General features: G+C 58.9%; 412 protein-coding genes, 4 tRNA genes, 8 pseudogenes and 3 riboswitches (2 of these 427 running past the window's edge). Of the genes and pseudogenes, 191 read left to right on the top strand and 233 right to left on the bottom strand.

Annotated elements, in window-relative coordinates:
• From HV782_RS14780 to HV782_RS14770, 3 genes are all read right to left on the bottom strand, one after another.
• Positions 1 to 871: the 5' portion of an aminotransferase-like domain-containing protein gene (locus tag HV782_RS14780; protein ID WP_186746065.1), read on the bottom strand. 527 nt of this gene lie to the left of the window's left edge; only the first 871 of its 1,398 coding nucleotides appear in the window; it begins with the start codon at positions 869 to 871; its stop codon lies off the left edge, out of view.
• 49 nt (positions 872 to 920) lie between these two features.
• Positions 921 to 2,387: a hypothetical protein gene (locus tag HV782_RS14775; protein WP_186746063.1), complete on the bottom strand. Its 1,467-nt coding sequence runs from the start codon at positions 2,385 to 2,387 to the stop codon at positions 921 to 923.
• 550 nt (positions 2,388 to 2,937) lie between these two features.
• The gene (locus tag HV782_RS14770) at positions 2,938 to 3,960 is read right to left on the bottom strand and encodes a zinc-dependent alcohol dehydrogenase family protein (protein WP_186746061.1); all 1,023 of its coding nucleotides are present in this window, start codon (positions 3,958 to 3,960) and stop codon (positions 2,938 to 2,940) included.
• 270 nt (positions 3,961 to 4,230) lie between these two features.
• On the opposite strand from HV782_RS14770, the gene HV782_RS14765 reads away from it, so the two are divergent.
• From HV782_RS14765 to HV782_RS14755, 3 genes and pseudogenes are all read left to right on the top strand, one after another.
• A complete protein-coding gene (locus HV782_RS14765) occupies positions 4,231 to 5,145 on the top strand; it encodes a LysR family transcriptional regulator (RefSeq protein ID WP_123468563.1) in 915 nt (304 codons plus the stop codon).
• A 482-nt stretch (positions 5,146 to 5,627) separates the two neighbouring features.
• Positions 5,628 to 6,052 (top strand): annotated as a pseudogene (locus tag HV782_RS14760) (transposase); the annotation flags it as partial.
• A 157-nt stretch (positions 6,053 to 6,209) separates the two neighbouring features.
• Positions 6,210 to 6,428 carry a hypothetical protein gene (locus tag HV782_RS14755; RefSeq protein WP_186746059.1) on the top strand — a complete coding sequence of 73 codons (219 nt, stop codon included), beginning with the start codon at positions 6,210 to 6,212 and terminating at the stop codon, positions 6,426 to 6,428.
• Between the two features lie 31 nt (positions 6,429 to 6,459).
• Here the strand turns inward: HV782_RS14755 and HV782_RS14750 are convergent, their stop codons facing one another.
• Positions 6,460 to 7,377 carry a LysR family transcriptional regulator gene (locus HV782_RS14750; protein ID WP_186746057.1) on the bottom strand — a complete coding sequence of 306 codons (918 nt, stop codon included), beginning with the start codon at positions 7,375 to 7,377 and terminating at the stop codon, positions 6,460 to 6,462.
• A 238-nt stretch (positions 7,378 to 7,615) separates the two neighbouring features.
• Between HV782_RS14750 and HV782_RS14745 the strand changes: the two genes are divergently transcribed.
• The 4 genes from HV782_RS14745 to HV782_RS14730 all read left to right on the top strand — a co-directional run bounded on the left by HV782_RS14745 (position 7,616) and on the right by HV782_RS14730 (position 11,544).
• On the top strand, positions 7,616 to 8,455 hold the full coding sequence (locus HV782_RS14745) for a pirin family protein (protein ID WP_186746055.1): 840 nt from the start codon (positions 7,616 to 7,618) through the stop codon (positions 8,453 to 8,455).
• Between the two features lie 72 nt (positions 8,456 to 8,527).
• Positions 8,528 to 9,607: an alkene reductase gene (locus HV782_RS14740; protein WP_186746053.1), complete on the top strand. Its 1,080-nt coding sequence runs from the start codon at positions 8,528 to 8,530 to the stop codon at positions 9,605 to 9,607.
• A gap of 257 nt (positions 9,608 to 9,864) precedes the next feature.
• Positions 9,865 to 10,653 (top strand): SDR family oxidoreductase, encoded by a 789-nt coding sequence (locus HV782_RS14735; protein WP_038364716.1) that lies wholly within the window; start codon positions 9,865 to 9,867, stop codon positions 10,651 to 10,653.
• Positions 10,654 to 10,851: 198 nt separating this feature from the next.
• Positions 10,852 to 11,544 (top strand): GntR family transcriptional regulator, encoded by a 693-nt coding sequence (locus tag HV782_RS14730; protein ID WP_224789372.1) that lies wholly within the window; start codon positions 10,852 to 10,854, stop codon positions 11,542 to 11,544.
• Positions 11,545 to 11,608: 64 nt separating this feature from the next.
• On the opposite strand, the gene HV782_RS14725 is transcribed toward HV782_RS14730, so the two are convergent.
• The 8 genes from HV782_RS14725 to HV782_RS14690 all read right to left on the bottom strand — a co-directional run bounded on the left by HV782_RS14725 (position 11,609) and on the right by HV782_RS14690 (position 21,499).
• Positions 11,609 to 13,135: a UxaA family hydrolase gene (locus tag HV782_RS14725; RefSeq protein WP_186746051.1), complete on the bottom strand. Its 1,527-nt coding sequence runs from the start codon at positions 13,133 to 13,135 to the stop codon at positions 11,609 to 11,611.
• Complete coding sequence (locus tag HV782_RS14720; RefSeq protein ID WP_186746048.1) at positions 13,132 to 14,502, bottom strand: MFS transporter; 1,371 nt, start codon at positions 14,500 to 14,502, stop codon at positions 13,132 to 13,134. Before HV782_RS14720 ends, HV782_RS14725 begins: the two co-directional genes overlap by 4 nt.
• Before the next feature lie 115 nt (positions 14,503 to 14,617).
• Positions 14,618 to 15,544: a 3,5-dioxohexanoate:acetyl-CoA acetone transferase gene (kce, locus tag HV782_RS14715; RefSeq protein ID WP_038364703.1), complete on the bottom strand. Its 927-nt coding sequence runs from the start codon at positions 15,542 to 15,544 to the stop codon at positions 14,618 to 14,620.
• Between the two features lie 50 nt (positions 15,545 to 15,594).
• Positions 15,595 to 16,557: a 3-hydroxyacyl-CoA dehydrogenase gene (locus HV782_RS14710; RefSeq protein WP_052178282.1), complete on the bottom strand. Its 963-nt coding sequence runs from the start codon at positions 16,555 to 16,557 to the stop codon at positions 15,595 to 15,597.
• 322 nt (positions 16,558 to 16,879) lie between these two features.
• The gene (locus HV782_RS14705) at positions 16,880 to 18,100 is read right to left on the bottom strand and encodes an alpha/beta fold hydrolase (RefSeq protein WP_186746046.1); all 1,221 of its coding nucleotides are present in this window, start codon (positions 18,098 to 18,100) and stop codon (positions 16,880 to 16,882) included.
• Positions 18,101 to 18,165: 65 nt separating this feature from the next.
• Positions 18,166 to 19,554: an MFS transporter gene (locus HV782_RS14700; protein ID WP_007913177.1), complete on the bottom strand. Its 1,389-nt coding sequence runs from the start codon at positions 19,552 to 19,554 to the stop codon at positions 18,166 to 18,168.
• A 397-nt stretch (positions 19,555 to 19,951) separates the two neighbouring features.
• On the bottom strand, positions 19,952 to 20,878 hold the full coding sequence (locus HV782_RS14695; RefSeq protein ID WP_186746044.1) for a LysR family transcriptional regulator: 927 nt from the start codon (positions 20,876 to 20,878) through the stop codon (positions 19,952 to 19,954).
• An 84-nt stretch (positions 20,879 to 20,962) separates the two neighbouring features.
• On the bottom strand, positions 20,963 to 21,499 hold the full coding sequence (locus HV782_RS14690) for a 2,4'-dihydroxyacetophenone dioxygenase family protein (RefSeq protein ID WP_007913179.1): 537 nt from the start codon (positions 21,497 to 21,499) through the stop codon (positions 20,963 to 20,965).
• A 352-nt stretch (positions 21,500 to 21,851) separates the two neighbouring features.
• On the opposite strand from HV782_RS14690, the gene HV782_RS14685 reads away from it, so the two are divergent.
• On the top strand, positions 21,852 to 22,856 hold the full coding sequence (locus HV782_RS14685; RefSeq protein ID WP_186746041.1) for an LLM class oxidoreductase: 1,005 nt from the start codon (positions 21,852 to 21,854) through the stop codon (positions 22,854 to 22,856).
• Entirely contained in the window at positions 22,853 to 23,800 is a 948-nt protein-coding gene (locus HV782_RS14680; protein WP_186746039.1) for a nuclear transport factor 2 family protein, read from the top strand. Before HV782_RS14685 ends, HV782_RS14680 begins: the two co-directional genes overlap by 4 nt.
• Before the next feature lie 18 nt (positions 23,801 to 23,818).
• Here HV782_RS14680 and HV782_RS14675 read toward each other — a convergent pair whose 3' ends face one another.
• The 5 genes from HV782_RS14675 to HV782_RS14655 all read right to left on the bottom strand — a co-directional run bounded on the left by HV782_RS14675 (position 23,819) and on the right by HV782_RS14655 (position 29,558).
• On the bottom strand, positions 23,819 to 24,835 hold the full coding sequence (locus tag HV782_RS14675) for a LacI family DNA-binding transcriptional regulator (protein ID WP_007913182.1): 1,017 nt from the start codon (positions 24,833 to 24,835) through the stop codon (positions 23,819 to 23,821).
• A 161-nt stretch (positions 24,836 to 24,996) separates the two neighbouring features.
• A complete protein-coding gene (locus HV782_RS14670; protein WP_027620510.1) occupies positions 24,997 to 25,959 on the bottom strand; it encodes a cyclase family protein in 963 nt (320 codons plus the stop codon).
• A 47-nt stretch (positions 25,960 to 26,006) separates the two neighbouring features.
• Positions 26,007 to 27,098, bottom strand: a complete 1,092-nt coding sequence (locus HV782_RS14665; RefSeq protein WP_224789880.1) for a glycerol dehydrogenase — start codon at positions 27,096 to 27,098, stop codon at positions 26,007 to 26,009.
• Positions 27,099 to 27,173: 75 nt separating this feature from the next.
• A complete protein-coding gene (locus HV782_RS14660; RefSeq protein WP_264082465.1) occupies positions 27,174 to 27,977 on the bottom strand; it encodes an SDR family oxidoreductase in 804 nt (267 codons plus the stop codon).
• Between the two features lie 642 nt (positions 27,978 to 28,619).
• A complete protein-coding gene (locus HV782_RS14655) occupies positions 28,620 to 29,558 on the bottom strand; it encodes a LysR family transcriptional regulator (protein WP_186746037.1) in 939 nt (312 codons plus the stop codon).
• A 121-nt stretch (positions 29,559 to 29,679) separates the two neighbouring features.
• Here HV782_RS14655 and HV782_RS14650 point away from each other — a divergent pair, with 121 nt between their 5' ends.
• The 3 genes from HV782_RS14650 (at position 29,680) to HV782_RS14640 (ending at position 33,088) form a co-directional block, all read left to right on the top strand.
• Positions 29,680 to 30,606 carry an alpha/beta hydrolase gene (locus HV782_RS14650; RefSeq protein WP_027620514.1) on the top strand — a complete coding sequence of 309 codons (927 nt, stop codon included), beginning with the start codon at positions 29,680 to 29,682 and terminating at the stop codon, positions 30,604 to 30,606.
• Positions 30,607 to 30,785: 179 nt separating this feature from the next.
• Positions 30,786 to 31,958 carry an MFS transporter gene (locus tag HV782_RS14645; RefSeq protein WP_186746034.1) on the top strand — a complete coding sequence of 391 codons (1,173 nt, stop codon included), beginning with the start codon at positions 30,786 to 30,788 and terminating at the stop codon, positions 31,956 to 31,958.
• Between the two features lie 896 nt (positions 31,959 to 32,854).
• Positions 32,855 to 33,088, top strand: a complete 234-nt coding sequence (locus HV782_RS14640) for a hypothetical protein (protein ID WP_186746032.1) — start codon at positions 32,855 to 32,857, stop codon at positions 33,086 to 33,088.
• Between the two features lie 156 nt (positions 33,089 to 33,244).
• Here the strand turns inward: HV782_RS14640 and HV782_RS14635 are convergent, their stop codons facing one another.
• Both HV782_RS14635 and HV782_RS14630 read right to left on the bottom strand, forming a co-directional pair.
• Positions 33,245 to 34,159: a universal stress protein gene (locus tag HV782_RS14635; RefSeq protein ID WP_186746030.1), complete on the bottom strand. Its 915-nt coding sequence runs from the start codon at positions 34,157 to 34,159 to the stop codon at positions 33,245 to 33,247.
• 77 nt (positions 34,160 to 34,236) lie between these two features.
• Positions 34,237 to 34,470, bottom strand: a complete 234-nt coding sequence (locus HV782_RS14630; RefSeq protein ID WP_186746028.1) for an Lpp/OprI family alanine-zipper lipoprotein — start codon at positions 34,468 to 34,470, stop codon at positions 34,237 to 34,239.
• Between the two features lie 306 nt (positions 34,471 to 34,776).
• Here HV782_RS14630 and HV782_RS14625 point away from each other — a divergent pair, with 306 nt between their 5' ends.
• From HV782_RS14625 to HV782_RS14610, 4 genes are all read left to right on the top strand, one after another.
• Positions 34,777 to 34,938 (top strand): BON domain-containing protein, encoded by a 162-nt coding sequence (locus tag HV782_RS14625; protein WP_437180121.1) that lies wholly within the window; start codon positions 34,777 to 34,779, stop codon positions 34,936 to 34,938.
• 15 nt (positions 34,939 to 34,953) lie between these two features.
• The gene (locus HV782_RS14620) at positions 34,954 to 35,379 is read left to right on the top strand and encodes a potassium channel family protein (RefSeq protein WP_128614517.1); all 426 of its coding nucleotides are present in this window, start codon (positions 34,954 to 34,956) and stop codon (positions 35,377 to 35,379) included.
• Between the two features lie 195 nt (positions 35,380 to 35,574).
• The gene (gene fnr, locus HV782_RS14615; RefSeq protein WP_186746026.1) at positions 35,575 to 36,318 is read left to right on the top strand and encodes a fumarate/nitrate reduction transcriptional regulator Fnr; all 744 of its coding nucleotides are present in this window, start codon (positions 35,575 to 35,577) and stop codon (positions 36,316 to 36,318) included.
• Between the two features lie 24 nt (positions 36,319 to 36,342).
• Positions 36,343 to 37,326 (top strand): zinc-dependent alcohol dehydrogenase family protein, encoded by a 984-nt coding sequence (locus tag HV782_RS14610; RefSeq protein ID WP_123468550.1) that lies wholly within the window; start codon positions 36,343 to 36,345, stop codon positions 37,324 to 37,326.
• Here HV782_RS14610 and HV782_RS14605 read toward each other — a convergent pair.
• From HV782_RS14605 to HV782_RS14590, 4 genes are all read right to left on the bottom strand, one after another.
• Positions 37,316 to 38,227 carry a universal stress protein gene (locus tag HV782_RS14605; protein ID WP_186746024.1) on the bottom strand — a complete coding sequence of 304 codons (912 nt, stop codon included), beginning with the start codon at positions 38,225 to 38,227 and terminating at the stop codon, positions 37,316 to 37,318. The two genes, HV782_RS14610 and HV782_RS14605, sit on opposite strands and share 11 nt — an antisense overlap.
• 299 nt (positions 38,228 to 38,526) lie before the next feature.
• Positions 38,527 to 39,450: a universal stress protein gene (locus HV782_RS14600; RefSeq protein WP_186746022.1), complete on the bottom strand. Its 924-nt coding sequence runs from the start codon at positions 39,448 to 39,450 to the stop codon at positions 38,527 to 38,529.
• Between the two features lie 135 nt (positions 39,451 to 39,585).
• Positions 39,586 to 40,827 (bottom strand): MgtC/SapB family protein, encoded by a 1,242-nt coding sequence (locus HV782_RS14595; protein WP_186746020.1) that lies wholly within the window; start codon positions 40,825 to 40,827, stop codon positions 39,586 to 39,588.
• Between the two features lie 56 nt (positions 40,828 to 40,883).
• The gene (locus HV782_RS14590; protein ID WP_186746018.1) at positions 40,884 to 41,099 is read right to left on the bottom strand and encodes a hypothetical protein; all 216 of its coding nucleotides are present in this window, start codon (positions 41,097 to 41,099) and stop codon (positions 40,884 to 40,886) included.
• A 268-nt stretch (positions 41,100 to 41,367) separates the two neighbouring features.
• Here HV782_RS14590 and HV782_RS14585 point away from each other — a divergent pair, with 268 nt between their 5' ends.
• The 4 genes from HV782_RS14585 (at position 41,368) to HV782_RS14570 (ending at position 49,235) form a co-directional block, all read left to right on the top strand.
• A complete protein-coding gene (locus HV782_RS14585; RefSeq protein ID WP_186746016.1) occupies positions 41,368 to 43,107 on the top strand; it encodes a dipeptidase in 1,740 nt (579 codons plus the stop codon).
• Positions 43,108 to 43,368: 261 nt separating this feature from the next.
• Positions 43,369 to 44,622, top strand: coding sequence for a multidrug efflux RND transporter periplasmic adaptor subunit MexE (gene mexE / locus HV782_RS14580; RefSeq protein WP_128616485.1), 1,254 nt, complete (start codon positions 43,369 to 43,371; stop codon positions 44,620 to 44,622).
• Between the two features lie 15 nt (positions 44,623 to 44,637).
• Positions 44,638 to 47,817 (top strand): efflux RND transporter permease subunit, encoded by a 3,180-nt coding sequence (locus tag HV782_RS14575; protein ID WP_123468537.1) that lies wholly within the window; start codon positions 44,638 to 44,640, stop codon positions 47,815 to 47,817.
• Positions 47,814 to 49,235 carry an efflux transporter outer membrane subunit gene (locus HV782_RS14570; protein ID WP_186746013.1) on the top strand — a complete coding sequence of 474 codons (1,422 nt, stop codon included), beginning with the start codon at positions 47,814 to 47,816 and terminating at the stop codon, positions 49,233 to 49,235. Before HV782_RS14575 ends, HV782_RS14570 begins: the two co-directional genes overlap by 4 nt.
• Before the next feature lie 140 nt (positions 49,236 to 49,375).
• On the opposite strand, the gene HV782_RS14565 is transcribed toward HV782_RS14570, so the two are convergent.
• Genes HV782_RS14565 through HV782_RS14555 form a run of 3 tightly spaced genes read right to left on the bottom strand, consistent with a single transcriptional unit; the run spans position 49,376 to position 52,668 of the window.
• Positions 49,376 to 50,317, bottom strand: coding sequence for an HlyD family secretion protein (locus HV782_RS14565; RefSeq protein WP_437180120.1), 942 nt, complete (start codon positions 50,315 to 50,317; stop codon positions 49,376 to 49,378).
• Positions 50,318 to 50,345: 28 nt separating this feature from the next.
• Positions 50,346 to 50,546 carry a DUF1656 domain-containing protein gene (locus HV782_RS14560; RefSeq protein WP_123468531.1) on the bottom strand — a complete coding sequence of 67 codons (201 nt, stop codon included), beginning with the start codon at positions 50,544 to 50,546 and terminating at the stop codon, positions 50,346 to 50,348.
• Positions 50,536 to 52,668 carry an FUSC family protein gene (locus HV782_RS14555; protein WP_186746008.1) on the bottom strand — a complete coding sequence of 711 codons (2,133 nt, stop codon included), beginning with the start codon at positions 52,666 to 52,668 and terminating at the stop codon, positions 50,536 to 50,538. Before HV782_RS14555 ends, HV782_RS14560 begins: the two co-directional genes overlap by 11 nt.
• 171 nt (positions 52,669 to 52,839) lie before the next feature.
• Between HV782_RS14555 and HV782_RS14550 the strand changes: the two genes are divergently transcribed.
• The 3 genes from HV782_RS14550 to HV782_RS14540 all read left to right on the top strand — a co-directional run bounded on the left by HV782_RS14550 (position 52,840) and on the right by HV782_RS14540 (position 57,223).
• Positions 52,840 to 53,895, top strand: a complete 1,056-nt coding sequence (locus HV782_RS14550; protein WP_186746006.1) for a tetratricopeptide repeat protein — start codon at positions 52,840 to 52,842, stop codon at positions 53,893 to 53,895.
• A gap of 158 nt (positions 53,896 to 54,053) precedes the next feature.
• Entirely contained in the window at positions 54,054 to 55,556 is a 1,503-nt protein-coding gene (locus HV782_RS14545; RefSeq protein WP_123468524.1) for an ATPase domain-containing protein, read from the top strand.
• Positions 55,553 to 57,223 (top strand): response regulator, encoded by a 1,671-nt coding sequence (locus HV782_RS14540; protein ID WP_186746004.1) that lies wholly within the window; start codon positions 55,553 to 55,555, stop codon positions 57,221 to 57,223. The genes HV782_RS14545 and HV782_RS14540 overlap by 4 nt, the downstream gene beginning before the upstream one ends.
• Before the next feature lie 29 nt (positions 57,224 to 57,252).
• Here the strand turns inward: HV782_RS14540 and HV782_RS14535 are convergent, their stop codons facing one another.
• The 5 genes from HV782_RS14535 to HV782_RS14515 are packed head-to-tail and all read right to left on the bottom strand — an operon-like array spanning position 57,253 to position 63,806.
• The gene (locus tag HV782_RS14535; protein ID WP_103304982.1) at positions 57,253 to 57,630 is read right to left on the bottom strand and encodes a response regulator; all 378 of its coding nucleotides are present in this window, start codon (positions 57,628 to 57,630) and stop codon (positions 57,253 to 57,255) included.
• Positions 57,631 to 57,674: 44 nt separating this feature from the next.
• On the bottom strand, positions 57,675 to 58,889 hold the full coding sequence (locus HV782_RS14530; RefSeq protein WP_123468519.1) for a hybrid sensor histidine kinase/response regulator: 1,215 nt from the start codon (positions 58,887 to 58,889) through the stop codon (positions 57,675 to 57,677).
• The gene (locus HV782_RS14525) at positions 58,883 to 59,476 is read right to left on the bottom strand and encodes a chemotaxis protein CheB (protein ID WP_186746001.1); all 594 of its coding nucleotides are present in this window, start codon (positions 59,474 to 59,476) and stop codon (positions 58,883 to 58,885) included. The genes HV782_RS14530 and HV782_RS14525 overlap by 7 nt, the downstream gene beginning before the upstream one ends.
• Positions 59,473 to 60,306: a CheR family methyltransferase gene (locus HV782_RS14520; protein WP_123468515.1), complete on the bottom strand. Its 834-nt coding sequence runs from the start codon at positions 60,304 to 60,306 to the stop codon at positions 59,473 to 59,475. The genes HV782_RS14525 and HV782_RS14520 overlap by 4 nt, the downstream gene beginning before the upstream one ends.
• Positions 60,306 to 63,806: a response regulator gene (locus tag HV782_RS14515; RefSeq protein WP_186745999.1), complete on the bottom strand. Its 3,501-nt coding sequence runs from the start codon at positions 63,804 to 63,806 to the stop codon at positions 60,306 to 60,308. The genes HV782_RS14520 and HV782_RS14515 overlap by 1 nt, the downstream gene beginning before the upstream one ends.
• Positions 63,807 to 64,070: 264 nt before the next feature.
• Between HV782_RS14515 and HV782_RS14510 the strand changes: the two genes are divergently transcribed.
• Positions 64,071 to 64,433 carry a response regulator gene (locus HV782_RS14510; protein ID WP_128614085.1) on the top strand — a complete coding sequence of 121 codons (363 nt, stop codon included), beginning with the start codon at positions 64,071 to 64,073 and terminating at the stop codon, positions 64,431 to 64,433.
• Between the two features lie 76 nt (positions 64,434 to 64,509).
• Here the strand turns inward: HV782_RS14510 and HV782_RS14505 are convergent, their stop codons facing one another.
• On the bottom strand, positions 64,510 to 66,843 hold the full coding sequence (locus tag HV782_RS14505) for a hypothetical protein (RefSeq protein ID WP_186745997.1): 2,334 nt from the start codon (positions 66,841 to 66,843) through the stop codon (positions 64,510 to 64,512).
• A gap of 249 nt (positions 66,844 to 67,092) precedes the next feature.
• Here HV782_RS14505 and HV782_RS14500 point away from each other — a divergent pair, with 249 nt between their 5' ends.
• The 11 genes from HV782_RS14500 (at position 67,093) to HV782_RS14450 (ending at position 80,182) form a co-directional block, all read left to right on the top strand.
• The gene (locus HV782_RS14500) at positions 67,093 to 68,385 is read left to right on the top strand and encodes a glycosyltransferase (RefSeq protein ID WP_186745994.1); all 1,293 of its coding nucleotides are present in this window, start codon (positions 67,093 to 67,095) and stop codon (positions 68,383 to 68,385) included.
• A 169-nt stretch (positions 68,386 to 68,554) separates the two neighbouring features.
• Positions 68,555 to 69,388 carry a phosphatidylinositol-specific phospholipase C domain-containing protein gene (locus tag HV782_RS14495; RefSeq protein WP_437180221.1) on the top strand — a complete coding sequence of 278 codons (834 nt, stop codon included), beginning with the start codon at positions 68,555 to 68,557 and terminating at the stop codon, positions 69,386 to 69,388.
• A 105-nt stretch (positions 69,389 to 69,493) separates the two neighbouring features.
• Positions 69,494 to 70,399 carry an AraC family transcriptional regulator gene (locus tag HV782_RS14490; RefSeq protein ID WP_186745990.1) on the top strand — a complete coding sequence of 302 codons (906 nt, stop codon included), beginning with the start codon at positions 69,494 to 69,496 and terminating at the stop codon, positions 70,397 to 70,399.
• A gap of 242 nt (positions 70,400 to 70,641) precedes the next feature.
• Positions 70,642 to 71,952 carry an ABC transporter substrate-binding protein gene (locus tag HV782_RS14485; RefSeq protein WP_186745988.1) on the top strand — a complete coding sequence of 437 codons (1,311 nt, stop codon included), beginning with the start codon at positions 70,642 to 70,644 and terminating at the stop codon, positions 71,950 to 71,952.
• 173 nt (positions 71,953 to 72,125) lie between these two features.
• On the top strand, positions 72,126 to 73,052 hold the full coding sequence (locus HV782_RS14480; RefSeq protein WP_123468499.1) for a carbohydrate ABC transporter permease: 927 nt from the start codon (positions 72,126 to 72,128) through the stop codon (positions 73,050 to 73,052).
• Between the two features lie 8 nt (positions 73,053 to 73,060).
• Complete coding sequence (locus HV782_RS14475) at positions 73,061 to 73,891, top strand: carbohydrate ABC transporter permease (protein WP_034154211.1); 831 nt, start codon at positions 73,061 to 73,063, stop codon at positions 73,889 to 73,891.
• 166 nt (positions 73,892 to 74,057) lie between these two features.
• Positions 74,058 to 75,161, top strand: a complete 1,104-nt coding sequence (locus HV782_RS14470) for an ABC transporter ATP-binding protein (protein ID WP_123468495.1) — start codon at positions 74,058 to 74,060, stop codon at positions 75,159 to 75,161.
• A 16-nt stretch (positions 75,162 to 75,177) separates the two neighbouring features.
• Positions 75,178 to 76,650: a mannitol dehydrogenase family protein gene (locus HV782_RS14465; RefSeq protein ID WP_186745986.1), complete on the top strand. Its 1,473-nt coding sequence runs from the start codon at positions 75,178 to 75,180 to the stop codon at positions 76,648 to 76,650.
• A 418-nt stretch (positions 76,651 to 77,068) separates the two neighbouring features.
• Positions 77,069 to 78,565, top strand: a complete 1,497-nt coding sequence (gene xylB, locus HV782_RS14460) for a xylulokinase (RefSeq protein ID WP_186745984.1) — start codon at positions 77,069 to 77,071, stop codon at positions 78,563 to 78,565.
• A 12-nt stretch (positions 78,566 to 78,577) separates the two neighbouring features.
• Positions 78,578 to 79,513 (top strand): carbohydrate kinase family protein, encoded by a 936-nt coding sequence (locus tag HV782_RS14455; RefSeq protein ID WP_186745982.1) that lies wholly within the window; start codon positions 78,578 to 78,580, stop codon positions 79,511 to 79,513.
• Positions 79,514 to 79,561: 48 nt separating this feature from the next.
• The gene (locus tag HV782_RS14450; RefSeq protein ID WP_186745979.1) at positions 79,562 to 80,182 is read left to right on the top strand and encodes a transglycosylase SLT domain-containing protein; all 621 of its coding nucleotides are present in this window, start codon (positions 79,562 to 79,564) and stop codon (positions 80,180 to 80,182) included.
• 142 nt (positions 80,183 to 80,324) lie between these two features.
• Here the strand turns inward: HV782_RS14450 and HV782_RS14445 are convergent, their stop codons facing one another.
• Positions 80,325 to 81,626, bottom strand: coding sequence for an OprD family porin (locus tag HV782_RS14445; RefSeq protein WP_128615272.1), 1,302 nt, complete (start codon positions 81,624 to 81,626; stop codon positions 80,325 to 80,327).
• A 374-nt stretch (positions 81,627 to 82,000) separates the two neighbouring features.
• Between HV782_RS14445 and HV782_RS14440 the strand changes: the two genes are divergently transcribed.
• Genes HV782_RS14440 through HV782_RS14425 form a run of 4 tightly spaced genes read left to right on the top strand, consistent with a single transcriptional unit; the run spans position 82,001 to position 89,195 of the window.
• Complete coding sequence (locus tag HV782_RS14440; RefSeq protein ID WP_186745977.1) at positions 82,001 to 84,055, top strand: type VI secretion system Vgr family protein; 2,055 nt, start codon at positions 82,001 to 82,003, stop codon at positions 84,053 to 84,055.
• Positions 84,046 to 84,909, top strand: a complete 864-nt coding sequence (locus HV782_RS14435; protein ID WP_186745975.1) for a DUF4123 domain-containing protein — start codon at positions 84,046 to 84,048, stop codon at positions 84,907 to 84,909. Before HV782_RS14440 ends, HV782_RS14435 begins: the two co-directional genes overlap by 10 nt.
• 33 nt (positions 84,910 to 84,942) lie before the next feature.
• Positions 84,943 to 88,212 carry an Ntn hydrolase family protein gene (locus HV782_RS14430; protein ID WP_186745973.1) on the top strand — a complete coding sequence of 1,090 codons (3,270 nt, stop codon included), beginning with the start codon at positions 84,943 to 84,945 and terminating at the stop codon, positions 88,210 to 88,212.
• A gap of 8 nt (positions 88,213 to 88,220) precedes the next feature.
• The gene (locus HV782_RS14425; protein ID WP_186745971.1) at positions 88,221 to 89,195 is read left to right on the top strand and encodes a tetratricopeptide repeat protein; all 975 of its coding nucleotides are present in this window, start codon (positions 88,221 to 88,223) and stop codon (positions 89,193 to 89,195) included.
• Positions 89,196 to 89,298: 103 nt separating this feature from the next.
• Here HV782_RS14425 and HV782_RS14420 read toward each other — a convergent pair whose 3' ends face one another.
• Positions 89,299 to 89,595, bottom strand: a complete 297-nt coding sequence (locus tag HV782_RS14420; protein WP_123468475.1) for a hypothetical protein — start codon at positions 89,593 to 89,595, stop codon at positions 89,299 to 89,301.
• 495 nt (positions 89,596 to 90,090) lie between these two features.
• Here HV782_RS14420 and HV782_RS14415 point away from each other — a divergent pair, with 495 nt between their 5' ends.
• The gene (locus tag HV782_RS14415) at positions 90,091 to 90,360 is read left to right on the top strand and encodes a DUF2790 domain-containing protein (protein WP_186745969.1); all 270 of its coding nucleotides are present in this window, start codon (positions 90,091 to 90,093) and stop codon (positions 90,358 to 90,360) included.
• 88 nt (positions 90,361 to 90,448) lie between these two features.
• Positions 90,449 to 90,847, top strand: coding sequence for a hypothetical protein (locus HV782_RS14410; protein ID WP_123468471.1), 399 nt, complete (start codon positions 90,449 to 90,451; stop codon positions 90,845 to 90,847).
• On the opposite strand, the gene HV782_RS14405 is transcribed toward HV782_RS14410, so the two are convergent.
• Positions 90,844 to 91,113 carry a DUF1652 domain-containing protein gene (locus HV782_RS14405; protein ID WP_123468469.1) on the bottom strand — a complete coding sequence of 90 codons (270 nt, stop codon included), beginning with the start codon at positions 91,111 to 91,113 and terminating at the stop codon, positions 90,844 to 90,846. The genes HV782_RS14410 and HV782_RS14405 overlap by 4 nt on opposite strands.
• 368 nt (positions 91,114 to 91,481) lie before the next feature.
• Between HV782_RS14405 and eco the strand changes: the two genes are divergently transcribed.
• Positions 91,482 to 91,967 (top strand): serine protease inhibitor ecotin, encoded by a 486-nt coding sequence (gene eco / locus HV782_RS14400; RefSeq protein WP_128615263.1) that lies wholly within the window; start codon positions 91,482 to 91,484, stop codon positions 91,965 to 91,967.
• A gap of 21 nt (positions 91,968 to 91,988) precedes the next feature.
• On the top strand, positions 91,989 to 92,294 hold the full coding sequence (locus HV782_RS14395) for an NIPSNAP family protein (protein ID WP_123468465.1): 306 nt from the start codon (positions 91,989 to 91,991) through the stop codon (positions 92,292 to 92,294).
• Positions 92,295 to 92,324: 30 nt separating this feature from the next.
• Here the strand turns inward: HV782_RS14395 and ilvA are convergent.
• Positions 92,325 to 93,305 (bottom strand): annotated as a pseudogene (ilvA, locus tag HV782_RS14390) (threonine ammonia-lyase, biosynthetic); the annotation flags it as partial.
• Between the two features lie 295 nt (positions 93,306 to 93,600).
• On the opposite strand from ilvA, the gene HV782_RS14385 reads away from it, so the two are divergent.
• Positions 93,601 to 93,936, top strand: a complete 336-nt coding sequence (locus tag HV782_RS14385) for a DUF2834 domain-containing protein (RefSeq protein WP_186745967.1) — start codon at positions 93,601 to 93,603, stop codon at positions 93,934 to 93,936.
• Between the two features lie 200 nt (positions 93,937 to 94,136).
• The gene (locus HV782_RS14380; RefSeq protein WP_123468460.1) at positions 94,137 to 94,574 is read left to right on the top strand and encodes a hypothetical protein; all 438 of its coding nucleotides are present in this window, start codon (positions 94,137 to 94,139) and stop codon (positions 94,572 to 94,574) included.
• Positions 94,575 to 94,767: 193 nt separating this feature from the next.
• Here HV782_RS14380 and HV782_RS14375 read toward each other — a convergent pair whose 3' ends face one another.
• Positions 94,768 to 95,541, bottom strand: a complete 774-nt coding sequence (locus HV782_RS14375; protein WP_123468458.1) for a class I SAM-dependent methyltransferase — start codon at positions 95,539 to 95,541, stop codon at positions 94,768 to 94,770.
• A gap of 159 nt (positions 95,542 to 95,700) precedes the next feature.
• Here HV782_RS14375 and HV782_RS14370 point away from each other — a divergent pair, with 159 nt between their 5' ends.
• The 3 genes from HV782_RS14370 (at position 95,701) to HV782_RS14360 (ending at position 97,541) form a co-directional block, all read left to right on the top strand.
• On the top strand, positions 95,701 to 96,234 hold the full coding sequence (locus tag HV782_RS14370) for a tetratricopeptide repeat protein (protein WP_123468456.1): 534 nt from the start codon (positions 95,701 to 95,703) through the stop codon (positions 96,232 to 96,234).
• Positions 96,235 to 96,297: 63 nt separating this feature from the next.
• Entirely contained in the window at positions 96,298 to 96,780 is a 483-nt protein-coding gene (locus HV782_RS14365; RefSeq protein ID WP_189655832.1) for a sigma-70 family RNA polymerase sigma factor, read from the top strand.
• Positions 96,780 to 97,541: an anti-sigma factor family protein gene (locus HV782_RS14360; protein WP_128615259.1), complete on the top strand. Its 762-nt coding sequence runs from the start codon at positions 96,780 to 96,782 to the stop codon at positions 97,539 to 97,541. Before HV782_RS14365 ends, HV782_RS14360 begins: the two co-directional genes overlap by 1 nt.
• A gap of 93 nt (positions 97,542 to 97,634) precedes the next feature.
• Here HV782_RS14360 and HV782_RS14355 read toward each other — a convergent pair whose 3' ends face one another.
• Together HV782_RS14355 and HV782_RS14350 are read right to left on the bottom strand one after the other, a co-directional pair.
• Entirely contained in the window at positions 97,635 to 98,936 is a 1,302-nt protein-coding gene (locus HV782_RS14355) for an ATP-binding protein (protein ID WP_123468450.1), read from the bottom strand.
• A 4-nt stretch (positions 98,937 to 98,940) separates the two neighbouring features.
• Positions 98,941 to 99,642, bottom strand: coding sequence for a response regulator (locus HV782_RS14350; protein WP_007912171.1), 702 nt, complete (start codon positions 99,640 to 99,642; stop codon positions 98,941 to 98,943).
• 294 nt (positions 99,643 to 99,936) lie between these two features.
• Between HV782_RS14350 and HV782_RS14345 the strand changes: the two genes are divergently transcribed.
• From HV782_RS14345 to HV782_RS14330, 4 genes are all read left to right on the top strand, one after another.
• Positions 99,937 to 101,094, top strand: coding sequence for an efflux RND transporter periplasmic adaptor subunit (locus HV782_RS14345; RefSeq protein ID WP_123468448.1), 1,158 nt, complete (start codon positions 99,937 to 99,939; stop codon positions 101,092 to 101,094).
• A gap of 15 nt (positions 101,095 to 101,109) precedes the next feature.
• Positions 101,110 to 104,208, top strand: coding sequence for a multidrug efflux RND transporter permease subunit (locus tag HV782_RS14340; RefSeq protein WP_186745965.1), 3,099 nt, complete (start codon positions 101,110 to 101,112; stop codon positions 104,206 to 104,208).
• A 181-nt stretch (positions 104,209 to 104,389) separates the two neighbouring features.
• The gene (locus HV782_RS14335) at positions 104,390 to 105,031 is read left to right on the top strand and encodes a DUF1345 domain-containing protein (RefSeq protein WP_128614390.1); all 642 of its coding nucleotides are present in this window, start codon (positions 104,390 to 104,392) and stop codon (positions 105,029 to 105,031) included.
• 271 nt (positions 105,032 to 105,302) lie between these two features.
• Positions 105,303 to 105,779, top strand: a complete 477-nt coding sequence (locus tag HV782_RS14330) for a hypothetical protein (RefSeq protein WP_186745963.1) — start codon at positions 105,303 to 105,305, stop codon at positions 105,777 to 105,779.
• Positions 105,780 to 105,850: 71 nt separating this feature from the next.
• On the opposite strand, the gene HV782_RS14325 is transcribed toward HV782_RS14330, so the two are convergent.
• The 3 genes from HV782_RS14325 to HV782_RS14315 all read right to left on the bottom strand — a co-directional run bounded on the left by HV782_RS14325 (position 105,851) and on the right by HV782_RS14315 (position 111,403).
• Positions 105,851 to 108,187 (bottom strand): autotransporter outer membrane beta-barrel domain-containing protein, encoded by a 2,337-nt coding sequence (locus tag HV782_RS14325; RefSeq protein ID WP_225931015.1) that lies wholly within the window; start codon positions 108,185 to 108,187, stop codon positions 105,851 to 105,853.
• Positions 108,188 to 108,386: 199 nt separating this feature from the next.
• On the bottom strand, positions 108,387 to 110,402 hold the full coding sequence (locus tag HV782_RS14320; RefSeq protein WP_186745961.1) for a hypothetical protein: 2,016 nt from the start codon (positions 110,400 to 110,402) through the stop codon (positions 108,387 to 108,389).
• Positions 110,403 to 110,581: 179 nt separating this feature from the next.
• A complete protein-coding gene (locus HV782_RS14315; RefSeq protein ID WP_186745959.1) occupies positions 110,582 to 111,403 on the bottom strand; it encodes a hypothetical protein in 822 nt (273 codons plus the stop codon).
• 225 nt (positions 111,404 to 111,628) lie between these two features.
• Between HV782_RS14315 and HV782_RS14310 the strand changes: the two genes are divergently transcribed.
• The 5 genes from HV782_RS14310 to HV782_RS14290 all read left to right on the top strand — a co-directional run bounded on the left by HV782_RS14310 (position 111,629) and on the right by HV782_RS14290 (position 116,999).
• A complete protein-coding gene (locus tag HV782_RS14310) occupies positions 111,629 to 112,657 on the top strand; it encodes a LacI family DNA-binding transcriptional regulator (RefSeq protein ID WP_186745956.1) in 1,029 nt (342 codons plus the stop codon).
• Between the two features lie 175 nt (positions 112,658 to 112,832).
• Positions 112,833 to 113,615 (top strand): sugar phosphate isomerase/epimerase family protein, encoded by a 783-nt coding sequence (locus HV782_RS14305; protein ID WP_128614384.1) that lies wholly within the window; start codon positions 112,833 to 112,835, stop codon positions 113,613 to 113,615.
• The gene (locus tag HV782_RS14300) at positions 113,608 to 114,651 is read left to right on the top strand and encodes a sugar kinase (protein WP_186745954.1); all 1,044 of its coding nucleotides are present in this window, start codon (positions 113,608 to 113,610) and stop codon (positions 114,649 to 114,651) included. The genes HV782_RS14305 and HV782_RS14300 overlap by 8 nt, the downstream gene beginning before the upstream one ends.
• A 58-nt stretch (positions 114,652 to 114,709) precedes the next feature.
• On the top strand, positions 114,710 to 116,008 hold the full coding sequence (locus HV782_RS14295) for an MFS transporter (RefSeq protein WP_186745951.1): 1,299 nt from the start codon (positions 114,710 to 114,712) through the stop codon (positions 116,006 to 116,008).
• Between the two features lie 13 nt (positions 116,009 to 116,021).
• Positions 116,022 to 116,999 carry a 2-hydroxyacid dehydrogenase gene (locus tag HV782_RS14290; RefSeq protein WP_186745949.1) on the top strand — a complete coding sequence of 326 codons (978 nt, stop codon included), beginning with the start codon at positions 116,022 to 116,024 and terminating at the stop codon, positions 116,997 to 116,999.
• A gap of 117 nt (positions 117,000 to 117,116) precedes the next feature.
• On the opposite strand, the gene HV782_RS14285 is transcribed toward HV782_RS14290, so the two are convergent.
• From HV782_RS14285 to HV782_RS14270, 4 genes are all read right to left on the bottom strand, one after another.
• Positions 117,117 to 118,304 carry a pyridoxal phosphate-dependent aminotransferase gene (locus HV782_RS14285; RefSeq protein WP_186745947.1) on the bottom strand — a complete coding sequence of 396 codons (1,188 nt, stop codon included), beginning with the start codon at positions 118,302 to 118,304 and terminating at the stop codon, positions 117,117 to 117,119.
• A gap of 41 nt (positions 118,305 to 118,345) precedes the next feature.
• Entirely contained in the window at positions 118,346 to 119,971 is a 1,626-nt protein-coding gene (locus HV782_RS14280; RefSeq protein ID WP_186745944.1) for a methyl-accepting chemotaxis protein, read from the bottom strand.
• Between the two features lie 345 nt (positions 119,972 to 120,316).
• The gene (locus HV782_RS14275) at positions 120,317 to 121,468 is read right to left on the bottom strand and encodes a glycerate kinase (protein WP_128616145.1); all 1,152 of its coding nucleotides are present in this window, start codon (positions 121,466 to 121,468) and stop codon (positions 120,317 to 120,319) included.
• Positions 121,469 to 121,713: 245 nt separating this feature from the next.
• On the bottom strand, positions 121,714 to 122,835 hold the full coding sequence (locus HV782_RS14270) for a sugar diacid recognition domain-containing protein (RefSeq protein ID WP_186745942.1): 1,122 nt from the start codon (positions 122,833 to 122,835) through the stop codon (positions 121,714 to 121,716).
• 172 nt (positions 122,836 to 123,007) lie between these two features.
• On the opposite strand from HV782_RS14270, the gene HV782_RS14265 reads away from it, so the two are divergent.
• Positions 123,008 to 124,318: an MFS transporter gene (locus HV782_RS14265; RefSeq protein ID WP_186745940.1), complete on the top strand. Its 1,311-nt coding sequence runs from the start codon at positions 123,008 to 123,010 to the stop codon at positions 124,316 to 124,318.
• A gap of 45 nt (positions 124,319 to 124,363) precedes the next feature.
• On the opposite strand, the gene HV782_RS14260 is transcribed toward HV782_RS14265, so the two are convergent.
• The gene (locus HV782_RS14260) at positions 124,364 to 124,720 is read right to left on the bottom strand and encodes a VOC family protein (RefSeq protein WP_186745938.1); all 357 of its coding nucleotides are present in this window, start codon (positions 124,718 to 124,720) and stop codon (positions 124,364 to 124,366) included.
• Between the two features lie 98 nt (positions 124,721 to 124,818).
• Between HV782_RS14260 and HV782_RS14255 the strand changes: the two genes are divergently transcribed.
• From HV782_RS14255 to rarD, 3 genes are all read left to right on the top strand, one after another.
• On the top strand, positions 124,819 to 125,718 hold the full coding sequence (locus tag HV782_RS14255; RefSeq protein WP_186745936.1) for a LysR family transcriptional regulator: 900 nt from the start codon (positions 124,819 to 124,821) through the stop codon (positions 125,716 to 125,718).
• 69 nt (positions 125,719 to 125,787) lie between these two features.
• Positions 125,788 to 126,801, top strand: coding sequence for an aldo/keto reductase (locus HV782_RS14250; protein ID WP_123468410.1), 1,014 nt, complete (start codon positions 125,788 to 125,790; stop codon positions 126,799 to 126,801).
• Positions 126,802 to 127,086: 285 nt separating this feature from the next.
• Positions 127,087 to 127,968, top strand: coding sequence for an EamA family transporter RarD (gene rarD, locus HV782_RS14245; protein WP_186745933.1), 882 nt, complete (start codon positions 127,087 to 127,089; stop codon positions 127,966 to 127,968).
• 127 nt (positions 127,969 to 128,095) lie between these two features.
• On the opposite strand, the gene hppD is transcribed toward rarD, so the two are convergent.
• A complete protein-coding gene (gene hppD / locus HV782_RS14240) occupies positions 128,096 to 129,172 on the bottom strand; it encodes a 4-hydroxyphenylpyruvate dioxygenase (RefSeq protein WP_123468406.1) in 1,077 nt (358 codons plus the stop codon).
• Between the two features lie 245 nt (positions 129,173 to 129,417).
• The gene (locus HV782_RS14235; RefSeq protein WP_186745931.1) at positions 129,418 to 130,365 is read right to left on the bottom strand and encodes a DMT family transporter; all 948 of its coding nucleotides are present in this window, start codon (positions 130,363 to 130,365) and stop codon (positions 129,418 to 129,420) included.
• A 76-nt stretch (positions 130,366 to 130,441) separates the two neighbouring features.
• On the opposite strand from HV782_RS14235, the gene HV782_RS14230 reads away from it, so the two are divergent.
• The 3 genes from HV782_RS14230 (at position 130,442) to HV782_RS14220 (ending at position 133,566) form a co-directional block, all read left to right on the top strand.
• Positions 130,442 to 131,314, top strand: coding sequence for a LysR family transcriptional regulator (locus HV782_RS14230; RefSeq protein WP_186745929.1), 873 nt, complete (start codon positions 130,442 to 130,444; stop codon positions 131,312 to 131,314).
• A gap of 115 nt (positions 131,315 to 131,429) precedes the next feature.
• Positions 131,430 to 132,965 (top strand): EAL domain-containing protein, encoded by a 1,536-nt coding sequence (locus HV782_RS14225; protein ID WP_186745926.1) that lies wholly within the window; start codon positions 131,430 to 131,432, stop codon positions 132,963 to 132,965.
• A gap of 235 nt (positions 132,966 to 133,200) precedes the next feature.
• Positions 133,201 to 133,566, top strand: coding sequence for a histone-like nucleoid-structuring protein, MvaT/MvaU family (locus HV782_RS14220; protein ID WP_123468398.1), 366 nt, complete (start codon positions 133,201 to 133,203; stop codon positions 133,564 to 133,566).
• A 219-nt stretch (positions 133,567 to 133,785) separates the two neighbouring features.
• Here the strand turns inward: HV782_RS14220 and HV782_RS14215 are convergent, their stop codons facing one another.
• Positions 133,786 to 134,304, bottom strand: coding sequence for a DUF4946 domain-containing protein (locus tag HV782_RS14215; protein WP_186745924.1), 519 nt, complete (start codon positions 134,302 to 134,304; stop codon positions 133,786 to 133,788).
• A 138-nt stretch (positions 134,305 to 134,442) separates the two neighbouring features.
• Between HV782_RS14215 and gloA the strand changes: the two genes are divergently transcribed.
• Entirely contained in the window at positions 134,443 to 134,964 is a 522-nt protein-coding gene (gene gloA / locus HV782_RS14210) for a lactoylglutathione lyase (protein ID WP_007963339.1), read from the top strand.
• Positions 134,965 to 136,000: 1,036 nt separating this feature from the next.
• Here the strand turns inward: gloA and ahpF are convergent.
• From ahpF to HV782_RS14195, 3 genes are all read right to left on the bottom strand, one after another.
• Positions 136,001 to 137,563 (bottom strand): alkyl hydroperoxide reductase subunit F, encoded by a 1,563-nt coding sequence (gene ahpF / locus HV782_RS14205; RefSeq protein ID WP_186745922.1) that lies wholly within the window; start codon positions 137,561 to 137,563, stop codon positions 136,001 to 136,003.
• A gap of 132 nt (positions 137,564 to 137,695) precedes the next feature.
• On the bottom strand, positions 137,696 to 138,259 hold the full coding sequence (ahpC, locus tag HV782_RS14200) for an alkyl hydroperoxide reductase subunit C (RefSeq protein WP_034154256.1): 564 nt from the start codon (positions 138,257 to 138,259) through the stop codon (positions 137,696 to 137,698).
• 137 nt (positions 138,260 to 138,396) lie between these two features.
• Positions 138,397 to 139,335 (bottom strand): site-specific integrase, encoded by a 939-nt coding sequence (locus HV782_RS14195; RefSeq protein ID WP_186745920.1) that lies wholly within the window; start codon positions 139,333 to 139,335, stop codon positions 138,397 to 138,399.
• Between the two features lie 177 nt (positions 139,336 to 139,512).
• On the opposite strand from HV782_RS14195, the gene HV782_RS14190 reads away from it, so the two are divergent.
• A complete protein-coding gene (locus HV782_RS14190; protein ID WP_123468390.1) occupies positions 139,513 to 140,529 on the top strand; it encodes a DNA-binding protein in 1,017 nt (338 codons plus the stop codon).
• On the opposite strand, the gene gorA is transcribed toward HV782_RS14190, so the two are convergent.
• Together gorA and galU are read right to left on the bottom strand one after the other, a co-directional pair.
• Positions 140,526 to 141,884 (bottom strand): glutathione-disulfide reductase, encoded by a 1,359-nt coding sequence (gene gorA, locus HV782_RS14185; RefSeq protein ID WP_186745918.1) that lies wholly within the window; start codon positions 141,882 to 141,884, stop codon positions 140,526 to 140,528. The genes HV782_RS14190 and gorA overlap by 4 nt on opposite strands.
• Positions 141,885 to 142,015: 131 nt before the next feature.
• Complete coding sequence (galU, locus tag HV782_RS14180) at positions 142,016 to 142,855, bottom strand: UTP--glucose-1-phosphate uridylyltransferase GalU (protein WP_007912230.1); 840 nt, start codon at positions 142,853 to 142,855, stop codon at positions 142,016 to 142,018.
• A 258-nt stretch (positions 142,856 to 143,113) separates the two neighbouring features.
• Here galU and HV782_RS14175 point away from each other — a divergent pair, with 258 nt between their 5' ends.
• Both HV782_RS14175 and HV782_RS14170 read left to right on the top strand, forming a co-directional pair.
• Entirely contained in the window at positions 143,114 to 143,302 is a 189-nt protein-coding gene (locus HV782_RS14175; protein ID WP_128614534.1) for a hypothetical protein, read from the top strand.
• Positions 143,303 to 143,446: 144 nt separating this feature from the next.
• Positions 143,447 to 143,728 (top strand): hypothetical protein, encoded by a 282-nt coding sequence (locus HV782_RS14170; protein ID WP_177490493.1) that lies wholly within the window; start codon positions 143,447 to 143,449, stop codon positions 143,726 to 143,728.
• Between the two features lie 3 nt (positions 143,729 to 143,731).
• On the opposite strand, the gene HV782_RS14165 is transcribed toward HV782_RS14170, so the two are convergent.
• Complete coding sequence (locus HV782_RS14165) at positions 143,732 to 143,962, bottom strand: hypothetical protein (RefSeq protein WP_095187256.1); 231 nt, start codon at positions 143,960 to 143,962, stop codon at positions 143,732 to 143,734.
• A 71-nt stretch (positions 143,963 to 144,033) separates the two neighbouring features.
• A complete protein-coding gene (locus HV782_RS14160) occupies positions 144,034 to 144,390 on the bottom strand; it encodes a hypothetical protein (RefSeq protein ID WP_123468379.1) in 357 nt (118 codons plus the stop codon).
• A 210-nt stretch (positions 144,391 to 144,600) separates the two neighbouring features.
• On the opposite strand from HV782_RS14160, the gene HV782_RS14155 reads away from it, so the two are divergent.
• The 5 genes from HV782_RS14155 (at position 144,601) to ada (ending at position 147,736) form a co-directional block, all read left to right on the top strand.
• Positions 144,601 to 144,903, top strand: coding sequence for a DUF1883 domain-containing protein (locus HV782_RS14155; RefSeq protein ID WP_057400164.1), 303 nt, complete (start codon positions 144,601 to 144,603; stop codon positions 144,901 to 144,903).
• A gap of 28 nt (positions 144,904 to 144,931) precedes the next feature.
• Positions 144,932 to 145,108, top strand: a complete 177-nt coding sequence (locus HV782_RS14150) for a hypothetical protein (protein WP_177490491.1) — start codon at positions 144,932 to 144,934, stop codon at positions 145,106 to 145,108.
• 93 nt (positions 145,109 to 145,201) lie between these two features.
• Positions 145,202 to 145,912, top strand: a complete 711-nt coding sequence (locus HV782_RS14145) for a 2OG-Fe(II) oxygenase (RefSeq protein ID WP_186745916.1) — start codon at positions 145,202 to 145,204, stop codon at positions 145,910 to 145,912.
• Positions 145,913 to 145,917: 5 nt separating this feature from the next.
• Positions 145,918 to 146,583, top strand: coding sequence for a DNA oxidative demethylase AlkB (gene alkB / locus HV782_RS14140; protein WP_186745914.1), 666 nt, complete (start codon positions 145,918 to 145,920; stop codon positions 146,581 to 146,583).
• A gap of 85 nt (positions 146,584 to 146,668) precedes the next feature.
• Positions 146,669 to 147,736, top strand: coding sequence for a bifunctional DNA-binding transcriptional regulator/O6-methylguanine-DNA methyltransferase Ada (gene ada, locus HV782_RS14135; protein ID WP_186745912.1), 1,068 nt, complete (start codon positions 146,669 to 146,671; stop codon positions 147,734 to 147,736).
• Here the strand turns inward: ada and HV782_RS14130 are convergent.
• The gene (locus tag HV782_RS14130) at positions 147,733 to 148,191 is read right to left on the bottom strand and encodes a GyrI-like domain-containing protein (protein WP_186745910.1); all 459 of its coding nucleotides are present in this window, start codon (positions 148,189 to 148,191) and stop codon (positions 147,733 to 147,735) included. The genes ada and HV782_RS14130 overlap by 4 nt on opposite strands.
• A 64-nt stretch (positions 148,192 to 148,255) precedes the next feature.
• Positions 148,256 to 149,239 carry an acrylyl-CoA reductase (NADPH) gene (gene acuI / locus HV782_RS14125; RefSeq protein WP_186745908.1) on the bottom strand — a complete coding sequence of 328 codons (984 nt, stop codon included), beginning with the start codon at positions 149,237 to 149,239 and terminating at the stop codon, positions 148,256 to 148,258.
• Between the two features lie 188 nt (positions 149,240 to 149,427).
• Here acuI and HV782_RS14120 point away from each other — a divergent pair, with 188 nt between their 5' ends.
• From HV782_RS14120 to HV782_RS14080, 9 genes are all read left to right on the top strand, one after another.
• Positions 149,428 to 151,866, top strand: coding sequence for an autotransporter (locus HV782_RS14120; RefSeq protein ID WP_186745906.1), 2,439 nt, complete (start codon positions 149,428 to 149,430; stop codon positions 151,864 to 151,866).
• 108 nt (positions 151,867 to 151,974) lie between these two features.
• Positions 151,975 to 153,039, top strand: coding sequence for an NAD(P)H-dependent flavin oxidoreductase (locus HV782_RS14115; protein WP_186745904.1), 1,065 nt, complete (start codon positions 151,975 to 151,977; stop codon positions 153,037 to 153,039).
• Between the two features lie 169 nt (positions 153,040 to 153,208).
• Entirely contained in the window at positions 153,209 to 153,976 is a 768-nt protein-coding gene (gene modA / locus HV782_RS14110) for a molybdate ABC transporter substrate-binding protein (protein ID WP_186745902.1), read from the top strand.
• On the top strand, positions 153,977 to 154,657 hold the full coding sequence (modB, locus tag HV782_RS14105) for a molybdate ABC transporter permease subunit (protein WP_186745899.1): 681 nt from the start codon (positions 153,977 to 153,979) through the stop codon (positions 154,655 to 154,657). It begins immediately after the preceding gene.
• 3 nt (positions 154,658 to 154,660) lie between these two features.
• A complete protein-coding gene (gene modC / locus HV782_RS14100; protein ID WP_186745890.1) occupies positions 154,661 to 155,740 on the top strand; it encodes a molybdenum ABC transporter ATP-binding protein in 1,080 nt (359 codons plus the stop codon).
• A 70-nt stretch (positions 155,741 to 155,810) separates the two neighbouring features.
• Positions 155,811 to 156,848 carry a DNA topoisomerase IB gene (locus HV782_RS14095; RefSeq protein WP_186745887.1) on the top strand — a complete coding sequence of 346 codons (1,038 nt, stop codon included), beginning with the start codon at positions 155,811 to 155,813 and terminating at the stop codon, positions 156,846 to 156,848.
• A gap of 103 nt (positions 156,849 to 156,951) precedes the next feature.
• The gene (locus HV782_RS14090) at positions 156,952 to 157,182 is read left to right on the top strand and encodes a hypothetical protein (protein WP_186745884.1); all 231 of its coding nucleotides are present in this window, start codon (positions 156,952 to 156,954) and stop codon (positions 157,180 to 157,182) included.
• Between the two features lie 121 nt (positions 157,183 to 157,303).
• Entirely contained in the window at positions 157,304 to 157,534 is a 231-nt protein-coding gene (locus HV782_RS14085; RefSeq protein WP_008082703.1) for a hypothetical protein, read from the top strand.
• Positions 157,535 to 157,784: 250 nt separating this feature from the next.
• Positions 157,785 to 158,069 carry a hypothetical protein gene (locus HV782_RS14080; protein WP_128615308.1) on the top strand — a complete coding sequence of 95 codons (285 nt, stop codon included), beginning with the start codon at positions 157,785 to 157,787 and terminating at the stop codon, positions 158,067 to 158,069.
• A 1,114-nt stretch (positions 158,070 to 159,183) separates the two neighbouring features.
• Here the strand turns inward: HV782_RS14080 and HV782_RS14075 are convergent.
• From HV782_RS14075 to HV782_RS14035, 9 genes and pseudogenes are all read right to left on the bottom strand, one after another.
• A complete protein-coding gene (locus tag HV782_RS14075; protein WP_077572604.1) occupies positions 159,184 to 159,447 on the bottom strand; it encodes a PAAR domain-containing protein in 264 nt (87 codons plus the stop codon).
• 34 nt (positions 159,448 to 159,481) lie between these two features.
• Positions 159,482 to 159,823 carry an immunity protein Imm33 domain-containing protein gene (locus HV782_RS14070; RefSeq protein ID WP_225931080.1) on the bottom strand — a complete coding sequence of 114 codons (342 nt, stop codon included), beginning with the start codon at positions 159,821 to 159,823 and terminating at the stop codon, positions 159,482 to 159,484.
• Between the two features lie 58 nt (positions 159,824 to 159,881).
• Positions 159,882 to 160,367, bottom strand: coding sequence for a DUF4265 domain-containing protein (locus HV782_RS14065; protein ID WP_186745882.1), 486 nt, complete (start codon positions 160,365 to 160,367; stop codon positions 159,882 to 159,884).
• A gap of 165 nt (positions 160,368 to 160,532) precedes the next feature.
• Positions 160,533 to 161,039, bottom strand: coding sequence for a DUF4265 domain-containing protein (locus HV782_RS14060; protein ID WP_128615619.1), 507 nt, complete (start codon positions 161,037 to 161,039; stop codon positions 160,533 to 160,535).
• An 11-nt stretch (positions 161,040 to 161,050) separates the two neighbouring features.
• The gene (locus HV782_RS14055) at positions 161,051 to 165,661 is read right to left on the bottom strand and encodes an RHS repeat-associated core domain-containing protein (protein ID WP_217890357.1); all 4,611 of its coding nucleotides are present in this window, start codon (positions 165,659 to 165,661) and stop codon (positions 161,051 to 161,053) included.
• Positions 165,658 to 168,543, bottom strand: a complete 2,886-nt coding sequence (locus tag HV782_RS14050) for a type VI secretion system Vgr family protein (protein WP_217890356.1) — start codon at positions 168,541 to 168,543, stop codon at positions 165,658 to 165,660. Before HV782_RS14050 ends, HV782_RS14055 begins: the two co-directional genes overlap by 4 nt.
• A gap of 126 nt (positions 168,544 to 168,669) precedes the next feature.
• Complete coding sequence (locus HV782_RS14045; RefSeq protein ID WP_034154636.1) at positions 168,670 to 169,185, bottom strand: Hcp family type VI secretion system effector; 516 nt, start codon at positions 169,183 to 169,185, stop codon at positions 168,670 to 168,672.
• A gap of 427 nt (positions 169,186 to 169,612) precedes the next feature.
• The gene (locus HV782_RS14040; RefSeq protein ID WP_186745619.1) at positions 169,613 to 170,215 is read right to left on the bottom strand and encodes a low molecular weight phosphatase family protein; all 603 of its coding nucleotides are present in this window, start codon (positions 170,213 to 170,215) and stop codon (positions 169,613 to 169,615) included.
• A gap of 330 nt (positions 170,216 to 170,545) precedes the next feature.
• Positions 170,546 to 170,779, bottom strand: a pseudogene (locus HV782_RS14035) (phage holin family protein); the annotation flags it as partial.
• Between the two features lie 3 nt (positions 170,780 to 170,782).
• Here HV782_RS14035 and HV782_RS14030 point away from each other — a divergent pair.
• Positions 170,783 to 171,262: pseudogene (locus HV782_RS14030) on the top strand (tyrosine-type recombinase/integrase); the annotation flags it as partial.
• Positions 171,263 to 171,355: 93 nt separating this feature from the next.
• Here HV782_RS14030 and HV782_RS14025 read toward each other — a convergent pair.
• A tRNA-OTHER gene (locus HV782_RS14025) sits at positions 171,356 to 171,433 on the bottom strand.
• Positions 171,434 to 171,844: 411 nt separating this feature from the next.
• On the opposite strand from HV782_RS14025, the gene HV782_RS14020 reads away from it, so the two are divergent.
• Together HV782_RS14020 and HV782_RS14015 are read left to right on the top strand one after the other, a co-directional pair.
• Positions 171,845 to 172,054: a hypothetical protein gene (locus HV782_RS14020; RefSeq protein ID WP_186745621.1), complete on the top strand. Its 210-nt coding sequence runs from the start codon at positions 171,845 to 171,847 to the stop codon at positions 172,052 to 172,054.
• Between the two features lie 79 nt (positions 172,055 to 172,133).
• On the top strand, positions 172,134 to 172,490 hold the full coding sequence (locus HV782_RS14015; RefSeq protein WP_225931079.1) for a hypothetical protein: 357 nt from the start codon (positions 172,134 to 172,136) through the stop codon (positions 172,488 to 172,490).
• On the opposite strand, the gene HV782_RS14010 is transcribed toward HV782_RS14015, so the two are convergent.
• From HV782_RS14010 to HV782_RS13960, 10 genes are all read right to left on the bottom strand, one after another.
• A complete protein-coding gene (locus HV782_RS14010) occupies positions 172,462 to 172,983 on the bottom strand; it encodes a lysis system i-spanin subunit Rz (RefSeq protein ID WP_186745624.1) in 522 nt (173 codons plus the stop codon). The genes HV782_RS14015 and HV782_RS14010 overlap by 29 nt on opposite strands.
• Positions 172,983 to 173,405 carry a cell wall hydrolase gene (locus HV782_RS14005; RefSeq protein WP_186745626.1) on the bottom strand — a complete coding sequence of 141 codons (423 nt, stop codon included), beginning with the start codon at positions 173,403 to 173,405 and terminating at the stop codon, positions 172,983 to 172,985. The genes HV782_RS14010 and HV782_RS14005 overlap by 1 nt, the downstream gene beginning before the upstream one ends.
• A gap of 58 nt (positions 173,406 to 173,463) precedes the next feature.
• Positions 173,464 to 173,841, bottom strand: a complete 378-nt coding sequence (locus HV782_RS14000; RefSeq protein ID WP_186745865.1) for a phage tail protein — start codon at positions 173,839 to 173,841, stop codon at positions 173,464 to 173,466.
• Between the two features lie 341 nt (positions 173,842 to 174,182).
• Positions 174,183 to 175,388 (bottom strand): hypothetical protein, encoded by a 1,206-nt coding sequence (locus HV782_RS28595; RefSeq protein ID WP_225931078.1) that lies wholly within the window; start codon positions 175,386 to 175,388, stop codon positions 174,183 to 174,185.
• A 32-nt stretch (positions 175,389 to 175,420) separates the two neighbouring features.
• Positions 175,421 to 175,831 (bottom strand): hypothetical protein, encoded by a 411-nt coding sequence (locus HV782_RS13985; RefSeq protein ID WP_186745628.1) that lies wholly within the window; start codon positions 175,829 to 175,831, stop codon positions 175,421 to 175,423.
• Positions 175,832 to 176,399: 568 nt separating this feature from the next.
• Positions 176,400 to 179,966: a TipJ family phage tail tip protein gene (locus tag HV782_RS13980; RefSeq protein WP_186745630.1), complete on the bottom strand. Its 3,567-nt coding sequence runs from the start codon at positions 179,964 to 179,966 to the stop codon at positions 176,400 to 176,402.
• 58 nt (positions 179,967 to 180,024) lie between these two features.
• Positions 180,025 to 180,633, bottom strand: a complete 609-nt coding sequence (locus tag HV782_RS13975) for a tail assembly protein (protein WP_186745632.1) — start codon at positions 180,631 to 180,633, stop codon at positions 180,025 to 180,027.
• A gap of 42 nt (positions 180,634 to 180,675) precedes the next feature.
• A complete protein-coding gene (locus tag HV782_RS13970; protein ID WP_186745634.1) occupies positions 180,676 to 181,098 on the bottom strand; it encodes a hypothetical protein in 423 nt (140 codons plus the stop codon).
• Between the two features lie 98 nt (positions 181,099 to 181,196).
• Positions 181,197 to 182,003: a KilA-N domain-containing protein gene (locus tag HV782_RS13965; protein WP_186745637.1), complete on the bottom strand. Its 807-nt coding sequence runs from the start codon at positions 182,001 to 182,003 to the stop codon at positions 181,197 to 181,199.
• On the bottom strand, positions 182,000 to 182,884 hold the full coding sequence (locus HV782_RS13960) for a BRO-N domain-containing protein (RefSeq protein WP_186745639.1): 885 nt from the start codon (positions 182,882 to 182,884) through the stop codon (positions 182,000 to 182,002). Before HV782_RS13960 ends, HV782_RS13965 begins: the two co-directional genes overlap by 4 nt.
• 190 nt (positions 182,885 to 183,074) lie before the next feature.
• Here HV782_RS13960 and HV782_RS13955 point away from each other — a divergent pair, with 190 nt between their 5' ends.
• The 5 genes from HV782_RS13955 to HV782_RS13935 all read left to right on the top strand — a co-directional run bounded on the left by HV782_RS13955 (position 183,075) and on the right by HV782_RS13935 (position 185,439).
• Positions 183,075 to 183,527, top strand: a complete 453-nt coding sequence (locus tag HV782_RS13955; protein WP_186745641.1) for a helix-turn-helix domain-containing protein — start codon at positions 183,075 to 183,077, stop codon at positions 183,525 to 183,527.
• 173 nt (positions 183,528 to 183,700) lie between these two features.
• A complete protein-coding gene (locus tag HV782_RS13950) occupies positions 183,701 to 183,976 on the top strand; it encodes a hypothetical protein (protein WP_186745643.1) in 276 nt (91 codons plus the stop codon).
• A 217-nt stretch (positions 183,977 to 184,193) separates the two neighbouring features.
• The gene (locus HV782_RS13945; protein ID WP_186745646.1) at positions 184,194 to 184,619 is read left to right on the top strand and encodes a hypothetical protein; all 426 of its coding nucleotides are present in this window, start codon (positions 184,194 to 184,196) and stop codon (positions 184,617 to 184,619) included.
• Between the two features lie 146 nt (positions 184,620 to 184,765).
• Positions 184,766 to 185,017: a hypothetical protein gene (locus HV782_RS13940; RefSeq protein WP_186745648.1), complete on the top strand. Its 252-nt coding sequence runs from the start codon at positions 184,766 to 184,768 to the stop codon at positions 185,015 to 185,017.
• A 197-nt stretch (positions 185,018 to 185,214) separates the two neighbouring features.
• Complete coding sequence (locus HV782_RS13935; RefSeq protein WP_186745650.1) at positions 185,215 to 185,439, top strand: hypothetical protein; 225 nt, start codon at positions 185,215 to 185,217, stop codon at positions 185,437 to 185,439.
• 134 nt (positions 185,440 to 185,573) lie between these two features.
• Here HV782_RS13935 and HV782_RS13930 read toward each other — a convergent pair whose 3' ends face one another.
• The 20 genes from HV782_RS13930 to HV782_RS13835 all read right to left on the bottom strand — a co-directional run bounded on the left by HV782_RS13930 (position 185,574) and on the right by HV782_RS13835 (position 202,021).
• A complete protein-coding gene (locus tag HV782_RS13930; RefSeq protein ID WP_186745652.1) occupies positions 185,574 to 186,338 on the bottom strand; it encodes a C40 family peptidase in 765 nt (254 codons plus the stop codon).
• Position 186,339: 1 nt separating this feature from the next.
• Positions 186,340 to 187,089: a phage minor tail protein L gene (locus HV782_RS13925; RefSeq protein WP_186745654.1), complete on the bottom strand. Its 750-nt coding sequence runs from the start codon at positions 187,087 to 187,089 to the stop codon at positions 186,340 to 186,342.
• Positions 187,090 to 187,098: 9 nt separating this feature from the next.
• Positions 187,099 to 187,437 carry a phage tail protein gene (locus tag HV782_RS13920; protein WP_186745656.1) on the bottom strand — a complete coding sequence of 113 codons (339 nt, stop codon included), beginning with the start codon at positions 187,435 to 187,437 and terminating at the stop codon, positions 187,099 to 187,101.
• Complete coding sequence (locus HV782_RS13915) at positions 187,437 to 190,766, bottom strand: phage tail tape measure protein (protein ID WP_186745658.1); 3,330 nt, start codon at positions 190,764 to 190,766, stop codon at positions 187,437 to 187,439. The genes HV782_RS13920 and HV782_RS13915 overlap by 1 nt, the downstream gene beginning before the upstream one ends.
• On the bottom strand, positions 190,763 to 191,035 hold the full coding sequence (locus tag HV782_RS13910) for a DUF1799 domain-containing protein (RefSeq protein WP_186745867.1): 273 nt from the start codon (positions 191,033 to 191,035) through the stop codon (positions 190,763 to 190,765). Before HV782_RS13910 ends, HV782_RS13915 begins: the two co-directional genes overlap by 4 nt.
• A 44-nt stretch (positions 191,036 to 191,079) precedes the next feature.
• Entirely contained in the window at positions 191,080 to 191,460 is a 381-nt protein-coding gene (locus HV782_RS13905) for a phage tail assembly chaperone (RefSeq protein WP_186745660.1), read from the bottom strand.
• A gap of 9 nt (positions 191,461 to 191,469) precedes the next feature.
• Positions 191,470 to 192,126 (bottom strand): phage tail protein, encoded by a 657-nt coding sequence (locus tag HV782_RS13900; protein WP_186745663.1) that lies wholly within the window; start codon positions 192,124 to 192,126, stop codon positions 191,470 to 191,472.
• A gap of 70 nt (positions 192,127 to 192,196) precedes the next feature.
• Entirely contained in the window at positions 192,197 to 192,613 is a 417-nt protein-coding gene (locus HV782_RS13895; protein WP_186745665.1) for a phage tail terminator-like protein, read from the bottom strand.
• Positions 192,610 to 193,263, bottom strand: coding sequence for a hypothetical protein (locus tag HV782_RS13890; RefSeq protein WP_186745667.1), 654 nt, complete (start codon positions 193,261 to 193,263; stop codon positions 192,610 to 192,612). The genes HV782_RS13895 and HV782_RS13890 overlap by 4 nt, the downstream gene beginning before the upstream one ends.
• The gene (locus HV782_RS13885; RefSeq protein ID WP_186745669.1) at positions 193,260 to 193,628 is read right to left on the bottom strand and encodes a hypothetical protein; all 369 of its coding nucleotides are present in this window, start codon (positions 193,626 to 193,628) and stop codon (positions 193,260 to 193,262) included. The genes HV782_RS13890 and HV782_RS13885 overlap by 4 nt, the downstream gene beginning before the upstream one ends.
• 59 nt (positions 193,629 to 193,687) lie before the next feature.
• Positions 193,688 to 194,050, bottom strand: a complete 363-nt coding sequence (locus tag HV782_RS13880; protein ID WP_186745671.1) for a DNA-directed RNA polymerase subunit alpha C-terminal domain-containing protein — start codon at positions 194,048 to 194,050, stop codon at positions 193,688 to 193,690.
• Between the two features lie 108 nt (positions 194,051 to 194,158).
• On the bottom strand, positions 194,159 to 194,662 hold the full coding sequence (locus tag HV782_RS13875; protein WP_186745673.1) for a DnaT-like ssDNA-binding protein: 504 nt from the start codon (positions 194,660 to 194,662) through the stop codon (positions 194,159 to 194,161).
• Positions 194,663 to 194,719: 57 nt separating this feature from the next.
• A complete protein-coding gene (locus HV782_RS13870; RefSeq protein ID WP_186745675.1) occupies positions 194,720 to 195,310 on the bottom strand; it encodes a hypothetical protein in 591 nt (196 codons plus the stop codon).
• Between the two features lie 45 nt (positions 195,311 to 195,355).
• Positions 195,356 to 196,318 (bottom strand): major capsid protein, encoded by a 963-nt coding sequence (locus HV782_RS13865; protein WP_003225242.1) that lies wholly within the window; start codon positions 196,316 to 196,318, stop codon positions 195,356 to 195,358.
• A 12-nt stretch (positions 196,319 to 196,330) separates the two neighbouring features.
• A complete protein-coding gene (locus tag HV782_RS13860) occupies positions 196,331 to 197,059 on the bottom strand; it encodes a hypothetical protein (RefSeq protein ID WP_186745677.1) in 729 nt (242 codons plus the stop codon).
• A gap of 82 nt (positions 197,060 to 197,141) precedes the next feature.
• Positions 197,142 to 198,227 (bottom strand): minor capsid protein, encoded by a 1,086-nt coding sequence (locus HV782_RS13855; RefSeq protein ID WP_186745679.1) that lies wholly within the window; start codon positions 198,225 to 198,227, stop codon positions 197,142 to 197,144.
• Positions 198,202 to 199,620, bottom strand: coding sequence for a DUF4055 domain-containing protein (locus tag HV782_RS13850; RefSeq protein WP_186745681.1), 1,419 nt, complete (start codon positions 199,618 to 199,620; stop codon positions 198,202 to 198,204). The genes HV782_RS13855 and HV782_RS13850 overlap by 26 nt, the downstream gene beginning before the upstream one ends.
• On the bottom strand, positions 199,617 to 200,918 hold the full coding sequence (locus tag HV782_RS13845; protein ID WP_122855075.1) for a terminase large subunit domain-containing protein: 1,302 nt from the start codon (positions 200,916 to 200,918) through the stop codon (positions 199,617 to 199,619). Before HV782_RS13845 ends, HV782_RS13850 begins: the two co-directional genes overlap by 4 nt.
• Positions 200,905 to 201,366, bottom strand: coding sequence for a DUF2280 domain-containing protein (locus HV782_RS13840; RefSeq protein ID WP_186745684.1), 462 nt, complete (start codon positions 201,364 to 201,366; stop codon positions 200,905 to 200,907). The genes HV782_RS13845 and HV782_RS13840 overlap by 14 nt, the downstream gene beginning before the upstream one ends.
• Positions 201,367 to 201,397: 31 nt before the next feature.
• A complete protein-coding gene (locus HV782_RS13835; RefSeq protein WP_186745686.1) occupies positions 201,398 to 202,021 on the bottom strand; it encodes a putative metallopeptidase in 624 nt (207 codons plus the stop codon).
• A 73-nt stretch (positions 202,022 to 202,094) separates the two neighbouring features.
• On the opposite strand from HV782_RS13835, the gene HV782_RS13830 reads away from it, so the two are divergent.
• Positions 202,095 to 202,424 carry a hypothetical protein gene (locus tag HV782_RS13830; RefSeq protein WP_186745688.1) on the top strand — a complete coding sequence of 110 codons (330 nt, stop codon included), beginning with the start codon at positions 202,095 to 202,097 and terminating at the stop codon, positions 202,422 to 202,424.
• Here the strand turns inward: HV782_RS13830 and HV782_RS13825 are convergent.
• From HV782_RS13825 to HV782_RS13750, 16 genes are all read right to left on the bottom strand, one after another.
• Complete coding sequence (locus HV782_RS13825) at positions 202,421 to 202,849, bottom strand: Ntn hydrolase family protein (protein ID WP_186745690.1); 429 nt, start codon at positions 202,847 to 202,849, stop codon at positions 202,421 to 202,423. The two genes, HV782_RS13830 and HV782_RS13825, sit on opposite strands and share 4 nt — an antisense overlap.
• A gap of 165 nt (positions 202,850 to 203,014) precedes the next feature.
• Entirely contained in the window at positions 203,015 to 203,203 is a 189-nt protein-coding gene (locus HV782_RS13820) for a hypothetical protein (protein ID WP_186745692.1), read from the bottom strand.
• On the bottom strand, positions 203,203 to 203,433 hold the full coding sequence (locus HV782_RS13815; RefSeq protein ID WP_186745694.1) for an Acb2/Tad1 domain-containing protein: 231 nt from the start codon (positions 203,431 to 203,433) through the stop codon (positions 203,203 to 203,205). Before HV782_RS13815 ends, HV782_RS13820 begins: the two co-directional genes overlap by 1 nt.
• A gap of 59 nt (positions 203,434 to 203,492) precedes the next feature.
• Entirely contained in the window at positions 203,493 to 203,825 is a 333-nt protein-coding gene (locus tag HV782_RS13810) for a phage holin, lambda family (RefSeq protein ID WP_085747314.1), read from the bottom strand.
• Positions 203,826 to 203,992: 167 nt separating this feature from the next.
• Complete coding sequence (locus HV782_RS13805; RefSeq protein ID WP_186745696.1) at positions 203,993 to 204,574, bottom strand: DUF642 domain-containing protein; 582 nt, start codon at positions 204,572 to 204,574, stop codon at positions 203,993 to 203,995.
• Between the two features lie 133 nt (positions 204,575 to 204,707).
• Positions 204,708 to 205,031 carry a hypothetical protein gene (locus HV782_RS13800; RefSeq protein ID WP_186745698.1) on the bottom strand — a complete coding sequence of 108 codons (324 nt, stop codon included), beginning with the start codon at positions 205,029 to 205,031 and terminating at the stop codon, positions 204,708 to 204,710.
• Positions 205,032 to 205,047: 16 nt separating this feature from the next.
• The gene (locus HV782_RS13795) at positions 205,048 to 205,224 is read right to left on the bottom strand and encodes a zinc finger domain-containing protein (RefSeq protein WP_186745701.1); all 177 of its coding nucleotides are present in this window, start codon (positions 205,222 to 205,224) and stop codon (positions 205,048 to 205,050) included.
• A gap of 469 nt (positions 205,225 to 205,693) precedes the next feature.
• Positions 205,694 to 206,239: a hypothetical protein gene (locus tag HV782_RS13790; RefSeq protein ID WP_186745703.1), complete on the bottom strand. Its 546-nt coding sequence runs from the start codon at positions 206,237 to 206,239 to the stop codon at positions 205,694 to 205,696.
• The gene (locus tag HV782_RS13785) at positions 206,236 to 206,847 is read right to left on the bottom strand and encodes a recombination protein NinG (RefSeq protein ID WP_186745705.1); all 612 of its coding nucleotides are present in this window, start codon (positions 206,845 to 206,847) and stop codon (positions 206,236 to 206,238) included. Before HV782_RS13785 ends, HV782_RS13790 begins: the two co-directional genes overlap by 4 nt.
• On the bottom strand, positions 206,847 to 207,248 hold the full coding sequence (locus HV782_RS13780) for a recombination protein NinB (protein WP_186745708.1): 402 nt from the start codon (positions 207,246 to 207,248) through the stop codon (positions 206,847 to 206,849). The genes HV782_RS13785 and HV782_RS13780 overlap by 1 nt, the downstream gene beginning before the upstream one ends.
• Complete coding sequence (locus HV782_RS13775; RefSeq protein WP_186745710.1) at positions 207,245 to 207,568, bottom strand: hypothetical protein; 324 nt, start codon at positions 207,566 to 207,568, stop codon at positions 207,245 to 207,247. Before HV782_RS13775 ends, HV782_RS13780 begins: the two co-directional genes overlap by 4 nt.
• A complete protein-coding gene (locus tag HV782_RS13770; protein ID WP_186745712.1) occupies positions 207,565 to 208,362 on the bottom strand; it encodes a hypothetical protein in 798 nt (265 codons plus the stop codon). Before HV782_RS13770 ends, HV782_RS13775 begins: the two co-directional genes overlap by 4 nt.
• Complete coding sequence (locus HV782_RS13765; RefSeq protein WP_186745714.1) at positions 208,349 to 209,320, bottom strand: SIR2 family protein; 972 nt, start codon at positions 209,318 to 209,320, stop codon at positions 208,349 to 208,351. The genes HV782_RS13770 and HV782_RS13765 overlap by 14 nt, the downstream gene beginning before the upstream one ends.
• Before the next feature lies 1 nt (position 209,321).
• Complete coding sequence (locus tag HV782_RS13760; protein WP_186745717.1) at positions 209,322 to 210,134, bottom strand: Rha family transcriptional regulator; 813 nt, start codon at positions 210,132 to 210,134, stop codon at positions 209,322 to 209,324.
• Positions 210,135 to 210,199: 65 nt separating this feature from the next.
• Positions 210,200 to 210,817 (bottom strand): DUF8585 domain-containing protein, encoded by a 618-nt coding sequence (locus tag HV782_RS13755; protein ID WP_186745719.1) that lies wholly within the window; start codon positions 210,815 to 210,817, stop codon positions 210,200 to 210,202.
• 54 nt (positions 210,818 to 210,871) lie between these two features.
• Positions 210,872 to 211,087: a YdaS family helix-turn-helix protein gene (locus tag HV782_RS13750; protein ID WP_098963812.1), complete on the bottom strand. Its 216-nt coding sequence runs from the start codon at positions 211,085 to 211,087 to the stop codon at positions 210,872 to 210,874.
• A gap of 87 nt (positions 211,088 to 211,174) precedes the next feature.
• Here HV782_RS13750 and HV782_RS13745 point away from each other — a divergent pair, with 87 nt between their 5' ends.
• From HV782_RS13745 to HV782_RS13735, 3 genes are all read left to right on the top strand, one after another.
• Positions 211,175 to 211,906 (top strand): XRE family transcriptional regulator, encoded by a 732-nt coding sequence (locus HV782_RS13745; protein ID WP_186745722.1) that lies wholly within the window; start codon positions 211,175 to 211,177, stop codon positions 211,904 to 211,906.
• 412 nt (positions 211,907 to 212,318) lie between these two features.
• On the top strand, positions 212,319 to 212,702 hold the full coding sequence (locus HV782_RS13740) for a hypothetical protein (protein ID WP_186745875.1): 384 nt from the start codon (positions 212,319 to 212,321) through the stop codon (positions 212,700 to 212,702).
• A 107-nt stretch (positions 212,703 to 212,809) separates the two neighbouring features.
• Positions 212,810 to 213,220 (top strand): superinfection immunity protein, encoded by a 411-nt coding sequence (locus HV782_RS13735; protein WP_225931077.1) that lies wholly within the window; start codon positions 212,810 to 212,812, stop codon positions 213,218 to 213,220.
• Positions 213,221 to 213,438: 218 nt separating this feature from the next.
• Here HV782_RS13735 and HV782_RS13730 read toward each other — a convergent pair whose 3' ends face one another.
• Positions 213,439 to 213,888: a hypothetical protein gene (locus tag HV782_RS13730; protein ID WP_186745724.1), complete on the bottom strand. Its 450-nt coding sequence runs from the start codon at positions 213,886 to 213,888 to the stop codon at positions 213,439 to 213,441.
• Between the two features lie 51 nt (positions 213,889 to 213,939).
• On the opposite strand from HV782_RS13730, the gene HV782_RS13725 reads away from it, so the two are divergent.
• The 5 genes from HV782_RS13725 (at position 213,940) to HV782_RS13705 (ending at position 215,877) form a co-directional block, all read left to right on the top strand.
• A complete protein-coding gene (locus tag HV782_RS13725; RefSeq protein WP_186745726.1) occupies positions 213,940 to 214,212 on the top strand; it encodes a hypothetical protein in 273 nt (90 codons plus the stop codon).
• A gap of 366 nt (positions 214,213 to 214,578) precedes the next feature.
• Positions 214,579 to 215,007 (top strand): hypothetical protein, encoded by a 429-nt coding sequence (locus HV782_RS13720; protein WP_186745728.1) that lies wholly within the window; start codon positions 214,579 to 214,581, stop codon positions 215,005 to 215,007.
• A gap of 206 nt (positions 215,008 to 215,213) precedes the next feature.
• Complete coding sequence (locus HV782_RS13715; protein WP_186745730.1) at positions 215,214 to 215,450, top strand: hypothetical protein; 237 nt, start codon at positions 215,214 to 215,216, stop codon at positions 215,448 to 215,450.
• Entirely contained in the window at positions 215,447 to 215,680 is a 234-nt protein-coding gene (locus HV782_RS13710; protein ID WP_186745732.1) for a hypothetical protein, read from the top strand. Before HV782_RS13715 ends, HV782_RS13710 begins: the two co-directional genes overlap by 4 nt.
• A complete protein-coding gene (locus HV782_RS13705) occupies positions 215,677 to 215,877 on the top strand; it encodes a hypothetical protein (RefSeq protein ID WP_186745734.1) in 201 nt (66 codons plus the stop codon). Before HV782_RS13710 ends, HV782_RS13705 begins: the two co-directional genes overlap by 4 nt.
• Here the strand turns inward: HV782_RS13705 and HV782_RS13700 are convergent.
• A complete protein-coding gene (locus HV782_RS13700; protein ID WP_186745737.1) occupies positions 215,874 to 216,137 on the bottom strand; it encodes a hypothetical protein in 264 nt (87 codons plus the stop codon). The two genes, HV782_RS13705 and HV782_RS13700, sit on opposite strands and share 4 nt — an antisense overlap.
• A 109-nt stretch (positions 216,138 to 216,246) precedes the next feature.
• Between HV782_RS13700 and HV782_RS13695 the strand changes: the two genes are divergently transcribed.
• From HV782_RS13695 to HV782_RS13670, 6 genes are all read left to right on the top strand, one after another.
• Positions 216,247 to 216,393, top strand: a complete 147-nt coding sequence (locus tag HV782_RS13695; protein WP_186745877.1) for a hypothetical protein — start codon at positions 216,247 to 216,249, stop codon at positions 216,391 to 216,393.
• An 11-nt stretch (positions 216,394 to 216,404) separates the two neighbouring features.
• A complete protein-coding gene (locus tag HV782_RS13690; RefSeq protein ID WP_186745739.1) occupies positions 216,405 to 217,271 on the top strand; it encodes an ATP-binding protein in 867 nt (288 codons plus the stop codon).
• A gap of 32 nt (positions 217,272 to 217,303) precedes the next feature.
• Positions 217,304 to 217,939, top strand: a complete 636-nt coding sequence (locus tag HV782_RS13685) for a 3'-5' exonuclease (RefSeq protein WP_225931076.1) — start codon at positions 217,304 to 217,306, stop codon at positions 217,937 to 217,939.
• 9 nt (positions 217,940 to 217,948) lie between these two features.
• The gene (locus HV782_RS13680) at positions 217,949 to 218,191 is read left to right on the top strand and encodes a hypothetical protein (RefSeq protein WP_186745743.1); all 243 of its coding nucleotides are present in this window, start codon (positions 217,949 to 217,951) and stop codon (positions 218,189 to 218,191) included.
• On the top strand, positions 218,188 to 218,652 hold the full coding sequence (locus tag HV782_RS13675) for a hypothetical protein (RefSeq protein WP_186745745.1): 465 nt from the start codon (positions 218,188 to 218,190) through the stop codon (positions 218,650 to 218,652). Before HV782_RS13680 ends, HV782_RS13675 begins: the two co-directional genes overlap by 4 nt.
• Before the next feature lie 75 nt (positions 218,653 to 218,727).
• A complete protein-coding gene (locus HV782_RS13670; RefSeq protein WP_225931075.1) occupies positions 218,728 to 218,958 on the top strand; it encodes a hypothetical protein in 231 nt (76 codons plus the stop codon).
• A 77-nt stretch (positions 218,959 to 219,035) separates the two neighbouring features.
• On the opposite strand, the gene HV782_RS13665 is transcribed toward HV782_RS13670, so the two are convergent.
• Together HV782_RS13665 and HV782_RS13660 are read right to left on the bottom strand one after the other, a co-directional pair.
• On the bottom strand, positions 219,036 to 219,458 hold the full coding sequence (locus HV782_RS13665) for a hypothetical protein (RefSeq protein WP_186745747.1): 423 nt from the start codon (positions 219,456 to 219,458) through the stop codon (positions 219,036 to 219,038).
• Positions 219,459 to 219,465: 7 nt separating this feature from the next.
• Complete coding sequence (locus HV782_RS13660; RefSeq protein WP_186745749.1) at positions 219,466 to 219,900, bottom strand: hypothetical protein; 435 nt, start codon at positions 219,898 to 219,900, stop codon at positions 219,466 to 219,468.
• 267 nt (positions 219,901 to 220,167) lie between these two features.
• On the opposite strand from HV782_RS13660, the gene HV782_RS13655 reads away from it, so the two are divergent.
• Positions 220,168 to 220,530, top strand: a complete 363-nt coding sequence (locus HV782_RS13655) for a hypothetical protein (protein WP_186745751.1) — start codon at positions 220,168 to 220,170, stop codon at positions 220,528 to 220,530.
• Here the strand turns inward: HV782_RS13655 and HV782_RS13650 are convergent.
• A complete protein-coding gene (locus tag HV782_RS13650) occupies positions 220,527 to 220,844 on the bottom strand; it encodes a hypothetical protein (protein ID WP_186745753.1) in 318 nt (105 codons plus the stop codon). The two genes, HV782_RS13655 and HV782_RS13650, sit on opposite strands and share 4 nt — an antisense overlap.
• Positions 220,845 to 220,928: 84 nt before the next feature.
• Here HV782_RS13650 and HV782_RS13645 point away from each other — a divergent pair, with 84 nt between their 5' ends.
• Together HV782_RS13645 and HV782_RS13640 are read left to right on the top strand one after the other, a co-directional pair.
• Entirely contained in the window at positions 220,929 to 222,629 is a 1,701-nt protein-coding gene (locus HV782_RS13645; RefSeq protein WP_186745755.1) for a DNA cytosine methyltransferase, read from the top strand.
• Between the two features lie 194 nt (positions 222,630 to 222,823).
• Positions 222,824 to 223,408 carry a hypothetical protein gene (locus HV782_RS13640; protein WP_186745757.1) on the top strand — a complete coding sequence of 195 codons (585 nt, stop codon included), beginning with the start codon at positions 222,824 to 222,826 and terminating at the stop codon, positions 223,406 to 223,408.
• A gap of 42 nt (positions 223,409 to 223,450) precedes the next feature.
• Here the strand turns inward: HV782_RS13640 and HV782_RS13635 are convergent, their stop codons facing one another.
• A complete protein-coding gene (locus tag HV782_RS13635) occupies positions 223,451 to 223,960 on the bottom strand; it encodes a hypothetical protein (RefSeq protein ID WP_186745759.1) in 510 nt (169 codons plus the stop codon).
• Between the two features lie 131 nt (positions 223,961 to 224,091).
• Between HV782_RS13635 and HV782_RS13630 the strand changes: the two genes are divergently transcribed.
• The 6 genes from HV782_RS13630 (at position 224,092) to HV782_RS13605 (ending at position 227,810) form a co-directional block, all read left to right on the top strand.
• The gene (locus HV782_RS13630; protein ID WP_186745871.1) at positions 224,092 to 224,640 is read left to right on the top strand and encodes a hypothetical protein; all 549 of its coding nucleotides are present in this window, start codon (positions 224,092 to 224,094) and stop codon (positions 224,638 to 224,640) included.
• Positions 224,641 to 224,713: 73 nt separating this feature from the next.
• The gene (locus tag HV782_RS13625; protein ID WP_186745761.1) at positions 224,714 to 224,938 is read left to right on the top strand and encodes a hypothetical protein; all 225 of its coding nucleotides are present in this window, start codon (positions 224,714 to 224,716) and stop codon (positions 224,936 to 224,938) included.
• Positions 224,939 to 224,987: 49 nt separating this feature from the next.
• Positions 224,988 to 226,103: a DNA-methyltransferase gene (locus tag HV782_RS13620; protein WP_186745763.1), complete on the top strand. Its 1,116-nt coding sequence runs from the start codon at positions 224,988 to 224,990 to the stop codon at positions 226,101 to 226,103.
• Between the two features lie 50 nt (positions 226,104 to 226,153).
• Positions 226,154 to 226,534 carry a hypothetical protein gene (locus HV782_RS13615; protein ID WP_186745765.1) on the top strand — a complete coding sequence of 127 codons (381 nt, stop codon included), beginning with the start codon at positions 226,154 to 226,156 and terminating at the stop codon, positions 226,532 to 226,534.
• Positions 226,535 to 226,570: 36 nt separating this feature from the next.
• Positions 226,571 to 226,777: a DUF4224 domain-containing protein gene (locus tag HV782_RS13610; protein WP_225931074.1), complete on the top strand. Its 207-nt coding sequence runs from the start codon at positions 226,571 to 226,573 to the stop codon at positions 226,775 to 226,777.
• 1 nt (position 226,778) lies between these two features.
• Positions 226,779 to 227,810: a site-specific integrase gene (locus HV782_RS13605; protein WP_186745770.1), complete on the top strand. Its 1,032-nt coding sequence runs from the start codon at positions 226,779 to 226,781 to the stop codon at positions 227,808 to 227,810.
• An 82-nt stretch (positions 227,811 to 227,892) separates the two neighbouring features.
• Here the strand turns inward: HV782_RS13605 and HV782_RS13600 are convergent.
• From HV782_RS13600 to HV782_RS13565, 8 genes are all read right to left on the bottom strand, one after another.
• A tRNA-Leu gene (locus tag HV782_RS13600) sits at positions 227,893 to 227,979 on the bottom strand.
• A 195-nt stretch (positions 227,980 to 228,174) separates the two neighbouring features.
• Positions 228,175 to 228,248: transfer RNA gene (locus HV782_RS13595), tRNA-Cys, on the bottom strand.
• Between the two features lie 45 nt (positions 228,249 to 228,293).
• Positions 228,294 to 228,369 (bottom strand) — tRNA-Gly (locus HV782_RS13590).
• A gap of 60 nt (positions 228,370 to 228,429) precedes the next feature.
• On the bottom strand, positions 228,430 to 228,990 hold the full coding sequence (pgsA, locus tag HV782_RS13585) for a CDP-diacylglycerol--glycerol-3-phosphate 3-phosphatidyltransferase (protein ID WP_123468275.1): 561 nt from the start codon (positions 228,988 to 228,990) through the stop codon (positions 228,430 to 228,432).
• A gap of 32 nt (positions 228,991 to 229,022) precedes the next feature.
• The gene (gene uvrC, locus HV782_RS13580) at positions 229,023 to 230,846 is read right to left on the bottom strand and encodes an excinuclease ABC subunit UvrC (protein WP_186745772.1); all 1,824 of its coding nucleotides are present in this window, start codon (positions 230,844 to 230,846) and stop codon (positions 229,023 to 229,025) included.
• Between the two features lie 2 nt (positions 230,847 to 230,848).
• A complete protein-coding gene (gacA, locus tag HV782_RS13575) occupies positions 230,849 to 231,490 on the bottom strand; it encodes a response regulator transcription factor GacA (RefSeq protein WP_024012761.1) in 642 nt (213 codons plus the stop codon).
• Positions 231,491 to 231,617: 127 nt separating this feature from the next.
• Positions 231,618 to 232,061 (bottom strand): GNAT family N-acetyltransferase, encoded by a 444-nt coding sequence (locus HV782_RS13570; protein ID WP_128613942.1) that lies wholly within the window; start codon positions 232,059 to 232,061, stop codon positions 231,618 to 231,620.
• Positions 232,058 to 232,819, bottom strand: coding sequence for a carbon-nitrogen hydrolase family protein (locus tag HV782_RS13565; RefSeq protein ID WP_186745775.1), 762 nt, complete (start codon positions 232,817 to 232,819; stop codon positions 232,058 to 232,060). The genes HV782_RS13570 and HV782_RS13565 overlap by 4 nt, the downstream gene beginning before the upstream one ends.
• Before the next feature lie 619 nt (positions 232,820 to 233,438).
• Here HV782_RS13565 and HV782_RS13560 point away from each other — a divergent pair.
• The gene (locus HV782_RS13560; RefSeq protein WP_123468267.1) at positions 233,439 to 234,515 is read left to right on the top strand and encodes a 3-deoxy-7-phosphoheptulonate synthase; all 1,077 of its coding nucleotides are present in this window, start codon (positions 233,439 to 233,441) and stop codon (positions 234,513 to 234,515) included.
• 55 nt (positions 234,516 to 234,570) lie between these two features.
• Here the strand turns inward: HV782_RS13560 and HV782_RS13555 are convergent, their stop codons facing one another.
• Positions 234,571 to 235,650, bottom strand: a complete 1,080-nt coding sequence (locus tag HV782_RS13555) for an RNA-binding protein (RefSeq protein WP_186745777.1) — start codon at positions 235,648 to 235,650, stop codon at positions 234,571 to 234,573.
• A 336-nt stretch (positions 235,651 to 235,986) separates the two neighbouring features.
• On the opposite strand from HV782_RS13555, the gene HV782_RS13550 reads away from it, so the two are divergent.
• The 10 genes from HV782_RS13550 (at position 235,987) to HV782_RS13505 (ending at position 248,927) form a co-directional block, all read left to right on the top strand.
• Positions 235,987 to 236,856, top strand: a complete 870-nt coding sequence (locus HV782_RS13550; protein ID WP_186745873.1) for a lipase family alpha/beta hydrolase — start codon at positions 235,987 to 235,989, stop codon at positions 236,854 to 236,856.
• Positions 236,857 to 236,953: 97 nt separating this feature from the next.
• On the top strand, positions 236,954 to 237,235 hold the full coding sequence (locus HV782_RS13545; RefSeq protein ID WP_123468263.1) for a peptidylprolyl isomerase: 282 nt from the start codon (positions 236,954 to 236,956) through the stop codon (positions 237,233 to 237,235).
• A gap of 133 nt (positions 237,236 to 237,368) precedes the next feature.
• On the top strand, positions 237,369 to 239,237 hold the full coding sequence (locus HV782_RS13540) for an extracellular solute-binding protein (RefSeq protein ID WP_186745779.1): 1,869 nt from the start codon (positions 237,369 to 237,371) through the stop codon (positions 239,235 to 239,237).
• Complete coding sequence (locus HV782_RS13535) at positions 239,237 to 240,301, top strand: microcin C ABC transporter permease YejB (RefSeq protein WP_123468259.1); 1,065 nt, start codon at positions 239,237 to 239,239, stop codon at positions 240,299 to 240,301. Before HV782_RS13540 ends, HV782_RS13535 begins: the two co-directional genes overlap by 1 nt.
• The gene (locus HV782_RS13530) at positions 240,301 to 241,323 is read left to right on the top strand and encodes an ABC transporter permease (protein ID WP_123468257.1); all 1,023 of its coding nucleotides are present in this window, start codon (positions 240,301 to 240,303) and stop codon (positions 241,321 to 241,323) included. Before HV782_RS13535 ends, HV782_RS13530 begins: the two co-directional genes overlap by 1 nt.
• 9 nt (positions 241,324 to 241,332) lie before the next feature.
• Positions 241,333 to 242,907 (top strand): ABC transporter ATP-binding protein, encoded by a 1,575-nt coding sequence (locus HV782_RS13525; protein ID WP_186745781.1) that lies wholly within the window; start codon positions 241,333 to 241,335, stop codon positions 242,905 to 242,907.
• 102 nt (positions 242,908 to 243,009) lie between these two features.
• A complete protein-coding gene (locus tag HV782_RS13520) occupies positions 243,010 to 244,425 on the top strand; it encodes a sigma-54 interaction domain-containing protein (protein WP_128615738.1) in 1,416 nt (471 codons plus the stop codon).
• A gap of 277 nt (positions 244,426 to 244,702) precedes the next feature.
• Positions 244,703 to 246,094 (top strand): GntP family permease, encoded by a 1,392-nt coding sequence (locus HV782_RS13515; RefSeq protein WP_123468250.1) that lies wholly within the window; start codon positions 244,703 to 244,705, stop codon positions 246,092 to 246,094.
• A gap of 7 nt (positions 246,095 to 246,101) precedes the next feature.
• Complete coding sequence (hbdH, locus tag HV782_RS13510; RefSeq protein WP_128615737.1) at positions 246,102 to 246,875, top strand: 3-hydroxybutyrate dehydrogenase; 774 nt, start codon at positions 246,102 to 246,104, stop codon at positions 246,873 to 246,875.
• A 96-nt stretch (positions 246,876 to 246,971) separates the two neighbouring features.
• A complete protein-coding gene (locus tag HV782_RS13505) occupies positions 246,972 to 248,927 on the top strand; it encodes an acetoacetate--CoA ligase (RefSeq protein WP_186745783.1) in 1,956 nt (651 codons plus the stop codon).
• A gap of 18 nt (positions 248,928 to 248,945) precedes the next feature.
• On the opposite strand, the gene HV782_RS13500 is transcribed toward HV782_RS13505, so the two are convergent.
• The gene (locus HV782_RS13500; protein ID WP_128614074.1) at positions 248,946 to 250,052 is read right to left on the bottom strand and encodes a PilT/PilU family type 4a pilus ATPase; all 1,107 of its coding nucleotides are present in this window, start codon (positions 250,050 to 250,052) and stop codon (positions 248,946 to 248,948) included.
• Positions 250,053 to 250,183: 131 nt separating this feature from the next.
• Between HV782_RS13500 and HV782_RS13495 the strand changes: the two genes are divergently transcribed.
• Both HV782_RS13495 and HV782_RS13490 read left to right on the top strand, forming a co-directional pair.
• A complete protein-coding gene (locus HV782_RS13495) occupies positions 250,184 to 252,721 on the top strand; it encodes a PAS domain-containing hybrid sensor histidine kinase/response regulator (RefSeq protein ID WP_186745785.1) in 2,538 nt (845 codons plus the stop codon).
• Between the two features lie 51 nt (positions 252,722 to 252,772).
• Complete coding sequence (locus tag HV782_RS13490; RefSeq protein WP_007912322.1) at positions 252,773 to 253,048, top strand: peptidylprolyl isomerase; 276 nt, start codon at positions 252,773 to 252,775, stop codon at positions 253,046 to 253,048.
• 114 nt (positions 253,049 to 253,162) lie between these two features.
• On the opposite strand, the gene HV782_RS13485 is transcribed toward HV782_RS13490, so the two are convergent.
• From HV782_RS13485 to HV782_RS13450, 8 genes are all read right to left on the bottom strand, one after another.
• Positions 253,163 to 254,095 carry a sugar kinase gene (locus tag HV782_RS13485; protein ID WP_186745788.1) on the bottom strand — a complete coding sequence of 311 codons (933 nt, stop codon included), beginning with the start codon at positions 254,093 to 254,095 and terminating at the stop codon, positions 253,163 to 253,165.
• 138 nt (positions 254,096 to 254,233) lie between these two features.
• Positions 254,234 to 255,448 carry an amino acid deaminase gene (locus tag HV782_RS13480; protein WP_186745790.1) on the bottom strand — a complete coding sequence of 405 codons (1,215 nt, stop codon included), beginning with the start codon at positions 255,446 to 255,448 and terminating at the stop codon, positions 254,234 to 254,236.
• A 39-nt stretch (positions 255,449 to 255,487) separates the two neighbouring features.
• Positions 255,488 to 256,252, bottom strand: a complete 765-nt coding sequence (locus HV782_RS13475) for an IclR family transcriptional regulator (protein WP_123468235.1) — start codon at positions 256,250 to 256,252, stop codon at positions 255,488 to 255,490.
• A 144-nt stretch (positions 256,253 to 256,396) separates the two neighbouring features.
• A complete protein-coding gene (locus tag HV782_RS13470) occupies positions 256,397 to 256,786 on the bottom strand; it encodes a RidA family protein (protein WP_007912330.1) in 390 nt (129 codons plus the stop codon).
• Positions 256,787 to 256,816: 30 nt separating this feature from the next.
• Positions 256,817 to 257,608 carry an amino acid ABC transporter ATP-binding protein gene (locus HV782_RS13465; RefSeq protein WP_123468231.1) on the bottom strand — a complete coding sequence of 264 codons (792 nt, stop codon included), beginning with the start codon at positions 257,606 to 257,608 and terminating at the stop codon, positions 256,817 to 256,819.
• Positions 257,605 to 258,267: an amino acid ABC transporter permease gene (locus HV782_RS13460; protein WP_123468229.1), complete on the bottom strand. Its 663-nt coding sequence runs from the start codon at positions 258,265 to 258,267 to the stop codon at positions 257,605 to 257,607. Before HV782_RS13460 ends, HV782_RS13465 begins: the two co-directional genes overlap by 4 nt.
• 9 nt (positions 258,268 to 258,276) lie before the next feature.
• On the bottom strand, positions 258,277 to 258,939 hold the full coding sequence (locus HV782_RS13455; protein ID WP_003225455.1) for an amino acid ABC transporter permease: 663 nt from the start codon (positions 258,937 to 258,939) through the stop codon (positions 258,277 to 258,279).
• Between the two features lie 50 nt (positions 258,940 to 258,989).
• The gene (locus HV782_RS13450) at positions 258,990 to 259,838 is read right to left on the bottom strand and encodes a transporter substrate-binding protein (RefSeq protein WP_123468226.1); all 849 of its coding nucleotides are present in this window, start codon (positions 259,836 to 259,838) and stop codon (positions 258,990 to 258,992) included.
• Positions 259,839 to 260,174: 336 nt separating this feature from the next.
• Here HV782_RS13450 and HV782_RS13445 point away from each other — a divergent pair, with 336 nt between their 5' ends.
• Positions 260,175 to 260,606 carry a thioredoxin family protein gene (locus HV782_RS13445; protein ID WP_186745792.1) on the top strand — a complete coding sequence of 144 codons (432 nt, stop codon included), beginning with the start codon at positions 260,175 to 260,177 and terminating at the stop codon, positions 260,604 to 260,606.
• 197 nt (positions 260,607 to 260,803) lie between these two features.
• Here HV782_RS13445 and HV782_RS13440 read toward each other — a convergent pair whose 3' ends face one another.
• The 6 genes from HV782_RS13440 to cobW all read right to left on the bottom strand — a co-directional run bounded on the left by HV782_RS13440 (position 260,804) and on the right by cobW (position 271,379).
• Entirely contained in the window at positions 260,804 to 262,363 is a 1,560-nt protein-coding gene (locus HV782_RS13440) for a TerC family protein (protein WP_186745794.1), read from the bottom strand.
• A 397-nt stretch (positions 262,364 to 262,760) separates the two neighbouring features.
• Positions 262,761 to 264,407, bottom strand: a complete 1,647-nt coding sequence (locus tag HV782_RS13435) for a phospholipase D-like domain-containing protein (protein WP_186745796.1) — start codon at positions 264,405 to 264,407, stop codon at positions 262,761 to 262,763.
• 176 nt (positions 264,408 to 264,583) lie between these two features.
• Positions 264,584 to 265,258 (bottom strand): vWA domain-containing protein, encoded by a 675-nt coding sequence (locus HV782_RS13430; protein WP_189655828.1) that lies wholly within the window; start codon positions 265,256 to 265,258, stop codon positions 264,584 to 264,586.
• The gene (locus HV782_RS13425; protein WP_186745798.1) at positions 265,243 to 266,241 is read right to left on the bottom strand and encodes a magnesium chelatase ATPase subunit I; all 999 of its coding nucleotides are present in this window, start codon (positions 266,239 to 266,241) and stop codon (positions 265,243 to 265,245) included. Before HV782_RS13425 ends, HV782_RS13430 begins: the two co-directional genes overlap by 16 nt.
• Before the next feature lie 212 nt (positions 266,242 to 266,453).
• Entirely contained in the window at positions 266,454 to 270,302 is a 3,849-nt protein-coding gene (gene cobN, locus HV782_RS13420; RefSeq protein ID WP_186745801.1) for a cobaltochelatase subunit CobN, read from the bottom strand.
• Between the two features lie 3 nt (positions 270,303 to 270,305).
• Positions 270,306 to 271,379, bottom strand: coding sequence for a cobalamin biosynthesis protein CobW (gene cobW, locus HV782_RS13415; protein ID WP_034154301.1), 1,074 nt, complete (start codon positions 271,377 to 271,379; stop codon positions 270,306 to 270,308).
• 100 nt (positions 271,380 to 271,479) lie between these two features.
• Positions 271,480 to 271,689: riboswitch (cobalamin riboswitch) on the bottom strand.
• A 672-nt stretch (positions 271,690 to 272,361) separates the two neighbouring features.
• Positions 272,362 to 272,583: riboswitch (cobalamin riboswitch) on the top strand.
• Positions 272,584 to 272,702: 119 nt separating this feature from the next.
• On the opposite strand from cobW, the gene HV782_RS13410 reads away from it, so the two are divergent.
• The 4 genes from HV782_RS13410 to cobM all read left to right on the top strand — a co-directional run bounded on the left by HV782_RS13410 (position 272,703) and on the right by cobM (position 274,849).
• Entirely contained in the window at positions 272,703 to 272,900 is a 198-nt protein-coding gene (locus tag HV782_RS13410) for a CbtB domain-containing protein (RefSeq protein ID WP_123468212.1), read from the top strand.
• A gap of 11 nt (positions 272,901 to 272,911) precedes the next feature.
• Positions 272,912 to 273,613: a CbtA family protein gene (locus tag HV782_RS13405; RefSeq protein WP_186745803.1), complete on the top strand. Its 702-nt coding sequence runs from the start codon at positions 272,912 to 272,914 to the stop codon at positions 273,611 to 273,613.
• A complete protein-coding gene (locus HV782_RS13400; protein ID WP_123468208.1) occupies positions 273,610 to 274,023 on the top strand; it encodes a cobalamin biosynthesis protein in 414 nt (137 codons plus the stop codon). The genes HV782_RS13405 and HV782_RS13400 overlap by 4 nt, the downstream gene beginning before the upstream one ends.
• A 79-nt stretch (positions 274,024 to 274,102) precedes the next feature.
• Entirely contained in the window at positions 274,103 to 274,849 is a 747-nt protein-coding gene (cobM, locus tag HV782_RS13395; RefSeq protein WP_128614877.1) for a precorrin-4 C(11)-methyltransferase, read from the top strand.
• A 200-nt stretch (positions 274,850 to 275,049) separates the two neighbouring features.
• Here cobM and nfuA read toward each other — a convergent pair whose 3' ends face one another.
• From nfuA to HV782_RS13380, 3 genes are all read right to left on the bottom strand, one after another.
• The gene (gene nfuA, locus HV782_RS13390; protein ID WP_003225494.1) at positions 275,050 to 275,634 is read right to left on the bottom strand and encodes a Fe-S biogenesis protein NfuA; all 585 of its coding nucleotides are present in this window, start codon (positions 275,632 to 275,634) and stop codon (positions 275,050 to 275,052) included.
• A gap of 57 nt (positions 275,635 to 275,691) precedes the next feature.
• Complete coding sequence (locus tag HV782_RS13385) at positions 275,692 to 276,714, bottom strand: acyltransferase family protein (RefSeq protein ID WP_186745805.1); 1,023 nt, start codon at positions 276,712 to 276,714, stop codon at positions 275,692 to 275,694.
• Positions 276,715 to 276,898: 184 nt separating this feature from the next.
• On the bottom strand, positions 276,899 to 279,181 hold the full coding sequence (locus HV782_RS13380; protein WP_128614769.1) for a fatty acid cis/trans isomerase: 2,283 nt from the start codon (positions 279,179 to 279,181) through the stop codon (positions 276,899 to 276,901).
• A 155-nt stretch (positions 279,182 to 279,336) separates the two neighbouring features.
• Between HV782_RS13380 and metH the strand changes: the two genes are divergently transcribed.
• On the top strand, positions 279,337 to 283,047 hold the full coding sequence (metH, locus tag HV782_RS13375) for a methionine synthase (RefSeq protein WP_123468200.1): 3,711 nt from the start codon (positions 279,337 to 279,339) through the stop codon (positions 283,045 to 283,047).
• Positions 283,048 to 283,101: 54 nt separating this feature from the next.
• Here the strand turns inward: metH and HV782_RS13370 are convergent, their stop codons facing one another.
• Complete coding sequence (locus HV782_RS13370) at positions 283,102 to 290,361, bottom strand: NEL-type E3 ubiquitin ligase domain-containing protein (RefSeq protein WP_186745808.1); 7,260 nt, start codon at positions 290,359 to 290,361, stop codon at positions 283,102 to 283,104.
• Between the two features lie 160 nt (positions 290,362 to 290,521).
• Here HV782_RS13370 and HV782_RS13365 point away from each other — a divergent pair, with 160 nt between their 5' ends.
• Positions 290,522 to 290,740 (top strand): DUF2970 domain-containing protein, encoded by a 219-nt coding sequence (locus HV782_RS13365; protein ID WP_123468196.1) that lies wholly within the window; start codon positions 290,522 to 290,524, stop codon positions 290,738 to 290,740.
• Positions 290,741 to 290,746: 6 nt separating this feature from the next.
• Here HV782_RS13365 and HV782_RS13360 read toward each other — a convergent pair whose 3' ends face one another.
• On the bottom strand, positions 290,747 to 291,820 hold the full coding sequence (locus HV782_RS13360; protein WP_186745810.1) for an ABC transporter substrate-binding protein: 1,074 nt from the start codon (positions 291,818 to 291,820) through the stop codon (positions 290,747 to 290,749).
• 523 nt (positions 291,821 to 292,343) lie between these two features.
• Here HV782_RS13360 and HV782_RS13355 point away from each other — a divergent pair.
• Positions 292,344 to 294,002, top strand: a complete 1,659-nt coding sequence (locus tag HV782_RS13355) for a nitrite/sulfite reductase (RefSeq protein ID WP_123468194.1) — start codon at positions 292,344 to 292,346, stop codon at positions 294,000 to 294,002.
• On the top strand, positions 293,986 to 294,480 hold the full coding sequence (locus HV782_RS13350; RefSeq protein WP_123468192.1) for a DUF934 domain-containing protein: 495 nt from the start codon (positions 293,986 to 293,988) through the stop codon (positions 294,478 to 294,480). Before HV782_RS13355 ends, HV782_RS13350 begins: the two co-directional genes overlap by 17 nt.
• A 69-nt stretch (positions 294,481 to 294,549) precedes the next feature.
• On the opposite strand, the gene sohB is transcribed toward HV782_RS13350, so the two are convergent.
• Positions 294,550 to 295,581: a protease SohB gene (gene sohB / locus HV782_RS13345; protein WP_123468188.1), complete on the bottom strand. Its 1,032-nt coding sequence runs from the start codon at positions 295,579 to 295,581 to the stop codon at positions 294,550 to 294,552.
• 206 nt (positions 295,582 to 295,787) lie between these two features.
• Between sohB and HV782_RS13340 the strand changes: the two genes are divergently transcribed.
• The 6 genes from HV782_RS13340 (at position 295,788) to HV782_RS13315 (ending at position 302,143) form a co-directional block, all read left to right on the top strand.
• Positions 295,788 to 296,498, top strand: coding sequence for a histidine phosphatase family protein (locus HV782_RS13340; protein ID WP_186745812.1), 711 nt, complete (start codon positions 295,788 to 295,790; stop codon positions 296,496 to 296,498).
• Positions 296,499 to 296,563: 65 nt separating this feature from the next.
• Positions 296,564 to 296,881, top strand: coding sequence for an SCP2 sterol-binding domain-containing protein (locus HV782_RS13335; protein ID WP_128614292.1), 318 nt, complete (start codon positions 296,564 to 296,566; stop codon positions 296,879 to 296,881).
• Positions 296,882 to 297,094: 213 nt separating this feature from the next.
• The gene (locus tag HV782_RS13330; protein WP_186745814.1) at positions 297,095 to 298,813 is read left to right on the top strand and encodes a hydrogenase maturation protein; all 1,719 of its coding nucleotides are present in this window, start codon (positions 297,095 to 297,097) and stop codon (positions 298,811 to 298,813) included.
• 134 nt (positions 298,814 to 298,947) lie between these two features.
• Positions 298,948 to 299,811, top strand: coding sequence for a LysR family transcriptional regulator (locus HV782_RS13325; protein ID WP_123469167.1), 864 nt, complete (start codon positions 298,948 to 298,950; stop codon positions 299,809 to 299,811).
• 113 nt (positions 299,812 to 299,924) lie between these two features.
• Positions 299,925 to 301,070: a sterol desaturase/SRPBCC family protein gene (locus HV782_RS13320; RefSeq protein WP_186745816.1), complete on the top strand. Its 1,146-nt coding sequence runs from the start codon at positions 299,925 to 299,927 to the stop codon at positions 301,068 to 301,070.
• On the top strand, positions 301,067 to 302,143 hold the full coding sequence (locus tag HV782_RS13315) for an SMP-30/gluconolactonase/LRE family protein (RefSeq protein ID WP_186745818.1): 1,077 nt from the start codon (positions 301,067 to 301,069) through the stop codon (positions 302,141 to 302,143). Before HV782_RS13320 ends, HV782_RS13315 begins: the two co-directional genes overlap by 4 nt.
• 118 nt (positions 302,144 to 302,261) lie before the next feature.
• Here HV782_RS13315 and HV782_RS13310 read toward each other — a convergent pair whose 3' ends face one another.
• Together HV782_RS13310 and HV782_RS13305 are read right to left on the bottom strand one after the other, a co-directional pair.
• Positions 302,262 to 302,426, bottom strand: coding sequence for a hypothetical protein (locus tag HV782_RS13310; protein ID WP_177490381.1), 165 nt, complete (start codon positions 302,424 to 302,426; stop codon positions 302,262 to 302,264).
• A gap of 109 nt (positions 302,427 to 302,535) precedes the next feature.
• A complete protein-coding gene (locus tag HV782_RS13305) occupies positions 302,536 to 302,778 on the bottom strand; it encodes an HP1242/YdcH family protein (RefSeq protein ID WP_123468176.1) in 243 nt (80 codons plus the stop codon).
• Between the two features lie 206 nt (positions 302,779 to 302,984).
• On the opposite strand from HV782_RS13305, the gene HV782_RS13300 reads away from it, so the two are divergent.
• Positions 302,985 to 303,506: a DUF4142 domain-containing protein gene (locus HV782_RS13300; protein ID WP_186745820.1), complete on the top strand. Its 522-nt coding sequence runs from the start codon at positions 302,985 to 302,987 to the stop codon at positions 303,504 to 303,506.
• A 55-nt stretch (positions 303,507 to 303,561) separates the two neighbouring features.
• On the opposite strand, the gene HV782_RS13295 is transcribed toward HV782_RS13300, so the two are convergent.
• From HV782_RS13295 to lexA, 11 genes are all read right to left on the bottom strand, one after another.
• Positions 303,562 to 303,831, bottom strand: a complete 270-nt coding sequence (locus HV782_RS13295) for a hypothetical protein (RefSeq protein ID WP_186745822.1) — start codon at positions 303,829 to 303,831, stop codon at positions 303,562 to 303,564.
• 127 nt (positions 303,832 to 303,958) lie between these two features.
• Positions 303,959 to 306,589 carry an excinuclease ABC subunit UvrA gene (locus HV782_RS13290; RefSeq protein ID WP_128613594.1) on the bottom strand — a complete coding sequence of 877 codons (2,631 nt, stop codon included), beginning with the start codon at positions 306,587 to 306,589 and terminating at the stop codon, positions 303,959 to 303,961.
• Between the two features lie 211 nt (positions 306,590 to 306,800).
• Positions 306,801 to 308,912 (bottom strand): hybrid sensor histidine kinase/response regulator, encoded by a 2,112-nt coding sequence (locus HV782_RS13285; RefSeq protein ID WP_186745832.1) that lies wholly within the window; start codon positions 308,910 to 308,912, stop codon positions 306,801 to 306,803.
• Positions 308,913 to 309,046: 134 nt separating this feature from the next.
• Complete coding sequence (locus tag HV782_RS13280; RefSeq protein ID WP_123468168.1) at positions 309,047 to 309,736, bottom strand: GntR family transcriptional regulator; 690 nt, start codon at positions 309,734 to 309,736, stop codon at positions 309,047 to 309,049.
• A gap of 388 nt (positions 309,737 to 310,124) precedes the next feature.
• Positions 310,125 to 310,784: a DUF799 domain-containing protein gene (locus tag HV782_RS13275; RefSeq protein ID WP_186745834.1), complete on the bottom strand. Its 660-nt coding sequence runs from the start codon at positions 310,782 to 310,784 to the stop codon at positions 310,125 to 310,127.
• The gene (locus HV782_RS13270; protein WP_123468164.1) at positions 310,781 to 311,149 is read right to left on the bottom strand and encodes a DUF4810 domain-containing protein; all 369 of its coding nucleotides are present in this window, start codon (positions 311,147 to 311,149) and stop codon (positions 310,781 to 310,783) included. The genes HV782_RS13275 and HV782_RS13270 overlap by 4 nt, the downstream gene beginning before the upstream one ends.
• 28 nt (positions 311,150 to 311,177) lie before the next feature.
• Complete coding sequence (locus tag HV782_RS13265; protein WP_177490383.1) at positions 311,178 to 311,864, bottom strand: CsgG/HfaB family protein; 687 nt, start codon at positions 311,862 to 311,864, stop codon at positions 311,178 to 311,180.
• 139 nt (positions 311,865 to 312,003) lie between these two features.
• Positions 312,004 to 315,102 carry an error-prone DNA polymerase gene (locus HV782_RS13260; protein WP_217890355.1) on the bottom strand — a complete coding sequence of 1,033 codons (3,099 nt, stop codon included), beginning with the start codon at positions 315,100 to 315,102 and terminating at the stop codon, positions 312,004 to 312,006.
• Positions 315,078 to 316,493 carry a Y-family DNA polymerase gene (locus HV782_RS13255; RefSeq protein WP_128613590.1) on the bottom strand — a complete coding sequence of 472 codons (1,416 nt, stop codon included), beginning with the start codon at positions 316,491 to 316,493 and terminating at the stop codon, positions 315,078 to 315,080. Before HV782_RS13255 ends, HV782_RS13260 begins: the two co-directional genes overlap by 25 nt.
• A gap of 7 nt (positions 316,494 to 316,500) precedes the next feature.
• A complete protein-coding gene (gene imuA, locus HV782_RS13250) occupies positions 316,501 to 317,118 on the bottom strand; it encodes a translesion DNA synthesis-associated protein ImuA (RefSeq protein WP_186745839.1) in 618 nt (205 codons plus the stop codon).
• Complete coding sequence (gene lexA / locus HV782_RS13245) at positions 317,118 to 317,735, bottom strand: transcriptional repressor LexA (protein WP_186745841.1); 618 nt, start codon at positions 317,733 to 317,735, stop codon at positions 317,118 to 317,120. Before lexA ends, imuA begins: the two co-directional genes overlap by 1 nt.
• Positions 317,736 to 317,982: 247 nt before the next feature.
• On the opposite strand from lexA, the gene HV782_RS13240 reads away from it, so the two are divergent.
• A complete protein-coding gene (locus HV782_RS13240; RefSeq protein WP_186745843.1) occupies positions 317,983 to 319,641 on the top strand; it encodes a phosphoethanolamine transferase in 1,659 nt (552 codons plus the stop codon).
• Positions 319,642 to 319,702: 61 nt separating this feature from the next.
• On the opposite strand, the gene HV782_RS13235 is transcribed toward HV782_RS13240, so the two are convergent.
• The 11 genes from HV782_RS13235 to HV782_RS13185 all read right to left on the bottom strand — a co-directional run bounded on the left by HV782_RS13235 (position 319,703) and on the right by HV782_RS13185 (position 331,014).
• Positions 319,703 to 319,981, bottom strand: coding sequence for a DUF971 domain-containing protein (locus HV782_RS13235; RefSeq protein ID WP_186745845.1), 279 nt, complete (start codon positions 319,979 to 319,981; stop codon positions 319,703 to 319,705).
• The gene (locus HV782_RS13230) at positions 319,978 to 320,940 is read right to left on the bottom strand and encodes a HEAT repeat domain-containing protein (protein WP_186745847.1); all 963 of its coding nucleotides are present in this window, start codon (positions 320,938 to 320,940) and stop codon (positions 319,978 to 319,980) included. Before HV782_RS13230 ends, HV782_RS13235 begins: the two co-directional genes overlap by 4 nt.
• Positions 320,937 to 321,785, bottom strand: a complete 849-nt coding sequence (locus tag HV782_RS13225) for an ABC transporter ATP-binding protein (RefSeq protein WP_128614985.1) — start codon at positions 321,783 to 321,785, stop codon at positions 320,937 to 320,939. Before HV782_RS13225 ends, HV782_RS13230 begins: the two co-directional genes overlap by 4 nt.
• Positions 321,785 to 322,567, bottom strand: a complete 783-nt coding sequence (locus HV782_RS13220; protein WP_123468143.1) for an ABC transporter permease — start codon at positions 322,565 to 322,567, stop codon at positions 321,785 to 321,787. The genes HV782_RS13225 and HV782_RS13220 overlap by 1 nt, the downstream gene beginning before the upstream one ends.
• A 355-nt stretch (positions 322,568 to 322,922) precedes the next feature.
• Positions 322,923 to 324,326 carry an ABC transporter substrate-binding protein gene (locus HV782_RS13215; protein WP_186745849.1) on the bottom strand — a complete coding sequence of 468 codons (1,404 nt, stop codon included), beginning with the start codon at positions 324,324 to 324,326 and terminating at the stop codon, positions 322,923 to 322,925.
• Positions 324,327 to 324,564: 238 nt separating this feature from the next.
• A complete protein-coding gene (locus HV782_RS13210) occupies positions 324,565 to 324,810 on the bottom strand; it encodes a 4Fe-4S dicluster domain-containing protein (RefSeq protein WP_003225615.1) in 246 nt (81 codons plus the stop codon).
• A 25-nt stretch (positions 324,811 to 324,835) separates the two neighbouring features.
• The gene (locus HV782_RS13205) at positions 324,836 to 326,566 is read right to left on the bottom strand and encodes a fumarate reductase/succinate dehydrogenase flavoprotein subunit (protein ID WP_186745851.1); all 1,731 of its coding nucleotides are present in this window, start codon (positions 326,564 to 326,566) and stop codon (positions 324,836 to 324,838) included.
• On the bottom strand, positions 326,563 to 327,315 hold the full coding sequence (locus tag HV782_RS13200) for a GntR family transcriptional regulator (RefSeq protein WP_123468132.1): 753 nt from the start codon (positions 327,313 to 327,315) through the stop codon (positions 326,563 to 326,565). Before HV782_RS13200 ends, HV782_RS13205 begins: the two co-directional genes overlap by 4 nt.
• A gap of 210 nt (positions 327,316 to 327,525) precedes the next feature.
• Positions 327,526 to 328,494 carry a Gfo/Idh/MocA family protein gene (locus tag HV782_RS13195; protein WP_186745853.1) on the bottom strand — a complete coding sequence of 323 codons (969 nt, stop codon included), beginning with the start codon at positions 328,492 to 328,494 and terminating at the stop codon, positions 327,526 to 327,528.
• Between the two features lie 25 nt (positions 328,495 to 328,519).
• Positions 328,520 to 329,407 (bottom strand): Dyp-type peroxidase, encoded by an 888-nt coding sequence (locus HV782_RS13190; protein ID WP_186745855.1) that lies wholly within the window; start codon positions 329,405 to 329,407, stop codon positions 328,520 to 328,522.
• Between the two features lie 509 nt (positions 329,408 to 329,916).
• Positions 329,917 to 331,014: an AraC family transcriptional regulator gene (locus HV782_RS13185; protein WP_186745857.1), complete on the bottom strand. Its 1,098-nt coding sequence runs from the start codon at positions 331,012 to 331,014 to the stop codon at positions 329,917 to 329,919.
• Between the two features lie 211 nt (positions 331,015 to 331,225).
• Here HV782_RS13185 and HV782_RS13180 point away from each other — a divergent pair, with 211 nt between their 5' ends.
• Positions 331,226 to 332,173: a SphA family protein gene (locus tag HV782_RS13180; RefSeq protein ID WP_186745859.1), complete on the top strand. Its 948-nt coding sequence runs from the start codon at positions 331,226 to 331,228 to the stop codon at positions 332,171 to 332,173.
• Between the two features lie 128 nt (positions 332,174 to 332,301).
• On the opposite strand, the gene HV782_RS13175 is transcribed toward HV782_RS13180, so the two are convergent.
• The 11 genes from HV782_RS13175 to gspG form a co-directional block, all read right to left on the bottom strand.
• Positions 332,302 to 344,805 (bottom strand): filamentous hemagglutinin family protein, encoded by a 12,504-nt coding sequence (locus tag HV782_RS13175; protein WP_186745861.1) that lies wholly within the window; start codon positions 344,803 to 344,805, stop codon positions 332,302 to 332,304.
• A gap of 196 nt (positions 344,806 to 345,001) precedes the next feature.
• Positions 345,002 to 345,127, bottom strand: a complete 126-nt coding sequence (locus HV782_RS28760) for a hypothetical protein (RefSeq protein ID WP_256591461.1) — start codon at positions 345,125 to 345,127, stop codon at positions 345,002 to 345,004.
• A 104-nt stretch (positions 345,128 to 345,231) separates the two neighbouring features.
• Complete coding sequence (gene ltrA, locus HV782_RS13165) at positions 345,232 to 346,653, bottom strand: group II intron reverse transcriptase/maturase (protein ID WP_186748782.1); 1,422 nt, start codon at positions 346,651 to 346,653, stop codon at positions 345,232 to 345,234.
• A 486-nt stretch (positions 346,654 to 347,139) separates the two neighbouring features.
• A complete protein-coding gene (locus tag HV782_RS13160) occupies positions 347,140 to 348,249 on the bottom strand; it encodes a substrate-binding domain-containing protein (RefSeq protein WP_123468118.1) in 1,110 nt (369 codons plus the stop codon).
• Positions 348,250 to 348,747: 498 nt separating this feature from the next.
• Positions 348,748 to 349,959: a type II secretion system inner membrane protein GspF gene (gene gspF, locus HV782_RS13155; protein WP_123468116.1), complete on the bottom strand. Its 1,212-nt coding sequence runs from the start codon at positions 349,957 to 349,959 to the stop codon at positions 348,748 to 348,750.
• Complete coding sequence (gene gspE, locus HV782_RS13150; RefSeq protein WP_123468114.1) at positions 349,959 to 351,365, bottom strand: type II secretion system ATPase GspE; 1,407 nt, start codon at positions 351,363 to 351,365, stop codon at positions 349,959 to 349,961. Before gspE ends, gspF begins: the two co-directional genes overlap by 1 nt.
• 915 nt (positions 351,366 to 352,280) lie before the next feature.
• Complete coding sequence (gspD, locus tag HV782_RS13145) at positions 352,281 to 354,668, bottom strand: type II secretion system secretin GspD (RefSeq protein ID WP_123468112.1); 2,388 nt, start codon at positions 354,666 to 354,668, stop codon at positions 352,281 to 352,283.
• Positions 354,665 to 355,213 (bottom strand): type II secretion system protein GspM, encoded by a 549-nt coding sequence (gene gspM, locus HV782_RS13140; protein WP_123468110.1) that lies wholly within the window; start codon positions 355,211 to 355,213, stop codon positions 354,665 to 354,667. Before gspM ends, gspD begins: the two co-directional genes overlap by 4 nt.
• Positions 355,206 to 356,381 (bottom strand): type II secretion system protein GspL, encoded by a 1,176-nt coding sequence (gspL, locus tag HV782_RS13135; RefSeq protein ID WP_186748730.1) that lies wholly within the window; start codon positions 356,379 to 356,381, stop codon positions 355,206 to 355,208. The genes gspM and gspL overlap by 8 nt, the downstream gene beginning before the upstream one ends.
• Complete coding sequence (gspK, locus tag HV782_RS13130; protein WP_186748731.1) at positions 356,378 to 357,337, bottom strand: type II secretion system minor pseudopilin GspK; 960 nt, start codon at positions 357,335 to 357,337, stop codon at positions 356,378 to 356,380. The genes gspL and gspK overlap by 4 nt, the downstream gene beginning before the upstream one ends.
• An 8-nt stretch (positions 357,338 to 357,345) precedes the next feature.
• Positions 357,346 to 357,804, bottom strand: a complete 459-nt coding sequence (gene gspG, locus HV782_RS13125) for a type II secretion system major pseudopilin GspG (RefSeq protein ID WP_038368790.1) — start codon at positions 357,802 to 357,804, stop codon at positions 357,346 to 357,348.
• A 147-nt stretch (positions 357,805 to 357,951) separates the two neighbouring features.
• Between gspG and gspI the strand changes: the two genes are divergently transcribed.
• Both gspI and HV782_RS13115 read left to right on the top strand, forming a co-directional pair.
• Positions 357,952 to 358,338, top strand: a complete 387-nt coding sequence (gene gspI, locus HV782_RS13120; protein ID WP_186748732.1) for a type II secretion system minor pseudopilin GspI — start codon at positions 357,952 to 357,954, stop codon at positions 358,336 to 358,338.
• A gap of 275 nt (positions 358,339 to 358,613) precedes the next feature.
• Positions 358,614 to 359,755 (top strand): IS3 family transposase gene (locus tag HV782_RS13115; protein WP_225931025.1). Its coding sequence is split into 2 segments (ribosomal slippage): positions 358,614 to 358,875 and positions 358,875 to 359,755, totalling 1,143 coding nucleotides; the frame shifts between segments, so codons are not numbered across the junction.
• A gap of 364 nt (positions 359,756 to 360,119) precedes the next feature.
• On the opposite strand, the gene HV782_RS13110 is transcribed toward HV782_RS13115, so the two are convergent.
• From HV782_RS13110 to HV782_RS13100, 3 genes are read right to left on the bottom strand one after another with little or no spacing between them, the layout of a single operon-like run.
• Positions 360,120 to 361,334: an MFS transporter gene (locus HV782_RS13110; protein ID WP_186748741.1), complete on the bottom strand. Its 1,215-nt coding sequence runs from the start codon at positions 361,332 to 361,334 to the stop codon at positions 360,120 to 360,122.
• Positions 361,335 to 361,353: 19 nt separating this feature from the next.
• The gene (locus HV782_RS13105; RefSeq protein WP_225931073.1) at positions 361,354 to 362,313 is read right to left on the bottom strand and encodes a diiron oxygenase; all 960 of its coding nucleotides are present in this window, start codon (positions 362,311 to 362,313) and stop codon (positions 361,354 to 361,356) included.
• Positions 362,306 to 363,403, bottom strand: coding sequence for a SagB/ThcOx family dehydrogenase (locus tag HV782_RS13100; protein WP_186748739.1), 1,098 nt, complete (start codon positions 363,401 to 363,403; stop codon positions 362,306 to 362,308). Before HV782_RS13100 ends, HV782_RS13105 begins: the two co-directional genes overlap by 8 nt.
• A 757-nt stretch (positions 363,404 to 364,160) precedes the next feature.
• On the opposite strand from HV782_RS13100, the gene HV782_RS13095 reads away from it, so the two are divergent.
• The gene (locus HV782_RS13095) at positions 364,161 to 365,270 is read left to right on the top strand and encodes a hypothetical protein (protein ID WP_186748738.1); all 1,110 of its coding nucleotides are present in this window, start codon (positions 364,161 to 364,163) and stop codon (positions 365,268 to 365,270) included.
• A 3-nt stretch (positions 365,271 to 365,273) separates the two neighbouring features.
• Positions 365,274 to 365,843, top strand: coding sequence for a LemA family protein (locus tag HV782_RS13090; protein WP_123468093.1), 570 nt, complete (start codon positions 365,274 to 365,276; stop codon positions 365,841 to 365,843).
• A gap of 271 nt (positions 365,844 to 366,114) precedes the next feature.
• Here HV782_RS13090 and HV782_RS13085 read toward each other — a convergent pair whose 3' ends face one another.
• The 3 genes and pseudogenes from HV782_RS13085 to HV782_RS13075 form a co-directional block, all read right to left on the bottom strand.
• Positions 366,115 to 366,474, bottom strand: a complete 360-nt coding sequence (locus HV782_RS13085; RefSeq protein WP_186748737.1) for a DUF6124 family protein — start codon at positions 366,472 to 366,474, stop codon at positions 366,115 to 366,117.
• A gap of 605 nt (positions 366,475 to 367,079) precedes the next feature.
• On the bottom strand, positions 367,080 to 370,169 hold the full coding sequence (locus tag HV782_RS13080; RefSeq protein ID WP_217890354.1) for an autotransporter outer membrane beta-barrel domain-containing protein: 3,090 nt from the start codon (positions 370,167 to 370,169) through the stop codon (positions 367,080 to 367,082).
• A 371-nt stretch (positions 370,170 to 370,540) separates the two neighbouring features.
• Positions 370,541 to 370,968: pseudogene (locus HV782_RS13075) on the bottom strand (type II secretion system protein N).
• 120 nt (positions 370,969 to 371,088) lie between these two features.
• Between HV782_RS13075 and gspH the strand changes: the two are divergent.
• Both gspH and HV782_RS13065 read left to right on the top strand, forming a co-directional pair.
• Positions 371,089 to 371,541, top strand: a complete 453-nt coding sequence (gene gspH, locus HV782_RS13070; protein ID WP_186748785.1) for a type II secretion system minor pseudopilin GspH — start codon at positions 371,089 to 371,091, stop codon at positions 371,539 to 371,541.
• Positions 371,538 to 372,146 carry a type II secretion system protein GspJ gene (locus HV782_RS13065; protein ID WP_186748786.1) on the top strand — a complete coding sequence of 203 codons (609 nt, stop codon included), beginning with the start codon at positions 371,538 to 371,540 and terminating at the stop codon, positions 372,144 to 372,146. The genes gspH and HV782_RS13065 overlap by 4 nt, the downstream gene beginning before the upstream one ends.
• A gap of 1,891 nt (positions 372,147 to 374,037) precedes the next feature.
• Here the strand turns inward: HV782_RS13065 and HV782_RS13060 are convergent.
• From HV782_RS13060 to HV782_RS13050, 3 genes are read right to left on the bottom strand one after another with little or no spacing between them, the layout of a single operon-like run.
• Positions 374,038 to 374,976, bottom strand: a complete 939-nt coding sequence (locus HV782_RS13060; RefSeq protein WP_186748459.1) for a FecR family protein — start codon at positions 374,974 to 374,976, stop codon at positions 374,038 to 374,040.
• 31 nt (positions 374,977 to 375,007) lie between these two features.
• Complete coding sequence (locus HV782_RS13055; RefSeq protein ID WP_064119825.1) at positions 375,008 to 375,559, bottom strand: RNA polymerase sigma factor; 552 nt, start codon at positions 375,557 to 375,559, stop codon at positions 375,008 to 375,010.
• Positions 375,556 to 376,221: a secretin and TonB N-terminal domain-containing protein gene (locus HV782_RS13050; RefSeq protein ID WP_186748482.1), complete on the bottom strand. Its 666-nt coding sequence runs from the start codon at positions 376,219 to 376,221 to the stop codon at positions 375,556 to 375,558. The genes HV782_RS13055 and HV782_RS13050 overlap by 4 nt, the downstream gene beginning before the upstream one ends.
• A 207-nt stretch (positions 376,222 to 376,428) precedes the next feature.
• On the opposite strand from HV782_RS13050, the gene HV782_RS13045 reads away from it, so the two are divergent.
• The gene (locus tag HV782_RS13045; RefSeq protein WP_186748460.1) at positions 376,429 to 376,773 is read left to right on the top strand and encodes a hypothetical protein; all 345 of its coding nucleotides are present in this window, start codon (positions 376,429 to 376,431) and stop codon (positions 376,771 to 376,773) included.
• Between the two features lie 343 nt (positions 376,774 to 377,116).
• On the opposite strand, the gene HV782_RS13040 is transcribed toward HV782_RS13045, so the two are convergent.
• A complete protein-coding gene (locus HV782_RS13040) occupies positions 377,117 to 377,557 on the bottom strand; it encodes a carboxymuconolactone decarboxylase family protein (RefSeq protein ID WP_186748461.1) in 441 nt (146 codons plus the stop codon).
• Positions 377,558 to 377,885: 328 nt separating this feature from the next.
• Here HV782_RS13040 and pdxR point away from each other — a divergent pair, with 328 nt between their 5' ends.
• From pdxR to HV782_RS13020, 4 genes are all read left to right on the top strand, one after another.
• Complete coding sequence (gene pdxR, locus HV782_RS13035; protein ID WP_186748462.1) at positions 377,886 to 379,319, top strand: MocR-like pyridoxine biosynthesis transcription factor PdxR; 1,434 nt, start codon at positions 377,886 to 377,888, stop codon at positions 379,317 to 379,319.
• 123 nt (positions 379,320 to 379,442) lie between these two features.
• Positions 379,443 to 379,736 (top strand): putative quinol monooxygenase, encoded by a 294-nt coding sequence (locus HV782_RS13030; RefSeq protein ID WP_123468040.1) that lies wholly within the window; start codon positions 379,443 to 379,445, stop codon positions 379,734 to 379,736.
• A gap of 230 nt (positions 379,737 to 379,966) precedes the next feature.
• Positions 379,967 to 380,371 (top strand): cupin domain-containing protein, encoded by a 405-nt coding sequence (locus tag HV782_RS13025; protein WP_186748463.1) that lies wholly within the window; start codon positions 379,967 to 379,969, stop codon positions 380,369 to 380,371.
• A gap of 216 nt (positions 380,372 to 380,587) precedes the next feature.
• Positions 380,588 to 381,301, top strand: coding sequence for an ATPase (locus HV782_RS13020; protein ID WP_186748464.1), 714 nt, complete (start codon positions 380,588 to 380,590; stop codon positions 381,299 to 381,301).
• Positions 381,302 to 381,466: 165 nt separating this feature from the next.
• Here the strand turns inward: HV782_RS13020 and HV782_RS13015 are convergent, their stop codons facing one another.
• Complete coding sequence (locus HV782_RS13015; protein WP_186748465.1) at positions 381,467 to 386,362, bottom strand: NAD-glutamate dehydrogenase; 4,896 nt, start codon at positions 386,360 to 386,362, stop codon at positions 381,467 to 381,469.
• Between the two features lie 504 nt (positions 386,363 to 386,866).
• On the opposite strand from HV782_RS13015, the gene HV782_RS13010 reads away from it, so the two are divergent.
• The 10 genes from HV782_RS13010 to HV782_RS12965 all read left to right on the top strand — a co-directional run bounded on the left by HV782_RS13010 (position 386,867) and on the right by HV782_RS12965 (position 400,000).
• Positions 386,867 to 387,220 carry a hypothetical protein gene (locus tag HV782_RS13010; RefSeq protein WP_186748466.1) on the top strand — a complete coding sequence of 118 codons (354 nt, stop codon included), beginning with the start codon at positions 386,867 to 386,869 and terminating at the stop codon, positions 387,218 to 387,220.
• A gap of 291 nt (positions 387,221 to 387,511) precedes the next feature.
• On the top strand, positions 387,512 to 388,471 hold the full coding sequence (locus tag HV782_RS13005; RefSeq protein WP_007913915.1) for an AAA family ATPase: 960 nt from the start codon (positions 387,512 to 387,514) through the stop codon (positions 388,469 to 388,471).
• A 5-nt stretch (positions 388,472 to 388,476) separates the two neighbouring features.
• A complete protein-coding gene (locus HV782_RS13000) occupies positions 388,477 to 389,421 on the top strand; it encodes a DUF58 domain-containing protein (protein ID WP_123468030.1) in 945 nt (314 codons plus the stop codon).
• The gene (locus tag HV782_RS12995) at positions 389,418 to 389,915 is read left to right on the top strand and encodes a DUF4381 domain-containing protein (protein WP_123468028.1); all 498 of its coding nucleotides are present in this window, start codon (positions 389,418 to 389,420) and stop codon (positions 389,913 to 389,915) included. The genes HV782_RS13000 and HV782_RS12995 overlap by 4 nt, the downstream gene beginning before the upstream one ends.
• Positions 389,908 to 390,987 carry a vWA domain-containing protein gene (locus tag HV782_RS12990; protein WP_123468026.1) on the top strand — a complete coding sequence of 360 codons (1,080 nt, stop codon included), beginning with the start codon at positions 389,908 to 389,910 and terminating at the stop codon, positions 390,985 to 390,987. The genes HV782_RS12995 and HV782_RS12990 overlap by 8 nt, the downstream gene beginning before the upstream one ends.
• On the top strand, positions 390,984 to 392,720 hold the full coding sequence (locus tag HV782_RS12985; RefSeq protein ID WP_186748467.1) for a vWA domain-containing protein: 1,737 nt from the start codon (positions 390,984 to 390,986) through the stop codon (positions 392,718 to 392,720). The genes HV782_RS12990 and HV782_RS12985 overlap by 4 nt, the downstream gene beginning before the upstream one ends.
• Positions 392,717 to 394,354: a BatD family protein gene (locus HV782_RS12980; RefSeq protein ID WP_186748468.1), complete on the top strand. Its 1,638-nt coding sequence runs from the start codon at positions 392,717 to 392,719 to the stop codon at positions 394,352 to 394,354. Before HV782_RS12985 ends, HV782_RS12980 begins: the two co-directional genes overlap by 4 nt.
• A 182-nt stretch (positions 394,355 to 394,536) precedes the next feature.
• A complete protein-coding gene (locus HV782_RS12975) occupies positions 394,537 to 395,781 on the top strand; it encodes an exonuclease SbcCD subunit D C-terminal domain-containing protein (RefSeq protein WP_186748469.1) in 1,245 nt (414 codons plus the stop codon).
• Positions 395,778 to 399,419 (top strand): AAA family ATPase, encoded by a 3,642-nt coding sequence (locus tag HV782_RS12970; RefSeq protein ID WP_186748470.1) that lies wholly within the window; start codon positions 395,778 to 395,780, stop codon positions 399,417 to 399,419. The genes HV782_RS12975 and HV782_RS12970 overlap by 4 nt, the downstream gene beginning before the upstream one ends.
• The gene (locus tag HV782_RS12965) at positions 399,416 to 400,000 is read left to right on the top strand and encodes a glutathione S-transferase (protein WP_186748471.1); all 585 of its coding nucleotides are present in this window, start codon (positions 399,416 to 399,418) and stop codon (positions 399,998 to 400,000) included. The genes HV782_RS12970 and HV782_RS12965 overlap by 4 nt, the downstream gene beginning before the upstream one ends.
• Positions 400,001 to 400,173: 173 nt before the next feature.
• Here the strand turns inward: HV782_RS12965 and HV782_RS12960 are convergent, their stop codons facing one another.
• The 8 genes from HV782_RS12960 to HV782_RS12925 form a co-directional block, all read right to left on the bottom strand.
• Positions 400,174 to 400,431, bottom strand: a complete 258-nt coding sequence (locus HV782_RS12960; protein ID WP_186748472.1) for a hypothetical protein — start codon at positions 400,429 to 400,431, stop codon at positions 400,174 to 400,176.
• A complete protein-coding gene (locus HV782_RS12955) occupies positions 400,428 to 400,640 on the bottom strand; it encodes a hypothetical protein (RefSeq protein ID WP_123468012.1) in 213 nt (70 codons plus the stop codon). The genes HV782_RS12960 and HV782_RS12955 overlap by 4 nt, the downstream gene beginning before the upstream one ends.
• Positions 400,641 to 400,902: 262 nt before the next feature.
• Positions 400,903 to 401,082, bottom strand: a complete 180-nt coding sequence (locus HV782_RS12950; protein ID WP_041062495.1) for a hypothetical protein — start codon at positions 401,080 to 401,082, stop codon at positions 400,903 to 400,905.
• A gap of 156 nt (positions 401,083 to 401,238) precedes the next feature.
• Positions 401,239 to 402,414: a lactonase family protein gene (locus HV782_RS12945; protein ID WP_128613761.1), complete on the bottom strand. Its 1,176-nt coding sequence runs from the start codon at positions 402,412 to 402,414 to the stop codon at positions 401,239 to 401,241.
• Entirely contained in the window at positions 402,414 to 402,713 is a 300-nt protein-coding gene (locus HV782_RS12940) for a DUF5629 family protein (RefSeq protein WP_123469157.1), read from the bottom strand. Before HV782_RS12940 ends, HV782_RS12945 begins: the two co-directional genes overlap by 1 nt.
• Positions 402,714 to 402,879: 166 nt before the next feature.
• Positions 402,880 to 404,460, bottom strand: a complete 1,581-nt coding sequence (locus tag HV782_RS12935) for an aldehyde dehydrogenase (NADP(+)) (RefSeq protein ID WP_186748473.1) — start codon at positions 404,458 to 404,460, stop codon at positions 402,880 to 402,882.
• A gap of 9 nt (positions 404,461 to 404,469) precedes the next feature.
• The gene (gene araD1, locus HV782_RS12930) at positions 404,470 to 405,462 is read right to left on the bottom strand and encodes an AraD1 family protein (protein WP_128613763.1); all 993 of its coding nucleotides are present in this window, start codon (positions 405,460 to 405,462) and stop codon (positions 404,470 to 404,472) included.
• Between the two features lie 152 nt (positions 405,463 to 405,614).
• On the bottom strand, positions 405,615 to 406,937 hold the full coding sequence (locus tag HV782_RS12925; protein ID WP_123468001.1) for an MFS transporter: 1,323 nt from the start codon (positions 406,935 to 406,937) through the stop codon (positions 405,615 to 405,617).
• A 193-nt stretch (positions 406,938 to 407,130) separates the two neighbouring features.
• Between HV782_RS12925 and HV782_RS12920 the strand changes: the two genes are divergently transcribed.
• Entirely contained in the window at positions 407,131 to 408,867 is a 1,737-nt protein-coding gene (locus HV782_RS12920; protein ID WP_123467999.1) for an IlvD/Edd family dehydratase, read from the top strand.
• A 185-nt stretch (positions 408,868 to 409,052) separates the two neighbouring features.
• On the top strand, positions 409,053 to 409,772 hold the full coding sequence (locus HV782_RS12915; RefSeq protein WP_186748474.1) for a FadR/GntR family transcriptional regulator: 720 nt from the start codon (positions 409,053 to 409,055) through the stop codon (positions 409,770 to 409,772).
• Between the two features lie 306 nt (positions 409,773 to 410,078).
• Here the strand turns inward: HV782_RS12915 and HV782_RS12910 are convergent, their stop codons facing one another.
• Together HV782_RS12910 and HV782_RS12905 are read right to left on the bottom strand one after the other, a co-directional pair.
• Positions 410,079 to 412,463: an efflux RND transporter permease subunit gene (locus tag HV782_RS12910; RefSeq protein ID WP_186748475.1), complete on the bottom strand. Its 2,385-nt coding sequence runs from the start codon at positions 412,461 to 412,463 to the stop codon at positions 410,079 to 410,081.
• The gene (locus tag HV782_RS12905; RefSeq protein WP_186748476.1) at positions 412,460 to 413,503 is read right to left on the bottom strand and encodes a WD40/YVTN/BNR-like repeat-containing protein; all 1,044 of its coding nucleotides are present in this window, start codon (positions 413,501 to 413,503) and stop codon (positions 412,460 to 412,462) included. Before HV782_RS12905 ends, HV782_RS12910 begins: the two co-directional genes overlap by 4 nt.
• Before the next feature lie 449 nt (positions 413,504 to 413,952).
• Here HV782_RS12905 and HV782_RS12900 point away from each other — a divergent pair, with 449 nt between their 5' ends.
• From HV782_RS12900 to HV782_RS12870, 7 genes are all read left to right on the top strand, one after another.
• Positions 413,953 to 414,543 carry an amino acid synthesis family protein gene (locus HV782_RS12900; RefSeq protein WP_128613767.1) on the top strand — a complete coding sequence of 197 codons (591 nt, stop codon included), beginning with the start codon at positions 413,953 to 413,955 and terminating at the stop codon, positions 414,541 to 414,543.
• A gap of 31 nt (positions 414,544 to 414,574) precedes the next feature.
• The gene (locus HV782_RS12895; protein ID WP_123467987.1) at positions 414,575 to 415,408 is read left to right on the top strand and encodes an alpha/beta fold hydrolase; all 834 of its coding nucleotides are present in this window, start codon (positions 414,575 to 414,577) and stop codon (positions 415,406 to 415,408) included.
• Positions 415,405 to 416,886: an aldehyde dehydrogenase gene (locus tag HV782_RS12890; protein WP_186748477.1), complete on the top strand. Its 1,482-nt coding sequence runs from the start codon at positions 415,405 to 415,407 to the stop codon at positions 416,884 to 416,886. The genes HV782_RS12895 and HV782_RS12890 overlap by 4 nt, the downstream gene beginning before the upstream one ends.
• Positions 416,887 to 416,898: 12 nt before the next feature.
• Positions 416,899 to 417,384 (top strand): flavin reductase family protein, encoded by a 486-nt coding sequence (locus HV782_RS12885; RefSeq protein WP_186748478.1) that lies wholly within the window; start codon positions 416,899 to 416,901, stop codon positions 417,382 to 417,384.
• A gap of 131 nt (positions 417,385 to 417,515) precedes the next feature.
• Positions 417,516 to 417,905 (top strand): carboxymuconolactone decarboxylase family protein, encoded by a 390-nt coding sequence (locus tag HV782_RS12880; protein ID WP_186748479.1) that lies wholly within the window; start codon positions 417,516 to 417,518, stop codon positions 417,903 to 417,905.
• Positions 417,906 to 417,963: 58 nt separating this feature from the next.
• Complete coding sequence (locus HV782_RS12875; RefSeq protein WP_116256671.1) at positions 417,964 to 418,716, top strand: GntR family transcriptional regulator; 753 nt, start codon at positions 417,964 to 417,966, stop codon at positions 418,714 to 418,716.
• A gap of 1 nt (position 418,717) precedes the next feature.
• Entirely contained in the window at positions 418,718 to 419,281 is a 564-nt protein-coding gene (locus HV782_RS12870) for an NUDIX hydrolase (protein WP_123467979.1), read from the top strand.
• Between the two features lie 120 nt (positions 419,282 to 419,401).
• On the opposite strand, the gene HV782_RS12865 is transcribed toward HV782_RS12870, so the two are convergent.
• The gene (locus HV782_RS12865) at positions 419,402 to 419,698 is read right to left on the bottom strand and encodes a DUF1330 domain-containing protein (protein WP_186748480.1); all 297 of its coding nucleotides are present in this window, start codon (positions 419,696 to 419,698) and stop codon (positions 419,402 to 419,404) included.
• A gap of 68 nt (positions 419,699 to 419,766) precedes the next feature.
• Here HV782_RS12865 and ribBA point away from each other — a divergent pair, with 68 nt between their 5' ends.
• The 6 genes from ribBA to HV782_RS12835 all read left to right on the top strand — a co-directional run bounded on the left by ribBA (position 419,767) and on the right by HV782_RS12835 (position 426,448).
• Complete coding sequence (ribBA, locus tag HV782_RS12860; RefSeq protein ID WP_128613772.1) at positions 419,767 to 420,876, top strand: bifunctional 3,4-dihydroxy-2-butanone-4-phosphate synthase/GTP cyclohydrolase II; 1,110 nt, start codon at positions 419,767 to 419,769, stop codon at positions 420,874 to 420,876.
• Between the two features lie 375 nt (positions 420,877 to 421,251).
• Entirely contained in the window at positions 421,252 to 422,277 is a 1,026-nt protein-coding gene (locus HV782_RS12855) for an ABC transporter substrate-binding protein (protein WP_123467973.1), read from the top strand.
• The gene (locus tag HV782_RS12850; protein ID WP_177490400.1) at positions 422,274 to 423,218 is read left to right on the top strand and encodes an ABC transporter permease; all 945 of its coding nucleotides are present in this window, start codon (positions 422,274 to 422,276) and stop codon (positions 423,216 to 423,218) included. Before HV782_RS12855 ends, HV782_RS12850 begins: the two co-directional genes overlap by 4 nt.
• Before the next feature lie 6 nt (positions 423,219 to 423,224).
• On the top strand, positions 423,225 to 424,034 hold the full coding sequence (locus tag HV782_RS12845; protein WP_025111627.1) for an ABC transporter permease: 810 nt from the start codon (positions 423,225 to 423,227) through the stop codon (positions 424,032 to 424,034).
• Between the two features lie 17 nt (positions 424,035 to 424,051).
• Positions 424,052 to 425,206 (top strand): ABC transporter ATP-binding protein, encoded by a 1,155-nt coding sequence (locus HV782_RS12840; RefSeq protein ID WP_186748481.1) that lies wholly within the window; start codon positions 424,052 to 424,054, stop codon positions 425,204 to 425,206.
• Positions 425,207 to 425,306: 100 nt separating this feature from the next.
• Positions 425,307 to 426,448 (top strand): IS3 family transposase gene (locus HV782_RS12835; protein WP_225931025.1). Its coding sequence is split into 2 segments (ribosomal slippage): positions 425,307 to 425,568 and positions 425,568 to 426,448, totalling 1,143 coding nucleotides; the frame shifts between segments, so codons are not numbered across the junction.
• Positions 426,449 to 426,771: 323 nt separating this feature from the next.
• On the opposite strand, the gene map is transcribed toward HV782_RS12835, so the two are convergent.
• Both map and HV782_RS12825 read right to left on the bottom strand, forming a co-directional pair.
• Entirely contained in the window at positions 426,772 to 427,563 is a 792-nt protein-coding gene (map, locus tag HV782_RS12830) for a type I methionyl aminopeptidase (RefSeq protein WP_186748651.1), read from the bottom strand.
• A complete protein-coding gene (locus HV782_RS12825; protein ID WP_007918027.1) occupies positions 427,560 to 427,787 on the bottom strand; it encodes a ParD-like family protein in 228 nt (75 codons plus the stop codon). The genes map and HV782_RS12825 overlap by 4 nt, the downstream gene beginning before the upstream one ends.
• A 309-nt stretch (positions 427,788 to 428,096) precedes the next feature.
• Between HV782_RS12825 and HV782_RS12820 the strand changes: the two genes are divergently transcribed.
• The 4 genes from HV782_RS12820 to HV782_RS12805 all read left to right on the top strand — a co-directional run bounded on the left by HV782_RS12820 (position 428,097) and on the right by HV782_RS12805 (position 432,198).
• On the top strand, positions 428,097 to 429,032 hold the full coding sequence (locus HV782_RS12820; RefSeq protein ID WP_186748652.1) for a Ppx/GppA family phosphatase: 936 nt from the start codon (positions 428,097 to 428,099) through the stop codon (positions 429,030 to 429,032).
• Positions 429,033 to 429,073: 41 nt separating this feature from the next.
• Positions 429,074 to 429,266: riboswitch (cobalamin riboswitch) on the top strand.
• A 144-nt stretch (positions 429,267 to 429,410) separates the two neighbouring features.
• Entirely contained in the window at positions 429,411 to 430,424 is a 1,014-nt protein-coding gene (locus HV782_RS12815) for an ABC transporter substrate-binding protein (RefSeq protein ID WP_186748653.1), read from the top strand.
• 8 nt (positions 430,425 to 430,432) lie between these two features.
• The gene (locus HV782_RS12810; protein ID WP_186748660.1) at positions 430,433 to 431,437 is read left to right on the top strand and encodes a FecCD family ABC transporter permease; all 1,005 of its coding nucleotides are present in this window, start codon (positions 430,433 to 430,435) and stop codon (positions 431,435 to 431,437) included.
• Positions 431,434 to 432,198 carry an ABC transporter ATP-binding protein gene (locus HV782_RS12805; RefSeq protein ID WP_128614539.1) on the top strand — a complete coding sequence of 255 codons (765 nt, stop codon included), beginning with the start codon at positions 431,434 to 431,436 and terminating at the stop codon, positions 432,196 to 432,198. Before HV782_RS12810 ends, HV782_RS12805 begins: the two co-directional genes overlap by 4 nt.
• A gap of 45 nt (positions 432,199 to 432,243) precedes the next feature.
• On the opposite strand, the gene metE is transcribed toward HV782_RS12805, so the two are convergent.
• Complete coding sequence (metE, locus tag HV782_RS12800; protein WP_186748661.1) at positions 432,244 to 434,532, bottom strand: 5-methyltetrahydropteroyltriglutamate--homocysteine S-methyltransferase; 2,289 nt, start codon at positions 434,530 to 434,532, stop codon at positions 432,244 to 432,246.
• Between the two features lie 244 nt (positions 434,533 to 434,776).
• On the opposite strand from metE, the gene HV782_RS12795 reads away from it, so the two are divergent.
• Both HV782_RS12795 and HV782_RS12790 read left to right on the top strand, forming a co-directional pair.
• Positions 434,777 to 436,153, top strand: a complete 1,377-nt coding sequence (locus HV782_RS12795; RefSeq protein WP_186748654.1) for a pyridoxal-phosphate dependent enzyme — start codon at positions 434,777 to 434,779, stop codon at positions 436,151 to 436,153.
• A complete protein-coding gene (locus HV782_RS12790) occupies positions 436,150 to 437,322 on the top strand; it encodes a cystathionine gamma-synthase (protein WP_128614939.1) in 1,173 nt (390 codons plus the stop codon). The genes HV782_RS12795 and HV782_RS12790 overlap by 4 nt, the downstream gene beginning before the upstream one ends.
• A 538-nt stretch (positions 437,323 to 437,860) precedes the next feature.
• On the opposite strand, the gene HV782_RS12785 is transcribed toward HV782_RS12790, so the two are convergent.
• From HV782_RS12785 to HV782_RS12760, 6 genes are all read right to left on the bottom strand, one after another.
• The gene (locus tag HV782_RS12785) at positions 437,861 to 438,025 is read right to left on the bottom strand and encodes a rubredoxin (protein ID WP_123467951.1); all 165 of its coding nucleotides are present in this window, start codon (positions 438,023 to 438,025) and stop codon (positions 437,861 to 437,863) included.
• A 17-nt stretch (positions 438,026 to 438,042) separates the two neighbouring features.
• Positions 438,043 to 438,381 (bottom strand): rhodanese-like domain-containing protein, encoded by a 339-nt coding sequence (locus HV782_RS12780; protein ID WP_123469155.1) that lies wholly within the window; start codon positions 438,379 to 438,381, stop codon positions 438,043 to 438,045.
• A gap of 14 nt (positions 438,382 to 438,395) precedes the next feature.
• Entirely contained in the window at positions 438,396 to 439,109 is a 714-nt protein-coding gene (locus HV782_RS12775; protein ID WP_225931072.1) for a ferritin family protein, read from the bottom strand.
• A gap of 27 nt (positions 439,110 to 439,136) precedes the next feature.
• Positions 439,137 to 439,859: a hypothetical protein gene (locus tag HV782_RS12770; RefSeq protein ID WP_123467947.1), complete on the bottom strand. Its 723-nt coding sequence runs from the start codon at positions 439,857 to 439,859 to the stop codon at positions 439,137 to 439,139.
• Between the two features lie 40 nt (positions 439,860 to 439,899).
• Entirely contained in the window at positions 439,900 to 441,237 is a 1,338-nt protein-coding gene (locus HV782_RS12765) for a saccharopine dehydrogenase C-terminal domain-containing protein (protein WP_186748655.1), read from the bottom strand.
• 447 nt (positions 441,238 to 441,684) lie between these two features.
• The gene (locus tag HV782_RS12760; RefSeq protein WP_128613933.1) at positions 441,685 to 442,683 is read right to left on the bottom strand and encodes a bile acid:sodium symporter family protein; all 999 of its coding nucleotides are present in this window, start codon (positions 442,681 to 442,683) and stop codon (positions 441,685 to 441,687) included.
• A gap of 84 nt (positions 442,684 to 442,767) precedes the next feature.
• Here HV782_RS12760 and HV782_RS12755 point away from each other — a divergent pair, with 84 nt between their 5' ends.
• Entirely contained in the window at positions 442,768 to 443,556 is a 789-nt protein-coding gene (locus tag HV782_RS12755) for an AraC family transcriptional regulator (RefSeq protein ID WP_186748656.1), read from the top strand.
• Here HV782_RS12755 and HV782_RS12750 read toward each other — a convergent pair.
• A pseudogene (locus tag HV782_RS12750) lies at positions 443,557 to 443,982 on the bottom strand (Dyp-type peroxidase); the annotation flags it as partial.
• A gap of 120 nt (positions 443,983 to 444,102) precedes the next feature.
• On the opposite strand from HV782_RS12750, the gene HV782_RS12745 reads away from it, so the two are divergent.
• Complete coding sequence (locus HV782_RS12745; RefSeq protein WP_186748657.1) at positions 444,103 to 445,077, top strand: TerC family protein; 975 nt, start codon at positions 444,103 to 444,105, stop codon at positions 445,075 to 445,077.
• 126 nt (positions 445,078 to 445,203) lie between these two features.
• Here the strand turns inward: HV782_RS12745 and HV782_RS12740 are convergent, their stop codons facing one another.
• Together HV782_RS12740 and HV782_RS12735 are read right to left on the bottom strand one after the other, a co-directional pair.
• Positions 445,204 to 446,304, bottom strand: coding sequence for a polyamine ABC transporter substrate-binding protein (locus HV782_RS12740; RefSeq protein ID WP_186748658.1), 1,101 nt, complete (start codon positions 446,302 to 446,304; stop codon positions 445,204 to 445,206).
• Between the two features lie 247 nt (positions 446,305 to 446,551).
• Positions 446,552 to 447,958, bottom strand: coding sequence for a purine-cytosine permease family protein (locus HV782_RS12735; protein WP_186748659.1), 1,407 nt, complete (start codon positions 447,956 to 447,958; stop codon positions 446,552 to 446,554).
• A gap of 324 nt (positions 447,959 to 448,282) precedes the next feature.
• On the opposite strand from HV782_RS12735, the gene HV782_RS12730 reads away from it, so the two are divergent.
• Together HV782_RS12730 and HV782_RS12725 are read left to right on the top strand one after the other, a co-directional pair.
• Positions 448,283 to 448,768: a flavin reductase family protein gene (locus HV782_RS12730; RefSeq protein WP_003225754.1), complete on the top strand. Its 486-nt coding sequence runs from the start codon at positions 448,283 to 448,285 to the stop codon at positions 448,766 to 448,768.
• 147 nt (positions 448,769 to 448,915) lie between these two features.
• A complete protein-coding gene (locus HV782_RS12725) occupies positions 448,916 to 449,959 on the top strand; it encodes an LLM class flavin-dependent oxidoreductase (RefSeq protein ID WP_186748748.1) in 1,044 nt (347 codons plus the stop codon).
• Positions 449,960 to 450,072: 113 nt separating this feature from the next.
• On the opposite strand, the gene HV782_RS12720 is transcribed toward HV782_RS12725, so the two are convergent.
• From HV782_RS12720 to HV782_RS12660, 13 genes and pseudogenes are all read right to left on the bottom strand, one after another.
• Positions 450,073 to 450,564 (bottom strand): hypothetical protein, encoded by a 492-nt coding sequence (locus tag HV782_RS12720; RefSeq protein WP_186748747.1) that lies wholly within the window; start codon positions 450,562 to 450,564, stop codon positions 450,073 to 450,075.
• A gap of 177 nt (positions 450,565 to 450,741) precedes the next feature.
• Positions 450,742 to 451,152, bottom strand: a complete 411-nt coding sequence (locus tag HV782_RS12715) for a hypothetical protein (RefSeq protein ID WP_186748746.1) — start codon at positions 451,150 to 451,152, stop codon at positions 450,742 to 450,744.
• A 116-nt stretch (positions 451,153 to 451,268) separates the two neighbouring features.
• Positions 451,269 to 451,664: a contact-dependent growth inhibition system immunity protein gene (locus HV782_RS12710; RefSeq protein WP_186748745.1), complete on the bottom strand. Its 396-nt coding sequence runs from the start codon at positions 451,662 to 451,664 to the stop codon at positions 451,269 to 451,271.
• Positions 451,661 to 451,936, bottom strand: a pseudogene (locus tag HV782_RS29125) (polymorphic toxin type 28 domain-containing protein); the annotation flags it as partial. The pseudogene HV782_RS29125 and the gene HV782_RS12710, both read right to left, overlap by 4 nt.
• A 531-nt stretch (positions 451,937 to 452,467) precedes the next feature.
• Positions 452,468 to 454,948: pseudogene (locus HV782_RS12700) on the bottom strand (DUF637 domain-containing protein); the annotation flags it as partial.
• Positions 454,949 to 454,962: 14 nt separating this feature from the next.
• Positions 454,963 to 455,550: a hypothetical protein gene (locus tag HV782_RS12695; RefSeq protein ID WP_217890361.1), complete on the bottom strand. Its 588-nt coding sequence runs from the start codon at positions 455,548 to 455,550 to the stop codon at positions 454,963 to 454,965.
• Between the two features lie 70 nt (positions 455,551 to 455,620).
• Positions 455,621 to 455,986 carry a hypothetical protein gene (locus tag HV782_RS12690; RefSeq protein WP_217890353.1) on the bottom strand — a complete coding sequence of 122 codons (366 nt, stop codon included), beginning with the start codon at positions 455,984 to 455,986 and terminating at the stop codon, positions 455,621 to 455,623.
• Between the two features lie 428 nt (positions 455,987 to 456,414).
• Positions 456,415 to 456,816 carry a hypothetical protein gene (locus tag HV782_RS12685; protein WP_217890352.1) on the bottom strand — a complete coding sequence of 134 codons (402 nt, stop codon included), beginning with the start codon at positions 456,814 to 456,816 and terminating at the stop codon, positions 456,415 to 456,417.
• A 159-nt stretch (positions 456,817 to 456,975) separates the two neighbouring features.
• Complete coding sequence (locus HV782_RS12680; RefSeq protein ID WP_217890351.1) at positions 456,976 to 457,266, bottom strand: hypothetical protein; 291 nt, start codon at positions 457,264 to 457,266, stop codon at positions 456,976 to 456,978.
• 112 nt (positions 457,267 to 457,378) lie between these two features.
• Positions 457,379 to 458,071, bottom strand: a complete 693-nt coding sequence (locus HV782_RS12675) for a transposase (protein WP_128615621.1) — start codon at positions 458,069 to 458,071, stop codon at positions 457,379 to 457,381.
• A 157-nt stretch (positions 458,072 to 458,228) separates the two neighbouring features.
• Entirely contained in the window at positions 458,229 to 458,684 is a 456-nt protein-coding gene (locus HV782_RS12670) for an Imm42 family immunity protein (protein ID WP_128615622.1), read from the bottom strand.
• Between the two features lie 361 nt (positions 458,685 to 459,045).
• A complete protein-coding gene (locus HV782_RS12665; RefSeq protein WP_189656048.1) occupies positions 459,046 to 459,678 on the bottom strand; it encodes an SMI1/KNR4 family protein in 633 nt (210 codons plus the stop codon).
• A 3-nt stretch (positions 459,679 to 459,681) separates the two neighbouring features.
• Positions 459,682 to 461,373, bottom strand: partial view of a two-partner secretion domain-containing protein gene (locus HV782_RS12660; protein WP_217890350.1) — the final stretch only. 9,657 nt of this gene lie beyond the right edge of the window; 1,692 of the gene's 11,349 nt are visible here — the last part of the coding sequence; its start codon lies beyond the right edge, outside the window; it ends in the stop codon at positions 459,682 to 459,684.

Below are 461,373 nucleotides of genomic sequence, written 5' to 3'. Positions count from 1 at the left end.
AGCGAGGGGTATCGCCGCTGTCATCGAGTTCGCTATAGCAGTCGTTTTCCAGAACCCAGCTGCCGTGTTCGCCCAGCAAGCGGGCAATGGCCTGTCGATGAACGTCCGGCATCAGGCTGCCCCGGGGCATGCTCAACACCGACGACAAAATCACCAGGCGCACCGGTTCGCTGTTGAGCAACGACTCCAGTTGTTGCAGGTCAATCACGCCTTCGGCCAGCATCGGCAGCTCGATAACGTGAACTTCAGCAGCTTCCAGCAGGCGCAGGATCACCCAGTCGCACGGCGACTCAATCACCACGGTGGTTCGTCGCAACCCGAGCACCACGATCAGAATTTCCAGTACGCCGCGCAAATCAGCGCCGATATAGACGTCATCCGCCTGCCAGCAATGCACCGTTGACGAGGTGTAGCGTGCGGCCAGGACGGTACGCAGCTCCAGTTCGCCACAGGGTTGAACCTGCCATTGCGGCTGGCGCGGATACTGTCGCAACAGCTCCCGCTCCAGCATCAGCAGTGGGCTGTCCAGTGGCTGCAACGATGCCGGATCGTCGGCACTCAACACGCACATCCCCGGACGCCGGGCGTTGACGTAGACGGTCTCGAGCAAATCGCTGCCGCTGCCCGGTGACTCAGGTGTGATCGACGCCTGTGCGTAATACCCGGACTTGGCGATCGAATAGACTCGCCCCTCCTTCTCCAGCAGCGAATAGGCGTACTGAACGGTGGAGATCGAAACATTCAGGCGGTCCGCCAGTTGCCGCAAGGAAGGCAAGCGCAACGTCGCACTCCTGCCCGCTTCGCTGATCAGCAATGTCAGGTAGCGATACACCGCCTGGTAAACGAAGTGATCTTTTCCCGTCGTTTTCACGACCCCGTATCCGAGGGCAACGATTGATAACCTGACAAATGGCTCACGTTCAGCCTTCCGCTTTCCGATCGACAATTGTCACAGCGTCGTTCACGCCCGTACCCTCTTCGCGGCTTGCCGCCTCACTGGGCGCTGGCAGACTGATCGCCCCCATGGCGTAGAGCCGGATGATCAGCCTGACCGGCAAGCCGCTGACATCGGTCATCCACTTCAGCACCTGCTCTGGCGCATGCAGGCCCTGCATGGCCCGATGCAAATCCGGCAACGCCACCAGCATGCCGGGATGGCAATGGCGCAAGAACCGCTCGAGTCCGGCCCCGCTATCAATGAAAGGCGCAAACATCAGGCACGTCAGCTGGATCTGATTCAGATCGAAATTCGTCGACAGCCACGCTTGCGCCTGCATGCGCAGATGTTCGGACTCCTGCAAACTGTCGAACATCGAGAGCCATTGCTCGCAGACCGGTTCGGGGACCTGCTTGCGACGCATCTCCATCAGCCTGTTCTGCAGGTGCTCGCTGATTCCGGCTTCATAGGTTCGCGCCTCAATGAATTGCGCCTGCAGACCGCGCAAATGAGCCGCCACCACTGGCTCGGCGTATTCGTCGTCCCCGTGATACAGCGCCAGGTCATCAGCCTGGTAGCCCAGAAACTCACTGAGCAACGGCCAACGCTCTTCGAGCTTGCTGACGAACATGTCGTTGATATTGACGAAACTGGTACGTCGACAGGCTTCGAACTGACCTTCAGGACGCCAGGCCGCTCGCTCCTCTTCGGTGTAGAACTCCCGGTAATAATCGCCGCCCAACCCGTCGAGCAACGGAAACAGCGTCTCGAATCCGGCGGTATTCACCAAAGGCCCGGCGATCGCGGCCTTTTGCACCGCACGACTCAATCCATCGAGGAAGTATTGCTGTCGGCGTGGCGATTCCCCACCGATCATCGCGTCGACGCCGTTGTTCCAGCGGGCGATCTGACCGTAGTACTCGGCAGTGGCCAGGTAGGCGTCATCCCACATTTCGAGTTCTTCACTGAAACTTCGACGATGGCCGATCAGCAGCAGGTTGAGACGGTGGGCTTCACGTCCACCGTCGCTGACCGATGCCTGATGATCGAACGGCAGGACCTCGCGGTGATCCACCATCAACAGTTCAACCCTGGGATCGTCGTAGAGGAACAGCGCGCCGTAGCTGCGGTGCATGTTTTGCAAGGCCGTGGGGCCGAAGCCATTCCAGCGCAAAGTCGCGACCCGCAACTGGAAGGTCGCGGGCGCTCGGCCGGCGATACTCAACTGCGCCGCCCGCAGAAGCGCCAGTGTGTAGCAGCAATCACGGGAACCGGACTGGTTCACCAGCACCTTGAAATGACCGATGTTATCCATGCCGCCGGCGGCCACCACCAGGCGCTGAATCAGCAGTTGCAATGCTGTGCGCTCTGCGCGGGAGAAAAAGCTCAGCAAACGTTGCAATACTTGCTGGTAGACATAATTCATTGCCTGATCATGGATCGTGCTCATCGGTATTTACCCGGTATCAAAAAGATTCCTGTCGCAACGACTGAAACATCAGTCTCGCGACAATTCATCAATAAGTAATAGACGTTCAGATGCTAACACTTACAAATTCGTAGTTATTTGAAACACTTGAACAGCGAAATGCCCAATGCAAACTTTTGACATTCATTAACTACCTGTATTTAAAGGGTTTTTATCAGAGTCAAACATTCCTAGGAAACTTCCCACAAGGTCCCACGGAAAATGAGTACAAGAAAATACGAAGCAGTTTCCGAATAGGCCTACAGCACTTAAACAGAAATCGGCGCAAGCACAATCACTTGCTGATTGATGTTGCACAGGACAAATTGAATGCACAGACATGACTCATTCCTTGAGATGAAAGTAATCATTCAATTATCAGGGCTTATATCGGGATTAGAAGATACAGATGGCGGACAAAAACCGGTTCAGATGCCGATCCGTCCCCGATACGCTACCGGAGATATCTGTTCTTTTCAGGGGGAAGTTCACGCAGAAGAGTCCGTGGGGCCACGGACTCTGAGGGTTGGCTTTACGCCGGTTCGACTTGCAGTGCGACGCGCTCGCGGCATGGGCATTCGTCCATGTAGCGGTGTGCTTCTACGAACTCATTGAACGGGAATACACGGGTCTTGAGCGGCAACAACACGCGATCAGCGGTCAATTGGTTGATGTCACGCAAGGCACGCTGCAAGGCGACGTGATCCTGGGTGATACCCAATTCCGGCTTGCCGGTGAAATTGCCGATGCAGTGCACGAAGAACTGGATGTTCTTCTGGAACGCCGCACACGCCGGAAACGGTGTCTGGTTACCGCCCTGCAGGCCGTACAACACCAGGCTGCCACGCGGTGCCAGCACATCGCCAAGCAGCGACATCTGTGGCCCGCCCAGGCCATCGAAAACCACATCGACGCCACGGTTGTCAGTGATTTTGTTGATGCGCATCAACAGATCTTCTTCCTCGGTGACGATCACCTTCTCCGCACCAAGGGACAGCAGATACTCGCGCTCTTCCGCCTCTTTGGTGGCGGCAATGACCCGCACCCCCATCGCCTTGCCCAACTGGACAAAGGACGGTCCCGCACAATGGCTGGCGTCAGTCACCAAGGCAAACTGCCCGGGTTTGACCCGTGCCAGATCGGCGTAGGCAAAATAAGCGATCAACAGCGGCGTGTAATGCACACTGGCTTCGATCGGGCTGAGCACATCGGGATAACGGGTCAGCGCGGTGCGCGGCAGCACGATCGACTCGCCGTAGACCGGATAATCGTTCGGGCTTTCGGCCGGGAAGCTGGCTACCTTGTCGCCGATTGACAGGTCTTCGACATCGGCGCCGACGGCCGTCACCACGCCGGCCATTTCATGGCCAAGGCCTGAGGGCAGGCGTGCCTGGGACGAGGCCAGATTCTGACGCCAGAGTGTGTCGTACCAGCTGATGCCGATCGCCTCGACACGCACCTGCACTTCGCCAGGACCTGGCTGAGCGGCCGCATGCTCTTCGCATTTGAGCACCTCGGCCGGACCAAACTTGTGAAAACGGATCGTGCGGGACATCGCAAACCTCGTCAAATTAACCTCTAATGCCACGAACTCTATCTGGGCTTTCGACCCAAGACTATCAGTGGCTATTAATAGTCGACATGCCTGTCATTGATTCCGCAGTATGGACGGCATCGGCGAAATCCATGAAAAAACTGCTGCCATCGCCTGAGTAAAGCTGAATTTTCCGGTGCAGAGTACCAGCCTTTCCCCGTAAGATTCATGCCGGCCATTGTTCTCATATGGCTGCCCTCGTCAAGCTTGATGACTCTGCCAGGACTCCAGATGAATCGTAATGACCTGCGTCGTGTCGACCTGAACCTGTTGATCGTATTCGAAACATTGATGCACGAACGCAGTGTGACCCGTGCCGCCGAGAAATTGTTCCTCGGCCAGCCGGCGATCAGTGCGGCGCTTTCGCGCCTGCGCAGCCTGTTCGATGATCCATTGTTCGTGCGCACCGGCCGAAGCATGGAGCCGTCCGCCCGTGCAGTGGAAATCTTCGCCCTGCTCTCGCCCGCCCTCGACTCGATTTCGACTGCCGTCAGCCGCGCGGCGGAATTCGACCCGGCCACCAGTACCTCGGTGTTTCGCATCGGTTTGTCCGACGATGTCGAGTTCGCCCTGTTGCCGATGCTGCTCAAGCGCCTGCGCGCCGAAGCACCCGGTATCGTGCTGGTGGTGCGTCGGGTCAACTACATCCTGATGCCCGGCCTGCTGGCCTCCGGCGAAATCTCCATCGGCGTCAGCTACACCACCGACCTGCCGGCCAACGCCAAGCGCAAGGTCCTGCGTCGCAGCCAGCCGAAGCTGTTGCGTGCCGACACCGTGCCGGGCCCGTTAAGCCTCGACGACTACTGCGCGCGGCCCCATGCGCTGGTGTCGTTCGCCGGTGACCTCAGTGGCTTTATTGATGAAGAACTGGAGAAGCTCGGCCGCAAACGCCATGTGGTACTGGCTGTGCCGCAGTTCAACGGGCTAAGTACCTTGCTGGCGGGAACCGACATCGTTGCCACCGTGCCGGACTACACCGCTGAAGCGCTGACCGCGGCGGGTGGCGTGCGAGCGGAAGATCCGCCGTTGCCGACGCGCACGTTCGAGCTGCACATGGCGTGGCGCGGGTCGCAGGATAATGATCCGGGTGAGCGTTGGCTGCGGTCGCGGATTCAGATGTTCTTTGGCGATCCGGATAGTCTTTAGGTTTCGTCGGGCAGGCAGTTCGGCTAATCATTTCTGCCTTTCCACAAACCATGGAGCTCCATTCACTTCCAGTGGATTGCTACATTGGGGGTACATCTGAGGGCATGCTTTGGATGGTTTGAAAAGGATGCCCCCAGCCTAAGGCCAAGTGGGCTATTGATGAGGATAGCTCCGACCGGACACTCTGCGATTCGATAGACCGGCCTGAAGCTTTCAGCGGAACGGTGAACACTGGAATCGATGAACGAACAACACCACCTCCGTACAGACTCGTATTCTACCCAAGGAATTAATCGTTAAAAATCAATTGGTTAATTAGCATTATCGCGTTAGCTCTGTCCGAACAACTCAAAATCGGAGGGGCTGACACTTCCCGTGCAAACCAGGAATCGAACTTCAACGGCAACGATGTGTTGAAAAAGTAGCTCCTCTATCTTGCCTGCGGCAAAATATCTGCATTGGCCCGCAGGGAAGCACGCAGCATGATGGGACAGTTATCGAGTGGGCAGGATCGGCTGTTTTACTCGTTCAACCTCCAAGATCACATTTCCGCCAATCACCTTCTGCGCAGCATTGATCGGTGTCTCGATCTGAGCGACCTGCGCCATTACCTCGCCGATTTCTTTAGCCCGATCGGCGTCCGTCGATTGATCCTGAACTGATGATCCGCATGCTGATCGTGGGCTATTGCTACGGCATTCGCTCAGAGCGGCGGTTGTGCGCAGAGGCCCATTTGAACCTGGCGTATCGCAGGTTCTGCCGGTTAAGCCTTGAAGATGAAGTCCCCAGCCACTCGACCTTTTCCAAAAATAGACATGGCCGTTTTCGGGACAGCGATCTCTTTCGCTGGCTGTTCAATGAAGTGCTGCGTCGTTGCATGGACGCTGGCTTGGTCGAGCGATCAGGCATTTTTCGACGTGTTCGACAAACTACGCGAGATGCGGTTGATACCCTAGGCCGTGCCAGAACCGATGGGCCATCCCCTTGCGGGTAGATTCAGGAAGAGATCGAGCAGGCGAGAGATCAGCTACTACCTACGCACCAGATCATCAAGGAAGATTCCGATGCCGGATAGCTCTCAAGTGAATGTAGCCACAGCAGACGCCCTCACGCTGCTGCTACACAACCAGCACGCAATACGCGCAGCCAATGAAGAGGTGACAAAGTGGCCGCTTGATAACGGAGCGGAGAATGTAGCCGCTAACGCAATCGGGGCGATGGAGACGCTGGACAAGAATGCTCAAGGCATCACAGATGCCATCATGCGCCTGCGTCATTCTTAGGCATATCCCAAACTCTTGACGGATGCATGGATCAGGAGAGAGCCGTTGCAGGAAATTCTTGTCCCTCCAGTTTCTCCATCACCAACCCAATGAATGCAGACACAGCTAACGGCAAATGTTGCCGACTTGGGTAAAGCACATGCAGGCCGTATCCGGTTCTATGGTACTGCGGCAGCACAGACACAAGGCGCCCTGTCTGAAGATCAGACTTTGTCATGGCGGGCGGCAGCAAGGCAATTCCTAGCCCGGCCAACGTCGCCTTGCGCAAAGCTTGGGCGGTGTTTCCATTGAAACGGCTAGTGACCCGCACTTCTTCCGCTGCACCATTTGGCCCATGGAGAGTCCAGGTGGTGACGCCACTAGGATGGCCAAAAGTTACACAATCATGATTGACAAAATCTCCAAGCGAATCAGGTACACCTTTTTTTCTAAGGTAATTCGGGCTGGCCACCAGACCTTCGTTACCAGCTCCAAGGAGTTGGCGACCGACATATCCTGAGTCTTGCAACGCTCCGCCTCGAAACGCAATGTCGATACGATCAGCGATCAAATCGGCGCGTGCATCACTCAGCACAAAGTCGACGTCTACCCGTGGATGCGCCTCGAGAAAATCGGCTACCCACTCCATAGGAAAGAAGTCGAAAAAATCAGCCATTGCCGCAATGCGCACGGTGCCACTCGGCTCTTGGTTTCCTGTCATCAGCTGCTCACCAGCGTCAATCAGTCCATCCACGGCTCCACAGCATCGCTCGTGAAAAGCCTCGCCAGACTGGGTGAGTGTGAGCTTGCGCGTGGAGCGCTGCAGCAGCCTCGTACCGAGTTGAGCCTCAAGCTGTTGAACCCGCCGGCTTAAGGTGTTTGAGGGCATTCCAAGCTGCCGTGCTGCCTCAGCGAAACTACCGCTGCGCACCACTTTTACAAACAATGCGACGTCATTCAGATCGATCATCTTGCTACCACCCACGCCAAAAATGGATCAGTTCAATCCAATTATGCCATCTAATAAAGCAGTCAATAGACGCATATCCTTCAGTCATTGCTGCAGCTGACCTTCAGTTGCCGGAATCTCCTACGGGCTGACCGTCAAGGCTTTTCGGCATCACTGAGTTAATCCCCATCCAGTCCAGGCAGCCGGAACTCCGCTCGACGACATCGTCTGTCGGCAAGGGAGAACAAAGAGAAAACATATGACCGCCACCGTAGTAGTTCGACCACGCGCCATTGTCCATCGTACTGAAGGAACCACACATGGCCCCATAACGAGGCTTATGAGTCCAGGTGATCTAGGAGAGCTGTTAAAACCGTTTATTTTCCTGGACATTTTCAGCCTGAACGCCAGTGGTAGTAAGTCGAGTTTCGGCATGCATCCGCACTCAGGAATCGCAACGGTTACCTTCATGACAAAAGGGGATGTCTCTTATGAGGACACCACTGGGGCGACCGGTTTACTGCTCGCGGGTGGTGTCGAGTGGATGCAGGCCGGCAATGGGGTGTGGCACGACGCTACGCTAGCCAGCAAGTCCGCAATCCAGGGATTCCAGCTCTGGGTGGCATTGCCACCATCTCTTGAAAACGCACCCGCGATGAGTGTCTACCTTGCGCCGTCGCAAGTTCCTCAAGTGGGCCCCGCGCGTTTGCTATTGGGACGTTACGGGGCAGCCCAAAGCCTGATTGAAGTGCCGAGTGAAATGAACTATCTCGCCGTGAGTTTAAAAGACGGTGAGCACTGGCATTACACCCCTCCATCCGGTCACAACATTGCTTGGCTCGCTGTGAGTTCTGGAAGTCTGGACGCAGGTGGGTTGATCAATGCCGGCGACTTAGCCGTGTTCGAAGAGTCAGAGCACCGCATCAACTTCATCGCGAAAGGCGATTGCTCTTTCGTGATGGGCTCGGCGGTAAAGCATCCGTACGACCTAGTAACGGGTCACTACTCGGTTCACACGAGCAAGGCAGCTCTGGCGCAGGGTGAAACGGAAATACAGCGGATTGGCACACGGCTGCGGCAACAAGGACGGCTCAACTAGCGCCGCTCAAGCCGGCGTGAAATTCATCTCGACGATAACTATCCAACACCCCAAATCATACTGAGGCACGTCATGACAGCGAGCAATCTCAACCTTCTTTTGTCCCCCGCTCAAATCGCCAACCTACCCTTGAAAAATCATATGGTGATGGCGCCTCTGACACGAAGCCGGGCTGGCCAAGGTGATGTTCCAACTTCCACAGTAGTCGAGTATTACCGTCAACGTGCAAGCGCCGGCCTCATCATTACTGAGGGTTCCCAGGTCTCGGCTCAAGGCAAAGGCTACATGAGAACACCGGGCATCTTCACCAGCGAGCAAATCGCTGGCTGGAAACACGTGACCGACGCCGTGCATGCAGAGGGCGGACGGATATTTCTCCAGCTCTGGCACGTTGGGCGCCTGTCACACTCCCTAGTACAGCTCGATAATCAGCTGCCGGTAGCCCCCTCAGCGATCAAGGCTGATGGCGAGATCTACACGCCTGAAGGACTGAAGCCTTACGAGTCGCCACGGGCTCTGAGTCTGGATGAAATTCCTGGTGTGATTGCGGATTTTCGCCAAGGTGCTGAAAACGCGAAGCGTGCAGGTTTTGACGGTGTGGAAATACATGGCGCGAACGGCTACTTGATCGATCAGTTCCTGCGCGATGGCACCAACACCCGAACCGATTCATACGGCGGCTCTGCAGAAAATCGCGCTCGGTTTCTTAAGGAGGTTGTGGAGTCGGTCATCGAAGTATTCGGGGCTAGCCGCGTGGGCGTTCGCCTGTCACCGATTTTTAATTACTTCTCCATGAGCGACAGCGATCCCCAAGCGACATTCAACTATGCAGCAAAAATGCTCAGTCGCTACGGGCTAGCCTACATTCACGTTGTAGAAGTCGGTGCGGGTTCATTCGACTTCAGAGAACTGAAGCGTCGTTTCGGAGGCACCTACATCGCCAATGGCGGCTATGACGCGGAACGCGCAGAAACGTCCCTCAGAGAAGGAAATGCTGATCTGGTGTCCTTTGGCACTGCGTTCCTAGCCAACCCGGATCTGGTAGAGCGATTCGAACAGGGTGTCGCATTGAATGACGCAGACCCGACCACCTTCTATCAGGGTGAGGAGCGAGGTTATACGGATTACCCGACCATGGCCCAGATTCGATAACGATGAAGTGCTGCGGGAAGCGCAGTCGCTGCCAGCTGCCTCTCGCAGATTAATCGGGCCGGCAGGTAGCAATGCTGAGCCGGAGTAGGAGTAGGAGTAGGAGTCTGCGCCCTCTCCGGTAATCACCTGCAAATCTGCGGCAAGCCTGTCTTGACAAAAAAACTGTGATCACATATCACTTAATGAGGTTTTCTTGTCTACGCACTCCGTAGCCACGAAAGAACTCATGAACAAAAATAAGACAGGACGCATTAGCTATGAACGTGATGAAGCGGCTGACACCCTATACCGGATTGAGAGTTTTGATTTCCGGTGGGGCAGCAGGCATTGGTGAATCGATCGCGGCTGCATATCTCGAAATTGGGGCAAGAGTCCATGTATGCGATGTAAGTGAGCAGGCGATCGCACAATTTCGTGAGCGCTATCCAGAGGCTTTGGCCACATTAGCTGACGTCTCCGACTCTGCTCAAATTAAGCGAGTCTTCGAGATACAACAGGATTGGGTGGATGGGCTGGATGTACTTATCAACAATGCAGGCATAGCAGGGCCGACCGGCGGAATCGACAAAATTAGCGATGCAGAATGGGAACAGACAATAGACATCAATCTCAATGCGCAGTATCGCTTCGCTCATCATGCTGTCCCCCTCCTAACGAAGTCAGAACACGCACACATCATTCATATTTCATCGGTCGCGGGGCGCTTAGGCTACGCCTGGCGGACTCCATACGCCGCGACCAAGTGGGCCATCGTTGGTCTTATGAAGTCATTGGCAGCCGAGTTGGGCGAAAAAGACATTCGAGTCAATGCACTGCTGCCAGGCATCGTCGAGGGCCCGCGCCAGGATCGCGTCATCAGTGATCGCGCCAAACAATTAGGCATTTCAGAGCCGGAGATGCGCCAACAAACATTGAAGAAAATCTCATTGCGCCGGATGACTCCACCCGAAGACGTGGCAGCAATGGCCTTATTTCTATGCTCTCCTGCTGCTAACAATGTGACAGGACAAGCGATCAGCATCGATGGCAATGTCGAGTATCTTTGATTAGTCAGACCTACACGTCTCGCCACCGACCTTGGTAGCGAGACGCTTGTTGTGCGTGTGCTAGAGAACTCATTTCTCCCCAATTCCGTCACTTTCAATACCGGCACATCCGTGATCACAGATGTCTCATTTTCCTATCCCGGCTGATCGAACCTGCCTATAATTCTCGCCATGAACCTATCCACACTCGTAACCCCCATGATCCGCCAGACTCTCAGTGCGGACGTTTATGCCCAGCTGCGTGATCTGCTGATAAGCGGACGCGTTATGCCTGGGGAAAAGCTCTCGCTCAGATCTATAGCGGACGCTCTTGGTGTTAGCGTCATGCCAGTGCGAGAGGCTGTTCACAGGTTGGTCGCTGAGCAAGCGCTTGAAATGGCGGCTAATCGATATATTCGCGTTCCTGTACTGACAGTCAGCCAATTCCGGGAAATCACCAGTATCCGGTTGAATCTGGAGGGGCAAGCGGCAGCTCGTGCTGCGGAGCTTGTTGATTCGCAGGCGCTGGCTGAGATTGAAAAGATACACGAGGCATTTTGCGCAGAGTTTGCAAAAGGCGCTCCCGATGAGTCACGGCTGATTACGCTGAACAAAGAATTGCATTTCGCAATTTATAATCAGGCGGACATGCCCATCCTGCTCCAGATAGTTGAGTCCCTGTGGCTGAGAATAGGGCCTATCATCAACTATGACCTACGATCTGGCACTGAGCGTGTGGTTCAGCGAGTGCAAGCCAGTCATCACGCAGCGATGGTTGATGCTTTAAAGAAGGGTGACTCGGTTGCCGCCTGTGAATCACTGCAAGATGACATCAAAAGTGCTGCCGAGTTTATCCTGAATACAGGGGCGCTGATCGTTGCCGATGCGCACAAGCCTGTCGAAGCTGATTAATTCCACCAACATGTTTTAAAAAGAGGCGCCTGGTATCAGGGCGCCTCTTTTTTTCGCTCGCTTGTTACATTTGAGCGCCGATCATCCAAGGTACTGTTTCTTCATTGCCGACGCCCAACGCCTCGCTTTTAGATTTTTCTCCAGAAGCCACTCGTATGAGCATGTCGAAAATCTCTTTACCCTTCGATTCAAGGGTGGCATCGCCATCCATGACATCCCCGCAGTTGATGTCCATATCATCCTTCATGCGAGTGTACATTTTGGTATTCGTCGCGAGCTTGATCGAAGGAGCAGGCTTGGCGCCAAAGCACGAGCCGCGTCCGGTGGTGAACGCAACGAGGTTTGCGCCGCTGGCGATTTGGCCAGTGGCTCCCATCGGGTCGTAGCCAGGCGCATCCATGAACACCAAGCCTCGGACTGTAATGGGCTCGGCGTAACGATAAACGCCCATGAGTGCTGAGGAGCCACTTTTGGCAACTGCGCCTAGAGACTTTTCGAGAATGGTCGTCAGGCCGCCGGCCTTGTTACCAGGCGTGGGGTTGTTATCAATACTGCCTTTTTCGCGGTCTGCGTAGCTCTCCCACCATTTGATAAGGTCGACGATACCCTGGCCGACTTCACGGGTTGCAGCGCGACGAGTCAGCAGGTGTTCAGCGCCGTAGATCTCCGGCGTTTCGCTAAGGATGGCAGTTCCACCTTGCGCTACGAGCATATCGACAGCCACACCGAGGGCGGGGTTGGCCGTGATGCCCGAGTATCCGTCTGAACCGCCGCACTGGAGCGCCACGGTCAGGTGCCGCGCCGAGACCGGCTCGCGTCGGCACTCGTTGGCAACCGGCAGCATCGATTCCACGGCGGCAATGGCGGCATCCGCTGCGTTGCGGGTTCCGCCAACGTCTTGGATGACAACGGGAGCGATAAGCTTGCCGGTCTCGATACCCTGGGCCATGAACAGAGCGCCCATCTGATTGGCTTCACAGCCTAGGCCGATGACAACCACGCCAGCGAAGTTGGCGTGCTTGATGAACCCGCCTAGCGTGCGCCGCAGTTGGTTCACCCCCTCGCCATTGTGCTCTATGCAGCAACCGAAGCTGTGAGTGATCGGCACCACACCGTCCACGTTTGGGTAAGCATCCAGCACACCGTTTCGCGAGAAGTGTTCAACTACCATTTTGGTAACAGTGGAGGAGCAGTTCACAGTGCTCACTACACCAATGTAGTTTCGAGTTGCTACTCGCCCGTCAGCGCGGACGAAACCTTGGAATGTCACAGGAGAGGCAGCAGGCGACGCGACTTTGGCATCCTCGCCGAACGCGTAGTCTCGCTCGAACGTCGCCATCTCCAGATTGTGCGTATGCACGTAATCGCCTGGCTCAATGGGTTTAGTAGCAAAGCCAATGATCTGGCCATAACGTAGAACAGGATCACCTGGGTTTACGTGTGCAAGGGCGATTTTGTGCGCTGCGGGCACATCGGCGAGCACCACGATATTACCGAACTCCGTAACCACGGTTCCTTGAGGTATCGAAGCGCGTGCGATTACAACATTATCGTCGGGATGTAGTTTAAGTGCTAGGGATGTACTCTTCATTTTGTCCTCGCATTATCAGTAATACACGGCGCAGCCTGGGGCAATACAATGTTGTCCCGCGTTTTTGTAGTAATCGTTTCTTGTGCCTGACGTAGCTTCAGACTCAGGAATGCCGCGAGCGTTAAAAGAGCCGCTACAATAATGAGCCCATTCTTCGTGCTCCCAGTAGTTTGTTCAACGAAGCCCAGAAGTGAAGGGCCGAAGAAACCACCAGTAATACCAAAGGTATTCACTAACGCCAGCCCCGCCGCCATACCTGCTCCCGCCAGTCTTGAACTGGCAAAGAGGAATATCACAGGCTGAACAACGAAAAACATCGATGCCGTAAGAGTGAATCCTATTAGAGCTATCAGTGGAGTGGTAAAGGCCGCAAGGGTCAATCCAGCCGACATCAGGAGCAGCCCACCGAACATTATTTTGCGTGAAACTTTCGGAGTAGTTGCATACCTTGGAAGAAACGCTGCCCCGAGCGCTGCTGCGATCCATGGGATTGAGTTTAACAATCCTATTTGTAACGATGATAAGCCTCCGTACGTGCCAATGATGCCCGGCAAGAAGAAAATTACCGAATAGACACTAACTTGGTGGAGGAAATACACCGCGATCGCAAGCCAAATCTGAGGAATTTTAAGAACCCCCTTAAAAGAATGACCTACATTGCCGGAGGCGATTTCTTCATCATGTTCTTTCTTCAGAACTTGCTCTACTTCAGTGACTTGTTCCTTTGATAGCCAACTTGCCGTAGATGGGCCGTCCGGAAGCTTTCGCCAAATCACGACGGAGAATAGAACAGCTGGAATTCCCTCCAAGAAGAACAGCCACTGCCAGCCGTGCCAACCCCAGATTCCATCCATCTCTAACAGCAGCCCGCCAACCGGCCCGCTGATGATATTCGCGAGACAAACCCCGATTAGAAAATAGCCACTGGCTCGTGCCCTTTGCTCACGACCAAACCAATAGGTTAAATAGAGCATTACACCTGGGAACAATCCGGCTTCAGCTGCGCCCAGTAGCGCGCGGGCAATGTAAAACGTAGTCTCATCGGTAATGAAGGCCATACCGGCAGATAACAATCCCCAGGTGATCATGATCCTGGTGATCCAGAGTCGGGCCCCTACCCGGTGCATGATCAAGTTACTGGGTACCTCCATGAGTGCATAGGTAAGGAAGAAGAGCCCTGCACCAAAACCGTATGCGGCAGCGGAAATACCCAAGTCTACTGCCATGTGTGTTTTGGCAAGTGAAATGTTAGTTCTGTCTAGAAAGCTTATAACGTAAGCAAAGATTAACATCGGCATTAGTTTGCGAAACATTAAAGCGTTCAGCGACTGTCCCTTTTGTGTTTTTGTATGGGTCGTAGCTAACATGGTTCATTTTCTCCTCATGAGGATAAGTTGCTAAGGCGCTGGTGTTGTGCCGCGACCTTTAATTATCAAAATATCCTCTAGATAGACTTATGGGGGGGGGGGTGAGTGCCCGCGCTTAGAAATTGACGTTATCGCCACCTTTGAGCTTCAGGATTCCCCTGGCGTCAGCAGGTGTCGCCACTTCAAGTGAAAGCCCTTCGAGAATTTTTCGCATGCGCAATACTTGATCGGCGTTGCTTTTTGCCAATTGGCCCGGCCCGTCCCAAAGCGAGTCTTCAAGACCTACACGCACATGTCCTCCAAGCGTGGCTGATTGAGCACCAATGCTCATCTGCTGCTTTCCTGCAGGAAGCACCGACCACTGATAGTCATCTCCGAATAGACGATCAGCTGTGCGCCGCATATGCAGGACATCCTCAGGGTGACCGCCGATACCGCCCAAAATGCCGAAAACCGATTGGATCAAAAATGGAGGTTTGATGAGGCCGCGATCAATGAAATGTGCAGCGGTGTAGAGATGCCCAATGTCATAGCATTCGATTTCAAAACGGGTACCGTTCTCACTGCATGACTCCAGGATGTGGGCTATGTCGGTAAATGTATTTTTGAAAATGCGGTCATGGCTGCCGGCGAGGTATGGTTCCTCCCAGGCGTGTTTGAACTCCTTAAACCGATTGAGCATTGGGTAAAGTCCCATGTTCATCGTGCCCATGTTCAGTGAGGCCACTTCCGGTTTGAACTGATGTGCTGGACGAAGTCGATCTTCAAGCGACATTGTCGGTGCGCCACCTGTAGTCAGGTTGATCACCACATCGCTAGCCTCTTTGATAGCCGGCAGAAACTGCTTAAACAGTTCCGGATCCTGAGAGGGGCTGCCATCAATTGGGTTACGAGCATGTAGGTGAACAATTGAGGCGCCAGCCTCAGCGGCACCAATCGCCGCTTCGGCAATTTGACCTGGTGTTACCGGCAGGTAACGGGACATGGAAGGTGTATGAATTGCGCCGGTGACCGCGCAAGTGATGATGACTTTACGAGCCATGGTGACCTCCTGGTTACTTTTATTTTGATGTTCAGGATGAGGTGATGCCGTCAGGAATTTGGTGCTTGACGCTTGTGCGCAGCGAGAGCCATAAGGCGGCGGTCACGCCAAGCGGATCGCAATGCAATGCCTTCAAGTTCAAGTTTTTGGCGGCGCTCGTCATGTACTCGGGCGACTGCTGATTCCGACCAGTCGAAAGCATTTTCGGAATTGATCGTTTCGCGATTTTGCTGACCGTAGCGTTTGGCATAGTCAGATACGCCGGCAGGGGCGTTGAGATCGATGGTTTCGAAGGGGCCCATAAATGACCAGCGGAGGGCGAGTCCATCTTTGAGCACCCGATCAATATCCTCCGAGCTGGCAAAGCCTTCTTCATGCAATTTGAAGCATTCGTTGAGGACTGCGGCTTGGACTCGGTTCAATAAGAAGCCGTGGATCTCTCGGGATAGAACGACAGGGCTCTGCCCTGCTGCGGTGTAGATCTCATGCGCTCGAATCATCACTTCAGATTCTGTCCACGGCGCAGGGCAAAGCTCCACAAGAGGAACTAAATAAGGTGGGTTGGTAGGGTGTGCAACTACGCAGCGCCCCCGACCTGGTAGATCTTTAGTGAACTCGGAGGCCGGTAACCATGAAGTTGAACTGGCAAGAATCGCGTCCTTGGGCGCCAACGCATCCATTCGACTGAAGATATCGATTTTCGCCTCTACCGTTTCCCGAACGTTTTCCTGTACGAGCACTACATCACGTAGCGCATCAGCCAAGTCGGGAACGCAAGTAATGCGTGTCAGTACGGCGAGGGGGGCGTCATTAAGAAGATCGAATTCTGCGAGCTCATTAAGCCTCGCTTCGATGTAGGCATGGCTGTTCTGCATTGTCTGCAGATCCATATCGTGTAAACGCACCGGATGTCCTGCCCGAGCAAAAACAATCGCCCAAGCTCTCCCAATCAGGCCCGCGCCAACGATTGCAATGGGGCCACGCTCTGTCGCAGATGGAGTTGTACTTCGCATGATGTTCTCCAAATTTTGTATTTATGTTTAGGAGTAATCGTTTGAGCGGTTGGTGAACCATGCTGACGCTCAGATGTTCGCTCTGAGACAGATGCTATCCACTGTGATCACAGATCACAAGAAAATAATTCTGATCGTCTGACGATCGGCTATGCAAGGGATTCGAGGGTCGAGATAGCTCCCGCAACGGCCTAAGCCTCAGTGGGTCGGCGCGCTTTAGGTTTTTGTGCGGGAATAGAAAAGGCTTTTTTCGGGATTGAACCTTCGCGTTAAATAAACGCAGAAAAGCCCGCCTGACGAGCGGGCTCCTCAATCAGATCTTTCAGCCTGCGTGGCCTTGACCCGCTTCACGAAGGAAAGCGCGTACCGTGTCACAGAACTCCAATGGGTTCTCAGTCATTGGATAGTGGCCAGTACCTGCGAGCACGGCGATCTTACTGCCGGGAATGCGAGATGCTGTCTCCTCAACCTTCTCTTGGTACACCAACCAATCCGCGTCACCGCGCAGAAGTAAAACAGGCGCTTTGATCTTTCCAACTTGTTGCCGCTGATCAAAGTTCGCATAGCCTGTGAGGTCACCTTTCATCACCTGCGGCGTGGTGCGCGAGATCTGCCACACCACCTCCCTCGCACGATCTGGTGGAGTGCGATTGCCCGTCATCGAACGAGACCAGGCGCCGATGATCTCTGGCCCATTCATGAGCAACATATCGAGGAAGAACTCGGAAACCGTCGGGGTAAAATCTGCCCCTTCAGCTGAAATGATCGCGCTGTACGCATCGGGCCGACGTGCCCCCAATTCCAACACCAGATTGCCACCCATCGAGCATCCCATGATGGCGGGTTTCTCAAGTCCCAAAGCCTCCATAAGGTGCTCATTGAACTCCGCATGGCGAGTGAGGCTGTGGAATGGGCCTGATTCGGGTAGCTCTGATTTGCTATGCCCGGGGGCGTCAATTGCAATGACGCGGAACTCATCTGAGAGGCCGTCCAGTACGTGCCTGTACATCAGAGAATCTTGTGATGCTGCGTGGAAGCAAACGAGTGGACGCCCCTCCCCTGATTCTTCGTAATAAACGCGAATTCCATCAACGGTAATGTACCGTCCTACCGTCTCTTTCCCCGACGGCTTAGGCCCGGGAGAGTACGAGACTGGAGGGTTATTATTAGCTTTCCCTACACGCTTCATTGCGTCGAACGCGCGGGCCATCACATCTACGTACTGCCATGCAGCGAACACGTTGCCCTCAAGCTCAAGTTTTCCCAATCCAGGGGACAACGCTTCAAACCAGTCGATCTTTCCGTCAAGAACGCGCTGCCACTCATCATCAGCACCAGACACGATGATGTCAGCGCCCAACGGGCTTCCTTCCGGGTAAACCGCAACAACTTTACCGGCGAGAACCGCAAGCGTTGAGAAACCTGTGCTGTGCTTGAATTGAATGCGCCCATCAAAATAGCGAGCAGCGGCAGTCCAATCAGCATCACCGTTTAACTCGTCGGCGAATTGGCTCAACCATTTGGCATCATTAATAAGGGTCATGATTTTCTCCTAGCTTTAGCTATCCCCAAGGGGATTTTCTTGTAATTGCAGGTACGATCGGTTCGTTACAAACCCATGTTGCAAGAGGACTTCGATACCAGAGCCTTGTCGTACTTAAGGAACCAGCCGGTAGTTTCTCGAGTGAAGAAAATGGTGATGATGGCCGCCAGTACCATGAGACCGGAGATAAAGTAGAGCGCGTAGTTGTAGCCCGCAGCCTGCTCAAAGCCACCACCTGCGCCGATGAACATCCCGATCACGAATGGCCCAAAGCCACCGGCGTAAATACCGACGTTGACGATTGAGCCCGCCAAGCCAGTCGTGCCTTGCTTCGCAGAGTCAAACGCAATGGCATACAGCAACGTGTAGGGCGCGTTCATCGCGAACCCAGCAAACAACTGAATCGCGATAAGCCAAGTCAGGCTGACGGATGAGTATTTGAAGAGGTACATGCCCACCGCAAGCCACGCGAAAACAAGCACTAGGCAAAGTTTTCGGCCTGCACGGTCTGAAATCCATCCCCAAACGATCTGGCCGATACCACCGGTGATCGTGAAGAGCACCGAGTAAGCAGCTGCCTCTGCGAAGTTGTAATGGGCAACAAAGGCCAGGTACTGAGGTAGCCAGAAGCTGATGCCGAAGTAGCCAACGATTGCAAACATCGAGATTAGAGCGATAGCGGAGATGTTCGGATTTTTCATTGCCGACTTGAACGCGCCTTTGGGCACCTCCACCACACCTTGTACCGCTTCCATTGATGGAGGGGTCTCACCCACGGCTTGAGCGTGTTCAACAAAAGACTCGTAACGCTTCTTCGTACTGAACCACCAGTAGACCGAAAAGATGATGATCATCGGTACAGGGAAAAGCAGGAATGCCAAGCGCCAATTTTCCGGGCCATAAGCGTGGAGTAGAGCACTGATCGCCAAGCCACCGATCAATGTGCCCCAAGGGTATCCGGTGTGATGAAGTCCTAGGGCGAAACCACGGCGCTCCTTCGACCACCACTCAGACAAGGAGGTGACTTCGATGGCTTCGCCAGCACCACCAAATGCGTGAGACATCACTTGCAGCGCGACAAGCACTCCAAGCGAGCCAGTCAAGAAATTGAGGCCGGTCAGAAAGGTGAATAGCGTGTAAGCAATCACGATTGGCAGGTGACGGTATTTTCGCATCCATCCCTGACCGCCTTTATCAGCCCAGATCATGCAAGGCACGGCTATCAAAGATGTAGCGATCGTGATGAACGCGGCAAGCAGTCCAGTCAGCTCAGCGCTTGTCTTGAACTCGCTGGTGATGGAGGGCAATACCATAAAGAACATCTGGCGGGAGTTGGCATCCATGGCATACACGAGCCACAAAAGAGCCATCGCGCCCCACGAGGCTGCACCTGCTCCTTTCGGCACACGATTGACCGCAGGTAATGCTTCGATTTTGTCTTGAGCAAATCCCATGGGGATATCTCCGGGTGTTTATTTTTATTCTCCGGCTGAGGATCGGTGTTTTGCACACATACGCCTCAACATCCGAGATGATTCAGCACTTGTCGTACTGCTCACCATGGACAGAGGTTATGGCTCAAATTCAGGGCTGAATATAGCTGGCAAAGCACACCTGCTGTGACCGCCAGGAACAGGTCAGTGGCACAAAATGAGAGGAGCCCCAGCGAAACCTCGGCTAAGTAATTTCGGGGGAATAGGTTTCAGATTTAGATTGATCTGTTGAGCAGAGAGCAGAGAGCAGGCGACAGAGTTACCGGCGAGGTGGATCAGTGGCTCACTGGCCTAGGAGCCATAGTTGCGGGTTAGCGCGTGGGCAGAATGAAAATTGGCGGAGGTGCCGTAGTGGCTATCAAGTCGCTTTGGGTAGTCCTCTCACGACATTCCATGGATGTGCCATCCATTTTTCATGGAAAAACTCGATGAACACTCGGATGCGAGGACTCAGATGCTTTCTGTCTGAATAGAGCAGGTAAATAGGCTCCCGGATCTCCGCTTTGTACTCATCAAGCAGGAGCACCAGTGAGCCTTCCTGAATGTCTTTTCCAATGTGAAAATCTGCAAGGCGAACTATACCCGCACCTGATTTGGCCATGTCTCTTAGCAGCTCGCCCTGCGTAAACGATCCCCGGGGCTTCACAGGGGTCGTTACACCAAGGCCATCTTGGATAAAGGCCCATTTGTTCCAGGGACTGGCAAAACTGAAATTAAAGCATCGATGGTTCATCAGGTCTTTCGGCTGCTGCGGTGTTCCATATTTTTCGAGGTAGTCAGGCGAAGCACATAGCAACCATTCACACTCGCCGATTTTCTTCGCGATTCTGGAAGAGCTCGGAAGAATCCCACTGTGAATTGCTATGTCCAACCCTTGCTCAAACTGGTCAACGAACTGGGCGCCTAACTGAATCTCGACATCAAGACCGGGATAAGTGTCGAGGAATTCTGGCAACCAAGGCACGATTTGCTGCTTCGCAAAAGAGGTCATCGTGTGGATGCGAAGCGTGCCACTGACCCTTGAAGGAAGCCCTTCTGCCAGAGAGTCAGCTTCACTCATCGCCTCAACCACAGCTTTCGCACTGCGCAGGTAAGCAGCCCCCTCCTCCGTCAGAGTGAGGACTCGGGAACCCCTCTGGAAAAGCCGAACCCGAAGCCGATCCTCTAGCCGCGCTATCAATTTGCTGATGGCCGACGGAGTCATCTCGTGCGCCCTGGCGGCGGCAGAAAAACTTCCGCACTCTGTTGACCAGATGAAGGCTAGCATTTGAGAGTATTGATCCATTTAGCTACGCTCCTTACGCGACTGAATCCACCTGTTTATCTACACAAAAAAACGCGCCGTAGCGCGTTCTTTTTTGAACCAAAATCAGCGAATGAACTGCTCGATATAATCGTCCGGCAAGCCCAAATTTTTGTAATGGCTGCGGGCAGCTTCCAGCTTGGTGAAAACGTCTTCATAGCCAACCGCGACACCCTGTGGGTCGACGTAAGTGTAGCCACCCTGAACGTGGAACCAAGTAATCATTTCTTCGACATCTTCAGGGACGAACAGAGTGTGAGTCTCTCCTGGCGGCTCGAATGCAAAGGAGCCTTCATCAGCAACCCAATCGTGTTCGAGATAGTACCAACGCCCCTTCAACACGATCGCATGCACTGCACCTGAGTGGCGGTGACGTGACAAAACCCCGCTCTGCCGCACTCGGAGCAAGTTGATGTAGTACCCACCGCTAACGCTCAGCAGCAGTGGTTTGAAAGATACTGACTTGGTGACAGGCACCCAGAGATTATCGTCTTCGAGCCAAGTGGTCATAACTCCTGGATGCACCATGTCTGGAGACATGAAAGGCACCTGCGGCAAAGCATAAGGAATGGCAAGTTCATCAGGTTTAACGGGCGTATTCATTATAATTTCTCTCAACGTGTGACTGGCGAGCGAGCCAGGATTTCAATCGCTGAGTGAGAGTAGGTGATGCTCTCGCACAGGAGAATACTCAGAAATTCACACCATCTGTGACCACTCGTCACAGCGCGTAAGACTCATCCCGTTGAAGGCCGCGACTCATCTAAGACGCCTACTGCGGACGAGTTCAAGCGATTGACCCAGTAGTTTTTTCATTGAGTGGATAGCGGCCACCAGTGGATCGCGCCCCATCAGAGGGGACACATTTTCCCCAATACCTTCACTACCATGCAGACCTGTTCATCTGAAAGCCGCTTACACAGTAGTAATCGGCTTGAAATAATGAGGTTTAGCAATGACTTCTCTCAGCCCTTCCCTTGAGCTCAGTCCCGAGCTTGCAGCTCATCCGGCCTATTCGCGAGTGTTCCAGCCCGAAGGCCTCACCTTCGGATACATCATGCCCTTGGAGGGCTATCCGAATTCACCGTTTCCCACGCTGCAGGATCATCAACGCCTTGCTCGCATCGCGGACGAGGCTGGATTCGCAAGTCTGTGGATGAGAGATGTGCCCTTCTATGACCCGAGCTTTGGTGATACTGGTCAAATGATCGACCCGTTTGTATATCTGGGATATCTGGCTGCTGTTACCAAAAACATTGCCTTGGGCACAACGGGCATCGTTCTTCCGTTACGTGAACCACTGATCGTCGCTAAGCAGTCCGTTTCGGTCGACCAGCTAACCGGCGGTCGTTTCTTGCTAGGGCTATCCAGCGGAGATCGCCCGATTGAATATCCAGCATTCGGGATTGATTTCGAAGCGAGAGAAGAACGATACCGGGCAGGCTTCGAGCTGATTAAGACAGTCACTGAAAACAGCTTCCCAAGCGTCTCAACCAAACTTTTCGGCCAGCTGGAAGGCTTGCTAGACATGGTACCCAAGCCAGTTGGCCCTCGACTCCCCATGATTGTCGTAGGCCGGGCCCGTCAGACGCTTGAGTGGATAGCCAATAATGCCGATGCCTGGATTTGGCATCTGAGCGACTTCAATCGTTTGCCCGGCCTCATCCGCGAGTTCCGTTCTGCCAGCCAGACCGGCAATGTAAAACCATACGGCTACGCGACATTTTTCGATCTGGCGAAGGATCCGAACACACCGCTGGAACGAGGCTACAACGGAATAAGGATCGGGCGTAATGCTCTCGTGGAGCTCTGGAAACGGCAACAGGATGAAGGTGTTTCACACGTCGCACTGAATATCAAACCTCTGCAGCGACCAGCCGCAGATGTCCTGGAGGAGATGGCTGAGTATGTCCTGCCACACTTTCCCATAGGCCAACCTGCCTCGCAGGTGACCCAGTGACCGGCTCAAGTGATCGCACCTACATTAAGGGCGTTATAGCCACCTTTCTGGAAGCCTGGGAGAGCGGTAATTGGGAATCTGCTGGGGATATATTCACTGACAATTGCCAGTTGGTGACAAGCCACATGTCCGCTCATGAGGGTGGACGCAAGATTGTCAGAGCTTTCCAGCAAGACCGTGCCAAGGCTGATGGCTTTTCAGTGAAGGCAACCAATCACTATGTGGGAGGTGGAGAAACCGACGCCACTTTCAGTTTCTACGTCTATGGCCATATCAGCAAAGCCACAAAGTCGGCCAAGCTCGGATTTGGAATGACAGTCACGGGCTCTCTGAAAAAGACAGCAGACACCTGGCACCTCGACAGCGTGCTGATTGCCTTGAATTGGGTAACCGGGGACTACTCGCTTGCAACTCACTGGCAGCTTCCCCCAGGTGACGACGGATGGAGGATTGGCGATCCCGCTCCGACCATCGTGAGCGAACTGAACGCGCCATGGCTTGCTTTCCCAAGCTCAACGCCTTCGGTACCCAGCGAGGAGTGTATTGCTGAAACCTACGCTCGTTACTCATGGGCGCTGGATCAGGCTGATATGCAGCTACTTGCCCATTGCTTTGCCAACGACGCCGCTGGTGATTTCCAACCGATGGGCCTTATTGAAGGGCGTCACGCGATCATCGGCTCCTTCAAAGAGTTTCGCAGGCCCTGGCCGTGGATGCAGCATTTCGCGGACGTGCTGGAGATCAAGTCCGACGAGGAAAAGGGTGTAGCGGAAATGATTGTCGGCAGAGTCATTCCTGGAAACTCACACACGCAAGATGGCACGCCTCTCTATGGCGCGCATTACCGAATGCGGCTTCGTCGCAAGCATGAGGGCTTCTGGCAACTGACCTGGAGCGAGTACCGCCCAGGCTGGTTCAATGCCAATGAAGCACCAAGAGTTTAGTCCCTTCCTGGAACCGCTTTAGGGCCGTGGCGCCGTACTATCTCGGACGACGAGTTCGATTTGTATGCGCTCGCGGCGTGCAAGTGGGCGCCCCTCAATCAGCGCAACGATGTTGTTGGCGCTGCTGATACCAATTTTCGAAGTCGGCACCCTGACTGTCGTTAGAGCTGGCACGTAGGCAGCCGCGAACTCGATATCATCGAACCCGCTGACTGATAGTTCTTTGGGGACGTCGATCCCATTGGAGCGCGCTTCCGCCAACGCTCCGATACAGGTGAGGTCAGTGCTGCAGACAATGGCCGTAGGCTTGGGGTTAAGCTCCATAGCAATCCGCAGCCCGGCGCGCCCTCCCTCAATCGTGAATGGCTGCTCAATAATCCGTTCACTTGAAAGCTCTATCCCTGACTCGAGTAGCTGAGCGGTGATTCCTTTCAGACGGTATTTTGCCCGTTCGTTGTTAGAAACAACTCCACTGATCATGGCGATACTTTGATGACCAAGGCTAAGCAGATGCTTGGCTATCAATCGACCACCCTCCTCATTGCTGAATCCCACGCAGTGATGGTCGTGAGCACCATCTAGCGACCACATGAGAATGAATGGGCATTGGGCGGCAGTTAGTGCTTCATAAATTTCAGGACTATGTTCAGTACCCACTAACAGTAGGCCTTCAACGCCCCGCTCAATCATGTTCCTTACGTTTACCAGTTCCTGCGCCTGGTCGTATTCATGGGAAGAAATGATTAAGTGATATCCAAGCTCCGTTAGCCTTAACTGGAGGGCCTGGACAGCTTCAGCGAACGCAGGGTTGTTAAACGTAGGAAAAACGGCTCCGATGCTGTGCGTGCGCCTGGATGCCAAAGCACGCGCGGCCCCGTCTCGCACGTACCCGAGCTCTTGAACAGCTGCTTGTACTTTGGCCAGCGTGGCAGGTTTCACTAAGTGCGGGACAGCCAATGCTCTTGAAGCACTCCCCATCGAGACGCCCGCCAATTCAGCCACATCCTTGAGCTTCGGTTTCTCGATTTTTTTCATTGGAGATTCAGCATCCTCGATCGTAGCGCGGAGACAGGACGATCAGAAGAACGCCCTCGATTTGCGCAGAGGATGATAAGCCAACAGCCTGCCGTTCGGGAGCCGTTAATTGGAGGGAAAAACCTGAGAGCAGCGTTTCTGCTGCCCCCAGGCAAAAACACTTATTTAATGACGATCGGATTCACAGGAGCTCCGGTTCCGCCAACGACCTTTAGAGGGGCTGCGGTATAGAGAAACGTCCACTGACCGTCCTCAGCGCAGTCCTCAGCGAGAGGATCAAGCTGAGCGATCTCAGTGAGAGTAATGCCCAAATTCCTCATGAGTGCGTTGTGCAACGGCAACGCAACCCCTGACACGGGATCGACGGTGACTTCGTTAGCAATGGTGTCGGTGACGATGTTCGGAATTTCCATCTCCTGAAACCACTTCACCAGCTCAGGGCTGTAGGTCAGGCCTGGCTCGATAAAGTCTTTGTAGAACTCTTCCGGGTCGCGTTTATAAAACGAGCCGATCCATCCAGTGCGGATGATGAGAATGTCGCGCTTGTTGATAGAGACACCTTGAGCCCGGGCCGCAGCCATTAAATCCTCATGGTTGAACGTTTCACCTGCATCCAGCACATCTTTACCACGGTGGCGCGCTATGTCGATCAGAATGCCTCGGCCAACGATGCCTTTTTCACCCAATGGAGCAACGCTCGCCTTGGCCAGGGAACCGATAGTGGTATCGGCACTGTAGCCATTCCAAATCTGATCGTCGTACCAGACATGCCCAAGGGCGTCGTACTGAGTTGACCCTTGAAGATGAAAAAACATCACGTCGTCGGCGAACTCGTAAGAGCCCGGAAAATGTGGGCCTTTGCCACAGTTGTAGTGACCACGATCCATGATATTCATGCGTTTTGACTGGGAGCGACCAGGCCAGACCGGGTCACCAGCAGGATCTGCCATCCGCACCTGCAAAGTAAATGTCTTGCCTTGCTTGACCTCTTTGACCCCTTGGAGAACTTCGATACCTGTAAGGTAGTTGAGTGAACCTACCTCATCATCCGGGCCCCACTTACCCCAGTTCTTAGGGGAGTCTTTGAGCAAGTCATGAATATGCGGAACGGTCTTGTCTGTCATTTTCTGAGCCTCTTTTATTCTTGGATTAGCTGTGCTGCATTTAGCGGTTAGTTGAAACGTTCAAATCGTTGTCCCAGCTCGTCGGCACGAGCGAGTCCTCGGATGAGTCGTTCAGCCGTAAGGGCTGGCGCCATATTTTTCGCGTACACCGCACCCAGTGTTGCCTGGACGACAATGTCCAATTCCTCAGAGGTAAACGGAGACGTCTGGCCAAGGCCGTCGAGGGTGACGGGAAGATTCACATCATTCAGAAGCTGAGCGACCTCTAGGATCTCTGAGTCTGGGCGCTCTTCGACGGACATCTGCACCAGCGTCCCGAATGCGACAAGCTCACCATGCAGCATGGAAGTAATCGCAGGAATTGACGTAAGACCTCGCACAAGCGCATGGGCTAACGACAAGCCGCCACTCTCAAACCCAACGCCACTGATAAGGACGGTTCCTTCAACAACCCGCTCGACATCATCATTAACCTCGTGCCGGCCTACTGCTTGGTAAGCGCTGTACCCGTAGGTCATAAGCGTCTTAAACACAGCCTCTGTTAGCAGCAATGCCGTGTTCAACGCTGGAGTACCAAATGAGTTATTGCCTCCGGCAGACTGACATTGTTGCGCCTCAAACTTTTTACTGATGGCGTCGCCGATGCCTGCGGCGAAAAACCTTGCAGGCGCACGGACAATCACTTCGGTGTCCACGACTACTGCAGAGGGGTTCATGTTCAGGTACTCGACACCAACGACCTTGTGCGCTTCGTCGTAAAGCACAATCAAACGGCTGGTTGGGGCGTCGCTGGAAGCAATGGTCGGGCATACGACAATGGGGACATTAAGCTGAGCAGCCATCCCTTTAGCCGTGTCAATTGTCTTACCCCCGCCCAAAGCGATGATGGTGTCTGGCCTGTAATCTGCTGATCGCTCACAGAGAGACGCAATTGCAGCTTTAGTGCATTCACCAGGAAAAACGATACTGTTCGCCTCGAAGCCATGCTCTGACAATGCATTCCCTACCTCAGGCCACAGATGCCTCGAGACGAACTCGTCACACAAGACCAATGGGCGCGATTGCCCCATATCGGAAAGGATTCTGCCAAGCTGCTTTAGCGCGCCTGGCCCTTGCTCGTATCGGCCAGGAAAACCCATTGTTCGAACCATGCCACCACCCGCTGCTGAAAAACTGTGAGATAAATCGTTACGTTGAATACGAGCCCGGATGGATCAGCGCATCAACCAGCCACCCGCCACATCCACAATTTGGCCCGTGATGAAGTCGCTGTCGTTTGAAGTCAAAAAGCATGCTGCTTTAGCTACCTCAAGTGGCGTTCCAAGACGGCCCAACGGAGTCTCATCAACGACTGCCTGGTTCGCTTGCGCAGAAACGGTTTTTAGAAGCGGCGTTTCGATGCGTCCCGGAGCCAGTGCGTTTGCCGTAATGCCATAGGGCCCGAGTTCACCTGCCAGGTGACGGGTAAAACCGATAACTGCGGCTTTCGTGGCGCTGTAATGCGCCGCGACGATAGGGAGGTAAGCGCTGCCAGCAACGGAAGACATATTCACTATTCTTCCAAAACGGCGCTCGACCATCGCTGGTGCGAGAGCTCTGACCAAGTTGAACGAGCCGGTCAGGTTGATGCCAACGACGCGATCCCATTCCTGAGGATCCATTTCCCAAATCGGCGCTGGTGCGCCCTCGTGTTTGGGTGAAATACCTGCATTGTTAATCAAGGTGTCGATCGGGCCGAGCTGCTCACTAAGCTCAAGACAGGCTCGACTGCATTGAGCGAAATCTGATACGTCAGCTTTAGCCCAAGCCACCAAATGTCCGGCAGCACTGAGTTGCCGGGAAAGCTCGGAAACTGACTGTTCGTCGAAATCTACCAAGGCAACCCGCGCGCCCTCCTCGCAGTACAGCCGGGCAATTGAGGCACCGATGCCCCCTCCTGCCCCAGTAATGAGAACTGTGCGTCCTGAATGTCGAAGATTCGTCATGCCAAATTCCCCGCGCTGAAAAAACAGAAACAAGACGCGGTGATGCTCACACGCGTCCAATGCCGCACTGGCTGACCGAAAATTTCGGACTCATGTAGGCGGGTGGTTTTAGGAGATTTGCGTGGCGAAGCCAGTGCCCCCGTGCCGGAGCGGTCGGTGACTTTAGATAAGAGAGTGGCGAGGGCAGCCCGCGTGCTTGACCGAGCGCGGGCTAATGATGCAGTGACCATCATGATCTCCAGACTTGCCTAGGAATACGGCAAATATGAATCGCTTCACATCCATAGTCTGCGGCCATAAGCCAACAACATCTATGATCTGTTCACGATTCTATTTTTGTATTTATTCTTGAAAGATATATTTATGAAGCGCTTCATTTTTATTCGGATATTTGACCGCTGTCAAGCGTCTGCACGGTCACTTCCCACGCAAGGAGGGCCAATAGCTCCTACGAAACTGAGCAGTGGCGAATGCCTTCGCAGTCATGAGCATCTGCGCTAATCATATTGAGGATGTGGAAAACACCGGCGCACTAAGCCTCTGAGCCATTGGCTCCTTTGGCAGATGCACGGAATACAGGCGCAGTGCCCAACGCCTGGAGGTCGATACTCAAGTGAGAGGAATATGCGACGCATATGCTAGGCATCGACTAGCCGCGCGGGCCTCGCTCACGGGTCAGGCAGAGTGAATGCCTTCCGCCGATTGTTGCTCCCATGGTGGGCATGGTGACCAAGCCTCCACGAGCTTATCGATGAAGAGTCGAATTTTTGGAGATAGGTGCCGCTTGCTAGGGTAGATCACCCGAATAGGCTCTGCGGCCTCTGCATACCCCGCGAGCAATTGAACGAGCTTGCCGCTCCTCAAATCGTCGTTCACCACGTAGGAAGGAAGAGTCGCGATACCCAGACCAGCGACAGCTGACTGGTGCAATGACTCAGCACTGTCCATCTGTAGCCTTCCGCCATGAGTAACGGGCACAGAGCTACCATTCACGCGAAAATTCCAAGGAAGCAACCTCCCACCGCTCACGAAATGCAGGCACTGGTGCTCGGATAAATCCTCAGGCGTTTTAGGCTCGGCATGCTCAGCCAAATACTTGGGTGACGCGCAGGTAATCATTTGTTGGTAGGCCACGGTGCGCGTTAGCAACCGAGAATCTTCCTTCGGTGGCCCGATGCGCATGGCCAAATCAAATCCCTCATCGATCAGATCGACCAGCCTGTCAGAAAAGGTGATATCCACGCTCAGGGAGGGCCAATCCTTAAGACAGCACTCAATGTGCTGAAGGACATGAAGTCTACCCAGCGCAACCGGCAGACTCATCCGCAGTCGCCCACTGGGTGTCGAACGGCGAAACGCAAGGGCATCCTCCACATCGTCCAGATCCTGAAGAACGCCCACGCAGCGCTCATAAAGAACCTGACCGTCATCGGTCATGCTCAAACTACGAGTGGTGCGATTCAGTAGACGTACCTGTAAACGAGCCTCGAGCCTGACTATCGACTTCCCCACCGCAGAGCGCGTAAGGCCAAGTTGCTTTGCCGCCGCAGTGAAGCTTCCAGCGTTTACCGAGCTTACAAACGCGGCGATATCATTCAGGTTATGGAGTTCCATACGGCCTCAGTGGTCTCAACGTTCGGGCGGCTTAGCACCTGTTATGGGGAACCCTATTCCCCAATACTAAGCATAGTATCTCAATTAGCTAATCCACTCCCAACGATCAATTGAGGTCATTATGAACACTAAAGTCCAAGCAGCCGTCCAAACCTGGGCCAACAGCCTTAGCGATCTGGTACCCGTTCTTAAGGGAATCGATACCACCACAAAGATGAGCGACATCCGCGACTCCTACGCAAAAATGCTCGCGCAAAATCCAGCGCCTGCTGGCGTCAAATTTGAAGCAGTCGACATGGGTGGCGTGCCAGGCACACTGGTAACTCCGGACGAGATCAAAACCGATGCAGTAGTGATGTACATCCACGGCGGGGCGTACATTGTTGGCCGTCCAGACGGATACCACGGCATCGGCGGTAACTACGCAAAAATGCTCGGTGCTCGCGTATACATGCCGGACTACCGCCTTGCCCCTGAGCACAAGTTCCCAGCCTCTATTGACGACACATTGCGCGCCTACGAGTGGTTGCTTGAGCAGAAAATCCCAGCTAACAAGATTGCATTCTCGGGCGAGTCGGCTGGCGGCGCGATGGTTGTCAGCGTCATGGTTGCGGCTAAATCCAAAGGGCTTCCATTGCCTGCGGTTGGCTCCTCCATCTCGCCATGGGCGAACCTTGAACACACCGGTGCTTCCATGAGCAACCGTGAAGGTCTGGATCCTCTGAACTCCAAGCCTGTCTTGGACATCCTCGCCAGAGCATTCCTAGGCGACACATTGGCCAATCATCCTCTGGCCTCACCTGTGTTCGCGGACGTCACCGGTCTTCCACCAATCTTGGTGCAGATCGGCGAGAACGAGCTGATGTTGAGTGATGCAATGCGCCTTGCAACTCACCTGGCTGATAACCGAGTTCGCGTGAACCTGGAAGTATGGCCTGCGATGTTCCACGCCTGGCACTTCTACGCCACCATGCTGCCAGAAGGTCAGCAGGCTATGGAGAGTTCCGTTCGCTTCATCGAGGCTGGCTTGGCCGACGCTAACCGCTAAAACGCAGAACAACCGCGATAGCTTTGTGGCTGTCGCGGTTTTGCTCATCCTGTTTCTATAAAAGCTTCATCAGGCTATTCAAAAAACCTGAGCAAGCGCCCTGCCCAACCCGATCGAATTTCACCAGACGCCCCTTCTTGGCAGGTCGTGTCCACTGAACTCAGAAGATGGTTTTTCCGATGACACCAGACCGCAGCACGATCAACCCAAGGGTCTATGCGCTGACCTTCACTGCATTTGTAATGCTCTCCTCTGAATTTATCGTCGCAGGTTTACTACCTGAAATTGCAACATCGCTGGCCATCACTATTGGAGCGGCGAGTGGGCTGGTGACAGCTTTTGCTTTAGGCATGGGCATCAGCGCGCCAATCATTGGTGTTCTAGCACACCGGGCCTCGAAACGATCCCTTCTCATCGCCGCGTGCGTGGCACTTGTTCTCGGGAACGGGATTTCCGCAGTCTTTAGCGACTACTACATCATCCTCATTGGTCGCGTACTAGGAGGAATCGGTGTTGCTGTTTTCTGGACAAACGCCGCTCTGGCCGCGAAGTCACTGTCGCAAGGCCGCAATGAAAGCATGGCGATTGGTAGAGTCTTGGTAGGAATCTCGATCGCATCGGTCGTAGGCGTCCCGGTCGGCAAGCTTATCGCTGACGCCACCAATTGGCGGATGGCAATGTGGATGATGACGGCGCTGAGCTGTGTGGCTTTGCTAACCGTGTGGATTTGGGTGAGACCTACTGAAGAATCGCGGCAGAAAGAAAACCTGCGCGACACCCTACGTGTAGCCTTCAAGCCTGACGTTTCAATGACCTTGGTCAGTTCATGCTTAATGTTTGCTGGCGTTGCCTCGGTATTCAACTTCTTGTCTACCTTCCTGGAAAAGGAGACCGGCTTCGGTGAGATGAACGTCACACTGATCCTATGTCTCTACGGCGTCGCAGACATTGTGAGCAATTTGATCCTATCCAAACGTGTGAAAGATGATCTTGAGCCACTGTTCAGACGGGTCTTGGTGACCATGGCCGTCGGCATGTGCGCCCTGTCAGTGTTTGGCAATCTCACATGGGCTGTACCACTCGCCGTCATCATCGTTGCCAGCAGCCACGCTGGTGTCAGCCTGCTTATCGGAATCGACGTGCTAAAAAGGGCTGGGAACGCTGGTCAGTTGATCAACGCCATAAACGTATCAATGATAAATCTAGGTATCGGCATTGGTGCAGTCATCACTGGGTTGCTGGTAGATCGCGTGGGCGTTAGCACCATAGGTTGGGTTGGCGCATGCTTCATTTCTTTGGCGCTGTGTGTCCGATGGAAAATTGAACGTAGCCACGAACAGTATGGTAGCTGAGTTGTAGACCGTTGCTTAACATTACCTTGCGCCTTAAAGGAACGCCGGCTAGCGCGGGACACTCCAGTTCGATACCCAAGCGTCACGGGCTCAGCGGGATGACTGCTGGAACTAACACTCCAGTAACGCACAAATGAAAAGGGCTCCATGGGGCCCTTTTTGTACTCAAACCTTAGTCACTTGGTGAGCCAGGACTCAACGGTGGTGGAACCGTGTTTAGCTTTGCAATCCTTCTGAATCGCCCCGGCTTATCTAGACACCTTGCAAGCTCAACGAAAGCGATTAGCCGCTACTCATCCTCATAGTGGAGAGACACACTGAAAGCCATCAAGTCCCCCATTGCATCACCGCCAGGGCGCGCACTCGCAATTGTTCGTGGATCGCATGCGAATGGGGGCAAAACTGGGGGCATAGTTGGTTTTTCTAAGCCTAGAAGCACCGTCCTAGAGCCAAGTCAAAATGTTCTTTGGCGATCCGGATAGTCTTTGATGCAAGGCCCTGTACCTTGGAAACGCTTCCAGCGGGCCACTGAGTTATCCATGAGTCTTACACCCGCTCCCTCGAAGTGAGCGGGACGCGGTGAACCGTCGACCAACCGGAAGACGGCCGCTAATTTCTACAACTGTTGTTCTCCTCTGAACTGGCATACATCAAACACATTCGTCTGAACGGTCACGGATTGCTACGCCGAATTGATCTGGGTCAATCCGCAGAGCCGCGAATCAGATCGAAATAGCCCTGTGCATTGCACCCTGTGTCGAACCTTTTTTATCTCATGTGAGGAGCATCCCGACATGCCCGACTCATCGGTAAATCAGTGGGACGCATGCAGACCGGCGACGCGATTCATCCGCCAACCATCATTCGTGTTTTTTGCTTTGTGAAGGCTAACGACCATGGTCACCAATGACTCAATCAAATCGAGTGTCACTGGCACGAACGCAATCAGCCACAGTTGCGCACTGTTTGAAGAAGCCGATCGACTCAACGATCAGGCCTATGCCGTACTTGAGGAACCGTTTTCCACGCAGACCATGCACAAGTTCTCAGAAGCCAGAAAACGTGCCGACGAAGTGTACCGTCAGGCCTGGCAGGAATGGCAGTACTCCCACGGCGGGACCGGTCACTGAGCCATTCCGGGGCCGAGCTCGACTCGATCGCGATGATTTGATCCGCATCGGCGCGAATCGGTACGTCTTGCCCGTCAATCCGTACGGACGTCGCGCCGGCGATCACTCTTTTGGGTCTCGGGCCAGTTGATTTTTATCAACGGCGGATGCGAACGGTCAGACGGCGGAAGGCTTGACCATCATCAAGCTGCAAGGTGCTCGGTTGACCAGGCTTTCCGCCGTGCCGCCAATAAAGCCGTCGAGCCCGTGATGGTAAGACGTGCCCAGTACCACTAGGTCGAATGCATTTTGCCGGGCGAATAACTCGATCACCCGATACGGGACACCGGTCAGCAGATGTCGGTGACTTTCATCAAGACCATAACGCTCGGCCAGCGCTTCGAAGGCTTCTTCCTGAGTGTCGTTGATCGCCTCGCGCAAACTGTGATCCAGACTCAGGTTCGGCACACTCATTGCGGCATCGCCCACCACCGACCAGTTACTCACGTTCAATAGGTGCAGCGAGGCACCGCAGGCTCTGGCCAATCTTGAGGCCAGACCGAGAATGCGGTCGTTCAGGCCTTGAGTCAGGTCCTCGAGGTGGGACAGGTCCACCGCCGCCAGGATCTTCAACGGTTTCGGGTTTACGGCTTCGGTCACCAGATGCAAACAGGCGGGGCAATCTCGCAGCAACAACCAGTCCAGTGGTTGATGAAACGCCCGATCAAGCGCCGGGACATGGTGGGCATCCTTGATCACCAGATCGGCGTGGAAGTCATTGACGTACTCAAGCACATGCGCCGGTGTCGACTTTGCCCAAACCACTTCGGTCGTCACTTGCACGCCGCTGCCGCGCTCAATCCGGGCTTGCTGTTCCAGCCACTGCCGATGCACCTGCAAGTAACCCTCGCGCGCCTGCGCCATGGCGTTGTGGTCGAACAAACCGGCTACCGCCAGAGCCTGGACGTAATCGAACGCAACAATGTGCAACAACGCTCCGCTGGCCTGGGCCAATGCCTGGGCTCGATCAAACGCCGGGGTGCGGGTCATCTCGGTGGGGGCAATCAACAGAATCCGCTTCAGTTTGAACATCACGTACCTCTGCTGGCAGTGCTATGCCGGCCTGGTTGCCAGCCCGACGTCCGTGTCCGGTTTGAAGCAATCGCCAACTATTTACGCGCTGCCTTTTCAGCCATCCGCTTGGCGCGCTCATTGGCGTCATCGGCTGTACGCTGTGCCTGTTCAGCCTTCAATATCGCTTCATCGGCCCGCAAACGTGCCGTTGCCGCATTGTCTTCGGCAGACTCAAGTCGTGCATCGGTTTCCTGAGCATGGCGGTTACTGCATCCGGTGGTTGTAGCCAACAGGATACTCAGCACGATGATGGACAAGCGCATGTTCATGGTTTCCCCTTGATTGGTTGCGACATTGCTAAGTCGATAGTCTGAGTATCTGGCGATGTCCGCTACCGACTCTGATTTTTGTCAACTAATGACGGCATCGGTGGATGGCCGTGCAAACGGGCGTTGTTGATCTATCTCAATGAAGCTCCGCCGCTCAGGCGTAGAAAAAGACTGACCGGCATTCGCCGAACATGAACAACCTTTCAGAAGAGAGAGCGCCGTCATGAGCGATTTGAATCTGCGCAAAAGCATTTTGGAAGAGCTCGGATTCAGCCAGACATCAACGCCGCCGACATCGGAGTCAGTGTGGAGAACGTGGTCACGCTCGAAGGCCGGGGCCACCTGTGGCGTGAGCGCCAGAACGCTGAACCAGCGGTTTGGTCAGTGCGAGGCGTGACGAGAGTCGAAGATCATTTGTGCTGGCGTGAATTCAATTCTCCGAGCACCCCGGCTTCGATTACCACTTGATGCTGGAGAGTCACGATGCTGGTCGTCACTTTGATCAACACCCTGGTGGTAATCGCTGCCGTGTTGATTCATTACGAGTGTTTGTTACGCCTGAACGACTGGCTGCCGAAATTGAAAAACTGGAGCCGTTTTCGCATCGTTGCCGGGGTGTTTGGCGGGCTGCTGGCCCATGCCATCGAGGTCTGGTGCTTCGCCGTGGTTTACTTTCTGATGTCGCGCTCCGGGGAATGGGGGCGCCTGACGGGCAGTTTCGACGGTTCTTACATGGATTGCGTTTATTTCTCCTTCACTACCTACACCACCATTGGTTTTGGTGACATCTCCCCGGTCGGCGATCTCAAGTATCTCACTGGCCTGGAGGCCTTGACGGGACTGGTGCTGATCACCTGGACCGCGTCATTCCTGTTCCTCGAAATGCAAAAATACTGGAAGAGCAAATAGCCGTTCAATACGCACAAGACCTGATTTACATCAAACCTTGCGACCAGTCCTCAAGCTCAATAGAGACGAAGTTGCCCACGCCCCCCTGAAACCGGGTGGTCCCGTTCGTCCGTAATCACGGTGGAAGGCCAAATGAAAAGCACGTGCGAAGCTAAGAGACCTATGCTTACCACACCCCCTCGTGGCGTCTTCCTCATGCACGAAACATCTCCCCCGCCGGCGTTATGTCTCAAGGCAGCGTGCTCCAACTGCAGCGTACTTGAGTTGTGTCTGCCGATCGGCCTGGACGGGGCGGAGGTCGAGCGGCTCGACACCCTGATTGTCCAGCGTTTAAAGGTCAGGAAAGGCGCCGCCCTGTACCGTGCCGGGGACCCGTTGCGCTCGCTGTACGCCGTGCGCGTAGGCTCCTTCAAGACCAGCGTGTTGTCCGTCGATGGCCGCGAGCAAGTGACCGGTTTTCACATCCCTGGCGAAATGCTCGGTCTGGACGCCATCAGTGCCGATGAGCATGCATGCACTGCATACGCCCTGGAAGACAGCGAAGTCTGCCCGATCCACTTCGCGCAGCTGGAAAAACTGGCGCAGAGCCTCCCTTCCCTGCAACACAACCTCAATAAACTGCTGAGCCGGGAAATCGTCCGCGACCACAGCATGTTGATGCTGATGGGTAACATGAACTCCGATGAGCGCCTGGCGGCATTCCTGCTCAACCTCTCGCAACGCCTGAGCTCTCGTGGCTATTCCTCCAAAGAGTTCGTGCTGAAAATGCGCCGCGAAGAAATCGGCTCCTACCTTGGGCTGCGTCTGGAGACAATCTGTCGTGGCATCGCCCACTTGCGCGACCAGGGGCTGGTGGAGATCGCCGGGCGCAACGTGAAAATCCAAAACCTGGACGGCCTCAAGCAGATGGTGTCCGGCTGTAATCGCCAGACTCACTGACCCCGTCTGCAACGGAGGTTGATCATGCGCGCCATGGTGCTGCACGCCCCCGGCCAACCCTTGCAACGCGAAGAGCGACCTGTCCCGATACCCGCCTCCGATCAGATCCTGCTCAAAGTGCTGGCCTGCGGCGTCTGTCGCACCGACCTGCACTTGCTCGACGGTGAGTTACCGCAAGCCGTATTCCCACGGGTGCCGGGCCACGAAATAGTCGGTGAGGTCACGGCGGTGGGCCAGGATGTAAGGCCTGACTGGATCGGCCGACGGGTCGGCGTGCCCTGGCTGGGCTGGACATGCGGCGAGTGCGGGTTCTGTCGTTCGGGCCGGGAGAACCTGTGCGATCAGGCGCGGTTCACCGGTTGTCAGCTGGACGGCGGCTACGCGGAATACACGGTTGCCGATCCGCGTTTTTGCTTTGCCCTTCCCGAGACGCTCTCAGACCAGCAAGCTGCGCCCCTGCTGTGTGCCGGACTGATCGGCTTTCGTGCGCTGCAAATGGCTCGTGGCGCGAAGCATCTGGGACTTTACGGGTTCGGCGCTGCGGCACACCTGGCGATTCAGGTGGCGCTCGGACGCGGCCAGAAGGTCTACGCGTTTACCCGTCCCGAGGACGACATCGGACAAGCCTATGCCCGCTCCCTGGGCGCAGAATGGGCCGGACCATCCGATCAGCCGCCACCACACCTGCTCGATGCCAGCCTGATCTTTGCGCCGGTGGGCGCACTGGTGCCGGCGGCGCTGGCGGTGACGGACAAGGGCGGCTGCGTGGTGTGTGCCGGGATTCACATGAGCGACATCCCGACGTTCCCGTATCGTTTGTTATGGGGTGAGCGCAGTGTCCGCTCGGTGGCCAACCTGACCCGCGAAGACGGTATTGCGTTTTTCCAGGAGCTTCAACACACGCCCGTGCACTGTGACGTCACCCGGTTTGCTTTGGAGGACGCCAACCAGGCCTTGGCATTTTTACGAGCGGGGCAATTCAACGGGGCGATTGTGCTCACACCGTGACCACGTGCCTGACTGCCAGAATGCTCCCCGGCACCGAATACAAGGCGCGTTCGGTGGTGCTGCCGATCAAGCGATCGACGCCCACCCGATGCACCGTCCCCATGACCACCACGTCGGCCAGATACTCTTCGACAAACTCACTGATCACCTGCACCGGATGGCCCATGACGAAGTGCCGGCGCTCTGGCGGCACGCCATACCGCTCTGCCAGCGTGACGAAGGCAAGATGCAGGGATTCGCGTAACTCGCTGGCAAAATCGCCACTCCAGCCGCCAGTGACCATCGGCGCATCGCCATTGAACGCTGCTGACAAGTCGTAGGCATACAACAGGTGCAGCGGGACGTCGCATTGCAATGCCAGCGCATTCGCGGTCTGGATGATCGTGTCGTTCAAACCGCTGATGTGTGTGGCCGGATCAAACGGATCCACCGCGGCTACCACGCGATGCGGCAATGCGTACCGGATGTGATTGACCAAGTGCAAGGGAACCGGGCACTCACGCAGCAAGTGACAATCGAGCGGCGTGATGAAGACGCGTTTGAGCGCCGGTTCCAGCGTCACATCCTTGATCACTAGTTCGGACTTCAGTGCCTTGACGGCTTTCAGGATTTCCAGCAGCGGATGACTGGTGAAGATCACGTCCACCGTCACATTCAGTCCATGGGCGTTGAGTTGCTCGAGCTCCTCGGCTACCCAGCGACGATAGCGGTGCTGATAGCGCTGTGCATCCGCCCCATCGATTTTGTCCTCCCATAAGTGCGTAAACGGTACCGGCTCGACGAAGGCCCGCACATCCAGCGCCGCTCCGTTCACCTTGGCCAGCGCGATAGCACGGAGCATCGCCGGAGATTGATGCAGCGTCTGGTCAGCGACCAGCAACAGACGTTGATATTGACCCATTACACACCTCGGCTCGGCACCGGCGCTTTGGGCCGGTAGGTTCAAGACTGCGCCTGCCTCCCTGCCTGACGTTGATTTACATCAAACCGTTGCCAATGAAGAACACCATGGAAAAGGACGACCGCCAATTGATCCGCCCTCTCACAGAAAAGGATCTGTCAGCGCGAATACAACTTCATCAAGCGCGTGCCCCGCGAATCCAGGCACATGCGCATTCTCGCCCTGCCCGACCAGTTGATGGCCACTGACAATAAACAGCGCACGGCATTCATCGCCGTAATACTTGGAGCGATCTCGTTTCAGGACTGTAGGGTTTGCTGCGGCTTGATGGCCAACACACTGCACGGTGCTCGATGCAGCAACTGTTCGGCGGTGGTGCCGAGCAATTTGCTCAAACCGTGGTGCTGCACCGTTCCCATGACAATCACGTCAACCTGATGCTCGAGGGCGAACCCGCAGATACTCGGCACCGGCGCACCCTCGATGAAATGCCGGCACGCGTCCGGTACGCCGTGACGTTCGGCCAAGGCCGCAAACGCTTCATGCTGCGCGCTGCCCAGCGCCTCATAGATCCCGGTAGCCAACGGCAAGGCGCCGAACCCGATGTCCGTGGCGTAAACCGCCGCCCAGTCATACACATGCAACAGTTCGAGGCTGGCATCACATTGCTCAGCCAGCCGGGTGGCTGCATCAATAATCTGATCATTGAACAGGCAATCCTGTTCTTCGCTACGCAAGACATCGACGATGGCCAGTACATTGCGCGGGCGTGGATGGGTGTCACTGGTCACCAGGTGCACTGGCACGGGGCAATCGCGCAACAATTGCCAATCCAGCGGTGTGTAGAACACCCGCTCCAGCGCGGATTCGTGCCGGGCATCCTTGATGATCAATATCACCGGCATCTCGTTGATGAACTGCAGGATCTCGGCAAAGGGATCCTGAACCCAGACCACTTCGGTGGTGACCGTGATGTGATGCCTTGCCAGCAACGACGCCTGTTCTATGAGCCACTGCCGATGAGTGCGCAGATAACCATCGCGGGCCAGGCGGATTTGCTCAGGAGCAAACAGCCCGGCCACTGCCAGCGCTTGCACATAATCGAAGGCCACGATGTGCAGCGGCACTTGCATGGCCAGCGCCAGCGCGGCGGCGCGCTCGAACGCCGGCGTGCGTTCCATGGCGGGCGGAGCAATCAACAGTAAACGCTGAGTTTGCGACATGGGATACCTCGGCACGTGGCCAGCGAGAAGGAAACAGACCTTCAGCGTGAACGCTACGGCCGCTGGCAAATTGATCTTTGTCAGCAACTGCACGGATCGGTGGGCATCACCCGAGCAAAAGACCACTTCGATCAATTAGAGCAACAAGGTGCCTGCCCACATCGCCAGCGTCAGCAATAGCTGGCCGGGGATCACATAAGCGGCAAAGCGTTTGCCGCCGCTGACCCAGGCCACTACGCATTTGCTCACCGAGTTACTGCTGACGGCGATCAGCGCAGGCGCAGCGATCGCGTCGTAAGGCAACAGCCCGGCCTTGGCCAGGCTGGCAACAGAGGCCGTGGCGGAATGCGCGTCGGCGAAGCCGGTCAATGTCGCCGTGAGCATCACGCCCACCTGGCCAAAGTGGCTGAGCATCGCCGACGACACCAGCGTGATACCGGTCATGGTCAGTGTCACGACCAAGGCGAGCTTGAGATTAAATGCCCCTGCGGACTTGATCGGCTCGCTGCTCGCTCCCCTCCCCGGGTCGGGAAACATCAGGCAGACGCCGTACAACGCCGTGGCTAGCAACCCGCAACACAACGGCGCCCACACGCTGCGCAGTAGACTGGGATCAACGGTGGCGAGGATCAGCCCGACCTGAATCACCGTGGCAAGATTAGAGAAGATTGCGGCCGCGCCGAGGGTCCTGATGTTGGCCGGCTCAAGGCTTGCCCGTTGGCCCATGGTGGCAATCGTCACCGTACTGGAGGCGAATCCGGAGGCAATTGCGCTGACCACATAACCATAGCGAGTGCCCAAGGTGCGCACGGCGACATGGCCGATCGCCCCCACCAGCATCAGCAAAACCGTCAGGGTACAAATCGTGCGCAGATTGATCGCCGCGTAAGGGCCGATGTAACGGTCTGGTGCCAATGGCAGCACCACCAGCGCCGCGATCAGCAAAACCAGGCCGTCGCGCATCTCGACTTCGCTCAACTGGCTGTTGGCAAAGTGATGCAGCTTGTCGCGATAGGCCAGCAACCCCGCGATGACCACGCCAATGGCTATTGCCAGCGCGGGTGCGGTGCCACACAACGCGCCGAGCACCAACACCGTAAGCAAGGCTATTTCGCTGGTCACCCCCGGGTCGTCGCTCAGGCTGCGCCAATAGGCGACGGTGATCAGCAAGGTCACGCAGGTCGCCATGATCCCCAGCAGCAGAGCCGCGCCGACCTGCAGCGAGACATATCCCAGCAACGCGGTAATGGCGAACGTGCGCAATCCGGCGCTGTCACGTGTAGCGCCGGTGCCTTTGTGCCGCTCACGCTCAAGACCGATGAGCAGGCCGATCCCCAGCGCTGCCGCTGCACCAGAGAGATCGAAGAGTTCATTCATGGTCTGTAGCACCCGGCAGAGGTTTTAAGCGCAGCCCTGCGGTCACCTCAGCGCGATCATTCAACGCACTCGCCCAAGCGCTGAGTGACAACCGGCTCTGCGGGCGACGTCTGACCGAAGGCGTTGGGCCAGACGTGGGGCGCGTCGATGCGTGCCTGAAGCAGGCCCGCAAAGTCTTGCGCCGCGTCCAGATGCTTGAAGTTTACGTCCCAGTCATCCAGATGCACGACCCAGCCATGGGGTGCTTGTCTTTCTGTGATCCTGATGTTCATGGAAACCTCGATCAAACGGCAGGTCGACCGCATTCTCGGCACTGGGCAGAGCTTGCGCCGGGACTGCAGACCGGAAGTTGATAATGGTCAACAATCCGTGGATGCCTTCGCTTTTTCATTTGTGCGTCCCTTTTGCATTTCTGTGCGACAGATCCCGTTTCAGGGCTCCCGCAAGGCTCTGGCACGGTGTTAGTTTGTAAGTGTATGTGTATGTGTCGCAGCGTTGAGACACTCTCCCTTTACTGCCCTGCAAAGGAATGCCCTTCGTATGAATTTCCCTTTCAAACAACTGGCTGCCACCACCTTGATGCTGGCCGGGCTTGCGGCTTTCACTGCTCCAGCCCAAGCCAACATTACTCCGCAGCAAAGTGCTGAAATCCTCAAGGCCTACAGCGCCGAAACGACTACAGATTTCCGCCAGTTCCTGACCAGCCTGGCCAAGAGCGATCTGGCCAGGACTGCCGCCATTGGCCCGGCCATTGGCGCCTTTCTGGATAACAAAACGCTGACGGCTGAGCAGCAGAACGAAATCTATCGCCTGCTCGGCCTCTATGCCCGCGTGAAATACAGCGCAGCCGCCACCGAGACGCTGCGTGAGCTGGTGGAGATCCCGACCTATCGCAAGGACGGCGTTGCCCAGCACGACAACCCGGAATTCATCAAGATCGGCGAGAAGATCAAGAGCCTGGCAGAGTCCTTCCATCTGAATTTCCGCAACATCGACAACCGCGTGTATGAGATCTCGCTCAACGGCGCTGGCGATGAAGTCGTCGGCATTCACGCGCATGCCGACGTGGTGCCGGTAACGCCGGAAAACTGGGTGCTCAAGGATGGCACCCGCCTCGATCCGTTCAAGATCACGCTGATCGGCGACCGCATGTATGGTCGCGGCACCGAGGATGACAAGAACGGTATCGTGGTCACGCTCTACGCGATGAAAGTCATCAAGGACGAAAAACTGCCACTGGCCCGCAACTTCAAGTTGCTGGTGGACACCACCGAAGAAACCACCGGCGACGCGATCCCGTACTATTTCGAGCGCAACCCGACGCCCAACTACAACCTGGCGCTGGATGGCGGATACCCGGTGGTGATTGCCGAGAAAGGCTACGGCACGGTGATGGCCGAATTTGCCAAGCGCAAAGGTGAAGGCAAAGGTGGGGAAATCATCTCGATGACCGGCGGTCTGGCGACTAACCAGATCCCTTCCGCATCCGTCGCCACGATTGTCAGCGATAAACCGGCCGCACTGGCCGCCAGCCTGCAAAAGGCCGGTACCGAGTTTGCCAAACGCAATGGCGGCAATTTCCAGGTGAACGCCAAGGTTGACGGCAACAATGTCTTGCTGACGGTGACCGGGGTGTCGGCCCACTCCTCCGAGCCGGAATCCGGGGTCAATCCGGTGGCGCGGATGCTGGTCTTCATCAATAGCCTTGATGGCAAAGTCGCGTTCAAGCACAACCACATCACCGATGCCGCGCGGTACGCCGCCGACAACTGGGGCCTGGATTACCTCGGCAACACACTGGGCGTCGGTTTCTCCGATTCCTTCATGGGGCCGCTGACCACTTCGCTGACTTACGTCGCAATGGACGACAACGCCTTCAAACTCGCGGTCAACCTGCGCGTTCCGAAGGGCAAATCGCCGGAGAAGCTCAAGGCTGAAATCGCCGACAAACTGGCAGCGTGGAGCAAGAAGAATCACGTTGCCGTCGCCTTCGACTATTCGATTGCCGAACCGATGTATCGCAACCCTGAGGGCGAATGGGTCAAGGCGCTGCTGGCGGTCTCGACGGAAAACCTCGGTATGAAACACGAGTTCGGCACGTCCGCTGGGGCGACGTCGGTGCATGAGTTGCCAAATGGCGTGCAATTCGGTCTGGCGCGCCCGGAGGTCAAGTACACCGGCCACACCGACGGTGAATTCAAGACCGTCGATCAATTCCAGCTCGATCTGCAGATCGTCACGGAAATGATGGGCCGGATCGGCCAGTTACCGAAGCTTTAACAGCATTTGTGGCGAGGAAGCTGGCTCCCTCGCCACAGTTTTTTAATCGCCGGATAATCCTCGCCGCTCATCGTTGCGCAGCAGGCAACACAAAATGACCATCAAACCGATTGATAGCCACCTAACGAAAGGTGCATGCTAGAGGGCTAGCTCGAGCCTTATATCATTCCGAATGATAGTTACCTTTGCTTCATTCGATTCGTGCCATCACACCTCGCCGAGCATCATCCGCCCATCTTCAATACATTGGCGGATGCATCCATGGAACAGTCACTCAAACATTTGCGCTTCCCGTTGGCCCTGTTGGCCGTGCTGGTGATGAGCGCTTGCGGCAAGACTCCGGAGACTGCCGCCACCATGCCCGCAGCGAAAGTCAGCGTGGCCAAGGTGCTGGAACAACCGGTCAACGAGTGGGACGAATTCACCGGGCGCCTCGAGGCGCCGGAAACCGTTGAAATCCGTCCACGGGTCTCCGGCCAGATCGACGACGTCGCCTTCACCGAAGGTGCGCTGGTCAAGAAAGGCGATTTGCTGTTCCAGATCGACCCACGTCCGTTCCAGGCCGAGGTCCGCCGCCTCGAAGCCCTGGTCGCCCAGGCCCGCGCCAACGCCACCCGCAGTGAAAACGAAGCCGGCCGCGGTGAACGCCTGCGTGCCAGCAACGCCATCTCTGCCGAACTGGCCGACTCGCGCACCAGCGCTGCGCAAGAGGCCCGCGCCGCCGTCGGCGCCCTGCAAGCGCAACTGGACCTGGCCAAACTGAACCTGAGTTTTACCCGCGTGACCGCGCCAATCAGTGGCCGCGTCAGCCGTGCCGAGATCACCGCCGGCAACCTGGTGACCGCCGACACCACAGCGCTGACCAGCGTCGTGTCCACCGACAAGGTCTACGCCTACTTCGACGCCGACGAGCGCGTGTTCCTCAAATACACCCAGTTAGCCCGTAACGGTCAACGCGGCGCCACTACCCCGGTGTACATGGGCTTGTCCAATGAAGACGGCAACCCGCACCTCGGCCAGATGAACTTCGTCGACAACCAGGTCAACCCGAAAACCGGCACCATCCGTGGTCGTGCGGTGTTCGACAACAGCGACGGCACCTACACCCCGGGCCTGTACGCACGCTTGAAACTGGTCGGCAGCGGCACCTACAACGCCATGCTGATCAATGACGAAGCGGTCGGTACTGACCTGGGCAAGAAGTTCGTGCTGGTGATGGATGCGGACAACAAGACCGCCTACCGCGCTGTTGAACTGGGTCCGAAGATCGAAGGCCTGCGCATCGTCCGTACTGGCCTGAACAAGGACGACACGATCATCGTCAAGGGTCTGCAGCGAGTACGTCCGGGTTCTCCGGTCACCCCTGAAGTAATCCCGATGGCCAGCGAGCAAACCATTGCCGCCCTGGCTCAACAACGTCAAGCGCTGGAAGCCAGCAACCTGCCCAAAGTCGCCCCTGCCAAAGGCGCGTCCGGTTCGGTTGTGAAGCTGGCTGCTACGACCCCACGCGGTTAAGGGACGACAACTCCGATGAATTTTTCCCAATTCTTCATTTCACGGCCGATCTTCGCAGCGGTGCTGTCGCTGCTGATCCTGATCGCCGGTGCGATCTCGCTGTTCCAGCTACCGATCAGCGAATACCCGGAAGTCGTGCCGCCAACCGTGGTGGTACGTGCCAACTTCCCGGGCGCCAACCCTAAAGTCATCGGTGAAACCGTGGCCGCTCCGCTTGAGCAGGCCATCACCGGCGTCGAGAACATGCTGTATATGTCCTCGCAGTCGACCGCCGACGGCAAAATCACCCTGACCATCACCTTCGCCCTGGGCACTGACCTGGACAACGCGCAGGTTCAGGTACAAAACCGGGTGACCCGGACCGAGCCGAAGCTTCCAGAAGAAGTGACGCGCATCGGTATCACCGTCGACAAGGCATCGCCCGACCTGACCATGGTTGTGCACTTGACCTCCCCGGACAAGCGCTACGACATGCTCTACCTGTCCAACTACGCGATCCTCAACATCAAGGATGAGCTCGCTCGCCTGGGTGGTGTCGGTGACGTGCAACTGTTCGGCATGGGCGACTACTCGCTGCGCGTCTGGCTCGATCCGAACAAGACTGCTTCGCGCAATCTGACTGCGACCGATGTGGTCACAGCGATCCGTGAGCAGAACCGCCAGGTCGCGGCCGGTCAATTGGGTGCGCCCCCTGCCCCGAATGCCCAAAGCTTCCAGCTGTCGGTCAACACTCAGGGCCGTCTGGTCTCCGAGGAAGAGTTCGAGAACATCATCATTCGCGCAGGCGACAATGGTGAAATCACCCGCCTCAAGGACATCGCTCGCGTTGAACTGGGCTCCAGCCAATACGCCCTGCGTTCGTTGCTGAACAACCAGCCGGCGGTCGCAATCCCGATCTTCCAGCGCCCTGGCTCCAACGCCATCGACATCTCGAACGAAGTTCGCGGCAAGATGGAAGAGCTGAAGAAAGGCTTCCCGCAAGGCATGGACTACAGCATCGTCTATGACCCGACGATCTTCGTGCGCGGCTCGATCGAGGCGGTGGTTCACACCCTCTTCGAAGCACTGATCCTCGTGGTACTGGTGGTGATCCTGTTCCTGCAGACCTGGCGCGCCTCGATCATTCCACTGGTGGCGGTGCCGGTATCGTTGATCGGTACGTTTGCGGTCATGCACCTGTTCGGTTTCTCGCTCAACGCGCTGTCACTGTTCGGCCTGGTACTGGCGATCGGTATCGTGGTGGACGACGCCATCGTGGTGGTGGAAAACGTCGAGCGGAACATCGAACTCGGACTGACACCCGTCGAGGCCACCAAACGCGCCATGCGTGAAGTGACCGGCCCGATCATCGCGACGGCGCTGGTGCTGTGTGCGGTGTTTGTGCCGGCAGCATTCATCTCCGGTCTCACCGGGCAGTTCTATAAGCAGTTCGCGCTGACCATTGCCATCTCGACCGTGATCTCGGCGTTCAACTCGCTGACCCTGTCGCCGGCACTGGCCGCTGTGTTGCTGAAAAGCCATGACGCACCGAAAGACCGCTTCTCCAAGGTGCTCGACAAGATCTTCGGTGGCTGGCTGTTCCGTCCGTTCAACCGTTTCTTCGACCGTGCCAGCCATGGCTACGTCGGCACCGTGCGCCGGGTTATCCGTGGCAGCGGCATCGCCCTGCTGCTGTACGCTGGCCTGATGGTGCTGACCTTCTTCGGTTTCTCCAGCACGCCGACCGGTTTCGTACCCGGCCAGGACAAGCAATACCTGGTGGCCTTCGCGCAACTGCCGGACGCCGCGAGCCTGGATCGCACCGAAGACGTGATCAAGCGCATGTCCGACCTGGCCCTGAAACAACCAGGCGTGGAAAGTGCCGTAGCGTTCCCCGGCCTGTCGATCAACGGCTTCACCAACAGCCCGAATGCCGGCATCGTCTTCGTGACCCTGAAACCGTTCGACGAACGTAAAGACCCGAGCATGTCCGCCGGCGCCATCGCCGGCGCCCTGAACGGTCAATATGCGAACATTCAAGAAGCGTACATGGCGATCTTCCCGCCTCCGCCGGTACAAGGTCTGGGCACCATTGGTGGTTTCCGCCTGCAAATCGAAGACCGGGGCAACCTGGGCTACGACGAGCTGTACAAAGAAACCATGAACATCATCACCAAGAGCCACAGCGTGCCGGAACTGGCCGGCCTGTTCACCAGTTACACCGTGAACGTGCCGCAGGTCGATGCCGCCATCGACCGCGAGAAAGCCAAGACCCACGGCGTGGCCGTCAGCGACATCTTCGACACCCTGCAGATCTACCTGGGTTCGCTGTATGCCAACGACTTCAACCGCTTCGGGCGCACCTATCAGGTCAACGTTCAGGCCGAGCAACAGTTCCGCCTCGAATCCGACCAGATCGGCCAGCTGAAAGTGCGTAACAACAAGGGCGAAATGATCCCGCTGGCGACCTTCATCAAGGTCAGCGACACCTCGGGCCCGGATCGCGTGATGCACTACAACGGCTTCATCACCGCTGAAATCAACGGTGCGGCAGCCCCCGGCTACAGCTCTGGCCAGGCCGAAAAAGCCATCGAGAAACTGCTCAAGGATGAACTTCCGAACGGCATGACCTACGAGTGGACCGACCTGACCTACCAGCAGATTCTGTCCGGCAACACCGCGCTGTTCGTGTTCCCGCTCTGCGTACTGCTGGCGTTCCTGGTGCTCGCCGCACAATACGAAAGCTGGAGCCTGCCACTGGCGGTGATCCTGATCGTACCGATGACCCTGCTGTCGGCCATCACCGGCGTGATCATCTCCGGCGGCGACAACAACATCTTCACTCAGATCGGCTTGATCGTACTGGTGGGACTTGCCTGTAAGAACGCGATTCTGATCGTCGAGTTCGCCAAGGATAAACAGCTGGAAGGTCTCGACCCGCTGGCTGCGGTTCTGGAAGCCTGCCGTCTGCGTCTGCGGCCGATCCTGATGACCTCCTTCGCGTTCATCATGGGTGTGGTGCCACTGGTGTTCTCCAGCGGTGCCGGTGCCGAGATGCGTCATGCCATGGGTGTGGCGGTGTTCTCCGGGATGCTCGGGGTGACCTTCTTCGGTCTGTTGCTGACGCCAGTGTTCTACGTACTGATCCGTAACTTCGTCGAACGCGGCGAAGCCCGCAAAGCGGCCAAGGCCATGAAACTGGAGGCGCAACAATGAGTCTGAAAGCCTTCCTGCCGAGTCTGCTGGTGCTGGCCCTCAGTGCCTGCGCCGTCGGCCCCGACTACAAGACCCCAGCCACGGAGGCGGCCAACATCACGGCCGTCACCGATGGCGCCGCCGGGCAAAAGAACTTCGACCGTTCGAAATTCGAAGGCATCTGGTGGCAGCAATTCGACGATCCGACCCTCAACCAGTTGGTGACTCAATCGCTGCAAGGCAACCGTCAACTGCGCGTGGCGTTCGCTCGCTGGAAAGCCGCTCGGGCGATTCGCGACGACGTCAGCAACGATGCGATGCCGACCATCACCAGCCGCGCCAGCAGTGATCTGGCCAAGGGGCAAATCCCCGGCCAGACCACTAAACGGGTCAACAGTGAACGCTACGACCTGGGCCTGGACATGGCCTGGGAACTGGACCTGTTCGGACGCATCCAGCGCAACCTGGAGGCCAGCGACGCTGACCAGCAAGCGGCTGAAGCCGATCTGTATCAGCTGCAAGTCACCATGATTGCCGAACTGGTGGACGCTTACGGTCAACTGCGCGGTGCGCAACTGCGCGAAAAGATCGCCGTGGCCAACCTGGAAAACCAGCAAGAGTCGCGCAAGATCACCGTCAGCCTGCGTGACGCCGGTGTGGGCGATCAACTCGACGTCGAACGTGCCGATGCGCGTCTGGCCTCGGTCGAAGCCAGCGTGCCGCAATTGCAGGCCGAACAGGTTCGACAGAAGAACCGTATCGCCACCCTGCTGGGTGAGCGCCCGGACAAACTGACCGTCGACCTGAGCCCGAAAGAGCTGCCTGCCATTGCCAAGGCGCTGCCGATCGGTGACCCGGGTGAGCTGCTGCAACGGCGTCCGGACATCCTCAGTGCCGAACGCAAACTGGCCTCGGCGACTGCCCGAATTGGCGTGGCAAAAGCGGACTTGTTCCCACGGGTCAGCCTCAGCGGTTTCCTCGGCTGGACGGCCGGGCGCGGTTCGCAAATTGGCTCCTCGGCGGCCAACGCCTGGGCGCTCGGCCCGAGCATCACCTGGGCGGCGTTCGACCTTGGCAGCGTGCGTGCCCGTTTGCGCGGCGCCGATGCCGATGCCGAAGGCGCGCTGGCGACCTACGAGCAGCAAGTGCTGCTGGCCCTGGAAGAGTCGGAAAACGCTTTCAGCGATTACGGCAAACGTCAGCAACGCCTGATTTCGCTGATCCGCCAGAGTGAATCGAGCCGCAAGGCAGCCGATCTGGCCGAGATTCGTTACCGCGAAGGCACCACGGACTTCCTCGTCCTGCTCGATGCACAGCGTGAGCGTCTGAACGCCGAAGACAGCCAGGCCCAGGCCGAAGTCGATCTGTATCGCGGCATCGTCGCGATCTACAAGGCCCTCGGTGGCGGCTGGCAACCGGAGACGGTAGCCAGCAAGTAAACGATTGTTAAAGAGCTCCTTTGGTTGGCCGCAACCAACCAATTTTTTGCCCCGCGTATCATTCGGTCGCGGGGCTTTTTTGTGCCTGACTTTCAGTCAGTGAAACTTTGTGGGAGCACGCCTGCTCGCTCCCACAAGGGTCAGTGGTTTGCTTGAGGCTTTGGGTTTTCCAGGACGGTAACGGTGGCCGTAGTGCCCGCGCGAAGCCGGTTCTTGCCGGCATAGTCGCCGTCAATGTCGATCCGTACCGGTACTCGTTGCGCCAGTTTCACCCAGGTGTAACTCGGGTTGATGTTGGCCAGCAGCCGACTGCCCGGGGCGTTCTCCCGGTCGGCAATGGCGAAGGCGATGCTTTGCACCGTGCCACCGAAGGTTTCTCCGCTCATCAACTGAATACGCACCCGGTCACCCTCGCCGATACGCGGCAGCTTGGTTTCTTCGAAGTAACCGCTGACATAGAAGCTATCGCTGTCAACCAGGGCCAACAGCGCTCCGCCGGCCACCGCGTAGTCGCCTTGTCGGGTCAGCAGATTGGTGACATAGCCGCTGACCGGAGACTCGACGCGAGTGCGCTGCAAGTCCAGCTCCGCCTGGGTCTGTGCAGCAATCGCCAACTGCACATTGGCTTGCGCCAGCCCGAGGTTGGCCTGGTTACGCAACAGGTCGGCCTGCGCCACCGCCACATCAGTGCTGGATTTCTCCCACTCCTCACCAGAAATCGCAAACCCCTGTTTCAGCATACGCCGCCGACGTTCTTCGCTCTGGCGCTGCTTGAGCAGCGCTTCACTGGCGACGATCGTGGCCTGGGATTGCCCCAGCGTTGCCTTCGCCACTTCAACGGAGCGCCGCGCATGCTCGACTGCCAGGCGATAACGCGCGGGGTCGATTTCCATCAGCAACTGGCCTTTGTCGACATGCTGGTTGTCCTGCACTGCCAGACTGACGATGCGCCCCGATACATCCGCCGACAAGGTCACCACATCCGCCCTCACCCGGGCGTCCCGGGTCCACGGCGCACGGGTGTAATGCTCCCAGGCAAACCAGCCGAGCACAATCGCCAGCATGACGACCGCCAAGGTCATCAATCGCGTCACTAACACTTTCAAAGCATCAGGCTCCCATCAACAGAATCAGCGTGGCACAGACGCAGGCATACAAAGCGCCTTCGAACAGCGCCTCATGCCAGACCAGTCGCAAGACCCCCAGCCGTCGCAGGCCCCAGTCCAGCACCATGAAGACCGGAATGGCCAGCAACAGGGCCTGGGCAATGGGCGGCAGGTAAACGCCGCCAATTTCGAAATCAATGGGCAAGGGCCGGCTCTCCTTCCGGGACGGTGCGCTGCAGCTGATCGCCGTGGCGCTTGAGGAATGACACAACAATCAACAGGGCCACGCGCATGCGAAACACCGACCACAGGTGTTCATGACTGGCAATGTGCAGATCATCCAGCTCATCGCCCAGCGCATGCAATTCGGTGAGCGGCGCTTGCCGGACATCCGGGCGACCGGCAACAAAGCGCCCGGTATGGCGCAACGCCGAGGACAGGCGCTGATTGAAGGCATCGGACAGCAACCCATTGTTCTGCGCTTGCTGGCGCAGCTGATGCATCGCCACTCCCAGCGCGATGCACGCCAAGCTGATTTCATACCGTTGCTGCATGTCACGGTCGTTCACGGCCGGCAACAGGCCCAGCATGCTGGTCAAACGGTCGACCATGCGACTTTCGAAAGCAAACTGCTCCGCATCCGTGGGGGGCACTTTCGTCAACTGGTACACCTGCTCACGTGCTTCGTTGTACAAACGGCGAAGACGCCAGGCCGGACGGAACGGAAAAATCCACGCGTAGACGAGCAGCGCAAGCATGGCCGCGCTGACATAGGCGCCCGCGAATTCGAACCATTGAATCGCCGTATTCTGCCCGGTGCCGACATTCTGCGGGCCAAGCATCAGAAAACTCGACAGCCCCAGCCCCATGCCGATCCCCGCCGTCGCCGGGCTCGAGAGGCCGACCGCGATTACATACAGCAGCGGTGCCAGCAACAACGCCAACAGTTCGAAATCACTGATCGCCGGTACCAGCATGAATTGATAGAGCGCGGAAACCAGCAGCGCCAGGCCCAGGCCACGGGCATAGCTTTGCGCCGCCATCAGCGGGCGAGGAAACGTGGCCATCAGCGAGCACAGGATGCCCACCAGAATCATTCCGCCCCGCGCACCATCCCAGGCGGTTTCGATCCAGATCAGCCCGGCGACCAGCAACGCGGTAAAGGCGCGGACAGCGTTCATCGTCGCCAGGGTGAAATCCAGATGTAGCGGGCTGGCCTGACCGCGATGAAGGCAACTGGCCTCGCGCCCGTCCTGAATCGCATCGCTCAACTCAAGTATCTGCTCCAGTTGCTGCAACAGCCGCGCCTGTTCCCAGCGCAAGGCCCATGCCAGGGAACGCAGGGTCGCGCTCATGTCTTCGGTGAGTTGTTCCGCCTCGTAGGCCAGCGCTTCGAACTGTTGCTGTAGCGTCACGAAGGCATGCCGCCGTTCAGCGGGCAGCGATCGGCCCTGCTCCGCCAACTGATCGAACAGCGCCAGTTCTTCACCACGCAGGCGCTGGACCTCAAGCGGCAACTCACCCTCCCAGCGCTCGGTCAGCAGTTCTCGCTGATGGCGCAACGCGGTCAACCGGGATGTCAGCAACATCAGCTGATTGCCCAACAGCAGCACCAGATTGTTGGCACTGCGCAACCGTGGCGCGTCGAAATACAGGTGCCGACGCAAGCCCTCGAGGGCGCTGATTTCACCAAGCAACTGCATTTGTCGGCGCTGGAACTCGGCGTCGCTTTCTTCGGTACGCAACAAGGCAGCGGCGTGGCTGGCAGCGAGCTTGATGACCTGATCGACTTTGGCAAAATACCCCTTGGCCACCGCCTCCGGCCGCGCGGTCAACAAACTCACCACGCACACACACGCCACAGCCAGCAGGGTTTCGGTGACACGTGTGACGGCCAGCAAAAAGGTGCCGTCCTGATCCGGAATCGCCAGCAATGCCACCACCACAGCGGTGTAGCCACTGAGTACAAACGCCTGAGAGCTGGTGTAACGCAACAGCGTACCGCCCGCCGTGCACAGCGCCAGCCAAAGCGCCAGCGTGGCAATGAACGGCAATGGCGCCTGCGGAAAAATCGCCATGATCAGCACCGCCACCGCAGCGCCCAGCGTTGTCCCGATCACTTGGCCAAAGCTGCGCGCCAGCGCCATTCCAGCCAGGGGCTGACTGACGATCACTACCGCCATGATCGACCACTTCGGTTGGTCCAGATCAAACAGAAACGCCAGGTAAAGCGTCAGCAGGCCGGCGGCGATGGTGCGCAACGCGAACAGCAGAACTGCCTGGCTGGGGTGAATGACCGCTTTGAAGTAAGTGAACAGCGCTTGCATGGGCACACTCGTAAAGTAACTCCTGCTAGCGTAGACACTGCCATGAAAGCGTGACGGTTCACAGAGTCGACGCAACCTGTAGGGCGATTCGCAGGTATGGGTTTGACTCATGGCGCTCGCTGACCGAAGCTTGCCGTTCTGCCAAAAAAACGCCAGTTCACGGAAACCTGCATGTCTTCATCGCGCCGCTACCTGTTTATCAGCCTTGCCCTTGTGCTTGTTGTCGTCGTGGCGTGGCTGTCTTTGCGCAGCACGGCCCCGGTCGTTCCGGAAGCCATCCGGCGTGGTTACAGCGAAGCGCTGAGCGCTGCCCGCACCGGTCAGCCGGGAGCTGCACGTCAGCTGTATCAGCAATTGGGTCGACCGGATCTGTCGATCAAACGCCGCGTCTGGCTGCACGCCGAATTGCCTAACTATCCGAGCCCGCAGGCTTTGAAACTGGCTGACGCCGACCTGCAAAACGAAGCCCCGGAGGTGCGGCTGGCGGCGATCCACAGCGTGGTCGGTCTGGTGCCTGGCGGGCAGCGCAGCCTGTTGCTGGGGCCGATGCTCGACGATCAAGACCAGACCGTTCGCTTTGCCGCCATCAATGCCCTGCTCGGCCTGACGCCGGATGAACTGGGGTTGTATTTCGCGCCGTTGCAGCAGGCGATTGACGGTTGGGAGCAGGCGCTCAAGGCGCAACCGGAAAGCGCCGCCACCTACGCTCAACTGGCGCGTCTCTACCTGCATAACGCTGAACTCAAAGAAGCCCAGGTCGCGCTGGACAATACTCTGCGTCTGGAGCCCGGCAACCTGCAGGCCCTGGTCATGCAGATCGACGTGCTCGACCGCCAGGGTCAGAGCGACGCCGCCCGGCAACTGCTCGCGCAGCAACTGAAAGCCCAGCCCGACTCCGCGTATCTGCAACATGCCCTCGGGCTGTGGCTGTTGCACCACGGCCAACGCGAATATGCCCTGCTCGGCCTGTCCAAAGCGGTCGAGCTCGAACCCGACAACAAGGATTATCGCTATGACCTCGCTACCACGCTGCACAGCGCGGAGGAGCTGGAAGCAGCGCAGAAGCAGTTGCAGGAAATCGTCCAGCGGCACCCGGCCGATCGCAAAGCGCGAGTGCTGCTGATCAGTTACTGGAAAGAAAGCGGACAGCTGCAGAATGTGCAGATTCTGCAGGCGCAGCTGGAACAGTTGAATCCGGATGATCCGGCGTTGCAACAAGGGCTCTGAACACGATCGACAGATCGCAGCCTGCCGGGGGTTTCAGCACACATCCTCAAGGCTCTCGAAATAAAAATCGGAACTGCCATCCCTGACGAGGGTCAAGTATTTCAGGCGAACGCTTTCAAGAAAGCGCCTCGCCTCCCCTAGTCATGAGAGGGCATTTTTTGTCTACATCTAACGCGTTGATCAGTGCAAAAGCCGCTACCGGCATCGAGGGTCTGGATGACATCCTGGCCGGTGGCCTGTCTCGCGGACATGTGTTTTTGCTTGAAGGTGAACCCGGAACCGGCAAAACCACCGTCGCTTTGCATTTCCTCCTGGCCGGCGCCAGCGCTGGCGAACGCTGTTTGTACATCACGCTGTCGGAAACCGAGCGTGAGCTGCGCCAGGGTGCGCTGTCCCACGGCTGGGAGCTCAATGAGAACATCGAAATCTTCGAGCTGACGCCGCCGGAAAGCCTGCTCAATGCCGAGCATCAACAGAGTCTGCTGTACTCCTCCGACCTGGAACTGGGCGAAGCGACCAAGCAGATTTTCGAAGTAGTCGAGCGCTTCAAACCGACTCGCGTGGTGCTCGACAGTCTGTCGGAAATTCGCCTGCTGGCGCAAAGCTCCTTGCGCTACCGCCGACAGATTCTGGCGATCAAGCACTACTTCGTGCGCTACGACGCCACCGTTCTGCTGCTCGACGACCTGACCACCGAATCCCTCGACAAAACCGTGCACAGCGTGGCCCACGGTGTGATTCGCCTTGAAGAATTGACACCCAACTACGGCGCCGAACGTCGACGCATACGGGTGATCAAGTATCGCGGGCAAAAATACCGTGGGGGCTTCCATGACTTCACCATCATGGGCGACGGCGTGCATGTCTTCCCGCGCCTGGTGGCCGCTGAACATCGAAGTGAGTACCCGCGCCTGCAATTGACCAGCGGCATCAAGGAGATGGATTCCTTGCTCGGTGGTGGTGTCGAAGCCGGCTCCAGCACCTTGATCCTCGGCCCGGCCGGTACCGGTAAATCGCTGATCTCGATGATCTTCGCCGCAGCGGCCGTGGGCCGGGGCGAGAAAGCAGCCCTGTTCATTTTTGATGAAGAGCTGGGCCTGCTGTTCGAGCGCATGCGCAATATCGGCATCGACCTCAAGGCCCTGCAGGCCACCGGTAATCTGCTGATCGAGCAAGTCGATGCCGCCGAGCTGTCGCCGGGCGAGTTTTCGCACCGGGTGCGGCGTTGCGTCGATGAGCGCGACATCAAAACCGTGGTGATTGACAGTATCAACGGCTATCAGGCCGCCATGCCCGAAGAGAACGCGCTGGTGCTGCACATGCACGAGTTGCTGCTGTACCTGAACCGCAAGGGTGCAGCGACCTTCATGACTGTTGCCCAGCATGGCCTGGTGGGCGACATGCAGGCTCCGGTCGACATCACTTACCTGGCCGACACGGTGATCCTGCTGCGCTACTTCGAAGCCATCGGCAAAGTCCGCCGGGCGATTTCCATCATCAAGAAACGTACCGGCAGCCATGAGTCGACCATCCGCGAATACCGGATTTCCTCTCAGGGCATGACCATCGGCGAACCGCTTGATGCCTTCCAGGGCGTGCTGCGCGGAGTGCCCACCTATCTTGGCGCGAGCAACCCGCTGCTGCAGGAAGAAATATTGTGACGGTGTCGGTACCTCTGGCCGAACGCGCGCTAATCCTGGCGCCCATGGGTCGCGACAGCCAGGTTGCCCTGATGATCCTCAACGAAGCGGGCTTCGGCGGCCAGATCACACCGGATCTGGGTGCGTTATGCGAGCAACTGGAGCCCGGCGCCGGGCTGCTGCTGATCGCCGCCGAAGCGTTGCGTGGCCCGGATCTTGAGGCGTTATTTGATTACCTTGAACAGCAACCGGCATGGTCGGACATGCCGATCGTGCTGCTGACCCATCATGGCGGCCAGGAACAGGGCCCGTCTTCGCGCCTGAGTGATCAACTGGGTAACGTGACGTTCCTTGAACGGCCGTTTCATCCGGCGACGCTGGTCAGTATGGTCTCGGCCGCCCTGCGCGGACGCCGACGACAGTACGAGGCACGTGACCGCCTGATCGACCTGAGTGAAAGTGAACGGCGCCTGCAATCGACGCTGGAGACTCTCGAACAACAAGTCGAGGAACGCACCGCGCAACTGCGGCACAACGAAGAAGCCTTGCGGCAGTCGCAGAAAATGGAAGCGGTCGGCCAGCTCACCGGCGGTATCGCCCACGACTTCAACAATATGCTCACCGGGATCATCGGCAGTCTCGAACTGCTGCGTCGGCGTCTGGCCCGTGGGCGCACGGATGACCTCGACAGCCTGATCGACCTGGGCGTCACCTCGGCCAACCGCGCGGCGGGCCTGACCCACCGTCTGTTGGCATTTTCCCGCCGGCAATCGCTCGACTCCAAAGCCGTGCAAATGAACGCACTGGTGGAGTCGATGGGCGAACTGCTGCAACGCAGCCTCAACGAAAGCATCCAGCTGGACATGCGTCTGAATGACCGGCTGTGGGTAGCCGAGGCGGATCCGAATCAACTGGAAAGCGCTCTGCTCAACCTTGTGCTCAATGCCCGCGACGCGATGCCCGAGGGCGGCAAACTGGTGGTCGAGACCAGCAATCAGGTCCTGGACCGCGAACTCACCGAGGCCTACGACAACCTGGAACCCGGCGATTACGTGATGCTCAGCGTTACCGACAATGGCAGCGGCATGCCACAGAGCGTGATCAGTCGGGCGTTCGACCCGTTTTTCACCACCAAGCCCATCGGTCAGGGCACCGGCCTGGGTCTGTCGATGATCTACGGTTTCAGCAAACAATCGCGTGGTCACGTCTCGATCGACAGCGAAATCGATCAGGGCACCACCGTCAAACTCTATCTGCCGCGCTTTCGCGGTGAAGAACTCTCGCGCTCCGAAGACATCGCTTATCAGGCGCCCGAGGCACTGCATGGTGAAACCGTGCTGATCGTCGAAGACGACCCGGCCGTGCGCTTGCTGGTCAGCGCGGTGCTCAGTGAACTGGGTTATGCCTTCGTCGAGGCCAGCGATGCCGATGGCGCGGTACCGATCCTCAACTCAACCCAGCGCATCGACCTGCTGATCAGTGATGTCGGCCTGCCGGGCATGAATGGCCGGCAACTGGCAGAGGTCGGACGGCAGTATCGTCCGGGTCTCAAGGTCTTGTTCATTACCGGGTATGCCGAGCATGCTGCCGTGCGCGGCGGGTTCCTCGACTCCGGGATGCAGATGATCACCAAGCCTTTCACCTTCGATCTGCTCACCGCCAAGGTGCGCGAGATGATCAACACCTGAACAGCGCCTGTAGAGGGGCGCTGATGAGGTCAGGCGAGCAGTTCCTGGATCTTTTCCTGTAATACGTCCAGATCGAAGGGCTTTTCCAGAATCGGCGCCTTGCGCGTGATCGGGCTGCCGGTCTCGCGGATTTCCTGCGGGTAACCGCTGATAAAGATCACTTTGAGATCGGGTCGCAGCTTCACGGCGGGTTCGGCGATCTGCACGCCGGAAATGCCGCCAGGCAGGCGAAAATCGGTGATCAACATGTCCAGATGCGGTTTGCTCGCAAGAATTTCGAACGCCTGCTCGCCGTTTTCGGCCTGCAATACGCGATACCCCTGTCCTGACAAGTAATCCGTCAGGATCATCAAGATAACCGGTTCGTCCTCGACGACGAGTACTACATCTTGTGCATCTACGCTCATGGGAAGCCTTTGTTCGGTCAATAGCTGCTGATACGACCGTGCGGTCACTCAGAGGTTGCGTCGGATTTGCCGTTTTCCTGGATTGGCAGACAAACGCGAAACAGGGCGCCTTCGTTGATTTCACTCTCGACGACGATGGAACCGCCATGGGCGGCGACGATCTGCTCGGAAATGAACAGACCCAGCCCGAGCCCGGCCACTACCGTCTTGGCGGAGACCCGTTCGAACTGTTGGAAAATACGTTTCTGATTCTCGGCACTGATGCCGATGCCGCGGTCCTGAACCTCGACCCGCGCCTCATCGCCTTCACGGTAAACGCGCACCTGGATCGGGCTTCGGCCGCCGTAACGCAGGGCATTGGTCAGCAGGTTGGACACCACCTGCTCGATACGGAACTCGTCCCAGTGACCTTCCACCGGCGCCGGCGCGGTGAAAATCACTTCGGTTTCCGCCGCCTCCATTTGTTGGGCAAAGTTCTGCAGCAGGTTGGCCACCAACTGCGACAGATCGAAACGGTTCGGCCGGATCGACAGTTTGCCGGTACGGATGCGCGAGACATCGAGCATGTCTTCGATCAGGCGAATCAGGCTTTTGATCTGGCGCTCGTCGCGGTCGACCATCGCGTGCATCTTGTCGAGGGTGAACGCGGCGGCGTTGTCCCGCGCCAGATGCATCTTGCGCAACTGGGTTTCCAGGATCAGGCCGTTGAGTGGCGTGCGTACTTCGTGGGCGACGATGGACATGAAGTCGTCGCGCATGCGCACCGCCTGCTCCAGTTCCAGCTGAGTGCTCTGCAGTTGTTGCAGCAGCGCTTCCTGCTCACGGCGCGCCTGCTCCAAGGCTTCGACCTGTTGCTTCATGGCCTTGCTCTGGCGGTAGAGGTCGACGAAGACGTTGACCTTGCTCTTTACCGCGTGGATATCCAGCGGTTTGTGCAAGAAGTCCACCGCCCCGCTCTCGTAGCCCTTGAACGCGTAGTTCAGTTCACGGCCGGCAGCGCTGACGAAGATGATCGGAATGTTTTTGGTTTTCTCGGTGCCGCGCATCAACTCGGCGAGTTCAAAGCCGTTCATGCCCGGCATTTGCACGTCGAGGATGGCCATGGCGAATTCGTGCTGCAACAACAGCGACAATGCCTCGTCCGCTGACAGCGCCTTGTACACGCTGCGGTCTTCGCGCTTGATCAGCGCTTCGAGCGCCAGAAGGTTTTCCGGCAGATCGTCGACGATCAGCAGTTTGGCTTGGATATTACTCAGCATGCGATTCGTTCCAGCTCGACAAGCAGACGGCCGATGCCGTGAATGGGTAGGACATGGTCCGGCTGCTGCAGTTTCAGCGCAGACCGGGGCATGGTGGCGACTTGCGCCTCTTCGGGATCCTGGACAATGGTCAGACCGCCACGGTGTTTGACTTGCGCCAGGCCGCGCGCGCCATCGTGATTGGCGCCGGTCAGCAGAACGGCGGCCAGCGCGGGACCGTAGACGTCGGCGGCCGATTCGAACAGGTAGTCAATCGACGGCCGCGAATGATGCACGCGATCTTCAAGGCTCAACGACAGGCTGCGATCTTCCTCCACGGACAGGTGATAGCCCGGCGTCGCGAAATAAACGGTGCCGGCGGCAATGTCCTGTTTGTCGACGGCCTCGTGCACCGGCATCTCCAACCGCCGGGAGAAAACTTCGGCCAACAGGCTGCGACGTTCTTCCGGCAAGTGCAGGACGACAATGATCGGCAGCGCGTAGCCCCGGCGCAGCGGCCCGAGCAGCGACAGCAACGCTTCGACGCCACCGGCGGAAGCCCCGACCACAATCGCCTCGACGCGAGGCAAATCCACGGTCTCGTTCATGATTTGCGGTAGATCCGTTCTTGCTTCACCAGTGGCTCGAACTGATTGGCATAGCTGGAAAAATCCAGCGTCTCCTTGCTGCCCAGCACCAGGAAACCGCGATGGCAAAGCGATTCATGGAACAGCCCGAAAGCGCGGTCCTGCAGTTTCTTGTTGAAATAGATCAGCACGTTACGGCAGGAAATCAATTGGGTTTCCGAGAACACGCTGTCGGTCGCCAGACTGTGGTCGGCAAACGTCACGTTTTCGCACAGGCTCTTGTCGAAAATCGCATAGCCATAAGCAGCCGTGTAGTAGTCGGAAAACGAGCTCTGGCCGCCGGCTTGCTGGTAGTTGGCGGTGTACGCCCGGACGTTCTCCATCGAGAAAATCCCCTGCTTGGCCTTTTCCAGCGAGCGCGGATTGATGTCGGTGGCATAAATGATCGTGCGATCGAGCAAGCCTTCCTCGCGCAGCAGGATCGCCATCGAATAGACCTCCTCGCCCGTGCTGCACCCGGCGATCCAGATCTTGATCGACGGATAGGTGCGCAGCAACGGCACCACTTCCTTGCGAATGGCGAGGAAGTGCGACGGATCGCGGAACATCTCGCTGACCGGAATCGTCAGCAACTGCAACAACTGCATGAACGCGGTCGGATCGTGCAGGACCTTTTCCTGCAGCGCCGAAATGGTTGCGCATTCGAACTGGGTCAACGCGTGTTGTACCCGGCGCTTGATCGAGGCGCCGGAGTAATCGCGAAAATCGTAGCTGTACTTGAGGTAGATAGCCTCGATCAGCAAGCGCAATTCAATTTCGCTGTTTCGTTCAACGGAGCTACTGCGTTCCACTAAATGCGTTCCATTTTCGGTAACCACACGCGAATCAGCGAGAACAGGCGATCCAGGTCGATGGGCTTGGCCAGGTAATCATTGGCGCCCGCCTGCAGGCAGCGCTCCTGATCATCCTTCATGGCCTTGGCCGTTACCGCGATGATCGGCAGTTTGCGCCAGCGCGGATCCTTGCGGATTTCCGTGGTGGCTTCAAAACCATCCATTTCCGGCATCATCACGTCCATCAGCACCAGGTCGATGTCCTCGACTTCATTGAGTTTTTCAATCGCCTCACGGCCGTTACGACCGATCACCACGACTGCGCCCTTGTGTTCCAGCGCACTGGTCAGGGCGAAAATGTTGCGCACATCGTCGTCCACCAGCAGCACCTTGCGACCTTCGAAGACCTTGTCGCGGCTGCGCGCAGTCTTGAGCATCTTCTGCCTTTCATGGGACAACTGCGATTCGACTTTGTGCAGAAAGAGTGTGACCTCATCCAGCAAACGCTCAGGCGAGCGTGCGCCCTTGATGATGATCGAGCGCGAATACTTGCGCAGATCGGCTTCTTCATCGCGCGTCAGGTTGCGCCCGGTGTAGACAATCACCGGCGGGAACGAGCAGATATCTTCGGTGGACATACGCTTGAGCAACTCGTTGCCGAGCATGTCCGGCAACTTCAGGTCGATGACCATGCAGTCGTAGATCGTTGTGCGCAACAGCTCGAGAGCGTCCTGGGCCAGGCCCACGGCGGTGATTTCGATGTCTTCATCGCCGATCAGGCGCGCAATGCTTTCGCGCTGCAGGTCGTCATCCTCGACCAGCAGCACGCGTTTGACCTTCTGCGTCAGCTTGGCTTCGAGACGGGCAAACACGTCCTTGAGTTCTTCGCGAGTGGTCGGTTTGACCGCATAACCGATGGCGCCCATGTGCATCGCCGCTTCGACGCGGTCCTCGACCGAGATCACGTGCACCGGAATGTGCCGGGTGCCGGGATGCTCTTTCAGGCGCTGCAAAACGGTCAGGCCGGAATGGTCCGGCAGACGCATGTCGAGCAGGATTGCATCCGGGACGAACTCGCTCGCCAGGTTATAACCCTCGTCCGCACCGTGGGCGACCAGGCACTGATAACCCAGTTCATGCGCCAGGTCGTAGAGGATATGGGCGAAATTCGGCTCGTCCTCCACCACCAGAATGCAGCGGGTGGTGAACGGCGCCTTGTCGCGATCATCGGCAAACCGTGGAATGTGCACCGGAGCCATCGGCGATGCCGCAGGTACGACCGGCGCGCTGACCACCGGGGTCGGCAACGGCGGCGGTGTATAGGCCATCGGTGTGTTCGGGATTCTGGCTGACTCGCTGTACTGCTGCGGCAGCACCAGGGTGAACACACTGCCCTGCCCCGGGGCACTGCTGACACTGATCGAGCCGCCCAGCAGCGTGGCCAGATCCCGCGAGATCGACAGCCCCAGGCCGGTGCCGCCGTATTTGCGGTTGGTCGTGCCATCGGCCTGCCGGAACGCTTCGAAAATGCTTTCCTGCTGATCGGCGGCAATGCCGATACCCGAATCGCGCACGATGAATGCGACACGATTATCGGGCTGGCCAGTGATGGTCAGGCTGACCGCGCCCGCTTCGGTGAACTTCACGGCGTTGGACAGCAGATTCTTGATCACTTGCTCCAGACGCTGGCGGTCAGTGAACAGGGTCACCGGTGCGTCCGGTTGCAAGTCAACGCTGAAGGTCAGGCGCTTGTCCGCCGCCAGCGGTTCGAACACGTTGCGCAGGCTGTCTGCCAGACGCGCGACACTGGTGTTCTCCGGAATCACTTCCAGTTTCCCCGCCTCGACCTTGGAAATGTCGAGAATGTCGTTGATCAGGTTCAGCAGATCGTTACCGGCCGAGTAAATCGATTCGGCAAATTTCACCTGCTCGGCAGTGAGGTTGTCCTGCGGGTTTTCCGCCAGCAGCTTGGCCAGAATCAGCGAACTGTTCAGCGGTGTGCGCAGTTCGTGGGACATGTTGGCGAGGAACTCGGACTTGTACTTGCTCGAGCGCTGCAGTTCTTCGGCGCGCTCTTCGAGCTGCACCTGGGCCTGATTGAGTTCGGTGTTCTTCAGATCCATCGCGTCGCGCTGTTCGGCCAGGGTTTGCGCCTGCTCGGCCAGCTGTTCGTTGGTCTGCTCCAGCTCGATCTGCTGGGTTTCCAGATGCGCCTGGGATTCCTTGAGAATCCGCGACTGTTCTTCGAGTTCTTCGTTGGCGGTTTTCAGTTCTTCCTGCTGCACCTGCAACTCTTCGTTGAGCTGCTGGGTTTCGGCGAGGACTTCCTGCAAGCGCTGGCGATAGCGTGCCGCTTCGATGGACGTGCCAATGTTGCCGGCGATCAGTTCCAGCAGTTCGATATCGCGATCGTTCAGCGGGCGCAGGAAGCCCAGTTCGATCACGCCGTTGACCCGGTCATCATCGCTGGTCGGCACGACCAGTACGCTGTGCGGCAGGCCTTCACCCAGACCGGAGCTGACCTTGAAGTAATCGGACGGCACCGAATCAAGGCGAATCAACCGCGCATGGCGGGCCACCTGACCAACGATGCCTTCGTCATTGTTGATCGACTGGTCCTTCTCCTCTTGCAAGCGGGAGAAACCGTAAGTCGCCACGCGCTTGAGACCGCCGTGTTCTTCACGCACATACAGCGCGGCCACGGCCGTACCGAGGTATTGCGCGCAGAATTGCAGAATATTGCGGCCCAACAGATTGAGCGTGAGTTGGCCCAGCACTTGCTCGGCGAGTTCAGTCTGACCGTTACGCAGCCAGGCCTGTTGCTCCAAACGTGCGGCACTGGCTTGCTGGGCGGCCAGGTTGGCGCTGTAGTTGGTCGACAGATTGACCAGATCGCGGCGGCCGATGTAGGCCAGCAAGCCACTGATACCGGCGATAAACAACAGGTACAGGCTGATGCTCCAGATCGTGGTCCGGCGCACGTCCTCATTGCGCGTGGTGCGCAGCATCTGCTCGGTGTCAATCACGTCTTCGAATTGCTTGCGAATCTCGTCCGTCAGCCGCTTGCCCCGCCCCGCCTTGACCGCGCCGCGGTAATCGCCGCTGGAACGCTGCAAATCGATCATCGATTGCGCGTAGTTGGCCCACTCGACCTGCAACGCCTGCAGACGGCGCAGACGATCGGTTTGCACCGGATTATCGGCCGTCAGCTCAAGCAAGGTGTTGAGCGCCACATTGATTCGTGGCTTGGCGGTCTCGTACGGGTCGAGGAAATGCTCGTCGCCGCTGAGCAGGAATCCGCGCATGCCGGTTTCCAGATCCACGGTGAGCTTCACCGCTTCGTTGGCGTTATTGATCACCCGATCGGTGTGCTCGACCCACTGGATGACCGACAGCAGATAAGTGATCAGCGAGACGAAGAACACGGCACTGACCAGGCCGACGCCCAAGGGCAGGCTGATGTTGCGACTCAGGAGTTTACGAAACCGTTGTTCATCAACCGAAGACGGAGAGGACATGGGGCAGCCTTGTCGAACTGTTGAAAACCAGAGAGTTTGCCCCAAAACGGCACAGTGGTTCCATTTTTCTCATCGTTTTAGCAGTGATTTCCCGCTTTTGCCCGCGCTGACCCGGCGGTCAACGGTTATCCTTGCCGTCAGGTGTCTCGCGATTCTTTTTTGTATCCGTGCGGGAACTTGTGGCCATGCGCCACTTACTCATGCAAGAGCCCGGTACTTTTGATCGACCGGCGCCCCTGAATTTTACCTTTGAGAGCCCTGATTATGTCCGACACCCAGTCCATCATCCTTGTTGTAGAAGATGACAACATCGTGCGCATGTTGATCGTTGATGTGCTGGAGGAGCTGGGATTCAAAGTACTTGAGGCCGATGGCAGCGAGCAGGCCCTCGAGACGCTCAAGGATCCGGCCCTGCGCATTGATCTGATGATGACGGATGTCGGCCTGCCGGTGATGGATGGCCGCGAGCTGGCGACTCACGCCCGTCTCCTGCGCCCTGACCTGCCTATCCTGTTTGCCAGCGGCTACGCCGAAAGCATCGACGTGCCCGCCGACATGCACGTGATTGGCAAGCCCTTTTCGATTGACCAGTTGCGGGACAAGGTCACCAGCATTCTGAAACGATGAAACCCGCCGGCCATTGCAGTCATGCACAGTGCCCCGGAATAACCAGAGGGAACCCGCCCTCCGGTTATTTCAGCCTTTATTGATTCGCTCGATCGCGCTTCGCTTTTTGCCGCTCTCTGAACGCAGTGATGTCATCGCTGGTGACTTTGCCTGCTTCAGGTCGAGCAGGTGCGGAATCAGGCTGCACCGCCGGCACAATGGCCTCCTCGGCGCTGACCGCTTCGTTGCCAAAGTCGAGATCGGAGAACAGGTCATCTGCCCCCAGCGGCTGGCGGAGCTTGTTACCGACCTCGCGCCCGCCCCCCTTCAACGGATTGATGTCACTTGCCGCGATGGCACGATTGATCGCTTTCGGGTTGGGTATGAACCTTCCGCGTGAGTCGTAGGCTCCCAGAATCAAGGCGGGAGGCAGATCGACGCCATAATTGATCTCCAGCGGTGGCAGGGTCTTCAAGCCGGAATCGGGACGAAAGGCCAGTTCGGTATTGGCATACAGATGAAAACCTTCCAGCTGCCGTGCATCAATGAAATAGGTATGGCCGCCCTTTTGCCCGCCATAGACGAAGGCGCCAGCCCCATCCTTCTTATAGAACGCGGAGGTGGAGATACCTGCGCCATCGGGACTGAGCGCGTCATGTGCACCACCGTAACCGCCCTTCAAACCGTTGATCTCATCGAGGTGCCTGATCGGCGCGCGCTGAGTGAAACCCTTCTCGAAAATGATCGCCGGGTCGCGCATGTCTCCCCGGAACACGAAGCCCTGATAGACATAGCCTTTTTCCGGGCCGGAAAGACGCACAAGTTGGGTATTCGTCGCTAGTGTCTGTGCCACGTTCGGCCCGCCGGACAGCTCCTGCAAATACCCGGCAACCAGCAAACCTTTGCCTGCCTCGGGTATTTGCTTGCCGGTGGTGCTCGCCAGTTGCTGGCGAAGCCGGGTTGCCGATCGGCGCAACACTGAAGGTCGATTACTGTTCTTGAGCGCCTGAAGCACCCGCCGGCTGATGTCTTTTTTGGCCAGGGCTGACAGGGCTTTGCCGAGTATTTTTTCAGCGATGGGGCCGGCCAGTTCAGCCAGCACGCCAATGGCTGCGTTGATTCTCAAACGCTCGGCTTCGGACGGATCATCCGATATCCCGGCACGCACCAGATCCGTTGCAGAGGCCCCAAGCCCCAACAGAAAGGGAATCAGCATACGAATCGGCGCGGAAGCCAGCGCGCCTGTTCCGCCGTACGGCAAAGAGGCCGCAAACGCGATGCACTGCAGAAGATACCCTGCGGCTTCCAGGGCGATATCGGTGAGACGCTCAGCCTGAGTTGAAACCAGCGTGTCGATGTCTGCCAGCGCCCTGTCGACCTGACGATCGAACAACGCCTGGCCGATATCCGGGCGGGATTGAAAGACCAGTTCCCGATAATTGGGTCGGGTGACAAAAACAGGAAACTCCAGGCCTCGATATTTGAAATCACGTACATGGGGCTTTTGCTGATCGCGCAAGGGAATCCGTTTCAACAGGTGTTTCTGAAAGTCGCTGTTGTTTTCTACAAACGCTCCGCGGGCGTCGTGGCCGGCGGGAAATTCGTAGGCAGCACTGTCTTCGCCCAGGAAGAACACCACACCGCGCCCAAGATTGCTGTGGCCAATAAATACGGCATTGTCGACCTTCAGATCAGGATCGCTGTGCAGATTGATGACGCGTGGCGCAATCAAGCCTTTGAGGTAATGGAAAGCAATAAGTTGATCGTCAGCAGAGCGCTTGTCGCTTTTGATGAACTCCACGACCAACTTGTTCAACTCGGCTTTTTTCAGCAGGCGAGCGAAGGCCGCCACTGCAGGGTTACTCAGGTTAGCGCTGACGTAGTGTTTGAAGTCAGTCTGGTAGTCCGCGTCAGTGAAACTGTCAACCAGCGCTTGCGGATACTCGGCGGGCCATTGAACCTCGACCCCGTAAAAGGGTTTCAACTGACGCAAGTGATAGTCCGTGCAGATTTCTGCCAGGGTAAACGTCTTCTCTTTCCAAACAACCGGTTTTTTCTCCCCTTTGAGTGAATCACTGCGTTGGGGCGCGTCAAGATCGTAATATTTAACCGCTAACTCGGAGTCAAACTGAATTGTTTCGCGCAGCTTCTCGTCTTGCACAATCTTCAGCACTGTTTCATCAATGCAATCCCGAATAAAGCTGGCCGGATCAAAACCCACGGGATCCGTGATTATCGCGCAGCCTTTCCAGACACTTTCCGCCAATTCCCTGGTATTTACACCGTCAAAAACATCATCTTGAGGCGCCGTCAGGCGGGCTGTTCGGGGATTCAGGGATAGTGCAACTTCTTCCAGTTCCGCCAATGGGTCCAGCAGCCACGACAACGAATCTTCGAAATCCTCATGAATTCCTGGCAAATACTTACTCATCATTAATCTCATGCGCACAGTATTAAAATGCAGGATGCATTTTTTTCACTACTGTCGGTAAACACAAAACTAACAACCCTTCTTCGCTTTCATAAAGACAATAGTTATTAGCATTCTTTACTTCAGCCACAACCCATCAACTATGGACTTTTATTAATCCGCTTGGCGAATCGCTGCATCCAGCCTTCGCGCCTGTGGTTTAATTGCGCCCGTTTATATGCCCCCTACTGCTGCGAAGGAACATGTTTCATGACTCACCCCACTGCCACCAAAGTCCTGGTCATCGGTTACGTCTGGCCGGAACCGCGCTCTTCGGCGGCCAGCGGGCACGTCATGCAGATCCTCGAAACGTTCTTGCAACAAGGCTGGGAAGTCACCTTCAGCAGTCCGGCAAGCCCCGGCGAGCACATGGCGGATCTGGCAGCGCTGGGCATTCGCGAAGTGCCGATCGAGCTCAACAACAGCAGCTTCGATACCTTCATCAGCGAACTGGCGCCGGATATCGTGTTGTTCGACCAGTTCATGATGGAGGAACAGTTCGGCTGGCGTGTTGAACAACATTGCCCGAACGCCCTGCGCGTGTTGGAGACGTCCGATCTGCAAAGCCTGCGTCATGCTCGCCATCAGCGTCTCAAGGATCGTCTGAAAAACAACAGTGATCAGGATGACTTCAGCGACTTGTTTGCACCGGCACTGCACGAAGAGTTCCTGTCCATGGCCGACAGCGATCTGGCCAAACGCGAAATCGCCGCGCTGTACCGCTGCGACCTGAACCTGATGATCTCCGCCGTGGAAATCGCCTTGCTGGTCGAGCAATTCGGCTTGCCACGGCATTTGCTGCATGAGTGCCCGCTGATGGTTGATTCGCCGAGCGCCCCGCCGCGGACATTTGCCGATCGCGCGCACTTTCTGAGCATTGGCAACTTCCGGCACGCACCCAACTGGGACGCAGTGCTCTGGATGAAATCCACAGTCTGGCCGCTGATTCGTCAGCAATTGCCGGATGCGCAGTTACACATTTACGGTGCTTACACGCCGCCCAAAGCCACAGCCCTGCATAACGCCGCGCAGGGCTTTCATGTGCTGAACCGGGCCGAAGATGCGTTGCAGGTGATGGCCGCGGCGCGGGTGTGCCTGGCCCCTCTGCGTTTTGGCGCGGGTATCAAGGGCAAATTGCTCGACGCCATGATGTGCGGTACGCCCAGCGTGACCACGCCAATTGGCGCTGAAGGCATGCACGGCGATGCGCTCTGGCCCGGTGCGATCACACACAGTGCCAGCGAGTTCGCCACCCGGGCTGTTGCGCTGTATACCGACGAGGCGCTTTGGCAGGCAGCCCAACAGACAGGCAACACCTTGCTCGGTGAGCGCTACCAACGCGCCATCCATGGTCCGGCGCTGATTGAAAAACTGCGTTATTGCCAACAGAACCTGCAAACTCTGCGAGCCCAGAACTTCATCGGCAGCATGCTGCGGCATCACTCGCACAAAAGCACACAATATATGTCGCAATGGATTGAAGCGAAGAATAAAAATAAATAAAGCCTAAAAACACACTTGGCATCAAACACAACATAGCCAAGCTGCAAACTTTACTTTAGAACTTCCTGCCTGCGCCATGCACAACTTCAGCATTGGCGCAAAATCACTAAAGCATGCAGGAAGCAAACAATTGAACAATCAAGTATTCAACTTTTCGCCGAATAACTGGATGGCGGCGACACCGCAGATCGACTCTTTATCGCTGCTGGAACTGACACTCCCCGGCACTCACAATGCCGGGAGTGACTGGCAGGCCTCGTACCCTTTTTTCGGACCACCCCGCCACTGGCTGGCGTGTCAGCACGATTCTTTTTATGCCCAGTTGCATAACGGTGCGCGTGCGCTTGATATCCGCTTGAGTTGGGATCCCAAGGGTGTGGGGATTGGGAAGTTCCGAGCCCAACACAACGGTTTTCTCAATTCAAGAACATTGGGCGACCTGCTGAGCGACACCAGAAATTTCCTCGATCGCAACCCGGACGAGTTCATTCTCATCGACTTTCACCAACTGGAAGGCGAAGGGTTCAACTTAGTCTACTTTCACGACATGGTCATTCACCTACTGGGCGATCGCATTATTCCTGCGCATAACCAACACCTCAGTCTGGGGCAACTTAAACGCATCAGTACGCAGCAACGGGTACTGGTCGCAGCGCCGTTGCCCAGAGAAGTGAATCGAAGCGTGTTTCTCGAACAGGTCATGCACAAGTGGAGCGGCAATGGCATCACCCATAGCGATGAGCTGCAGCACTACATCAGCGAAGTGATGAAAAGCCCGCCCGGGACCTGGAGACCGTGGTCGCTGTCCGCCACCAGTTACAGTGCTCTGGGTGGGCCGGTGGACATTCACCGTGAACTCGACCGCTGGTTTGATCCGCAAACCAGCGATTGGGCCATTAATTGCAACATCATCAATGTCGACTTCATCGAGGAAAGCCGGATTGTCGCGTACTGCCGGGCAGTGAACCTGAAAAAGGCCTTACCCCGCCCGCGTCCTATATGAGTCTGATGGCGGGGTAAGGCAACCGGACCAGCGCGTCTCAACCCTGGCAACCCACACGCCAAACGAGGCATGATCAAGGGGCGATAACAAAAAAAGTGCCTTGTCATGACCCGAACCGCCCGCGTGACCGACCCCTCCTACGAGTTGATGGATGACCACAACGGGTTGTCCATCATCTACCGTCAGCATGGTTTTCCTTGCCCGTTAGTGCGCTGGCACTTTCACAAGGAGTACGAACTTCACTTGATCGTCGCCAGTTCCGGCAAGGTGTTTATCGGCGACTACATCGGCAACTTTTTTCCTGAAACGCTGTTTCTCACCGGCCCCAACCTGCCGCACAACTGGATCAGCCAGGTGGAGGAAGGCGAAGTGGTCGAGAAACGCGACATGCTGGTCAACTTCACCGATGAGCTGTTCGACAGCGGACACCACGTGTTCGCCGAGCTCAAGACACTGGCTCCGCTACTGGAGCGCGCGCAGTACGGCATCGAATTTCGCAGTAAACGCACGATTCGCCAGGCCATGACGTTGATGCAACGGATCGCCGACTCTGGGGGCATCACCCGCCTTGGGCACTTCTTCATCCTGATGGAATTGCTGGCGGCCAGTGACGACTATCAACTGCTGTCCGGCGCCACCACTCCGCAACTGGCCGACGAACACAATATCGACCGCACCAACCGCGCGGTGGATTACATCTTCGCCCACTACGCCCGGGAACTGCCGCTGGAAGAAGTGGCCGAGCACCTGGGCATGAAACCCACCTACTTCAGTCGCGTGTTCAAACAAGCCACCGGCCGCAACTTCATCGAGTTCGTCAATCGCCTGCGCATCAGCAAGTCCTGCGAATTACTGGCCGACGGCGACAAACCGGTGACCGAAGTGTGTTTCGAGTCGGGGTTTAACAACATCTCCAACTTCAACCGGCGTTTTCAGCAGCTCAAGGGCATGACGCCCTCGCATTATCGGCGCCTCGCGGTGCAGCGTCTGACTGAACAAAACCACGGCTGACAACACAATTCTCCCGCAGGTCTTGATCTGTTCAGAGTCGAAGACCTGTACTGACTGGATAACCCTTCCCTGGGTTCTCGCCCGCAATCGCGAGTGCAAAAAAGTATCGGTTCAAGTGCTACGGATGATTTGTCAGCCCGACGAATGAACGCTGTAATCAGTGCACATTCTTCCTGCATTCGGAAGACACAAAAACAATAACTGTCCTTCTGCCGTCTCCGGGCGCAGAAAAGGAGTGCACGATGCAACCCACTGCAAAAGCTCTGCTTGCCCTCACCTGCATGACCCTAAGCAGCGTCAGCCTTGGCGCCCAGACCCTGACCATCGCCACCGTCAACAACAGCGACATGATTCGCATGCAGAAGCTCTCGAAAAACTTCGAGACCGAGCATCCGGACATCAAGCTCAATTGGGTGGTGCTGGAAGAAAACGTCCTGCGCCAACGCCTGACCACCGACATCGCTACCCAGGGCGGACAGTTCGATGTATTGACCATCGGCATGTACGAAGCTGCACTGTGGGGCGCCAAAGGCTGGCTGGAACCGATGAAAGATCTGCCGGCCAGTTATGCCCTCGACGATGTGTTCCCGTCGGTGCGCGAAGGCCTCTCGGTCAAAGGCTCGCTGTACGCCCTGCCGTTCTACGCCGAAAGCTCGATCACCTATTACCGTACCGACCTGTTCAAGGAGGCCGGCCTGACCATGCCCGAGCGTCCGACCTGGGAACAGATCGCCGGCTTCGCCGAAAAACTCACCCGCAAGGATAAAGAGCAGTACGGCATCTGCCTGCGCGGCAAGGCCGGCTGGGGCGAGAACATGGCGTTGATCACCACGGTGGCCAACGCCTATGGCGCGCGCTGGTTCGATGAGAAATGGCAACCCGAATTCACCGGTCCGGAATGGAAAAACGCGCTGAACTTCTACGTGGACACCATGAAAAAATCCGGCCCGCCGGGCGCTTCGAGCAACGGTTTCAACGAAAACCTGGCGCTGTTCAACAGCGGTAAATGCGCGATCTGGGTCGACGCCAGCGTCGCCGGCTCGTTCGTCACCGACAAGACCCAGAGCAAGGTCGCCGACCACGTCGGCTTCACCTTTGCGCCCCATCAAGTCACCGACAAAGGTTCGGCGTGGCTGTACTCGTGGGCGCTGGCGATTCCGACCAGCTCCAAGGCCAAGGACGCCGCGAAAGCGTTCAGCGCCTGGGCCACATCCAAGGAGTACGGTGAGCTGGTGGCCAAGACCGACGGCATCGCCAACGTACCGCCGGGCACCCGTGCCTCGACGTACAGCGACGCCTACATGAGCGCGGCGCCGTTCGCCAAGGTCACGCTGGAATCGCTGAAAGCGGCGGATCCGAGCAAACCGACGCTGAAACCGGTGCCTTACATCGGCATTCAACTGGTGACCATTCCTGAATTCCAGGGCGTGGGCACTCAAGTCGGCAAGCTGTTCTCGGCGGCGCTGATCGGCCAGACCACGGTGGACCAGGCCCTGGCCGCCGCGCAGCAAACCACCGAACGCGAGATGAAGCGCGCCGGTTATCCCAAGTAACCGCCACTTAACCTGTGGGAGCGGGCTTGCCAGCGATGGGGCCGGCACCTTCAACATTGATGTCGACTGCTCAATCGCCATCGCGGGCAAGCCCGCTCCCACAGGGTTCGCGTCGATGTCAGGAAGGTTGTCTTTCCTGAACATGTATCTGCACCCAAACGGTTGTGATCACCATGAATACTTCAACTGCCAAAGCCCACCTCGACCTGTCGCAACCCCAGCGTAAAAACCGTGTGGCCAATCCCGGCTGGTTTCTGGTCAGCCCGTCGGTGGCCCTATTGCTGCTGTGGATGATCGTGCCGCTGGGCATGACCCTTTACTTCTCGGTGATTCGCTACAACCTGCTCGATCCGGGGGTGAACGAATTCATCGGGCTGGAGAACTTCAGCTACTTCCTCACCGACTCGGGCTTCCTGCCCGGCGCCACCAACACCCTGTTGCTGGTCGGCAGCGTGCTGCTGATCAGCGTGGTGTTCGGTGTATTGATCAGTGCCCTGCTGGAGGCCAGCGAATTTCTCGGCCGCGGCATCGTGCGGGTCATGCTGATCTCACCGTTCTTCATCATGCCCACCGTAGGCGCGCTGATCTGGAAGAACCTGATTTTCCATCCGGTCTCGGGAATCCTCGCGTACGTCTGGCGGCTGTTCGGCGCCGAGCCGGTGGACTGGCTGGCGCACTATCCGCTGCTGTCGATCATCATCATTGTCTCGTGGCAATGGCTGCCCTTCGCGATCCTGATCCTGATGACCGCCATGCAGTCCCTCGACCAGGAACAGAAGGAAGCCGCACGCCTCGACGGCGCCGGCCCTGTCGCGATCTTCTGGCACCTGACTCTGCCGCACCTGGCGCGGCCGATTGCCGTGGTGGTGATGATCGAAACGATCTTCCTGCTGTCGGTGTTCGCCGAGATTTTCACCACCACCAACGGCGGCCCCGGCTACGCCTCGACCAACCTCGCCTACCTGATCTACAACCAGGCGCTGGTGCAGTTCGACGTCGGCATGGCGTCGGCGGGCGGTTTGATTGCCGTGGTCATCGCCAACATCGCCGCGATCATTCTGGTGCGGATGATCGGCAAAAACCTGACTGACAAAGCCTGAGGCCCGCCATGACTCTTCAACAATCCCGCCGGCTGCAAAGCCTGCTGCTCGGCACCCTGGCCTGGGCCATCGCGATCGTGATCTTCTTCCCGATCTTCTGGATGGTGATGACCAGTTTCAAGACCGAAATCGACGCGTTCGCCACGCCACCGCAGTTCATCTTCACGCCGACGCTGGAAAACTACCTGCACATCAATGAGCGCAGCGATTACTTCAGTTTCGCCTGGAACTCGGTGGTGATCTCCTTCAGCGCCACGGCCCTGTGCCTGCTGATCGCGGTGCCGGCGGCGTACTCGATGGCGTTCTACGAAACCCAGCGCACCAAAGGCACGCTGCTGTGGATGCTCTCAACGAAAATGCTGCCGCCGGTGGGCGTGCTGATGCCGATCTATCTGCTGGCCAAGAGTTTCGGCCTGCTCGACACGCGCATCGCGCTGATCGTGATCTACACCCTGATCAACCTGCCGATCGTGGTCTGGATGGTTTACACCTACTTCAAAGACATCCCCAAGGACATCCTCGAAGCCGCGCGCCTTGACGGCGCCACGCTGTGGCAGGAGATGGTCCGCGTACTGCTGCCGATCGCCAAGGGCGGCCTCGCCTCGACCGTGCTGCTGTCACTGATCCTGTGCTGGAACGAGGCCTTCTGGTCGCTGAACCTGACCTCGTCGAAAGCCGCGCCACTGACCGCGCTGATCGCCTCGTACTCAAGTCCTGAAGGCTTGTTCTGGGCCAAGTTGTCGGCGGTGTCGACCCTGGCGTGTGCGCCGATCCTGATCTTCGGCTGGATCAGCCAGAAACAACTGGTGCGCGGCCTGTCGTTCGGCGCCGTGAAATGAATCTCACCAACTCAACACAATCCCCTGTAGGCCTTCGCCAGCTCGCGATAGCGGAGTGTCATTCAGCGGCGCTGTCGGCTGACATGGCCCCATCGCGAGCAGGCGAAGGCCTACAAAAAAGCCTGCAAGGCTCATACGAATAACAACATTGCGGAGGCCCACCATCATGGCCAACCTGAAAATCAAGAATCTGCAAAAAGGCTTCGAAGGTTTCTCCATCATCAAGGGCATCGACCTGGAAGTGAACGACAAGGAATTCGTGGTCTTCGTCGGCCCGTCCGGTTGCGGTAAATCCACCTTGCTGCGGCTGATCGCCGGCCTTGAAGAGGTCAGCGGCGGCACCATCGAACTCGATGGCCGCGACATCACCGAAGTCAGCCCGGCCAAGCGCGACCTGGCGATGGTGTTCCAGACCTACGCGCTCTACCCGCACATGACCGTGAAGAAAAACATGTCATTCGCCCTCGATCTGGCCGGTGTGCCGAAGGCCGAAGTCGAGAAGAAAGTCGGCGAGGCAGCGCGGATTCTCGAACTCGGGCCGATGCTGGAACGCAAGCCGAAACAGCTCTCGGGCGGCCAGCGGCAACGTGTCGCGATCGGCCGCGCCATCGTGCGCAATCCGAAAATCTTCCTGTTCGACGAACCGCTGTCCAACCTCGACGCCGCCCTGCGGGTGCAGATGCGTCTGGAACTGCTGCGCCTGCACAAGGACCTGCAGGCGACCATGATCTACGTGACCCACGACCAGGTCGAAGCGATGACCATGGCCGACAAAGTCGTGGTGCTCAATGGCGGCAGGATCGAACAGGTCGGCTCGCCGCTGGATCTCTATCACAACCCGGCCAACCTGTTCGTCGCCGGTTTTCTCGGCACGCCGAAAATGGGCTTCCTAAAGGGCAAGATCGCCCGCGTCGACAGCCAGACCTGCGAGGTCTCGCTGGATGCCGGTACGCGCATCACCTTGCCATTCAACGCCGCCAGCCTGAGCGTCGGCAGCGCGGTGACCCTGGGCATTCGCCCGGAACATCTGGAGCCCGCACAACCGGGCGACTGCACCTTGCAAGTCACCGCCGACGTCAGCGAACGCCTGGGCAGCGACACCTTCTGCCACGTCACCACACAGGCCGGCGAAGCGCTGACCATGCGGGTACGCGGGGATCTGGCCAGCCGCTACGGCGAACAACTGAGCCTGCACCTGGACCCGGCCCACTGCCATTTATTCGATGCCGAAGGCGTGGCGTTGACCCGTCCGCTGCGCGCTGCAGCCTGATTTCGAGACTTGCCCGATGAAACTGAATAAACACAACCTGCACCGCCTCGCGGCCGAAGTGAAGCTGCCCGCCTACCGCCTCAGCGACACTCGCCAGGGCATCGCGCACATTGGCGTCGGCGGCTTCCACCGCGCGCATCAGGCGTATTACACCGATGCGCTGATGAACACTGGCGAAGCGCTAGACTGGGCCATTTGCGGAGTCGGCCTGCGCGCCGACGACCGCCGCGCCCGCGACGATCTCAAGGAGCAGGACTACCTGTTCACCCTGTTCGAACTCGGCGACAGCGACGACACCGAAGTGCGAGTGATCGGCGCGATCCGCGACATGCTGCTGGCCGAAGACGGAGCCCAGGTGCTGATCGACAAACTCGCCGACCCGCAGATTCGCATCGTCTCGCTGACCATCACCGAGGGCGGCTACTGCATCGACGACAGCAACGGCGAATTCATGGCGCACCTGCCGCAGATTCAGCACGATCTGGCGCACCCGAGCGCACCGACCACCGTGTTCGGCTTCCTCTGCGCAGCGCTGGAAAAACGCCGTGGCGCAGGCACGCCGGCGTTCACGATCATGTCCTGCGATAACCTGCCGCACAACGGCGCGGTGACCCGTAAGGCGCTACTGGCTTTCGCCACCCTGCGTGACACAGGGCTGCGCGACTGGATCGAACAGAACGTCAGTTTCCCCAACGCCATGGTCGACCGTATAACGCCGATGACCAGCACCGCGCACCGACTGCAACTGGCCGACAGACACGGGGTGGATGATGCCTGGCCGGTGGTCTGCGAGCCGTTTGTGCAGTGGGTGCTGGAGGACAAATTCGTCAACGGTCGCCCGGCGTGGGAAAAGGTCGGTGTGCAGTTCACCGACGATGTTTCGCCTTACGAAGAGATGAAAATCAAGTTGCTCAACGGCAGCCACTTGGCGCTGACGTATCTGGGCTTTTTGAAGGGTTATCGGTTTGTGCACGAGACCATGAACGACCCGCTGTTCGTGCGTTATATGCGCGCCTATATGGACCTGGACGTGACCCCGCAACTGGCGCCGGTGCCGGGCATTGACCTGACGGATTACAAGCACACGCTGGTGGCGCGGTTTTCCAATCAGGCGATTGCCGATCAGTTGGAGCGAGTGTGTTCGGACGGCTCGTCGAAGTTTCCCAAGTTCACCATTCCGACCATCAACCGGTTGATTGCCGATGGGCAGGAGACTAAGCGTGCGGCGTTGGTGGTGGCGGCGTGGGCGTTGTATTTGAAGGGTGTGGATGAGAATGGTGATACCTATTCGATCCCGGATCCGCGCGCGGCGTTTTGTCAGGCGTTGGTGGCGGACGATGCTTTAATGACTCAGCGGTTGTTGGCGGTTGAGGAAATTTTCGGCACGGCGATACCGCGTTCGGCGGAGTTTGTCGCGGCGTTTGAGTGGTGCTGCAACAGTTTGCGCGAGGACGGTGTGACGCGGACGCTGGAACGGATACTCGCCTGAAAAGCCCCTCACCCTAGCCCTCTCCCGGAGGGAGAGGGAACTGACCGAGTGGTTTGTGCAAGTTACATCGACCTGAACGTCCGGAGTCGAACTCAGGTTCTGAACAGCACCTGATTGAGAGGTCGGCCGTCGAACTCAGGTTTTGAACAGCCACTGATTGACAGAACCGGAGTCGAACTCAGGTTCTGAGCAGCACCTGATTGAGAGGTCGGCAGTCGAACTCAGGTTTTGAGCAGCCACTGATTGACAGAACCGGAGTCGAACTCAGGTTTTGAACAGCCACTGATTGACAGAACCGGAATCGAACTCAGGTTTTGAACAGCCCCCGATCGGCTCCCTTCCCCCTCGCCCCCTTGGGGGAGAGGGTTGGGGTGAGGGGGTAAGCTCTTGATCTTCACCACACCCGAGTGGTTCACACATGACAACACAACAACTGTTCCTGGGCATCGACTGCGGCACCCAAGGCACCAAAGCCATCATCCTCGACGCCGCCAGCGGTCAAGTCCTCGGCCAGGGCGCCGCCGCCCACACGATGATCAGCGGCGCCAACGGCCGCCGCGAGCAAGACACCCAGCAATGGCTGGAAGCCTTCACCCTCGCCACCCGCCAGGCCTTGTTGGCAGCAAATGTCGACGGCCAGTCGATCCTCGGCATCGGCGTCTCCGGCCAGCAACACGGCCTGGTCTTGCTCGACGATCAGGGCCAGGTACTGCGCTCGGCCAAGCTTTGGTGCGATACCGAAACCAGCGCCGAAAACGACCGCTTGCTCAAGCACCTGGGCGGCGAAAAGGGATCACTGGAACGCCTCGGCGTGGTCATCGCGCCGGGCTACACCGTGTCGAAACTGCTCTGGACCCAGGAACAGCATCCGGCGGTTTTCTCGCGCATCGCCCACATCCTGCTGCCTCATGACTACCTCAACTTCTGGCTCACCGGCCGCGCCTGCAGCGAATACGGCGATGCCTCGGGCACCGGTTACTTCAATGTGCGCAGCCGTCAGTGGGACTTGCAATTACTGCGCGACATCGACGCCAGCGGTCGCCTGCAAGCCGCCCTTCCGGAACTGATCGACGCCCACCAGCCGGTCGGCACGATCCTGCCGGCCATTGCCGAACAGCTCGGCCTCAACCCCGCCGCACGGGTATCCAGTGGCGGCGGCGACAACATGATGGGCGCCATTGGCACCGGCAACATTCAGCCCGGTGCAATCACCATGAGCCTTGGCTCGTCAGGCACGGTGTACGCCTATGCCGATGCGCCCACCGTCAGCCCGGATGCCTCGGTCGCGACGTTTTGTTCTTCCAGCGGCGGCTGGTTGCCGCTGATCTGCACCATGAACCTGACCAATGCCACCGGCGCGATTCGCCAGTTGTTCGACCTCGACCTGGAACAGTTCAACACGCAGGTGGCCCAGGCGCCGATCGGTGCCGAGGGCGTGACGCTATTGCCGTTTTTCAATGGCGAACGCGTCCCCGCCCTGCCCCACGCCAGCGGCAGCCTGCACGGGCTGACGCTGGACAACCTGACCCAGGCCAATCTGTGTCGCGCCGCCGTCGAAGGCACCACCTTCGGTCTGCGCTACGGGCTGGATTTACTGCGCCACAATGGTTTACAAAGCCGCAGCATTTGCCTGATCGGCGGTGGCTCGAAAAGCGCGGTGTGGCGGCAGATCGTCGCCGACATCATGAACACCCCGGTCATCTGCACCGAACAAAGCGAAGCCGCCGCCCTTGGCGCGGCGATACAAGCGGCGTGGTGCGAATCCTGGTCGAACGGCCACGAAGACACGCTCGCCGCCCTGTGCGAACGCTGCGTGAAGCTTGACCTGAACAGTGAAACCCTGCCGGTCGCCGCGAATGTCGCGGCGTTCCAGCAGGTCTATGAACGCTATCAACAGCATGTCGCAACCCTATAAGAGCGAACAATTATGTATCTGGTGTGTGGCGAAGCCCTGTTTGATTTCTTCAGCGAAGACGATGCCAGCGGGCAGGCGTCGAAAGTCAATTTCAAGGCGATTGCCGGCGGCTCGCCGTTCAACGTCGCCGTGGGTCTGCGCCGTCTTGGCGTGGACTCGGCGCTGTTTGCCGGGCTGTCTACGGACTACCTCGGCCGGCGCTTGCAACAGGTGTTGCAGGAGGAAGGCGTGCGCCCGGACTATCTGGTGGATTTCGCCGCGCCGACCACCCTGGCAATGGTCGCCGTAGGTGCGAACGGTTCGCCGCATTACAGCTTTCGCGGTGAAGGTTGTGCGGATCGGCAGTTGAGCCTCGCGCACCTGCCGTCACTTTCGCAGGTACGTGGTTTGCACATCGGCTCGTTTTCGCTGGTGGTGCAGCCCGTCGCCGATACCCTGCTCGCTCTCGTCCAGCGCGAAAGCGGCAAACGCCTGATCACCCTCGACCCGAACGTGCGCCTCAATCCGCAGCCGAACATTGCGCTGTGGCGCGAGCGCGTGGCGACGCTGGTGCAACTGGCCGACATGATCAAAGTCAGCGACGAAGACCTGAGCCTGCTCTACCCCGAGCAGGATCCGCAGCGCGTGATCGAAAGCTGGCTCGAACATCGCTGCCAACTGGTGTTCCTCACCCGTGGCGGCGAAGGCGCGAGCGTGTTCAGTCGTGCGCACGGCTCGTGGTCGGTGCCAGCCTGCTCGGTGAAGATCGCCGATACCGTCGGCGCCGGCGACACCTTCCAGGCAGCGCTCATCACCTGGCTGACCGAGCACCGGCTGGATTCGGTTGAAGGCGTACAACAACTGAGCCGCGAACAGATCGACGCCATGCTCGGCTTTGCCGTGCGGGCGGCCGCCCTGACCTGCAGCAAGACCGGTCCGGATCTCCCCTATCGTCACCAATTGTCCTGAGCGCGTAGACTGTCGCCCTTTTTCACGCGCATGACGGGATGACGGCTTTTGAATTCAGGGCAGACGGTTGGACTTCTGGTACTCGCGACACTGTTGACCGGGTGCGGCACCTCGCCGCCCCGTTCCCCTGAAAACATCTGCGAGATCTTTCGCGAAAAGAGCGACTGGTACGACGCCGCACAAGTCACGCAACGGCGCTGGGGCGTGCCGATTCAGGTGCCTTTCGCGATCATGTATCAGGAGTCCGGTTACCGCTACGACGCCAAGACCCCGCGCAAATACCTGCTCTGGGTGATCCCGTGGGGCCGCGTATCGACCGCCGCCGGTTATGCGCAAGCCAAGGACGAAGTGTGGTCCGACTATCAGAAAAGCACCGGGCGCAATTGGGCCGACCGCGAAGACTTCGACGACGCAATCGACTTTGTCGGCTGGTACATGGACAAGACCACCTCGATCAACGGCGTGTACAAATACGACGCCTATAACCAGTACCTCAACTACCACGAAGGCTGGGGCGGATTCCGCAACAAGACCTACGCCAGCAAAGCCTGGCTGATGCCGACGGCGCGCAAGGTGCAGAACCGTTCAGACCTGTATGCGCAGCAATATGCCGGATGCAAGGAGGATCTGAATCGCGGCTTCTGGAGCCGGTTCTGGCATTGGTTGTAACAGCCATTTCAAGGACTCCATCGCGAGCAGGCTCACGCCTACAGGGGATCTGCGGTGAACACTAATCTCGTGAACACCAAAGAAACCTGTGGGAGCGGGCTTGCCCGCGATAGCGCTCGATCAGACGCTACAGATCGAAGTCTTACAACAGCGAAAAGTTGTAACTCACAATCAACCGGGTCTCATCCACATCCCGGGCGAACTGCTCGTAGTTGGTGCGGTAAGTCGCATTACGCAGGCGCAGGCTTACATCCTTGAACGTGCCGGTCTGAATCACGTACTTCAATTCGCTGTCACGTTCCCACTCTTTGCCTTCCTGATCACTGCCCGGCACCTTGACATGGTCACCGTTCACATAACGGGTGAGGAAACTCAGGCCATTGATGCCGATTGCCTTGAAGTCATAGTCATAACGCAACTGCCAGGAACGCTCCTGCGCGGCGGCGAAGTCGTTGACCTGGACGTAGTTGACCAGATACGGATTGCTGCCATCGAGGTACGGCATCGAGTTGTCGCCGTTCATGCGCTGCCAGCCGGCGCTGAAAGTGTGGCCGCTCAACGCGTAAGACAGCATGCCGCTCAACGCTCGGTTGTCGATGGACCCGGCCTTGGCATCGCCGCTGTCAGCGCTCTTCAGCAAACGCAGATCCGCCTTTAACACACCATCGCCCAGCGGCTGATTGCCCAACAGCCCGACGAAGTGCTGGCGATAGATATCTTCCAGTTCCGCGTAGTGATACTGCGCGGTCAGGCGATCATTGATCTTGTAGTCGACGCCGTACATGTCGAAATGATCGGCGGTGGTGTTGCACGCGTAGCGCTTGTTCTTGCAATGCACGCGGATGTCTTGCGAATCGCTGGAATCGCGCGCGGTGTACTTGTCCAGGCGCGCAGCCATGAAGGTCAGGTCCTGCACTTCCCTGGAAGTGAGCATCGCACCGTTGAACATCGTCGGCAGCAGTCGACCGTCGTTGTACTTGAGCAACGGCAGATCGGGCAGCAGCGCGCCGTATTTCAGCACCGTGTCCGAGACCTTGACCTTGGCGGTCAGGCCCATTTTTGCGTACTGACCTTTCGAGCCGCGTGGGTTGTCACCGCTCGATGGCAACAAGCCGCTGTTGCTGCGGTCAGGGCTGGAATCGAGTTGCAAACCGAGCATGCCCAGCGCATCGAGACCGAAGCCGACCGTGCCGTCGGTGTACCCCGATTGCAGATTGAGAATGAAACCCTGAGCCGACTCTTCACGCTTGGAGGCGCCCTGATCGTTCGAGGTGTGCCCATCACGGAAATCGCGGTTGAAGTACACCGTGCGCGATTCGATTTTCGCCGTGGTGTCTTCAAAAAATCCGCTGGCCTGAGCCTGCGCGGCAAAACCGGCGCACAGCACAACAGCTCCGAAGCCAAACGACTGGCGCGGGGTGATCAGGGGGAATGGGGGACGCATGAAAAACTCCAACAATGCAGCGTTTGCGCAGAGGCGCAATAAGCCAGAAAAATAGCTCCCGTCCCGGGTCAGGCTGAGCCGGGAGAAAGTGAACACGCAGGGGTGAGTCGCAATGATGGCAGATGGCTTTGACGGGCCACAGGCGACTTTAGTCTGAAACTGACTGATGATTCTTCAGTGCCGGTTCGGACAGAACCGTGTTAATTGCGCACGCACGCTCGCCTGAAGCACGTGTATTCATTAGGCCAAAGGCTTTATGTAAGGGTTTTCCCTATGCCATGAACACCCCGCCCCTACGGCATTTGCGCCTTGAATGAGGCGATTTAATCCTGCACCATCTGTCCCCTGCTTATTCAACGGACGGAATTCAAGGCATGCTGGACGCCAACGCAACCCACATTACCCTCACGCTTGAAGGCGCCAACACCGACCTGCAAGTCCTCAGCTTCACCGGTCGCGAAGCCCTCAACGAACCGTTCCGTTTCGACCTCGAACTCGTCAGCGCCCGCCCCGACCTCAAACTCGAAGAACTGCTGCACAAGCCCGGCGTCCTGACCTTCGGCCCTACCGGCGAAGGCAAGATCCACGGTCTGGTCTATCGCATCGAGCAAGGCGACTCCGGCAAGACCCTGACCCGCTACAGCATCAGCCTGGTGCCGCAACTGGCCTACCTGCAGCACAACCATGATCAGCAGATTTTCCAGAACCTCACCGTTCCGAAGATCATCGGCCAGGTGCTGGAAGATCGCGGCATTCTCGCCGACGCCTACAGCTTCCAGCTCGGCGCCGAGTACCCGGAACGCGAGTACTGCGTGCAGTACGACGAATCCGACCTGCATTTCATCCAGCGTTTGTGTGAAGAGGAAGGCATTCACTTCCACTTCCAGCACAGCAGCAGCGGGCACAAGCTGGTGTTCGGCGACGATCAGACCGTGTTCCGCAAACTCAAACCGGTGAGCTACCAGCAAGACTCCGGCATGGCTGCCGACAAACCCGTGATCAAGCGCTTCAACCTGCGCCTGGAAACCCGCACCACCCGCGTCAGCCGCAGCGATTACGACTTTGAAAAACCGAAGATCCTGCCCGAAGGCGCGGTCAAGTCCGAGTTCGCCCCGGACTTGGAGGACTACGACTACCCCGGCCGCTTCACCACCCGCGAGCGCGGCAAGTTCCTTTCCACCCGTGCACTGGAACGCCATCGCAGCGACTACAAACTCGCCGAAGGCAAAGGTGACGAACCGACCCTGACCAGCGGCCATTTCCTCACCCTCGCCGAACACCCGCGCGCCGAATGGAACGACCTGTGGCTGCTGCTGGAAGTCTTCCATGAAGGCAAACAGCCGCAGGTGCTTGGCGAAAACGTCACCAGCGACGTCACCGACAACAAAAGCGATTTCCATCAGGGCTACCGCAACAGCTTCGTCGCCACCCCGTGGGATGCGCACTACCGCCCTGCCCTTGAACACCCCAAACCAAAAGTCCTCGGCAGCCAGACCGCCGTCGTCACCGGCCCGGCAGGCGAAGAGATTCACTGCGACCAATACGGCCGCATCAAGGTGCAATTCCACTGGGACCGCGACGGCCAGGCCAACGACAAAACCACCTGCTGGATGCGCGTCGCCAGCGGCTGGGCCGGCGCAGCCTATGGCGGCATCGCCATTCCGCGTATCGGCATGGAAGTCCTCGTCACCTTCCTCGAGGGCGACCCCGATCAACCGCTGGTGACCGGCTGCCTGTACCACAAGGAAAACGTCGTCCCCTACGACCTGCCGGCAAACAAGACCCGCAGCACCTTCAAAACCCTGAGCTCACCGGGCGGCAAGGGCTACAACGAGTTCCGCATCGAAGACAAAAAAGGCGTCGAGCAGATCTACATCCACGCCCAGCGCGATTGGGACGAGAACATCGAGCACGACCAGAAGATCCGGGTGGGCAACGAACGGCATGACACCGTTGAAGCCAACACGCTGAGCGAGTTCAAGGTTGAAGAGCACCGGATTACCCATCTGGATCGAATCAGCGAAATGCGTGCGGATGATCACCTGACGGTTGCGGTGACTCAGCATGTGAAGGTGGGGACTGCGCAGTTTGTTGAGGCTGGGACGGAAATCCATTACTACGCCGGCCAGAAGGTGGTGGTCGAAGGCGCGATGGAACTCACGGCCAAGGCTGGCGGGAGTTTCGTTAAGGTCGACGCGGGTGGCGTGACCATCAGCGGCGCGGAAGTGAAGATCAATACCGGCGGCTCGCCTGGGGTTGGGACGCCTGCGGCACCATTGCTGCCGGGGCCGATGAAAGTGGCGGATGCCGATAAGGCTGGTACGGTTCTTATCCCGCTTCCCAAACGCCTGAACGAGTCGGGTATCACGCCGTTATGCGGAAAACAAAGCAACGGCGCCTGCAGCCGTAAGGATTGCACATGCATGTAAAAGCGCTGAGCGCCCTCCTCGAAGCGCCACGCCATGGGTTCGAGGAACTGCCGAGAGAAAGCTCCGACCTGACCCTGTGTTTCATCATCGATCGCGTCCGCCAGCCGGAAGCCATGAGCCGCTTCTACCGTGTCGGTGAGCCCGTAGACACCCAAGGTCTGTTTCTCAACACCGACTTCGCTGAAATCGCCGCTGAAGGCCCTCTCTGGCTGGTCGCCCCTTGGGGCAGTCGACTAGCAGCCGAAGCAGCAAAGCTCTGCGAAGAAAATTTCTCCGGCATTGCCCTCTCCACAGCAGACCCAGCCAAGGCACTGGCACATGCCCGCTGGCTCCTGCGTGCCAACGATGGCTCAGGCGGCCAAAGCCTGTTGAGTTATCACAAGCCAAGCCTGTGGGCCGCGCTGGCCTACACCGCCGGTGAAAGTTCGCATCAGCTTTTCGGTCCTTGGCAACACGTATACAGCCCGGCACCGGTCTACTTCGGGCGCAATCGCGGTCGCTGGCTCAGCTGGCGACCCGTTTCGGAACTTGAATGGCTGGGCGACGTCTCAGCGTTCAACCTGCCGCCAACAGCGCCAAAGGTTCAGGAGCATCTGGGTTGGGTTTACTGGGCAGACGAGCAATACGCTGCCTACGGTGAACCCTCCGACGAACAACTGCCCAACCTCGTGGAAAACCTCAACGTGCTGGTTGCCCACAACATTTACGAAGGTCGTCATTTACTGAAACTGGGCCAAATCACCAATGGCCCGCTGCTCGAAACGCAACCTCAGGCAATGGCCATCCTGCAATCCAGGGAAGAGTCGTTCATCAAAGTGCAGCAGTTGCAGCAACTGTTTACCAGCGCTTCTTGATGAACCCGTCCGTAAAGAATGAATGGAAGCGAAATGGAACAGAACACCAGCGCAGCACCTAACACCGAGTCGGCACCTGCAACATCAATAGTTGCCGATGAAACTTGTGCAAAACCACCTCGGGATATCGGTGAACAACCCGAAGCGCCGGAAGACACGCCTGGCGATCACGATAAAGTGAAAACGCCCTGTTCCACCGTTTATGGCAGCGCCATTTACGACACTGAGAATGAATCATTCTGGCTGCTGCCGGAGCGGACGAGCTCGGCACTGAAAGAAGCTTCCAGCGATCTGGAACAAAAAGTCAGCTCAAGTAAATCACCCGAAGAACGCAAAAAAGGGCTCTACGAATCCGGTCTTCTCGAGTATTTCCTCGAACCCAAGCTGGCAAACTTTCTTGAGGGTGACGAAAAATCCCGGATGCTGGAGATCGAAGCTCAACATCCCAACATAAGCAATCTGGACGCGGCCCTGCTTGAAGCGCAACAGAGCAGGAAAACCGCAGCACCAGAAGCAGAAGCAGCTGCAACGCCTCTCACGCGCCTCGAACAGGATCAGATCAAAAGAAACGAATTGATGTCCGCCCGTGACGACGCTACTCGCGTGCACGGCATGCACAGTGAATGGAAAAAGCTCAAGCGCACCGCCATTGCCGCCGCAAAGGAAAAAGGGTACGCATACGAAAGCGGCAACCTTTATGCGCCGAAAGCCATCGCCGCTCGTGAAGCCGTTCAAAAATATCTGAAAGCACGAGAAGCGCTGTTAGAAGACAAGGATCTCACCACGTTAACATCCGCAGAAATCGCCCCGATGCTCGCCCAGGACAAAAAGCGGATAGACGAGATTGCGATGTGCGGCACCAATAATCAGTTGATGCTGTGCACATATGTGCGTGATCAGGAAATCAAACGCAAGGAAAGGAAAGCGACTTATAACGCTTATCTGGATGCCATCACCGATGTTGCTCAGTACGGAATAGCCTTGCCTGAGTTCGCACTGATTCCCGAGGGTGGAGCGGTCGAAGGTGGCGTCGACTTGTTCAAGCAGTATCTGGCGCTTGAGAAAGAGCAAAAAGAGGTCAATGAACGCCTCAGCACCAAATACAAAAGCTGGATTGAGGCAAGTGGACGACAAGCCAAGGCGCCCACCAACCTTGTCACCAATGAGCGTGCCGCCTGGGATCGCCTGCAAGCATCAAAGGAAACTCTACGTCTCCAGGCTGAAAGCAATGTGGAAACGGCGACTGTTCGCCGTCATCTGTTGTGGGAGCCAGAACAATTTCAGGCAAGACCTGAAGAGCGCTTGATCAAGAACGGTTTCCCGCTGGCCGAGATGAGCATGGCGGACAGCCTGAAAAAACCACTGACCTATCTCAGCATGTATTCGCTGCCACGAATCAAACAGACCGTTAAAGATGACTGGAAGAAAGTTGGCGCCAAGGTCAAAGATCTGGCGAAGCGTCCGGGCAATAGCGATGGAAAAGCAACGACCGACACCGAGCTGAGCTTGTTCGGACAGTGGCTGAAAGACGAAGGCGCTTTAAGAATCAAGGATCAGGAAAGCGATTGGTTCTCCTCCGAAGGCTGGTTCGAAATCGAAAAATTCAATGCCTATCTTGAAAGCAAAAAGTACAAGGTCACTGCGCTGGAGAACGCTGGTACGCGTAAAGAATGGGGAGACCGATTGCAACAGGTGTTGTTCAAGGACAACGTCCGCAAGACCTTCCGCATTTTCGACATCACACCGCAGGCCCAGTTGGTTCGTTGCCTGATGCCCTCCACCACGGAGACCATCCATTCGTCGACTAAAGTAGAGGGGCCAGACTGGACACTGGCCGAAGGGTTCCAAGCCTCGGCTAAGGCTACGTTTGCCGTTGATCTTGCCAGAGGTGAGGTCGAACTCTTTAAAGTCGACTTACCAGACCGTGCCAGCGCTAAAGATATCGTCATCACCTACCGAAATGCCGAAGACATACAGCAAAAGATGAACCTCGGACGTTTTTCGCTCTATCTAGGCGCGAAGGCTTGGGGCTACGCCGGAGCATCGTTGCTGCTTTCCTCGGAAATTGCATTGGATGTCAGCAACGCTGGCTTCCATTTAGCGCCTCCGGAACCGGTTGTGCGCAACCCCGATAAGCGCAGCTACGCGAGAACTGAAAAAAGTGGCCAAATTAAAAGAGCTCCTGAAACGCTACAGATACAGGATGGCGCAAAAGCCGCATTCAATCTGTTCGCAGGCCTGCAAACCGGGATCATGGTCACCGGAGCGCTAAACTGGGCTCCACCCTCCGAAGTAGCCTTGCTAACCAAAGCGCCTGTTGCTGGAAAAGCTGCCGGAATGAAATCCAGCGAATGGTTCAGCCTTGCGCGCTTGACTGTGGAGCTCAATGCCGCAGCCGGTCTCGGTGCGAGGGCTGAAGCCAGTATTTCCTTGCACGAGGGCCGTCTGATTCTGGTGCTCAAAGCCGCATTGATAGCCGGCCCCGGCGTAGGAGGCTCCTTCAAGTTCGAAGTGGGCTACGACGCCGTAACTGAATTGCTTAACATGTTCCGTAGAGAACTTTATAAAAACAAACAGAACCCGTACTTTGTTATTGAAAATGAAACCTACGCGTACCTTTCGAAATTAAATACTCTGGCCATTGGTGGCTTTGATATCCGCATGATTTATCTCATGGGTGCTGATGCGGTGATGACGCTGTATGAAAGCTTGACTGCAACGGGTAAGGGCGGTGCGATAGCACAAACCATCATGTCTTATGAGAATCAAATCGAACTAGAGGAATGGTGCATAAATGCTATTCCCGGAGCATTAGGCCCTCTCCTTCTAACGCTGATCAGCCCTCCAAGTGATTTTTCCGTGACCACCTCCAGACCCACAGGAAAAACAGCAGAAAAAGACGACACGATTAAATACAGCGACCAAGAATCACATTTACTGCAACAGCAAGCCATTGAGAAGATTTTGTCTTGGATCCTGAAGCGTGCACAGAAAGACAACACCATTGATAAAGCACAAAATCAGTTTGAAGACATATGTATGTCGATGAACAAATTCGGAATAAAACCAGCGAACGCAGGACAATTGTATTGCGAGAGCAGGCTTGCACTTGACAATTTCATGGCAGAGCCTGTACTCCGCCTAACAAATCGTTCCGGTGATGATATGCGCGCCGATTACCTGGCTCACGTACAGGTGCTAGGTGCGAAAAAAGATGGACAATGCCAAAGATCCCAATATTTTGGTAGAACTTACATGCCGTCTGGGACAGCCAAATTTATAGCTCCAACGGGTAATATTTGAGAAAAAACATGCGCCTCTTAGTATTATTTTCAGCCGCACTACTGCTCATCAGCGCCAACCAAGCAAGCGCCGAACTGAATGCTGAGCAGTTGCACGCAAAGCAACAAGGAATAATTCTTTACAATCAATTCAAAGCCGTTTCTGCAACCCCGCTACTGAGAATAGCGGCAGAGGCTGGAGACCATGAGGCACAATATTATTTAGCTGAGTCATTGCGACAAAAAAATAGCTATATGAATCCTGAAGCTAAAAAGTGGTATGAAATGGCAGCTACCCAAGGGGATCTTTATGCAATGATCCAGCTTGGACGAATAAAAAATGATTTGTGTAAATTATCAGAAGACTGCCCCGCCACAGAAAAGAAACCATCAGACTGGTTGAATCAAGCATCTAGCATCGCTCAGCCTAAAGCCGAAGATGGAAATGCAGAAGCCATGTACATCATGTATGAATTGACACTCGATACAACTTGGCTAGAAAAAGCAGCTGCAAAAAATCACCAAATTTCACAGTATTTGTTAGCTAGAAGCTACCATCAGGGGGACGGTTTTTTCCTTCCATGGAAACGCTCGGAAGTTGTTGAAAACCTATTCAAAGCTTCAGCTGAGGGTGGTTACCCGCCTTCCATGATGGAATACGGAGCCCTTCTTTATGAAAAAGGTGATATTGAAGGGTTCCGTCATTGGAATGAGCAAGCAGCTTTAGCAAGTTACGCCACAACGGTTTATGGTTACGGCTCTGATCTTGCTCATGAGCCAGACACGTATGGATTTCCATTCGATGTCGTTAAAGGTTATGCGCTCATTTACACCTTGAAGGAGCTAGACGGCGGTGGGGGTTTACAAGAAAGAGTGGAGAGTAAGCTACCAAAAATTGAAGCGAAGATGACAGCTGAACAGATTGAAGCGGCCAAAAAGTTTTCTCAAGAGTGGGCTGCGTCGCACCCTCCTCTCTCTTTCTTTCCTGACAAACTTAGTCGTTGATTGTTTTATTCAAAAACGATGGTACCAGAGTCATACAAACGGGAGCAGTAGATAGCGTGGAGTTAGACTCAACGCCGTCCTACTCCCGTTTTCATTCAACACATCAAACCGGCGCCTTCCAACTCAACATCTGCTGCTGTGCCACCTGCAGCAAGTCATTGCCATCCTGTGTCAGCAGGTAAAGCGCATGGGTGATGTGTGGGATGTCCTGCACGTCGGCGTGCTTGAAGCACAGGCAATGCAGGGTTTCGAGCAGGTCGGCGGAAGCGCGGACGCGCTGGACGGCTGCTTCGAGGATGTCTTTCGGGTTGGCTTGGGTGTCGATGATCAGCGTCGGGGTTTCAGTGACGTTGCTGCTGAGGGGTAGATAGCGATTTAGCAGCGGTTTAATAATTGGCATCTTGATTACTCAACTGTATTAGAAGGTAACCGCCATAGCCGTGACCAAACGGTGGGAGGCGGCCGTGTACAGGCTTGGTCAACCGAGAACAGTTCAAACTCAGCTCGCCCGAAGGCGTCCTGCACACAGCCGCCACGGCAATGCACTTCACGGACCAAGAGATCCGCGCGGGGCAAATGATGGCACATATGCAATGAACTTTTCTCAGGTGACCAAACCCGAACCACTGATTTTGCAGCGGCACCAGACAATAACCGCCCCGCTCCCACCGCCGAAAGCAGACAAGGCAACCACCGCTGTAGGAATCCGCCCTGCGTCCCGCAGAAAACCACCCCATTCCCTGACAGCCGGCGTTCAGCCCGGTTAACCATCCCTTAACGCCGTGGTCGAAAACTCTACTGAACCGCACGCCTTCAGCCGTTTTGGCTGTTGCCCGGTGCGGCAGGTTCGGATGAATCGCGCCGAACGCTAGAACCGCCACTCGGGAGTCCTTTCATGAACATTCGTCCTTTATTGCTCACCGCCGCCCTCGCCTGCACCGCGTTTACCGGGCTGGCCCAGGCCAATGACACCTCCGCCACCTCCAAAGCCGTGCCGTATGAGTACGGCATGCCACTGCAGGTGGCCAAGGTGGTGTCGTTGACCGAACCGTCAACGCCGCTGTGCAAAGTGGTTACGGCAGACATGAAGTACATTGACAACGCCGGTAAGCCCGAGGAGATCAGCTACCGGAAATTATCCGACGCGTGCAACTTCCAGAACTGACAGAAACGTCTGATTTGCCGGTTTGCGGTAGGCGTGGGGTGTTTCGAGGGTTATGCTCGGGGCCTCCTCACTGCCGCAAGGATTGGCCATGCAGTTGTCGTTTCGCACGTTGTCGAGCATCACCTCCTCTTTGTGTTTTCTGCTGGCGCTGGTCTGGGGCTTTTTCCCGGATATCCTGCTGGCGACCTGGAGTATTGAATATTCCGAAGGCGCCGGGTTTGTCGCGCGACGCGGTGCGGTGCTGTTTGCGGCGCTGGGAGTGATGTTTTATCTGGTGCGCACGGCACCGCCGTCGTTGGGGCGCAATGCGCTGAGCAACGGGTTCATCGTTGGGTGTTTAGGTTTGGCGGTGCTGGGGTTTACTGAATGGCTCAACGGCCATGCCGGCCCCGGGATTCTGCTCGCGGTGCTGGTCGAGTTCGCGCTGGGCCTTGGTTTCGTGCAGGCCCGGCGCGTGACGGTCGAACTGGGTGAAACGGTGCGTTAGATGGCTCTGGATCGTGGACTGTAGTGATGTGGTGCAATTTGCTTGCTCAGATCCGAACGCAGCCCGGCGATCAGTTCGTTGATTTCGCGACAGCCATTGAGGTGGCTGGCATCAATGCCGCTCACCAGCAAATCGACCTGATCGGTCTGGTGATCGCCGAACACCTTGACGGTCATCGACAAGTCCGGCGACAGCGTGCACTGGCAGCGTTTCGGCAGAAAACTGCTTTCAATGATGTTGCGTAGTTCCAAGGCAGACAGAAACATGGCGAAACCCTCTCCTTACTGTGAGATGCCAATCAAGTATTCACGCTGACCGTTGCTGACCCTGCACGGGTGTGTCCCCGCTGTTTCCCTGGGTGTGGCACGCGGCGGTACTGCGAAATGCCCATTGGAGTGTAGGCGCCCAAATCCGGTGCGCCGCACTGTAAAGACGCATAAAACGTGCCTTCCATCGGATCGTTTCGACCCTTGCAGAATCAAGCACTTGGCGACGTGGCCAGTATTTTGCCAATTGCAAAATGCAAGAAATGCCTCCACGGGCACCGCAATTTGCACGTCGACGCCGGTTTGCATTCATCGCCGATGACAGTGAGAATGCCCGCTATCTACCCTACACCCGCATGGAGGCTTCTATGGGTTCTTTACGCACTTACGCGACCGCCGGGCTGATCATCGCCAGCCTTTCCACCTCCGCCCAAGCAGCGAAACTCGAAGACGTCGCGCCGTACCCCAAGGCCGAGGCCGGGTTCACCCGTCAGGTCATTTACCTGCCGAAGCAGGATCAGGAAGAAAACTTCCAGGTCGAGATCCTTGCCGGCAAAACCCTGGAGGTCGACTGCAACCGCCAGCGCCTGGGCGGGGTTCTGGATGAGAAGAATCTTGAAGGCTGGGGTTATCCCTTCTATCGTCTGGAAAAAGTCATCGGTCCGATGAGCACGATGATGGCCTGCCCGCCCGGCAGCCAGAAGAAACGTGCGTTCGTGCCGGTCGTCGGCGATGGTTTCATGCTGCGCTACAACAGCAAACTGCCCGTGGTGGTTTACGCGCCGGCGGACGTCGAAGTGCGTTATCGCGTCTGGTCGGCGTCGGATAAAGTCGGCACAGCTCTTCGGGAATAACCGGAACAAGGAGCGTCCTGCGTGATTACCTGCCATGTCAGATATGTCATCGATCCTTACCAGTTGGCCGAGTTCGAAGCGTACGCAAAAGCCTGGCTCGGCATTGTCGAGCGATTGGGCGGCACGCACCACGGCTACTTCCTGCCCTCCGAGGGCGCGAGCAATATCGCCTATTGCCTGTTCAGTTTTCCGTCGCTGGCGGATTACGAAAGCTATCGGCATATCGCATTGACCGACGCGGAAAGCACCGCGCTGGTGGCCAATCTGGTCGAGAAAAAATTCATCGTCAGTTACGAGCGCAGCTTTCTGCGCCCGTTGCTACCGTAACCCCCCTTATGCCGGGACGCTGCATGCAGCAGCGCGCTCGGCGACGTGGCGCAGGCTGTCGAAATTGATATTGGCCCCCGAGTCGATCGCAACGAAGGTCTGATCACGAGCGCCGGTGCGCGCCACGTAGCGCTTGATCCCGGCAACCGCCAACGCGCCGGAAGGTTCGGTGATCGAGCGGGTATCGTCGTAGATATTCTTGATTGCGGCACACAGGTCGTCGTTACTGACAGTGATCACCTCGTCCACGCAGAAACGGCACAGTTCAAAACCGTATTCGCCAATCTGCGCCACGGCCACGCCGTCGGCGAAGGTTCCAACGCTGGGCAGCACCACACGGTGATCGGCTTCCAACGCAGCCTTGAGACATGCTGAGTGTTCAGATTCGACGCCGATGATGCGCACTGACGGACGCAGGTATTTGACGTATGCCGCGATCCCGGCGATCAAACCGCCGCCGCCGACCGGCACGAAGATCGCGTCCAGCTCGCCTTGATGCTGACGAAGGATTTCCATTGCCACGGTGCCTTGTCCGGCTATCACGTCCGGATCATCGAACGGCGAAACGAAGGTACGCCCGGTCTGCTCGGCCAGTTGCAACGCGTGGGCCAGGGCAAAGGGGAAACTCTCGCCGTGCAGCAGCGCTTCGGCACCGCGACTGCGCACGCCCAGCACCTTGAGTTCAGGTGTTGTCGAGGGCATGACGATGGTGGCGGCGATACCCAACTCACGCGCCGCCAGCGCCACACCTTGGGCGTGATTGCCCGCCGACGCGGTGATCACCCCGCGCGCCTTCTGCTCATCACTTAACTGCACCAGTTTGTTGTAGGCGCCGCGGATCTTGAAAGAGAACGTCGGTTGCAGGTCTTCACGCTTGAGCAGGATGCGGTTGCCCAGCGCTTCGGACAAAGCCGGCGCCGCCTGCAACGGTGTGCGCACGGCAATGTCGTACACCGGTGCGGCGAGGATCTTTTTCACGTAGTGCTCTAGCAGGGCTTGCTGGTCGCTCATTATCGTCTCCTGACTCATCCGGCTTGTGCAGGAGCTACCGCCGGCAGCTCCTGCATGAGCCTTGTTGAAACCCTGGAGACAGAAAGTAAAAACCCGCCTCTAGGGCGGGTTGGGTGCTGCAGCCGTGCGCTAGCCCGCCAAATAAGGAATGGCGGTAATAATGCTTGGCTGGCAGCGCAGTACGGTCGAAGTCATGGGCTGGAAATTAGCCCGGGCGCTGCTGGCAAGTCAATGGCCAATTTTGCGCAGCGGCGATAGTCTGGCGATTGAGCTCATCACTTCAAGGAACGAATACATGCTGTCTATCGCCCTGCCCCTCACGGCATTGCTCGCCTTTGCCGGTTACACCGTTTCGGTGATGCTCCAGGCTGAACAATCGCTGATCGATTTCGGCATCAGCCTGATGTCACGGCCTGACACCGCTCAGGTGGTGATTGATTTGTATCTGCTGGCGACGTTGGCCGGGATCTGGATGATCAAGGATGCCCGTACTCGCGGACAGTCTGCCTGGTCGGTGCTGCCGTACTTGCTGTTGACGGCGTTTTTTGTGTCGGTCGGGCCGTTGTTGTATCTGGTAGTGCGCGGGATTAGGGAGCGCAGACAATCGGTTGGGCAGGCCCGAGCAAGTTGATCTGGACTTCTCGGCGCTGATTCGATGGCCTTCGCGAGGGCTCGCTCTTACAGAGAGCGATGCCTTTTCTCTAGTACAGTTTCTCGTCAACCGTTTTGTACCTGTCAACTCTGACAGTTATGTACTACGTCTTGATGCAGTAGTTTGACCACTCACCGGGAATTCATTCCCACAGTGTTCATGCATCAGGAGCAATTACGATGACCAGTCAAAAATCCGAGAATAAGTTTTCTGCGGATGTGAGCGGCGGTGCGCGCCCTCTGTACAACGCGGATACCGATACCATGGACCTCGTCGAACGAGGTGACGAGTCGAGGTATTATTGGCAAGGTTTTAGTACCCAGCTCGTCAAATCAGATGTGGACCCGCAATTAAAAAGCATAAATCTGAGTGTGTTCGTCAATAAGGGCGTGGAAGCCGGAACTTATCCGATGATCGCAGATGGCAAGGTTCGAGCAGTTTATAGCCTCGTTCGTGAGGGCAACCAGGCTGAGGCTTATGTATCTGTTTCAGGCCAGATGACGCTGACAGTTGTGCCATCGACTGGCGATAAACGATTGGAAGGAACCGTATTGTTCGAGGGCAAAGGTAACGCTAAGTCAGTCAATATCACCAATGGCGTCTTCAGTTTTAACTGACTCAGTCTTCACCGCTGTATAGAGGTTCTGTAGCGGTCCCCGCTTGAGGCCAGGAGACGATAATTGTCTCCTGGCGTGCCAGGGGCCAATCAAGGGCTTGGATTATTTGCAGTTTGCACTCGTGATAGAAGTGTTAATCCTGCGGATGCCCCCACCTTCCCGAGCGAATGCCAGTGCAGGAGATCGGGCGCACTTATTTTTGTTTTACCGCCACGAACGCCGCGGTTTCGTAAGGCACCGTCACCACATCCTTGTTGCGCAGTTGCGGTTCCGAAGCGATCAACGCACGGACCTGTTCATCGACTTTTGCCCGTTGGGCGTCCGGCAGCGCAGCAATGAAACTGGTCGAGCGCACGCGATTGACAATCACGTCTTCCGGCGATCCGGTATGACCATGGTGAAACTGCTGCAGTTGCAGCGCCCCGAACACCGGATGTGGAAACGCCTTGCGCCAGGCGCCGGTGTAATAGCGCGGTGTATCGCCTTCGAGTGCGTTGACGATCGCATCAAGCTTGGGCACCCAACTGACTTGCGTGTCGCGCAAATTCCAGATCAGCCCTAACTTGCCGCCAGGTTTGAGAACCCGGGCGATTTCCGTCAGCGCCTCGGCACTGGCGAACCAGTGAAACGCCTGCGCGCAGACCACCACATCCACGCAAGCGTCTGGCAACGGCAAATCGGTCGCTGTGCCACTCACCGCCAATACCTGTGGCCAGGCTTCCGAGAGTTTTTCCAGCATCTGCGCCACCGGTTCTACCGCAATCACTTGCGCGCCCGTCGCCACCAGCCGACCGGTAAACTTGCCGGTGCCAGCGCCCAGGTCGATCACCGTTTGGTACCGGTCCAGGCCCAGCGTCTCGCTCAACCATTGACTGACTTGCGGCGGATAATCCGGCCGTCCTTTGACGTAGGTCTCGGCAGCGGTTTTATAGCCGGCGGCGGCTGAGTGATGGACCTGATCGTTCATGGCAATTCTCCTGACGGTCAAACTTCGGATCGACGGCAGACGCGGACGAGCATAGCGCTTGAATTTGTGCCTGCCTTGAACAGTCACTGACAAAGCAATGAATAAAATTTCACCCTGTGGTGTTCATAGTGAAACATAACCCTCTGTGGAGCCTTGCCCATGACTATCCGTTCCGTTATGTTCGCCGCCCCGTTGCTGCTGGTCGCCGCGATGTCGAGCCAGTTGACCTTCGCCAGCGGTGATGAAGCAGCGCCGGTGAAGAAACCCGAATGCCCCAAAGGCCAGGTCCTGGACAGCAAATCGCAGAAGTGCGTGCTGCAAACCAGCAGCCTGTTGCCGGACGCCGACCGCACCGATTATGCCTACCGCCTGGCCAAGGCCGGTCGCTACGAAGAAGCGCTGGCGCTGCTGGACACGCTGAAACAGCCGAACACGGCCAAGGCGCTGAACTACCGCGGTTATGCCACGCGCAAACTGGGACGCACCGACGAAGGCATCGGTTATTACCTGCAATCGGTAAAACTCGATCCGCAGTATGCGCAAGTGCGCGAATACCTCGGCGAGGCCTATGTGATCAAAGGCCGCGTCGACCTGGCGCAAGAGCAGTTGCAGCAGATCAAGTCGATTTGCGGCACCGCCTGCGAGGAATACCAGGACCTGGCTGAGGCCATCAACGACTCATCGAAAACCTGAGCATTTATAAGGACCGCAATCATCGTCAGCGATCAGGCCTTCAGAGCAGAACTCGGACAGCACCTGGCGCGCCTGTGGCGCTACGGTTTGCTGCTGTCGCGCAATCGGCATGTGGCCGAGGATCTGGTGCAAGCGACGTGCGTGCGGGCACTGGAGCGCTCGGTTCAGTACGTGGCCGGCACGCGCATGGATCGCTGGCTGCTGAGCATTCTGCATTCGATCTGGCTCAATGAAGTGCGCGCCCGTCGCGTGCGTCAAGGCGCGGGCCAGGTCGATGCCGACGGTCAACTGGCATTCGACGGTGAGTACGCCGCGCAGACCCACGTGATGGCGGCGCAAGTGATTCGTCGTGTCGACGCGTTGCCCGAAACCCAGCGCGAGACGGTGTACCTGGCCTATGTCGAAGGCCTGTCCTACCGCGAAGTCGCCGAAATTCTGCAGGTGCCGATCGGCACGGTGATGAGCCGACTGGCCACCGCCCGCCTGAAACTCGCCGAATACCCGCCCTTGCAAGCGGTGCCGAAATCCACCGAAGGAGACCGCTGATGAACACACCTTCGGATGAGCAACTGGTCGCTTACCTGGACGACGAACTCGACCGCGACCATCGCCAGCAACTCGACAACGCCATCGCCGAAGACCCATTGCTCAGTCTGCGTGTGCAGTGGCTCCAGCGCAGTAACCTGCCCTACAAAAAAGCCTATGACGAACTGGCGCAACAAGCGCCGCTGGATCGTCTGCAAGCCCGACTGGATGCTATTCCTGCGCCGGAGCGTCCGGGCTTGAGCCGGCGTTGGTTTATCGGTGGCGCCGCGGCGGCGCTGGTGGCCGGCGGCGTGCTGGCTGACCGGTTGTTTCTCGGTTGGCATGCCGCGCAATCAAACAACTGGCGTGCGTTGGTGGGCGATTACATGGCGCTGTATGTGCCGCAGACGCTCGATCATCTAGCGACGGATGACGCCACTCAACGGGCGCAATTGCGCGAGGTCGATGCGCGTCTTGGCCTGAACCTGTCACCCGCTGCGTTGAAGCTGCCGGCGGCCGAATTCAAACGGGCGCAAATGCTTGAGTATGACGGCGTGCCCATCGCGCAGATCGTTTACCTCGACGCGAAACATGGCCCGCTGGCCCTGTGTGTGACCCGTTCGAACAGCGGCAGTCAGCCGTTGGCGCATGAGCGTCGGCATGAAATGAATGTGGTGTATTGGACCGAGCGTGAGCATGCGTGGATGTTGATCGGGCGCAATCCAGCTGACGAGTTGGAACAACGCGCCATGTTGTTACGCTCGCACGCCTTGCAGGCGTAAATCCCTTGTGGGAGCGGGCTTGCCCGCGAAGGCGGCAGGTCAGTCGATAAAGATGTCGACCTTGCTGGCCGCTGCGCGGGCAATCGCGCGGCCTCAGGCGGCGGTGGGCAACCACAGTCTGAAGCGCGCACCGCCCAGTGGCGAACCTTCAACCGTCAAGGTACCGCCCTGCGCTTCCAGCGCCCGGCGGCTGATCGCCAGGCCCAGGCCAAACCCGCCGGTAGCCCGATCACGGCTGCGATCCAGGCGATAGAACGGCTCGAAAATTCTTTCGCGCTCATCGTCGGGAATGCCGATGCCGTCGTCATCCACCCAGATCTCACACCCTTCGGCATTGACCTGCACGCCAACCTGAATGCGCTTCTCGCAGTACCGCATGGCATTGCGCAGCAGGTTCTGAATGGCCCGGGCAGTCAGGCGCGGATCCAGCGCGAAACGTTCCAGTTGCCCGTGCAACAACACGTCGATGACGATTTCCGGCGACTCCAGTTCTTCGTCGACACTGCCCAGAATGCTGTCGATGAACTCGTCCAGCGACACGTCGACCTGCTCCGGCAACTGCGCCGGGTTCTGCAAGCGGCTGTAGGAGAGCAATTCGAGCACCAGCTCATCGAGCTCGCGAATGTGCGCAACCAGGCCCTGCAAGCGCTCGCGACTGGTCGCCGGCAAGTCATCCGACAGCGCCAGCGCCAGGCCGAAATCCAGACGGGTCAGCGGCGTGCGCAGTTCGTGGGACACCGCGTTGAGCAAGTCGCGCTGCTGGTTGAGCAGGTTTTCGATGTCGCCGGCCATGGTGTCGAACACATTGGCGAGGCTGCCGATGTTGGAGCTCGGAGCGATTTTCGTGCGCTCGCTCAGATGACCCTTACCGAAGCGTTCGGCGGTGCCTTTGAGACGTTCCAGATCACGCCAGTGCGGGCGCAGCCACATCAACAGGCAAGCCAGCAAGGTCGCGCCAATCAAGACGTTGATGCTCCAGTACAACAGATTGACGTCCATCGGGTCGGGCGGCACGACCATTTGCACGGCGGTGGTGTCATCCAGCGGCGCGACGGCCAGCGTGCGCCAGCCCCAATCGCCAATGCGCACCACGTTTTCGCCACGACGCAGGCGCTGCTGTTCGATGGCGGTAAACCCGGCGTCGTCGATCCGGGCCAGGACGATGTGCAACGGCTGGAAGTCCTTGTCCATCGACGCCGCCAGCGCCGACCACTGATCGTGTGGCACCGCGTGAAACTGTCGGGTGATCAGCGATTGCAGCCCGCGCGAATAGTCGAGGTTGTAGGTGACGAAGCGCTCGCGGAAGGCCATGACCACCAGATCCGGCACCAGGTAGATCGCGGCGCTGTAGGAGACGATTGTCACCAGATACAGGCGAAACAGGATGCGAAACATCAGCTCAGCATTCCCATTCGGAACGGCTGAACAGGTAGCCCTTGCCCCACACAGTCTTGATCTTGCGCGCTTCGCCGGCGTGATCGTCGAACTTGCGCCGCAGTTTGGAAATCGCCACGTCGACCGAACGGTCAGTGCCGTTGAATTCGATCCCGCGCAGGCGTTGCAGGATCTGGTCGCGACTCAGCACCTCACCGGCATGCCGCGCCAGCACCACCAGCAAATTGTATTCGCCACTCGACAGCTCGACCGGCTGATCGCGCCAGGTCACGGTGCGCTCGGACAGGTCGATGCACAGATTGCCCATCAGAATGCGGTCGTTGGCAGTCAGCGGTTCGCCAAGGCTGCTGCGGCGCAACAGGGTGCGCACCCGCGCCAGCAACACCCGGGGTTCGCATGGCTTGGTGACGTAATCGTCGGCGCCCATTTCCAGGCCCAGCACTTGATCGTGACTGTCATCGCGGGCGGTGAGCATGAGGATCGGCAGCGTCGCCGAATCGGCACGCAACAGGCGGCAGACTTGCAGGCCGTCGAGGCCCGGCAGCATCAGGTCGAGAATCACCAGATCCGGCGGGTTGACCCGCGCCCGCTCGCGCACATGGTCGCCACGGCCGATCACGCTGACGGAGTAGCCGTTGCGCTCCAGGTAGCTGGAAATCAGTTCGGCGAGGGCGGTGTCGTCTTCGACCAGGAGGATGTTGGGCATGGGGTGTTCCAGAAAAGTGCTGTGGCGACCGGAAGGGCCACTTCACGGGCAATCCCGCTCCCACAGTGTTATCGGGGTGCTCACAAAATCTGTGTCCACAACCAATCCCTGTGGGAACGCGCTTGCCCGCGATGGCGATTCAACTGTCGCAATAAATTTCAAGGCGTAAAGGATATACGCCCTCACCCGTCCCTGAGCAAAACCCTTACACAATTTCACACAGCGCCTACAAAGCTTCACCGCTAACCTCGGCGTCTGCCCGTAGGATGCGGACTTCAATATTGGGGGTTGTACATGTCGAAAAATCTGCTGGCCGGGCTCGGCCTGATCGCAATGGCGCTGACGCTGAGCGCCTGTGATTCATCCTCGAACGCCGAAGAACAGGCGCCGCCAGCGACCGTGCGCATCGAAACCATTGCAGCGCACCCCCTGTCGATCAGCAGCGAACTCAGCGGGCGGATTGCCGCGCCACGGATTGCCGAAGTGCGCGCCCGGGTCCCCGGTGTGGTGCTGCAACGCACATTCCGCGAAGGCAGCGATGTGAAAAAGGGCGATGTGCTGTTCCGTATCGACCCGGCCCCCTTCAAGGCTGACCTCGACAGCGCCGAAGCCGCACTGCGCAAGGCCGAGGCCAATGCATTCCAGGCGAAATTGCAGGAGCAGCGTTACGCCCAGTTGATCGACGACAAGGCCATCAGCGGTCAGGACTACGACAATGCCCGCGCCAATGCCCGGCAAACTGCCGCCGATGTTGCGGCCAACAAGGCCGCAGTGGAACGCGCGAAGCTGAACCTCGGTTATGCCACCGTCACCGCGCCGATTTCCGGGCGGGTCGGTCGGGCGCTGGTTACCGAAGGCGCGCTGGTCGGGCAAAACGAAACAACGCCCCTGGCGCTGATTCAGCAACTGAACCCGATTCATGCCGACGTTACCCAGTCGACTCGCGAGCTCAATGAACTGCGCCGGGCCTTCCGCTCCGGTCAGTTGCAGCAGGTCGGTCAGGACCAAGTCAAAGCCACATTGATTCAGGACGACGGCAGCCTGTATCCGTTGCCGGGCAAACTGTTGTTCGCCGACATCACGGTCGACCCGGGCACCGGCCAGATCATCCTGCGCAGCGAGTTCCCCAATCCGGACCTTGATCTGCTGCCCGGCAGTTTCGTCCGTGTGCGCCTGGAACAGGCAACGATCCAGCAGGGCATCACCGTGCCGCAACGTGCGGTGCAGCGTGACAGCGCCGGGATCGCGCAAGTGCTGACCGTCGACGAGCAAATGCGCGTGGCCCAGCAACCGGTGCAACTGGGTGCTGTGCAGAACGATCGCTGGATCGTCACCGGCGGCCTGAAGCCCGGTGACCGCATTGTCATCGAAGGCCTGCAGCACGCCCGCCCCGGCGAAAAAGTGCAGATCGACGACACCCCTCTTCCACTTGCCCAGACCTCTGGTCAGTAAGCAGGACGCTTTTATATGCCGCAGTTCTTTATCGACCGCCCGGTATTCGCCTGGGTGGTCGCCCTGTTCATCCTGTTGGCCGGTGCGCTGGCCATTCCGCAATTGCCGGTGGCGCAATACCCCGACGTCGCGCCGCCACAGATCGAAATCTACGCCGTGTACCCCGGCGCTTCGGCACAGACCGTCGACGAGAGCGTGGTCAGCCTGATCGAAGAGGAACTCAACGGTGCCGATCACCTGTTGTATTTCGAATCGCAGAGCAGCCTCGGAAGCGCGACGATCAAAGCCACGTTCCAGCCGGGCACCAACCCTGAACTGGCGCAGGTCGATGTGCAGAACCGCCTCAAGGTGGTGGAGTCGCGCCTGCCGCAAGCGGTGAACCAGCAGGGTCTGCAGGTGGAAAAAGTTTCCGCCGGTTTTCTCCTGCTGATTACCCTGACCTCCAGCGACGGCAAACTCGATGACGTGGCGCTCAGTGATTACCTGGCGCGTAACGTGATGAACGAGATCAAGCGTCTGGACGGCGTCGGCAAGGCCCAGTTGTATGGCGCCGAGCGGGCGATGCGTATCTGGATCGATCCGCAGAAACTCATCGGTTTCAACCTGACCCCGGCTGACGTCAACGCCGCCATCGTCGCGCAGAATGCACAGGTCTCGGCGGGCAGCATCGGCGACTTGCCCAATCCGTCCACTCAGGAAATCACCGCCACTATCCTGGTCAAGGGCCAGCTGTCGACACCGGAAGAATTTGCCGACATCGTGCTCAAGGCCAACCCGGACGGCTCTACGGTGCGAGTCGGTGACGTCGCGCGAGTCGAGATCGGCAGTCAGGAATACCAGTTCGGTACGCGCCTCAATGGCAAGCCGTCCACCGCGGTGGGCGTGCAGCTGTCGCCGGGGGCCAACGCGCTGAACACCGCGACGCTGGTGCGGGCGAAGATGGACGAGCTGTCGCGCTACTTCCCCGCCGGGGTCGAATACAAGATCCCGTACGACACCTCGCCGTTCGTCAAAGTCTCGATCACCAAAGTGGTTTACACCCTCGGCGAAGCGATGCTGCTGGTGTTTGCGGTGATGTTCCTGTTCCTGCAGAACATTCGCTACACGCTGATCCCGACGCTGGTGGTACCGGTTGCGCTGATGGGCACGTTCGCGACCATGCTGGCGCTGGGCTTCTCGATCAACGTTTTGACCATGTTCGGCATGGTGCTGGCCATCGGCATTCTGGTCGACGATGCCATCGTTGTGGTGGAGAACGTCGAACGGATCATGGCCACCGAGGGCCTGTCGCCCAAGGAAGCCACGCGCAAGGCGATGACACAAATCACCGGCGCGATCATCGGCATCACCCTCGTTCTGGTGGCGGTATTCATTCCGATGGCGTTCATGCAGGGCTCGGTCGGGGTCATTTACCAGCAGTTCTCGCTGTCGATGGCGACCTCGATCCTGTTCTCGGCGTTCCTCGCCCTGACGTTGACACCGGCACTGTGCGCGACACTGCTCAAACCGGTTGCCAAGGGCGAGCATCACGAGAAATCCGGATTCTTCGGCTGGTTCAACCGCCGCTTCGAACGCCTGACTGACCGCTATCAAAGCTGGGTTGGTTATGCGTTGAAGCGCAGCGGGCGTTTTCTGCTGATCTATGTCGTGCTGCTGGTGGGACTGGGCCTGTGCTTCATGCGTCTACCCTCCTCGTTCCTGCCGGTGGAAGACCAGGGTTACACCATCACCGACATTCAACTGCCACCGGGTGCGAGCAAGAACCGCACGGTGCAGGTGGTCGAACAGATCGAGGCGCACAACGCCGGGGAACCGGGCGTAGGTGACAGCACGGTGATTCTCGGCTTCAGCTTCTCCGGTAGCGGGCAGAACGCCGCACTGGCGTTCACCACCCTCAAGGACTGGTCGGAGCGTGGCCACGATGATTCGGCGGCCTCGATTGCCGATCGCGCCAACATCGCGCTGAGCCAGATCAAGGACGCCGTCGCGTTCGCTGTTCTTCCGCCACCGGTGGATGGTCTGGGTACATCGAGCGGTTTCGAGTTCCGCCTGCAAGATCGCGCTGGCCTTGGCCACGCAACGTTGATGCAGGCGCGCACTGAATTGCTCGCGGCCGCCGAGAAAAGTCCGGTGCTGATGAACGTGCGCGAAAGCGCGCTGGCCGAAGCGCCGCAAGTCCAGCTGGAAGTGGATCGCCGCCAGGCCAATGCGTTGGGTGTGTCGTTCGCCGACATCGGCAACGTACTGTCGACGGCGGTGGGTTCCTCCTACGTCAATGACTTCCCCAACCAGGGCAGGATGCAACGGGTTGTGGTGCAGGCTGAAGGTGACCGCCGCAGCCAGGTCGACGACTTGCTGAAAATGCACGTGCGCAACAACGACGGCAAGATGGTGCCGCTGTCGGCGTTCGTGCAAGCGAAATGGACCCAGGGGCCTGCGCAGTTGACCCGTTACAACGGCTATCCGGCGATTGCGATTTCCGGCGAACCGGCCCCGGGGCACAGCACCGGTGAAGCCATGGCGGAAATCGAACGGCTGGTGGCCCAAGGGCCGAAAGGCCTGGGCCAGGAATGGACGGGGCTGTCGTTGCAGGAGCGTTTGTCCGGCAGTCAGGCGCCGATTCTGTTGGGCCTGTCTTTGCTGATCGTGTTCCTGTGCCTGGCAGCGCTGTACGAGAGTTGGTCGATCCCGACCTCGGTGTTGCTGGTGGTGCCGCTGGGCGTGCTCGGTGCGGTATTGGCGGTGACGTTGCGCGGGATGCCCAACGACGTGTTCTTCAAGGTCGGGCTGATCACCATCATCGGTCTGTCGGCGAAAAACGCGATCCTGATCATTGAGTTCGCCAAGAGCCTTTATGACGAAGGTCACGACCTGATCGATGCAACGTTGCAGGCGGCTCGCTTGCGCCTGCGGCCGATTGTGATGACTTCGCTGGCGTTCATTCTCGGTGTGGTGCCACTGGCCATCGCCACGGGTGCCAGCTCGGCGAGCCAGCAAGCGATCGGCACTGGTGTCATCGGCGGCATGATCACCGCCACATTGGCAGTGATCTTCGTCCCGGTGTTCTTCGTCGTTGTCATGAAGCTCGTGCAACGCTTTACCAAGCCCCACTGATCTTAATTGTGGGAGCGAGCTTGCTCGCGAAAGCGTCGTTATATTCAACGTTGATGTTGGATGACCGGACGCCTTCGCGAGCAAGCTCGCTCCCACAGGGATCTTCATAAAATCGAGCCGGTGGTCATATCCTCCATCGCTGGGCTAAGGTGTCTGAACCACCCTGGCCCATCGAGTCCCCATGCGCTTCCTTGCCCGCACCCACCCTCGCCTGTCTGCCGCCGCCCTGTTCGGCCTCGCCACCGGCCTGCTGGCACCCGCCGACTCCATCGTCAGCAAAATCCTCATTGGCTGGAACGCCGGTGTCTGGACTTACCTGATTCTGATGTTCTGGCTGACCGTGCGTGCCAAGGCCCCGGACGTCAAACGCATCGCCGACGTCGAAGACGAAAACGCCGGACTGGTGCTGTTGGTGGTGTGCATCGCCGCACTGGCGAGCCTTGCCACCATCACGTTCGAACTGGCGGGCAGCAAGGATCTGGAAACCAACCGCAAGCTCCTGCATTACGCCTTCACCGCCGTGACGGTGATCGGCTCATGGCTGCTGATCGGCGTGATCTTCTGCGTGCATTACGCGCGGTTGTATTACACCTGGGACGGCAAAGAGCCCGCCCTGCGTTTCGCCGAAGGGCTGACCACGCCCAACTATTGGGACTTCCTGTATTTCTCGTTCACCATTGGCGTGGCCGTGCAGACCGCGGATGTCGGGGTGGCATCGCGGGAGATGCGCAAGATCGTGCTGGCACAATCGCTGATCGGGTTTGTGTTCAATACGGCGATACTGGGATTTTCGATCAATATTGCGGCGGGGTTGTTCGGCTGACAGTTGCACAAAGCTTCAGACGAGTACGGTGATCCCGCGCCAGATCGCCCTCGATTTGACTCTTATATTCCGGTTATAAAAACCAGAATTATAAGTCACTGGCTGCAATAAAAAGCCTCATCAAAAAACCGGAACACAAAAAAAGCACTTTGTATAGCTGCCATATCTGACAGTGTACAAAATCGGGACATTAGCCTTATATAAGGCATCCACGCGATTCGCATCGAAAGATGAGGCTTGGATTCCGCCGATAAATATGGAGAATTTAATCATGAGCAATGCCGCCTTGAAAGCTCGCTGTGTGCCTTCAACCCAGGAAGTGCTATTTAGTGCAAACCTCGAAGACGGTTCCAGCTTCAGTGCTACACTCACTGAACTCAGAAGTTCGTCGACACCCGGCCGTGGTGACATTTGGGTTGTGATTGCAGCTGATCGCAGTAACAATTCAGCAAAAACATTCACCATCACATTTTCGAAAGACATTCAGAAAGACATTCAGAGTGAAATAGGCCAGATCACTGACGAAGACGATAACGTCTCGTTGTTCTATAACAACTATGAAGATCCGACCAACCCCACCCTTCAGAAAGCCAGGAGCGGCACGATCCAATACGAACTGGACCTCAAAAATATGACCCTGACTGGCTCATTCAATGCTGACATTGATAAAGCTGATGGCAGCGGGCATTATTTGTGCAGGGGACACTTCGACACTGCGCTTAGCCGTTCCGGCCCGACACTTGTCTAATGAAAAAGGGCCTTGGCATTCACCAAGGCCCTTTGCTCCGCGCCATCAAACAGAATAGGTCTTACACTTTCCTACCATTTGAATTGCACGCCTACAGTGCCACCGATTGGCATTTCGATACTTTTACCATTCATGTATTCAATTTCTGCATGTGCCTGCCAGCGCTCCGACAGATTGATCGCAATGCCCGCACCCACCTCTGCTCTTGATCCTGAAAGATCATTATTGAATACATTATTATTGACTTTGACTTTATTATTCGTTGAAAACTCATGGGCAAATGCCCCTCGAACATAAGGCTGCACTTTCGTACCGTCACGCAATTGCAAATCCCGTCCGGCCGTTATCCCCACCTTGCCAAGCAACGAGCGTGTGAGGTCGCCCTCGGCCTGCAATCCATTATCCAGACTGTAATCCTTGCCTTGAATGGCAACCGCAGACCACTGAGTAAATGGCTCGATGAAATAGCCTTCATCCAGTTTGATATGACGTCCCACTTCAACGGACCCACCGAACCCGGTGTTGTCGTAATCACCTTTGGAGCGATTGCCATCGGTCATCCCGACCTTGGCATCGTTCTGGAACCGATTGAGTTTAAGAACGCTGTCAACGTAGTAACCACTGACGTCGTCCATCCACGTCAGGTACGTACCCACATAGTAACTTTGCACAGTGCCGGATGTACCACGGTGCAAATCCAGATCAGAGGAACTGTGCCCGGCCATTACCCCCAACAACCATTGTCCTTCACCCAAATGCAGGGGAGCGTCCGCCCCCAGTGTGAAACCTTGCTGGGATTGGCGGTATCCATCGCCAAACGCGTCATTGACGTTGTACTTGTTGCCATAGGCCCTGAGCCAGGCACCCGATTTTTCCGGATTGAATCGAAGCTCTCCCATACGACTGCGCAATGAAGTCAATTCCCCGTACCAGACGGTCGGAGCGGTATTAAATAACGCCGTCACTGCGCGGGTAGAAGGGCTGATCGTGCGACTTTCAGGATCCAGGAACCAGTCATTGCCGCTGCCGCCCTGCTTCAGTCCATAGGAAAACGTCCCCAGATCGACTTTACCCTCGGCATTGGCCAAGGAGAAACGGGCGTCCCCTCCTGCGGTGTGAACGACCTGGATGGGCTGGCCGCTGGCGGGATCGCTGCCAGTACTGGCAATCAACAATTGATGATCACCGGTTGCGGTGCCGGTGACATTCAGAAAGTCACTTTGATTTGTAGCGAAGTTGGTCCCCATCTCAAACAACCCGTTACCAGACAGGTTATGGACGTTCAACTGGAAGTACTGATTATCAGCGCCGAGTTTTACTGTGCCACCGTTCAACGCAAGGTCGCCGACCTGGCTGTTTCCCGTCAGGTACCAGCTGGAAGTGCTATCAATGCCAACGGTGGCAACGTTATTCATGACGCCGCTCAATTGCGACCCCTGCTGTAATGCGACAGTTGCTGTACTTCCCGCATCAGCGCTGACATCTCCGATGAGCGAGGCCTGACTAAAACTCAGGGCAGCATGGCTGTTGTCCGACACTTGGACATTGCCAGCCAGATCGCTGCGCTCCACATTAAGTGCAACATCGCTCGCGCCCCTGACCTCCAGAATCGCTCCGTTACCACCGGTAAGTGTCGAGCCATTGAGGATATCAATACGCGATACAGGCGCCGATACGCCGGCGTTGTCAACGACGATGGCTGCACCGGCCTTGCCTTCGACACTTGATTGGTCCAGTCGCAATTGACTGGCCGGCAAGCCCGCACCTTCCAGTCCTAATGTCACACCGTTTTGTGCGCCGGTAATACGTGAACCGTTTACCGCCGACGCCGTACCACTGAGCAAAATAAGCCCGGCACTGCCCGTTCCCGTGCCCTCCAGCGTCGACTTGTCCAGCGCAAGTGTGCTGAAAGCCGTCACACGTGCGCCTCCCGTTACGCCGACGGCGCTGCTGTCTGACAGTGAGGCGCTCGACCCAGTGTTTGAGCCGACTTGATGGCCTATTTGCAGCCCCAGTCGATTGCCATTGATTACACTGCCGCTGATCGTCGCGGAGCTATTGGCAAGCTCCAGTCCCGCACGTGCGTTACCTCCGGCAACAGTGGTGTTCACCAGGCTGACCGTCGACCCGAGACTGGCTGAGATCTGCTGAGTCACTGCGCCATTTGCATTCAACGTCGAATCAAACACGGTGACACCAAGTGTCTGGGCACCGTCGACGTTCAACGTCGCTTTTTGAGAAAGAACCCATTGCTCCACGCTGGAGCCGTTCGTGATTGTTTGTGTGCTACCTACCAATGTTCCGGCATTTACTGGCTGAGACAGCAACAATGAAAAGACACACAAAGACGAACTACCCAACCACATATTCGTGAACTTTATCTGGGAGGCATCTTTTTTTGACCACATGGTAGAGTTTCCGATTTTTTGTTCACTGAAGAACGAAGAAGTGAGTTTGCGAACGAACGAACGCCGCCAATAAACGCCGGCACATTACAACGCTGAGCAACCCTTGGTATGTAGGAATAATCTGCAACGCAGTGGTAATTTATTACCTACTGCAATAGGAAAAAAACCGGGAGAGCGTACTCTCCCGGCAGACACTCCGTCAGACCTCACTGGTCGGTGTGCCCTCACAGTAATTTCCGCTGTCATTCAGTAATGAAACTTGATTGAAGAAGTCGGTTGAAGGAGTCGGCACACCAAAGATGGTGACTTCATACCAGATTTTAATGTACCCATTAGGCAGGCCAGAACTGCGCGGCGGCTGAATGGGTTTTAATTTGTCCACGTAGGGTTGAATATTTACGGTAAAAACACCGCCAGTTTCCGACCCATCAATGCGGTACTTCGTTTCGAACCTGGTCTCTTCGATTTCCTTGAGGCCTTGTGCATCTTCAGTGCCCACCGATTTCACCGTCACCTCAGTGTTGGTCGGCATATACGTTTGATCGATCGTGACCGTCACTGGCAACTGGAAATCCAGTGTCAGGTACCGGCACGAAACGAATCCATTAAACAACCGGACGGTTGGCGCAGGCAGAGAAACCCGTACGTTATCAATAGTCACCTCTGTATCAGGTGACTTAATCACATTACGACCACCCGTTTCTTCGATCGTCCAGTAGGCGATTTTCTTACCTGGACCTGCTGCGTCAATTATGGATTTATCCTTTGTAAAAGTCAGGTCAGTTACTGAACCAGCCGACAACAACTGAGCGTCAACCTCCTTCCCATCGAACCAAAGTCTCGCAGTTTCATCGCCTACTGGTAACCATGGGTTGGGAGCGATAATCATCGGAGTACTAATGTCCGCGTCTTGCCCCCGGTCATCAGCAATAATGTGGTTTGGGGTATTACTCGCCCCGAGAACAGTGACCCTGGCCATATCGGGGTTTTCCCGCTCAGGGAAAACCGGATTGACCGGGCCTCGGTAGGTAAAATCGAGGGCCGATCGCGTATCCACCGAAGGACGTAACTGTTCCAGACCACGAGCGAACTGATAACTGGCAACGATTGAAACTTCAGCTGTAGCATTACCCCAAAGTGCTAGCAATCTACTGGTACTGATCGGGAACTGCAGTGTTCTTGCAGTATCCGTACCCAGACTTTGACTGGCCAATGAAATCGGTAATGTACCGTTTGTAACTGTAGGTACAATCTGATCGTTCGCCTGGCCGTTGGTGGTATATCGCACATTCACATACACAGGAGTCTCAAGATCTTCAAGGTCGATGACATCTGGCAAAATCCCCTTAGGGATCTCGCAAGGAATCAGTACAGGTGGCGGACGACGCCGAACAGTAAATGATCCTGAAAGAGAGGGGCTACTTTCATTACCCACCACGTCACGCAATATGTACCAAATGTAATAAAGCGAATCGAGTGGCGGAAGATCATCCCGCGGAATACTCACCGTGGACGAGGTCAGCGCTTGAGTATAGACAGGCGTACCGACACCATAGTTAGTACCAATATAAACATCAATGACATCATCGGAACGATAAAAATCATAGGCAGTATTGATGGTTAGCGAAAGCTCTGTGTTATTGCTCAGCCAGTCATCATCAATCGTTGCCGGCAGCGGCAGGTTCTGGAAAACGGCCCTCTCCGGCTTGAACTTGGTCCCCGAGAGTTTGTCTTGCTCAGGCGCGGTACGATCAATTTCAGCGGTCACCCACGGCAATCTGTCCGGGTTACCATCAATACCTTTAAAGAAGATAAACCGGACTTGATAAGTTGTTGAGCTTTTTGTCAGATCGTCATCATCAAGCGTAGTTGTATCCACTGGAATATCGAGTAGTTGGGGGCGCCCTGCTACAGGCCCAAATTTGTCACTGGCTATCAGTGTATCAACTCCTGAAGTTCCTTTGTGCTGGTAAAGCTCCCATTCATCGGCATCATGAGGCACATCGACTGTAGAAGTGTCGAACCTTACCGTCATCTCCCCTGTGTCCAGAATCGCCTTTGGAATCAGGTCATCGACAATCTTTCCAACAATTATCGGAGCAGTCGCAGTAAGCCCCACGTTAACCGCAGAGGTGCGCAACGCCAAACGCGCACGCTTGGCTATTTCCTGAGATGTTAATTTTTTCCCTTTACCGATTTTCTCTTGAATAGTCATCTTTTTTCTCCGAATGATACATCCAAACCCAATCAATCCCGGCACGCTGACGGCAAGACGAAACTGCACAAAATCTCATCAATAGCGCTCACCAAGAGACAGGCCATTTTTAGCAATCAACAACGGCACAACAAAATCAAGGAAACTGCAGAGCCTGTTTATCTCTTACACCTCATACGTCACCAACCTCCACAGGGCTCCTCCTCACCACTTACAGTCCGATCTATTTTCACTAACCCATTGTAAGACCTGGCAATTGGCACGTTATTTCTGAAAATCGTATATCGTGCAATACCTGAATGATTGTTAAACATTGGCTTTACATATGGATCGAAAGGCAGATCAAAAATAAATCCATTTTCAGCTTCGACTTTAGTTAATGTCTTGCTGAATTCGTGCAGCGGTGTGAGTTCCGGTGGCTTGCCATTAAGCGTGGAAAACCCCTGCCATTGCAGTACTAACTTGTCATTTTCTTCGAAAATGGATTCAGCGTATATTATCAGCCGTATTTCTTCCCAAATGGGCGGACTGTCCGGATAAAATGGAATGCAGGATATATACCCCCAAAAGTCAGCATCAGGAAAAAATGGGGCTTCCAGGGAAGGTGATATAGTGTGATCAATTGTCAGGTTTTTTATGGGCGAATCGTCATAATTCCCATCATATCCTTCAAGCACATAATGAATAGAAGCGGTTCCATCAATACTCATCTGCTCCGGTGTCAACGGAATCGTGAACTCAGGTTGATCATCCAGATAAGTGTATGTTTTTTCAAAAATCAGGTCTTTATTACCCTTCTGCGTCCAATACAGGCGAAGAATCGAAAACGTGATCGGTTCTCCCGGAACAGGTGCTACCGGAAAACGATCCCACCGAGGAATCCTGACAGTTGTCCCATTGATCAACTGCTCCAAGGGTATCCGGCCTGTTGGGTCGGACTCACTCACACCGTCTATCCGTAATCCCGCAGCGGTCACTTGCCCATTGAATGGTTTCATCATGGATTCTCGATTGGTAAGTGGTCTCAGTGCATGTTTCTAACTAAAGGCGTTGTCAGATATTGAGCGCCGTTTCCTTGGAGCTGCCTACTGTCAGATCTGACAGGTGAGATGACCGTCTGTCGGGAATGCCCGGAATGGCTCGAGGGGAGTTACTTGACGAGAGTCCGCTTTATCGTGTTTCCTGAAACCGGTTTCATGCTTTCCAAAAACAATAAGGTCAGCCCTTTGAACGACTTCTCCACCGCTCAGCGCAGCCGTGTAACCATGCTCGACGTCGCCGAACGCGCCGGGGTCTCCAAGGCCAGCGTCTCGCGCTTCATCGGCGATGATCGCGCCCTGCTCTCCGATGCCATTGCCTTGCGCATCGAACAAGCCATCAGCGAACTCGCCTACCGCCCCAACCAGATGGCTCGCGGCCTGAAACGCGGGCGCACCCGCCTGATCGGCATGCTGGTCGCCGATATCCGTAACCCTTATTCGATTGCCGTGATGCACGGGGTGGAAACCGCTTGCCGGGCGCACGGCTATAGCCTGGTGGTGTGCAACACCGACCGCAATGACGAACAGGAACGCCAGCACCTGGCGCTGTTGCGCTCGTACAACATCGAAGGGCTGATCGTGAACACGCTGGGCCATCACCGTGACGAGTTGCATGAACTGCGCCGCGAGATGCCGCTGGTGCTGGTGGATCGCAAGGTCGACGGGCTCGACAGCGACATGGTCGGGCTGAACAACCCGCAAGCCGTTGAGATGGCGATCACGCATCTGGAGCAGCATGGATATCGGGATCTGGTGCTGGTGACTGAACCGTATGACGGCACCAGTTCGCGGATCGAGCGGGTCAGCAGTTTTCAGGCGCAGATTGCCCAGCGCTCGGCGCTGACCGGGGCGGTGCTGGAAACCGGCGATGATCTGAGCGCACAACTTCAAACCTTCTTGAATACCCCCGGCAATGGCCCGAAAGCACTGTTTTGCGCCAATGGCGTGGCGGCGTTGGCGACCACGACGGCGTTGCGGGCGATGGGTGTGCGGTTGTTCGAGGATGTCGGGCTGATTGCCCTGGATGATCTGGATTGGTATCCGTTGGTGGGCAGCGGGATTACCGCGCTGGCTCAGCCGACGCAGGAGATCGGCGCGCGGGCGTTTGAGTGTTTGCTCAAGCGCTTGCGTGGGGATGATGAAATGGCGCGGGTGGTGGATTTTGCGCCGGTGCTGGTGGAGCGTGGGTCGACCCGTGAGGTTGCTGGTATTTGATCTGACGCTATCGCTGGCAAGCCAGCTCCCACAGTGTTCGAGTCGTACACAAAGGCTTGGTACACCTCTAAACCTGTGGGAGCTGGCTTGCCAGCGATGAGGCCCAGAAGGACACCACAGAAACACCTGATATTTTTTTGAACAAAAATGAAACCGGTTTCAGAGGTCAATAACAATGAATAAACCCGCCGTTTCCATCAGTCTGTCCAGCTACGGTGCCGAGCTCGTGCGCCAGCGCGGGCAGGATTTTTTCATCGACGTGCTCGCCGCCGCCGGTGCCGATCGCATCGAATGGCGCGAAGAATTACTGACCCGCGAAGTGCCCGCGCAACTGAGCGCCGCCACTCAAGCGCAGGGCCTGCAAAGTATTTATTCCTCGCCCACTGAGCTGTGGCTCGCCGGCCAGTCGCGGCCCAATCCTGAGCTGATCAACGCGCTGCAAAACGCCGAAGCGTTCGGCTCGAAATGGCTGAAGGTTTCTCTCGGCTACTTCACCGATAACAATGATCTGCAAGCCCTGGCCGAACGCTTGAAGCTCAGCCCGGTGCAGTTGCTGGTGGAAAACGACCAGACCCTGCACGGCGGACGCATCGAACCGTTTCAGCGCTTCTTCGCCGCCGTCGAGCAGCACAATCTGCCGATCAAAATGACCTTCGACATCGGCAACTGGCAGTGGCAGGACCAGTCCGCCGCGAATGCTGCGCGCCTGTTGGGCCGGCACGTCGGTTACGTGCATTGCAAAGCCGTTGCCCGCCGCCCGGACGGCAAACTGGTGGCGGTGCCGCCGGCCGTCAGTGACCTGCATCTGTGGGAACAACTGTTGCGGCACATGGCCCAAGGCGTTATGCGCGCCGCCGAATATCCGTTGCAGGGCGAGGATCTGGTGCAACTGACCACCGAGCACGTCGCCGCCCTCGCCCGCCTCGGCCAATCGCGTCTGGAGCCTGCTCATGTCTGAGATCGATATTCTCTCGTTCGGCGAAACCATGGCGATGCTGGTCGCCGAGCAGACCGGTGATCTGGCGGCGGTCGAGCACTTTCACAAGCGTATCGCCGGGGCCGACAGCAATGTCGCGATCGGGCTGTCGCGCCTGGGTTTCAACGTCGCGTGGCTGAGCCGGGTCGGCAATGATTCGCTCGGGCGTTTTGTGGTCGAGACCTTGATCAAGGAGGGTCTGGACTGCAGTCACGTCGACGTCGACAAACAGCACCCGACCGGTTTCCAGTTCAAATCGCGCAATGACGATGGCAGCGACCCGCAGGTCGAGTATTTCCGGCGCGGTTCGGCGGCCAGTCATCTGTCCCCCCAGTCGATCACGGCCAGCCTGTCGAGCGCCCGCCATCTGCATGCAACTGGCATCCCGCCGGCGCTATCGGCCTCGACGCGGGAGATGTCCTTTGAACTGATGACACGCATGCGCAATGCCGGGCGCAGCGTGTCGTTCGATCCCAATCTGCGTCCGAGCCTGTGGGCCAGCGAGCGCGAAATGATCGGCGAGATCAACCGCCTCGCCGCCCTCGCCCATTGGGTGCTGCCGGGTTTGAGTGAAGGCCGTTTGCTCACTGGTTTCGAAGACCCGGCGGACATTGCTGCGTTTTATCTCGATCAAGGTGCCGAAGCGGTGGCGATCAAGCTTGGGCCGCAAGGCGCTTATTACCGCACGCATCTGGCATCGGGGTTTGTCGCCGGGGTGCCGGTGGCGCATGTCGTCGACACGGTCGGTGCCGGTGATGGTTTTGCGGTGGGGATGATCAGTGCCCTGCTTGAGCACCAGAGTTTTGCCGAGGCGGTGCAGCGTGCGAACTGGATTGGCAGTCGGGCGGTGCAGAGTCGCGGGGATATGGAGGGCCTTCCAACCCGGGCTGAACTCTTCAGCGAATTTGAGGCCGCCATCGCTGGCAAGCCCGCTCCCACAAGGGTTGGTGGTGACAATGCAATCTTTGACATACCCGAGATCCCTGTGGGAGCTGGCTTGCCAGCGATGAGGCCCTGACAGGCAACCGATTCATTGAACCTGCTGCGACAAAAACAACAAGCTCAGGAGCAAGACCATGAAAACCGCAACCCTCGCCGCCCGCCGCTGGTGGTACATCATGCCGATTGTGTTCATCACCTACAGCCTGGCGTATCTGGATCGCGCCAACTACGGCTTCGCCGCCGCATCAGGCATGGCCGAAGACCTGATGATCACACCGGGCCTGTCATCGCTGCTCGGTGCGCTGTTCTTCCTCGGTTACTTTTTCTTCCAGGTGCCGGGTGCGATCTACGCGCAAAAACACAGCGTGAAGAAACTGATTTTCGTCAGCCTGATCCTTTGGGGCGGCCTCGCCACCCTGACCGGCGTGGTCTCCAACGCCTATTGGCTGATCGTCATCCGCTTCATGCTCGGCGTGGTCGAAGCGGCCGTGATGCCGGCGATGCTGGTGTACCTGTGCCACTGGTTCACCCGCGCCGAACGCTCTCGGGCCAACACGTTTCTGATCCTCGGCAACCCGGTGACGATGCTGTGGATGTCGGTGGTTTCGGGCTATCTGGTGCAGCATTTCAGCTGGCGCTGGATGTTCATCATCGAAGGCCTGCCGGCGGTGCTCTGGGCGTTTATCTGGTGGCGCCTGGCCGATGATCGGCCGGCGCAGGCCAAGTGGCTCAACGACCAGGAAAAGCACGATCTGGAGAGTGCTCTGGCAGCCGAACAGGTCGGGATCAAAGCGGTAAAGAACTACGCCGAGGCGTTCCGTTCGCCGAAGGTGATCATTCTCGCGTTGCAGTTTTTCTGCTGGAGCATCGGCGTTTACGGCTTCGTGTTGTGGCTGCCGTCGATCCTCAAGGCCGGTGCGCAAATGGACATGATCGAAGCCGGTTGGCTGTCGGCGCTGCCGTACCTGGCGGCGGTGATCGGCATGCTCGTGGTGTCGTGGGGTTCGGACAAGTTGCAGAAGCGCAAACGCTTCGTCTGGCCGCCGCTGCTGATCGCGTCCATTGCGTTCTACGGCTCTTACGCACTGGGCGCTGAGCATTTCTGGTGGTCGTACACGCTGCTAGTGATTGCCGGTGCCTGCATGTACGCGCCGTACGGACCGTTTTTCGCCATCGTTCCGGAGATTCTGCCGGCCAACGTGGCGGGTGGTGCGATGGCGTTGATCAACAGCATGGGCGCGCTCGGTTCGTTCGGCGGTTCGTATCTGGTCGGCTACCTCAATAGCTCCACCGGTTCGCCCGGTGCGTCTTACCTGCTGATGAGCGGCGCGCTGATGTTATCGGTGGTGCTGACGATTTTTCTCAAGCCCGGCGCAAGCGATCGCGTCGTGGCCAAAGCCGCTGCCACGCGTCCCGTGCCGGCTCATTCCTGAAGAGATGCTTGCCATGAAAAAACACGTTGTGTTGTACAAGAAACTCTCGCCAGTGCTGATGGCGCGACTGCACGAACGGTTCGACGTGACGCTGATCGACAGCCTCGACAGCGACGGCCTGATGAAACTGCGCGACGCCCTGCCCGGCGCCCACGGTTTGCTTGGCGCCAGTCTGAAACTGGATGCGGCACTACTCGATCTGGCACCGAAGCTGGAGGCGATTGCCAGCGTCTCGGTGGGCGTCGACAACTACGACATCGACTACCTGACGCGGCGCAAGATCCTGCTCAGCAACACGCCTGATGTGCTCACCGAAACCACCGCCGACACCGGTTTCGCGCTGATCCTCGCCGCTGCCCGGCGCGTGGTGGAACTGGCGAACATGGTGCGCAGCGGCCAGTGGCATCGCAATATCGGCCCGGCGCATTTCGGCACCGATGTGCATGGCAAGACCCTGGGCATCATCGGCATGGGCCGCATCGGCGAGGCGCTGGCCCAGCGCGGGCATTTTGGATTTGGCATGCCGGTGATTTACACCAGCCAGTCGCGCAAACCGGCAGTCGAGGCGCGGTTTGATGCGCAATATCGCAGCCTTGAAGAGCTGCTCCAGCAGGCCGATTTCATTTGCCTGACCTTGCCGCTGACCGCGCAGACCGAAGGCTTGATTGGTGCTGAGGAGTTTGCGCTGATGCGTCCGCAAAGCATCTTCATTAACATTTCGCGGGGCAAAGTGGTGGATGAGGCGGCGATGATTGAAGCGCTGCGTCATCAGCGCATTCGTGCGGCGGGATTGGATGTGTTCGAGCGTGAGCCGTTGCAGCATGACTCGCCGTTGTTGCAACTGAATAATGTGGTGGCGACGCCGCACATGGGCTCGGCAACGCATGAGACGCGCGAAGCGATGGCGCGCTGTGCGGTGGAGAATCTGTTGGCGGCGCTGGCTGGGGAAAAACCTGCGAATCTGGTGAATCCATCGGCTTGGCAGGGCTGAATTAATCGGTGGCTGTCATGCCGCCTTCGCGAGCAAGCTCGCTCCCACATTTGAAACGCATTCCCCTGTGGGAGCGAGCTTGCTCGCGAAGAGGCCGGTACAGGCAACACAAAACCATCAGGCACTGCGCGCCTGTAACAGCTGCGCCGCACACAGTGCAATCCGCGAGCAGGCGTCCGCCAGTTTGACCCGATCGACCACCAGTCCAATGCGAATATGCCCCGCCGCACTCGGCCCGAACGCTTCACCGGCCAGCACCGAAACGCCGTAATTTTCCAGCAAGCGCTCGGCAAACGCTTGAGCGCCTAACCCGGTCTGGCGCACATCGACCATCACGAACATGCCGCCATCCGGGCGGATCGGTTGCAAACCCGGGCAGCCCTGCAGCCGCTCGCAGACCAGATCCCGGCGCAAGCGATACTCCTCGCGCATCTGCGCCACTTCCGGCAGGTCCGTTTCCAGCGCAACCTGCGCGGCTTTCTGCACGAATTCCGGCAAACCGAACAGCATGCTCAACGACAGATTCACCAAGTGTTCGGCCAACGCTTTTGGCCCGATCGACCAACCGATCCGCCAGCCGGTCATGGCGTGGGATTTCGACAGGCTGTTGATGGTCGCCGTGCGCTCCGCCATGCCCGGCAGACTCGCCGGGCTGACGTGCTCGCCTTCGTAGAGCAAATCGCTGTAGACCTCATCGCTGATCAGCCATAAGTCATGACGAATGCACAGCGCCGCCAGTTCCTGCCAGATCAGCAGTGACAGGCTCGCGCCGCAGGGATTGTTGGGACTGTTGAGCAGCATCGCCCGGGTCTTGCCGGTGATGCGTGCAGCGACATCGGCGGGGTCAACGCGAAAGCCGTTTTCCGGACGCACCGGCACCGGCACCACGGTCGCCCCGCAGGCGCCGAACACGCCTTCGTAGGTGACGTACATCGGCTCGGCGACAATCACCTCGTCCCCCGGATCCAGCAGGCATTGCGCCACTGAATACACCGCGCATTGCGCGCCCGGCAGCACGATCACGTGGTCGGCATCGACCGCCTGACCGCAGCGTCGCTGATGCCGCCGGGCAATCAGTTTGCGCAAAGCCAACCGGCCGCGCACTTCCGCATAATGCGTATCGCCGGCCAGCAGACTGTCGATGGCACCGTGGACGATCGGCAGCGGTGTATCGAAATCCGGATCGCCCACACTCAGCAGCAGGACATCGACGCCCTCAGCGCGCAACTCCAGCGCTCGGTCGTGAATCTGCCAGGCCGCTGCGCCCTCCCCGGCGATTCGTTGAGTCAAGGCTGAATAGCGCATGCACGTCTCCTGTTTGCGCAATCTCCAGCCTTCACCCTATCTCAAATCACAAAACGCGCCACCATGGCGTTCAAATCCACCGCCAGACGCGACAGCTCATGGGTGGCGGCGCTGGTCTGGTTGGCCCCGGCAGCCGATTGCGTAGCCAGATCGCGGATATTGACCAGATTCCGGTCAACTTCGCGGGACACTTGCGCCTGTTCTTCGGAGGCGCTGGCGATCACCAGGTTGCGCTCGTTGATCTGATGAATCGACTGGGTGATCTGCTCAAGGGCGACGCCGGCGGCGCGGGCCATTTCCAGGGTGGTCTGGGTGCGCTGGTTGCTCTGCTGCATCGACGAAACCGCTTCACCGGTGCCGTTCTGGATGCCGGCGACCATTTTTTCGATTTCCTGAGTCGATTGCGCGGTGCGATGGGCCAGTGCGCGCACTTCGTCTGCCACCACCGCAAAGCCACGACCCGCCTCACCGGCACGCGCCGCTTCGATGGCTGCGTTGAGCGCCAGCAGGTTGGTCTGTTCGGCGATGGCGCGGATCACGTCGAGCACTTTGCCGATGTCCCGACCCTGCGCCGCCAGGCCTTCGATCATTTGCGCGGTGCTCTGCACGTCGTGGGTCATGGTCTGAATCGCGTCGACGGTTTTCACCACTTGATCGCGGCCTTCACGGGCGGCCTGGGTCGACTGGTTCGAGGCCTCGGAGGTTGAGACGGCGTTACGTGCAACCTCTTCCACGGCGGCGGTCATCTCGTTGACGGCAGTGGCGGCCTGTTCGATTTCGTTGTTCTGCTGTTGCAGGCCACGGGAGGCTTCTTCGGTGACCGCGCTGAGCTCTTCGGCTGCGGCGCCCAGTTGGGTGGCGGAGCCGGCAATCTGTTCGATGGTCTTGCGCAGGTTGGTCTGCATCGTGGCCAGGGCCTGCAGCAGTTGCGTGGCTTCGTCCTTGCCGTCGACTTCGATGGCTTTGCTCAGATTGCCATCGGCAATGGTTTGCGCCACCAGCACCGCCCGGTTCAACGGCGTGACGATGCTGCGCGTCAGCAGCAATGCCAGCAATACCGTCGCCAACGCAGCAATCACCGCGACAATGATGATGCCGGTAATGGCGCTGTCGTAATGCTCACCAGCCTGAGTGGAGGCGACTTTGGCACCCGCTGCGTTGATCGCGATCAGCTTGTTGAGCTGCTCGCCCATCTGGTCGGTGCCTTCCTTGATCTTTGTGTTAATCAGGGTACGCATTTCCTCGACTTTGCCCTGACGCGACAAGTCCATCATCTGGTTTTGTGCTTGCAGGTAATTGTCGAGCGTCGTCGCGAACGCCTGGTACAGGGCACGCTCCTCGGCTTCCGCAGGCAATGCCGCGTAGCTGGCCTGAGCACTGCGTACCTTGTCCACCAACACGCCAATCCGCGTCTGCGCCTCTTGCAAGCCGGCCGGCTCGCGGTTGACCAGAATCCGGAACGACAGAATCCGCAGGCGCAACACGTTTTCCGTCACCACGCCAAGGTAGGTGACACTGGGCAGTTGATTGGTATCCATGTCGATGGAGGCCTGGCGAATGATCGACATGCGATTGACGGCGAACACGCCAAGGACAATCACCAGCAAGGCGATAAAGGCAAAACCGAGGAAGGCACGGGGCGCGATTTTCAGATTACGCAAAGACATGGTTGGACTCTCGGATAGAGGTAGCTGCGAGCGTCCTTGCCGTCATCACCAGTCCTTGGAGCGGGACCGGTCTGGCGTCACGGTTCGAGGGAATCTGTGTGCGCCTGATCTCTGTATCGGCCAGGCTTTAGGAAGGTTTCGTGTAAAACGGAAATATTTTTCAAGGTGTTACAGCGATGAAACACCGTAAACATTTAAGCAAAATCGGTGGTGAGAGAACTTGCTCAGGCTCGTCTGTGCAGCAGTCTTGGAACCATCGAACACGGTGGATCCGAAGGATTGACACCAAGAGGGTTGGAGCTGCTTCGCAGCCCGGCGCGAGCAAACTCCCTCGCCACAGGTTAATCAATGCTGATCAGGCTGATTCTTGGCCATCTGCCAGACACGGGCGATGTCGGCCGCACGTTCACGCAGCAATCGCGGCGCTTCGGCGCAGGCCTGCTCAAGGGGCATCGGCCCGCTGGTAACGGCGAATGCGGCATCAATGCCGTGGCCGTAGAGTTCCTGATAGCCCTCGCCAAGAGTGCCGGCAATGACGATCACCGGAACCTGCTGCTGTTTGGCAATCCGCGCCACGCCAAACGGGGTTTTGCCGCGCAGGGTCTGGGCATCGAAACGGCCTTCGCCGGTGATCACCAGATCCGCGCCTTTCACCGCTTCGGCGAGGCCCACCAGTTCGGCGACCACTTCCACGCCGGCTCGAAATTGCGCGCCCAAAAACGCCTTGGCAGCAAATCCCAGCCCCCCGGCTGCACCACTGCCCGGTTCATCACGCACGTCTTTGCCCAAGGCGTGTGCACAGTGTTCGGCAAAATGGCCCAGCGCCTGATCCAGTTGCTGCACTTGGGCGGGCGACGCACCTTTTTGCGGGCCGAAAATCGCTGAAGCACCGTGCGGACCGCAGAGTGGATTGTTGACGTCTGCGGCGATGTCGAAGCGCACGTGGGCCAGACGCGGGTCCAGGTCGCTCAGTTCCAGACGCGCCAATTGCGCCAGTGCCAGACCGCCCGGCACCAGCGACTGGCCTTGCGCATCCAGCAGTTTCACGCCCAGCGCCTGCATCGCGCCGGCGCCGCCGTCGTTGGTCGCACTGCCGCCAATCGCCAGAATCACCCGTTGCGCGCCAGCGTCCAGCGCCGCACGGATCAACTCACCAGTGCCGAAGGTGCTGCTGATGCAGGCGTCACGTTGCCCCGGCGGCACCAATTGCAAACCGCTGGCCTCGGCCATCTCGATGATCGCGGTGTGGTTGTGCGGCAACCAGCCCCACGCCGCGTCCACCGGCACGCCCAGCGGGCCACGCACGCGGCTGCGGCGCCGTTCGCCTTCGCACGCGGCGAGAATCGAATCGACCGTGCCTTCACCGCCATCGGCCATCGGGCATTTGACCAGCGTGGCTTGTGGCCAGACTTGCGCCAGGCCCAAAGCAATGGCCTCGGCGACGCCCTGGGCACTCAGGCTGTCCTTGAACGAATCGGGGGCGATGACGATCTTCATGCGAATTCTCCAGTTCCAATGCTCCTCATGCTGCCAGTCAGCCCGCGCATTGACGCCTGTCCGCTGCACAAGCGCTGTGGGCGTTTATTGTTCATTTTCACAAAGGCCTTGGAATCGAGGGTGAATGTTCCGGCCCTATCGCTGGCAAGCCAGCTCCCACAGGGAACTTCAGTGACCATGAATTTTGTAACCACCGCAGAGACTGTGGGAGCTGGCTTGCCAACGATGGCGGCAGCAAGAACAACTCATGCCGCAGGATCAGTCTGGGGCAGGAGTTGCACGCCGAGATACAACGCCAGCATCCCGTCCAGCCTTAACGGATCAACCCCACTCAACTCGGCAATCCGCTCCATCCGGTAACGCAAACTGTTGCGATGAATCCCCAGCGCATCCGCACACGCCTGGCTTTGCCCGTCGTGCTCGCACCAACTGCGCAACGTCGCCAGCAACTGGCCGTTGCCGTCCTTGGCGATGACCTTGCGCAACGGCTTGAGCAATTCATCCAGCGCATCGTCATTGCGATGCCGCCACAGCATCACCGGCAGCCGATAACGATTGAGCGTCAGCAAACGCGAGTGCGGCAGCACCTCTCGGCCATACGCCAGAAGATCGCCGACCCGCCGATAGCAACGGCGCAACCCGACCAGCCCATCCGCCTGCCCGCCCACGGCGATGCGCAAAATATTCCAGCCCAAGCCGTCGAGCTTTTCCAGCAAGCGGTCAGATTCGACGTTGTGGCTCGCCGATCGACACCACAACAGCGACGACTTTGCCGAACTCACGCACCAGCTATCGGGATAACGTGAGGTCAGCCAGGCACTCAGGGCCTCGACGGTCTGCCCCGGGCCGTGCTCCAGACCCAATTCGAACAGATACGGCACCCGAGTCAATTGCGGTTTGAGACCGAGTTGCTGCGCCTCGTCGATCAGGCGTGGCGAATCACCCGCCTCGCTGAGCAACAGCGCCAGCAAGTCATCGCAACGCTGACGGCGCCATTGCTGTTCGGCCTGTTGATTGCGCTGGCCAACGAGCATTTCCGCGGTCATGCGCACCAGTTCTGCGTAGGTACGCAATTGCTCCGGCTCGCCGGTGATGCCGAGCACGCCGATCAAGCGCTGATCGAGCAACAGCGGCAAATTGATGCCCGGCTGCACGCCTTTCAAATGCACGGCGGTCTGCGCGTCAATCTCCACCACCCGACCGTTGGCCAGCACCAATTGCGCACCTTCGTGACGGGTGTTGATCCGCTCCGGCTCGCCACTGCCGAGGATCAAGCCCTGGCTGTCCATGACGTTGACGTTGTAGGGCAAAATGGCCATGGCACGGTCGACGATGTCCTGGGCGAGGTCGTGATCGAGTTCGAACATAAGCGCTGGAATCCTTGAAAACAGGCACGGACAGGTTGTTCACCCGCACAGGGTCTGACGGCAAACCCTGTGCTCAGGCACAAAGACAATCCGGCCACCGGTGGCCGAGACTCTCAGGGCGATCAACGTTACCCTTTGCATCGCCAAAAATCATAATAAAGAGAGAGCCGCTATGTCGCACAGCGCCGCAGCTACCCAGACCATCGCAGACGATAAAAACGCCGTCTACAAACGCATCACCCTGCGTTTGATCCCCTTCATCTTCATCTGCTACCTGTTCAACTACCTCGACCGGGTCAACGTTGGATTTGCCAAACTGCAGATGCTCGACGCCCTGAAATTCAGTGAAACCGTCTACGGCCTCGGTGCCGGGATTTTCTTCATCGGCTACGTGCTGTGCGGCGTGCCAAGCAACCTGGCCCTGACCCGATTCGGTCCGCGGCGCTGGATTGCCTTGATGATGATTACCTGGGGCACGTTGTCGACCTGCCTGCTGTTCGTCACCACGCCGACCGAGTTTTACACCCTGCGCCTGTTCACCGGTGCGGCCGAAGCCGGGTTCTTCCCAGGCGTCGTGCTGTACCTCTCGCAGTGGTTCCCGACCTTCCGCCGGGGGCGGATCATGGCGCTGTTCATGTCGGCAATTCCAGTGTCCGGCCTGCTCGGCAGCCCGTTCTCTGGCTGGATTCTCAATCACTTCGCGGCGGGCCAGGGCGGTCTGGCCGGCTGGCAGTGGATGTTCCTGCTGCAAGGCATCCCGACGGTGATCCTCGGCGCCCTCGCCTATTTCCTGTTGAGCGACAGCTTCGCCAACGCCAAATGGCTGAGCCCGCACGAGCGTGCAGTGCTGGAGGCCGATCAGGCCGAAGACCTCGCGAACAAACCGAAAACCACCTCCGATTCGTTGATCGCGGTGTTCAAGAACCCGGCGATCTGGGCCTTCGGCCTGATCTATTTCTGCATCCAGAGTGGCGTGTACGCGATCAACTTCTGGCTGCCGTCGATCATCAAGAACCTCGGCTTCAGCGACAACCTGGTGATCGGCTGGCTGAGCGCGATTCCGTACCTGCTGGCAGCGGTGTTCATGCTGGCGGTCGGGCGATCGGCGGACTTGCGCAAAGAGCGTCGCTGGCATTTGGTGGTGCCGATGCTGATGGGCGCGATCGGTCTGGTGATCGCGGTTAATTTCGCCGCCAACCCGGCGATTGCGATTCTCGGCCTGACCATTGCGACCATGGGCGCGCTGACCGGCCTGCCGATGTTCTGGCCAGTGCCGACGGCGATGTTGAGTGCCGGTGCTGCCGCCGGTGGCTTGGCGTTGATCAACTCCATGGGACAAATGGCCGGATTTCTCAGCCCTTATCTGGTGGGTTGGGTCAAGGACAGCACCGGCTCCACCGATGCGGCGTTGTACCTGCTGGCGGCGGTGATTGTCGGCGGCAGTCTGCTGGCGTTGCGCATGACCCGCACGTTGCGCGCCTGATCACGTTGTAAAACGCAAAAGATCGCAGCCTGCGATCTTTTGCATTCAGGCCAACGCATCCAATTCGATCACCACGCCACCCGGCATCTGCACAAAAATCTGCCAGATCCCGTCCTCCGGCACCTGCGCCACCTGATACGGCAAACCGCTGTCGCGCACCCGTTGCAGCACGGCTTCTGCCGGCTCATCCGTGCGAAAGGCAATGTGGCTCAACGCCGTATCGTCGAACGTCGGCTGCTCGATCACGTGCACCACGGCGTGCGCATCCTGATACAGCCATCGCCCGGGAAACGGAAACGGTGGTCGGCGCCCCGGCGTCAGGCCGAGCAACCTGGCGAAACTGTCCTGCAAGCTCTGGCCATCGGCGGTGTTGAAGGCCAGGTGATCGAATGTCCAGGTCATGCTCATCTCCTGCGGTTGTTGATTGATTGCAGTATCACGGCTTGCCAATCACGGAAAAATCCCGTTAAAACGCAAAGATCTTTAAAGGATTTTTAGCAATGAGCTCGATTCTCGATCTGGAGATTTTCGTCCGCGTGGCCGATTCAGGCAGTATTTCTGCCGCTGCACGGGCGCTGGAACTGACCCCGGCCGCCGCCAGCATTGCCCTGAAACGCCTGGAAACCCGGCTCGGTATCCGTTTGCTCGCACGCTCCACCCGCAGCATGCGCCTGACCGAGGAAGGCCGGCGTTATCTGGACAGTGTGCGCCTGGCCCTGGCGACACTGGCCGACGGCGAACAAGCGCTGAAACAATCAGGTGAAGGCCTGAACGGCGTGTTGCAACTGGCGGCGCCCTCGGACTTCGGCCGCAACGTGTTACTGCCGTGGCTGGACGATTTCAAGCGCGCACACCCGAATATCCGCCTGCAATTGCTGCTCAACGACCGCCACGCCGATCTGTTTCGCGAAACCGTGGACATCGCGCTGCGCTTCGGCGTGCCGAGCGACTCGACGCTGGTGGCGTTGCCGATTTTGCCGACGCATCGCCGCGTTGCCTGCGCCAGCCCCGATTATCTGGCCCGTCATGGCACGCCACAGCACCCGACGGAACTGGGCGATCACAGTGCCCTGCTCTACCTGCGCAACGGCCGCCCCTACAACAGTTGGCGTTTCAACCGTGACGATGAAACCGTCGAAGTCGAAGTCCACGGCGACTACCTCAGCGACGACGGTGAAGTCGCCCGGCGCTGGGCGCTGGCCGGGCATGGCATCGCCTACAAGGCCTGGCTGGATGTCGCCGAAGACGTGCGCGCCGGACGCCTGCGCACGTTATTCGACGACTGGCACGGCGAAAGCGTGCCATTCAATCTGCTCTGTCCACACCGGGTTCAGGTGTCCGAGCGGGTCAAGGTCTTGCAGGCATTTTTGCGCGAGCGATGTGCGGCATTGAGTCGATAATTCACTTTGCCCCGTCACACGCATCTGGTATTTGATGAACGCTTTCCCACCGACAGAAAGGATTTCGGCATGAGCTATCGCACACTGGGTCACTCGGGCTTGCAGGTGTCTACCCTCACCCTCGGCACGATGATGTTCGGCGAGCAGACCAGCCACGAAGAGTCGTTGCGCATCATCGACAAGGCCTGGGATCAGGGCATCAATTTCATCGACACCGCTGACGTCTACACCAATGGCCGTTCGGAAGAGATCGTCGGCGAAGCGATTGCCGGCAACCGGCATGAGTGGGTGTTGGCGACCAAAGTCGGCTTTGGTCCGGTGGACGGCGTGCCAAACCGCAGCGGCCTGAGCCGCAAACATATCTTCAATGGTCTGGATGCCAGCCTGACACGACTGGGCACCGACTACCTCGACATCTATTACCTGCACCGCGAAGACCACAACACGCCGCTGGACGTGACGATCTCGGCCATCGGCGACCTGATCCGTCAGGGCAAGATCCGTTACTGGGGGCTGTCCAACTATCGCGGCTGGCGGATTGCCGAAGTGATTCGTGTCGCCGACCAACTGGGTGTCGACCGCCCGGTCATCAGCCAGCCGCTGTACAACATCGTCAACCGCCAGGCCGAAACCGAGCAGATCACCGCCGCGCAAACCTATGGCCTCGGTGTGGTGCCTTATAGCCCGCTGGCCCGTGGCGTGCTCAGCGGCAAGTACGCACCCGATGCAGCCCCGGATATCAACAGCCGCGCCGGGCGTCAGGACAAACGCATTCTGGAAACCGAATGGCGGGTCGAGTCGCTGCGCATTGCCCAGCAGATTCAGCAATACACCGAGGGGCGTGGGGTGGGCATCGTCGAATTCGCCATTGCCTGGGTGCTCAATAACAGCGCGGTGGCCTCAGCGATTGTCGGCCCGCGCACAGAAGCCCAGTGGGACGCCTACACCAAGGCGCAAGCGGTGAAGATCACGGCGGAAGATGAGGCGTTTATCGACTCGCTGGTGACGCCGGGGCACGCCTCGACACCAGGGTTCAATGATGTGAGCCATTTCGTGTCGGGCCGTAAACCGCATTCGGCTTGAGATCCTCGCCCTCTGCTGCCCTCTCCCTCTGGGAGAGGGAACCGATTGGCGGATATTGAGGCTACGCTTTTGCGTGGGACCTGCGTGGTGAATCCATGATCGACTCGGTCTTTCGCGTCGCGCACTATCGCAAGACATCCCGATTCAGTCCCCTCTCCCTCTGGGAGAGGGTCACGGTGAGGGGCTTCTGAGGTCGTGTGTGAAATATTGATCGCTCGGCCAATATTCAGCACGAAAACCACGTATCCTTCGCGCCCCGTTTGATCACCCACCCGCGAGGACAGTTTGTCTAAAGGTATCGCTCTATCGGTTTCAGCCTCGGTGCTGTTTGCCGTCATGTATTACTACACCTCGCTGCTCACCCCATTGAGCGGCGTAGAAATCTTTGGCTGGCGGATGCTGCTGACCGTGCCGTGCATGACCGTGTTCATGCTGGTCTCCGGCGAATGGCGACGAGTACTGGAACTGATCCACCTGATGGTCGCGAAGCCGAAACTGATTGGCGGGCTGATTGTTTCGGCCGCCCTGCTGGGGGTGCAACTGTGGCTGTTCATGTGGGCGCCGCTCAATGGTTACAGCCTGGATGTGTCGCTGGGCTACTTCCTGCTGCCACTGGCGATGGTGCTGACCGGGCGCATTGCCTACGGCGAAAGCCTGTCGTACCTGCAGAAAGTTGCGGTGTTTTTCGCCAGCCTCGGCGTGTTGAACGAGTTGTATCAGGTCGGCGGTTTTTCCTGGGCGACTCTGGTGGTCGTGGTCGGCTATCCGCTGTATTTCGTGCTACGCAAATACCTGAAAACCGACAACCTTGGCGGACTGTGGGTCGACATGACGCTGATGCTGCCCGTGGCGTGGTGGTTTGTGCAGGGTGGCGAGCAAGGTTTGGGCGTGTTCGATCAATACCCGGGGCTGATGTGGCTGATTCCGCTGCTCGGCCTGATCAGTGCGTCAGCGCTGGTGGTGTACATCATCGCCAGTCGCTTGTTGCCGTTCAGCCTGTTCGGTTTGCTCAGTTATGTCGAGCCGGTGCTGTTGCTCGGTGTCGCGCTGTTGTTGGGTGAAAGCATCAAGGCCGGTGAATGGCTGACCTACATTCCGATCTGGCTCGCCGTTGTGGTGCTGGTGTTTGAAGGCTTCAAGCACCTGATGCGGCAGCGCCGTCCTTAATCGCACGACAAAACAAATGTGGGAGCCAGCCTGCTGGCGATCGCAATCTGTCAGTCAACATCAACGTTGAATCTGAAGACGCTATCGCCAGCAGGCGGGCTCCCACAGTTTTTAGCGGTGTTACGAATTACTCGGTAGCGAGCACACCGCGACGCACCTGATCCCGCTCGATCGACTCGAACAGCGCCTTGAAGTTGCCCTCACCGAAACCATCGTCGCCTTTACGCTGGATGAATTCGAAGAACACCGGGCCCATCAGGGTTTCCGAGAAGATCTGCAGCAGCAAGCGCTTGTCGCCCTGCTCAGAAGCACCATCGAGCAGAATACCGCGCGATTGCAGTTGATCGACCGGCTCGCCGTGGTTCGGCAGACGGCCTTCGAGCATTTCGTAGTAGGTGTCCGGCGGCGCGGTCATGAAGCGCATGCCGATCTTCTTCAGCGCGTCCCAGGTCTTGATCAGGTCGTCAGTGAGGAACGCGACGTGCTGGATGCCCTCGCCGTTGAACTGCATCAGGAACTCTTCGATCTGCCCGGCACCCTTGGACGATTCCTCGTTGAGCGGGATACGGATCATGCCGTCCGGTGCGGTCATCGCTTTCGAAGTCAGGCCGGTGTATTCGCCCTTGATGTCGAAGTAGCGGATCTCGCGGAAGTTGAACAGCTTCTCGTAGAAGTTGGCCCAGTAAGCCATGCGGCCGCGATACACGTTGTGGGTCAGGTGGTCGATGATTTTCAGGCCGGCGCCGACCGGGTTGCGGTCCACACCTTCGATGAACACGAAGTCGATGTCATAGATCGAGCTGCCCTCGCCGAAACGGTCGATCAGGTACAGCGGCGCGCCGCCAATGCCTTTGATCGCCGGCAGGTTCAGTTCCATCGGACCGGTTTCGATGTGGATCGGCTGGGCGCCGAGTTCCAGTGCGCGGCTATAGGCTTTCTGCGAATCCTTGACGCGGAACGCCATGCCGCAAACGGACGGGCCGTGTTCGGCGGCGAAGTAGGAAGCGACGCTGTGCGGTTCGTTATTGAGGATCAGGTTGATCGCGCCCTGACGGTACAGGTGCACGTTCTTGGAACGGTGGGTCGCGACTTTGGTGAAGCCCATGATCTCGAAGATCGGCTCCAGGGTGCCAGGGGTCGGCGATGCGAACTCGATGAACTCAAAGCCCATCAGGCCCATTGGGTTTTCGTATAAATCGGTCATGGTGACGCCTCATCATTCTTATCAATTAACCAGGGTTATTTGTCAGTAATGCTGAGACCGCCGGGAGGTGCACAGGAGATGCCTCGCACGCTGCGGGCGAGGAAGTCACCGTAGATCAGTTGAAACCCGAATATCTTCATTGTCGACCCAAGGCTCTTGCGGGCGAGGCTTCTGCTGCCAGAAGACGATTATTATTGTATGCGTAAACCGATTCTACACAGCGTAAATAGGGTTGTCTGCCCTCCCTATAAAATCCGCCTTTTTGCGCCCGGTGCAAGCGGTTTGTTGCACAGGTAAATGCCCGCCAGAATCAGCACTGCGCCCACGTACATTGGCGGCGTCAGTTGCTCGCCGAGCAGCAGCGCCCCCAGTATTACCGCCGTCAGCGGGTTCAGAGCGATGAACACGCCGGAGCGAGTCGCGCCGATCTTGCGGATGCCGTCGTAATAACCGATGTAGGCCAGCGCCGAACCAAACACCCCCAGATAGATCAGGCTGAGCCACTGTGGCGTACCGAGATCGCTCAACGCCGTCCAGCTCAACTCTCCACGCACGGCAGCCAACGTCCACAACATGAACGTGCCGATCAGGATCGAATACGTCACGGTCTGCAGCGGTCCGAGGCTTTGATTGAGGCGGCGCGAGAACAGCGAATACACGCCCCAGCCCACGACACAGCCGAAAATCAGCAGATCGCCCTTCCACGCATCGGGGGTCGCCATCAGTAACGCCGGGTTACGGCTGACGATCACCACGCCGGCACCGGCAATGCAGATCGAGATACCCAACACCTTCGATCGCCCCAGCCGCTCCTTGAACAAGAGCCAGGAAGCGACGCCGATGACCGCCGGATTCAACGCAACGATCAATGACGCCCGCGACGCGTTGATGTACTGCAGGCCATAAAAAAAGCACAGGTTGTAAAAGAAAATCCCGAACAACCCCAGGAGCATCAGTTGCAACCATTGCGCAGGAGTCGGCCGCGCCAGAGGAACACGCGCCAGCCAGAGGAATCCCAGCAGTGCAGCACTGGCCAACAGGAACCGCAGACTTGCGGCGAATATCGGGCTGAGCCCGCCCGCCAGAAAACGCCCGGCGACAAACGTGCCGCCCCAGACCATCGTGACCGCCGCCAACGTCAGGTAGACCGGTATTTCAGAAGATTGCGAATGAGTCTGCGCGAGATTGGCCATGACACTTCCAAAGCAAAACCAGGAGATGGCGTATCATTCACCTCATTCCTGATCATCGTAAAATGAGTAATCACTCATGACCCTCACACAACTGGAGATTTTCTCGCTGGTGGCCGAGCTGCGCGGTTTCACCCTCGCCGCGCATCGTCTGGGGATCTCCCAGTCTGCGGTGTCCCACGCGATCAAATCCCTGGAGCAGGAACTCGGCGTTGAGCTGCTGCGCCGGCATCAATCGCAGGTGGAACTCAGCGACATCGGCGAGCATCTGTTGCTGCGGGCACGGGCGATGCTCGGGCTGGCCAATACGCTGCGTCAGGAGGCCGCCGATGCCCGCGGCATGAAGCGCGGCACATTGCGCATCGGTTCATTCGGGCCGACGTCTTCGATCAAGTTGCTGCCGGAAATCCTCCGCCACTATCGACAGGCGCATCCGGGTATCGAGGTGCACATTGATGAAGGGCCCGACCGGCAAGTGATTCAATGGCTCGAAGAGCGGCGCATCGACCTCGGCTTTGTGGTGCTGCCGCAGGAGCGCTTCGATACCTTCGCCTTGATCGAAGATCAAATGGTCGCCCTGCTGCCTCGTGATCATCCGTTGGGCAAGCGCTCGGCGCTGAGCCTGAAAGCGCTGTGTGACGATCCGTTTGTGCTAACGGAGGCCGGTTCTTCGGAACTGGTTTCGCGGCTGTTCAACGCGGCGCGACTGCAACCGAATATTCGCTACCGTTGCTCGCAGTTGCTCAGCACCCTCGACACGGTCAGCCGTGGTGACGCGATCACCGTCGTCGCCGAAAGCTCCTTGCCGGATACGCCTGAGCCTGGCTACGTGAAGATCGCGCTGACGCCCAGGGTTCAGCGCCAGGTGGGGCTCGCCGTACTTGACCAACGCCAGGCTTCACCGGCAGCGCTGGCGTTTATCGAACTGGCCACGCATCTACATTTTCGATGAGCGGCACAAACGTCACCGGCCATCTATCATCCCTTCTGGCTGACGTGTTTTTCAGCGTCGCGCCCCTGCCCGGCCAGCGTTCGAGAGCCCTACTTTTTCGCGACAGGATGCGCCCATGCCGTTAACCGTCAGACCCCGCCGCAAACGCAGCATCCGAATTATCGTGACGCTGCTCAGCGGTCTGCTCCCCGTCGTGCTGGGCAGTGCGATTCTTTACATCCAGGCTGAACGCACCTTGCAGCAGAGCGCCCTGCAAACGGCCGAGGAAGCACTGCGCCAGTTCGAACTGATGCTCGACAACACCGCGCAAGCCGCGCGGGAATTACTGCCACTGGCCGGCAAAACCTGCGAAGAGGTCAAGCTCGCCCTGCGCGAACAGGTCACCCGCCGCCCGTTCGTACGCTCGACCAACCTGGTGTGGGACGACAATCTCTATTGCAGCTCGTTGTTCGGCGATTTCAAGGAAGCCGTCAATGCCGGTGATTACACTCAGGGCAAGCTGTGGTTGATGAACGGCAATCCGGTAACGCCCAACACCGCGTTGCTGGTGTATCGCCTCAGTGACGGACGCGGCGGTGCGCTGACGACACTGGATGGTTATCACCTGAGCAACATCCTGCGTCTGATTGGCCGGGACACACTGTTGCTCCTGCAAGTGGGCAACAACTGGCTGTCCGCCGACGGCACCGTGCATCAAGGCCGGTTGCCGACGCTCCCGGTGGCGCAAAGCAAGCTGGATTCTTCGCATTATGCGTTCAGTGTCGCTGCCGGTTTTGCCCAAGGCGAAACCTGGCGGTACATGGCCGATGAATACCCGCCATTGTTCAGTCTGTTGATGTTTTTTGGTGTGGTGTCAGCGGCGATCGGGCATGTCCTGCAAAAACGCTCGACGTCGCCGAGCCATGAAATGCTCCGCGCGCTGGAGGCTGGTGAATTCATTCCCTATTTTCAACCCGTGGTGCATGGCGACAGCAAAAGGTGGTCAGGCGCTGAGGTGCTGATGCGCTGGAACCACCCGAAAGAGGGGCTGGTCCGTCCGGACCTGTTCATTCCGTTCGCCGAGCACTCCGGCCTGATCGTGCCAATGACCCGCGCCCTGATGCAGCAAACCGCCACCCTCCTCGGGCCTCTGTCGGCGACATTCGTCACCCCCTTCCACCTCGGCATCAACATCACCGCCAGCCACTGTCAGGATCTTGCACTGGTGGACGATTGCCGCGAACTGCTGGCGGCATTCACGCCGGGCAGTATCAATCTGGTGCTGGAGTTGACCGAGCGCCAGCTGATCGAGCCGACCGACATCACCCGACAGTTGTTCGCGCAACTGCATGAGCTGGGTGTAATGATTGCCATCGACGATTTCGGCACCGGGCATTCCAGCCTCGGTTACCTGCGCAAGTTCAATGTCGATTTCCTGAAGATCGACCAGGGTTTCGTCGCCATGATCGGTGTTGACGCACTGTCCCGGCACATTCTGGACACCATTATCGAACTCTCGGCCAAGCTGGACTTGGGTATTGTTGCCGAAGGTGTCGAAACCCAGGCACAGGCCGATTATCTGACCGCCCATAACGTCAACTTCCTGCAAGGTTATCTGTTCGGCAAGCCGATGGCTGCGGCAGACTTCATCAGTGCATTAAGTCACCATTAACTAAATGAAATTTTGCAGAGCGCATCACCACGACGCACCAAATTGATACAAAAGACTGTGATTGTTACATGAGGAAAAAGTCAGGATTTACTCTTGGCTCATTAACTACTACAATTTTTCATGCCTGTTGCAAGACTGGCAGGTGAGCCAATTATCACCGAGTCGCTTCAAGGCTCTTGGCTTATAGCTTTGTTTGCGGTTGGTATCAGCCAAACACACTATTGGAGTAAAGATATTGTCCAGACTCGCTGAATTTCGTGCAGCTGAAAAGGCCCTTCAGGAACAGCTCAAGCAGCTGGAATCGCTGAAGAACGATGCCGGGCTCAAGAAAGAAATCGAATTCGAAGAAAAGCTCCAGGGGCTGATGAAAACCTATGGCAAAGGCCTGAAAGACATCATCGCCATCCTCGATCCGAATCCGGCAAAATCCGGTCTGCAAGTGTCTGCGGCCCCTAAAACCCGCCGCGCTCGCGTGGTCAAGGTTTATCAGAACCCGCACACTGGCGAACTGATCGAAACCAAAGGTGGCAACCACCGTGGCCTGAAAGCCTGGAAGGAACAATACGGTGCAGCTACCGTTGATTCCTGGTTGCGCGGTTAATCGCGCTTCAACAAAAAGCCCCGCATCGTGCGGGGCTTTTTTATTGACAATATCTAACAAATGAAATGAATTTCATCGAGCAAGTTGTGATTTTCGTGTAACACCCGTGAGCCAGAACGCAAAAAAATTTGCTGCGCAATGTTGCTACCGAGACTGGCGTACAAACTTTGTGCTTAATCCGTTCGGGTATCTAATCGAGCCCGCCACTAGAACAGACGCTTAAAGTTTCAAGCTGTTTCGCACCGCGACTATTTCGTCTGCGCTGTCCTTATAAACCTGCGCCTGCCCCGCGTAGGAAAGAACATAAGCCTTATCAGCATCGAGCGCCGCCACCAGCGTTTGCGACAACACATGCCGACCGCTTTCGGTGACCGTGCAAGTCGTTTCCAGCGCCGATAAAGAGCCAAGCATCGCGGCGTGCACCTTGTTGCAGACACTTTGGTAGCCGCTTTGGAAAAAGTCCTTTTGAATCGACTTGCGCATCTCCAGCAATACCCCCTGCAGATTCACCTGATGCCCCGCTTCCACCTGCGTCATGGTCAACTCCATCACCATCACCTGATTGCCATCGGCATCGTTTTTCACCGCCCGCTGACGAGAAACCTGAGGGGCGCTGTCCGGTAGCGCTTCGACTTCCCAGCCTGCTGGCCAGGTGACACTCGGCTCGTCCGCCTGCGCGCAAACCGCCTGCAGCGAGAACACAGAAAAAACAAACAGGGTTTTGAACAGTCGGATCATTGCCGGGCGCACTCGCAGATTGAGCGGCAAAGTCTGAGCCCCGCCCGCGCGCAGGGCAAGCCTGCCCTTTCATTTGGCGATGCCGCAAGGCATGCGTATCATTGCGCCCATCACTCGCCCATAGTTATTGGAGGGCCCATGAGCCTGCACGAACTGAACACTTTCCCCGGCGTTACCGCCACGCCAGACAGCGCAACCCGTAACTTCGTGTTCAACCACACCATGCTGCGTGTGAAAGACATCACGAAGTCCCTGGATTTTTACACCCGCGTGCTGGGTTTCTCGCTGGTCGAAAAGCGTGACTTCCCGGAAGCCGAGTTCAGCCTGTACTTCCTCGCACTGGTCGACAAGGCGCAGATCCCGGCCGACGCCGCTGCGCGCACCGAGTGGATGAAGTCGATTCCGGGGATTCTGGAACTGACCCACAACCACGGCACCGAAAACGATGCTGACTTCGCCTATCACAACGGCAATACCGACCCGCGCGGCTTTGGCCACATCTGCATCTCGGTGCCGGACATCGTGGCCGCGTGCGCGCGCTTCGAAGAACTGGGCTGCGACTTCCAGAAGCGCCTGACCGATGGCCGCATGAAGAGCCTGGCGTTCATCAAGGACCCGGACGGCTACTGGGTCGAGATCATTCAGCCTGCGCCGCTGTAAAAGCTGAAAAGCCCCTCACCCTAACCCTCTCCCGGAGGGAGAGGGAACTGATTGGGGGATATTGGAGAGTTACGCCGACTTGAAAGACTGGCGTGAATCCATAATCGACTGGATCGTTCAGGTCGATGGACAATCTCAGATACCTCGGTCGGCTCCTCTCCTGGAGGGAGAGGGAACTGATTGGGGGATATTGGAGAATTACGCCGACTTGAAAGACTGGCGCTGAATCCATAATCGACTGGATCGTTCAGGTCGATGGACAATCTCAGATACCTCGGTCGGCCCCCTCTCCTGGAGGGAGAGGGAACTGATTGGGGGATATTGGAGAGTTACGCCGACTTGAAAGATTGGCGCTGAATCCATAATCGACTGGACCTTTCAGGTCGATGGACAATCTCAGATACCTCGGTCGGCTCCCTCTCCTGGAGGGAGAGGGAACTGATTGGGGGATATTGGAGAATTACGCCGACTTGAAAGACTGGCGCTGAATCCATAATCGACTGGACCTTTCAGGTCGATGGACAATCTCAGATACCTCGGTCGGCCCCCTCTCCTGGAGGGAGAGGGAACTGACTGGGGGATATTGGAGAATTACGCCGACTTGAAAGACTGGCGTGAATCCATAATCGACTGGATCGTTCAGGTCGATGGACAATCTCAGATACCTCGGTCGGCTCCCTCTCCTGGAGGGAGAGGGAACTGATTGAGGGATATTGGAGAGTTACGCCGACTTGAAAGACTGGCGCTGAATCCATAATCGACTGGATCTTTCAGGTCGATGGACAATCTCAGATACCTCGGTCGGCTCCCTCTCCTGGAGGGAGAGGGAACTGATTGGGGGATATTGGAGAGTTACGCCGACTTGAAAGACTGGCGCTGAATCCATAATCGACTGGATCGTTCAGGTCGATGGACAATCTCAGATACCTCGGTCAGCTCCCTCTCCTTCGGGAGAGGGCTGGGGTGAGGGGCAAGATTTCACGCCCAATAAAAAACCCGTGATCTCTCACGGGTTTTTTCATTTATGGCCTGGCAGTTACGCCGGAGCCGAAGTGCGGATCAAGTGATCGAAAGCACTCAACGAAGCCTTCGCGCCCTCGCCCACCGCAATCACGATCTGCTTGTACGGCACAGTCGTTACGTCGCCGGCAGCGAAGATGCCCGGGATCGACGTCTCACCACGGTTGTCGACAATGATCTCGCCACGTGGCGACAGCTCGATGGTGCCTTTGAGCCAGTCAGTATTGGGCAACAGACCGATCTGGACAAAGATCCCTTCCAGCTCGACGGTACGCAGTTCATCGCTGTTGCGATCCTTGTAACGCAGACCGTTGACCTTCTCGCCATTACCGGTGACTTCAGTGGTTTGTGCGCTGGTGATCACGGTGACGTTCGGCAGACTGTGCAGCTTGCGTTGCAGCACAGCGTCGGCCCGCAGTTTTACATCAAACTCCAGCAAGGTGACGTGGGCCACGATACCGGCCAGGTCGATCGCCGCTTCGACGCCGGAGTTACCGCCACCAATCACCGCAACACGCTTGCCTTTGAACAGCGGGCCATCGCAGTGCGGGCAGTACGCCACGCCTTTGTTGCGGTATTCCTGCTCACCCGGCACGTTCATTTCGCGCCAGCGTGCACCGGTCGCCAGAATCACACTCTTGGCTTTGAGGGTCGCGCCACTGGCGAAGTGAACTTCATGCAGCTCGCCGTTCTTGCCGGGAATCAGCTTGTCGGCGCGTTGCAGGTTCATGATGTCGACGTCGTATTGCTTGACGTGTTCTTCCAGCGCAGTCGCCAGTTTCGGGCCTTCGGTTTCCTGTACGGAAATGAAGTTCTCGATGGCCATCGTGTCCAGCACCTGGCCGCCAAAGCGCTCGGCTGCGACACCGGTGCGGATGCCTTTACGCGCAGCGTAGATCGCCGCCGAAGCACCGGCCGGGCCACCGCCGACCACCAGCACGTCAAAGGCTTCTTTGGCGCTGATTTTCTCGGCCTGACGCTCGATGGCGCCGGTGTCGAGCTTGGCGAGAATTTCTTCCAGGCCCATGCGGCCCTGACCGAAGTTCTCACCATTGAGGTAGATGCTCGGCACCGCCATGATCTTGCGATCATTGACTTCGTTCTGGAACAACGCGCCGTCGATGGCAACGTGGCGGATGTTCGGGTTGAGCACGGCCATCAGGTTCAGTGCCTGGACCACGTCCGGGCAGTTCTGGCAGGACAGCGAGAAATAGGTCTCGAAGCTGAACTCGCCTTTGAGCGAGCGGATCTGCTCAATCACTTCAACGCTGGCTTTCGATGGGTGACCACCGACTTGCAGCAGGGCCAGCACCAGGGAAGTAAATTCGTGGCCCATCGGGATACCGGCGAAACGCAGACTGATGTCGGCGCCCGGACGGTTGATCGAGAACGATGGCTTGCGGGCATCATCACCGTTGTCGATCAGGGTAATCTGGCTCGACAGACTGACAACGTCTTTGAGCAGGTCATGCATTTCCCGGGATTTCGCACCGTCGTCGAGGGAAGCAACGATCTCGATCGGCTGGGTGACCCGTTCCAGGTACGATTTCAACTGGGCTTTAAGATTGGCGTCCAACATACGGGCGATCTCCTGTGTCTTTATTCGAGGCGAAAAAAAGCCCGAGCGAATCTCGCCCGGGCTTTTTTATTGGGCGGTGCAGCTTACTGAAGTAGGTGCGGAGTTCCGCCCTGTGTTGCGTGTCTCACAGACTTAGATCTTGCCGACCAGGTCCAGGGACGGAGCCAGAGTGGCCTCGCCTTCTTTCCACTTGGCTGGGCAAACTTCGCCTGGGTGAGCAGCAACGTATTGAGCAGCCTTGATCTTGCGCAGCAGCTCGGAAGCGTCACGACCAACGCCGCCATCGTTCAGTTCAACGATTTTGATCTGGCCTTCAGGGTTGATCACGAAGGTGCCACGGTCAGCCAGGCCAGCTTCTTCGATCAGCACGTCGAAGTTGCGGGAGATGGCGTGGGTCGGGTCGCCGATCATGGTGTATTCGATTTTGCCGATGGCTGGCGAAGTGTTGTGCCAGGCAGCGTGGGCAAAGTGGGTGTCGGTGGAAACGCTGTAGATCTCTACGCCCAGTTTCTGGAAGGCAGCGTAGTTGTCAGCCAGGTCTTCCAGCTCGGTAGGGCAAACGAAGGTGAAGTCGGCTGGGTAGAAGAATACGACCGACCACTTGCCTTTCAGGTCAGCGTCCGAGACTTGAACGAAGTCGCCGTTTTTGAACGCGGTAGCTTTGAACGGTTTTACTTGGCTGTTGATGATAGGCATTGATGACTCTCCGTCAGGGTTGTGAAGTTGATGGGGTGAATCCTACCCACTCACTCGACGGATGGCTCATTGGCAAACCTGATGCTGCTGATTTGTTTTCGCTATTAGCTGACTGTATTAATAGAAGAAAACGATATCTACGACGAAGCCGGCTTTTCCGTAATCCGAGCCATCCCCTGGAATGGGCTTGCTTCAACATAGCGCATCGCGGACTTCATATCCTTCCAGCCGACGTAACTCATCAGCGACTTCAAGTCCCAGCCGCTTTGATGGGCCCACGTGGCAAAGCCTCGACGCAGCGAATGGCTGGTGTAGTTTTCTGCCGCAATACCGGCACGCTCCAGCGCCTGACGCAGCAGTGGAATGATGCTGTTGGCGTGCACGCCCTCCTCGCTCAGGTTGCCCCAGCGGTCAATGCTGCGGAAAACCGGGCCACGTACCAGAGCGGCTTCGGTCAGCCAGTCGATATAGGCCTGAACCGGACACAGTTTCAGCAGTGCCGGCGCTTGATACGTCTGTCCAAGGTTTTCCCGATCACCCTTGCTGCGCGGCAGATACAAGGTGATGCCAGTGCCGGCGTTGGCCTGCACATGCTCGATCTGCAAGCGGCATAGCTCATCACTGCGAAAGCCGCGCCAGAAGCCGAGCAGAATCAGCGCCCGATCGCGGTAGGCCTTGAGCAGCGCTGGGCGATCCTGTTGCTGCTTCGCCGTCAGCGCCTCTTGCTCCAGCCAGGCGACGACGCGCTCCAGATCGCGCAATTGCAAGGGTTCGGCTTGCTTTTCCTGCGCCGGATGCAATGCCCGAATACCCTTGAACACCTTGCGCACCACCGGCGCTTTGGTCGGATCGGCAAACCCCTGACTGTTGTGCCACTGCGCCAGCGCCGACAGACGCAGCTTGAGCGTGTTGATCGACAGCACGCCTGCATGTTCGACGAGATAACGCGCCACGCTGTCTGCCGTGGCCGGCAGGAAACCTCCCCACGTCACTTCGAAATGCTCGATGGCCGCGCGATAGCTGCGTCGGGTGTTGTCGCGGGTAGCGGCTTGCAGATAGCGATCCATATCGCTCATGGGCAGTTTTCTCGCAGGCGTACTGATTCAATGATCAAAAAGCGAATTTAATCACCTGACACTGGGTAATACCAGTATATCCCGTGTCTTTAATATCAAAGGTTTAACTTTATTTTTTGAATGGTACACTGCGTACTTTAGTGGCATGTACCACAGTACGTAACCGTAGGAGTTCTCATGGCCCGTGGCGGCATTACCAAAGCGCTGGTTCAGATTGCGCGCACCGCGATTCTGGCCCGCGGCGAACACCCGAGCATTGATGCAGTACGCATCGAAATGGGTAATACCGGCTCGAAAACCACGATCCATCGCTACTTGAAAGAGCTGGATGACGGCGCCCAGCCAATCGAAGCCTCGGCCGAACCGATTGATGACGAGCTGACTGCACTGGTCTCGCGCCTCGCTCAACGCCTGAAAGAACAGGCGCAAGAGCCGATCGAGCAGGCACGCGAGCAGTTCGAAGCGCAACGCGAAGCCCTGGAGTCGGAACTGAAGCAAACCCGCCAGGCCCTGGAAAAGCTCGAGCACGAGCACGACATTCAAGGCGCCGCGCTGGAGCGTGAGTCCGAAGCACTGAGCAACACCCGCTCCATGTTGCAAACCGAACAAACCCGTAATGCCGGTCTGAATCAGGCACTGGCCGATTTCGAATTGCGCCTGCAGGACAAGGACGAGCAGATCCGCTCGCTGGAAGAAAAGCACCTCCACGCCCGTGACGCACTGGAGCACTACCGCAACGCCACCAAAGAGCAGCGCGAGCAGGAACAAAGTCGCCACGAAGCGCAAGTGCAGCAGATTCAGGCCGAACTACGTCAGGCACAGCAAAGTGCGCTGGTCCGCCAGGATGAAATCACTCAACTGCATCGCGACAACGAACGCCTGCTCACGGAAAATCGTGGCACTCAACGCGAATTGAATTTGTTGCAGGATCAGCTCAAGCAGAGCAATCAGCGCCAGGATCAATTGCTTGAGCAAGCGACCCGCGTCGACAGCGAACGCACCCTCCTCCAGGAACGTTTGCGCGTAGCGACGCTGGAAAGCCAGACACTCAAACAGAGCGTCGAGGAGCAGGCACTGCTCAACCAGTCACTGGAAAAGGAATTGAGTAAAGTGCAGGCAAGCCTGGAAGAAAGCCAACGTCTGGCAGCCACCGTTGCGGCAGCGCCAGACCCGGCCAAACCGAAAAACGCTTAAGCGCCGACCGGCGTACGCATTGTGACGAACTCTTCGGCGGCCGTCGGGTGAACCCCGATCGTGTCGTCGAAGTCGCGCTTGGTGGCACCAGCCTTCAATGCAATCGCCAGCCCCTGCACGATCTCTCCGGCGTCAGGGCCGACCATATGGCAACCGAGGACTTTATCGGTTTTGCCGTCGACCACCAGCTTCATCAGCGTCTTCTCCTGACACTCGGTCAGCGTCAGCTTCATCGGACGGAAACGGCTTTCGTAAATGACCACGTCGTGACCCGCCTCGCGCGCCTCTTCTTCGGTCAAGCCGACTGTGCCGATGTTCGGCAGGCTGAACACGGCCGTCGGGATCATCTTGTAATCGACCGGACGGTATTGCTCAGGCTTGAACAGACGTCGCGCCACCGCCATGCCCTCAGCCAATGCCACCGGGGTCAACTGTACACGACCGATCACATCGCCCAGCGCCAGGATTGACGGCTCGCTGGTCTGGTATTGCTCGTCGACCTCAATGAAGCCTTTGTCGTTGAGCTGCACATCGGTGTTTTCAAGGCCCAGGTTATCCAGCATCGGACGCCGGCCAGTGGCGTAGAACACGCAGTCCGCCTCCAGCACTCGACCATCCTTGAGGGTGGCTTTCAAGCTGCCATCGGCCTGCTTGTCAATGCGTGCGATGTCGGCATTGAACTGCAGATCCATGCCGCGCTTGGTCAGCTCCTCCTGCAGATGCTTGCGCACTGAACCGTCGAAGCCGCGCAGGAACAGATCACCGCGATACAGCAAGGTGGTGTTCGCCCCAAGTCCGTGGAAGATCCCGGCAAACTCGACCGCGATGTAACCGCCACCGACCACCAGCACGCGTTTCGGAAGCTCCTTGAGGAAGAATGCCTGGTTGGAGCTGATGGCGTGCTCATGCCCCGGAATCTGTGGAATCTGCGGCCAGCCGCCGGTGGCGATCAAAATGTTTTTCGCGGTGAAGCGCTCACCGTTGACCTCGACCTCATGCGGGCCGACGATCTTCGCGTGCGCTTCATGCAGGGTCACGCCACTGTTCACCAGCAGATTGCGGTAAATGCTGTTGAGGCGGTTGATCTCGCGATCCTTGTTGGCAATCAGCGTCGCCCAATCGAAATTCGCTTCGCCCAGGCTCCAGCCGAACCCGGACGACTGCTCGAAGTCTTCGGCGAAATGCGCGCCGTACACCAAGAGTTTTTTCGGCACGCAGCCGACGTTGACGCAGGTGCCGCCCAGATAACGGCTCTCGGCCACCGCCACTTTTGCACCGAAACCGGCAGCAAAACGGGCAGCCCGCACACCACCGGAACCGGCACCAATCACATAAAGGTCAAAATCGTAGGCCATTTCTATCTCCTCGGCAGGCGATCAGCATACCCGCAGCCACCCGCTGGGCAAGTCCTGGCAAGTAAATGGGGGCGGAAAATGAAAAAAGCCACTCGAAGGTGGCTTTTTTCTTACAAACGAAGCAGGCGTACTCAGTAAGCCTTGCCAGTCTTGTAGAAGTTCTCGAAGCAGAAGTTGGTCGCCTCGATGTAGCCTTCAGCGCCACCGCAGTCGAAACGCTTGCCTTTGAACTTATAGGCCATCACGCAACCGTTCTGCGCCTGCTTCATCAGGGCGTCGGTGATCTGGATTTCGCCACCCTTGCCTGGCTCGGTCTGCTCGATCAGGTCAAAGATGTCCGGCGTCAGGATGTAACGACCGATGATTGCCAGGTTCGACGGTGCGTCTTCCGGCTTTGGCTTCTCGACCATGCTGTGAACGCGGTAGATGTCGTCGCGAATCATCTCGCCGGCGATCACGCCGTACTTGCTGGTTTCCTGCGGATCGACTTCCTGAATGGCGATGATCGAGCAGCGGAACTGCTTGTACAGCTTGACCATCTGGGTCAGCACGCCGTCGCCTTCGAGGTTGACACACAAGTCGTCCGCCAGCACCACAGCGAACGGTTCGTCACCGATCAGCGGGCGACCGGTCAGAATCGCGTGGCCCAGACCTTTCATTTCGGTCTGACGGGTGTAGGAGAACGAGCACTCATCCAGCAGTTTGCGGATGCCGACCAGGTATTTCTCTTTGTCGGTGCCTTTGATCTGGTTTTCCAACTCGTAGCTGATGTCGAAGTGGTCTTCCAGAGCGCGTTTGCCACGACCCGTAACAATGGAGATTTCCGTCAGGCCAGCGTCCAGAGCTTCTTCAACGCCGTACTGGATCAGTGGCTTGTTTACCACCGGCAGCATTTCTTTAGGCATGGCTTTAGTCGCTGGCAGGAAGCGAGTACCGTAACCGGCTGCTGGGAACAAGCATTTCTTGATCATATAAGTCCTTGAAAGGGCTGTGTGTACGAGTTTCGGCGCAGTCTAATCAGGCGGCGTGCACCTTACAATGCCCCGCACTGGCTAACCGATGCCAACATAGAGAAATATTCTCGCCGATAGTTCCATCGGCAACTTCGGACCGCGAAATCAGCGTAGCTCAAAGTCACCGATAAACCGCTTCACCATACGCTCATCGTCACCCAATGCGAGCATTTGCCGGTATCATGGCGGCTTTGAACCAGCGAACGAGACAGATAGATGGCCGCAGCAAAAATCATCAATGGGTACACGGTCGACAAGGGCAAAGATGGCCAGTGGCACATCACTGCCGCCAATGGCGAAGATGTGTCCGGGCCGTTACCTACTGAAGCCATGGCGATCGAAGTCGCGTCGGTACTCGATTACACGCCGCCCGCGCCGAAGCGACGCGGCAAGAGCGAGGGCTGAGCCCTCGCAGCGAATGCCGAGCCCTGCCATTGCGCAGGGCTTTTTTCTGTTCGAACGCAAACAAGTGGCCAATCGCTATAACCTTTTCACGCCGGCGCTGTCAGAGCGTCTAGTCCCCCCTCGCTGAAGATCACACTCATGAATATGAACAAATGGCTGCCCCTCGTTGCGGTATTGGCATTAAGCGGCTGCGCCACCTCTGAAACCACGTACCTGAACAATGGCGAACAGGGCCTGAGTATCGATTGCTCCGGCGAAGCCAACTCCTGGGCCACCTGCTACGAAAAGGCTGACGCGTCCTGCGCCGGGACCGGTTACCGCATCGTCGGTACCGACGGCACGCCAGCGTCGAAGGAAAGCGACAAGACGCTCGGCGTCGATGTCGGCAACTACAAGAACCGCAGCGTGGTGGTGGTCTGCAAATAAACCCTACATGTGTATTTCAGCGAACTTGATCCCGAGTCCGCGCACGACTTCGATCAGGTCGTCGAGTCGGCTGAACGACTCGACCTCATCGTTCTCGTCCACCAGAAAGTAACTGCGCCCGGCGCTCTTCTTGAAAAACACGATCCACTCCCCCGGATTCGCCGGGTTCTGAATCACATGGGTGGCAGAGATAAGGCCCTCTACGTGGCGCTCCCGTACTTGCTCTCGCTTCATCGCGACTCCAGAAATGAAAATGCCGTCACAGCATGACTGTGACGGCATCGATGCTGATGACAGACAGTCTATCAGCCGGAAATGCACGCATTGGCAGCGTTGCGCACATCCCGAGGGCGAATGGGAACGTTGGACATACGCTCATGCAGCTTGATACTGCTGCCGCCGGAGCGGTCTTCGATATCAAACACAGCGGCCGGACCCGAGGACAATTTGCCCGGAACGATCACCCGAACCCCGTCCTTGTGCGGTTGCGTTTGCAGCGCGCCGCGGCTGTCAGCCAGTTTATCGGACAGGCACTGCGCATATTCCTGGGGTTTCTTGCCAGAGATCACGCTCATGGTCGGCAGCGTTTCGTTTATTTCAGAAACGCTCGCACAACCACTCACCACCAGAACCAATGGCAGACACACCACACCCCACTTCATATAAAACCTCCATTAAAGACCGTCCGACAGCACAAATGCCGTTTTTATCCGAGGCCTTCTGCATTTAACCCGCATCCAATCGCGAATATCTGTTCAAAATTGTCAAAGCGACGCCCGACGGCCGGATAATAACCCGTGCGGGCTGATAAACTGCGCTCATCGACAAGCTATCGTTTTGATTTAGTAGAAAAAGCCCTTCTGGAGGCGCCCATGAAATTTATTCACCAGCGCGAGCACCTCAACGAAGACGACATCGTCGTCATCCAATGCTCGCAAATGTGCAACATCCGTCTGATGAACGACGCCAACTTCCGCAGCTTCAAGAACGGCGGCCGCCACACCTATCACGGTGGCGCTTTCGACACGTTCCCGGCCCGTATCACCGCGCCGAGCACCGGGTTCTGGAACATCACCATCGACACCGTCAACCGCCGGGCGATCAGCGTAACCCGCAAACCGACGCTGACCCATTCGATCAAGATCATTCGCCGCTCCAGCTCCAAACTCAGCTGAGACGCTCCGCCCATTCAGAAAGGTAGGCATGACCGTGGCTCAAACGACCAAATACGTCATCAAGTACAAACTCAACGGCGAACGCCGCTTCGAGTTCGCACAACTGCAGAACGGCACAGCGGAAGAGGCCAAGGCAGCCCTGGACGCTATCCACGGCCAGAGCGACGATGTGATCACTGACATCGCCGTGAGCAAAGCGCTGTAGTACGGCGCCGGGAATTCGACCGCAAGCGGCGGAGTGCTCTGCCGCCCGCACCTGACCAGACTGACGGCTTCGACCTTGGGTCAAGGAGTCAGCATGTCGATGTCACCCACCCGTTTAGCCGAACTCGACTGGGCCGGTCTTGAACAGCAACTGGACCGCGACGGATGCGCCATCATCCGCTCACTGCTGTCGGCCGCAAGCTGTGAGCACCTGAGCGCGCTCTATCCGCAGACCGGGCCGTTCCGCTCCCAGGTCATCATGGCTCGCCATGGTTTCGGTCGCGGCGAATACAAGTACTTCCGTTATCCGCTGCCCGCGCCCATACAACGCCTGCGCACGGCGCTGTATCCGTGCCTGGTGCCGGTGGCGAATCGCTGGTACGCGCGAATGAACCTGCCGGAACGTTTTCCGCCAGGCCACGACGAATTTCTTCAGCACTGCCATGCCGCCGGCCAGTTGCGCCCTACTCCGCTCTTATTGCAGTACGGTGCGCAGGACTACAACTGCCTGCACCAGGATGTGTACGGTGAATGGGTGTTTCCGTTGCAAGTGGCGATTCTGCTGTCAGAACCCGGCGAGGATTTTACCGGTGGCGAATTCGTCCTCACCGAACAACGCCCGCGCATGCAGTCGCGTCCGCTGGTGCTGGATCTGAAAAAAGTCGATGCCGTGATCTTTGCCGTCAATCAACGCCCGGTCAAAGGCGTGCGCGGCGATTACCGGGTGACCCTGCGTCATGGCGTCAGTCGCCTGCACAGTGGAAAAAGGCATACCCTAGGCATCATCTTTCACGACGCCACGTGACGACCATGTCATCCCGTACATTCGATCTGTTCGCAGGCCACGAACCCGAACAACAGCCACGAGCCGAGCAGATCGGCGAACAATCATGGGTGTTGCGCGGTTTCGCCTTGCCGGTGGTCGACCACCTGCTGCCGGCGCTGGACGCCATTCTCGTCGCCGCGCCCTTGCGTCACATGGTCACGCCGGGCGGCTTCAGCATGTCAGTCGGCACCAGCAGTTGCGGTGCGTGGGGCTGGATCACCGATCGCAGCGGCTATCGTTACTCGCCCGTCGACCCGCTCAGCGGTTTACCCTGGCCGCCGATGCCGAAATCGTTCGCCATGCTGGCGCACTCGGCCGCCGAACGCGGCGGATTCTCTGACTTCAACGCAGATTCCTGCCTGATCAACCGCTATATCCCCGGTGCCAAGATGTCGTTACATCAGGATAAAGACGAAAAGGACTACGCCGCACCGATCGTTTCCCTGTCCCTCGGGTTGCCGGCGATGTTTCTGTTCGGCGGTTTTTCCCGCAGCGACAAAACCCAGCGCATTCCACTGCTGCACGGTGACATGGTGGTCTGGGGTGGCGTCGACCGCTTGCGGTATCACGGCGTATTGCCGATCAGGCACGGTCAGCATCCGCGCCTTGGCGAACAGCGGATCAACCTGACGTTCCGGGTCGCCCGATAAGCAGAAAATTCGACCGCAAGGCCCGGAGTGTCGTGCGCGCCGAGGCTGGTTAACCTGAGTCAAACAGGTCAACGGATTACTCATCATGAAAACGCTTTCGACCCCGCTCAACATCCAGGACGATCCACGCTGGGCCGCTGTGGTCGCTCGCGATCCACGAGCGGACGGGCAGTTTGTCTATGCGGTAAAAACCACCGGCATCTACTGCCGTCCCAGCAGCCTGGCACGGTTGCCTAAACCGCAGAACGTCGAGTTCTTCGACAATGCGCAACAGGCTGAAGCGGCAGGCTACCGGCCGAGCAAACGGGCCAGCAAGGATCACAGTGATGTCGCGGCGCAACACGCTGTGACCGTGGCGAAAGCCTGTCGACAGATCGAAACGGCAGAAAACCCGCCGCGGCTCAATGAGCTCGCGCAGACGGCAGGCTTGAGCCCGTTTCATTTTCATCGGGTGTTCAAGGCTGCCACCGGCCTGACGCCCAAAGGTTACGCCGCCGCCCACCGTTCGCGCAGGGTCCGCGAACGGCTGGCAGACGGCGACTCCGTGACGGACGCGCTCTATGACGCCGGTTTCAACTCCAACAGCCGCTTCTACGAAGCCGCCGATCATCTGTTAGGCATGAAGCCCGGCGACTACCGTGCAGCCGGCCAGAACAACGACATTCGTTTCGCGGTGGGCCAATGCTCGCTCGGCGCGATCCTGGTCGCGCAAAGCGAACGCGGGGTTTGCGCGATTCTGCTGGGCGACGACCCGCATCAACTGGTGTGCGATCTGCAGGATCAATTCAAGAAAGCCAACTTGATTGGCGCCGACCGTGGATTTGAACAACTGATCGCCAAGGTCGTGGGCTTTATCGAAGCGCCGGCCATTGGCCTGGACTTGCCGCTGGACGTGCGCGGGACGGCGTTTCAAGAGCGCGTCTGGCAAGCGTTGCGCGAGATTCCGCCCGGCAGCACGGCCAGCTACGCCGACATTGCCCAACGCATCGGCGCGCCGACATCCATGCGCGCCGTGGCCCAGGCCTGCGGGGCCAACCGTCTGGCGGTAGCGATCCCCTGCCACCGCGTGGTGCGCAGCGATGGCAATCTGTCAGGTTATCGCTGGGGCGTGGAGCGCAAGCGCCAGTTGCTGGAGCGTGAGACGCAGTCTTAGCGAACGCCGATATGGATCGACACTGATTCGGGGCCGGTATAGGCCTCGAAGTCCGTGGCGTAGCGACGCTGGATCTGCGGATTGTCATTAAAGAACGTCCACACTTTGCCCCAGGTAGAGATCACCGCGTCGGGCATTTGACCGTGCGCCTCGAACACCAGATAGTCGCCCGCTTCGATCTCGACCGATTCGTACCCGCCCGCAGGCTTGTCGACAGCCACGCCCGCGGTCACGTCGAACGCCCCGGAGGCGTCCGACTCGTAGGCCGAATACACGCCATACACGGGCGATCCGGCTTGCTGGTCGGGAATGATTTCAGTCAGTGCGCTGGCGAAAAACTGCCGCCACATCGGGCCGATCTTCGCCGACTCGGTGCTGTGCTCTGCTGCATTGTCCGTGCGTACACGCAAGCCCGAGACCGTGAAGGCGTCTATCTGCTGCCGTTTCAAGTCCATCGAAAACCTCACTCCCTGATTGGTTGAAGCACGGTCCGCAAGCGCCGCGATGGCGTTAACTCTGTCAGCGATTGACGTCAACGACAACCCTGCCGCGCAACTGTCCGGCGAGCAATGTCGGCGCCGCATCGACCGCTTCGCTCAGGCTGATTTCATGGCTGATCAGCGACAGCAACGCGAAATCCAGATCCTTCGCCAGACGATCCCAGGCTTCCAGGCGGCGCGCCTTGGGCTGAGTCACGCTATTGATGCCGGCCAGCGTCACGCCGCGCAGGATGAAAGGCGCTACCGACGCCGGAAAATCCATACCTTGCGCCAAGCCGCAGGCAGCGACTGTTCCTTCGGCTCGTGTGCTGGCGCAGGCGTTGGCCAGGGTGTGGCTGCCAACCGAATCAATGACGCCCGCCCAACGCTCCTTGGCCAGCGGTTTGCCGGGTTCGGACAAGGTTGCGCGCTCAATGATCTCGCTAGCGCCCAGCTGTTTCAGGTACTCATGCTCGGAGACCCGACCGGTGGATGCCACCACCTGGTAGCCGAGTTTGCTGAGCAGAGCGATGGCAAAACTGCCCACGCCGCCATTGGCGCCCGTCACCAGAATCTCGCCCTGATCGGGCGTGACGCCATTGCGCTCCAGCGCGAGGATGCACAGCATCGCCGTGTAGCCAGCGGTGCCAATGGCCATCGCCTGTGCCGGGGTAAAAGCCTTGGGCAACGGAATCAGCCAGTCACCCTGCAACCGGGCTTTTTGCGCAAGACCGCCCCAATGACTTTCACCGACGCCCCAGCCGTTGAGCAGCACTGGATCGCCGACCTCGTAATCGGCGTGAGCACTGGCCTCAACCGTACCGGCCAGATCGATTCCCGGCACCATCGGAAATTTGCGCACCACCGGACTGCTGCCGGTAATCGCCAGGCCATCCTTGAAGTTGAGTGTGCTGTAGGCGACACGTACGGTGACATCGCCTTCGGGTAACTGGTCCTCGTTGATCGCTTGCACGCTGGCGCGATAACCGCGGTCGTCTTTGTCGATCAGAATGGCGTTGAACATGGCGACCTCTCGCGAACGGGTTTAAGGATTGCGTGCCTTGAAATACCACATCGCAATACATTGCCACACTCGACTTTCTGCTTGTCCGCAAATCGACCGGGTATTTGCATCGCGGGCGACTATGCTTTTTCGACGGTTGTGCTTTCGCGATGATTCCTTTGGAAATCGCCCTGTCGATGGAGCTGACAATGCCTTATCCGCGCTCGTTTCTTGTGATGCTGATGCTGTGGCTGCTGACCTTCGGCAATGCTTTGGCAGCCCCCGCGACAACAACCGCTGACGCAGCGCCGGACGCGCCGACATGGCCGCAAGTCATCACCAGCGGCAAGGCGAAACTGACCGTGTACCAGCCGCAACTCGACAGCTGGGATGGCTATACCCTCAATGCCCGCGCGGCGGTCGAAGCCACAAGCGGCGACGGCAAGTCCACCTACGGCATCGTCCAGTTCAGCGCGCATACACTGGTCGACAAAGCGACCCGCTGGGTGGCGCTCGATCAGTACAAGCTGATCAAGGCCGACTTCCCGGCCGATGCCCGCCAGGCCGACATCTGGGTCGCGGCATTGCAAAAGGACGCCGAAAACCGCAAGAAGACCATTTCGCTGGATCAGCTCGAAGCCGCCGTAGGCGTGCTGTCGGCCGAGCAGAAAGCCGACAGCGCGCCACTGGAAAATACGCCGCCAGCCATCGTCACGTCCGACGTCCCCGCTCTGCTTGTCTATATTGATGGCGAGGCCGCCTATCGAGCGGTGGACGGCACTGCGCTGCAACGGGTGCTCAACACTCGGCCGCTGCTGCTGAACGATGCCCAGGGCAAACATTACCTGCATGTATTCGATGGCTGGATGGTTGCCGACCAGTTGAGCGGCGAGTACATGCGCCTGGCCGCACCACCTGCCGATCTGGAAAAAGCCCGACTGGCGGCGATCAAGAGTCGGCAGGTCGATCTGTTGACGGGACAAAGTGATCCCAAAGACAAGGTGCCGAGTCTGGCCAAACCGCCGCAGCCGAAGATCTTCATCGCCACCACGCCCACCGAACTGCTGGTGACCGACGGCGCGCCACAATGGCTGCCCATCCAAGGCACAAGCCTGCTTTATGTGAGCAACACCACCGGGCATATCTTCAAGGAAATCGGTGACCAGAACAGTTACGTGCTGATCTCCGGGCGCTGGTTTCGCGCCAGCGACATGAAGGGGCCGTGGACATTTACCCCGGCCGACAAATTGCCCGCCGACTTCGCAAACATCCCCGACGACAGCCCGAAAGAGAACGTCAAGGCCTCCGTCGCCGGCACGCCACAGGCCAAGGAAGCCGCGATTGCCGCGACCATTCCCCAGACCTCGGCGATCAAGAAAAACGCGGTGCACATGACAGCGCCGCAGTTCGATGGCGAGCCGCAACTCAAAGCCATCAACAGCACACCGCTGCAGTATGTGGTCAACAGTGCGACACCGATCATGCGCGTCGACAACGACAGCTGGTTTGCGGTGGAGAACGGAATCTGGTTCACCTCGACGTCCTTGAACGGGCCGTGGACCGTGGCCAGTTCCGTACCGGCGGTGATCTATTCGATCCCGCCGAGTTCGCCCATGCACTACCTCACCTACGTCAAGGTCTATGAGTCCAGCGGCGATACCGTGGTGGTCGGTTACACGCCGGGGTATCAGGGATCGAATCTGGACCCGGCGACCGGCGTCGTGGTTTATGGCACCGGTTATCCGTACACGCCGTGGGTCGGCAGTGTCTGGTACGGGCCGCCGGTGACTTACGGTTTCGGCGTCGCCATTCGCTACACACCCTGGACCGGCTGGACGTTCGGCTTCGGTTTCGGCTGGAGCTGGGGCGGCAGCACCGTGGCAATGGGCTGGGGCTGGGGCGCCTATCCGTGGTGGGGCAATTACGGCTGGGGTTACGCCTGGGGCCCGCACCTGTATCCAGCGCCGCTGGCCTGGGGTGGCGCCGCCTACGGTTATCGTGGCGGCGCGGTAGCCTGGGGGCCCGGCGGCTGGGCCGGAACCACGGGCAACATTTACCGTCAGTGGGGCGATCGAGCGACCGTCAGCCGCTACGGTGCGGGCTACAACGCCTGGACCGGCAATCGCTGGGCGGGTCAGGTAGGTGCTTCGTATAACTCACGCACCGGCGTCGCAGCGGCGGGTCAACGGGGCGCCGTGCATAACGTCTATAACGGCAACTATGCAGCCGGACGCAGCGGCGTGGCGACCGGGCCGAACGGCGGCGCCATTGCCGGCGAACGGGTCACTGTCGGCAATGCGCGCAACGGCACGCAAGTCACCGCCAACCGTGGTGCGGTGTACAACCCCAACTCCGGCAACACCACTCAATATGGCGCGGTTCGCGGACGCAACAGTGGTGTGGCCCATGTCGGCGACAACGTTTATGCGGGGCATGACGGTAACGTCTACAAGAAAACCGATAATGGCTGGCAGTCGATGGTGGGCGGCGGTACACGGCCGGCGCCGGTAAACAACAATGCACAACTGCAGAACCTCAATCGCGAATCCGCTGCGCGCAATGTCGGCAACCAGCGCACCAACAACTTTCATAACTCCTCGCAAAACATGAATCGTTCGTTTGGCGGCGGCGGATTACACCGACGCTGAAAAACTGCATGGCATATTCAGTATTTCGAACTGGCTGTGTAGACGGCTTTGCTGTTAAAAAACGACCCTGCCGTCCCTGCCCGTTTTGTCGTTCGGAGAACCGCTGTCATGAGCCAATGGCCAGATAACCGCCTGCTTGACCTACTCGGTATTGAGGTACCAATCATTCAGGGCCCGATGGCCGGTGCCACGAATTCGTCCATGGTGATCGCCGTGTGTAACGCCGGGGGGCTGGGTTCGATGCCGGCGGCGATGCTCAGCATCGAGCAGTTGCGTGACGAGCTGAAAACCATTCGTGCAAACACTGACAAACCTTTCAACGTGAACTTCTTCTGCCATCAGCCACCGGCGCCGGATGAACAACGCGCCCGCGACTGGAAGAACCTGCTGGAACCTTACTATCGCGAACTGGGCGTGGATTTCGACGCACCGACGCCGGTGTCCAATCGCGCGCCCTTCGATGCCGCAGCCTGCGATGTACTGGAGGAGTTTCGACCGTCGGTGGTGAGCTTTCACTTCGGCCTGCCGGAAAAATCCCTGCTGAATCGGGTCAAGGCCACCGGAGCGAAAATTCTCTCCTCGGCCACCACCGTCGAGGAGGCCGTGTGGCTGGAGCAGAACGGTTGCGATGCGATCATTGCCATGGGTTACGAAGCTGGCGGCCATCGCGGAATGTTCCTGAGTGAGGACTTGAGCAGTCAGGTCGGCACATTTGCCCTGGTACCGCAGGTGGTGGATGCGGTGAACATTCCTGTGATCGCTGCGGGCGCCATTGCCGACGCTCGCGGTGTCGCGGCAGCGCTCATGCTCGGCGCGTCGGCGGCGCAGGTGGGTACTGCGTACCTGTTCACCCCGGAAGCGAAAGTCAGCGCTGCTCATCACCAGGCGCTGCGCACGGCCAAGGAAAGCGAAACCGCGATCACCAATATTTTCACCGGCCGTCCGGCCCGCGGCATTCTGAACCGTGCCATGCGCGAGCTGGGCCCGATGTCGCCGATGGCTCCCGCATTTCCGCTGGCGGGGGGTGCGTTGATGCCGTTGCGAGCGAAGCATGAGGCTGAGTTCGCCAACCTCTGGGCGGGTCAGGCCTTTACGTTGGGCAAAGACGTCAGCAGTGCCGAACTGACGCGACAGTTGGCCGACGGTGCTTTGGCAAAACTGCAACAGCGTTGAGTCCGGACCGCATGAGGAATCGAAGCCCTCACACTGGTTTCAAGCAACACTTTCCGTTTGCCGGCGTTTCGCTATATATTTCGCTATATAGCGATCTCACCCCTCGCATCGGCGCAGTCCACTTCCAACAATAGCTGCCCTGTGCCCACGCCAACCACGGAGCTGTTACATGACCATTTGTGCCTCCCGTTTTGCCCCTTCCTGCCTGGTTTCCCTGCTCGCGGTGTTCGCCATTGGCACTGTCCAGGCTGATGAAGTGCAAGTGGCTGTAGCTGCCAACTTCACCGCGCCGATCCAGGCGATTGCCGCCGATTTCGAAAAAGACACCGGGCACAAACTGGTCGCCGCTTACGGCGCCACTGGCCAGTTCTATACCCAGATCAAAAACGGCGCGCCGTTCGAAGTGTTCCTCTCGGCGGACGACACCACTGCGGAAAAACTCGAAAAAGAAGGCGATAGCGTCAAGGGCTCGCGATTCACCTACGCCATCGGCACCCTGGCGCTGTGGTCGGCCAAAGAAGGCTACGTCGATGCCAAAGGCGATGTGCTAAAGAAAAACGGGTACCAGCATCTGTCCATCGCCAACCCGAAAGCCGCACCTTACGGGCTCGCCGCCACGCAGGTGCTGGAGAAGCTGAAACTGACCGAGGCCACCAAAGCCAAGATCGTTGAAGGCCAGAACATCACCCAGGCGTATCAATTCGTCTCCACCGGCAACGCCGAACTAGGCTTCGTTGCTCTCTCGCAGATCTACAAGGACGGTAAAGTCAGCAGCGGCTCGGCCTGGATCGTTCCGGCCAGCCTGCATGACCCAATCAAACAGGACGCGGTCATCCTCAACAAAGGCAAGGACAGCGCCGCCGCCAAAGCCTTGGTTGAATACCTCAAGGGCCCAAAAGCCGCTGCGGTGATCAAGTCTTACGGTTATCAACTCTAAATGGCGCTGACGAGTGCCGATTTTGCGGCGATCTGGCTGACCCTGAAACTGGCGTCCCTGACCACCGTGATTCTATTGCTGGTCGGCACACCAATCGCCCTGTGGCTGTCGCGTACCCGTTCGTGGTTGCGCGGCCCGATCGGGGCGATTGTCGCCCTGCCCCTCGTGCTGCCGCCGACCGTCATCGGTTTCTATCTGTTGCTGATGATGGGGCCGCACGGCTTTCTCGGCCAATTCACCCAATGGCTGGGACTCGGCACGCTGACCTTCAGTTTTACCGGGCTGGTGATCGGCTCGGTGATCTACTCCATGCCGTTTGTGGTGCAACCGCTACAGAACGCCTTTTCGGCGATCGGCACCCGTCCTCTGGAAGTGGCCGCGACTTTGCGCGCCAATCCTTGGGACACTTTTTTCAGCGTGATGCTGCCCCTGGCGCGTCCGGGTTTTATCACGGCAGCGATCCTCGGATTCGCCCATACCGTCGGTGAATTCGGTGTGGTGCTGATGATTGGCGGCAACATTCCCGACAAGACCCGCGTGGTGTCCGTGCAGATTTACGACCACGTCGAAGCCATGGAATACGCCCAGGCTCACTGGTTGGCCGGGGCGATGCTGGTGTTTTCCTTTCTGGTGTTGCTGGCGCTGTACACCAGCCGCAAAACCCGTGCGGGCTGGAGCTGACCGATGATTGATGCACGTTTGAAAATCGGCTATTCCGGCTTCAGCCTGGACGTTGCCCTGCACTTGCCGGGCCGTGGCGTTACCGCGTTGTACGGTCATTCCGGCTCCGGCAAAACCACCTGCCTGCGCTGCATTGCCGGGCTGGAACGTGCCGAACAGGCATTTATCCGCATCAACGGTGAAGTCTGGCAGGACAGCGACCATGGCACTTTCGTCCCGCCACACAAACGCGCAGTCGGCTACGTGTTTCAAGAGGCCAGCCTGTTCGCGCACCTGTCGGTGCTGGGCAATCTGCAATTCGGCCTCAAGCGCATCGCCAAGGCCCAGCGTCGGGTGGATCTCGCGCAGGCCACTGAACTCCTGGGTATCGGTCATCTGCTCGAGCGCCATCCGCAGCACCTCTCTGGTGGCGAACGTCAACGAGTGGGCATTGCCCGAGCCCTGCTGACCAGCCCGAAGTTGTTGTTGATGGACGAGCCCCTGGCCGCTCTCGACAGCCAGCGCAAACGCGAAATTCTGCCTTACCTGCAGCGTCTGCATGACGAGCTGGACATTCCACTGCTGTACGTCAGCCACGCGCAAGACGAAGTGGCGCGACTGGCCGATCACCTCGTGCTGCTCAGCGACGGCAAGGCCCTGGCCAGTGGCCCGATCGGCGAAACCCTCGCCCGTCTGGATTTACCGATGGCAATGGGCGACGACGCCGGAGTGATCATCGAGGGCCAGGTCAGCGCCTACGACGCCGATTATCAGTTGCTGAGCCTGCAATTGCCGGCCACCCATTTGCACATTCGCGTCACCCACGCGCCGATGGCATTGGGTCAGGCCTTACGGTGCAAGGTACACGCGCGAGACATCAGTCTCACCCTGCAGAACACCGAGTTCAGCAGCATCCTCAATCGTCTGCCGGTCACCGTGGTCAGTGAACTGGCAGCGGACAACGCTGCCCATGTCCTGATTCGTCTCGATGCCGGCGGCACGCCCTTGGTGGCGCGTATCACGCGCTTCTCGCGGGATCAACTCGGCGTGCATCCGGGCCAGCATCTCTGGGCGCAGATCAAGGCGGTCGCAGTGCTGGCGTAAATCATTCGGCACGACGGCTACAGCGTGCGGTCAATCGTTTACAGACCACGACGCCCCCAAGGAAGCCGCCATGCCCGACACCGTGCTGACCGACGCACTGCCCCCAGACCTGCACTATGTCGATGACACCCAGCCCGGTATCACGCGCAAGAAACTGCGCGGCAAGTTCAGCTACTTCGAACCCTCTGGCCAGCGCATCACTGACCCGGACGAAATCAAACGCATCAACGCCCTCGCGGTGCCGCCGGCCTATATCGACGTGTGGATCTGCGTCGACCCGCGTGGCCACCTGCAAGCCACTGGGCGCGATGCCCGTGGCCGCAAACAATACCGCTATCACGCGCGCTGGCGCGAAGTGCGCGATGCCGACAAGTATTCACGCCTGCGCGAATTTGGCCTGGCGCTGCCGAAATTGCGCAAACAGCTGGAAGCGCTGCTGGCCGCGCCCGGTTTCAGTCGCGACAAAGTCATGGCCACGGTGATCACCCTGCTCGATGCCACGCTGATTCGTGTCGGCAACACGCAATATGCGCGGGATAACCGTTCCTACGGCCTGACGACCTTGCGCAGCCGACATGTCGAGGTCAACGGCAGTGCGATCCTGTTCCAGTTTCGCGGCAAGAGCGGGATCGAACATCAAATCACCGTCAAGGATCGCCGTCTGGCGCGAATCATCAAGCGCTGCCTGGAAATCCCCGGGCAGAACCTGTTTCAGTATCTGGATGAAAACGGTGACCGCCACACGGTCAGCTCTTCCGACGTCAATGCGTATCTGCAAACCCTGACCGGCGCCGACTTTACCGCCAAGGACTACCGCACTTGGGCCGGCAGCGCCCTGGCATTGGCGGTGTTGCGTGAGCTGACTCACGAATCGGAGACCGAAGCCAAACGCCACGTCGTCGAGATGGTCAAGGGCGTCGCCAAACAGCTGGGCAATACGCCAGCGGTGTGCCGCAAGTGCTATATCCATCCCGCTGTGGTGGAAAAATTCATGCTCGGCGCACTGGCGCAACTCCCCCGTCCGCGAGTGCGCAAAGGGCTGCGCGCCGAAGAAGTGGCGTTGGCAATGTTTCTCGAGCAGATGAGCGAAATGACCGACGCGCCTTGATCCCCGCCCGGCAGTGCCAGCCGACGAGTTGATCTGCCTATTTTTTGCACGATCGCCGCAGCCTTCTATAGTTGATCTGACACGAATCAGCTGCGGTGACGCCATGGAAGACATTTTCGTCGTGAAGCGCTGCAACAAGATCATCATTCACGGTCGACGCGCCGGAGAAAGCCAGCATGATCCCGCCGAAGCCATTGGCTGGTTTCGTATCTGCGACACGCGCACGGGTGGCTTCATCGGCGATGGCTACGACAGGGAACACGACGCCAGGGTCGAATGCGAGCGCCTTAACGCAGCGAGTTCTCCACTACCGGTCCGCCAGTCTTCCGGCTGATGCCGATCACCGGCGGGTCTATACTGAAACCAGCTGAAGGAGCAGCACCCCAACGGCAGAAGGCTCGCGACTTGCGGGCTTTTTGCTGCCGCTCAGCGGTTTCATTGAACGGAGGTGTTCCATGTCCGAAAAAGAGTCCATCACCACCCTCCTCACCCTGCTCGACGCCCGGCAGGCCCGCCTCGCGGCCGCTTGCAAGGAGATCGCCGACTGGGTCGATCATCAAGGCGGACACCCCACCGCCCTGCGTATCCGCGATCGGCTGAACGACATCGAAAAGGATGCGCCGCTGATTCGCAATACACTGTCGGCCCTGAAGCCGGTTGATCGGCCGCTGCCACGGTTCAGATAACGACAAATCAGGTCATCGCGAGGGATGGTCATTGTTGCCGGGCGGCCTTCTGCCCGGCGATTGCTTGTGTGAGCCGAAAAGTTTCTTTTCACGAAGCCATCACATCGACCCGCTTACAGTGAAATCACTCCTTTAGAGATCACCTTCAACGCCCGCCCGCATGCGGGTGTTTTTTTGTCTGCGATTTGTCTCGCCGAACGCGCATGGCTGCCAGTTGTCAAACCATTACACGTCACTCAGGAGACGGTTCATGGTCATTCATTTCAGCGTCGACGGTCATCTGGCCTGCGGTCACAAAGGTCAGCAACTCTCAGCGAGCAAAGAACTCAATCGCGTGAAGTGCCGTAGCTGCCGCAATACCGATGCGTTCAAGCAGGCAAGAAAAGACCAACGCAATGCAGCACGGCGCACTGCCCGACAGGCAAAGAACACTCATGGCGCGGTTGATTGGCGCACCCAATGGATTGAGCGGCTGACAGCAATGGCCGGACTTCAGCGCCTGCCGCGAGGTTTCAGTGGGCAGGCATTTGTTTAAAGCTACAAAAAAGCCCAGCTAAATAGCTGGGCTTTCGCTTAAAAAAAATGGCGGCTGTCAGGCCAGTGAACGTACGCAACGCCAATAGGCACAATGAAAATTGCGAACGATCAGAGGTATCCATTAGCGGTAATCCATGGGCATCCGATCAAAATACCGCACTGGAAACAAACAAGGGCTTGCATCAGCTTTCGCCCGCAAACCCTTGATTAGAGATGGTGCCGAAGCCGGAATCGAACCGGCACGCCCTTACGAGCGGGGGATTTTAAGTCCGAGTTTTTTATACAATAAAATCAATTACTTAAGTAAAACATTTTTCCGCAGACATCCATTTCAACCACCCTTGAGAGCCAATAAATTCGTAGCCGGTCAAAAAATTACGGAACAATATTCATGTTGTCGCGGCGTCCGAATTCAGGAAAAAAACTCTCTAGGAACGGCCAGCATCAGCCAAAGTCAGGCATCCGTGAATGTCCACTTCCGGCCCAGAGTGTGTAAAAACGCTTCGCCAAAATTGGAGTGTGCGCGTTTACGTCGAATCTGAAATTTATCGGCACGTCAGCAGGTGTGGATTTTACGTAGAAGCGCGATTCTCAGTCCGGGCTTGAGTACCTGTCGCGCTGAAAAACGTTTTTACACAGCCTCGGCCGAAAGCTGCCGTTCGCTAAAGCTTGTCGCCCCACCCTCGCCACTCCGCCGCGCCCTGATAACCGTATATAAATACAGCACGCAGCAAGACGCTCCCGTGGACTCTTCCGACATCGAAAACACTTAATACTGGCTTGGCTGCCCGACGCCCCTCGAAAGCTGCCGGAAGCAGCTCAGGCTATACGAAAATGAATTCGAGGAACTGAACCGGCAGCTTCTCCAAGAACGGGAACGAATATTTAAATAGGTTGAAATGCACACCGAAGATGTTCTTCAGCGGGATGGGGATGGCCAACTTTGCGTAATAGGCAGCAAAAAACGCCCTGCTCCGCCGCTCGGTCTTTTGAACGCTAACACCGTGGGCATGATCGATAGTTTTCGTTAAGTAGGAGAGGCACATCGCCAACTCGGAATGAGACGGTCAGTCGCATACCGAGGCAATGGGTCCAAAAATGAGATCAGGTAATCAACTGATCACTGCGCCTTTCGGGCCGCTTGCAATCAGCGCAGCACCGCAGGCGGTTTTCATGCCGTCGAGGGCGATGGGCGTGCCATCGACGGTGTAGGTGCTGCTGCCCTCGGCAATCGGGAAAATCCCCTTGCACAACGGGCAACTGACCTTGTGACCGACACCGGCAATCGGCTTGCCGTTAAGGTCGGTCTGAGAAAAGGCTTCGAGCACCTTGCCACCGTGGGTGGTGGAGTCGCCCAAGCGAATGGCGTCTTTCATGTTGTCACTCCTTTGACTAGTAAGTTGGATGCCGCTACTCGGCCATCCAGACGTCTTCATACTCGCCAGTGTCGATAATGAATTTTGCGCCGGTGGGCAGGCACAGATAACTCACCACTTGCGGCAGTATTTCGTCTAAATGGTGAGCATGAAGGGGCTTGTAGAAATCATCCGCTTTTGAATACTCACCGCAGTGTATGAACCAACTCACAGTCCCTCCTTCGGGCAGCTCAACTCTGCTGCCATAAATAGGGGACTGGCCTAGAGTCTGCAGGGCGACGGCAACCATGACCTCAGGCGCAAGCACCGCCATTCCGTACTTCTCACAAATATTTATCTGAAGTTGATTCGGACGAAACTCCATACGTTCGTTCATAGCAGCTCCCGAAAAATTCATTGCAACCCTAACTCGCCGTTTTTACTGGCGAGAACCTCTAGCTATCCAGCCACCAATTGAGCAGAGTTTCGTCCTCTACATCATCGATATTTTTGTAGATGTTCGCGTAGTACCATTGAACCCCGGTCTGTTCATGGAAGGCATTAAAAAATTTTGCAATCCTATCCATTCCATTTTTTGCGGGAATGGCTAATGACAAATTCCCTCTATATACGCCGTCCAAGGTACCGTTGAGCTCGTTCGCGACATCCGCCTCAAGTGTCTTAAGCCGCTCTGGCGAAATGTGTTTGGAGTAGATATGGATACAAAAATTGCCCCCTCTCTTCAAAATCTCAGCGTGTGTTTGAGGATTTTTTAATGAAACTATATCTCCTCTTGCCAGATTCAAAGCCAAGCCAGGGGAAAACAGAAGTTCATACGTATGCTCATCAATTTTGCGAGCCGGCAGCTCTTCAAATACCGCACCTTTTGAGTTTTTTCCGGCATACACACGAATAATTTCTGTTGATTGCTCATCGAGCATAGGGTGCTCCAGAACTTCCACGCTCAACACACGAAACCCTTTATTTGAGATGGCCACCTTTTTACCGGGACAGACTACGCTTCATTAATTATACAAACGCAGCCCACCTCCGAAAACTTTCTTTATCCCGACCTGTCTCCATGATCCAATTTAGGGGTTACTCAATCAATGAGCTAGTAGTGGTAAAGAAGCCAATGACAGGCACTCCCCTAGACGAGATGAATCAATATGTGAGTGCTGCAGACAAGCATCCTCATATGCAATATTTTCCCCATCAGCAATATCAGACAAATATCTGTCGATCGCGAAAAAATCACAATCTGAGGGAATATCCACTGCAAACAGCGACATTTCCTGACTAACTGAACACGAGGCACCCAACTGATGAAGATGAGCGATTATTTTACTTTTCTCTTCAGTATCACTGGCAAAAACTCTGACAGTCGAATGGCCACCCCGTTTTGCGACACGGACAGCTATCATCTCATCGCCACTGGACTTTACCTGCACGAAATCGCCCTTACTCACGCCATAAACGTAATAGGGAGTATTGTCTAAGGTATAGGTGCCATCACCGGCATAGATGCCCCAAATCGACTCAGCGGATACAGGAGGATAATCATCCTCGTCAGGCGTGAGCTCAAAGACAATCTTGTGAAAAATATCGTTCATATTTTATACGCTCAAGGTGGGGAGCCGCCTAGACGGTTGAGTGTTTTGTAATCCGGCTTGATTGAATCTGAAGCTTCGCGATTACAACGGCGACATAGAATCTGGGTATTACCCTCATCGTTTGCGCCTCCCAATGAATCAGGTTGGATATGATCGAATTGTCGTTCATTCGGTGGCGGAGTTACACCCCTCTGGCTCTTTTGACCAGGAACTACTGTGACCAAGCACTTCTCACATGATTCCACTCCGTGAAATTGCTTGTTCTCGATAGCTACCTTGGTTTTCACCGACTTAGGAATACGCGCTAGACCTAATGGGTCGATCCATTGCACGGGATTTGGTGCATATTCGTAGGCGTTCAATCCCCCTGCGAGACCGATCGGATCTTGATTTATAAAACGTCCGACCAAAGGATCGTAATAACGATATCTATTGTAATGCAGCCCTGTCTCATGATCGTGATACTGCCCCTGGAACCGTATCGGGTTCATCACATCATGCTGCCGCGCCCACTCCGAGCGCCGCTCCGTCACCTGTCCCCAAGCGTTGTATTGCGCGGTCCAGGCCATGTTGCCTTGCGAGTCCGTCAATTCCTGCGGCGTGCCGAGGTGATCACATTGGTACCAGGCCAACGCATCAAACGGTAATGCCGTTGCCTTGTGATTCCACACCGGATCTTCATCAAGGCTGTATTCACCGCTGTAATCCGGCAAACCGATCAGCTCGATTGGCGCATGCCTTACAGCCTGAGCGATCGGGACGAAGGTATCTGGCTCGAAGACATAATGAACCGTGCGACCCGGCTCGCCATCGCTCTGCTCCGGGCTGCTTTCCCAAGCGAGGTTGTCGCCATCCCAACCGTACAAGGTGAAGCCGCAGCCGAGTTCGCGCTGTTTACGAGCGTGCTCGTTTTTGTTCCAAAGGGAACCTGCTTCCGGACTCTGCTTGTAGTGCGCACGAGAGTTTTTGTGCAGGCGACGCCCCAGTGCGTCGTAGGCGAAATCCACGCTCAGGCGCGGGTCTTCGAAATGCACCAGTCGATCAAACAGGTCCCAGCGCAGATCACTGCGTTGGCCGTTGTGCCAGCGCTGGATCTGGTTGCCGCGTTCGTCGTAGTCGTAATGCGTACCGACATATTCGCGCAGCAGGTTGTCGACCAGTTTGCTGCGCTGTGGCGTCAGATCCAGTGGTCGGCGAATTTCTGTCGCCTTCTCGTCGAGCAGGTTGCCGGCCGGGTCGAAGGCAAAGGTTTCCACGCCTTGACGCGTCACGGCGCTGAGCAGTCGGCCAACAGGATCGTAGCGATAGGCGAGTGGGCCGCGGCGGCTGTCGTTGATGTTAGTCAGTTGGCCGGCCGCGTCGTAGGTGTATTCGCGTTTGAGCAGCGTGGATTTGTCGTCGCTGCGTCCCAGCAATTGCTCCTGCAAGCGACCAACCGGATCCCAGCTTTGGGTTTGCACTAGGTGGTTGCCTTGATGGCGGGCGACTTCGCGGTGCAGGTCGTCGCGTTCGTAGCCAACCAGTTCATGATCGTCCAGTCGTAGACCCAGCAAGTGGCCACTGCCGTAGGTCAACCAACTAACACGGTGGCCATCTGGACGGGTCGTAGCAATACACTGGTTTAGTACGTCGTATTCGTGCCGCCAGACCGCGACCACCGGGCTGTCCAACCCCAGATAGTGTTGGTGCTCGCGCAGAATATTTCCTGCCGGATCATAAAACCATTGCAGGCGGCTGTCGGCGTTGTTGGCCAGCACCATGTTGCCGTTGCCATCGTAGGCGAAGGTTTCGCTTTGCGACTGGTCGCCCAAGGTGGCGCGACGTTCAGTCAAGCGGCCCATCGGGTCGAAGCTCAATGAGATGACGCGTTGGCCGTTGATCGATTGCGCGAGGCGTCCAGTGAGTGGGTCGTACTGATAGCGCGTGCTGCGCCCATCGAAACCGCGCTCTTCGAGTAGACGACCGACCGGGTCGTAGTGGAAGTGGGCGCGTTGTTCGTTTTCGTTTTCCAGGGCGGTTAGCCGTCCGAGGCGGTCCCAGCGATAGCGCAGGGTTTGCTCGGCGGCATCGACACGTTCGGCGATCAAACCGGCCGCGCCATAGCTCCAGGTGGTGCAGCGATCAAGACCGTCGACATGCGTCAACAGCCGGCCTTCGGCGTCGCGTTCGAAGCGCTCTTCAGTCTTGTCCGGGTGCTTGATCAGCACCAGTTGGCCTGCCTTGTATTCATACTCGGTGGCGTTGCCGGCAGCGTCGGTGAAGCAGATCATTTGCCCCAGTTCGTTGTATTCCCAGGCGCTGGTTTTGCCCGAGCAGTCGACGTACTCGACCATCTGCCCGGCGTCGTTATAGTCCAACGTCTTTTCGTTGCCGTTGGCGTCCTTGATCGCGGTGGGCTGGCCGGATTTGTTGTAGGCGTATTCGGTTTTGTTGCCGAGCGGATCGAGCGCTTCGACCAGATTGCCTTGATCGTCATAGGCGCGTTGCCACTGACCACCCTCGGCGTCGCTGATCTTGATCAGCAGGTCCTGATCATCGTACGCGTAGTGCATCACCGTGTGATCGGCGCGGATGTGTTCGAGCAGGTTGCTGCGTTCATCGTAGCTGTAGCGATCGGTGCTGCCGTCGGCGTTGACGCGGCGCACGATGTTCTTGGCCTCGTCGCGGAAGAACCATTCCGAACGCTCGTCCGCGTAGCGAATGCGATAGGTGTAGCCAAGGATGTCGTAGTAGTGCCAGGTCTCATTGCCGAGCGCATCTGTGACGTAAGTCAGACGAATGTTTTCGTCCCACTCCAGACGCGTGTCGAAGCTGCCGTCGTCCGCCCATTCGCGCACGGCTTTGGCCTTGGCGCTTGAACCGTCCCACTGCAGGTTCATGCCGCGCCCGGTGCGGTCGGTGTAGCGGGTGATCAGGTGATGCTGGAACTGATACGACCAGACTGCGCCGTTCTCGTCCTGCGCCTGAATCAGGTCGCCATAGGCGTCGTATTGGTACGCACAAAGTTGTCGCAACGGTTCGCCGTCAACGATCTGCCAGAGGCCGATAAACCGGCCGTGATCGTCGATCATCGTGCCGAGGTGCAGATGGACTTTAGTGAAGTCGTTTTCCTGATAGGTGATCAGGTCGGAGAGCAGCGAGTGTTCGCCGTGACGATGCTCGTAATGCAGCATGACCCCGGCGCCGTTGCGCAGGGAGATGTTGCTCAGCACAAAGCGCTGGCCACGGCGGACGTAGGTTTCCTTACGTTCGAAACCGTGGCACAGCAATAGCTGATCTTCGCTGGCACGAACGAGGGTGATATTTTCGATGGCGTCGTAGTGGAACAAACCGACTTTGGGCAGCGGATAGCTGTGGTCACGACCGTCGGCGCCGTAGAAGGTCAGGCCATCATCCACGCAGTCGAAACGCGTGGTGAACTCGCTGATCCAGCGAGCGCCGAGTTCGCTCTTATCGAAGGCGCCGAGGCGTGAGTTGTAGGTGCGTGTCCATTCGATCGGGAAGGGGCCGGGCAGGCTGAAATCGGTATGACTGAGGCTTTCAGAGCCTATGGCGAAATTGATGCTGTATGGCGTGGCGCATTCACAGGGGCTTTTCTTTGGATTGGGCGCGCCTTTCGCCGGTGCCTGTTGGCCGTGGGCGGCCAACTGTCCCTCAGATGCCGTACGCTTCGCCTGTCCGGTCTTCTCCGGGTGGACGGCGGCGTTCTGGCCATGGGCATTGCGCTTGCGCCACAATGTCACGGCGCTGGAAAGGATCAGCAGCAACCAACCGATGGAGTTCTGAACGGACTCGTCGTCCAGCTTGCTCAATTGGGTGCGTAGTTCCGGGCCCATCGCCCGCAGTTTTTTGGTTTCGGCGGAAACGTTTTTTTTGAGGTCATCAGGAACGAGATTTTGCGCCACGCTGTTGGCCAGGCCTTTACCTGCTGACTTCAGCGCACTGTTGGCAGCCCCAAAAATATTGCTGAAAGACGCCAGCGGATCATTCTTGAATTGGTCGGCCGCAGCGCTTGCCTGGATGCTGGCTGCATTCAGATCACCTTTGGCATCCAGATTGCCAAACGCCACCGCTTCGATGCCTTTGGCAATTTCGTTAACGACTTCTTCGCCGAGCTTGCCAGCGTCCGCCAAAATACCGGGCAACTTGCCTTTGGCCTGTTCAACAAAATCATCCAGTGTGCCGATAATCGAGGCGTTCAGGTGACCAACCAGCACCTCGATCACGGAAGTGCTGAGCAACAACTTGCTGCTGGCCCTCATCTCCTGACGCACCAGAAACAGTGTCGGGCGCAGTGTCATGCGCGCCGCTGCCATTGCCGGTGGTAAAGGCAATACGCCGATCAGGTTGATGCCAAGGCTGGCCCACGCGAGCAAGTCGCGCTGCTTGGCGTTCGACAGGGTGACGATGTCACCCAGCGCATCGACCAGCGCCATGATGTTGCCAACCACGGGTAAGGCGCCGGCGACGTTCTTGATCCGATCAAGAGTGACCACACCGCCACTGGCGGATTGAAGCCAGGCGTCGAAGGTTGCCGCACCGCTGGCAACATCCTGAATGTCGATGGCATTCAGGGGAACGATAGCAACCTGAGGTTCACGTTTTACGATCTCAGTGGTCATGACAACATCTCACCCGCCAACAGGCCCGGGGTTTTCAAGGAAGGTTTTGGAAGCGTTGGCGCGGGAAGCGTCGGTAGCTGTCCGCCCTTGCTTGCTGCGCCGAGGATCCCCGACGCACTCGGCATCGCCGCACTCGCCAGTTTCGGCAACCCGGCCACCCCGCCCTGCACCACACCTTTCACCTGCTGCGCCGTCTGCATCGCACTCATCCCTGTTTGCGCCATGTCCTTACCCTTCTCCAACATGTCCCAACTCTTGCTCGGCAAAACCTGCGCGACCATCGCTTGCACCTGACTCGGCACATCCTCGGCCCCCGGCGGATTCAATGGCCATTCCGGTTTGCCGATGTAACTGCCATCGCTCCAGGTGTCCGCCGGGTCCTTGCCGAACAGCACCCGCGCCGGCCCCGGAGCCGCGCCGGCGACACTGGCAAAACCTTTGGCGTCGAGCTTGCCCTTGATGCTTTTGCCCAAGGCGTCGATGACTTCGTAATCGCCGTCCTTGATGCCCTGACGCCCGGCGTACTGGTTGAACAACTCCAGATTGCCCTTGCCCGGTTTCGGCGGTTCCGGGAACACCCCGGCGAGACTTTTCGCCCCGGTGTAGGCGAAGTTCGCCGCGTGCGCGGTGTACGGGCCGCTGGTGGCGTGGGTGATGCCGCCGGCGTTGTAGGTCGTGGCGCTGCCGCCGCCCTGAATCACCAGTTCGGTTTTCGCGGTGATGGTGATGCGGTCGGCGTTGGCGGTGATGTTGAGTTTGGCCAGCAGGTTGATGCTGTCCTTCAGCGCTCGCACGTCGATGTCGCCGGAGGCTGCGACCAGTCGCCAGCCCATGCTCTGCACAAACAGGCGCATGCCACGACTGGCACTGGCCAGCAAGCGTTTGCCGATCGACAGGCTGGTGTGGCCGGTGCTGCTCAGCGCCAGGTGTTCGCCGGTGGCGATGTGGCTGGAGCGCGGCGTGGTCAGGGCGATGCCGGCCGGGCTGGCGAGCACCAGATGCGGCTCGGTGAATTCCGGGAACTCATTGGCGGTCATGTTCGCCGGACCACTGCCGAGCACGCCTTGATGCTGGGCGTGCAACGCTTTGGCGACGTCGTCCTGATCACCGGCCTCTTGGGCTTGAAGCTCTTTGGCCTGAACAGCGAAACCATCCTGCTGATCGCTGGCCGTCGCGAGGCGTTCGGCGGTTTCCGGCAGATCCTTGTGGTGCTTGGATTCGTTCGGGCGCGGCTCGGTGGTGATGAGCAGACCGGCACCGGCACGCACCGCACCGTGGCGGTCAGTTCTTAACTCAAAACCTTCACCGCGCGGCTGACCGCCGCTCGGACGTGGATGGGTCAGGTAGCCAAGGTTGATCGCACTCGCACCATGATCACTGCGCAGCGCGATGCTGATCTCGCTGGTGGTGTCGTCGATGCGTAGCTCGTTGGCGCGGCTGCCCTTGTATTCCTTGCTCTTGACCGTGGCCAGGGTTTTGAAATCCGGCAGTTTGTACGGCGGCAGGTTCGCGCCGTGGTACAGGCAACCGGTGATCAGCGGCTGATCGGGATCGCCTTCGAGGAAGGTGATCAACACCTCCATGCCGACCCGTGGAATATTGATCGAGCCAAAGGTTTCCGCTGCCCAGCTCGACGCAACGCGCATCCAGCAACTGGTCATGTCGTCGTGCTTGCCTTCGCGGTCCCAGAAGAACTGCACCTTCACCCGGCCATACTGGTCGCAGTAGATCTCTTCGCCTTCAGGGCCGCAGACTACGGCGCTCTGGGTGCCCAGGACTTTCGGTTTCGGGTGATCGAGCGGCGGACGGTATGGCACGTCCCACGGAATCGCGCTAAAGCGGTTGCGGTAGCCCTGGTGGAAATCGTCTTTGTTGTCGGTGGTGTCGCTGGTGACCGACTCTTCCAGCACCTGCGGTTGTTTACCTTCATGCAGAATTTCGGTGAGCAGCCACAAGTCGTTCCACGTCGGGTTGGCGTGGTCGGTCAGGGCCAGAAAATGCCCGCTGACGAGGATCGGCTGATCGCTGTTGCCCTCGGCCAGACGATAGTCGCTGCGATGGCGTTCCAGCGCGCGATTGGCCAGGTGCTTGCCACGCTCACGATCAACGAAACGGCCGGGGTAATCGTAGTCTTCGAGGTCCGGTTGGGCGCTGCTTTTGGCATCACTTTCCAGCTCGATCTTCGGTTTGACGAAGTCGTAATCACGCCGCGTGGTACGACTGGTGCGGGTGGCCAGGCGCAGGCCAAAACGCTTGACCACCGGTTTGTCGGCGACCAGTCCTGAGTCCTGCTGATAGGCCACGGGCGCCAGTTTCGGGAACACCGTCTGGTCATCGCCGAAGGTCAGTTTGTGGCCGCTGGCGGTGTGCTGGAAGTGGTAGTGAATGCCCTCCTCTTCGCACAGGCGCTGGATGAAATCCAGGTCCGATTCGTCGTACTGCACGCAGTAAATGCGCTCGGGGTAAATCGCGCTGAGCTGGAAGTGGTAATCGCTGGCGAGGATGCCGTGTTCTTCCAGGACCTTGCTGATGATCTGCTGCACGGTCATCTGCTGGAAGATGCGCTGGTTGACCCGATGCGCAAGGTACGCCAGTTGCGGGCGCAGGGAGATCTTGTAGCGGGTCAGGCGCTTGCCCGCCTCGCCCTGGGCGATGCTGTAGACCAACCCGTGGATGCCAGTGCCGCTCGGCGACAGCTGCAGAAACGCCAGTTTGTGCAGCACGCTTTCGAGGTTGATCGAGGCCTTTTCACTGACCAGTTCCAGCTCGAATTCGAACGGCGTGTTGAGGGCTTCACGACCGGTGAACGACAGCACCTGGAAGTCGCTGTCGATGCCATCGACGGTCAGATTGAAATGAGGCTGGTTGGCCGGTGAGAACATTCCCTTGTCCCTCGCGCAGTGCTGCGACGCGCAACAGCCCTCAAGGGGCTATTGGCAAAAATTCTTTAGAAGTGAGTGCGCCCCGACCAGCGATGCCGGCCGGGGCGGTACAACCATCAGCCGTAATTAAACGACTGGAGCACGCCAGTCATCGGAACCCGAAGTACCGGATACTTCGTGGGTCCAGGTGATTTTGCGGTAGGTGAACTGCACTTCTTCCAGGTGGGTGAAGTGCGCGTTGCCTGGATCCTGACAGTTGTGCATTTTGTTGTTGATGGCGACGATGATCGCGTCTTCCAGTTTGGTGGTGTAGTAGTGCTCTTGAGTACCTTGAGCCGAAGTGCGGTACCACTGGATAACGATTTCGCTCATGCGCTCGCCGGAAGTCAGCGCCGCTTGCAGCAGAGGCGAAGCCTTGTCGTAGACCTTGGTGATAACCACTGGCTTGTGCACGCGCTGACCGGTTGGTTGGCCGGACTGTGGGTCACGCGGGATGATCACGTCGTGGCTGAAAGCCTGAACCATGACCTGGTCTTCATGACCTTCCTGGTAGGTGTTGCCAACGGAGTCGGCGGTGAATGCGCCGGCAGTGATCAGGCCTTGTTTTTCGCCGGTAACCGACATGTACGCTGGTGTTGCCATGGGGTGTGCTCCTTGCTGAATCATTGGGTGCGCCCATAGGTGATATCACCCAAGGGGCGGCCAATGGCCATCAATTAGCATGCCAACTTTTTCATACCCTTATAAACCGTGGCTTGCGAGCGTTTTCCTCGCGGATGCTGGGATAAATCCGCAAAAAATAAAGGAAAAGTGCGCAAGAAGTTGCGCAGTGATGTGCAAGAAGTTGCGCACTTGGCTGCAGGCCACAATCTACTTGGGCTGTAGCGATTTATCGAGCCCAATATGCGAAGCAAGTGCGCAAGAAGTTGCGCACTTTTAAAAAAGGCCGCCCCAACACATCAACGGCTGAAATTTTGATGGTGCCAGGTCATGACTGCATTTCAAGTTGGCCAAACATCAGAAGCACTCCTTTCCACAAACCATAACTAAACCTAAGCTAGGGATACCCTCAGCACTCGCTCAATAGGACGCCAAAATCGTCGCAGGACACTTGAGACGCCTCGTTGAGCCGTTGACGTAGCGCAGCAGTCAGCTGTCGTTCCACTTCCCACGGGTCCGATAGCGCGGCTAGTTGTGGCGCCAACTGCGGCGAGAGGCTCATCAACGAGTGATTGAGCGAACGTGCTGTTTCAAAAGCGGCTTTCTGCACAAAGCTGATTTCCACCAGTTCGCCTTGTGCCTTACGGAACTCCATCTCCGCCATCCGCACCAGGTAATGCTCGCGATGCACTCTTGCTTTCTGAAAGTCAGGAGTCTGTCCTTGCGCAGGATCAGCGGATGGCGGCGCAGCCATGTTAGTCGACTCGGATTTGGCTGCGACGTGCCTGTATACATCACGCTGAAGCCGATCCTGTTGGTGGCGAGCAGCGACGGCAGCCTTGCTCGGGTCGGCGGTTTCGCGGATCAATGCTTCGGTGACCAGCACGTCGACTTGCTTGCCATTGGGCGACAGCACCAGTCGACCGTTCTCCTTGAGCCAGGAGATATAACTCGGTGACCGGCCGATGTGCGCGGCGCAGGCGCTCTTGGACAGGTACGTGACTGCGGTCATAAGCCCTCCTTTTCAGCGGCTTTTCAATGAATCCTTTCAAGATTTCAGTGGATTGAAATTTCAGTAAGCTGGCGGGTCTCCCACTAACGCGATCCCGCGGGTTTCCGACCCCGTGCCCTTTGAAAGTCCCCAGGGTCCCCGGCGGTTTTCTGCCCGGTCCGGCTGTCGAGCCGGCATCCGAGTGCCATGCCCTGCCCCCACTCCCTTGGAAAGACGGACATCCCTGCAAAGGTTTCAGCTAGAAAGATTCCGCGAGTTCGATAACCCGTGTAGGGGGGCAGGCCTCGGGGAGGACCCGTAAAAAGCGGCGCCCTACCCGGCCAGCCCGGCTCATGCCTTCGGCTCGGCTTCGCTCAGGTCCAGCCGCTTGGCGACCCAGCGTTCGTACAAGCCGATTGCGACATCCGCGCCGGCCATCGCGGTCAGGCAACCCAAGGCGCCCGCTGTCCAAATCGACAGGCCCGCGCCGAACAGCAACATCATCGCTGACACGCCGCACACGATACAGACACCGGAGCGAAGTGCGAGGCGGCGCAGTAAGGCCCACCCCCGTGCTCCATCCTTGAGCATGATGATCAGCCCTTGAGAGACGCTTTAGACCTCTTCTATCTAACAGATCAGAGGGTCGCAGACACATTGAAGATGGATGAGCGAGACATAAAAGAAGGAAAGCTCTCCGTTCAGCAAGGCAAGACTGGGGCTAAACGAAGGATCGAGATCATTGGTGAGCTCAAAGTCGTAATCGATCGAATCATGGCACGAAAGGCTGGACAGAAAATCAGATCAACACGTCTCGTAGTAATCGACTCTGGGCAGCCGATGACAACCAGCATGCTCAGAAAACGGTTCGATGACGCCAGGGAAGCAGCCGGGATTCCAAAAGCAGAATTTCAGATGCGCGACCTACGAGCAAAAGCGGCCACGGATAAAGAGGAGTCAACAGGGAGCATCAGAGAAGCTCGGGACCAACTTGGACACACCACCGTAGGGATGACAGAACAGTACATCCGTATGCGAAAGGGTATGAAGGTCACCCCTACGAGGTGACTAACGGTCACGAATTGCGGAAAAGATATTTTGATTGCGGAAAAAAGAACTAAGGGCTTGCATGAGGTATGTCATGCAAGCCCTTGATATTCATGGTGCCCGAAGCCGGAATCGAACCGGCACGCCCTTACGAGCGGGGGATTTTAAGTCCCGAGTGGAAATCAATCAGGCCGCACCTTGTGATAGGTTTTCTGGTCCGCAATCAAGCTTGAAAGCCTGCAATGCAGCCCAATGTTTCCGCATACCTTGAAATGATTGCGGACCGGAAAACGGCGCTGAAATTTGGCGATCCACCTCTTTTCTGCTCCGCTCTGGCTGACCGCCAGTATGCCGATTCTGCATAACTCCGACCTGGGAGTTGTTGTCCAGAACACCACCATGTCAAGGTGACCACTAAACACACACAACCTATTGATTAATAACGAAAACAAGCCGAAATTAGCAAGGTAAGAAATCGACTTTACCCGCTATAAGAATCAACAACTTAGCGCTGTATTTTCCTACAGTGCTTTGCCCTCCTCCGGCGTTCTGCCGACATTGAATCTTCCTGCTACTCTGGTTTCGTCCACGGAGGAAACCAATATGCCGAACTCAGATCTGCTCCCTTCCCTGCTATTCAAGATCAACGAAAACCAGCTCGCCCTCGAGGCCGCCATCATGGAATTATCGAAGTGGGTCGAGCAGCGCGGATCTGCCGATGTCGCTGAGAATGTCCGCGGCGCGCTCTGGGCAATCGACAAGAACGAAGAATTCATCAAGATGACCTTAGCCGTGTTGATGACTCCAGACTGACACTTCGTCGCTTCATCCTCGCCCGGTCGCCGCACCTCGATTACTGTATATCCAAACAGTAAAAAGCAAGGCGTCTTCCGTGAATCCCTCCGATATCGAAAACACCGACGACTGGCTCGATTGCCCGACGCCGCTCGAAACTTGCCGACACCAGCTCGCGCTTTACGAAAATGAGTTCGAGGAACTGAACCTGCAGCTGCGCCAAGCCAGGGAGCGGATATTCAAGCTGGTTGAGATGAACGATCAATTGTCTGCCGGAAAAGCTCGATCAGAAGCCGAGCTCGAAAAATCCACCGCTGAAGTTGCTCGCCTCCAGAATGAACGAGGCGAACTGCTTGGTCAGGTAAATAGCCTGCTGCGGGTCTCCGATCAGCGTGATCATCTATTCCTTGAGAACCAGCGACTGCTCAGGGAGGCGCGAGACCAGAAGCGCTGATAGCCTTCACATAAGCCTGACATGCCTGCAGCGCGATCAGTCCCCTGTCACCGGTGTCGGTGATGTCGATAATTCTTTGAGCATGCGCTGGGTCAAGTCGGGCTCGTACGGCTGCATGATCCACGCCGCCGGCGCCGGTGGCTTTTGACAAGTCACAGCCACCGGCTGAATCCGCGTCGAGGAGGACTGACAGCCGGACATCAGCAGTGGCAAGGCGATCGCGCATGCGATCTTGGTCACGTTGGGCATCGCTCAATTTCCTGTAATGGGTTTGCTCACTGGTCGCCAGCCGCTGTTCGAGGGCCAGGCGCTTGTCCTGCTCAGCCTGTTGCGCGGTTGCCGCAGCCTGGGTCAGATCATTGAGGGTTTCTGCGTGCAGTCGCGCCTGCTCGGCCAACTGCTTTCCGTAGCGCCAGTCTTGAAATTGCCAGGCACTCACGGTGCCGATAAGAACCAGTGCCAGCAGGCCCACCGCTTTCCAAGGAACGGTCATCACGGCACATCCTTGAAGAAAACGTGACCGCCCAGCTTGAGGGTCTGCTTGGCCTTCGCCGCCCAGGCCGGCGCCTTGATGCTGGTGGCGTAGTAATGCGTGGCGCCGCCGGTGGGATCAGGCATCTTGTCGTCGATCACCTGGTCGGCAGCGATCCGACATTGCGCCAGCTCGCGGAACGGGATTTCCTTCACGCCGATCAGGAATTGATAATTTGGGTCGGTCTTGTTCCAGCAGCTGAACTGGTAAGGCTTCTGGCAAACGCCGGTATACCCCTCTCCCCACCACGAATTGCTCTTTCCATCGAATACACGGTTGCGGATAGCCCAGGCAACAGCGATCTGGCCGGGCGTTCCTTCGCCCCGAGCTTCACCCCACAGCGTGCGGGCAAGTACATCGCGATCTTTCTCAGTGACGGTCATGCTTTTCTCCAGGCAAAAAAATACCCGCTCATCGGCGGGTTTCGGTGATCAGGATGGCTCATATCGTTTCGGTTGCGCTCAGCATCGGCGCAGCGACGATCTCGGGGATCGGCGGCTCGGTCGGCCAGACTGGCGCCTGATACCAGGTCGGCTGAGTTGTGACCTTGCCCAAGGCGTACTTGTAGGTTTTCCAGGCTTTGATGGTGACAGCCAGCGCGGCAAGTTCGGCCTCGTCTTCTTCAGTGGCCTCACCGATATCAACGCCGAATCCGATCGTGTCGACACGGTCTTGAATGCGTGCGATCTGGGTGACTGCTTTCGCATTCCGCGCCGTGAGATCGGCTTTGGCCTGTGCCAAATGCTCAACCGCTGCCGCCGTAGCTTTCATGGCGGCGGTGATCAACTTCGACCAGTCAATAACTCCGGCCGTTGCCATCTCGGGTATTGCAAAAATTGGCGCCTGCTGCTCTCCGTTTTCCTCTACAGGATTGGGTTCCGGGAAGACAACGGGGCCGTCCGGGACATTTAGAAGAGGCACAGGAAACGCTTGCGCCTGGCTATAGTTCCATGGGTTCGGCAGCAACAGGGTCAGCACCAGTTCCCCATCAACCTTGTCGACGTCCCCGGCGAACCACTCACTGTTCAATGCATCACGCGGCAGAGTGTCGCCATTGCCCATCGGCGAGAAGTCGTAAACCGATCCGTTGACGGTCAGGACTTCGCCGCTTTTGGTGACGACCAGCTGATCATCACGCCGCTGGGGGCTCAAGATAATTTTCATTCGTACCACCGTCCAATTGCGAAACAGTCGAAAGTGAAGGAAGCAGCATCCGCGCCGGCGAAAGCGCCCAAGCTAAACGCTGAAATGTTTGCGGTAGTGGCGTTGCGCGCATAGGCGCCAACGGTCGTGACCGCACGCGAAATACCCAGCGTGCCAACGATGTTCGCCATCGCGAAGCTGTACGAGGAGAAGGGATGGGGGTAAGTCCAGATAAAACCGATGTTCGATGCGTTGTAGTACCCGAGCGAGCTTTGATTCGTCTGAGTGCAGATCAACGTACCGTCGGCAAACTTCACATACGAGCCGCTGGAATTTGAGCCTCGTTCGATGATGCCGCCCGTTGGTACTCCACCCGTTTGCGAAAGACCGCCCAGAATGTTGGACCGGTCATAGGCAAACGCCACAGGCTTTCCGTTTGCCCGCGTGTAGCTCTCGCAAACCCACACTCCAGAACCAAAGCTCACGTACTCCGCCCAATCACCAGGCTGAGTCGTAATATTTGCGCCGCCCGGCAGGATAAGAGTCGAACTGTTGTGCGTCAGTACAAGGTTGCCAGTAAAGCGCAGCGTACGCCGTGCCCCCGAGGCGATTACCCCGAAGCTAGTGATTGTCGTGTTCCCACTGATGCTGACGATGTTCGAGGCGGCGGCGCCGATGTTTACCGTGGCCGCACTCGGCAAAGTGACCACGGTCGCATCGTTCAGGGCGCCGGTCATTTTCCCGCCGGCCACCGGCAGCGCGCCCAGATTGGTGAGCGCGTCGGGTGCATTGTTCGCACCAGTGCCACCACGCAGCACGGTCTGGATATCGAGAATGCCAAGGTTGGCTTTCGCGTCTACGAGATTGTCAGCGGCGGTGCCGCCCTTTGCCAGCGGCAGAATGTCATAGTTGCCGGTGGTCCCAAGGGATGCGAGCTTCTCGCCCCACTGATTGATAATCAAGCGAGCTTGGTCTGCCAGGTCTTTTGGGTAGCCCTGCATTGGCGCGATCGCATAAACCCCGGCCGCATTCGTCGCCCCCTGATAGTTCGGTGAAATCGACATCGCCGTATCACTAGCGATATTGGTGATCTCGTACCAGCCGCCGTCAGGGCCACGGAAGGCATCACCGACCCGGCTATTGGAAATAAAAGCTGTACCACTCCCGATCACTGAGTTGGAATTTTGGACGACAGAGACCACCCCTGACTTGTACCAAGACATAAATTTTTGTCCTTAGGATTTTTACGAAAAATTTAATTAGCCACTTTCTTCGCAAACAGAGCCGGCATATTGAAAGCGTAAGGATTGTTAGATGCCTGAGTTAATGCCGACAATGTATTTGTAGTTACATTCCAACTGCAAACAATTGATCTATTTGGCAAAAGCCTCATGCTAAAATTATTTATCATCAAATAATCGTTAACGCCGATATTATTTCCTACGGTGTAATAATTGGTGTATATGCCCTGCGAACCAACCTCGCTTCTTACATATGTCCAGGCTTGCGCAGCTTGAGTAAAAATGGCAGCAGGAGTACCTGAATCAAATATGAGATCGCTTGATGCTCCCCAGAGCCTGAGCCCGAACGAAGAAACAGCCTGTGCGCCGAATGAACAAACAAACCAGCTACCCGGAGCAAAGCCGGTACCGGTTCTACTGATCAAGTAAAACCCTGTCCAAGCACCTGGCGATCCTATAATCCTCACATCGGCGTATAGGGACGTTACGTCGGGCCGAGCGAAAACAAAGGGAGGCTCCTGCGTAGTAATTGTCCGCGCGAACATATTCGTGGATGTATTAGAACTATCACCATTATTAAAAAGCCTCCCTGACTCGATGACACACATCCTCGAAATTTCGCTATCAATGACAACTACATCACTTTGATTTACAAAGCTGAGACCAAAGCTCATCTGAACCTCACAATCATCAGCTGCATTGAACCATAAGAAACATCAGTTCCTCCCCAGCCCCTGACATAGTTGTAGACATCAACAAATCCGTCATCCCTCATCAATGTCTCAAACTGGGTTTGAGTTGAGTCCCATGCGCCTATTGGAATGACGGTAGCTACACAATTCAGCGAAGTGCAGCCAGTTGGGACGGGAAGCGTCTTTACCTGCTTTGTTGATCCTGAAAAGGTCACAACCTGAAAAAGGACGGACCGCACTGTAAATGAGTTCTCATCAATCTGGAGCGCGCCATCCGCGCCCCAAATTCTCATTCCATGGCTCATGCATCGAGGTCTCCAAGCTGGACACGCTTCACACCATTTTGGTCATAGACCTTGATGGCTCGGTTTGTCATCGTCAGGCGTCCGCCGCCCGGTGCTGGGCCGTTGAACTCGAGGTTCCCGGCTTTATCCAGACGCCAGCCTTGAGAGCCAGCAACGTAGTTGTCCGATTGCAGGTACTGGCCAATCTTCAACATCGTGATGCTGCCGTCCTGAATGAACGCGGAGTTCATGAAGACCTGGCCGCCCTGCACCGCGAACGGAACCGATATAGCGCCGCCGGCAATGGTATTGACGATCGCGAACCGGTCAGCGCTCACCAGAAACTGGCTTTGAAGGCCAGCGCCGGTATTCTCGATCCCAAGCCCAATGCCAGCCGCGACGTACTGCCCGTTCGCCGTGACCTGCATCTTCACCGACCACATGGTCGACAACTTGCCATCGGTATTCGCGAAAGCGGTCGAGGTTTCCTGGATGGCGGCGCTGTTCTCGCCAACCTTGACGTTCACCTGAGTGATTGCCTGCGCGGTGGCTTCTCGATCGGTGGCCACCACCTGCCGGAGGTCGGTCACGTTCGCCTCGTTCTCGCCAACCTTGGCATCGAGGGTAGTTGTGATTTGAGCAAGAGCCTCCGTCTCAGAGGATCTAACTTTTTTCTCCGAAGCGATCGCCGCTGTGTTGGTCCACCCTTTTAGAGCATCGGCAAGCTCGCCCTCTCCGTCATCGGCACGAGACGATGCACGCAACGCCTCGAACGCAGTCGCTTGCGCCGTGACCACACCATCGAGTTCGGTGATCTCTGCGGTGTTGGTTGCCACCTGCTGAGCCAACCCATTCGCCGTTTCCACCGTTTGGCCTACGTCCAGCCAGTACGCCGGATTTGGCGGTGGAGTTTCGGGCGGCACCGGGCCGGTGGCTTGATAGATCCGCTTGCCGACGACTACAAGGTCGTATTCCTCGTAGGTATCGTCCGGGTTGTAGGTCTTCAGGCCGTCGAGCGCGTCGATTTGCGCCTGCAGGCCTGGAATCTTTTCGATTTCCTCCCGCAGGTCATCACTCAACTCGGTTTCGCCGATCTGCCCGGCGATCAGCTCCAGAATGGCGGCGGCATCAGAACTCGATTGCCCCTGAACGCCAATGCCGATCGGATACCAAGGTCCAATGTTTCCGATCTTGTCGACGATCCGGCCCCAGAAGTAGAGCGTCACACCCGCGCGCAGACCGAGCAGGGAGAAATCGCTCTGCGGATAAGCCAGGTCGGTCAGCTTGGTGGCTGCCTCCAAACTGCTGGTTGGCCCGTACCAGATTTCGGTGCGCTGGCTGTCCTCGGCGCCAGCCGGAAAGCCCCACTTCAAATAGATCCCGAACAGCAGTGGCGTCGCGGTCAGATAGCTGAGCGCCGGCGGCAATCCCTGTTTGCCACTGAGATCGGTCAGGATCGAATTGCGCCACTGCGAACTGATATCGAACGCACTCACCGCACGCACACGGGCAACGTATGCACCCGCATAAATACCGACCACGTCCACATTGTTCAAACCGGTGCGCTGCACCTTGATCCAGTTGCCGCTGTCCTTGCGCCATTCCACGTCATAGCCGACCGCGCCATCAACGGCAGGCCAACTGATGGTCATGGTTGCCACGGACAGCCCTTGCACAACCGACGACGTCGAGGTGAGGGTGACGCTGGCAGGCGCCGGGACCACCGTGATCGGAATTACGCTGATCGGCCGTTCCTCCAAACGCGCACCGGTGTCGATGTGTGCGAACTTGCTCGGCTCGAACTGCAGCGCGCTGATTTCATAGTCGCCCTCGGTGGTGCGCTTGGTGCGCAGCACGCGGTACAGCGGAATCGCCAAATCGTCAGCGTCGAGCGCCCATTGCAGCTGCGCCACCGGAGGCTCGCTGTAACCGACAGTGACGGTCACGGCGCGGCCATTGACGCTTTGCACGGTGCGACCTTCGGCACGACCGCCCGGCAGGTTGATGATCAGGCGGTCGCCGACCTTGGCCTGGGTGTCGCGATCAAGAGTTACAACCCGCCCCGCCACCGCCGAGATCCGGCCGCCTATCTCCCGCCCAGCCAGCAGCGAATCCGCCACCGGGATGATGTGGCCCGGCAGCGGAATAACGCCCTCCATGCCGGTCTTGAACGAGACGGTGCGGTCTTGGTTGTTGCTCAAGATCGCCCACTTGCCGCGGCGCTGGGCCTCGGAGGCGCGGGTGCAGCCAATGGCGCTCAGTTCGGTCGGCCGGTCGCCATAGCGGCGTTGCAGATCCAGATCAGCGAACGGGATGACGTCGGTGTCGTAGTTGTTCGCCGGATTGTCGTAGCTGACCAGCGCACGGGTGTACCGTGTCTTTGCCGAGGCGCTGCCGTACGAAAATTTGCCGTCGATGACGTTCGCCCGGGTGAAGACGTAATCGAAGTCCTGCGCGCGCGGCATGTCGGCTTGCATCACCAACTGGCCCTGCGCCCAGTAGGTCATACCCCGATAGATTGCCGAGATATCGCGTAGCAGCGACCAAGCGTCGGCTTTGCCCTGCAGGTTCATGTCGCAGAGGAAGCGCGGCTCCTGCCCGCCCAGCCCGTTTGGCACCAGTTGGTCGCAGTATTGAGCGATCCGGTACAACTCCCACTTATCGACCATGAATGGCTTGATGCGCTTGCCCAGGCCGAAGCGGTCTTCGGTGCAAATGCCGTAGGTGATCCACGCCGGGTTATTGGTCCAGGCCGACTTCATCGAACCGTCCCACGTCCCGCTGTAAGTGCGCGCCACCGGGTCATAGTTGCTCGGCACCATCCAGCGCCGCGCCTTGCACCTCACAGTCACGGCAGGAATGTTGGTGAACTGTTCAGCGTCGAACTCGATGTAGAGCAGCGCGGTATTCGGGTAGCGCAGCTTTGCGTCGATAACCTCGGTATAACCGGCCACCAGCATGGTGTCGGCGATCTTGTTGGTGTTCTGGTTCGGCGTCAGGCGGCGCACGCGGATCTGCCAGCCCGTGGTGGCGTCCGGCAGATCGACGCGGCGCGAGCGCTCGTAGCGAGTGGTGGTCTTGCCGTCGACGGCGTCCACCAGCATTTCCTGATAGGAACCGCCGTCAGTAGCCACGTCGATCGCGTACTCAATGCGGTACCCGCCGACATTGCCCTGATCATCTGAGCGTTGCAGCGCTGGCCACGCCAAACGAATACGCACGGCGGAAAGTTGGATGTTGGTGATCGAGCGCACCCACGGCGTATCGCTGCGAAGCTCGATGTTCAGCGACGTCTCGTTCTCTACGGATGGAATGCCCGGGATATAGGTCTGATCCACCGAGCCCGGGCGCCAGTCCCACTTCACGTTCGGGAAGTTGTAGTTGCCGCTGGAATCGCGAATCGGCGTGTTGTCCAGGTAGATGTCGTAATCGGTCGGGACGCTGTCGAACTCCCCCTCGCCCACGGCGATCAGCAATTTCGCAAGGTTGGTCGAGCGCAGGCTATCGCTGGCTTCGACCGGCGACTTCGGCTTGCTGCTGCCGCCCTTCTCGCCGTGGATCTCGATCTGTTGCTCTGCGCCCATGCTTTCCTCCAGGCATAAAAAAACCGCCTCGCGGGCGGTTGGTGTGCTGCTGTTCTGACTACGCTTTGTCTTCGGCCAGAATCGAGGCCGAGATGATCATCCCACCCCACCGGCGTTCGCCGATGCAGATCGGGACCGGGTTGCCGCTGGCTGTGGTGTTCTTGGCGCTGCCGAAGGCATAGGACGGTGCGTTTTCCGGGGAAGCGCTTTGCTTCAGGCCAGAGGCTTGCGGGCTGAGCATCTGGATCACGCCGCCAATCGCCATCGATGCACCGGCCGCGTACAGAAACGGTGATGCAGCTGCGAATGGAGTAAACGACAGTACATAGGCTGCTGCGATCATCACCGTGCCAACGATTGTTTGCAGGCCACCGGCGCGCTTGTTACCACCAATCACTGGGACAATGCGGATTTCCCGCGTACCACCAAGCTCCAACCCATCCATCCCGATATTTTCTCGGTTCCGATAGATAGCGAACTTCAGACCAAGACGCTCAAGGCGCCTTATTTCCTCGGCAAATCCCTCAACTGTGGCGTTAAGCGCGCGAAAGACTTCCGCAACGGACCCGCCATCAAGAAGAAATGGTTTGCTTCGGAAGAATTTTTTAGCCAGGGATCCTGACAGCATTACGATTGTCTTGGGCGTGTAAGTGATTGCAGAGCTCATGTCATTCTCCAGGCAATAAAAAACCGCCCGAAGGCGGTCGATTCAAAGCGTTGTTGGCAGTATGTCTATCTGCCCATCACCGCCGGTGAAAACTCGGTATTTTTTGATAGCGCCATCTTTCACGATTGCTTCACGCTCAACCCGTTCAGCTCCCATTGAGCAGATGCCAGAGCCTGTATAGGCCGCGCCGACCGACACGGAATCAGGTGGAAGATAGAAAGACGCCTTCTGACCTGGGTCGAGCTTGGCAGCCTGCTTACCATCGATGAAAACCGCCATCGAACACAGGCTCCCAGTGTGGCCGGAATCACGGATCACTTGCAGAGTTCCGTATGGACCTGAAGGTTTGCTCTGAAATGCCGAAAGCTGACTTGCCGGGGCCTGCCTTGCTTCGCTGGAAGGGGTTGGCGACGTTGCACACCCAGCCAGCACCGCTAATCCCATCGCACCAATGAGTAATTTCACGTCGTTCCCTCGCTTGAGTTTGACGCGACTTTATCAGAGCGTTCGGAGAGCACCAAAACCCCGCCGGAGCGAGGTAGTGGTTTTGCATGGATAGATCCTTAGCGCGTAACGCCGCCGGCGATTACGGCGGGCGCAGCGGAACGAAGCTTTTCGGCAAGCCGAGCAAGCATTTCTTGAACCGATTCCTTCCAGAGAATCTGCTGAACCGGCTTGCCATCGCTGTGCCGTTTTCCGGTGTCAGTGATGACAGCAAACAGCTTGCCGTCTGGTGTAACTTCCCAGCGCTTCTTGCCGGGCTTATAGATCACCTGGTGTTGAAGGCCACAGTCGGCCAACAGCTTGTTCATACTGATCGCGCTCATGCCGAACTTCGCGCCAAGCTCTGTCGGCGTGTAATTCAACTCCTGCGACTCGTTCACCAGCCCCTTGACCCCGGTCATCTCCATCAGATCCACGCCGATAGCGGACTTGACCATGCTGTTGGCACACAGCAATGCCTGATTGCCCTCAAGTCCGAAACTCTCGGCGATCCGCTTTGCAGCATCAAGGTTCTCGGCTGCGATTGGCAGTCGCTTTTCCTGTGGGATGACATGGTCGTTGGCCGCAGCAGTATCGAACGTTCGGATTACATGAAGACTGAAGACTGGACTGACCCACATGGCATAGGCGTAGACCATTTCCTTGCAGACATAAGTGCCTGGAGAGCGGCCACCTCGAACAACCCTCAAAGCGGGAATTCCCGCTTTGCCAATCTCGTCCGCCAAATCCTGAGCTTGGCCGACACGCATCCACTCGCTGGGTTTATGCCGAACTTCTCCACCCGCCGCCCGGTGAAAATCATTCAGGCTGAAGCGTCCGTCCTCATCCTTGTGAATCTCGATACCAGCTATCACCAAAGCGTTCATGCTGCACGCTCCATTGCGTAGCCGCCGTTCAACCCCAGAGCGCGATAGTTCTGATAAATCTCTTCACGGCGGGCGTCCAGAACGCCAAAGGAACCGCGACCTTCATTGATTTGGTCGTAGACCCGCATTAGCGAGGCGGATGTCAGCGCCCTAGCCGCATCCAAGATATTCGTTCGATCAAACATCAGAGCGGCGTGGCGCGACATCAGTAGATAGATGTGCTGCACTTCTTGACGGCTGAAGAACAAACCGCCCTCCTCCTGCTTCGCCAGGTACTCGCCCTCGATCGCGTACGCCCCAATGAAGTTGCAGGCCGCATCGAAGTCGGCTGCCGGGATCAGCTCCGTCCGGGACACGTTGAAGCGAGTGTGCAGCCGGTTATGCATGACCAGTTGGAAGCTTTGACGGAGTTCCGCAGGAACAGCTTTGGCCTTGTCCCGGATCACACCTTTGATGGCATTGAATTGCCCCAGGCTGAGCTGATTCATCAACTCGGTCATTTTGCCGTGGTCTTCGTAGCGACCATGCTTGCGGATGGCTGGCAGCACTTCGGCGGTGACCCACTTCTTGAAACGCTTGGCTTCAGTTTTACGGCTACGAAGGATTGCCGAGTAAAGACCCGACTCGTTGATGACCAGCATTTCTTGGTCGCCGCCAGGGGTACGCACAATCTGCGTACCCTTTTCGTCTTCGTCTAAATTGCGCGTCATGTCTCCAGCGATTCGATACTCGAGCGCCGATGAGACGTCCGCCGCAACGAACCAAGGTTGCTCACCAATCAGCAACGTACGTACCTGCTGCGATCCAAAATTAAACGGGAGGATGTCAACTGCTCTACGCTGAGCATTGTTTTCTACTGAATTTTCGGTAGCATTACTCACGTGAATGTCCTCAGAAAATATTCACACCTGAACCCCAGCCCGCCAGCTGGGGTTTTTTATGACCCGAAAAGAACAAAACACATCACTTCAGATCACTTGATATCATTCAATCGCAAAAGCAAGCATCCTGTCAATATCATTTAATATCGTTTAAAGTATGTCCCTAGAGCTTTAATTGAAGAGATTTTGAATGAGCGCACCTGCAGGTTTTCCTGCCCGACTGCTACGACTGAGAGCCGATGCCGGCATGACTCAGAAGGATCTGGCAAAAGCCAGTGGGATGAGCGTGCCGCAGATCGCAAGGTATGAAACCGGGACGTCGAAGCCTCGCATGACTGCCTTAGTGAAGCTGGCAAAAGCTCTCAAAATCGCAGTATCAGATCTCGAAGCTTTTGATGATGAGCCAGAAACGGTAGAGCTACACCTGAATACCATTGGCTCGAATGAAAGCACTCCCTTTACGCTCCCGAAATACATGGTCGATGAACTGCAAAAAGACGCAGATGAGCGTGGCGTTTCACTAGAGGTCATTCTCATCTCTACTATCCGAATAGCCTTGAATAAAGATAAAGGCGTGTCGAAAACCTTCGATGAGGTTGTCACTGATGTGGCAGAGGAATACTCAAAGGCCCCCTTCAAATAATCCACTTGGGCCTCTCCTCGCTTACGCGATTGTCATTCCTCCTCCCCTACCAACACACGACATCCGGCTATCCCCATAACGGTGATAGTTGAAACAATTAACCAAGCCGGGCCAAGCGCCAAGCCTCCTCAACTCAAGGTGGCAACCACCTAGCTCAACAAATAGGAAAGCAGATGCCAGCAGTTGAAATGGACAATGAAGAGGTCATCACCCGAGCTCATGCGAAAATTCATGACTCTGCGTACAGGGTCACCAAGCTCGCCGGTAATGAGCAGAGGCAGCATGGCTACGACTCATACGTTCTTGGTTACCTTGAGGCGCTCAAGGCGGAAAACCTAATCAGCCAGGACTCATACGTGCAATTGGTCTCAGAGCACAAACAGGCATTCAAGCTAGCAAGCCAGCTAAGCCCAGATGCTGCAGGTACGCCAGGCGCTTTGCTGCAATAACCCAAGCCCGGCCTCAACAAAGCAAACCATTGGAATCCCTGTATGGCCTACATACCGTTACCTCCTCACATGGAGGAGGCTTTAGTAGATCTGATCAAGAGCATGTACGCAGAGTACAACCCAACAATGATTCAATTCTCCTGCTCGAAAAAAAACCCTTATGAGGGAGGCGGGAGCTTTTATAGCGGCACCTATCGGCACACTTTCGTGTGGGAGCATGACCAGCGGCCTTATGTCGTCCGCGGTCCCGGGGATTGATACCAAAATCGAGAAGCCCGACCATGCGCCGGACTGGATCTTATTACCGGAGAAGGAAATGACTCCCGAGAAAAAAGCGATACAAATCGCTAATGCACGCGCCCATGTGAAAGCTGACTGCGATGCGGAAGTTGACACTGAAGCAAGTGCAGAGGCTCTACGAAGCGCAATTTCTGCTTCCTTGCGAGGATCGATCAGAGGTCTTTGGGCATCGTTATTTGCTTTTAAGCTCTTCCCTGAAGGGCAGGCTGCTAACCCTCACCATTTGGAGCTTGTCGAACAACTGGAAGAGCTCATCGCGAATGATGTAATGGCATTGCCCGCGAGTGAGCGCGACAGCCGCTTCGAGGAGCTCGATGCTCTCGTGGATATGCTTCAAATCTGACCTCCACGTTTCGTATCCTGATGACGCTGCATGAGGCCCGCCCAGCTAGGCGCTGCGCCCCTTTCCCATGTCAGCAATCCCTCTTAATGGCGTATTACTTACACTCGACTGATCGTCAGCCTTTATAAAATTTTGGAGCTACCCGTATGAATCCTTTCGAGGAACCGTTGCAACCCAATGCGCTTGACGCGAAACAAGCGAACGATTTTTTCATGAAGCTGCAGAGCTATATTGCTCTAGCGGAATCCGATCAAGACGTACAAAACCGCTTCCATCTTGCTCGGTCCTACTTAGTAGGATGGATTCACGGTGGTGGCGATCTTAACCTTGCTAGGACATTTGAAGGCATGATCGATGGAACTCAACGCCTCCGCCGCACTGAGTTGCTGATCGGATGACCAACGCTTCATGATCGCAAATAAACAAAGCCCGGCCATCCCGGGCTTTTTTCTGCCTGTACGAATCTCCAGTAACGCCCCTCCTCCCGCCGATAGTAGCCTCTTGCCCCCACGCAACGGATTCCCCAGTCCTTTGCCTGCAAGCCCAAGGACTGGGATTGCGCCAATTTCGGCGCGGATAGGACCTAGGAGGTCGAATGAGCGAAAACAAATTTGCAGCAGCAGCCGGGCACCTTGCGAACACGTCAGCATTACTCGCCCTAATTCTGAGCCTAAAGAAATCTGGCAATATTGACTCTGGTGCGTTTAAGGAAGCTCTGAAAATATTCACCGATGTCGACAGGGAAAATGGCACGCTCAATCAGGAGCACTACGACAAGATGATTGACAATTTTCTCGCCGCTGCTGAAGGACGGTTTTAATTGATCGCGCCTGTCTGGCGGCGGCCTCATCAGCCGCTTCTTGATAGGCGTCAATTCCGACTCGCCCACTTTGTTTTTCGTTCAAACCTGTATTGGTTAGCGATTTCATAAATCCCTTTTTCGGCTCAGCCGCATCATGTGGTTGGTTGTGCATCTTTGTGCCTGAGGATCAGGCGTGTCCGGTCGAGCCACGGCCCACCGAAGACAATGACCTCCGAAGGCCGGCCGTACAAATGGTGCAGCAGGAACGGCCCGGGGCCGAAAGTCCCTGCGTCCTCGCCGGGCAACGCCGGATCGGTGCCGAGGAAGATCCCGGCGTGGTTCGGGAAAACCGTGCGCCCCACTTCCATCACGATCATGTCGCCGCGTTGCGGCTGGTCGACCCGGTAGAAACCGGCCGCCTCGTAATTCGCCTCGTACAGGCTGGTGCTGTCCTTGCTTTCCCACCAGCAGTCGGCGCGCTTGAAGACTTCGAACTCCAGCCCCCACTCGCGCCTGTACCAATCGGCGCAGACCTGCCAGCAGTCCCAGGCACCATGGACGAACGGGCGCTTCAGCAGCGGCGTCTCGCCGGTGGGCACAACCGTCCGCAAGTCGCCCTCGGGCCAACTGAGGATGTGCCACGGCATGGCCGTCGCCTCGCACATGGCCAGGTCGCGCGGGGACGGCCGGCTGGTGGCATCCGGATGCGAATGCACCACACCGATCACCTCACCTACATCTTCGGCCGCCGCGTATTCCTCCGGGTCGATTCGAAATTCCTCGTTCGGCTCGGTCGAGACATTGCGGCACGGGTAGTACTGTTGTTTGCGACCAACGCCCAGCAGTAGCCCGCAGCACTCTTTCGGGTACTCGGCCGCCGCGTGCGCCTGGATCGCGTTGAGAATGTGTTTGCGCATGTCAGCTCCGTGCGATCAGCGAAACGGCCGGGAAGCCACCGAACGGCAGCGGGTTGCCTTCGCCGAAACGAGGGATGCAGCCCTTGCCCAGAGTGGCATCACACTCGTCCAGTTCCGGGTTGTCGGTGACGACGCCATCCTTGGTCACGTACGGCCCGGTGTAACCGCAGTTCGGCCCGCGGTAGCCGCCGATGAGGCACCAGTGACACAGCGTCGTAGCCTGCCGGCCGATGGACTCGTTGCCGACGTCGCCCGGACTGGCAAGCTCCCAACTGACGTTTTCCCCGTCCTCGTTCGTCTTCTGGTCGATGTACCAGACCTCGATCGTTTCTTGGGTTGGGTCTGCCGTTGGATTGCCGGCCGGGAAGTTCGCGGCGTCGAGATATGTGCCCAGCGTGTGCCGCATCGTCAGCTTGAACTCGAGCAGATCCTCGAACGCCAGACAGAGCGCGGTGATGCGCCCGTTGACGTTGCCAACCGAAAGCGTGGGCCGAACCGCCGTACCATCCCCGTTCGCCTCTATGCCTTCGATCTGCATCGGCCAAGCGCTGTACTCGTTGCCCTGCCAGTAGATCGCCTTCGCCGGCAGTTGGTCGGCATTGTCGCCGGCGGCGATCAGCTCGGCCGCCGTATGCGGGATCGCGTGCCCGTGGAAGCGCAGAACATCCGCGCCGTAGTCCGTGCCGTCCAATTCAAAGAGCAGCACTTCGCTGCCAGGCTCAAGCACCTGGATGTCACTGATCAGCGGCATGATTGCCCCTTATGGTTGGAATGCCCGCTCGAAAGTGGCGGTGAGTTTGAAGACCCCGCCGCCCATTGGTGCGGGAGCGGGATTTTTGCAGGTGAACAGCCCGAGTTCGCCGAGCGGTGTTGTCCAGAGGAACGCCTTTGCCCCGGCGTGACGGTCGAGGAACTCCATGATCTGCTGCACCTTGGCCTTCTGGCCGACGCAGGTGATCGGGTAGGAATCCTCTTTGTTATTCGGACCGTCGCCGACGCTTTGTGAGTAGCCGTTACCAAACTTCGAAGTGCGCACCCGATAGGTGATATCGGGTGTTTCCCCGCGCTCGGTTGGCCAGGTGAATTTCTCGATGGCCATCAGCCCCTCCCATTTGTCAGACGCCAGATTGATCCACCAGGCTGCAGCGCTCTGGCAATAGCAGTTTCAGCCTCGGTTTTCGCTGCCTGCTGGATGCTCTTGCCCAACTGGTTGGTTGTGTCTTGCGAAACACCCGCTCCGTCGCTCCCGGACGTCTGTACCGAGACTGCTACCGGAAAGTTGTACGTGTTGCCGCCACCGCCGGACATTGCGGCCAATGCTGGCCCGCCTCCGGTGGTCAAAGGCGTGACGCTACCGCCGTTGGCACCGGTCATCAGGAATGACCGGCCGCCCTCGTTGTAGAGCTCCGGCCCCAGTTCGTTGACTTCGTACAGAGAGTTCGGCGCAACAGGTCCGCCAGCAGCCCGATATCCGGAGAGATCAAACCCCGTGTAGCCGGCCTGCGACGCTCCGAGATTCGACGACACTGCACCTGCAGATCCAGCGGCCAATCCATTGCCACCGCCACCACCGAAGTACGAACCAGCCGCCGAGGCAGCGAGACCAAAAAGAGCGCTGAGCCCTTGCGAAGTAGCCTGTCGAGCGGCGATCTTCGCCATATCCGCCAACACTGATTTGGTGAAGTTTGAAAACGAAAATTTGCCGTTGATGGCGAAACTGGCAACAGCGTCCTCCGCCGAGCTGAACGCATTGGTGAGCAGGCTTTTCGTCTGCCCCGCCGCATTCTGTGCGGACTCCAGATAGTTCTGCCACGCCGACGAGGCTCCCGCACTCCAGTCGCCCTGGGCTGCCGTCATCTCGTCGTAATTGGCTTGAACCGTGTCGTGCAAGTCCTGTTGGGTCGCCTTCAGTGCCGCCAGCTTCTGCGTGTACTCGTCGAGGCTCATGCCGCGCGAGCCATCGCCGTACTGGTTCGCCAGATCCAGCTTCTGCTGATTGAAGCGATCGTCGATGCCGTTCTGCTGGCTCATCAGATCGCGCTGACGATCTCCCAGGCCGATGCCCGCCGCCGCACGCTGGCCCTGCTCACGCAGAGTTTTGACTTGCTGCTGCAGCGCGCTGCTATAGGTGTTGACGGCCTCGGTCTGCTTCTTCAGCCGGCCTTCTTCGTTCTTCGCCAGCACGCTCAATTCGGTGTCCGCGTCCTGCTGCACCTTCACCATGGCGGCCCGGGCGTCGGCGATTTTCTGGTCAAGCTGAATGCGCTGTGCGGCCGATGTGCCGGCTTTGCTCTTCGCCGCTTCCAGTGCGGTGATCTCAGCCTCATACGCAGCAGTAACTTCGTCGCGCTCGTTGCCGATCATGGCTTCACGCGCTTGCAGATAATCAGCCTGCGAGATCAGCCCGGCCTTTTGCGAAGCCTCCAAATCCTTTTGAGCATTTTTGTACTCGGCGAGCACGGTATTGAGCGCGTTTTTCGAGTCATTGAACCCGGATAGATCGACGCTACCCGCGGCAGCTTTGGGGTCCTTTTTCTGCTCGTCGATTGCCTTGCGCAACTGGTCGTAGGCGCCACCGGAAAACTTCTTCCCGTCAAACTGAACACCATCTAGCAGCGCGGACTTCTGACCAGTCTGTTCCGCATTCTGAAAGAGCGTGGTGAACTGATCGTTGAGCTTCTTATACGCATCCCGACGCTTAGCAAGTGGATTCAAATTATCCATTTGCCTGTCCAGATCCTTCTGGACCTTGATCAGCTCTTTATTTGCGTGTGTCGCTTCACCAGTCGCGGCAGTGTTGCTTTCGCTCGCTGATAAGCGTGCCTTCAGTCCTGCAAGCTTGGCCTCCAGTGCCGGCGTCGAGTCGTCGTTCTCACCGTCGTTCAACCCCAGAAAGGAATTAAGCGAGCTCAGCCCGTTTGATATCGCACCTGTGACCCCGCCCCCTTTACGGGTATCCAGCACGCGCTGGGTGATCTCGATCTGCTTTGCCAGATCAGGGAAAATCTCTGACCTGACTTCAGCATAGGCGCCTTTGATGGCCACCTTCACCCGATCCCAATCGCGTTCGATATCGGACAGGGATTCCCGGTAATGCTTCAAGCGCTCCTGGGCCGACTGATTGAGATCTTCACTCAGGGTGTCCAGCGCTCGCTGATGGTCGCCCTGATCGTCAATCGCCTTGATCGTCTGGTACTGCTCGTAGGTGATCAGCCCATACTGGTCGCTGATCTTCTCCGCCGCTTCTGTGGCGGTGTCACCGGCATTCGCGAGCGACTTGGCGATGTCTCCAGCGCCCTTCCCTGTCACCTCACCAATTGCTGCGGCGGCCTGTGCCAGGTTCTGCATTTGGACGCCGCTGGTGGCGGCACCGGACGCCAGCGCAATCACCGCGTCGCGAGCGCCCGCAAAGTTCTCAGTGATTGCCCCAGCGGTGTCAGCCATCACCTTGAGGCTGGCAATGCTCTGCCCGGCATCGTTCGATCCGCCATTGATGGCGACGTTGAACTCTCTGGCCTGTTTCTGTGCATCGAAGTAGGCATAGCCCAGTGCACCGAGGACACCAGCCAGCAAGCCGGCCGGAATCAGTGCTGCGGCCAAGCTCTTGGCGGACGCGCCCGCACCGGCGCCCAACTGAGCGACAGCCCGTGCACCACTCCCCCAATCCCCAGACTGCAGGGCGTTGGTCAACTGCATCACGTTTTCTTGCGCCTGGCGGGTGCCGAGCTTCAGCTTGTCGAATGCAGTTTCTGTCGCGGTCAGGCCGTCACGGTCTTTGCCGATTTTCGCCAGCGCCTCACCGTAACGAGTCGCGTCGATCTGGCCGGCCTTGTACAGATCGTTGAGCGCTTTCTCCTGCGCCTCCAGCTTTGCCAACTTCGCAGTGACCGGGTCGATGCCGTTGACCGTGCGCTTCAACGCTTCGATCTGACGGTTTTCAGCGTCGATCAGCCGCTGCTTCTGCGCCATTTCCTTGGCTTCAGCTTTCTCGATGCGCTCATATGCCTTGCCAAGCCGATCCTGATAGGACTCCTGCTGCTCAGTGGTGACGAGACCGCCCTTGCGGGCGCGCTCCAGCAAGCCTTCAGCCTGGATCAGTTGCTCCATGCTGCCGATGTTGCCGGACATCGCCTTGTCGAGCTGACTGATGATCGCGATTTCACTGGCTGCACTGGCACCTGCCTTGCGGCTGGCATCGACCTGACGCTCTTTGGCTCCCGTGGCTTTGTCGATGCCCTGAGCAGCCTCGTTCTCGGCCTGGCTGATCTTCTTGCCAGTGTTGGCCAGTCCTTCGCCCGACTTGCCGAGATCATCAATGGCTTTTTCAGCATCGACCGCCGAATCGACCAGCTTGTCGAGATCGTCAGCCGCCTTGGATGCCGACGAGGAGTTCACTTCAATGCCGAGGGACGCGAAGGTGGTGGTCATTTACTGTCCCTCTGTTCCGCCATCACCCGCAGGGCTTCGGCTTCCATGACGCGGATATCTGGAAAGACGTCGGCGACCTCTGACCGGGTAAGCCCGAGAAAGCCGGCGACATGGCGAATTGACGTGTAATCGAGTCCGGTAGCGCCGCACGCGCCTGTACGCCACTGGGTGCCCATGCCCTCGAAGACCTTGAAGGCTTGCCAGACATCAGGCCAGACCTCAAAGATCTCATCGGGTATGTCACGAAGAGAAAGGCCGAAGGCCGCCAGCGATTCGGCTGAGGGCCCCGGCTCGTACAGCTTGCGGGAGGCGCTTATGAGTTTCCCAGGCGTGCGTTGCTGAAGGCATCGGAATAAGCGGCCAGCACCGCGCCCGGCGTGGCGGCGATTGATTTGACCAGGATGCGCAGGTTTTCGTCGGTGAACTCTTCGGCGATATCCCAGCCGGCGACAATCGCCTTTAACTGCTCGACCTGCAGATCAATCAGCAAAGCCGTGAACTGCTCAATGCCGGCCTCTTCCGCTTTCTCCTTGAGCGCCTTGTGACGCTCACCCCACTCCGCGTAGAGCCCAGCCAGTTCGGTACGATCGCGATATTTGAATTCGAACTCAACGCTGACCGGATCGCCGCCTACCGTTGGCAGCATAACGACGTGCTTGAAGGTTGGATTCCGGGCGAGTGTGAACTTTGCCATGTGCCTTCCTTACGCCGAGGCGCTGTAACGAGTTGGGCGACCGGTTAGCGCGATACTGATCACGCGAGTCATCAGGTTGTTTCGCGACATGGTTGGTGTCGAGGTGATCGAGACGTAGCCGTTGTAGATGATGCGGCTACCGCCCGGCAGGTTCAGTCGCAGAACGCGGGCCTGCTTGTCGTCATCCGCCGCCTCGCAGACATCGACATAGGGCTGCGATGGATCGTCGGCGACCGTGATGGTCAGCGTGATCGGGTTCTTGGTGGTCGGCATCTGACGGTCATCATCGTCAGCAAGGAAGCCGAACGTCAGAAACTGCTGATCGCCACCGCTCGATCCGAGCTCGGTAATTTTCGAGATCTCGGTGAAGGTGGTCACTTCGCGCGCGCTACCGACGCCAGACCCGGCCGGATACTGCTGAATGTTCGTGGTGTTCACGCCATCGAGAGCAAAGGTGCCGCTGGCAATCTCGCCGACTTGCACGGCGCGGCCGTCCAGGCGGGTCCAGCCAGAGCTGAGGGCGATGATGTCACCCTCGGCCAGACCGTGGGCTGCCGCGGTCGCCACTGCCGGGTTGGCATTGGTCAGGGCAGTGAATGGGATTGCAGCGCCATAGGCGGAAGCAATTTCGAACGTTGCGCCGTTGGGCATTTGAATGCCGGCCATGGGGTTTTCCTCTCTTCAGAAATGACAAAACCCGCTCAATGGCGGGTTCTGGGTTTGCCCAATGGGCGGATTAGTTGGTGTCGGCGCGGTACGCGAACGAAACCGGAACGGTGTAGGTCGTGTCGTCTGGGATACCTGGCCCTTGATCGACTGGCGTCATGGTCACCACGGTCAGTGCATTCTTCGTGATTCGCTCGTACAGCGGAAACAGCGCGGCGATCTGGTCAGCCAGCGCGCCGGCCGCGCCGCGATACTTGCCCGCCGGCGTCACGATGCTGACCTGAAACACGCCGGTGAACAGCTTGTGATCGCCGGCAAGCGTGTTGCTCGCAGTATCGCCGGGCAGAGTGAAAGCTCGCAGGTAGGTGATGCCAGTTCCGGGTTCATAGGCCTCGTTCTCGACGACGACCTTGATGGGTGTCGGCAAAGCCTTCGCCCAGGCAATCAGTCTGGCCTCGAAGATCGAAGCGATGATGTTATGGCTCATACCTGGTTGTTCCTGATGGCTTCGTCGACGATCTGCTGGAACCGCGCGAGCGTGATACGCACCATGCCGCCCGGTGCCTGTTTGGAATGGCCATACTCGAGCGGCAACGCATATGGCAGGTTGTTCATGATGTACGCCGTTTGCCCGATCGTCAGTTGTTCGACCTGAAGCCTGAGCTTCGCCAAGGTGATGCCGCCGGCCGGATCGACCTGATCAAGTTCGCCTTCTGCCGGCGCCCCGATCGAGAACTGCCAGTTACCGCGGAATCGGCCGCCGACGTAATCCTTGCCAGCAACCAGTCCATTCACGCTGAAGTTCTGGTCGCGCTCGGTCTTTGTCAGCGGCTTGGCGTACTTCACGCCGCGCTTCAGCTTCCCGGCCTTGGTGAAATTGTTCTCATCGAGATTGATGAGGGTGTTGCGCACGGCGACCTTGAAGTCGTAGTGATCGGCAGCGCGAGTATTGGTAGCGCGATGCGCCACGTTCGCGGCCCAGATCTCGGGGTTACCCACCGGTGACATGCGGATTACGCTGCTACCGATCTCGATCACGATTTCGCGGAAGGTGGCGTCGAGCCCGGTCTGGGCCTGCTCGGCAAACTGGCGGATGTTCTCGGCGAAACTGCCGTTGAGGCCTGAGTATTTGCTCATGACCGCACCTGAAGCTCGTACAGGATTGGCGTCCCGGCGGGATTCACCTCTTTCAGCGGCGGCACGATGGACCAGGTACGACCCTGAATGATCACTTTGTTCAGCAAGTCCGGAACCCACTCCAACCCTTGCGCAGCGATTTTCAATTTCTTGTCGCCCTGCTTGATGAGGCTGTTGTTCTGGAATTCCTGACCGGTGAAGTCGAGCAGGATGCCTTGAGCGGTCTGCTCGATGGTGGTGCCTGGCGATTCGCCGCCCGTCTCCGGGTCATACTCGCCCGGCTCCGTCTTGCTGATGGTCACGGGCTGGCCGAACTCTGTGATCATATCCAGAGCCATCACGGCCAATTCGTCGTAGAAGGCCATTAGGACTCCAGATGTGAAAAGCCCAGCGCGATGGCTGGGCTCATGGATACTTGCCTGACTTAAAGTGTGCCGAGTTGGTGCTTTAAGCCTCGTTCGTTTAGAAGTTGCAGCACTTCTTTCAAGGTCTCAACGCCCACTCGGTGTTGTCCGAGTAGCTGCACCTGATTAACTCTCGTCAGATCTCCCAGCGTGGAAAAACCACAGGTAACAACCAAATTGTTTCGAGTTCGAGTCGAAAAATTGAGGTCATCAATTGGCGTGTGCAGGGCTACAGACTCAACTTCAGCTTGAGCCGTTAGGGCGGCGACTATCTGCTCTGCTGTGTCTCGGTTGTCTACCTGAGCTACGGGATGATTACCGCGCTCGTCAAACTTGGTGATGGCGTAACGAGTGACTTCACGAATTCGGAATTCTGGCTTCATGCTGATCTCCGGCCTGCGCACAGGCTGAGCAATTAGAGGGTTAACGTTGCCGCAGCAACTTGCTCGATACTAGCCTCATAGCTCATCGCCATCAAGATCTCACGACCGCTAGGCTCTAACGGAAAACAACCCGCGTTTTTGCAGGTAATCTGCAAATTGCGTTGCGCTCGGCCGGTCCGGCGCTGCCGGCAAAAGTCGGCCGCTTGTGTTCGGGATCGTCGCGTATTCACGGGTTACCGCTCCCTCGACACGCTCAAGCGTTACCGCGCCTTTGCGCTTCTCGATCGGGTCGACGTCGTCAGTGTGGATCTCGGCCGCCAAAGCCATCTGGCCGTACTGGATCCGCGCTGGCAGATATCTGTCGGGCCTGATCTCGTAATCCAGCTCGACACCGCGGCGTGGCCAGGATAGTGCCTGCTCGCTGTTGGACTTTCGCCCTTTCCACGTCATGCCATCCATTGCCAGCGCGGCCCGACGCAGCAACGCTTCCTGCGCTGGCACCTCCGCCGGGATGGTCACGCCAAACTTCACGGCGTACATGGCCAGGTCTTCGGCGGATGCGTAGCTTTCGGCGTCAGGCTTGCCGGTACCGTCCTCGATGATGAGAGTCATGAATCAGCTCGCTGTGGTTTTCTGGGTCGGGTACCGCGTTGCCGGGCACCTGGGTGATTACGCCTGCTGCAGTTCAGCAACTGCCTTTTCCAGCGATTCTACCGAAGCATTCGCCCGATACGTCACGTTGGCGGCGTCGAGCTGCGCCTTGAGGTTCGCGATCTTCTCGGCATTGTCGACCGGCTCGGCTGCTGCCTTGAGGCGTGCAACTTCAGCGCGGAGCGATTCAACCTCGCCAGCCAGGTTGTCACGTTCACCCGTCAGGGTTTCGAAACCTTCATGAATGGCTTTCAGCGCACCGAACAAGCGGATTGGCAGTTCGCCGGCGCCCGGGTGTTCCAGATCTGATTGCCCCTCGACGGCGTCGATCAGTCGCAGAATGCAGTCACGCTCGGCGCGCAGCGTGGCGTTGTCCTGTTCCAGACCGACAATAGCGTCAGCATCACCCGAATAAACCGGCTCGCTGATCAAAGGTTTCGTCACCAATACTTCGACGCCAAGCGCCTCATAAGCGTCGACCACTTTAGGCCAGTCGCCAATCACCACCGCGTGCGTCACACCCGCTTCAGGCCGATCAAAGTGCGCTGGATTGCGGTACCGCTTTTCTGGATCGAAGTCCGAATTTTGAGTGGAGTAAACCAGTTCCATAAAAGTCTCCGTAGCGACCATTGCTGGCCGCTGTCAGGGCCAATATCAGCCGCCGGCTGGTGGCGTGGTGGTCAGGGTGATCAGCACACCAGCAGTCACCTTGTTACTGTTGGAATGCTTGACCCAGTTCGCAGCCGAACCCACGGCGGCAAGCGTTGGGTTCGCGCCGCCAGCGGCTTCCTTCCAGCTGTAGCCGAGAACGTCGATGTTGACGGTGCCTTCAGCGCGGTAGCCGATGCCCAGGTTCTCTTCGTCATTCACCGCGTACGAACGGAAGCCAGGAGCCTGCGATTCAGTGATCACCACAGCGTTCGGCAGCAGGCCGAAGATCACATCCGCAGGCGCGGTGTCGGTGACCAGCACTGGCTTGCCGAGAGTGCCTGGCAGGCCGCCGTAGATGACGACACCCGCCTCTTCGTAGACCTTGTTCGCGATCGCCTCATCCACGATGTCGAAGTAAGCGCTGGAGTGCATGACCCACAGTGCGATGCGGCCGAACTTGTCGCCGAATTTGCGCATGCCGCGAGTGAGGGTCTTCTTGCCGTCGGTCTCGATATTGGCCGAAACCACCATGTCAGCGTTGGAGCTGATCGAGGCGCGCAAAGCAGCAGTGGCGTACTGGATGAAACCTTCCAGAGTGGCGTCAGCAACGTCGGCGCCGATGATCTGGGAGAACTCGTCGACCGGACGACCACGGCGCTTGAATGCCTCTTCGGTGGTCTGGTACGGACCGTACTTCCAAGGAGCCTTGACGCCAACGGCTTCGCCCGCGCCGATCTTCTTCGCGGTCACTTTACCGGTGGAGTTGACGTCACGATGCTCCAGCGAACCGCCGATCTTGTAGAACGAGCGCTTGCGGAAATCGCCTTCGATCAGCTCGTTGTCGAGCACGATCGCGCCGTTGGACGATGCGTTGAACACATCGAGGTTGTCCTGGACACGCTCCAGGTATGCGGTTTGCGCTTCATCGTTGTAGATGATCAGGTCGCTGTTAACAGTCGTTGCCATGGGTGAATCCCCTTACTTGGGCAATTGCAGGTATGCGGTTTGGCCGTGCTTGCGCTGGTAATCGCGCTTTTGCTCGGCAGTCATTTCGGAGCGCTTGAATGCAGCCTGGCCGCCACCCCCGCCCGGGGCTTGTGTCCCTGAAGCCCTTGGCCACAGATGAGGTGCGCTTTCGCGCAGAGATTCCGCCCATTCGAGCGGAGTCAGAGGGGTCTTGCCGTCTTTACCGAGGATGACCTGGCCGGATTCATCAACGGCGACCGCTTCGCCCTCTTCGTTCAACGAGAACACGCCTTTGGCGCGCAAGATGATGTCATCGGTTGCTTCAGGAAGTGCGCCGGCCTTGAGTGCTGCCCCGCGTACCGAGTCGCCCAGGACTTTGCCCTGGAACTTGGCGGCGAATGCTTCGGCCTTCTCGGCGCGCGCTGTGACGGTCTTCAACTGCTTGTCGTAGTCGCCACGCAGGCGCTCGGTGCGGCGGTTGAATACCTCGTCCACCTTGCCCTCTGTCAGAAGCTTGGTTTCTTCGTCTTGGCCAGCGCGGCTGAGCAGGCCTTTGACGGCGTCGATGTCGATGCCTTCGAACTGTGTTTCGAACTGGGTCAGCTTGCCGGTGGTTTCCTTCAGCTTGCCCAGCAGTTCGGAGTTTTTGGTTTTCAGACCAGAAACAGAGGTCTCAACGGCATTCGCGATAGCGGCCTTGATTGCCGGGTTGTCCAGGTCGATTTCGTTTTCTTCTGCCACGTTGATGCACCCCTTGGGTATGTGTTGCCCGCTTTGCAGGCAATAAAAAACCGCCCGAAGGCGGCTGATTGAGTTTGTTGCGTCAAATGCCGGCGCGCTCGAATGCCAGAGGCTCGAGCCCCTTCATTTGTGCCAGCGTCAGCGGAGAAAAGTTGCGATCGAGCTGCAACTCGGCAAATCGCTCGACGGTCAATCCGCCCTCCCGGAACAGCTTGGCCCTAACAGGGCCGATCGCGACGTCTTGGAACGACGCCGGCTGTTGCTGAAGCCAGTGGTAATAGTCGAGGCTCGCGCTTACCTGCCCTGCGCCATCTGCGCCCACCGAAGCCCGGGTAGCGCCCTTGGCGAACATCTCGCTGAGCTTGGTAAGCAGGACGAAAGTGGTCCGGCAATTCGGGTGAAAAGGCGGCCGCGGGCCAGAGTCGACCGGAAACCGTCGTTTATCCATCGACCGACACTGCTGACTGGTCTTGCTGTCCAGCGTGGCCACCATCTCTACTTCAGACACGATGTCCGTGTTGGCCTTGGCCACCTCCATCCGTGCCTGGGATGACACATGCTGAATAGCTGTGTGCACGACCGTACTGGCATTGCGGTTGGTGGTAGCGAGAATGCCGTCTTTGTAACCGGCAGCCTTGGTGCCGCGAATGTTGCGGATGATCTGGAAGTTCGTTTGCCCTTCGAAGAAGCCCTGCCGGATCGTGCCGGTGACGCGCTCGCGCTCGGCACTGGTCCAGCCCTTGATGAACGACTTCAGCAGCTTACCGCCGCCGGTGCCGCGCACACTGAGGGGGTTGGTCAGCACTGCGGTTCGGATAGCCGCTGCCGTTGGCGCGACCACATCCAATGAAACACCAACCGGCGCCGACCGGGCCAGGCTCGACGCTTCAAACTCAGCCTCGTAATTGGCGATGTCGATCAGGTCGAGGTTCAGCTGCGCGCTGTAGCGGTCGAAGATACCAAGCAGCAGACTGTCGACTTCTTTCAGCAGCGCCTCCAGCCGCTTGACGTTGTACTCGGTCAGATCCGACTGGGTGAGCCGATCGCGAATCGAGCGGTCGATCTCCTTCAGGAAGGGAGCGAACTTGCCGACCTCCCCTGCCTTCAGCTTTTCGAGGAAGACCGCGTGCCGAATCGTGGCGTCAAGGATTGCTTGGTTTGCCGCCATCTACTTTGTCCTCGTCGTCCAGACCCAAGCCGTCGTCTTGCTCTGCCAACTCACCGTCGATTTGCTGGTCTGTGCGTTCCGGCGCGATCAGGCCCAACTTGCGCAGGTACGCCCGAAGATCCGCTTTGGCGAAACCGCCGTTCTGCCAGAGCCCGACCAGTGCGGTGATCATTTGCGGATCAGCCGTCAGCTCCACGAATTCCTGGTTGATCTGGTAGGCAACCTTCGCGTCGTCGACGCCCATGTAGGTGCAGCACCACATGATCGCCCGGGTGTAAGCCTCGCTGACGTTGGCCACGCAGCCGGCGAGCACTGACGTCGATGCAGACTGATCACCACGGGCCTCGGTCGCCGTCTTGGACGAGAGAGAAGCTACGACCATCCGGGCGCCGAGCTCGATCATCATCTGGTTCTTGTCGGCCATCGCCTCTTTAACCAGCGTGTTCGGCAATGGCTGCGCGTACCCGAAGGCTCCACCTGCCGGCAGCATCATTGGCGCGCGGGAGCCGACGTAAACGCCGTTCTTCTCCATCCAGTCGCGCCACTGCTCGTCCAGACCGGAAATCCATGGCTGGGCTTGGCCGCACCAGAAGACGCTGTCCTCGTAGTCGGCGCTGTTCCGATAGTGGCCCAGGTTGATCATGGCGATGTCGTAAAGCGGTGACTCGTCGATACTCGGGTCGTTGTTCTGCGCGCCGACGAAGGTGAACGGGATCTTCTTCAGGCGCCCGGCGGCACCGGTGGGCTTGAACTCCTCAACCACCGCCAGCGGCCCGCCGCCTTTCGGCCCGGATCGGCGCCAAACGCGGCAGACAAAGCCATCATCATCGAGAGCCAGTTCCCGGTACTGCTCGATCACCTTGAAGCTGAAGCCGTCTTCGATTTCCGGCGATTCGCGCAGCACCACCAGGGTCAACACGCAGTGTCCGTTCACCATGCCCGTGCGCCAGTTGATGATGTCTTCGGCGCAGTACGACAGGATCACAGAGTGCCCACCGGTGCCGGCGTCTTGGTGATAGTCGACGTAAAGACCATGCCGCCCAGCCTCAAGCACCTTTTCCAACGTGCCTTGCGAGTGCTGGTAAATGCTCACCCCGGAGCCGTTGGCGTTGTCCTGCAGGTATTCCATCTTCTTGGCGACGGTCAGCGTCGGGTCTTTGTGAAACGCCAAACCGAGCAAGCCATTGCGCGTGTGCCCGGTGGCATTCTTGAACACCGCCCGTTCACGATAGGCCTTGTTTCGGTCTACGTTCTCCGGCGACTTGTCGTGAGCGTTGATATAAGGCAGTCGGTCGACAACCCTGTGCTGACCGGCGCAAACGTCGCGAACGGTCGACCAGCGATCCAGTGCTTCGATGTAATCCGCCCGCTTGAAGGAAACGTCGTTGCTCATCGGGCGTATCCCATTTTGATAGCGGTGACCGGTTTGATGATCGGGTACTCGCGGTGAATGAAGTAACCGCCGCCGTCGTTGGCGTGGTCGTTTCCCTGGCTCTTGTCTGGCTCGCCGTTGGGCGCCCAGATCTGCTGTTCCAGGCCGTCGGCATAGGTCGGGCATGTAAACGGGTTGACCAGGTACCGCCGCTCGCCCTGCGCGTTGCAGAACATGGCGTTCATGGCGTTGATCCGATCCTTCACCGGCGGGTTGGCCGCCGGCGCGATGACTGTGAATCCCGCCTGCTTGAGCATGGCGATATCTGTGAGGCTGGCATTGACCGACTTGCGCGAATCGCCGGAGGCGTCCGGGTAGATCCGGATCTCGCAGGTCTTCTTGTAGTCGTTGCCGGTGTGTTCCCAGTACCGTTCTTTGATGCGGCGGATCATGTCCGGTGTGTCGTAGCCATCCATCAATTCGTCCACGGCGCGCGGTAGCCCCTGGTCACGTTTAACGTGCGTAATCGCCGCCATCTTGCCGACGTTGAAGTCCATGCCGATGAACAGCGGCTCGCCTGGCTGCACGGTGTCGAAGCACTGGTTCAGCTTGCGATCGTAGGCGTGATAGATCGACCCGGATGTCAGGTTGACGAACTGGCCGTTCAGGTAAGCGCGGATCAGTTGCTCGGGGTACGACTCCATCAACGATGCGATGTAGTCGTCAGGCAGGTTCAGTTCGTTGTCGAAGGTGCTGGCCTGGATCAGCCCATACATTTCCTTCAGCGCCGGCTTGTCGCGCAGCTGCTTCACGAACTGGAGGAAGACGAACTTGAAGCCTTCCGGCGTCGTGGTCACATCCACGCCGTTTTTCAGCCCGGGGATGTTGTAACGCATCCGAGCAATGATTTTGCGCCAGGCTTGCTGAGCCTTGATCGACGTCAGTACGTCCAGCTCGTCGACCAGTGCGTGACCGATCTTGAAGCCGACGATGGTCTGCGGCTTCTCCATCGAACGGCAAATCACAGTGCCGCGATACTGCCGGCCGCTGTAAATGTGAACCTCATGGTTCGCCTGGTTGATCTTGGTCTTCAGCCCCCAGTCGTAAGCCACCTCCTCCATCGTGGGATAGAAGATGTCGCGGATCTGCGGGTAAGTTGGTGCGAAGTAACCAGCGTTGACGCCCGGCCACTCCATGAAATGCTTGCTGAGCGCCGAGCACCCGACCCAGGTCTTTCCGGAGCCGAATCCAGCAACGAAGGCGCGAAACTTGTGGGGCAAGAGCAGGAACTGCGACTGCGGAACGTTAAGGCTCGGCATTCGGCTTCCTCGCGTCCACTACGTCGACCTGAATGCGCGTCGGGATCGCCGGCTCATCATCTGGCTCATCCTTCCGATGGCGATTGACATAGACGTCGCCGACTTCCTTCGCGGCTTGCTCGAGGATCTGCATGGCCAGGCCGATGTTCTTCATCGTCTCGGCCTTCTCAACGAACCGGTTCATGGCTCGCAGGCGATAGGCCCGGTTGGCGATCGGGATCTCGGCGGTTTCTTCGCGGAAGCGCTTGCGGGCATCGTGGAACAGGGTCTGCCACTTCACCGCCAAGCCTTTCCCTGATGTCTTAGTGGGGTCGTGTGTCTCCACCTGCTGGCGGGTCACCGCTATCCCGTATTCCTTTTGGACGGCTTCAACAACCTGTGAAGGCGTGTCGAAGCACGCCAAGGCCTGAACGATAAAGGCCTTCACGTCGTTTTGAAGGGCTGCCATAGATTTTCATCCGTCCAGAGCCTGTCCAGAATCAAGCCGACTTGAGCAGACAGGTTCCGCAGGCCCTCGCAATGTTCATTTTCCCTACCTCAGCAGGATTGTTTGCAGCGTCCACCAACTCTTGAACCGCCGGGCTTGCACCGTAACGGCGAACCACACCGACAAACTCTTCAACGTCGTGTCCGCGCATCTCAAGCTTGGGCAAACCTTCTTGAGTGAAAGCTGGTTGACCGTACTTATCGGTCGCCTGGGCGATGTGATACAGCTCATGCTCGACCAGTGCGCAAAAGTCAGCGTCACTGCATTGAGCGCAGTAGTCGGCAGCCAGGGTGATGATGTAAGCCGGCACGTCACCGAACCAATCCATCATCTGCTGTTCCATCCGGGCCTTCTGCCAGCCACCGGCGCGGAACGCTACCTGCTCAGCCTGGCCAACCACTGTGCGCCCCTTCTTCGTGAAGGCAGCAGACGCCCACATAACGCGAATGTCCGCATCAATCAGATGGGCGTGTTCTTCGTTGTGGATGCTGCCTGTATCTGCAAGGATCTCGGCTTGGAGCCAGTCCCACACCTCAGGGGATGGGGTCAGGCGGATACCGAAGTCGGATAGTTCCGACAGCTCAAGCAATGACGCTGGAGGATATGGCCTGTCCATGGGTCACCTTAAGCTTGAAATAGTGGCGCGCTGCCGGTATTGGTAACGATCAACTCAACGCAGGAGCCGTAAAATGGATTTCGAAACAGCTGAAATTGATGTTGACCAAGGATCCGATACCCAAATCAGGCTCTCTGCGGTGCCATTCATCTTCAACCCCGGCGAGCGCTCGCTCTACGTTGGGGCTGACGGCCCTGGCGGCACCGTCCAAGACACTGCATGGCTTGGACTGAAAACCGAACCTTTCAATGGCTGGTATTCGGCTCAAATCCTTTCGGTTACTGGTAACAAGGGCACTGACTGCATGTTTGAGGTGAAGCGTAACTTCCACACCCCGATACAAGAAGGCGAGTGGCTTTGGTTCCCGGTTAAGCGACAAACAATCGAGCCTTACCGCGACTAAATCACTCTGAGCGTCCTGATGGTGCCGCCGGTGTAGATATCACGCTTCGCCGCCGCCTCGACAGCCTCCTTGGCAGTTGCGCCCATATCCATCGCAGCGAGTGCGAAGTCGCGCCCGCTGCCGATGGCAAATGAGCGCTCCATCCACACGTCATCCATCCAGAAACCGCTCTCGGCGTCGCGACCAATCTGGCAAATTCTGCCATTGGTGACGACCAGCCCGTTCGCATCTAGCGGCTTATCGCTGACCTTCACGCCGAAGAACTCATCCATCAGGGCTACAAAGTCTGCACCACACCCCGTAAACAGGAATTGATGCCCATTCCTATGGATGAGCTTCTCGTAGTCATCGTGGTCGATGAGTGAGCCGCGAGTCACGCGCGAGTCATAGGCGATCACGCCGTCTTTGTAGGCAATGGTCGTCATGCGGTGAAACTCCACGAAGTCGGAGGGGTGAGAGGAACTGCACAGGGTTGAGATGAATTGAAAAGGCCGATACCCGATGCTGGATAGGTACTCACTTTTCAGGCAATACCTATGCGCAACTTCATTCGAACAATTACCCTCATCACTCTACTGCTGCTTCCCGCTTCAACTCACCATGATGTTGGTCTGCACCTGGGCGTGCCCGTGCAGCTCGGCGACGATCAAGCCTTGAGGCAGTCCAGCAGCCTTGGCAGCGTCGATGGCCTTGGCGATCGCGCTATCCAGCTCGGTCAGTACCTTGTTGATGTCCTTGCTCAGGGGTAGCGCGTGGCGCAGGCGAGTTACGTTACTCATCAGCTGAAAGGGTCAGTGGGTTTGGCGATCGAGCGAACGAACCACATGAAGCCCTGCTGCAAGTTGGTCTTGGCCAACGCCAGCAGTCGCGCATCAACACCTTCAATCTGACTGATCTGCTTGAACAGTTCGCCGGCGTCCGCTTCCAAGGCCTTGATCGAGTTCATTCCGTCGATTTCGGACTGGGTCAGGTCGCGGTAGCCGGTGATCTTCTTGTGCTGGTTGTCCATGCTGCTCTCCTCGTCGCGTGTCGCGACACAATTTGCCGATTCGCGAAACGTGTCATGACTTATTCGGCCTTCCGGCTCGGCAACTTAAAGTCAGTCACCCGATCCGCGATGTTCCGGATCTTCTCCACACCCAGGAAGCCAACCCAGCCGCCGGCGAAGGTAGCCATGCTCTGGGGCAGGCCGAAAAAGTCCAGGCCGCTGATGATGGTCAGTGTGAGGCCGCCGCAAATGGCGCCCTCCACCAGCATCTGGCGACGCGTACCGCCACCGTAAGTGATTCGCAAGACGGCCATGGCGCAGGACAGCGCAGCCGCATAGAGGATCGGCGAATGCTGGCTCAACCACGCAAGCGCTATCGCCCATGTGTCTGGTTTGTCTGGCATGTTTGGCATCTCGATTCCTCCCCTTTAGGGAGTGATGAATTTGTGCAGGCTTAACCTGCGAGGTTGGATAGCTCCAGCTGCACACTTGCACGAAGCGAATGGGTACGCGGGAGCCGAAAAAGTAAGGACCTCGGCGAGTGCCGAGGTCACAGCCCTACTTAGGCCAGCAGAACAAGTTAGAGCGGAACAACACTGACCTTGTCGATGAAGGCAAAGTGAGCATTTGGGTCTTGATCGTTCCAGAAGCTCAGAGTGGTTTGAGGTGTGGTTGCAGTGAAATCGTAGGTCTTGGTTTCCCAGACGGTTGCATCACTGGTCGCAACTGGAGTGTCGAAGCTAGTCGTTTGTCCGGCCACTTTGACGTTGATGATGCCGTTGCCACTGCGATTCACATACTTGGAGTTGCCTGCGCTGAAGGTCAAGCGATAGCGGGCACCAACAACAGTGTTGATGTTTTGTTGAATGCCGCCGCCATTGAGATAGGTGTAATTAGCGAGGTCAACGCTCATCGCACCGTCAGCGGCCGCGGAGCTGCCGATCGCAGCTCTGACGTTCATGTATTCAACGCCAGACAGAAAGGTCGTCCAGCCATTGATGAAGTCGGCTTGAGCCGGAGTATTCAGGATGCAATCGTTGCTGCAGCCAGGGGCTTCAAAGCTGCCGTTCACTACCATTTCTGCGCCGAAAGCGGCACTACCCGATGCCAACAAGGCAGCAGCCATCGCAACCGGAGCAAAACTGTTTTTGATTACTTTCATGCTTGTACCTATAGAGTCGAATGATCGTTCGCGGAGATTTCCGCTTTCATGTCGCTCAGAGGCGATCTCTAGAGGCTCCTGACCTTCTGTTTTTTGATGCTGAGAAAAAGCCGTAGAAACGCCCTTTTACGCCTTACGGCAATAGATCGTAGGTCACGTAAGCTGTACCGCCGCCGTTTTGCGTCATTGCTACCCACAAGCCTTGACCGGCAGGAATGGTCACAGAGAACGGAAGAGTGGAAGAACCGCCAACGGCGGACAAGATAACGGGCACGTTGGTCACCCAGCGCCCTTCCGGAATGGTCGTGCCGGTACTAATAAATCCGTTCCCGACGGGGCTGATCATCGTCGCTGTCCGAACTACAGCGCCATTGACGTTCTGTGCCGGAGTGAAAATTGCCTCAGCGTAGCTGGTTGCCACCGATTTGAAACGGCTGCCGATTTGTACTGGTTCCATTTTTTACCTATTGAGTCTAATGATTATTCGCGGAGGATTCCGCTCTCATGTCGCTCAAAGGCGATCGCTCGAGGCTCACGGCCTTCACATGATTCAACGTCCCGCATCGGGAACATTTGATCTGGAGCTCTGTAAACCCACCCGTACGGGCGAGAAGTCTTTTGCAGTTACCGCATCTGAATTCTTTCAACATCCGCAAATTCCTTTTGCATTGTCTTTTTGGCGAGCAATAAAAAGCCCCGCACTTGGCGAGGCTTAGAAAAATACGTAGCGATTATGTCGATCGAGCGAACGAGTTCCACTCTTCAATGGCGTCATCGGCCGCCGACTTATGCTTCCGAATTGCGTCCTGCTGCTCCTCTACGAAGTCAGTTATGCACGTTTCGTATTCCTCAACATCAGCCTGAAATTGGTCACGCTCGTACTGGTCTTGAAACTCGTACGGCACACCTGGCTGGTTGCAGTCATGCGAGGGCTCGGTTAGGTCGGCGAACGCCAATGGCGAGAGCAACATTCCGAGAAGTAAGAGAGTTCGCATCGTCCTTTGCCCCACATGAAAAAGCCCGACTTCATGCCGGGCTTTACTGTGCAACCTCAACGCGCAAGATCGACAGGATAGGTAAATACTCTCTCACTTTCTCACTCATTGCAATGGCTTTTTGCTACGCCGCACAACTTTCGATTAAGCCTTCCGCATCAAGCAGTTCCTGAGCGGCAGTGAGAGCCTCGTTCACCTGATCATCCAGCGCCTTGCGGATCGACGAGCGCCACCGGTACCGGGTCGATTCCGGCTTGCCGTCGTTGCCCCAGTTGGTGATGTCGTACCAGGCTGCCGGCAGCACTGCGGCGGAGCGCTTGCCCTTGGCACCGGCAACTTGCGGAATAGCCCAGGTCAGCACGGCACACTCCCGGAATCGTTTCGGCGCCGGCGTCTTCACAAAGTTCAGCAACTCCAGAATCGCGCCGTGCTTTCGTTCCTCATGCGTCGAGTACTTCGCTACAAGTGCCCGCCAGTGCGCAGGGGTCAACGCTTTGTGCAGCCGACCGAACACCCAGCAGTCCTGGAGAAACGCCGCCTCCTTGCCGACGATCTCCCCCTTCTGCTTGGCGCATTGCACCTTGGGCTCAAAGTCGCAGCCGCCGGCGGAAGTGATTGTCTCGGCCGCGAGGGCTCGAACTACTGCTGAAACAACGTTGCGATAGGTCATGCGGCCTTCTCCTTTAGCTTTCTGGTCTTCGCTCGATATTCGGCCTTGATGGCCTTGATCTCTTCCACGGTGTACTTGCAGGCCGGGTGTAGACCTTCCAGCCAAGTGACCTTTTCGGCGCCGATACGCTGCACCAACCGGATGCGGTACTGGACCGCGTTGCCGGACAGGTTGCGGTTGCACCTGACGCACTGGCGGTGGATGTTCAGTGGCTCGAAACGCAGCTCTGGGCAGGCGCCGACGGATCGGTAGTGCCCAGCGTCCCAACGGCTGCCGGTGATCAGGTCGTTGTCGTTCGGCATTGAGTCGCAGCTGATGCACGGCAGGTGCGCGTCACGCAGACGGACGTACTCGTTGACAGCGGCCTGGGCTTCGCGCAGGTGGTCAGCCCTGGTTTTCAGTTTCTCTTTTCGGACTTTGATCTCGGCTCGCCCAATTTGGGCCAACGCTTTGCCGGCCTTCGCCTGATTGACGTCCTTGATGGCCAGACCGCACTTGTACCCGCATACCGCCTGCCCGAGTCGCTGCGGGACGAATGAGTCCCCGCACGCTGGGTTCTTGCACTTCTTCGGCTTGGGCGCCTTCGATTCCTTGATGGCTACGCGCATCAGTAGCGCCCTCCCCACTTGTCCTGCTCCGTCCAACGAACGTCATGCTCGGCGCCGAAGGCATGCATCAGCTCGAATAGATCGCTGAACCACTTCTGGGATTGCTTGCGGGTCGATACGGCCATCACGACAAAGCCACCGTCGAGGCCTGGCTCCGCGCGCTGTTTCTCCAGAGAGGCACTGAAAAGGCACTTCCAGTCCTCACTGGTCAGTTTCTTGCCGTGCCAGACAACCTGCTCGGAAACGTCCTTGAGCATTGCCCACATCTTGCGGTTGCAGACGTCCGGGCGCTTCTCGTCGCGGATCACCACCACCTTCGGCTTGCTCAGGTCGATCGCGTGCAGGACGCCGGCCAAGCGGTTTACGTCGCGCTGGTCGCGGATTGTGTATTCAGGATTCATGGCTGCACCGCCTTGCTCATGGCGGCGTCGATGGATGCAATGGCCGCTTGGCGCCTTGGGTGCCTGAAGGAAACCTCGTTGTTTTCATCCAGAAGCCCGCGCACCTCGGCTTCGTGCAGAATGAATTCGCGGGCGTCCAGCGCAGCCTTGCGCAGCGCCTCGTTCTCGGCCAACAATTCGAGCGCCACCTCCTCCACGGTTTTCTCCCCGAGAAAGTCCTGCAGTGCCTCCGTGTTGCGCTTCCAGTCTGCACAATCGGTGCGGTACGACGCCGCTTCGGCCCACAGCAGTTTCTGGAGCTGTTGTTTGTCGATGGTCATTGAGCCGCGCTCCTTGCTTCCAATTGTTCGGCCTGCTGAATCAGCAGCGCCCGGCGATCCGCCAGCTCGTTGGCTGCCAAAATTCGCAGTTCTGTTTTTTCCTCGTCCGAGGCTTTGCGCATGGCCAGCATCGAATCCTTCACCGCGGCGATCTTCTCCCGCAGTTTTGGCGAAGGCCGTGCAGCCTCACCGGTTAGCAGCGCAACGACAGCCCGGCCGTCTTCGGTAACCGGCGCGACACTCAAGTCGGCCAGGTACAACTGCCCGCGCTCATGCGGGATCCGTTGCATCTGCACGGCTTTGGTGATTGCCTGCGTGCGGCGGTTGGCGTCGAAGCCGACAGACACATGCCAGTTCACCTCCTTGCCGTCCTCCCGAGCCTGCCCCACCAGTCGTTCGTAAGCGCTGTTGAACGCCATGCGCGCACCGACCTTGTCGCCTGCGTCGAGGACAGGTTTTGCGGCTACCAGCGCGAGCTGGATCTCGTCGGTCAGCACCACGGTTTCAAACTCGTCATTCGTGGTCATGGCGATTGCCCATGCTTCGTCCTTGCCCGGGCGACCGTCAGCAACCTGAACGCGCTGGAGGATGTCAGCCATGGCCAACTTCCCTTTCACTTCGAAGCGGCAAGCCTTAAGCGCGGCCTTCACCACCTGAACCGGGTGGGCACAGAGATCTTCAGCCATGATCGCCGCGGTACCTGGGTTCATTTCCTGACCCATGGCCTCGGCAGTGGCGCAGATTGCTGCAGCGAGCCCGGCAACCTGCTGGTCGTTCATTTCAAAGGTATTCATTGCGCTCTCCCGCTTTGCGCTTGGCCATAACCATTTGCGCGGCCTGTTCGGCAGCAGAGATGTTCGCCTCGGTGCGTTCCATCTGCCGTGCAGTCGTCCCGTTGATGCGCTGCCCGGTCACCCACTGGGTGTGGTAACTCTCGGCGTTGGCCAGCAGCTCGTTGAGGCTGTGGCACTTGCGGAGGACAGCGGCATCGCTGGTTTTCAGGTAGTGCGCAGCGACATGGTGGGCAACATCGACACCGAGGCGGTCGACCAGTTGGCCGAGCTGGCCACCGACCTTCGCGTTCCACACCGGCCAAGTGCTGTAGCGCTTGCGGTAAGCCATGGCGTAGTTCGCCCAGACCTTGAAGGTTTTGCAGGACTGGTCTTTGGGGCCCGGCATGTCAGCGGGAATCTCAACACGTGGCGCATCGGCACGATCAACCACCAGGACCAGATTGCGGGCCGGCTTGTCCGGGCTGCCTTGCAAGTCCTGACTGGTATCCTGATTGGTACCCTGATGATTGGTATCCTGATTTGTCGGAGATTTTTCCGACCCTGGCTCGGATTTTTCTCCGACCTTGCTCGGATTTTTTTCCGAGGTAGATCGGATTTTTTTCCGACCTTCGTTCTTCGGTGGGGTCGGATATTTTTCCGACCCATCCAGTTTCTGGTTCCACTCAATCGCCTTCTCGGTCAGGCGGAACAGCGTGATGTTCGAAGTGCTGGAAAGCTCAATCAAACCCGCCTCTTCTAGGGCCTTCAGCATGCGATAAGCAGTGTCTGGCTTGTCAGTGAGCAGCGGCAGCTCCTCGATGATCTTGGCCTTGCTCAGCGCGAAGAAGATCCCGTCGTCAGTCTTGATTGGCTTTGTCCAGCTTGGGCAGCCATAGACGAAGGCGAACAGCAGGGCCTGCTGAGAATTCAGCCCCCACTCCAGCGCCTTCACCTGATTGATCGTGACGGTGAATTGCATATCAGGCCTTCCCGACCAGTTTGGCTAATTCAGGGAAACGATCCACGTACCAGTGAGGCTGTGTTTCGCGGGGGCATTGAGGGCTGGTGAGGTTCTTGCCGTAGGCCAGCCCCTTGTCAGTAACCGACCAGAAGTCGACCATCTCGTGTTTGGAGTTTTTGCGCTGGAGCTGCTTGAGTAAGCCATGGGCTGCCAGCAGTTTGTTAAAGGCTGGTGCGGACGTGCGCAGGTCGAAGTCTTTGATGAGAGCAGTAACGGCCTTGGTCGGCATGGAGGTGCCGCCAGTTGCATCGGGCGCAGCGTCGACGGCGTAGCCAGGCAGGAACTTGGCATCTAGTCCATTGTTGGCGGCGATCTTTGCCAGCATCATCATCTTGCTTGACGGTGCTGGTTTCAGGAGGCGGTCGAAGCACTCCAGAATGGCGAGCTCGCCGACAATCTTTGAGTTGTTGGCGGGAAGAGCGGCTTGTGCTGCGACAACACGCTCGAGCTCTTGCCAGCGATCCACAAGCTTCGATGTGAACTCCGGCGAGAGCTGAGCGACGATTACGTAGCTGTCACGCTCGCAGATGTTGTAGATACGGGTGGCGCGCGCGCGACCAAGTTTGTCCCTGGACCATTCATCCTCAGATTGAGGATGGACCAACCCGCTAGCGGCCAAGTCCTCAATGGTGCGTTTTACATTGTCGTGGCGCTTGCCGGTGACATTCGCGATTTCGCGGGAAGACATCGTGCTTCGCGACACGTTTTCAGAATTCGAAAAACGTGTCGCGACACTGTTGGGGGTATTGCTTGAAGTAGGTTGGCTATGCATAATCGGCCTCATCAAGTGTTAATGAATTAGCCGGGGCGCAATCCCGGCTTTTTTGTGCCTGCGATTCAGGCAAGCTTCAAATTCGGTTTGTGTTTCGCAAGCAGGGTCTCGGCCTTGCGTCCCAACTCCCCCGCCCTGGCCTCGACCTGACGGCATTGCTCGGCGAACGCCGGCAGGTGAGGAAGGTCCTCTTCGCACATCACCTGATCGTCAAAAACCTCGCTGCCGGTGTCGATCACATCGCCCAGAGCGCGGATCAGCGCACCGAAGCTTTTGTTGGCGCACTGGTCGCTCTGCATCTGGCGTGAGCCGGTCAAGCCGTGGCGGCCAGCCAACTCATTGATGCAGTTATCGCGATACTCGGGCTCCAGAGCATTTACCCAGGACTCCTCCAGCCAAGACGGCATTTCCTGATCACCGGACAGCCAGCGCTGCACACGCTTCAGCCAGCGGCCTGTAGCCTTCACGAATTCGCCAACGTCATTCAGCCGCGCCAACTCATCAAAGTCCGGGACCTTCGCCTGCACGACTTTCGCTGCTGGAACTCGCAGGCAGATCTCCCGGCTCAACTCTTGGGCGAAATCGTCTTGGCTCAAGGCGGTGCGTGCGATCTGGTTTTGAGCGTGCGCGATCAGAACCTGATCACGGGTTTGTGCGGTGTGTCTTGGACTGGACGTTTCCATGGGGACTGCTCTCTTCTAATCTGGCTTCAACGGATTGGCGGACAGGGATGTCGCTTAGGCGGCCATCTCGGCCCAAGGAAACGACGGACACAGCTTTTCTTTTTTGAAAGCACCTTCGGTCAGCGCCTCCGCTCGCTTGGCAATAACCGGAGACATGCCGTGCTTCCCCCGAACCCAGCCGGAAACGGTGCTTTGATCAACCTTGAGCTTTTCGGCGGTGGCCTCCTGGGTGCCGAAGTAGTCAACGAGGCCCTTGTAAATTGCGTTCATGATGCCCCTCCATACGGGAATACCCATATAGTAGGTTATGGGAATACCGATTTGCAAGGGTATGGGAGCGCCCGTAATACTTCGCGGATGGAATTCAAAGACCGACTCAAAACCGCCCGCCGCCACGCCAAGCTCAATCAGACTGAGCTTGCTGAGCGCGCCGGACTCACGCAAACCTCGATCTCCGATTTGGAGAGGGGGAAATCGAAGGCTACCGCCTTCGCAGCTCAGATCGCCTCTGTATGTGGTGTGTCCCCGATGTGGCTGGCTGAAGGTGTCGGTGACATGCTCAAGGGTGTGCCTGATCATCAGGCTGAACGCATCCAGCCCAGCGTGAAACTTGGCACCATCGAAACCTGGGATGACGAAACCCCACTCGATGATGACGAGGTCTACGTCCCCTTCCTTCATGAAGTAGAACTGGCGGCCGGATCTGGCAGGTTTGCGATTGAGGAAAGCGCCAACTCGCGCTTGCGCTTCAACAAGAAGGACCTGCGCCACAACGGCGTTCAGTTCAGCAACGCCAAGTGCGTGAAGGTCGGCGGCAACAGCATGGTGCCGGTTCTGCGTGATGGCGCCACGGTCGGTGTGAACGTGGGGAAAAACTCACTGAGCGATATCGTCGACGGCGAGATGTACGCCATCAACCACAACGGTCAGCTTCGCGTGAAGCAGGTCTACAGGATCCCGATCGGAATCCGCCTGCGCAGCTTCAATCGTGACGAGCATCCGGATGAGGACTACACGTTCCAGCAGATTCAGGAGCAGCAGATATCCATCTTGGGGCATGTGTTCTGGTGGGCGATGTACTCACGCTAATTGACACGTGGCATCCGGCGGAATCAAGCAAAATGGGAAGGAATATGGAAATCAAATTTGCAGACGCCGTAAGATTTTTTGTGACGATTGCGCCCAAAAGCAATTGTTACGTTTGCGGGACAGATCGCTGGGAAATACCTTTCTCGGACATGGATAACGGGCTCTGCTTCCTCTCCCCCACGGGGGCCACTAAGGGAGGGGTTGATATGTACAATCTTAATCTGGAATGCACCAAGTGTGGCGTTTTGAGAGTGCACAGAGCTGAGCACATAAGGGAATGGCTTGACAAAAACCCGGAAGAAGGGCCTAAAAGTTGAGCACATACGAGCGCAAACTCTTTCGGTCGGAACACCTGCCAAATGCGCAATTTGTAAAGGGTGACATCGCTCCAGAAAGAGGCAATACTCGATCAATGAATGACATTACGCGCGAAGAGTTCAACGCAAAGCTTGAGACCATCGAGGTAAAGATGGATGCTCGAGTCGAGTCTGTTTCATCTAAAATTGACTCATTTGTAGCTGTCCAAGCTGAGCGAGATAAAAGAATGGAGGAGATTCTGAATCAGATTTCTTCCAACCATGCAGAAACCAAAGCCAGCATTGGGTCGATGAAGACAACAATGATCGTTACGGCGGTTTCAACTGTTCTCGCCATCGTTATTGGTATAGCAGGATTCAATGCAATGCTCACCTCAAATATGATCGCCTCTTTCCAGATGGGGCGGAGTGAGAAAGCATTAGAGTCTCAGCAATTACAATCCACTGACCCAGCCACACCTTCCACCCTGAAGAAATGAGAAGCCCGGCCCAGCGCCGGGCTTTTTCATCCCCGCCCTCCCCTCCAGCTAATGGTGGCGCACCGCCACGAATGGTAAAATTTCGGCCTAATTGAGGGAGGGATCCAATGAAAATCGTCGGCCTGATTTTGCTCGGGCTTGTTTGCCTGGTCAGCTTCCTAATTGGGAGCGGCACCAACAGTTTCGCCATGATCGCGAGTATCGTGTTCTTTCCGAGCGCGATCGCGCTGTACTTCTACCCGGCAATTTGCGCTGCTGGCGAACACCCCAAGGTCACGCCAATCTTCGCGCTAAACCTCCTCGCCGGCTGGACTTTTATCGGCTGGGTTGCAGCTTTCATCTGGGCACTCAACAAGCCCGCCATTCACACTGTCCCTCCGGTCGAGACCATAGCTTACGCCGAGGATCTTGCTGCCGTTGCCGCGAACAAGGAATGCCCGTTCTGCGCGGAAACCATCAAAGCCGCCGCCAAGAAGTGCCGATACTGTGGCTCTGACTTGGAACAACAGACCGTTTAAATAGCATTAACGTCATCTGAAGCCCGCCAAGTGCGGGCTTTTTTTCGACCAGAAATACGGGAGGAATAATTTTTATGGGAATACCCATTGACACTAAATATGGGAGTACCTATATTTCACCCATCGCAGCGACACACAGCCACTGCGAAGGGCCTCAAGAGACCCGCCGCTCTTTAACAACCAGCGCCATGAACGACTACCCGGCCAGTCCGGTTAGGTCACTCCCGGCTCCATCGGTGGGAGGTCAGTAAACCGATGAACAAAACCGCACTTGCCTCTACCGGCGACCGGCGATCCGACAGGCCCGAAAGCCTGCCAACGCGCAGCCCACTGCGACGGCGGACGAGGTGTTGACCGAACTGAGTGAATGACCTGGTAAGCGGGTGCGGAGAAACACGGAATTTTTCACTGATGCACCTGGTGACGGGTGCATTGGGAAAACAACCGGAGATGTGGAAATGCCAACGAAACGCGGAAGCGAAATTCAGATAGGCGACATGGTTTATCTCGGTCTGGGCAATCGCGCCGGGAAGGTCGTCGATTTCAAGGCGCACCCACGACTTGCTGATTTCAATCCGGGTCTGACGGCGCGGATTGCGGTCACTGATCGCGGCTCGATAACGCTGATCGACCAGCAGCCAATCAGGGTTCCGGAATGAAGATTTCACTGGCTGGCCTTGGCGACAGGGCCAGACGGGAAATCAACCGGAGGCAGCAGCATGCAAATAAACACGCAGAAAACGGTGCAGGTCGACGTGACTGAGTTGCGCACCTGTATGAAGGTTCGTGACCAAGTCTGCGCAACCCTTCACGACGCACAGGGCGAAGAGGTAGGCGTTTACACAGGCTACGTGCCGGATTTCTTCCCGGGTGAGCACTACGGCGATTACCTGATCCTGCACATAGACCTTGAGACAGGCCAGATCAAGAACTGGAAGAAGCCCGCGGCTGCGGACATCGAAAAGATGCTCGCCCAGGTCGATGACGACTGAACAACCAGCGCCACGACAGCCTGTCGTTAACTGCCCGATCCTCTCTATGAGAGCGCATCGGGGTGTGATCTGCGTAGCTCAATGGTAGAGCTACCCCCGACCGGAATAGGGCTGGATGCCCATAGGTTGGAACCGTGGTGGTTGCGGGCTTCGAAACCCGTCGCAGATCACACCCCGATGCGGACGAAACTGCGGCCTATAACCGCCCACCTGCATCAATCCCAGAATCGGTTGTTATCGAGCGCTGGCGAACTGAATACGGCCGTGGAACTCGGCGCCGGAGACGTAACCGGCAGCTCTGCTGACTTGAGATGTTCCAACCGGCATGGTCAAATCAAAGATGGCCTTTTGCTATGGTGATCTCAGTTGAAGCAATATCGCGGATTGATAGTCTTTTTTTCGGCAACGACGTTGCTCTTTATTTTGGCCCAGCTATGGCACACACAATCTGCTCCAGTAGAGAAAAAGGAGGAGCGGGAACGCCAACTCAAGGGTCTTGCGCTCATCATGAGTGCCCAAGCCGGAAAAGTGTCTGACAACTCAACTCGCGTTGACTCTGTAACCTACAGCGATGAGATCATGCGTATCTCTTACACACTTACACAATTTACAAAAAACGAAATCGATCCTGATGAGTTCACCAAGGACGCAAAAGCGCTTGCAGCTTCTGCATTCTGTAATGAAAAAGGTTTAGGACAATTTGTGAAATCAGGCCTTTCCATTGACCTCCTCTACAAGGACTCGACCAGCTCACCGATAGTCGAATTTCAGATAGGCAAGTCCGACTGCCTCTGAAGCCTGTCCGCTGAAGCCTGTCCGCTGAAGCCCGCCTCTCTCGCGGGCTTTTTTCTGCGCATCGAACCGCAATGAGTCTGCGCAGCTAGCCACAATTTTCCCGACCAATCCCGAATGCACTCCCCTCCGCGCCCAACGGCAACCAGCGGAGCGGATGAGTGCATCCGAGTTTTGTTGGATCAACACCCGCCACCACGGAGGCGACCATGGCAACCAGCTATGCAGACAGTGCGCAGGCCCGCGAGTGGGACAGGCGCTACGACGATTGGGGGCGCCCGAAAGCGCCGAAGACTGAAGATTTCCACGACTACGAGGCCGCGGCGCTGAAGCGCATTCAGCTGCAATCTCAAGCCGCGGCGCAGGATGTGATCGACCGCAAGGCCCGAGCCAAGCGTGTCGCAGCCGCTGTCGTCGCCTACGGCGAATTCTGGGGGTTGAAATGAACATCCAGCAGCGAGACCACCAGACAGCGATCACCTGGATCGAGGGCGAGATCAATAACATGATTCGCGACCTTGGCAAACCAAACGCCAGCGCCGCCGCGACTTCCTGCATCACTCTCGCCTACATGCTGCGCGCCATTGATGACGCCGAACACCGGCGGCTCCGTGCGCGCATCGAAGAAATCTACGACTCCTACAACGCTTCGATCACGAAAGGAGCTGCTGCATGATTGCCAATGACACCGTCAACGCGAGCGACTATTCAACTATTGAAATCGAATTTGCTGGAAAGACAAAGGTACTAGCTGAACGTTTGGCGAGCCGACAAGGTTATGGCGGAGCGCCTGAGAAGGCCGGCTGGGTGGCGCCAGGGGTTTGGCTACTTCGCTACAAGTCGCCAAACCCGCTAGGTAAGACTAAGTCTTAACCTTGTTCAATTTTCTTTGCTAAGGCGGTTAGCTCTTTAGCAAATTTACGCAGGTACGCGGGATCTGATGGGAGCTCAATCACGGCGTGAGACTCACCAGCCTGCTCTCCGGCATATTGAAGCCATGCTCGGCTGTGATCCCAAGTGACATAGATACCGGTCGCATGCATACGAAAATCATCACCCTCCTTGTCTTTAGTGCTTACTTTGTAGTCGTCAGGCAGTTTTATAAAGTGTCCGACATGCTGTTTTTTTGCCATTTACCACCTCCACTGTGAATCAGCGCTTATACACCGAATTGGAATCAAAAAAAACAAACCGCCACTAAAAGTGGATTGATGTTTTTTTCCACCTCGAATGAGTATTCCCATGAACACCTCCCCCAGCTTGGCCGCCCAGTTCGACTGGATGACGGTCGGCGCATTCTCGCCCGAGCAGTTCAGCGGCGAGCAGCGCAAAGAGTACGAAGACGAAGCCCGCCGCATTGAACAGCAGTGGGACAACCAACCGAACTGAGGAAAATCGCGATGTTCAAGAAAGCCGAACGCAAGCAGGCCAAGCTACGGCTGGCACTTGCCGGGCCATCTGGATCAGGCAAAACCTACTCCGCTCTTCTGCTGGCACAGGGGATTGGCGGGCGAATCGCGGTGATCGACACCGAGCATGGCAGCGCCTCGCTGTACGCGGACATCGCAGACTTCGACACAGTGGAACTGCATGCGCCCTACTCGCCCGAGCGCTACGTCGAAGCCATCATCGCCGCCGAGCAAGCCGGTTACAGCGTCCTGATCATCGACAGCTACTCCCATGAGTGGACCGGCTCCGGCGGATGCCTGGAGGCGAACGAGAAGCTTGCCCACCAGAAATTCAAAGGCAACACCTGGGCGGCGTGGAACGAGACGACGCCGCGCCACCGCCGGCTGACAGACAAAATCCTGACCAGCTCGCTGCACATCATCTGCACCATGCGGAGCAAGACGGAAACGGTCCAAGGCGAAGGGAAAAAGATCCTCAAGCTGGGCATGAAGTCCGAGCAGCGCGACGGCACCGATTACGAGTTCACCGTCGTGCTTGATCTGACCCACGACGGACACACCGCCATGGCAAGCAAGGATCGGACAAAGCTTTTCGAAGAGCCTGAGCTGATCACTGCAGATACCGGCCGGCGGTTGCTGGCCTGGCTGAACTCGGGTGTCAGCCCTGAAGAGCGCGCCAAGGAGCTGCTGTTGGATGCCTTGGCTGATATCGCCTCAGCAAAGGACATGGCCTCTTTGCAATCGGCATTCAACGCGGCCAAGGCGATTGCCGTCGGCTTCGATGACCTCGTTCAGCAGGTCGTGACGGCCAAAGACAAACGCAAAAACGAACTCTCCCCACAAAGGCAATCAGCATGACCGCATACATCTTCGACAGCGAAACAACCGGCTTGAACGATCCGCACCTGGTAGAAGCTGCCTGGCTGAAACTCAACGACTTGAGCAGTCTCGCTGTCACCGACTCGTTCCTACATCGCTATAAGCCGGGCAAGCCGATTGAGTTGAGCGCGCTCGCCACCAGCCACATCCTCGACGAGGAATTGGCTGATTGCCCACCACACACCGATTTTGCTTTGCCGGAAGACGTCGTTTATCTGATCGGGCACAACGTCGACTACGACTGGCGCGTGATCGGCGAGCCAGATGTGAAACGCATCTGCACCCAGGCCCTGAGCTCGAAGCTGTGGCCCAACGCAGGCAGTCACACGCAGTCGGCGATGATCTACCTGCACTACCGCGCCGAGGCGGCCGGCCTGCTCCGCAACGCCCACGCAGCGCTCGACGACGTGAAGAACTGCCGCCTGCTGCTGGTGAAGATCCTCGATCAGCTCGCGGCTGAGCTCGGCCGGCCGGTCAATGACTGGGAAGAGCTGTGGCAGATTTCCGAGAATGCCCGCATCCCTACGATCATCGGCTTCGGTAAACACAAAGGCACCGCCTTCGCTGACTTGCCGAGCGACTATCGGCGCTGGCTTTTGAATCAGCCGGACCTCGACCCATTTGTTCGAAAAGCGCTTTCGCGCTGATGGTGAGTCATGATCAGCCTCAACCTCAACGCAGTTCGTGCAAAGCAGACTGAGTCGGATGAAATCGCCGCTGCGATGGCCGACTTCTGGGCGCGGCCCGGCGGCACCTTCAAGGAGCTGCCGCCGGTTCGGATGAAGCCAAGGCCTTCGCGGCGCAACTGGGTAGACCCTGAAACGGTCCTCAAGCGGCGCCCGAAGCCGATATCGGCAGCAGACCGCAAGGCTCTGCGCAAAATGGTGGACGCGATATGAAGTCGAAACGCAAACCCAACAACGGTTTCGCCCGGGCCGAACGCAGTTGCCGGGCTCTGCTGCGTACCAACCACGTCGCGGTGGTGAACATCGACCCCAGCGGTAGCCAAATCATGGCGAACTGGAAGAGTTGCCGGCAGATCCGGAGTCTGGCAATCGCCAACGCGATCTTCGATTTCTCCTACCGCTGGACGATCTACATCGGTGCCATGTGTCGCGACGAGCGCGGCGCCGAGTACATCAAGTCGGTGGAGATCTCGCCAGAGGGCATCTACAAGGTCGAGCGCCTGACGGATGCCATTGAGCATTACTACCTAGAGCTGCGCAACAGCGCGAACCCGAATCATCTGGTCGCGTCGGGCTGGATTGCCATTCCGGACGAGATCTCGATGGATGAAGCCCAAGCAGCGAAGCTGTTCTACGCCGCCGGCGCCTGGCATCAGGTGAAGGTAGCAGCGTGAGACGCTCCAGACCCCAACAACGCAAACGACAGACCTGGCTGGACTTGCCGGCCAGCGGAATTGAAGAGGTAGGCCATGGCCAAGGGCAACGCGGAACGTTCAGAGAAATCCGCGGCGAAGAGGAAGAGCCGCGGCGAAGTAGAGGTTCGGTTCCACACCCTGCCGGCTATTCGCCAAGCTCTTGCTGAGCTGATGGCTTGGAGCGCCATCAAGGAACAGGTCGAGGCGATCTCGCTAATAATTCACCACCTGCACGGCCTTGGATCGGGTGGTGCACTTCCCCTCCTCACTCTGCCTCGACACTAATACATAATAATCGAAAACGTGTCGCGGAAATTGAATTAGACCTATGCTCGCAACACCTATCGCATCTTATCCATTGACTAGTTATTCATTTTCCTTTTCGGCGTTGCTTTTCTCATCGCATCTGTTTCGCTTGGAAGACCATCCGTAGTAGATGTGAGATTACGTAACAATGCCAATTGGGTTTTTTTCATCGCGGCGTTAAACTCCTGCATAATCTCAGGGTCTGGATTGTCATTTTTGGAATACTCAGCAACTTCTGCAACCAAGTCCTTGTGCTGAGTTTTTAAACTTCTACGCTCCCACTTACGCTGTCCCCAAGAAAACAAAATCCCAAATAAATTATTAGCAGCCAAAGCCACTAACGTCATGGAGTACAGTAAAAGTTGCTTGGCATCACTTCCGTCTGGAATTTTTTGTATAAAGTACAGAAACGCCGCCCCTACGAAGCCTGCTGAGGCATCTGTTAGTGATAATACCTTATCATCCTTTTCCTTAGCCATATTTCACCTACACAACATCAGGAAACTTGGCACTCACAGAAATATAAGCGTTATCCAACGCCTTTACTGCGGTATGGGCGCAACGTGTAAAATCCGTCTCATTCAAAAACATTAAATCACATACAAAGTGGACGCTATCACCATCTTCTTCATCTGTTTCAAAGTGACATTTCACATACTTCAACTTTGAATTTACGTATTGAACGCATGCATATCTATGTTCAACATCCTTTACTTTTTCATCATCAATACTAGCCCCCAAACTAAAAGATAGATACTCCGGCGTATTTGTTTGAAATGAAATACTATATGCATAGCCAATTAACTTAAAAAATACAATTTCATCGTGCACAGCGATGATTTCGAATCCCGCCGCCTTTAATAGCTCTACATATTTAGCGGAGAGGCGATCATCTGACCCTTTAACGTTAGGTGTATCCATGAACCAATAGCTCCAAAGTAAAATCCAACGAAACCCAATCTCAGACACAGTGTCTGCAAAAAATGGTCTTGTACATCATGCTTTTGAAATTTATTTTGTCAAATGCGATATGAACAAAAGTCCCAAAATTCGACCGATACTTTTACTTATGATCCCATCTTCTCCTGCCCCATGACAATTTCGCATTTTGCGACCGACGTACAGAATGAAAGCGCCGACAAAAAACCTGGCTCGACTCTACGACCCACGGAATTGAAGAGGTAGGACATGGCCGAAGTACAGGAGCCGACGAAGGAAGCGATCAAGCAAAAGAAAAAGCGCGAGAAGGCAGCAGCAAAGGACGCTGCATTGGGCGTCGAGAAGTTTACGGTTGAGGTGGCCGGCGTGTTCAAGCCAGACCTCAAGCGGGTCATGGCCGCCCATGGCTTCAACAACCAGCAGGAGGTGTATCAGAACCTGCTTCGCAACCTGATCGCCGCCGACTTCGAAACTCAGGCCCAGATGCTCCGATGTGTCACGACACCTTTTGTGGTTACTGAAAAGGTGTCACGCATCATTCAGGCAGCCGGCATGAAGTCGCTCGCCGACGATCCGCCAGAGACTGACGACGAAATAGTCCGGAATGGTTAAAGCTTCAGATGAGCCAACTCATCATCAATGACTGCTTCAGCCTTTAGAATCGCTGCGGTTGCGTACCGGTAGTAAATCTGAAGATCGTCATAGTCGAGTCCAGCTTTCCCGTCTTGAATTTCCCGACAGCGAAGCAATGCGACCTCTATCAGCCCGTGCTCCAAAATATTGTTTGCTGCTTCTCCACCTTCGGTTTGGCTGATTCGGCGAGCAAGTTCACCCACTTGCTCAAGCTTACTCACTGCGGCCGCACGGCCCTGTGAATCTAGATCGGGGATTTTGTGCCACACCTGGTCGACGATTGATTTTTTCACAGCTATCTCCTTGATCCGGCTCCATGCCGGGCCGAACACAAATACCCCACTTCTACGAATCACGCCAGCCGGCGAGGATCCCCTATGGAAATCACTTACGGCTCGGTCTGCTCAGGCATCGAGGCGGCAACGCTTGCATGGAAGCCGCTCGGCATGCGCGCGAACTGGTTCGCCGAGATCGAAGCCTTCCCCAGCGCGGTGCTGGCCCACCACTACCCGAACACGCCGAACCTTGGCGACATGACAAAACTCGGCGCCCAGGTGCTGGCCGGCAAGATCGCCGCGCCGGACATCCTCGTCGGCGGCACGCCGTGCCAAGCCTTCAGCGTAGCCGGGATGCGCGAAGGCCTCACCGACCCGCGCGGCGCCCTCACCATCAAATACGTGGAGCTCGCAGATGCAGTTGACTATGTTCGAGCAGGCCAGCGAAAGCCGCCCTGCGTCATCGTCTGGGAAAACGTCCCCGGCGTCCTCAGCGACAAAGGCAACGCCTTCGGATGCTTTCTTGGCGCGCTTGCTGGGGAAGACTGCGAACTGCAGCCTTCAGGGAAGAAATGGCCGGACGCTGGTTGTGTGTATGGACCCAAAAGAACAATCGCGTGGCGGATCCTGGACGCCCAATATTTCGGCCTGGCCCAACGACGCCGCCGTGTGTTCGTTATCGCAAGTGCTCGAGACGGATTCGATCCCATCGAGGTACTTTTTGAGCGAGAAGGCGTGCGCCGGGATACTGCGCCGCGCCGAGGCGAGGCGCAAGACGTTACCGGATCAGCTCCTTTCGGCCCTGCGCTCCAGTGCGGATGCGGATGCACCTTCGACGAATCACTAGGGCAATACGGCTGCCCGAACTGCGAAGGCGATGAAGGGCCGGCGGTTGATGTGTTCTGCGGCGTGCCGGCGTTTGGCGGCCACAGCCTTGGCGGATCGGTCGAGCGGTCTGCCACGCTCACCGCCAAGGACAGTCGGCTCGACGTGGAAAGCGAGACTTTCTTTGTCGCGCCGACGCTTGTCGGTGGCGGACGAAAGTCCGGAGGCTACTCGCTCGACGATATGCCGATCACCGCGCCAGCACTTCGAGCCCAGGCGCAAAGCAGCCACCGCGCCGACTCCGAAGCTTTCATCGTGACCGGGACACTGAACGCCAACGGAAAGGCAGCCGGCAGCGCAACTCAGCAAGACGCAGAATCTGGGTTGTTGGTTGTGCATGGCACGCAAGACCCTGGCGTAAGTGATTCAATAGCCTTCGCCCTCGGTCGGAACAACGGACAGGAAAACGCCGTCCTCGCCTTTTCCTGCAAGGATCACGGCGCCGACGCTGGCGATATCGCTCCCACGCTGCGCGCCATGAATCACACCAGAAGCCACGCAAATGCTGGCGGCCAGGTCGCAGTGTGCATCACTGGTGATATCACGCACACGCTAAAGGCCGACGGCTTCGACGGCAGCGAAGACGGCACCGGACGCGGCCAGCCAATCGTTGCATGTCGAGAGGTAGCCCAGACGCTTACAAGCAATTACGGCAAGCAAGTCGACAACACTGACTCGGCCCTAGGCCCCAACGTCGTATCACATACCAGCGCCGTACGCCGCCTGACACCGCGAGAGTGCGAACGCCTCCAGGGCATGCTCGACGACTACACGCGGATCCCGTGGCGCGGGAAGCCAGCCAGAGAATGCCCGGACGGCCCGCGCTACAAGGCGATAGGGAACAGCAAGGCCGTGCCGTGCGTACGCTGGATCGGCCGACGCATCCTCAAGCAGATCACACCAAGCCCATACGGATGAGCACGTCGATCAGCCGAACAAGTTCGGCTAGTTGGCGCGCCAGCGCCACAGTTAGTTGAAGCCAGTGAAGAAAGCGTTTCATAGGGAGAAGCCCTCATTTTCGAGAGACACGTTGGGTCTCTACCAATACATGTGGCTTCAAACTTTCCCCCGCCCTCCACCGCCCGGGCATGCCCCGGCATAGGACGCCATCCATGCTGAACATCTTCTGGCGAATCCTCGCCAAGGTACTCGCGCGCCCGGCAATCGCCGACAGGCTCATCGCCCGCGCAGCGCTCACCCCGTACCAACACATCATGTCCGCCGACGGCACCGAGATGTACATGGGCCGCTGGTGGCTGTTCAACCCATACAGTCGGGAGACGCATAAGCCGGCGCTGTGGTGGTGCCCGTGGTCGCTCCGCATCCACCACATCATGCGGCCGGATGAAGACCGGGATCTGCACGATCACCCGTGGAATGCCAGGACAATCATCCTACGCGGCTGGTACACCGAGCAGCGACTGCTTCAGTCTGATGATCCGGTGCTTCACCAACTGCTGATGAAAGCCTCCGAGCTGCGCCAGTCATTCGATGCTGCCTTCCAGGCTACCGAACACCTCGACCGGCGCCCGGGCGACACTGCCCGCCTCAACCACGGCGAATACCACCGCATCGACCAAGTATCCCCCGGCGGCGTCATCACCCTCTTCATCACCGGCAAGTGGCGCGGTGACTGGGGATTTCTCGTAAACGGCGTGAAGGTGCCTTGGCGCACCTACACCGGCACCAACAATTGACCAGATGTTTATAGACTTTTATTCGCAGTCATTTGTTCGCGATCATGAGTAAACATCCAGTCCTGTTATATATGGCGCCAACCCGCCCCTATGTCGTTTCATAAATAATTTGTAGTGTTCTTTAAATGGGGCCAAACCTTCAACTGACCTCATCCACTCGCGGACTGATGAGGCGATATCCCTAACAAAAGTTGGTATATCAATTGTTAAAGCATCATTCATAACTGTGTTATGGAATAGCAATGGCCCGGGCCCCAAAAATAAAATTCTCGAATAGCCAAGATCCTTATGCATAGCCTTTCCCTGATGCAGGAGGCCGCAGCGATAGGCGTAGCATGTCTGACCGCTTAAGGATATGCCCTCATTTGGATAGCTCGGATATTTTGGGGCTACCCACTTATCAAACCATGTTTTGTATTTTGCGCCAGTGGCCTTGCCATCCTCTGACTCCATTGCTGCGCAGATATCAGGTAGCGCTAGCGATGTAAACAGCGCTATTGAGTAGTGCCCAGAATCCACAACATTAAGTAGCTCGCTTAGTAAGTCATCCATTTCAAAATCCTTGTGCAGTTCAGACAAGAAGCTTAGTTCATTTTCGCTGAGAAATAATCAACCCTCCCCCCTCAAAGTCAGCCGCTATAGCGGCAAGGACGAGTGTTGCCGTGAGCATCATCGACGACGTAATGACCGACAAGATCACCCTGCACGGCCTCGGGTTCGTGCAGGTTCAACTGCAAGGCAATCAACGCCTGCACGTTTGGCATCCAGAGCTGCCGCGCCGCGCTTGCTTCAAGCACTCGGCAATCCATGACCATCGCTTTAACTTCACCTCGCGGGTGATCGTGGGCAAGCAGATCAATCACTGCTTTGAGTTGGAGCGCTGTGGCGATGGCGGATTTGTGCTGTATCTGCATGAAGGTGCTCGCACACCGGGCGGCGGTAGGCCGTGGACTCCAGACGGTCGCGCTCACCTGATACCGGATGGCGTGTTCACCGTGGAAGCCGGCAACGACTACAACACCCAGGCATATCACTACCACCGCACCGAGCCAGGTGGTGATGGCCGAGTCGCCACGATCATGGCGAAGCGCGGCGAGTACCCGGCCGGCGCCCACTCGACCTGCACCTACGGCGTACAGCCGGACACGGACTTCGACCGGTACCAATGGTCACCGGCCCAGCTCTGGGAAATTGTCTCCGACGTGATGCTCGGCCAGAGGCTGACGCCATGATCACCAAGTGCGCACTCGGCAGCACCCTCTTCTTCTGGCTTCCATTGGTACTGACCATAAAGGCGGTGATCGGATGAGCGACCATTCAAAACTGAAACAACTGGCCGAGGCTTCTATACAGGCTTGGGACCGGCACTCCAAGGCAGATAGCCATAAGTTCTATGCGGCATGGTGTGCAGCTGAGGAGGCGTTTTCTATGGCCGCCACAGAGGAGGCGGTGCTGGCCCTGATCGCCGAGAACGAAGCATTGCGCAAGGACCGCGACGGCCTACTCGAAGCAGGAGCAGACCTACTATGATCTTCGCCCCGCTCTACATGGCCTACCTGATCTACAGGGGGCCGTGGCGATGACAGAACAACACCGCATTCTGGTCGGCGACTGCATCGACGTTATGCGGACGCTGCCGGATAAGTCAGTCCACACCTGCGTTACCAGCCCGCCCTACTTCGGCCTGCGCGATTACGGCGTAGACGGACAAATCGGCCTTGAGCAAACACCGGCCGAGTTCATCGCCCGCTTGGTCGACGTGTTCCGCGAAGTGCGTCGAGTACTCCGCGACGACGGTACGGCCTGGGTGAACATGGGCGACAGTTATGCCGGCAGCTGGGGCGCGCAAGGCAGGCCTCAAGGTGACGGCCAGATGTCTGGGCGCAGCGTCACCTCGGCCCGCCAAATCAACGAGCATCCGCGTTTCAAATCCGGTACCGGTGTGCGCGGCCGCGAGATGGGTATGAAGTCGAAGGATTTGATGGGTATGCCTTGGCGCTTGGCATTCGCCCTGCAGGATGACGGCTGGTACCTGCGACAGGACATCATCTGGAACAAGCCAAACCCGATGCCGGAAAGCGTCCGAGACCGCTGCACCAAATCGCACGAATATGTGTTCTTGCTCAGCAAGTCGAAGAAGTACTACTTCGACCAAGCAGCGATCCTTGAGCCGTGTTCGCCAAATACTCACGCTAGGCTGTCGCAGGATGTACAGGCGCAGATCGGCAGCGACCGGGCAAATGGCGGCGCCAAGAGCAACGGCAACATGAAGGCGACAGCGCGGAAGACCAACGGCGTTGGCTGGGGTCATGGAAGCGATGCTGATGAGCGCCAGCGTGGCAGGGTCAAGGATAACGATTCGATGAATTCGGCACTCGCAATCATGCCGACGGAGCGAAACAAGCGGAGCGTTTGGACTGTGGCCACACACAGCTTCAAGGGCGTCCACTTCGCCACCTTCCCGCCCGACCTCATACGCCCCTGTGTTCTCGCCGGTGCGCCGCGCGGCGGCGTAGTTCTCGACCCATTCGGCGGCGCCGGTACCACTTCGCTGGTGTCGATGCAGGAAGGTCGCCGTTCGATCATCTGCGAGCTGAATCCCGAGTACGCCGCAATGGCCCGGCGCCGGATTGACGCGGCCTGGCTCGACGGTGCCGCGCAGATGGACGTTTTCCGCGACGCCGCAACAGCCTAACCCCTCTCCCAACTCAACAGCCTGCCGGCGTTGGCAGGCAAGGATTTCGTATGCCTTCAGCAAACTGCGATACCGCGACCCAACAAATCAGCACACCCGACTTTGTCGCCACTCTGTCGCTCGATCAACTCCGCGCTGCCCGCAAAATCATCGAAGAGAAGATCAAGGCGGCCGAGGCCCAGCCGAAGCGCATCGTTTGGCAGGTATGTCGCGGCGGCGTGATCGACAGGTACTTTCGCGAAGATCAATTCGAAGCAGCCGCCGACCACTTGCTCAGCATCTTCAAGGAACGGTTCGAGGAGGTCGCGACGGACTTTATCGCCAATCCTTGCGGAGCTCGCCAGCTTCAGCAGGAAATCCCCCACATAGCCGCCGAACTGGTTCCTCAGTTCGAATATGAAACCCAGTGGTTCCCCGCCAAGACCGAATAACCACCTTCTGCCGCCACGCGCGGCATGGAGCATCACATGACCATCCAGTTTCTATCTCACGAGGAGGTTTGCGAGCTCACCGGCGCGCGGACCAAGGCAGGACAGATCCTCAACCTTAAAAAGAATGGCGTTCGCCATACGATTAAAATGAACGGCTGGCCAAGTGTCACCGCGATGGCCGTCACCGCCGTCGGCACGTTTGAATCTGAAAAGCCAGTATGGAAATCACGTAAGGCTAGCTGACATGGGAAGACGACCAAGCAAACCAGGCTCAATAGCCAGGCTGCGGGAGCGCAAGAAAGCCAGCGGCCGGGTGTTTTATTACTACGACACCGGCGGCAAGGACCGCAAAGAAATTCCGCTGGGCAGCGACTACGGCTTGGCGATCATGGAGTACGCGAAGCTTGAGCGTGATCGCACCGCAACCGACCTGGTCGCCAAGGTCATCACGTTCCGTTACGTCGCCGAAAAATACATGGTCGACATCGTCCCAACCAAAGGCACAGCCACCCAGGCTGACAACAAGCGCGAGCTTAAAAACCTGATCGCTTTCTTTGACGATCCACCCGCACCGCTGGAAACGATCGAGCCATTGCACGTTCGCCAGTACCTCACTTGGCGCAAGGCCGCGCCGGTGCGGGCAAATCGCGAGAAGGCTCTGCTCAGCGCAATCTGGAATTACGCCCGGGATAAGGGCTACACATCGCTGGCCAACCCATGCGCGGGCATCAAGGGCAACAAGGAAACCGGCCGGGACACATATGTCGAAGATGCGCTGTTCAAGCGCGTGCACGACAAGGCGGACGCGGGCCTGCAAGACGCAATGGACCTCGCCTATTTGACCGGTCAGCGAGTGACCGATACCCGGTTGATGGACGAACGCGACGTGCGCGACGGGCAGATTTGGGTGCTGCAGGGAAAGACTAAGGCAAAGCGTCGGATCGAGATAACAGGCGAGCTGAAGGTTTTGATTGATCGAATCATGTCCCGAAAGTCAGAACACAAGGTCCGCTCGACGCGGCTGATCGTTACAGAGGACGGCACACCAATGACGGTGGCGATGTTACGCAGGAGGTTTGACTTGGCCAGGGAGGCGGCTGGGGTGGAGAAATCTGAATTTCAGATGAGGGATTTACGCGCCAAGGCAGGTACGGACAAAGCCGAATCCAGCGGTGACATCATGCAGGCCAGAGATCAACTTGGGCATACGACCGTTGTGATGACAGAGCAATACATACGCAATCGCATGGGCAAGAAAGTTACTCCCACCAAGTGAATTGCGGACCAAGTTCAAAATTGCGGACCAGAAACAAACAAGGGCTTGCATCAGCTTTCGCCCGCAAACCCTTGATTAGAGATGGTGCCCGAAGCCGGAATCGAACCGGCACGCCCTTACGAGCGGGGGATTTTAAGTCCCATGCGTCTACCAGTTTCGCCATTCGGGCGGTAGCGCGGTGTTGCTCTCTCCTACTTCGCAGTGGCAATCCTGACAGAGTGCACATGCAAGCAGCAGAGCGGGAAATATATACATCACTTCCCGGTGAAGCAAGTTCGCAATGGCCGTTTTCAAGACTAAATCTTGCTGCGCACTGCAAATAAAAAAGCTCCGTAAATCATGGATCTACGGAGCTTGCTTATAGTGGAGGCCGAGGTCGGAATCGAACCGGCGTAGGTGGATTTGCAATCCACTGCATAACCATTTTGCTACTCGGCCTCAAAGCATTTGCTGTCAGTAGCACAACAACAAACACGTACAAATTGGAGCGGGAAACGAGACTCGAACTCGCGACCCCGACCTTGGCAAGGTCGTGCTCTACCAACTGAGCTATTCCCGCTTGGTGATGCGCATTCTATAGAATTAAGAAGCTCCGTCAACCCCTTGATTCAAAAAACTTTTATTTCTTTTCGACGTCGGTCTTCAGATGCGGCCAGGCGGCGCGAAGGTATTGAACCATCGACCACAACGTCAGGCCCGCCGATACCATCAGCAAGGCGTAACCCAGAACAACCCAGAAGCTGAAGTCCTTAGGGTTGGCCAGCAGGATGACCAGCGCAAGCATCTGCGCTGCGGTTTTCCATTTACCGAGATTGGAGACTGCAACATGGGCGCGAGCGCCGAGTTCCGCCATCCATTCGCGCAATGCCGAAACGACGATTTCGCGACCGATGATGACGGCAGCCGGCAGTGTAAGCCAGAAGTTACCGTGTTCTTGCACTAACAACACCAGCGCCACGGCAACCATGAGCTTGTCGGCCACCGGATCCAGGAACGCGCCAAACGGCGTGCTTTGTTCCAGTCGACGAGCCAGGTAACCATCCAGCCAATCCGTTGCAGCGGCAAAGGCGAACACCGAAGCGGAGGCCATATAGCTCCACTGGTAAGGCAAATAGAACAGCAATATGAAGATCGGGATGAGCAGGACGCGTAGAACGGTAATCAGATTAGGGATATTCATCGGCACAACTGGCTACGAGGTGAGGGGGCATTCTACTCGCTATGCAGGTTTGCATAAATCGACTCTGCGAGCTTTTTACTGATCCCCGGGGCTTTGGCGATCTCTTCGATGCTTGCACGAGACAGCTCCTGCAATCCACCAAAATGTTTCAACAAGTCGCGACGACGGGTTGGCCCGACGCCCGCAACGCCTTCCAGCGTTGACGTTCGGCGGGTTTTGCCACGACGTGCACGGTGGCCGGTAATCGCGAAACGGTGGGCTTCGTCGCGAATCTGCTGGATCAGGTGCAGCGCTGGCGAGTCACCACGCAACGTGAACTCGTGCGCTGCATCATTCAGATACAACGTTTCGAAACCAGCCTTGCGCGTGGCGCCCTTGGCGACCCCGAGAAGGATGAGATCCGGCACTGCCAGTTCGTTGAGCACATCGCGGGCCATCGACAGCTGCCCCTTGCCACCGTCCACCAACAGGATGTCCGGCAACTTACCCTCGCCTTCCTTCAGCTTGCTGAACCGGCGCGTCAGTGCCTGGTGCATGGCGGCATAGTCGTCCCCCGCCGTGACACCTTCGATGTTGTAGCGGCGGTAATCCGACTTGATCGCGCCTTCCGGGCCGAAGACCACGCAAGAAGCGACCGTCGCCTCACCGCTGGAATGGCTGATGTCATAGCATTCCAGCCGCTGCGGCGGCTCATCCAGATTCAACACTTCAGCCAGGGCTTCGAAGCGCGCGGCAGTGTGCTGACGATTGGCCAGTCGCGCACCCAGCGCCTGCTCGGCATTGGTGACGGCCAGTTGCTGCCAACGCGCTCGCGTACCGCGAACCCGATGACTGATGGCCAACTCCCGGCCACGCAACTCATGAATGGCTTCGATCAATGTCGGAAAGTCTTCGTGCACGACGTTGACGATCAGTTCGCTGGGCAAGTCGCGTTCGGGACTGCTGATGAAATACTGCCCCAGGAACGCCGCCATGACTTCGGAAACGTCTTCTTCGATCCCGACCTGAGGGAAGAAATTCTTGCTGCCCAATACACGCCCGCCACGAACACTGATCAGGTGCACACAGGCGCCACCCGGGTTGACGAATGCGGCGATGACGTCGATATCCCCGGTGCCCCCCTCCATGCTTTGTTGATCCTGAACCCGACGCAACAGCGCGATCTGATCACGCAACTCGGCGGCGCGCTCGAACTCGAGATTGATCGCCGCCTCTTCCATCGCCGTGGACAGTTCATTGGTCAAGGCATGACTGCGCCCCTCAAGGAACATCACCGAGTGACGCACATCTTCGGCGTAGATCTCAGGCTCGACCAGTCCGACGCAAGGCGCCTTGCACCGTTTGATCTGATACTGCAGGCACGGCCGGGTACGGTTCTTGTAGTAGCTGTCTTCGCATTGACGGACGAAAAAAGTCTTTTGCAACAAGCTGAGACTTTCACGGATGGCACCGGCACTCGGATACGGACCGAAATACTTGCCCTTGGCCTTTTTCGCGCCTCGGTGGATGCTCAGCCGCGGGAACTGTCCATCGGACAAAAACACATAGGGGTAAGACTTATCGTCGCGCAGCAGGATGTTGTAAGGCGGCCGCCATTCCTTGATCAGCGTCTGCTCAAGCAGCAACGCCTCGGTTTCGTTGGCCGTGATGGTCGTTTCGACTTGAGCGATGCGCCCGACCAGCGCCGCAGTTTTCGGTGCCAGGCCGGTCTTGCGAAAGTAGCTGGCCAGGCGCTTCTTGAGGTTTTTCGCCTTGCCGACATAGAGCAGGCGCGCGTCGCTGTCGAACATGCGATACACGCCCGGACGCCCACTGACCGTCGACAGAAAGGCGCCGGAATCGAAAGCTTCAGTCATAGTCAGGCGCTGGCATCGACCATGCCATGACGCACCGCCAACAATGTCAGTTCGACGTCGCTGCTGATCGAGAGCTTCTCGAAGATGCGGTAGCGGTAAGTGTTCACGGTTTTCGGCGACAAACACAATTTGTCGGAAATGATCTGCACCTTCTGACAGCCAACGATCATCAACGCGATCTGGATTTCGCGTTCGGACAGGGCGTCAAACGGCGAATCATTGGTGGGCTGGAAGGATTTGATCGCCAACTGTTGAGCGATCTGCGGGCTGATATAGCGCTGACCGGCAAAGACCAGACGAATCGCCTGGACCATTTCCGGCAATCCGGCGCCCTTGGTGAGATAACCGGCAGCACCTGCCTGCAGCAGCCGCGTCGGAAAAGGATCCTCTTCACACACGGTGACGGCCACCACTTTGATGTCGGGGTGACTGCGCAAGAGTTTGCGCGTGGCTTCCAGGCCACCGATGCCAGGCATCTTGACGTCCATCAGGACCACGTCAGGTTTCAACTCACGGGCCTTGATCAGGGATTCTTCACCTGATTCGGCCTGACCCACCACCTGCAAGCCATCGATATCGGCCAGCATGCGTGTAATGCCTGTACGAACGAGATCATGGTCGTCGACCACTAGCACCCTAATCAAGCAGACACCTCGCGATATGGTCTTATTGGGATGCGGGACACCTTAGCAAAAAGTGCCGGGCAGACCTAGCGGAAAGCCGTATTTAAAAAGTTTCATTTCATCTTTCAGGGCTTGCCAGCCAAGGGTTTCAGCGCACAGGTGTACTGATATCAAGCTGCATCCGCAAGAAACACTCGTCTTCACCCTGGACCCGTAGTCCTTTTCTTTCATACAAATATTTTGCCGGGTTGTTTTCGAACACCGTGAGGCGCATCGCCGGTCGCCTTTCCTTACGGGCCATCCCGATAACCTGATCAATCGCCCAGGATCCCGCGCCCTGCCCCTGAAACGTTTCTGCAATTTGCAGTTCACGGATATACAGCGCTCGCGCATCACGACTCAGGCTGAAAAATCCCACCACCACATCAGCGCGCACGATCAGCCAGCTTTCGCGTCCCGACCAGGCCACATCGAACGCTTCGTCCAGCCACAACAAATCATGTTGAATGTAGTACCGCAGCATATTCTGACAGGTGAGATTGCGCGAAAACGCCAGATCATCAGGCGTGGCAATCCGTAACCGGTAGGTCATTGTGCCTCCGTCACGGCAATGACTTGCCCCTGCCATGTCTCGCGCTCTTGCCGGGCAACGACCAACACGTCACCAACACCCGGCGCAGCGACGATCAGCGAACCGTCGGCGGACCAGATCGCGCTACGCCCGGCTGACACCCATCCGCCAGTAGAACCACCGTGGTTAGCCATTAACACGACCATCGAATGTTGACGAGCGTATCCCTGCAGCAGAGCGGCATCGGGGGCATAGCCTTTTTCGCTGATCAACACGCCAGCCGCGTAAATATTGGCTCCCTGCTCAGCGGCGGCAGCGGCATGACTGGCGTAGCTGAAGTCGGCGCAGACCGCCAGTCCTACGGTCTTACCGGCAATATCCAGGGTCGGCCCGCCTTGCCCCTCGGCATAGATCACCTCCTCTCCTGAATGCAAATGCTGTTTGGTGTACACACCCAGCGAACCGTCAGCCCCCAGTATCAAAGCACCTATCAACACGACGGGCTTCTCCGGCAATCGAACCGGCATGCCCACGACCGTCGTGACATTCAGCTCACGAGCCAGATCGCGCAAGGGTTGCAATACCGGGTCTTGCGGATGGATGGCCAACGATGCGGCCACCGCACCTTCGTACCCGGTCAGGGACAGTTCCGGAAACACCAGCAACTCGACACCCTGTGCCGCCGCGACCGTCATGAAGCGCTTGTGACGGGCAATATTGGCGGCAAGATCGCCAGCAATCGAGATGGCCTGGGCAGCGGCGATAATCAGCGTCGACATGAATCTTCCTTGCTGGTTCAGATGAGTCATGGAGTGTGTCACAACTTTTGAGGCGCTCGATCAATAGGCATTGAACGGCCTACGCAATAGCATTTTCTGATTGCTCCGGCCCATTGGCCTCTAGTAAGCTCGGCGCAACCATCGGAGACACCCCATGTTCAACGCCCTCTCTCAGCTACGTACCGCCAGCGCCTTGCGCTCGGTTTCGGCTGCGCGGGCGACTGACATTTGCACTCCGGTCAGCTTTTATTTTGGGTATTGGTTTAGCCACTGGCGCGCCTGATACCCACACGGCGCCCATAAAAACGGGTCGCCACCAGAGAATTCTCAACCCCCGGTCGGCCTCCCGACCGGGGGTTTTGTTTTTTCAGGCCCGAACCTTTTTCAGCGACACACCAGACACTTTGAGGAATTACCTAATGAACTACGCCACTTATTACCGTTACGACAGCTTTAGCGCCTGGCGATTTACCAGCTTCCGCTCGGGACAGCCTGCCGCCTCCGATCGGTCACCTACAGGTGGCAAGCACACACACGTAGCCAATACGGCCAATTGTCGAACACACCAGTAGGGCCGAGTGCGCGGGAAGAACCCGCCGCCTGCCCAGGAAGACCGAATATGAACTCGTCCGTTTCTGCTCTGCCACTGTCCACACTCGATTCCGCCAACGAAGCGCTGACACTGCGTCTGCCCAGCTCGTTGCAACTCAAACAGCAACTGCCTTTAAGCACCGTCCTGAGCCAGCAAGTCGCCGCTCAACGTCAGGCAGTTCGCGCGATCCTCAACGGCGAAGACCAGCGACTGCTGATCATCGTTGGCCCCTGCTCCATCCACGACCCACAGTCCGCCCTCGAATACGCCGGCAAACTCGCCCGACTGGCTGACGACGTTCGTGACGACATGCTGCTGGTGATGCGTGCCTACGTCGAAAAACCACGCACCACGGTCGGCTGGAAAGGCCTGGCCTATGACCCGCACCTGGATGGCAGCGATGACATGGCCGCAGGGCTGACGCTTTCACGCGAACTGATGCTGGAAATGATCAGGCTGGGGTTGCCGGTGGCGACCGAACTGCTGCAACCCATGGCTGCCGGTTACTTCGATGACCTGCTCAGTTGGGTGGCCATTGGCGCCCGCACCACCGAATCGCAGATCCACCGCGAAATGGCCAGTGGTCTCGGTATGCCAGTGGGCTTCAAGAATGGCACCGATGGCGGCGCGGCCATCGCCGTCGATGCCATGCGCTCGGCAGCCCACCCACACCGGCATTTCGGTGTTGACAGCCAGGGCCATCCGGCGATTATTCAGACCCCGGGCAACCCTGATACCCATCTGGTGCTGCGTGGCGGCCACAAGGGCCCGAACCATGATCGCGAGAGCGTGGCCAAAATCCATGCCGATCTGGATCGACTGAAAATCCCGAGCCGAATCATGGTCGATTGCAGTCACGCCAACAGCGGCAAGGACCCATTGCGTCAACCCGCTGTTTTCAATGATGTACTCGAGCAACGCCTGCAGGGTGATCGTTCACTGATCGGCATGATGCTGGAGTCCCATCTGTTCGAAGGCTGCCAACCCCTGAGCACCTCACTACGCTATGGCGTATCGATCACTGACGGATGCCTCGGTTTCAACGCCACCGAACGCTTGCTACTGAATGCCGCGCAGCGTCTGGGCGCGCATTCCGCAGACTGACCAGAAGGCCTGCCCTCCGGCATCATTGAGAACCGGAGGGCTGACGCCGCTGCCCTCAAGCCTCTATCCGCACCTGTGTCACCGCAGATTCCTGACTGACCTCGTCCAGACGTTCCACGGTATAGGCAACCCGCACGGTTTCTCCGTGATGTTCGCGCCAGAACCGATGGGGCACGATAAAGATCAGCGGCTTCCCTGCGGTTTCCAGAGTAATTTCCCGGTCATCCCGGTGATTGAAAAAGTCACCGTCACACTTCAGGTAGACCAACTCGCCTTCTTGCGTCTGTGGGTTGCCGATCACAACGGTCACCCCATCTATCGAGTTTTCCGTACTGAGCACGCCATCCTCGGCTTCCAGCACATCGGGAGCGTGCAGTTCGCCACGATGGAACGGAGTAATGCGAAGCCTGGTCGGCTCCGATTCGCGCACTGCCCCACCGACCTGCTCCACGCGGTAACTTACCGTCACCTCACCTCCAAGCTGCGCGGCGATGTGCTCGGGAGCGACCCAGAACGACAAGGGCTGCGCAACGGCAAAGGCTTCGATCTTCAAAGCATCATTGAACGACGCCGGCGACATGTCGCCACACCATGTCAGCGAGACCTGATCGCCTGAAGACATTCGGGCGTAAGGCTGAAACATGACGAGCACACCATCCCTCACCCGGGCCGGATCGAGCGTACCGCCGATGACACCTTCGACATGCGGCGCCAGCAGCTGCGGCTGTGCATCCCCCACTGACAGCTGCAACCGTGCAGACATTGCGGGTTCGGGCAGGTTCGCGCTGACCAGTGTCCAGTAAACCTCAAGCGAACCACCGTCCAGTGCAGCAATGTGCATACCCTTGATAACAAAGATCACGTCTTTGCCAACCTGGGATTCGCTGACGAAGCGAACCATTTCATGCTGATAGGCAAAGCCTTCGATATCCAGGCCGTCCCAGCTCAACAGCAATTGATCGCCACACGCCATGTTTGCATAGGGAGCGATCCTGACGATGACCTTGCTCAGGGAAGGATCCAGCGCTGCGCCTTCGAGGGCATCGAGCGTCGCCGCCGGCAACGGCACCTCGGACTGGCACATGCTGACGGGATGGCGCATCCGATAGCAAAACTCGATTTCGTGGGTGTTCATTCGTGGCTCCATTCCTTGGATAAGACGCCAGCTACATCAATGGCGTCGACGACAAATATTGAACGCCATTGTGGTGGTCTTCGCTGTCAGCAAAATGCGCCACAACCCTCGGGCAAAAGCCACGGACCAAGTAGGCCGGCAGGCAATAAATCCGCTTGATCCGTCAGAGGACGTCCACAACTTCCGATTCGGGCCTCACAAAAAACAGAAAACACCTACGTCATCTAGTCCAGATTCATCCGCGAACCTGGGTTTCTTCGTACTTCTCCAACCGTATGAGTGTTTTAGAGTGACCCACAGATTTTCCCGATGAACTTCTGTGATAAAGGTAAGAACATGCGACGGAATGCTACAACTCGCTATCCCATACTGTTGATACACGGCCTGTTCGGATTTGAACGCATTGGCCATTTCGAGCTCTTCCACGAGGTCAAGGAAGCACTTAAGACAACAGGCAACCGCGTGTTCATTCCGCATCTGTCGGCCACGCACAACAACGAGGTGCGGGGCGAGCAACTCCTCAGGCAAATAGATCGTGTCCTCGCAGGCACCGGCGCTGCAAAAGTCAATCTTATCGGTCACAGCCAGGGCGCACTCACTGCCCGGTACGCTGCTGCGCACATGCCACACGTCGTCGGCTCAGTCACGTCGGTCAGCGGGCCGAATCACGGCTCGGAGCTGGCTGACTTCCTGCGCAAGGCGCTGGTACCGGATCAACTGCCGGATTCCGTGGCCCTGAATGTGGTCACACTGTTTTCCGAGTTTTTGACCCTTATGAGCGGCAGCACAACGCTGCCACAAAGCGCACTCGCCGCGCTCAACGCCCTGACCACCGAGGGTGTCAGTCGCTTCAATGACAAATACCCGCAGGGCCTGCCACACACCTGGGGCGGGCATGGCGCGGAGTTGGTTGACGGTGTTCGCTATTATTCCTGGAGCGGCACCTTGCCCACGACCAAAGCCGCCATGCTCGACCCGGTACACGCCCTCTGCCGTGGATTGTCGGAATATTTCATTACCGAGGCCGGACAAAACGACGGATTCGTCGGCCGCTACAGCTCGCACCTGGGTACAGTGATCCGCTCCGACTATCCGCTGGATCATTTGAGCAGTCTGCGCCGGCCTGTTATCGGCGCATCCGCGCTGCCGGACCCGATCTTGCTGTACATCGAGCATGCCCTGCGCTTGCAGGCCGCAAATCTGTAAAAGCCAACAGCGATCACCGAACGGAACTTTGCCGAGAATTCGCCCACTGAATCCGGTAGGCTCCACACTTTACTGAATTAGATTGGAGAGTTTCCCCATGGCTAAAGCCACTGCCCGCCACATCCTGGTTGCCACCGAAGACAAGTGCAACGAACTCAAGACCCAGATCGAAGCTGGCGCTGATTTCGCTGAAGTTGCCAAAAACAACTCCACCTGCCCTTCCAGCCGTCAGGGCGGTGACCTGGGTTCCTTCGGTCCTGGCCAGATGGTCAAGGAATTCGACACCGTGGTCTTCAGCGCACCGATCAACGTCGTGCAAGGCCCGGTCAAGACCCAGTTCGGTTTCCACCTGCTCGAAGTCACCAGCCGTCAGGACTGATTCGTCGCCTGATTGCTCTGCAACGGCCCGCCTTTTGGTGGGCCGTTGTGTTTCAGTTACATATACGGCTGGCGACTGACGCGCCTCTCGCGTACAAATTGCGCTTATCGATTTCCCGGTTCCAAGGCTGACAATGCGACTGGTTTTCCCCACATTGATGCTCACCGCCCTCGCCCTGTTGTCGGGCGCCGCCGGTGTGGACGCTGCACCGCAACACGCGTTGACCGTTTATGGCGAGCCGGCCAAATATCCTGCCGGTTTCAGTCACTTCGACTACACCAACCCGCAGGCGCCCAAGGGCGGCACGATGCGCCGCTCGGCGATCGAGATCGGTCACTTCGACCATGTATTGCCGTATATCGACAAAGGCATCGGCGTCACGCAAATCGACGGACTGCTGTACTCGCCGCTGGCTCAGCGCTCGATGGATGAACCCTATACCGTTTACGGGCTGGTGGCAGAAAAGATGGAGCGCTCGGAGGACGGACTCGCGCTGCGCTTTTTCATTAATCCCAAGGCTCGCTTCGCCGACGGCAAGCCGATCACCGCCGAAGACGTGCGCTACACCTATGAACTGCTGATGACCCAGGGCAGCCTGCGTTATCGCACGCAGTTCGCCGATGTCAAAGGCGTCGAAGTGGAAGCACCGCTGATCGTGCGCTTCGATTTCAAGAACAACGAAAACCGCACCCTGCCTCTGGATATCGCGACCCTGCCGGTGTTTCCCGAACACTGGTGGAAGAGCCGCGACTTTGCCGGCGGTGGCGGTTACGAACCGCCACTGGGCAGTGGCCCCTATCGCGTCGGCAAGGTCGACTCGGGGCGCAGCATTACCTTCGAACGCAATGCCGACTGGTGGGGCAAGGACCTGCCGGTCAGTCGCGGCCTCTATAACTTCGACCATTTCAGCATCGAGTACTTTGGCGACACCGACGTCGCCCGTCAGGTGCTGCGCGGCGGCGCGTATGACTACAACCGCGAGTTTTCCGCCACCGGTTATTCGATCGGCTACGACAGCCCCGCCCTGAGCGACGGGCGCCTGCAAAAGGCTCATCTGGCCACCGAAGCGCCGCAATCGGCCCAAGGGTTTGTGTTCAATCTGCAGAAACCGATGTTCAAGGATCGCCGTGTGCGCCAGGCACTGGCGATGCTGTGGGACTTCGAGTGGAGCAACCGGCAGATGATGCGCAACCTGTACATCCGCCAGCAAAGTTACTTTTCCAATACCGATCTGGCCGCTCGCGAGTTACCGGACGCAGCGGAGTTGAAGATTCTCGAACCGCTGCGCGGACAGATTCCCGACGAAGTCTTCACCACGGTCTTCGAGGCACCGAAGACCGACGGCAGTGGCCTGATCCGCGATAAACAACTGCAAGCCCTGGAACTGCTCGAGCAGGCCGGCTGGAAACCGGACGGCGATCAACTGGTGAATGCCGACGGCGAACCGCTCAGCTTCACGTTCCTGGTCAGCCAGAACGGCATGGACCGCCTGCTGCTGCCTTACAAGCGCACACTGAAACAGATCGGCATCAACCTGGATATTCGTCGCATCGACTCTTCGCAATACGTCAATCGCCTGATGAGCCGGGACTACGACATGATCGTCACCGGCTATCCGGTGACCACCTCACCGGGTGGCGAACTGCTCAACTACTTCGGCTCGGCGTCGGCCAACGACCCGGGGGCCAACAACTACATGGTGCTGAAAAACCCGGCGGTCGACACCTTGATCAACGGACTGATCCGCGCCTCCACGCAATCGGACATGCTGCACTATGCCCACGCCCTGGATCGGGTGCTGCAATGGAATTACTACTGGATTCCCAATTACTACCCGCCGGGCACTTCGACCGTGTGGTGGAACCGCTTTGGCATCCCTACGATTCAAGCCAGTAATGATGAAGCGATCGAGAGCTGGTGGGAAATCAGCCGCACGCCGCTGACCAACCAACAGATGACCGCCGAAAAAATCGGTCGTGGCAGACCCGGAGGGCCGCACTGATGTGGGGTTACATACTGCGGCGCCTGCTGCTGATCATTCCGACGCTGGTGATCATTCTGCTGGTCAATTTCGTCATCATTCAGGCCGCGCCCGGCGGTCCGGTGGAACAGGCGATCGCCCATCTGCAAGGCATCGGTGGTGGCGGCAACGTCGGCGGCGGTTCGGGTGAAACCATGAGCGGCACCTCGCGCGCGAGCCGGGGCCTGGACCCGCAATTGATCAAAGACATCGAAAAACAGTACGGCTTCGACAAGCCAGCCCATGAACGCCTGTGGCTGATGCTCAAGAATTACGCCCGACTGGATTTCGGCAAGAGCTTCTTTCGCGGTGCCACGGTGACGGACCTGATCCTGGAAAAAATGCCGGTCACCATTTCTCTCGGATTATGGGCGACGCTGATTACCTACCTGGTCTCGATCCCGCTGGGCATCCGCAAAGCCGTGCATCACGGCAGCCATTTCGATATCTGGAGCAGCACCGCGATCATCATCGGCTACGCAATGCCGGCGTTCCTGTTTGCGATGTTCCTGATCGTGGTGTTTGCCGGCGGCACTTCGCTGAACTGGTTCCCGGTACGCGGCCTGGTCTCGGACAACTTCGAATCACTGTCGACCCTCGGCAAGATCGCCGATTACTTCTGGCACCTGGTGTTGCCAGTCACGGCGCTGGTGATCGGCGGTTTCGCCACCCTGACGATTCTGACGAAAAACTCGTTTCTCAATGAAATCACCCGCCAATACGTGGTGACCGCACGGGCCAAGGGCTTGAGCGAACGTCGGGTGCTTTACGGCCACGTGTTCCGCAATGCGATGTTGCTGGTGGTGTCGGGCATTCCCCAGGCCTTTATCAGCGTGTTTTTCGCCGGCTCGTTGCTGATTGAAGTGATTTTCTCCCTCGATGGCCTCGGTCGCATGAGCTACGAAGCGGCCGTCTCGCGGGACTATCCAGTGGTGTTCGGCTCGCTGTTCATCTTCACCCTGTTCGGCCTGCTGATAAAACTGATCGGCGACTTGTGCTACACCCTTGTCGATCCGCGCATCGACTTCGCCGCGAGGAACGCCTGATGCTCAAGCTCTCGCCATTGGGCCGTCGCCGTTTCGAGCGATTCAAGAAAAACCGCCGGGGCTGGTGGTCGTTATGGCTGTTCATCGGTTTGTTCCTGCTGACCCTCGGCGGCGAGCTGATCGCCAACGACAAGCCGCTGGTGGTCAGTTATCAGGGCCAGTGGTACTTCCCGGTATTCAAACGCCACACCGAACAGGAGTTCGGCGGGCAACTGCCGTTTCAGGCCGACTACCGCAGCGACTATGTGCAGAACCTGATTCGCAAGGACGGTGGCTGGTTGCTGTTCCCGCCGATTCCGTTCAGCGACGACACGCCGAACTATGACCTCAATAAACCGGCGCCGAGCCCGCCGACATCGGTCAACTGGCTGGGCACCGACGATCAGGCGCGGGATGTCCTCGCGCGGGTGATTTTCGGCGCCCGGGTGTCGATTCTCTTCGCGTTGATGCTGACCTTTGTCAGCGCCCTGATCGGCATCGCTGCCGGTGCCTTGCAAGGTTATTACGGCGGCTGGGTCGACCTGCTCGGGCAGCGCTTGCTTGAAGTCTGGTCGGGGTTACCGGTGCTGTACCTGCTGATCATCCTCTCAGGTTTTGTCGAACCTAACTTCTGGTGGTTGCTGGGGATCATGGCGCTGTTTTCGTGGCTGGCACTGGTGGACGTGGTTCGTGCGGAGTTCCTGCGCGGGCGCAACCTGGAATACGTCAAGGCTGCGCGGGCGCTGGGCCTGACCGATCGCAAGGTGATCGTCCGGCACATCCTGCCCAACGCCATGAACGCGACGTTGAGTTACTTGCCGTTCATTCTGACCGGGGCGATTTCCACCCTCACCGCACTGGACTTTCTCGGCTTCGGCATGCCCGCCGGCAGCGCCTCGCTGGGCGAACTGATCGGTCAGGGCAAACAGAACCTGCAGGCACCGTGGCTTGGGCTGACAGCGTTTTTCACCCTGGCGCTGATCCTTTCTTTATTGGTGTTCATCGGCGAAGCGTTACGCGACGCGTTCGACCCTCGATCCTGAAGCGTGGCCATGTCTGACAATCTGATTGAAATCCGTAACCTCAATGTCGCTTTCCATGGCCAGAACGTGGTGCGCGACCTGTGCCTGGACATTCGCCCCGGTGAGTGTCTGGCGCTGGTTGGCGAGTCCGGTTCGGGCAAGTCGGTGACGGCCCACTCGATTCTGCAATTGCTGGCAGACACCGAAGCGCAAACCACTGGCAGCATTCGCTATCGCGGTCAGGAGCTGGTCAGTGCGGACCCCAAGGTCTTGCGTGAGCTGCGCGGCAACCGCATCGCGATGATCTTTCAGGAGCCGATGACCTCGCTCAATCCGCTGCACACCATCGAAAAGCAGATCGGCGAAACCTTGCTGCTGCACCGCGGCCTCGGTGGAAAAGCGGCGCAACAGCGCATCCTCGAACTGCTCGAACTGGTCGGCATCCAGAAACCCAAAGAACGGCTCAAGGCCTACCCGCACCAATTGTCCGGTGGACAACGACAGCGGGTCATGATCGCCATGGCCCTGGCTTGCGAACCGGAATTGTTGATTGCCGATGAGCCGACCACTGCCCTCGATGTCACCGTACAGCGCAAGATTCTGCTGCTGCTCAAGTCCCTGCAACAACGCCTCGGCATGTCGCTGCTGCTGATCAGTCACGACCTCAATCTGGTGCGCAGCATTGCCCAGCGTGTCTGTGTGATGAAGGCTGGAGAAATCGTCGAACAGGCGCCCTGTGAAACGCTGTTCAGCGAACCGAAGCACCCTTACAGCTGCGTGCTGCTCAACGCTGAACCCGAAGGTGAAGCCCTTCCCCGGGATGAGCGCGAGAATGTGCTGGAGGTCGATGATCTGCGGGTTGAGTTTGTCGTCGGTGGCGGCCTGTTTCAGCGCAAGCAATACCTGCGCGCCGTGGATGGCATCAGCCTGAATATCCAGCGCGGCAAGACCCTGGGTATCGTTGGCGAATCCGGTTCGGGCAAGTCGACGCTGGGACAAGCGATCCTGCGTCTGCTCGATTCCGAAGGCAGCATCCGCTTTCAGGGCGCAGCGCTCGACGGCCTCAATCAGAAACAGCTGCGTCCCTGGCGTCGGCAGATGCAGGTGGTGTTTCAGGATCCGTTCGGCAGCCTCAGTCCGCGCATGTCGGTGGCGCAGATCATCAGCGAAGGCCTGGAAGTACACTGCGAATCGAACGCCCAGGAGTGCGATGAGCAAGTGATTCGCGTGCTCAAGGAGGTCGGCCTCGACCCCGCCAGTCGTCATCGTTACCCCCACGAGTTTTCCGGCGGCCAGCGTCAACGCATTGCAATCGCACGGGCACTGGTGCTCAAACCGGCGCTGATTCTGCTTGATGAGCCGACTTCGGCGCTGGATCGCACGGTGCAGAAACAAGTGGTTGCCCTGCTGCGCCAGCTTCAGGAAAAGCACGGCCTGACCTACCTGTTCATCAGCCACGACCTGGCGGTGGTGCGGGCACTGGCCCACGACATGATCGTGATCAAGGACGGCAAGGTGGTCGAGCGCGGCGCCAGTCACGATGTGTTCGATTCGCCGCAGCATCCTTACACCAAGGAGTTGTTGGCGGCGGCGCATCCGGGGTAGGCATAATCGGCGCTCGTCTTGAAACCGGGTCGCGGCCTTCGCGAGCAAGCCTGCTCGCGAAAAGACCAGCACACACCACCCAAAATCTGGATCAAACCACCCATGAACACCACCGAAAGCCTCAAGGACTACCAACGGGTTCGCACCCTGGCAATCCGCTCGCTGTTCGAGATCATCGAGCAGTCGAGCGAAGGCACGGTGATTGTCGATCGCGACGCCAACATTGTCTGGATGAACGAGCGCTACGCGCGCCGCTTCGGGCTCGAGTCGGCCGCAGGTGCAATTGGCAAACCCTGCGAAAGCGTGATTCCCGGCAGTCTGTTGCGTGAGGTGGTGCGTACCGGGCGGCCGATTCTGCTGGACATGCAAGACACCCCGAAAGAGCCGCTGGTGGTGATGCGCCTGCCGATCCACGACGATGTCGGCACGGTAATCGGCGCGATCGGTTTTGCCCTGTTCGATGAACTGCGCACGCTGTCGCCGATGCTCAAGCGCTACTTGAGCATGCAGGAGGAACTGGCTTCGACCCGCTCGCTGCTGCGCGCGCGGCAGACCAAATACAACTTCGCACATTTCATCGGCACCAGCGCCGCCAGCCTTGAAGTCAAACGCCGCGCCCGCCGCAGTGCCAGCACCGAGTCGCCGGTGTTGCTGCTGGGCGAAACCGGCACCGGCAAGGAATTGCTGGCGCAGGCGATTCACAGTGCTTCGCCGCGAGCGCACAAAGCCTTTGTCAGCATCAACAGCGCGGCGATTCCCGAAACATTGCTGGAGGCCGAGTTCTTCGGCACGGCTCCGGGCGCCTTCACTGGCGCTGACCGCAAGGGCCGCACCGGCAAGTTGCAGATCGCGCAGGGCGGCACGTTGTTTCTCGACGAGATCGGCGACATGCCATTGCCGCTGCAAAGCAAATTGCTGCGGGTGCTGCAGGAAAAGGAATTCGAGCCGGTGGGCTCCAACGAGGTCATCCAGAGTGACGTGCGGGTGATCGCCGCGACCTCGACCGACCTGCAAACGGCGATCAAGCGCGGTGAATTCCGCGCTGACTTGTACTACCGGCTCAATGTGCTGCCGATCATCGTGCCGCCGTTGCGCGAACGCCTCGACGATCTGCCAGCACTCAGCGAAGCGATCCTCGAAGAGCTGCGCAGTCAGCATGAACTGAGCCGCACGGCGCTGGATCTGCTGAGCCAGCATGCGTGGCCGGGGAACATCCGAGAGTTGCGGAATGTGCTGGAGCGGGCGGCACTGCTCAGTGATGACCTGATCCTCAGCGAAGCAGATATTCGCGGCTCCATAGGCACATTTACCCCGGTTGAACGCCCCGCGGCGCCCGCGCTGGAGCCCTTGGCCGACGAGACATTCGCCCAGGCGCGCCAGCGGTTTGACCGGCAACTGATCGAGTCGGCCCTCGCGCAATGTGCGGGTAATGTGCCAGAGGCGGCAGCTCGTCTGGGGCTGGGGCGGTCGACGTTGTACAAGAAGATGCTGGCCTTGGGCATCGCCCAGTCTCAATAAAGAGACTTTAATCTCCATTAATAGAAATGAGCAGAAGCTTCGCGAACAGGCCCGCTCCCACAGTGGAATACATTGCAGATGTAGGCGCGGACTTGCTCGCGAAGGCGTCATCACTTCCAGCATAAATCTCAAAAAAGAGACAAACCTGCGATTCTTTGCAAATTAAAATCCATAAAACCCTTAAATTTCAAAGACTTGTGCATGTGGCACAAATCTCGCTAATACCTCTCCCACACCGGTTTTACCCACAAAAATAACAATTCTGGAGAGACACACCATGAGTGTGATCATTGCCTTGGCCGCCCTCGCGCTGCTGATGCTAGCCGCCTACCGTGGCTACAGCGTTATCCTGTTTGCTCCGATCGCCGCCCTCGGCGCTGTCCTGCTCACCGACCCTTCTGCCGTCGCCCCTGCATTCACCGGGGTGTTCATGGAGAAAATGGTCGGGTTCATCAAACTCTACTTCCCGGTCTTCCTGCTCGGTGCCGTGTTCGGCAAGCTGATCGAACTGTCGGGCTTTTCGCGCTCGATTGTCGCCGCGGCGATTCGTCTGCTGGGCACCCGCCAGGCCATGCTGGTGATCGTGCTGGTCTGCGCCCTGCTCACCTACGGCGGTGTGTCGCTGTTCGTGGTGGTGTTTGCGGTGTATCCGTTTGCCGCCGAGATGTTCCGCCAGAGCAACATTCCCAAACGGCTGATCCCGGCGACCATCGCCCTCGGTGCGTTTTCGTTCACCATGGACGCCCTGCCCGGCACCCCGCAGATCCAGAACATCATCCCCAGCACCTTCTTCAACACCACTGCGTGGGCGGCGCCGTGGCTGGGCGTGATTGGCACGATTTTCGTGTTCTGCGCCGGCATGCTGTTCCTCCAGCGTCAGCGCAACAAGGCCCAGCGCGCCGGCGAAGGCTATGGCACCGAGCTGCGCAATGAGCCAGAAACTGCCGAAGACCTCAAACTGCCGAACCCGTGGATCGCGCTGTCGCCGCTGCTGGCGGTGGGCATCATGAATCTGTTGTTCACTCAGTGGATTCCCCAGTGGTACGGCAAGACCCACAGCCTCGCGCTGCCGGGCATGGCCACGCCAGTGACCACCGAAATCGCCAAACTGACGGCGATCTGGGCGGTACAGGCGGCGTTGCTGGTCGGCATCCTCATGGTGCTGGCGTTCGGCTTCAAAGCCATTCGCAGCAAACTGGCCGAGGGCAGCAAAAGCGCGGTCAGCGGTGCGCTGCTGGCAGCGATGAACACCGCTTCCGAGTACGGTTTTGGCGCGGTGATCGCCTCGCTGCCGGGGTTTCTGGTGCTGGCCGACTGGCTCAAGCAAATCCCCAATCCGCTGGTCAACGAGGCGATCACCGTCACGCTGCTGGCGGGCATCACCGGTTCGGCGTCGGGTGGGATGAGCATTGCCCTGGCGGCGATGTCCGAGCAATTCATCGCCGCGGCCCATGCGGCGAATATTCCGCTGGAAGTGCTGCACCGCGTGGCCGCCATGGCCAGTGGCGGCATGGACACGCTGCCGCACAACGGTGCCGTCATCACCTTGCTGGCGGTGACCGGCCTGACTCACCGCGAAGCCTATAAAGACATTTTCTGTATTACGCTGATCAAGACCCTGGCGGTTTTCGTAGTGATCGGTACTTTCTACGCCACTGGCATTGTGTGAGGTATTCATGACGACTCTTTCCGGCAAGACCGCACTGGTAACCGGTTCCACCAGCGGCATTGGCCTGGGCATCGCGCTGAGCCTGGCCAAAGCCGGCGCCAATCTGATTCTCAACGGTTTCGGTGATGCCTCGACGGTGATCGCCGAAGTCGGCCAGTTTGGCGCCAAGGTCGGCCATCACCCCGCTGACGTCAGTGACCCGGCACAGATTGCCGACATGATCGCCTATGCCGAACGCGAATTCGGTGGCGTCGACATTCTGGTCAATAACGCCGGAATCCAGCATGTGGCGGCGGTCGAGGAGTTTCCGGTGGAACGCTGGGATTCGATCATTGCGATCAACCTGTCTTCGGTGTTCCACAGCACCCGCCTGAGCCTGCCGGGCATGCGCGCCAAAGGATGGGGACGGATCATCAATATTGCCTCCGTGCACGGTCAGGTCGGTTCGACCGGCAAGGCGGCTTACGTCGCCGCCAAGCACGGGGTGATCGGCCTGACCAAAGTGGTCGGCCTGGAAACCGCGACCAGCAACGTCACCTGTAACGCGATCTGCCCGGGCTGGGTGTTGACGCCGCTGGTGCAGAAGCAGATCGACGACCGTGCGGTCAAAGGCGTCGATCCGCAGCAGGCGCAGCATGATTTGCTGGCCGAGAAGCAACCGTCGCTGGAGTTCGTCACGCCGCAGCATCTGGGCGAGCTGGTGTTGTTTTTGTGCAGTGAGGCCGGTAGCCAGGTGCGCGGGGCGGCGTGGAATATTGATGGTGGGTGGTTGGCGCAATAACCTCCACAGAACGATGTGGCCAGGGCGCTTGCTTCCTGGCCACAGGTTACCCACGGTCACAACTGCGTGTATGAACCCGATAAAAAGAGGCAAACAATGTCCGACATCCTCTGGCAAGCCGATGCCAAGCGTATCGCCGAGTCCCGCATGGATAGATTCCGGCGGGCACTCAATCAGCGTCACCACCTGCACCTCGACGACTACCCTGCCCTGCACCAGTGGAGCATCGAGCAGCGTGCCGACTTCTGGCAGGCCATCGTCGACTTCTTCGATGTTCGTTTCCACACCCAGCCTGATGCGGTTTTACATGAAGGCCGGCAAATGCCCAGCGCCGAATGGTTTCCCGGTGCCACCCTGAACTTCGCCGAGCACCTGCTGCGCCGCCGCGACGATGCCGTCGCCGTGGTGGCCGTGGCAGAGCACGGCCAGCGCGAACAACTGACCTGGGCGCAACTGGCCGAGCATGTCAGTGGTTTTCAGGCCAGTCTGCAGGCGGCCGGCGTCGGCCTCGGTGATAGGGTTGCGGCGTGCATGCCCAATACCTGGCAAACCCTCGTGGCGATGCTGGCGACCACCAGCCTCGGTGCGATCTGGTCATGTTCTTCGCCAGACTTCGGCACCCACGGGGTGATCGACCGGTTCGGCCAGATCGAACCGAAGGTGCTGATCACCTGCGGCGGTTATCGTTACGCCGGCAAGACGATCGAGCAGACCGGCAAGCTCAATGAGATTCTCCTGCAACTGCCCTCGCTCAAGCAGTTGATCATCGTGCCCTACGCGCACCCGCACGCACGCATCGAGGATTACCGGACCCGCGCCGAGGTCAGCCTGTGGAATGACTTTTACGAGCCCGGTGGCGAGCCGGATTTTATTCCGGTGCCCTTTAACCATCCGCTCTACGTGCTGTATTCCAGTGGCACCACCGGTGTCCCGAAATGCATCGTGCACAGCACCGGCGGCGTACTGTTGCAGCACGTCAAGGAACACGGCCTGCATTGCGATCTCGGGCCCGGCGACCGGTTGTTCTACTACACCACGTGCGGCTGGATGATGTGGAACTGGCTGGTGTCGGCGCTGGCCGTCGGCAGCGCGGTGGTGCTGTATGACGGATCGCCGTTCCACCCCGCCCCCGAGCGTTTGCTGGATTTGATCGACGACGAGCGCATCAGCGTGTTCGGCACCAGCCCGAAATACCTCGCTACCCTGGAGAGCAGCGGCGTCAAACCGCGCGCCAGTCATGATCTGGGTAGCCTGAAAACCCTGCTCTGCACCGGTTCGGCGCTGTCGCCGCAAAGTTACGACTTCGTGTATCGAGACTTCAAGGCCGACGTGTGCCTGGCCTCGATGTCCGGCGGTACGGACATCGTCTCGTGCTTCGTCAACGGCAATCCGTTGTCAGCCGTGCGCCGCGGCGAAATCATGGGCAAGAGCCTGGGCATGGCGGTCGAGGTCTGGAATGACGCCGGCCAGCCCGTGATTGGCGAGAAAGGTGAGCTGGTCTGTACCCGGCATTTCCCGGCAATGCCAATTGGCCTATGGAATGACCCGGACGGAACAAAACTGCGGAAATCCTATTTCAGCCTGTTTCCCGGCGTTTGGGCCCAGGGCGATTACGCCGAACAGCTGCCGCACGGCGCGATGATGATCCATGGCCGCTCGGACGCCGTACTCAACCCCGGCGGTGTGCGCATTGGCACGGCGGAGATTTATCGCCAGGTGGAGAAAGTCCCGCAAGTGCTCGACAGCGTCGCCGTCGGCCAGCAATGGCAGGATGACGTACGGGTGGTGCTGTTTGTGCGTTTGCAGGACGCGGTTGAACTGGATGAAGCCCTGCAAGCGCAGATCCGCCAGGTGATCCGCGCCAACACCACGCCTCGGCATGTGCCGGCGAAAATCCTCAGCGTGACCGACATTCCGCGCACCATCAGCGGCAAAGTGGTGGAGCTGGCTGTGCGCAAAGTGATCCACGGCGAGACGGTCAAGAACACCGACGCCCTGGCCAATCCCGAAGCGCTGGAACAGTTTCGCAATCGCGCTGAACTCGAGACTTGAACCCAGAGGCTGAACCGTTCAGTCCATCAGGCCCCACTCCCCCGTCGTGGGTGGGGCCGGTGTGACATCGCCCTGCAACTTCAAGCGCAGGCGCAGATTGTTCACCGAATCGGCATGTTTGAGTGCCTCCTCCTCACTGATCGCACCCTCCACCACCAGGCCGTGCAACGCCCCGTCGAACGTCTGCATGCCCAGTTCGGTGGACTTTTCCATGATGCCTTTGAGCTCACCCAACTCATTACGCCGGATCAGGTCCCCGATGGTCGGCGTGCCCAGCATCACTTCCACGGCTGCCCGCCGCTGCCCCTCGAGCGTGCGCACCAGGCGCTGGGAAACAAAGGCTTTAAGGTTGTTGCCCAGTGCATGCAGCAACTGTGGCCGACGCTCCTCGGCAAACAGGTTGATGATCCGGTCGAGCGCCTGATTGGCGTTGTTGGCGTGCAGCGTCGATAAAACCAGATGACCGGTTTCGGCGAACGCCAGCGCGTGCTCCATGGTCTCGCGGTCGCGGATTTCGCCGATCAGCACCACATCCGGTGCCTGGCGCAGAGTGTTTTTCAAAGCCGCGTGAAAGCTGCGGGTGTCGACACCGACTTCACGCTGGTTGATGATCGACAGCCGATGCCGGTGGATGTACTCGATCGGGTCTTCAATCGTGATGATGTGGCCACTGCTATGGCGATTGCGATGATCGATCAGCGCCGCCAGCGAGGTCGATTTGCCCGAATCGGTGGCGCCGACAAACAGAATCAGGCCTTGTTTGAGCATCACGGTTTCTAGCAGCACGCGGGGCAACTTGAGGTCTTCAAAGCGCGGAATGTCCAGTTTGACGTTGCGGATCACGATCGACACGTCATTGCGTTGCTTGAACAGATTGACCCGAAAGCGGCCGATGCCGGTGCGCGAGATGGCCAGGTTCATTTCCAGATCCCGGTCGAACTCCCGGCGCTGTTCGGCGTCCATCAGGGAATTGGCGATGACCGCGACTTCACCCGGCTTGAACGGCTGCTCGGCCAACGGCGTCAATACGCCTTGAAAGCGCGCGCTGGGTGGCGCTCCGGTCGACAGGAACAGGTCCGAGCCATGCTGGCTGGCCAAGCGTGTTAACAGTGCATCGATTTCCATGGTCAAATTCACCGACGAAGCATTCAATATTCAGACATGGCCCGCTGTCGTGACGCAGCGGTGCATTGAGCGTCTACCCTCTCGAAGGATAGTAGACGCCGCCTTACCGAATGACGCCCAGGACTAACGCAATGAACGCTGTACCCGGCAACGACGATGCGCAGGCGCTGATCACCCGCACTGACTGGAGTAACAGCGCACTGGGCGACGCTGGTCAATGGCCGCAGAGCCTGCGCACCGCGGTGGACATCGTGCTGCACTCGCCAATGCCGATGTTGCTGCTGTGGGGGCCGCAGCTCACCCAGATCTATAACAACGGCTTCGCCATGCTGGCCGGCAGCAAGCATCCGCACGCTTTCGGACAACCGGCGCACCTGATATGGCCAGAACTTCGCGACTTTACCGACCCGATTTACCGCGCCGTCCTGCAAGGTCAGGTGCGGACCTATAGCGAACGACGCTTTACCCTGCAACGTGACGGCAAGGATTCCGACTTCTGGCTGGATTTGACCTACAGCCCGATTCGCGACGAAACCGCGCAAGTGGCGGGGATCCTGGTCACGGCCATCGAAACCAATGAGCGCCGACGCATCGCGCTGGAACTGCAACAGCGCTCCGAAGACAGCCTCAAGGCGCAACAGCAAACCGAAGAGCGCCTGCAACTGGCCCTGGCAGCCACCGATGCCGTCGGCACCTGGGATTGGGATATCGGCGAAGACCGCTTCATCGCCGACGCTCATTTCGCGCAGTTGCACGGGGTCGATCCGGCGCAGGCGAGCCAGTTGCCGATCAGCGACTATTTGCAGGGTGTGCACCCGGAAGACCGCGCCCTGATCGCGCGCAGCATCAAGCACTGCATCACCCACGGCACCGAGTACGCCGAGGAATATCGTCTGCTGCAAGGCGACGGCGACATACGCTGGGTGTTTGCCCGTGGCCGCTGCTACAAGGATCACCATGGCCGGCCGGTGCGCTTTCTCGGCGCGGCGCTGGACCTGACCGAGCGCAAACACACCGAACAGGCGCTGCGCCAGAGCCAGACCGAACTGCAGCTGATCATCAACGCCATGCCGATCCTCATCAGCTACGTCGACCATGAGGAGCGTTTCCGCCTCAACAACGCCGCCTATCTCGACTGGTACGGCCTGACCCCGCAGGAGCTCTACGGGCGCACCATCCGCGAAGTGATCGGCGAAGAAGCCTATTTTCTGCGCGCGCCGTACATCGCCGAAGCGCTGGCGGGCAGGCCTTGTTCATTCAGCCTGTACACCCCTCACCGCGATGGCAGCATCCGTCACGCGTTGATGAATTACCTGCCGCGACACGGGGCCGACGGTGCGGTCAACGGTTTCTACATCTTTGTGATCGACGAAACCGAACGCAAGAAAACCGAAGAAGCGCTGCGCAACCTCAACGAAACCCTCGAAGAGCGCGTCAGCGCCCGTACCGAACAACTGGCCCAGGCCAACCAGCGCTTGCAGAACGAGATGTTCGAGCGCGAGCGGGCCGAAGATGCCTTGCGCCATGCGCAGAAGATGGAAGCGGTCGGCCAGCTCACCGGCGGCATCGCCCACGACTTCAACAACATGCTCACCGGCATCATCGGCAGCCTCGATCTGATGCAGCGCTATATTGCCGACGGCCGCGCCAACGAGATCGGCCGGTTTACCGAAGCGGCCGTGTCCTCGGCCAATCGGGCGGCGGCGCTGACCCATCGTCTGCTGGCGTTTTCGCGGCGCCAGTCGCTGGACCGCAAACAGCTGAACGTCAACGAACTGATCCATTCGCTGGAAGACCTGATCCGCCGCACCAAAGGTGATCAGATCGAGCTCAAACTGCAGCTGGCCGACGACCTGTGGCCGGTGAGCACGGATGTGAGCCAGTTGGAAAATGCCCTGCTCAATCTGGTGATCAATGCGCGTGATGCCATGCCCGAGGGCGGCGAACTGCTGATCGAAACAGTCAACGTCTACCTCGACGGCAGCGACATCACCACGCTGGAACCAGTGAAGGCCGGCGATTACCTGATGCTGGCGGTCAGCGATAACGGGACGGGCATGACGCCCTCCGTGCGGTCCAAAGCGTTCGACCCGTTTTTCACCACCAAACCCATCGGTCAGGGCACTGGGTTGGGACTGTCGATGATTTATGGCTTCGCCCAGCAGTCGGGCGGCCATGTCAGTCTCGACAGCCTGCCCGGACAGGGCACCTGTGTACGGCTGTATTTGCCCCGTCTGTATGCACTGGAGCCGGAACACCCGCCAGCCAACCCGGCCGAGCCGCCCGCCCACCTGCCGAGCGGAGAAACCGTGGTCGTCGTCGAAGACGATCCCGCCGTGCGCATGCTGGTGCTCGATCTACTCAAGGAACTGGGTTACCGCGCATTCGAAGCCGAGGACGCGAAATCCGCGCTGCCCCTGCTGGAATCGGACCTGCGGGTGGACCTGCTGGTGACGGATGTCGGCCTGCCCGGCATGAACGGCCGTCAGTTGGCGGAAGTCGCCCGCCAGCATCGTCCGGGCCTGAAAGTGTTGTTCATGACCGGTTACGCGCAGAAAGCCGCCGAACGTCAGGGTTTTCTCGAGGACGGCATGGACATGGTCGCCAAACCGTTTGCCATTGAGCTGCTGGCGAGCAAGATCCGCACGATGATCAGTCAAACCCGGTGACTTGAGGCATAATCCGCGCCCCGCCGTCACCCCGTTATCAGGTATCGCACGATGAAAGCCCAAGCCCGCCACATTCTGGTGAAAACCGCCGAAGAGGCCGAACAGCTCAAACAACGCATCGCCAAGGGCGAAGCGTTCGATGTGCTGGCCAAGAAATTTTCGACCTGCCCGTCCGGCAAGCGCGGTGGCGATCTGGGTGAAGTCCGTCCGGGACAGATGGTTGGCGCGATTGACGCGGTGATCTTCAAAAAGCCGTTGCGTACCGTGCACGGGCCGATCAAGAGCAAGTTCGGCTATCACTTGGTGCAGGTGTTTTACCGCGATTGACGGGTTGGCTTCAGGGCCCTTTCGCGAGCAGGCTCGCTCCCACGTTGAGAATGCAATCCCCTGTGGGAGCGAGCCTGCTCGCGAACCGATTGCGCCGCAAGCGGCCATTCAAATCTATTTCGGGATCAGTGCTCCTGGCACCTGAATCACCCGACTTGCCAGCAGATGCCCGGCTTCGGCAGCCTCCGCCGGACTCCCGCCCTGCAATCGACTGGCCAGATACGCCGCACTGAACGAATCCCCGGCCGCCGTGGTGTCGACGACTTTCTCGACGGTCTGCGCCGGCACCTCGAACGCTTCGCCATCGCAGCGAATCAGGCATGCGTCGGCACCGCGCTTGAGCACCACTTCCGGCGTATCGAACTGCGCGTAAGCCGCGAACACCGCATCGCAGTCGGCAAATCCGAACAGCGCCTGCTCGTCATCCACTGTCAGCAACGCCAGATCAACGTAGGGCAACACGCTGCGATACGCCGAACGCGCCTCTTCGACTGAGGCCCACAAACGCGGCCGGTAGTTGTTGTCGAACACGATGCGTGCATCCCGCTGGCGGGCCTCGATCAGCGTCTGGATCAGCTTTTCCCGGCCCAGCGCACCAAGCACAGCGAGGGTGATACCGCTGAAATACAACACGTCGTAATCGGCCAGCGCCGCTAGAATCGGCTCGGCCGCCGGAGTGGTGAAACAGTCGCGAACGGCCGCTTCGTTGCGCCAGTAAAGAAAGCGGCGTTCGCCGTTGGCGTCGGTCTGGATGCAGTAGAGGCCCGGCAGACGCCCGGGCAGACGTTGCACCAGGTCGAGGCCAATGCCTTCGCTGCTCCAGATTTCACACATCGCGTCGCTGAAGCTGTCATCGCCCAGCGCGGTGACGTAATCGACTTGCGCTTTATCGCCAAGGGCGCGGGACAGGTAAACCGCCGTGTTAAGCGTGTCGCCGCCGAAGCTTTGCTGCAGGCTGCCGTCGGCGCGCTGTTGCAGTTCGATCATGCATTCGCCGATCAGCGCGATGCGCGGTAGGTTCGGGCCCAGAGGGCTGAGGGTGGTCATCGGGTGTGTCTCTGCTGATTCGGTGGTGTTTGATCCGGCCTCATCGCTGGCAAGCCAGCGCCCACATGATCTTCACAGTCCATGAGATCCCTGTGGGAGCTGGTTTGCCTGCGATTGGCCGCAACTCGGTCTCAAGCCCTAGAAGCAAGTCTCCATGCTCTCAACCACCGCCAACTGCTCATCCACCAGCAACCCCACCCGCCACTTGTCGAACGTCAGGCACGGGTGCGAGGTACCAAAGGAAATAATGTCCCCCACCCGCAGCTCAACCCCCGGCGCCACACTCATGAACGCGTGTTGGTCCATCACTGCCGTGACCTTGCACGCGCCCACGTCATCGCCCACCGCCGGCACAATGCCGGCCTTGTAACGCAGCAACGGCACCGGCAAACCGGCATCGAACGCCACGTCGCGCTTGCCCAGGGCAATCACTGCGAACCCTGGCTCCGGCAACGACTGCACATGCGCCCAGACCTCCAGCGCCGGACGCAAACCCTCGTGCAAGTCACTGCGACGGTCGAGCACGCAGCACTGCGCCTCTTTGTAGATGCCGTGGTCATGGGCCACGTAACTGCCCGGACGCAGCACGCTGAGAAAGCGTCCGCTTGCGTTCTGCGCTTCGAACGATTCGGCGATCAGGTCGTACCAGGCCGAACCCGACGCGGTGATGACCGGCTTGGGAATGGCGAATGCGCCGCTGTCCTGCAGTTGCACCGCCAGGCGCACCAGCGACGCGGCGAATTGGCGAATGCCGCTGACCGCGTGGTCGCCGTGAATCACGCCTTCGTAACCTTCGATGCCGGTCAGGGCCAGCGCCGGTTGGGCGTTAATCGCCTTGGCCAGCGCGATAACTTGCGCCTCACTGCGGCAACCGCAACGACCGCCGACCACGCCGTACTCGATCATCACGTTCAGCTTCACCCCGCGCGAGGCGAAGTAGGCGCCGAGATCGGCGACGTTGTCCGGGTGATCGACCATGCAGTAGAAATCGAACGTCGGATCGGCCAGCAGATCGGCGATCAGCGCCATGTTCGGCGTACCGACCAACTGATTGGCCATCAACACCCGACGTACGCCGTGGGCATAAGCCGCGCGGGTCTGGGTCGCACTGGCCAGGGTGATGCCCCAGGCACCCGCGTCAAGCTGTCGCTTGAACAGCGCTGGAGTCATGCTGGTCTTGCCGTGGGGCGCCAGCTGCGCCCCGCTGTCGCTGACGAATGTCTGCATCCAGCGAATGTTGTGCTCCAGCGCCCCGCGGTGCAGCACCAGGGCCGGCAGGCTGACGTCACGCACCAGATGCGCGCCGATCGCGGCATCGCCCTTTTCCACAGCAGAATTGATGGCAGTCGTCATGGTCGAACTCCTCACTGTCGCGGCCGCAGGCAGCCGCGCTTATTCGTTGATTCGCCGGGCGAGGCTGTTGGCGCTCTCGATCAACACCCGGCGATAGTCGTTGTAATTGTTCTTCGCATCGGCCCGAGGGGCGACGATGCACAGGGTGCAAATGGCCACGCCGTTGGCGTCTTTGACCGGGGCGGCGAAGCAATGGGTAAAGGTGTCGGCGACGCTGTCGAAAGAGAAGAAGCCATCGAGGCCGGCCTGACGGATTTCCGCCAGAAAACGTTCCAGCGGCAGACGCTCGCCGTCGGGCAGGATGAAATCGTCTTCGTCGATCAAGTCGATGATCTGTTGGTCGCTCAAATGGGCGAGCAGCAGGCGCCCGGACGCGGTCCACGGGATCGGCGCGTTTTCACCGATATCGGAAGAAATGCGGAAATGCCGCTCGCCCTCCTTCATCAGCGCCACCGTGTATTTGCGCCCGTTAAGCAAGCACATCTGCGCGGTTTCCCGGGTCTGGCTGACGATCTCCTGCAAGGCGTGATCGGCCTCGCGGCTGAGGTCGAAATGACGCAGGTGCGCCTGCCCGAGAAAATACAACTGCCGGCCGAGATAAACGTGACCGTCCTTGCCCACCGGCTCCAGAATCCGTCGCTCCAGCAGTGACGCCACCAGTTCGTAGACCGTGGATTTCGGGCTGCCGATGCCGTTGGCGATGTCGTTCGGACGCAGCGGCTGGCCGATTTCCTTGAGGAAATCGAGGATATCGAACGCCCGGTCCAGACCACGGGCCCGGCGTTTGATGGTGTCTTCGGTCATGTCTTCAATTCCCAATGAAAGTGCCGGGAGTTTACCGAGAGTGCGCTGTCGACGGTTAGATCGCTTTCGCGAGCAGGCTCGCTCCTACACGACAACGTATTCCAACGGTAGGAGTGAGCCTGCTCGCGATAGGGTCACCTCGGTTCAGGCCTTCTTCTTGTAAGCGATACAGTCGATCTCGACCTTGCAATCGACCATCATGCTCGCCTGCACACAGGCTCGCGCCGGGGCGTGCTCAGGTTTGAAGTACTCGCCGAAGACCTTGTTGAAACTGCTGAAATCTCGTGGATCGTCCAGCCACACGCCGGCACGCACCACGTCTTCGAGGCCATAACCGGCCTCTTCGAGAATCGCGATCAGGTTCTTCATGGTCTGGTGGGTCTGCTCGACGATGCCACCAACGATGATCTCGCCATCCACCGCCGGCACCTGGCCGGACACATGCAGCCAGCCATCCGCCTCAACAGCGCGAGCGAAGGGACGTGGCTGACCGCCGGCGGCGGTGCTGCCGGTGCCGTAACGCGTAATGCTCATGGGTATTTCTCCTGATTACAAAACAACAGATTAAAACCGCGTGCTTTTGAGAAACTCAGCCAGACGCGGCGATTGCGGGCGTTCGAACAGTTCCTTGGGAGGCCCCTGCTCTTCGATCCGCCCCTGATTCATGAACACGATCTTGTCCGAGACCTCGAAGGCGAAACGCATTTCGTGGGTTACCAGCAACATGGTCATGCCGTCTTCGGCCAGGCCCTTGATCACGTTCAGCACTTCGCCGACCAACTCCGGGTCCAGCGCCGAGGTGACTTCGTCGAACAGCATCAGGCTCGGGTTCATCGCGATCGCCCGGGCAATCGCCACGCGCTGTTGCTGACCGCCGGACAACTGCCCGGGAAAGTGATTGCGCCGCTCCAGCAGGCCGACGCGTTCCAGCCATTTTTCGGCGAGCACCACGGCTTCGTCCTTGTGCATTTTCTTCACCTTGAGCAGACCCAGGGTGACGTTCTGCAACGCCGTCAAATGCGGGAACAGGTTGAATTGCTGGAACGCCATGCCAGTCATTGCGCGATGGCGGGCGATGACTTTCTCGGCATGCCGCACGCGTTTGCCGTTGACCTCGTCGTAGCCGATGGATTCGCCGTCAAGCAGGATCTGCCCGCCCTGGAACTCTTCGAGCATGTTCACGCAACGCAACAGTGTGGTCTTGCCCGATCCGCTGGAACCGATCAACGTCACGACGTTGCCGCGCTGCATGCTCAGATCGACACCCTTGAGCACTTCCACCGCACCGTATTGTTTGTGCAGGCCGCGAATGTCCAGCAACGCCTGATTCTGTGAGGAAACTTGAGCTTGAGTCATGGCAGGGCCACCCGCTTTTCAATGTACCGGCCGAGTAATTCGATGCCGTAGTTGATGACGAAGAACAGAAAACCGGCGAACAGGTAGAACTCCAGGGTCATGAAGTTCCGGGCGATGATCTGTTGAGTACTGAGCAACAATTCGGCCACGCCGATCACCGAGAGCAAGGTCGAGGCCTTGACGATTTCGGTGGACGAGTTGACCCAGGTCGGCAGGATCTGCCGCAGCGCCTGAGGCAACAGCACGTAGCCGAGGGATTGGTAGAACGTCAGGCCGATCGCCTTGCTCGCTTCCATCTGCCCACGGGGCAACGCTTGCAACGCGCCACGAACGATCTCGGCCACGTGCGAGCCGCAGAACAGCGTCAGGCCCAGGGCGCCGGCCTGAAACGCGCTGATCTGCCAGCCCAGTGCCGGCGCCATGTAGAAGCACGCCAGCACCAGCACAAACACCGGCGTGCCGCGAATCAGGTCGACGTAAAAACGAAACGGCGCGCGCATCCAGAATTTGCCGTAGGTCAGCACCAGACCGGCAACCACACCGACCATCGTGCCGAGCAGAATCGCCAGTGCCGACACCTGCACACTGGTCAAGAAGCCTTGCCACAACGGCTCGCGCGCTACCCACAACTCATGCAACCAACTCGGGGATTCGTACATCGCGGCCTCCTATCGGCGAATCGCCAGACGCTGCTCGAGGTAACGCAGCAGCATGGCAATGAGGTAACAGGCCGCGACATACAACGCCGTGGTCACCAGCCAGGTTTCGATCACCCGGTAGCTTTCGACATTGATCTTGCGCGCGTAATAGGTCAGTTCCGGCACTGCAATCGCAGCGGCCAGCGAGGTGTCCTTGAACAGCGAGATGAAGTTGTTCGACAGCGCCGGCAAGACGTTGCGCAGCATCACCGGCACCGTCACGTAAGCCTTGACCTGCCATTCACCGAGACCGATGGCCAGCCCCGCTTCGCGCTGCCCTTTGGGAATGCTTAGCAAACCGCCACGGAACACTTCGGTCAGGTACGCCCCGGCATACAGCGACAGGGTGATGATGAACGACGGGATCTTGTCCAGACGGATGCCCAGGCTCGGCAGTGCAAAGTAGATCAACAGAATCAACACCAGAATCGGCGTGTTACGCACCACCGTGACGTACACCGAGGCCAGTACCCGCAAGGCGCGATGCTTCGACAGCAAGGCAAACGCCATCAGCAGGCCGATCACGCAGCCGATGGCGATCGACACCAGAGCCAGTTCAAGGCCCAGACCGAGCCCCGCCAGCAAGGTGTCGAAATCGCGCCACACGGCGGCAAAGTTCAACTGATAGTTCATGGTCAGCAGTACCTTGAGCGGGGCGATGCAGGCGCCCCGCTCTCACGGGATCATTTGAATTCGACGGGGAAACCGATGGCCGGCGACGGTAGATCGACACCGAACCATTGCTTGAACGACGCCGCGTAAGTCGGGAATTCGACACCGGTCATGGCTTCATGCAACGCCGTGTTGACGAAGTTCAGCCAGTCCTGATCGCCGCGCTTCACTGCGCATGCGTAAGTCTGCGGGCTCCAGGCGTAGGTCGGGCTGCGGTAGCGACCCGGGTTCTGCACCATCAGGTATTTGACCGAAGACTGGTCGGTGGCGGCCGCGTCGGCGCGACCGGAGTTCACCGCCTGATACATCAGGTCAACGCTGTCGTACTGATCGACCTTGGCTTTGGGCAGCGCCTGATGCACCAGTTCTTCGGCATAGACGTTTTGCAACACGGCCACGGTGACGCTGTCACCGGCGGCCTGCAGGTCTTCGATTTCCTTGTACTTGCTGTTGGCCGGCAGCAGCAGGCCGACACCCTCGCGGTAGTACGGCAGGGTGAACGCCACCTGTTGAGCGCGGCTGGCGGTCACGGTGATGAACTGGCAGCTCATGTCGACCTTGTCGGTCAGCAGATTGGGAATCCGCGCATCCGACGACTGCACCACGAATTCGACCTTGCCCGGATCATTGAACAGCCCCTTGGCCACAATCCGGGCGATGTCGATATCAAAGCCCTGCAACTTGCCGTCTGCACCTTGAAAGTGCCACGGCGCATTCGTGCTGCCAGTACCGACAATCAGTTTTCCACGGGCCAGCACACTGTCGAGCTTGCTGTCGGCTGCCTGGGCCATACCCATGACAGCGGACGAAGCCGCGAGAACAAAAACACACGCTTTGAACAAGGAAGGTCGGCGATGCATGGCAAGCACTCCAGAGGTTGTTTATTCCGCTATACCGGAACTCGGTTTGTTACTACGGAATAGACAGCAGAAAGTGTGCCACAGGATCGGCGGGGAATCTGTAATGGTTTGAAAGATCTGCAAAATCAAAGGGATGCAGATAAGGCCCGGTGCAGTGTTACGCGCGGGGTCATGAGGACACGCTACCGTTGGCCACACATAGAGGGTATTCGGGCCACATTTCGGGGCAGCCTGCACAAAAAAACACAATGTGCACCTGTCAGCTCTGACAGTAGCCGGACGGGTCAGTCTGGCTTACGGTCGACAGAACACGCAGCACCCGACAAGGAGACCGTCATGAGTGTGAACTTCCCTTTCGCCGAACTACCACCCACTTACCGCAAAGCCCTGAAAACCTGGCGCCCGGTGATTCTGTATTTCGCCAATGAACACTGCCCCGCCTGCGAGTGGGCCGGGCCGGTGTTTCGTGAGGTAGCCGAGCCGTATCGGCTCCGGGCAAACATTTACATGCTCAACACCAGTCAATCGCCGCGCCATCCACTGGTTACCGGCACGCCTACAGTGCTGTTCTACAAGGACGGCAAACTGCTGAAGCGGCTCAAAGGCATCGGCACCGAAGAAACGCTGGCACAGGACTTCGCCCAGCACATCGGCAAGATCAAGGCTCCTGCCCCTGCGCGCAAACGCCCGCATGACCTGGCCTGGTTGCGCCAGACGCTGCGCACACTGCGCACGATCACGCGTGCACCACGGTGGAACTTTTCCTGAAGGTGCCGTGAAGCGTTATCGATGGAAGGCTGGAGCGCTGGGTATTTCATCCTGCAGCGTTGTTGCGTCGGACGAATCGCTTTCGCAGGCGAACCCGCTCGCACAGGGGCGGTGTGATGCAGCGGATTTCACACATACCGTCAATCGGTGCAGGAGCTGCCACGGGCTGCGGCAGCTCCTGCGCTTACAACGATGGTTCAGATCGGGTGACGCGTCAGCAACACCCGCGTCACCCGCCGCTCTTCAACCGCTTCCACGGTCATTTGCCAGGCTTCGTATTCCAGTCGATCACCAATGATCGGCAACCGATCCAGCAGGCTCATCACCAACCCCGCCAGTGTCTGGTAATCCTCGGTAGGCGCAGCGCAGAAACCAGTGAGCTGGCGCACGCGCGCCAGATTCAACGCACCGCTGACCACAAACCCGCCCCGCTCTTCGATCACGTCCGGTCCCTCGACTTCGCTGGCATCAGGCAACTCGCCGGCAATCGACTCAAGGATGTCGGTCATGGTCAGCACACCGACAAAGTCGCCGAACTCGTTGACCACAAAGGCGATGTGGGTCGAAGCCGCGCGCATTTGTTCCAGCGCATTGAGGATCGAATAACTGTCGAGCAGGTTGATGGACTTGCGCACCAGATGTTCCAGGTTCGGCTCGTTGCCGGCCAGGTACTCCTTGAGCAGTTCCTTCTTGTGCACGAAGCCCAGCGGTTCATCCACCGCACCGTTGCGAATCAACGGCAGGCGCGAATAGGACGAATGCATCAACTTTGTACGAATCGCCTCAGCGTCATCGGCAAGGTCAATGGTGTCGACGTCGGCACGCACGGTCATCAAGCCACGGATCGGCCGCTCGGCCAGTTGCAAGACGCCGCTGATCATCACCCGTTCGCGACGGTCGAACAGCTCCGCGCTTGGCACATCACCGTTATCCAGCAGGTCGGAAATCTCTTCGCCGACCTCCTCGACCGCCAGCTTGCGCCCGCCGAGCAAGCGCATCACCGCGTGTGCCGTGCGCTCACGCATGGGGCGCAGGCCCTGCATCGAACGCTTGCGCCGGGCGCGGGCAACCTGGTTGAACACCTCGATCAAGATCGAGAAACCAATAGCGGCGTACAAGTAACCTTTCGGGATGTGGAAACCCAGACCCTCAGCGGTCAGGGCAAAGCCGATCATCATCAGGAAGCCCAGACACAGCATGATCACCGTCGGGTGGGCGTTGACGAAGCGTGTCAGCGACTTGCTCGCGACGATCATCAGGCCGATCGAAATGATCACCGCAATCATCATCACGGCCAGTTCATCGACCATGCCCACGGCTGTAATCACCGCATCCAGCGAGAACACCGCATCCAGCACCACGATCTGCGCGACGATAGGCCAGAACAACGCATACGCCGTGTTGGTCGAGCGCTCGCCGATATGCCCTTCCAGCCGTTCATGCAACTCCATCGTCGCCTTGAACAACAGGAACACGCCGCCGAACAACATGATCAGGTCACGGCCGGAGAAGCTCTTGCCGAACACTTCGAACAAAGGCTGCGTCAGGGTCACCAACCAGGAAATACTCGCCAGCAGGCCCAGACGCATGATCAGCGCCAGGGACAAACCGATGATCCGCGCGCGGTCACGCTGATGCGGCGGCAACTTGTCCGCAAGAATTGCGATGAACACCAGGTTGTCGATACCCAGTACCAGTTCCAGCACGATCAGAGTCAACAAGCCTAACCAGGCCGTGGGATCCGCTAACCATTCCATAAAATGTCTCGATCTCTCTTCAGTGAATTCAGGCTGCCGGACACGGCAAAGCGCAACGCGAAGGCTCTGCAGCCGCGTTGTCAACAATAGTCGGGAGTCGGAAAACCGGATGCTGCGAGTGCGTCAAGACCGCGCCACGGCGCGAGGAGAAGGTACGACTGGGAGGCTCCGAGAGGGTGTTCATGCAAATCCTGAATGAAAAATGGCCTTGGAGCGTACAGGCTCTGGCGACAATTCCTACAGCGCAAAATCATTTCAAAATCTGTATCAGCCGGGGAGATGCATTGTTCTCGCGGCCCTCATCGCCAGCAGGCTGGCTCCTGCAAGGAATCGTGCGAATAACACGGACCACTGTCGGAGACAGCCTGCTGGCGATGAGGGTCTAACGAACAACGCATCAGCGTCCGGCAAAACGCAACCGCGACAACTGCCGCAAATCCCCCTCCACGTAATAATCGTTGGTCCAACGGTCATCCACCGCCAACGGACTCACCTGCTTCAGCTCCAGTTTTTTCGCGAAATAACGAAACCGGTAATGCTCGTAGAACCGCAGCAGTTCCAGGCCGTAGCGGTCGGCCAGGTCAGTGTCGCCGCGAATGATCAGAAAGTTCTCGTCATTGCCGTTACTCGCCGAAGCGCTGAAGTTATGGCTACCGCTGATGATGGTCGGTGCATCCGTCGTGAAATCGGTGACCACCGCTTTGGTGTGCACCAGCAGGTTGCCTTTCTGGCCTTTCATGTTTTCCTTCAGCCAGCCTTCCAGGCCGGTGTTGAGCAAGGCTGTGGCGGCGAATTCGGCGGTACGGTCGGCATGAAATCCGGTGATGCTGCTGGCGGTGTTTTGCAGGCCGTAACGGAGGATGTCGTCATGGGGCTTGCCGAGCAGTGCATTGAGAATCGCTTCCGGCAAGGTAAACGCCGTAACGAACAGCACATCCTTTTTGGCCGCCCCGATGATATCGACAAACTCACGCAGATCGGCACCGCCGCTGCGTGGCGAGAACCCGGCGAACAGCGGCTGCGCAGGGTCCATCGGGTTGTGCTCAGTGATCCAGGTGCGTGTTGCGCCGACATTGGCGGGGTTCGCCCAGACCTCTTCGAAAGTTTGCAGATACCGTGTGGCAATCGTCACGTCGTCAAGCGTGTGTACCACGTTGGCCTGGCGATACACGCCATTGGCAGTGAAGTTGGTGCTGCCACACAGCACGGCTTGCGGATGACGCTGCCCGGCATCATCGACACGACTGAGGACAATGAACTTGTCATGAAAGATATCGTGAGTGACCCGGCCGCGCTTGCTCGACGCCGGCAACTGCGCGAGGCTGGTTTCGTTTAGGGTCGTATCGGGGTCGTCCGCGCGGGCGTGATACAGCACGCGCACTTGAACGCCTCGGGCGAACGCCGCATTCACCGCTTCGACTATCGCCTGCAACTGATACTCGTAGATCGCGATATCCAGCGCCCAGCGGGCGTCCACTGCGCGCTCGATGTACCCGAGCAATCGCTCCAGCAGGCCGTTCTCCAGCCACAGACGCGCCGCGTCGGGCCACGCTTCGATCGGCAGGTTCCTATTGGCGCTGATCTGCGCATCCAGATCGGGAAACTTGCGCTGAAAGGCCTGACTGGCGGCTACGGCGCGGTTGAAGATCACGCTCTGGCTGGCCGGGTGGCCGTCATCGCTGGTGATGCTCAACTCCAGCGCTTCGCCCAGTTGTGGCGCGTCCGCCGTACCGTAAGCCAGATGCACCCGATAGTGCATCGTCGTGCCCGGATTGACCGCGTAATCGGCCCAGCGGAATTTCTGCAGGGGCGCTTTATCGCTGGGCGTGGCGTGATATTGCGCAAAGGTGTGAGCCTTGCCGGGAAACGTCAGGCTGTTGAACAGGAATAGCCAGGGCTTGTCGCCCTGCTGCTTTTCGATGGCGAAGCCGAGCAGGCCTTTGCGCCGTGGCTCGGCCAGGTCCATCGCGAGCAGGACGCCGTTGGTGCCCGCGTAGGCTTTGACGCGAAAATCGTCCTGAGGATTGGCGACCAATACCCGCATGATTCACTCCTTGTGATTGGGGCTGAGGTGCAGCATAGAGCAGCGATGCGGGGTTTGTGAGGCAGATTTGAGACCGAGGCGATGCCTTCGCGGGCAAGCCCGTTCCCAGAGTTTTCTCACTGTTCGACACAAATTCCGTGTGAGCGGGCTTGCTCGCGAAGAGCCCCACCCAGGCATCACACATCGTCGATATGCCGATAATCCAGTTCCAGCGCCGCTGCCAACTGCCTGGACCGGCCCAAGCGAATCGGCCCACGTTCAATGTCGATCAACAAGCCCGGACACTCCAGCGACGGTATCGGTGGCAAGGCTTTCAAGCGCCCGTCCGTCACCACCAGCAATCGCTGCTGCTCGGCAGCAAAACGCTTTTTGCGCTGCACCAGCCACTGCTGCGCCTGCATCAGTGCGGCCAGCAACGGTGTCCCGCCGCCCGCGCCCAGCGCCTCCAGCCAGGATCGCAGGCCACTCGATGCCTTCAGGCCCTGCACCTGCCAGGTCGGCGCGCTGCCACTGGCGGTCAGCAACGCCAGACGCGCGCGCTGTCGATAGGCATCATCGAACAGTTGCGCGAGCAAGCCCTTGGCATCGCTCAAGGCCTGATGCCGACGCGTCGAGGCCGAGGCATCGACGATCACCAGCCACAGTTCATGGGCGCAGCGAGTGCGCAACTGGAACTGCAGATCTTCCCGTGCCTGCGGCCGGCCGTTGAGCAGCGTGCCCGGCCAGTTCACCAGGCCACTGCGTGCGGCGTGGCGCTTGCCCTGGCGTCCGTGGTCGAGTTGTCCGGCGCGGGGTCTGGCATTCGCCCCCGCGTCGGATCGGGGACGAATGCCGGTTACTTTTTTGGCCAGCTCGGCACTTCGCGGCGGGCACCAGTGGCCAGTGCCGGAGCCGGCATGTCACCCCACTGGCCCTGCCCTTCACTCAGGTCGGCGGCAGAATGCGCCGGCGGTTGCGCGGGTTGTTGAGGGCTGGACGATGAGGGCTCGCGACGCCGATGGCGCAGGGCAAATTCAGCAACGGCGTCGATGTCTTGCACGGCAATTGCCGTCGCGCCACGCCAGGCCGCATGGGCGCGGGCCGCACGCAGCCAGACCAGATCGGCGCGCAGACCGTCGACACCGGCAGCGAAACAGCGCTCGGTGATGTGCGCCAGCGCAGCGTCGTCCAGCGGAATCTCGCTCAAGCGGCTTCGAGCGTTTTCGCAGCGTTCACGCAGGTGTTGTTGTTCGGCTTCCCACTGCGCACAGAACCCGTGGGGATCGCTGTCGAAATCCAGACGCCGACGAATGATCTGCCCGCGCTCGGTCGGTGCCGTGTGGCCGCTGAGGGCAACGTTCAAACCAAAGCGGTCAAGCAATTGTGGACGCAGTTCGCCCTCTTCGGGGTTCATGGTGCCGATCAGTACGAATTTCGCCGAATGCCGATGGGAGATGCCATCGCGCTCGATCAGGTTGGTGCCGCTGGCCGCGACGTCGAGCAGCAGGTCGACCAGATGATCCGGCAGCAGGTTGACCTCATCGACGTAGAGCACGCCGCCATCCGCCTTAGCCAGCACACCGGGCGAAAACTGCGCACGACCCTCGCTCAGGGCCGCGTCAAGGTCGAGGGTGCCGACCAGACGTTCTTCGGTAGCGCCCAGCGGCAAGGTGACGAACTGGCCGCTGGCAAGCAGATCTGCCAGACCGCGCGCCAAGGTGGATTTGGCCATGCCGCGCGGGCCTTCGATCAGCACCCCGCCGATTTTCGGGTCGATGGCGGTCAGGCACAGGGCGAGTTTCAGGTCATCGGCGCCGACCACGGCGGAGAGCGGAAAATGGGGGGTGTCGGTCATTTGGGTTTCTCTGTCGTGGTCTTTGGTGTTGTGGTGTGTCAGTGGGGAGGCCCTCACCCTGGCCCTCTCCCAGGGGGAGAGGGAACTGACCCAGGTGTTTTTTCGAATTCCGTCGACCTGATACGTCGGGCCGAACTCAGACTTCGACAGCAACGCAAATCGGCTCCCTCTCCCTCCGGGAGAGGACTGGGCTGAGGGTAGCTTTTGGCCGGTTACATATCTTCCTCAATATCCAGCAGCAGATTCTCCAGCGCTTCTTTATAAGCCCCAGGCTCCTGCCACATCCCGCGCTGCTGCGCTTCCAGCATCCGCTCGGTCATGTCGCGCAACGCATGCGGGTTATGCTCGCGAACAAAATCCCGGGTGGCCGGGTCCAGCAGGTAGGCATCGGCCAGCAATGCGTACTGGTGATCATCAATCAATTGCGTGGTGGCGTCGAACGCGAACAGGTTATCGACCGTCGCCGCCAGTTCAAACGCGCCTTTATAGCCGTGGCGCTTGACCCCGTCGATCCACTTCGGATTCGCCGCACGCGAGCGGATCACCCGGTTCAGCTCTTCTTTCAGGGTACGAATCTTTGGCAAGTCCGGCTGACTGTGATCACCGTGGTAACTGACCGCCGCTTCGCCACGCAAGGTTTCCACCGCCGCGAGCATGCCACCCTGGAACTGGTAATAATCGTTGGAATCGAGCAGGTCGTGCTCGCGATTGTCTTGATTCTGCAACACTGCCTGCACCTGACTCAGGCGCTGGACGAATTGCTCGCGGGCGGCGGTGCCTTCGTCGGCACCGCCATAGGCGTAGGCGCCCCAATTCAAGTAGACCTCGGCGAGATCCTCGCGGGTTTGCCACAGACGGCCATCAATCGCGCCTTGCACACCGGCCCCGTAGGCACCGGGTTTGGCGCCGAAAATCCGCCATCCGGCCTGACGCCGCGCCGTGTCTTCGTCGAGGCCCGATTGCAGCAAGGCTTCGCGTTCGGCACGCACCCTGGCGGCCAGCGGATTGAGATCGTCCGGTTCGTCCAGCGCCGCCACGGCTTGCACGGCGGCGTCGAACAGGCGGATCAGGTTGGCAAAGGCATCGCGGAAGAAACCCGATACCCGCAGCGTCACATCGACTCGCGGACGATCGAGCAGGCTCAGCGGCAGAATCTCGAAATCATCCACCCGTTGACTGCCGGTGGCCCACACCGGACGCACGCCCATCAGGGCCATGGCCTGAGCAATGTCATCACCGCCGGTGCGCATGGTCGCGGTGCCCCACACCGACAGGCCGAGCTGACGCAGGTGATCACCGTGATCCTGCAGGTGCCGCTCGAGAATCAATGTGGCCGACTGGAAACCGATACGCCACGCGGTGGTGGTGGGCAGGTTGCGCACGTCCACCGAATAGAAGTTGCGTCCGGTGGGCAACACGTCGAGACGACCACGGCTGGGTGCGCCGCTGGGGCCAGCGGGGACGAAGCGACCGCTGAGGGCGTCGAGCAGGCCGCGCATTTCTGCCGGGCCGCAGGCATCGAGGCGTGGCGCGACGACTTCGCGCAGATGGTCGATGATTGCACTGACCTCCGCCCAACGCGGTCCTTGCAGGCGTGAGCCTATTCGCGATAGCAGTGTGTCAGTGGACTCAATGTTGGCTGACACACCGCCATCGCGAACAGGCTCACTCCTACAAGGGATTTGTAGTGTTTGGGAGATCAGGTCCGAAGCAAACAGTTCGAGGCGTTCGCGGGTGTCGCCGGCAGTGCGCCAGACTTCGTCGATTTGCGATTGCAGCGCCTCGGGACGCGGGCCTGTCCATGGATCGGCCAGCACACAATCGAGTGGATCGAATCCGAGTTCGAACGCTTTGGCGAGTGCTCGCAACAGGCTTGATTGCGCGCCTTTGCCGTCGCCTCGTGGAATCCGTAGCAGCGCGAGCAACGTATCGTTCCGCAAACGCCCGGTCGGCGATTCGCCAAAAATGTGCAGACCGTCGCGGATCTGCGATTCCTTCAGATCACACAGATACGTATCGAGGCGCGGCAACCAGATCGCTGCGTCGGCATCGCTGTCCAGCGCGGTATCGAGTTGCAGTTCGCGGTCGATCTGCGTATCGCGCACCAGTTGCAGAATGTCGCGCTGTAGCTCCCGGGCGCGGCGCGGATCGAGCAGTTGCGCTTCGTAATACTCGTCGGCCAGCAGCTCCAGATTACGCAGCGGGCCGTAGGTTTCGGCGCGGGTCAGCGGCGGCATCAGGTGGTCGATGATCACCGCTTGCGTGCGCCGTTTGGCCTGGGCGCCCTCGCCCGGATCGTTGACGATAAACGGATAGATGTTCGGCAGCGGCCCGAGCAGTGCGTCCGGCCAGCAGTTTTCCGAGAGGCCGACGCCCTTGCCCGGCAGCCATTCGAGGTTACCGTGCTTGCCGACGTGGATCACCGCGTGGGCGCCGTAGGTCTTGCGCAACCAGAAATAGAACGCCAGATAGCCGTGGGGCGGCACCAGATCCGGGTCGTGATACACCGCGCTCGGATCGACCTGATAGCCGCGCGCCGGTTGAATGCCGACAAAAGTCAGACCGAAGCGCAGGCCGGCGATCATCATGCGTGCGTCGCGGCACATCGGATCGTTTTGCGGCGCGCCCCAGCGCTCGGTCACGGCCGTGCGATTGGCCTCGGGCAGTGCGTTGAACTGGGCCAGGTAATCATCCATCGCCAGACTTTGCTGGCACGGGCGCAGATCAATCGTCTCGAGATCGTTGCTGACGCCACCGAGCAATTGCTGAATCAACTCGGTGCCGCTGCCCGGCAGCTCTGCCGCGACCGGATATCCCTCAGCCTGCAACGCACGCAGGATGTTCAGCGTCGCCGCCGGCGTGTCGAGACCGACACCGTTGCCGATGCGGCCGTCACGGGTCGGGTAATTGGCGAGAACCAGTGCGATGCGCTTACCGGCATTCGGCACCCGCGCGAGGTCGATCCAGCGCCGCGCCAGTTCAGCGACGAAATCCATGCGTTCGGGCTGCGCACGGTAACAGACCACATCGGACTGGCTGCGCTCGCTGCGCCAGGCCAGATCCTTGAAGCTGATCGGCCGACTGATGATGCGTCCGTCGAGTTCCGGCAAGGCAATGTGCATCGCCAGATCGCGCGGGCCCAGCCCCTGCTCGCTGTCGCGCCAGCCGGGCTCGTTGTCTTGGGCGCAGATGGCCTGAATCACCGCAATGTTGCGGCGAAACGGCCGCAGGTGCGGGGCTTCCGGGCTGGACTGGGCGAAACCGGTGGTATTGAGAATGACCCCTGCCTCGACTTCATCCAGCCAATCCTCGACCACGCTCAGGCAGCCCGGCTCTTTCAGACTGGCGACGGCGATCGGCAGCGGATTGAGCCCCGCCGCCTGCAAGCGCTGGCAGAACACGTCGATGAACGCGGTATTGGCCGCCTGCAAATGCGAGCGATAAAACAACACCGCCGCCACCGGGCATTCCGCCAGCCAGTCGGCTTGCCAGTCAGCCAGTGCGGCGCTGGTTTTGTCCGGGTGATAAATCGCCGTACGCGGCAAGGCTTGCGGCTCGCCCCACAGGTAATCACGGGCGAGCCAGCGGTTGGCCAGGCAATGAAAGAAATCCAGTGCATTGCCCAGGCCACCCTGACGCAGGAACTGCCAGAGGCGGTCGCGATCTTCGGCGGGCACGGTGCTCAGGTCACTGAGCTCCGGGTCGGGGCGATCATCGCCCGGTACCAGAATCACCTGCACGCCGCGCTCCGACAGCTCGACCAGCCGCTCGACGCCGTAGCGCCAATAAGCGATGCCGCCGTGCAGCGAGATCAAAATCACCTTGGCGTGGCGTAACACCTCGTCGACGTACAGATCGACCGACGCGTGATTCTGCACCTGCATCGGGTTGGCCAGACGCAGGCTCGGGTAATCCTCGGGCAACTGCTGCGCGGCTTCGGCGAGCAGCGCCAGGCTGGAATCGCCGCTGCACAGGATCACCAGCTCGGCGGGGGTTTGGCCAAGGTCGGCGATATTGTCATCCGACACGAAACCGCCGGGCTGGGTCCTGAGCAGGTGCATGGTTTAAACGCTGAGCGCGGCGCGCAGTTGCGCTTCGAGTTGTGCGGCGTCGAGTTCCTGACCGATCAGCACCAGACGGGTGACGCGCGCTTCATCGGCGCCCCACTGACGGTCGAAATGCTTGTCGAAACGCGTGCCCACGCCTTGAATCAGCAGGCGCATTGGCTTATTCGGAATGGCGGCGAAACCTTTGACACGCAGGATGCCGTGCTTGACCACCAGTTGCGTCAGTGCGTCGAGCAGCAGGCTTTCGTCGGCTTGCGGCAGTTCGATGGAGATCGAATCGAAGGCGTCGTGATCATGGTCATCGTGGTCGTCATCGCCTTCACCATGGTGGTGATCATGATGGCTGTGGCGGCTGTCGATGTGTTCTTCGGAACCGGCGCCGAGGCCGATCAGCACGTCCAGCGGCAGACGACCGTTGCTCGCTTCGATGATTTTCACCGCCGGCGGCAGTTCTTCGGCGACTTCAGCGCGTACACGCGCCAGATCTTCAGGGCTGGTCTGGTCGGCTTTGTTCAGAATGACGAGGTCAGCGCTGGCCAGTTGATCGGCGAACAGTTCGTGCAGCGGCGATTCATGATCGAGGTTCGGATCGAGTTTGCGCTGGGCATCGACTTGATCCGGGAACGCAGCGAAAGTGCCGGCGGCCACGGCCGGGCTGTCGACCACGGTGATCACCGCATCAACAGTGCAGGCGCTGCGGATTTCCGGCCACTGGAAAGCCTGCACCAGCGGTTTTGGCAGGGCCAGCCCGGAAGTTTCGATGAGGATATGGTCGAGATCGCCGCGACGGGCCACCAGTTCGCGCATCACCGGGAAGAACTCTTCCTGAACGGTGCAGCACAGGCAGCCATTGGCCAGTTCGTAGACCCGGCCGGTGGCTTCTTCTTCGGTGCAACCGATGGTGCATTGCTTGAGGATTTCGCCGTCGATGCCCAACTCGCCAAACTCGTTGACGATCACCGCGATACGACGGCCCTGGGCGTTGTCGAGCATATGCCGCAGCAGCGTGGTTTTGCCCGAACCGAGGAAGCCGGTAACGATGGTGACGGGGAGTTTGGCCAGTGTTTTCATCGGTATGCCCTTTGGCAAAGCGGCGGGCATACGGGACGAGAACCGGCAACGCGCATGCGCGCCGGAAGCGTTCGCCACCGGATCACCCCGCCCGGTTGTAGTGAGAATCTGTGACGAGGCAGGTCTCCTGGCTGACGGCGTTCAGGCTTGGCCTGGCATTCGCTGCGCCTTCCCGCTGGCTCTTTGATCGAGCTGGCAGTGGCGTGGCAGCGAACTTCACCGTTCACAGTTGCGGGGGCAGCCGCGGCTTTGACCGCGTTCCCTTCTTAGCTTCGGCATGTGCCGAAGAACCTCGAAAGCGCAAGGCTACGCATGGTGTGGGGATGGGTCAATGTTTGGATTGGGGGCGTATCCGTTTCTGCGGGTGTTGCTGATTAGGGTTCCGCCCTTACGGCGGGTCACTTTTTCCAGACGCCGAAAAAGTAACCAAAAAGGCTTTACCCTGACGTTCGGCCCTCGCCTAGGCTCGGGTCCCTTCGCTCCGGGATCTATCCGGGGGGCATCGCCTCCGGTTTGCTTCGCTGCACCTCCTCTCGATGTGTTTGGCTGCGCCAAACGGTCGCTACGCTCCCACCCCCGGCTAAATCCCTCCACTCAGCCTGCCGACGGGCGCTGAGATCAAAAGCGGTACTCGAGCTAACGCTCATTGTGTTGAGTGGTGAGAAGCAAGGGCTGTGGGCTGTGGGCTGCCTTTGTTTTTTTGTGGGAACTGGCTTGCCAGCGATGACGGCCAGCCAGCCGACCAATCCCTAACAGAATGCACTCAACCCCTGTGGGAGCTGGCTTGCCAGCGATAGCGGCCTGAAAGCCGACCAGGCTCTTGCAGACTGACGCCGGGGGCAGCCTTTTTGGTTATTTTTCGCTGGGCCGGCATTCCGGCGTCTGGAAAAAGTGACCCACCGTAAGGGCGGGAGCCCAATCAACAACACCCGCAGCAACGGTTATGCCCATTCAATTGACTAAATTCCCCCCCACATGCTCTCCTACACAACTTGTTACGGGTGCCCTTCACAGGGTGAAACGGGAAACCGGTGAATCATGTGCTTTACTCAAAGCCATGTCAGTCCGGTGCTGCCCCCGCAACGGTAAGCGAGCGAAGCGTCAGATCCACTGTGTCCCTGCGGCATGGGAAGGTGACGCTTGCAGGTCGGCCTGACGCCAACCCCTCGTGAGCCCGGAGACCGGCCCGCAACACACAGCGCGCATTTGCGTCGCTGAACCTGACAACCCGCGGTGGGCGGGCGCTGTTCGAACCTCTGCGTGCCTGACTCGCAGGGTTTTCATGCGCTCTATTCACCCGCTGACACTCCAGAGGGAAGCGCCATGTCGATCATCAGCAGCACCGCCAGCAACACAGACAAAATCGCCAGCACCGCCACACTGAGCCAACGCCTGATCGCGGCGTTCTTCGCCTCGATCCTCGGTGCCGGCCTCGTCTACTTCGCCGGTTTTTCGCACATCGAAGCGGTGCACAACGCCGCTCACGATACCCGCCACAGCGCCGCGTTCCCGTGCCACTGAGACCTGCCGACATGATCAAGCGTATTGCGCAAACCGCAGGTTTTACCGGGCTGCTGGCCGCCCTGCTCCTGACGCTGCTGCAGAGCTTCTGGGTTTCGCCACTGATTCTGCAGGCTGAAACCTTTGAAAAAGCCGAACCGGTTGTTGCGGTCCACGAACACGCTGCCGGCACCGCGGCGCACACCCACGATGCCGAAGCCTGGGAGCCGGAAGACGGCTGGCAGCGTGTGGCCTCGACCACCGGTGGCAATCTGGTGGTGGCGGTCGGTTTCGCGCTGATGCTCGCCGGTCTGTACACCCTGCGTGCACCGACCAAAACCTCGCAAGGCCTGCTCTGGGGCCTGGCTGGTTACGCCACCTTCGTCCTCGCCCCGACGCTGGGCCTGCCGCCTGAATTGCCGGGCACCGCTGCCGCCGATCTGGCCTCGCGGCAGCTGTGGTGGATCGGTACCGCCGCGTCCACGGCCGTCGGCCTCGCGCTGATCGCCTTCAGCCGTCCATGGGTGATGAAGATCCTCGGGGTAGCGATCCTTGCGGTGCCACATGTGATTGGCGCGCCACAACCGGAAGTGCATTCCATGCTCGCCCCTGAAGCACTTGAAGCCCAGTTCAAAATCGCTTCGCAGTTGACCAACGTGGCGTTCTGGCTGGCCCTGGGCCTGATCAGCGCGTGGTTGTTCCGCCGCAAAAGCGATGGTCACTACCACGCATGATGAATGACCGCGCAGCGTCGACCTTTGTGGTCGGCCTGGGCTGCCAGCGTGGCTGCCCGGCCAGCACGCTGCGCGCGTTACTCGATCAGGCCTTGCAGGCCCATCGCATTGAACTTGAGGCAGTCAAGGCCCTGGCCAGTATCGACCTCAAGCGTGATGAACCGGGTTTGCAGGAACTTGCCGCACAACTGGCTCTGCCGTTGCTGTACTTCAGCAGCGCAGAACTGGCCGGTTATCAGCAACGGCTCAGTCACCACTCGCAGATCGCCTACGAGCGAACCGGTTGTTACGGCGTGGCGGAAAGTGCCGCCCTGGCCCTGGCCGAACAACTGATTCAGGCCCCGGCAAAGCTGCTGATTTCCCGTCAAAAATACGCCCAGGCGACGTTGGCCTTGGCCGGCGCTGCGTAAACCCCCGATAATCCCCGCCCTCGATCATGAGCAATCTTCATCTGAAGGGTTGCTGCGGCTGTTTTCAAAGGATTCCACGATGACCGTCTACTTCATCGGCGCCGGCCCCGGCGACCCGGAATTGATCACCGTCAAAGGCCAGCGGCTGATCCGTCGCTGCCCGGTGATCATCTATGCAGGCTCGCTGGTCCCGGCGGCGGTGCTGGAGGGGCATCAGGCCGAGACCGTGGTCAACAGCGCCGAATTGCATCTGGAGCAGATCATTGAATTGATCAAGGTCGCCCATGCCAACGGTCAGGATGTGGCGCGCGTACATTCGGGCGATCCGAGCCTGTACGGCGCGATCGGCGAGCAAATTCGCCATCTGCGTGAGCTGAACATTCCGTTCGAGATCATCCCCGGCGTGACGGCAACAGCGGCGTGTGCGGCGTTGTTAGGCGCCGAACTGACTCTGCCGGATGTGTCGCAGAGCGTGATTCTGACCCGTTATGCCGATAAAACCGCGATGCCGGCGGGCGAAGAACTCGCCAGTCTGGCGCAGCATGGCGCGACCATGGCGATTCATCTGGGGGTCAATCATCTGGAGAAAATCCTCGTGGAGTTGCTGCCGCACTACGGCGCGGATTGCCCGATTGCGGTGATTCACCGGGCGACGTGGCCGGATCAGGACTGGGTGGTGGGGACGCTGGCGGATATTGCCGGGAAGGTTGCAGCCAAAGGGTTTCGGCGTACGGCGCTGATTCTGGTTGGACGGGTGTTGGGCAGTGAGGTGTTTAGCGAGTCATCGTTGTATCGCGCGGGGCATGCGCACCTGTACAGGCCCTGAATCATATGGGATTGGGTACAACCTGTGGCGAGGGGATTTATCCCCGATGAACTGCGCAGCAGTTCCTTTTCTGGGGCTGCTTCGCAACCCATCGGGGATAAATCCCCTCACCACACAGTAAACAGGCACTCATTAATCAAGTGCATAAAAAAACGGCGCTCACGGGGCGCCGTTTTTCATGTCCGCAGTGAACACCTTACTTAGTAGTAGGCGTTTTCTTTCTGCGTGTGGTCGGTCACGTCGCGAACACCTTTCAGCTCGGGAATGCGCTCAAGCAAGGTGCGCTCGATGCCTTCCTTGAGGGTGACGTCCGCCTGGCCGCAGCCCTGGCAACCGCCGCCAAACTGCAGCACGGCAATGCCATCCTCAACCACATCGATCAGGCTGACCTGACCGCCGTGGCTGGCCAGCCCCGGGTTGATTTCGGTCTGCAGGTAGTAGTTGATCCGCTCGTTGACCGGACTGTCGGCGTTGACCATCGGCACTTTGGCGTTCGGCGCCTTGATGGTCAGCTGGCCGCCCATACGGTCGGTGGCGTAGTCGACAACGGCGTCGTCGAGAAACGCTTCGCTGAACGAATCAATGTAAGCGGTGAAGCTTTTCAGCCCCAGCGCGGTGTCTTCGGGTTTTTCTTCGCCCGGCTTGCAATAGGCAATGCAGGTTTCGGCGTACTGGGTGCCAGGCTGGGTGATGAAGACGCGGATGCCGATACCCGGGGTGTTCTGCTTGGACAGCAGATCAGCCAGGTAATCGTGGGCGGCGTCGGTAATGGTAATAGCGGTCATGGAAACTCCTCGCAGGCTTGGGCGCAGTTTACGCCAATCGTTGCGCCGGACAAAGTCCTAGTATTTTTGTCGGGAAAGATTCTCGACCGGCTCGTCGTCCACTCGCGCCTTGAGCCAGCGATAACTGCGTTTTTCCACCCATTCGTAGCTCAGCCACGAACCGACGCCGATGGCCAGCACACAGACGCCAAACATCAAATACGGGTTGATGCCGTAGCGCTGCGCGAGGAAACCACCGGCCGACAGCACCAGCACATGCATCAGGTACACCGAATAGGAGCAGTCGCCGAGCAGCTTGAGCACTCGGCTGCGCTCGACATAACGCTCCAGCGCCATGCACGACAGCACCAGCACCGCGCTCGGCACGCCCCAGTTCAATAGCCTTGGCGCCGGCGCGAGGTGATAAATGGCCAGCAACGCCGCGCCGATTCCCAGCAACGGCAGCCACAGGCCGGCACCGATCCAGCCACGGCGGTAGAGCATGCCGATGGCGATCCCCAGCAAAAACTCATAGACGATATCCGAGCGATAGAACGCGCTGATCCAGCCAAACCCGGTCCACGCCTGACTGACCGCGAACAGCAACGCCGCGACCACCAGCAGCCGCACTTCCAGGCGAAACAGCAGAGCCCAGGCGAACAGCACGTAGAAGAGCATTTCGTAATTGAGCGTCCAGCCGACATTGAGCGTTGGATAAATGCCGTAGCCACCGGGATTTTCGGTCGGGATGAAGAGCAGCGACAGGAGCAGATGGTTCCAGTCCAGCGACTGATCCGGCAACAGCGGCTGAGCGAACACCACCAGCAACGCCATCAGCAACGTGTACAGCCAATACGCCGGGACGATGCGAAACAGCCGGTACAGCAGAAACCGCGTCGGCGGCAGCGACTTGCCCTCAGTGGAGAGGAAAATCACCAGGCCGCTGATGACGAAGAAGATATCGACCCCCACCGCGCCTTTGTCGATGAACAACTGCCCCAGCGGCCCACGTGCCTTGAAGTCGAAGAAAATCTGCATGAAGTGGTGGCAAACCACCGTCCAGGCGGCAAGTGCACGCAGGGCTTGCACTGAAATCAACATTGACCGCTCCTGACCAGATCGCTCGAAACCACCGCCGATACCTTGTAGGAGTGAGCCTGCTCGCGATGGCGTCAGCCCGATCAACATGTGATGCGCCTGACACACCGCGATCGCGAGCAGGCTCACTCCTACAATAGTTTCGCGGTGTCGCCAGGTATTGGGACAGTAGGTCGCACTCAAACGATCAAAGATTCTCGTAGCGGTTCATGTCCAGTACGCCCTCTTCCACCGGCTCGGTTTCGTGCATGTACTGACTCAGGTCGTGAAAATAGAACCAGAATTGCGGATGACTGCGACGAATACCCCAGCGTTCGACGATTTTCTCGAAGCGGTCGGCGTCCTTGGCATGCTCCATGGCGTCAACAAACGCGGGTACCTGATCGGCCGGAATATTGAACATGAAGTTCGGATAACTGCTGAGTACCCCAGGATAAATGGTCAAGGTGTCGAGCCCCGGCTGATAGCGCAGCGACTCGCCCAACAGGAACGCCACGTTGCTGTGTGCGCGATTGCGCAGCAGGCTGTAGACCTCGCGCTTGCCGCTGGCGGTCTCGATGCGCAACATCGTTGCTTCCGGCAGTTGTTCGATCACCTTCAAGCCGGCAGCCGGGCGCGATGTCAGGCGACTGAGGGCCTGTTCGGCATTCTGCAGCGCCGGGTCGATATTCGGCCGCGAGCAATACGCGCCGTCGCACCGGTTGATCGGATCAGGCCGCGCATTGAGATCGCCGTAACGCGCCAGCAACTGCATGGCGAAGTCATATTTGGGGTCTTTCCCTGCGAGTTTCAGCCCGGTCGGCTTGTCGTCGTCGATCGCCTCATAATCGAGCCACATCTTGAACTGACCGCTGCTCTGGTACCAATCGTCGAGGTAGTCCTCACGGGAATCGGCCGGCATCAGACGCAGGAAGTTCTGCTCGGCGCCGTTGCGGATCAGGTCGAAATACAGGCGGGTCTGCGCCTGATGGGAGACGTTGCCGAACACATCGAAGTTGACCGCCAACTGGTAATAGGTGCGCTCCAGCAGCGGATAATCGAACAGCCACATAGTCTGTGGCACTTCGCCGATCAGGCCTTTGGTCACCGAGGCGCTGTCGAAGTGGCGGAAGATGCTCAACAGCGCATTGTCGTTGCCGGCCCACAGGGTCGACCAGCTCGGCGGCGGTTGGTCGGCGTAGCTGTCGCGGCGCAGGGCCTCGTACTCGTTACGCTTGTCGCGGTAGTTGCGCCACAGGCTGAGGACACTGCCGACGTCATCGTTCTGCCCCGGCATCGCCAGCAACGGTGTGGCATGGCCGCGATAGTTCGGGTCGGTGATGTACAGATCGTGCTCCGGCGCCTGGAACAGCGCCCAGAAGTTGTCGCGGATCACGTCGGTCGCGATCTGCCCCCGGCACACTGGCCCGCGAATGAAGGTGCGGACGAAGTACTCGGCGTTATCGAGCATGAACTGATAACGCGCCTGCGCCGGGATCGCCTCGAACGTGGCAAACGGGTTGGCCCGGCTCTGCGGTCCATACCCCGGCAAAGCGTTGACCTGCCAGTTGCCGCTGTAGAACAGGCTTTTGACCCGCGCCATCTTCGCCGCGCTCAGCGGATAGGTGATGTGGGTCTTGTGCACGATCACCCCTTGCACGGGCCACAAGCGGTAGTACACCTGAGTACCCGGATCATCGTTCGGACGGCGGGTGGCAATCAGGTCGATTGGCTGGCCGGTCGGTGTGCGCGAGCGCACCCACTGGAAGTAATGCCCTGGCTCGCCGTCCTTGAAATACAGGTGCGCGAGAAACCAGTGCTCGTACAGCCAGCGTCCGACCAGACTCTGACGGGCACCGGGGGTGTTTAGCAGGTTTTCCCACTGCACGATCTGCAACGCCTCTTTGGCGCTGGGCGCCAGGCCTTGCTCGTCAATTGGCGCACCGGACGCCAGCCAGCGTTGCAGCGTCTGGTATTGCTGATCGGTCAGACCGGTCACCGCCAGTGGCATGCCTTCTTTCGGATGAGCGCCGGCATAGCCTTCGAACTCGGCGGGCATCGCGCACATGTTTTCCCGTTGCAGGCCGAGGACGATGTCTTCAGGGAGTTTGGCATTCGGGGTCAACGGGGTTTTGTGCCCCAGCTCCAGCATGCGCGCCATCAGCGCCGCCTGACTGCCTTGGGCATCGAGCACCGAATAGAAGTCTTTCTGCTGCCAGGCACGCTTGCCAAAAGCGTCGTAGAACAGTCGGGTGGTCGGCGCGGCCTGAGTCCGCTCGCCGTCATACACCGGCATCTTGCTCGCGCCACGGGCGGCGCCTTCACCACTGCCCAGGTTCAGCTGACAGGCGGAGTCGTAGCACGCATGGCATGCCACGCACTTTTCGGTGAAGATCGGCTGAATATCACGGGTATAGGAAATAGTGGGATCTTGCGCAGCAGCGCCCCAGCTTAAAAACAGCAAAAATATGCTGATGACGCGGTACGACATGCCCTTGATCCCGATCCTGAAAAAAACGTCGCGATTCTACAGGATGACGCCCGCACCAACATGAGCGATATTCATGCAAAACCGTCACATGCTCCAAAACCGCACAGGTTTGTTATGATCCCGGCCCTTCGTCATGGTCTTTTCGAGTAGTCCCAATGTCCGATCGCAGCGTTCGCCTTCAAGCTCTCAAGCAAGCTCTCAAAGAGCGCATCCTGATTCTCGATGGCGGTATGGGCACGATGATCCAGAGCTACAAGCTCGAAGAACAGGATTATCGCGGCAAACGCTTCGCAGACTGGCCGAGTGACGTCAAGGGCAACAACGACCTGTTGGTGATCACCCGTCCGGATGTGATCGGCGGCATCGAGAAAGCCTATCTGGATGCCGGCGCCGACATCCTCGAAACCAACACCTTCAACGCCACACGGATTTCCATGGCCGACTACGGCATGGAAGAACTGGCGTACGAACTAAACGTAGAAGGCGCACGCCTGGCGCGCAAGGTGGCTGACGCCAAGACCGCCGAGAACCCGGCCAAGCCACGCTTCGTCGCCGGGGTACTCGGCCCGACCAGCCGTACCTGTTCGCTGTCGCCTGACGTCAACAACCCCGGCTACCGCAACGTCACCTTCGATGAACTGGTGGAGAACTACACCGAGGCCACCAAAGGCCTGATCGAGGGCGGCGTCGACCTGATCCTGATCGAAACCATTTTCGACACCCTCAACGCCAAAGCGGCGATCTTCGCCGTGCAAGGGGTGTTCGAAGAGCTGCACATCGAACTGCCGATCATGATTTCCGGGACCATCACCGACGCTTCCGGCCGCACCCTGTCGGGCCAGACCACCGAAGCGTTCTGGAACTCCGTGGCCCACGCCAAACCGATTTCCGTGGGCCTCAACTGCGCCCTCGGCGCCAGTGAACTGCGCCCCTACCTGGAAGAGCTGTCGAACAAGGCCAGCACCCACGTTTCGGCGCACCCGAACGCGGGTCTGCCGAACGAATTCGGCGAGTACGACGAACTGCCGTCGCAAACCGCCAAGGTCATCGAAGAATTCGCCCAGAGCGGTTTCCTCAACATCGTCGGCGGTTGCTGCGGCACCACCCCGGGCCATATCGAAGCGATCGCCAAAGCCGTGGCCGGTTACGCACCGCGACAGATTCCAGACATTCCCAAGGCCTGCCGCCTGTCCGGTCTGGAGCCGTTCACCATTGATCGCAGCTCGTTGTTCGTCAACGTCGGCGAGCGCACCAACATCACCGGTTCCGCCAAGTTCGCCCGTCTGATCCGTGAAGACAACTACACCGAAGCCCTGGAGGTCGCCCTGCAGCAGGTCGAGGCCGGTGCGCAGGTGATCGACATCAACATGGACGAAGGCATGCTCGATTCGAAGAAGGCCATGGTGACCTTCCTCAATCTGATCGCCGGTGAACCAGATATCTCTCGCGTGCCGATCATGATCGACTCATCGAAATGGGAAGTGATCGAAGCCGGCCTCAAGTGCATTCAAGGCAAGGGCATCGTCAACTCGATCAGCATGAAAGAAGGCGTCGAGCAGTTCATCCATCACGCCAAGCTGTGCAAGCGCTACGGTGCTGCCGTGGTGGTGATGGCGTTCGACGAAGCCGGCCAGGCCGACACCGAAGCGCGCAAGAAAGAGATCTGCAAACGCTCCTACGACATTCTGGTCAACGAAGTCGGCTTCCCGCCGGAAGACATCATCTTCGACCCGAACATCTTCGCCGTGGCCACCGGTATCGAGGAACACAACAACTACGCCGTGGACTTCATCAACGCCTGCGCCTACATCCGCGATGAGCTGCCGTATGCCCTGAGCTCCGGCGGCGTGTCCAACGTGTCGTTCTCGTTCCGTGGCAACAACCCGGTGCGCGAGGCGATCCACTCGGTGTTCCTGCTCTACGCGATCCGCGCCGGCCTGACCATGGGCATCGTCAACGCCGGTCAGCTGGAAATCTACGACCAGATCCCGCAGGAGCTGCGCGACGCCGTTGAAGACGTGATCCTCAACCGCACGCCGGAAGGCACCGACGCCCTCCTCGCCATCGCCGACAAATACAAGGGCGACGGCAGCGTCAAGGAAGCCGAGACCGAAGAGTGGCGCAGCTGGGACGTCAACAAGCGTCTGGAGCATGCGCTGGTCAAGGGCATCACCACCCACATCGTCGAAGACACCGAAGAATCGCGCCAGTCGTTCGCCCGTCCGATCGAAGTGATCGAAGGCCCGCTGATGTCCGGCATGAACATCGTCGGCGACCTGTTCGGCGCTGGCAAAATGTTCCTGCCGCAAGTGGTGAAATCCGCCCGCGTGATGAAGCAGGCGGTGGCCCACCTGATCCCGTTCATCGAACTGGAAAAAGGCGACAAGCCCGAAGCCAAGGGCAAGATCCTCATGGCTACGGTGAAGGGAGACGTGCACGACATCGGCAAGAACATCGTCGGCGTGGTGCTGGGCTGTAACGGCTATGACATCGTCGACCTTGGCGTGATGGTGCCGGCCGAGAAGATTCTGCAGGTGGCCAAGGAAGAAAAGTGCGACATCATCGGCCTCTCCGGCCTGATCACGCCGTCGCTGGACGAAATGGTTCATGTCGCCCGGGAAATGCAGCGCCAGGATTTCCACCTGCCGCTGATGATCGGTGGCGCGACCACCTCCAAGGCGCACACCGCGGTGAAAATCGAGCCGAAGTACAGCAACGATGCCGTGGTCTACGTGACCGACGCCTCCCGTGCGGTAGGTGTGGCAACGCAATTGCTGTCTAAGGAGTTGAAGGCCGGTTTCGTCGAGAAGACGCGCCTGGAATACGTCGATGTGCGTGAGCGCACCTCCAACCGCAGCGCCCGTACCGAGCGTCTGAGCTACGCCGCTGCCATTGCCAAGAAACCGCAGTTCGACTGGGCGAATTACCAGCCGGTCAAACCGACCTTCACCGGCAGCAAGGTGCTGGACAATATCGACCTCAAGGTCCTCGCCGAGTACATCGACTGGACGCCGTTCTTCATTTCCTGGGACCTGGCCGGCAAGTTCCCGCGCATCCTCGAAGACGAAGTGGTCGGTGAAGCCGCCACCGCGCTGTACAAGGACGCCCAGGAAATGCTCGCCAAGCTGATCGACGAAAAGTTGATCAGCGCCCGCGCGGTGTTCGGCTTCTGGCCGGCCAATCAGGTGCATGACGACGACATCGAGCTGTACGGCGATGACGGCAAGCCGTTGGCCAGACTGCATCATCTGCGTCAGCAGATCATCAAGACCGACGGCAAGCCGAACTTCTCGCTGGCCGACTTTGTGGCCCCGAAAGACAGCGACGTCACCGACTACGTCGGTGGTTTCATCACCACGGCCGGCATCGGCGCCGAAGAAGTGGCCAAGGCTTATCAGGACGCCGGCGACGATTACAACTCGATCATGGTCAAGGCCCTCGCCGACCGTCTGGCCGAGGCATGTGCCGAGTGGCTGCACCAGCAGGTGCGTAAAGAGCACTGGGGTTATGCCAAGGACGAGACCCTCGACAACGAGGCGCTGATCAAAGAGCAATACAGCGGCATCCGCCCTGCTCCGGGTTATCCGGCGTGCCCGGACCACACGGAGAAGGCCGCGCTGTTTGCCCTGCTCGACCCTGAGGCCGCCGAAATGCGCGCCGGTCGCAGCGGTGTGTTTCTCACCGAACACTACGCGATGTTCCCGGCGGCAGCGGTCAGCGGCTGGTACTTCGCCCATCCGCAGGCGCAATATTTTGCGGTGGGCAAGGTCGACAAGGACCAGGTGCAGAGCTACACCTCGCGCAAGGGACAGGAACTGAGCGTAACCGAACGCTGGCTCGCACCGAACCTGGGCTACGACAACTGAGACTTGCCAGGGCATGGACGCCTGTTGCCGCCCATGCCCTGCCGGTCACTCAGTTCACGGGCGCCATGAAGGGCCCGGCTGCGGTGAAGCCGGTCGCGCCTGCTGCGGTGGCCCGTCAAGGGTTGTCAGCCTCGTGATTTCCCCACGCGACAACTCGATCAGTTTCTCGTTGCGCGCAGTGGTCAGTTCGATCTCCAGCAGGTTCATCGCCGTCTGGTACTGCTCTTTGGACAGCGCATCGCTTTGCCAGTCCGGATACGAGTCCTCGACCTCAGTCTGTCGTCGCGTGGCATTTTGCTCAAGGGTGGCGAAGGTTTCAGGGTTGCGTTCTACCAGGTAGCGGACCCAGTAATCGCGCAAGACCAGATTCCGCAGAAACTCGTCGGACGCTTCGGTCTCCAGCACGGTGCGACGTGCATCGAGCAGTGCCTGTCCATGAATGGGTGTGCCATACAACATCCGTTGCGGTTGTCCGGGCAATTCCAGCCCATCCGGCCAGCCAGCGGTCATGCCGATCCGGTATTGCAGGCGAATTTCCGCTCGATCTTCACCGAGAGCGGCGCGCTCGGCCAGGCGATCGACCTGCTCCAGCCGAAACATTTGCCGCGACAGGTCCAGCAAGGCCCGGCCGCGCCGATCCGAAGACCACCGGGGCACATCGCGCAGGGCGTTGTATATGAACACCCGGGTTTCCATCTCGCTGAAAGACAGGCTACGGCCATCGGCACACGTCGCATGGGTCTGCGCATCGACAAACAGCTTTTCGCGCAACTCGCTGTTTTCCGCGGCGGCCCGGATCACCTCCCACACGCGAAAACTCAGATGGGCATGCGACAGCTTGAAATCGCTGGTGTCGCGCAGCGTCCAGAGCAGATGAAAGAACGGTCCGTAGCCGTCTGCCTCGGCCAGTTGCCGCCACAGTGCCGCATGCTCGTCACGCAAGGTGCCAGTCGTATCGGCCAGCCAGGGTTCAAGGGCATCCTGCGCGACATAAGTGGCCGGGTTGTCGATGGACTCCAGTTCCTCCACATTGGCCTGTGGGTCGACCTGCTCAAGGTCTTCTTCGCTGTCGGAATCCCATTCCGAATCCGAGTTCGAGCCAGACTCTGAGGAGCTGTCCGGATGACGGTTAGCCGCGGCGATGCGCAGATCCAGTTCATTGCGGGAAATTCCCATGACATCGCCATCGCCGTGGGCAATGCTGTAATCGCGCAGGCGCTCCAGACTGTCGCGCGACAACTGACTGTTTTCTTCCAGGCGGGTGCCGCGCGCCAGCATCTCATGACCACCGTCGAACAGACCGGCCGGAATCATTTGCAGGCGATTGCCCCGCACATCCAAAGTGTGCAGATACTCTGACTCAAGGGCGCCGACGGGCCAGGCATGAAGGCCGTTGTACGCCAGGTTCAGGGTTTCGAGGCGACCGAACGCACTGACATCGAAAGTATCCAGCTGATTGTTGCTCACATCCAGCCAGCGCAACCGCTCCCCTCGCAACGCTTCATACAACGTTCGCGGGTCCGTGAAACGGTTGCTATTGAGCTCCAGCCGTTCGAGCCGCGACATGCCTCGCACGGCATCCGGTATCGCCTCCAGGTCATTACCATCGAGCACCAGTGTGTCGACGGCGGGAAATGCCCTCAAAAACCCGTTCGAGCCTTGCTCAGTGATCCGTACACCGGTGAGCAAAAGGCGTGTTACCGCGGGAAACTGCACGGGCAAATCCGGTAAATCGCCTGTTTGCGCCTTCATGAGATCCAGCACTTGCCCATTCTCTTGGGTTGGCGCGATCAGCCCGTCCAGCCAGCAGCGGTAAATCTGTTTCGCCGCCAGGCTGCGACTTTGCGCCGACACAAACCTTCTCGACGTTTGGAACTCGCGGATATAGAGCCAGCCGTTCAACTGGACAGCCAGTGTTTCACCCGTCTGCTTCCAGTCATTGAGCCGGCCTTCGATCTGCAGATCACTGAGGCCGGCATTGCGCAGGTGCGCAATGTGCTGCAGCGCCCGTTGCGGACTCAACAGTGGATCGAGCGCCTGCAAACGCGCAGCGAACCCGACGGTATCTGCAGGCGCGGACGTGTGCCGGGGCAGCGGCAACAGGCCTTGCTTCACGCTCCAGCCGGTTTCCGACGGCGGAAACACCTCGGGCACCGATTCCTGCGCAAAGCGTTGCAGCGTACCTGCAGGCAAACCTTGCGCCGTTTCAATCCGATGCAGCGCCGTCGTCAGGTCAGACGCGCTATCCGCCGTGAACGGATTACCCGTCAGATTGACTTTGATCAGCGTGTCCGGGTGCGCAAGCACCTGCTCCGGCAGGCGTGCAAGCGCATTGTCACGCAGGTCGATCCAGGTCAACCCGGCCATGTTCTCTGCGTCCCTTGGCCACGCCTTGAGCCGAGTGGCCCGCAGATTCACGGTCTTGAGCCGGGTCAAGGCACCCAGGTCGAGCTGGCCCAATGGGTTATGGCTGAGGTCGAGGTCTTCGATGTTCGTCAGAGCGTTCAACTGTTGCTGTACCACCGGCGTCACAGAGAGGCTGTTGCCGGCCAGATTCAACCGGGTCAATTGCGGCAAGTCTGCGGAGGAGATCGGCACTTCGGTCAGTTCGGTGTCAGCGATTTCTAGACTTTGCGCTTCACTGAATGCCTGAACGAAACCGCGAATATGCTCGGCAGGTACATCCAGTTCACGCAAGCGCACTGTCTTCACATGGGCAAACGCTCCGGCGGGCAACACGGGCAGCGTTTTGAACCGGGGACTACCGTGCAGGATCAGATAAGCGTCCGCCGGCGGCAGCTCGAACAGTGCCTGCTTGACGGGCACACCGTACCGCTGGCTCACGCCATTGCGCCAGGTACTCTGCAGCGCTTTGAGCAAACTGGAATTCGGCACTTCGTTCCAAAGCGGCAGCAGTCTGGCCGTGCGCAATCCCGAGGACTGGATGGGCTCATGAAACGGCCGGAATATCTCGGCGTACTCGACACTCAGCGCCTGAATGGCCTCAAGGTCGAGGTTGAGCAGTCGCTCAGGGAGCGGATCGAGGTAGCCGCGTATGCCCATCAGAAATTCCAGTTCGCCCTGGACGTAACTGCGCACCATCTGCTCCACGTCCATCAAGTGGCCCAGTGCCGCCTCGTGGCTTTTGACGTACTCGCTGGCACGCGTGAAGTCCTCGTAAGCGACCTTTCGCCAATTCAGCGACAACCCCGCCCATTGCTTCTCATGCCCGGTGTAAAACGCCTCAGGGATCGAGCTGATCGCCGTGTTGCTCAGATCAAATCGTTCCAGTGCGGGCAGATCGAGTGTTTCGACCGGCCACTGCGTCATGTGAGGTGCGTGGAGGGTCAGGGTTTTCAGATTCACCAACGATGCCAGACAGCGCTCCGGGAACACCGAGTCTGTGCCGTAAATCTTTATTTCCAGCGCCTCAAGGGCCGTGAGTGGTGCCAGTCGCGGGGCAAAATCGGCAGGAAGGCTCATGTGGGACGCGTAACTCAGGCTTTTGAGCGTGGTCATCCTGCTGACTGAACGTGGCAGGTTGGTCAATTCCTGAATACGTATACGTATGAACCTGAACAGCTCGCTACGCGAGCCTATCCTGAGCTTTTCCAGGCCCTGGAATCGTGCGAGAAAGCCATCGGCATTGGCATCGGTCAGGCCGCTTCCGCTTACCGACAATTCACGGACGTGGCTGAAATCCGCCGTGAGTGTCGGCAACAGGTCTTCGCTGTCGATCTCCAGGCGCGCAGCACGCGGCTCTTGCGCGGCCAACGGTGCCGCACGCCAGCTTGCTTCAAATGCTTGTGCGGTATTCTTGCGGCGTTGTTGCGCGGTTTCCGGCATCGGTCGACCAAAGGGATCGCGCGGCACCACCTCCGGCGTCCCGATCCACGCTTCAAGCGTGGCCTTCTGCGCGGCCCATTCTTGCTCACGGCGCAACAACTCGCTGTAGATTTGCCCTTCGGACAGACCTGCCTGCGATTGCTGACGTATAAATTCGTTGGCCTGCGCATCGCTCAGCCCCGGATAGACATCGCGCACCTTCGCTGTGAGTGGCGGGTTGAATGCCTGGCCGCGACCACTGGCGTAATACCCGACCAGGGTCTCATTGACCCGCACGGGGGGCTTGAACAACTTCGCCTGTGGCTCCAGGGCCTGCAGGACATCTGCACGATTGCGCCCGGCCTGCTCGATGATACGGCTTTGCAAGTCAGCGCCTTGACCGACATGGGGGATGCCCAGGCTACGGCGAGCGTCATCGGGCAGCGCGTGCAGGATCGACGCGTAGAAATTGTCACCCTCCCTGGACAGGCTGTTGAGCGCCTCGCCCCGCTCATCGAACGCCTGAAACTGCGGGCCGTTTTTGATCAGGAATTTCCTGTGCAGGGCTGGCACGTCACCGATGCTGTCGAGCAATGCACCGGTCGTACTGCCATCGCGAACTTCCAGGCGCACGTTGTCGGGCCAGCCCGGCATCCGCTGCAACATCTGCAAGGCCAGGCGTCGACTGTCGGCCGATGCCTGATTGTCGCTGCGCAGCCCCGCATAGGCCCGGGTCTGCCGCCCCTGTCGCGCATACCAGCGCGCCTCCTCCAGCATGCGCAACGGCACACGACGGGTCTGCGCGAGCCGCTCGAGATCATCCGCCGCGGCATGATGGAGCACTTCCTGAGCGGCAGACTCGCTGAGACCGGGACAGGTTCGCTGCAGCAGTGTGACCTGCCGGTCCCGGGATGGCGTGCCGGCATAAAGACTGTCGAAAATCGCCGACTGGCGGCCGCTGGCGTATTCCGCCAGCAATTCACCGAGCGCTGGCGCCCGGGCGTCGGGCGCCAGCGGGCCGCGTCCGCGCAACAGCTGACCCAGCTCAGCCTGATCGAGGCTGGCCACAATCCGGCGGTTCAGTTCTCCGCCCAGGACCTGCGAACGCGTCAAGCGAATCGCCAGCCTGGCGTCGACACCGGGCACCCGCCAGCGCTCACCGTATTTGACCGACGCGCCGCTCAACTGCGGCCCTTCGAACACCTCCAGCACCCGTCCCGACGGCCAAGTGGGCAGGTCAGTCATCAATGGCAAGGCGTAGAGATATTTCTCGTTGATCGGCCTGGTTCCGCGCAGTTGCTCGATGACCTCGTCGACGCCCGCATCGGCCCTGAACAGACGCAGAGCGTCGGTCAACGCCGGCGGCGGCACCGCGTGATCGACGTGCATCTTGCGCAACGCGTTGTCACTGACGCCGCTGACGTCGGCAATCCTGATCAGCTCGGCATCGGAGAACCCGTCGGTTTCGTGGCCCAGGCGCCGTAACAGCGTCAGACGGTCCCATTCCAGGGGGCGCTCCAGCGTATGCCGCCAGGCGCCGCGGCCATTGCTGCCAAGAATCGGCTGATAGGCCGTGGTATCGCTCGGGTGGCGGATTCGCCATTTGCCCAGTGATTCATCGAAAAACTGTTCAAACACGCGGCCGCCCTGACGAATGAAGGTCTGCGTACCGACCTCATACTGCCCCGCTTCGTTCGGCATAGCGTTGGTGTCCAGCACGACACTGGACTCATAAGCGCTGAGGTCCGGCTTCCAGAGGCGGGTTTCGCCATTGGGCAAGGTTACCGGATGCAGTTGCTCGATCACCGGTTCAGGCCTGGCTGCCGAGAACCTGCGCACACCGACACCCACCCCGGCCATCACCGCAATCTGCGCCAGGTTTTCAGCTACATCGAGCAAATGATCCTTGGCCGCCCTGCGGTCGCCCTCGCCCCACTCCACTGCGCCCTCAAGGGTTTCGTACAGCAACTGACCGGCCATCACCACCATCATGACCTCCCCCAGCACCGGCACGAACATCGACACCATGTTCAGACCGAGCATGCCGATTTGCAGCAGATGCGCCAGTTTGGCATCGCGCGCCTTGACATCGACATCAGCACTGGGCACGGCGTGGCTGCGAGCATCGGCCAGCACCTTGGCGCTACTTTCGGTGTAGAGGTATTCCCAGAGGCTCTGGTTTTCCTCCCAAAGGCCTCTGCGCCGCTGTGTCCAGATCGACGGCGCAATGTAGGGGTCAGGTTCCGGTTCCAGTTTCGCCGCCGGCGGCGGCGGTAGCTCCCTGATCCGGGTGAATGCTGCACCGGCGCCCAGATCAAGAATCGTGCGCCAGGGTGAACGCCAGTAATCGCTCGGAGAGTCGGCGGCCTTGCGGGTGAACTGACTGAAATAATACCCACGCGCCTCGTAAGGCAGGAACTGACTGAGGAACCGCTGGTAATCAGTCGGTTCGGCGCTCGTGGCGTTGCCAGCGTGCCTCGCTGTGAGCAAGCGCTTGAACTCCGCCGTGGCCTGATCGCCGCGATAGCATTTGAAGGGATGCTCCGGGTCATGGGGGATATAAAAAACCCACTCATTGCTGTAGCGGTACTTTTCACAGATCGAAAACACCACACATCCGGTCAGCCTTTTGTCCATGACCGCCAGATCGCGGAACCAGACCGGTTTATGGCCGACCGACGGATTCAGCTCATCGTTGATGACCGACACAATCATGGCGTAGTGCGCCGGCTCGATATCCTCTTTCAAGAGGGCCAGCTCGGCAGCCGCGCGCATCGCGGCTTTCTGGCTGGCGATGAACTGCTGACGGAACGCCGTTGCCGCCACCGCATCCGTCGGATGGAAGAAGCCGCGCAAGTACGTCTGGTATTGCTTGCCGATGTCGAGGTGACGGCACAGGCTCAGAAACTGGCTGACCGACACGTTGACGGTCACCGCATGGAAGGTGTCCGGCGAAGTGCCCACCACAACGAAACCGGAGGTTTCATGGTAGGCCCCGGGTCGGCATTCGTCGGCCTCGAAGTTATGCAGGGCGGCGTCCAGCATCGAGAGTTTCAGAACCTCGAACGACGACAGCTCAATAGCCAAAATACCCACCTGCAGTGGACGCCGCAGGCACAACAGGGTGTTGTCGACATCCACCTGCACTTGATACTGCTCGCGCAGCGCCTTGAGCAGCAGCGGCCGGGCGAAGGCCTCGATGTCCTGAAACGAGGACAGGGTTTTATCCAGGCGGTTTTGCGCGATAAGACTGGCCGTTGAGCTGTCGTCCAGCGCCTTACGCCGGGCGGGCGAAGCGTTCCGATACCACGATGGCAGGACGGTGTGGCTGCCCTTCAGCGCCCGACGGCGTTGCGTCGAGGCGTCGATCAGCCAGCGCGGTATCGATTTTTCAAGAAAGTCGGCGTGCAGGCTGCGGGTGGCGAGCGGTTTCACCGGAACAGACGGCGCAGGCCCGCTCAAGCCTGGAGGCGAAGAATTACTGATCATGTTCACTCCTTTTAATGGAGTGAAAAGAAGACCATCTCAGTGGCGAGCACTTGCGGTACATAGGTATCGCTTGCACAGAAATTGGTAACCGACTGTGTAAACTGCCGGACCGCGTCAGGTTGTCTATGCTCTACAGGTCAATGTGCGCGACGAGGGATATATGGACGATCCAATCGACAACAAACCACCGACCTTCTGGCAGATGCTGCACAGCGTCATGGCCGCGGCGTTCGGGGTGCAGAGCGGGAAAAACCGGGCCAGGGATTTCACCCATGGCAAACCCAGTCATTTCGTGATCCTGGGCATTCTGTTCACGGCCGTGTTCGCGCTGACCCTGTTCGCCATCGTCAAACTGGTGCTGCACTTCGCCGGTCTCTGAGCGGCTTCAGTGCATCAGGGTTTGCAGAGTGAACGGGTAACGATAGGAAGACGGTCGGCCCTTGGCCGAGAGTTTGCGGAAGCTCACGCCATAGTTCGGCGTGTTGCCCATCGCCAGCATTTGCCGGGCGTGGTGCTTGTCGATCAGCTGCAACAGAGGGATTTGCCGGTCACGCCCACCGTACTGATTCAGATCGACGCCCTGCTGATAATCATGCAACTCGACCAGTGCCCACCCGCCCAGCGTGAAATGCCCACCGACCAGCGCGCTCAGGCGCCCGTCGATCACGGCCTGCAAGGCTGCGGGTGATGTGTTGACGGCGCTGAACAGCGCGTCTTTGCCCGGCGTCTTCCCGGTTTCGGCAAACGCGCGCATTGCACCGAAGGCCATTTCATCGTTCGCCGACCACACCAGCGACACCTTCGGATAACGACTGAACAATTGCCGGGCCTGTTCGTAGGCCCGCTGCTGCATCCAGCCGCTGTAGACCATCTGCCGCAAGCGCACTTGCGGGTGTTCGGCCAGTGCGCGCTGCATGCCGTGTTCGCGCAGTTGCGCCGACGGCGTGATTTTCAGACCGGAGAACGCCAGCAGCTCAATCTCTTCATTGGCCGCGACCGGCGGATGCAGGCGAATCAACTCCTTCATCATCAGGTAACCGCCCTCCTCGTCGTTCGGCACCAGGCTACCGATTCGATCGGGTCGCTCCCCCACCAGCGCTTGCTGGTTGGGCGTCAGCGCGGCGTTAACCATGAACAGCTTCACCCCGCTGTTTTCCGCCAGACGCAGAATCTGCGGGGCAACGTATTGCTCGTTGACGAACATCAGGTAGTCGGGGCGATTCGGCCCTTGCAGCGCCAGCCGGGCCTGGGCGATGGTCAATTCGGGTTGACGCTGGGCATAGAGAATCTGCAGCTCGATACCCAGATCCCGGGCGGCCGCCTGCATGAATTGCGAATAGCTGAGCCAGAAGGCTTCCTGTGTCGAGCCCGGATTAAGGAACAGCACCGATTCCGCTCTGGCAGCGGTCGCGAACAGCGCCCCTAACAGCAGCAGGCTGAGGTGGAAAATTTTCAACATGAACATCCGGGCCCAGGGAAAAATGGCCGCGCATTATAGCCACCGATCAACCGGCTATTGGCACGTAATCCCGCCTTTTGTCCGACAATCGTCGAAAACGGGCCCGGATGGGTCGTTTATTGATGACTGACCCAGAATACCGCCGTTCCCACCACCAGAATGATCAGGAACAGAATGGCCCACGCATCAACGCTGCTGTCGCTTTTCCTTGCCTTGGTCGGATTGCTCATTGCATCGCCTCTTGTCGGTTTTATCGGTGATTGCAGAAAGACTCGACCACAGTTAAGACGAGGATTGCCCGCACGACAAATGTGGGTTAGTTGACACCCGTTCTCGTTAGGCGATTTGGTTCTTTACATATACTCAAACATCACTTTTGCGCATAACTGCAAACGGGTATATTGCCCCGGCTCCGTTAGGGAGTGCGCGGCCGTGCGCGCGTAATTGCCGAGGCACCATCGGACTCCAGCAAGCGAAAACGCAGCGTTTTCCGAGTAGCCCAAAGCCTGAGAACAGGACTTATATGTACGTATACGACGAGTACGATCAGCGGATCATCGAGGACCGCGTCAAGCAGTTCCGTGATCAGACCCGACGCTATCTGGCAGGTGAGCTGAGCGAAGAAGAATTCCGCCCCCTGCGCCTGCAAAATGGCCTGTACATCCAGCGTTTTGCACCGATGTTGCGGGTGGCGGTGCCTTACGGCCAACTGACCTCGCGTCAGGTGCGCATGATGGCCAAAATTGCCCGTGACTACGACAAGGGCTACGCCCACATCAGTACGCGGCAGAACGTGCAGTTCAACTGGCCGGCGGTGGAAGACATCCCGGACATCCTTGCCGAACTGGCCACCGTGCAGATGCACGCGATCCAGACCAGCGGCAACTGCCTGCGCAACGTCACCACCGACCAGTTCGCCGGTGTCGCTGCCGATGAGCTGATCGACCCGCGCCCGTGGTGCGAGATCGTCCGCCAGTGGACCACGTTCCACCCGGAATTCGCTTACCTGCCGCGCAAATTCAAGATCGCCGTCAACGGTTCGACCGCTGACCGTGCCGCCATCGAAGTTCACGACATCGGCCTCGAGCCGGTGCACAACGCCGCTGGCGAACTCGGCTTCCGCGTGCTGGTCGGTGGCGGCCTCGGCCGTACCCCGGTGGTTGGCGCGTTCATCAACGAGTTTCTGCCGTGGCAGGACCTGTTGAGTTACCTCGACGCCATCCTGCGGGTCTACAACCGCTACGGTCGTCGCGACAACAAATACAAGGCGCGGATCAAGATCCTCGTCAAGGCGCTGACCCCTGAAGTCTTCGCGCAGAAAGTCGATGCGGAAATGCAACACCTGCGCGGCGGCCAGACCACCCTGACCGAAGCCGAACTGCATCGCGTCGCCAAGCACTTCGTCGACCCGGACTACAAGGCGCTGGACAACCAGACCGCGCAACTGGCCGAGCTGGACAAAGAACACCCGGGTTTTGCCCGCTGGCGCGCCCGCAACACCCTGGCACACAAGAAGCCGGGTTATGTTGCCGTGACTCTGTCGCTGAAGCCGACCGGTGTTGCTCCGGGCGACATCACCGACAAACAGCTCGATGCCGTCGCCGATCTGGCCGAGCGCTACAGCTTCGGTCAACTGCGCACCTCCCACGAGCAGAACATCATTCTCGCCGACGTCGAGCAAAGCCAGTTGTTCACCCTGTGGGGCGAACTGCGTGAAAGCGGTTTTGCCACGCCGAACATCGGCTTGCTGACCGATATCATCTGCTGCCCGGGCGGTGACTTCTGCTCGCTGGCCAACGCCAAGTCGATCCCGATTGCCGAATCGATCCAGCGCCGTTTCGACGACCTGGACTACCTGTTCGACATCGGTGAGCTGGACCTGAACATCTCCGGCTGCATGAACGCCTGCGGTCACCACCACGTCGGCCACATCGGCATTCTCGGCGTGGACAAGAAAGGTGAGGAGTTCTACCAGGTCTCCCTCGGCGGCAGCGCCAGCCGTGATGCGAGCCTGGGCAAGATCCTCGGCCCGTCTTTCGCTCAGGAAGCCATGCCAGACGTGATCTCGAAGCTGATCGACGTGTACGTCGAACAACGTACCGAAGACGAGCGCTTCATCGACACCTATCAGCGTATTGGCATCGACCTCTTCAAGGAACGCGTCTATGCAGCGAATCATTAAGAACAACGAGGTCGTCGACGAAACCTGGCACCTGTTGCCCAAGGATTTCAACATCGACGAAATCAGCAACTGCGACGATCTGATCGTGCCTCTGCAGCTGTGGCGCGAACACAGCCGCATGCTCAAGGCCCGCGACGGTGGTCTGGGGGTGTGGCTGGACGCCGACGAAGAAGCCGAGGAAATCGGTGACGACGTGGCTGAATTTCAGGTGATTGCCCTGAACTTCCCGGCGTTCACTGACGGGCGCAACTACTCCAACGCCCGTCTGCTGCGTGACCGTTACGGTTTCAAAGGCGAACTGCGGGCGATTGGTGACGTGCTGCGCGATCAGCTGTTCTACATGCGCCGCTGTGGTTTCGACGCCTTTGCCGTGCGTGCGGACAAAGACCCGTACGAAGCGTTGGAAGGTCTCAAGGACTTCTCGGTAACCTATCAGGCCGCCACCGACGAACCGCTGCCGCTGTTCCGTCGTCGCTGAACCTGCCAGGTTTGAAGCGGACAAAAAAAACGCCGGTCATTTGACCGGCGTTTTTTATGCCTGAAGGCCTTACCAGAAACGCTGCTGCGTCAGGCGACTCCACCAGTTCAGCAGTACGCGATCGACCGAACCGCTGGCGGCCATGCCGATACGCTCCTGCAGGCTTTTGCGCTCGGCGTAGTGCAAGTGGTAGACCTCGGCTTTTTTCGCCCGGTCGGCGAGGTATTCATCACTGGTCTTGAGTTCATCCACCAGTTGTTTGTCCAGCGCCGCGACACCAAGCCAGACTTCACCGGTGGCCACATCGTCAATCGCCAGTTGCGGGCGGTAGCGCGCGACGAAGTTCTTGAACAGTTGATGGGTGATGTCGAGGTCTTCCTGAAACTTTTCGCGGCCCTTCTCGGTGTTTTCGCCAAACACGGTGAGGGTACGCTTGTACTCGCCGGCGGTAAGGACCTCGAAGTCGATGTCGTGCTTCTTCAGCAAACGGTTGACGTTGGGCAACTGTGCAACCACGCCGATCGAGCCAAGAATCGCAAACGGCGCGCTGATGATCTTCTCCCCGATGCACGCCATCATGTAGCCGCCGCTGGCCGCGACCTTGTCGATGCACACGGTCAACGGCACGCCGGCTTCACGGATACGCGCCAGTTGCGAGGACGCCAGACCGTAGCTGTGGACCATGCCGCCACCGCTTTCCAGACGCAGGACAACTTCATCTTTTGGCGTGGCCAGAGTCAGCAATGCGGTGATTTCATGGCGCAGGCTTTCGGTGGCCGAGGCCTTGATGTCGCCGTCGAAATCCAGGACGAATACGCGAGGTTTGGCCTCGGGTTGGTTCTTCTGCTTTTTCGCGCTTTTCTCGGATTTGGCCTCGCCCTTGCGCAGAGCCTTGAGCTGATCCTTATCGAGCAAAGTCTGCTCAAGGCGCTCGCGCAGGCCCTTGTAGAAATCATTGAGCTTGCTGACCTGCAACTGCCCCGCCGACTTGCGCCGGCCCTTGCTGCGCAACGCGGCAAAACTGGCGAGAACCACCAGAATGGCGATCACCAGAGTGACGGTCTTGGCCAGGAAACTGGCGTATTCGGTGAAAAACTCCACAGAGACTCCTTAAAACAATGCGTGGATGCAAAAACACACGCGGGATGGCTCCAGCATACCCATGCGTCGGCCCGGCGACCAGCCGGGAAACCTTTGGCAACAGGCCTGCAACGGGCATTTCAAACAAGCGTATGTTTTTTCATTGACAGCTACCCGTCATCCTCATAACCTCGCCACAACCTTCAACGTACCGGGATGACGCGGACGTGGGCAGCATCTACTTGATTCGACATGGCCAGGCCTCCTTTGGTGCAGACGACTATGACGTCCTGTCGCCCATCGGTGTGCGCCAGGCAGAAATCCTCGGTCAGCACCTCGCTGAACTGGGGGTCCGCTTCGATCGCTGCCTGGCTGGTGACCTGCGTCGCCAGCAACACACCGCCACCAGTGCGCTGGAACAGTTCGCTGCCAACGGCCTGCCGGTACCGACGCTGGAAACCGATTCGGCGTTCAATGAATTCGATGCCGACGCGGTCATCCGCGCCCTGCTCCCGGCGATGCTGCCGGACGAACCGGAAGCCCTCGACATCCTGCGCAACGCCGCACAAAACCGTGGCGAGTTCCAGCGCATCTTCGCCCTGATCATCGAACGCTGGCTGGCCGGCACCTACGACACGCCGGGGCTGGAAAGCTGGCTGGGGTTCGTCGAGCGGGTCAAGGCCGGGCTGCAGCGGATCCTCGAACAGGCGGAGTCGCATCATAAAATCGCCGTGTTCACCTCCGGCGGCACCATCACCGCCCTGCTCCACCTGATTACGCAAATGCCTGCCCGACAGGCCTTTGAATTGAACTGGCAAATCGTCAACACCTCGCTCAACCAGCTGAAGTTCCGCGGTCGCGAGGTGGCCTTGGCTTCCTTTAACAGTCATGCACACCTGCAACTGTTGAAGACACCGGAACTCATCACTTTCCGCTGAGTCCGGTTAACGCGTGAACCTTGCTGTAATCAACCAGCGCTTATTATCCAAGAAAGGATCGAACCATGACCTCCGTAGCTGATGCCGTAAAAGCAATGCAAGCCAAGTTCAACCCAGCCGCTGCTGCCGGTCTGGATCTGGTCTTCGGTTTCAACATCACCGACGAAAACAAGCAGTACTCGCTGATCATCAAAGACGGTACCTGCAATATCGAGGAAGGCGAAAACCCTGCCGCCAACTGCACGCTGGTGCTCGACAGCGAAACCCTGAAAGGCATCGTCAGCGGTGAAACCGACGGCATGCAGGCTTTCATGGGCGGCAAGCTGCGCGTTGAAGGCGACATGATGCTGTCGATGAAACTGTCCGAGCTGTTCCCTTCGTAACAGCGCCGCGCAGTACTCCGAAGAACCCGCCCCTGTGGCGGGTTTTTTGCGTTTGGTCGTCCGGCGTTTCGTCGCCGCAGAAATATTGGCTCACCGAACATTGACCTCGGTCACTGGCGGGCCAGCCGCCACTCATTACTCTCCCGGCTCCATCGAAGGCCAAGGACGGCTCACCGGGAGCCTGCGGCTGATCCCACTCAAGGAAGACCATTCATGCGATCACTCAAGATCATTCTGCTGTCGTCAGCGTTCAACGGCCTGACCCAACGCGCCTGGCTGGAGCTGCGCCAGGCCGGGCATTCGCCCAGCGTCGTGGTATTCACCGACGAAGCGTCGGTCTGCGAACAGATCGAATACAGCGGCGCCGACCTGGTGATCTGCCCGTTCCTCAAGGACCGCGTGCCCCAGGCACTGTGGAGCAACCGCGCGCGGCCGGTGGTGATTATCCATCCGGGCATCGTTGGCGATCGTGGCGCCAGTGCGCTGGACTGGGCGATCACCCAGGAGTTGTCGAGCTGGGGCGTGACCGCCCTGCAAGCCGTGGAGGAAATGGACGCCGGCCCGGTCTGGGCCACGTGTGAATTCAACCTGCCATCCGGGCTGCGCAAGTCCGAGTTGTACAACGGCCGGGTCAGCGATGCGGCAATGTGTTGCATCCGTGAAGTGGTGGAGAAGTTCGTCAACGGTTTTATCCCGGTCGAACTGGATTACGCCGACCCCAAGGTGCGCGGGCGCTTGCAGCCGAACATGAAACAGGTGGATCGTAGCTTCACCTGGCACGATTGCGCGCGGTTCATCAAACGCTGCATCGACGCAGCGGATGGCCAGCCCGGCGTACTGGCGAGCCTGGCCGGTGGGCAGTATTACGTTTACGACGCACACCTCGATTCGCGCTCGGGCATGCCCGGCGAGATTCTGGCGGTGCACGACGATGCCGTGCTGGTGGCCGCGGGCGATCAGAGCGTATGGATCGGATCGCTGCGACGCAAGCCGCAACCGGGCGAGGAAACCTTCAAGCAACCGGCCCGGCACGTGCTGATCGAGCAACTGGCCGAGGTGGCGGTGCTGGACTGGACGATTGCCAGCCAGCCGTTCAGCGATGAAGCGTATCAGCCGCTGCGTTATCGCGAGTCCGGGGTGGTCGGTGAGCTGACGTTCGAGTTCTACAACGGCGCCATGAGCACCGAACAATGCCGGCGCATGGTCGAGGCGCTGCGCTGGGCCAAGTCCCGCGACACGCAAGTGCTGCTGATCCGCGGCGGTCGCGGCAGCTTTTCCAATGGTGTGCACCTGAATGTGATTCAGGCGGCGCAGGATCCCGGCGCTGAAGCCTGGGCGAATATTCAGGCCATCGACGATGTCTGCGCCGAGCTGTTGAGTGCGCGGCAACTGGTCGTCAGCGGCGTGACCGGCAATGCCGGGGCCGGCGGCGTGATGCTCGCGCTGGCGGCGGATATCGTGTTTGCGCGGGCCGACATCGTGCTCAATCCGCACTACAAGAGCATGGGCCTTTACGGCTCGGAATACTGGACATACAGCCTGCCGCGCGCGGTGGGCCCAGCCATCGCCGAGCAACTGACCCAAGCCTGTCTGCCGGTGAGCGCCAGCCAGGCATTGCAACTGGGCATGGTCCAGGAAATCGGCCCGCGCTGCCCGGATGAGTTTTCGTTGTGGCTGCTGCAACGGGCCAATGCCGTGCTGAGCGACCCGGCCTACGCCGCCGTACGCGAGCGCAAGTTGCGGGTCGACCAGGTGCTGATCGACCAATGCCGCGAAACCGAGTTGCAGGAAATGCAGGAAGACATGCTCTACAACCGCAATCAGTTCGCCGAGAAGTGCCGGCATTTCGTCTACAAGCGCAAGGCCTGCGGCACGCCGGCACGGCTGGTGGCGGATTGGGCACGGGTGCAGGAGGTCGAGTGGGCGGGTTGATTCTGCGGTAACTGGTTTTGCCCTCACCCCACCCCTCTCCTTTGGGAGAGGATCAGGGTGCGGGCCACTCCAAACGATGACGCGGTCCCGAGGCTGCACTTACAATGCCCGCCACCTCAACCACCGGCCCGCCCATGGACATCGACCTCGCCCGCACCTTTCTGGAAATCGTCCGCCACGGCAGCCTGGCGGCGGCTGCGCAAAAGCTGTTCGTCACGCAAACGGCGATCACCGCCCGGGTGCAGAAACTCGAAAGCCAGTTGGGCAGTACGCTGTTCGTGCGTAACCGTGCCGGCGCGAAACTGACGCCCAACGGCGAGGCGTTCGTGGTCTACGCCAATCAACTGGTGCAGACCTGGGAGGCTGCGCGCCGCGACCTGCCGCTGCCCGAGGGCTATCACAACGTGCTGCACATCGGTGGCGAAGTCAGCCTGTGCAATCCACTGATGCTCAGTTGGGCCGCCGAACTGCGCGAAAAAATCCCCGGCCATGCCCTGCGCATGGAAATCCGCGACGGCGAAAACCTGCTCCGTCAGCTCGAACTTGGCGTGCTCGACGCCGCGCTGGTCTATCAGCCGGAGTACTGGCCGGGCTTGCAGGTCGAGCAAGTGCTGGAAGAGAAACTGATTTTGGTCCGCGCTCCCGACCGGCCCGACCCTTACGTCTACATCGACTGGGGCCCGGACTTCCGCTGCCAGCACGACGCCGCCCTGCCGGAAAAGGCCAAGGCCGCACTGAGCTTCAACCTTGGCCCGCTGGCCTTGCAATACATCCTCGAAAACGGTGGCAGCGGCTATTTCCGCACCCGGGTCGTGCGCAGTTATCTGGAAAGCGGCGCCCTGGAACCGGTCACCAAAGCCCCGGAATTCAGCTACCCGACCTATCTGGTGTATTCGCGTGATCGCGACTCCGCCACCCTGCAACACGCCTTCGATCTGCTGCGCGAAGTGATCCACGCTGATGACGACTGGTCGCAGCGCTGGAACCCGTTGAGCTGAATCGGCCGCTTTACCCCGGAGCATGGCGCAAGTGGCCTCAAGCGCCGGCCTGCACAAACCGCCGGATCGGCTACGCTGCCGGGTAGAACAACAATACCCGCAGGTGACCGCAGTTGAGGCAGACCACCGAGGCATTTCGCAGCCGTTATCGGGCCGCCATTCATCCGTTCTACAACCCGTGGCTGCACGGCGCCTTCGTGCTGCTGTTCGGCGTGCTGGCCATCGGCGCCTTCTGGCACCCGGTGCAGCAGGTCAGTTGGCGGGAATGGCTGACGGTGCCGCTGACCCTGCTGTTCTTCAACTTCGGCGTGTACACGGTCCATCGCCATCTCGGCCATCACAAAAAGACCTTCGCCAGGCTGTTCTACGCTCGCCATGCCGGCGACCATCACAGCTTCTTCACCCCCGGCCACATGACCTACGACAGCGCTCGCGACTGGCGGGTGATTCTGTTTCCGGCGTGGCTGATCGTCCTGCATACCCTGGTTATCAGCCTGCCGCTGTGGTGGCTGTTTGCACAGTTCAACAGCAATGTCGCCGGGCTGTTCGGTGGCTGCATGGTGCTGGGTTACCTGACCTACGAAGTGTTTCACGCCTGCGAACATCTGCCGCCGGACAATCCGCTGACACGCCTGCCATGGATCCGCCAGATGCGCCGTCTGCATGAACTGCACCATCGCCGCGAACGCATGCAGGAGCGCAATTTCAACATCGTCTTTCCCTTGATGGATTACCTGTTCGGCACCCTCTATTGGGAACCGGAACCCGTCCCCTTGAGCCATTCGAGACCGTCCATGACCCGCATGCAGCACCACATCGAAATCGTCGGCGAGCCAGTCACCGTGCTCGCCTACGCCGCCAGCGTCAGTCGCTGGCCGGAATGGCATCCGTCGTCGCTGAGGATCGACGGCCCACAAGGCCCGCTGCATGCCGGCGCGCACTTCGAAGAGGACATTCACGCCGGGGGTCGCGCCGGTCATCTGCACTGGGAAGTCAGCGAATACCTGCCCGGCCGACGCTGGTGCGCCCGGGCCCAGGGCGATCATGGCTTGTCGCTGCTGCTGACGTACGAATGCACGGCCGAACAGGGCGGCACACGTTTTGTGCGCACGCTGGATTATCGCTTCGCCGGGTTGGGCATGCGTATTGCCAACCGGTTGCTGCTCAGACGCCGCATCGAGCGTGAATCGGCGGCGTCGATGCTGGCGCTGCGCGACCGGGCAGCGCAGTACATCAGCGCGACGAGGGCCAGCGCATGAGGCTGCGGCATGGGGTGTTGTTGATCATCATCGTCGTCATCGCGTTCTTGCTGCTGATGCCAACCAAGGTTGAACCGGTGGCGTGGCAACCGTCGCCGGCACCGTCGTTGACCGAAGGTGTCTTTGCCGACAACCAGCGCCTCAAAGCCGCGGTGCCGGTCGGGCCGAGCGACATCGAGGGACCGGAAGCCTTGCTGCTGGAAGAGGATGTCCTGATCACCGGGCTGCATGACGGTCGACTGATCAGTACCAGCCTCGATGGCCAGGCACGCAAGGTCCTCGCCGACACTGGTGGCCGACCGTTGGGGCTGGCGCGGCATCCGAACGGTTTGCTGGTGATTGCCGACGCCATCAAGGGTTTGCTCTCACTCGATGCCCAGGGCCGCCTGATTCCCTTGTCCACCGCCGCCAACGGCGTCGCCTTCGGTTTCACCGATGATGTAGCGATCGACAAATCCGGGCACTACGCCTATTTCAGCGATGCCTCCAGCCATTGGGGTTACGGCCATGATGGCGAGGCGATCATCGAGCACGGTGGTGACGGACGTCTGCTGCGCTATGACTTCCAGACCGGCAAGACTTCGGTGCTGCTCGACAAACTGGAATTCGCCAACGGCGTCACCCTCGGCCCGGATGAGGCTTATGTGCTGGTCAATGAAACCGGCGCGTACCGCATCAGTCGCTATTGGCTCAGCGGGCCCAAGGCCGGCACGCATGATGTGTTTATCGACAACCTGCCGGGCCTGCCGGACAACCTCGCGTTCAATGGCAGCAACCGTTTCTGGGTGGCGCTGTATGCGCCGCGCAATGCTCTGCTCGATGGCACCGCCGGGTATCCGTTCCTGCGCAAGATGATCGTGCGGGCGCTGACGGTGTTACCGAAACCGGTGGAAAAGCGCGGCTTTGTGCTGGGCCTGGATCTGGACGGCAAGGTGATTGCCAATTTGCAGGACGCGAGCAGTGACAATTACTCGCCAATCACCACGGCACGCGAGTATGGCCAGTGGTTGTATCTGGGCTCGTTGAAGGCGACGCATATGGCGCGATTGCCGTTGGAGGCAGCCTTGAAGTAAATCCGTTCAATCCTGTGTTGAATGAGCCGGCGCCTTCGCCAGCCGGCTCGCTCACACAGGCGATGTGGGTCGTTCACGGATTCATGGTGCGAGCCAGCCTGCTGGCGATGACGGTCTGTCAATTGGAAGACTTGTCGAACTTATCGGGATCTTCGTCTGTGGGCAGGTCTTCGTCCGGCTCATCGGGGTTGGCCGTGGTGTGCGCCGGGCTGTTCGGTTCGGGGTGCGTCGGCACCGGGTCGAATGCGCCCTGCTCTTCACTGGGGAATTTGGGATCGTTCATAAGGCACCTCGCAAAGCGTCGATGGATGGAGACGCTGTACATTCGAGGTGCCGGTCGTGGCGGTCGTTCCTTTCCATTCACCACCGGCGGTCGGTGGCACCACTGGCGGTCAGGATCGAGCCTGTAACTGCTCGACAATCCTGTCCTTGACCTGCAAGCGTTTCTCCTTGAGCTTTTTCAGCGTGTCATCACTGGGCGCATCCGAGGTGGCAGTCTCGGCCTTGACTACCTCGGCATCCGCCTCGGAATACTTGTTGATCAGTGCATCCAGATGTGGGTCCTCGGTGCGTCGTTGCTGGATCTCTTCCTTCGTAAGCTTCAAGTCCTGATACAGGTCATGGGTCACCGGCATGGAACACCTCCGTGAGTTGATCGGCAGCCAACGCGACCGATTGCGCTGGCTCGTTATCAGAATGGCCTTGGTTACCCGCTTCTGTCGACCACCTGTCAGACCAGCGGTGTCCGTTCGTCGCCCTGTCGCAAATGCGATAAAACCTTTATTCGCTGCTTTCCCTCCATTGAGTAACACCAACAAAAAACCTGCGTGGAGATACATCAATGGACGGATTCAACCTGCGGCACCTCGTTCTGGCTGTCACTTTGAGCGCTGGCATGGGTAATGCCTTCGCCGCCACCGACAATGACTTTGTCGACAACGCCGCAGCGGGCGGCATTGCCGAAATCGAAACCAGTCGCCTGGCCCTGGAAAAAAGCCAGTCGGCCGACATCAAGGCATTCGCCAACATGATGATCAGCGATCATGGCAAGGCCAACGATGAACTGGCGAGCATCGCCAAAGCCCACGACATCGAAGTGCCGGACACCACCACCCTGGTCAAGCAAGCCAAGGAAAAAATCCTCGATATGCGTGATGAGTCCTTCGATGCGGCCTACGCCAACAATCAGGTCAAGGCTCACGAAGAAACCATTGAGCTGTTCAAGAAACAAGCCAACACCGTTACCGACGACAAGGTCAAAGGAGCACCGGAACTGAAGGCCTTTGCGCAGAAAATGCTCCCGGCGCTGGAAAAACACCTGGCGGCGGCGAAAGAGCTGCAAGCCAAGCATCCGAGCAAATAACCGCGCACAAAAAAGGCCGCATTCAGAGAATGCGGCCTTGTCGTATCTACCGTGACTAGCCCCCGTCCGTGTCAATATCGGCATCGGTTTCTTCACCCGGTTTCGCACGATCAGGTTGCGGTTTGAAGCCCGGGCTGAATTCGTTGTCGTTATCGGTGTGTTTATGCTTCTGATCCACCGCCGGATCGGCGCTCTGTGCCTGATCGTTCTCGCCCTGCTGTTGCGTCGGCGCCGGTTGGCCCGGCAGCTGCGGGTCGATTGCCGGGTCGTTGCGGTTGATCGGCTCTGCCGATTGATTCTGCTGCTGCATTGATTGCTCGTTCATGGCCACCTCGCTCATCAAACCCGTCCGACTGAAACGCGTCGGGTCTTGAAGATTCGAAGCCTGAGGCCGGGCAATCGTTCAAAACATCGCAGCAAAAATCGGCGCCTGCAGGCGCCGATCCCGGCCATCAGCGCAAGGCGCGAGCGAGGAACGGCGCCGTCCGGCTCTTCTTGCTCGCCGCGACTTTCTGCGGTGTACCCGCCACCACGATTTTGCCGCCCTGATCCCCCGCGCCCGGGCCGATGTCGATCACCCAGTCGCTCTGCGCGACCACGCGCATTTCGTGCTCGACCACGATCACCGTATGCCCCGCCGTCACCAGCGTATCGAGTTGTTCCAGCAAGCGATCGACGTCGCGCGGGTGCAGGCCGGTGGTCGGTTCATCCAGCACGTACAGGGTGGCGCCGCGTTGATTGCGCTGTAACTCGGTGGCCAGTTTGATCCGCTGCGCCTCACCGCCGGACAGTTCCGTGGCCGGTTGCCCGAGACGCAGATAACCGAGGCCGATATCGCGCAGCACTTCCAGCGAACGACGAATCCCCGGTTGCCCGGCAAACACCGTCACCGCTTCATCGACGGTCAATTGCAAGACCTGGGCGATGCTCAGGCCCTCCCAGAGAATCGCCAGCGTCTGCGGGTTGTAGCGCGCGCCATGACAGGTCGGGCATGGCGCATACACGCTGGGCATGAACAACAATTCGACACTGACAAATCCCTCGCCCTCGCACGTGGCACAACGCCCCTTGGCGACGTTGAAGGAAAACTGTCCGGCGTCATAACCGGCAGCCCGAGCCTCGGTTGTTGCGGCGAACAACTTGCGCACGTTGTCGAACAGCCCGGTGTAGGTCGCCAGATTCGAGCGCGGCGTGCGCCCGATCGGTTTTTGATCGACCTGCACCAGACGCTTGATCGACTCCAGCCCTGAAGTGACCTGGCCGCTGCTGGCCTGCGGCGCATCGTCTTCGAGGCTGAGCTCTTCCGGTTCGCTGTCCGCTGGCGGACGCCCTAACTGCGCGCCGACCAGTTCCAGCAGCGCCTGACTGACCAGACTCGACTTGCCCGAGCCGGACACGCCGGTCACCGAGGTGAAACAGCCCAACGGAAACTCGGCGCTGAGGTGGTTGAGGTTATTGCGTGAGATGCCATCGAGTTTCAGCCACCCGCCGGGCTTGCGCGCAACCCGGGGCTGGCGTGGCGCGTCAGCGAACAGGTAGGCGCGAGTCTGCGACTGTTCGATCTCGGCCAGCCCCGCTGGCGGGCCACTGTAAAGGATCTGACCACCCTTCTCGCCCGCCGCCGGGCCGACGTCGATCAGCCAGTCGGCGCGGCGCATGGTTTCCACATCATGCTCGACCACAAACAGCGTGTTGCCGTCGGCCTTGAGGCGCTGCAGGGCCTCGAACAACGCTTCGCCATCGGCCGGGTGCAGCCCGGCGGACGGCTCGTCGAGCACGTAGATCACGCCGAACAACTGCGAGCCCAATTGCGTCGCCAGGCGCAACCGCTGCAACTCTCCCGAGGACAACGTCGGCGTGCTGCGCTCCAGGGCCAGATAGCCAAGCCCCAGATCGGTCAGGGTGCTGACCCGCTCCAGCAGATCCTCGGCAATCCGCTGTGCCGCCAGACGCTTTTCCAGCGACAGGTTCGGCGTGTGCCGCACATCCGGCGCGCTGGCGTGAGCGCTGGCGCCGTGGGCCGCCCGCTGTTGACGGGCCTCGCGGGTTTGCGCATGGCTCAGGGTGTCGCCGGTTTCGTCGGCGTGTTCGAGATAACTGGCCTCGGCCACCGGTCGCAACACTTCAGCCACTTGCAGCAGCGGCATCTGCGACAGTTCGCCGATGTCATACCCGGCGAACGTCACCGACAAGGCCTCGCGCTTCAGGCGTTTACCGTCACACAGCGGGCACGGACTGCCGAGCATGAACTGTGCAACACGCTTCTTCATCAGCGCACTTTGCGAATGGGTGAAGGTGTGCAGGATGTAACGTCGCGCACCGGTGAACGTACCCTGGTAGCTCGGCTCCATCTTGCGCTTGAGGGCGACGCGGGTTTCTTCCGGCGTCAGCCCGGCGTACACCGGCACGGTCGGGGTTTCTTCGGTGAAGAGAATCCAGTCGCGCTGTTTTTTCGGCAGTTTCTTCCAGGGAATGTCGACGTCGATGCCCAGGGTCACGAGGATGTCACGTAGGTTTTGTCCTTGCCAGGCCAGCGGCCAGGACGCCACCGCGCGTTGGCGGATGGTCAGGTTCGGATCAGGCACCATCAGTGCTTCGGTGACCTCATACACCCGGCCCAGGCCATGACATTGCGGGCACGCGCCCTGCGGAGTGTTCGGTGAAAAATCTTCGGCATACAGCATCGGCTGCCCCGGCGGATAACTGCCGGCGCGGGAATACAGCATGCGGATCAGGCTCGACAAGGTGGTGACACTGCCCACCGATGAACGCGTGCTCGGTGTGCCACGCTGCTGTTGCAGGGCCACGGCGGGCGGCAAGCCTTCGATGGAATCGACATCCGGCACGCCGACCTGGTCGATCAGCCGCCGTGCATAGGGCGCGACCGACTCGAAGTAACGGCGCTGGGCTTCGGCATACAGCGTGGAAAACGCCAGCGACGACTTGCCCGAACCGGATACGCCGGTGAACACCACCAGCGCATCGCGGGGGATATCGACGTCAACGTTCTTCAGGTTGTGCTCACGGGCGCCACGCACCCGGACCGTACCGGCGGGCGCTTTGGCATTTCGCTTGGAAGTCATCGGCAAGCCTTATCACGAATGTCTGTTGAGAACCCGGTGGTGAGGGGATTTATCCCCGTTGAAGTGCGAAGCACTCCGCTGCATTGCACCGGGTATGACGCGAGCTCATGTTGACGACTGCTGCGTAGCCGAACGGGGATAAATCCCCTCGCCACAGATTCCCACGCCACCGCTTTATCCATACAGCCCCAAGTGCCTCGCTTGCACCCGATCAGGCACCGAGCACCGCGCGAATCATTTGCAGCATGGCCTCGGGGCTATAGGGTTTGCCCAGCAAATGGGTATCGGGGCTGAGTTGGTGGTTGCGCGAGATGATGTCGCGGGTGTGCCCGGAGGTGAACAGCACCGCCACCGGTGGCGTCTGCACCTTGGCCCAGGCGAACAGGTCGGAGCTTTTGATCAGCCCCGGCATGACCACGTCGGTGAAGATCAAATCGACCTCGACACCTTCGAGCAGCATCTGCATGGCCGCATCGCCATGGCCGGCGGTGAGCACGCGATAGCCCTCTTCGCGCAGCAATTCAACCGCCGAGGCGCGCACCGCCTCGTTGTCCTCGACCACCAGAATCGTCTCGTGGCCACCGCCCTGCTGCGCGTCAAGGCTCGGCATTTCAGCGCGGACCGGCCGCAAGCTGCGCGGGAAGTACAACTGCACTCGCGTGCCTTCACCGACGCGGCTGTCGATTTCGACATGGCCGCCGCTTTGTTTGACGAACCCGAAGACCATACTCAAGCCCAGACCGGTGCCCTGACCGTCGGCCTTGGTGGTGAAAAACGGTTCGAAGACTTGTTCGAGGATCTGCGCCGGGATGCCCGCACCGGTATCGCTGACCGCCACCCGCACGTACTCCCCGGGCAGGATGCCTTTACCGGCACAAAACTCGCGCTCCAGACGGGTGTTGGAGGCGCTCAGCACGATGGTGCCCTCGCCTTTCATTGCATCCCGGGCATTGATGGCCAGATTGAGAATGGCATTTTCCAGTTGGTTGCGATCAACGTTGATGTGCCACGGCGCTTGCGGCAGCTGCACGTCGATCTGAATGGTTTCGCCCAGCGCCCGTTGCAGCAACTCCCCCACGCCGTCGAAGATCTGTTGCGGGTTGCACACCGCAGGCGACAACGGCTGACGCCGGGCAAACGCCAGCAGTTGCGAAGACAGTTTGGCGCCACGCTCGACCGCCGCCAACGAGGCGCTGACCCGGCGCTGGACATTGGCATTGTGCGGTTCATGCCGGGCCAGCAAATGCAGATTGCCAGCGATCACTTGCAGCAGGTTATTGAAGTCGTGGGCAACGCCGCCGGTGAGCCCGCCAATCGCTTCAAGCTTCTGCGACTGGCGCAATTGCTCTTCGGCCGCCAGTCGCGCCTCGACTTCATCGGCCACGCGTTGTTCGAGGTTGCGGGTGAACTTGAGCAGGGATTCTTCAGCGGTCTTGCGCTCATGAATGTCAATCAACACGCCGGGGAAACGCCGTGCTTTACCGTGTTCATCGAACTCGCACGCGCCACTGGCCAGGACCCACAGATAACTGCCATCGCTGCGGCGCACGCGGTACTCCGCGTTGAACGGCGCGCCGGTCCGCACCGAATGGGTGACGCGCTCGTGCACCCAGGCGATGTCATCGGGATGGATGCGGGACTGGGCGATGTCCTGGGCCAGATTGCTCAGGTCCTGATCCGGCGGATAAGAGAACGTGCGGGCGAAACGCTCATCCGCCGACAACGTATTGTTTTTCACGTCCCAGACAAACGAACCCAACAGCGCGCCGGCATTCAGCGCCAGTCGCACGCGCTCGTTATCGGCGCGGTAGGCATCTTCGGCGGCCTGGCGCAAGCGCTCGGAATGCATGAATTCGGTAGTTTCCACCACCATCGCCATGACCCCGGCCGGTTGCCCGTCATCGTTGGCCACAGGGCTGTAATAAAGATCCATCCAGACGTCTTCGGGCACCCCGTCGCGCAGCAGCACCAGTTCCTTGTTGCGGTAAGACAGGGTGCCGCCGGCCAGACAGGTATCGACCACGTGCCGATTGAAGTCGGCCACTTCCGGCCAGCCCAGCTCCACCGGCGAGCCGAGCAGATACGGATGGCGGCCACCGGCAAATTTCGAGTAGGCGTCGTTATAGATCATGTAGCCGGCGTGGCCCCAGAGCATGACCATCGGCAGAGGCGACGCCAGCATCAATTGCACCGTGCTGCACAGACTGGCAGGCCAGGTGTCCAGCGGACCCAGCTCGGTAGGGCTCCAGTCGAACGCGCAAATGCGTTCGGCCATTTCGCCTTTCCAGCCGTCACAACCGTGACTATCGGATAAAAACTGCATCGACTGACTCGGTGTCCTGTGGTGGTTGTCCGGTAAATCACGACGACCAAACGACGCGACGCTCGTCTGTTTCGAGCATCTTGCGGCGTATTGGTTTCATAAGAGGTATAGCCGATTTCCCCAGCGCCCGGAACTCATACGCCGATCAAGTGTTTGAGCGGATGGTAGCCAGTTTTCATCTTCGCAGCGACGTCGAGAATGGCCTGTTCGATGCCGTTCAGGTGCAGGCAAGTCAGTTCGATCGCCGCGCTCTGATCCCCGGCTTCGATGTACTCGAGCAGGCGCAGGTGCTCGTCATCGCGGCAGGCTTCGTGACTGTCATCATCCAGCGCGGCGACGTACAGCGAGGCGCGGGAGATGAGTTTCTGGAACCAGTCGAGCAGCACCGGGTTGTTCAGGCTGCGCGCCAGTTTGATGTGGAACTCGCCGAGCAGATGAATCAGCCGCTCGTGGTCGCCGGCGGCGTGGGCTTGATCTTCCAGCAGCAGATGCGCGCGCAAGTCCTGCATCGCGGCGGGGTCCTTGCGCCGGCACAGTTCGGTGACGATACCGATCTCGATCAGGCGCCGGGTTTCGAACAGCGAGCGGATCTCTTCGTTGCTGGGCAGCGACACCGAAGCCCCCTTGTTCGGTTCGGTGGTAACCAGTCCGTCAGCCTCCAGTTGCTTGAGCGCGGCGCGCACCGACGTGCGGCTGACATTGAATAACTCGGCCAGTGAGGCCTCGCCCAGTTTCATGCCAGGGCGCAACGAACGCTTGCAGATCGCCTCGTAAACCCCTTGGTAGACGCGGTCGACCGTGGTTTCCGGTTTCTTGTCGGTCATACGAACACTCCTTTGGCATCGGGCAACCCTCCCCTGGCGATCGCTGGCCAAGAAATAAGAGGGAGGGTGCACACGCCTATTGTCTTTATTTGCGTCTGTGAGCGTCGCGCAGAATATCGCCTTCGGCGGCAAGATGCAGGGTCTTGATTGCACGTTGAGTACGGATCGTTGATCGGGGCTGCGTCGATTTGCCAGTCTGCTCGTTGCAAGCAGGAACGCAAGCGCCAGGGGGGATGAGCGGGTCGGGACTGCCGCACGATGAACGACAGAGGAGCACATTCCCCTTGCAGAAGCGGGCTTGCTTGCGAAAGCGCTGTGTCAGTCAGGCCAAATGCCTCTGACAGACCGCCTTCGCGAGCAAGCCCGCGCCCACAAAAGTTTCAGGTGGTCAGTCAGTGCCGTACTTCGGCGAACGCGGCCCATACAGCAGACCAGCCGGGTGGCCGGCCGACAACAGACGATTACTCGCCACACCGGCAATCGGGTAACCGGCATCGGTGGAGCTGTTGATCACCTGCTTCACTGCGGCCGTGATCAGCATGCCGATCAAACCACCGGCGTTGCCGTTGTTACCCTCTTCACTCGACGCCCGGGCCGTGCCGGTCCACAGCGTGGTACCGGACTTCAGGTCGACCAGTTTCGCCGTCGCGGTCACGGCGGTTTCACTGCTGATCACCCGGTAACGCGTGCCGTATTCGGTCACGTTGATGTACAGCGCCGCGTCCGCACCGAAGATTTCCTTCAGCTTGTTCGGCGGTGCCTGATGGATGTCATCCGGCGTGGTCAGGCCGTTCTGGCGGAAGGTTTCGTCCACCAGCGTGATCGGCAGCACGTAGTAACCGGCCTCGGCCAGCGGAAACGTCACTTGCGACAACAGGCTGTACGACGCTTTCACGTCGGGCGAGGTGTTCAGCGGCGGCAGCACCAGAATGGTCTTGGGACGTGCCTGTTTATACGCCGAATAGTCGACGGTTTTCGGCGCGACACAGCCACCGAGTACGGTCAGGGCCAGACCGGCGGCCAGCAGCTTCAGAGCACGCTTGATCATTGGGCGTCTCCGGTCTTGGCGTTTTTAAGCAGAAAGTCCATGTAGGTGCCCGACTCCGGGAACAAGGCTTTCTCGGTGCGCAACTGCTGCACCATCTGATCGTCCTTGCCCATGCTCAGGTACAACAGGCCCAGATGCGCGTGGTAACCCGGCGGTACGGCTTTGCCACTGGCGCGGATCTTTTGCAGATCGGCTTCCAGCGCTTCGGCCTGCGCTTCTTTTGGTGTTTCGCTTTTGAAGTATTCGTAAACCTGCGGCTGGTAGCCTTCCCACTGGTACAGGGTTTGCGGACTGCTGCAACCGGCCAGCAAGGCGCTGGCGGCCAGCGTCAGGACCAGACGCGGTCGAGACAGAAAAACATTCATTGTTGATGCTCCTTGCAATGGGTTGCGATCAGTTGGCCGGTTTCCAGGCACCAGCGTTCATGCCATCGACCAGACGATTGATCGCCTCGCGCATGGCCAGATCAAGGACTTTGCCGTTGAGGGTGGAGTCGTACGCAGCGGTGCCGCCGAAACCGATGATTTCACGGTTGGACAAGGCGTATTCGCCGGCGCCCTGAGTCGAATACACCACTTCGGAAGTGCTGATGTTGACGATGTTCAGGTTGACCTTGGCGTAAGCGACCTGGGTCTTGCCACGGCCGAGAATGCCGAACAACTGGTGATCGCCCGTCTCTTTACGACCGAACTCGGTGACATCACCGGTGACCACGTAATCGGCACCCTTCAGACGCTGGGCCTGGCCCTTGATCGCCGCTTCCTGCTGGATCTCGCCCATGTTGTCGCGATCCAGCACGCTGAAGCGGTTGGTCTGCTGCAAGTGCGTGATCAGGATGGTCTTGGCCTGGCCGCCGAGACGGTCGACGCCATCGGAGAAGATGCCGCGCATGTAGCTCGAGCGGTTGTCGAACTTGCCCACGGCCATCGGTACGCGGACGCCGGTCCAGACCTGAGTGGCGCTTTCGACCTTGGCCACCGGCAGTGCACGGGAGCTTTCGGTAGCACAACCGGCAAGGGTGCCGGCCAGGGTGCCCAGCACGGCAATCGCAACGCCTGAGACCAACATCCGGGAGATCATTCTCACTGAGTATTCCTTCTTGAAAAACGGTGTGTCCCGGCACGGCAACGCGCTGGGCAGCGGAAAAGGGGCGGCATTATGACAAAGTGCCATCATTGAAGACAGGTTTTTTTGACGCCAATGAATTGGCCGCCCGGGATCAGTGGAAATCGCGGCTCTGCACGCGGATGCCGTTGAGCAGCGGACTGAGGTCGCTCAGGCGGCCGGCGATCAGGTGGCGCACTTCGCCTTCGCGCTCCCAGCGGCCATCGACCCTGAGCAATTGCGAGCCCACCAGCACCTGGCGCTGGCGCTCGGCGAGGTCGCGCCAGACCACCACGTTGACGTTGCCGAACTCGTCTTCCAGGGTGACGAAGGTCACGCCGCTGGCGGTACCCGGTCGTTGACGACCGGTGACCAGGCCCGCGACGCTGACCGGGCGACCATGCTCGATGTCCAGCAACTCCCGTGAACTGCGGCAGCGCCGGGACTTGAGTTCGCCACGTAACAGCGCCAGTGGATGCGGGCCCAACGTGGTGCCGACCGTGGCGTAATCGGCATGAAGGTCCTCACCCACACTCGGCTTGGGCAACACCACATCGGACTCCTCCTGACTGGGCAAACCGGCAAACAAGCCGAGCTGTTTCTGCACTCCGGCCACTTCCCAGCGGGCGCGATGACGATGCCCCGCCAATCCGCGCAATGCCCCGGAATCGGCCAGCAACGCCTGCGCCCGGCTGTCGAGCGCGGCACGCTCGCCCAGGTCGGCGACATCGGCAAACGCCCCGCGCGTGCGCGCCACCTCGATGCGCCGGGCATCGTCCTCGCGAAAGCCCTTGATCATGCGCAGGCCCATGCGGATCGCCGGCTGGGCTGCCGTGGTCGATTCCAGGCTGCAATCCCAGTCACTGGCGCGCACGTCCACCGGGCGGATCTGCAACTGATGGCGACGCGCATCCTGAAGGATCTGGTCCGGGCTATAGAAACCCATCGGCCAACTGTTGATCAGGGCACAGGCGAACGCCGCCGGTTCATGGCACTTGAGCCAGCAACTGGCGTAGGTCAGCAGGGCGAAACTGGCGGCGTGGGATTCGGGAAAGCCGTAGCTGCCAAAGCCCTTGATCTGCTCGAAAATCTGCGCGGCGAATTCCGGCGTGTAACCGTTTTTCTGCATGCCGGCAGCGAGACGTTCCTTGTGCGGTTCCAGTCCGCCGTGGCGCTTCCACGCCGCCATCGAGCGGCGCAACTGGTCGGCCTCGCCGGGGCTGTAATCGGCGGCCACGATGGCGATCTGCATGACCTGTTCCTGAAACAGTGGCACGCCGAGGGTGCGCTCCAGCACTACTTTGAGCTCCGGTGATGGATAGGTTTCCGCTTCTTCCTTGTTCCGCCGACGCAGGTACGGATGGACCATCCCGCCCTGAATCGGTCCCGGACGGACGATCGCCACCTCGATCACCAGATCGTAGAACCTGGCCGGTTTCAGCCGCGGCAGCATCGACATCTGCGCCCGGGACTCGATCTGGAACACGCCGATGGTGTCGGCACGGCTGATCATGTCGTAGGTCGGTTTGTCTTCGGCCGGGATCGTCGCCAGGCTCAGGTCCAGGTGGCGATGACGACGCAGCAGGTCGAAACAGCGACGGATCGCACTGAGCATGCCAAGGGCGAGGATATCGACCTTGAGCAACCCGACGGCATCGAGGTCGTCCTTGTCCCACTGAATGATCGTGCGCTCGGCCATTGCCGCATTCTCCACCGGCACCAGCGTGTCCAGCGGCTGCTCGGAAATCACGAAGCCGCCGGGGTGCTGCGACAGGTGCCGGGGGAAGCCGATCAGTTGCCCGGTCAGGCTCAGCACCCGACGCAGCACCGGGCTGTCCGGATCAAAGCCACCTTCGAGCAAACGCGCCACTGGCGGCGTTTCATCGCTCCAGTGACCGCAGCAATCGGCCAGCGCGTTGATCTGATCCGGCGGCAGACCGAGGGCCTTGGCCACATCGCGCACCGCTCCCGCCGCGTGATAGGTACTGACCACCGCCGTCAACGCCGCACGACGGCGGCCATACCGACGGAACACGTATTGCAGCACTTCTTCACGGCGCTCGTGCTCGAAATCGACGTCGATGTCCGGCGGCTCGTTGCGCTCCTTCGACATGAAGCGTTCGAACAGCAGCGTGGTGCGGTCCGGGTCAATTTCAGTGATGCCCAAGGCAAAACACACCGCCGAGTTGGCTGCCGAACCCCGGCCCTGACAGAGGATCTTTTGCTTGCGGGCGAAACGCACCACGTCGTGCACGGTGAGGAAGTAGCTTTCGTAGCCGAGTTCGGCGATCAGTTTCAGCTCGTCATTGATCTGCTTCAGCACTTTGGCTTGCGGCCCTTGCGGCCAGCGCCAGGCGATGCCTTCTTCGGTCAGCTGCCGAAGCCAGGAACTGGCGCTGTGCCCCTCCGGCACCAGCTCTTTCGGGTACTGATAGCGCAATTCGCCCAGATCGAACGTGCAGCGCCGGGCCAGTTGCACTGAGGCGTCCAGCAATGCCTGCGGATACAGCTCACGCAGCACATCGAGGCTGCGCAGATGGCGCTCGCCGTTGGGATGCAGGCGCAACCCGGCCTCGGCCACGGGGACGTGATGGCGAATCGCGGTCATGGTGTCCTGCAAGGCCCGCCGGCCACGGGCGTGCATGTGCACGTCGCCGCTGGCCACAGCGGCAATCTGCAGTTGATCGGCCAGACTCAGCAGTGCCGCCAGCCGACGCGGGTCGTCCTGCCCGCGATGCAACTGCACCGCCAGAAACAGACGCTCGCCAAAGGTCTGTTTCAACCAGCGCCCCTCGTTCAGGTCATCCACGGTGTCCGGCACCCACACCGTGAGCAATCCCGGCAACGGCTCGCTGAAATCCTCGCGCAGCACCTGGTACTGGCCCTTCTGCGTACGCCGCCGCGCCTGGGTGATCAAGCCGCACAGGGCCTGATACCCCGCAAGGTTCTCCACCAGCAGCACCAGTTTCGGGCCGTTGTCGATGCGGATTTCGCTGCCGATGATCAGCGGCAGTTCGACCGACTTCGCTGCCTGCCAGGCGCGGACGATCCCGGCCAGGGTGCACTCGTCGGTGATCGCCAGCGCCTGATAACCGTGTTTTTTCGCCCGCTGAAACAGCTCAAGCGCACTGGAGGCACCGCGTTGGAAACTGAAGTTCGACAGGCAGTGCAACTCGGCATAGCCGTGGCTCATGCAAACCAGCCCTGCAGCCACAACGGGCCGCCCTCACCCACCGCCCGGTAGGCCCAGCCCTGCTGACCGGCGCGGTTCTGGATCAAGTAGTAATCGCGGCGCACGTCGTCGCCGTCCCACCAGCCGGATTCGATGCGCTCCGGCCCCATGAGAATCCGCGCCGAACCTTCGGGCACGCTTTGCGGCTCGCCGAGCAACCAGCCCGGACGATGAACCTTCGGCAAGCCGGTGCAACGTTGTTTGTCGACAGCGTTCTGCCAGGCACATTCGGGCCGGTGATCGGCCTGAAAGCGCAGCCCCTGCACCGCGTCATCGCCCAGCCGTGCGCGCAGGCGTTCGCGCAATTGCTCCCAGGGCAAGGTCTGCTGCGGGCGATCGTCGAACAGCTCCTGAAACTGCGGCACGAAACTCGGCAGATCCTCGGCGCGCAAGCGGAAACCGCGTACCGGCGCCTCGACCTGCACGTGTTCCAGCCGGCCTCGGGCCAGCTCGAAGAGCATCGCCGGATCGCGCTCGGCACTGAGCAGACCGACCTTGATCACGGTGTCCGGCAGCCCGGCGTGTTCCAGGTGCAGGTCGAAGCGCTGCACGCCGCTGTCACGTCCGCAGAGGAACGCCGAGAGGTCGCCGGTCAGACGACGCAACGGGAACAGCAGCGCCTGATGGGACTGCACGTCGAAATTCAGCTCGATGCGCACATCGAAACGATCCGGCGGCAGGTAGAACGCCAGCGCCAGCGGACGCGCGCCGAACAGGGTGTCGAGGTGTTTGAGCATCGACGCTTCGAAGCGCCGGGCCAGGGCCTGACGTGGCAGGCTCTGCACCTGACTGAGCGTGCGCAAGCCCATGCGCGACAACGCCGTGGCCACGCCCGGCTCCAGGCCCACGCGGTCAATGGGTAACTGGCCGAGGTGATGCTGCAAGGCCTCGCCGTCCGGCACCACCAATCCGTCGTAGGCATTGGCCAGCACCCGCGCCGCCACCGGGTTGGGCGCGGCCACGATGCGGTGGCGAAAACCCAGGTCGCTCAGTTCCTTGCGCAGCCGCGCCTCGAATTGCGTCCAGGTGCCAAACAAGCCCAGGCTCGATTCGATCTCGAACACCACCGTGCGCGGGTAATGCACGCTGACCTGCGCGCTGAAGCGGTAGGCCCACGCGGCGAGAAACTGCTGCCAGTGCTCGACCTCGGCGACATCGTAATCCGCCGTGGCAAAACCCTTGCTCAGGGCTTGGGCGGCGGTCATCGACTGGCCAGGACGCAAACCGAGTTTACGTGCCGCCGGATTGACCGCCTGCAGCACCCGGCGCTGGGCCGGGCCGCTGAGCAACACCAACGGTTCATCGGGCTCGGGACGCTGACGCAGCACCGCGTCGAGGGCCAATTGCGGAAACAGAATACAGACCCAGCGCATGGCGACCTCAATGCCCCACGGCAAAGGCAATCGGCGCCGAACACGCCAGCCCGCCGCGGCATTTGAGCACGCGCAACTGGGCCGGTCTGGCGTCGATGGCAATGCGCAACGCCGCCGGCGACGGGTTGACCGCTTCGCTCAACGGGCGCCAGGCAAAGGCCAGGGTCTGGCCGGTTTCCGCCGCCACCTGCAAGCGCCGCAACGCGCGGTCATCGGCCTTGTGCGGCCAGCACAGCACCGCACCGCAACTGCCTGAACGCAGGCATTGTTCCGCCGCCCACAAGGCCTCGCGCTCGCTGGCCTGGATCACCGACAACTGGCGCAGATCCACCCCCGCGCTTTCCCACGCCTGCGGGTACGGCACGAACGGCGGTGCCACCAGCACAATGCGCTCGCCCGCCGCCGAAAGCCGCGCCAGTGTTGGCCAGACCAGTTGCAACTCGCCAACCCCCGGGCCGGCCAGGAGGATTTCGCTCAGCGCCGCTTCCGGCCAGCCGCCGCTGGGTAAGGCCGCGTCCAGCGCGGCATGCCCGGTGGGTTGCGGGCTGGCAGCCGGGGGCGCAGGCCGGCCCTTCCAGACCTGGCCGCCATTGAACAGCGTATCCAGCGCAACGACGGCGCCCATCAGCCTTGCCTCACCAGACCGCAGAACACCCCTTCGATGGCCAGGTCCTGATCGTCGCGCACGACAATCGGCTGATACGCCGGGTTGCGCGGCAGCAACCGCACCACCGCGCCGACCCGTTCGAAGCGTTTGATCGTGACTTCACCGTCGAGCCGCGCCACCACAATCTGGCCGTTGAGCGCCTCGGGATTGCGCCGCACGCCAACCAGATCGCCATCGAGGATGCCGTCCTCGATCATCGAGTCGCCCTGCACCCGCAGCATGTAGTCGGGAGTGCGGGAGAACAGCGCCGGGTCGAGCAGCAAACGGCTGTGGACCTCGGCATCGGCACCGATCGGCGCACCGGCAGCGACCCGGCCGAGCACGGGAATCTCGAGCAGTTCCGGGCGCGCCGGTTGCTCGAGCAGGCGAATGCCCCGGGCCTGATGCGGATTGACCTCGATAAACCCGGCGTCGGTGAGCGCCAGCACATGCTTGCGCGCCACGCTGCGCGAGGCAAAACCAAAAGCCTCGCTGATTTCAGCGAGGCTTGGGGACTGACCGTGTTCGGCGATGCGTTCGCGGATAAAGGTCAGGATGGCGGTACGGCGAGGCGTCAGTGTCTTCATGGAGTACATTTGTACTCCTGTAGGATTTTACTGACAAGCACCGCCAGTCGGCCTGCGGCAGTTCCTGTGTGTCGTGGAGAGCAACCCGCCCGTGCCCGGTCAGCAAATCCCTCTGAAAAAACCTGCTCCCACCCTTTTGATTGGGGTGAACCCATTCGGTAGTTGTTACAGGATGTTTACAATTTTTTTACTAATGTTCTTCTACAGTTACACGCGCAACCGCGTGGTGGTCTTTTTTTGTAGAGGAATGTTTGACATGGCTTTGGGCAACGGACTGCGTTTACCGTCCATCACTCCTACCCGACTGGTGCTGTTGTTTTCCCTGGCGCTGGTGGCGCTGTATAACCTGGCGACCTGGAAGGCGCTGGGCACGCTGATTACCCTGCAAGGCGCGCACAAACTGGCGTTTTTCGCCTCCTTCGGGCTGTTTTTGTGGGCGGCCATCACCCTGCTGCTGACCCTGGTGTCGTTTCGCTGGACGCTGAAACCGGCGCTGACCGTGGTCGCCCTGCTCTCCGCCTGTGCGGCGTATTTCATGAACGAATACGGGATCACCATCGACACGGTGATGATCCAGAACGTGTTCGAAACCAACCCCGACGAAGCCACCGCGCTGTTCAACGGCAAGCTGCTGACTTACGTGCTGTTGCTCGGCGTGCTGCCAGCCGTGCTGATCTGGCGCTGGCCGGTGAGCTATCGGCCGTTCTTTCGCGGCCTGCTCAACAAGGTGCTGGTGATCATCGCCTGCGTGCTGGTGATCGCGGCTTCCGTGGGCACGTTTTATTCGACCTACGCACCGATCTTTCGCCAGGAAGACAAGCTCACCCACTTCATCAACCCGACCAACTACATCTACGCCATCAGCAAATACACCCAACAACGCCTGGGCATCAAAAAGCACTTCGTGGTGCAGGCCATCGGCGAAGACGCGGTGATGAGCGCCAAGGCTGCCGCCCGCGAGAAGAAATCACTGATGGTGTTTGTGGTCGGGGAAACGGCGCGTGCCGACCATTTCTCGCTCAACGGTTATGCGCGTGAGACCAACCCCGAACTGAGCAAACTGGACATCCTCAACTTCACCCAGGTGCATTCCTGTGGCACCTCGACGGCAGTGTCGGTGCCGTGCATGTTCTCGAAGTTCCCCCGTGAGGATTACAGCGACAAGAAAGGCAAAACCTACGAAGGCCTGCTCGATATCCTGCAGCGGGCCGGCGTGCAGGTGCTGTGGCTGGACAACAACAGCGACTGCAAGGGCACCTGCCTGCGCGTCCCCCATCGCGATATTTCGAAGCATCAGCCGGGACCGTTCTGCGATGGCAATAATTGCCTCGACGAAGCGCTGCTGGCGGATCTGCAAAGCTACATCGACAGCCTCAAGGGCCACGCGATCATCGTTCTGCATGCCGACGGCAGCCACGGCCCCGAGTACTACGAGCGCTATCCGAAGGAAATGGAACGCTTCAAACCGATCTGCCACACCAACCAGCTAGGCAGTTGCAGCCGCGATGAACTGGTGAACGTGTACGACAACACCATCCTCTACACCGACCATTTCCTCGCCCAGGTCATCGAGTTGCTCAAGCGCAATCAGGACACGCTGGAGACCTCGATGCTGTACGTTTCCGACCACGGTGAATCGCTGGGTGAAAACGGCCTGTACCTGCACGCCGCGCCATATGCACTGGCGCCCGAAGCGCAGACCCATGTGCCGATGGTGATGTGGTTTGGCAAGGGTACGCTCGCCAGCGAAGGAATTGATCGCGGCTGCCTGCAAGGCAAGACCGGGCAGGCGGATCTGAGCCATGACAACCTGTTCCATTCGGTGCTGGGGTTGTTTGACGTGAAGACCTCGCTGTATCAGCCAGGGCTGGATGTTTTCCATGGCTGCCGGCCGGCGATGACGGCTGCGCAGTAACCCGAATACCGAAGTCTCTGTGGCAGCTGGCTTGCCAGCTCCCACAGGCAACGCAGTGTTCTCAAGGGGTGAGCTGTGCCAGGTAGTCCCACGGATAGATTCCGCGCTGGTGCCCATCGCTGAACACCAGTTGCACGCCGTAGCCCTGCGGGTTGATCTCGATCAGGCGAACCCGGTCATCGACCCGCGGGGTCATCCCTTTCAGGCGAAACGCACGGCACTGCGAGCACGGGCACTGGCGGCGCAGTTCGGCATGGTTGAGCACCGATTCACGCCCGTCCGGCCAACTCAGGCGCAAGGTCTGCGCGCTTTGCGAATTGCCCACCGACAGCGGCTTCATTGCAACTGACTCAAGGCAATCCGCACCGCTTTGCGCACTTCCGGGTCACCGTCGTCCTGCGCCGCCTGCAACGCCGCCACCGCCCCGCGATCATTCAACTCACCGAGGGCCAGCGCGGCTTCCTTGCGCAGGTTGCTGATGCGGTGGCCGAGGGTCTCGATCAAGGTGTCCAGAGCCGGCGCAAAACGCAGGCGACCGAGGCTGCGAGTGGCGCGCAGACGTACTTGCCAGTAGTCATCGTTCAAGGCTTCGATCAACGCCGGACCGGCATCGCTGTGGCCGACCTTGCCCAGGGTGGTGGCCGCCTCTTCTCGCACTTGCCAGGCGTGGTCCTGCAAGGCCTGGCGCAAGGCCGGCAGCACCTCGGCGCCAGAGGCCAGACCGAGGGCACCAGTGGCGGCGCGGCGCACTTCGGTGTCCGGGTCGGCGCTGGCCAGGCGTGCCAGCGCCGGCAGCGCGTCGAGTTGCTTAAGCCAGCCGAGCACGCCGACCGCTTCGCGGCGCACATTGGCGTCGGCGTCGTCGAGTGCCACAACCGCAGCAGGCGCGGCGGCGGCGAAACGCAATTCGCGCAGGGCGCGGAACGCGGCAATCCGCACACTGACTTGCGCATGATCGGTCCACGGCAGAATCACCCGCCCCGCCGCTTCGCTCTTGAGCAGGCTCAGGCTTTGCGCTGCCGCTGTTTGTACGGCCGGCGACGGATCGGTGAGGGCCTGACACAACGCCGCCACCACCGGCTCATCTTCCCAGGCTTCCAGCAGTCGCGCGGCTTCAGCGCGGACTTCTTCAGCCGGATCATCGGTCAGCCTTTCGACCAGCCACAGCAAGCCGTCCGGCTCTTCCAGATCAGCCAGATCAATCAGCGCAATGCGCCGCACACCGGCATCGTCAGCGGTCAGGCGCGGCTGCAGGGCGAGAATGTCCGGGTTATCGGTCACAGCAAAAAATGAGGTCATAGGGCAAATCGCGGCAAGGGGTTTTCGGGAGGCAGGCCGAGCGGATTAAGGCGCGGCAGCGGGCGGTCGTTGTCGTGACGCAATAGATCAAGGCAGTGGCGTTTGAGGCGTGAAAACTCGGCGCTGGTCACCAGCTCAGTGGTACGCGGTCGCGGGAAGTCCAGACGCAGGTCTTCGATGATTCGTCCCGGTCGCGCACTCATCACCAGCAAACGGTCGGCGAGGAACAGTGCCTCGTCGATGTCGTGAGTGACGAACACCACGGTGGTGCGGATGCGCGTCCAGATGTCCAGCAGCAGTTCCTGCATGTTCAGGCGGGTCAAGGCATCCAATGCACCGAAGGGTTCGTCCATCAACAACAGACGCGGGCGATTGATCAGCACCCGGGCGATTTCCACCCGTTGCTGCATGCCGCCGGAGAGCTGATCGGGCCAACGTTCGGCAAACCCGTCGAGGCCCACCAGTTTGAGAATGTCGTCAGCGGCGCGGTGGCGTTCAGCCTTGCCGATGCCGCGCATCTTCAGGCCGAAGGCAACGTTGTCGCGCACCGTGCGCCACGGAAACAGCGTGTGATGCTGGAACACCATGCCGCGTTGCGGCGACGGCCCGGACACCTCGCTGCCATCGACTTTGAGACTGCCGGCATGCGCACTCAAGTGCCCGGCGAGTGCGCCGAGCAAGGTCGACTTGCCACAACCGGACGGGCCAAGAATGCACACGAACTGGCCGGGCTCGATCTGGCAATCCAGCCCTTGTACGGCTTCGAACGCGTGTTGGCCTTCGCCAAGAACGATCGACAACTGACGAATATCGATCCGCCCTTCCGGGGTTTGCATTGCGCTCATCAGGCTTTTCCTCGTGGTCGGTGCCAGGGCGTGAACAGCCCGCCGAGGCGTTTGATCAACAGGCTGCTGCCCATGCCCAGCACGCCGATCAGCAGCATGCCGACGACGATGTCGGCGTAGTTCTGAATGGTGTAGGACTCCCAGGTGTAGTAACCGATGCCGAACTGGCCGGAGATCATTTCCGCCGTTACCAGACAAAACCACGAGGTGCCCATGCCGATCGCCAGGCCAGTGATGATGCTCGGCGCGGCCCCCGGCAGAACCACTTCGCGCAAGATCGCCCGGCGCCCTGCCCCGAGGCTTTTCGCCGAGGCGATCAGCCGTGGATCGACGCCTTCGACACCGTGCACGGTGTTGAGCAGGATCGGGAACAGTGCGCCGGTGAAGGTGATGAACACCATCGACAGTTCCGACGACGGAAACATCAGGATCGCCAGCGGAATCCACGCCACCGCCGGGATCGGCCGCAGCACTTCCAGCGGTGGCAGCAACAGGTCCTCAGCCCATTTCGAGCGGCCGATGGCCAGACCCAGCGCGATGCCGATGAGCAATGCCGCGAGGTAGCCGGCGAACACGCGGCTCAGGCTGGCAGTCAGGTGCTGGAGCAACTTGCCGGAGTCGCCCAGGCCCAGCGCCGCGTCGATCACCGCCAGCGGGGTTGGCACGTTGGCGAAAGTGACCAGGCCAAGGTTCCAGTGGTGGCTGGCGGCGAGTTGCCAGAACAGCAGGCAGAGCAGCAGGGAGGCGGCTCTTGATATCCAGCGTAGAGTCGATGATTTCATGGCGCGGGTTTCCAGTTCCGGGTCTGCTTGATGGCTGAGATTTAGCCCCCCTCACCCCAGCCCTCTCCCCCAAGGGGGCGAGGAGGAAAGGGAGCCGACTTCATGCTTTTTCAAACCTGGGTTCGGCTCAATAGGGAGTCGATCTTCATGCTTTTCAAAGCCTGGGTTTGGCTCAATAAGGAGCCGATCTTTGCGCTTTTCAAAACCTGGGGTCGGCTCGATAACGAACCCATCCTCAGGCTTTTCAAACCTGAGTTCGGCTCGGTATTTCAGGTCGGTGTACCTTGCCCAAACACCTCGGTCAGTCCCCTCTCCCTCTGGGAGAGGGCTAGGGTGAGGGGCTTTTGATCTTCAACTAGCGGGCAGCGACTGCTTGGGTGGTGGCGTCAGTGAAATCGAGTACCTTGCCACCCTGCGCTGTCGCATATTGCTGCGCCTGGCCCTTGAGCAGAAACGCACTCAACCGCCCTTTGGCATCACTGGCAAACCACGCCTGATCGGCCAACAGCTTGATCCCGCTGTCACTGGCCTGGGCATACACCGCCCGGATGTTTTTGCCTTCCTGTTTCAAAGCGGCCAACGCGGTGAAGGCTGATTCGGCGGAGGCGTACTGGCGCACCTTGTCTTCACCGCGCACCCAGATTTCGGCGACGTGACTGAAGTCGGAGATGGCTTTGCCGGTCGTGGCGTCCACGGCTTTCAACGGGGTCTGCGCGTAGTTAGCAAGTTGCGCGGCGTAGTCCAGATTCGCCGCCTTGAACGCAGCACGGATGTATTGATCGTCGATAAAGGTATTCAGATCGAGGCCGCGATCAGCCTTCTTCAGTAGCTTGAGGGTGTCGATGGCCGTACCCACCGCCTGACGGTATTCCGGTTTCCAGCTCAGATCGCGGGTCTGCACACCCAGAGGGCCGTGGAACAGGTAATTGACCTCGGCATCGACGCCCGTGACCTTGGCAATCAGTTCGCTGTACTTCTCCGGCTCGGCGGCAAGCAACCGATTGGCCTCGATACTCGCGCGCAGGTAAGCGATGACGATCTCCGGGTACTTTTTCGCGTAGGCCTGATCCACCAGCGCACCGTGGAAGGTCGGCGCATTGGCCTGGGCACCGTCGTAGATCTTGCGGGCAAAACCACGGCTGGGGAACAGTTCGGCGAACGGCACGAAATCGGCGTGAGCGTCGATCTTGCCGGCCTGCAACGCGGAGCCGGCGACTTCCGGTGGCTGGGCGATGATGTTCACGTCCTTGAGCGGGTCCCAGCCCTGCTCCGCCACCGCGCGCAGCAACATGCCGTGGGCCGTCGAGGCGAATGGCACCGAAATGGTCTTGCCCTTGAGTTCACTCAGCGACTGCACCCCGGACGCGCTCGGCACGACGATGCCGTTGCCGCTGCCCTTGATGCTGCCCGACAACACGCTGATGAACAGGCTGTGCTTACCGGCGGTTTCGAAAGCCACACCGTTGAACGCCCCGGGGAAATCGGCCATGGCGCCAAAGTCGAGCTTGCCGGCGACCATCTCGTTGGTCAGCGGCGCACCGCTGGTGAAGTTTTTCCACTGCACGTCATATTTCGCGTCTTTGTAGGCGCCGTCGTGGGGCAGGTAGTTGTCGAGCAGGCCGAGTTCACGAATCAACAGTCCGCCGGCGGCGCAGTTGATGGTGGTGTCCTGGGTGCCGATGGCGATGCGGATGGTTTCGGCCGAGGCCGCCAAGCTGAACGAAGCCAGTACCAGACCGGCGATTGCTGCACGCAACATGGTTGTTTCCCCTCGAATCATTGATTGGTTGTTCGTCTCCGCCGCGATCAGGGCGCGGTGGGAAACGAGGGGGTTTCGGTGATTCCAGCGTCCGGGTGTTCCGGGTAGCTTTTATGTAGTCCAGGCGGGCCTCATCGCTGGCAAGCCAGCTCCCACAGGTTTCTCGGGCGTTTGCAAAACTTATGTCCCACTGCAAATCCCTGTGGGAGCTGGCTTGCCAGCGATAAGGCCCTTTCAGTCAACGCAATAAATAGGGAATGTCGACTTTCACCGCACCGGTCGGGCAATCCTTTTCACAGGGCATGCAGTACCAGCATTCATCGAACGCCATGTAGGCCTTTTGCGTGGCCGGGTTGATCGCCAGCAGGTCCATCGGGCAGACGTCGACGCATACCGTGCAGCCCTTTTCGGCGATGCATTTGTCCTCGTCCACAGTGACCGGGGCGTTGGAGCGGAAGAAGATTTCCTGGGCTTGATAGGCCATGGTTCGGACTCTCTCTAGTGGTGTATCAAGCGGCAAAAGTGCCCACCCGCAAGCGGTCATAGGCCTGCATTTCTTCGGCATCGAGCGGGATGATGTACGGCTCGACGGGTTTCTTGAAACTGGTCATGCGGCCGTCGTCACCCTTCTTCAGATGGCAGTGGCAGAACCATTCACTGTCGTTGCGTTGTGGGTGATCGACCCGGTAGTGGTAGAGCCCCCAACGGCTTTCGGCGCGAAACAACGAGGCGCGCGCAGCCATTTCGGCGCAGTCGCGGATCACGCTGGTTTCCATCGCACGCATCAGTTCGTGGGCGTTGTTGGCCTTCATCTGCTCGAGGTCGCGTTCGATGTCGCTGAAGCGTTGCAGGCCGATCTGCATCTTCTTCGTCACTTTCGGCGGTTGCAGGTAGTCGTTGACGAAGCGCCGCAGCTTGTACTCGACCTGGGCCGGCGGCAGGCCATGCTCGCGGTCCAGCGGCGCGTAGACTCGCGCCTGCTCTTTTTCGATCTGCTGCAGGTCCAGTGCAGAGAACTCACGTCCGGCGACAAAATCCGCCGCGTTGTGCCCGGCAAACCAGCCATAGGTGAACGCGCCGAGCATGTAGTTGTGCGGCACCGCTGCCATGTCACCCGCGGAGTACAAGCCTTTCACCGACGTCTCGGCCCGCTCGTTGACCCACACCCCGGACGCCGAATGGCCGCTGCAAAAACCGATCTCGGAGATGTGCATCTCGACCATTTGCGTGCGGTAGTCAGTGCCGCGATTGGCGTGAAACTGGCCACGGCTCGGGCGCTCGTTACTGTGCAGGATCTCCTCGATGTTCTGGATGGTTTCCTCGGCCAGGTGATCGAGCTTGAGGAACACCGGGCCGTTGCCGCTTTCCAGTTCCTGGTGAAACTCCCACATCATCTGCCCGCTCCAGTAGTCGCACTCGATGAAGCGTTCGCCCTTGTTGTTGGCGGTGTAGCCGCCCAGCGGGCCGGTGACGTAGGCGCAGGCCGGACCGTTGTAGTCCTTGATCAACGGGTTGATCTGGAAGCATTCGAGATTGGCCAGCTCGGCCCCGGCGTGATACGCCATCGCGTAGCCGTCGCCGGCATTGGTCGGGTTTTCATAGGTGCCCATCAGGTAACCCGAGGACGGCAGCCCCAGGCGGCCGGCGGCACCGCAGGCAAGGATCACAGCCTTGGCCTTGATCACATGGAAGTCGGCGGTGCGGCAATCAAAGCCCATCACCCCGTTGACCGCGCCCTGCGCGTCGGTCAGCAAACGCGTGCAGACCAGCCGATTGGTGATGCTCACCCGCGCGCGTTTCAACTGGCGATACAAGACCTTTTTGATGTCATGCCCTTCCGGCATCGGCAACACATAGGCGCCCATGTGGTGGACTTTTTTCACCGCGTAATCGCCGGTTTCGTCCTTCTCGAACTTCACACCCCAGCGGTCAAGCTGTTCGATGGTTTCAAAACTGTGGGTGGCGTAGGCGTAAACGGCGGCCTGATTGACGATGCCGTCGTTGGCGATGGTGATTTCCTTGGTGTACTGCTCCGGCGTCGAGTGGCCGGGAATGATTGCGTTGTTCAGGCCGTCCATGCCCATGCTGATCGCGCCGCTGCGTTTGACGTTGGCCTTGTCGACCAGCAGCACGCGCAAATCGCGGTTCTTTTCTTTGGCCTTGATCGCGGCCATCGGGCCGGCCGTGCCGCCGCCGATGACAACGATGTCGTATTCCTGCTCGAGAACGTTGCGGGTCATGCCTGCTCCCCTTTTTGCCGGTCGATCCGCAAGCGGTACTGGAACGCATCGCCACGGTAGTAAAGGTGTTCGAAGTCCAGCGGCTGGCCGTTGGCGTCGTGGGTCAAGCGTTCAATGCGCATGATCGGCGAGCCGGCCTCGACGTTCAGCGCCTGGGTCAGGTCGCTGTCAGCCAGCACCGCGTCGATGGCCAGATCGGCATGGCCGAGGGCGATGCCGCAGTCGTTTTCCAGAATCAGGAAGATGTCACGCGTCACCAGATCCGCCTTCTCCAGGCGTTCGCCAAGGGCTTTGGGCAAGTAGGTGATTTCCAGGGAAATCGGCTCGCGGTTGATCAGACGCACGCGTTTGATCTGCGCCACGGTTTCGCCTTCGGCGACTTGCAGGCGCTCGGCCACACGCTTGTCGGCGGGGATGAATTTAAAGCTGCGCAGACGGTTGATCACCTCATAGCCGCGCCCGGTCATGGACTCGGCCAAGCCTTGCAGGCTGCTGACGTTCTGGAAGGTTTTCGGCTTGGCGACGAAGGTGCCCTTGCCGTGAATCTTGAAGATCAGTCCTTCTTTCTGCAGATCGCCCAAGGCCTGGCGCACGGTGATGCGGCTGACTTTGAACAGCGTGCCGAGTTCGCTTTCGGAAGGCATCTGGCTGTCTTGCGGGTATTCGCCGTCGAGAATCCGCGCACGGAGGACGTCGCGCAGTTGGGTGTGCAGCGGGACACTGCTGAGGGACAGAACGTTATCGGTCATCACGGGATCACTTGTTATAACGAGTTATGACGTGATCTTAGAGACGTTATGACAAGCTTGAGAAATACCGAATGGGCATAACCTTAGATGCTTCACACGATCGCTTTTTGCAGGAGTGAGCCTGCTCGCGATAGCGGCATATCAGATACGAGCCCGGTGTCTGACACTCCCCTATCGCGAGCAGGCTCACTCTTACAGGAGAATTGCGTACTACTGGCGTTTGAGAATCTGGTCCATGACCCAATCGGTCTTGAGCGCTTGTTCGGCGACTGCCGGATGGAGCGAATCCCCGCGAATATGCGCATTCATTCCCAGCACGTGATGCCACTGGATGTGCTCGTGGTGGGGAATTTCCAGACTGATGGCTTCATCGGCCTGCAGCTGCACCGGATGCTCATCAAACACGGAAAACGCGATCCGTCCCTGACTGCCGATGATCTCGACCCGATCCTCGCGCCGATCCGCAACGAAGCTCCAGCAGCCCATGCCGAGTGCCCCGCAGGCGAACCGCCAACTGGCGCTGACGGCATCTTCGGCGGGATACAAACCGGCCTGTCGTGCGGTGAAACCGGCGACTTCGACGATATCGCCGAGCAGGTACTGGAACAGGTCAAAACCATGGCTGGCCAGGTCGGCAAAGTAACCGCCACCGGCCACACTCGGGTCGGTGCGCCAGTTGGCGCGGCCGTCCAGATCGGCCGGCGACGGCGCCTTGGTCAGCGTCCAGCTCAAATGCCGCACCTCGCCGATGCGCCCCTGTTCCAGCCATTGCCGCACCTGCTGGAAACGCGGCAACGAACGGCGGTAATAGGACACGAACAGGTACAGCCCCGCATCGGCAAAGACCTGCTGCATCTCGCGGCTTTGCGCGGCGTTGAGCGCCATCGGTTTTTCCACGCAGCAATGCTTGCCGGCGGCGGCGACTTTGAGGCTGTAGGCGTAGTGGCTGTCGGGGGGCGTGGCGATGTACACCGCGTCCACCTCGGGATCGTTGATCAGCGCGTCAACGTCGGTGTAGACCCGGGCGATGGCATGACGCGCGGCGTAATCGGCCACCGCCTCAAGGCGTCGGCCCATCACCGCCACCAGTGCCGAACCGGGCGCCTTGTAGAAGGCCGGCCCGCTCTTGCGCTCGGCAACGCTGCCACAGCCGATCATGCCCCAGCGCACCTGGTTCATCGCCCCACTCCGTTTGGTTGAAACCTTAGCCGATGCGCAAGGCGCGCAGATCGAGGTGACCGTCCTTGAGCGGTGGGCACCAGTAGTAGCCGCCAGTGATCGGCCGACTGATGCGGTACAGACCGTCGGTAATGCCGTCTTCCAGCCCGCTCATGCGCCGCAGTTGGGCTTCGAAAGCGTCCAGCGAGAAACCGAACGCTAGGAACATCAGCCCGGCGCGATCGCCTTCGATCCACGGCATCGAACGGCGCACCAAAAACGCCTCCGGCGCAAAGCTTTCCTGCGCTGTGCGTTTGACGTGGGCGGAGACCGGCGCGTCGTCGATCTCTTCGTTGTCGCTGAGGCGACGGCCCATGATGTTGTCCTTGTCTTCGGCGGACAACTGATGGAAACCCTTGAGGTCGTGCTGCCACTGCTGGATCGCGGCGAAGCTGCCGCCGACCAGGCCTTCGGCGCCCTCGCCCAGCAACGCGGCAGCGATGGCGGCTTCGTCATGCGGGTTTTCGGTGCCATCTTCGTAACCGGTCAGGTCGTGGCCGTCCTTGTGGCGGAAGGCTTCCTGCCTCTCGACCAGGCGCAGGGCCGGGGCCAGTGCGGCTTCGAGGGCATTGCTGCGGTTGAGCAGTTCGCCACGGTCGACACCGTGCAGCCAGACCCACAGCGCGTGCTGGGTCGACGGATTGTCGACGCCGACGCCGCTCATGGCCGGGAAGCTGCGCAGGCCGTCGATCTGCACATTCAGGGCCTGGGCCAGGGATTCACCGAAACCGACCACCGCCGACTTGCCGTCCACCAAATGCATCAGGTTGTCGATCGCCTGCGGCAGGGCTGCTACCGATTCAAGGGCAAAAAACAGATGACGTGCTTGTGGCGGAACTGGGGTGGCGAGAATGCCCGGCTGGTAGTAACTCATGTGAACTCCTTGGGAAAGTGCGCGGGAGTTTACCTGTAGCCGGAGGCTTTGTGTGGGTTTGGAGAACGCTAAAAGCCCCTCACCCTAGCCCTCTCCCGGAGGGAGAGGGAATTGAATGGGGGATGCTGTGGAGATACGCCGACTTGAACGTGCTGTACCGAATCCTTAATCGACAAAAATCTTTCAGGTCGATGGATGACGCAAGACACCTCGATCAGCCCCCTCTCCCGGAGGGAGAGGGAACTGAATGGGGGATGCTGTGGAGATACGCCGACTTGAAAGTGCTGTACCGAATCCTTAATCGACAAAAATCTTTCAGGTCGATGCCTGACGCAAGACACCTCGATCAGCCCCCTCTCCCGGAGGGAGAGGGAATTGAATGGGGGATGCTGTGGAGATACGCCGACTTGAAAGTGCTGTACCGAATCCATAATCGACAAAAATCTTTCAGGTCGATGGATGACGTCGATCGGCCCTCACGCTCTCAAGTCCATAATCGACACAATCTTTCAGGTCGATGGATGACGCAAAACACCTCGGTCGGCCCCCTCTCCCTCTGGGAGAGGGCTGGGGTGAGGGTTTGCGTCATGCCGCCAGGCGCTCGGGCTCATCCCCGTCCAGCGCTTGAAGGCCCGGCGAAAACTGCGCACATCGCTATAGCCCACTTCTTCGGTGATGCGTTCGATCGGCATGTCCGGATTGGCCAGCAGGCTCAGGGTCCGCGCCTGCCGCACTTGTTCCAGCAGCGCTTCAAAGGTCAACGCATGCTCGGTCAGACGCCGGCGCAAGGTACGGCTGCTCATGTTCAAATCACCGGCAATCTTTTCAATGTGACTGCCACGGCTCAAGTCACGGGCGATCGCCCGCTCCACCGCCTGAATCAGATCCAGCTTCTGATGCACCTGCGCCGCTTCCAGCTCAAGCAACGCGACGGCCTGGCGCAACGCCAGCGAGTGATGATTGGGCAAGTGCACATCGAGCCATTGCGCGTCGATCAGCATCCGGTTGTGCAGGCAACCGAAGCGCACCTGCGGCCCCAGCAACCGATGGTATTCGCTCAGGTAATCCGGCGCGGCATGCACGAACTCCACGGCAATCGCCTTGAACTCAGCCCCCACCAGTGCGCGGCCATACACCAGCAAACTGGCGAAAAACTCTTCGACCGCAAACACCTGCACGTCGGCGAATGGCAAGCGGCATTCGGCGTCGAGATGCACCTGCTCACCGACCACATCGACACTGGACACCACAATCCCGCCCGAGGTGTGCTGATGACGAATGCCCAGCGCAAAGGCATCGCGCAAAGTCTTGCACAGCGACAGCACATGCCCGAGCAAGCCCAGCGTTCCCAGCACATTCTGCGCGCCGACCCACAGACCGAGGCCCTGATTGGGCAGCACTTTGAGCCCGCGCTGAATCATCGCCACGGCCTGGCGATAGGAAATCCGCTGCGCCGGATCCTGCAGATCCTCGAGCGTCAAGCCCAGGCCACGGCACAGGCTTTCCGGGTCGAAGCCCTTGTTGTGCACGACCTCGGCGAGGGTTTGCAGGAGAAACGGCGACACCAACGCCAGTTCAAAGGTCGGGTCTTGGACTTTTACGTTCATGGAGGCTGACATTCCGGATCACGCTTGATTGTTATTTTTGTAACCGGTCATGTCGAAGGAAGTTAGCACAGGGTCAACGGACTGTCCGCAGATGCCCCCCTCGTTGTCCGCCAATACCCTGCCCGAATGTACGCCAAACGCTTATTTCTAACGTACCGGCGCCCCGTGCGACCGGTGCCAGGTCCCAATCACAATAATAATGAGGACAGTTATGAGCCCGAACCGTGCACCCTCCTGCTTGCCGCTCGCCTTTTTCATGGCGGGTTGCACCCTGACGTTGCCCGCCCTTGCCACCGAAGCCGGGGTCGACAATATCGGCACTGGCACTGACGGTTTCTTCATGCTGCCGCTGGAGGTCGACAGCCTTCCTGAGAACATGGTCGCGTTCAACCTCTACTACAACCATTACAAATCGACCAAGCTCAACATCAGCTCGCTGGGCGGCAAGGTGCCGAAGGTTGAAATCGAATCCACTGCGGTGATTCCGCGCATCGACTACCTGAGCCCGGTACGAATATTCGGCGGACGCCTGGCCGGCTACATCGCCCAGCCGTGGCTGAAGCAAGAGGTCGCGGTGTTCGGTTTGAGCGACACCCGCGAAGGCATGGGCGATACCACCTTCGCGCCGATCATTCTGTGGGACATGGGCAAAAACCTGACCCTTGGCGCCGCCGTGGAAGTCACCTTACCCACCGGCGAATACAGCGTCGATCGACTGGCCAATACCAGCAACAATTTCTACACCTACAAGCCGCTGCTCTCGTTTACCTGGCTGCCGACCGACAACACCGAAATCTCGATGAAGACCACCTACAGCTTCAACGAGAAGAACAAAGACACCGACTACAAGTCCGGGCAGATCTTCCACTTCGACTATTCGGCCAGCTACAAGATCACCGACGACCTGATGCTCGGGGTCAACGGCTATTTCCTCAAGCAGACCACCGATGACAAACAGTACGGCCACACCGTGCAGTTCGCCGGGCAGGACGTGGATGACGGCGTACGTGGCAAAGTGTTCGCCATCGGCCCGGCGCTGCACTTCACCTTTCTCAAGTACGCCAGCGCGGAGATTCGCTGGGCCAAGGAATTTGATGTGGAGAACCGGCCGGAGGGGGAAATGCTCTGGGCAAAAGTCAGCATCCCCTACGCGTTCTGATCCACTCCGTATCCCCTTGTAGGAGCGAGCAGGCTCGCTCCTACAAGGGTTTGTGGCCCGTTCAAAAGTTTTTAGCAGATAAAAAAGGGCGACCCAAAGGCCGCCCAAACGTACTACACGAGAGTCTTTTACAACGTCAGTTGCCCACGTTCCTCCTCGGTCAACTGCTGCTTCGCCTGTTCATCCAGCGCCCCTGCCCCCAGCACCTGCACCGGGCTGTTCGGGTTGTAGCCCGGGGCCGGGGTGCGGCTGGCGCCATCGCGGGTTGGGGCGAGTTGTTCGTTGCCGAAACTCAGCACCTGCACGGTAAACACCGAGGCCTGATTCTGCCGCGAGGCCGCTTGCTGCTGACGCGCCACGTCTTCCGCCGCTTGCGTGGCCGAAGATGCCGCCGAACTGGCCGAGGTGATCGCGCCAGTGTTGACCGCCGATACCACCGGCACCCCGGTCGATTTACCCTGCACCGAAATGTTGGCAGCGTTGACCACCGTCAGGGCGGCGATGTTGACGTTGCCCGACACACGAATCCCCGCCTCGCCGGCATCGATGGTGCCCAGCGGCGCGATCAGGTCGATGTCCCCCGGGGCCACTTCGGCAATCGGGTTGAGCGTGGCGATACCGGCGCCGGTGCTCGGCACCGATGGCGACAGGGTCACGTTGCCCCAGGTGTCGTACACGCGTTTCGGCGGGGTGTAGACCACGGTGGTTTTCGAACCCCGACCGGCGTTGATGTCGCCTTCGGCGGACCAGCCGAGGATCGAGCCACCAAACGTGGTCATGATCCGGCTCTGTCCCAGCAGAATGCTGCCCTGGGAGTAGAGCTGAATATTGCCCGAGCCCTGGGTAATGATCCCCGCCGTCGAGGGCGGCGCCGCGCCCTCGATGCCGAACACCTGACCACCGCCTGGCGTGAGCATCTGGATATCGCCACCGAACAAAGTCTTGACCCCGGCACCGCCATAAAGCGTGATGTCGCCGTCGTAGCGGATCGGATTGCCGGCCACATCGGTGGTCGGGAACAGCGAAGCAATGGCGTTGCGACCACGCAGGTAACTGCCTTTGCGCGGGCCATCGACATCGTTGTATTCCAGGCCACCAGCACGCAGTTCGGCGAAGTACACCTGACGGGCGAAGATCGCCTGCTCCGCACGTGGCAACGCAGCGAAGAAGGCTTGCGCCTGTTCGGTGTTGCCGCTGAATCCATAGCCGAGGGTCAGCCAGCTTTGCAATTCGTCGAGGTAAGTCTTGACCACTTTGCCTGGCTGCCCGTTGAGCGATGCGTTCGGGTCGGCAAGGTTCTGCGGGTTCAGATAGCGGGCAATGAACCGCGAATAATCCGGCCCCTGCGCGCCCACACCGGCCTGCAATACCACGCTGGCACCCGGTTGTTTATCGCCTGCCACCAACGAGCCGAGGCTGGTGATGCTGGCGCGGTTTTCCATAAGGATATTGCGCCCGGCGTTGATATCCAGCGTTCCCGGCCCGGCGATATCAAAGTTGCTGTAGAGAATGTCGCGACCTGCTGACACTCGCGATACGTCTCGCGGATCATTGTGGACAAACAGGTTGCCGGTGGAAGAAATGCCATCCTTGCCGTTGCTTATTTCTGAACTCGGTACTGCCGTAGGCTGCCCCAGGGTGGTGCCGGAGGCGACGATGTCACGACCGGCGATCATCCATACAGGACCGGCCGCTTCGTACCAGGTGCGTTTGGAAGTGGAAAAGCTCAACGTTTCACCACTGCGAACGCCCACCAGGTCCCCCGTCAGTGCGTAGATTCGCGCCGGCCCCTGTACGTCGTTCAAACCCGAATAGCTATCGGGACCAAAGGCAAACAGCGGATATCGCACGTTACTCTCTGGTGCCACGCCATCGTCGCTGTAGTTGGTGCGCACCGGCTTGCTTGTGTTGCTGTTGGTGGTAAAGGTGTTGAACGCCGGGTTGAACGGCGTGGTAATGGCCATCGGGCTCGCCCCCGACTGGTTGATCGCATAGCCACCGGCGTAGATAGAGTCACCTGCCAGCAGTTCAAGCTGTCCCGACTTCGACGGAGCCAGGAGCAGTGAGTAACCTTGCAGCGGGTAGTTGTCTACGCCAGTGAACGTCGCGGATGGTCCTGCATAGATGGATCCCTGGCCCGCCACCGCACGAAGTATCGATGGATAGACAAACCGGCCATCGGTAGGAGAGGTATTGCGGCCCGTGATCAGACCGTTGGATGAGTTGACCTCGGATATCTGTGTGCCCGGCGTCAGGTTCCCGCCAGCCGAGAACAGATCGATTGCGGTGTGGTCGGTCCACAATGAGAAGCCGCTCAGAGTACCGCCCTGCTGAACGCTACCGTTGGCGGCCATGATCGGGCTGGCGTTCATCAGACTCACTCGCCCAGGATCCGCTGCACCACCCAATACCAGATCCCCACGGCTGCTCAGGCTCATGCCCGAGTCTCCCGGAATCAGCACCACGCCTCCGGAAGCGCTACCGGTGGTCGAGGTAAATGGATCAAGTGCCCGGGTTTCCCGAAGATCATTGACCACGGTGCTGGCGCCGTACCTCAGGTTGATGCCACCCAGTGCTCCACCCGTCATTTGTGCCGCACCGCGCAGGTTGATCAGCGCACCTTGCAGATCATGGACCGGTTTGCCGATACCGGTTTCTCCTGCCCGCGCTTGCAGCGACGGGTTGAACGTACCGCCGATTCGAATATCCATGTCACCCCCCCCGGTCATCTGCACGCTGCCATCGCTGGCGACTCGACCGGTGCTGCCGACTGCGACGATCAGACCTTGGCTTCGAGGATTGTTCACGGCATCCCCCAACGGCTTGAGCATGCCGGCATCACCACCGGCCCGCAGGCTGATATTACCGCCGCCCAAAGTGCCGAAACCGGTGAACCCGACCAGGTACGGTTCGGTATTGGTGTTCGTATCTGGCATCAATTGGGTGGCATAGCTGCCGAAGTTGATCCACCAGGCCGTGGGCATATCCGGGTTGTCCGTGCCTTGGCGCCACAGCCAGTTGCCCACCGCGACACTTGCGATCTGCTCCCGGGTTCCACCTGAAGTCGATCGAGTTTTCTGCCCTACCGAATCGCCCGAAACAGACCCGCCCGCGTTGATCGTCAGATTGCCGCCCATCTGCGGATACCAGGCCTGGTAAAGACTGTCGGTGCCGCCGTTGACCCATTTTTCATAATCGGCACCGGCGCTGCCCAATACCGAATTACTGTTCGAGAGATACCCGCGTTTCTGGTTGTACAACGGATCGACGTTCGCTGATTGAGTGCCGGCGGTATAAACGCCAAACGGTGAATCCATGCTCAAGTTGCCGGCAGCCATCAGATCAAGATCGCCAGTACCGGTGCGCAGCACACTGAACATCTGGCTGTGGGCCTTGGCGGTTGTGCCGGGATTATTGCCGATGCAGAACTCCGGATAGATTTCACAAAGGACCTGATACTCCTCGGGAACGGGTTCGTAGTCAGGTCCTTGACCACTGCCCGGCGCCCATACCCAGCGTGCCATCGGCACACAGAGCCCTTCTATCTGCGCACAGATCTCCAATTGGTCATCGGGCACAGGGTAATACCCCGGAAGGTCATACGGATTGCCCGGTGCCCACACGAGTATCCCGGTTGCCTGGGTAAGCGTGACACCGTAATGAGTGTCCGCCAGCCGCAGATTGCCATCGGTGGTGACAGGCTTCACGGCACGGCTGTCCGCCGCCTCAAGATCGGCACCCGCCACCGCGCGCATCGACCATGACGCACTGCCCGAAGGCAACATACTGGCCAACGCCCAGTTCTTGCCTTGCTGCGTGCCGTTGAACGGACGCAGTTCGATCAGCGAAGTGCCGTCGGCAAGCTTTACATCAGTCATCGAAGGAATCAGCGAACCGCGCAGCAAGGCCAGCGAGCTGCTCAGTTTCACACCGGAAACCGTTAAAAGATCGAGGTCGAAAACCCCTGGCAACGGCACGCCCTTGGGCCAGGTCATGGCCTTTAGGCTCGTGGCCTTGTTCAGACGGATACCGGAACCCAGGCGAGTGTTCGCCGGCAACGTCACACTTTCGCTGAGCAACGTTCCCGCCGCGTACAACAGATGACCACCGGCATCATGGATAGCTCCCGCCAGCACTGTGCCGGCGCTGAACGTATAAGCCTCGCCCAAAACCGCCTGGGTCGGCAGCAACGTGCCGCTGGCCAGTCGCGCACCCTGAATCGTCACGTCGTAATTGAGCGTCGCGCCCACCGGAAACTGCGTGCCCTCGGCCAGCGTAACCCCGCTGCCCGGCACGATCAGATCGCCGCCGAACGGTTGCACACCGGCGATCAGTTTCCAGCCGGCGTCATCCTTGGTTTCCGGTGGTGGCGCGAAACCGTCGTTGATGCTGCCGTAAATGTCGAGGTTGCCACCGGCACGAATCACCAGGCTGCCGGCCTCCCCTGACCCGTACACCAACGGATTCAGTCGCGTGTGCGGATTGAGACTGGCATAACGATAGCCAGACAAATCCAGATCACCCTCCACCACCAGATCTCCGTCGGCAGTCTTGCTGGCAATTTCCACGCCTGGGCGCAGATGGAACGCGTCTGCGTAAGTGGTGTTGTTCAGCCCGGCGAGTTTGCGTTGCAGCAGATCGTTATTACCCAGCGCGGCGTTGATAAAGTCTTTGCTGTCACCGTGAATGCGTTCGAGCATGACCTTGTCAATCACCTGATACGGCCGACCACTGACCGCCTGATCGACACCATCACGGGCATCGGTATAACGGCGCGTGCCATTGAGCCCGATAGAACGCGCGCCCTGAATGGTCAGCACACCACTGGCGTCGATGGCAATGTCATTGCTGCCCAGACGTGGCGCGTTCAGCTCCAGCGTGCCGCGCAGCATTCCATCGTGTTGCCCCGCAGGGAAACCGGGCACGGCATCGGTGCCGTGGCGCAGGTCGATGCGCGCGCCGCTGCCTAGCGTGAGTAAACCATCGCCGGAACCGAGTTCGACCGTGGCACGGTTCGGCGCATCGATGATCTTGCCGTAGCTGTCGACCCGCAGCACACGGCCATGGGCATCGAGCACACTGTTGCCCGCAAGAGTCAGACCGTTTTTCGCCGACAGACGAATGCTGCCGACACGTTCGCCGCTGGCGTCGATCAGACCGGCAACCGTCAGGCTGCCATTGTCCACCGACACATTGATCTCACCAGCCTTGAGACCGTCGCCGATCACAAGATTGCCTTGTTTGAGTTGCAGGCTGCGGCTGCCGTAAACCTGTCCGGCACTCAAGCGCTGATTGAGTGCAGCGAACTGCTCGGTGGCGTCACCGCCCAGACGCTGCGCGCGAATGTCCACGCCACTGGCCTTGTACGGCACCAGCGTGCCACCGGCGTCGTAATAACCACTGCTGCCGCCGACAATCTGGCCTTGCAGATCGACCATCCCGGCCGCATCGGCCAGAGCGACGACGCTAAGGTTACCGGCCTGATTGTTCTTCGCCGACAGATCGATCCGCGAGCCCGCGGCCTGACGGATATTGCCATTTGCGCTGTACAGCGAAACATAGCCACCCCAGCTGTACTTGCTGACATCGTTGAACGGCAAGGTACGTCCGGCCATATCCAGTACGGCTCCACTGCCCAGGGTCAGATCGCCTTCGGACTTCACCGTCAGCTTGCCGCTGGCCAATGCGATACGGCTGTCGAGCACGATATCGCGGGCTTCAAGGTTCAACTCCGCACCCAGGGCATTGGCCACGCCGGCAGCCCCGGCGCCGCTCAAGGTCAGGCTATTGCCGGCCTTGAGCAGGCTGACTGATGCCGCCTCGCCAGTGAGCAACGGCGTACGCAGATTCAGATTGCCGCCGCTGTAGCTGTAACCCTTGACCGGATCGTAAGCGCCTTGCTCCTGATACACCGCTAGGCTGCCCTTGTGATTGGCGGTGATGCGCTCGCTGGCGCTCAGGTTGACGTTGGCGAACCCCAGCGCCAGACGATTGTTCTGATCCAGCCCGCTGGCCTGAGGCATCGGGCCATAACCCAGCTCGATCCGCTGGGCCTGAATGTCCAGCGTGCCACTGCCGGTGCCCGCACCACCCGTGATGACTGCGCCAGGACTCTGGGTCGCACCGTTCCAGATCAGGTTGGCGGTACGGATACTCGCCACGTCGCCGGCGTTGCCCAGACCGTAAATCGCCGGAGTGACCAGCACCAGGTTCTGCAATTTGCTCTGGCCGGTCTGTGGGTCGATCGTGTCGAGGCTGACGCTGCCGTAGAAATTGAAGGCGTCGCGAGTGGTCAGGCTCAGGGTTTCCAGGGCCGGCGCGCCAAACTGCTTATCACCGCGCAGCAAACGGTCGAGTACGTTCTGGTTGAGCGTGAGGCCGGCAGGCACGCGGCTGCCTGCCGCCGCCAGCGCCTCGGCGCTGCCGGCATTGACCGAGCCGACCGACAGTGCCAGATGACGGGTGCCGAAACGCACCGCTTCACCGAGTTCGAACTGGTTATCCGTGACGGCAGCGATACTGCCGTTCGAATACAGCAGGGCCGGATTGCTGCACACACTCGTTGCGCAAGTGCCGATCCGGATACTGCCCGCTCCGGTGATGCCACTGGCCAGCTCCGGCGCGAGGACCTGGGTCCAACCGTTGGAAACGAGCAACACGCTGGAGGCTCTCGGCTCATAAATGAAACCGGCCATTGAGTCGTAGGCCACGTTGCCACGCCCCAGCGTATTAATCCCGCCCCCCGCCTCGACCGTGATGCCGCCAAGCGTTGACGTGGTGCGCAGCAAGACTTCCGGTGCAGACAGAATCGCCCCTTCACGCAAGACAATGTTTGCGCTGGTGCCCAGGAAACCGATGATGTTGGCGGCTGTGTTGTACAGGACATTCGGCATCGCACCGATAGTCAGACGCCCGGCATTGAGGCTATTAAGCGTGTCGGCGTATAACGACACGCCATTGAAGCCAGGGGTCGGTGCATGGCCCGCGCCCAGGATCTCGAAGCTGCTACCGGCGTTGCCGCCGCGCACCACCGCCGTGCCGGCCATGCCACCCTCGGCAGCGTCGAACAACGCACGCCCGTTGAACTGCAAATCGATGCCTTGCTTGCCGCCGGACGCCAGGCGCAGATCCAGTGTCTTGCCGTCCATCGGTGCCATCGCGCGTGGCACACCACGCCGGGCGGCATCGCTCTGGATGAAGGAAGTGAATCCGGTTTCGTTGTACTGCGAGTAACGACGCAACACGTCGGCAGACGTGAGGATCACCTGACTGGCCAGGCTGGCACGCACGTCAGTATTGGCAATCGACATCTGCCCGCTGCTGGTCCATGAACCGTTACGCAATGGCAGCGCCCCGGTTGTCACGCCGGGTGTCGCCTGACCGTTCACTTCAACCCGGAACGCACCGGGCATCAAGGCAAACGTTGACGGCAACAATGTGTAAGTGCCCGCTGCCAACCCCGGAACGCCGGCACCAATGGTGATCTGCTGCCCGATACGCGGATCGACCGCACCGGCCTCGGCCAGCATCGGCGCATAGCTGCTCTGGTTGCCGGGCACGATGGCATAGACCGGGTTGCTCGCCAGCCCCGGCAGGCTGAAGGTGCCGTCAGGCGCATTGCGCACCAGCGGGTTGAAACGCGCATCGGTGGAGCCGCCACGACCGGACACGAAACCGGCGCCGCGCAGATCCCCGCCGCCGGACAGGTCGATGACCGCGTCGCTCTGCACATCGGCAAATTGCGTGCCGATCGACACGCCTGATGTTTCGCCGGTGATGCCGTCGAGCACCACGGATTTGCCGTTGTAGCGATAGTCGATACCGTCCGTGGTGCCGCCGTACGGCATGACCAGACCGGCACCGCTGACCGAAGTCAGACTGCCCGGCAGGAGATGAACCTCGCGAGTCGTGCTGAGCAAATCGTCACCCAATACGATCTTGCCCAGCGGTGCACGCAAGACACCGCCCTGCTCGATGTACGCGGCGGAAAAAATCAGCTTTCCGAATGCCGAGTACGGCACTGCAGCCGGTGCAGCCCCGTGACCGCTGATCCGCAAGGTGTGTTGAGAAACCGGAACCTCGCCCTGATAACCGACGCGCACCTCAGCCTGAACACCGGTGGCGGGATAGATCTGCGCCGCACCGAGATTCAAGTCGCCCGGTGTCCACAGCCTGGTTTTCTCCGCGCCATCATTCGGCGCGAGGAAACGCAGATCGCCGCTGCTGTCGAGGTTCACCAGACCGAAAGCCCGACGGCTGTATGCAACGGCCGGAGCCTGCCGTTGCAGGATCGAACCCTGAGTCCCGAAGGACAGGCCATTGCCCACGTCCAACAGGTTCGCAGAGGCATTCAACGTCGCGTCGGACAACCGGGTCGTCGGGCCGGGAAGCAATCGTGGGCGCATCATGCTGAAGCCGGCAAAGTAGGTGCCCACCCCTGACAGACGCAGGTACGGCGCACTCAAATCAACCCGCGCCGTGCCTTTGGAGTTCTCGGCAAGCGACAGCGCTCCGGCGAACAGGCTGAGGCTCTGATTCATGCGCAGATTGACGTCACCGTCGAACGACAAAAGACCGTTGCTCAGCAGGCTGAGATTGTCGAAACCGCCCGTCATCAAGCCATCGGCACTCAAACGGGCTTGACCGTAACGCAAGCCATCGGCGCCTTCGCCGGGTCGCAGATTCGCGGGCAGCAGCCCGTTCCCTGCCGCTTGGCCGATGATCATTTCCCTCGGAGCCCGCACCGCGTTGCTCGCCGAGTCGGAATACAGCGGCGTCTCCAGCGCCAGTTCCAGACGACCACCGGCCGCCCCGACGCCACCCGCCGCCGCACGCAAGTTGCCTTCGACGAACAGGCCGGTGTAGGAGCTCAAACCGATTCGCCCGCCATCCGTTGCGACGCGGGTCGGGCCCTGGCCGGCGATATCCAGAACGGCCTCGGTACCCGAGGCATCCAGCCGCGCGCCCGGACGCACAATCACGTAGGCATCGGCGGCCGTGGCGGTTGCCAGTTTCGAGTCGATCTCGCCGCCGATGATGATGCTGCCGCCCTTGCCGACCTGCCCGTAAGTGCGGCCCAAGGTGTCGGTCGCTGTATTGGCGCGCGCGGCGACATCCAGCACCGCCTGTTCGCCGATCCAGATCGAGCGGTCATGTGCGTTCGGATCCCCCACTTGAATCGAAGTGGCCGGCTGGATCGAGCCGAACTGTTGTTGACGAATATCGATCGTGCCACCCCAGGCATCCAGTTCACCGTCAACGGTGATCTGCCCGGCGCCACGCAATTTGATGCTCTGCCCCGGATCGACGCTGATGCGCGAGCCTCGGCCCAGGGTCAAGGTGCTGTTGGCGGCGTCAATCAGCTCGACCAGCGTCGCGCCGCCTTGCAGTGTCAGGCTGGCGCCGGCGCGCTGGGTCAGTACGCCCTTGGTCGGGTTTTCCTGGAACAGCGTCGGGGTCCACAGCTCCAGCGCCGTTCGCGGATCGACGCCGCTGACCTCGTTGGGGGCCGCATCGCCAAAACGGTAGACCGGCATGTTCACGTCAATTGCGGTGCCTTCGGCCACTTCAAGTCCGCTCAGGCCGATCAGGTTGTAGGCGGAGAACCCCTTGCCGAACAGGTCGGCGGACAGTTGCAAGGTGTTGTCCGCCAGGGCTTTATCCGTTTGCCCGACCAGTATTTTGTTGGCCTGCACCGTCAGGGTGCCGCCGCCCGTGACGCCGTACCCACGCAGTTCGCCATCGAGGTCCAGACGGGTTTTGCCTGGTGCGGAAATGGCGCTCGATTCCAGCGTCAGATCCCCGCCCTTGCCACCCCGGGTCTTGCCATTGGCGAGCACGGCGCCACCGGAAGAAACGTCGAGCAGGCTGCCGGCAGCGACGTCGATATCGCCGCTGTTGCGGATCGATATCAGACCACCGTTCAGATACGCCAGGCTGGCGTTATCGTCCGGATTGGTGCGCAGGTTGCTCCAGAGGCCGCGGGTGTCGAGCCGTACGCCCTCGGCGATGCGGGTTTGCGTCGCCTTGTCGGCTTTCGCCGCCAGACGAGTGTCAGTGTTTGCACCGCCAGTGAACTGATTGAGTACGTTGCCCAGACGCAGGCTGCCCCCGCGAGCGGTCAGGTCGGCGCCGACCTGCACATCCGGGGCGTACAGGGTGATGTCGCCACCGCTGTCGAGCGTAAGCCCACCGTCAACGGCGATCTGATCCTTGGCCGAAACCTTGAGCGCACCGAGACGGAATCCGTTGAGCTGATCGTTATCGAGATACAGCTTGCCCTTGCGGGCATCGGACACCGCGCCGGTCAGATCAAAATCGTTGCCGGCGACCGGGCGCGAGCCACCGATCTGTATCTGATCGAGCAACGGATTGAGGGTGTAGAGCAGCCCACTCGACGCCGCGACAAAGGTCGGATCGTAACTGCCGACGATCAGTTGCGCACGCCGAGCCAGCGCGGTCTGACTCTGCTGATAGCCGTCGAGCACCGGTTTCGAAGCCTGATTCTGCCGTTCACCCTGATACACATCGCCGATCATCTGCCCGTCGAGCACGGCGTTCGCTGTGGAAATCACCAGTTGCCCGGCATCGCGGCCCACGGTGTAACCCGATTCGAAACGTGAACGCGGGGCGATCAGCGGGTTGTAGAAATAGCTGGTCTGGCCCCAGCGTTCGCTGCTGTCTTCATAACCTTTGTACAGCCCGGTGTAGAGCAGATCCCCCGGGGCGCGGGAGACTTCATACAAGCGTCCATCGGCGCCGCGCAGCCAGCTCTGGCGAATCTGCCCGCTCTGCACATCCAGGGTGCCGCCGGACAGGTTGATCAGCGAGCCTTTTTCCGTCACCACGTCGTTGCCGGCGAAACTCACCGTGCCACCCTGGGCCATCCATTCGCCGACGCTGTGGCCCTGAGTGCCGAGATAACCCCCGACTTCCAACAGGCCACCGGCGGTGTACCAGCGATCCGTGGCGTAGCCGTTGGTGCCGGCCGGCACGTATACCAGCTCGCGCACATCGACCCAGATGTCATTGCTGTTGAGCGCGCCTTTCTCGCGGTTGACCGACGCATCGCGCTGCTCGTTGCCCTGCACGTTGATCTTGATGCTGTTGTTTTCCATCGCCACTTTGACGCCGATGGCACCCGAGACATCGATCATCGCGCCGTCACGCACCAGACTGCGACGCTGTGCGCTGACCGCGACCTGGCCGCCGGTGGCCAGGGTGATCGAGCCGCTCTGGAACTCGACACTGCCACCGCTCTGAATCTCGATGCGCGACTGGTCGCCACGGATCCGATTGTTGGCCGTGACGCCCGCCAGCGCGGCCTGATGCTGGCTGTCGAGGGCGGTCATGTCGCTGCTGTCGAGCATGATTGCCGTGGCGCTGCTCTGCCCCAGGGTCACGCTGCCCGTGGCGTCGTTGATCGGGTTGGATAGGTGAATCGTGCCTCGTGTTGCAACTGAAGTGCTGGCGAGCAATACGCCGTTTTGCACGACCTCGTGGCCGGTAAGGGTGATGTCGCCGGTCGACGACTGGATCAGTCCGTTGTTAGTGACTTTGCCCGCAACGGCACCGGCCTTGAAGCCCGGAATGACTTCGCTGCCAAAGGTGGTGGACAGCGCATTGCCTTCGGTGCCCGAGCCCTTGCGGATGTAGAATCGGTCACCGGCTGCCAGCACGGTCTGGCCCTTGGCGGTGTTGATGTTGCCGTCGTTCTGCACTTCGTTGCCCAGCAGCAACGCGTAGCCGCCGGCATCGATAGAAGCCGCCGGTTTGTGGGTTTCAATCGAGGCACCGCGCTCCACCAACACTTTGCCAGCGGCATCGGTGAAGGTCGGCTGAGTGCCGGTGCTGTCGAAAAACAGACCTCGATCGCGGAACTGTATGTCGGTGATATTCGCCGCTGCCGCAACCAGGTTGCGCACGTTGACCTGGCTACTGCCGCTGAACACGATGCCGTTGCGGTTGATCAGCATCACCGTGCCGTTGCCCTTGATCTGGCCTTGAATCTGGCTGGCCCGGGCGTTTGGATCGTTGACCCGGTTGAGCACTGCCCAGTTCGACTGCTGGGCGAAATCAACCGTGGTGTTGCGACCGACGTTGAAGGTCTCCCAATTAAGGATCGCCTTGTCGGCAGTCTGCTCGATCGTCACCGTGGTCTTGCCATCGACTTGAGTCTGCTGCGGGCCCTTGGCGTTCTGCCAGCCCTGGGTCAGGCTGTTGTCGACCTTCAAACCACCCTCACCCAGACCATCCGGCACAAACTGCACCGTGCCCAACGTGGCGGCGCGTCCGGCCGCCTGCGCCGCTTGCTGGGCGGCAATCGCGGCGACTGTGTTGTTCAGGGTCTGAATCGAACGCTGCAACTGCGCATTGGCCTTCTGCTGCTGCGCCAGCGGCGGTGTCATTCCCGGCAGACCACCCACGCTCGGATGTGCCGCCGCAGCCTGTTGCGTTGCGCCCTTGGCAGCAAACCATCCCGAGCTGAACGCCGTCTGCGCCTGCGCACTGCCCGCCACCAGACACAACGCCACCGCGTGCGCCAACGGCTTGAGCAGCCACAGCGATGGCTCCCCGGTTTCACGCTTGGAGGACAGAACGTTGGTACGACGACGGGATGGGTGAGCGAGCATCACTACGAGATCCTTTTTGATTGCCACACAAGGCCGCAGGCATGCAAAAACCTGCTGTTACGTCATAGGCAGTTGGCGAGGGGCGCGACCGAACGGATGTCACACAAACTTCATGTTGGGGGAGTATTCGCGCAATCCGCGGGACCGAATGCCGGGCGAATAAAATGGCGGTCCCAGAAAGGGCCGCCATTGGGTTTCAAGATTTGTCGTTTAGAGGCCGGCCAATGCCGTTGCAAACGCTGGGGTTGTTGATATCGAGGTTGTTGCCGGTGGTGTTAGTGACGAAGTTGGCGATGACCGCGTTCTTCCAGGCATAAGACATGGCAATGAATTTATGGGCCTGTGTCGCGGGGAGATCGAGTAGGAGGCGGTTTCACAACCGCCGTCCTCTCACACCACCGTACGTACGGTTCCGTATACGGCGGTTCAGGTTATGCGATTAAGCCGGTTTATCGTATCCAGTATTGAGACCAGCCCGAGTCGATCCCATAGCTTCTTCGGTAGCGCCTGATTCATATGTGACGCTCCCGAGTTCCACCATGGGCCTCGGCCATTGACCGCCGATTTCCACGCCCGCGCCTCGTCGAGGCCCAAACGTATCAGGTTGCGCGCCCTCGTAGAGGGCCGCTTCCATTGACGCCATATGACGCAACGAAGTTTGTGACGCACCCAGCCATCCAGCTCCTCAAGTGGCCGCTTGCTCTGACTCAGCTTGAAGTAGCCAGCCCAACCACGCAGCACGGGAGTCATTTGCTCAACGATATATCTCATTGAGCGGGCCCGTATCCGACGCAAGAGTTCCCGGAGTCGGTCGCGCAGGCGGTGCAGGCTTATGCTCGCGACCCTCAGCTTCGGCTGTTGATGCCAGCTCATCCCATAACCCAAGTAATCACAGGCCCAAGGCCGTGCCACACGGCTCTTTTCCCGATTCAGTGTCAGCTTCAGGCCCTGAGTCAGGAAGCGCTCAACACTGGCCATGACCCGTTCGCCTGCACGATGACTGCGCACATAAATGTTCGCATCGTCGGCATAGCGTACGAAGCGATGGCCCCGTCGTTCCAGTTCGCGGTCGAGTTCGTTGAGCAAGATGTTCGACAGCAACGGCGAGAGCGGGCCGCCTTGCGGCGTCCCTTCCTGCCGTCGGCTGACGATCCCGCCCGCCATCATGCCGGCCTCGAGGTAACGGCGAATGAGCCTGAGCACCCGCTTGTCTTCGATCTGACGCGCAACATGGGCCATCAACACATCGTGGTTGACCCGATCAAAGAACTTCTCCAGATCAAGCTCCACGCACCAACGGTGTCCCGCCGCCACATGGTCACGGGCTGTTTCGATGGCGTGATGGGCGCTTCTGCCCGGACGAAAGCCGTAGCTGTAGTCCGAAAACAACGGATCGAAGGTCGGCGTGAGCTGTTGCAGCAAAGCCTGCTGGATCAGGCGATCCACGACGCAGGGAATACCCAACTGCCGTGTTCCGCCTTTGGATTTGGGGATGTCGACGGCGCGTACACTTTGCGGGTGATACTCGCCGGCCAGCAGCCGAGCTTTGAGGATCGGCCAATACTGTTTCACGTAGCCTGCCAATTGGTCGACCGTCATGCCATCGGCACCCGGTGCGCCCTTGTTGCTGACTACGCGTTGATACGCACGCTTGAGGTTGGCGGGTGCAAGCACCCGCCCCATCAGCGTGTCCGGCTCCGCGTTCGTCCACGTCACAGCCGCCGGTGATACCTGTGCGCTGTCAGCCGTCATCCTCGGATTCTGTCCGGGACTCGGAGTGACAGTCTTCTCTGGGAGAAATTTCTGCATTTCGGTACTCAACGAGACTCTGACGCCTACTGACGGCATAACCTGTTCGGCCCTTGGTGACGGAGTTACTCGTCACTTACTACGGCTTCGGCTGACTTCTGCACGTTCATCCCGTCGCCTCTCGACGCTCGGTAGCACAGTGGCAAACGTGCAGATCTCCCAGGGTAATTCGCGCGACCTTCCTGCTTATGCCTGTCGGATTTACGTCACAGCGTTCCGTGCAAGTATTGGGCTTTGACGATTTGGGCCGTCTTACCCCGCTGCGCCGCCTCTATCCGCTTCCTGTTCGTCAGGCCAGCATTTTGCCTCGGGCTTCCTTCAGATTCGCGGTCGCCCGCGACACCCTTGCCTCTGGCTAACACTTCCCCTTGCCGGGTGTGTAGAGGACTTTCACCTCCAAGTCACCAGCATGGCCACCACAGCCAAGCTGGTTGCGCTTGCGCGCAACGCGCCATGCCTGGCGCACCCAAAAAAAATGGCAGCCCCGGAGGGCTGCCACCGTTACAGCTGACTAAACCAACCTGCTTACAAAGGACGACCGATAGCGTTGCAGACGCTGGCGTTGTTGATGTCCAGGTTGTTGCCCGAGGTGTTGGTGATGAAGTTGGCGGTTACAGCGGTTTTCCAGGCGTTAGGCACGGCGACAAACTTGTGGGCCTGAGTCGCAGTGTTGTTGCCCGGGTTGCTGTAGTGAGTGGTCAGGAAGGCTTTGACGTCCGCGGCCACGGCTGCATCCTTGTAGCACTGACCGAAGATGAAGTTGGTGTAGGCAGCCAGTTTGTAACCCGAAGTCGGGTTAGCGACCACTGGCGACCACTTGGATGGATCGGCAGCATCGACAGCAGACGATGGAGGGGTCACCGACGACAGCGCCAGCGTCACGTTGAGCGAAGTAGGCTGAACACCGTTCACGCGGGCAACAACAGCGTTGCTGGTAGCGTCAACACCGTCCGGACCGACATAACCGATGGAGCCGTCAACCGCATTCACGGTAGTGGCAACATCGGAAGTGTTGGCTACACCGACCCAGTTCGAAGGCAAGGCGATGCCACCGATACGAGCGGCGGTGAAGGTGGTGTTGGTCGCGAACTGAGTCGGGCAAATCGTGCTCAGGTGGCGGGTGAGGATTTCCGAAGTGCCGCTGGAAACGTTGCGGTAAACCACGCGGATAGCGGTGGTGTCAGCAGTGCCCAGCAGCGCTCCCCAAGTGGTTTTCTGGCCGGAGAACACTTCGCACAGCTGAGCGCTGGTCAGGTTCAGAGCAGTCTGACCGGCTTTTTTGTAAGGGATGGCAACCGAAGTGGCAACCGAAGGCAGCTGAATCAGCGGACCGAAGGAAGCATTGTAGGTGTCTTTGTAGGTCTTGAGTTCCGAAGCGCTGAGGATCGAGTCGCTACCGGCGAAGTGCACAGTGCCAGTGGTGCTGAAACCAGCCGGGTTGTTGGTCAGGAAAGCAGTCTTGCCACCGCCGCTACCGATGGCAGCGTAGGAGAAGTTGGCTGGCAGGATGCTGTCGGCAGAGCCTTTGTACAGAGCGGCAGGCAGCGTTGCACCACCACCGGTAACGGCCATGGCTTGAGCGGAAGCCAGAGCGGCGACGGTCAGGGAAGCTGCGATCAGAGTGCGCTTGAACATGAAGAATCTCCTTTTCAACTAGGTTTGGGAACACAGGTTTTCGGGTGACTTGCATGACACTGGGAGGACTCACCGGGGCCCTCGCTAGCGTTGGCCTTGGTTAAGTCGCACTGAGAAATTCGCAGTTTCCGGTGACAGATAAAGGAAAAAACCTCGGGAGCTGCGAGCTGTTTCTGAAGGGATTTTCTCGGGTGTTTGTCGGATGCTGCGCAGCGTCTGGATCGCGGGTTTGGCTGAATCGGGCTGGAGGCGTTGACGGGTGGTTGCAGATGACAGAACGGAGAACCCGAGGATCGGGAAAACATCGCTCGGGTGATGGAGAATCTTTTGCAAAAACGTTGAACTATTTATTGGCCTGGCGGGCCTCATCGCTGGCAAGCCAGCTCCCACAGGTTTTTGTGTTTTGCTGCAAATCGCATTAACAACACTGTTCCCTGTGGGAGCTGGCTTGCCAGCGATGAGGCCAGTGCAACCACCACCAAGGCATCAGACACACCCCTACTGCACCAACTGGTTGATCTCAATAATCGGCAACAACACCGCCATCACAATCACCAGCACCACCCCGCCCATCACCACAATCATCAGCGGCTCAAGCAATGCGGTCATGCCCATCGCCCGCCGCTCGATATCCCGCGACAGCGTCTGCGCCGCACGCTCAAGCATCGGTGGCAACGACCCGGTCTTCTCGCCGCTGGCGATCAGGTGAATCAGCACCGGTGGAAATACGTTCTCCACCCGCAACGCCGCCGCGAGGTTCACACCCTCGCGCACCTTGGCCGTGGCCTCGCTGACACTCAGACTCAAGCGGTCGTTGGACAAAGTCTGCCGCGCCGCTTCCAGTGCGCGCAACAACGGCACCCCGGCGCCGCCGAGAATCGCCAGGGTCGAAGCAAAACGTGCGGTGTTCAGGCCCAGAATGAAACGCCCGATCAGCGGCAGTTTCAGCACCCGATGATGCCACCTCAAACGCGCCGCCGGATTGCGCAGATACAAGCGCCAGCTCCAGAAGCTTGCGGCCATGATCCCTGCACACAGCCAACCCCAACTGCGGATGAAATCACTCGCGTTGAGCATCGCCAGGGTCAGCCCCGGCAAATCCTGCCGCGCCTGGGAAAACGCACTGACCACCTGCGGCACCACGTAGCTGAGCAAGAAAATCACGATGCCGATCGATACCAGCCCGACCACACCCGGATAAATGAATGCGGTGAGAATCTTGCCGCGCAGGTTGTTGCGCTCCTCGATGTAATCCGCGAGCCGCTCCATGACCTGCGCCAGATCTCCGGATTCCTCCCCCGCCGCAATCAGCGCACGGTAAATCTCCGGAAAATCCCGTGGCCGCGCAGCCAATGACTCGGCCAGGCGCATGCCGCTGCGCACGTCGGCACGCACGGCGCTGAGAGTGTGGGCGATGTGTTTTTTTTCGGCCTGCTCCACCGTGGCGCTGAGCGCTGCCTCCAGTGGCAGGCTGGCGCCCAACAGACTCGCCAATTGCCGCGTGGCCCAGGCCAGATCATTGTCGGAGAGCCTGGCGCTGAACAATCCACCGCCGCCCTGCTGGGCGACATTGCTTTCCTTGTGCACCGACAGTGCGGTCAATCCGCGCCCGCGTAAAACACTGAACGCGGCGCCCTGGCTGTCCGCTTCCAGATGCCCGGACTCGATCTTGCCAGTGGCGTCGGCGGCTTCAAAACGATAGCGATTCATCAGGCGTCCCGAGTCACACGGAGGATTTCTTCAGGGGCGGTGGCGCCGCTGCGAATCCAGCGTTCACCGTCCTCACGCAGGCTGAACATGCCGGCCTTTGACGCCGCCGCACGCAAGGCTTGCTCCCCTGCCCCTTGGTGAATCAGGGTGCGGATGTCGTCGTCGATGCAGAACAATTCGTGAATGCCGGTGCGACCGCTGTAGCCGGTGTGATTACACGCCGGGCAACCGACCGGACGCCACGTCCCCGGCGCCGCCGGGTCTTCTTGTTTGCATTCTTTGCACAGTCGTCGCACCAGCCGCTGGGCCAAGACCCCAAGCATCGACGAGGCCAGCAGAAACGGTTCGACGCCCATGTCGATCAAGCGGTTGACCGCCGACACCGCGTCGTTGGTGTGCAGGGTCGCCAGCACCAGGTGACCGGTCAGCGAGGCTTGCACCGCGATTTGCGCGGTTTCCAAGTCGCGGATCTCACCGATCATGATGATGTCCGGGTCTTGCCGCAAAATCGCCCGCAGTGCCAGGGCGAAGGTCATGTCGATCTTGGCGTTGACCTGAATCTGGCTGATCCCCGGCAGGTCGTATTCCACCGGGTCCTCCACGGTGAGGATGTTGCTGGTGCTGGCATCCAGTCGCGCCAGCGCGGCGTAGAGGCTGGTGGTCTTGCCGCTGCCGGTGGGGCCGGTGACCAGCACGATGCCGTGGGGCTGGCGGATCAAGTGGTCGAGTTTGGCCAGCACTTGCGCGTCCATGCCCAGGGTTTCCAGATGCAGACGTCCGGCCTGTTTGTCCAGCAGACGCATCACCACCCTTTCGCCATGCCCGGTGGGCACGGTGGAGACGCGAATGTCGATTGGCCGCCCGGCCACGCGCAACGCAATGCGACCGTCCTGCGGCAGGCGTTTTTCAGCGATGTCGAGCTGGGCCATGATCTTGATCCGCGACACCAGCGCACCGTGCAGCGCCTTGCGCGGCGAAACCACATCACGCAAGGTGCCGTCGACCCGGTAGCGCACCACTGAATGGGTTTCGAACGGTTCAATGTGGATGTCACTGGCCTCATCGCGCGCGGCCTGGGTGAGCAGCGCGTTGATCATGCGAATCACCGGCGCGCCGTCCTGAGTGTCGAGCAGGTCAGTGATTTCCGGCATGTCCTGCATCAGGCGGTCGAGATCGACTTCGTTTTCCGCCGCACCGACCACCGCCGCCGCGCTGCCAGTATCGGCATAAGCGCTGGCGAGCAAGCCATCGAGTTCGTCATCGCGCACGCGCTGTATCGTGGTCGCGCCAAACTGCCGCCGCGCCTCACTGATCGACCAGCCGGGCGTCGACGGGCACACCGTCAACACCCCATCACACAACAAAATCCGCTGCGCCTTGGCCCAGGCGTAAGGCAACGCACTCATCTCTTGAACTCCTCCAAATCCACTGTGGCGAGTTGCAGATTGCGGGCAGGTTTCAAAAGCGTCTGCTCCCGTCAATCGGCACCGCTTTGATCCATGTGCAAGGCAACGCACTCATCTCCTGAACTCCCACAATTTCACTGTGGCGAGGGGATTTATCCCCGCTGGGTTGCGCAGCAACCCCAAAACCTGCAACCGAATTTCGCCAGACATACCGAGTGTTTCGGGTTTACGCCTGCTACGCAGCCGAACGGGGATAAATCCCCTCACCACAGGGGTGAGATGCAGATTGCGGGCAGGTTTCAAAAGCGTCTGCTCCCCTCAATCGGTACGGCTTGGATCCATGTGCAAGGCAACGCACTCATCTCCTGAACTCCCCCAACTCCACTCACCACAGGGGTGAGTTGCAGATTGCGGGCAGGTTTCAAAAGCGTGTGCTCCCATGAATCGGCACAGCTTTGGTCCATTTGCAAGGCAGCGCACTCATCTCCTGAACTCCCCCAAACCCACTGTGGCGAGGGGATTTATCCCCGCTGGGTTGCGCAGCAACCCCAAATCCTGCAACCGAATTTCGCCAGACATACCGCGCCCGCAATGTTTACGACTGCTGCGCAGCCGAACGGGGATAAATCCCCTCACCACAGGAGTGGGTTGCAGATTGCGGGCTGGTTTCAAAAGCGTGTGCTCCCGTCAATCGGCACGGCTTTGGTCCATGTGCAAGGCAGTGCACTCATCTCTTGAACTCCCCCAATTCCACTGTGGCGAGGGGATTTATCCCCGTTGGGTTGCGCAGCAACCCCAAAACCTGCAATCGGTTTTTTCCAGACATACCGCGCCCGCAATGTTTACGACTGCTGCGCAGCCGAACAGGGATAAATCCCCTCACCACAGAGGTGAGTTGCACATTGCGAGCTGGTTTCAAAAGCGTCTGCTCCCGTCAATCGGTACGGCTTTGATGGTTGCGCGAGGGCCTGAGGTGGGCGCCACTGCCGGCACGCCTTGCGCTGCTGTCGGCAATTGCGGCGCCTGCATGTCCGGCATCGCCCAGCTGCGTTCCGGTTGCAGGCCACCTTGGGCGCGGCGCATGAAATCGTAGCGGTTGAGGGTGATGCTGCGCCCCGCTTCGCTGTCGCGGATGATGTACGGGCGCAGGAACACCATCAGGTTGGTCTTGGTGATCGCCCGGCGCTCGTTGCGAAACAGCGCACCAATCCCCGGCAGACTGCCCAGCCACGGCACCGCGTCGTTGCTCTGGCTGTAGCCGTCCTGCAGCAAGCCGCCAAGCACCATGATCTGGCCGTCATCCAGCAAGATGCTGGTGTCGATCGCCCGTTTGTTGGTGACAATCCCCGCCGATTTGGCGCTGGCCGAAGCGCGTTCGTCGATGCTGCTGACTTCCTGATAAATGTCGAGCTTGACCGTACCGCCCTCGGAAATCTGCGGCCGCACATTGAGCTTCAAACCAACCTCTTCACGGGTCACGGTCTGGAACGGGTTGTTGCTGGTGCCACCACCGCCAGTGACGTAACTGCCACTGACAAACGGAATGGTCTGGCCAACGAAAATGCTCGCCGCTTCGTTGTCCAGGGTCAGCAGGTTCGGCGTCGACAGCACGTTGGTGCCGCCCTTGCTCTTCAGCGCTCGGGCCAGCACTTTCAGGTCGAGGATCTTGCCGATGCCGGGGATGTCGACGGTGCCGTTGACGTAGCCCAGGTTCAAACCCTGCGGTAGTACGTCGATGCTGGTCTTGCCGCTGACGTTGATGCCCGAGCCACCCAGATTGGCCCCGCCGATCACGCCGTTACCACCGAGGTTGCCGGTCTGCCATTGCACACCGAATTCACTGGCATCGTCTTCGCCGACCTCGACGATCAGGCTTTCGATCACCACTTGTGCGCGACGCTGATCGAGCAAGTCGATGACTTCGCGCAGGTTGCGGTACAGCGGTTCCGGCGCGGAAATCAGCAAGGTGTTGGTGGTGGCGTCCGCCTGAATGGTCACGCCGCCGGCGCTGAAGGCAACGTTCTGTTCACTGCTTTGCGCGCCGCCACTGCTGCCGCTGCCACTGCTGCCCTGGGCGTAACTGCCGCCGGTGCTGCCCGTGCTGCCGTTGCTGCTGGTCGATGGGGTGCCGCTGGTTTGCGCACCGCTCTGGCCATTCTGGCCGCCATTGCTGCCGGTGCCGCCCATCGCGCTGAGCACCGACCGCGCACTGTCGCTGGTGCCGCTGTCGCTTTCGCCGGTGAGCAACCCGCGCAAGGCCTGCGCCAGTTTCGCGGCCTGGGCGTTGCGCAGATAAACCACGTGCAGGTTGCTCGGATTGCTCTGCGCATTGTCGAGTTTGTAGATCAGGTTGCGCGCCAGCTCGGTACGCTCGGGGCTGCCGGCGCGAATGATGATGGTGTTGGAACGCGGGTCGCCGATCACCGCGATTTTCTGCGTCGGATCGTTGCCCGGCGCATCCAGCAAATCAGCGACCATCGGCGCGATGTCAGCGGCGATGCCGTTCTGGATCTGCACCACATCGGTGTCGATCGCACTCGGCGAGTCGATGCTGGCAATCAACTGCGCGACGCGGGTGAGGTTCTCGGCGTAATCGGTGACGACGATGGTGTTGTTGCCCGGATAGGCGTTGATCGGGTTGTTCGGCGACACAATCGGGCGCAGCACCGGAATCAGGTTCACCGCGTTCTCGTATTGCAGGCGGAACGTGCGGGTGAGCATGCCGTTGCCGGCCGGTTTGTCGGCGCTGTAGATCGGCCCGCCGAGCAGCTTCGCATCAGCCTCCGGCACCACCTGCGCGACACCGCCGACATCGACCACGCTGAAGCCCTGCATGCGCAGCGCCGCCAGCAGCATGTCGTAGGCCTGGCGCGCCGGCACCTGGCCTTCCGAAACCAGCGTCAGGTTGCCCTTGACCCGTGGATCGACGAGAAACTGCTGACCGGTCGAACGCGACAATGCCCGCACCACCGCTTGAATATCGGCGTCGACAAAGTTCAGCGTCACCGGTTGATCACCCAGCGGATTGCTCGGCAACGTGGTACCCGATGGCGCCGCACCGCTGCGCGCACTCTTGGTGATGTTGTGCAATTGCTTCGGCGCAGGTCGCGCCTGCGCCTGTGCGCGCTCGCGGTCCAGCACCGCGTCGCCGCTGCGCTGGGTGTTGGCCAGCGGCCGACCGAGTTCGCTGTCGACCAGCAACGGCGGCTGGTTTTGTGGCGTGGTGGTGTTGCTGCACGCGCTCAATGCCATCAGCAGCATCGGCAAAGCCAAGCGTGCCGGTTTGGATCCTGACCCCTTCATGAAGCTTCCTTAGCGCCAAGCGCCTGATCCATGCGAACGGTGCCAGACAAAGTGCCGGCGGTAACATCGGTCGAAGCGTTGTCTGCCCGTTGCAAACGGGCCTCGACCACCTGCAAAGAAAGTTGTGACGGCGTGCTCAGCAACCAGTCGAGCACCGCATCGGCCGGGGCGGCGTCGAAGATCAACTGCCACGCACCGGCGTCCGCCGCCTGTAATTGGTAATGCCCGGCCAGACCGCTGGCCTGCAGCGTCTGCTCCAGCGCCTGGGCCACGCCTTGCCCGGCCGGGCGCACGCTGACTTCGCGCAGCAACACCTCCAGCGCTTCGGTCTGCGCGCGCAGCTTTGGCGTCTCGGCTTGCCAATAGGTGATTTTCTTCAGCGGTGGCTGAATCAACGCCACCCAGATCAACAGGCCGACCAGCGCCAGAGCCATGCCGCCGACCATGCGTTTCTCCCGCAGCGCCAACGGCTGCCAGCGCGCCTGCACCTGACTGTTGAAGCGCTGCCAGCGGGCGCGGTACTCCGCGAGCGAGGCCTTATTCATCTTCTGCTCCGCTGTCGTCGTCGGTGCTACTTGAAGGGGATTCTCCTGCCGGGCGCAGCGTCCAGCCGTCATCCTCGGCGGTGACGCTGATGCCGGCCTGAGCGAGTGTGCTTTGCCAGTCTTTGTCGGTACCGGAGCGCCGCGCATCGCTGAGCAGGCGCAATTGCAACGCGCCCTCGGCGAACGTCAGTTGCTCGACACTGCCAGCCATGAACGGCATACCGCTGCCGGCCTGCAGCACCAGCCGATTGAAGGTTTGCGCCGGATCGTCCGCCGCGCCCTTCTGCCGCGCCGCCCATTGCTGACGGGCCTGTTGCAACGGATTGAGGATCACCGGCAACTCGGGGAAGGCCTGTTTCACCCGCTGATTCATGTGCGCCTTCAACTGCTGGCCCTGACTGGCTTCGCGGGCGGCATACAGGTTCAAACCGACCACCCACACCGTCACGGCCAATGCCAACAAAGCCAATGCCCGGCCCCAGCCGCGATGCTCGGTGTTCTGTTGTTGCACGGCGCCGTGCAGGCCCCAGCCCGGCAACGGCCCGGTCCAGCGCTGGGCCTCGGCCATCGGCAGTTCAGCGTTGGGCGGTGCACCGTCGCCAATCCAGTGCAAGGCACTGCCGGACGCCAGCAACCCGTCGCCCGGGTCTTCATCGAACAACGGCTGCACCCGCGCTGTTTGCACGCTGTCGCGCAGCAACAGATGACCGTCCAGGCGACAGGCCACCGTGCCCGGCAACACCGGCAAACTGTAAGCCGCCGGGTACACGCCGCGCAGGTTAAGGCCGCTGTGCTTGAGCAGTTGCCCGAGGCGCAGCAAGCGTTCGCGGGGCGCCCAGGCGATCTGCACCTGCCCGGCTTCATCACGGGGACTGTGAGCGATGTGCATCGCGTTGCCGTCACCGAGCATCAACGCCTGCGCGGCGCATTGCACCGCGGCCGCCGTCTTGTTCGCAGGCAGCGGCGGCACGTCGATGCTCGCCAGCAGACTGTCCGCGGGGTGCAGAAAACACACCAGCGGCGGCTGTTTCGGCGACTGGCTCAACTGGTTCAGGCTGAGGCACTCCTCACGACTGACCTGCCCCTGACGATCCAGCCACGCGCAGCACAGCGGACTGTCCAGCTCAAGTTCGGCCAACGGCGCCAGGGCAATCCGTAGCTGACTCATACGCCCACCCGCGACCAGATCACCTGCGGCAGGCGATCCTGCGAGCGATGCAATAACGCTTCGAGGCTGACCCGGCGCTGATCACGCCGCGCCTCGCCGCGCAGGCGAAACCAGTCACTGGTGATGCCGACCTTGACGCTGCTGATCTCCAGTTGCGGCATGCGCAAACGGTTGACGAAATCACCGCGATTGATGAACCAGCGCCCGGCGTCACGTTCATTGATCAACGCCTGCGCCCGCTCCAGCGACAACCCCGGCACATTCGCGGCCAGCACTGGCGCGGTAGCGGTGTTGCCGTTGACCCAAGTCGTCACTGGAATCACCGTCAGGTACGGCGCGAGTTTGCTGATCAGCGCGTCATTGATGCCATCGACACCGCGCAGATCCTCGATGCTGCGCAGCATCGGCAGCTTTGGATTTTCGGGTTTTCGCGAAGCGTTGGGCGACGTTAACCGGCCACTGTCGAAGCCGGTTTTGGTGGTCGCGGCGATCTGCGGATTCAACAGTCGCGGGTAAGAGGCAATCACCCGCTGACTGATGCGCTGGCTCAACCCGGCGCTGACACCAATCAACTCGCACAGGCGCGCGAACGCCTCGACCTGTGCCTCATCCACACGCTCATTGGCCACCAGATTGCGCAGGTTGAACTTGCCCTGCTCGTCTTCCAGCCGGCCTTCAAAACCTGAGGCGCTGAGGCGCTGTGCCCACGGCTGATCGAGGCGGGTCAGCGGATCACGCTGGCGCGCCTCCCACAACCGCTGACGGCTGATCTCCAGACCGCCCTGCACCACCCAGCGGCCCTGCACCCGCTGCTGGTCCGCTTCCAGCGCACGGGTCGAAACGCTTTGGCGGGTCAGCATGCCCGCCGCAATCACCGCCACCACGGCCGCGATCAGCAACGCGCTGATAATCGCCATCCCTTGTTGCTTCGCCCGGTTCGGCGAACGGCTGTCCATGGCCGGCCTTACAGCTGCCACGAACCGATGTCGGCGTTCACGCCGTCGCCGTCAGGCTGACCGTCGGCGCCGAGGGAAAAGATGTCGATCTCGCCATTGGCACCGGGGTTGAGGTACTGATAAGGCCGCCCCCACGGATCGTTCGGCAGGCGTTCCAGGTACGAACGCCAATTGCTGTTCTTCGCATCCGCCGGCCGCTCCACCAACACCTTCAGCCCCTGGTTCATGCTCGGGTAAGTGCCATGGTCGAGGCGATACAGCTTCAGGGCCTGCATCAACCCGCCAATGTCCTGCTTCGCCGCCGTGGCCCGCGCCTGATCGGGACGATCGAGCACCTTGGGCACCACCATCGCCGCGAGAATCCCCAGAATCACCACCACTACCATGATCTCGATCAGGGTAAAACCCTGCTGACCACGCGGCGTGCGCATCGGTTGCTGAAGCGATTTGAAAGGTGCGATATCCATCTCGACATTCCCTGGCTTGATTCGATTCGACGCGCAGTGTTGCAAGAAGATATGTCAGGGATGTTGAAAATCCTCGGGAGTTTTCGTCGTCAAGCCGTCAAGCACGCGGGTTAGCGTCGAGGGCTGTGTTTTGGCTTTGGGCCATGTATGCGTGCGCGTTCGCGAGAAGCGGGTTTCACCCTGATTGAAGTGCTGGTGGCGCTGGCGATTATTGCCGTGGCGATGTCGGCGGCTGTGCGCGTGGCGGGATTGATGACGCAGAGCAGCGGGGTTTTAAGGGATCGGTCGGTGGCGCTGATTGCGGCGCAGAGTCGGATGGCGGAGTTGCGGTTGGAGGGGCGATTGCCGGTGGGAATGAAGGCTGTTGATTGCGATCAGGGACGGTTGTTGTTGCGGTGTGAGCAATTGATCAGCGCAGCCGAAAATGGGCGGTTGCTCAAAATTGGCATCCAGGTATTCGACCGCAACCAGGATGCACCGCCGTTGGCCAGGCTGGAGACCTTGTTGTCCCGAACGGAAAGCCCCTCACCCTAGCCCTCTCCCAGAGGGAGAGGGAACCGATTCGGGGATATTCGAGAGCTACACCGACTTGAAAGCCTTTCATTGAATCCACAATTGCCAAGCTCACAAAGCCGAATCGAAGGTTCTTCCCTGAAGCCATAATCGCTAAGGTCTTCCAGGTCGATGAACCCCGCAAGACAACTCAGTCGGCCCCCTCTCCCTCCGGGAGAGGGTTGGGGTGTGATCTGGCTTAATGATTCTGGACACCCTTAAAGGGCGGTAATCTACGCCCAGCGAAGAGGTGGCATTTGACTAGACGATATTTTTCGACAGATTTCAAACGGGATGCGGCTTGCCTGGTTTTGGATAAAGACTATTCGGTGAGTGAAGCCTGCGAAGCAATGGGCGTCGGACCTACAGCACTGCGTCGCTGGGTTGAGCAGTTGCGAGCTGAGCGCAACGGTAAGACGCCTGAGAAGTCCAAGGCCATGACTCCTGACCAACAACGCATCCAAGAACTGGAAGCAAAAATCCGACGGATTGAGCGAGAGAAGGAAATCTTAAAAAAGGCTACGGCTCTCTTGATGTCGGATTCCCTCGATCAGTAAGGCTGGTCGAGGAATTAAGCGAGCAATATCCAAGATCCGAGTTGTGTGGCGTGTTTGGTATCAACCGCAGCAGTTATTACGAGCGTCTGAAACAGCGGACAAAAGTGGATGCCGAGCGCGAGCGCCTCAAGATCAAGGCTGCTGAATTACATAAGCAAAGTCGCGGTTCAATGGGCGCGCGCAGCCTGTCAAAGGCGTTGTGTAACGAAAAGGAGTCGGTAGGTCGTTACATGGCTCGTAGCCTGATGCTCGAGATCGGATTGAAGAGCCAGCAACGACGCAGACATCGTTACAAACCTAGCGGCGCAGAGGCTCAATACGCCCCCAATCATTTGGAGCGTAAATTCAACGTTGAGGCGCCCAATCAAGTGTGGTGTGGCGATGTGACTTACATTTGGGCCGGTACTTACTGGGTTTATCTGGCTGCGGTACTAGACCTGCATGCCCGACGCGTCGTCGGTTGGGCGATATCCAGAAGTCCCGATTCGGCTCTGACCTGTAAAGCGTTGAGGATGGCTTTCGAGTCGCGAGGACGCCCTGAAAACTTGATGTTCCATTCGGATCAGGGTTGTCATTACAGCAGCAAAATGTTCCGAGAAACGCTGTCGGAGATGCGAATAAAACAAAGCATGAGTCGACGAGGAAACTGCTGGGATAACGCTCCGATGGAACGTTTCTTTGGCAGTTTGAAATCTGAATGGATACCCAAGGTCGGTTATCGAAACGAAGATGAAGCCAGTAGCGATGTGCTGCGCTACCTGACCCACTATTACAATCGGATCAGGCTACACAGTCACAACGGCTACCGAACTCCGGTAGACATGGAAGCCCTGGCGGCATGAAAAGGGATAAAACCCTATAACTGTGTCCAGGATCGTTTGACCAGATCAGTGAGGGCCGCTTCCACTCGCGAAGTCCCAGAATCACCAAACCCTTAACCACCAAGATCTTCCAGGTCGATGCACCCCGCAAGACAACTCGGTCAGCCCCCTCTCCCTCCGGGAGAGGGCTGGGGTGAGGGTAGCTTTTGCCCTTCATCCCAGAAGAATCAATCCAGACACCGAGACCGGCCAGCAGCCATCATTGCCATGACAATGCCGACCCTGATTTTCCACACGCACTACCATAAGCGGCAACAAACTTACTCGAAGGACCTGGCAAGAAGGCTCACCCTCCCCCCGCAACCCAGCCCCGCCAGCCTAACGCTCACTTGGCCGGGACGCTCTCAAGCGCCGCCCCCTCAGCCACTCCCCATTTGTTGAAGCCATAGCCGAGTACCGTTGCGATCAAGATGAAGGCGGCCAGGCTCTCCTGCGGAGGAAAGGGTGCGACGGCGAGCAGCACGCTGACGACCCCAGCCGTGACAAACATCAGAGTGCCGCCCGCCGCCGACGAGGCCCCCGCCTTTTCGCTGAACATCTCCATGGCCCTGGACGCCGCAGCGGGTCTGACCAGCGTGGTGCCTACGGTGCAGATGATCATCGGTATGGCCACCGTGGCGATGGAGAGCTGGAACTGAATCAACCCCACCATAATCAGACCGGACAGCCCCGAGATCGCCAAGCCCAGCTTGATTTGCGTGTCGATCGTCAGTGTTTTGGATAACCGCGTGGCCAATAACCCGCCCACCACATAGGCGCCTCCATAGGCCAGAAGCACCCATGAATAAGTCAACGAGGACACCCGCAGCGTTTCGAGGAAGATGATTGGAGAAATCGCAATGAAGCCAAAATGGCAAGAAAACGCCATTGCCGATGTCATCCACGAATACACGAAAGGTTTAAAGCTGAAGATATCCGCATAACGCTTCAATATTTCCAGCTTTTGCGATTGCGACGTCAGCGACTGATCCTGCAATTTGGGGAAAAACCACAACGTTTGCCCCAACAAGATCACCGCCAGGCCAGCAAACACGTAGAAACTCCCTTGCCAATTCAGGGTGTACTGCAAATAGGTCCCAAACAACGGCGAGAACGAAATACACAGTCCGCTTAACGACAGCATGTAAATACGAATCCGCTGTCGATCTTCAGCCGTGAAAACATCCTGAACAATCGCTTGAGCCAGCACAAAGCATCCGCACCCTACCCCCTGCACCACTCGCGCCAAGGCAAACTGCACTTGAGTGCTGGAGAGCAGGCAACCCGTAATCCCCAGCAGCGACACCACCAACCCAAGCTTGAGCATTACAGGTCGACCATATTTGTCGGACAGCGGCCCTACCACGATTTGAGAGAGGGAGAACCCGACCGCAAAGGTCGCCACAAAGAATGTGACCTCATTGACTTGCATCCCGAACGCATCCGCCAACGCCGGATAAGACGGAAGTAATACATCGAGCGGGAACACGCCGAGTACAACCATGACCGACAGCAAGAAAAGTGCAGAGGCCTTCGAAGGCGATTTGAGCTTAACGTTCACCGTATTCTCCCTTTGGCTGTCATTCGATAAGCCCTGCCTCGGCAAAGCGCTTCACGTTCATGGGGTCTTTGAAAAAACCACTGCGTTTCATCGCCGTTATCGTTGCGGTGCACCCGGCTCGGGCCCTGGCACGATGAGGCGCATGGCCTTGTTGCCTTTCATGGATAAGCCACGCACTGGTGGCATCAACGCCCACACACTTCAAGTTCTCGAACAACCAGGTTTCATGCAGCCTGAAAAACTCGTAAATGGCTTGAACGATAAAACCCGACATGAAGGTTTTCTGAGCGTCGGAAGCGCCCAGCCAAACAATTGTAAAAAGGTGCGAAAAATAAAGTGAGTGCTTGAGTTCGTCCTCAAGGTGGTCACGCAGCATCCGGTAGACGGGGGCATAAACGGTTGCCTTGGAGATCTTCAGAAATTCCTTGGTAATCACCGTTTCAGAAACAAATCCAACAACGAACCAGGCCAACTCGGTATGGACAGGCTCAACCGTGTTCACCAGCGCCCGGATATTCCGGACGCGCTCTGAGGCAACTTCCCGATTGGCAATTCCATAAATAGCGCTGACTTGATTGGCGACCTCCGCCGACATCACCGCATGGTAGGCCTCGTCGGCATATAACTTGAGGCCTGTGAGTTTCAGCGCCGGAGACAAACCCAAGCCAATCCGATCATGCGCAATGGTTGTGATCGCGCGATTGACAATGCGCGTCTCCAGTTCAGTCGTGTAGTCGAGGAACATCACCAGATACCTGGCCAATATCGCCTGCCTCACGGCGTCGCCATGGCAATGAACCGCCTCGTCGGCGAGCCAGGGAGTTGCCGCCGGCACAAACCAGTCCTTGTCCTGTTCGCCCCCCTGCGTCCAGCCGGACAGGTCATAGGCGTTAGGCCGCGTCCGCACGGTGGCGGCGTCGTTCCAGTCTGAAAAGACTTGCAGCGCATCGGTGTCGATCGAACTCATTTCCTCAATCATCTTCCCGCGCTCCCTCGCTGGCATGCAGCGCTTCCAAAGCCGCCGGCATGTCCCGGCCGGTGCTGACACCGGCCCCGACAAACAACAAGGGCGCTGACGAGTGGAGATCGCCCAACAATGGCTCCAGACACGATTCATCAATAGCGGCAGAGACCCAAGTCCCGAGACCCAGCGCAGTTGAAACAAGCTGCACGGTCTGGGAGATATGGCCGGCATCCAACAGCGCGACGCGGTAGGCTCTCGAGTGCGGATACTTCCACCAAAGCCGGTCAAACTGGCACGTCAGGAAAATACCGAACGGAATATCTTGCGCAAAGAATTGCCCGTTGAGTGCCTGACCCAAACTGAAATCGAGATCGTTACTTATGGCTTCCAACTGGTGCTCGACAGGGTTGTAGTAATAAAACCCAGGCGGGATCTGCGCGACATTCCTGATATAAACATATCCTTCAATCGCATTAAGTCCGCCGCCTGAAGGGCTAGTTCTGCGATGCCGTAGTTCATCGGGACACAGCAGACTAGTTTCAAGAGCGCGAAAAGGAAGATACGCCAGCGAATAATAAAGTATTGATGCTACCTGTTGCTTCGTGACCGCCACAGGAAGGAACTCCCTGACGCTGCGTCGTTTTAACAACGTGCTATGCAAGTCATGATGCTGAGTAGTTTCCGGTCGTGTTAAAGCAATACGTCGCCTTTCATCCTTATCCTGAACTTCATGCCTTAACTTCGGCACCGGAACAGTGAAGGCTTCTTCACACGCCGATTGATAGGCCATTGCCCATTCATGGACGCTTTCGGGTCGCGCCGCATAGTCGATCTTGCTGGTGCCAACGTGAAAGATGCGGGATAGATCATCCCAGCCCCATTCCATCGCGGGAAATTCAGTCTCTGACAGTACGTCCGCCGCCAGCAATTCCTGGTCGATTGCGTCTTGTGAATCCGGCTCTTCGTCTGGATTCTGACTCAGATGCAGCAACCGACAAAGATACTGCGGAGCGATGGAATATTGCTTGTGTGCTTGATAGTCCCATAGCACCAACTGCTTATTCTTGATCAGAAAAAAAATATTATCACTGATATAGGAAGGCACTACTCTCGTCCTTGAGACTGGCAAAAATAAAAGCCCGGAAGAACTTCTTCCGGGCCTGAACATCACTTGACGGTGGTTTTAACCGGACCTGCCGCTTGAGTCCAGTTAGCCAAGGTTTTCGATTCGAGATTAATAACGGTCATGACACTCTCCTTATCTTCAATGAAGCCGAACCATTCGGCGAAGTGAGATTTAAACAAACAAAAACAGCTGTCAAGAATGAAAATCAAAAAAACTTTTTGCGCTTAACTTGGTGCGTAACTGTTATACATTCGCACCGAGATAGTGCTACGAAAGTCTCCGAATCCGGCCAGTTCGATCATTGTCTGACAATTTAAGTGCGCCATTGCAGCGCACACTTTCAAAACATATGAATCGCCCTGAATTTCATAAACGCCGCTTTGCCTGAACTGACACCAACCAAATGACAGAATGGCGTGCGGCTGGATTGCGTCTTTATCAATCGGTCGCCTAGGTAACTGTCATGACAACGCCCGATGCACGGACAGGGGCCACAGACTACTGCCTGCCGAATGCTCGACCATTTCCAGAGACACGTATCCGCCACAAGCGGTCAGCGCATGACAATGGTATCGTCCACTCCTTTTCAATGTTTCTGACAGATTATGAATAGAGCCAAATCCTCAATCCGGACCATTGCTCCCGCACCAGGCATCCCTGAATCCGATGTGAGGCCAGGACGCCATCGCTATGCTTTTGTGAGTCTTCGACCTTGCTCTCGTTGAAGGATGTCTACATGCCCAGCGCATCGCAGAACGCGCGACTCACTGAGTTGCTGACGGTGAGCGAAGCCAGTATTGACAGGGCTGAATCCAACGCCGACCTCCTGAACGTGATCCATGAGTTTGCCTTGTACAACGGCCCGCTCGAATTCGATCGCACACGTGCATGGTGGTTTTTCGGCACCGGCCTGTTATTGCTTGCGAGCGCTGTGGCCCTTTATTGGATTGGAAACATCCATAGCGTCGCTCTGTTCTTTTACCGGTTGGAAATTGATCCCGACTCGTTCGGCATGGGTACTGGTTTTTTTGGCATCGTGATTGCCGTTTGGAGTCTGGCATGGATGAAATCCAAATCTGATCGGTTGCCGTCGCTCAGTAAAAGAATTGCTCGACTGTCATCCTACTTCCACAACGGACTGACTTTCCTGAGAGAAGACTCGGCCGCAACCCTCAAAGAGCTGGACACGGAATTTGGTGATTACCGTCGCGGCGACTACAGCCGCAAGTTGGTCGAGTCGATACAGGGTGAGTTTACCGGCACGTTGCGCAACCTCCCTTTCACGTACCGCCAGCTGCACTATGTCAACCGACGCGAGGTGCATACCACGGTTACCGACGAAAAGGGCAATACCAAAACCGAGACTCGAGTGGTTTATGACCACTACGATCGCTACAGTTTGGTCATCGACTTTCCATGGGTCACCGGAATATCGGTCAGATCTGATCACCAGTCCCAGAACGACTATTCGCATCCCATGGACACGGCTTCTCCGGATTTCAATAAAGCGTTCCGTTTGACCGGTCGCAGCGAGATGCTCTGCGCGAAATTCATCAAGCCTTCGACGGTGCTCCACTTGCTGAAGCTGTTCGACATCCTCCATCGTCCAAACCTGGAGTTCTCCGACAGTGGAGAGCTCTGCCTCAGTTTTGAGAGCAACGACCTGTTCGCGTTCGGTGCCCAGTATTCGCTGGCTTCGCCCAACAATTTTTACGAAGAAATTTCTGCCGGTATCGAACTGCCACGTCTGATGTCTGCGCTCCAATGGAGCCATGCACTCAGTGAGCTGCACGATGACAACTTTACCTTTACCGCCACTCCCCCAAAACAACGCCAAGAGAAGTAAGCCATGGACATTGCACTCATCCTCTCCGCTGTTATCGCTGTCGTCATAATCGTAGCGGGCTTCAGCATTTATAACGGCATTATCGGGGGACACAACCGAGTACAACGTGCATGGTCGGACGTCCTCGTTTACGAACGCCAGAAGACCAAAGTTCTCGACCAGCTGCAAAAAGTGCTCGCAGATTTCATGGTCTACGAGGCCAGCCTCCTGGAGAAGATCACCGGCCTGCGCAGCGCGGTCAACGCCCTGCCTGCGGGCGCCAATGGCAATGCCCTAACGACCGTTGAAACCGCCACCCGGGAGCTGATGGGTGGCTTACGCATCGCTTTCGAGGCCTACCCTGACCTGAAAGCATCAGAAGCGGCGAACAACATGATGCGTGAAATTTCCGAACAACAAGAGAACGTCGGCGCAGCCATCACCATCTACAACCGCAACGTCGAACTGTTCAACAACGCCATCGAGATGTTCCCCGGCTCGGTCATCAATGGCCTGTTCAACAAGAAAACTCGCGTCACGCCATTCACCGATACCGAAGCTTCGCAGAGTTTCTCTTACACCCCGAATATATAATCCGCGTGATGCATAGAACCCATCACCCGCAAGGGTGATGGTCGATCACCTCCCTCCTTGAACAGATCCGCCGCTGATTTTTCCAGGCGCAATGCCGAAAGCAGCAACAAACCACATGAAAACGACGCAGAAAAGCAATCGCCCCGCTCCCACAGATTTCAACGCCAAACAAAACATCTGCAATCAGCACAAAACCCTGTGGGAGCGAGCCTGCTCGCGAAGACGCCCGAACGGACACCCGATCAATCACCAGGTGATCCCGACACCTACATCACCCAGGCAACTGCAAATTATCCAACGCCCGATTCACCGCCAACTCCCCGAGCATGATCAACTGCGCAATCCCCAACAACGTCCGCCGCTGTGCCACGGGCAACAGGCTCGCAGCGTCATGAGCAATGGCCTTGGCCGAAGCCAGTGTTTCACTGGCATCAATCAGCAGCTCTTCATTTTTGTTGTCCGCAGTCACGGCATACATCCCACGGGTTTTACGAGGGAGCGGCGTGGAACCGGGCGGACAGAGGTAATGATCGAGGGCGCGGTCGGCGGCTTCGTGGAGTTTTTTGGAATCGAGGGATTCGTAGGGGGAAACCGAGTCGGTTTCGGGTGGGTTGGGTGTTGGTTTGATCATGAGTGAATCTCCAAGTCATAGAAAAGGAGCCATCATCTTTCGCTACCAAACGAAGGGGTGGTGGCCATACGAAGGTTGGTAGACCGGTGACTTGGAGAACCGGCGCGCCCGAAGACGCCCTGCGCATGACCACCATAAATACACAGCCCCAAAAAGGCCTGTATCGGGTGACGCTATGCGCCAAGTCTAAACCGGGCTACCAAACCCGATCGCTGATTCGTCAGCGACCGGACCACAATAGAATCCGACCCAAAAGCGCACAAGCCGGCGGATTCTGGCGTAGCTGTAGGCAAAGGCGCAAGGATGTGTAGCCTGCGAGAGTGTTTGGAGATGTCTTTTTAAACATTGGCGTGACCGGTTGAATCCACAGCCATAAGTGGGCAGTGGTCTAAACCACCAAGTGCCAACCCAAACGTCAATCGTATAAAAGTCCTGAGTACCAACCGGCTATAGACGCAGTTGCTTTCTTACGTAGAAATTGTTTCTTGCCTGGAATGATGAAATTGCACTGGCGATTCTTGTCATCACCAATAGAAACGACCAAGACCCGAATTAAAAGATCCGGGTCTTGTTCGCTTATTTGAAACTGCCTTCAGCAGAGAATTTTACCAAGCGTAGCGGTAGCCCAGGTTCACCGAATAAGGCTGTTCTATGCCATCGCCCTTAGTGTATTCCGCGTCGATGAAGAACTTGTGCTTCTCGGCGGTTTGCAGGATCACCCCGCCACCGATTTCGGCCCGCGAGCCCGGCAATTTGCTGTCCAGACTTACGTCGTTGACGCTCACCTGGCTGTCACCGGCATGTTCGGTTATCCACGATGCTTTGGCGTATGGCTGCACAGTCATACCGTTATTCAGCTTCATGTTACGACCGAACAGGCTGCCAACTCGGCTCTGAACAGAAGTAACGGCGTCCTGTTCGACTTTCAAGCCATTGCTTGCGGTGTAATCGCCACTGCCCACGCGGAACGCTTGCACTTCCAGTTGTGGTTCGACGAACCAGCCTTGTCCAAGATCGATTTGCTTACCCACCTCTACGCTCGCCGCAATTGCGTGATTCTTGTATTTGCCATCCACCTTCTTACCCATATTGCTGGTGATGTCGACCTTGTTTTCCAAGTGGGTGTATTTCAACACGCTGTCCACATACACGCCGTTTTGGTCGATGTAGGTGGCATAGGTGCCGAGCATGGCGCTGTCGATTTGGCCTTTGCTGCCTTCGCCGAAGTTCTGACGAGCCTCACCTTGTCCTGCCATACCGCCGAGGTACAGCTTGCCGTTGTAGAAAGGAATGGCCTTGTCGGCGCCGATCTCGAAACCGTTGACCTGTTGCTCAAAGGCTCGGCTGGAACCTGTATCGATGCGCTGCTCCTTACCGAAGCCACGTGTCCACAGACCGCCCTCATCATTGCCCATACGCAACTCGCCCAGTCGTTTGGTCAAGGCATTCATCTGCGCACCGATGAGTCCTGTGGCCGCCGCCTGTTGAGCGATGGCAGCGTTCGCGCCCTTGCTCAGGTTCTCTGGTTGAGGATTGCTGATAATGGGATCAATGGGCGCAACGATACTTCCGGCACCACCACCGGTATCACCCACTGGACCCTCGCCACCGCCCGCATCCTGTGCAGTGCCGGCCAGGTACCAGTCATCGCCACGCTGCTCGAGGCCATAACGGAAGGCACCCACGTCGACTTTACCGCCGTACAAATCGAACTTGCCCGCGCCGCCGTTGGTATCCACCAGCATCAGTGCTCCGCCTTGGGCCTGGTGGCCGGAATCGGCAACGATCAGCGTGTGCTCCCCGTCAACTTGTCCTTCAACCTTGAGCAAGTCGCCTTGCAGCGTTGCCAGGTCAGTGTTGAGCAAGAAGCTGCCATTGCCGCTCAAATTGCCCACCGTCAGCGTTTTGAACAAGCCGCTGGAGTGGTCGAAATTTACACGGCCGTCGTTCAACGAAAGAGCACCCAACGAAGAGTTGCCAGACATTGTCCAGGCGCTTCCACTGTTTACACCCAGTTTATCCAACCATTGCGCTGCACCTTGCCAGGTCGAACCATTTTCAAGGTTGATGCCGCTGTCTAGCGTGTGATCATGGTCGATCGACACGTCGCCTTTCAGTCGCGACCCATTGGTGGCGGCCAGTGTCATACGTTCGATTTTCTTGCCGCTCGTCTCCACGCTTCGGGAGCCCATCAAGATGTTGCCTTCAATCGTTGAACCGTCAGCGGTCACATCAACACCGGCGAGAACCCCTCCCTTGATAGCATAGTCATTGGAGCTTACCAGGCTGTTTTTGAGATGAACGCTATGCTGGCCCGATGTCAGAGCGGCGATCCCGACAGCGGTCGTACCATTGACCACAACACGTGAGTCTTCGAGGCTCAACGATGAACCGACGTCCGTCCCTACATAGACACCGTAGCTGCCATTACCATTGAGAGCGATATCGACACTCTTACCGATGACAGTACCCCCAGATGCGGAGTAAAGACCGATGCCGCCGTGCTCGCCGTGGATGCGGACATTATCGAACGTTGCTTTCCCGCCATCGATTTTGCTGCTCCAGAAGCCGTGTTCGCCTAAATCCACTTCACTGTTCGTCAGGTTGAGATTTGAGCCTGCAGATGCCCGGAGCATAGGTCCCGATCCGTCGCTGGTGATCTTCACATTGTTCGCATTGACCACACCTCCCTGTTTGGCCGAGATGGCAGTGGCCGTTGAGTGCAGGTTTGACGACTCAACATTCACCGTCCCTCCAACATCAGCAAATACGGCTTCGGCGTTAGAGTTGATGTCCATGTTCTTGACATCAACGGTCGCCCCTTGGGATGCCTGAGCACCATAGGCGTACCCTGATCCGGTGGTAGTTATGCTGCCGCCGTCCAGACTTATGTGAGCCCCCTCTCCTGAGGCCAGCGCTCCACGACTGTTGTCACCTGAAGTACTGATCGCAATATCTTCCCCCACCACCGTCCCGCCTGCGGTGGCGTATATTCCATAGCCCCTGCTATTGGTGGTTTTAATGGAGCCTCCGCGAACGTTGACGTTGCTGGTTCCCATTGTTGCAATTCCATAACCGTTGGCTCCGAGGGTAACGATATCGAGATTGCTGACATCAGCCGTCGAATTCGTCACGAGCAGGCCCGAACCTGTGCTATTGATTTGCACATTGTTACCACTTAGCTGGCTTGCTTCTTTGACATCCAACGCGACGCTGTTGCCCAGCGTAGCGACCTCGGTGTTTTGGAGGTTTACCTTAGAGCCACCAGACGCCACCAACCCAGCCGTATTGGCCATGAGGGAATTTACGGTCATGCCGATCAAGTTCAGCGTGGAGCTGGTTTCTACCAGCACCGCGCCCAAGCCAGTGCCTGAAGTGCTGAGAATACCGTTGCTCCAAGTCGCCTCACCGACATTCATAACCCGCAATGCAGGGGTGTTGTCACCTGATGTCACCATTTTCCCGGTACCGTTATAGATCGTACCGTCGACGAGCACACCAGTAGCGTGCCCCATGCTGGAAAAGGCCAACAACAAGCTGGCAGACAACGTGCTCAAGGGAAAAGCCGGGGCTCTTGAAGATAAGCGCGCAACGCTGTTTCGCGATTTTAATACGCCAGACGCCGACGCCGACTCCGACGGCACCGTAAAATAGGTGCACGTGCGATTCCATATAGTTCGGTAGATGCTGTTCATAAATCTCTCATTCATTGATTTTTTTCAGGACAGGCTTAAACAAGCCGGCGCTCGAAAGTCACTGAGGAGAAATTTGAACAGGAAATTTAGCGGCAAAAATTCAGGCTTTTCCGACTGATCTGTAGGAAATTTCCTACGTGCGAGCCGCTCTCTTTAGCACTCAGCAATTCGTATTTCCATCTACATGAGTCGCCCCTAGTTTTAAAGACACATTCGAGCGTCCACTTCTGGCCGATAGCGGCCATTCATAACGACCTACTTCTGGTCGAAGGCAACACCAAATACTCTGCTTCTCAGTCCATTTTTTTGCTGAGACAGTTGAACTGCCCCCCCAACCAAACGACCAAAATAAATGAGCTCAACTCCCCAAATCACGGCCTCACCAACCTAGGCAACACCACCCCCTCCGCCAACCTCTCCACCTCCAACCTTACCCTCTCCCCCTGCTCAATCACCACCCCATCCCCTCCACCGCCACTAACTTCACCCCCGGCCCCACCTTCTCCCCCTGCAAAAAACTACGCGGCGGCCCATCGTTCAGGCTCAGTATCGCCACCGCCCCCCGACTCCCCGCCATCACCCCGCTCACCTTGATGTCCACTGGCGCTGTTTGATTGGAAAACCACTGCAACGCCGGGCTGTCGCTGCGCGCAGCGATCAATTGTGGGGCGGCGGTCGGGGTGTGGGATTCGGCGGTGGTCAGCAGCAGTGACGACCAGGTCGCCACGCCGACCAGTGTGGCCAGCAGGGCCAGGGCCTGGATCATTTGTGGTGGGGAAAAGCGTGTGGCGAATGTCATGGGCTGAATCTCCTTTTAGTCCCACCTGACAGACTACGCGGCAATTCTCACGGTTTTATTTCACACGCCTTACATGTTGGCCGTGCAGGATGAACGTCGACGCAAAGGAGCGCGCAACCGATGAACGTGGGCAAGCAACAGGGCTTTACCCTGATCGAGCTGATGGTGGTGCTGGTGATCATCGGCATCGCCAGTGCGGCGATCAGCTTGAGTATCAAGCCCGATCCGCTGCAATTGCTGCGCAAGGACGCCGAGCGTGTGGCGCAACTGCTGCAGGTGGCGCAGGCCGAGGCGCGGGCGGATGGCCGGCCGATTGTGTGGGTCAGCGATGCCAAGGGTTTTCGCTTCAGTCGGCGCAGTGACAGCGGCAAGGGTTTCGAGCATTTCAATGACGATGCGCAATTGCGCCCGCGGCCGTGGCAGAGCCCGAAGGTGCAGGTGCGGGTCGAGCCGAAACAGAAAGTCGTGCTCAACGCTGAGTGGATCAATCCGCCGCTGCAACTGACGTTGTCGGATGGCGCCAATCAGTTGAGTGTCCTGCGCGATGGCGCTGGCCGGATTCGTGTGCAATGAAGGGCCAACAGGGTTTTACGCTGATTGAGGTGATGGTCGCGATTCTGCTGATGGCGGTGGTGAGTTTGATTGCCTGGCGTGGGCTGGACAGTGTGACGCGGGCGGACAGTCATTTGCAGGCCAGTGGTGAACAGAGTGACGCCCTGCTGCGGACGTTGAATCAGCTGCAGCGGGATGTGGACATGCGTGCGGGCATTGAATTGAGTGAGCCGAAGAAAGTCGGCGCGAACGATGAGCCAGTGACGGCGCCGCCCGCGATGACTGTACGTAGCAGTGATAGCAAGGGGTTTCGGCTGGATATCATTCGCACCGCGGCTGACCAGCCTGGGGCTTTGCAGCGGGTGCGTTGGTGGCTTAAGGGCGACACGTTGTACCGTGCGGTGGCGGCGGCGCGGAGTCGTTATCCGCTGCCGGCGCCGACCGATGGCGTGGCGGTGTTAAGCGAGGTCAGCGATGCGCAGGTGCGGGTTTGGGAGCCGGACAAGGGGTGGCGGCAGTTGAGTGGCAATCGGCGGGAGAATCCGGTGGGGCTGGAGATTCGGCTGACCCGGCAGACGGCGCAGGGGGTTGAAAGGTATCGGCAGGTGATTGGGCCGTTGGAGTGAGACTGGCTGTGATGTGGGCAGGTCCTGGGTTGGGATTGGGTTAGGTCAGTTGGGGATTGGTTGGCTGGTAGGTTGTCATCGCTGGCAAGCCAGCTCCCACAGGGATTGGGGGCGGTCAGTTGGAGGTTGGTTGGATGTCAGGCCGTCATCGCGAGCAGGCCCACTCCTACAATTGGATCGTGTGAGGTCAGTTGGGAGTTGGTTGACTGGCAGGGCGTCATCGCTGGCAAGCCAGCTCCCACAGGGGTTGGGTGGAGTCAGTTGGGGATTGGTCGGCTGGCAGGCCGCCTTCGCGAGCAAGCTCGCTCCCACCGTTTTAATGTGCGTACAACCCAAGCGGCAAAGCCGCCCCACTCAACAGGATGAGCGTTAGCTCGGCTGCAGCTTTTGATCTTGATCCATGGGCGACTTCGGAAGGCTGAGTGGAGGGATTCATCCGGGGGTGGGAGCGCAGCGACCGTTTGGCGCAGCCAAATGCATCGAGAGGAGGTGCAGCGAAGCAAACCGGAGGCGATGCGCCCGGATGGATCCCGGAGCGAAGGAACCCCGAGCCTCAGCGAGCGGGCCGCACGTAGGAGCAAGCCTTTTGGGTTACCTTTTCGGCGTTTGGAAAAGGTGACCCGCCGTAAGGGCGGAACCCTAAGCGGCCGTTACCGCAGCAACGGATATGTACACGTTCAAACCAACTAACTCAAAACAACGACGCCGATTGGGCAGGTTAGTTGGGGATTGGTTGGCTGTCAGGACGTCTTCGCGAGCAAGCTCGCTCCCACAGTGGGATTGGGTGGCGTCAGTTGGGGATTGGTTGACTGGCAGGGCGTCATCGCTGGCAAGCCAGCTCCCACAGGGGTTGGGTGGAGTCAGTTGGGGTTTGGTCGGCTGGCAGGCCGCCTTCGCGAGCAAGCTCGCTCCCACCGTTTTAATGTGCGTACAACCCAAGCGGCAAAGCCGCCCCACTCAACAGGATGAGCGCAAGCTCGGCTGCAGCTTTTGATCTTGATCCATGGGCGACTTCGGAAGGCTGAGTGGAGGGATTCATCCGGGGGTGGGAGCGCAGCGACCGTTTGGCGCAGCCAAATGCATCGAGAGGAGGTGCAGCGAAGCAAACCGGAGGCGATGCGCCCGGATGGAGCCCGGAGCGAGGGAACCCCGAGCCCCAGCGAGCGGGCCGCACGTAGGAGCAAGCCTTTTGGGTTACCTTTTCGGCGTTTGGAAAAGGTGACCCGCCGTAAGGGCGGAACCCTAAGCGGCCGTTACCGCAGCAACGGATATGTACACGTTCAAACCAACTAACTCAAAACAACGACGCCGATTGGGTGAGGTCAGTTGGGGATTGGTTGGCTGGTAGGGCGCCATCGCTGGCAAGCCAGCTCCCACAGGGATTGAGGGCGGGCAGTTGGAGGTTGGTTGGATGTCAGGACGTCATCGCTGGCAAGCCAGCTCCCACAGGGGTTGGGTGGAGTCAGTTGGGGATTGGTCGGCTGGCAGGCCGCCTTCGCGAGCAAGCTCGCTCCCACCGTTTCAATGTGCGCACAACCCAAGCGGCAAAGCCGCCCCACTCAACAGGATGAGCGCAAGCTCGGCTGCAGCTTTTGATCTTGATCCATGGGCGACTTCGGAAGGCTGAGTGGAGGGATTCATCCGGGGGTGGGAGCGCAGCGACCGTTTGGCGCAGCCAAACACATCGAGAGGAGGTGCAGCGAAGCAAACCGGAGGCGATGCGCCCGGATGGATACCGGAGCGAAGGAACCCCGAGCCCCAGCGAGCGGGCCGCACGTAGGAGCAAGCCTTTTGGGTTACCTTTTCGGCGTTTGGAAAAGGTGACCCGCCGTAAGGGCGGAACCCTAAGCGGCCGTTACCGCAGCAACGGATATGTACACGTTCAAACCCACTAACTCAAAACAACGACGCCACCCGGCAACTCAGTGCATTTGACGCCATAAGCATCGCGAATCAACAACGCAACCCCGGCAAGTTGATCAAGACTGAACCGCGCCTGCACCCGCCGCTGCCCCAGCTCCCGGTTAAGCAGCAACAACATCCCAGGCCGATAGCGGTTGATCTCATCAACCATCTGGCTGAGCGTGGCGCCGTTGAACACCAACACCTGCTGACGCCAGTTCATCACCGCCGCGGTGTCGACACTCTGCACACTGCCAACCTGCCGCGCATCGTAGGTCACTTGCTGCCCCGGTTCGAGGCGCAGGCTGCGGCCTTCTACGTCGACTTCAACCGTACCATCAAGGCAGGTCACGCAAACTTGCTGATCAGTGTTACGCAAGTTGAAACGCGCCTGACTCGCCCGCAACCACCCTCCCCCAGCCTGCATCGCCAGCGGCAACCGCGCGGTCTGCACTTCAACCTCACCACTGACCAGCTCAAAACCCTGCACGCCGTCATCGACTGCGCGCTGGTTGATCCGCGTCTGGGTGTTCAGCTCCAGGCTCACACCCTGCGCCGGTTCGAAACGACGCTGCTGACCGACTTCGGTTATGTAGTCAGCGCCCAGCCCTTCAAACCCGCCAGGAATCGTCCCGCGCACCAGCAAAAACGCCGCCGACGCAGCAATCGCGCCACCGAGAAACGCCCGGCGACCGAAGCGCCGGGGCGCCTGCATCTGCTCCATGGCCGGTTGCAACTGATGCCACATAACCTTGGCCTGCTCGAACGCCTGCGCATGCTCGGCACTCTGTGCGCACCAGTCGCGCAGGGCGCGGGCATCGGCCACGGTGGCGCGGCCGGAGGTCAGCAGGACCAGCCAGTCGCGGGCTTCGCTGTGCAGATTGTCGGCCGCCGATGGCTCGGCAGGTGTCAGTCGAAAGATGTTCAAACGCGCAGATTCTCAACGAATTGATCGGGCACTATTCAGAAGACGGTTTTCCGGCCCCGCGACCGAACCGCTGAAACACTTTTCTTTCCAGTTTCGCTGCACAAAAGCCCAACGCGGCTTTGATTTCCTTCTCGACCATGCGCGTGGAAATGCCAAAACGCTGGGAAATCTCCAGGTGCGGCGCCTCTTCCAGCCGCGCAGCGATGAAAATTCTGCGACGGCGTGCGGGCAGCTCGTAGAGGGCACTGAGCAGGGACTGGATTTCCTTTTGCCCGCCCACCACCCGCGCCGGATCGAGGGCTTCGTCACCGATTTGCAGCAGTTCCTCGACTTCCTCGCCGGTGAGCAGGCGTGCATCGGCCTGGCGGCGGTCGGCAGCGATGTTCAGGGCCATGCGATAGAGGTAGGCGTTGGGCCGCAGGACGTTCGGCGGCGTCTCCATGCGGTCGACCCGCAGGTAGGTTTCGTGCAGCACGTCGTTGGCCAGGTCTTCCGAACCGAGACGCCTGCGCAGGCGCACCCGAAAGTCCTCGTAGGACGTCAGGAACAGTTGGACCATCGAACCTTGTCCGGTGTCTTTCATCCCCCGGAAACTCCTTCCCATGTGGTGCATTCCATGCGTTTCCCTGACGACTCCGGTAACAACAGCAACGTGACCGGCTGACGCAAGGCGCTGGGCGTCGGCCGGTCGATCCTGAGATTGCGAAAGCTCTCTACCAGCGCATTGTCGCGCCGTACATCGCCGGTCGAGGTGACCAACCGGTTGTGCTGCACCACGCCGTCACGCCCGACCCACACCTGCAACACCGCGCGATAACTGCCCGGACGGGTCAGCGGCGAACGGCACAGGTTGCGCTCGATGGCCGCTTGCACGGCCGTGGCGTAACTGCGGTTGACGGCAACGCTTTCGGGCGTCTGTTTTTGTGGCGGCGCCGGCACGTCTTCGACCTGCGCCACTTGCAACGTAAACGCATCGTCCCGGGCATAACGCGCCATCAAACCACTGCCGCCGAGCAATCGACGCAAGGCATCGGCGGCGGTGTACTCACCGTCCACTGCCAGCGAGCGACGACCGCGACTCAACTGACTGTCGACCAGCACCGCTACGCCGGTGGCGTGGCTGTACTGGTCCAGCGCGTGCGCCAGATCCTGTGCCGGAATATGCAGCGTCATGCGCAAGTCCGCCGGCACCGCGTCGGCCATGGCGTGGCCCGCTGCACAGCCAAGCAGCCACCCCAGACACATCCGGCGCACAAGTCTCGTTGAACGCTGAAAACCGTCCCTGGAACTGCCTCGCTGCACGGCTGACGAATCCTTGGAAATCGTCATCCTGAGGGCTGTTTATGAATCTGGTGTGACGGACGGTGCAAAAAAACCATCACGGGATTTGCGCAAGGCTTGCACTAGACTCAAGCCATAGCGCGGCCCCTCCGGGCCGGCCAGGAGGCGAGCATGAACACACTGTGGCGATTCAGCCTTGGCGGGCTGTTGTTGACGGCGCTGTCGAGCGCTTTTGCCGAAGACCCCTTGGGCTGTGTCGAGGTGACGGTCGGCGGGTACAAGGCGCCGAACTACGATTGCCTGAGCCAGCAGATGGGCAACAACCCGCAAGGCGCAGCGGCGGCGGAGAAAAATCAGCAAGCGCTGAATGTGCCCGTCAACAAGCGGCCACCGAATCAGGTGGGCCTCGCAACCCCGGCCGCGACCAGCACGCGAATGGGCAATACTTTCGGCACCTCGGTAAAACCGCAACGCCCACCAGCCAATGCCGGCACCTCTCCACTCATCAATAAATGACACATCCACCTGGGGGCAAGGAACTCACACACCTGTAAGGAGGCAACTCACTAACCTGTAAGGAGCGAACTCACACACCTGCAGGGAGGCTCAATAACCTGTAGGCAGGCTCACAACCTGTAGGCAGGCTCCCAACCTGTAGGGAAGCTCACCAACCTGCAGGGAGACTCACTAACCTGCAGGGAGGCTCCCAACCTGTGGCGAGGGGATTCATCCCCGTTCGGCTGCGCAGCAGTCGTAAACCCGCTGCGCAGGGTGAGCCTGATGTACCGAGTTGTAAGGTTTGGGGGCTGCTTCGCAACCCAACGGGGATAAATCCCCTCGCCACAGGTGAATGTGTACGTCAGTCACTGGGGGTTTGGCGGAAGCTGACGGCCAGGCGATTCCAGCTGTTGATCGTGGTCACGGCGATCGTCAGGTCCACCAGTTCCGCTTCGCTCATCTGCGCCTTGGCCTGCTGGTACACCTCATCGGGCACATGACTTTCAGCCAACAACGTCACCGCCTCGGTCCAGGCCAGCGCCGCACGCTCACGCGGGTTGAAGAAGCCGCTGTCACGCCACACCGCGATCGCATACAAACGCCGATCACTCTCCCCCGCGCGCCGTGCATCCACCGAGTGCATGTCAGTACAGAACGCGCAGCCATTGAGCTGCGAGGCACGGATCCTGATCAGTTGCAGCAACGGCTGTTCGATGCTCAGGTGGCTGGTCAGCGCCTCCATCGCGATCATCGCTTTCATCGCCTTGGGCGACGCATTGTAGTAATCCAGGCGCGGGCTCATGGGCAGGTCTCGGCAGACGGAATAATGACTTCACCGTAAACGCCGACACCTGCGCGTTACAGCCCCAATTGCACGGAAAACCGCTACACCACTGACAGGAAAAATACGATTTCTTGCGGGCACTGCAAAACACTGTGAGAGCGGGCTTGCCCGCGATTACGTCGGCACATCCAAAGAATATTTCGCCTGATACACCGCTATCGCGAGCAGGCTCACTCCGACAGGGGATTGAGGCCAATTTCGGGTTTTTGTGGTGCGCAACTATTGCCGAACACGCAACAGCGGTAATCTGGCGGGCACACCAATAGCCCCCCGGAGCCTCGTCGGTATGGAACTTCACGTGGTGATCAACGGCCGCAAGGACCTCGCCGGCCAGTTGTACCAACAGCTGCGCGGGGCCATCGAATCCGGGCGGCTGGCGGCGGGCACGCAGTTGCCGCCCAGCCGCCTGTTGGCCGAACAACTGGGCATCTCGCGCAAGACCATTTCCGACACCTACGCCCAGTTGACCTACGAAAACTTCCTCACCGGAGTGATCGGCAAAGGCACTTACGTCAATGCGCGCCCGGCGCAGATTCAGCGCAAGCAAAGCCACACTGAACTGGCCAGCGCCGAGGTGATCGAGCGCTGGCGCACCCTGCCGATGTTCCTGCAGCACCCAACGCTGCAAGGCTCGCTGCGCTACGACTTCATCGGCGGCGCCACCAGCAAGGGCCAGTTTCCCCATGACGACTGGCGCCGCTGCGTCTCGCACGCCATGCGCCAGATGGCCCCCTCCAAGGGTTTCTACAGCGTGCCCGAAGGCCTTCCGGCGCTGCGCCATGCGATTGCCGGGCACATCGCGTTCTCACGCGGGATCAACTGCCAGGACGAAGACATCGTGGTGTGCAACGGTGCACAACAGGCGCTGGACTTGATCTCCCGCGTGCTGATCAGCCCCGGCAGCCGGGTGGCAATGGAAGACCCGGGCTACCCGCCAGCGCGTCTGCTGTTCGGCACCCACGGCGCACAAGTGGTCGGTGTGCCGGTGGATGCCGAAGGCATTGTGGCCGAGCAGATTCCCGAGGGCACGCGGCTGATTTACGTCACCCCGTCACACCAGTTCCCGCTGGGCATGTCGATGAGCCAGGCGCGCCGTGAAGCCTTGCTGGCCCGGGCCTATGAGCTGGGGGCGATCATCATCGAGGACGACTATGACAGCGAATTCCGCTACGAAGGTCGCCCCACTGACTCACTGCACGACCTCGATCAGCGCGGCATCGTCGCCTATGTCGGCACGTTCTCCAAAACCCTGCTGCCAGAGCTGCGCCTGGGCTACGCGATCCTGCCGCCGGCGATCCTCGAAGCGGTGATTCGCGCCAAAAAACTCACCGACCAGCATGCCCCGACCCTGCCGCAATGGGCGCTGGCCAAGTTCATCGCCGAGGGTTGTCTGCTCAAGCACATCCGCCGCTGCCACGCGATTTACGCCCAGCGCCGCGAACGGATTCTGGCGCGCATGGCGACCGATCTGTCGCCCTGGCTCGACGCGGTGCCAGCCAGTGCGGGCTTTCATATGGCGGTGCTCTGCAAGGTGCCGATCGATCTGCCGCTGGTGATCGAACTGGCGAAAAGGGTCGAGGTCGGCCTGTACTCCATCGACATTTTCTATGACCAGCAACCGGCGAAAAACGGCTTGTACTTCGGTTTCGGCGCCATTGAAACGCTGGACATTGATATCGCTCTGGATCGCCTGCGCGACATCCTGCAACAAGTTGCGTGAATGATTGGACTGGGTGATTAACCGCCGATTGGTTATTGGTGATCCGGGGGTGCAGGCCTATTCTGCATCAGCGTTATCCCTCAATGAGCAGGACTCGTCCGGCCTGATTAAGGAGTGTGAGCAATGTCCAACGAAGTGATCAACACCGTTCAGGTGCAGGCCGCCGCCGGCCGCTCGGAGGAGCTGGGCAGGCAACTGCAGAGGATCGTCGACACCTTGCGCGAGACACCCGGCTGCGATTCCTACCTGGTCGACCGCTGCCCCGAGGACAGCCACCGCTGGACGGTCAGCGCCCATTGGCAGTCGGAGGCGGCGATGCAGGCGCATTTCAACCGGCCCGAGGCGCAGGGGTTTATTGACCTGATTGATAGCCGGCTGGCCAATAGCGTCGATTTCAACTCGTTTCCTATCGTTTGACTTGCTGACGCCATCGCTGGCAAGCCAGCTCCCACAATTTTTTGTGTCGTACATTAATTTTCGAACGACGCTGAATCCTGTGGGAGCTGGCTTGCCAGCGATGGCTTATTTGCAAGCGCTGAAAATCCACAGATTGGTCACCCGATCTTCCCGAATATTGGCCGTTTGAATGCTCCGCCCTGCGGACTACTGTGATCAGCACCACCCCCGATCATCACAGGTAACCCGCCATGAAAGCCCTGCCCCTCTTCGCTGCCGCCCTCGCCCTGAGCCTTTGCACCACGGCCGTCTTCGCTCACGATCCGTCAGAAAAAGTCACCGTGCTGCAAGACCAGATGCTGAAAAACGCCCCCGGCAAAAAAGCCATGATGATCGAAGTGGACTACAAACCCGGCCAGTCCTCTATCGCCCACAAGCACGACGGCACGGCGATGGCTTACGTGCTGGAAGGTGAGGTGATTTCCCAGGTCAAGGGTGAATCACCGATCACTTACAAGAAGGGCCAGTTCTGGTACGAACCCGCCGGCTCCGAGCATCTGGTGTCGAAAAATGCCAGCCAGAGCAAACCGGCGAAGTTGCTGGTGTTCATGGTGCTGGCCCCGGATGAGCAAGTGTTGATCCCGCTGAAAAACTGATGGCTGTTTAACCAGCCAAAAATAATCAGGCGCAAATCGCGGATTGGCGCCTTTTTATTTCCCGGCGTCATTAACCTCTGCGAGTTACAGCAAATGAAACTATTCAACGGCGGTTCGCTCAGCAAATTGTCAGGTTGGCGGGTTTAGTCTGAGTTAACGGTCGTGATTAACGACTTTTAAACTGTCCGACTGATGTTGTTTCACGGGAGAAACACCATGAAACTTGCCTTTGCCAGTACCTTGGCGATATCGGTTCTAGCCTTGTCCGCCTGTTCAGTGCCCACCGCGCCGAAAGCCGTCTCGTCCCTCGACACCCTGTTCACCCAACCGGTCGCCCGCAGCAGCGCCGCGCAGGTGAAAAGCGGCCCCGGCGTGTCGCTCGGCGTGGTCTACAGCCCAGGCACCCAGACCAACCGCGAATACCTGCGCGACTATCAAGCCAACGCCGGCACCGGTTTCGGCCAGAGTTTGCTGGTGCAACCGATCCATGACGCCTATGTTGCCAGCTCCAAACCGGACATGGCGGTGGACTGGGTCAAGGCATCGCTGCAACGCCAGTTCGGCTCGGTGACGGTGTATCCGGACATGCACAGCCTGCGCGCAGCCAGACCGGATGTGGTGGCGATTGTCGACACCCACAGCCAGTTGATCACTTCGCGCAGTTCCGACATCAAGGCAGACGTGAGCGCGGACTTCTATGATGCGCAGTTGAATTACATCGGTACGGCGAAAGGCTCCGAGGCGAGAGAATTGACACCCGTGTGGGCGGACTTCAAACGTTCGGAGGAGATCGTGGCCGATATCAATCAGCAGCAGGATGTTCAAACTCGGGCGTTGCAGAAGTTTGACCAATCGCTCAACAATCTAGTCGCTAGACCTGCGGACAAAGTGTCGATGCTTGATAGCAAACAGTCATCTAAGTTGTATTGATGACAAGGGCCCCTTCGCGAGCAAGCTCGCTCCCACAGGGGGAATGCATTTCAAATGTGGGAGCGAGCTTGCTCGCGAAGGGGCCAGACTAGGCACCACAAAAATCTCAGGCATAAAAAAGCCCCTGCATCTCACAATGCAGGGGCTTTTTCATTCAACCACTACTTACGCCAGTTCAAGCTCGGCATTCGCAGCAGCCGGGGCCACCACGGCTTGCCCGCTCAAGGCGAGGTCCAGCAGTTCACGGTTGGCCACCGCATACATGGCGTAGTCCGTGCCGCTCGCTGCACGGATTTCCACCAGCATGGCGCGCCAGCGCGAGATCATGCTTTCGTGCTGCTCCATCCACAGCGCCAGGCGTGCTTCCACGTCCTGAGTGCCGTCGCCCTGTTGCAGGACGGAGATGGTGATCGCGCGTTGTTGCCAGTCGACATCGTCACGGAACGCTTCACGGGCCAGGGCCTGCCAGTTGTTTTCAACCGGCAGCGCGCTGATCTGTTGCAGGTACCAGGTGATGTCCAGCGCGCTGCCCACGGCGAAGTACGCCTTGGCCACTTCGGCCGGGTTCTGGCCAGTCACGTCGGATGCTTCGATGATCGGCAGCAGCGTGTACAGGTGCGAGGTGCCCGCGACCATACGCGCCAGCAACTCCGGCACACCGGCTTCGACGTAAGCCTGATAACGCGCCTGCCAGTTTTCGCGGATTTCGCCGCTCAGCAGTTCGTCGAGCTTCAGCCCCAGCTCTTTCAGGTGCGGACCGAAGTGCGCGACGTCACGGGCAGCGTTCTGCTCGTTGCGACGGGCACGCAGGAACCAGCGGGTAGCGCGGCGGCCCAGACGCATCAGTTCGTCCATCAGCTCCAGCTGCACGTCAGCGGAAACCTGATAGTCCAGCGCCTCGATCTGACGGAACCAGTGCGGGAGGTGGAAGATGTCACGCACGATCACGTAAGCACCGGCCACGTTCGCCGGGCTCATGCCGGTCGACTCTTTGAGTCGTTGAACGAAGGTGATGCCCATGTGGTTGACCAGGTCGTTGGCGATCTGGGTGCTGACGATCTCGCGCTTCAGACGGTGACGACGCATGGCCTCGGAGAACTTGCTGACCAGGGTCGGCGGGAACGCCGTTTCCATGTCGCGGGTCAGGTAATCGTCATCCGGCACCAGCGAGTTCAGCAGCTGTTCCTTGAGGTCGATCTTGCTGTACGAGATCAGCACCGACAGCTCAGGACGGGTCAGGCCATGGCCTGCCGCAACGCGCTCGTTGATCTGCTCTTCGGTCGGCAGGAACTCGATGGCACGGTCCAGCTTGCCACGGCCTTCCAGATCGCTCATCAGACGCTTGTACTCGGCAATGCGCTCGTAGGCACGACGCGCCGCCAGGGACAGGGCCTGGGTCTGCTTGTAGTTGTTGCCCAGCACCAGACCACCGACTTCGTCGGTCATGCTCGCCAGCAACTGGTTGCGTTGCTTGTCGGTCATGTCGCCAGCCTGAACCACTTCGTTCAGCAGGATCTTGATGTTCACTTCGTGGTCGGAGCAGTCCACGCCACCGGCGTTGTCGATGAAGTCGGTGTTGGAACCGCCGCCATTGAGGCCGAATTCCACACGCCCCAGTTGGGTCATGCCGAGGTTACCGCCCTCGCCCACTACTTTGCAGCGCAGTTCGTTGCCGTTCACACGCAGAGCATCGTTGGCCTTGTCGCCGACATCGGCGTGGCTTTCGGTGCTGGCTTTGACGTAAGTACCGATACCGCCGTTCCACAGCAGTTCCACTGGCGCCTTGAGCAAGGCGTTCAGCAGTTCGGTCGGGGTCAGCTTGTCCGCCTTGATGTCGAAGCGTTCCTGCATCTGCGGGGAGATCGCGATGCTCTTCGCGCTGCGCGAGAAGATACCGCCACCTTCGGACATGATGCTGGTGTCGTAGTCGGTCCAGGCCGAACGCGGCAGGTCGAACATGCGCTGACGCTCGGCGAAGCTGGTCGCCGGGTTCGGGTTCGGGTCGATGAAGATGTGCATGTGGTTGAAAGCCGCGACCAGTTGCAGCTTGTCGGACATCAACAGGCCGTTACCGAACACGTCACCGGCCATGTCACCCACGCCGACCACAGTGATGCTGTCTTCCTGAACATTGATGCCGCGCTCGCGGAAGTGACGCTGTACGCCAACCCACGCGCCCTTGGCGGTGATGCCCATTTTCTTGTGGTCGTAACCGGCCGAACCACCGGAAGCAAACGCGTCACCCAGCCAGAAGCCGTAGTCGATGGCGATGCCGTTGGCGATGTCGGAGAAGGTTGCAGTGCCCTTGTCCGCTGCCACTACCAGGTACGGGTCGTCATCGTCGTGGCGAACCACGTTCAATGGCGGTACCAGCGCGCCGTCTTTCAGGTTGTCGGTGATGTCCAGCAGACCCGAAATGAAGATGCGGTAGCAGGCAATGCCCTCGGCCGCGATCTCGTCACGGCTGCCGCCCAGTGGCAGGCGACGCGGCAGGAAGCCGCCCTTCGCGCCGACTGGCACGATGACCGAGTTCTTCACTTGCTGGGCTTTTACCAGGCCGAGGACTTCGGTACGGAAGTCTTCTTCACGGTCGGACCAGCGCAGACCACCGCGAGCGACGTTGCCGAAGCGCAGGTGCACGCCTTCAACGCGTGGCGAGTAAACGAAGATTTCGAACTTCGGTACCGGCTTCGGCAGTTCAGGGATCGCGTGCGGGTTGAACTTGAAGCTGAAGTACGACTTGTTCTGGCCGTTGGCGTCAGTCTGGTAGAAGTTGGTGCGCAGGGTGGCTTTGATCAGGTCGAGGTAACGACGCAGGATGCGGTCTTCGTTGAGCACCTGGACGTCGTCCAGTGCGCTCAGAATCGCCTGTTCCAGACGCTGCTGCTTGTCTTCCAGATCTTCATCGCTGAGTTTGCGCGCCAGATAGAAGCGGGTCTTGAACAACCGGGTCAGCTCGCGAGCGATGTCGGTGTGGTTGTTCAGGGTGCTGGCGATGTAACCCAGGTCGAAGCCCAGACGAATCTGCTTCAGGTAACGGGCATAGGCGCGCAGCAGCGCCACGTCACGCCACGGCAGGCCGGCGGTCAGCACCAGACGGTTGAACGCATCGTTCTCGGCATCGCCACGGACGATGTGCACGAACGCGTCCTGCAGGGTGTCGTTGAGTTGCTGGATGTCGAGGTCCAGGCCTTCGGCAGCGGTGAACGCGAAGTCGTGAATCCAGAACTCGCGGCCATTGGTGTGACGCAGACGGTACGGGAATTCACCCAGCACGCGCAGGCCGAGGTTTTCCAGAATCGGCAGCACGTCGGACAACGCCAGCGGCGTGTCGGCGTGATACAGCTTGCAATGCAGCTCGCGCTGGCCGGACACCTGGCCCAGCGGCTGATAGAAGCTCATCACCAGCGGATTTTTTTCGTTGAGGCTCAGCAGGTGCTGCATGTCGACCACGGCCGAATGCGCAGCGAAACGCTCGCGGTAGCCGGCCGGGAAGCCTTTCGGGAAGTCGGCCAGCACGTTGGTGCCGTGGGCTTCGCCGAAGCTTTCGACGGTCAGGGCGGCGTAGTCGTCCTGCCAGCTGCGGCAGGCTTGTACGACTTCTTTTTCCAGCAGCACCGGGTCGATGTCGATGCGGTTCTTCGGATCGACACGCAGGATCAGCTGCACGCGGGCCAGCACGGACTCGGAGAAGAACGTCCAGAATTCGCAGTCGGAGGCCTTCAGGCGCTCCATCAGCACTTGCTGGATCTTCTGGCGCACTTCGGTGGAATAGATGTCGCGCGGCACGTAGGCCAGGCAGTAGCAGAAACGACCGTACGGGTCTTTGCGCAGGAACACGCGGATCTTGTTGCGTTCCTGGATCTGCACGATCGACATCACGGTGGTGAACAGTTCGTCGACCGGAGTCTGGAACAGGTCATCACGCGGCAGTACTTCGAGGACCTGCGCCAGTTCCTTGCCCAGGTGAGCCTTGGACTGGAAGCCGGAACGGCGTTCGATTTCTTCGACCTTGCGGCGGATGAACGGGATGACCCGCACGCTCTCGCCATACACCGACGAGGTGTACAGGCCCATGAAACGGTGTTCCTTGATCACGTTGCCGTCCGCGTCGATTTCACGGATCGACACGTAATCCGGGTACGCCGGACGGTGCACGCGGCTCGGGTGCGCGGCCTTGGCGAACGACAGCAGGGTCGGTTCGCGCAGGTATTTTACTGCGTAGTCTTCGATACGCAGGTCTTCGTAGGTCAGGCCGGTGCGCAGCAGTTTGGTCAGGCCGAGGAAGGAATTCTGGTCGTATTCGATGTGGCCGCCATCGGCCTGATCGGTAACCACGAATTCTTCGTAGCCGAGGAAGGTGAAGTGGTTGCCCACCAGCCATTCCAGGAAGCTCTTGATTTCGTTCTTTTCGTCGGCATCGACGGCGAAGGCGCTGTGATCGAGCTTGGTGAGGATTTCCTGCACCTTGGCCTTCATCGGCTCGAAATCGGCGACCGCGACGCGGACTTCACCGAGCACCTGTTCCAGCTCTTTGCTCAGCACACTCAGTTCGGCCGCGTTGGCGCAGCGGTCGATTTCCAGGTACATCAGCGACTCGTGCAGCACGCCTTCACCGGTGCTGCCTTTTGGCAGGATTTCCAGCAGCTCGCCCTTGCTGCCACGGCGTACGCTGAGCACGGTGGTTTGCAGGGTGTGGATGCTGTAGCCGCGGCGGTTCAGTTCGGTGCGGACCGAGTCGACCAGGAATGGCAGGTCGTGGTGCAGCACTTCGACCGCGGTGTGGGTCGACTGCCAGCCGTGGCGTTCGTAATCGGGGTTGTAGACGCGCACTTGCGGTTGCGCGTGATCGAAGCGCTCAAGCAGGCGCCACGCGGAAAGAGTACAGCCAGCGAGGTCGGAGAGGCGACGTTGGGTCAGCTCGTCCAGGGAAATGATGCCGAAGAATTGTTCAGCGAACAGCGCCACTTGTGGCAGTGCCTGTTCACTGATGTGCTGCGCCAGTGCCGCTTGCAGTTGGTGCTGGAAGTCGGCTTTGCTGGCTGCGGTGAAGAACGCCATCTGTGGTACTCCGCTTAAGCTTGTTATTGATGGAAAGCGTCGCGTGCAACACCCCTTTCGGGGCCTGTGTCGCCCTGTTCCTGATTCTCGGGCAGAGGAAACAGGGTGACAGGTGGGTGAAGCTGGACGAGACACTCAGGTCACATTCACCTTCCATTGAATGGGCATCTGCAAAAACGACTGTCCGCACTGCCGACAATGCCTTTACAGGTGCTCATCCGTTGCGCAGCTTAATGGGTGCGACAATGTGTCTGCTTGCGGTGCTGCGACATATTCGGTCATTGGCACGTAAACAAAGGATTTGGCACCGATAAACACTAGCAGTCATGGCGGAAAACGGCGGCCTGAATGCCCGCTTTTACGGTACAGGCGTCCCAGAAGTGACCATTGACCTGTGCCGTGCGCGCGACACATCCTCTGACACTCTCACATGCAGAAATTCCCGAGGGCTGGCAGAATCGCGCCCTATTGCGACCGACACGCCCCTCAAGGCAGGAATTGACCATGCAAATGAACACCGCCCTACTGATCGTCAACCCGTGCGACGACGAAGAAGACAACATGGCCATGATTGGCTGCCACACCGACAAGGGCGAGATGTTCGTAATGAGCCGCTATCCGGACGAGGATGAGCTGGAGATCACCCTGGATGGCGAGCCGTCGACGCTGGACGGGGTGAAAGTCACCCTGAGCAAGACGCTGCTGAAGATCGAGATCGCGGCGGCGGATGCCGATGCGTTGAACGGGGATGATGTGCTGGAAATCACCTTCAACCCGGATATGGTTGATCTGGATGAGGTTGTTGAGACTTTGAAGAATATCCTTGATGGGACGGGTACCTTCATCAGCGAGATTTGATGGCGTCTGAACTGGCCCCATCGCTGGCAAGCCAGCTCCCACAGTGACCGATGTGTTGCACAAATTGCATGCGCATCGCTGATACCTGTGGGAGCTGGCTTGCCAGCGATGGGGCCGGAACTGCCACCGCAACACTCTCCCACTACAAAAATCCAACAATTGCCCCAGTCATTTCCCGCACTTTGCGCAAAATGCCGTTAGTCGCCACCCCCCTCGATGGATTAAAGTAACGCCCCCAGCCCCGGCGTTATCCGAACGCCTGCGGCCACCCCTTTCCAGGAACAGTCACCGATGGAACATCGTGAAGCGCTGCTGGCGCTGCGAACCTTTCTTTCAACGCAGATTCTCGGCCAGGAAAAACTCATCGAGCGCTTGCTCATCGCCCTGCTCGCCGACGGTCACATGCTGGTCGAGGGCGCGCCGGGTCTGGCCAAGACCAAAGCGATCAAAGAACTCGCCGAGGGCATCGAAGCCCAGTTCCATCGCATTCAGTTCACCCCGGACCTTTTGCCTGCCGACATCACCGGCACCGAGATCTATCGCCCGGAAACCGGCAGCTTCGTGTTCCAGCAGGGGCCGATCTTCCACAACCTGGTGCTGGCGGACGAAATCAACCGCGCCCCGGCCAAGGTGCAATCGGCGCTGCTCGAAGCCATGGCCGAACGTCAGGTCAGTGTCGGGCGCAGCACCTATGAGCTGTCGCCGCTGTTTCTGGTGATGGCCACGCAGAACCCGATCGAGCAGGAAGGCACCTACCCGCTGCCGGAAGCGCAGCTCGACCGCTTCCTCATGCACGTGAAAATCGGTTTCCCGGATGCTGCCGTCGAACGCCGCATCCTGCAGCAGGCCCGTGGCGAAGCGCTGAACGGCGAAACCAAACCGGAACGCCGCGTCAGCCAGCAGGCGATTTTCGCTGCGCGCAAGGAAATCCTCGGTCTGTACATGGCCGATGCGGTGGAGGAATACCTGGTGCAACTGGTTATGGCCACGCGCAACCCGGCCAAGTTCGACCCGGAAATGGCCGAGTGGATCGCCTACGGTGCGAGCCCGCGTGGCTCGATCGCCCTCGACCGTTGCGCACGTGCCCACGCCTGGCTGGCCGGTCGCGACTTTGTCAGCCCCGAAGACATCCAGGCGGTGCTGTTCGACGTGTTGCGTCATCGCATCATTCTGTCGTTTGAAGCCGAAGCCGCCGGCATTGATCAGGATCGGGTGGTGCAGCGGATTCTCGACGTCGTAGCCGTCGCTTGACCCCCATGAACGCCCCCCTGCCATCCGAACCGGGCATCCGTGTCAGCCTCGCCGAGCTGATCGAGATGCGCCACCGTGTGCGCGAGGTGCAGCTGTTTTCCACGCCGAGTCAGCGCAGCCCGCTGATCGGTCTGCACCACTCGAAATTCCGTGGTCGCGGCGTCGACTTCGATCAGGTGCGGGTCTACCAGGCTGGCGACGACGTGCGCACCATCGACTGGCGCGTGACGGCGCGCACGCAGGAGCCGCACACCAAGCTGTTCCATGAAGAACGCGAACGGCCGATTTTCATCATGGTCGAGCAAAGCACGCGGCTGTTTTTCGGTTCCGGGCTGATGTTCAAGTCGGTGCTCGCGGCGCAAGCGGCGGCGCTGATCGGCTGGGCCGCGCTGGGCCACAACGACCGGGTTGGCGGGCTGGTGTTCGGCGACAACGAGCACTACGAAATCAAACCGCGCCGCAGCAAGCAGAGCCTGCTGCAATTGCTCAACCGCCTGGTGAAGGTCAATCAGTCGCTGCATTCGGAGCGTGAGCCGGATCGTGACGCACTCGGCGTGGCCCTGCGGCGGGCACGGGAAGTGTTGCGTCCAGGCAGTCTGGTGATCGTGATCTGCGACGAGCGCGCGTTGTCCGACAGTGCCGAACAGCAACTGAGCCTGCTGTCGCGCCATTGCGACCTGCTGATGCTGCCGCTGTCCGATCCGCTGGATCACGCCCTGCCCGCTGCCGGCCTGTTACGCTTCGCCGAGCGCGGTGCCCAGCTGGAACTCGACACCCTCAATTTCGACCTGCGCCAGACCTACCGCGCCCAGGCCGAAGCGCGCATCGCCCGCTGGGAATTGCTCGCACAGAAACTGCGGGTGCTGCTGATGCCGCTGAGCACGCAAAGTGAAATGGTCGAGCAGATGCGCGAGTTCCTTAATCCGCAGCGGCCGGGGACCGGGCGATGAACGGCCTCGAACAACTGCAACCGCTGATTTCGCCGCCACCGATTGCCTTCTGGCCGCCGGCGCCGGGCTGGTGGCTGCTGCTGTTGCTGCTGCCATTGCTCGGCTATGGCGCGTGGCGTTTGCGCCGCTTCATCCCGCTCAAGAAGCGCCCCATCGTGCGCGCCGAACAGCCGCTGGACCCGGTGCGCATCGCCGCCCTCGCCGAACTCGCCCAAATGCCCAAGCCCTATGACGGCGCGCCGGCCGGGGCCTGGCTGCAACAGCTCAACGGCCTGCTCAAGCGCTTGTGCCGCAACCATTACCCTTACAGCCAGAGCCACACACTCAACGGCCGCAAATGGCTGGCGTTCCTCGATAACCGTTGCCCGGCGGCCGGCCTGACGCGCTGGATGGTCTTGGTCGAAGGCGCCTACAAACCGGAATGCAAACTCGACGACAAAGCCATCGCCGGCCTGACCCAGGCCGTCGACACCTGGATTCGCAAGCATGTTTGAGTTCGCCTGGCCGTGGATCTTTGCCCTGTTGCCGCTGCCGTGGCTGATGCGTCTTGTGCTGCCGGTGGCCGACAGTGGCGAGCCGGCGTTGAAAGTCAGCTTTCTCTCGGACCTTGAAGGCCTCGCCCGCCGTCGCGCCCGGGCCAATCTGCCGGCGTGGCGTCAGCAGGCGCCATTCATGTTGCTGTGGTTATTGCTGTTGACCGCGGCCGCGCGCCCGCAATGGCTCGGCGAGCCGCTGCCGATTGCCGCCAGTGGCCGTGATCTGCTGGTGGCGGTGGACGTGTCCGGTTCGATGGACTTCCCCGACATGCAGTGGCAGGACGAAGACGTCAGTCGCTTGTCGCTGGTGCAGCACCTGCTCGGCGACTTTCTGGAAAGCCGCGATGGCGACCGCGTTGGCTTGATCCTGTTCGGCAGTAAGGCCTATTTGCAGGCGCCGCTGACCTTCGACCGTCACACCGTGCGGGTCTGGCTCGACGAAGCGCGGATCGGCATCGCCGGCAAGAACACTGCCATCGGCGACGCCATCGGTCTGGCCCTGAAACGCCTGCGCCTGCGTCCGGCACAAAGCCGCGTGCTGATTCTGGTCACTGACGGCGCCAACAATGGTGGCGAGATTGATCCGCTGACGGCGGCGAAACTGGCGGCCAGCGAAGGCGTGAAGATTTACCCGATCGGCATTGGCGCCAATCCCGAGGACAGCGGCTCGACCGGCCTGCTCGGAGTCAATCCGAGCCTGGACCTCGACGAGCCGGCACTCAGAGCCATCGCCGAGGCCACCGGCGGCCAGTATTTCCGCGCCCATGACGGCAAGGAACTGCAAGCGATCAAGGACACCCTCGATCAGCTCGAGCCGGTGACCCAGCAACCGACCGAGGCGCGCCCGGCGCAAGCCCTGTATCAGTGGCCGCTGGCCCTCGCCCTGTGGCTGAGCCTGTTGCTGGTCGCTCGCGAGTTGTGGCCGGACAATCCGCTGCAACGCCTGTTCACCAAGGAGCTGTATCTGCAAAGTCCGTTGCCTGACTGGCGCGAGCGCCTCAAGCGTCTGCGTCTGCGGAGGCGCCGATGATCGCGCTCTGGCCGCACTGGTTCCGTCCGTGGTGGTTGCTGCTGTTGCCGCTGCTCGGCTGGCTGCTCTGGCAACTCTGGCATCGGCAGAAACGTGCCGGGCGCTGGCAGATGATTCTGCCGCCGGCGTTTCATGCCACCCTGCTCAGCGGCGGTAATGGCCGCGACAGCAAGTTGCCGTGGGTCGCCCTCGGTGCGGCGTGGTTGCTGACCGTTCTGGCGTTGCTCGGGCCGAGTTGGGAGCGGGTCGAACAGACCAGCCAGAAACCCGCCGACCCGCTGGTGGTGATCCTCGAACTGACCCCGGAGATGCTCGCCACCGACTCACCACCGACTCGCCTGGAACAGGCGCGGCGCAAGCTGTTCGACCTGTTGCAGGCGCGCAGCGATGCGCAGACCGCCATCGTCGTCTACGCCGGCAGCGCGCACACGCTGGTGCCGCTGTCGGATGACCTGGCGACCAGTCGCAATCTGCTCGACGCACTCAAGCCGTCGTTGATGCCGGAAAGCGGCCATCGCGCTGATCTGGCCGTGAGTAAAGCGCTGGCCCTGCTGAAACAGGGCGCGCTTGGTCAGGGGCGGATTCTGTTGATCGGCTCGTCGCTGGATGAAGAAGAACGCCAAGGCATTCGCCGGGCACTGAGCGGGCAATCGCCACAATTGCTGATGCTCGGCATCGGCACCGCCGAAGGTGCGCCGATCGCCCAGGAGGACGGCAGTTTCCTCAAGGACGAACAAGGCGCGATCCGCGTCCCGCAACTCGACAGCCCGGGGCTTGCAGCCTTCCTCAACAGCGTTGGCGGCGAATACCACGCTGCGCGTCTGGACGAAAGCGACTTGGGCAGCCTCGGCCTGCTTAACGGCCCGCGCAGCTTGCGCAACGACGGCCAGACCGTGCGTCTCGACACGTGGGCCGATCAGGGTTACTGGCTGTTGTTGCCGCTGCTGTTGCTCGCCGCTTGCGCCGGGCGCCGTGGGTGGTTGTTCTGCCTGCCGCTGCTGTGGTGCCTGCCACAACCCAGCTACGCTTTTGACTTCGAGGACTTGTGGCTGCGCCCCGACCAACAAGGCCTGCACTTGCTCAAACAGAAGCGCCCGGCCGAAGCCGCACAACATTTCGCAGATCACCAGTGGCAAGGGGTAGCGTTGTACGAGGCCGGCGACTACAGTGGCGCCGCCCAGCGGTTCGCCGAAGGCAGCGATGCCCGCGCCCACTACAATCGAGGCAACGCCCTGGCGAAAAGCGGTGAGCTGGAAGCGGCCATCGACGCCTATGAACAGGCGCTGGAACTGCAACCGGATCTGCGTCCGGCGCAGACCAACAAGGCGCTGGTGGAAAACCTGCTGAAGCAGAAACGCACCCCGCCGCCACCCGAGCCGGAAAAATCCCCGGCGCAGCAGAATCTGCCCGGCGACGAACCACCGCCGGCGACCGCACCGCCCCCGGCGGTGAACAGCGAGACCCAGAGCGAGGCGCATCCCGCCGAGTCGGCCAGCGAACCGCCCGCAACCGCACCGCCGCAGCCAGGCCCCAACGAAGTGCCAGGCAGCGATGAGGAAGAACAAACGGACACCGTGCCGACGCTGCGCCCGAGCGAGAACAACCTCGAAGGCGAGCAACGTCAGGCCCTGGAACAATGGCTGGGCAAGATCCCGGACGATCCGGGGGAATTGCTGCGACGCAAATTCTGGTACGAACAGCAACAACATCAGGATCAGGAAAACACTCGATGACCCGCTTCACCGCTCTCTTGCTGCCCCTGCTGATCTGCACGGCCACCGCCCAGGCGGCCGAGCTGACGGCCAGCGTGGATCGCAGTCGCCTGAACTCCGGCGAGACGGTCGAGCTCACCCTCGAAACCAACGATGTCACCCAGTTCGGCAAACCTGACCTGACGCCGCTGGAAGCGCTGTTCGAAGTGCGTGGCACGCGCCAGGTCAACCAGTTGAACACGCTCAATGGCGACAACCGCGCAACCACCCGCTGGATCATTACCCTGCTGCCGAAAGAGAACGGCAGCGTGGTGATTCCGCCGCTGCAACTGGGTGACGTGCAGAGCCAGCCGATCACCGTGCAAGTGGTCGAGAGCGACACCCGCGAAGAGAAAAACAACCTCGACCCGGTGTTCATCGAGGCCAGCCTCGATCAGTCCAGCGTCTATGTGCAGGCCCAGGCGATCCTGACCCTGCGCATCTACCATTCGGTGTCGCTGTACGACGACAGCAGCCTGACCCCGCTGCAAATCGCCGATGCGCGAATCGAGCAGCTCGGCGACACCCGCACCTATGAGAAAGACATCAACGGCGTGCGCCATGGCGTGATCGAAATGCGCTATGCGATCTACCCGCAGCACAGCGGCTTGCTGACCATCGCGCCGCAGATTTTCAGCGCCACGCTGGTCGACACGCAGCCCGCGCAGGACACGACCGCACAAGGCCCGAAACCAGGCAAGCTGATGCGCGTCAGCTCTTCGCCAATCCCGCTGACGGTCAAACCCAAACCCCTGACCTACCCGGTCGACGCACCATGGTTACCGGCGCGCAGCCTGAGCCTGAGCGAGAGCTGGAACCCGGAGCCGGAACACACGCAAGTCGGCGACTCCCTGACCCGCAGCCTGACGCTGCGGGTCGAGGGGCTGGCCAGTTCGCAACTGCCGACCCTGCCCGGCACCGACGTCAACGGCCTGCGCCGCTACCCCGATCAACCGGTATTGAGCAACCAGAGCACTGACCGCGGCCTGGTCGGCAGCCGCGAAGAGCGCGAAGCCTTGGTGCCGAGCCGCAGCGGTTCGATCGAATTGCCGACCGTGTACGTGGTGTGGTGGAACACCTTCGAAGACCATCTGGAACATACCAGCCTGCCCGCGCGCACCCTGCAAGTGGCGAACAATCCGAGCCTGCAGGTCGATACGCCGACCGGCAACCTGCAACCGGGCGTCGTCGATAACGATGTGTTGTGGTGGTGGAAACTCAGCACGCTGATTCTGGCCTGCACCACCCTGCTCGGCTTCGGCCTGTGGTGGCGCGCACGCTGGCAACCGGCGGTGCATCGTGCCGCGCAAACCGGGCCGAGCCCGCGCACCTTGATGGACGACATCAAACGGGCGTGCCAGGCCAATGATCCGCAAGCGACGCGGCAGGCGCTGGATGCGTGGGCGCGGCAGCAGCCGGAGACGCTTGCGGATATGGCGGCGCGCTTTGTACCGCTGTCGGATGCACTCGACGGCCTCAACGGCGCGCTGTACAGCGAAACCGGCCAGCACTGGCAAGGTGAGGATCTGTGGCGGGCGATTCGCACGATTCCAGCGGCGGAGCGGGTGCAAGACCCGGTGGCTGACAGCGGCTTGCCGCCGCTTTATCCGAAATAAACCGTCCCCGGAATGCAGGGAATTCCGGGGCGAGGGCGCTTGCTCCCTCGCCACAACCTCCACGGCCCAGCACCGCTGTCGCCACATCAGCCCTCCTGCCGCAATAATCTGTAAACTCTCCCCTCTTTCGCCGCCGTCATTTTCCAGCGGCCATTACCTCTTTTACTGTTGCGGAGTCCACCTTGCGTCTGTTCCACACTTCCGACTGGCACCTTGGGCAAAACCTGCACGGCCAGGAGCGCGATTTCGAACATGCGTGCTTCCTCGAATGGCTGCTGCGTCAATTGCAACTGGCGCAGCCGGACGTGCTGCTGATCGCCGGTGACATCTTCGACACGGTCAACCCGCCGGTCAAAGCCCAGGAACGCCTCTACGATTTCATCGTCAGCGCCCACGAACAGCAGCCGTTGCTGACCATCGTGATGATTGCCGGCAACCACGATTCCGGCTCGCGGATCGAACTGCCCGCGCCGTTGATGCGCCGTTTGCGCACGCATGCGCTGGGTCGGGTGTTGTGGCTGGATGACGGGCAACTGGATGCCGATCGTTTGTTGCTGCCATTGCCGGATAAAACCGGAGAAGTCGCCGCGTGGTGCCTGGCGCTGCCGTTCCTGCGTCCGGCGGAGGTGACTGGCGCGCATCTGGGCGATAACTATTTGCGTGGCATCGGCCAAGTGCACGAATGGCTGATCGAGGCGGCCAACGCCAAACGCCAGCCCGGTCAGGCGCTGGTCGCCATCAGCCATGCGCACATGGCCGGCGGTTCGGTGTCGGAAGACTCCGAGCGCAGCCTGATCATCGGCAATGCCGAAGCCCTGCCCGCCAGCCTGTTCGGGCCGAGCATCAGTTATGTCGCCCTCGGCCATTTGCACAAGCCGCAGAAGGTCAACGGTGAAGAACGCATTCGCTACAGTGGCTCGCCGATCCCGTTGTCGTTTTCGGAGATTGGCTATCAACACCAGATCCTCGACGTCATCCTCGACGGCGAAACCCTGGTCAGCGTCGAGCCGAAACTGATTCCGCGCTCGGTCAACCTGCAACGCATTGGCCCGGCACCGCTGGCCGAGATCCTCCTGCAACTGGCGGACCTGCCAAACATCGACCTGCTCGCCGAAACCCAGCGCCAGCCGTGGCTGGAAGTGCGTGTGCGCCTCGACGAGCCGCAGCCGGACTTGCGCCATCAAGTTGAAACCGCGTTGCAAGGCAAAGCCGTGCGGCTGGTGCGCATCGCCGCTGAATACGCCGGTAACCGTGGTGCAGACGGTGAGGAGGATGGCACCGCGCTGATCGAACTCGACCAACTCACCCCGCAGGAACTGTTCAGTCGCGCCTGGCTCGACAACTACGGCAACGAGGTCGATGAGCAGACGCTGAAGGACTTCGCCGAACTGCTGCAAGACGTACAACTGGAGGGCGAGCAGCCATGAAGATTCTCGCCATTCGCTTGAAAAACCTCGCCTCGCTGGCCGGGCCGTTCGAGATTGATTTCACCGCTGAACCATTGGCCAGCGCCGGTTTGTTCGCGATCACCGGCCCGACGGGCGCGGGTAAAAGTACCCTGCTCGACGCCCTGTGCCTGGCGCTGTTCGGCGCCGTGCCGCGCCTGAACAACACCGGCCGTGACGCCAAAGTCCCGGATGCCGACGGCGAAATCGCCACCGGCGACCCGCGCACCTTGCTGCGACGTGGCACCGGTGAAGGTTATGCAGAAGTGGATTTCGTCGGCGTCGATGGCCGTCGTTACCGTGCGCGCTGGGAAGCCAACCGTGCCCGCGAGAAGGCCGGCGGCAAGTTGCAGGCCAGCCGGCAGAGCCTGCGCGACATCGACCAGGATCAACTGCTCGCCAGCCAGAAAGGCGAATACAAAACTCAACTGGAAGCTGCCCTCGGCCTGAACTTCGAACAGTTCACCCGCGCCGTGCTGCTGGCGCAGAGCGAGTTCAGCGCGTTCCTCAAGGCTGACGACAACGATCGCAGCGAGCTGCTGGAAAAACTCACCGACACCGCGCTGTACACCCGCCTCGGCCGTCGCGCCTTCGACAAGACCAAAGAGGCCCGCGAAGCGCACAAGCTATTGCAGGATCAGGCCACCGGCGTGACCCCGTTGGCGCCCGAGGCCCGGGCTGAACTGGATCAGCGTTTCAACGCCGCGCAACAGCAATTGAAACAGCAACAGGCGCAGCTCAAGCAACTTGAACAGCAGCACAGCTGGCTCAAGGACTTGCGGGTGCTGCAAGACGCGCAGCAAGCTGCATCCGAGCAACTGCACAGTGCCCAACAACATTCGGAAAGTCTGGCTGGCGAGCGGGTGAAACTGACGCGCCTGGAGCAGCTCGGCCCACAACGACACCAGTTCGCGCGCAAAACCGAACTCGATGCCCTACTGACGCCACTGGCCGCGCAAATCGCCGCGCACACCCGGCAACACGCCGAACTGACTGAGCGCCAGACGCAGCTGGAGCACAACCTCGAAGCGGCGAAAATCGCCCTGAGCGAAGCACAACAACGACAAAGCGAAAACGCGCCGCTGTTGCGTCAGGCCTTTGAAGAGCAAAGCACCCTCGCCCGTCTGGCCAAGGAAGTCGCCCAAAGCGCCGAAGCCAGGCTCAATGCGCAGCAGGCCTGCACTGAGGGACACAACGCCATTCAAGGCCTGCTGGAAAACCAGAGCCAGGTCGCCGAACGCCTGCAACGCATCGCCGCCGAGCTTGAGCAAAGCGCTCATCTGGCGCCGCTGAGCGACGCCTGGAATGCCTACCGCGATCGCCTGCAACAGTTGATGTTGATCGGCAATCGTTTGAACAAAGGTCAGACGGAACTGGCGAGCCTCGAAGAAAACGCCACGCGCAGCGCCGCAGAGCTGACCACACAGAAACAGCAACTTGAAGTGCTGTTCAAAGAGGCCGGCGCCGAACCCGATGCCGTCGCCGAACAGATCGGCATTCTCGGCACGCTGCTGCAGGACAACCGCAAGCAACTGCGTGCGATTGAAGACCTGTCGCGGTTGTGGGTCAGCCAGCAGGAGCTGGACAAGCGCAGCGCCGAGCTGCAACAACGCCAGCTCAGCGCCCAGCAGGAACGCGAACGCCTGACCCAGGACGGGGTAAAAACCAAAGCCGAGCTGACGGTCGCCGAACAAACCCTGAACGTCACCCGCGAACTGCTCGAACGCCAGCGTCTGGCGCGCAGTGCCAGTGTCGAAGAGTTGCGCGCGCAGTTGCAGGACGACCAACCGTGCCCGGTCTGTGGCAGCAACGAGCACCCCTATCATCAGCCCGAAGCCTTGCTGCAAAGCCTCGGCCGCCATGATGAAAGCGAACAGGCCAACGCTCAGCAGGTGGTCGATCAGCTCAAGGAAAAGCTCATCGAACTGCGCGCTGAAGTCGGTGGCGTGATCGCTCAGCAAAAGGAACTGCTGCAACAGCAGGAACAACTGGCCGCGCAGCAACAGGCGCTTGCGCCGAGCCTCGACGCGCATCCGCTGGCGGCTCAGTTACTGAATCAGGACGCCGACAAACGCGATGCCTGGCTGACCCGGCAAAACGAGCAGTTGAACCAGAGCATCAGCCAGGACGAACAGCGCCAGAGCGCCCTGCTCACCTTGCAACAGGACGCGGCGCGTCTGACTCAGCAATTGCGCCAGGCCGAAACCGCGCACCAGCAAGCGGCGCAGCACCTGAGCAATCAGCAGCGAGAGTTGAGCAGCGATCGTCAGCGTCTCGACGAAGAACTCGCGGCGTTCGGCAACTTGCTTGCAGCGGACACGCTTGAGGCCTTGCGCCTCGAGCCGGCGGCGACGTTCATGCAGCTGGACCGGCAGATTGCCGAGCGTCTGGCGCAGGTCGAGCAGCAAAAGGAAGAACTGGCCGAACAGCAGCAACGTCAACAGACGCTGGAGAAGGAACAGGACCGCCAACTGAGCCGCGTCCAGCAGCAGCAAAACGCCGAGCAGCAGTTCAGCACATTGGCCGCGCAGCAACAGGCCTGCCAGACCCAACTCGCGCAACTGCTCGGCGAACACAGCAGCGCCGAGCACTGGCAGCAACAACTGGAACAGGCCGTGGAGCAGGCGCGCAGCGCCGAGACCAGCACGACTCAGGAACTACAGGATGTGCGCACGCAACGCGTGCAGACCGGCGCCGAACTCAAGGCTCAGCAAGAACGCTTGCAAGCACTGCAAAGCGAAGACAGCGAGCTGACGCAAAAGATTGCCGACTGGCGCGCCCGACATCCGGAACTCGATGACGGTGGCCTCGAAGATCTGCTACGGGTCGATGACGGTCAGGTCGCCGAACTGCGCCAGCGCTTGCAGCACAATGAAAAAGCCATCGAGCAGGCCAGGGTCTTGCTGCAAGAGCGCGACCAGCGCCTGCTCGATCATCAGGCGCAGCACAAGGGCGATCTCGATGCCGAGCAACTGGCCAGCGCCCTCACCGACCTGCAAAACCAGTTCAACATCAGTGAGCAGCAATGCGCCGAACTGCGCGCCGAACAGGCAGAAGATCAGCGCCGGCAAAACGCCAATCAGGCGCTGGCGCAGCAGATCGCCGAGGCCTACGCCGAATATCAGCGTTGGGCACGGCTCAGCGCGCTGATCGGGTCCGCCACCGGTGACACGTTCCGCAAAATCGCCCAGGCCTACAACCTCGACCTGCTGGTGCATCACGCCAACGTGCAGTTGCGCCAACTGGTCAAACGCTATCGCCTCAAGCGCGGCGGCAGCATGCTCGGCCTGCTGGTGATGGACACGGAAATGGGCGATGAACTGCGCTCGGTGCATTCGTTGTCCGGCGGCGAGACGTTCCTGGTGTCGCTGGCCCTCGCATTGGGGCTGGCGTCGATGGCATCGAGCACACTGAAAATCGAATCGCTGTTTATCGACGAAGGCTTTGGCAGCCTCGATCCGGAGTCGCTGCAACTGGCGATGGATGCGCTCGACGGGTTGCAGGCCCAGGGCCGCAAGGTGGCGGTGATTTCCCACGTACAGGAAATGCACGAGCGGATTCCGGTGCAGATTCAGGTGCAGCGTCAGGGCAATGGTTTGAGCACCCTGGAGGTGAAATGAATACGCTGTATTCATTCCGCCGCTGCCCCTATGCGATGCGTGCGCGGATGGCCCTGCGTTATTGCGCAGTGCCGGTGGAGATCGTCGAAGTCAGCCTCAAGGCCAAGCCCGCCGAGATGCTGGCGATCTCGCCCAAGGGCACGGTGCCGGTGCTGGATGCCGGTGGGCAGGTGATTGACGAGAGTCTGGAGATCATGCGCTGGGCCTTGGCGCAGCATGATCCGCAGGGCTGGTTACTGGGGGGTGATCCACGGATTGCCGAGTTGATCGAGGCGAATGATCAGGTGTTCAAGGTGCATCTGAATCGCTACAAGTACGCCGAACGCTATCCCGAGCAGCCGATGGAAGTTTATCGGGCTGAGGGCGCGTTGTTTTTGCAGCGTCTGGATGAGCTGCTGACCGATCGTGAGTACTTGCTGGCCGATCACTTGAGTCTGGCGGATGTGGCGTTGCTGCCGTTCGTGCGGCAGTTTGCGCATGTGGATCGCGAGTGGTTTGCGCAGACGCCTTATGTGCGGTTGCAGGCGTGGTTGCAGTGCTTCCTCGAATCCGACCTCTTCACCTCGATCATGAAGAAGTAACCCTGAATTTCCGCTACCGAACACCTTGTGGCGAGGGGTTCATCCCCGATGGGCGGCGAAGCTGCCCTGAAATCAGAAACCTCGGTGTATCAGAACAATCCGGTTTGCCGGGTCTGGGGCCGCTTCGCGACCCATCGGGGGATGAATCCCCTTGCCACAGTGGTTCGCGTTGTCTAGGCGAGTGCGTTGCACATGCCGAGTGCCATGCAATCCACTTCAAAGAGGCCGAGAAAATCGGCAGAGACTTTCATCGGTGGATTGCCGGCCATCAGCCCCAGGGTATTTGCCCGTTCGATGTTGTGCGCGATGGTGTGATTGGCCTCTATGGCCCGTGCCAGTGCGCCGACCGAACCCTGACCGAAGCCAAGTAACGCTGCGCCATTGGTCATCAGTGCCAGGCCGGCGATGACCCAAAGTCTGTAGCCTTTCATGCTCCGCCTACCCCTGCGAGTTCCGCCCGATCGACCAGCACGCTGTCTGCGCGGTGTTCGAACTGGATGCCGGGGTGTGCGACCTGGATCGGCGCGTCGAAGTTGTGTTGAGTCTGCGCAGCGACGCTGACGAACAACACCAGGACCAGGTAAAGACCAATGGCCATATAGGCGCCGCGCCTGGCTGAGGTGATGATTGCACTGGCCATGATGTTTCTCCGTGGGCATGTTTCAGTGCCGTCAGGATCAATCAAAAAAACCGTGCTAACCACTCAGGGTTTGCCATAGTAAACATCAACCTGGTTGATTATTTAGCCGGTCTATCTCTGCGATGGAGAAAACCTGTCGAGCGGAGAGTTTTCGATCACGCAAACGTGCAGGCGCTGCCGAAGGCTGCGATCTTTTGACATTCAAGATGCAAAGATCGCAGCCTTCGGCAGCGCCTGCTGGGCGTTGTTCGAAGCGGGCATTTCAGTGTTGGGCTTTGTGATCCAGGGCGGCGTAGAAGTTGGCGCTCTGTTGCAGGTATTTCTGGGTGTAGCTCTGGGTGTGGGATTTTTTGCTGGCGATTTCAACGTTCGCGCTGGCTGGCAGGGCCACGGTGGCAGAGATGGCGGAAGCGGCGATGACGGAGAAGAGATTGAAGTTCATGGCGGTAACCCTCGTATTCGTTTGGCTGGCTTGCCCGGTTGGGCCGTGAAGCAAACTTAACGCTCGAGGGTTGATCGCTTGAAATGCTTTGTAGCATTACCGGATATCAGCGCGATTAATACAAAGAGACAGGCCCGGTAATCCGGGGCCTGTGGCTTATTGTCGCAGCAAAAACTTCAGGTCACTCGGGGCGTCCATCGGCAGTTTTTGCACGGTTTTGCCGAGCAGGCCGGTCTTGGCATCACGCTCGACAACAACAATGTCGTTGCTCTTCTGGTTGGCGATCAGCAGGAACTTGCCGCTTGGATCTAGGCTGAACTCCCGTGGATGATCGCCCTCCACCGAACGTTTTTGCAGCTCTTTGAGCTGGCCGTTCGCCGGATCAATGCTGAACACCAGCAGCTGATTGGCAGTGCCACGGTTGCTGACGTAAAGAAACTTGCCATCGGCCGATGCATGCAGCGCGGCAGCGGCTTTGTCAGAGGTTGGCTGCCCAGCGGCCAGATCGACCAGTTGCGTCTGGGTCAGTACACCGTCGTTGTAATCGAACACCGCGACTTGCGCGCTCATTTCCATGGTCAACCAGGCATGTTTGCCGTCAGCGCTGAACAGCAAATGACGTGGGCCGCTGCCGGCAGGCAACGCCACAGAAGCGGTTTTCGCCGGGGTCAGCGGCAGCTCCGGATTGGCCTTCGGGTCGAATTGATAAATGAAGACTTTGTCCGCGCCCAGATCATTGGAGAACACGTAGCGGCCGTCCGGCGAAGAAACCGTCGAGTGCACGTGGTTCGAGGCCTGGCGCTCAGGATTGACCCGGCTCGCCGGGTGCGCACTCATCTGCACCACCGGTTTGAGTTTGCCATCCGCACCGACCGGCAATACCGCCAGCGTTCCACCCGGATCTTCCACCACCGAATAGTTGCTGACGAACAGATGGCCGGCATCGCCGCTGAGGCTGGAATGAGTCGGCTCGTTGCCCAGGCTCTGCACTTGATTGATCAGGCTCAAGGCGTGGGTCTTGGGGTCAATCGAATAGCTGCTGACGCGGCCAACCGGGTCTTTCTGGCCCGGGCCGTTTTCGTTGACCACGAACAGACGTTTCTGGTCTTTGGACAGGGTCAGCCACGACGGGTTTTCGCTCTTCACCACTTGCAACGGCTTGGCGTCGATCTGGCCGGTGGTGCTGTCGAATTTCATGCGATAGATGCCCTGGCTGCTGCCGGCGGTGTAGGAGCCGACCAGCAACTGGAAGGTCTCGGCGCTGGCCGTGGACAGGCCCATCGCGCCAACGCTGCCGGCCATCAACAACGGCCATAATTTACGCATGTTCATTAATTGTCATCCTCGTCATCACTGCTGCTGACTACATCGCCAAGGCAGACCAGGCGGTGTTCGCCCGTGGTTTTGGTGTCGCTGGCATAGCCAACGATCAGCCAGCTCTGCAGGTCTTCGTCAAACGTCGCCGCTGCAACCTGCGCCGGCGTGAACTCCCAATGCTTGGCCGCTCGGCCGTCGATGCATTCGATGTGCAGGTTGTCGTCTTCGTCGAGGGCGAATTCGAAAGCATGCAGGCCGTCGATTTCCACCATACCGCAGTGTTCGAGGGCGTTGAGAAGGGTTTGGGCAGTCATGGCAATCAAGTCTTTCAGGGGGAAATCCGGCAATGATAGCTCATTGTTGGCGCAGAACCCTGTGGGAGCTGGCTTGCCAGCGATAGCAATGTGTCAGACACATCAATGTTGAAGGTGCCGTCCTCATCGCTGGCAAGCCAGCTCCCACAGGGATATCCGCTTTCAGTTACAACGCATCGCGTGAAGGCTTGCCATCCACCAAGCGCTGAATGCGCAGCGGGTTAGCGTTTTTCAGTGGCTCCGGCAGCAAGCTGTCGGGGTAGTTCTGGAAACACACCGGGCGCAGGAAACGGTCGATGGCCAGCGTGCCGACTGAGGTGCCGCGGGCATCGGACGTCGCCGGGTATGGGCCGCCATGCACCATCGCATCGCACACCTCGACACCGGTCGGATAACCATTGAGCAGGATCCGCCCGACCTTTTGCTCGAGCAACGGCGTCAGTTCCGGGAAGCGTTCGAAATCCGCCTGCTCGCCGATAATCGCCGCCGTCAGTTGCCCGTGCAAGCCGTTCAACGCGGCACTGAGTTGCGCTTTGTCCGCGACCTCGACGATCACCGTGGTCGGGCCGAACACTTCTTCCTGCAGCACTTCGTCGCCGTCGATCAACAGGCTGACATCAGCCTTGAACAACTGCGGTTGCGCCTGATTGCCCTGCTGCGGATTACCCGCCAGATGCTCGATGCCCGGATGCGCGGCCAGCTTCTGCAAGCCTTTGCCGTAGCTGCCAAGGGTGCCGGCGTTGAGCATGGTTTGCGCCGGTTGATCGCCGATCAAGGCGCCGACCTGCTGCACGAAAGCCGTGAACTGCGGCGAACGAATACCAATGACCAGACCGGGATTGGTACAGAACTGACCGCAGCCCTGCACCACCGAAGCGGTCAGGTCACGGGCAACGGTTTCCGAGCGTTCGGCCAGTGCCTGCGGCAGGACGATCACCGGGTTGATGCTCGACATCTCGGCGAACACTGGAATCGGTTGCGCACGCGCAGCGGCCATGTCGCACAGCGCACGTCCGCCCTTGAGCGAACCGGTGAAGCCTACCGCCTGAATCGCCGGGTGCTTGACCAGCCACTCACCCACGCCGCCACCGTAGATCATGTTGAATACGCCGGCCGGCATCGCGGTTTTTTCTGCGGCACGGATCAACGCATCGGCCACTCGCTCAGCCGTGGCCATGTGGCCGCTGTGGGCCTTGAATACCACCGGGCAACCGGCGGCCAGTGCCGCCGCGGTGTCGCCGCCGGCGGTGGAAAACGCCAGGGGGAAGTTGCTTGCGCCAAACACCGCTACCGGGCCGAGACCAATACGGTATTGGCGCAGATCCGGACGCGGCAGTGGCTGGCGATCCGGCAACGGCAGGTCAATGCGCGCACCGTAAAAATCACCCCGGCGCAGGACTTTGGCGAACAGACGCATCTGCCCGCTGGTGCGTCCGCGCTCGCCTTGAATGCGTCCGGCGGGCAATGCGGTTTCCCGGCAGACCAGCGCGACGAAATCATCACCGAGCGCATCCAGTTCATCGGCGATCGCGTCGAGAAACTGTGCACGCCGTTCAGCACTAAGGCTGCGGTACGCCGGGTACGCCGCCGCAGCGGCCTGGGCGGCGGCAGCGACTTCCTGCTCGGTGGCCTGGATGAATGCATAGGGCAGGTTTTCACCGGTCGTGGCGTCAACGCTGTGCAGTTTGATGTCGCCAGCCGCGCTGCGCTGACCGCCGATGTAGTTGTGACCGAGAATCTGCGTCATGGGATCTCCTTAAAGGGTGCCGATGCTGTTCGGTTGAAATGCCGCTGCAACCGGTGCGATACCGTTGACCAGCGGAGCGCCGAAGTCGGCCTGGCTGATTTCAAATACATCGCCCGGCCGGCTGCGAATGCCATCGGCGAACGACAGGGTCGCGGTGCCGAAGAAATGAATGTGCACGTCGCCCGGACGCAGGAACTGGCTGTATTTGAAGTGGTGATACTCGAGGTTGGCGAGGCTGTGGCACATATTGGCCTCGCCACTGAGAAATTCGCTCTGCCACAGCACTTCGCCGTCGCGCAGGATGCGACTGGTGCCTGCCAGATGTTGAGGCAATTCACCCGTGCGAAGTTCCGGACCGTAGCTGCAACTGCGCAATTTCGAATGCGCGAGGTACAGGTAATTCTTGCGTTCCATGACGTGGTCGGAGAATTCGTTGCCGACCGCGAAACCCACGCGATAAGGCTTGCCATCGTGGCCGATGACGTAGAGGCCAGCCATCTCCGGTTCTTCGCCGGCGTCCTCGGCAAATGGCGGCAGCGGGAATGGCTGGCCCGGACGCACGACAATGCTGCCATCGCCTTTATAGAACCATTCCGGCTGCACGCCGGCCTGCCCTGTTTGCGGTTTACCGCCCTCCACGCCCCATTTGAAGATGCGCATGGTGTCGGTCATCGCCGCTTCGTCGCCAGCCTGCTGGTGCATCTTGTCCCGCGCCGAGGCGCTGCCCAGGTGCGTCAGGCCGGTGCCGCTGACCAGCAGGTGCGCCGGGTCCGGGTGATCGAGCGGAGGCAGGATGCGCAGGTCCTTGAGTAACTGCGCATAGTCATGGCTGCCACCGAGGCCGAGCGTGTGCACATGCTGCTCAAGGGTCGCGCCGGCTTCGATCGCGGCCAGCGCCAGATCGCGCACGCTGCGGGCGTCCCGCACTTCGCGGACCAGACCGTTGTCGACCACGCCGACGCGGCGTTCGCCGTTGGTTAATTCGAATTGAACCAGATGCATATGTCCTCTCCTGTATACAAACCTTCGAAACACTGCAAAACCCTGTGGGAGCTGGCTTGCCAGCGATAGCAATCTGTCTGACACAGCCATGTTGGATGTGCCCCCGTCATCGCTGGCAAGCCAGCTCCCACAGGGTCGGGGGGGTGTGAGAATCAGGTTCGGGTGGCGCCGCGTGCGCTGGCGGCAAATTGGTCAACCGGCAGCACGTGTTTGCGTTCCAGCACGCGGTAGACGACTCCTGTGAGAATCAAGCCGAACACCATCACCCCGCTGAGGAAATACAACCCCGAACCCAGATTGCCGGTGTACTCCTTCAACGCCCCGATCACGAACGGCCCGATATAGCCGCCGAGGTTGCCGACCGAATTGATCAACGCGATCCCTGCCGCCGCACTGGCGCCGGCGAAGAACCGCCCCGGCAAGGTCCAGAACACCGCCGTGCAGGAAAACAGCGCAAATGCCACCAGGCACAGCGCCGCCAGTTGCGCCAACGGCACCGACAGCCAGGCACTGAGGAACAGGCCGATCGCACCCAACACATAGAGCACCGCCAAGTGGCCGTAGCGATCGTTCATCCGATCAGAACTGCGCGGCACGATCAGCAGGCCGACGATGCCGAAGATGTACGGCACCGACGAGACGAAACCGGTCACCAGGTCGCTGCCGCCAAACTGTTTGATCAGCGTCGGCAACCACAGACCGAGGCCATAAATGCTCAGGGTCACCGGCAGATAAAACAGCGCCAGCAGCAACACGCGTTTGTCTTTCAAGGCATGCAACGGGTTGCCGTGACGGGTCTGGCCGTATGCCTGCAAATCCTTTTTCAGCTCGCCGGTCAGCCAGTCTTTCTCGCTTTGATCCATCCATTGCACCTGCTGCGGGCCGTCCGGCAGCCAGCGCAGCACCGGCCAGGTCAGCAGGATCGCCGGCGTACCGATGACGATGAACAGCCACTGCCAGCCGTGCAGCCCGAGGATGCCATCCATGCCCAGCAAGCCGCCGGACACCGGGCCGGTGATCATCATCGCGATCGGTTGGGAGAGGATGAACAGGCCGAGGATCTTGCCGCGATGGCGCACCGGGAACCATTGGGTGATGTAGTAGAGAACGCCGGGAAAGAAGCCCGCCTCCGCCGCGCCGAGCAGAAAACGCATGACGTAGAAACTGTGCGGGCCCTGAACGAAGGCCATGCCGATGGTGATCGCACCCCAGGTGATCATGATCCGCGCAAACCAGCGCCGTGCGCCGAAGCGTTCAAGCATCAGGTTGCTGGGGATTTCCAGCAGGAAGTAACCAATGAAAAACAGCCCGGCACCCAGGCCATAGGCCGCATCGCCAATGCCGATATCGGCGCCCATGTGCAGCTTGGCGAAGCCGACGGCGGAGCGATCCACGTAGGCAATCAGGTACAGCAGGATCAGGAAGGGAATCAGTTTCAGCGTGATGCGGCGAATAAGCCGCAATTCCTGGCTCATGGGGTCGGTCTCCGATTGTTGTTTTTATAGAACCTCAGGGGACGCCTCTCACTGAAAACCGCCAGGGCCATCCCTCTGTCGAAAACGACTATATAGTATTACTAATTACCCAACAACACTTCCAAATGGCCGATTTTGCGCTTATGTTAGGCCGAAGCTGGAACACTATAGTCATACAATAAGAGAATCGATCATGTCTGATAAGAAACCCACCCTGCGCTCGGCCCAATGGTTTGGCACTGCCGACAAGAACGGCTTCATGTACCGCAGCTGGATGAAGAATCAGGGCATCGCCGACCACCAGTTCCACGGCAAGCCGATCATCGGCATCTGCAACACCTGGTCGGAACTGACCCCGTGCAACGCGCATTTCCGCCAGATCGCGGAGCACGTCAAACGCGGGGTGATCGAGGCCGGCGGGTTCCCGGTGGAATTCCCGGTGTTCTCCAATGGCGAATCGAACCTGCGCCCCACCGCCATGCTCACTCGTAACCTGGCGAGCATGGACGTTGAAGAAGCAATTCGCGGTAACCCGATTGACGGGGTGGTGTTGCTGACCGGTTGCGACAAAACCACCCCGGCGCTGCTGATGGGCGCGGCCAGCTGCGACGTGCCGGCCATCGTCGTCACTGGCGGGCCGATGCTCAACGGCAAGCACAAGGGCAAGGACATCGGTTCCGGCACGGTGGTCTGGCAACTGAGCGAACAGGTCAAGGCCGGCACCATCACCATCGACGATTTCCTTGCGGCCGAGGGCGGCATGTCACGCTCGGCGGGCACCTGCAACACCATGGGAACGGCATCGACCATGGCTTGCATGGCCGAAGCACTCGGCACGTCCTTGCCGCACAACGCGGCGATTCCGGCGGTGGATGCGCGGCGTTATGTGTTGGCGCACATGTCCGGCATGCGCGCGGTGGAGATGGTTCGTGAGGATTTGAAACTGTCGAAGATCCTCACCAAGGAGGCCTTCGAAAACGCCATTCGGGTCAACGCGGCGATCGGCGGCTCGACCAACGCGGTGATCCACTTGAAAGCCATCGCAGGCCGCATCGGCGTCGAACTGGATCTGGACGACTGGACGCGTATCGGGCGCGGTACGCCGACTATCGTCGACCTGCAACCGTCCGGGCGTTTCCTGATGGAGGAGTTTTATTACGCCGGTGGTTTGCCGGCGGTGCTGCGCCGTCTCGGTGAGGCCAATCTGATTCCCAATCCGAACGCGCTGACCGTCAACGGCAAGACACTGGGCGAAAACACCAAGGACGCGCCGATTTACGGTGAAGACGAAGTGATCCGTCTCCTCGACAACCCGATCCGCGCCGACGGTGGCATCTGCGTGTTGCGCGGCAACCTGGCGCCTCTCGGTGCCGTGCTCAAGCCGTCCGCCGCCACCCCGGAACTGATGCAGCATCGCGGCCGCGCCGTGGTGTTCGAGAACTTCGACATGTACAAGGCGCGGATCAACGATCCAGAGCTGGACGTGGATGCCAACTCGATTCTGGTGATGAAGAACTGCGGGCCGAAGGGTTATCCGGGCATGGCCGAAGTCGGCAACATGGGCTTGCCGGCCAAGCTGCTGGCGCAGGGCGTGACCGACATGGTGCGCATTTCCGATGCACGCATGAGTGGCACGGCGTACGGCACGGTGGTTTTGCACGTGGCCCCGGAAGCGGCGGCCGGCGGGCCTCTGGCGGCGGTGCAGGAAGGCGACTGGATCGAACTCGATTGCGCCACCGGGCGTTTGCACCTGGACATTCCGGATGCCGAACTGGCGGCGCGCATGGCCGATCTGCAGCCACCGCAGCAACTGCTGGTGGGCGGCTACCGTCAGCTGTACATCGACCATGTGCTGCAGGCGGATCAGGGCTGCGACTTTGACTTCCTGGTCGGTTGCCGAGGTGCGGAGGTGCCACGCCATTCTCACTGATCACACAAATCCCTGTGGGAGCGAGCTTGCTCGCGAAGACGGCGGTACATTCAACTGTAATGTTGTTTGATCCATCGCTTTCGCGAGCAAGCTCGCTCCCACAGTTGTTCTTTACCCGCCTCAAGATTGTGCCGTGCCTGCTATGATGCGCGGCATCTCCATCGCTCAGGATTGCCCCGCTCCCCATGGATTACCGCAAACCTTCCGACCGCAAAAGCATGCACTCGCGCATTGTCCAGGAACTGGGCATGCAGATCGTCTCCGGACGCTTTTTGCCCGACGACAAACTGCCCGCCGAAGCCTTGCTCTGCGAGGAATACGCGGTCAGCCGGCCGGTGTTGCGCGAAGCCACACGGGTGCTGGTGGCCAAGGGGCTGGTGTATTCCAAACCACGGGTCGGAACCGTCGTCAAAGCGCGCCGCGAATGGCACATGCTCGACCCGGACGTGCTGCACTGGCTGATGCAGAGCAGCCCGCAGAACGAATTCTTCAATGTGCTGACCAGCGTGCGCAGCATCATCGAACCGGCCGCTGCCGCCCTCGCCGCCCAGCATGCGACCGAGGCCGACATTGCGGCGATTGGTGAGGCTTACCAGCGCATGGAAGCGGCGCCGACACCGGAAGCCTTGCTGCAACCGGACCTCGACTTCCACAGCCGGATTGCCGATGCGACGCACAATGATCTGTTGGCGAACCTGTGCAACATGTTGTCGGTGGCGATTGCCGAGGCGTTGAAGCACTCGAATCAGCGGCCGAATCTGCATGAGTTGGCGTTGCCTCGGCACAAGGCGATTTTGACGGCGATTGAGAATCGTGATGCCCTTGGTGCTCGGCATACGACGTTGGTGCAACTGGATGATGCTCGCAGCGCATTGAGTGCTGTGCTTGGCGCTGAACTTACCTAAGACTTGAGATCTTCTGCCCTCACCCTAGCCCTCTCCCAGAGGTAGAGGGGACCGATTGGGGGATATTTAAGAACTACGCCGACTTGAACGATCTGCTGTGAATCCATAACCGACTCGACATCTCAAGTCGAACGATTTGCTGTGATTCCATAATCGACTCGGTGTTTCAGGTCGATGTATCAAGCCGCACACCTCGGTCAGTCCCCTCTCCCTCCGGGAGAGGGCCAGGGTGAGGGGCTGTTGATCTTGAGCCACAAAAAAAGCCGCAACCCTAAGGTTGCGGCTTTGTCGTTTCAGCCCTTCAGATCAATGCGCAAACAGCGAATTGCCCTTCTGCCCCGCCAGTTTCTCCGGCTTGATCAGGAACTTCGCCAGTGCCGGCAGCAGCCACAGCGCGCCGAACATGTTCCAGAGCAGCATGAAGGTCAGCATCAGCCCCATGTCGGCCTGGAACTTGATCGCCGAGAAGATCCAGGTGCACACGCCGATGGCCAGGCACAAACCGGTGAACAGCACGGCTTTACCGGTGGATTTCAGGGTCTGGTAATAGGCTTCCTGCAACGGCAACCCCGCGCGCAGGAAACTTTCCAGGCGGCTGTAGATGTAGATGCCGTAGTCCACGCCAATCCCCACACCCAGTGCCACCACCGGCAAGGTCGCGACCTTCACGCCAATGCCCATGAACGCCATCAGCGCGTTGCCGAGTACCGAGGTCAGCACCAGCGGCAGGACGATGCACAGCGTCGCCGCCCACGAACGGAAGGTGATCATGCACATCACCGCCACGCAGATGTACACCAGGATCAGGATGGTCAGCTCGGCCTGCTTGATGACTTCGTTGGTGGCCGCTTCGATCCCGGCGTTACCGGCCGCGAGAATGAATTCCAGACCGTCCTTGTTATTGTCCTTGGCGAATTCCTGCACCGCGTGCACCGCCCGATCGAGGGTTTCAGCCTTGTGATCGTTGAGGAACACCAGCACTGGCGCCAGCGAGCAACTGTTGTTGTACAGGCCATCGGCGCGGGCAATCGAGTTGTTCAGCACGTCCGGGTTGCGTGACAGGGTTTCCCATTTCAGGTTGCCCTCGTTCATGCCCTTGATCATCTGCTTGGACACCGTCACCAGCGAGATCGCCGACTGCACGCCCTCGGTGTTCTGCATCTTCCACATCAGCTCATCAATCGGCGCCATGGCCTCAAAGCGCGAGCAACCTTCAGCCTTGGTCTTGACCATCACCACCAGCACGTCGGAACTGGTCGAATAGTTGTTGATGATGAAGTTGTTGTCCTTGTTGTAGCGCGAGTCCGGCCGCAGTTCCGGCGCGCCTTGGTCGAGGTCGCCGATTTTCAGGTTCTGGCTGTACCAGAGGCCGCCGCCGAAGGCGATCAGTGCCAGCACCACCGAGATGCGTGCGACTTTCGGATTGGCGAAGTTCGACAGCAGGCGCCAGAACGGGTGTTCGCGGTTTGCGTCTTTCTTGCTCTTGGCGATGGCGCGTTTGCTGATGCCGACATAGGAAATGGCGACCGGCAGCAGGATCAGGTTGGTGAACACGATCACCGCCACGCCGATTGACGCGCCGATGGCCAGTTCGCGAATCACGCCAATGTCGATGATCAGCAGCGTGATGAAGCCCACCGCGTCAGCGAGAATCGCGATCATCCCCGGCAGGAACAGTTGCCGGAAGGTGCGCCGCGCCGCGGTCAGGGCGTTGTCGGCTTCACTCGATTGCAGGGCGATACCGTTGATCTTCTGCACGCCGTGGGAAATGCCGATGGCGAAGATCAGGAACGGCACCAGCATCGAATACGGGTCGAGTCCGAAGCCGAAGAAGTGCATCAAGCCAAGCTGCCAGACCACCGCGACCAGCGTCGTACTCAACACCGCAATGGTGCTGCGCAGGCAGTTGGTGAACCACAGCAGCAGGATCAGGGTGATGACGAAGGCGATGCCGAAGAACAGCACCACCATCACCAGACCGTCGATCAGGTCGCCGACCTTCTTGGCGAAACCGACGATGTGGATCTTGACGTTGGGGTTCTGCGCTTCGAACTTGTTGCGGATCTTGTCTTCGAGCTCATGGGAGAACTTGCGATAGTCCAGGGCCAGCAACTTGCCCTGGTCTTCCGGATCCGGATAGGACTCCAGCAGCGGGATATCGACGATGCTCGACTTGAAGTCGTTGGCCACCAGGCGCCCGACTTGCCCGGACTTGAGCACGTTGTTGCGCAGCAGGTCGAGGCTGTCCTGAGAACCGTTGTAGCTCTGCGGGATCACTTCACCACCGGCAAAACCTTCTTCGGTCACTTCGGTCCAGCGTACGCTCGGGCTCCACAGCGACTTGAGGCCAGAACGGTCGACGCCGGAGATGTAGAACACCTCGTCGTTGATTTGCCGCAGGGTCTCCATGTACTCCTTGGAGAAGATGTCGCCGTCCTTGGCCTCCACCGAAATGCGCACGGTGTTGCCCAGGTTCGCCAGATCGTTGCGGTGCTCCATCATCTTCTCGATGAACGGATGCTTGAGCGGGATCATTTTTTCGAAACTGGTCGACGGCCGGATCAGCGTGGCCTGCCAGAACAGGAAAATACTCACCACCAGACAGATCAGAATCACCGCCGGGCGGTTGTTGAAAATCAGGCGTTCGAGAAACGTCGCCTTGTCCTGCTGAGGAGTGATCAAGGAAGTCATAGCCCCGCCTTCTTATTATTGATCTCGGCACCGTTCGGCAGCGTGGTGTGGACACCGCCCTGCCCGGTCAGAATCAGGTTGCCGTCACCGGCAGCGGTGACCGATGACAGCGAAATACGATCCGGGCGGTTGAACACGCTGAAGGTTTCGCCGTTGTCGCTGCTACTGATCACCGAACCGCCGTTACCGACGATCACGATCGAGCCGTCTTCGAGCAGGGTCGCGCCGGACAGGCCGAATTCCAGCGCACCGCGTGCGGCTTTCAGCTCGATCTGCTCCCAGGTGCTGCCGAAGTCGGTGGAGCGATAGAGGTTGCCGCGCAAGCCATAAGCCAGCAGGGTCTGCGGTTGCGCCGTGCCGATCGCGCCGAACAGCGAACCTTCGTACGGGCCTTCGAGTTTTTCCCAGGTCTGGCCCCAGTCGGCGGAGCGAAACATGCTGCCCGACTCGCCGACGATGAACAGCCCGGCATCCTTCACCGCCGCAATGGCGTTGAGGTGGAACTGGTCTTCGTTGTCGAGGCGGTCACTGACGTCTTCCCAGTGCTTGCCGCCGTCGGTGGTTTCCAGCAGCGCGCCGTAAGCGCCCACGGCCATGCCGCTGTTGACGTCCTTGAACCAGACGTCGAGCAGCGGCGATTCACGTTTGAGGTCTTCGAATTGTTTGCTCCAGGTCAGACCGCCGTCTTCGCTGGCAAGGATCTGCGCGTCATGGCCGACGGCCCAGCCGTGTTTGTCATCGACAAAGTACACCGCCGTCAGCAGTTGCCGGGTCGGCACCTTGGCCTGGGTCCAGGTCTTGCCCTGGTCGTCGGAATAGAGAATGTGCCCGCGATCACCCACCGCCACCAACCGGGTGCCGGCGTGGACGACGTCGAGTATCAGGCTTTTCGCGGCTTTGGCTGATGCGGTGGCGTAAACCACGTCGGCCGGCGCTTCGGCAGCGCTCACAGGTGCCGACAAGGTGGCAAAGCCCAGCAGCGAGAGTGCTGTGGCCAGCAACGCGGTGTTGCGTAACGCCGGCGGGCGGCAACGACTCATAAACCTTCCCCTATTTATTATTGTTAGGCCATTTGGCCTTCAAGGGCGCCGCAAGTGTGCTCCGCTGACGGCTAGTCAGAAGCATAGTCCTGAAACCCGCAATCCAGAGCCACTTCGGAAGCTGGCTCATCCTATCGGGCTTTCGAAACGTCTGACAATCGGCGCCACGTTATCTTTTGTTAACCGAAAGCGGCCCTCTGTAACGAATGAATTTCCCTGTGGGAGCGAGCTTGCTCGCGAAAGCGGTGGATCAGCCAATAAAGAGGGTGACCGTTACGCCGCCTTCGCGAGCAAGCTCGCTCCCACAGGGGTTGGTGGTGGTTGTGGGATTTGAATACATGACCATTCGCCGGGGTGATGCGGCAAAAATCATCGAGGGGACTTGCACGATCGGTATTATGGTATACCATAAGACGCACAGACACTCTTAATCCCCCACGGAGCAGCTCATGAGTTTCGAAATTCGCAAGATCGTCAGCTATGTCGAAGAAACCTTTATCGAAGGCGGCAAGGCGGCTGACAAGCCAGTGACCATGGTCGGCCTGGCGGTGGTGATGAAGAACCCTTGGGTGGGCAACGGTTTCGTTGAAGACCTCAAGCCGCAGATCCGCGCCAACTGCTCCGACCTCGGCGCACTGATGGTCGAGCGTCTGGTCGGCATCATTGGCGGTGCGGAAAAAATCGAGGCCTACGGCAAAGCGGCTGTGGTCGGTGCCGACGGCGAGATCGAACACGCCTCCGCGGTGATCCACACCCTGCGCTTCGGCAACCACTACCGCGAAGCGGTCAAGGCCAAGAGCTACCTGAGCTTCACCAACAAGCGCGGCGGTCCGGGCACCTCGATTCAGATCCCGATGATGCACAAGGACGACGAAGGCCAGCGTTCGCACTACATCACCCTGGAAATGCAGATCGAAGACGCGCCGCGTGCCGACGAAATCGTCGTGGTGCTCGGTTGCGCCGACGGTGGTCGCCTGCACCCGCGCATCGGCAACCGCTACATCGACCTGGAAGAACTGGCTGCCGAAAAAGCCCAGTAATCACAATAAAAAGGCATTGCAGGAGCGCTCCATGATTCGGCTCACCGCTGAACTCACCCCGGCGGGCACCAGTTACCTGGCGACCGGCCAAGGCCAGCCCGTGGTTTTGATCCACGGCGTGGGCCTGAACAAAGAAATGTGGGGCGGCCAGATTGTCGGCCTGTCCAGCCAATACCGGGTGATCGCCTACGACATGCTCGGCCATGGCGCCAGCCCGCGCCCGGCCAGCGGCACCGCGCTGCTGGGTTACGCCGATCAGTTGCTGGAGCTGCTCGATCACTTGAATCTGCCCCAGGCAGCAGTGATCGGTTTCTCCATGGGCGGTCTGGTTGCGCGGGCCTTTGCCCTGCATTACCCGGAGCGCCTGCAAAGCCTGGTGGTGTTGAACAGCGTGTTCAACCGCAGCGAAGAACAGCGTGCCGGCGTGATCGCGCGCACCGCGCAAGCGGCCGAACATGGTCCCGACGCCAACGCCGAAGCGGCGCTGTCGCGTTGGTTCAGCCGCGAATATCAAGCGGCCAACCCGGCGCAGATCGCAGCGATCCGCCAGACCCTGGCCGGCAATGATCCGCAAGGCTACCTGACCACCTACGAACTGTTCGCCACCCAAGACATGTACCGCGCCGACGACCTGGGCAGCATTCAGGCGCCGACGCTGATCGCCACTGGCGAGCTCGATCCGGGTTCGACCCCGGAAATGGCCGAGCAACTGGCCCGACGCATCCCCGGTGCGAAGGTTGCGGTGCTGGCCGAGCAACGGCATATGATGCCGGTAGAGTCGCCGCGCCTGGTCAACCAGACGCTGCTGGAATTTCTCGAATACGCACACGCCCGACAAAACCATATAAAGGGGATCGTTGCATGACACTCGCACGCTTCCAGATGTGCATCGGCGGAGAATGGGTCGACGCCCTCTCCGGCAAGACTTTCGAAAGCCTTAACCCTGCTTGCGCGCAAGCCTGGGCCGAACTGCCCGACGCTGATGAAGCGGACGTCGAACGCGCCGTGCAAGCAGCGCAGACGGCCTTCGACAGCCCGGCCTGGCGCGGCCTCACCGCCACCGCACGCGGCAAACTGCTACGGCGTCTCGGTGATTTGATCGCCGAGAACAAGGAACAACTGGCGCAGCTGGAAAGCCGCGACAACGGCAAGCTGATCCGCGAAACCCGTGGCCAGGTCGGCTATCTGCCGGAGTTCTTCCACTACACCGCCGGTCTGGCCGACAAGCTCGAAGGCGGCACCCTGCCGCTGGATAAGCCGGATCTGTTCGCCTACACCGTGCACGAAGCCATGGGCGTAGTCGCGGCGATCATTCCGTGGAACAGCCCGCTGTACCTGACCGCGATCAAACTGGCTCCGGCCCTCGCCGCCGGCAACACCATCGTGATCAAGCCGTCCGAACATGCTTCGGCGACCATCCTCGAGCTGGCACGCCTGGCCCTCGAAGCCGGAATTCCGCCGGGCGTGGTCAACGTCGTCACCGGTTACGGCCCGAGCACCGGCGCCGCCCTCACCCGCCATCCGCTGATCCGCAAAATCGCCTTCACCGGCGGCGCGGCCACGGCCCGGCATGTGGTGCGCAGCAGCGCCGAAAACTTTGCCAAGCTGTCGCTGGAACTGGGCGGCAAGTCACCGAACATCATCTTCGCCGACGCCGATCTGGACAGCGCGATCAACGGCGCGATTGCCGGGATCTACGCGGCGTCGGGGCAGAGTTGCGTGTCGGGTTCGCGCCTGTTGGTGCAGGACGAAATCTACGACGAGTTCGTCAACCGACTGGTTGAACGCGCCCAACGCATTCGCATCGGCAACCCGCAAGAGGACAACAGCGAGATGGGCCCGATGGCCACCGCGCAGCAACTGGCGGTGGTCGAAGGTCTGGTCGCCGATGCCATCGCCGAGGGCGCGCGGTTGCGTACCGGCGGCAAGCGTCCGAGCGATCTCGGCGAGGGCTGGTTCTACGAGCCGACGTTGTTCGAGTGCGACCGCAACTCAATGAAGATCATGCAGGAAGAAGTCTTCGGCCCAGTGGCTTCGGTGATTCGCTTCAAAGATGAAGCCGAAGCACTGGCGATCGCCAACGACTCGCAGTTTGGCCTTGCCGCCGGCATCTGGACCCGCGACCTGGGCCGCGCCCATCGCCTCGCCCGCGACGTGCGCTCGGGGATCATCTGGGTCAACACCTACCGCGCGGTGTCGGCGATGGCACCGATCGGCGGCTTCAAGAACAGTGGCTATGGACGCGAAAGCGGCATCGACTCGGTGCTGGCCTACACCGAACTGAAAACGGTGTGGATCAACCTCTCTCAGGCGCCGATGCCTGATCCGTTTGTGATGCGCTAGGAGTACCGCGACATGATCGAACCCGGCATTTACAAAGACGTGATGAGCTCGTTCCCGTCCGGGGTCACGGTGGTCACCACCCTCGACCCGGACGGCGGCATCGTCGGCATCACCGCCAGCGCCTTCAGTGCGCTGTCGATTGATCCGGCACTGGTGCTGTTCTGCCCCAACTACGCCTCCGACACCTACCCGGTGCTGCGCGACAGCAAGAAATTCGCGATCCACTTGCTGTCCGCCGACCAGACCGCCGAGGCCTACGCCTTCGCCGGAAAAGGCAAGGACAAGGCCAAGAACATCGAGTGGCACCTTAGCGAACTCGGTAACCCGATCCTCGCCAAGGCCACGGCGATCATCGAGTGCGAATTGTGGCGCGAGTACGACGGTGGTGACCACGCGATCATCGTTGGCGCGGTGAAACACCTGATCCTGCCGGCGCAACCGGTAACGCCGATGATCTACCACAAAGGCAAGCTCGGCCCCCTGCCGACCCTGGCCTGAGACAACAATGCACAACCCTGTGGGAGCTGGCTTGCCAGCGATGAGGGCTTAACATTCAACATTGATGTTGGCTGATAGTCCGCCATCGCTGGCAAGCCAGCTCCCACAGGGACTGAGGCGAGGCAAAGAATATGAATAACGAAAAGTACGAAAAAGGCCTGAAAATCCGCACTGAGGTGCTCGGCGAAGCTTATGTACAGCGTTCAATAGAGAACGCCGACGACTTCACCCGTCCGTTGCAGGAAATGGTCACTGAATACTGCTGGGGCCATGTCTGGGGTCGCGAGGGCTTGTCGCTCCAGGAGCGCAGCATGATCAACCTGGCGATGATCTCGGCGCTGAACCGTCCGCATGAACTCAAGCTGCATGTGCGCGGCGCCTTGCGTAACGGCCTGAGTCGTGAGCAAATACGCGAAATTCTGCTTCAGGTCGGTATTTATTGCGGCGTCCCGGCAGCCGTGGACAGTTTCCGGCTCGCCCGTGAAGCCTTCGCCGAAGCCGACGCCGAGGCCTCCAGTTAACCCCTCGGCTGTTTAGATGCCCGTCTGGCATGGACAGCCAACTTAAAGAGCGGACCCCATGAAACGCCAGCCACTCGACGACAGCTTCAAGGTCAATCGCAACCCCGTTACCCTGCGCGAAATCGTGCTGGATAAACTGCGTAGCGCGATCATGAATTTCCAGCTCATGCCAGGGGATCGTCTGGTGGAGCGCGATCTGTGCGACCGCCTCGGTGTCAGCCGCACGTCGGTGCGTGAAGCCTTGCGTCACCTCGAATCCGAAGGCCTGGTGGAATTCGCCGATGCCAAGGGCCCACGGGTGGCGATCATCACTCTGGCCGATGCGGTCGACATCTATGAGCTGCGCTGTGTGCTTGAAGGCCTGATCGTCCAGCTGTTCACCCTGCGCGCCAAGGCCAAGGACATCAAGGCCCTGGAAAAAGCCCTCGACGACAACCGCAAGGCGCTCAAGGACGGCGAACTGCAACAGGTGATCGACTCGGTGCAGGGCTTCTACGACGTGCTGCTCGAAGGCTCGGGCAACCATGTTGCAGCCACGCAGCTGCGCCAGTTGCAGGCGCGCATCAGCTACCTGCGCGCGACGTCGGTGTCCCAGGAAAACCGGCGCGGCGCGAGTAACCACGAAATGGAAAAAATGGTCGAGGCGATCAAGAGCGGCGATCCGCTGGCGGCGCACCAGGCTTGTGTCGATCACGTACGCGCCGCCGCAGCCGTGGCCCTCGACTACCTCAAGCGCAAACAGGAAGAAACCGGCGCCACGCCGAACATCACCCTGCCGATCGCGCTGAAAGAACCGCGTATAGGGCACTGATATGTTCAGCCCGAGCTTTTGCCCGAAATGCGGTGGCCCTGACCTCGGTCAGCAGGTGCCGCCGGGCGATACGCACGAGCGCCTGATGTGCCGCGCCTGCGGCTACATCCACTACGTCAATCCGAAGATCATCGCCGGCTGCATCATCGAGCAGGACGGCAAATACCTCTTGTGCCAACGGGCGATCCCGCCGCGCCCGGGCACCTGGACGCTGCCGGCCGGCTTCATGGAAAGCGGCGAAACCACCGAACAGGCGGCGCTGCGCGAAGTCTGGGAAGAAAGCGGCGTGCGTGCGGAAATCATCTCGCCGTACTCGATTTTCAGCGTGCCGACGATCAGCGAGGTGTACATCATCTTCCGCGCCATCGCGCTGGAGATCACCGGGCAGTACGGGCCGGAAACCCTTGACTACAAATTCTTCGCCCCCGAAGACATCCCGTGGGAGCAGATCTACTACCCGGCGATCCGGCAGATCCTCGAGCGTTATATCGAGGAGCGTCAGGCCGGGGTGTATGGCATCTACATGGGCAATGATGACAGCGGCAAGATCCACTTCATCCGCTGATCACGCAGCCTGTTCTTTGCAGGAGCGAGCCTGCTCGCGATTGCGCTGTGTCAGTCGGTGGAAATGTTGACTGATAAAAAGCTATCGCGAACAGAGTATCTACAGGGGGTGTGGTGTTGCTTAGAGTGGGGCGATGCCTTCGACGATGATGATTTCCGCCCTCGCCCATTCCTCGCGATAACGTTTCGCCTCCTGATACGCCGCCGAGTGGTAGCACGCCAGCGCCTGCTCGTAGCTCTCGAACTCGATCACCACGCTACGCTGAGGGGTAGGCCTGCCCTCCAGCGCTTCGCTGCGCCCGCCCCGGGCTAAAAACTTTGCACCGAACTCGGCGAACGCCTGCGGCGCACGCTGGGTGTATTGGCTGTAGTACTCGGCATCGGCGACATCCACGTGGGCAATCCAGTACGCCTTCATAGTGACCTCTTTGTTGATTTTGTATTATGGTATACCAATATATTTCCAACGAACCCTGAGAGTCCAGCATGGCCTTCAACAGCATCGAAGAAATCATCGAAGAGTATCGTCTCGGCAAAATGGTCTTGCTGGTCGATGACGAAGATCGGGAAAACGAAGGCGACCTGCTGCTGGCCGCCGACTGCTGCACGCCCGAAGCGATCAGCTTCATGGCCCGCGAAGCGCGCGGGCTGATCTGCCTGACGCTGACCGACGAGCATTGCCAACGCCTGGGCCTGGAACAAATGGTGCCTGCCAACGGCAGCGTGTTCAGCACTGCGTTCACCGTGTCGATTGAAGCGGCGATTGGCGTCACCACCGGCATCTCCGCCGCTGATCGCGCGCGTACGGTCGCGGCCGCTGTGGCCAAAGACGCCCGTGCCGAAGACCTGGTGCAACCCGGCCACATCTTCCCGCTGCGCGCCAAGGAAGGTGGCGTGCTGACCCGCGCCGGCCACACCGAAGCCGGTTGCGACCTGGCACGCCTCGCCGGTTTCACCCCGGCCTCGGTGATCGTCGAGGTGATGAACGACGACGGCACCATGGCCCGCCGCCCGGACCTGGAAGTGTTCGCGCGCAAGCACGGGATCAAGATCGGCACCATCGCCGACCTGATCCACTACCGCCTGAGCACCGAGCACACCATCGAACGCATCGGCGAACGTGAGTTGCCCACCGTGCATGGCACCTTCCGCCTGATCACCTTTGAGGATCGCATTGAGGGTGGCGTGCACATGGCGATGGTCATGGGCGATCTGCGCCGTGAAGAGCCGACGCTGGTGCGCGTGCATGTGATCGACCCACTGCGCGATCTGGTCGGCGCCGAATACAGCGGGCCGAGCAACTGGACGCTGTGGGCGGCACTGCAACGGGTCGCGGCTGAAGGTCATGGGGTTGTGGTGGTGCTGGCCAATCACGAATCGTCGCAGGCGTTGCTCGAGCGCGTGCCACAACTGACTCAGCCGCCGCGACAGTTCAGTCGTTCGCAATCGCGGATCTATTCGGAGGTGGGCACCGGGGCGCAGATTCTGCAGAACCTTGGGGTTGGCAAGCTGCGGCATCTTGGGCCGCCGCTGAAGTATGCGGGGTTGACGGGGTATGACCTGGAAGTGGTCGAGAGTATTCCGTTCACTGAGTGAAGCGGCCCTCACCCCAGCCCTCTCCCCGAGGGAGAGGGAGCCGACCGAGTTGTTGGCCCGTTATCCATCGACCTGAGATACCGAGCCGAACTCAGGTTTTGAACAACACAAAGATCGGCCCCCTTTCCCCTCTCCCATTGGGAGAGGGCTGGGGTGAGGGGCTGGATCTGCAGTGCACCCTTCATCTCATGCCGAGCACATCCAAAAATCCATAATCAACAGATAACCGGTAAGGCAAAGTGCTTGCACAAAGTTTGGAATACCATAATATGATATTCCATAGACCGGACGACCTGAAAAACCGCCCGTCTACTGCTCCCGACAGGCGGGCAACAACGCAAGCCCGCTCAAAAACACAACAATGAGGGCGTAAAAATGGTGTTGAACAAAGCTGCAACCGCAATTCTTTTTGCGGGACTGCTGAGCGTGACCGGCCAGGCCGCGATGGCCGCCGAGAGTGTGAACTTTGTCAGCTGGGGCGGTAGCACCCAGGATGCGCAGAAACAGGCGTGGGCCGATCCGTTCAGCAAGGCCAGCGGCATCACCGTGGTGCAGGACGGTCCGACCGACTACGGCAAACTCAAGGCCATGGTCGAAAGCGGCAACGTGCAGTGGGATGTGGTCGATGTCGAAGCCGACTTCGCCCTGCGCGCAGCGGCTGAAGGCCTGCTCGAACCCCTCGATTTCAAAGTCATCCAGCGCGACAAGATCGACCCGCGTTTCGTCAGTGATTACGGCGTCGGCTCGTTCTTCTTCTCCTTCGTCCTCGGCTACAACGAGGGCAAACTCGGCGCCAACAAGCCCCAGGACTGGAGCGCCCTGTTCGACACCAAGACCTACCCCGGCAAACGCGCCCTGTACAAATGGCCAAGCCCCGGCGTGCTCGAACTGGCGCTGCTGGCCGACGGCGTGCCGGCTGACAAGCTCTACCCGCTGGATCTGGATCGCGCCTTCAAGAAACTCGACACCATCAAGAAAGACATCGTCTGGTGGGGCGGCGGCGCGCAGTCGCAGCAACTGCTGGCCTCCGGTGAAGCGAGCATGGGCCAGTTCTGGAACGGTCGGATCCACGCCCTGCAGGAAGACGGCGCGCCAGTCGGCGTGAGCTGGAAGCAGAACCTGGTCATGGCCGACATTCTGGTGATTCCAAAGGGCTCGAAAAACAAGGACGCGGCGATGAAGTTCCTGGCCACCGCCAGCAGCGCCAAAGGCCAGGCCGACTTCTCCAACCTGACCGCCTACGCCCCGGTCAACGTCGACAGCGTGGCGCGCCTGGACTCGGTGCTGGCCCCGAACCTGCCGACTGCCTACGCTAAGGATCAGATCACTCTTGATTTCGCGTACTGGGCCAAGAACGGTCAAGCCATCGCGACACGGTGGAACGAATGGCTGGTCAAATGAAAATGGCGGCCACTGCGTCCCGTCCCTCCACTGCCACCGGGAGCGCCGCGAGCGCTGCCGGTCCGGCCACAGGCAAGGCGAGTGCAATGGCGCAAGCCCCGTCCCTCAAACAACGCTGGCGCGGCGCCGGCAACCTCGTGCCGGCACTGCTGTTCCTCGGCCTGTTCTTTCTCGCGCCGTTGATTGGCCTGCTGTTGCGCGGCGTGCTCGAACCGACCCCGGGCCTTGGCAACTATGAACAACTGTTCGCCAACTCGGCGTACGCCAGGGTGCTGCTCAACACCTTCTCGGTGGCCGGACTGGTGACGATTTTCAGCCTGTTGCTCGGCTTTCCGCTGGCCTGGGCGATCACTTTGGTGCCACGCGGTTGGGGGCGCTGGATCCTCAACATCGTGCTGCTGTCGATGTGGACCAGCCTGCTCGCCCGCACCTATTCGTGGCTGGTGCTGCTGCAAGCCTCGGGGGTGATCAATAAGGCGCTCATGGCCATGGGCATCATCGATCAGCCGTTGGAAATGGTGCACAACCTGACCGGCGTGGTGATCGGCATGAGCTACATCATGATCCCGTTCATCGTCCTGCCGTTGCAGGCAACCATGCAGGCCATCGACCCGATGATCCTGCAGGCCGGCTCGATCTGCGGCGCCAGCCCGTGGACCAACTTCTTCCGGGTGTTCCTGCCGCTGTGTCGGCCGGGCCTGGCGTCTGGCGGGTTGATGGTGTTCGTGATGTCGCTCGGCTACTACGTCACCCCGGCGCTGCTCGGCGGGGCGCAGAACATGATGCTGCCGGAGTTCATCATTCAGCAGGTGCAATCGTTCCTCAACTGGGGCCTGGCCAGTGCCGGCGCCGCATTGCTGATCGCGATCACCCTGGTGCTGTTCTACTTCTACCTGAAGCTTCAGCCGGAGTCCCCGGTTGGCGCCAGCAACGCGAGGTAAGCCGAGATGCTCCTGACTCCCAATGCCATGAGCCGGCGGATGCGTTTCGGCTTGTACGCAACCACCGGACTGATCGGTCTGTTCCTGCTGTTGCCGATCGTGTTCATTGTCCTGCTGTCGTTTGGTTCCTCGCAGTGGCTGGTGTTCCCACCGCCGGGCTGGACGCTGAAATGGTACGGCCAGTTCTTCTCCAACGCCGACTGGATGAACGCCGCGGCGGCCAGCCTCAAGGTGGCCGTGCTGACCACGATCTGCGCGGTGGCCCTCGGTTTGCCGACCGCGTTTGCGCTGGTACGCGGGCGTTTTCCTGGCCGGGAAATGCTCTACGGCCTGTTCACCCTGCCGATGATCGTGCCGCTGGTGATCATCGCCGTGGCGGTATACGCGCTGTTTCTCAAGCTCGGTTACACAGGGACGATGTTCGCTTTCGTCGTCAGCCATGTGATCGTCGCGCTGCCATTTACCATCATCTCGATCATCAACTCGCTCAAGCTGTTCGATCAGTCGATTGAAGACGCCGCGGTGATCTGCGGTGCCTCGCGCCTGCAAGCAGTGTTCAAGGTGACGTTCCCGGCGATCCGTCCGGGAATGGTCGCCGGCGCCCTCTTCGCCTTCCTCGTTTCGTGGGACGAAGTGGTGCTCAGCGTGATGATGGCCAGCCCCACCCTGCAAACCCTTCCCGTGAAAATGTGGACCACTTTGCGCCAGGACCTGACCCCCGTGATCGCCGTCGCTTCGACGCTGCTGATCGGCCTGTCGGTGTTGGTCATGGTGATCGCCGCCGCCCTGCGCCGGCGCAACGAAATCAGCGCCTGAGCGCCCAGGAGTACGACATGAGTGCCGTGATCAAAGACGCATCCCAGCAGAACGACAAACCCCTGGTCAGCCTGCGTAACCTGAACAAGCACTACGGTGACTTTGCCGCCGTGGACAACATCTCGCTGGACATCAAGGACGGCGAGTTCCTGACCTTTCTCGGCTCCAGCGGCTCGGGCAAAAGCACCACGCTGTCGATGCTCGCCGGTTTCGAAACACCGAGCAGTGGCGAGATCCTGGTCAACGGTCAGTCGCTGGTCAACGTGCCGCCGCACAAGCGCGACATCGGCATGGTGTTCCAGCGCTATTCGCTGTTCCCGCATCTGTCGGTGCGCGACAACATCGCCTTCCCGCTGGCGATCCGCAAACTCGCCGCCGCCGAACGTGACAAGCGTGTCGACGCGATGCTCAAACTGGTGCAACTGGAACAGTTCGCCCATCGCCGCCCTTCGCAACTGTCTGGCGGCCAGCAGCAACGGGTCGCCATCGCCCGGGCGCTGGTTTACGAGCCACGCATCCTGTTGATGGACGAACCGCTCGGTGCACTGGACAAAAAACTGCGTGAGGATTTGCAGGATGAACTGCGTCAGCTGCATCGGCGCCTGGGCATCACCATCGTCTACGTGACCCACGATCAGGAAGAAGCCATGCGTTTGTCGCAACGCATCGCGATTTTCAGTCACGGCAAGATTGTCGGGCTGGGCAGCGGTTATGACCTGTATCAGAACCCGCCGAATGCGTTTGTCGCGTCGTTTCTCGGTAATTCGAACTTCCTCAAGCTCAAGGCGCAAGGCAATGCAGCAGCGAGTTTTGAGGGGCAATCGTTGTCGATTCGACTGACAACCGGGTTGCACACGGATCAGGATGTGTTGCTGATGGTGCGGCCGGAGAAAGCCTTGGCACTGAGCGTGCAGCAGGCGAGCGATGAGCCGCTGCCGGCGGGCTGGAACGAAGTGTCAGCGAAGGTCGTGGAAGTGCTGTTCCTCGGGGAGAGCCAGACTTGCAGCGTGGTCACTTCGGGCGGGACGTCGATGACGGTGAAAGCGTTATCGGCGGCGGGCATGCCGCTCAAGGCTGGCGACCCGGTGCGGGTGCGCTGGGCCACCGCTGATGCCTGCGTCTACACCGAATGGACCGAAAGTGACCTGAACAAAGCGGCCGGCGCCCACTGATAGCGTGTTGCCTGTGGGATTTACCCCCTCACCTGATCTGGCTTAATGATTCTGGACACCCTTAAAGGGCGGTAATCTACGCCCAGCGAAGAGGTGGCATTTGACTAGACGATATTTTTCGACAGATTTCAAACGGGATGCGGCTTGCCTGGTTTTGGATAAAGACTATTCGGTGAGTGAAGCCTGCGAAGCAATGGGCGTCGGACCTACAGCACTGCGTCGCTGGGTTGAGCAGTTGCGAGCTGAGCGCAACGGTAAGACGCCTGAGAAGTCCAAGGCCATGACTCCTGACCAACAACGCATCCAAGAACTGGAAGCAAAAATCCGACGGATTGAGCGAGAGAAGGAAATCTTAAAAAAGGCTACGGCTCTCTTGATGTCGGATTCCCTCGATCAGTAAGGCTGGTCGAGGAATTAAGCGAGCAATATCCAAGATCCGAGTTGTGTGGCGTGTTTGGTATCAACCGCAGCAGTTATTACGAGCGTCTGAAACAGCGGACAAAAGTGGATGCCGAGCGCGAGCGCCTCAAGATCAAGGCTGCTGAATTACATAAGCAAAGTCGCGGTTCAATGGGCGCGCGCAGCCTGTCAAAGGCGTTGTGTAACGAAAAGGAGTCGGTAGGTCGTTACATGGCTCGTAGCCTGATGCTCGAGATCGGATTGAAGAGCCAGCAACGACGCAGACATCGTTACAAACCTAGCGGCGCAGAGGCTCAATACGCCCCCAATCATTTGGAGCGTAAATTCAACGTTGAGGCGCCCAATCAAGTGTGGTGTGGCGATGTGACTTACATTTGGGCCGGTACTTACTGGGTTTATCTGGCTGCGGTACTAGACCTGCATGCCCGACGCGTCGTCGGTTGGGCGATATCCAGAAGTCCCGATTCGGCTCTGACCTGTAAAGCGTTGAGGATGGCTTTCGAGTCGCGAGGACGCCCTGAAAACTTGATGTTCCATTCGGATCAGGGTTGTCATTACAGCAGCAAAATGTTCCGAGAAACGCTGTCGGAGATGCGAATAAAACAAAGCATGAGTCGACGAGGAAACTGCTGGGATAACGCTCCGATGGAACGTTTCTTTGGCAGTTTGAAATCTGAATGGATACCCAAGGTCGGTTATCGAAACGAAGATGAAGCCAGTAGCGATGTGCTGCGCTACCTGACCCACTATTACAATCGGATCAGGCTACACAGTCACAACGGCTACCGAACTCCGGTAGACATGGAAGCCCTGGCGGCATGAAAAGGGATAAAACCCTATAACTGTGTCCAGGATCGTTTGACCAGATCAACCCCAGCCCTCCCCCCCAGGGGGGGGCGAGGGGGAAAGGGAGCCGATCTCCGTGCTGTTCAAAATCCGGGTTCGACTCGGTATCCCAAGTCGGCGTCCCTCGAAAGAACACCTCAATCAGTCCCTCTCCCTCAGGGAGAGGGAGCCAATCTTCATGCTGTTCAAACCTGAGTTCGACGCAGCACTCTCAGGTCGGCGTAACTTGTCCAAACAACCCGGTCAGTCCCCTCTCCCTCCGGGAGAGGGCCAGGGTGAGGGAAACAGTCGACGCGGTATCAGACGATGGCGCGGTAGCCTTCAATCTCATCCGGCCACGCCGTGAGGATTTCAAACCCCGTCTCCGTCACCGCCACCATGTGCTCCCACTGCGCCGACAACGAGCCATCCTTGGTCAGCACGGTCCAGCCATCTGGCATGTTCTTCACATGGCGCTTGCCGGCATTGAGCATCGGCTCTACGGTAAAAATCATCCCCGCCTTAAGCTTCATGCCCTGATTGGGAAAACCGTAATGCAGAATCTGCGGCTCATCGTGATAGACCTTGCCGATCCCGTGGCCGCAGTACTCGCGCACCACGCTGAAGCCTTCCCTCTCCGCCAGACTCTGAATCGCATGGCCGATATCGCCCAATGTGGCGCCCGGCTTGACCACCCGAATACCCGCGCACATGGCCTCGTAGGTGGTGTTGATCAGGTGCTGCGCCTCAGGCGTCGCCTCGCCGACCACGTACATGCGGCTGGTATCACCGAACCAGCCGTCCTTGATCACCGCGATGTCGAGGTTGACGATGTCGCCATTCTGCAACGGCGTACCCGAGGGAATACCGTGGCACACCACGTCGTTGACCGAAGCGCAGACGGTTTTCGGGAAACCGTGATAACCGACGTTGGCCGGAACCGCTTTCTGCACATTGACGATGTAGTCGTTGCACAGCCGATCCAGTTCGTCGGTGGTCACACCGGCCTTTACATGCGGCACCAGCATCGCCAGTACTTCAGCGGCGAGTTGACCGGCGGCGCGTGATTGCGCGATCTCGGCGGGCGTGTTGATCTTGATCTGGTTTCTCATGCGCTGACGGCTTCCTGAGTCAGTTGTTGCAGATCCAGCCCGCCGTTCTGTTCGGCGCGAATCAGCAAGCGGCAAATGGCGCTGTGGTCGAGGTTGGGGTGCAGCTCGGCGAGCATGCCGATGCGCATCCAGTGCTCGGCCTGCGCGTTGATCGAGCGGCTGAGTGCATTGCTGGAGATGCGCAGGTTCTCGTGCATGTCCTCAGAAATCTTTACGATGCCCATATATGAATCCGATACGTTGTGTATATGGATCGTATATTAGCCAAGCCTTACGCGAAATTGCAAACGCACACAATCTGCAGGACGTAGCGCGGCAAATCGCAGGCAAAAAAAAGCTGCCAAAAGAGGCAGCAAAAACTTTAAGAACACGCGATGTATTGGGCTCAGCATAGACGCCGGATAATGACAGTGTCATGACAGACACACATTCATTGAACCGCCCCGCTGCCGTCATCAGGATGTCATCAACTTCACGGCAGAATCCTCGCAAACCGTCTTGAGCCTTGAGACGGACGTTTTGCAAGGACTCCCATGAAAGAAGACGCCTCGCTGTTTGCCGCCATCGACCTGGGTTCGAATGCATTTCGCATGATGATCGGCCAGTCGGTCCGCAGCCGCAAAGGCTTCATGATTCAGGAGGTGAAAACCTTGCGCGAACCGGTGCGCCTGGCCGAGGGGTTTGACGGTGGCGCGCTGGACACCCTGGCGCTGGATCGCGGCTGGCAGGCGTTGGCGCGGTTCGGCAAAAAGCTGCGGGGGTTCGAAGCGGGTCGGGTGCGTGCGGTGGCCACCAGCGCCGTGCGCGAAGCCGACAATGCACAACTGTTTCTCGCCAGCGCCGAGCGGCATCTGGGCTTTGACATCGACGTCATTTCCGGACATGAAGAGGCTCGGCTGGTGTATGCCGGCGTGGCGCATGCACTGCCGACTGCTGACGACATGCGTCTGGTGGTCGATATCGGTGGCGGTTCCACCGAACTGATCCTCGGCCAAGGCTCGCAACCGTTGCTGACTGAAAGCATTGCCATCGGCAGCGGCACGCTGGGCGCGCGCTATTTTCCCGATGGGCGCATTACCCCCGGTGCCTTGCAAGAAGCCGAGCGCGTCGCCATCCTGCAATTTGAAAAAGTCGCCCGCCGCTATCGCGCGCAAGGCTGGCAGCAAACCATTGGCTCATCCGGCACCGCGCGCATGCTCGCCAAGGTGCTCAAGGCCAATCGCCTGAACGACTTCGGCCACGACGGCATTACCTACGGTGGGCTGTTGCGCCTGTCGTTACTGCTGCTGAAAGTGAAGAACGTCCAGCAACTGAAACTCGCCGGCCTGCAAGCGCACCGCCAGAGCATTCTGCCCGGTGGCCTGGTGTTGATGCTGGCGGCGTTCAAGGTGTTCGGCATTTCGCAGATGGTGCCGTCCGAACCCGGCCTGCGCCTGGGCGTACTGCACGGTTTGATGAGCAAGCATTAATTCCCCTCCGGCAGATTCGTCTCCCCTAAAGCGGCTCGATCGACTACCATGCCGCCGCCGGTTTCCATACGGAATTAATAGGGAATCCGAGGTGCGTCAGCGCATCGTTCGGAACTGCCCCCGCAACTGTAGGTGCTGAGCCTGCTCCACGACTGCCACTGGGTGAACCCGGGAAGGCCGGAGCACGGGCGATGACGCATCAGTCAGGAGACCTGCCGGCACAGTGACTACTAACCGGCGGGGTGTCCGGGAAGGACATCGTGCCGTGCGCGTCTTCGTTTGATCAGCAGCCTTGCGCTGTTGCCATGACTGCGTTCGCTGGTGTGTTTCCAGACCGTACTCTCCCCGCCTTGCGTACGGTTCCCCTGGAGACTGCCCATGCTGCTGCCCCGCGTTGCCATCCTGCTCACCGGCCTGAGTCTTTGCGCGCTCGCCCATGCAGCGCCGACGACCTATCCACTGACCGTCGAGAACTGCGGCAGCACCCTGACCTTCCAGCACGCCCCCACGCGCACCGTCACCATCGGCCAGGCTGGCACCGAAATGCTTTACGCCCTGGGCCTGGGCGACAAAGTGGTCGGCACCTCGCTGTGGTTCAACGACGTGCTGGCCACGTACAAGGCGCAGAACGACAAGATCGAACGCCTGGCCGATAACGAGCCGAGTTTCGAAGCGGTGATCGGCAAGCGCCCGGAACTGGTCGCCGTGGAGCTGGAATGGATGGTCGGCCCACAAGGTGCGGTGGGCACGCGCGAGCAGTTTCACGAGCTGAAGATTCCGACGTACCTGCTGCCCTCCGATTGCGAAGCCAAGGACAACCTCGTCGGCGCCGACGGTACCCGGCTGGCGCCGTTTCGCATCGACACGATTTACAAGAGCGTGAGCCAACTGGCGCAAATCTTCGATGTGCAGGACCGCGGCCAGCAGCTCAATGAACAACTCAAGGCCAGCCTCGCCCGATCAGTCGCCACGGCTCAGGGCAAACAATTGAAAGACGCAAGTGCCGTGGTCTGGTTCTCCAGTGCGCAGATGGACATCGAGCCCTTCGTGGCCGGACACAAAGGCATTCCCGATTTCATGCTGAGTACCCTCGGCGTGCGCAACGTGGTGCAATCCGATGAAGAGTGGCCGACGGTCGGCTGGGAAACCATCGCCAAGGCCAACCCGACCTTCATCGTCATCGCACGCATGGATCGCCGGCGCTTCCCCGCTGACGACTATCAGAAGAAACTCGCCTTCCTGCGCAGCGACCCGGTGACCCGCAACATGGACGCGGTGAAAAACAACCGCATCATCATTCTCGACGCCCTGGCCATGCAGGCCAGCCTGCGCACGTTCGATGGCATCGAGCAACTGGCCACGGCCCTCAACGGCTATGACCTGTCGCAATGAATAAAAGCCTGATCCGCGCACTACTGGCCCTGACGACACTGTTGATCGCCGTGCTCGCGGGGGTCGCCATCGGAGAGACGTCGATTGCTCCGGACGTGGTGCTAAAAGTGCTGGCCAACAAGCTGTGGACCGCCGGGCATGCGCTCGACCCGATCGACGAAGGCATTGTCTGGAACTACCGCCTGACCCGCGCCCTGGTCGCCGCCGCGTGCGGTGCCGGTCTGGCGACGTGCGGGGTGATTTTGCAGTCGCTGCTGCGCAATCCGCTGGCCGATCCCTATTTGCTCGGCATCTCCGCCGGGGCCTCGACCGGCGCGGTGATGGTGGCGCTGCTCGGGATTGGCGCCGGGGCGATTTCGCTGTCCGCCGGAGCTTTTGCCGGCGCGGTAACGGCGTTCGTGCTGGTCATTCTGCTGGCCCGTGTCAGCGGTTCGGCCAACGGCACCGGGCAGATCATTCTCGCGGGGATCGCCGGCTCGCAGCTGTTCAATGCGCTCACCGCGTTTCTGATTACCCGTTCGGCGAGTTCCGAGCAGGCGCGCGGCATCATGTTCTGGCTGCTCGGTAATCTCGGCGGCGTGCGCTGGCCGTCGGTGTGGCTGGCGGTGCCGGTGGCCCTGTTCGGCTTGCTGGTGTGCCTGTGGCATCGGCGCGCGCTGGATGCATTTACCTTTGGCGCGGATTCGGCGGCGTCCCTCGGCATACCGGTGCGGCGGGTGCAGATTGTGCTGATCGGTTGCGCGGCGCTGGTAACGGCGGTGATGGTGTCGATTGTCGGTTCGATCGGTTTTGTCGGCCTGGTGATTCCCCATGCGGCGCGTCTGTTGCTCGGCACCGGGCATGCCCGTCTGCTGCCGGCCAGCGCATTGGGGGGCGCGGTGTTTCTGATTGCCGCCGACGTGCTGTCGCGCACCCTGATCAAGGGTCAGGTGATTCCGGTCGGTGTGATTACCGCGCTGGTCGGCGCGCCGGTGTTTGCGCTCATCCTGATTGGCCGGAGATCGGCTCGATGAACCCGGTGTTGAGTTGTTCCGGGCTGACGTTCAAGGTGCGCGGCGCCGAGTTGCTTGACGGTGTCTGCCTGGAGGTCCAGCGCAGCGAGACCCTCGGCATCGTCGGGCCCAATGGCTCGGGCAAATCCACTCTGTTGAAACTGCTTGCCGGATTGCGCGAGCCGAGCGTTGGCGAGGTTCTGCTCGAAGGCCAGCCCCTCGGGAAAATGCCCCGGCGCAGCATTGCGCAAAAACTGGCGGTGGTCGAACAACAGGCCGACACCGACGACGGCATCCGCGTATTCGACGCCGTTGCACTGGGGCGCACACCGTGGCTTTCAGCGCTGCAGCCGTGGTCGCAGGTGGACGACGCCATCGTTGAACAGGCGTTGATCGACGTCGATGCGCTGCACCTGCGCACGCGTGTCTGGCGTCACTTGTCAGGCGGTGAACGCCAGCGCGTGCACATTGCCCGAGCGTTGGCCCAGCGCCCGCAAATCCTGCTGCTGGACGAACCGGCCAACCACCTCGACATCCAGCATCAATTGACGATCCTCAACGTGGTGCAGGCGTTGCCGGTGACCACACTGATTGCATTGCATGACCTCAATCAGGCGTTGAAATGCGATCGGCTGGCGGTGCTGGAACGCGGCCGGCTGGTGGCTCTGGGCAAGCCGCTGGAAGTGCTGACGCCGCAGCGGCTACAGGAAACGTTCGGGGTCAAGGCGCACTACCTGACAGACCCGTTCGATGGTGCGCAGATCCTGCGATTTCATTCATAAAACACAGCCCGCTCCACAACGGCTGTGTTTCATGCGGCCCAAGCGTTACGCCAGCTCTTTGCGCAACTGCCGCGCCGCCGCGACCATATGCACCAGCGCCGCTTCGGTCTCCGGCCAGCCGCGGGTTTTCAGGCCGCAGTCCGGGTTGACCCACAGGCGCTCGGCCGGGATGCGCCGGGCCGCCTTGCGCAGCAGACCGGCCATTTCCGCGACCTGCGGAATCCGTGGCGAGTGGATATCGTAGACGCCCGGGCCGATGTCGTTCGGGTAGGCGAAGGCTTCGAAGGCGTCGAGCAGTTCCATGTCCGAACGTGACGTCTCGATGGTGATCACATCCGCATCCATCGCCGCGATGGACTCGATCACATCGTTGAACTCGCTGTAGCACATGTGCGTGTGAATCTGGGTTTCGTCGTGCACCCCGCCAGCGCACAGGCGGAACACCTCGCTCGCCCAGTCCAGATACTGCTGCCACTGTGCCTGACGCAACGGCAAGCCTTCGCGGAATGCCGCTTCGTCGATCTGCACGATCCTGATCCCGGCCGCTTGCAGATCGACCACTTCGTCACGGATCGCCAGCGCCAGTTGCCGGGCCTGCACTTCGCGGCTGACATCTTCACGAGGGAACGACCACATCAACATGGTCACAGGCCCGGTCAGCATGCCCTTCATCACTTTGTCGGTCAGACCCTGCGCATAGCGGATCCATTCGACAGTCATGGCGTGCGGACGGCTGAGATCGCCGAAGATCACCGCCGGCTTCACGCAACGCGAGCCGTAACTCTGCACCCAGCCAAAACGGGTGAATACGTAGCCATCCAGTTGCTCGGCAAAGTACTCGACCATGTCATTGCGCTCGGCTTCACCGTGTACCAGCACGTCAAGGCCCAGCCGTTCCTGGATGTCCACCGCATGGCGGATTTCGCTGTGCATGGCTTCGGTGTATTCGGCCGCGCTCAGCTTGCCTTGCTTGAACGACTGCCGCGCCAGACGGATCGACGCAGTCTGCGGGAACGAACCGATGGTGGTGGTCGGGAACAGCGGCAGGTCCAGCCGGACGCGTTGCTTGGCGATACGCTGGGCGAACGGCGACTGACGCTGGCTGTCCTTGGCGGTGATCGCCGCCACCCGGGCCTGCACGGCCGGTTTGTGAATGCGCGGAGACGCGGCGCGACTGGTCTGCACCGAACGGCTTTGCGTCAATGCGCGCAGCACTTTTGGTGCTTCCGGCGCCTTGACCGCGTGCGCCAGTACCGCGACTTCTTCGCACTTTTGCACCGCGAATGCCAGCCAGCTCTTCAGCTCGGCATCAAGACTGTCTTCGCGGCTCAGATCCACCGGGCTGTGCAGCAGCGAGCAGGACGGCGCGACCCATAGACGTTCACCCAGGCGCTCATGGGCGTGTTGCAGGGTCGCCAGGGCGTTTTCCAGATCGCAGCGCCAGACATTGCGGCCATTGACCATTCCCAGCGACAGCACTTTGTAGGCCGGCAGGCGATCGAGAATGGTCGGGTACTGTTCCGGCGCGCGCACCAGGTCAATGTGCAGTCCATCGACCGGCAGGTTGGCGGCCAGACCGAGGTTTTCTTCCAGCCCACCGAAATAGGTAGCAACCAGCTTTTTCAGTGGATCGCGCTGAATCTGGTTGTAGGCACGCTCGAACGCGTTCTTCCACGCTTGCGGCAAGTCGAGCACCAGAATCGGTTCGTCGATCTGCACCCATTCGACACCGAGCGCGGCGAGCCGCGCGAAGATCTGTCCGTACAGCGGCAGCAGGCGATCGAGCAGTTCAAGCTTGTCGAACTCGCTACCCTTGGCCTTGCCCAGCCACAGGTATGTCAACGGGCCGATCACCACAGGCTTGACGTTGTGCCCCAGCGCGCGGGCTTCTTCGACTTCTTCGAACAACTGCTCCCAGCCCAGCTGGAATTGCTGATCGACACTGAATTCCGGGACCAGGTAGTGGTAATTGGTGTCGAACCATTTGGTCATTTCCTCGGCGTGAGCCCCGCCGCAGCACGTGTCGCTGACGCCACGGGCCATGCCGAACAGGGTTTGCAACGTTGCCTTGCCGTCGTGCGGGCGGAAACGCTCAGGGATCACACCGAACATCAACGAGTGAGTCAGGACCTGGTCGTACCAGGCGAAATCGCCGACCGGCAGCAGCTCGATGCCGGCGTTCTTCTGAATCTCCCAATGCGCCTTGCGCAGCTCACGACCAACGTCGCGCAGGCCCGTCTCGTCCAGCTCTCCTTTCCAGAACGCCTCTTGTGCTTTCTTCAGTTCACGGTCGCGGCCGATGCGCGGAAATCCAAGGGAATGGGCCAGTGCCATAACAAACAACTCCAGAATCGTGTCAATGGCGGCTATTGTCGAGGTCAGGCCTTGGTGAGACAAACTCATTCTAATCGTGATCATCACAAGTTTTACTCATGCAGCTGCGGCAGCGCTTACAGGGAAATGTCGTGCGGATCGCGGATTTTTTGGGTTGCGAGCGTGGGCATCCGGGCCTATGTTGCTTGCGAGATGAGCTGTTTGCCTGCGCATGAAGCGCGATGACTCACCGAAGGAATACGAGATGTCAAAAGACTCCCGCCCTGCCGTGCTGGGGCTGATCGGCAATACCCCTCTGGTGCGCGTGACCCGCTTTGATACCGGGCCGTGCACGCTGTTTCTCAAACTCGAATCGCAGAACCCTGGTGGCTCGATCAAGGACCGTATCGGTCTGGCAATGATTGATGCGGCTGAACGTGATGGCCGCCTGCAACCGGGTGGCACCATCGTCGAAGCCACCGCCGGCAACACTGGCCTGGGCCTGGCGCTGGTCGGCCGCGCCAAGGGTTATCGGGTGGTGCTGGTGGTACCCGACAAGATGTCCACCGAGAAAGTCCTGCACTTGAAGGCCATGGGCGCCGAGGTGCACATCACCCGCTCCGATGTCGGCAAGGGCCATCCCGAGTATTACCAGGACGTGGCGGCACGTTTGGCGAAAGACATCCCCGGCGCGTTCTTCGCCGACCAGTTCAACAACCCGGCCAACCCGCTGGCGCACGAATGCAGTACCGCACCGGAGATCTGGGCGCAGACCGAACATGATCTGGACGCCATCGTGGTCGGCGTCGGCTCGGCCGGCACGCTCACCGGGCTGAGCCGCTTTTTCAAGCGTGTGCAGCCGGATCTGGAAATGGTCCTCGCCGACCCGGTGGGTTCGGTGATGGCTCAATACAGCCGCGATGGCACCCTGCCGAAGCCCGGTTCCTGGGCGGTGGAAGGCATCGGTGAAGACTTCATCCCGTCGATCACCGACCTCTCCAGCGTGCGCCACGCCTATTCAATCAGCGATGAAGAAAGCTTCGATCACGCCCGCCAGTTGCTCAAGGCCGAAGGCATTCTCGGAGGTTCCTCGACCGGCACCCTCTTCGCGGCCGCATTGCGTTATTGCCGCGAACAGACCGCGCCCAAACGCGTGGTCAGTTTCGTCTGCGACACCGGCACGCGCTACCTGTCGAAGGTCTACAACGACCAGTGGATGACCGATCAGGGCCTGTTGCAGCGCAAGGGTTATGGCGACCTGCGCGATCTGATCGCGCGGCGTTTCGAGGACGGCCGCGTGATCAGCGTCGGCCCCGGCGACACGCTGCTGACCGCGTTTCAGCGCATGCGTCTGGCGGACGTCTCGCAACTGCCGGTGCTGGTGGAAGGCAAGCAACTGGTAGGCGTCATCGACGAATCGGACATTTTGCTCGGCGTGCACGAAGACGCTGCACGCTTCAGCCAGTCGGTCTCCAGCGTGATGACCGACAAACTGCAAACCCTCGCTCCCGGCGCCACCCTGGCCGAGCTGGAAGCGGTGCTCAGCCGTGGCCTCGTCGCGATCATCGCCGACGCCTCAGGCTTCCACGGCCTGATCACCCGCACCGACATGCTCAACCAATTACGGAGATCCCTCGCATGAGTCAGCACGACGACAAATCCCAAGGCTTCGCGACCCGGGTGATTCACGCCGGGCAGGCGCCGGACCCGACCACCGGCGCGTTGATGCCGCCGATCTACGCCAACTCCACGTACCTGCAAGACAGCCCCGGTGTGCACAAGGGGTTTGACTACGGGCGCTCGCACAACCCGACACGCTTTGCCCTTGAGCGCTGTGTCGCGGATCTGGAAGGTGGCACCCGGGCGTTTGCCTTCGCGTCCGGGCTGGCGACGATTTCCACGGTGCTGGAATTGCTGGAGGCCGGTTCGCACATCATTTCCGGCAATGACTTGTATGGCGGCACCTTCCGTCTGTTCGACAAGGTGCGCCAGCGCAGCGCCGGGCATCGTTTCAGCTATGTCGATCTGGCCGATCTGTCGGCGTTCGAAGCCGCACTGCAGGACGACACGCGCATGGTCATGGTCGAGACCCCGACCAATCCGCTGCTGAGCCTGTCGGACCTGGCAGCCATTGCCCGTATCTGCCGCGCACGCGGGATCATCTGCGTGGCCGACAACACCTTTGCCAGTCCGTATATCCAGCGGCCGCTGGAGCTGGGGTTCGACATCGTGCTGCACTCGACCACCAAGTACCTCAATGGTCACTCGGACGTGATCGGGGGCATTGCGGTGGTTGGGCAGAATGCCGAACTTGCGGAAAAACTCGGCTTTCTGCAGAACGCCGTGGGCGCGATTGCCGGGCCATTCGACGCGTTCCTGACCCTGCGCGGGGTGAAGACCCTGGCGTTGCGCATGGAACGGCATTGCAGCAATGCCTTGGCGTTGGCGCAGTGGCTGGAACAGCAGCCGCAGGTCAAACGTGTCTACTACCCGGGGCTGGCTTCGCACCCGCAGCATGAACTGGCCAAGCGACAGATGCGCGGTTTCGGCGGGATGATTTCCGTGGATCTGAACAGCGATCTGGCCGGTGCGCGGCGCTTCCTCGAGAACGTAAAGATCTTCGCTCTGGCCGAGAGCCTGGGCGGCGTCGAGAGCCTGATTGAGCATCCGGCGATCATGACCCACGCAACCATTCCGCCTGAAACCCGGGCCAGACTCGGCATCGGCGATGGACTGGTGCGTTTGTCGGTGGGCGTCGAAGACCTTGAAGACCTGCGCGCCGACCTGGCGTACGCCCTGACGAAAATCTAGTCCTGCCACAACGACAAAGCCCGCGCGATGCGGGCTTTGGTGTTCGAGTAGGTGGCCAGTGCTGGTCTCTGGCTTACAAGGTTTATCGGGCCTCTCACAGTACAAAAGCAACCGTGGAAAAAGAGCGGTGCTTTGCTGCCTCACACGGCGTAAGGGCTGGATCTCAGCGCGGAGATCTTTCTAACCGTGTACCCTTCGGAACGCGCCCCACGTCCCCTTGCTATCCGATTGCGCATCAGTCTGCGTCTTCACCTACACCTTTGAGCCTAGCAAAGGCCAGACGCGCCTTCCGGGTGTTTTTAGACTGATTTCAACCTTGCCGAAGCTGAACAGAAAGCGAAACGCCTAACGCCCGTCGAGCGCCCCGCCGCACCGGCTCTGGATGGCGATCCCTGCCAAACCCGGTCGATCCTGCGCAGCCTTGTTGGGCAAGCCCGCTGCCACAGGCTGTCGAGGCCTTCACCAAAACTGCGCCGGACTCATAACCCTCCAACTGTGCCTGAAAAGACTCCCGCGACCTTCGGCGCGCCTTACCGTGTCACTCAAAATCCGTCTTTGGCATCTGGCAGTCCGGGCACAGCCAATCGTCATGAACGTCTTGCCAGGCAGTGCCGGGGGCAATTCCGTTTTCCGGATCACCGATCGCCGGATCATATTCATAACCGCATACCGTGCAGGTTTTGGTCTGCTCTTGAGTCAACATCAACAATCTCCTTTTGCTTAAAGTGCCACGGTTGAAATCAATCCGGCGGCGCCGAGGATGAAGCCGATCAATGCGCCACGCTCCGGCAACTCGCGAAGCATGGCGTAGATCACAATGGGTTCCAGCACCAGCAGCAGGGTCAACGAGGCGACGGTCACCACCCAGATATTCCCGGTCCCCTGATAACCCAGCCAATACGCCATTACCAGGCTGATACCGGCGATGCATATCAAGAACATCGGCTTGATAAACATGCCCGGAGTCTCCATGACCCTGCCCGGCAGTTTCGAGGCATAGACCTCACTGTAAATGGTCAGAATCTCGCCAAAGACCATCAGCAAAAGAGCCACGACTATGTAATGTTCTTTTTTCACAAAGACCTCTTTTGCAAGATTGAAAGAATTTCGTCAATGACGACGCTGCCCACTTCGTCACTGTCCAGCTGAAAATGCGGGCCGTCGTGATCGAACAGAAACGTGTTCTTGTATTCCCCTCCTTCAAAACCACCGATCCGGCGCAACACGCTTTGCGCCTGATCGAGTTTATCGGCGTGAAAGGTCTTCAGAATTTTCACGGCATTGCCAAAGTGAATGGCTTCATCGGCAATCAGGTTCTTGATCCACACATTGAAACCAGGATGGCCAAAGTCCTGATAGAACGTGTCTTTCTTGTAGGTTTTCACCGAAACGTACTCGTCATAGGCAAACAACAGCAGAAGATTGAACTCGCAGGAGAGAATGTCTTCCAGGCCTGAAAAATCGCCAACGCGGTCCTTCAGGTCATTGATGAGGTCACTTTCGGGCGCGCCAAAAACCAGGCGGTTCAGCTCAAAGAATCCGTCGGCATGGTTACGCTCGTCGGCGTACCAGAAATCCAGGTACTGAACAAAATAAGGGGAGAACTCTTTGCGCCGGGCGTACAGAGAATTATAAAGATTGACCGAATCGTACTCAGACACGAGGTCGGCCATAAAGAACGCTTTAAAGGAAGGATCAATGCCTGGATTGGTCCATCCACTGGCCGCGATATCCTCAAAAATCGCCCTGGAACTCCAATTACGCTTTTTTAAGAAAGCCGCTTCCATGCCATTTTCCTCCCTGTCTCACGGTATTCATTCACTGAATTTTTTTATGATTGCCGGAATAATCATGTCCTTGATTTCCTGCTTGGAAATCGGAAAATCCGGTGCGTTATGATCCAGCACAAATGTTCCTGTGTAACTGGGCTTCTCGAAGTCCACACGGAAAATGTCCTCCAGTATCCCCGGCACCTCCTGCAGTCTATGCGGGAACAACTCTCTGGCTTTTTTCACGAAGGCAAAGAAGTGCGTCACTTCATCCTTCTTGGTTTTGCGTATCCACGCCGATAGTTGTTGCGAATTGAAGCGGTCGTAACTTTCTATGCTGCGGTGGTAAACGTGGGTGGTGATGATTTCGTCATAGGCCAGAGTCACCAGAAGCTTTAACGGATCGGCGGCGATGGCATCGACAATGCTGAAATCCGGTTTCCTCAATTCGACACTGAGTGACACTTCATCAAAAGGAATAGCAGAATACGACGCGTAAATCAGCGCGAAACCATAGGCGTGATCAATTTCATCTTTCAGCCAGGGGTTGAGCACGTCTTCCATGCAGTTGAAGACTTCCGGGTAATTGCCCTCGAGGTACCAGTACAACCGCCGCGCGTCATATTCGGTGATCACCGAATCGAAAAATATCTCCTTCCATTCCTGACGATCCGACGCCGTCAGATCCACGGCAGGAAAACTGAATCCGGACAAGACCGCAGAAGCATCGGGTGTGGTGCGCGTGATCGCGCCGATTGCCATCGACATACATTCTTCCTTGATAGATTGAACGAGAACCAGGAAACAGTCAGATCAGAAAGCTGCCAAACGACAGCGTGCTATCGCCAGCAACGGGTCGCCAGTCGATCTGCTGAAAAACCATCGGCTGCCAGTATTTCTCAACAATGCCGTAGACGAATTCCCAGTCCAGGCTTTCACTCTCCAGAATCCCGGCGTGAGGATTGGCCTGTGCCCAAGCCATACCGGCGACAATGCTGGACACCACCTGCAAACTGGTAGCGCTGTTGTACTTGGCCATTTTCCGTGCCTTGCCAATGGACAGGTTCGAGCCCATCCACACGGACGGATACTGGTCACTGATGAGAAACACACCCAGTTCGTCGATGCCGGAAACAATGCCGTCCTTCAAGACTTCCTTGGTCAATACCCGGTCTTCATTGCCCTCGTTCAGCAGGGCCATGGAAGCCACGGCCTGATCACAAGGGTGATAGGCGTAATAAACCGTGGGGCGATAGCTGGGGTTGCGGCTGTCGCCGAGGGTCAAGTATTCGGCGATCGACAGCGATTCGTTGTGAGTCAACAAGTAACCGGTGAAGTCGAGGTAATTGGGTGACCAGCTTTTGACTTTGACTTCGCGCCCTTGCTCTCGCATGGCAATCGCATAGTCATTGCGAATCGCGCCCTGAGGGAGCCGGGTCTCATGGCTGCCCCAGCCCATTTCCGCCGGTTGCAGGCATTCGGTGATCAGGCCGTCCACCGACCAGGTGCACATGAAGTGCTGTTCGGAGCGTTCCTTGCCGGTGACTTGCGTATCGCGTTCGGAAATCTGGATCACCCTGACACCCAGGCGCTCGGCCAGTCTGGCCCAGTCTTGAGGGTGCGAGATTTCAAAGGCGACGCCGTTGACCGCAGCCATTTGCGTCAATGCCTTTTTCAGCAGCACCGAGATAAAGCCGGGATTGGCACCATGGGCGACAACGGCCGTTGCGCGGTCAACCGCTCGCTGTTTGGCAAAGCGCTTGAGTCCTTCGCGCAGGGAAAAGTTGCTCGCCAGATTCGAATCGACATCAGCGCTATATTCCCAGGGCTCAATGCAAGTATCCAGATAGAGCGAGTCGTGGCGCTGAGCAAGGTCGATCAATGCTTCACTGGAAACCGAAACAGCCAGATTCAGCAAAAACACCTGTTCGCCGAGATAAGGACTTATCACGCTTACAAAGTTATGCGGCGTAATCAACTTCTTAATCAATGACGCCGAATACTCTTGCGCAATGGCTTGCCTTGAGACATCCACTTCTTTGTCAAAGATAACAATGTCGCCCTGATATCGCTCAACCAACAGAGGCAACAAGGCCTGAGCGATACTTCCAAATCCGACTATCACGATTCGATTTATTGTTTTCATACGTAGAATCCTTTACGTAAGTTTGTATCCAATGCAGGCGCAACCCTTCGCAAGTGCGAAGCGCTATCCATCGTAAAGAGGTATTGGCAGAGCGCAGTCAATCTTCGCGGTGTTCGCGAATGACCACTAAGAGAATAGAAAGTTGGGGGCGATAATATCCATATAAATCCCATGCGGCTGAGCTTCCTGCCCAGACTTGTTATATTTGCGAAGATTGGATCCTAAACAGCCACCCGAGTCGTGGCAACCCCTTTCCCCAATTATTTTTTCATAATATTTCAGAAACAAAATGTCTCATATCAACCCAAACAAGTGATAACTCATTGATTAATTTTGAGTTATTTGGAGATATTCAGCAGAGGAACCTGCTCGCGAGGGGACGCTATTTCATAGCAATCCCCTGCTGCAACGCTTTGACACAATGCCTTAGACAAGCGGCGTGGCGAACTAGGGGTCCACCTGCGCCATCAACTCCGGCACCGATTCCGGCCGTTTCGCATAGCGCTGCGCCAGCACCGCACAGACCATCAGCTGAATCTGATGGAACAGCATCAGCGGCAGAATCAGCACGCCGATGGTGCTCCCGGCAAACAGCACCTGAGCCATTGGCACGCCGGTCGCCAGACTCTTTTTCGAACCGCAGAACAGTATGGTGATGCGATCTTCCTGGCTGAAGCCGAACACTCTGCCCAGCAGGGTCGAGGCCAGCAGCACCAACGCCAGCAGGATGCAGCAGACCACCACCAGTCCCAACAGATCGACCAGCGGAATCTGATGCCAGATGCCTTCGTTGACCGCTTCGCTGAATGCACCGTAGACCACCAGCAGAATCGAACCCTGATCGACGAATTTCAGCCAGTTCTTGTTGCGGCCGACCCACGCGCCGATCCAGCGCCGGGCGATCTGCCCGGCGATGAATGGCAACAGCAGTTGCACGCTGATTTTCAGGATCGCATCGAGGGTCGAACCGCCGTCGCCGTGGACGTCAAGCAACAGCGTCACCAGCAACGGCGTGAGGAAAATCCCGAACAGGCTGGATGCCGCCGCACTGCAAATCGCCGCCGGAATGTTGCCCCGCGCCAACGAGGTGAAAGCGATCGCCGACTGCACTGTGGCGGGCAACGCGCACAGGTAGAGCATGCCCATGTACAGCTTGTCGCCAATCAACGGCGACAACAGCGGTTTTAACGCCAGACCGAGAATCGGGAACAACACAAACGTCAGGCCGAATACCAGCAGATGCAGGCGCCAGTGCCCGGCACCGGCGATGATCGATTCGCGCGAGAGTTTGGCGCCGTGCAGAAAAAACAGCAGGGCGATGGCGATGTTGGTCAGCCAGCCGAAGCCGACCGCGACCTGACCGCTGGCGGGCAGGAAACTGGCGAGCAGAACTACGCCGATCAATGTCAGGGTGAAGTTGTCGGGCAGGAATCTTGGGCGAGTCATGGTCTGTCTATCCGGGGGTTGCCAGGGCGTGTCGACGACTCTAACGTGGCTGCGAATTACCGACTAACGCCGAAGGGCCACAAGATGCCGCCTAAAGGACATGAAAAAAGCATCCGGCGCAGCATTCCCGGGCTGCCCAGCCTGCCGCGCCCACTCTACGGGCGCACCGAATCGCTGCCCAATCGTGCCCTGACCCGGCGCCACAGCCACCCGTGGGTGCAGTTGTCGTACGCGATTCAGGGGGTGCTGGAAATACAGACCAGCGCCGGCCGCTTCGTCGCCCCGCCCGAGCGCGCCGTATGGATTCCGGCGGGTGTGCCGCATCGGGTGTTCAGCTCGCCGCACACGGAAATGCGCAGCCTCTACATCGATTGCAGCGTCGCTGGATGGGCGCTTGAGCGCTGCCATGTGCTGGGCGTCAGCGATCTACTCAGGGAATTGATTCGTGCGTTCAGCGAAGTCCCGGTGGAATACGAGCAGAGTGGCCCGCATGGACGTCTGGCCCAAGTGATCCTCGATCAACTGGCCGAGGCGCCGCAGATCGACCTGATGCTGCCGTTGCCGCAAGACGCCCGCTTGAAGCAGATCTACCAGAGCCTGGAGCAACACCCGGAACAGCAGACCACGCTGAGTCATTGGAGCGAGAAGTTCGGTGTCACCGAGAAGACCCTCACCCGGCTGTTCCTGCGCGATACCGGCCTGACCTTTCGCGCCTGGCGCCAGCGCCTGCGGTTGCTCGGCGCACTGACACCACTGGAAAAAGGCGAGCGCGTCACCGACGTCGCGCTGGCCTGTGGTTACGACTCAACGTCGGCGTTTATCGCCGCATTTCGCCAACAGTTCGGCGAAACACCGGGGGAATTCTTTCGCTGATCAACGCTCGGCCAGTTCCTCCAGCAAGTCAGCAGACGGTACGAAATACAAACTGCCAGTCACGGCCGTGCTGAAATCCAGCAACTTGTCGTAGTTGCCCGGTGGCTTGCCGACGAACATGTTCTCCAGCATCTGCTCGTTCGGCTCGGGCGAACGTGCGTAACCAATGAAGAACGTGCCGAACGCCCCTGCCCCAGGCCGGCCGAACGGCATGTTGTCGCGCAGGATTTTCACTTCCTCGCCGTCTGCCGTGGTGAGGGTGGTCAGCGCACTGTGGGAGTTGCTCGGTTTGACCGAGTCCTCCAGTTCGATGTCCGAGAGCTTCTTGCGCCCGATCACCCGTTCCTGCGCCTCGACGCTCAGCGCATTCCAGGCCGTCATGTTGTGCAGGTACTTCTGCACCAGCACGTAACTGCCGCCGCTGAAGCCTCGATACTTCGTTATTAACGAACTGTTGCGCAGAAATAAACGATTTTTCTTTGGCACAAACCCGTCGTTAGCATGGCCACGTCTGACCCCAATCCAAGAATAGACAGGGAGCGCGACATGCCAGCCACAAACATCAATATCGGCGAACCATGGATGTGGGGCGCCTTCATCGTCTTCGTGCTTGCCATGCTGGCATTGGACCTGTTTGTCTTCGGTGGGCGCAAGGCGCATCGGGTGTCGGTTCGCGAAGCCTTGTCCTGGGTCATCGCCTGGTGCCTGCTGGCACTGAGTTTCGCAGCGCTGCTCTGGTGGTACCTGCATGGCGCGTTCGGCGCTGACATCGCCCGACAGAAAACCCTCGAATTCCTCACCGGTTATCTGATCGAACAATCGCTGTCGATCGACAACATGTTCGTCTTCGTGATGATCTTCAGCTACTTCGCCGTGCCACCCGAGCTACAGCGGCGGGTGCTGCTGTACGGCGTGCTTGGCGCCATTGTGATGCGGGCGGTAATGATTTTTGCCGGGGTGTGGCTGGTGTCGCAGTTCGAATGGCTGCTGTATGCCTTCGGCGTGTTCCTGATCATTACCGGGATCAAGATGCTGGTGTTTGCCGACCATCAACCTGATCTGGAAAAAAATCCGTTGCTGCGCTGGGTGCGCGGGCATATGCGCATCACCAGCGGCTTTCATGGCGAACGGTTTTTCGTCCTGCAGAACGGCGTGCGCTGGGCTACTCCGATGTTCCTGGTGCTGGTGCTGATCGAGGCCAGTGACCTGATGTTCGCGGTTGACAGCATCCCGGCAATCTTCGCCGTGACGACTGACCCGTTCATTGTCTTCACTTCAAATATTTTCGCGATCATGGGCCTGCGCGCTTTGTACTTCCTGCTGGCAGACATGGCCGACCGCTTCCATCTGCTCAAGTACGGACTGGCGATGGTGCTGGTGTTCATCGGCGGCAAGATGGTCTTGATGCCGTGGCTGCACATGCCGGTGGAGTGGTCGCTGGCGGTGGTGGGCGGGGTCATTCTGGGGTCGGTGCTGCTGAGTCTGGTGATGACCAGAGAAAGCGAACGCAGCACGGAATGACACGCCATAAAAACCTGTGGGAGCGAGCTTGCTCGCGAAAGCGGTGTGTCATTCAACGATGATGCTGGATGATCCCACGCCTTCGCGAGCAAGCTCGCTCCCACAGGGATTTCGTTCAGTCCATATCTATTTGTCAGACTTGATGTTGGTCCATACGCGGGTACGCACGCGCTCGATTTTCTGCGGCAACGGTTGCACGACGTAGAGGTTTTTCAGCGCTTCAGGGGTGGGTGTCAGGTTCGGGTTGCCGGTGATTTCCTTGTTGATCAGCGGCATCGAATCCTTGTTCGCATTCGGGTAACCGAGGAAGTCGCTGATCGGTGCGATCACTTTCGGATCGAGCAGGTTATTGAGGAATTCATGGGCCTCGGCGACGTTCTTCGCGCTCTTCGGAATGGCGAAAGTGTCGAACCAGATCGGCGCACCTTCTTTCGGCAAGCGCCAGTCGACCACCACACCGTTGCCGGCTTCTTTGGCGCGGTTGCCGAACTGGTAGAAGCTGCCGGAATAACCGATGGCCACGCAGATGTCGCCGTTGGCAATGTCGGTCATGTACTTGGCCGAGTTGAAATAGGTCACGTAGGGGCGAACCTTGAGCATCAGCTCCTTGGCTTTTTCATAGTCGGCCGGGTTCTGGCTGTTCGGATCGAGGCCCAGGTAATGCAGGGCCAGCGGCAGGATTTCTGTCGGCGAATCAAGCATCGCCACGCCGCAGGATTTGAGTTTTTCCATGTTTTCCGGTTTGAACACCAGGTCCCAACTGTCCACCGGCGCATTGTCGCCCAGTGCCGCTTTTACCTTGGCCGGGTTGAAGCCGATCAGCACCGTACCGACCATGTAAGGCACGCCGTACTGGTTACCCGGATCGTTCTTGCCCAGCAGTTTCAACAGTTCCGGATCCTGGTGGCTCCAGTTCGGCAGTTTCGATTTATCCAGTTTCTGAAACACGCCAGCCTTGATCTGCGTTTCAAGGAACTGGTTCGACGGCACCACCAGGTCATAACCGGAGTTGCCGGTGAGCAGTTTGGCTTCCAGCGATTCGTTGGTGTCGAAGGTGTCCCAGGTCACTTTGATACCGGTTTTCGCGGCGAAATCCTTGGGCACCGACGGCAGGATGTAATCCGCCCAGTTGTACACCCGCAGTTCGCGCTGCTCAGCCTGCACGGCACTGGCCAGCAGTGTCAGCCCACACACGGTAGCGCCCAGAATACGTTTCATCGTGACCATGGTTGTTCCCCAAAAGGCAGCGTGAGTTCGATGGTTTTTATGTTCTGTACACGGCAGCGGCTGTAAAGGCAGCCAAGGAATTAAGGTTCAGCGTCTGGTTGTGGCTTTGATTCTTGCTGACAGCGTAGCCGGAGCACAGTGGGGGATGGGCCAAAAGGGGATCGTTGTGGCCAATTTGAATGACCGCCGGGATGCGGAAACAACAATGCCCGGCGAATGGCCGGGCATTGTCGGGTAGCGGATCAGCTCAGTCGGTGTAACCCAATCTCGCCGCCCTGCTCTGCTGTGTCTGGCCGCGTGTTGCCAGGCAGTAATACAACGGCACGGTGACCACCAGGCCGACCAGCCAGGACAAGTCCGCGCCCTCGACCAGATTGGCGTAAGGCCCGACGTACAGCGAGGTATTGGCGAACGGCAGTTGCACGAGAATGCCGATGAAATAAGCAATGATCGCGTGCAGATTAAAGCGCCCGTAAACCCCGCCATCGGCGCGGAAGATCGAGGTGATGTCGTAGCAGCCGCGCTTGATCAGGTAAAAGTCGATCAGGTTGATCGACGCCCACGGCACCAGCACCAGCAGCAACGCCAGAATCAGCCCGATGAACTGGGAGATGAAATCCGCCGAGGCACCGAGCGCGACCACACAGCAGCCCGCCAGCACCACGCTCGACAGCACCACACGCACCTTGATGCTCGGCGTCCACTGGCTGGCGAAGGTCTGGATCGAGGTGATGATCGACAGCACCGCGCCATACAGATTAAGGGCGTTGTGGCTGATGATATTGAGCAGGAACAGCACCATCAGCATTGGCCCCAGCCACCCGGTGGACTGCTTGACCGCCGTCATCGCCTCGGTGCCTTCGGGCGTCGCCAGCACGGCTACCGCACCAAAGGTGAACGACAGAATCGTACCCAGCGTCGCCCCGAGGTACGTTGCCCAGAACGGTTTGGCGATACCGATATCCGCTGGCAGATAACGCGAATAGTCGGACACGTACGGCGAGAAACTGATCTGCCAGATGATCCCCAGCGACACCGTCGCCAGCCAGCCCGACAGGTTGAAACTGCCGCGAGTCAGGAAGTCTGCCGGCAAGTCGTGGGCAAAGATGTAGATGAAACCGGCGAGCAGCGCACTGCCCATCACCCAAGTGCCGATGCGGTTCAGCGTGTGAATGAAGTTGTAGCCGATCACGCCGATCGCCGTAGCCGCCAGTGCACCGATGAGAATGCTCAACGGCGCCGGCACCGACGGCGCGATGCCGACGATGGATTTGCCGGCGAGCACGATGTTGGAAATGAAGAAACCGATGTAGATGATCGCTGCAAAAAACACGATCAACAGCGCACCGTAGCGTCCGAACTGGCCACGACTCTGCACCATCTGCGGAATGCCCATGCGCGGCCCCTGCGCCGAGGCCAGTGCGATCACCACGCCACCGATCAGGTGCCCCAGCGCAATCGCCAGCAGCCCCCAGAACAAGTCGAGATGAAACACCTGAACCACCATGGCGCCGGTGACGATGGGCAGTGGCGCAATGTTGGTGCTGAACCAAAGGGTGAAAAGGTCGCGGGCCTTCCCGTGGCGTTCCGCGAGTGGGACGTAGTCGACCGTGTGATTCTCGATCAACGGATCTTGCCGGGACATCTGGGACATATGCATGAACTCGAGTTTGTCTGTTCTTATCGTTGTATGAAGCCAAACCGGGGGGACTCTCTGGCCACCTCTCAGATGCAGACCATATTATGGTATTCCAAACAATTCACAAGACTGATCCGTAGTTTGCGACGCTATCTGATGCGTCATCCTCCCTGATATCACGGCTTTGCGACCAGGCGAAAGCCCCGTAAATGCTGAGTTTCCGACGAACGCGGCACGTTTATCGGTTCAGCTTAAAAGCCCTTGCAAAGATTAAATACTGGTATACCATCAGACCAACAAACACATAAAAACAGCGTCACAACACCCGAGGATCGTCCAATGATCGATGCCGCCATCTACAAACAAGTCATGGGCTCGTTCCCGTCCGGCGTAACCGTTATCACCACCCTGGACGATGACGGTCAGATCGTCGGCCTGACTGCCAGCGCCTTCAGCTCGCTGTCGATGGACCCGGCGCTGGTGCTGTTCTGCCCCAACTACAGCTCTGATTCCTATCCGGTGCTGATCAAAAACAAACGCTTTGCCATCCACGTCCTGTCCGGCGGCCAGCAAAGCGAAGCCTACGCCTTCGCCCGCAAAGGCAAAGACAAAGCGCAAGGCATCGAATGGACACTGAGCGAACTGGGTAACCCGATCCTCGCCAACGCGACGGCTATCATCGAATGTGAACTGTGGCGCGAATACGAAGGCGGCGACCACGCGATCATGGTCGGCGCGGTGAAGAATCTGATAGTGCCCGAGCAGCACACCGGGCCGCTGGTGTATTGCCACGGCAAGATGGGTGCCCTGCCCGTCCTGGCCTGATAAAAGAACAACGCATAACAACTGTGGGAGCGAGCTTGCTCGCGAAGGCGGTGTAACAGCCGGCATCTATGGCGATTGACAAGACGCCTTCGCGAGCAAGCTCGCTCCCACATGTAGCCTCAACAACAAAAAATCCGAGGAAGCGTCATGAAATTTTCCCTGTTCATCCACATGGAACGCTGGGACGAAAGCGTCAGCCACCGCCAACTGTTCGAAGACCTCACCGAACTGACCCTGATGGCCGAGGCAGGTGGTTTCAGCACCGTGTGGATCGGCGAACACCACGCGATGGAATACACCATCTCGCCAAGCCCGATGCCATTGCTCGCTTACCTCGCGGCCAAAACCACCACCATCCACCTCGGTGCCGGCACCATCATCGCGCCGTTCTGGCACCCGCTGCGCGTTGCCGGTGAATGCGCGTTGCTCGACGTGATCAGCAACGGCCGCATGGAAGTCGGCCTGGCCCGTGGCGCCTACCAAGTTGAATTCGATCGCATGGCCGGCGGCATGCCCGCCTCCGCCGGTGGCCAGGCCCTGCGCGAGATGGTCCCGGTGGTCCGCGCCCTGTGGCAAGGCGACTACGCCCACGATGGTGACATCTGGAAATTCCCCACCTCCACCAGCGTGCCGAAACCGATCCAGAAGCCCAACCCGCCAATGTGGATCGCCGCCCGCGACCCGGATTCACACAACTTCGCCGTGGCCAACGGCTGCAACGTGATGGTCACGCCGCTGATGAAAGGTGACGAAGAAGTCGTCGACCTGAAGAACAAATTCCAAACCGCGCTGGATAACAATCCAGACGTGCCGCGTCCGCAACTGATGGTGCTGCGCCATACCCATGTGCACACCGCCGATAATCCTGATGGCTGGAAAGTCGGCGCGAAAGCGATCTCACGGTTCTATCGCACCTTCGATGCGTGGTTCGGCAACAAGCAAACGCCGGTCAATGGCTTTCTGGCGCCGAGCCCGGAAGAGAAGTTTGCCGGGCGTCCGGAGTTTGAATTGGAGAGTTTGCACAAGACGGCGATGATTGGTACGCCGGAAGAGATCATTCCGCGGATCAAGTATTACCAGGAACTGGGGGTGGATGAGTTCAGCTTCTGGTGTGACAACAGCTTGCCGCATGAGGAGAAGAAGAAGTCGCTGGAGTTGTTTATCAAGCATGTGGTGCCGGCGTTTCGGTGAGTCACTGCTGATTGCCTGCACCAATAAAAAGTCCCGAGCAATTCGGGGCTTTTTATTTTAAATGGGGAAAATGCATTTTACGGCCTGGGAACTCAGTCACTTTTAAAGAAACATCACACTCGCGCCAATAAACGGCGTGCACGCTCGGACATTTCAGCGTTATCAACCTCGGCTAGCAATTGCAATTTTTCTCTAGCCTTATCGGTGCCAATTTCGTGTAAAGCGTAAATGCATTTCACACCCAGAGCATGCTCGGAAGCGATATACGGATAGCAGGTCAGCGCCGTCTTGAATAAATAGTCAACCGCCCCAGGGTATCTGAAAACCTTCAATTCCCTTGCAATATTCTCGTGACTGACATGCCAATCTTCGACGAGTAAACGGCATAACACATCCGCGCAGTCCTGAGTGAAACCGAACACCGCACCGAATATCAGTAAGCATTCCACACTGTCAGTGTCTTTAATTTCAAGCGCAGTTTCCAGTTCAGCACGCAGATAATCTTCGGGGATATCCCTACCCTTAAATAGAGACTCAAGAAAACAGTCTTTTGAGATCCCATGCGACACCAGATCAATCATCAAGTCCTGCTGTTGTTTATTCATAGCCCGCCTCCGAAAAAACTGCTCTTATCGCCAGATTTCTATTCATATCCAGGAAAATCAGACGTGATCTCACAAACAACACCCGCTGAAGGAGAAACGGGGACAGACCACGTTTTCGAAGTATTTCCAAACGTGGCCTGCCCCCATTTATCCCAGTTCAAACGTGACCAATTCAAATCACATACCATTATACGGATCAGCGATATTATCACCCAGTTCAGCAATTGACTCTCTAATCTCTGCTGCCACCTCAGGCGAAAGCTCACTGGCTTCTCGGCTCGATATAAAGTCGAAAAGCTCAACTAATCCAAGGTGTGCAGCAACGACAATCGAGCCCTCAGCAAAACCGAAATCACGCGCATCCCACCAATTGATCAGGATTTTTTCAATCTGAGCTTTTAGTGGCTGACGCAACTGTTTGTAGGTATGCCACTGACGATCACTTAGCTCTAGCAAAGCCTCTAAAAAATCATGCTTTAATTTTTCAGCGTCAGGCGCCTCTATTAAAAGCTCATAAAATTCCTTTGCCACATCCTCTTCAGGCATCGAGTCGGGAAGCAAGCGGTAATAAGAAATGGGCGTCATCATTTAAAATCCACTTGGGAAAACGTGTATAGACCACGTTTTTTGAATAAATTGCAAAACCGTGGTCCGCCCCCTTGTCTAACCGTGGGTACCATAAGAAACGGCCCCCCTTTTCCCCTTCAAATGATCGCCTTTATAGTTTTTATCAACCTGGATGTGTCGCTTAGACAATCAACATCCTCAGTGACATCAGATACTCGCACCAAAGCATCAATCGTATCTCTGGCCGCTTGAACATTTACAACCCAATAGTCTGCCTTGATATCTGCGAGTGCGGAAATCAATTCACCATCATACCGATCCCCTGTCAGAACATCTTCTGACAAAAAACGCGTAGCGAAAGTTAATAGATCAGCAATAAACAAATCCTGCCTCAAAGCTCGACATACATCACCGACCTCAAGATTATCAAAATCCGTATCACGAACAGACAGATACCACTCACTCAAAGAGGACATCGGGTCTTCTGGTGACCAAGCAACCGAATATTTTTTTTCCAACTCTCGAAATGTCATATTCCTGCACCATTCAGGGCCGATTCGATTCGGCTAATAGTATCCAACGCTCGTTGACGTGTCGCAACTGCCGCAGGCTCAGTAACGCCCTTCAAAGTTTCAGTGTGATTTCTCAATCCTCGGAGCAGGTCATTCATCTCTTTGAGATGGTCCCAATAGCCTCCACCAGGTTTCGGCACTGGGTCACCCGCCATGTCTCTGAGAGTTCCGGTAATATCGCTGTCCTTGAAATTATTGAGGATATTTTCAATTTTCTTGACGGCTCTTTGTTCACCCTGTGACAGTGTTGTAGTTGCATTCCCAGCAGCGGTACCGCTGGCGGCGTCAATACCTCCGCCTATACCAGATTCTGAACCGCCGATAGCTGCATCTATACCTCCTGAACCCGAGGTCGAAGCACCTACACCTTCTCCGATTTCGCTAAACATTCCAAACATGTTCGACAGAGCGCTCATGAAAGAGCCCCCTATTTCATCAAAAAACCCAATCCCCCATCTGCCAGTGATAGCACCTAATAAAAAGAGCGAGGCCGTCGCCTTCGCGTCATCCAGATCCTTTGAACCAGCTGAAATGGGCTCACCGTTATCACTGAATAAAACGGTAGGATCGTGCCACTCTTCATTATATTTCTGACCCGCTCCACCTATTACACTGCCTGTCCCCGGGTTCCCACCAGCCATCCCCGCCGCAATCAAACCGATTACTTGCGCCGTTCCGATTCTGTACTGGGTTCCTTGTGTGCTTCGATCGCTGACATCAAAGCGTGAACTGACAAATTCCGCCAGTATAGAATTAGCGATTGGAGCCAATCCCTCCGCAGAGCCGCCAGCAATTGCCCCGCTTGCAAAGCCCTCCCCTTTCGCCTTTGATATCAGCCCTCCCAACACAGCATGCAGTACTAATTTCTCAGCGATTGCAGCACTTACTCCAAGCCCCTGAGCCAGATCACCAATAGCTTTATTACCGACCGCCGCTCCGAGGTCGATCGCTTCTCCACCTAATGCGTTGACAAAATTTGATCCGAAGCTTCCTCCGCCAACGACCGTTGAGATACTGCTATCTAAAAGTACATGCGTCCCGCTACGCAGCAAGGTCTCGTCAAAGCCGCTCAGATTGAACATTTCTTTTAAATAACCAGGGTTTTTAACGGGCCCTGCAGTAATTACGTTCGATTCTCCGCTAGCTGTACCTCCTACGCTTTGAAACCAATTAGAATCTACATAATTAAACGCGCCAGCAGATAGCGCTGAGATTGTCGTGTTTGTAAGGCCGTCGCGGCTGAACGTATCTTTCAACGTCAAACCAAAATTGCCTTTATTGTTGATTACGTTAACTGCACCAGAGCTTGCCATTGAAGTCAGGGCAGCGGTTGCCATGACATTACCCCACCCAGCCGCGGCGGCTCCCACTGCAGTACCTGCTTCGACCATAGCAGTGCTGCCGGCCGCAGCCATTGCTGAGCCACTTCCGATGCCGGCTCCCGCAACACTACCCACTGCAGCGCTCGCAGCACCTGCGGTAAGTACCGTGACAACTATAATAATTGCCAGCATCGCGCCTTGACCCAGACTCGAGCTGCTGTATTTGAAAGACTCGTGAGTTTCTTTAATTAGCCTCCAGTCAACGTCTCCGCGCTTTTCTGCCACTTTGAGCCAAGCCAGTGCGGGGTCGGCCTTGACCATGGCATCAATACTTTCGCTGACTGTTTGTTTGTTTACGTCTTTGATATCGATCTTTAGACCATTGATCGCTTTGATAACCAGATTCCCATGTGCCACCAATTCGCTTTGACGCAAAGTTTCGTCTGTATTGCCCTTACCCCTCATGGAGTTCCAAGACAAGCTGCTACTGCTTTTTACGTGGCTTTCCTGCTCAAGATCCTTAACGCCCTCAAACACGATGGAACCACCACTGTGGACGGTGAGGTTGTTACCGCTTTCGAGTTTGGCTACCTGATAGCGCTGGTCGCCTCCACTAGCCAAGATGAGGCTTCCACCCGTAGAGATTTCACTGCCAACATGAGTGACGCTGGTGACTTCGTCGCGCTGGCTTTTTTTGCTGCCAAAGCTGCCCTTTTTCTTCATGTCATACAGGGAGTAGTCCGTATCCTGCGCGGCGAGGATATCGATGCGATCGCCTGCCACTAGATATGCCTCGTCGCCGGCGGTGACACGACTGGACACTACGGCGATATTTTGACCCGCCGCCATCCCTACATTGCCGCCCGCCGTGACACCAGACATGACCTGAGTGACATGGTCTTCCTGACGGGTCGTGTGCTTGTTTTTTTGAGAGCGAGTGCTCTTCATTCGCCGCCGAGGTGATGACCAGGTTGTCAGTAGCTGTCATCGCAACATCACGCTTGGCTTCTATGTCACTGGCAATCACATTGATGTCGCGCTTGGCCTCGGCCTTGAAGTCACGTCCGGCATCGATATCTGCGGCCAGTTGAGTGATATCACTGCTACTTGCCCTTGAACCCAACGAAACGCTGTCATTGACTTGCACGGAGACCACATTGACATCGCGCCCGGCGTTCAACGCCATGTCCTGGCCGCTTTTCAGGACGCCGCCGATGACGTTGATGTCGTTGGCCGCTTTAACGGTCAGGTCATTGGCCGCCTCAATCCGCGCTGCGTTATCGGCAAAGTCCTGATGCCGGGTGACGGTGCCGTACTGGTCGTCCATCGAGGTGATGGTTCGTTCGTTGATCACATCGCCGGTGCGAGTGGTCAGGCTGACGTCCTTGCCGGCAATGATGCCGCCGGCCTTGTTGACGATGCTGTTGGTGGACAGCAGGTCCAGACGATTGCCCGCCTCGATCGAACCGCTGTTGACCAGGTCCTTGCCCGCTGTGGCGGACAGGTTGTTGGTGGCCTTGAGCGTGCCGACGTTGTCGAGGTTTTCACCGGCGATCAGCGTCACATCCTTACCGGCAATCAGCGCACCGGTCGGGCCGAGGCGGCCATTGGCTTGCGCCAGATACACCACCGGCACCAGGACTTTTTCGCCATTCACTTCATGCTCTTCGAGCCAGACGATGTCGTGCTTCAGCGCCGCGACTTGCTGCGAGGTGAGGCCGACGCCGACCGACAGGTTGAGCGCGTCCTTGCTGGCGATGGCGTTGTTCATCAGGTACTTGAACATGCCCTCGTTGGAGGTCTGGCCATCAAGGAAAGCCTGGCCGGTGCGGGCGGTGACGGCTTGCTGGATCAGGCGTTGTTCGTAGAGTCCATCGCCCAGGCGTTTGGCGCTCTGATCGGGGTTGTAGCCGAGTTTTCCAGCAGGTAATCGGAACTCATGAACGACTTGAGGTTGGTGAGTGCCGGTTTTTTAGTTTTTTGGACGTCACAGCAATTCGTTGATCCGGCCGGCTAACATCGTAAACATGCTGCTCGCAACCCTGCCCGACAAACTGAAACTCCACCCGGTAGACCTTGCTTCGTTCCGGCGTAAAAGTACTGTTCAGCGGCCCGCAGCTATAAGTGTTGCCGGTACCCATTCCGTGGGAACGCCCCGACACCTCGAAGGGTTCGTCGGCATTGGCTTGCGTTTCCAGCTGAGGGAAATGCTTGAAGGTGGCGCTGTTGGCCGCTTCGTTGAGTTTGGCGATCCAGGCGAACACCTTGCCTCGCCCGGAATCCACCACAGTACCCAACACTTCCATTCGCCGATCGGGATCTGAAGCACGGCGGACGGAGAACTCGACAGGGTATGTGTAGCCTGTGGCTTTCATGATGACTTTGGCGTGTTGTTCATCCGTGGTGACTTTTTTTTGCTGAAGTTGGATGCCATCCTTTAAAAGACTGGGGGAAGAGTCTCTGACGTTCGAATGGCAGCCTGCAATCAGGAAAACCAGTGGAAACAAAAGTCCCGTTCTAATCAATTTTTTATCACCCCGTAAAGATGTAGCGGGCAGGCTTATCGAACTCAATAAACCTGCCCTGCAGCAACCGTTAAATAATGTCCAGAAGCTGTAAGTCCGACTCGACCTGCAAAGCATCCTGTTCAGACAACTGCGACATAAGAAACGCTAACCCATCCACCTCAATAATCCCTTTTATATGGGCGACTGCAAAATCAAAAGCCACCTTGGGCTCTCTACCCGCCGACAACACAAGTCCGGCAGTCTGGAGCATTAAGTTTTCAACTGGAGTAACAAAACTTTCCTCCATCTCATTTAATGCATAGCCGACTTCAAGCTCCCCTTCAACCCAGGAAAAATCCGACTTTTTGTTCTTCCTGATTTTAGTTCTGCAGTAAATGGGATAGTAGTAAAACATTCGCTGCATTATTTCTTTATAACTTAAAATCGCAGACATGATGAGTCCCTCAACATACTATGGCCGTTGGCACGTTCAGCGGCCCGCAGCTATAATATTGCCGGGACCCATGCCGTTGGAACGCACCGACACCTCGAGGGGTTCATTGGCATTGGCTTGCGTTTCCAACTGAGGGAAGTGCTTGAACGTGGCGTTATTGGCTACTTCGTTAAGCTTGGCGATCCAGCAGAACACCTTGCCCCGAGAAAGGTCTCTGACGTGGGTGTTGCAACCTGAAAGTATGAAAACCAACATAAAAACGATAGCGTTTTAGCCAATTTTTTAACACTCCGCTCCAGCGTTACAATGACCAACACTCTCAATCTAGCCCGCGAAGACTCACGCGCCACCAACGGTTAATTGAACGACTCAATAACCCAAGTCACCAGAACTCGCGGCGACGTGCTACCTGTATCGCGACACTCCTCTTATAACCCGCCCAGAAGGTTCTTGTATTTCTCACAAACCGACCTACTGGACAGAGTGGAATCGTCCAGATCATTTAAAACACAAGGCCAGGCTTTCGTAAAACTCAAAAAAACCTTCAGATACATTAACTTCGCGTGCTCAGTATGATCTAGATTAATCTCAATCATTGTCTGCGGAGTAGCCCCGAGAGCATCCTGCCATTCTTGCTGATCTTCGGCATCATAAAACTCGTCAAGAATATCTTTTGAATGCAGGGCCAACCAAATATCTGAATCATCCTCACCAACGCCACCGCGAGAAGGTTTTCCGGCACTCACGAACCCGCCATGTTCTAGGAGCACGGCTTTAAAATCATCCGTGCTCAATTTTTCTGATGATAGGATCATTGCCGACAATGACATAATTAAAGCCCTTCTTTTAGCTCGTTAAAAATGCGCTGCACATATTGTGAGACGGACTACACGACAATACAAAAACGGGGGACAAAAAAGGTGGCGGATTTAGTTTCGGTTGGATTTGTGATCCTTTTCCGCCAAAAAAAATCTGCCACCTTTAACTTCTCAGTTACTTGGACCAACTGGAAAAACCTGATCCCAGAGAATCGATGTGAGATATTCCTTGGCATCTGCCTCGTCATCTGCCGGATATACGACATAGTCATCGTTGTCTAGCAGCAAAACCCAGGATACAGAGTCATCTTGATAAAGAGATTCAAGTTCCCGCTCGATATTCGATCGCTGCTCCGGATCATCTAGTATACGCCTTAACAAACTTTGAGTTTCCGAGTCACTCAGCCCTACCTCTACCGAAAATACCGACCTCAAAACATTAACCACACGCGAGTAGTTCATAAGCAGTCACCTAGCTGGAAATATAGTAATGGTTTGCCATGTATTACTTGCTTTATCAAGCTCATAGGTTGCCTGAACGCTGCGGGTAAAACGGGGACAGACCACGTTTTCACTAAATGATCGATTTTTTTGGCCGTCCCGGGCTCCCTCGCTGCACGCGACGACCGATCATTTCCTCGACATCAACAGCAAACTTTGAACCGCCAAAAACATTATTCCCATTGGTCGCGTCACGAAGCTGGTCAACCAATTCCGACTCTAAGTCATTTTTGAACAGTTCGCGGTAAGCTTCTGCCGGCTGCCCGCCCTGCCCTCCAAGCGCCAAATACTGAGCATGAGGGGTAACAATGTGTGATCGCTCTGATTGTGTGTTAACACGGTAACTTGACCAGCGATATTCTGCCGGATGATTTACCATTTTCGCTCTGACGGGATTCATTTCGATGTATCGATAACAGCACAACAAATATCGTTCACTCTCAACAAGGCATGAACGATACCGGCCTTCCCACAAACTTCCGCTGCGACTATAAGCACGATTTATGTATTGGACGTATCTCTGGCCGACACCTTTCATCAGCAGGCTTGCGCTGTTGGCATAATGAGGACTGACTAACAAGTGAACATGATTGGTCATTAGGCACCACGCATGAATATCACATTCATTTTTAGAAGCCTGTTCGACTAAAAGCTCCAGATAAAAAAGATAGTCTTCGTCGGTAAAAAAACACACAGACCTATTGTTTCCTCGCTGAATCAAGTGCAACGGTACGCCTGGTATCAAAACTCTTGGTCTACGCGGCATCGATGAATCCTTTCAATTGGTCGAACTGAAAGCTTAGCGGGCCGAAAGGCACAAATGACGGCAAATTTTTACGTATTGTTGCAGTCAACTACATTAAACGTGGTCTGACCCCATTTATCTTGTCAGGACATTCTGACCAGCCATGCCGCTGCCAACTCTACAACTCTTCAATACCTTCAATTACGCCACCCACTGCCCCCCGAGGCAGCAACGCCTCATGGACAATGTTGCCAAAGTCCTTACTCCAGACCAGCCTGTCCGCATGCTCTGTTTTTTGAAAATAAATAAACAGACCGGCGTCCCCCAAGAAGGTGCACGTCATATCTTGCACGCCTTCTAGAATGGCGGACTCCCCTTTGAAAAAATAACGATGCGCGGAAGCGAATAATTCTTTTGCAGAAATCGCTGAATCGCCCTCCTCTATATTTTCAAATTCCATTTTTGCGTAGAAGTTCACGGCAGTTTTAAGCTCGGCAACATCCACGACATCAAGGAGCCTTTCCCCACCAACAAACAACGAAAACAAGCCGTTTACCCAGAAACAACTTGAATCAGTCCAATCTCTCACTACATCAAACTGAATTGAGAATATAAACGGATCGCCGTAAATCATTTCAATCTTACTCCTAGCGCCTTTTGCACTGCCGCCGGTATATAACTAGCCAACATGGGTTTCCGGCGCCACCAAATAAAAAAGGGGACAGACCATAAAAAGGGCATAAAAAGCATAAAAAGCATAAAAAGGGGACAGACCACGTTTTCAGAGTGCTTTCTAAACGTGGTCTTTCCCCATTTATCCTCAGAGCCTAGAGTAGATTTGTGGGGATCCCTCAGGGTCTGTCCCCATTTACCAATACCCCCAAGACTTGCTTCTTTGACTGGATCGTCATCCTGCACATCAAAGTCATTACTTCTTTTGCGGATAAAACAGACCAAATCTTGTATAAACCTGATCCATTCTCACTCATTCTCTGTCAGTCCAGACTGAATTTAACCTGAGTACCGTCTGGTAAATTTTTAATCTTATCGGCTATATACGCTCTGAGCCGCATGCCTTCTACAGCATCGGCAACATATAAATTATCCAAGGAAAAATCACCGCCCATTACAAAAGGCACCTTGGGCAGCAAACGCATCCCTGCACGAACTGGACCATTGCGCTTTTGCCACTGATGAGCCAACGGATAGCCTGTCAATACTTCATAGTCGTGCAGAACTACTTCAGCCCAGCTTTCAACATCCGCAGCCAAGTACTCTAAAGAGCCAGTTTCCGGATCAAAAATGTAGATATTGCCATCCTTGATACAGAACTGCCCACCAAAGATATCTTCAGCAAAAAAGACAACGTTATCGGCTAGGCCTTTGTAGCTACTGCGCCACAGGTCAGCGTGATTCCAATCAGATATGCCCATTTCACTTTGACTGGAATCGCTTGGAAAAACATGCAGCGCGCCTTCAAAAGCATAGAAGCCATTGCGCTGACGCAGTATTTCAAAAAGTTGTTCCGTCGAAGTCCCTGCCATGTTGCGTATTGGCCCAGACAGTTCTGGTTCACACTCACTCAAGGATGAACTTGCAATCGATAACAACTTATCCAAATTATTCATAATCTAATCTATCACCTCTATTCTAACCTTCGTCCCGTTAGGCAACTCTCTGCATTGAGCGCCAATACAAGCGCCTGCCCCACGGTTATCACCAGCGGTGATATGCCTTACCGAGGCTCCCTGCCCCCCTTCCTGGAACATGGCGGGCGGATATTCATCACGGTCGAGGCCCGGTCTTGTTTCAATTCCGCGCAAAGAATCACGCCTGCGCGTTGCCGCATTATCTCGATCTATGGTCAACGTGTCAGGCTTTCCTGCGCCGATGGCATCTTCAATATGTTGCGCCGACTCGGGGTAGCGATCTTTGCTGATCGTGACGACTTTTTCAGTACCGCCTGCGCCGCCAGCGGCCCCTTTTACATCAACAACCTTTTCATCTGCTACATGTATAGCCGTCGTGCCTTTTCCGATAGCCCGCCCCGGAAAAATTCCGGCGCCCATCTCGAAAACCACAGCGCCCAATTTTGCAAAGAATCCACCCTCCTGTGCTTTCACAACGGAAGCCATTGATCCAGCAGAATGTAAATTCCCCCATTGAACAGAGCCTACCCAATAGGCCTCTGCTCCCTTGCCTTCACTTCTCAGTTTCTTTATGAGCTCTGAAAATTTTTCATCATCGTCGGCCAAATCGCGTGAGATCTGACGGCAAGTATCAGCTGCTCCTTTACAAAACTCGTCACGCTCCAACTCTCGTTGCTTGTCGAGCGCTTCGTATTTGTCCCTAACCGCCAGCTTTTCCTCGTCAGTGGATTTGCTGTCCATTTCGGCCAGCATCTCTTTCACCTCACGGTGATAAAGGTAGTTATAGGTCGTAGCACTCCCTGCGATGGCGGCCCCTAACTGGGTGTTTCCATCCACTGCGGCGGCCGCTAACACGCCCGTCAGTTGCGACAGCATCACCTGCATCTGATCGTTGCCGCCCGCGAACTTCACAAGAACATTCATCGCGGCTTCGTTCAGACCAGCGGCAGCTGCACCTGTCGCAAAGTCCCCACCCAGCACCTGGGAAATCAAACCACCCATCAACGCATGCGCTACGACTTTTTCTGCGCTGCCTTCTGGGAACTTGAGTGTGTTGTCACCGACAAAGTCAAAGCCGGTCGCCATAGCGACACTGCTCGCCTCACCCAGCAACGCCGCTCCGAAATTGTCACCAAAGCTGCCTCCACCAATAGTGGTAGAGATACCGCTGGAAATGATCGCCCGGCCGGTCGTGCGGATGGCGACATCAGTAATGTTGCTGCTGGTCAGGATATTTGCAGTTTTGCTGCCACCAGCCGCAAACCAGTTGGTGTCTGCATAGTCGAGCATGCCCGCCGTAAACCCAGCGATAGCCGCATTTTTCAAGCTTCCGGCACTGAAGGTCTCCTTGAATGCGGCCCCGAGATCACCCTTGTTATTAATGGTGCTGGTAACGCCCGTGGTTGCCAGACTTGTGGCGACTGCCCCACCGAAGCCACCGCCGACCAGGCCCAGCCCTGCCGGCCCCATCACGAAGGACATCATGATGGCGATTGCGATTTGTGCTGCCGGGCCCAGTCCCGAGTTCTCGTATTTGAAAGACTCGTGAATCTCCTTCACTCGCTGCCAATCCACGTCCCCTCGGGCTTCGGCATCTTTCAACCAGGCCAACTGCGGATCAGCCTTGACCATAGCGTCAATGGTCTGGCTGACGGATTGCTGATTCACATCCTT

This window comes from Pseudomonas monsensis, from assembly GCF_014268495.2.
Classification (GTDB): domain Bacteria; phylum Pseudomonadota; class Gammaproteobacteria; order Pseudomonadales; family Pseudomonadaceae; genus Aquipseudomonas; species Aquipseudomonas monsensis.
The sequence above is the reverse complement of the archived record's forward strand: the minus strand, read 5'-3'. Positions and strand labels throughout refer to the sequence as shown.

Coding starts and splice junctions, on each gene's coding strand:
- HV782_RS12960 (WP_186748472.1), bottom strand. CDS start 400,431: ATGAAAGGCTACAGACTTTGGGTCATCGCCGGCCTGGCACTGATGACC.
- gspK (WP_186748731.1), bottom strand. CDS start 357,337: ATGGACAGCCGTTCGCCGAACCGGGCGAAGCAACAAGGGATGGCGATT.
- HV782_RS13645 (WP_186745755.1), top strand. CDS start 220,929: ATGGAAATCACTTACGGCTCGGTCTGCTCAGGCATCGAGGCGGCAACG.
- HV782_RS14095 (WP_186745887.1), top strand. CDS start 155,811: ATGCCCGACACCGTGCTGACCGACGCACTGCCCCCAGACCTGCACTAT.
- HV782_RS13465 (WP_123468231.1), bottom strand. CDS start 257,608: ATGACTCAAGCTCAAGTTTCCTCACAGAATCAGGCGTTGCTGGACATT.
- gspH (WP_186748785.1), top strand. CDS start 371,089: ATGAACGTGGGCAAGCAACAGGGCTTTACCCTGATCGAGCTGATGGTG.
- HV782_RS14285 (WP_186745947.1), bottom strand. CDS start 118,304: ATGCGCTATTCAGCCTTGACTCAACGAATCGCCGGGGAGGGCGCAGCG.
- HV782_RS13240 (WP_186745843.1), top strand. CDS start 317,983: ATGGCTTTGGGCAACGGACTGCGTTTACCGTCCATCACTCCTACCCGA.
- HV782_RS13010 (WP_186748466.1), top strand. CDS start 386,867: ATGCAAATGAACACCGCCCTACTGATCGTCAACCCGTGCGACGACGAA.
- HV782_RS12940 (WP_123469157.1), bottom strand. CDS start 402,713: ATGACTGCCCAAACCCTTCTCAACGCCCTCGAACACTGCGGTATGGTG.
- HV782_RS12820 (WP_186748652.1), top strand. CDS start 428,097: ATGAAAGAAGACGCCTCGCTGTTTGCCGCCATCGACCTGGGTTCGAAT.
- HV782_RS14735 (WP_038364716.1), top strand. CDS start 9,865: ATGAACGTGATGAAGCGGCTGACACCCTATACCGGATTGAGAGTTTTG.
- HV782_RS13935 (WP_186745650.1), top strand. CDS start 185,215: ATGAGCGAAAACAAATTTGCAGCAGCAGCCGGGCACCTTGCGAACACG.
- HV782_RS12840 (WP_186748481.1), top strand. CDS start 424,052: ATGAGTGCCGTGATCAAAGACGCATCCCAGCAGAACGACAAACCCCTG.
- HV782_RS14465 (WP_186745986.1), top strand. CDS start 75,178: ATGAAACTGAATAAACACAACCTGCACCGCCTCGCGGCCGAAGTGAAG.
- HV782_RS13535 (WP_123468259.1), top strand. CDS start 239,237: ATGTGGGGTTACATACTGCGGCGCCTGCTGCTGATCATTCCGACGCTG.
- HV782_RS14405 (WP_123468469.1), bottom strand. CDS start 91,113: ATGTTTCTGTCTGCCTTGGAACTACGCAACATCATTGAAAGCAGTTTT.
- modC (WP_186745890.1), top strand. CDS start 154,661: ATGATTGATGCACGTTTGAAAATCGGCTATTCCGGCTTCAGCCTGGAC.
- HV782_RS13640 (WP_186745757.1), top strand. CDS start 222,824: ATGCTGAACATCTTCTGGCGAATCCTCGCCAAGGTACTCGCGCGCCCG.
- fnr (WP_186746026.1), top strand. CDS start 35,575: ATGCACGAAACATCTCCCCCGCCGGCGTTATGTCTCAAGGCAGCGTGC.
- HV782_RS12880 (WP_186748479.1), top strand. CDS start 417,516: ATGAATAACGAAAAGTACGAAAAAGGCCTGAAAATCCGCACTGAGGTG.
- HV782_RS13755 (WP_186745719.1), bottom strand. CDS start 210,817: ATGGAAACGTCCAGTCCAAGACACACCGCACAAACCCGTGATCAGGTT.
- HV782_RS14700 (WP_007913177.1), bottom strand. CDS start 19,554: ATGGGATTTGCTCAAGACAAAATCGAAGCATTACCTGCGGTCAATCGT.
- HV782_RS13005 (WP_007913915.1), top strand. CDS start 387,512: ATGGAACATCGTGAAGCGCTGCTGGCGCTGCGAACCTTTCTTTCAACG.
- HV782_RS13285 (WP_186745832.1), bottom strand. CDS start 308,912: ATGCAGTTTTTATCCGATAGTCACGGTTGTGACGGCTGGAAAGGCGAA.
- HV782_RS13180 (WP_186745859.1), top strand. CDS start 331,226: ATGAGCCCGAACCGTGCACCCTCCTGCTTGCCGCTCGCCTTTTTCATG.
- HV782_RS14475 (WP_034154211.1), top strand. CDS start 73,061: ATGACTCTTCAACAATCCCGCCGGCTGCAAAGCCTGCTGCTCGGCACC.
- HV782_RS12890 (WP_186748477.1), top strand. CDS start 415,405: ATGACACTCGCACGCTTCCAGATGTGCATCGGCGGAGAATGGGTCGAC.
- HV782_RS14670 (WP_027620510.1), bottom strand. CDS start 25,959: ATGACAGACAAGACCGTTCCGCATATTCATGACTTGCTCAAAGACTCC.
- HV782_RS14470 (WP_123468495.1), top strand. CDS start 74,058: ATGGCCAACCTGAAAATCAAGAATCTGCAAAAAGGCTTCGAAGGTTTC.
- HV782_RS14585 (WP_186746016.1), top strand. CDS start 41,368: ATGAATTTCCCTTTCAAACAACTGGCTGCCACCACCTTGATGCTGGCC.
- HV782_RS13930 (WP_186745652.1), bottom strand. CDS start 186,338: ATGCGCAAACACATTCTCAACGCGATCCAGGCGCACGCGGCGGCCGAG.
- gspG (WP_038368790.1), bottom strand. CDS start 357,804: ATGGATATCGCACCTTTCAAATCGCTTCAGCAACCGATGCGCACGCCG.
- pgsA (WP_123468275.1), bottom strand. CDS start 228,990: ATGAATATCCCTAATCTGATTACCGTTCTACGCGTCCTGCTCATCCCG.
- gspL (WP_186748730.1), bottom strand. CDS start 356,381: ATGAGTCAGCTACGGATTGCCCTGGCGCCGTTGGCCGAACTTGAGCTG.
- HV782_RS13160 (WP_123468118.1), bottom strand. CDS start 348,249: ATGTTCAAGCGCACTCTGATCGCAGCTTCCCTGACCGTCGCCGCTCTG.
- HV782_RS13040 (WP_186748461.1), bottom strand. CDS start 377,557: ATGAGCCCGCGCCTGGATTACTACAATGCGTCGCCCAAGGCGATGAAA.
- gspD (WP_123468112.1), bottom strand. CDS start 354,668: ATGAAGGGGTCAGGATCCAAACCGGCACGCTTGGCTTTGCCGATGCTG.
- HV782_RS12875 (WP_116256671.1), top strand. CDS start 417,964: ATGAAACGCCAGCCACTCGACGACAGCTTCAAGGTCAATCGCAACCCC.
- HV782_RS14500 (WP_186745994.1), top strand. CDS start 67,093: ATGACTCACCCCACTGCCACCAAAGTCCTGGTCATCGGTTACGTCTGG.
- HV782_RS12775 (WP_225931072.1), bottom strand. CDS start 439,109: ATGGAAGCGGCTTTCTTAAAAAAGCGTAATTGGAGTTCCAGGGCGATT.
- ada (WP_186745912.1), top strand. CDS start 146,669: ATGAAAACGCTTTCGACCCCGCTCAACATCCAGGACGATCCACGCTGG.
- HV782_RS12680 (WP_217890351.1), bottom strand. CDS start 457,266: ATGAACTACTCGCGTGTGGTTAATGTTTTGAGGTCGGTATTTTCGGTA.
- HV782_RS13785 (WP_186745705.1), bottom strand. CDS start 206,847: ATGCGCGTAGCCATCAAGGAATCGAAGGCGCCCAAGCCGAAGAAGTGC.
- HV782_RS13880 (WP_186745671.1), bottom strand. CDS start 194,050: ATGAAGCCAGAATTCCGAATTCGTGAAGTCACTCGTTACGCCATCACC.
- HV782_RS14010 (WP_186745624.1), bottom strand. CDS start 172,983: ATGACCGTTCCTTGGAAAGCGGTGGGCCTGCTGGCACTGGTTCTTATC.
- HV782_RS13455 (WP_003225455.1), bottom strand. CDS start 258,939: ATGAACTATCAGTTGAACTTTGCCGCCGTGTGGCGCGATTTCGACACC.
- HV782_RS13905 (WP_186745660.1), bottom strand. CDS start 191,460: ATGGCAAAGTTCACACTCGCCCGGAATCCAACCTTCAAGCACGTCGTT.
- HV782_RS13700 (WP_186745737.1), bottom strand. CDS start 216,137: ATGGCAAAAAAACAGCATGTCGGACACTTTATAAAACTGCCTGACGAC.
- HV782_RS13480 (WP_186745790.1), bottom strand. CDS start 255,448: ATGACGACTGCCATCAATTCTGCTGTGGAAAAGGGCGATGCCGCGATC.
- HV782_RS13850 (WP_186745681.1), bottom strand. CDS start 199,620: ATGAGCAACGACGTTTCCTTCAAGCGGGCGGATTACATCGAAGCACTG.
- HV782_RS13520 (WP_128615738.1), top strand. CDS start 243,010: ATGAACACCACCGAAAGCCTCAAGGACTACCAACGGGTTCGCACCCTG.
- HV782_RS13655 (WP_186745751.1), top strand. CDS start 220,168: ATGGCCGAAGTACAGGAGCCGACGAAGGAAGCGATCAAGCAAAAGAAA.
- HV782_RS13470 (WP_007912330.1), bottom strand. CDS start 256,786: ATGAGCATTACGCGTTACGGCACCGGCAGCACCGCCGCCGGCGGTCAG.
- HV782_RS14075 (WP_077572604.1), bottom strand. CDS start 159,447: ATGAAAGACGCCATTCGCTTGGGCGACTCCACCACCCACGGTGGCAAG.
- HV782_RS14380 (WP_123468460.1), top strand. CDS start 94,137: ATGACCAGTCAAAAATCCGAGAATAAGTTTTCTGCGGATGTGAGCGGC.
- HV782_RS13955 (WP_186745641.1), top strand. CDS start 183,075: ATGAGCGCACCTGCAGGTTTTCCTGCCCGACTGCTACGACTGAGAGCC.
- HV782_RS13920 (WP_186745656.1), bottom strand. CDS start 187,437: ATGGCCATCGAGAAATTCACCTGGCCAACCGAGCGCGGGGAAACACCC.
- HV782_RS13765 (WP_186745714.1), bottom strand. CDS start 209,320: ATGCAATTCACCGTCACGATCAATCAGGTGAAGGCGCTGGAGTGGGGG.
- HV782_RS13950 (WP_186745643.1), top strand. CDS start 183,701: ATGCCAGCAGTTGAAATGGACAATGAAGAGGTCATCACCCGAGCTCAT.
- HV782_RS14130 (WP_186745910.1), bottom strand. CDS start 148,191: ATGGACTTGAAACGGCAGCAGATAGACGCCTTCACGGTCTCGGGCTTG.
- HV782_RS13770 (WP_186745712.1), bottom strand. CDS start 208,362: ATGAATACCTTTGAAATGAACGACCAGCAGGTTGCCGGGCTCGCTGCA.
- HV782_RS14695 (WP_186746044.1), bottom strand. CDS start 20,878: ATGGATCAATACTCTCAAATGCTAGCCTTCATCTGGTCAACAGAGTGC.
- HV782_RS13545 (WP_123468263.1), top strand. CDS start 236,954: ATGGCTAAAGCCACTGCCCGCCACATCCTGGTTGCCACCGAAGACAAG.
- HV782_RS13400 (WP_123468208.1), top strand. CDS start 273,610: ATGATGAATGACCGCGCAGCGTCGACCTTTGTGGTCGGCCTGGGCTGC.
- HV782_RS14260 (WP_186745938.1), bottom strand. CDS start 124,720: ATGACCTGGACATTCGATCACCTGGCCTTCAACACCGCCGATGGCCAG.
- HV782_RS12710 (WP_186748745.1), bottom strand. CDS start 451,664: ATGACATTTCGAGAGTTGGAAAAAAAATATTCGGTTGCTTGGTCACCA.
- HV782_RS12935 (WP_186748473.1), bottom strand. CDS start 404,460: ATGACGCAGATTCTCGGTCACAACTACATCGGCGGTCAGCGCAGCGCG.
- HV782_RS13230 (WP_186745847.1), bottom strand. CDS start 320,940: ATGACCTCATTTTTTGCTGTGACCGATAACCCGGACATTCTCGCCCTG.
- HV782_RS13965 (WP_186745637.1), bottom strand. CDS start 182,003: ATGAACGCTTTGGTGATAGCTGGTATCGAGATTCACAAGGATGAGGAC.
- HV782_RS13940 (WP_186745648.1), top strand. CDS start 184,766: ATGAATCCTTTCGAGGAACCGTTGCAACCCAATGCGCTTGACGCGAAA.
- uvrC (WP_186745772.1), bottom strand. CDS start 230,846: ATGACTGAAGCTTTCGATTCCGGCGCCTTTCTGTCGACGGTCAGTGGG.
- HV782_RS28760 (WP_256591461.1), bottom strand. CDS start 345,127: ATGTCTTATGCCTGGAAGAACGCGGTCATCGCCAACTTCGTCACTAAC.
- HV782_RS13760 (WP_186745717.1), bottom strand. CDS start 210,134: ATGCATAGCCAACCTACTTCAAGCAATACCCCCAACAGTGTCGCGACA.
- HV782_RS13450 (WP_123468226.1), bottom strand. CDS start 259,838: ATGCATCGCCGACCTTCCTTGTTCAAAGCGTGTGTTTTTGTTCTCGCG.
- HV782_RS13625 (WP_186745761.1), top strand. CDS start 224,714: ATGAGCGACCATTCAAAACTGAAACAACTGGCCGAGGCTTCTATACAG.
- gspI (WP_186748732.1), top strand. CDS start 357,952: ATGCGTGCGCGTTCGCGAGAAGCGGGTTTCACCCTGATTGAAGTGCTG.
- HV782_RS13725 (WP_186745726.1), top strand. CDS start 213,940: ATGCAAATAAACACGCAGAAAACGGTGCAGGTCGACGTGACTGAGTTG.
- HV782_RS12895 (WP_123467987.1), top strand. CDS start 414,575: ATGATTCGGCTCACCGCTGAACTCACCCCGGCGGGCACCAGTTACCTG.
- HV782_RS13800 (WP_186745698.1), bottom strand. CDS start 205,031: ATGGAACCAGTACAAATCGGCAGCCGTTTCAAATCGGTGGCAACCAGC.
- HV782_RS13610 (WP_225931074.1), top strand. CDS start 226,571: ATGACCATCCAGTTTCTATCTCACGAGGAGGTTTGCGAGCTCACCGGC.
- HV782_RS14065 (WP_186745882.1), bottom strand. CDS start 160,367: ATGCTCGATGAGCAATCAACAGAAATTATTCGTGTGTATGCCGGAAAA.
- HV782_RS12755 (WP_186748656.1), top strand. CDS start 442,768: ATGCCGCCTAAAGGACATGAAAAAAGCATCCGGCGCAGCATTCCCGGG.
- HV782_RS13825 (WP_186745690.1), bottom strand. CDS start 202,849: ATGACGACCATTGCCTACAAAGACGGCGTGATCGCCTATGACTCGCGC.
- pdxR (WP_186748462.1), top strand. CDS start 377,886: ATGGAACTTCACGTGGTGATCAACGGCCGCAAGGACCTCGCCGGCCAG.
- HV782_RS14755 (WP_186746059.1), top strand. CDS start 6,210: ATGCCGGATAGCTCTCAAGTGAATGTAGCCACAGCAGACGCCCTCACG.
- alkB (WP_186745914.1), top strand. CDS start 145,918: ATGTCATCCCGTACATTCGATCTGTTCGCAGGCCACGAACCCGAACAA.
- HV782_RS12715 (WP_186748746.1), bottom strand. CDS start 451,152: ATGATGACGCCCATTTCTTATTACCGCTTGCTTCCCGACTCGATGCCT.
- metE (WP_186748661.1), bottom strand. CDS start 434,532: ATGGCACTGGCCCATTCCCTTGGATTTCCGCGCATCGGCCGCGACCGT.
- HV782_RS14575 (WP_123468537.1), top strand. CDS start 44,638: ATGAATTTTTCCCAATTCTTCATTTCACGGCCGATCTTCGCAGCGGTG.
- HV782_RS12815 (WP_186748653.1), top strand. CDS start 429,411: ATGCTGCTGCCCCGCGTTGCCATCCTGCTCACCGGCCTGAGTCTTTGC.
- HV782_RS13030 (WP_123468040.1), top strand. CDS start 379,443: ATGTCCAACGAAGTGATCAACACCGTTCAGGTGCAGGCCGCCGCCGGC.
- HV782_RS14060 (WP_128615619.1), bottom strand. CDS start 161,039: ATGAACGATATTTTTCACAAGATTGTCTTTGAGCTCACGCCTGACGAG.
- HV782_RS14050 (WP_217890356.1), bottom strand. CDS start 168,543: ATGTTCTCACCGGCCAACCAGCCTCATTTCAATCTGACCGTCGATGGC.
- HV782_RS14570 (WP_186746013.1), top strand. CDS start 47,814: ATGAGTCTGAAAGCCTTCCTGCCGAGTCTGCTGGTGCTGGCCCTCAGT.
- HV782_RS13820 (WP_186745692.1), bottom strand. CDS start 203,203: ATGAGTAACGTAACTCGCCTGCGCCACGCGCTACCCCTGAGCAAGGAC.
- HV782_RS12985 (WP_186748467.1), top strand. CDS start 390,984: ATGATCGCGCTCTGGCCGCACTGGTTCCGTCCGTGGTGGTTGCTGCTG.
- HV782_RS12955 (WP_123468012.1), bottom strand. CDS start 400,640: ATGGCCAGTGCAATCATCACCTCAGCCAGGCGCGGCGCCTATATGGCC.
- cobN (WP_186745801.1), bottom strand. CDS start 270,302: ATGCACCTGCTCAGGACCCAGCCCGGCGGTTTCGTGTCGGATGACAAT.
- HV782_RS13325 (WP_123469167.1), top strand. CDS start 298,948: ATGGACATCGACCTCGCCCGCACCTTTCTGGAAATCGTCCGCCACGGC.
- HV782_RS13085 (WP_186748737.1), bottom strand. CDS start 366,474: ATGATCAAACCAACACCCAACCCACCCGAAACCGACTCGGTTTCCCCC.
- HV782_RS14610 (WP_123468550.1), top strand. CDS start 36,343: ATGCGCGCCATGGTGCTGCACGCCCCCGGCCAACCCTTGCAACGCGAA.
- HV782_RS14775 (WP_186746063.1), bottom strand. CDS start 2,387: ATGAGCACGATCCATGATCAGGCAATGAATTATGTCTACCAGCAAGTA.
- HV782_RS14505 (WP_186745997.1), bottom strand. CDS start 66,843: ATGAGTAAGTATTTGCCAGGAATTCATGAGGATTTCGAAGATTCGTTG.
- HV782_RS13620 (WP_186745763.1), top strand. CDS start 224,988: ATGACAGAACAACACCGCATTCTGGTCGGCGACTGCATCGACGTTATG.
- ahpC (WP_034154256.1), bottom strand. CDS start 138,259: ATGCCTATCATCAACAGCCAAGTAAAACCGTTCAAAGCTACCGCGTTC.
- HV782_RS12925 (WP_123468001.1), bottom strand. CDS start 406,937: ATGAGCCAGGAATTGCGGCTTATTCGCCGCATCACGCTGAAACTGATT.
- HV782_RS13210 (WP_003225615.1), bottom strand. CDS start 324,810: ATGGCCTATCAAGCCCAGGAAATCTTCTTCCGCTCCAACGCCCCGGTC.
- HV782_RS14725 (WP_186746051.1), bottom strand. CDS start 13,135: ATGAAGAGTACATCCCTAGCACTTAAACTACATCCCGACGATAATGTT.
- HV782_RS14235 (WP_186745931.1), bottom strand. CDS start 130,365: ATGGCCAATCTCGCGCAGACTCATTCGCAATCTTCTGAAATACCGGTC.
- HV782_RS14170 (WP_177490493.1), top strand. CDS start 143,447: ATGAACAAATGGCTGCCCCTCGTTGCGGTATTGGCATTAAGCGGCTGC.
- HV782_RS12665 (WP_189656048.1), bottom strand. CDS start 459,678: ATGAATAATTTGGATAAGTTGTTATCGATTGCAAGTTCATCCTTGAGT.
- gspE (WP_123468114.1), bottom strand. CDS start 351,365: ATGAGTGCGTTGCCTTACGCCTGGGCCAAGGCGCAGCGGATTTTGTTG.
- HV782_RS13050 (WP_186748482.1), bottom strand. CDS start 376,221: ATGTGTCTGGGGTGGCTGCTTGGCTGTGCAGCGGGCCACGCCATGGCC.
- hbdH (WP_128615737.1), top strand. CDS start 246,102: ATGACGACTCTTTCCGGCAAGACCGCACTGGTAACCGGTTCCACCAGC.
- HV782_RS12825 (WP_007918027.1), bottom strand. CDS start 427,787: ATGGGCATCGTAAAGATTTCTGAGGACATGCACGAGAACCTGCGCATC.
- HV782_RS13740 (WP_186745875.1), top strand. CDS start 212,319: ATGAATGACATTACGCGCGAAGAGTTCAACGCAAAGCTTGAGACCATC.
- HV782_RS13670 (WP_225931075.1), top strand. CDS start 218,728: ATGGCCAAGGGCAACGCGGAACGTTCAGAGAAATCCGCGGCGAAGAGG.
- HV782_RS13895 (WP_186745665.1), bottom strand. CDS start 192,613: ATGAGCCATAACATCATCGCTTCGATCTTCGAGGCCAGACTGATTGCC.
- HV782_RS13780 (WP_186745708.1), bottom strand. CDS start 207,248: ATGAATCCTGAATACACAATCCGCGACCAGCGCGACGTAAACCGCTTG.
- HV782_RS13715 (WP_186745730.1), top strand. CDS start 215,214: ATGGCAACCAGCTATGCAGACAGTGCGCAGGCCCGCGAGTGGGACAGG.
- HV782_RS13300 (WP_186745820.1), top strand. CDS start 302,985: ATGGACGGATTCAACCTGCGGCACCTCGTTCTGGCTGTCACTTTGAGC.
- cobM (WP_128614877.1), top strand. CDS start 274,103: ATGACCGTCTACTTCATCGGCGCCGGCCCCGGCGACCCGGAATTGATC.
- HV782_RS13690 (WP_186745739.1), top strand. CDS start 216,405: ATGTTCAAGAAAGCCGAACGCAAGCAGGCCAAGCTACGGCTGGCACTT.
- HV782_RS12805 (WP_128614539.1), top strand. CDS start 431,434: ATGAACCCGGTGTTGAGTTGTTCCGGGCTGACGTTCAAGGTGCGCGGC.
- HV782_RS13675 (WP_186745745.1), top strand. CDS start 218,188: ATGAAGTCGAAACGCAAACCCAACAACGGTTTCGCCCGGGCCGAACGC.
- HV782_RS13735 (WP_225931077.1), top strand. CDS start 212,810: ATGAAAATCGTCGGCCTGATTTTGCTCGGGCTTGTTTGCCTGGTCAGC.
- HV782_RS13365 (WP_123468196.1), top strand. CDS start 290,522: ATGGACGATCCAATCGACAACAAACCACCGACCTTCTGGCAGATGCTG.
- HV782_RS14080 (WP_128615308.1), top strand. CDS start 157,785: ATGGTCATTCATTTCAGCGTCGACGGTCATCTGGCCTGCGGTCACAAA.
- HV782_RS14770 (WP_186746061.1), bottom strand. CDS start 3,960: ATGTCCCGCACGATCCGTTTTCACAAGTTTGGTCCGGCCGAGGTGCTC.
- HV782_RS13350 (WP_123468192.1), top strand. CDS start 293,986: ATGCAGCGAATCATTAAGAACAACGAGGTCGTCGACGAAACCTGGCAC.
- HV782_RS13795 (WP_186745701.1), bottom strand. CDS start 205,224: ATGTTGAAAGAATTCAGATGCGGTAACTGCAAAAGACTTCTCGCCCGT.
- HV782_RS14145 (WP_186745916.1), top strand. CDS start 145,202: ATGTCGATGTCACCCACCCGTTTAGCCGAACTCGACTGGGCCGGTCTT.
- HV782_RS13750 (WP_098963812.1), bottom strand. CDS start 211,087: ATGAACGCAATTTACAAGGGCCTCGTTGACTACTTCGGCACCCAGGAG.
- HV782_RS14270 (WP_186745942.1), bottom strand. CDS start 122,835: ATGTTCGAACTCGATCACGACCTCGCCCAGGACATCGTCGACCGTGCC.
- HV782_RS12735 (WP_186748659.1), bottom strand. CDS start 447,958: ATGTCCCAGATGTCCCGGCAAGATCCGTTGATCGAGAATCACACGGTC.
- HV782_RS13105 (WP_225931073.1), bottom strand. CDS start 362,313: ATGATTGAGGAAATGAGTTCGATCGACACCGATGCGCTGCAAGTCTTT.
- HV782_RS13605 (WP_186745770.1), top strand. CDS start 226,779: ATGGGAAGACGACCAAGCAAACCAGGCTCAATAGCCAGGCTGCGGGAG.
- HV782_RS13870 (WP_186745675.1), bottom strand. CDS start 195,310: ATGGAACTGGTTTACTCCACTCAAAATTCGGACTTCGATCCAGAAAAG.
- HV782_RS14195 (WP_186745920.1), bottom strand. CDS start 139,335: ATGAGCGATATGGATCGCTATCTGCAAGCCGCTACCCGCGACAACACC.
- HV782_RS13515 (WP_123468250.1), top strand. CDS start 244,703: ATGAGTGTGATCATTGCCTTGGCCGCCCTCGCGCTGCTGATGCTAGCC.
- HV782_RS13885 (WP_186745669.1), bottom strand. CDS start 193,628: ATGGCCTTCTACGACGAATTGGCCGTGATGGCTCTGGATATGATCACA.
- HV782_RS14555 (WP_186746008.1), bottom strand. CDS start 52,668: ATGCAAGCGCTGTTCACTTACTTCAAAGCGGTCATTCACCCCAGCCAG.
- HV782_RS14275 (WP_128616145.1), bottom strand. CDS start 121,468: ATGAAGATCGTCATCGCCCCCGATTCGTTCAAGGACAGCCTGAGTGCC.
- HV782_RS14455 (WP_186745982.1), top strand. CDS start 78,578: ATGTATCTGGTGTGTGGCGAAGCCCTGTTTGATTTCTTCAGCGAAGAC.
- HV782_RS13660 (WP_186745749.1), bottom strand. CDS start 219,900: ATGGATACACCTAACGTTAAAGGGTCAGATGATCGCCTCTCCGCTAAA.
- HV782_RS13775 (WP_186745710.1), bottom strand. CDS start 207,568: ATGACCATCGACAAACAACAGCTCCAGAAACTGCTGTGGGCCGAAGCG.
- HV782_RS13025 (WP_186748463.1), top strand. CDS start 379,967: ATGAAAGCCCTGCCCCTCTTCGCTGCCGCCCTCGCCCTGAGCCTTTGC.
- HV782_RS14645 (WP_186746034.1), top strand. CDS start 30,786: ATGACACCAGACCGCAGCACGATCAACCCAAGGGTCTATGCGCTGACC.
- HV782_RS14225 (WP_186745926.1), top strand. CDS start 131,430: ATGCCGTTAACCGTCAGACCCCGCCGCAAACGCAGCATCCGAATTATC.
- HV782_RS12720 (WP_186748747.1), bottom strand. CDS start 450,564: ATGAATAAACAACAGCAGGACTTGATGATTGATCTGGTGTCGCATGGG.
- HV782_RS12770 (WP_123467947.1), bottom strand. CDS start 439,859: ATGTCGATGGCAATCGGCGCGATCACGCGCACCACACCCGATGCTTCT.
- HV782_RS13265 (WP_177490383.1), bottom strand. CDS start 311,864: ATGATCTCCCGGATGTTGGTCTCAGGCGTTGCGATTGCCGTGCTGGGC.
- HV782_RS13830 (WP_186745688.1), top strand. CDS start 202,095: ATGGATTTCGAAACAGCTGAAATTGATGTTGACCAAGGATCCGATACC.
- HV782_RS14330 (WP_186745963.1), top strand. CDS start 105,303: ATGAGCAATGCCGCCTTGAAAGCTCGCTGTGTGCCTTCAACCCAGGAA.
- HV782_RS13305 (WP_123468176.1), bottom strand. CDS start 302,778: ATGCCGGTGACCCATGACCTGTATCAGGACTTGAAGCTTACGAAGGAA.
- HV782_RS14000 (WP_186745865.1), bottom strand. CDS start 173,841: ATGGCAACGGCCGGAGTTATTGACTGGTCGAAGTTGATCACCGCCGCC.
- HV782_RS14600 (WP_186746022.1), bottom strand. CDS start 39,450: ATGTCGCAAACTCAGCGTTTACTGTTGATTGCTCCGCCCGCCATGGAA.
- HV782_RS12790 (WP_128614939.1), top strand. CDS start 436,150: ATGAGTCAGCACGACGACAAATCCCAAGGCTTCGCGACCCGGGTGATT.
- HV782_RS14250 (WP_123468410.1), top strand. CDS start 125,788: ATGAGCTATCGCACACTGGGTCACTCGGGCTTGCAGGTGTCTACCCTC.
- HV782_RS13065 (WP_186748786.1), top strand. CDS start 371,538: ATGAAGGGCCAACAGGGTTTTACGCTGATTGAGGTGATGGTCGCGATT.
- HV782_RS14265 (WP_186745940.1), top strand. CDS start 123,008: ATGTCGCACAGCGCCGCAGCTACCCAGACCATCGCAGACGATAAAAAC.
- HV782_RS12865 (WP_186748480.1), bottom strand. CDS start 419,698: ATGAAGGCGTACTGGATTGCCCACGTGGATGTCGCCGATGCCGAGTAC.
- HV782_RS14430 (WP_186745973.1), top strand. CDS start 84,943: ATGGAACAGAACACCAGCGCAGCACCTAACACCGAGTCGGCACCTGCA.
- HV782_RS13980 (WP_186745630.1), bottom strand. CDS start 179,966: ATGGGCGCAGAGCAACAGATCGAGATCCACGGCGAGAAGGGCGGCAGC.
- HV782_RS13235 (WP_186745845.1), bottom strand. CDS start 319,981: ATGAAGCCGCTGTCGGTGGGCAATTCGCAAAGCGCGCAGACCTTGCGC.
- HV782_RS14730 (WP_224789372.1), top strand. CDS start 10,852: ATGATCCGCCAGACTCTCAGTGCGGACGTTTATGCCCAGCTGCGTGAT.
- HV782_RS14440 (WP_186745977.1), top strand. CDS start 82,001: ATGCTGGACGCCAACGCAACCCACATTACCCTCACGCTTGAAGGCGCC.
- HV782_RS12730 (WP_003225754.1), top strand. CDS start 448,283: ATGATCGATGCCGCCATCTACAAACAAGTCATGGGCTCGTTCCCGTCC.
- HV782_RS14635 (WP_186746030.1), bottom strand. CDS start 34,159: ATGTTCAAACTGAAGCGGATTCTGTTGATTGCCCCCACCGAGATGACC.
- HV782_RS14665 (WP_224789880.1), bottom strand. CDS start 27,098: ATGGGTTTTCCTGGCCGATACGAGCAAGGGCCAGGCGCGCTAAAGCAG.
- HV782_RS14550 (WP_186746006.1), top strand. CDS start 52,840: ATGTCTTCATCGCGCCGCTACCTGTTTATCAGCCTTGCCCTTGTGCTT.
- HV782_RS13410 (WP_123468212.1), top strand. CDS start 272,703: ATGTCGATCATCAGCAGCACCGCCAGCAACACAGACAAAATCGCCAGC.
- HV782_RS13215 (WP_186745849.1), bottom strand. CDS start 324,326: ATGTTGCGTGCAGCAATCGCCGGTCTGGTACTGGCTTCGTTCAGCTTG.
- HV782_RS13975 (WP_186745632.1), bottom strand. CDS start 180,633: ATGAGCTCTGCAATCACTTACACGCCCAAGACAATCGTAATGCTGTCA.
- HV782_RS13435 (WP_186745796.1), bottom strand. CDS start 264,407: ATGCGGGTATTGGTCGCCAATCCTCAGGACGATTTTCGCGTCAAAGCC.
- HV782_RS13355 (WP_123468194.1), top strand. CDS start 292,344: ATGTACGTATACGACGAGTACGATCAGCGGATCATCGAGGACCGCGTC.
- HV782_RS13925 (WP_186745654.1), bottom strand. CDS start 187,089: ATGCCGCTGATCAGTGACATCCAGGTGCTTGAGCCTGGCAGCGAAGTG.
- HV782_RS14750 (WP_186746057.1), bottom strand. CDS start 7,377: ATGATCGATCTGAATGACGTCGCATTGTTTGTAAAAGTGGTGCGCAGC.
- HV782_RS14375 (WP_123468458.1), bottom strand. CDS start 95,541: ATGAACGATCAGGTCCATCACTCAGCCGCCGCCGGCTATAAAACCGCT.
- HV782_RS13495 (WP_186745785.1), top strand. CDS start 250,184: ATGAACGCTGTACCCGGCAACGACGATGCGCAGGCGCTGATCACCCGC.
- HV782_RS14765 (WP_123468563.1), top strand. CDS start 4,231: ATGAATCGTAATGACCTGCGTCGTGTCGACCTGAACCTGTTGATCGTA.
- HV782_RS14425 (WP_186745971.1), top strand. CDS start 88,221: ATGCGCCTCTTAGTATTATTTTCAGCCGCACTACTGCTCATCAGCGCC.
- HV782_RS13615 (WP_186745765.1), top strand. CDS start 226,154: ATGCCTTCAGCAAACTGCGATACCGCGACCCAACAAATCAGCACACCC.
- HV782_RS14385 (WP_186745967.1), top strand. CDS start 93,601: ATGCTGTCTATCGCCCTGCCCCTCACGGCATTGCTCGCCTTTGCCGGT.
- HV782_RS13530 (WP_123468257.1), top strand. CDS start 240,301: ATGCTCAAGCTCTCGCCATTGGGCCGTCGCCGTTTCGAGCGATTCAAG.
- HV782_RS12885 (WP_186748478.1), top strand. CDS start 416,899: ATGATCGAACCCGGCATTTACAAAGACGTGATGAGCTCGTTCCCGTCC.
- eco (WP_128615263.1), top strand. CDS start 91,482: ATGGGTTCTTTACGCACTTACGCGACCGCCGGGCTGATCATCGCCAGC.
- HV782_RS13175 (WP_186745861.1), bottom strand. CDS start 344,805: ATGCTCGCTCACCCATCCCGTCGTCGTACCAACGTTCTGTCCTCCAAG.
- imuA (WP_186745839.1), bottom strand. CDS start 317,118: ATGGGCGCCGTCGTTGCGCTGGATACGCTGTTCAATGGCGGCCAGGTC.
- HV782_RS14745 (WP_186746055.1), top strand. CDS start 7,616: ATGACCGCCACCGTAGTAGTTCGACCACGCGCCATTGTCCATCGTACT.
- HV782_RS14630 (WP_186746028.1), bottom strand. CDS start 34,470: ATGAACATGCGCTTGTCCATCATCGTGCTGAGTATCCTGTTGGCTACA.
- HV782_RS13000 (WP_123468030.1), top strand. CDS start 388,477: ATGAACGCCCCCCTGCCATCCGAACCGGGCATCCGTGTCAGCCTCGCC.
- HV782_RS13310 (WP_177490381.1), bottom strand. CDS start 302,426: ATGAACGATCCCAAATTCCCCAGTGAAGAGCAGGGCGCATTCGACCCG.
- HV782_RS14565 (WP_437180120.1), bottom strand. CDS start 50,317: ATGACCTTGGCGGTCGTCATGCTGGCGATTGTGCTCGGCTGGTTTGCC.
- gloA (WP_007963339.1), top strand. CDS start 134,443: ATGAGCCTGCACGAACTGAACACTTTCCCCGGCGTTACCGCCACGCCA.
- HV782_RS12745 (WP_186748657.1), top strand. CDS start 444,103: ATGCCAGCCACAAACATCAATATCGGCGAACCATGGATGTGGGGCGCC.
- HV782_RS13855 (WP_186745679.1), bottom strand. CDS start 198,227: ATGGCGGCAAACCAAGCAATCCTTGACGCCACGATTCGGCACGCGGTC.
- HV782_RS14720 (WP_186746048.1), bottom strand. CDS start 14,502: ATGTTAGCTACGACCCATACAAAAACACAAAAGGGACAGTCGCTGAAC.
- HV782_RS14650 (WP_027620514.1), top strand. CDS start 29,680: ATGAACACTAAAGTCCAAGCAGCCGTCCAAACCTGGGCCAACAGCCTT.
- HV782_RS13540 (WP_186745779.1), top strand. CDS start 237,369: ATGCGACTGGTTTTCCCCACATTGATGCTCACCGCCCTCGCCCTGTTG.
- HV782_RS14515 (WP_186745999.1), bottom strand. CDS start 63,806: ATGTCCTCTCCGTCTTCGGTTGATGAACAACGGTTTCGTAAACTCCTG.
- HV782_RS14155 (WP_057400164.1), top strand. CDS start 144,601: ATGAAATTTATTCACCAGCGCGAGCACCTCAACGAAGACGACATCGTC.
- HV782_RS14675 (WP_007913182.1), bottom strand. CDS start 24,835: ATGAAAAAAATCGAGAAACCGAAGCTCAAGGATGTGGCTGAATTGGCG.
- HV782_RS14305 (WP_128614384.1), top strand. CDS start 112,833: ATGAATAAACCCGCCGTTTCCATCAGTCTGTCCAGCTACGGTGCCGAG.
- HV782_RS13055 (WP_064119825.1), bottom strand. CDS start 375,559: ATGAAAGACACCGGACAAGGTTCGATGGTCCAACTGTTCCTGACGTCC.
- HV782_RS14290 (WP_186745949.1), top strand. CDS start 116,022: ATGAAAAAACACGTTGTGTTGTACAAGAAACTCTCGCCAGTGCTGATG.
- HV782_RS13360 (WP_186745810.1), bottom strand. CDS start 291,820: ATGTTGAAAATTTTCCACCTCAGCCTGCTGCTGTTAGGGGCGCTGTTC.
- HV782_RS13900 (WP_186745663.1), bottom strand. CDS start 192,126: ATGGCCGGCATTCAAATGCCCAACGGCGCAACGTTCGAAATTGCTTCC.
- HV782_RS13630 (WP_186745871.1), top strand. CDS start 224,092: ATGACCGACAAGATCACCCTGCACGGCCTCGGGTTCGTGCAGGTTCAA.
- HV782_RS13315 (WP_186745818.1), top strand. CDS start 301,067: ATGAGGCTGCGGCATGGGGTGTTGTTGATCATCATCGTCGTCATCGCG.
- HV782_RS13490 (WP_007912322.1), top strand. CDS start 252,773: ATGAAAGCCCAAGCCCGCCACATTCTGGTGAAAACCGCCGAAGAGGCC.
- HV782_RS14705 (WP_186746046.1), bottom strand. CDS start 18,100: ATGACCCTTATTAATGATGCCAAATGGTTGAGCCAATTCGCCGACGAG.
- HV782_RS12670 (WP_128615622.1), bottom strand. CDS start 458,684: ATGATTTACGGCGATCCGTTTATATTCTCAATTCAGTTTGATGTAGTG.
- HV782_RS14685 (WP_186746041.1), top strand. CDS start 21,852: ATGACTTCTCTCAGCCCTTCCCTTGAGCTCAGTCCCGAGCTTGCAGCT.
- HV782_RS13570 (WP_128613942.1), bottom strand. CDS start 232,061: ATGACCTACCGGTTACGGATTGCCACGCCTGATGATCTGGCGTTTTCG.
- HV782_RS13915 (WP_186745658.1), bottom strand. CDS start 190,766: ATGACCACCACCTTCGCGTCCCTCGGCATTGAAGTGAACTCCTCGTCG.
- ribBA (WP_128613772.1), top strand. CDS start 419,767: ATGGCCTTCAACAGCATCGAAGAAATCATCGAAGAGTATCGTCTCGGC.
- HV782_RS14085 (WP_008082703.1), top strand. CDS start 157,304: ATGTCCGAAAAAGAGTCCATCACCACCCTCCTCACCCTGCTCGACGCC.
- HV782_RS13335 (WP_128614292.1), top strand. CDS start 296,564: ATGACCTCCGTAGCTGATGCCGTAAAAGCAATGCAAGCCAAGTTCAAC.
- HV782_RS13705 (WP_186745734.1), top strand. CDS start 215,677: ATGATTGCCAATGACACCGTCAACGCGAGCGACTATTCAACTATTGAA.
- HV782_RS12845 (WP_025111627.1), top strand. CDS start 423,225: ATGCTCCTGACTCCCAATGCCATGAGCCGGCGGATGCGTTTCGGCTTG.
- HV782_RS13710 (WP_186745732.1), top strand. CDS start 215,447: ATGAACATCCAGCAGCGAGACCACCAGACAGCGATCACCTGGATCGAG.
- HV782_RS14230 (WP_186745929.1), top strand. CDS start 130,442: ATGACCCTCACACAACTGGAGATTTTCTCGCTGGTGGCCGAGCTGCGC.
- HV782_RS13805 (WP_186745696.1), bottom strand. CDS start 204,574: ATGAAAGTAATCAAAAACAGTTTTGCTCCGGTTGCGATGGCTGCTGCC.
- HV782_RS13635 (WP_186745759.1), bottom strand. CDS start 223,960: ATGGATGACTTACTAAGCGAGCTACTTAATGTTGTGGATTCTGGGCAC.
- HV782_RS14295 (WP_186745951.1), top strand. CDS start 114,710: ATGAAAACCGCAACCCTCGCCGCCCGCCGCTGGTGGTACATCATGCCG.
- HV782_RS13865 (WP_003225242.1), bottom strand. CDS start 196,318: ATGGCAACGACTGTTAACAGCGACCTGATCATCTACAACGATGAAGCG.
- cobW (WP_034154301.1), bottom strand. CDS start 271,379: ATGAAAACACTGGCCAAACTCCCCGTCACCATCGTTACCGGCTTCCTC.
- HV782_RS14335 (WP_128614390.1), top strand. CDS start 104,390: ATGCGCTTCCTTGCCCGCACCCACCCTCGCCTGTCTGCCGCCGCCCTG.
- HV782_RS14300 (WP_186745954.1), top strand. CDS start 113,608: ATGTCTGAGATCGATATTCTCTCGTTCGGCGAAACCATGGCGATGCTG.
- ltrA (WP_186748782.1), bottom strand. CDS start 346,653: ATGCCGTCAGTAGGCGTCAGAGTCTCGTTGAGTACCGAAATGCAGAAA.
- HV782_RS13485 (WP_186745788.1), bottom strand. CDS start 254,095: ATGACCACCCTCAGCCCTCTGGGCCCGAACCTACCGCGCATCGCGCTG.
- HV782_RS13555 (WP_186745777.1), bottom strand. CDS start 235,650: ATGAACACCCACGAAATCGAGTTTTGCTATCGGATGCGCCATCCCGTC.
- gorA (WP_186745918.1), bottom strand. CDS start 141,884: ATGGCCTACGATTTTGACCTTTATGTGATTGGTGCCGGTTCCGGTGGT.
- gspF (WP_123468116.1), bottom strand. CDS start 349,959: ATGAATCGCTATCGTTTTGAAGCCGCCGACGCCACTGGCAAGATCGAG.
- HV782_RS13945 (WP_186745646.1), top strand. CDS start 184,194: ATGACCAGCGGCCTTATGTCGTCCGCGGTCCCGGGGATTGATACCAAA.
- HV782_RS14165 (WP_095187256.1), bottom strand. CDS start 143,962: ATGAAGCGAGAGCAAGTACGGGAGCGCCACGTAGAGGGCCTTATCTCT.
- HV782_RS13550 (WP_186745873.1), top strand. CDS start 235,987: ATGCGACGGAATGCTACAACTCGCTATCCCATACTGTTGATACACGGC.
- HV782_RS14620 (WP_128614517.1), top strand. CDS start 34,954: ATGCTGGTCGTCACTTTGATCAACACCCTGGTGGTAATCGCTGCCGTG.
- HV782_RS13225 (WP_128614985.1), bottom strand. CDS start 321,785: ATGAGCGCAATGCAAACCCCGGAAGGGCGGATCGATATTCGTCAGTTG.
- HV782_RS14360 (WP_128615259.1), top strand. CDS start 96,780: ATGAACACACCTTCGGATGAGCAACTGGTCGCTTACCTGGACGACGAA.
- xylB (WP_186745984.1), top strand. CDS start 77,069: ATGACAACACAACAACTGTTCCTGGGCATCGACTGCGGCACCCAAGGC.
- HV782_RS14655 (WP_186746037.1), bottom strand. CDS start 29,558: ATGGAACTCCATAACCTGAATGATATCGCCGCGTTTGTAAGCTCGGTA.
- ahpF (WP_186745922.1), bottom strand. CDS start 137,563: ATGTTGGACGCCAATCTTAAAGCCCAGTTGAAATCGTACCTGGAACGG.
- HV782_RS13425 (WP_186745798.1), bottom strand. CDS start 266,241: ATGACCGACACCCCCCATTTTCCGCTCTCCGCCGTGGTCGGCGCCGAT.
- HV782_RS14510 (WP_128614085.1), top strand. CDS start 64,071: ATGTCCGACACCCAGTCCATCATCCTTGTTGTAGAAGATGACAACATC.
- HV782_RS13790 (WP_186745703.1), bottom strand. CDS start 206,239: ATGACCTATCGCAACGTTGTTTCAGCAGTAGTTCGAGCCCTCGCGGCC.
- HV782_RS14175 (WP_128614534.1), top strand. CDS start 143,114: ATGGCCGCAGCAAAAATCATCAATGGGTACACGGTCGACAAGGGCAAA.
- HV782_RS13505 (WP_186745783.1), top strand. CDS start 246,972: ATGTCCGACATCCTCTGGCAAGCCGATGCCAAGCGTATCGCCGAGTCC.
- HV782_RS12920 (WP_123467999.1), top strand. CDS start 407,131: ATGTCTGATAAGAAACCCACCCTGCGCTCGGCCCAATGGTTTGGCACT.
- HV782_RS13445 (WP_186745792.1), top strand. CDS start 260,175: ATGAGTGTGAACTTCCCTTTCGCCGAACTACCACCCACTTACCGCAAA.
- HV782_RS12740 (WP_186748658.1), bottom strand. CDS start 446,304: ATGGTCACGATGAAACGTATTCTGGGCGCTACCGTGTGTGGGCTGACA.
- HV782_RS13015 (WP_186748465.1), bottom strand. CDS start 386,362: ATGGCGTTCTTCACCGCAGCCAGCAAAGCCGACTTCCAGCACCAACTG.
- HV782_RS12870 (WP_123467979.1), top strand. CDS start 418,718: ATGTTCAGCCCGAGCTTTTGCCCGAAATGCGGTGGCCCTGACCTCGGT.
- HV782_RS13330 (WP_186745814.1), top strand. CDS start 297,095: ATGCGATCACTCAAGATCATTCTGCTGTCGTCAGCGTTCAACGGCCTG.
- map (WP_186748651.1), bottom strand. CDS start 427,563: ATGAGAAACCAGATCAAGATCAACACGCCCGCCGAGATCGCGCAATCA.
- HV782_RS12850 (WP_177490400.1), top strand. CDS start 422,274: ATGAAAATGGCGGCCACTGCGTCCCGTCCCTCCACTGCCACCGGGAGC.
- HV782_RS14445 (WP_128615272.1), bottom strand. CDS start 81,626: ATGCGTCCCCCATTCCCCCTGATCACCCCGCGCCAGTCGTTTGGCTTC.
- nfuA (WP_003225494.1), bottom strand. CDS start 275,634: ATGACCGCTATTACCATTACCGACGCCGCCCACGATTACCTGGCTGAT.
- HV782_RS13440 (WP_186745794.1), bottom strand. CDS start 262,363: ATGGAATGGTTAGCGGATCCCACGGCCTGGTTAGGCTTGTTGACTCTG.
- HV782_RS13840 (WP_186745684.1), bottom strand. CDS start 201,366: ATGGCAGCCCTTCAAAACGACGTGAAGGCCTTTATCGTTCAGGCCTTG.
- HV782_RS13195 (WP_186745853.1), bottom strand. CDS start 328,494: ATGAACCAGGTGCGCTGGGGCATGATCGGCTGTGGCAGCGTTGCCGAG.
- HV782_RS12990 (WP_123468026.1), top strand. CDS start 389,908: ATGTTTGAGTTCGCCTGGCCGTGGATCTTTGCCCTGTTGCCGCTGCCG.
- HV782_RS13875 (WP_186745673.1), bottom strand. CDS start 194,662: ATGACTCTCATCATCGAGGACGGTACCGGCAAGCCTGACGCCGAAAGC.
- HV782_RS13370 (WP_186745808.1), bottom strand. CDS start 290,361: ATGATCAGTAATTCTTCGCCTCCAGGCTTGAGCGGGCCTGCGCCGTCT.
- galU (WP_007912230.1), bottom strand. CDS start 142,855: ATGATCAAGAAATGCTTGTTCCCAGCAGCCGGTTACGGTACTCGCTTC.
- HV782_RS13185 (WP_186745857.1), bottom strand. CDS start 331,014: ATGAACGTAAAAGTCCAAGACCCGACCTTTGAACTGGCGTTGGTGTCG.
- HV782_RS14530 (WP_123468519.1), bottom strand. CDS start 58,889: ATGCTGAGTAATATCCAAGCCAAACTGCTGATCGTCGACGATCTGCCG.
- HV782_RS14070 (WP_225931080.1), bottom strand. CDS start 159,823: ATGAACGAACGTATGGAGTTTCGTCCGAATCAACTTCAGATAAATATT.
- HV782_RS14315 (WP_186745959.1), bottom strand. CDS start 111,403: ATGATGAAACCATTCAATGGGCAAGTGACCGCTGCGGGATTACGGATA.
- HV782_RS13095 (WP_186748738.1), top strand. CDS start 364,161: ATGCCCAGCGCATCGCAGAACGCGCGACTCACTGAGTTGCTGACGGTG.
- HV782_RS14020 (WP_186745621.1), top strand. CDS start 171,845: ATGCCGAACTCAGATCTGCTCCCTTCCCTGCTATTCAAGATCAACGAA.
- HV782_RS12910 (WP_186748475.1), bottom strand. CDS start 412,463: ATGACTTCCTTGATCACTCCTCAGCAGGACAAGGCGACGTTTCTCGAA.
- HV782_RS14495 (WP_437180221.1), top strand. CDS start 68,555: ATGGCGGCGACACCGCAGATCGACTCTTTATCGCTGCTGGAACTGACA.
- HV782_RS14740 (WP_186746053.1), top strand. CDS start 8,528: ATGACAGCGAGCAATCTCAACCTTCTTTTGTCCCCCGCTCAAATCGCC.
- HV782_RS14525 (WP_186746001.1), bottom strand. CDS start 59,476: ATGAACGAGACCGTGGATTTGCCTCGCGTCGAGGCGATTGTGGTCGGG.
- HV782_RS14320 (WP_186745961.1), bottom strand. CDS start 110,402: ATGACTATTCAAGAGAAAATCGGTAAAGGGAAAAAATTAACATCTCAG.
- HV782_RS14370 (WP_123468456.1), top strand. CDS start 95,701: ATGACTATCCGTTCCGTTATGTTCGCCGCCCCGTTGCTGCTGGTCGCC.
- HV782_RS14160 (WP_123468379.1), bottom strand. CDS start 144,390: ATGAAGTGGGGTGTGGTGTGTCTGCCATTGGTTCTGGTGGTGAGTGGT.
- HV782_RS14690 (WP_007913179.1), bottom strand. CDS start 21,499: ATGAATACGCCCGTTAAACCTGATGAACTTGCCATTCCTTATGCTTTG.
- HV782_RS14190 (WP_123468390.1), top strand. CDS start 139,513: ATGGCCCGTGGCGGCATTACCAAAGCGCTGGTTCAGATTGCGCGCACC.
- mexE (WP_128616485.1), top strand. CDS start 43,369: ATGGAACAGTCACTCAAACATTTGCGCTTCCCGTTGGCCCTGTTGGCC.
- HV782_RS14420 (WP_123468475.1), bottom strand. CDS start 89,595: ATGCCAATTATTAAACCGCTGCTAAATCGCTATCTACCCCTCAGCAGC.
- HV782_RS14480 (WP_123468499.1), top strand. CDS start 72,126: ATGAATACTTCAACTGCCAAAGCCCACCTCGACCTGTCGCAACCCCAG.
- HV782_RS12795 (WP_186748654.1), top strand. CDS start 434,777: ATGTCAAAAGACTCCCGCCCTGCCGTGCTGGGGCTGATCGGCAATACC.
- HV782_RS13190 (WP_186745855.1), bottom strand. CDS start 329,407: ATGAGTTACTACCAGCCGGGCATTCTCGCCACCCCAGTTCCGCCACAA.
- HV782_RS28595 (WP_225931078.1), bottom strand. CDS start 175,388: ATGTCTTGGTACAAGTCAGGGGTGGTCTCTGTCGTCCAAAATTCCAAC.
- HV782_RS14115 (WP_186745904.1), top strand. CDS start 151,975: ATGAGCCAATGGCCAGATAACCGCCTGCTTGACCTACTCGGTATTGAG.
- HV782_RS13280 (WP_123468168.1), bottom strand. CDS start 309,736: ATGACCGACAAGAAACCGGAAACCACGGTCGACCGCGTCTACCAAGGG.
- HV782_RS12685 (WP_217890352.1), bottom strand. CDS start 456,816: ATGTCATTGTCGGCAATGATCCTATCATCAGAAAAATTGAGCACGGAT.
- HV782_RS14325 (WP_225931015.1), bottom strand. CDS start 108,187: ATGTGGTCAAAAAAAGATGCCTCCCAGATAAAGTTCACGAATATGTGG.
- HV782_RS14055 (WP_217890357.1), bottom strand. CDS start 165,661: ATGACCACTGAGATCGTAAAACGTGAACCTCAGGTTGCTATCGTTCCC.
- kce (WP_038364703.1), bottom strand. CDS start 15,544: ATGGCTCGTAAAGTCATCATCACTTGCGCGGTCACCGGCGCAATTCAT.
- HV782_RS14415 (WP_186745969.1), top strand. CDS start 90,091: ATGAACATTCGTCCTTTATTGCTCACCGCCGCCCTCGCCTGCACCGCG.
- HV782_RS13745 (WP_186745722.1), top strand. CDS start 211,175: ATGGAATTCAAAGACCGACTCAAAACCGCCCGCCGCCACGCCAAGCTC.
- HV782_RS13460 (WP_123468229.1), bottom strand. CDS start 258,267: ATGTACGAATCCCCGAGTTGGTTGCATGAGTTGTGGGTAGCGCGCGAG.
- HV782_RS13835 (WP_186745686.1), bottom strand. CDS start 202,021: ATGGACAGGCCATATCCTCCAGCGTCATTGCTTGAGCTGTCGGAACTA.
- HV782_RS13695 (WP_186745877.1), top strand. CDS start 216,247: ATGAACACCTCCCCCAGCTTGGCCGCCCAGTTCGACTGGATGACGGTC.
- HV782_RS13890 (WP_186745667.1), bottom strand. CDS start 193,263: ATGAGCAAATACTCAGGCCTCAACGGCAGTTTCGCCGAGAACATCCGC.
- HV782_RS12900 (WP_128613767.1), top strand. CDS start 413,953: ATGAGTTTCGAAATTCGCAAGATCGTCAGCTATGTCGAAGAAACCTTT.
- HV782_RS14595 (WP_186746020.1), bottom strand. CDS start 40,827: ATGAATGAACTCTTCGATCTCTCTGGTGCAGCGGCAGCGCTGGGGATC.
- HV782_RS14435 (WP_186745975.1), top strand. CDS start 84,046: ATGCATGTAAAAGCGCTGAGCGCCCTCCTCGAAGCGCCACGCCATGGG.
- lexA (WP_186745841.1), bottom strand. CDS start 317,735: ATGTACTCCATGAAGACACTGACGCCTCGCCGTACCGCCATCCTGACC.
- HV782_RS14005 (WP_186745626.1), bottom strand. CDS start 173,405: ATGACCGTCACTGAGAAAGATCGCGATGTACTTGCCCGCACGCTGTGG.
- HV782_RS13090 (WP_123468093.1), top strand. CDS start 365,274: ATGGACATTGCACTCATCCTCTCCGCTGTTATCGCTGTCGTCATAATC.
- HV782_RS14605 (WP_186746024.1), bottom strand. CDS start 38,227: ATGGGTCAATATCAACGTCTGTTGCTGGTCGCTGACCAGACGCTGCAT.
- HV782_RS12950 (WP_041062495.1), bottom strand. CDS start 401,082: ATGAACTTCAATCTCTTCTCCGTCATCGCCGCTTCCGCCATCTCTGCC.
- HV782_RS14040 (WP_186745619.1), bottom strand. CDS start 170,215: ATGACCGCAGTCACGTACCTGTCCAAGAGCGCCTGCGCCGCGCACATC.
- HV782_RS13275 (WP_186745834.1), bottom strand. CDS start 310,784: ATGATCAAGCGTGCTCTGAAGCTGCTGGCCGCCGGTCTGGCCCTGACC.
- HV782_RS12945 (WP_128613761.1), bottom strand. CDS start 402,414: ATGAACATGCGTAAATTATGGCCGTTGTTGATGGCCGGCAGCGTTGGC.
- HV782_RS13255 (WP_128613590.1), bottom strand. CDS start 316,493: ATGCGCTGGGTCTGTATTCTGTTTCCGCAATTGGCCCTCGACGCGGTG.
- HV782_RS13665 (WP_186745747.1), bottom strand. CDS start 219,458: ATGGCTAAGGAAAAGGATGATAAGGTATTATCACTAACAGATGCCTCA.
- HV782_RS13020 (WP_186748464.1), top strand. CDS start 380,588: ATGAAACTTGCCTTTGCCAGTACCTTGGCGATATCGGTTCTAGCCTTG.
- HV782_RS12965 (WP_186748471.1), top strand. CDS start 399,416: ATGAATACGCTGTATTCATTCCGCCGCTGCCCCTATGCGATGCGTGCG.
- HV782_RS12675 (WP_128615621.1), bottom strand. CDS start 458,071: ATGCCGCGTAGACCAAGAGTTTTGATACCAGGCGTACCGTTGCACTTG.
- HV782_RS14350 (WP_007912171.1), bottom strand. CDS start 99,642: ATGCCCAACATCCTCCTGGTCGAAGACGACACCGCCCTCGCCGAACTG.
- acuI (WP_186745908.1), bottom strand. CDS start 149,239: ATGTTCAACGCCATTCTGATCGACAAAGACGACCGCGGTTATCGCGCC.
- HV782_RS12970 (WP_186748470.1), top strand. CDS start 395,778: ATGAAGATTCTCGCCATTCGCTTGAAAAACCTCGCCTCGCTGGCCGGG.
- HV782_RS13815 (WP_186745694.1), bottom strand. CDS start 203,433: ATGGACAACCAGCACAAGAAGATCACCGGCTACCGCGACCTGACCCAG.
- HV782_RS13295 (WP_186745822.1), bottom strand. CDS start 303,831: ATGAACGAGCAATCAATGCAGCAGCAGAATCAATCGGCAGAGCCGATC.
- HV782_RS12995 (WP_123468028.1), top strand. CDS start 389,418: ATGAACGGCCTCGAACAACTGCAACCGCTGATTTCGCCGCCACCGATT.
- HV782_RS12725 (WP_186748748.1), top strand. CDS start 448,916: ATGAAATTTTCCCTGTTCATCCACATGGAACGCTGGGACGAAAGCGTC.
- araD1 (WP_128613763.1), bottom strand. CDS start 405,462: ATGCATCTGGTTCAATTCGAATTAACCAACGGCGAACGCCGCGTCGGC.
- modB (WP_186745899.1), top strand. CDS start 153,977: ATGGCGCTGACGAGTGCCGATTTTGCGGCGATCTGGCTGACCCTGAAA.
- hppD (WP_123468406.1), bottom strand. CDS start 129,172: ATGACCGATTTATACGAAAACCCAATGGGCCTGATGGGCTTTGAGTTC.
- HV782_RS14490 (WP_186745990.1), top strand. CDS start 69,494: ATGACCCGAACCGCCCGCGTGACCGACCCCTCCTACGAGTTGATGGAT.
- HV782_RS13385 (WP_186745805.1), bottom strand. CDS start 276,714: ATGTTGATTTCAGTGCAAGCCCTGCGTGCACTTGCCGCCTGGACGGTG.
- HV782_RS13290 (WP_128613594.1), bottom strand. CDS start 306,589: ATGACTTCCAAGCGAAATGCCAAAGCGCCCGCCGGTACGGTCCGGGTG.
- HV782_RS14255 (WP_186745936.1), top strand. CDS start 124,819: ATGAGCTCGATTCTCGATCTGGAGATTTTCGTCCGCGTGGCCGATTCA.
- HV782_RS14090 (WP_186745884.1), top strand. CDS start 156,952: ATGGAAGACATTTTCGTCGTGAAGCGCTGCAACAAGATCATCATTCAC.
- HV782_RS14640 (WP_186746032.1), top strand. CDS start 32,855: ATGGTCACCAATGACTCAATCAAATCGAGTGTCACTGGCACGAACGCA.
- HV782_RS13045 (WP_186748460.1), top strand. CDS start 376,429: ATGAACACACTGTGGCGATTCAGCCTTGGCGGGCTGTTGTTGACGGCG.
- HV782_RS13680 (WP_186745743.1), top strand. CDS start 217,949: ATGATCAGCCTCAACCTCAACGCAGTTCGTGCAAAGCAGACTGAGTCG.
- HV782_RS12760 (WP_128613933.1), bottom strand. CDS start 442,683: ATGACTCGCCCAAGATTCCTGCCCGACAACTTCACCCTGACATTGATC.
- HV782_RS13220 (WP_123468143.1), bottom strand. CDS start 322,567: ATGAAATCATCGACTCTACGCTGGATATCAAGAGCCGCCTCCCTGCTG.
- HV782_RS13380 (WP_128614769.1), bottom strand. CDS start 279,181: ATGTCGTACCGCGTCATCAGCATATTTTTGCTGTTTTTAAGCTGGGGC.
- HV782_RS13845 (WP_122855075.1), bottom strand. CDS start 200,918: ATGCCGAGCCTTAACGTTCCGCAGTCGCAGTTCCTGCTCTTGCCCCAC.
- HV782_RS12915 (WP_186748474.1), top strand. CDS start 409,053: ATGGATTACCGCAAACCTTCCGACCGCAAAAGCATGCACTCGCGCATT.
- gspM (WP_123468110.1), bottom strand. CDS start 355,213: ATGAATAAGGCCTCGCTCGCGGAGTACCGCGCCCGCTGGCAGCGCTTC.
- HV782_RS13475 (WP_123468235.1), bottom strand. CDS start 256,252: ATGACCGAAGACACCATCAAACGCCGGGCCCGTGGTCTGGACCGGGCG.
- HV782_RS14120 (WP_186745906.1), top strand. CDS start 149,428: ATGCCTTATCCGCGCTCGTTTCTTGTGATGCTGATGCTGTGGCTGCTG.
- HV782_RS14150 (WP_177490491.1), top strand. CDS start 144,932: ATGACCGTGGCTCAAACGACCAAATACGTCATCAAGTACAAACTCAAC.
- HV782_RS12765 (WP_186748655.1), bottom strand. CDS start 441,237: ATGAAAACAATAAATCGAATCGTGATAGTCGGATTTGGAAGTATCGCT.
- HV782_RS14535 (WP_103304982.1), bottom strand. CDS start 57,630: ATGAGCGTAGATGCACAAGATGTAGTACTCGTCGTCGAGGACGAACCG.
- HV782_RS14045 (WP_034154636.1), bottom strand. CDS start 169,185: ATGGCAACACCAGCGTACATGTCGGTTACCGGCGAAAAACAAGGCCTG.
- HV782_RS13525 (WP_186745781.1), top strand. CDS start 241,333: ATGTCTGACAATCTGATTGAAATCCGTAACCTCAATGTCGCTTTCCAT.
- HV782_RS14345 (WP_123468448.1), top strand. CDS start 99,937: ATGTCGAAAAATCTGCTGGCCGGGCTCGGCCTGATCGCAATGGCGCTG.
- HV782_RS13810 (WP_085747314.1), bottom strand. CDS start 203,825: ATGCCAAACATGCCAGACAAACCAGACACATGGGCGATAGCGCTTGCG.
- HV782_RS12855 (WP_123467973.1), top strand. CDS start 421,252: ATGGTGTTGAACAAAGCTGCAACCGCAATTCTTTTTGCGGGACTGCTG.
- metH (WP_123468200.1), top strand. CDS start 279,337: ATGTCCGATCGCAGCGTTCGCCTTCAAGCTCTCAAGCAAGCTCTCAAA.
- HV782_RS14215 (WP_186745924.1), bottom strand. CDS start 134,304: ATGATCCGACTGTTCAAAACCCTGTTTGTTTTTTCTGTGTTCTCGCTG.
- HV782_RS13500 (WP_128614074.1), bottom strand. CDS start 250,052: ATGGAAATCGATGCACTGTTAACACGCTTGGCCAGCCAGCATGGCTCG.
- HV782_RS14280 (WP_186745944.1), bottom strand. CDS start 119,971: ATGTCTTTGCGTAATCTGAAAATCGCGCCCCGTGCCTTCCTCGGTTTT.
- modA (WP_186745902.1), top strand. CDS start 153,209: ATGACCATTTGTGCCTCCCGTTTTGCCCCTTCCTGCCTGGTTTCCCTG.
- HV782_RS14355 (WP_123468450.1), bottom strand. CDS start 98,936: ATGTTTCGCATCCTGTTTCGCCTGTATCTGGTGACAATCGTCTCCTAC.
- HV782_RS13565 (WP_186745775.1), bottom strand. CDS start 232,819: ATGTCGACGCTGATTATCGCCGCTGCCCAGGCCATCTCGATTGCTGGC.
- HV782_RS13200 (WP_123468132.1), bottom strand. CDS start 327,315: ATGACCGATAACGTTCTGTCCCTCAGCAGTGTCCCGCTGCACACCCAA.
- HV782_RS13205 (WP_186745851.1), bottom strand. CDS start 326,566: ATGACCCGCAACGTTCTCGAGCAGGAATACGACATCGTTGTCATCGGC.
- HV782_RS12690 (WP_217890353.1), bottom strand. CDS start 455,986: ATGTCTGCGATTTTAAGTTATAAAGAAATAATGCAGCGAATGTTTTAC.
- HV782_RS13405 (WP_186745803.1), top strand. CDS start 272,912: ATGATCAAGCGTATTGCGCAAACCGCAGGTTTTACCGGGCTGCTGGCC.
- HV782_RS12980 (WP_186748468.1), top strand. CDS start 392,717: ATGACCCGCTTCACCGCTCTCTTGCTGCCCCTGCTGATCTGCACGGCC.
- HV782_RS14340 (WP_186745965.1), top strand. CDS start 101,110: ATGCCGCAGTTCTTTATCGACCGCCCGGTATTCGCCTGGGTGGTCGCC.
- HV782_RS12785 (WP_123467951.1), bottom strand. CDS start 438,025: ATGTTGACTCAAGAGCAGACCAAAACCTGCACGGTATGCGGTTATGAA.
- HV782_RS14485 (WP_186745988.1), top strand. CDS start 70,642: ATGCAACCCACTGCAAAAGCTCTGCTTGCCCTCACCTGCATGACCCTA.
- HV782_RS13270 (WP_123468164.1), bottom strand. CDS start 311,149: ATGAATGTTTTTCTGTCTCGACCGCGTCTGGTCCTGACGCTGGCCGCC.
- HV782_RS14710 (WP_052178282.1), bottom strand. CDS start 16,557: ATGCGAAGTACAACTCCATCTGCGACAGAGCGTGGCCCCATTGCAATC.
- HV782_RS14410 (WP_123468471.1), top strand. CDS start 90,449: ATGCAGTTGTCGTTTCGCACGTTGTCGAGCATCACCTCCTCTTTGTGT.
- HV782_RS14590 (WP_186746018.1), bottom strand. CDS start 41,099: ATGAACATCAGGATCACAGAAAGACAAGCACCCCATGGCTGGGTCGTG.
- HV782_RS13080 (WP_217890354.1), bottom strand. CDS start 370,169: ATGAACAGCATCTACCGAACTATATGGAATCGCACGTGCACCTATTTT.
- HV782_RS13560 (WP_123468267.1), top strand. CDS start 233,439: ATGAACTCGTCCGTTTCTGCTCTGCCACTGTCCACACTCGATTCCGCC.
- HV782_RS12905 (WP_186748476.1), bottom strand. CDS start 413,503: ATGAGTCGTTGCCGCCCGCCGGCGTTACGCAACACCGCGTTGCTGGCC.